General features: G+C 60.9%; 400 protein-coding genes and 25 pseudogenes (2 of these 425 only partly in view). 208 read left to right on the forward strand and 217 right to left on the reverse strand.

What is annotated here, in order from left to right:
• Together proC and OVA00_RS35430 are read left to right on the forward strand one after the other, a co-directional pair.
• Positions 1–630: the 3' portion of a pyrroline-5-carboxylate reductase gene (proC, locus tag OVA00_RS35425; RefSeq protein WP_268090737.1), read on the forward strand. Its footprint begins 192 nt before the window's first position; only the last 630 of its 822 coding nucleotides appear in the window; its start codon lies beyond the left edge, outside the window; the stop codon is at positions 628–630.
• 221 nt (positions 631–851) lie between these two features.
• Positions 852–1,025, forward strand: a complete 174-nt coding sequence (locus OVA00_RS35430) for an FCD domain-containing protein (protein WP_268090739.1) — start codon at positions 852–854, stop codon at positions 1,023–1,025.
• Positions 1,026–1,068: 43 nt separating this feature from the next.
• Here OVA00_RS35430 and OVA00_RS35435 read toward each other — a convergent pair whose 3' ends face one another.
• The 7 genes from OVA00_RS35435 to OVA00_RS35465 form a co-directional block, all read right to left on the reverse strand.
• Entirely contained in the window at positions 1,069–2,070 is a 1,002-nt protein-coding gene (locus OVA00_RS35435; protein ID WP_268090740.1) for an Ldh family oxidoreductase, read from the reverse strand.
• Position 2,071: 1 nt separating this feature from the next.
• Positions 2,072–4,057 carry an oxidoreductase gene (locus tag OVA00_RS35440; protein ID WP_268090741.1) on the reverse strand — a complete coding sequence of 662 codons (1,986 nt, stop codon included), beginning with the start codon at positions 4,055–4,057 and terminating at the stop codon, positions 2,072–2,074.
• 122 nt (positions 4,058–4,179) lie between these two features.
• Positions 4,180–5,259: a quaternary amine ABC transporter ATP-binding protein gene (locus tag OVA00_RS35445; protein ID WP_089045088.1), complete on the reverse strand. Its 1,080-nt coding sequence runs from the start codon at positions 5,257–5,259 to the stop codon at positions 4,180–4,182.
• A complete protein-coding gene (locus OVA00_RS35450) occupies positions 5,252–6,139 on the reverse strand; it encodes an ABC transporter permease (RefSeq protein WP_060519178.1) in 888 nt (295 codons plus the stop codon). Before OVA00_RS35450 ends, OVA00_RS35445 begins: the two co-directional genes overlap by 8 nt.
• Before the next feature lie 103 nt (positions 6,140–6,242).
• On the reverse strand, positions 6,243–7,244 hold the full coding sequence (locus OVA00_RS35455) for an ABC transporter substrate-binding protein (protein WP_090300701.1): 1,002 nt from the start codon (positions 7,242–7,244) through the stop codon (positions 6,243–6,245).
• 65 nt (positions 7,245–7,309) lie between these two features.
• Positions 7,310–8,110: a pyrroline-5-carboxylate reductase family protein gene (locus OVA00_RS35460; RefSeq protein ID WP_268090742.1), complete on the reverse strand. Its 801-nt coding sequence runs from the start codon at positions 8,108–8,110 to the stop codon at positions 7,310–7,312.
• 7 nt (positions 8,111–8,117) lie between these two features.
• Entirely contained in the window at positions 8,118–8,747 is a 630-nt protein-coding gene (locus OVA00_RS35465; RefSeq protein ID WP_034799984.1) for a TetR/AcrR family transcriptional regulator, read from the reverse strand.
• Between the two features lie 147 nt (positions 8,748–8,894).
• Between OVA00_RS35465 and OVA00_RS35470 the strand changes: the two genes are divergently transcribed.
• The 6 genes from OVA00_RS35470 (at position 8,895) to gfa (ending at position 15,208) form a co-directional block, all read left to right on the forward strand.
• Positions 8,895–10,931, forward strand: coding sequence for an NADH:flavin oxidoreductase (locus tag OVA00_RS35470; RefSeq protein ID WP_060582030.1), 2,037 nt, complete (start codon positions 8,895–8,897; stop codon positions 10,929–10,931).
• Positions 10,932–10,933: 2 nt separating this feature from the next.
• The gene (locus OVA00_RS35475; RefSeq protein WP_060607854.1) at positions 10,934–11,539 is read left to right on the forward strand and encodes a dimethylsulfonioproprionate lyase family protein; all 606 of its coding nucleotides are present in this window, start codon (positions 10,934–10,936) and stop codon (positions 11,537–11,539) included.
• A gap of 45 nt (positions 11,540–11,584) precedes the next feature.
• Complete coding sequence (locus OVA00_RS35480) at positions 11,585–12,334, forward strand: electron transfer flavoprotein subunit beta/FixA family protein (RefSeq protein WP_064817059.1); 750 nt, start codon at positions 11,585–11,587, stop codon at positions 12,332–12,334.
• A 22-nt stretch (positions 12,335–12,356) separates the two neighbouring features.
• Positions 12,357–13,298 (forward strand): electron transfer flavoprotein subunit alpha/FixB family protein, encoded by a 942-nt coding sequence (locus tag OVA00_RS35485; protein ID WP_268090743.1) that lies wholly within the window; start codon positions 12,357–12,359, stop codon positions 13,296–13,298.
• 91 nt (positions 13,299–13,389) lie between these two features.
• Positions 13,390–14,517, forward strand: coding sequence for an S-(hydroxymethyl)glutathione dehydrogenase/class III alcohol dehydrogenase (locus OVA00_RS35490; RefSeq protein WP_077961485.1), 1,128 nt, complete (start codon positions 13,390–13,392; stop codon positions 14,515–14,517).
• Positions 14,518–14,635: 118 nt separating this feature from the next.
• Positions 14,636–15,208: an S-(hydroxymethyl)glutathione synthase gene (gene gfa, locus OVA00_RS35495; RefSeq protein ID WP_268090744.1), complete on the forward strand. Its 573-nt coding sequence runs from the start codon at positions 14,636–14,638 to the stop codon at positions 15,206–15,208.
• A 44-nt stretch (positions 15,209–15,252) separates the two neighbouring features.
• On the opposite strand, the gene OVA00_RS35500 is transcribed toward gfa, so the two are convergent.
• Positions 15,253–16,338, reverse strand: a complete 1,086-nt coding sequence (locus OVA00_RS35500; RefSeq protein WP_268090745.1) for a hybrid-cluster NAD(P)-dependent oxidoreductase — start codon at positions 16,336–16,338, stop codon at positions 15,253–15,255.
• Positions 16,328–17,581, reverse strand: a complete 1,254-nt coding sequence (locus OVA00_RS35505) for an aromatic ring-hydroxylating oxygenase subunit alpha (RefSeq protein ID WP_060516815.1) — start codon at positions 17,579–17,581, stop codon at positions 16,328–16,330. Before OVA00_RS35505 ends, OVA00_RS35500 begins: the two co-directional genes overlap by 11 nt.
• Positions 17,582–17,703: 122 nt before the next feature.
• Here OVA00_RS35505 and OVA00_RS35510 point away from each other — a divergent pair, with 122 nt between their 5' ends.
• Both OVA00_RS35510 and OVA00_RS35515 read left to right on the forward strand, forming a co-directional pair.
• Positions 17,704–18,615: a LysR substrate-binding domain-containing protein gene (locus tag OVA00_RS35510; RefSeq protein ID WP_112773309.1), complete on the forward strand. Its 912-nt coding sequence runs from the start codon at positions 17,704–17,706 to the stop codon at positions 18,613–18,615.
• A gap of 360 nt (positions 18,616–18,975) precedes the next feature.
• Positions 18,976–19,461 carry a BA14K family protein gene (locus OVA00_RS35515; protein ID WP_060585980.1) on the forward strand — a complete coding sequence of 162 codons (486 nt, stop codon included), beginning with the start codon at positions 18,976–18,978 and terminating at the stop codon, positions 19,459–19,461.
• 72 nt (positions 19,462–19,533) lie between these two features.
• Here the strand turns inward: OVA00_RS35515 and OVA00_RS35520 are convergent, their stop codons facing one another.
• Together OVA00_RS35520 and OVA00_RS35525 are read right to left on the reverse strand one after the other, a co-directional pair.
• A complete protein-coding gene (locus OVA00_RS35520; protein WP_060516808.1) occupies positions 19,534–19,722 on the reverse strand; it encodes a hypothetical protein in 189 nt (62 codons plus the stop codon).
• A gap of 37 nt (positions 19,723–19,759) precedes the next feature.
• On the reverse strand, positions 19,760–20,545 hold the full coding sequence (locus OVA00_RS35525) for a L,D-transpeptidase (RefSeq protein WP_090302364.1): 786 nt from the start codon (positions 20,543–20,545) through the stop codon (positions 19,760–19,762).
• 138 nt (positions 20,546–20,683) lie between these two features.
• On the opposite strand from OVA00_RS35525, the gene OVA00_RS35530 reads away from it, so the two are divergent.
• The gene (locus tag OVA00_RS35530) at positions 20,684–21,031 is read left to right on the forward strand and encodes an ArsR/SmtB family transcription factor (protein WP_034801901.1); all 348 of its coding nucleotides are present in this window, start codon (positions 20,684–20,686) and stop codon (positions 21,029–21,031) included.
• Entirely contained in the window at positions 21,024–21,527 is a 504-nt protein-coding gene (locus tag OVA00_RS35535; protein WP_089046265.1) for an SRPBCC family protein, read from the forward strand. Before OVA00_RS35530 ends, OVA00_RS35535 begins: the two co-directional genes overlap by 8 nt.
• 99 nt (positions 21,528–21,626) lie before the next feature.
• On the opposite strand, the gene OVA00_RS35540 is transcribed toward OVA00_RS35535, so the two are convergent.
• Positions 21,627–21,851: a hypothetical protein gene (locus OVA00_RS35540; protein WP_034801898.1), complete on the reverse strand. Its 225-nt coding sequence runs from the start codon at positions 21,849–21,851 to the stop codon at positions 21,627–21,629.
• A gap of 653 nt (positions 21,852–22,504) precedes the next feature.
• On the opposite strand from OVA00_RS35540, the gene OVA00_RS35545 reads away from it, so the two are divergent.
• The 3 genes from OVA00_RS35545 (at position 22,505) to OVA00_RS35555 (ending at position 25,989) form a co-directional block, all read left to right on the forward strand.
• On the forward strand, positions 22,505–23,653 hold the full coding sequence (locus OVA00_RS35545; RefSeq protein WP_060516797.1) for a mandelate racemase family protein: 1,149 nt from the start codon (positions 22,505–22,507) through the stop codon (positions 23,651–23,653).
• Positions 23,654–23,670: 17 nt separating this feature from the next.
• The gene (locus OVA00_RS35550; protein WP_034801894.1) at positions 23,671–24,300 is read left to right on the forward strand and encodes an SGNH/GDSL hydrolase family protein; all 630 of its coding nucleotides are present in this window, start codon (positions 23,671–23,673) and stop codon (positions 24,298–24,300) included.
• Between the two features lie 90 nt (positions 24,301–24,390).
• Positions 24,391–25,989 (forward strand): ABC transporter substrate-binding protein, encoded by a 1,599-nt coding sequence (locus tag OVA00_RS35555; RefSeq protein WP_060610049.1) that lies wholly within the window; start codon positions 24,391–24,393, stop codon positions 25,987–25,989.
• A gap of 459 nt (positions 25,990–26,448) precedes the next feature.
• On the opposite strand, the gene OVA00_RS35560 is transcribed toward OVA00_RS35555, so the two are convergent.
• The 9 genes from OVA00_RS35560 to OVA00_RS35600 form a co-directional block, all read right to left on the reverse strand.
• On the reverse strand, positions 26,449–27,210 hold the full coding sequence (locus OVA00_RS35560; RefSeq protein ID WP_034801890.1) for an ABC transporter ATP-binding protein: 762 nt from the start codon (positions 27,208–27,210) through the stop codon (positions 26,449–26,451).
• A complete protein-coding gene (locus OVA00_RS35565) occupies positions 27,210–28,046 on the reverse strand; it encodes an ABC transporter ATP-binding protein (RefSeq protein WP_034801888.1) in 837 nt (278 codons plus the stop codon). Before OVA00_RS35565 ends, OVA00_RS35560 begins: the two co-directional genes overlap by 1 nt.
• 4 nt (positions 28,047–28,050) lie before the next feature.
• Complete coding sequence (locus OVA00_RS35570) at positions 28,051–28,938, reverse strand: ABC transporter permease (RefSeq protein WP_034801886.1); 888 nt, start codon at positions 28,936–28,938, stop codon at positions 28,051–28,053.
• The gene (locus tag OVA00_RS35575) at positions 28,938–29,960 is read right to left on the reverse strand and encodes an ABC transporter permease (protein WP_043619645.1); all 1,023 of its coding nucleotides are present in this window, start codon (positions 29,958–29,960) and stop codon (positions 28,938–28,940) included. Before OVA00_RS35575 ends, OVA00_RS35570 begins: the two co-directional genes overlap by 1 nt.
• A 95-nt stretch (positions 29,961–30,055) precedes the next feature.
• Entirely contained in the window at positions 30,056–30,385 is a 330-nt protein-coding gene (locus tag OVA00_RS35580; RefSeq protein ID WP_034801959.1) for a cupin domain-containing protein, read from the reverse strand.
• Between the two features lie 74 nt (positions 30,386–30,459).
• Entirely contained in the window at positions 30,460–31,182 is a 723-nt protein-coding gene (locus tag OVA00_RS35585) for a FadR/GntR family transcriptional regulator (RefSeq protein ID WP_442780590.1), read from the reverse strand.
• 98 nt (positions 31,183–31,280) lie between these two features.
• The gene (locus OVA00_RS35590) at positions 31,281–32,018 is read right to left on the reverse strand and encodes a FadR/GntR family transcriptional regulator (protein ID WP_060516792.1); all 738 of its coding nucleotides are present in this window, start codon (positions 32,016–32,018) and stop codon (positions 31,281–31,283) included.
• An 83-nt stretch (positions 32,019–32,101) separates the two neighbouring features.
• Entirely contained in the window at positions 32,102–33,619 is a 1,518-nt protein-coding gene (locus tag OVA00_RS35595; RefSeq protein ID WP_060610054.1) for an aldehyde dehydrogenase (NADP(+)), read from the reverse strand.
• Positions 33,620–33,621: 2 nt separating this feature from the next.
• Complete coding sequence (locus OVA00_RS35600; protein WP_090302369.1) at positions 33,622–34,416, reverse strand: NAD-dependent epimerase/dehydratase family protein; 795 nt, start codon at positions 34,414–34,416, stop codon at positions 33,622–33,624.
• A gap of 85 nt (positions 34,417–34,501) precedes the next feature.
• Between OVA00_RS35600 and kduI (OVA00_RS35605) the strand changes: the two genes are divergently transcribed.
• The 4 genes from kduI (OVA00_RS35605) (at position 34,502) to OVA00_RS35620 (ending at position 38,227) form a co-directional block, all read left to right on the forward strand.
• Positions 34,502–35,326: a 5-dehydro-4-deoxy-D-glucuronate isomerase gene (kduI, locus tag OVA00_RS35605; protein WP_090302367.1), complete on the forward strand. Its 825-nt coding sequence runs from the start codon at positions 34,502–34,504 to the stop codon at positions 35,324–35,326.
• Positions 35,323–36,066, forward strand: a complete 744-nt coding sequence (kduD, locus tag OVA00_RS35610) for a 2-dehydro-3-deoxy-D-gluconate 5-dehydrogenase KduD (RefSeq protein ID WP_060644514.1) — start codon at positions 35,323–35,325, stop codon at positions 36,064–36,066. Before kduI (OVA00_RS35605) ends, kduD (OVA00_RS35610) begins: the two co-directional genes overlap by 4 nt.
• Positions 36,067–36,158: 92 nt before the next feature.
• A complete protein-coding gene (kdgD, locus tag OVA00_RS35615; protein WP_089046333.1) occupies positions 36,159–37,070 on the forward strand; it encodes a 5-dehydro-4-deoxyglucarate dehydratase in 912 nt (303 codons plus the stop codon).
• 20 nt (positions 37,071–37,090) lie between these two features.
• A complete protein-coding gene (locus OVA00_RS35620) occupies positions 37,091–38,227 on the forward strand; it encodes a mandelate racemase/muconate lactonizing enzyme family protein (protein WP_250806200.1) in 1,137 nt (378 codons plus the stop codon).
• 123 nt (positions 38,228–38,350) lie between these two features.
• Here the strand turns inward: OVA00_RS35620 and OVA00_RS35625 are convergent, their stop codons facing one another.
• Positions 38,351–39,271: a helix-turn-helix domain-containing protein gene (locus tag OVA00_RS35625; RefSeq protein WP_090301571.1), complete on the reverse strand. Its 921-nt coding sequence runs from the start codon at positions 39,269–39,271 to the stop codon at positions 38,351–38,353.
• A gap of 213 nt (positions 39,272–39,484) precedes the next feature.
• On the opposite strand from OVA00_RS35625, the gene OVA00_RS35630 reads away from it, so the two are divergent.
• The 6 genes from OVA00_RS35630 (at position 39,485) to OVA00_RS35655 (ending at position 46,455) form a co-directional block, all read left to right on the forward strand.
• Complete coding sequence (locus OVA00_RS35630; protein ID WP_034798656.1) at positions 39,485–40,366, forward strand: carbohydrate ABC transporter permease; 882 nt, start codon at positions 39,485–39,487, stop codon at positions 40,364–40,366.
• A 4-nt stretch (positions 40,367–40,370) separates the two neighbouring features.
• The gene (locus tag OVA00_RS35635) at positions 40,371–41,255 is read left to right on the forward strand and encodes a carbohydrate ABC transporter permease (protein ID WP_034798658.1); all 885 of its coding nucleotides are present in this window, start codon (positions 40,371–40,373) and stop codon (positions 41,253–41,255) included.
• A 2-nt stretch (positions 41,256–41,257) separates the two neighbouring features.
• Positions 41,258–42,352: an ABC transporter ATP-binding protein gene (locus OVA00_RS35640; protein WP_034798661.1), complete on the forward strand. Its 1,095-nt coding sequence runs from the start codon at positions 41,258–41,260 to the stop codon at positions 42,350–42,352.
• 39 nt (positions 42,353–42,391) lie between these two features.
• Positions 42,392–43,657, forward strand: a complete 1,266-nt coding sequence (locus tag OVA00_RS35645) for an ABC transporter substrate-binding protein (protein ID WP_060584383.1) — start codon at positions 42,392–42,394, stop codon at positions 43,655–43,657.
• Positions 43,658–43,732: 75 nt separating this feature from the next.
• Positions 43,733–45,286, forward strand: a complete 1,554-nt coding sequence (gene pglA / locus OVA00_RS35650) for a polygalacturonase PglA (RefSeq protein WP_110819352.1) — start codon at positions 43,733–43,735, stop codon at positions 45,284–45,286.
• Positions 45,287–45,294: 8 nt separating this feature from the next.
• Positions 45,295–46,455, forward strand: a complete 1,161-nt coding sequence (locus OVA00_RS35655; RefSeq protein WP_060609427.1) for a glycoside hydrolase family 88/105 protein — start codon at positions 45,295–45,297, stop codon at positions 46,453–46,455.
• Here OVA00_RS35655 and OVA00_RS35660 read toward each other — a convergent pair.
• Positions 46,392–47,408 carry a LacI family DNA-binding transcriptional regulator gene (locus tag OVA00_RS35660; protein ID WP_060516773.1) on the reverse strand — a complete coding sequence of 339 codons (1,017 nt, stop codon included), beginning with the start codon at positions 47,406–47,408 and terminating at the stop codon, positions 46,392–46,394. The genes OVA00_RS35655 and OVA00_RS35660 overlap by 64 nt on opposite strands.
• Before the next feature lie 137 nt (positions 47,409–47,545).
• On the opposite strand from OVA00_RS35660, the gene OVA00_RS35665 reads away from it, so the two are divergent.
• The 6 genes from OVA00_RS35665 (at position 47,546) to OVA00_RS35690 (ending at position 53,784) form a co-directional block, all read left to right on the forward strand.
• Positions 47,546–48,580 (forward strand): Gfo/Idh/MocA family protein, encoded by a 1,035-nt coding sequence (locus OVA00_RS35665; protein ID WP_268090746.1) that lies wholly within the window; start codon positions 47,546–47,548, stop codon positions 48,578–48,580.
• Between the two features lie 10 nt (positions 48,581–48,590).
• Complete coding sequence (locus OVA00_RS35670; RefSeq protein ID WP_268090747.1) at positions 48,591–49,493, forward strand: sugar phosphate isomerase/epimerase family protein; 903 nt, start codon at positions 48,591–48,593, stop codon at positions 49,491–49,493.
• Positions 49,494–49,552: 59 nt separating this feature from the next.
• Positions 49,553–50,785: an ABC transporter substrate-binding protein gene (locus tag OVA00_RS35675; protein WP_268090748.1), complete on the forward strand. Its 1,233-nt coding sequence runs from the start codon at positions 49,553–49,555 to the stop codon at positions 50,783–50,785.
• Between the two features lie 202 nt (positions 50,786–50,987).
• Positions 50,988–51,890 (forward strand): carbohydrate ABC transporter permease, encoded by a 903-nt coding sequence (locus tag OVA00_RS35680; RefSeq protein WP_060584395.1) that lies wholly within the window; start codon positions 50,988–50,990, stop codon positions 51,888–51,890.
• Positions 51,887–52,714: a carbohydrate ABC transporter permease gene (locus OVA00_RS35685; RefSeq protein WP_034798680.1), complete on the forward strand. Its 828-nt coding sequence runs from the start codon at positions 51,887–51,889 to the stop codon at positions 52,712–52,714. The genes OVA00_RS35680 and OVA00_RS35685 overlap by 4 nt, the downstream gene beginning before the upstream one ends.
• Positions 52,711–53,784: an ABC transporter ATP-binding protein gene (locus OVA00_RS35690; RefSeq protein ID WP_034798682.1), complete on the forward strand. Its 1,074-nt coding sequence runs from the start codon at positions 52,711–52,713 to the stop codon at positions 53,782–53,784. The genes OVA00_RS35685 and OVA00_RS35690 overlap by 4 nt, the downstream gene beginning before the upstream one ends.
• Before the next feature lie 310 nt (positions 53,785–54,094).
• Here OVA00_RS35690 and OVA00_RS35695 read toward each other — a convergent pair.
• From OVA00_RS35695 to OVA00_RS35705, 3 genes and pseudogenes are all read right to left on the reverse strand, one after another.
• Positions 54,095–54,832, reverse strand: a pseudogene (locus OVA00_RS35695) (glycerate kinase type-2 family protein); the annotation flags it as partial.
• Between the two features lie 16 nt (positions 54,833–54,848).
• Positions 54,849–55,937, reverse strand: coding sequence for a tartrate dehydrogenase (locus tag OVA00_RS35700; RefSeq protein ID WP_268090749.1), 1,089 nt, complete (start codon positions 55,935–55,937; stop codon positions 54,849–54,851).
• 21 nt (positions 55,938–55,958) lie between these two features.
• A pseudogene (locus tag OVA00_RS35705) lies at positions 55,959–57,256 on the reverse strand (MFS transporter).
• Between the two features lie 128 nt (positions 57,257–57,384).
• Between OVA00_RS35705 and OVA00_RS35710 the strand changes: the two are divergent.
• On the forward strand, positions 57,385–58,299 hold the full coding sequence (locus OVA00_RS35710; RefSeq protein WP_034798776.1) for a LysR family transcriptional regulator: 915 nt from the start codon (positions 57,385–57,387) through the stop codon (positions 58,297–58,299).
• Positions 58,300–58,432: 133 nt separating this feature from the next.
• On the opposite strand, the gene OVA00_RS35715 is transcribed toward OVA00_RS35710, so the two are convergent.
• From OVA00_RS35715 to OVA00_RS35730, 4 genes are all read right to left on the reverse strand, one after another.
• Entirely contained in the window at positions 58,433–59,215 is a 783-nt protein-coding gene (locus OVA00_RS35715) for a FadR/GntR family transcriptional regulator (protein ID WP_268090750.1), read from the reverse strand.
• 42 nt (positions 59,216–59,257) lie between these two features.
• Positions 59,258–60,154 carry an NAD-dependent epimerase/dehydratase family protein gene (locus tag OVA00_RS35720; RefSeq protein WP_113135584.1) on the reverse strand — a complete coding sequence of 299 codons (897 nt, stop codon included), beginning with the start codon at positions 60,152–60,154 and terminating at the stop codon, positions 59,258–59,260.
• A 179-nt stretch (positions 60,155–60,333) separates the two neighbouring features.
• The gene (locus tag OVA00_RS35725) at positions 60,334–61,326 is read right to left on the reverse strand and encodes a sugar-binding protein (protein ID WP_060516756.1); all 993 of its coding nucleotides are present in this window, start codon (positions 61,324–61,326) and stop codon (positions 60,334–60,336) included.
• Positions 61,327–61,374: 48 nt separating this feature from the next.
• Complete coding sequence (locus tag OVA00_RS35730) at positions 61,375–62,355, reverse strand: NAD-dependent epimerase/dehydratase family protein (protein ID WP_060516755.1); 981 nt, start codon at positions 62,353–62,355, stop codon at positions 61,375–61,377.
• Positions 62,356–62,502: 147 nt separating this feature from the next.
• Here OVA00_RS35730 and OVA00_RS35735 point away from each other — a divergent pair, with 147 nt between their 5' ends.
• Positions 62,503–63,294, forward strand: a complete 792-nt coding sequence (locus OVA00_RS35735; RefSeq protein WP_226020917.1) for an ATP-binding cassette domain-containing protein — start codon at positions 62,503–62,505, stop codon at positions 63,292–63,294.
• 46 nt (positions 63,295–63,340) lie between these two features.
• Positions 63,341–64,336, forward strand: a complete 996-nt coding sequence (locus OVA00_RS35740; protein ID WP_060516753.1) for an ABC transporter permease — start codon at positions 63,341–63,343, stop codon at positions 64,334–64,336.
• Between the two features lie 375 nt (positions 64,337–64,711).
• On the opposite strand, the gene OVA00_RS35750 is transcribed toward OVA00_RS35740, so the two are convergent.
• From OVA00_RS35750 to OVA00_RS35780, 7 genes are all read right to left on the reverse strand, one after another.
• Complete coding sequence (locus OVA00_RS35750) at positions 64,712–64,909, reverse strand: hypothetical protein (RefSeq protein WP_268090751.1); 198 nt, start codon at positions 64,907–64,909, stop codon at positions 64,712–64,714.
• A 415-nt stretch (positions 64,910–65,324) separates the two neighbouring features.
• Positions 65,325–67,622 (reverse strand): PBP1A family penicillin-binding protein, encoded by a 2,298-nt coding sequence (locus OVA00_RS35755; protein WP_110819358.1) that lies wholly within the window; start codon positions 67,620–67,622, stop codon positions 65,325–65,327.
• Positions 67,623–67,800: 178 nt separating this feature from the next.
• Entirely contained in the window at positions 67,801–69,105 is a 1,305-nt protein-coding gene (locus tag OVA00_RS35760; protein WP_060644492.1) for an aspartate aminotransferase family protein, read from the reverse strand.
• Positions 69,102–69,920, reverse strand: coding sequence for an N-formylglutamate amidohydrolase (locus tag OVA00_RS35765; RefSeq protein ID WP_060609407.1), 819 nt, complete (start codon positions 69,918–69,920; stop codon positions 69,102–69,104). Before OVA00_RS35765 ends, OVA00_RS35760 begins: the two co-directional genes overlap by 4 nt.
• A gap of 18 nt (positions 69,921–69,938) precedes the next feature.
• A complete protein-coding gene (locus tag OVA00_RS35770; protein WP_268090753.1) occupies positions 69,939–71,282 on the reverse strand; it encodes a glutamine synthetase family protein in 1,344 nt (447 codons plus the stop codon).
• A gap of 38 nt (positions 71,283–71,320) precedes the next feature.
• Positions 71,321–71,983 carry an isochorismatase family cysteine hydrolase gene (locus OVA00_RS35775; protein ID WP_082566430.1) on the reverse strand — a complete coding sequence of 221 codons (663 nt, stop codon included), beginning with the start codon at positions 71,981–71,983 and terminating at the stop codon, positions 71,321–71,323.
• Between the two features lie 47 nt (positions 71,984–72,030).
• Positions 72,031–72,912 (reverse strand): MurR/RpiR family transcriptional regulator, encoded by an 882-nt coding sequence (locus tag OVA00_RS35780; protein WP_060516737.1) that lies wholly within the window; start codon positions 72,910–72,912, stop codon positions 72,031–72,033.
• Between the two features lie 174 nt (positions 72,913–73,086).
• Between OVA00_RS35780 and OVA00_RS35785 the strand changes: the two genes are divergently transcribed.
• From OVA00_RS35785 to OVA00_RS35805, 5 genes are all read left to right on the forward strand, one after another.
• Complete coding sequence (locus OVA00_RS35785; RefSeq protein WP_268090754.1) at positions 73,087–74,973, forward strand: branched-chain amino acid ABC transporter ATP-binding protein/permease; 1,887 nt, start codon at positions 73,087–73,089, stop codon at positions 74,971–74,973.
• A 22-nt stretch (positions 74,974–74,995) separates the two neighbouring features.
• A complete protein-coding gene (locus tag OVA00_RS35790; protein WP_110819363.1) occupies positions 74,996–76,159 on the forward strand; it encodes an ABC transporter substrate-binding protein in 1,164 nt (387 codons plus the stop codon).
• 91 nt (positions 76,160–76,250) lie between these two features.
• Positions 76,251–76,988, forward strand: coding sequence for an ABC transporter ATP-binding protein (locus OVA00_RS35795; protein ID WP_226020830.1), 738 nt, complete (start codon positions 76,251–76,253; stop codon positions 76,986–76,988).
• 24 nt (positions 76,989–77,012) lie between these two features.
• Entirely contained in the window at positions 77,013–77,900 is an 888-nt protein-coding gene (locus tag OVA00_RS35800) for a branched-chain amino acid ABC transporter permease (protein ID WP_176960447.1), read from the forward strand.
• A gap of 177 nt (positions 77,901–78,077) precedes the next feature.
• The gene (locus OVA00_RS35805; RefSeq protein WP_268090756.1) at positions 78,078–78,323 is read left to right on the forward strand and encodes a tautomerase family protein; all 246 of its coding nucleotides are present in this window, start codon (positions 78,078–78,080) and stop codon (positions 78,321–78,323) included.
• A gap of 240 nt (positions 78,324–78,563) precedes the next feature.
• On the opposite strand, the gene OVA00_RS35810 is transcribed toward OVA00_RS35805, so the two are convergent.
• The 8 genes from OVA00_RS35810 to OVA00_RS35845 all read right to left on the reverse strand — a co-directional run bounded on the left by OVA00_RS35810 (position 78,564) and on the right by OVA00_RS35845 (position 86,024).
• Positions 78,564–78,965, reverse strand: coding sequence for a hypothetical protein (locus tag OVA00_RS35810; RefSeq protein WP_060516733.1), 402 nt, complete (start codon positions 78,963–78,965; stop codon positions 78,564–78,566).
• A 318-nt stretch (positions 78,966–79,283) separates the two neighbouring features.
• On the reverse strand, positions 79,284–80,345 hold the full coding sequence (locus OVA00_RS35815; protein ID WP_268090757.1) for an ABC transporter ATP-binding protein: 1,062 nt from the start codon (positions 80,343–80,345) through the stop codon (positions 79,284–79,286).
• Positions 80,346–80,362: 17 nt separating this feature from the next.
• A complete protein-coding gene (locus OVA00_RS35820) occupies positions 80,363–81,184 on the reverse strand; it encodes a carbohydrate ABC transporter permease (protein ID WP_060516729.1) in 822 nt (273 codons plus the stop codon).
• Complete coding sequence (locus tag OVA00_RS35825; RefSeq protein ID WP_268090758.1) at positions 81,181–82,068, reverse strand: carbohydrate ABC transporter permease; 888 nt, start codon at positions 82,066–82,068, stop codon at positions 81,181–81,183. The genes OVA00_RS35820 and OVA00_RS35825 overlap by 4 nt, the downstream gene beginning before the upstream one ends.
• 247 nt (positions 82,069–82,315) lie before the next feature.
• Positions 82,316–83,650 (reverse strand): extracellular solute-binding protein, encoded by a 1,335-nt coding sequence (locus tag OVA00_RS35830; protein WP_034798720.1) that lies wholly within the window; start codon positions 83,648–83,650, stop codon positions 82,316–82,318.
• Positions 83,647–84,519 carry an ROK family protein gene (locus OVA00_RS40165; RefSeq protein ID WP_051659466.1) on the reverse strand — a complete coding sequence of 291 codons (873 nt, stop codon included), beginning with the start codon at positions 84,517–84,519 and terminating at the stop codon, positions 83,647–83,649. Before OVA00_RS40165 ends, OVA00_RS35830 begins: the two co-directional genes overlap by 4 nt.
• Positions 84,520–84,521: 2 nt before the next feature.
• A complete protein-coding gene (locus OVA00_RS40170; RefSeq protein ID WP_034798722.1) occupies positions 84,522–85,208 on the reverse strand; it encodes an N-acetylmannosamine-6-phosphate 2-epimerase in 687 nt (228 codons plus the stop codon).
• 69 nt (positions 85,209–85,277) lie between these two features.
• Positions 85,278–86,024: a GntR family transcriptional regulator gene (locus OVA00_RS35845; RefSeq protein WP_034798725.1), complete on the reverse strand. Its 747-nt coding sequence runs from the start codon at positions 86,022–86,024 to the stop codon at positions 85,278–85,280.
• Positions 86,025–86,484: 460 nt separating this feature from the next.
• Here OVA00_RS35845 and OVA00_RS35850 point away from each other — a divergent pair, with 460 nt between their 5' ends.
• Positions 86,485–86,631 carry a DUF1127 domain-containing protein gene (locus OVA00_RS35850; RefSeq protein ID WP_064817045.1) on the forward strand — a complete coding sequence of 49 codons (147 nt, stop codon included), beginning with the start codon at positions 86,485–86,487 and terminating at the stop codon, positions 86,629–86,631.
• 286 nt (positions 86,632–86,917) lie between these two features.
• Here OVA00_RS35850 and OVA00_RS35855 read toward each other — a convergent pair whose 3' ends face one another.
• Complete coding sequence (locus OVA00_RS35855) at positions 86,918–87,919, reverse strand: Lnb N-terminal periplasmic domain-containing protein (RefSeq protein WP_034798802.1); 1,002 nt, start codon at positions 87,917–87,919, stop codon at positions 86,918–86,920.
• Positions 87,920–88,448: 529 nt separating this feature from the next.
• Between OVA00_RS35855 and OVA00_RS35860 the strand changes: the two genes are divergently transcribed.
• The 4 genes from OVA00_RS35860 (at position 88,449) to OVA00_RS35875 (ending at position 89,702) form a co-directional block, all read left to right on the forward strand.
• Positions 88,449–88,979, forward strand: coding sequence for an ABC transporter substrate-binding protein (locus OVA00_RS35860; RefSeq protein WP_268090759.1), 531 nt, complete (start codon positions 88,449–88,451; stop codon positions 88,977–88,979).
• The gene (locus OVA00_RS35865) at positions 88,976–89,140 is read left to right on the forward strand and encodes a hypothetical protein (RefSeq protein ID WP_268090760.1); all 165 of its coding nucleotides are present in this window, start codon (positions 88,976–88,978) and stop codon (positions 89,138–89,140) included. The genes OVA00_RS35860 and OVA00_RS35865 overlap by 4 nt, the downstream gene beginning before the upstream one ends.
• 24 nt (positions 89,141–89,164) lie before the next feature.
• Positions 89,165–89,347: a hypothetical protein gene (locus OVA00_RS35870; protein WP_268090761.1), complete on the forward strand. Its 183-nt coding sequence runs from the start codon at positions 89,165–89,167 to the stop codon at positions 89,345–89,347.
• A gap of 148 nt (positions 89,348–89,495) precedes the next feature.
• Positions 89,496–89,702, forward strand: a complete 207-nt coding sequence (locus OVA00_RS35875) for a hypothetical protein (RefSeq protein ID WP_113188813.1) — start codon at positions 89,496–89,498, stop codon at positions 89,700–89,702.
• 51 nt (positions 89,703–89,753) lie between these two features.
• On the opposite strand, the gene OVA00_RS35880 is transcribed toward OVA00_RS35875, so the two are convergent.
• The gene (locus tag OVA00_RS35880) at positions 89,754–89,945 is read right to left on the reverse strand and encodes a hypothetical protein (RefSeq protein WP_113188812.1); all 192 of its coding nucleotides are present in this window, start codon (positions 89,943–89,945) and stop codon (positions 89,754–89,756) included.
• 147 nt (positions 89,946–90,092) lie between these two features.
• Between OVA00_RS35880 and OVA00_RS35885 the strand changes: the two genes are divergently transcribed.
• The 6 genes from OVA00_RS35885 (at position 90,093) to OVA00_RS35910 (ending at position 99,735) form a co-directional block, all read left to right on the forward strand.
• The gene (locus OVA00_RS35885; protein ID WP_268090763.1) at positions 90,093–90,545 is read left to right on the forward strand and encodes a DUF2721 domain-containing protein; all 453 of its coding nucleotides are present in this window, start codon (positions 90,093–90,095) and stop codon (positions 90,543–90,545) included.
• A 390-nt stretch (positions 90,546–90,935) separates the two neighbouring features.
• Positions 90,936–92,627, forward strand: coding sequence for an aspartate-alanine antiporter (aspT, locus tag OVA00_RS35890; protein WP_034798732.1), 1,692 nt, complete (start codon positions 90,936–90,938; stop codon positions 92,625–92,627).
• Positions 92,628–92,887: 260 nt separating this feature from the next.
• Positions 92,888–95,614 carry a decarboxylase gene (locus OVA00_RS35895; RefSeq protein ID WP_034798734.1) on the forward strand — a complete coding sequence of 909 codons (2,727 nt, stop codon included), beginning with the start codon at positions 92,888–92,890 and terminating at the stop codon, positions 95,612–95,614.
• 148 nt (positions 95,615–95,762) lie between these two features.
• Positions 95,763–97,454: an aspartate-alanine antiporter gene (gene aspT, locus OVA00_RS35900; RefSeq protein WP_268090765.1), complete on the forward strand. Its 1,692-nt coding sequence runs from the start codon at positions 95,763–95,765 to the stop codon at positions 97,452–97,454.
• A gap of 133 nt (positions 97,455–97,587) precedes the next feature.
• Entirely contained in the window at positions 97,588–98,757 is a 1,170-nt protein-coding gene (locus tag OVA00_RS35905) for a porin (protein WP_089045952.1), read from the forward strand.
• Between the two features lie 90 nt (positions 98,758–98,847).
• Positions 98,848–99,735 (forward strand): hypothetical protein, encoded by an 888-nt coding sequence (locus tag OVA00_RS35910; protein ID WP_034798743.1) that lies wholly within the window; start codon positions 98,848–98,850, stop codon positions 99,733–99,735.
• Between the two features lie 219 nt (positions 99,736–99,954).
• On the opposite strand, the gene OVA00_RS35915 is transcribed toward OVA00_RS35910, so the two are convergent.
• The 4 genes from OVA00_RS35915 to OVA00_RS35930 form a co-directional block, all read right to left on the reverse strand.
• Positions 99,955–100,782, reverse strand: a complete 828-nt coding sequence (locus OVA00_RS35915; protein ID WP_268090766.1) for a tetratricopeptide repeat protein — start codon at positions 100,780–100,782, stop codon at positions 99,955–99,957.
• Positions 100,754–101,713 (reverse strand): adenylate/guanylate cyclase domain-containing protein, encoded by a 960-nt coding sequence (locus OVA00_RS35920; RefSeq protein WP_268090767.1) that lies wholly within the window; start codon positions 101,711–101,713, stop codon positions 100,754–100,756. Before OVA00_RS35920 ends, OVA00_RS35915 begins: the two co-directional genes overlap by 29 nt.
• A 391-nt stretch (positions 101,714–102,104) precedes the next feature.
• Complete coding sequence (locus OVA00_RS35925) at positions 102,105–102,365, reverse strand: DUF982 domain-containing protein (protein ID WP_082936617.1); 261 nt, start codon at positions 102,363–102,365, stop codon at positions 102,105–102,107.
• A gap of 120 nt (positions 102,366–102,485) precedes the next feature.
• Positions 102,486–103,484, reverse strand: coding sequence for an ATP-binding cassette domain-containing protein (locus OVA00_RS35930; RefSeq protein WP_268090768.1), 999 nt, complete (start codon positions 103,482–103,484; stop codon positions 102,486–102,488).
• A 118-nt stretch (positions 103,485–103,602) separates the two neighbouring features.
• On the opposite strand from OVA00_RS35930, the gene OVA00_RS35935 reads away from it, so the two are divergent.
• Positions 103,603–104,874 carry an IS256 family transposase gene (locus tag OVA00_RS35935; RefSeq protein WP_268088859.1) on the forward strand — a complete coding sequence of 424 codons (1,272 nt, stop codon included), beginning with the start codon at positions 103,603–103,605 and terminating at the stop codon, positions 104,872–104,874.
• A gap of 30 nt (positions 104,875–104,904) precedes the next feature.
• Here OVA00_RS35935 and OVA00_RS35940 read toward each other — a convergent pair whose 3' ends face one another.
• On the reverse strand, positions 104,905–105,840 hold the full coding sequence (locus OVA00_RS35940; protein WP_268090769.1) for a hypothetical protein: 936 nt from the start codon (positions 105,838–105,840) through the stop codon (positions 104,905–104,907).
• A gap of 489 nt (positions 105,841–106,329) precedes the next feature.
• On the opposite strand from OVA00_RS35940, the pseudogene OVA00_RS35945 reads away from it, so the two are divergent.
• A pseudogene (locus OVA00_RS35945) lies at positions 106,330–106,520 on the forward strand (hypothetical protein).
• A 243-nt stretch (positions 106,521–106,763) separates the two neighbouring features.
• On the opposite strand, the gene OVA00_RS35950 reads toward OVA00_RS35945, so the two are convergent.
• Positions 106,764–106,937 carry a DUF1328 domain-containing protein gene (locus OVA00_RS35950; RefSeq protein ID WP_034798746.1) on the reverse strand — a complete coding sequence of 58 codons (174 nt, stop codon included), beginning with the start codon at positions 106,935–106,937 and terminating at the stop codon, positions 106,764–106,766.
• A gap of 584 nt (positions 106,938–107,521) precedes the next feature.
• On the opposite strand from OVA00_RS35950, the gene OVA00_RS35955 reads away from it, so the two are divergent.
• A complete protein-coding gene (locus OVA00_RS35955) occupies positions 107,522–108,013 on the forward strand; it encodes a YciE/YciF ferroxidase family protein (RefSeq protein WP_034798750.1) in 492 nt (163 codons plus the stop codon).
• A gap of 242 nt (positions 108,014–108,255) precedes the next feature.
• On the opposite strand, the gene OVA00_RS35960 is transcribed toward OVA00_RS35955, so the two are convergent.
• The 4 genes from OVA00_RS35960 to OVA00_RS35975 form a co-directional block, all read right to left on the reverse strand.
• Positions 108,256–108,468 (reverse strand): hypothetical protein, encoded by a 213-nt coding sequence (locus OVA00_RS35960; protein ID WP_060516716.1) that lies wholly within the window; start codon positions 108,466–108,468, stop codon positions 108,256–108,258.
• 848 nt (positions 108,469–109,316) lie between these two features.
• Positions 109,317–110,351, reverse strand: coding sequence for a DNA topoisomerase IB (locus OVA00_RS35965; protein WP_060609823.1), 1,035 nt, complete (start codon positions 110,349–110,351; stop codon positions 109,317–109,319).
• Positions 110,352–110,507, reverse strand: a complete 156-nt coding sequence (locus OVA00_RS35970; RefSeq protein ID WP_034798754.1) for a DUF3309 family protein — start codon at positions 110,505–110,507, stop codon at positions 110,352–110,354. It lies immediately after the preceding gene.
• 139 nt (positions 110,508–110,646) lie between these two features.
• Positions 110,647–110,889 (reverse strand): DUF1236 domain-containing protein, encoded by a 243-nt coding sequence (locus tag OVA00_RS35975; RefSeq protein WP_234798887.1) that lies wholly within the window; start codon positions 110,887–110,889, stop codon positions 110,647–110,649.
• A 262-nt stretch (positions 110,890–111,151) separates the two neighbouring features.
• On the opposite strand from OVA00_RS35975, the gene OVA00_RS35980 reads away from it, so the two are divergent.
• The 3 genes from OVA00_RS35980 to OVA00_RS35990 all read left to right on the forward strand — a co-directional run bounded on the left by OVA00_RS35980 (position 111,152) and on the right by OVA00_RS35990 (position 112,420).
• On the forward strand, positions 111,152–111,373 hold the full coding sequence (locus tag OVA00_RS35980) for a BON domain-containing protein (RefSeq protein WP_082566427.1): 222 nt from the start codon (positions 111,152–111,154) through the stop codon (positions 111,371–111,373).
• Positions 111,374–111,571: 198 nt separating this feature from the next.
• Entirely contained in the window at positions 111,572–111,772 is a 201-nt protein-coding gene (locus OVA00_RS35985) for a hypothetical protein (RefSeq protein WP_034798756.1), read from the forward strand.
• Between the two features lie 30 nt (positions 111,773–111,802).
• The gene (locus OVA00_RS35990) at positions 111,803–112,420 is read left to right on the forward strand and encodes a response regulator (protein WP_051659462.1); all 618 of its coding nucleotides are present in this window, start codon (positions 111,803–111,805) and stop codon (positions 112,418–112,420) included.
• Positions 112,421–113,216: 796 nt separating this feature from the next.
• Here OVA00_RS35990 and OVA00_RS36000 read toward each other — a convergent pair.
• On the reverse strand, positions 113,217–113,648 hold the full coding sequence (locus OVA00_RS36000) for a hypothetical protein (protein WP_089046201.1): 432 nt from the start codon (positions 113,646–113,648) through the stop codon (positions 113,217–113,219).
• A gap of 675 nt (positions 113,649–114,323) precedes the next feature.
• On the opposite strand from OVA00_RS36000, the gene OVA00_RS40175 reads away from it, so the two are divergent.
• Complete coding sequence (locus OVA00_RS40175) at positions 114,324–114,554, forward strand: DUF2934 domain-containing protein (protein WP_034798762.1); 231 nt, start codon at positions 114,324–114,326, stop codon at positions 114,552–114,554.
• A 459-nt stretch (positions 114,555–115,013) separates the two neighbouring features.
• Entirely contained in the window at positions 115,014–115,604 is a 591-nt protein-coding gene (locus OVA00_RS36010; protein WP_060609820.1) for a DNA-3-methyladenine glycosylase, read from the forward strand.
• 193 nt (positions 115,605–115,797) lie between these two features.
• Here OVA00_RS36010 and OVA00_RS36015 read toward each other — a convergent pair whose 3' ends face one another.
• Complete coding sequence (locus OVA00_RS36015; RefSeq protein WP_268091178.1) at positions 115,798–115,989, reverse strand: hypothetical protein; 192 nt, start codon at positions 115,987–115,989, stop codon at positions 115,798–115,800.
• Between OVA00_RS36015 and OVA00_RS36020 the strand changes: the two genes are divergently transcribed.
• The 3 genes from OVA00_RS36020 (at position 115,921) to istB (ending at position 120,468) form a co-directional block, all read left to right on the forward strand.
• Positions 115,921–117,004 (forward strand): IS3 family transposase gene (locus OVA00_RS36020; RefSeq protein ID WP_268091153.1). Its coding sequence is split into 2 segments (ribosomal slippage): positions 115,921–116,117 and positions 116,116–117,004, totalling 1,086 coding nucleotides; the frame shifts between segments, so codons are not numbered across the junction. The two genes, OVA00_RS36015 and OVA00_RS36020, sit on opposite strands and share 69 nt — an antisense overlap.
• A 1,056-nt stretch (positions 117,005–118,060) precedes the next feature.
• Positions 118,061–119,575, forward strand: a complete 1,515-nt coding sequence (gene istA / locus OVA00_RS36030) for an IS21 family transposase (protein WP_442780591.1) — start codon at positions 118,061–118,063, stop codon at positions 119,573–119,575.
• Positions 119,572–120,468, forward strand: coding sequence for an IS21-like element helper ATPase IstB (gene istB, locus OVA00_RS36035; protein WP_064816995.1), 897 nt, complete (start codon positions 119,572–119,574; stop codon positions 120,466–120,468). The genes istA (OVA00_RS36030) and istB overlap by 4 nt, the downstream gene beginning before the upstream one ends.
• 250 nt (positions 120,469–120,718) lie before the next feature.
• Here istB and OVA00_RS39865 read toward each other — a convergent pair.
• Positions 120,719–121,090: pseudogene (locus OVA00_RS39865) on the reverse strand (CBS domain-containing protein); the annotation flags it as partial.
• A 23-nt stretch (positions 121,091–121,113) separates the two neighbouring features.
• Positions 121,114–121,248 (reverse strand): annotated as a pseudogene (locus OVA00_RS40180) (DUF2934 domain-containing protein); the annotation flags it as partial.
• Between OVA00_RS40180 and OVA00_RS36045 the strand changes: the two are divergent.
• Entirely contained in the window at positions 121,241–121,873 is a 633-nt protein-coding gene (locus OVA00_RS36045; RefSeq protein ID WP_326494160.1) for an HD domain-containing protein, read from the forward strand. The pseudogene OVA00_RS40180 and the gene OVA00_RS36045 overlap by 8 nt on opposite strands.
• 31 nt (positions 121,874–121,904) lie before the next feature.
• Here OVA00_RS36045 and OVA00_RS36050 read toward each other — a convergent pair whose 3' ends face one another.
• From OVA00_RS36050 to OVA00_RS36065, 4 genes are all read right to left on the reverse strand, one after another.
• Complete coding sequence (locus OVA00_RS36050; RefSeq protein ID WP_268090773.1) at positions 121,905–122,744, reverse strand: sigma-70 family RNA polymerase sigma factor; 840 nt, start codon at positions 122,742–122,744, stop codon at positions 121,905–121,907.
• Positions 122,745–123,342: 598 nt separating this feature from the next.
• Complete coding sequence (locus OVA00_RS36055; protein ID WP_060609818.1) at positions 123,343–124,215, reverse strand: alpha/beta fold hydrolase; 873 nt, start codon at positions 124,213–124,215, stop codon at positions 123,343–123,345.
• 297 nt (positions 124,216–124,512) lie between these two features.
• Positions 124,513–125,739, reverse strand: coding sequence for a low temperature requirement protein A (locus OVA00_RS36060; protein ID WP_089046202.1), 1,227 nt, complete (start codon positions 125,737–125,739; stop codon positions 124,513–124,515).
• Between the two features lie 981 nt (positions 125,740–126,720).
• Positions 126,721–127,281, reverse strand: a complete 561-nt coding sequence (locus tag OVA00_RS36065) for an NADPH-dependent FMN reductase (protein WP_113135570.1) — start codon at positions 127,279–127,281, stop codon at positions 126,721–126,723.
• A gap of 153 nt (positions 127,282–127,434) precedes the next feature.
• Between OVA00_RS36065 and OVA00_RS36070 the strand changes: the two genes are divergently transcribed.
• From OVA00_RS36070 to OVA00_RS36095, 6 genes are all read left to right on the forward strand, one after another.
• Positions 127,435–127,743, forward strand: a complete 309-nt coding sequence (locus OVA00_RS36070; protein WP_090299791.1) for a hypothetical protein — start codon at positions 127,435–127,437, stop codon at positions 127,741–127,743.
• A 356-nt stretch (positions 127,744–128,099) separates the two neighbouring features.
• A complete protein-coding gene (locus OVA00_RS36075) occupies positions 128,100–128,654 on the forward strand; it encodes a biliverdin-producing heme oxygenase (RefSeq protein ID WP_234852905.1) in 555 nt (184 codons plus the stop codon).
• Entirely contained in the window at positions 128,641–131,241 is a 2,601-nt protein-coding gene (locus tag OVA00_RS36080; protein WP_268090774.1) for an HWE histidine kinase domain-containing protein, read from the forward strand. Before OVA00_RS36075 ends, OVA00_RS36080 begins: the two co-directional genes overlap by 14 nt.
• Positions 131,234–133,378, forward strand: a complete 2,145-nt coding sequence (locus OVA00_RS36085) for a response regulator (protein WP_268090775.1) — start codon at positions 131,234–131,236, stop codon at positions 133,376–133,378. Before OVA00_RS36080 ends, OVA00_RS36085 begins: the two co-directional genes overlap by 8 nt.
• A gap of 327 nt (positions 133,379–133,705) precedes the next feature.
• Complete coding sequence (locus OVA00_RS36090; protein ID WP_082584573.1) at positions 133,706–134,341, forward strand: BA14K family protein; 636 nt, start codon at positions 133,706–133,708, stop codon at positions 134,339–134,341.
• Positions 134,342–134,521: 180 nt separating this feature from the next.
• Positions 134,522–135,742, forward strand: coding sequence for an NAD(P)/FAD-dependent oxidoreductase (locus OVA00_RS36095; RefSeq protein WP_268090776.1), 1,221 nt, complete (start codon positions 134,522–134,524; stop codon positions 135,740–135,742).
• Between the two features lie 77 nt (positions 135,743–135,819).
• On the opposite strand, the gene OVA00_RS36100 is transcribed toward OVA00_RS36095, so the two are convergent.
• The 7 genes from OVA00_RS36100 to OVA00_RS36130 all read right to left on the reverse strand — a co-directional run bounded on the left by OVA00_RS36100 (position 135,820) and on the right by OVA00_RS36130 (position 139,688).
• Positions 135,820–136,026 (reverse strand): CsbD family protein, encoded by a 207-nt coding sequence (locus tag OVA00_RS36100; protein WP_034803410.1) that lies wholly within the window; start codon positions 136,024–136,026, stop codon positions 135,820–135,822.
• A 246-nt stretch (positions 136,027–136,272) separates the two neighbouring features.
• A complete protein-coding gene (locus tag OVA00_RS36105) occupies positions 136,273–136,872 on the reverse strand; it encodes a general stress protein (RefSeq protein WP_060530547.1) in 600 nt (199 codons plus the stop codon).
• Between the two features lie 21 nt (positions 136,873–136,893).
• Positions 136,894–137,214 carry a PepSY domain-containing protein gene (locus OVA00_RS36110; protein WP_060530546.1) on the reverse strand — a complete coding sequence of 107 codons (321 nt, stop codon included), beginning with the start codon at positions 137,212–137,214 and terminating at the stop codon, positions 136,894–136,896.
• A gap of 169 nt (positions 137,215–137,383) precedes the next feature.
• Positions 137,384–137,635, reverse strand: a complete 252-nt coding sequence (locus OVA00_RS36115; protein ID WP_034794901.1) for a hypothetical protein — start codon at positions 137,633–137,635, stop codon at positions 137,384–137,386.
• 245 nt (positions 137,636–137,880) lie between these two features.
• Positions 137,881–138,333 carry a pyridoxamine 5'-phosphate oxidase family protein gene (locus OVA00_RS36120; protein WP_034794899.1) on the reverse strand — a complete coding sequence of 151 codons (453 nt, stop codon included), beginning with the start codon at positions 138,331–138,333 and terminating at the stop codon, positions 137,881–137,883.
• Between the two features lie 81 nt (positions 138,334–138,414).
• On the reverse strand, positions 138,415–138,822 hold the full coding sequence (locus OVA00_RS36125) for a TIGR02588 family protein (protein ID WP_034794896.1): 408 nt from the start codon (positions 138,820–138,822) through the stop codon (positions 138,415–138,417).
• Between the two features lie 8 nt (positions 138,823–138,830).
• On the reverse strand, positions 138,831–139,688 hold the full coding sequence (locus OVA00_RS36130) for a TIGR02587 family membrane protein (RefSeq protein ID WP_060608044.1): 858 nt from the start codon (positions 139,686–139,688) through the stop codon (positions 138,831–138,833).
• Positions 139,689–140,003: 315 nt separating this feature from the next.
• Here OVA00_RS36130 and OVA00_RS36135 point away from each other — a divergent pair, with 315 nt between their 5' ends.
• The 7 genes from OVA00_RS36135 (at position 140,004) to OVA00_RS36165 (ending at position 149,573) form a co-directional block, all read left to right on the forward strand.
• Positions 140,004–141,029, forward strand: coding sequence for a PAS domain S-box protein (locus OVA00_RS36135; protein ID WP_268090777.1), 1,026 nt, complete (start codon positions 140,004–140,006; stop codon positions 141,027–141,029).
• A 377-nt stretch (positions 141,030–141,406) separates the two neighbouring features.
• Entirely contained in the window at positions 141,407–144,853 is a 3,447-nt protein-coding gene (locus OVA00_RS36140; protein WP_051659320.1) for a response regulator, read from the forward strand.
• Complete coding sequence (locus OVA00_RS36145; RefSeq protein ID WP_034794888.1) at positions 144,850–145,689, forward strand: CheR family methyltransferase; 840 nt, start codon at positions 144,850–144,852, stop codon at positions 145,687–145,689. Before OVA00_RS36140 ends, OVA00_RS36145 begins: the two co-directional genes overlap by 4 nt.
• The gene (locus OVA00_RS36150) at positions 145,686–146,252 is read left to right on the forward strand and encodes a chemotaxis protein CheB (protein WP_034794885.1); all 567 of its coding nucleotides are present in this window, start codon (positions 145,686–145,688) and stop codon (positions 146,250–146,252) included. The genes OVA00_RS36145 and OVA00_RS36150 overlap by 4 nt, the downstream gene beginning before the upstream one ends.
• Positions 146,253–146,260: 8 nt before the next feature.
• The gene (locus tag OVA00_RS36155; RefSeq protein ID WP_034794882.1) at positions 146,261–147,319 is read left to right on the forward strand and encodes a response regulator; all 1,059 of its coding nucleotides are present in this window, start codon (positions 146,261–146,263) and stop codon (positions 147,317–147,319) included.
• A 335-nt stretch (positions 147,320–147,654) separates the two neighbouring features.
• The gene (locus OVA00_RS36160) at positions 147,655–149,169 is read left to right on the forward strand and encodes a sensor histidine kinase (protein ID WP_268090779.1); all 1,515 of its coding nucleotides are present in this window, start codon (positions 147,655–147,657) and stop codon (positions 149,167–149,169) included.
• Positions 149,170–149,171: 2 nt separating this feature from the next.
• Positions 149,172–149,573 (forward strand): response regulator, encoded by a 402-nt coding sequence (locus OVA00_RS36165; RefSeq protein WP_200954142.1) that lies wholly within the window; start codon positions 149,172–149,174, stop codon positions 149,571–149,573.
• 313 nt (positions 149,574–149,886) lie between these two features.
• On the opposite strand, the gene OVA00_RS36170 is transcribed toward OVA00_RS36165, so the two are convergent.
• The 5 genes from OVA00_RS36170 to OVA00_RS36190 form a co-directional block, all read right to left on the reverse strand.
• Positions 149,887–150,459, reverse strand: coding sequence for a hypothetical protein (locus OVA00_RS36170; RefSeq protein ID WP_034794820.1), 573 nt, complete (start codon positions 150,457–150,459; stop codon positions 149,887–149,889).
• Positions 150,460–150,592: 133 nt separating this feature from the next.
• The gene (locus tag OVA00_RS36175) at positions 150,593–151,057 is read right to left on the reverse strand and encodes a transposase (protein WP_060516660.1); all 465 of its coding nucleotides are present in this window, start codon (positions 151,055–151,057) and stop codon (positions 150,593–150,595) included.
• Between the two features lie 274 nt (positions 151,058–151,331).
• Positions 151,332–152,720 carry an aspartate aminotransferase family protein gene (locus OVA00_RS36180; RefSeq protein WP_034794814.1) on the reverse strand — a complete coding sequence of 463 codons (1,389 nt, stop codon included), beginning with the start codon at positions 152,718–152,720 and terminating at the stop codon, positions 151,332–151,334.
• 37 nt (positions 152,721–152,757) lie between these two features.
• Positions 152,758–154,254, reverse strand: coding sequence for an NAD-dependent succinate-semialdehyde dehydrogenase (locus tag OVA00_RS36185; RefSeq protein ID WP_268090781.1), 1,497 nt, complete (start codon positions 154,252–154,254; stop codon positions 152,758–152,760).
• 118 nt (positions 154,255–154,372) lie between these two features.
• Positions 154,373–154,855: an Lrp/AsnC family transcriptional regulator gene (locus tag OVA00_RS36190; RefSeq protein WP_034794810.1), complete on the reverse strand. Its 483-nt coding sequence runs from the start codon at positions 154,853–154,855 to the stop codon at positions 154,373–154,375.
• 103 nt (positions 154,856–154,958) lie between these two features.
• Here OVA00_RS36190 and ehuR point away from each other — a divergent pair, with 103 nt between their 5' ends.
• The 10 genes from ehuR to doeB all read left to right on the forward strand — a co-directional run bounded on the left by ehuR (position 154,959) and on the right by doeB (position 164,559).
• Entirely contained in the window at positions 154,959–156,344 is a 1,386-nt protein-coding gene (gene ehuR / locus OVA00_RS36195) for a MocR-like ectoine utilization transcription factor EhuR (protein WP_060517353.1), read from the forward strand.
• Between the two features lie 122 nt (positions 156,345–156,466).
• Positions 156,467–157,252 (forward strand): ectoine/hydroxyectoine ABC transporter ATP-binding protein EhuA, encoded by a 786-nt coding sequence (gene ehuA, locus OVA00_RS36200; protein WP_268090782.1) that lies wholly within the window; start codon positions 156,467–156,469, stop codon positions 157,250–157,252.
• A 72-nt stretch (positions 157,253–157,324) separates the two neighbouring features.
• Positions 157,325–158,167: an ectoine/hydroxyectoine ABC transporter substrate-binding protein EhuB gene (gene ehuB, locus OVA00_RS36205; RefSeq protein ID WP_442780603.1), complete on the forward strand. Its 843-nt coding sequence runs from the start codon at positions 157,325–157,327 to the stop codon at positions 158,165–158,167.
• Between the two features lie 68 nt (positions 158,168–158,235).
• On the forward strand, positions 158,236–158,895 hold the full coding sequence (ehuC, locus tag OVA00_RS36210; RefSeq protein WP_034794803.1) for an ectoine/hydroxyectoine ABC transporter permease subunit EhuC: 660 nt from the start codon (positions 158,236–158,238) through the stop codon (positions 158,893–158,895).
• 2 nt (positions 158,896–158,897) lie between these two features.
• A complete protein-coding gene (gene ehuD / locus OVA00_RS36215; RefSeq protein WP_034794801.1) occupies positions 158,898–159,560 on the forward strand; it encodes an ectoine/hydroxyectoine ABC transporter permease subunit EhuD in 663 nt (220 codons plus the stop codon).
• Complete coding sequence (gene eutA, locus OVA00_RS36220) at positions 159,560–160,336, forward strand: ectoine utilization protein EutA (protein WP_375292962.1); 777 nt, start codon at positions 159,560–159,562, stop codon at positions 160,334–160,336. The genes ehuD and eutA overlap by 1 nt, the downstream gene beginning before the upstream one ends.
• 2 nt (positions 160,337–160,338) lie before the next feature.
• Positions 160,339–161,340 carry a hydroxyectoine utilization dehydratase EutB gene (gene eutB, locus OVA00_RS36225; protein WP_268090784.1) on the forward strand — a complete coding sequence of 334 codons (1,002 nt, stop codon included), beginning with the start codon at positions 160,339–160,341 and terminating at the stop codon, positions 161,338–161,340.
• Complete coding sequence (gene eutC, locus OVA00_RS36230) at positions 161,337–162,329, forward strand: ectoine utilization protein EutC (RefSeq protein ID WP_060581360.1); 993 nt, start codon at positions 161,337–161,339, stop codon at positions 162,327–162,329. Before eutB ends, eutC begins: the two co-directional genes overlap by 4 nt.
• A gap of 34 nt (positions 162,330–162,363) precedes the next feature.
• Positions 162,364–163,545, forward strand: a complete 1,182-nt coding sequence (gene doeA / locus OVA00_RS36235) for an ectoine hydrolase DoeA (RefSeq protein ID WP_060608010.1) — start codon at positions 162,364–162,366, stop codon at positions 163,543–163,545.
• Positions 163,546–163,548: 3 nt separating this feature from the next.
• Entirely contained in the window at positions 163,549–164,559 is a 1,011-nt protein-coding gene (doeB, locus tag OVA00_RS36240; RefSeq protein ID WP_060516649.1) for a N(2)-acetyl-L-2,4-diaminobutanoate deacetylase DoeB, read from the forward strand.
• A 92-nt stretch (positions 164,560–164,651) separates the two neighbouring features.
• On the opposite strand, the gene OVA00_RS40185 is transcribed toward doeB, so the two are convergent.
• From OVA00_RS40185 to OVA00_RS36250, 3 genes are all read right to left on the reverse strand, one after another.
• On the reverse strand, positions 164,652–164,951 hold the full coding sequence (locus OVA00_RS40185; protein WP_034794785.1) for a DUF6894 family protein: 300 nt from the start codon (positions 164,949–164,951) through the stop codon (positions 164,652–164,654).
• 250 nt (positions 164,952–165,201) lie between these two features.
• Positions 165,202–166,266 carry a LacI family DNA-binding transcriptional regulator gene (locus tag OVA00_RS36245; RefSeq protein WP_268090786.1) on the reverse strand — a complete coding sequence of 355 codons (1,065 nt, stop codon included), beginning with the start codon at positions 166,264–166,266 and terminating at the stop codon, positions 165,202–165,204.
• Between the two features lie 68 nt (positions 166,267–166,334).
• Positions 166,335–167,180 carry a glucoronyl hydrolase gene (locus OVA00_RS36250; RefSeq protein ID WP_326494161.1) on the reverse strand — a complete coding sequence of 282 codons (846 nt, stop codon included), beginning with the start codon at positions 167,178–167,180 and terminating at the stop codon, positions 166,335–166,337.
• Between the two features lie 21 nt (positions 167,181–167,201).
• Between OVA00_RS36250 and OVA00_RS36255 the strand changes: the two genes are divergently transcribed.
• The 8 genes from OVA00_RS36255 to kduD (OVA00_RS36290) all read left to right on the forward strand — a co-directional run bounded on the left by OVA00_RS36255 (position 167,202) and on the right by kduD (OVA00_RS36290) (position 175,502).
• Complete coding sequence (locus tag OVA00_RS36255; RefSeq protein WP_268091179.1) at positions 167,202–167,600, forward strand: hypothetical protein; 399 nt, start codon at positions 167,202–167,204, stop codon at positions 167,598–167,600.
• Positions 167,601–167,668: 68 nt separating this feature from the next.
• Entirely contained in the window at positions 167,669–168,595 is a 927-nt protein-coding gene (locus OVA00_RS36260; RefSeq protein ID WP_268090787.1) for a carbohydrate ABC transporter permease, read from the forward strand.
• On the forward strand, positions 168,588–169,481 hold the full coding sequence (locus OVA00_RS36265) for a carbohydrate ABC transporter permease (protein ID WP_034794776.1): 894 nt from the start codon (positions 168,588–168,590) through the stop codon (positions 169,479–169,481). The genes OVA00_RS36260 and OVA00_RS36265 overlap by 8 nt, the downstream gene beginning before the upstream one ends.
• Positions 169,482–169,515: 34 nt before the next feature.
• Entirely contained in the window at positions 169,516–170,598 is a 1,083-nt protein-coding gene (locus tag OVA00_RS36270; RefSeq protein WP_034794772.1) for an ABC transporter ATP-binding protein, read from the forward strand.
• A 44-nt stretch (positions 170,599–170,642) separates the two neighbouring features.
• On the forward strand, positions 170,643–171,926 hold the full coding sequence (locus tag OVA00_RS36275) for an ABC transporter substrate-binding protein (RefSeq protein WP_268090789.1): 1,284 nt from the start codon (positions 170,643–170,645) through the stop codon (positions 171,924–171,926).
• A gap of 84 nt (positions 171,927–172,010) precedes the next feature.
• Positions 172,011–173,867, forward strand: coding sequence for a DUF2264 domain-containing protein (locus tag OVA00_RS36280; RefSeq protein ID WP_442780604.1), 1,857 nt, complete (start codon positions 172,011–172,013; stop codon positions 173,865–173,867).
• 37 nt (positions 173,868–173,904) lie between these two features.
• Positions 173,905–174,741, forward strand: a complete 837-nt coding sequence (gene kduI / locus OVA00_RS36285) for a 5-dehydro-4-deoxy-D-glucuronate isomerase (protein WP_034794769.1) — start codon at positions 173,905–173,907, stop codon at positions 174,739–174,741.
• Positions 174,738–175,502 carry a 2-dehydro-3-deoxy-D-gluconate 5-dehydrogenase KduD gene (kduD, locus tag OVA00_RS36290; RefSeq protein ID WP_034794766.1) on the forward strand — a complete coding sequence of 255 codons (765 nt, stop codon included), beginning with the start codon at positions 174,738–174,740 and terminating at the stop codon, positions 175,500–175,502. Before kduI (OVA00_RS36285) ends, kduD (OVA00_RS36290) begins: the two co-directional genes overlap by 4 nt.
• 27 nt (positions 175,503–175,529) lie before the next feature.
• On the opposite strand, the gene OVA00_RS36295 is transcribed toward kduD (OVA00_RS36290), so the two are convergent.
• Positions 175,530–176,405: a LysR substrate-binding domain-containing protein gene (locus OVA00_RS36295; RefSeq protein ID WP_034794762.1), complete on the reverse strand. Its 876-nt coding sequence runs from the start codon at positions 176,403–176,405 to the stop codon at positions 175,530–175,532.
• Positions 176,406–176,522: 117 nt separating this feature from the next.
• Between OVA00_RS36295 and OVA00_RS36300 the strand changes: the two genes are divergently transcribed.
• The 7 genes from OVA00_RS36300 (at position 176,523) to OVA00_RS36330 (ending at position 186,888) form a co-directional block, all read left to right on the forward strand.
• The gene (locus OVA00_RS36300) at positions 176,523–178,175 is read left to right on the forward strand and encodes a Na/Pi cotransporter family protein (protein WP_268090793.1); all 1,653 of its coding nucleotides are present in this window, start codon (positions 176,523–176,525) and stop codon (positions 178,173–178,175) included.
• A gap of 102 nt (positions 178,176–178,277) precedes the next feature.
• On the forward strand, positions 178,278–179,480 hold the full coding sequence (locus OVA00_RS36305) for a 2-aminoethylphosphonate--pyruvate transaminase (protein ID WP_060516642.1): 1,203 nt from the start codon (positions 178,278–178,280) through the stop codon (positions 179,478–179,480).
• Positions 179,481–179,495: 15 nt separating this feature from the next.
• A complete protein-coding gene (gene phnA / locus OVA00_RS36310; RefSeq protein ID WP_034794753.1) occupies positions 179,496–180,758 on the forward strand; it encodes a phosphonoacetate hydrolase in 1,263 nt (420 codons plus the stop codon).
• A gap of 10 nt (positions 180,759–180,768) precedes the next feature.
• Positions 180,769–182,223: a phosphonoacetaldehyde dehydrogenase gene (gene phnY, locus OVA00_RS36315; RefSeq protein WP_034794751.1), complete on the forward strand. Its 1,455-nt coding sequence runs from the start codon at positions 180,769–180,771 to the stop codon at positions 182,221–182,223.
• Positions 182,224–182,585: 362 nt separating this feature from the next.
• Positions 182,586–183,608 carry a putative 2-aminoethylphosphonate ABC transporter substrate-binding protein gene (locus tag OVA00_RS36320; protein WP_442780592.1) on the forward strand — a complete coding sequence of 341 codons (1,023 nt, stop codon included), beginning with the start codon at positions 182,586–182,588 and terminating at the stop codon, positions 183,606–183,608.
• 86 nt (positions 183,609–183,694) lie between these two features.
• Complete coding sequence (locus tag OVA00_RS36325; RefSeq protein WP_268090796.1) at positions 183,695–184,876, forward strand: putative 2-aminoethylphosphonate ABC transporter ATP-binding protein; 1,182 nt, start codon at positions 183,695–183,697, stop codon at positions 184,874–184,876.
• A gap of 2 nt (positions 184,877–184,878) precedes the next feature.
• Entirely contained in the window at positions 184,879–186,888 is a 2,010-nt protein-coding gene (locus OVA00_RS36330) for a putative 2-aminoethylphosphonate ABC transporter permease subunit (RefSeq protein WP_268091156.1), read from the forward strand.
• A 73-nt stretch (positions 186,889–186,961) separates the two neighbouring features.
• Here the strand turns inward: OVA00_RS36330 and OVA00_RS36335 are convergent, their stop codons facing one another.
• Complete coding sequence (locus OVA00_RS36335; RefSeq protein WP_034794738.1) at positions 186,962–187,999, reverse strand: GlxA family transcriptional regulator; 1,038 nt, start codon at positions 187,997–187,999, stop codon at positions 186,962–186,964.
• 204 nt (positions 188,000–188,203) lie between these two features.
• Between OVA00_RS36335 and OVA00_RS36340 the strand changes: the two genes are divergently transcribed.
• Together OVA00_RS36340 and OVA00_RS36345 are read left to right on the forward strand one after the other, a co-directional pair.
• On the forward strand, positions 188,204–188,995 hold the full coding sequence (locus OVA00_RS36340) for a DeoR/GlpR family DNA-binding transcription regulator (protein WP_268090797.1): 792 nt from the start codon (positions 188,204–188,206) through the stop codon (positions 188,993–188,995).
• A gap of 78 nt (positions 188,996–189,073) precedes the next feature.
• The gene (locus tag OVA00_RS36345; RefSeq protein ID WP_268090798.1) at positions 189,074–191,524 is read left to right on the forward strand and encodes a GcvT family protein; all 2,451 of its coding nucleotides are present in this window, start codon (positions 189,074–189,076) and stop codon (positions 191,522–191,524) included.
• Positions 191,525–191,578: 54 nt separating this feature from the next.
• On the opposite strand, the gene OVA00_RS36350 is transcribed toward OVA00_RS36345, so the two are convergent.
• Entirely contained in the window at positions 191,579–192,520 is a 942-nt protein-coding gene (locus OVA00_RS36350) for a LysR family transcriptional regulator (RefSeq protein WP_268090800.1), read from the reverse strand.
• A 204-nt stretch (positions 192,521–192,724) separates the two neighbouring features.
• On the opposite strand from OVA00_RS36350, the gene OVA00_RS36355 reads away from it, so the two are divergent.
• From OVA00_RS36355 to OVA00_RS36390, 8 genes are all read left to right on the forward strand, one after another.
• Positions 192,725–194,350: an amidohydrolase gene (locus OVA00_RS36355; RefSeq protein WP_060516619.1), complete on the forward strand. Its 1,626-nt coding sequence runs from the start codon at positions 192,725–192,727 to the stop codon at positions 194,348–194,350.
• A 55-nt stretch (positions 194,351–194,405) separates the two neighbouring features.
• Positions 194,406–195,998 (forward strand): ABC transporter substrate-binding protein, encoded by a 1,593-nt coding sequence (locus OVA00_RS36360; RefSeq protein ID WP_060516616.1) that lies wholly within the window; start codon positions 194,406–194,408, stop codon positions 195,996–195,998.
• An 81-nt stretch (positions 195,999–196,079) separates the two neighbouring features.
• Positions 196,080–197,015, forward strand: a complete 936-nt coding sequence (locus OVA00_RS36365; protein ID WP_060517351.1) for an ABC transporter permease — start codon at positions 196,080–196,082, stop codon at positions 197,013–197,015.
• 5 nt (positions 197,016–197,020) lie between these two features.
• The gene (locus tag OVA00_RS36370) at positions 197,021–197,842 is read left to right on the forward strand and encodes an ABC transporter permease (RefSeq protein WP_034794912.1); all 822 of its coding nucleotides are present in this window, start codon (positions 197,021–197,023) and stop codon (positions 197,840–197,842) included.
• Positions 197,839–198,750 (forward strand): ABC transporter ATP-binding protein, encoded by a 912-nt coding sequence (locus OVA00_RS36375; protein WP_034794704.1) that lies wholly within the window; start codon positions 197,839–197,841, stop codon positions 198,748–198,750. Before OVA00_RS36370 ends, OVA00_RS36375 begins: the two co-directional genes overlap by 4 nt.
• A complete protein-coding gene (locus OVA00_RS36380) occupies positions 198,747–199,709 on the forward strand; it encodes an ATP-binding cassette domain-containing protein (RefSeq protein ID WP_034794701.1) in 963 nt (320 codons plus the stop codon). Before OVA00_RS36375 ends, OVA00_RS36380 begins: the two co-directional genes overlap by 4 nt.
• A 103-nt stretch (positions 199,710–199,812) precedes the next feature.
• Entirely contained in the window at positions 199,813–200,517 is a 705-nt protein-coding gene (locus OVA00_RS36385) for a gamma-glutamyl-gamma-aminobutyrate hydrolase family protein (RefSeq protein WP_082566434.1), read from the forward strand.
• A 130-nt stretch (positions 200,518–200,647) separates the two neighbouring features.
• Positions 200,648–200,881, forward strand: a complete 234-nt coding sequence (locus OVA00_RS36390) for a hypothetical protein (RefSeq protein WP_034794697.1) — start codon at positions 200,648–200,650, stop codon at positions 200,879–200,881.
• Positions 200,882–201,109: 228 nt separating this feature from the next.
• On the opposite strand, the gene OVA00_RS36395 is transcribed toward OVA00_RS36390, so the two are convergent.
• The 5 genes from OVA00_RS36395 to OVA00_RS36415 all read right to left on the reverse strand — a co-directional run bounded on the left by OVA00_RS36395 (position 201,110) and on the right by OVA00_RS36415 (position 207,553).
• Positions 201,110–201,718 carry a DsbA family protein gene (locus tag OVA00_RS36395; RefSeq protein ID WP_034794695.1) on the reverse strand — a complete coding sequence of 203 codons (609 nt, stop codon included), beginning with the start codon at positions 201,716–201,718 and terminating at the stop codon, positions 201,110–201,112.
• A gap of 109 nt (positions 201,719–201,827) precedes the next feature.
• The gene (locus OVA00_RS36400) at positions 201,828–202,652 is read right to left on the reverse strand and encodes a TlpA disulfide reductase family protein (RefSeq protein ID WP_034794693.1); all 825 of its coding nucleotides are present in this window, start codon (positions 202,650–202,652) and stop codon (positions 201,828–201,830) included.
• Positions 202,649–204,457, reverse strand: a complete 1,809-nt coding sequence (gene dsbD / locus OVA00_RS36405; protein WP_268090803.1) for a protein-disulfide reductase DsbD — start codon at positions 204,455–204,457, stop codon at positions 202,649–202,651. Before dsbD ends, OVA00_RS36400 begins: the two co-directional genes overlap by 4 nt.
• A 252-nt stretch (positions 204,458–204,709) precedes the next feature.
• Positions 204,710–205,942: a metallochaperone AztD gene (locus OVA00_RS36410; protein WP_034794689.1), complete on the reverse strand. Its 1,233-nt coding sequence runs from the start codon at positions 205,940–205,942 to the stop codon at positions 204,710–204,712.
• Positions 205,943–206,320: 378 nt separating this feature from the next.
• The gene (locus OVA00_RS36415) at positions 206,321–207,553 is read right to left on the reverse strand and encodes a benzoate/H(+) symporter BenE family transporter (protein WP_090299844.1); all 1,233 of its coding nucleotides are present in this window, start codon (positions 207,551–207,553) and stop codon (positions 206,321–206,323) included.
• Positions 207,554–207,662: 109 nt separating this feature from the next.
• Here OVA00_RS36415 and pdxR point away from each other — a divergent pair, with 109 nt between their 5' ends.
• From pdxR to OVA00_RS36445, 6 genes are all read left to right on the forward strand, one after another.
• Positions 207,663–209,153, forward strand: a complete 1,491-nt coding sequence (gene pdxR / locus OVA00_RS36420) for a MocR-like pyridoxine biosynthesis transcription factor PdxR (RefSeq protein ID WP_034794685.1) — start codon at positions 207,663–207,665, stop codon at positions 209,151–209,153.
• A gap of 281 nt (positions 209,154–209,434) precedes the next feature.
• Complete coding sequence (locus OVA00_RS36425; RefSeq protein WP_034794682.1) at positions 209,435–210,196, forward strand: GGDEF domain-containing protein; 762 nt, start codon at positions 209,435–209,437, stop codon at positions 210,194–210,196.
• A 448-nt stretch (positions 210,197–210,644) separates the two neighbouring features.
• On the forward strand, positions 210,645–212,006 hold the full coding sequence (locus OVA00_RS36430) for a TolC family outer membrane protein (protein WP_082566420.1): 1,362 nt from the start codon (positions 210,645–210,647) through the stop codon (positions 212,004–212,006).
• A gap of 34 nt (positions 212,007–212,040) precedes the next feature.
• On the forward strand, positions 212,041–214,218 hold the full coding sequence (locus OVA00_RS36435; protein WP_268090805.1) for a type I secretion system permease/ATPase: 2,178 nt from the start codon (positions 212,041–212,043) through the stop codon (positions 214,216–214,218).
• A gap of 61 nt (positions 214,219–214,279) precedes the next feature.
• Positions 214,280–215,560 (forward strand): HlyD family type I secretion periplasmic adaptor subunit, encoded by a 1,281-nt coding sequence (locus tag OVA00_RS36440; protein WP_034794676.1) that lies wholly within the window; start codon positions 214,280–214,282, stop codon positions 215,558–215,560.
• A 3-nt stretch (positions 215,561–215,563) separates the two neighbouring features.
• Positions 215,564–216,172, forward strand: coding sequence for a ribbon-helix-helix domain-containing protein (locus OVA00_RS36445; RefSeq protein ID WP_034794673.1), 609 nt, complete (start codon positions 215,564–215,566; stop codon positions 216,170–216,172).
• Between the two features lie 60 nt (positions 216,173–216,232).
• Here OVA00_RS36445 and OVA00_RS36450 read toward each other — a convergent pair whose 3' ends face one another.
• The gene (locus OVA00_RS36450) at positions 216,233–217,159 is read right to left on the reverse strand and encodes a transglutaminase-like cysteine peptidase (RefSeq protein ID WP_234798822.1); all 927 of its coding nucleotides are present in this window, start codon (positions 217,157–217,159) and stop codon (positions 216,233–216,235) included.
• A 483-nt stretch (positions 217,160–217,642) separates the two neighbouring features.
• Here OVA00_RS36450 and OVA00_RS36455 point away from each other — a divergent pair, with 483 nt between their 5' ends.
• The 3 genes from OVA00_RS36455 (at position 217,643) to OVA00_RS36465 (ending at position 230,428) form a co-directional block, all read left to right on the forward strand.
• On the forward strand, positions 217,643–228,763 hold the full coding sequence (locus tag OVA00_RS36455; RefSeq protein ID WP_268090806.1) for a VCBS domain-containing protein: 11,121 nt from the start codon (positions 217,643–217,645) through the stop codon (positions 228,761–228,763).
• A 71-nt stretch (positions 228,764–228,834) separates the two neighbouring features.
• Entirely contained in the window at positions 228,835–229,200 is a 366-nt protein-coding gene (locus OVA00_RS36460; protein WP_060607741.1) for a hypothetical protein, read from the forward strand.
• A 10-nt stretch (positions 229,201–229,210) separates the two neighbouring features.
• A complete protein-coding gene (locus tag OVA00_RS36465; protein ID WP_034798086.1) occupies positions 229,211–230,428 on the forward strand; it encodes an ABC transporter substrate-binding protein in 1,218 nt (405 codons plus the stop codon).
• A 400-nt stretch (positions 230,429–230,828) separates the two neighbouring features.
• Here the strand turns inward: OVA00_RS36465 and OVA00_RS36470 are convergent, their stop codons facing one another.
• Positions 230,829–231,212 (reverse strand): hypothetical protein, encoded by a 384-nt coding sequence (locus tag OVA00_RS36470; protein WP_268090807.1) that lies wholly within the window; start codon positions 231,210–231,212, stop codon positions 230,829–230,831.
• A gap of 204 nt (positions 231,213–231,416) precedes the next feature.
• Between OVA00_RS36470 and OVA00_RS36475 the strand changes: the two genes are divergently transcribed.
• The 11 genes from OVA00_RS36475 to OVA00_RS36525 all read left to right on the forward strand — a co-directional run bounded on the left by OVA00_RS36475 (position 231,417) and on the right by OVA00_RS36525 (position 245,065).
• Positions 231,417–232,466 (forward strand): LacI family DNA-binding transcriptional regulator, encoded by a 1,050-nt coding sequence (locus OVA00_RS36475; protein WP_034798087.1) that lies wholly within the window; start codon positions 231,417–231,419, stop codon positions 232,464–232,466.
• Positions 232,467–232,504: 38 nt separating this feature from the next.
• Entirely contained in the window at positions 232,505–233,434 is a 930-nt protein-coding gene (locus OVA00_RS36480) for an ABC transporter permease (protein WP_051659403.1), read from the forward strand.
• Positions 233,434–234,336, forward strand: a complete 903-nt coding sequence (locus tag OVA00_RS36485) for a carbohydrate ABC transporter permease (RefSeq protein WP_034798191.1) — start codon at positions 233,434–233,436, stop codon at positions 234,334–234,336. Before OVA00_RS36480 ends, OVA00_RS36485 begins: the two co-directional genes overlap by 1 nt.
• Before the next feature lie 49 nt (positions 234,337–234,385).
• Complete coding sequence (locus OVA00_RS36490) at positions 234,386–235,807, forward strand: extracellular solute-binding protein (RefSeq protein WP_268090808.1); 1,422 nt, start codon at positions 234,386–234,388, stop codon at positions 235,805–235,807.
• Positions 235,797–237,002: an ADP-ribosylglycohydrolase family protein gene (locus OVA00_RS36495; protein WP_034798090.1), complete on the forward strand. Its 1,206-nt coding sequence runs from the start codon at positions 235,797–235,799 to the stop codon at positions 237,000–237,002. The genes OVA00_RS36490 and OVA00_RS36495 overlap by 11 nt, the downstream gene beginning before the upstream one ends.
• 16 nt (positions 237,003–237,018) lie before the next feature.
• Complete coding sequence (locus OVA00_RS36500; RefSeq protein ID WP_060581384.1) at positions 237,019–239,118, forward strand: ADP-ribosylglycohydrolase family protein; 2,100 nt, start codon at positions 237,019–237,021, stop codon at positions 239,116–239,118.
• Positions 239,119–239,148: 30 nt separating this feature from the next.
• On the forward strand, positions 239,149–240,198 hold the full coding sequence (locus OVA00_RS36505; protein ID WP_034798094.1) for an ABC transporter ATP-binding protein: 1,050 nt from the start codon (positions 239,149–239,151) through the stop codon (positions 240,196–240,198).
• Positions 240,195–241,412 carry a CaiB/BaiF CoA transferase family protein gene (locus tag OVA00_RS36510; protein WP_268090810.1) on the forward strand — a complete coding sequence of 406 codons (1,218 nt, stop codon included), beginning with the start codon at positions 240,195–240,197 and terminating at the stop codon, positions 241,410–241,412. The genes OVA00_RS36505 and OVA00_RS36510 overlap by 4 nt, the downstream gene beginning before the upstream one ends.
• Positions 241,409–242,122, forward strand: a complete 714-nt coding sequence (locus OVA00_RS36515) for an HpcH/HpaI aldolase/citrate lyase family protein (RefSeq protein ID WP_268090811.1) — start codon at positions 241,409–241,411, stop codon at positions 242,120–242,122. Before OVA00_RS36510 ends, OVA00_RS36515 begins: the two co-directional genes overlap by 4 nt.
• 9 nt (positions 242,123–242,131) lie before the next feature.
• A complete protein-coding gene (locus OVA00_RS36520; protein WP_268090812.1) occupies positions 242,132–242,260 on the forward strand; it encodes a hypothetical protein in 129 nt (42 codons plus the stop codon).
• Positions 242,261–242,494: 234 nt separating this feature from the next.
• On the forward strand, positions 242,495–245,065 hold the full coding sequence (locus tag OVA00_RS36525) for an SH3 domain-containing protein (protein WP_268090813.1): 2,571 nt from the start codon (positions 242,495–242,497) through the stop codon (positions 245,063–245,065).
• Positions 245,066–245,263: 198 nt separating this feature from the next.
• Here OVA00_RS36525 and OVA00_RS36530 read toward each other — a convergent pair whose 3' ends face one another.
• Complete coding sequence (locus tag OVA00_RS36530; protein WP_051659394.1) at positions 245,264–246,454, reverse strand: DUF882 domain-containing protein; 1,191 nt, start codon at positions 246,452–246,454, stop codon at positions 245,264–245,266.
• A gap of 397 nt (positions 246,455–246,851) precedes the next feature.
• On the opposite strand from OVA00_RS36530, the gene OVA00_RS36535 reads away from it, so the two are divergent.
• Positions 246,852–247,184, forward strand: a complete 333-nt coding sequence (locus OVA00_RS36535) for a hypothetical protein (protein WP_034798100.1) — start codon at positions 246,852–246,854, stop codon at positions 247,182–247,184.
• 110 nt (positions 247,185–247,294) lie between these two features.
• On the opposite strand, the gene OVA00_RS36540 is transcribed toward OVA00_RS36535, so the two are convergent.
• Positions 247,295–247,417, reverse strand: coding sequence for a hypothetical protein (locus OVA00_RS36540; RefSeq protein WP_255382254.1), 123 nt, complete (start codon positions 247,415–247,417; stop codon positions 247,295–247,297).
• Between the two features lie 262 nt (positions 247,418–247,679).
• Here OVA00_RS36540 and OVA00_RS36545 point away from each other — a divergent pair.
• A pseudogene (locus OVA00_RS36545) lies at positions 247,680–248,106 on the forward strand (response regulator transcription factor); the annotation flags it as partial.
• Positions 248,107–248,631: 525 nt separating this feature from the next.
• Positions 248,632–249,132 carry a DUF1801 domain-containing protein gene (locus OVA00_RS36550; RefSeq protein ID WP_442780605.1) on the forward strand — a complete coding sequence of 167 codons (501 nt, stop codon included), beginning with the start codon at positions 248,632–248,634 and terminating at the stop codon, positions 249,130–249,132.
• Positions 249,133–249,235: 103 nt separating this feature from the next.
• On the opposite strand, the gene OVA00_RS36555 is transcribed toward OVA00_RS36550, so the two are convergent.
• The 3 genes from OVA00_RS36555 to OVA00_RS36565 all read right to left on the reverse strand — a co-directional run bounded on the left by OVA00_RS36555 (position 249,236) and on the right by OVA00_RS36565 (position 251,614).
• On the reverse strand, positions 249,236–249,931 hold the full coding sequence (locus OVA00_RS36555; protein WP_268090816.1) for a S41 family peptidase: 696 nt from the start codon (positions 249,929–249,931) through the stop codon (positions 249,236–249,238).
• 35 nt (positions 249,932–249,966) lie between these two features.
• Positions 249,967–250,713 (reverse strand): hypothetical protein, encoded by a 747-nt coding sequence (locus OVA00_RS36560; RefSeq protein ID WP_268090817.1) that lies wholly within the window; start codon positions 250,711–250,713, stop codon positions 249,967–249,969.
• 199 nt (positions 250,714–250,912) lie between these two features.
• Complete coding sequence (locus tag OVA00_RS36565) at positions 250,913–251,614, reverse strand: DUF899 domain-containing protein (protein WP_034798126.1); 702 nt, start codon at positions 251,612–251,614, stop codon at positions 250,913–250,915.
• Between the two features lie 175 nt (positions 251,615–251,789).
• Here OVA00_RS36565 and OVA00_RS36570 point away from each other — a divergent pair.
• A pseudogene (locus OVA00_RS36570) lies at positions 251,790–252,110 on the forward strand (ArsR/SmtB family transcription factor); the annotation flags it as partial.
• Between the two features lie 67 nt (positions 252,111–252,177).
• Here the strand turns inward: OVA00_RS36570 and OVA00_RS36575 are convergent.
• The 8 genes and pseudogenes from OVA00_RS36575 to OVA00_RS36610 all read right to left on the reverse strand — a co-directional run bounded on the left by OVA00_RS36575 (position 252,178) and on the right by OVA00_RS36610 (position 256,873).
• Complete coding sequence (locus OVA00_RS36575; protein ID WP_268091180.1) at positions 252,178–252,318, reverse strand: hypothetical protein; 141 nt, start codon at positions 252,316–252,318, stop codon at positions 252,178–252,180.
• Positions 252,266–252,651 (reverse strand): annotated as a pseudogene (locus OVA00_RS40190) (ParB-like protein). Before OVA00_RS40190 ends, OVA00_RS36575 begins: the two are co-directional and overlap by 53 nt.
• Positions 252,648–254,273 (reverse strand): SulP family inorganic anion transporter, encoded by a 1,626-nt coding sequence (locus OVA00_RS36590; protein ID WP_268090821.1) that lies wholly within the window; start codon positions 254,271–254,273, stop codon positions 252,648–252,650. Before OVA00_RS36590 ends, OVA00_RS40190 begins: the two are co-directional and overlap by 4 nt.
• 92 nt (positions 254,274–254,365) lie before the next feature.
• Positions 254,366–255,025, reverse strand: a complete 660-nt coding sequence (locus OVA00_RS36595; RefSeq protein ID WP_268090822.1) for an autotransporter outer membrane beta-barrel domain-containing protein — start codon at positions 255,023–255,025, stop codon at positions 254,366–254,368.
• Entirely contained in the window at positions 254,950–255,498 is a 549-nt protein-coding gene (locus OVA00_RS36600; protein WP_268090823.1) for a hypothetical protein, read from the reverse strand. Before OVA00_RS36600 ends, OVA00_RS36595 begins: the two co-directional genes overlap by 76 nt.
• Before the next feature lie 74 nt (positions 255,499–255,572).
• Positions 255,573–255,800, reverse strand: a complete 228-nt coding sequence (locus OVA00_RS36605; RefSeq protein ID WP_268090825.1) for an Ig domain-containing protein — start codon at positions 255,798–255,800, stop codon at positions 255,573–255,575.
• Positions 255,801–256,011: 211 nt separating this feature from the next.
• Positions 256,012–256,155, reverse strand: a pseudogene (locus OVA00_RS40195) (putative Ig domain-containing protein); the annotation flags it as partial.
• Positions 256,112–256,873, reverse strand: a complete 762-nt coding sequence (locus OVA00_RS36610) for a putative Ig domain-containing protein (protein ID WP_181529568.1) — start codon at positions 256,871–256,873, stop codon at positions 256,112–256,114. The gene OVA00_RS36610 and the pseudogene OVA00_RS40195, both read right to left, overlap by 44 nt.
• Between OVA00_RS36610 and OVA00_RS36615 the strand changes: the two genes are divergently transcribed.
• From OVA00_RS36615 to OVA00_RS36625, 3 genes are all read left to right on the forward strand, one after another.
• Positions 256,854–257,324 carry a hypothetical protein gene (locus tag OVA00_RS36615; protein ID WP_268090826.1) on the forward strand — a complete coding sequence of 157 codons (471 nt, stop codon included), beginning with the start codon at positions 256,854–256,856 and terminating at the stop codon, positions 257,322–257,324. The two genes, OVA00_RS36610 and OVA00_RS36615, sit on opposite strands and share 20 nt — an antisense overlap.
• 3 nt (positions 257,325–257,327) lie before the next feature.
• Complete coding sequence (locus OVA00_RS36620; protein ID WP_268091158.1) at positions 257,328–257,597, forward strand: helix-turn-helix transcriptional regulator; 270 nt, start codon at positions 257,328–257,330, stop codon at positions 257,595–257,597.
• Positions 257,598–257,726: 129 nt separating this feature from the next.
• Positions 257,727–259,844, forward strand: coding sequence for a carboxy terminal-processing peptidase (locus tag OVA00_RS36625; RefSeq protein WP_268090827.1), 2,118 nt, complete (start codon positions 257,727–257,729; stop codon positions 259,842–259,844).
• A 304-nt stretch (positions 259,845–260,148) separates the two neighbouring features.
• Here OVA00_RS36625 and OVA00_RS36635 read toward each other — a convergent pair whose 3' ends face one another.
• Complete coding sequence (locus tag OVA00_RS36635; protein ID WP_268091181.1) at positions 260,149–260,301, reverse strand: hypothetical protein; 153 nt, start codon at positions 260,299–260,301, stop codon at positions 260,149–260,151.
• Between the two features lie 19 nt (positions 260,302–260,320).
• Between OVA00_RS36635 and OVA00_RS36640 the strand changes: the two genes are divergently transcribed.
• Positions 260,321–260,626 (forward strand): ATP-binding protein, encoded by a 306-nt coding sequence (locus OVA00_RS36640; protein ID WP_326494162.1) that lies wholly within the window; start codon positions 260,321–260,323, stop codon positions 260,624–260,626.
• A 52-nt stretch (positions 260,627–260,678) separates the two neighbouring features.
• On the opposite strand, the gene OVA00_RS36645 is transcribed toward OVA00_RS36640, so the two are convergent.
• Positions 260,679–261,176, reverse strand: a complete 498-nt coding sequence (locus OVA00_RS36645; RefSeq protein ID WP_326494179.1) for an RNA polymerase sigma factor — start codon at positions 261,174–261,176, stop codon at positions 260,679–260,681.
• A gap of 18 nt (positions 261,177–261,194) precedes the next feature.
• On the reverse strand, positions 261,195–261,404 hold the full coding sequence (locus OVA00_RS36650; protein WP_060581405.1) for a YgaP family membrane protein: 210 nt from the start codon (positions 261,402–261,404) through the stop codon (positions 261,195–261,197).
• A gap of 226 nt (positions 261,405–261,630) precedes the next feature.
• Between OVA00_RS36650 and OVA00_RS36655 the strand changes: the two genes are divergently transcribed.
• Positions 261,631–262,074 carry a TolC family protein gene (locus OVA00_RS36655; protein WP_268090830.1) on the forward strand — a complete coding sequence of 148 codons (444 nt, stop codon included), beginning with the start codon at positions 261,631–261,633 and terminating at the stop codon, positions 262,072–262,074.
• Between the two features lie 181 nt (positions 262,075–262,255).
• On the opposite strand, the gene OVA00_RS36660 is transcribed toward OVA00_RS36655, so the two are convergent.
• The 3 genes from OVA00_RS36660 to OVA00_RS36670 all read right to left on the reverse strand — a co-directional run bounded on the left by OVA00_RS36660 (position 262,256) and on the right by OVA00_RS36670 (position 269,855).
• Positions 262,256–262,687 carry a L,D-transpeptidase gene (locus OVA00_RS36660; RefSeq protein ID WP_268090831.1) on the reverse strand — a complete coding sequence of 144 codons (432 nt, stop codon included), beginning with the start codon at positions 262,685–262,687 and terminating at the stop codon, positions 262,256–262,258.
• A gap of 338 nt (positions 262,688–263,025) precedes the next feature.
• The gene (locus tag OVA00_RS36665) at positions 263,026–266,703 is read right to left on the reverse strand and encodes an autotransporter outer membrane beta-barrel domain-containing protein (RefSeq protein WP_268090832.1); all 3,678 of its coding nucleotides are present in this window, start codon (positions 266,701–266,703) and stop codon (positions 263,026–263,028) included.
• Positions 266,704–266,879: 176 nt separating this feature from the next.
• Positions 266,880–269,855 (reverse strand): Tn3 family transposase, encoded by a 2,976-nt coding sequence (locus OVA00_RS36670; RefSeq protein ID WP_268090833.1) that lies wholly within the window; start codon positions 269,853–269,855, stop codon positions 266,880–266,882.
• A gap of 139 nt (positions 269,856–269,994) precedes the next feature.
• Here OVA00_RS36670 and OVA00_RS36675 point away from each other — a divergent pair, with 139 nt between their 5' ends.
• Genes OVA00_RS36675 through OVA00_RS36685 form a run of 3 tightly spaced genes read left to right on the forward strand, consistent with a single transcriptional unit; the run spans position 269,995 to position 271,438 of the window.
• Positions 269,995–270,588 (forward strand): recombinase family protein, encoded by a 594-nt coding sequence (locus OVA00_RS36675; protein ID WP_268090834.1) that lies wholly within the window; start codon positions 269,995–269,997, stop codon positions 270,586–270,588.
• Positions 270,564–271,100 carry a TolC family protein gene (locus tag OVA00_RS36680; RefSeq protein ID WP_268090836.1) on the forward strand — a complete coding sequence of 179 codons (537 nt, stop codon included), beginning with the start codon at positions 270,564–270,566 and terminating at the stop codon, positions 271,098–271,100. Before OVA00_RS36675 ends, OVA00_RS36680 begins: the two co-directional genes overlap by 25 nt.
• Complete coding sequence (locus OVA00_RS36685; protein WP_268091160.1) at positions 271,097–271,438, forward strand: TolC family protein; 342 nt, start codon at positions 271,097–271,099, stop codon at positions 271,436–271,438. The genes OVA00_RS36680 and OVA00_RS36685 overlap by 4 nt, the downstream gene beginning before the upstream one ends.
• Positions 271,439–271,519: 81 nt before the next feature.
• Here OVA00_RS36685 and OVA00_RS36690 read toward each other — a convergent pair whose 3' ends face one another.
• Positions 271,520–271,954, reverse strand: a complete 435-nt coding sequence (locus tag OVA00_RS36690; protein ID WP_051659407.1) for a GFA family protein — start codon at positions 271,952–271,954, stop codon at positions 271,520–271,522.
• A 253-nt stretch (positions 271,955–272,207) separates the two neighbouring features.
• On the opposite strand from OVA00_RS36690, the gene OVA00_RS36695 reads away from it, so the two are divergent.
• Positions 272,208–272,570, forward strand: a complete 363-nt coding sequence (locus tag OVA00_RS36695) for a winged helix-turn-helix transcriptional regulator (RefSeq protein ID WP_034798136.1) — start codon at positions 272,208–272,210, stop codon at positions 272,568–272,570.
• Between the two features lie 168 nt (positions 272,571–272,738).
• Here OVA00_RS36695 and OVA00_RS36700 read toward each other — a convergent pair whose 3' ends face one another.
• Both OVA00_RS36700 and OVA00_RS36705 read right to left on the reverse strand, forming a co-directional pair.
• Positions 272,739–273,038, reverse strand: coding sequence for a PRC-barrel domain-containing protein (locus OVA00_RS36700; RefSeq protein WP_034798138.1), 300 nt, complete (start codon positions 273,036–273,038; stop codon positions 272,739–272,741).
• Between the two features lie 116 nt (positions 273,039–273,154).
• Positions 273,155–274,177 carry a LacI family DNA-binding transcriptional regulator gene (locus tag OVA00_RS36705; RefSeq protein WP_060530505.1) on the reverse strand — a complete coding sequence of 341 codons (1,023 nt, stop codon included), beginning with the start codon at positions 274,175–274,177 and terminating at the stop codon, positions 273,155–273,157.
• Between the two features lie 162 nt (positions 274,178–274,339).
• On the opposite strand from OVA00_RS36705, the gene OVA00_RS36710 reads away from it, so the two are divergent.
• The 4 genes from OVA00_RS36710 to OVA00_RS36725 all read left to right on the forward strand — a co-directional run bounded on the left by OVA00_RS36710 (position 274,340) and on the right by OVA00_RS36725 (position 278,670).
• Positions 274,340–275,866, forward strand: a complete 1,527-nt coding sequence (locus OVA00_RS36710; protein ID WP_034798142.1) for a sugar ABC transporter ATP-binding protein — start codon at positions 274,340–274,342, stop codon at positions 275,864–275,866.
• A 70-nt stretch (positions 275,867–275,936) separates the two neighbouring features.
• A complete protein-coding gene (locus tag OVA00_RS36715) occupies positions 275,937–276,947 on the forward strand; it encodes an ABC transporter permease (protein WP_034798144.1) in 1,011 nt (336 codons plus the stop codon).
• A 63-nt stretch (positions 276,948–277,010) separates the two neighbouring features.
• Entirely contained in the window at positions 277,011–277,964 is a 954-nt protein-coding gene (locus tag OVA00_RS36720) for a substrate-binding domain-containing protein (protein ID WP_034798145.1), read from the forward strand.
• A 205-nt stretch (positions 277,965–278,169) separates the two neighbouring features.
• Entirely contained in the window at positions 278,170–278,670 is a 501-nt protein-coding gene (locus tag OVA00_RS36725) for an NUDIX hydrolase (protein WP_060530503.1), read from the forward strand.
• 8 nt (positions 278,671–278,678) lie between these two features.
• Here OVA00_RS36725 and OVA00_RS36730 read toward each other — a convergent pair whose 3' ends face one another.
• Positions 278,679–282,692: an AAA family ATPase gene (locus OVA00_RS36730; RefSeq protein ID WP_268090838.1), complete on the reverse strand. Its 4,014-nt coding sequence runs from the start codon at positions 282,690–282,692 to the stop codon at positions 278,679–278,681.
• A gap of 346 nt (positions 282,693–283,038) precedes the next feature.
• Between OVA00_RS36730 and OVA00_RS36735 the strand changes: the two genes are divergently transcribed.
• The 4 genes from OVA00_RS36735 (at position 283,039) to OVA00_RS36750 (ending at position 292,139) form a co-directional block, all read left to right on the forward strand.
• A complete protein-coding gene (locus OVA00_RS36735) occupies positions 283,039–288,741 on the forward strand; it encodes an alpha/beta fold hydrolase (protein WP_268090839.1) in 5,703 nt (1,900 codons plus the stop codon).
• A 299-nt stretch (positions 288,742–289,040) separates the two neighbouring features.
• Positions 289,041–290,096 carry a TRAP transporter substrate-binding protein gene (locus tag OVA00_RS36740; protein WP_268090841.1) on the forward strand — a complete coding sequence of 352 codons (1,056 nt, stop codon included), beginning with the start codon at positions 289,041–289,043 and terminating at the stop codon, positions 290,094–290,096.
• 91 nt (positions 290,097–290,187) lie between these two features.
• The gene (locus tag OVA00_RS36745) at positions 290,188–290,700 is read left to right on the forward strand and encodes a TRAP transporter small permease (RefSeq protein WP_162253370.1); all 513 of its coding nucleotides are present in this window, start codon (positions 290,188–290,190) and stop codon (positions 290,698–290,700) included.
• Entirely contained in the window at positions 290,697–292,139 is a 1,443-nt protein-coding gene (locus OVA00_RS36750; protein WP_060581410.1) for a TRAP transporter large permease, read from the forward strand. The genes OVA00_RS36745 and OVA00_RS36750 overlap by 4 nt, the downstream gene beginning before the upstream one ends.
• A 43-nt stretch (positions 292,140–292,182) precedes the next feature.
• Here OVA00_RS36750 and OVA00_RS36755 read toward each other — a convergent pair whose 3' ends face one another.
• Both OVA00_RS36755 and OVA00_RS36760 read right to left on the reverse strand, forming a co-directional pair.
• On the reverse strand, positions 292,183–292,629 hold the full coding sequence (locus OVA00_RS36755) for an MEKHLA domain-containing protein (RefSeq protein WP_060643654.1): 447 nt from the start codon (positions 292,627–292,629) through the stop codon (positions 292,183–292,185).
• Positions 292,630–292,662: 33 nt separating this feature from the next.
• Positions 292,663–293,115, reverse strand: a complete 453-nt coding sequence (locus tag OVA00_RS36760) for a hypothetical protein (protein ID WP_034798155.1) — start codon at positions 293,113–293,115, stop codon at positions 292,663–292,665.
• A 135-nt stretch (positions 293,116–293,250) separates the two neighbouring features.
• On the opposite strand from OVA00_RS36760, the gene OVA00_RS36765 reads away from it, so the two are divergent.
• From OVA00_RS36765 to OVA00_RS36790, 6 genes and pseudogenes are all read left to right on the forward strand, one after another.
• Positions 293,251–293,526: a ribbon-helix-helix domain-containing protein gene (locus OVA00_RS36765; RefSeq protein WP_268090844.1), complete on the forward strand. Its 276-nt coding sequence runs from the start codon at positions 293,251–293,253 to the stop codon at positions 293,524–293,526.
• A pseudogene (locus tag OVA00_RS36770) lies at positions 293,523–293,813 on the forward strand (type II toxin-antitoxin system RelE/ParE family toxin). Before OVA00_RS36765 ends, OVA00_RS36770 begins: the two are co-directional and overlap by 4 nt.
• A 165-nt stretch (positions 293,814–293,978) precedes the next feature.
• Entirely contained in the window at positions 293,979–294,965 is a 987-nt protein-coding gene (gene cysP, locus OVA00_RS36775; RefSeq protein WP_112772239.1) for a thiosulfate ABC transporter substrate-binding protein CysP, read from the forward strand.
• Positions 294,966–295,048: 83 nt separating this feature from the next.
• On the forward strand, positions 295,049–295,870 hold the full coding sequence (cysT, locus tag OVA00_RS36780) for a sulfate ABC transporter permease subunit CysT (RefSeq protein ID WP_112772240.1): 822 nt from the start codon (positions 295,049–295,051) through the stop codon (positions 295,868–295,870).
• A 2-nt stretch (positions 295,871–295,872) separates the two neighbouring features.
• Positions 295,873–296,751 carry a sulfate ABC transporter permease subunit CysW gene (gene cysW / locus OVA00_RS36785; protein ID WP_034798161.1) on the forward strand — a complete coding sequence of 293 codons (879 nt, stop codon included), beginning with the start codon at positions 295,873–295,875 and terminating at the stop codon, positions 296,749–296,751.
• A pseudogene (locus tag OVA00_RS36790) lies at positions 296,748–297,768 on the forward strand (sulfate/molybdate ABC transporter ATP-binding protein). Before cysW ends, OVA00_RS36790 begins: the two are co-directional and overlap by 4 nt.
• Before the next feature lie 30 nt (positions 297,769–297,798).
• Here OVA00_RS36790 and OVA00_RS36795 read toward each other — a convergent pair.
• The 4 genes from OVA00_RS36795 to OVA00_RS36810 all read right to left on the reverse strand — a co-directional run bounded on the left by OVA00_RS36795 (position 297,799) and on the right by OVA00_RS36810 (position 302,228).
• On the reverse strand, positions 297,799–298,065 hold the full coding sequence (locus tag OVA00_RS36795) for a DUF2277 domain-containing protein (RefSeq protein WP_034798165.1): 267 nt from the start codon (positions 298,063–298,065) through the stop codon (positions 297,799–297,801).
• Positions 298,066–298,186: 121 nt separating this feature from the next.
• Positions 298,187–299,500 carry a DUF2778 domain-containing protein gene (locus OVA00_RS36800; protein ID WP_250806798.1) on the reverse strand — a complete coding sequence of 438 codons (1,314 nt, stop codon included), beginning with the start codon at positions 299,498–299,500 and terminating at the stop codon, positions 298,187–298,189.
• Between the two features lie 299 nt (positions 299,501–299,799).
• Complete coding sequence (locus OVA00_RS36805) at positions 299,800–301,098, reverse strand: sensor histidine kinase (protein WP_268090847.1); 1,299 nt, start codon at positions 301,096–301,098, stop codon at positions 299,800–299,802.
• Positions 301,099–301,325: 227 nt separating this feature from the next.
• Entirely contained in the window at positions 301,326–302,228 is a 903-nt protein-coding gene (locus tag OVA00_RS36810; protein WP_034798177.1) for a LysR family transcriptional regulator, read from the reverse strand.
• 116 nt (positions 302,229–302,344) lie between these two features.
• On the opposite strand from OVA00_RS36810, the gene OVA00_RS36815 reads away from it, so the two are divergent.
• From OVA00_RS36815 to OVA00_RS36825, 3 genes are all read left to right on the forward strand, one after another.
• Complete coding sequence (locus tag OVA00_RS36815) at positions 302,345–303,181, forward strand: oxidoreductase (RefSeq protein WP_060530560.1); 837 nt, start codon at positions 302,345–302,347, stop codon at positions 303,179–303,181.
• A 155-nt stretch (positions 303,182–303,336) separates the two neighbouring features.
• Entirely contained in the window at positions 303,337–304,311 is a 975-nt protein-coding gene (locus OVA00_RS36820) for a FecR family protein (RefSeq protein ID WP_268090848.1), read from the forward strand.
• A gap of 324 nt (positions 304,312–304,635) precedes the next feature.
• On the forward strand, positions 304,636–307,068 hold the full coding sequence (locus tag OVA00_RS36825; protein WP_268090849.1) for a TonB-dependent receptor domain-containing protein: 2,433 nt from the start codon (positions 304,636–304,638) through the stop codon (positions 307,066–307,068).
• A gap of 50 nt (positions 307,069–307,118) precedes the next feature.
• On the opposite strand, the gene OVA00_RS36830 is transcribed toward OVA00_RS36825, so the two are convergent.
• Complete coding sequence (locus tag OVA00_RS36830) at positions 307,119–308,576, reverse strand: MDR family MFS transporter (protein WP_268090850.1); 1,458 nt, start codon at positions 308,574–308,576, stop codon at positions 307,119–307,121.
• A 270-nt stretch (positions 308,577–308,846) separates the two neighbouring features.
• Between OVA00_RS36830 and OVA00_RS36835 the strand changes: the two genes are divergently transcribed.
• Positions 308,847–309,095: a type II toxin-antitoxin system ParD family antitoxin gene (locus OVA00_RS36835; RefSeq protein WP_034798187.1), complete on the forward strand. Its 249-nt coding sequence runs from the start codon at positions 308,847–308,849 to the stop codon at positions 309,093–309,095.
• Positions 309,095–309,388 (forward strand): type II toxin-antitoxin system RelE/ParE family toxin, encoded by a 294-nt coding sequence (locus OVA00_RS36840; protein WP_034798189.1) that lies wholly within the window; start codon positions 309,095–309,097, stop codon positions 309,386–309,388. The genes OVA00_RS36835 and OVA00_RS36840 overlap by 1 nt, the downstream gene beginning before the upstream one ends.
• 70 nt (positions 309,389–309,458) lie before the next feature.
• Here OVA00_RS36840 and OVA00_RS36845 read toward each other — a convergent pair whose 3' ends face one another.
• Both OVA00_RS36845 and OVA00_RS36850 read right to left on the reverse strand, forming a co-directional pair.
• The gene (locus OVA00_RS36845; RefSeq protein ID WP_034805416.1) at positions 309,459–310,898 is read right to left on the reverse strand and encodes an NAD-dependent succinate-semialdehyde dehydrogenase; all 1,440 of its coding nucleotides are present in this window, start codon (positions 310,896–310,898) and stop codon (positions 309,459–309,461) included.
• A gap of 226 nt (positions 310,899–311,124) precedes the next feature.
• Entirely contained in the window at positions 311,125–312,051 is a 927-nt protein-coding gene (locus OVA00_RS36850) for a LysR family transcriptional regulator (protein WP_268090852.1), read from the reverse strand.
• Positions 312,052–312,158: 107 nt separating this feature from the next.
• Here OVA00_RS36850 and OVA00_RS36855 point away from each other — a divergent pair, with 107 nt between their 5' ends.
• The 5 genes from OVA00_RS36855 to OVA00_RS36875 all read left to right on the forward strand — a co-directional run bounded on the left by OVA00_RS36855 (position 312,159) and on the right by OVA00_RS36875 (position 317,928).
• A complete protein-coding gene (locus OVA00_RS36855) occupies positions 312,159–312,407 on the forward strand; it encodes a hypothetical protein (protein ID WP_060529873.1) in 249 nt (82 codons plus the stop codon).
• A complete protein-coding gene (locus OVA00_RS36860) occupies positions 312,407–312,922 on the forward strand; it encodes an SgcJ/EcaC family oxidoreductase (protein ID WP_268090854.1) in 516 nt (171 codons plus the stop codon). Before OVA00_RS36855 ends, OVA00_RS36860 begins: the two co-directional genes overlap by 1 nt.
• A complete protein-coding gene (locus OVA00_RS36865) occupies positions 312,915–313,388 on the forward strand; it encodes an SRPBCC family protein (RefSeq protein WP_268090855.1) in 474 nt (157 codons plus the stop codon). The genes OVA00_RS36860 and OVA00_RS36865 overlap by 8 nt, the downstream gene beginning before the upstream one ends.
• Positions 313,389–313,643: 255 nt before the next feature.
• A complete protein-coding gene (locus OVA00_RS36870) occupies positions 313,644–314,747 on the forward strand; it encodes an efflux RND transporter periplasmic adaptor subunit (RefSeq protein ID WP_268090857.1) in 1,104 nt (367 codons plus the stop codon).
• A gap of 28 nt (positions 314,748–314,775) precedes the next feature.
• A complete protein-coding gene (locus OVA00_RS36875) occupies positions 314,776–317,928 on the forward strand; it encodes an efflux RND transporter permease subunit (RefSeq protein WP_268090859.1) in 3,153 nt (1,050 codons plus the stop codon).
• A 26-nt stretch (positions 317,929–317,954) separates the two neighbouring features.
• Here the strand turns inward: OVA00_RS36875 and OVA00_RS36880 are convergent, their stop codons facing one another.
• The 5 genes from OVA00_RS36880 to OVA00_RS36900 all read right to left on the reverse strand — a co-directional run bounded on the left by OVA00_RS36880 (position 317,955) and on the right by OVA00_RS36900 (position 323,777).
• A complete protein-coding gene (locus tag OVA00_RS36880) occupies positions 317,955–318,605 on the reverse strand; it encodes a glutathione S-transferase family protein (protein ID WP_060529877.1) in 651 nt (216 codons plus the stop codon).
• A gap of 521 nt (positions 318,606–319,126) precedes the next feature.
• On the reverse strand, positions 319,127–320,110 hold the full coding sequence (locus OVA00_RS36885) for an ABC transporter permease (RefSeq protein WP_268090862.1): 984 nt from the start codon (positions 320,108–320,110) through the stop codon (positions 319,127–319,129).
• Between the two features lie 11 nt (positions 320,111–320,121).
• On the reverse strand, positions 320,122–321,132 hold the full coding sequence (locus tag OVA00_RS36890; protein WP_034803379.1) for an ABC transporter permease: 1,011 nt from the start codon (positions 321,130–321,132) through the stop codon (positions 320,122–320,124).
• A gap of 1 nt (position 321,133) precedes the next feature.
• Complete coding sequence (locus OVA00_RS36895) at positions 321,134–322,648, reverse strand: sugar ABC transporter ATP-binding protein (RefSeq protein ID WP_060521186.1); 1,515 nt, start codon at positions 322,646–322,648, stop codon at positions 321,134–321,136.
• A 148-nt stretch (positions 322,649–322,796) separates the two neighbouring features.
• Positions 322,797–323,777 carry an ABC transporter substrate-binding protein gene (locus tag OVA00_RS36900; RefSeq protein WP_034803383.1) on the reverse strand — a complete coding sequence of 327 codons (981 nt, stop codon included), beginning with the start codon at positions 323,775–323,777 and terminating at the stop codon, positions 322,797–322,799.
• 274 nt (positions 323,778–324,051) lie between these two features.
• On the opposite strand from OVA00_RS36900, the gene OVA00_RS36905 reads away from it, so the two are divergent.
• Positions 324,052–325,146, forward strand: a complete 1,095-nt coding sequence (locus OVA00_RS36905) for a LacI family DNA-binding transcriptional regulator (protein WP_326494163.1) — start codon at positions 324,052–324,054, stop codon at positions 325,144–325,146.
• 82 nt (positions 325,147–325,228) lie between these two features.
• A pseudogene (locus OVA00_RS36910) lies at positions 325,229–325,710 on the forward strand (transposase); the annotation flags it as partial.
• A 346-nt stretch (positions 325,711–326,056) separates the two neighbouring features.
• Here the strand turns inward: OVA00_RS36910 and OVA00_RS36915 are convergent.
• From OVA00_RS36915 to OVA00_RS36950, 8 genes are all read right to left on the reverse strand, one after another.
• Positions 326,057–326,713, reverse strand: a complete 657-nt coding sequence (locus OVA00_RS36915) for an isochorismatase family cysteine hydrolase (protein ID WP_268090864.1) — start codon at positions 326,711–326,713, stop codon at positions 326,057–326,059.
• Positions 326,714–326,727: 14 nt separating this feature from the next.
• Positions 326,728–327,270 (reverse strand): hypothetical protein, encoded by a 543-nt coding sequence (locus OVA00_RS36920; protein WP_442780593.1) that lies wholly within the window; start codon positions 327,268–327,270, stop codon positions 326,728–326,730.
• A gap of 60 nt (positions 327,271–327,330) precedes the next feature.
• Positions 327,331–328,623, reverse strand: a complete 1,293-nt coding sequence (locus tag OVA00_RS36925) for an epoxide hydrolase family protein (RefSeq protein ID WP_268090866.1) — start codon at positions 328,621–328,623, stop codon at positions 327,331–327,333.
• Between the two features lie 109 nt (positions 328,624–328,732).
• Positions 328,733–330,976 carry a PAS domain S-box protein gene (locus OVA00_RS36930; RefSeq protein WP_268090867.1) on the reverse strand — a complete coding sequence of 748 codons (2,244 nt, stop codon included), beginning with the start codon at positions 330,974–330,976 and terminating at the stop codon, positions 328,733–328,735.
• A 103-nt stretch (positions 330,977–331,079) separates the two neighbouring features.
• Positions 331,080–331,442, reverse strand: coding sequence for a response regulator transcription factor (locus tag OVA00_RS36935; protein ID WP_268090868.1), 363 nt, complete (start codon positions 331,440–331,442; stop codon positions 331,080–331,082).
• Positions 331,439–334,093 carry a PAS domain-containing protein gene (locus OVA00_RS36940; RefSeq protein ID WP_268090870.1) on the reverse strand — a complete coding sequence of 885 codons (2,655 nt, stop codon included), beginning with the start codon at positions 334,091–334,093 and terminating at the stop codon, positions 331,439–331,441. Before OVA00_RS36940 ends, OVA00_RS36935 begins: the two co-directional genes overlap by 4 nt.
• Before the next feature lie 106 nt (positions 334,094–334,199).
• Positions 334,200–334,568 carry a response regulator gene (locus tag OVA00_RS36945; RefSeq protein WP_268090871.1) on the reverse strand — a complete coding sequence of 123 codons (369 nt, stop codon included), beginning with the start codon at positions 334,566–334,568 and terminating at the stop codon, positions 334,200–334,202.
• On the reverse strand, positions 334,565–335,356 hold the full coding sequence (locus OVA00_RS36950; RefSeq protein WP_268090872.1) for a sensor histidine kinase: 792 nt from the start codon (positions 335,354–335,356) through the stop codon (positions 334,565–334,567). The genes OVA00_RS36945 and OVA00_RS36950 overlap by 4 nt, the downstream gene beginning before the upstream one ends.
• Positions 335,357–335,393: 37 nt before the next feature.
• Between OVA00_RS36950 and OVA00_RS36955 the strand changes: the two are divergent.
• Positions 335,394–336,469 (forward strand): annotated as a pseudogene (locus tag OVA00_RS36955) (IS3 family transposase); the annotation flags it as partial.
• A gap of 299 nt (positions 336,470–336,768) precedes the next feature.
• Here the strand turns inward: OVA00_RS36955 and OVA00_RS36965 are convergent.
• Positions 336,769–337,254, reverse strand: coding sequence for an MEDS domain-containing protein (locus tag OVA00_RS36965; protein WP_268090876.1), 486 nt, complete (start codon positions 337,252–337,254; stop codon positions 336,769–336,771).
• A 259-nt stretch (positions 337,255–337,513) separates the two neighbouring features.
• Between OVA00_RS36965 and OVA00_RS36970 the strand changes: the two are divergent.
• From OVA00_RS36970 to OVA00_RS36980, 3 genes and pseudogenes are all read left to right on the forward strand, one after another.
• Positions 337,514–338,466, forward strand: a pseudogene (locus OVA00_RS36970) (LysR family transcriptional regulator).
• Between the two features lie 117 nt (positions 338,467–338,583).
• Positions 338,584–339,297, forward strand: a complete 714-nt coding sequence (locus OVA00_RS36975; RefSeq protein ID WP_268090877.1) for an SDR family NAD(P)-dependent oxidoreductase — start codon at positions 338,584–338,586, stop codon at positions 339,295–339,297.
• 70 nt (positions 339,298–339,367) lie between these two features.
• Positions 339,368–339,624, forward strand: a pseudogene (locus OVA00_RS36980) (tautomerase family protein).
• 3 nt (positions 339,625–339,627) lie between these two features.
• On the opposite strand, the gene OVA00_RS36985 reads toward OVA00_RS36980, so the two are convergent.
• Entirely contained in the window at positions 339,628–340,296 is a 669-nt protein-coding gene (locus OVA00_RS36985; protein ID WP_268090878.1) for a VOC family protein, read from the reverse strand.
• Positions 340,297–340,495: 199 nt separating this feature from the next.
• Here OVA00_RS36985 and OVA00_RS36990 point away from each other — a divergent pair, with 199 nt between their 5' ends.
• From OVA00_RS36990 to OVA00_RS37020, 7 genes are all read left to right on the forward strand, one after another.
• Positions 340,496–341,791 (forward strand): epoxide hydrolase family protein, encoded by a 1,296-nt coding sequence (locus tag OVA00_RS36990; RefSeq protein ID WP_268090880.1) that lies wholly within the window; start codon positions 340,496–340,498, stop codon positions 341,789–341,791.
• A 95-nt stretch (positions 341,792–341,886) separates the two neighbouring features.
• On the forward strand, positions 341,887–342,696 hold the full coding sequence (locus OVA00_RS36995) for an SDR family NAD(P)-dependent oxidoreductase (RefSeq protein WP_268090881.1): 810 nt from the start codon (positions 341,887–341,889) through the stop codon (positions 342,694–342,696).
• 84 nt (positions 342,697–342,780) lie between these two features.
• Positions 342,781–343,809, forward strand: a complete 1,029-nt coding sequence (locus OVA00_RS37000) for a D-cysteine desulfhydrase family protein (protein WP_268090882.1) — start codon at positions 342,781–342,783, stop codon at positions 343,807–343,809.
• 35 nt (positions 343,810–343,844) lie between these two features.
• Positions 343,845–344,438: an NADPH-dependent FMN reductase gene (locus OVA00_RS37005; protein ID WP_268090884.1), complete on the forward strand. Its 594-nt coding sequence runs from the start codon at positions 343,845–343,847 to the stop codon at positions 344,436–344,438.
• Positions 344,439–344,681: 243 nt separating this feature from the next.
• Positions 344,682–345,807 (forward strand): IS3 family transposase gene (locus OVA00_RS37010; protein ID WP_268090885.1). Its coding sequence is split into 2 segments (ribosomal slippage): positions 344,682–344,920 and positions 344,919–345,807, totalling 1,128 coding nucleotides; the frame shifts between segments, so codons are not numbered across the junction.
• Between the two features lie 270 nt (positions 345,808–346,077).
• Positions 346,078–346,452: a hypothetical protein gene (locus OVA00_RS37015; RefSeq protein WP_268090886.1), complete on the forward strand. Its 375-nt coding sequence runs from the start codon at positions 346,078–346,080 to the stop codon at positions 346,450–346,452.
• Positions 346,453–346,455: 3 nt separating this feature from the next.
• On the forward strand, positions 346,456–346,899 hold the full coding sequence (locus OVA00_RS37020; RefSeq protein WP_268090887.1) for a hypothetical protein: 444 nt from the start codon (positions 346,456–346,458) through the stop codon (positions 346,897–346,899).
• Between the two features lie 306 nt (positions 346,900–347,205).
• On the opposite strand, the gene OVA00_RS37025 is transcribed toward OVA00_RS37020, so the two are convergent.
• The 3 genes from OVA00_RS37025 to OVA00_RS37035 are packed head-to-tail and all read right to left on the reverse strand — an operon-like array spanning position 347,206 to position 349,414.
• Entirely contained in the window at positions 347,206–348,192 is a 987-nt protein-coding gene (locus OVA00_RS37025; protein ID WP_268090888.1) for an enoyl-CoA hydratase/isomerase family protein, read from the reverse strand.
• A 32-nt stretch (positions 348,193–348,224) separates the two neighbouring features.
• Positions 348,225–348,695 carry a RidA family protein gene (locus tag OVA00_RS37030; protein WP_268090889.1) on the reverse strand — a complete coding sequence of 157 codons (471 nt, stop codon included), beginning with the start codon at positions 348,693–348,695 and terminating at the stop codon, positions 348,225–348,227.
• Positions 348,689–349,414, reverse strand: a complete 726-nt coding sequence (locus OVA00_RS37035) for an SDR family NAD(P)-dependent oxidoreductase (RefSeq protein WP_268090890.1) — start codon at positions 349,412–349,414, stop codon at positions 348,689–348,691. Before OVA00_RS37035 ends, OVA00_RS37030 begins: the two co-directional genes overlap by 7 nt.
• Before the next feature lie 257 nt (positions 349,415–349,671).
• Here OVA00_RS37035 and OVA00_RS37040 point away from each other — a divergent pair, with 257 nt between their 5' ends.
• Positions 349,672–350,766 carry an NAD(P)H-dependent flavin oxidoreductase gene (locus tag OVA00_RS37040; protein WP_268090891.1) on the forward strand — a complete coding sequence of 365 codons (1,095 nt, stop codon included), beginning with the start codon at positions 349,672–349,674 and terminating at the stop codon, positions 350,764–350,766.
• Positions 350,767–350,929: 163 nt separating this feature from the next.
• The gene (locus OVA00_RS37045) at positions 350,930–352,138 is read left to right on the forward strand and encodes a YbfB/YjiJ family MFS transporter (RefSeq protein ID WP_268090892.1); all 1,209 of its coding nucleotides are present in this window, start codon (positions 350,930–350,932) and stop codon (positions 352,136–352,138) included.
• On the opposite strand, the gene OVA00_RS37050 is transcribed toward OVA00_RS37045, so the two are convergent.
• The gene (locus OVA00_RS37050) at positions 352,135–352,815 is read right to left on the reverse strand and encodes a response regulator transcription factor (RefSeq protein WP_268090893.1); all 681 of its coding nucleotides are present in this window, start codon (positions 352,813–352,815) and stop codon (positions 352,135–352,137) included. The genes OVA00_RS37045 and OVA00_RS37050 overlap by 4 nt on opposite strands.
• A gap of 324 nt (positions 352,816–353,139) precedes the next feature.
• On the opposite strand from OVA00_RS37050, the gene OVA00_RS37055 reads away from it, so the two are divergent.
• The 3 genes from OVA00_RS37055 (at position 353,140) to OVA00_RS37065 (ending at position 354,772) form a co-directional block, all read left to right on the forward strand.
• Positions 353,140–353,814 carry a type 1 glutamine amidotransferase domain-containing protein gene (locus OVA00_RS37055; protein ID WP_268090894.1) on the forward strand — a complete coding sequence of 225 codons (675 nt, stop codon included), beginning with the start codon at positions 353,140–353,142 and terminating at the stop codon, positions 353,812–353,814.
• Between the two features lie 15 nt (positions 353,815–353,829).
• Positions 353,830–354,291 carry a YybH family protein gene (locus tag OVA00_RS37060; RefSeq protein WP_268090895.1) on the forward strand — a complete coding sequence of 154 codons (462 nt, stop codon included), beginning with the start codon at positions 353,830–353,832 and terminating at the stop codon, positions 354,289–354,291.
• A gap of 355 nt (positions 354,292–354,646) precedes the next feature.
• Positions 354,647–354,772 (forward strand): hypothetical protein, encoded by a 126-nt coding sequence (locus OVA00_RS37065; protein ID WP_268090897.1) that lies wholly within the window; start codon positions 354,647–354,649, stop codon positions 354,770–354,772.
• Between the two features lie 241 nt (positions 354,773–355,013).
• Here OVA00_RS37065 and OVA00_RS37070 read toward each other — a convergent pair.
• From OVA00_RS37070 to OVA00_RS37085, 4 genes and pseudogenes are all read right to left on the reverse strand, one after another.
• Positions 355,014–355,259: pseudogene (locus tag OVA00_RS37070) on the reverse strand (ATP-binding protein); the annotation flags it as partial.
• 258 nt (positions 355,260–355,517) lie between these two features.
• Positions 355,518–356,546, reverse strand: coding sequence for an IS110 family transposase (locus OVA00_RS37075; RefSeq protein WP_029742515.1), 1,029 nt, complete (start codon positions 356,544–356,546; stop codon positions 355,518–355,520).
• A gap of 74 nt (positions 356,547–356,620) precedes the next feature.
• Positions 356,621–357,124: pseudogene (locus tag OVA00_RS37080) on the reverse strand (ATP-binding protein); the annotation flags it as partial.
• Positions 357,125–357,389: 265 nt separating this feature from the next.
• Positions 357,390–357,728 carry a hypothetical protein gene (locus OVA00_RS37085; RefSeq protein ID WP_268091182.1) on the reverse strand — a complete coding sequence of 113 codons (339 nt, stop codon included), beginning with the start codon at positions 357,726–357,728 and terminating at the stop codon, positions 357,390–357,392.
• On the opposite strand from OVA00_RS37085, the gene OVA00_RS40200 reads away from it, so the two are divergent.
• Complete coding sequence (locus OVA00_RS40200; RefSeq protein ID WP_442780594.1) at positions 357,650–357,931, forward strand: Mu transposase domain-containing protein; 282 nt, start codon at positions 357,650–357,652, stop codon at positions 357,929–357,931. The genes OVA00_RS37085 and OVA00_RS40200 overlap by 79 nt on opposite strands.
• On the opposite strand, the pseudogene istA (OVA00_RS37090) reads toward OVA00_RS40200, so the two are convergent.
• The 13 genes and pseudogenes from istA (OVA00_RS37090) to OVA00_RS37150 all read right to left on the reverse strand — a co-directional run.
• Positions 357,886–358,650: pseudogene (gene istA, locus OVA00_RS37090) on the reverse strand (IS21 family transposase); the annotation flags it as partial. The gene OVA00_RS40200 and the pseudogene istA (OVA00_RS37090) overlap by 46 nt on opposite strands.
• 59 nt (positions 358,651–358,709) lie before the next feature.
• Complete coding sequence (locus OVA00_RS37095; RefSeq protein WP_268090898.1) at positions 358,710–358,928, reverse strand: hypothetical protein; 219 nt, start codon at positions 358,926–358,928, stop codon at positions 358,710–358,712.
• Between the two features lie 225 nt (positions 358,929–359,153).
• A complete protein-coding gene (locus tag OVA00_RS37100; protein WP_268090900.1) occupies positions 359,154–360,341 on the reverse strand; it encodes an IS91 family transposase in 1,188 nt (395 codons plus the stop codon).
• A gap of 4 nt (positions 360,342–360,345) precedes the next feature.
• Positions 360,346–361,209 carry a tyrosine-type recombinase/integrase gene (locus tag OVA00_RS37105; protein WP_268088550.1) on the reverse strand — a complete coding sequence of 288 codons (864 nt, stop codon included), beginning with the start codon at positions 361,207–361,209 and terminating at the stop codon, positions 360,346–360,348.
• 174 nt (positions 361,210–361,383) lie between these two features.
• Positions 361,384–362,761, reverse strand: a pseudogene (locus OVA00_RS40205) (aldehyde dehydrogenase family protein).
• The gene (locus OVA00_RS37120) at positions 362,748–363,788 is read right to left on the reverse strand and encodes an alpha/beta fold hydrolase (RefSeq protein ID WP_268090903.1); all 1,041 of its coding nucleotides are present in this window, start codon (positions 363,786–363,788) and stop codon (positions 362,748–362,750) included. Before OVA00_RS37120 ends, OVA00_RS40205 begins: the two are co-directional and overlap by 14 nt.
• Positions 363,789–364,484: 696 nt before the next feature.
• Positions 364,485–365,735 (reverse strand): annotated as a pseudogene (locus tag OVA00_RS40210) (aldehyde dehydrogenase (NADP(+))); the annotation flags it as partial.
• A 105-nt stretch (positions 365,736–365,840) separates the two neighbouring features.
• Positions 365,841–368,028 (reverse strand): annotated as a pseudogene (locus OVA00_RS40215) (molybdopterin-dependent oxidoreductase); the annotation flags it as partial.
• Positions 368,029–368,137: 109 nt separating this feature from the next.
• Positions 368,138–368,998 carry an enoyl-CoA hydratase/isomerase family protein gene (locus tag OVA00_RS37130; protein WP_268090904.1) on the reverse strand — a complete coding sequence of 287 codons (861 nt, stop codon included), beginning with the start codon at positions 368,996–368,998 and terminating at the stop codon, positions 368,138–368,140.
• Positions 368,999–369,295: 297 nt separating this feature from the next.
• The gene (locus OVA00_RS37135; protein ID WP_268090906.1) at positions 369,296–371,650 is read right to left on the reverse strand and encodes an ATP-binding protein; all 2,355 of its coding nucleotides are present in this window, start codon (positions 371,648–371,650) and stop codon (positions 369,296–369,298) included.
• A gap of 59 nt (positions 371,651–371,709) precedes the next feature.
• The gene (locus tag OVA00_RS37140; protein ID WP_268090907.1) at positions 371,710–372,993 is read right to left on the reverse strand and encodes an MFS transporter; all 1,284 of its coding nucleotides are present in this window, start codon (positions 372,991–372,993) and stop codon (positions 371,710–371,712) included.
• 232 nt (positions 372,994–373,225) lie between these two features.
• Entirely contained in the window at positions 373,226–373,858 is a 633-nt protein-coding gene (locus OVA00_RS37145) for a DsbA family protein (protein ID WP_268090908.1), read from the reverse strand.
• 429 nt (positions 373,859–374,287) lie between these two features.
• Entirely contained in the window at positions 374,288–374,596 is a 309-nt protein-coding gene (locus tag OVA00_RS37150) for a hypothetical protein (RefSeq protein ID WP_268090909.1), read from the reverse strand.
• A gap of 353 nt (positions 374,597–374,949) precedes the next feature.
• On the opposite strand from OVA00_RS37150, the gene OVA00_RS37155 reads away from it, so the two are divergent.
• Positions 374,950–375,264: a hypothetical protein gene (locus OVA00_RS37155; protein ID WP_442780606.1), complete on the forward strand. Its 315-nt coding sequence runs from the start codon at positions 374,950–374,952 to the stop codon at positions 375,262–375,264.
• Positions 375,265–375,323: 59 nt separating this feature from the next.
• Here OVA00_RS37155 and OVA00_RS37160 read toward each other — a convergent pair whose 3' ends face one another.
• The 3 genes and pseudogenes from OVA00_RS37160 to OVA00_RS37170 all read right to left on the reverse strand — a co-directional run bounded on the left by OVA00_RS37160 (position 375,324) and on the right by OVA00_RS37170 (position 378,660).
• Positions 375,324–376,610 (reverse strand): flavin-containing monooxygenase, encoded by a 1,287-nt coding sequence (locus tag OVA00_RS37160; protein WP_268090911.1) that lies wholly within the window; start codon positions 376,608–376,610, stop codon positions 375,324–375,326.
• Positions 376,611–376,689: 79 nt separating this feature from the next.
• Positions 376,690–377,931 (reverse strand): annotated as a pseudogene (locus tag OVA00_RS37165) (ISNCY family transposase); the annotation flags it as partial.
• Positions 377,932–377,961: 30 nt separating this feature from the next.
• Positions 377,962–378,660: a recombinase family protein gene (locus tag OVA00_RS37170; RefSeq protein ID WP_268088883.1), complete on the reverse strand. Its 699-nt coding sequence runs from the start codon at positions 378,658–378,660 to the stop codon at positions 377,962–377,964.
• Between the two features lie 40 nt (positions 378,661–378,700).
• Here OVA00_RS37170 and OVA00_RS37175 point away from each other — a divergent pair, with 40 nt between their 5' ends.
• Positions 378,701–381,673 carry a Tn3 family transposase gene (locus OVA00_RS37175; protein WP_268087624.1) on the forward strand — a complete coding sequence of 991 codons (2,973 nt, stop codon included), beginning with the start codon at positions 378,701–378,703 and terminating at the stop codon, positions 381,671–381,673.
• Here the strand turns inward: OVA00_RS37175 and OVA00_RS37180 are convergent.
• Positions 381,638–381,868, reverse strand: a pseudogene (locus OVA00_RS37180) (helix-turn-helix domain-containing protein); the annotation flags it as partial. The gene OVA00_RS37175 and the pseudogene OVA00_RS37180 sit on opposite strands and share 36 nt — an antisense overlap.
• Positions 381,869–382,191: 323 nt before the next feature.
• Here OVA00_RS37180 and OVA00_RS37185 point away from each other — a divergent pair.
• A complete protein-coding gene (locus OVA00_RS37185; RefSeq protein ID WP_060521184.1) occupies positions 382,192–382,929 on the forward strand; it encodes a hypothetical protein in 738 nt (245 codons plus the stop codon).
• Positions 382,930–382,935: 6 nt separating this feature from the next.
• Here OVA00_RS37185 and OVA00_RS37190 read toward each other — a convergent pair whose 3' ends face one another.
• Entirely contained in the window at positions 382,936–384,363 is a 1,428-nt protein-coding gene (locus OVA00_RS37190) for an ISNCY family transposase (RefSeq protein ID WP_060521183.1), read from the reverse strand.
• 405 nt (positions 384,364–384,768) lie between these two features.
• Positions 384,769–385,341, reverse strand: coding sequence for an NADPH-dependent FMN reductase (locus OVA00_RS37195; RefSeq protein WP_090426756.1), 573 nt, complete (start codon positions 385,339–385,341; stop codon positions 384,769–384,771).
• Positions 385,342–385,626: 285 nt separating this feature from the next.
• Between OVA00_RS37195 and OVA00_RS37200 the strand changes: the two genes are divergently transcribed.
• Positions 385,627–386,082: a GNAT family N-acetyltransferase gene (locus OVA00_RS37200; protein ID WP_268090912.1), complete on the forward strand. Its 456-nt coding sequence runs from the start codon at positions 385,627–385,629 to the stop codon at positions 386,080–386,082.
• 32 nt (positions 386,083–386,114) lie between these two features.
• On the opposite strand, the gene OVA00_RS37205 is transcribed toward OVA00_RS37200, so the two are convergent.
• The 5 genes from OVA00_RS37205 to OVA00_RS37225 all read right to left on the reverse strand — a co-directional run bounded on the left by OVA00_RS37205 (position 386,115) and on the right by OVA00_RS37225 (position 392,591).
• The gene (locus OVA00_RS37205; RefSeq protein WP_112772039.1) at positions 386,115–387,311 is read right to left on the reverse strand and encodes an MFS transporter; all 1,197 of its coding nucleotides are present in this window, start codon (positions 387,309–387,311) and stop codon (positions 386,115–386,117) included.
• A gap of 159 nt (positions 387,312–387,470) precedes the next feature.
• The gene (locus OVA00_RS37210) at positions 387,471–388,040 is read right to left on the reverse strand and encodes a helix-turn-helix domain-containing protein (protein WP_060517886.1); all 570 of its coding nucleotides are present in this window, start codon (positions 388,038–388,040) and stop codon (positions 387,471–387,473) included.
• Between the two features lie 542 nt (positions 388,041–388,582).
• Entirely contained in the window at positions 388,583–388,720 is a 138-nt protein-coding gene (locus OVA00_RS37215) for a hypothetical protein (protein ID WP_167550732.1), read from the reverse strand.
• A gap of 452 nt (positions 388,721–389,172) precedes the next feature.
• Positions 389,173–390,516: an enoyl ACP reductase FabMG family protein gene (locus OVA00_RS37220; RefSeq protein ID WP_060643821.1), complete on the reverse strand. Its 1,344-nt coding sequence runs from the start codon at positions 390,514–390,516 to the stop codon at positions 389,173–389,175.
• A 296-nt stretch (positions 390,517–390,812) separates the two neighbouring features.
• A complete protein-coding gene (locus OVA00_RS37225; protein WP_268090913.1) occupies positions 390,813–392,591 on the reverse strand; it encodes a hypothetical protein in 1,779 nt (592 codons plus the stop codon).
• Positions 392,592–393,006: 415 nt separating this feature from the next.
• On the opposite strand from OVA00_RS37225, the gene OVA00_RS37230 reads away from it, so the two are divergent.
• The 3 genes and pseudogenes from OVA00_RS37230 to OVA00_RS37240 form a co-directional block, all read left to right on the forward strand.
• Positions 393,007–394,905 (forward strand): potassium transporter Kup, encoded by a 1,899-nt coding sequence (locus OVA00_RS37230; RefSeq protein WP_112772037.1) that lies wholly within the window; start codon positions 393,007–393,009, stop codon positions 394,903–394,905.
• A 51-nt stretch (positions 394,906–394,956) separates the two neighbouring features.
• Positions 394,957–395,922: a magnesium and cobalt transport protein CorA gene (locus tag OVA00_RS37235; RefSeq protein WP_060580704.1), complete on the forward strand. Its 966-nt coding sequence runs from the start codon at positions 394,957–394,959 to the stop codon at positions 395,920–395,922.
• A gap of 247 nt (positions 395,923–396,169) precedes the next feature.
• Positions 396,170–396,250: pseudogene (locus OVA00_RS37240) on the forward strand (helix-turn-helix domain-containing protein); the annotation flags it as partial.
• A gap of 28 nt (positions 396,251–396,278) precedes the next feature.
• Here the strand turns inward: OVA00_RS37240 and OVA00_RS37245 are convergent.
• From OVA00_RS37245 to OVA00_RS37290, 10 genes are all read right to left on the reverse strand, one after another.
• Entirely contained in the window at positions 396,279–396,899 is a 621-nt protein-coding gene (locus OVA00_RS37245) for a pentapeptide repeat-containing protein (protein ID WP_268090915.1), read from the reverse strand.
• A gap of 151 nt (positions 396,900–397,050) precedes the next feature.
• The gene (locus tag OVA00_RS37250; RefSeq protein ID WP_112772036.1) at positions 397,051–397,530 is read right to left on the reverse strand and encodes a hypothetical protein; all 480 of its coding nucleotides are present in this window, start codon (positions 397,528–397,530) and stop codon (positions 397,051–397,053) included.
• A 78-nt stretch (positions 397,531–397,608) separates the two neighbouring features.
• A complete protein-coding gene (locus tag OVA00_RS37255) occupies positions 397,609–397,992 on the reverse strand; it encodes a hypothetical protein (RefSeq protein WP_112772035.1) in 384 nt (127 codons plus the stop codon).
• Positions 397,993–397,994: 2 nt separating this feature from the next.
• Positions 397,995–398,327 (reverse strand): pilus assembly protein TadG-related protein, encoded by a 333-nt coding sequence (locus OVA00_RS37260; RefSeq protein WP_112772034.1) that lies wholly within the window; start codon positions 398,325–398,327, stop codon positions 397,995–397,997.
• An 852-nt stretch (positions 398,328–399,179) separates the two neighbouring features.
• Positions 399,180–399,812 carry a dual specificity protein phosphatase family protein gene (locus OVA00_RS37265; protein ID WP_029742786.1) on the reverse strand — a complete coding sequence of 211 codons (633 nt, stop codon included), beginning with the start codon at positions 399,810–399,812 and terminating at the stop codon, positions 399,180–399,182.
• 17 nt (positions 399,813–399,829) lie between these two features.
• Positions 399,830–400,723 (reverse strand): inositol monophosphatase family protein, encoded by an 894-nt coding sequence (locus OVA00_RS37270; RefSeq protein ID WP_112772033.1) that lies wholly within the window; start codon positions 400,721–400,723, stop codon positions 399,830–399,832.
• Between the two features lie 68 nt (positions 400,724–400,791).
• Positions 400,792–401,889, reverse strand: a complete 1,098-nt coding sequence (locus tag OVA00_RS37275) for an ABC transporter substrate-binding protein (RefSeq protein WP_060530220.1) — start codon at positions 401,887–401,889, stop codon at positions 400,792–400,794.
• A 71-nt stretch (positions 401,890–401,960) separates the two neighbouring features.
• A complete protein-coding gene (locus tag OVA00_RS37280; protein ID WP_029742783.1) occupies positions 401,961–403,097 on the reverse strand; it encodes an ABC transporter substrate-binding protein in 1,137 nt (378 codons plus the stop codon).
• 54 nt (positions 403,098–403,151) lie between these two features.
• On the reverse strand, positions 403,152–404,285 hold the full coding sequence (locus OVA00_RS37285; protein WP_029742782.1) for an ABC transporter ATP-binding protein: 1,134 nt from the start codon (positions 404,283–404,285) through the stop codon (positions 403,152–403,154).
• Positions 404,285–406,135, reverse strand: coding sequence for an ABC transporter permease (locus OVA00_RS37290; protein WP_029742781.1), 1,851 nt, complete (start codon positions 406,133–406,135; stop codon positions 404,285–404,287). The genes OVA00_RS37285 and OVA00_RS37290 overlap by 1 nt, the downstream gene beginning before the upstream one ends.
• Positions 406,136–406,720: 585 nt before the next feature.
• Here OVA00_RS37290 and OVA00_RS37295 point away from each other — a divergent pair.
• Positions 406,721–407,710 (forward strand): LacI family DNA-binding transcriptional regulator, encoded by a 990-nt coding sequence (locus OVA00_RS37295; protein WP_089045101.1) that lies wholly within the window; start codon positions 406,721–406,723, stop codon positions 407,708–407,710.
• Between the two features lie 10 nt (positions 407,711–407,720).
• Here OVA00_RS37295 and OVA00_RS37300 read toward each other — a convergent pair whose 3' ends face one another.
• From OVA00_RS37300 to OVA00_RS37320, 5 genes are read right to left on the reverse strand one after another with little or no spacing between them, the layout of a single operon-like run.
• Entirely contained in the window at positions 407,721–409,361 is a 1,641-nt protein-coding gene (locus OVA00_RS37300; protein WP_268090917.1) for a Na/Pi cotransporter family protein, read from the reverse strand.
• Positions 409,362–409,377: 16 nt separating this feature from the next.
• Positions 409,378–409,668, reverse strand: a complete 291-nt coding sequence (locus OVA00_RS37305) for a MurR/RpiR family transcriptional regulator (RefSeq protein WP_049810991.1) — start codon at positions 409,666–409,668, stop codon at positions 409,378–409,380.
• A 2-nt stretch (positions 409,669–409,670) separates the two neighbouring features.
• Complete coding sequence (locus OVA00_RS37310) at positions 409,671–411,371, reverse strand: metallophosphoesterase family protein (RefSeq protein WP_112772029.1); 1,701 nt, start codon at positions 411,369–411,371, stop codon at positions 409,671–409,673.
• Positions 411,364–411,984 (reverse strand): dual specificity protein phosphatase family protein, encoded by a 621-nt coding sequence (locus tag OVA00_RS37315; RefSeq protein ID WP_112772028.1) that lies wholly within the window; start codon positions 411,982–411,984, stop codon positions 411,364–411,366. The genes OVA00_RS37310 and OVA00_RS37315 overlap by 8 nt, the downstream gene beginning before the upstream one ends.
• 56 nt (positions 411,985–412,040) lie before the next feature.
• Entirely contained in the window at positions 412,041–412,880 is an 840-nt protein-coding gene (locus OVA00_RS37320) for an inositol monophosphatase family protein (protein ID WP_034796402.1), read from the reverse strand.
• 200 nt (positions 412,881–413,080) lie between these two features.
• On the opposite strand from OVA00_RS37320, the gene OVA00_RS37325 reads away from it, so the two are divergent.
• The 3 genes from OVA00_RS37325 (at position 413,081) to OVA00_RS37335 (ending at position 417,218) form a co-directional block, all read left to right on the forward strand.
• On the forward strand, positions 413,081–414,394 hold the full coding sequence (locus tag OVA00_RS37325) for an MFS transporter (protein ID WP_268090918.1): 1,314 nt from the start codon (positions 413,081–413,083) through the stop codon (positions 414,392–414,394).
• Positions 414,395–415,034: 640 nt separating this feature from the next.
• On the forward strand, positions 415,035–416,618 hold the full coding sequence (locus tag OVA00_RS37330; RefSeq protein ID WP_268090920.1) for a Na+/H+ antiporter: 1,584 nt from the start codon (positions 415,035–415,037) through the stop codon (positions 416,616–416,618).
• A 93-nt stretch (positions 416,619–416,711) separates the two neighbouring features.
• Positions 416,712–417,218 (forward strand): NUDIX hydrolase, encoded by a 507-nt coding sequence (locus tag OVA00_RS37335; protein ID WP_034796412.1) that lies wholly within the window; start codon positions 416,712–416,714, stop codon positions 417,216–417,218.
• A gap of 19 nt (positions 417,219–417,237) precedes the next feature.
• Here OVA00_RS37335 and OVA00_RS37340 read toward each other — a convergent pair whose 3' ends face one another.
• From OVA00_RS37340 to OVA00_RS37410, 15 genes are all read right to left on the reverse strand, one after another.
• Entirely contained in the window at positions 417,238–417,558 is a 321-nt protein-coding gene (locus OVA00_RS37340) for a WGR domain-containing protein (protein WP_082566301.1), read from the reverse strand.
• Positions 417,559–417,651: 93 nt separating this feature from the next.
• Positions 417,652–418,965 (reverse strand): TRAP transporter large permease, encoded by a 1,314-nt coding sequence (locus OVA00_RS37345; RefSeq protein ID WP_060603769.1) that lies wholly within the window; start codon positions 418,963–418,965, stop codon positions 417,652–417,654.
• Positions 418,962–419,474, reverse strand: a complete 513-nt coding sequence (locus OVA00_RS37350) for a TRAP transporter small permease (protein ID WP_060518088.1) — start codon at positions 419,472–419,474, stop codon at positions 418,962–418,964. Before OVA00_RS37350 ends, OVA00_RS37345 begins: the two co-directional genes overlap by 4 nt.
• 137 nt (positions 419,475–419,611) lie before the next feature.
• Entirely contained in the window at positions 419,612–420,589 is a 978-nt protein-coding gene (locus tag OVA00_RS37355) for a C4-dicarboxylate TRAP transporter substrate-binding protein (RefSeq protein WP_060517914.1), read from the reverse strand.
• Positions 420,590–420,784: 195 nt separating this feature from the next.
• Positions 420,785–422,062: an L-fuconate dehydratase gene (locus OVA00_RS37360; protein ID WP_089045104.1), complete on the reverse strand. Its 1,278-nt coding sequence runs from the start codon at positions 422,060–422,062 to the stop codon at positions 420,785–420,787.
• Between the two features lie 19 nt (positions 422,063–422,081).
• A complete protein-coding gene (locus OVA00_RS37365; protein ID WP_034796416.1) occupies positions 422,082–422,927 on the reverse strand; it encodes a fumarylacetoacetate hydrolase family protein in 846 nt (281 codons plus the stop codon).
• 25 nt (positions 422,928–422,952) lie between these two features.
• Positions 422,953–423,687: an SDR family oxidoreductase gene (locus tag OVA00_RS37370; RefSeq protein WP_192493898.1), complete on the reverse strand. Its 735-nt coding sequence runs from the start codon at positions 423,685–423,687 to the stop codon at positions 422,953–422,955.
• A 10-nt stretch (positions 423,688–423,697) separates the two neighbouring features.
• Positions 423,698–424,144 (reverse strand): MaoC/PaaZ C-terminal domain-containing protein, encoded by a 447-nt coding sequence (locus OVA00_RS37375; RefSeq protein WP_060517920.1) that lies wholly within the window; start codon positions 424,142–424,144, stop codon positions 423,698–423,700.
• A 1-nt stretch (position 424,145) separates the two neighbouring features.
• The gene (locus OVA00_RS37380; protein WP_089045105.1) at positions 424,146–425,225 is read right to left on the reverse strand and encodes a Gfo/Idh/MocA family protein; all 1,080 of its coding nucleotides are present in this window, start codon (positions 425,223–425,225) and stop codon (positions 424,146–424,148) included.
• Positions 425,218–425,568 carry an L-rhamnose mutarotase gene (locus tag OVA00_RS37385; protein WP_089045106.1) on the reverse strand — a complete coding sequence of 117 codons (351 nt, stop codon included), beginning with the start codon at positions 425,566–425,568 and terminating at the stop codon, positions 425,218–425,220. Before OVA00_RS37385 ends, OVA00_RS37380 begins: the two co-directional genes overlap by 8 nt.
• 15 nt (positions 425,569–425,583) lie before the next feature.
• Entirely contained in the window at positions 425,584–426,696 is a 1,113-nt protein-coding gene (locus OVA00_RS37390) for a mandelate racemase/muconate lactonizing enzyme family protein (protein ID WP_060580716.1), read from the reverse strand.
• A 1-nt stretch (position 426,697) separates the two neighbouring features.
• Positions 426,698–427,795: an ABC transporter ATP-binding protein gene (locus OVA00_RS37395; protein WP_268090923.1), complete on the reverse strand. Its 1,098-nt coding sequence runs from the start codon at positions 427,793–427,795 to the stop codon at positions 426,698–426,700.
• A 6-nt stretch (positions 427,796–427,801) separates the two neighbouring features.
• Complete coding sequence (locus tag OVA00_RS37400) at positions 427,802–428,668, reverse strand: carbohydrate ABC transporter permease (protein ID WP_034796430.1); 867 nt, start codon at positions 428,666–428,668, stop codon at positions 427,802–427,804.
• Positions 428,668–429,564 carry a carbohydrate ABC transporter permease gene (locus OVA00_RS37405; RefSeq protein ID WP_034796432.1) on the reverse strand — a complete coding sequence of 299 codons (897 nt, stop codon included), beginning with the start codon at positions 429,562–429,564 and terminating at the stop codon, positions 428,668–428,670. The genes OVA00_RS37400 and OVA00_RS37405 overlap by 1 nt, the downstream gene beginning before the upstream one ends.
• Positions 429,565–429,645: 81 nt before the next feature.
• The gene (locus OVA00_RS37410; RefSeq protein ID WP_034796434.1) at positions 429,646–430,965 is read right to left on the reverse strand and encodes an extracellular solute-binding protein; all 1,320 of its coding nucleotides are present in this window, start codon (positions 430,963–430,965) and stop codon (positions 429,646–429,648) included.
• A gap of 164 nt (positions 430,966–431,129) precedes the next feature.
• Between OVA00_RS37410 and OVA00_RS37415 the strand changes: the two genes are divergently transcribed.
• Both OVA00_RS37415 and OVA00_RS37420 read left to right on the forward strand, forming a co-directional pair.
• Positions 431,130–431,918, forward strand: coding sequence for an IclR family transcriptional regulator (locus OVA00_RS37415; protein WP_034796531.1), 789 nt, complete (start codon positions 431,130–431,132; stop codon positions 431,916–431,918).
• A 76-nt stretch (positions 431,919–431,994) separates the two neighbouring features.
• On the forward strand, positions 431,995–432,831 hold the full coding sequence (locus OVA00_RS37420; protein ID WP_060643830.1) for an amidohydrolase family protein: 837 nt from the start codon (positions 431,995–431,997) through the stop codon (positions 432,829–432,831).
• 54 nt (positions 432,832–432,885) lie between these two features.
• Here OVA00_RS37420 and OVA00_RS37425 read toward each other — a convergent pair whose 3' ends face one another.
• From OVA00_RS37425 to OVA00_RS37435, 3 genes are read right to left on the reverse strand one after another with little or no spacing between them, the layout of a single operon-like run.
• On the reverse strand, positions 432,886–434,022 hold the full coding sequence (locus tag OVA00_RS37425; protein ID WP_089045108.1) for an ABC transporter substrate-binding protein: 1,137 nt from the start codon (positions 434,020–434,022) through the stop codon (positions 432,886–432,888).
• A complete protein-coding gene (locus OVA00_RS37430; RefSeq protein WP_268090926.1) occupies positions 434,019–435,179 on the reverse strand; it encodes a CaiB/BaiF CoA transferase family protein in 1,161 nt (386 codons plus the stop codon). Before OVA00_RS37430 ends, OVA00_RS37425 begins: the two co-directional genes overlap by 4 nt.
• Positions 435,180–435,186: 7 nt before the next feature.
• Positions 435,187–435,738 (reverse strand): MaoC family dehydratase, encoded by a 552-nt coding sequence (locus tag OVA00_RS37435; protein WP_034796442.1) that lies wholly within the window; start codon positions 435,736–435,738, stop codon positions 435,187–435,189.
• Between the two features lie 298 nt (positions 435,739–436,036).
• Between OVA00_RS37435 and OVA00_RS37440 the strand changes: the two genes are divergently transcribed.
• The 3 genes from OVA00_RS37440 to OVA00_RS37450 all read left to right on the forward strand — a co-directional run bounded on the left by OVA00_RS37440 (position 436,037) and on the right by OVA00_RS37450 (position 439,424).
• Positions 436,037–437,017 carry a sugar-binding transcriptional regulator gene (locus tag OVA00_RS37440; protein ID WP_034796445.1) on the forward strand — a complete coding sequence of 327 codons (981 nt, stop codon included), beginning with the start codon at positions 436,037–436,039 and terminating at the stop codon, positions 437,015–437,017.
• Between the two features lie 57 nt (positions 437,018–437,074).
• Entirely contained in the window at positions 437,075–439,129 is a 2,055-nt protein-coding gene (locus OVA00_RS37445) for a bifunctional aldolase/short-chain dehydrogenase (protein WP_268090928.1), read from the forward strand.
• A 70-nt stretch (positions 439,130–439,199) separates the two neighbouring features.
• A complete protein-coding gene (locus OVA00_RS37450) occupies positions 439,200–439,424 on the forward strand; it encodes a hypothetical protein (RefSeq protein WP_034796449.1) in 225 nt (74 codons plus the stop codon).
• A gap of 57 nt (positions 439,425–439,481) precedes the next feature.
• Here the strand turns inward: OVA00_RS37450 and OVA00_RS37455 are convergent, their stop codons facing one another.
• From OVA00_RS37455 to OVA00_RS37465, 3 genes are read right to left on the reverse strand one after another with little or no spacing between them, the layout of a single operon-like run.
• Positions 439,482–440,525, reverse strand: a complete 1,044-nt coding sequence (locus OVA00_RS37455; RefSeq protein WP_060517939.1) for a substrate-binding domain-containing protein — start codon at positions 440,523–440,525, stop codon at positions 439,482–439,484.
• A 51-nt stretch (positions 440,526–440,576) separates the two neighbouring features.
• Entirely contained in the window at positions 440,577–441,626 is a 1,050-nt protein-coding gene (locus tag OVA00_RS37460) for an ABC transporter permease (protein ID WP_162733059.1), read from the reverse strand.
• Complete coding sequence (locus OVA00_RS37465; protein ID WP_060517943.1) at positions 441,623–443,140, reverse strand: sugar ABC transporter ATP-binding protein; 1,518 nt, start codon at positions 443,138–443,140, stop codon at positions 441,623–441,625. Before OVA00_RS37465 ends, OVA00_RS37460 begins: the two co-directional genes overlap by 4 nt.
• Positions 443,141–443,287: 147 nt before the next feature.
• Here OVA00_RS37465 and mtnK point away from each other — a divergent pair, with 147 nt between their 5' ends.
• Genes mtnK through OVA00_RS37490 form a run of 5 tightly spaced genes read left to right on the forward strand, consistent with a single transcriptional unit; the run spans position 443,288 to position 448,712 of the window.
• Positions 443,288–444,559: an S-methyl-5-thioribose kinase gene (mtnK, locus tag OVA00_RS37470; protein ID WP_089045111.1), complete on the forward strand. Its 1,272-nt coding sequence runs from the start codon at positions 443,288–443,290 to the stop codon at positions 444,557–444,559.
• The gene (gene mtnA / locus OVA00_RS37475; RefSeq protein WP_034796457.1) at positions 444,556–445,650 is read left to right on the forward strand and encodes an S-methyl-5-thioribose-1-phosphate isomerase; all 1,095 of its coding nucleotides are present in this window, start codon (positions 444,556–444,558) and stop codon (positions 445,648–445,650) included. The genes mtnK and mtnA overlap by 4 nt, the downstream gene beginning before the upstream one ends.
• Positions 445,651–445,654: 4 nt before the next feature.
• A complete protein-coding gene (locus tag OVA00_RS37480; RefSeq protein ID WP_034796459.1) occupies positions 445,655–446,590 on the forward strand; it encodes a transketolase in 936 nt (311 codons plus the stop codon).
• A 2-nt stretch (positions 446,591–446,592) separates the two neighbouring features.
• The gene (locus OVA00_RS37485) at positions 446,593–447,594 is read left to right on the forward strand and encodes a transketolase family protein (RefSeq protein ID WP_034796462.1); all 1,002 of its coding nucleotides are present in this window, start codon (positions 446,593–446,595) and stop codon (positions 447,592–447,594) included.
• On the forward strand, positions 447,594–448,712 hold the full coding sequence (locus OVA00_RS37490; protein ID WP_060580725.1) for a RuBisCO large subunit C-terminal-like domain-containing protein: 1,119 nt from the start codon (positions 447,594–447,596) through the stop codon (positions 448,710–448,712). The genes OVA00_RS37485 and OVA00_RS37490 overlap by 1 nt, the downstream gene beginning before the upstream one ends.
• Positions 448,713–449,065: 353 nt before the next feature.
• Here the strand turns inward: OVA00_RS37490 and OVA00_RS37495 are convergent, their stop codons facing one another.
• From OVA00_RS37495 to OVA00_RS37530, 7 genes and pseudogenes are all read right to left on the reverse strand, one after another.
• Entirely contained in the window at positions 449,066–449,368 is a 303-nt protein-coding gene (locus OVA00_RS37495) for an alkylphosphonate utilization protein (protein ID WP_034796466.1), read from the reverse strand.
• A 398-nt stretch (positions 449,369–449,766) separates the two neighbouring features.
• Positions 449,767–450,333, reverse strand: coding sequence for a GGDEF domain-containing protein (locus OVA00_RS37500; RefSeq protein ID WP_326494180.1), 567 nt, complete (start codon positions 450,331–450,333; stop codon positions 449,767–449,769).
• Positions 450,334–450,354: 21 nt separating this feature from the next.
• A pseudogene (locus tag OVA00_RS39870) lies at positions 450,355–451,713 on the reverse strand (7TM-DISM domain-containing protein); the annotation flags it as partial.
• Between the two features lie 63 nt (positions 451,714–451,776).
• On the reverse strand, positions 451,777–451,953 hold the full coding sequence (locus tag OVA00_RS37515) for a hypothetical protein (RefSeq protein WP_268090931.1): 177 nt from the start codon (positions 451,951–451,953) through the stop codon (positions 451,777–451,779).
• A 783-nt stretch (positions 451,954–452,736) separates the two neighbouring features.
• Complete coding sequence (locus OVA00_RS37520) at positions 452,737–453,543, reverse strand: aspartate dehydrogenase (RefSeq protein ID WP_060603732.1); 807 nt, start codon at positions 453,541–453,543, stop codon at positions 452,737–452,739.
• Positions 453,544–453,572: 29 nt separating this feature from the next.
• The gene (locus tag OVA00_RS37525) at positions 453,573–454,115 is read right to left on the reverse strand and encodes a 3-hydroxyanthranilate 3,4-dioxygenase (RefSeq protein WP_060530138.1); all 543 of its coding nucleotides are present in this window, start codon (positions 454,113–454,115) and stop codon (positions 453,573–453,575) included.
• 21 nt (positions 454,116–454,136) lie between these two features.
• Positions 454,137–455,093 carry a dihydrodipicolinate synthase family protein gene (locus tag OVA00_RS37530; protein ID WP_090298614.1) on the reverse strand — a complete coding sequence of 319 codons (957 nt, stop codon included), beginning with the start codon at positions 455,091–455,093 and terminating at the stop codon, positions 454,137–454,139.
• A 140-nt stretch (positions 455,094–455,233) separates the two neighbouring features.
• On the opposite strand from OVA00_RS37530, the gene OVA00_RS37535 reads away from it, so the two are divergent.
• Complete coding sequence (locus OVA00_RS37535) at positions 455,234–456,139, forward strand: LysR family transcriptional regulator (RefSeq protein WP_060580828.1); 906 nt, start codon at positions 455,234–455,236, stop codon at positions 456,137–456,139.
• A gap of 76 nt (positions 456,140–456,215) precedes the next feature.
• On the opposite strand, the gene OVA00_RS37540 is transcribed toward OVA00_RS37535, so the two are convergent.
• The 5 genes from OVA00_RS37540 to OVA00_RS37560 all read right to left on the reverse strand — a co-directional run.
• Positions 456,216–457,646: an NAD-dependent succinate-semialdehyde dehydrogenase gene (locus OVA00_RS37540; protein WP_113553486.1), complete on the reverse strand. Its 1,431-nt coding sequence runs from the start codon at positions 457,644–457,646 to the stop codon at positions 456,216–456,218.
• Positions 457,647–457,844: 198 nt separating this feature from the next.
• Positions 457,845–459,086 carry a kynureninase gene (kynU, locus tag OVA00_RS37545; protein WP_268090934.1) on the reverse strand — a complete coding sequence of 414 codons (1,242 nt, stop codon included), beginning with the start codon at positions 459,084–459,086 and terminating at the stop codon, positions 457,845–457,847.
• A 12-nt stretch (positions 459,087–459,098) separates the two neighbouring features.
• Complete coding sequence (locus tag OVA00_RS37550; protein WP_268090935.1) at positions 459,099–460,022, reverse strand: ABC transporter permease; 924 nt, start codon at positions 460,020–460,022, stop codon at positions 459,099–459,101.
• A gap of 7 nt (positions 460,023–460,029) precedes the next feature.
• Positions 460,030–460,809: an ABC transporter ATP-binding protein gene (locus OVA00_RS37555; RefSeq protein WP_034796481.1), complete on the reverse strand. Its 780-nt coding sequence runs from the start codon at positions 460,807–460,809 to the stop codon at positions 460,030–460,032.
• Between the two features lie 139 nt (positions 460,810–460,948).
• Positions 460,949–461,373, reverse strand: the end of a protein-coding gene (locus OVA00_RS37560) for an ABC transporter substrate-binding protein (RefSeq protein WP_112772009.1). It continues 562 nt past the right edge of the window; 425 of the gene's 987 nt are visible here — the last part of the coding sequence; its start codon lies off the right edge, out of view; it ends in the stop codon at positions 460,949–460,951.

The following is a 461,373-nucleotide window of genomic DNA, read 5'->3' on the forward strand; positions in this document are numbered from 1 at the left end:
CTGCAGCCGCGCGCCGTCATTGTCGCCGTCAAGCCGCAGGTCATCGGCTCGATGCTTGCGACATACCGGCGGTTTAGCGCAACCGCCGCCTTTGTCAGCATCGCCGCCGGCGTGCCGATCGCGACCTTCGAGGCGACGCTTGGTGCGGTGCCGATCGTGCGCGCCATGCCCAACATGCCGGCGTCGATCGGCATGGGAGTTATTGCCGCTTTTGCCAACGCGCACACCGGTAACGTTCAGATGGCCTATGTGAGTGATCTTCTGGCAGCTGTCGGAAACGTCCATTGGCTGCCGGAAGAACAGCTCATCAATGCCGCGACTGCAATATCGGGGTCGGGGCCGGCCTACCTCTTCCATTTCATCGAGTGCTTGACCGAGGCAGGTGTCGCTGTCGGTCTGCCGGTAGAGACTGCGCATGCGTTGGCAAAGCAGACGGTTGACGGTGCTTCAACTCTCGCCAGCGCCAGCGTCTTTTCTCCCACGGAGCTCCGCCAGCAAGTAACCAGCCCGAACGGCACGACTGCTGCGGCACTTGAGGTCCTCATGGCCGAGCCGAGTTTGGCGGCTTTGGTGAGGGGGGCAGCCGCGGCCGCGCATCACCGGGCTCTCGAGCTTGCTGTTGTCGGTTGAGCGGTAATGCCTGTGCGAGACAATGACGGACCGGTGCGCCTCGTTCATTCGCTCAAGGATAGCGATGTCGCCCTCGCTAGAGCGTTGGCGCTTCGAGCGCCGTTGCCGAGTTGACTATCGATGTTGTGAGGCCCAAGCACCGATGAATTCTGCGGTAGCCTGCGTCATGACCGAACACGGCTGTCCATGGCTCAAACAGGTTGCCGTTCGGATATGGCATCATGTTGGTAGAGCTGCACGAGGCGTCGCGCCAGCACGACGAAATCATCGATGCAATAGCGAACCACGATCCTGACCGGGCGGAGGCGTTGATCCGCGCACACCTCGATCTATCACGCAAGAACATGGCGATGTATGCCGCCCCGGAAGGGATGGCGATTTCTCTTGGTGTGTAACGTATCCGGGCCTCCGGTGTTCTTACGTTAGCCCGCCGGACGATTAATGGTCATTCGACGCGAAACGATCGATGGCGTCGAAGACAGCGCGGGACATGCGCAATGGTTGCTCCGGCGAGCCAGGTGGCCTGCCGCTGACGCCCGGGACGTGAATGCCGAGCTTCTCCAGCCGCCGGATTTGGTCGTGTGCGCGGGCGATGTGGCCGCTCCCTTCCGGGCCCGGCATCATCGCAAACACCGTCAGCCCGACAGCGGGAGAGGTTTCACCCGTTCTGAAGCTTGGCGTGTCCAGAGACCAGGAACCGCCGGAAAGACCGGCCGACAGCATTTCGACGAGGAGCGCGACGTTCGCACCCTTGCGGCCACCGAAGGGTAGCAGCGCGCCTAAGAGTGCCTTTTCGGCGTCCCGGGTATCGGCGCCTTCGTTGTCGACCGCCCATCCTTCCGGGATTTCTCGCCCCTCGGCGGCGGCGGCGGCAATGTTGACGTAGGCAGTCGCGCTTGACGATTGGTCGACGATGAGTGGCGGCGCGTTGGCGCCGAGCGGAAATCCGAAGGCGATGGGGTTCGTGCTGTAGACAGCCGGTCCTCCTGCCTTCGCTACGACCATGGCATTCGCGTTGGTCGCCGCAAGACCGCCCAGGCCTTCCAGCGCGAGCCTGCGCACGTAGTAGCCGAGCTCGCCCGTTGTATAGCTGTTCTTTTGGGTGAAGAGCGCGATCCCGAAGTTGCGGGCAGCATCCACGAAATCGCGGAAGGCAAGGTCGAAACCAAGCTGCGCGATGCCTCGGTCGGCATCGCAGGTGATGTGAGCGGGGAAGGGGCGCGTGGCGGCCGGCGTGGGATCGCAATTGATGCGCCCCTCGCGAAAACTGTTCAGATAATCGACGAGGTGCGGAAACCCGACCGCGCTCGGGCCGAAGCGGGCTGCCGACACTGTTGCGTCCACGAGCGATCGGGCGCTCGCCGGATTGGCGCCGGCACCAAGGCAAGCTCTCATCGCCAGATCTTCTGCTTGCCTCTGGTTGAGTTCGACCTCTTCCATCTCAGATCTCCAGTCCCGCTTTCCTACCCTCATAAAACGCATAGGGTGCCTGCCGCGGTGCGGCGCAATCGCCGATCTGGCGCGTAGCGATACCGCGTTCGGCGAGCCCCGGCATCAGCCAGTCGGCCGGGGCATTCGTGGTGGCCGTCACCAAGGCATCCGCGTCGATGAAGCGACACTCTCCCGTGGTGTGGTCGACGATGGTCGCGCCGTTGCCGTGCCATTCGATGACGCTGGCTTCGACGATCCATGTTACGCCGAGTTTCCTGAGCGCCTGGCGCATCGGAACGTCGGCTGCGGTTCGCTGCAGCTCCTTGCCGACGAACGGGTCGGGCGTCAGGAGCGCCACCTCGTGGCCCTCCTCGGCGAGCTTCCAGGCGGTGCCGCAGCCGCGCCAGCCGCCGCCTTCATCCAAAAGCAGAACGCGCTTGCCCGGCCTTGCCTGCCGCGCCATGACGGCTTCGACTGTGAAGACGTTACCCTTCACCAGGCCCGGCATCGCCTCGACCGCCGGCAGCGCTTTCTGGAACACCGTCTCCGGCGAATAGGAGCCGGTGGCGACGATGACACGCCCGAACTCGGAAGGATCGATGTCCTCGGCCTCGACATAGGAGTTGAGGCGAACCTCTACACCGAGTTTTTCGAGCTGGCGCTCATACCAGGCGATGAGATCGAGGATCTGGGCCCTTCGTGGCTGCATGCCTGCGAGCAGGAAGTTACCGCCGAGCCGGTTCGACGCCTCGGCGAGCGCGACTTCGTGGCCACGCTCGGCGGCCACCCGGGCGGCCTCCAGTCCGGCTGGGCCGCCACCGATGACCAGCACGCGCTGGGGATCGCTGGTCTTCAAAAAGCGGTCGCCGTTCCATTCGGCCTCGCGGCCGACGGACGGGTTGATCAGGCAGCTGATCCAGTAGTCGCGCGACCGGCGTCCCCAGCACATCTGATTGCACGAGATGCAGCCGCGAATGTCCTCCGGGCGATCTTCGGCCGCCTTCTTTGCAAGATGCGGATCAGCGATCTGCCCGCGCACGATCGAAACGAGGTCGGCTGCTCCCTGGCCGAGCACCGTTTCGGCGTTTTCGGGGGTGCGGATGTGGCTTTCGGCGATCACAAGCGCGTTCTTGACGACACTCCTCAGGACTGAAGCGAGATCGGCGCCAAGTTTTTCCGGATAGAGGAACGTCGGCATCAGCTTGTAGAAATCGAGGTAGCCGCCAGAGCCGCAGGTGACATAATCGATAAGGCCCAGTTCGTCGTGCAGGCGGATGATTTCGGCAAGCTCGTCGCGTTGAAGCGCAACCTTCACGTCCGGTTCGTCACTGACGGCAAGGCCGACAATGAAATCCGGCCCGCAGACGTGCCTGATCCGCGTCAGGATTTCCCGAGACATCCGCGTGCGGTTTTCAAGCGAACCGCCCCACTGATCGTCGCGCCGATTGCACCATGGCGTCCAGAATTGGTCGACCAAACCGAGATAGGCAGCCCATACTTCGACGCCGTCAAAGCCGGCGTCCCGACAGCGACGTGCCGCCGCAACGAAGCCATCGATCGTTTCCAGGATTTCCGCTTCGGTCATCGGATGCGAGCCGTCGCTGTCATGATAGCTCGGCCCGCCCGAAGGCGACCAATGCGGATGGAACGAATTGTCGGAATCCCCATGCGCTCCGACGTGATAGAGCTGCTGGATCGCTATGGCTCCATGCCCTTTGATCGCCTCGACCACCTTCTTGAAATGGGGGATGACACTGTCATCGGAGTGGCGAAAATTGCCGCGAGTTAAAACGGCTGCGGCATGGACGGGCATGGGTTCGACGACGATCATCGCGGCGCCGCCGATCGCTCGTTCCCGGTAATAGGCGGTATGTCGTTCGGTCGGCAGACCCTCGACCGCCATGTTCGCCGTGTGCGCGCCGAACACGATCCTGTTCTTCAGCGTGTTGGACCGCAGTTTGAGAGGGGAAAACAGCCGAGGAAATTTCTTGGACATGGCGCAACTCCTGGCGGGGAGGGGTCGGGACTGGAATGGAATGAGGGAGGAGCCACCCTTGGCGCTTTTCCGGGCGGAGGACCGGCCGCCCGGAGGAATGGCATTCGCCGGCCGATCCGCGCTTACGCCGCGTTGGCCGCGATTGCCATTGCGCGATCGTTCGTCTCGTGCGCATTGACCATGGCGCCCGCGAGCTGGCGGAAGGTGACAGTGCCGAGAGGCATTCCGGACGGATCGACGACGGTGATATCACCTTCGGGTGCAGAGGCGAGCGTACGGACCGCTTCTTCGATTGTGAGATCGGCGGCAATCCGTTGCCCACTGTCGGCTGCAGTTGCGCCAAGCGGTGCCATGATCGCCTCCACATGGACAACGCGGCCCCGGTTCACCTCCTTGACGAAATTGGCGACATAGTCGTCGGCAGGCCTCAGCACGATATCCTGGCTCGTGCCCTGCTGGATGACCTCGCCGTCGCGCAAAATGGCAATCTGGTCACCGAGCCTCAGCGCTTCGTCGAGGTCGTGGGTGATGAAGACGATCGTCTTTTTAATCTCCTTCTGCAGGTCCAGAAGCACCGTCTGCATGTCCGTGCGGATGAGAGGATCGAGGGCTGAATAGGCCTCATCCATCAAAAGCACCGGTGCGTCGTTGGCAAGCGCGCGGGCGAGCCCGACGCGCTGCTGCATGCCGCCGGAGAGCTGATTGGGATACTTGTGCTCGAAGCCCTTAAGTCCAACCCGTTCCAGCCAGCGCATGGCAGTATCGATGCTTTGTGCGCGCGCTACGCCCTGGATTTCAAGGCCGAAGATCGTGTTGTCGAGCACGCTTCGATGCGGAAGCAGCGCGAACTTCTGGAACACCATGGCGGTCTGGTGGCGGCGGAACTCGCGCAGTTCCGCCTCTGGCATCTTCACCACATCGACGCCGTCGACGAGAACTTCGCCGGCCGTCGGATCGATCAGCCGGTTGATATGCCGGATGAGCGTCGACTTGCCCGAGCCGGAAAGCCCCATGATCACCTGGATCGAGCCCGACGGCATCTCGATGTTGATGTCGCAAAGGCCGAGCACGTGCCCGTGACGCTCGTTCAGTTCGGTCTTGGTGAGGCCGTTCCTAACCGCCTCGACATGAGCCCCGGCATTCGGTCCGAAGATCTTATAGAGATGGCGGATTGCGATGCCGCCGAAAGCGTGCTCAGCCATGGACCACCTCCCGGTGCTTCTGCAATCGTTCGCCATAGGCCTGGCTGACCCGGTCGAACATGATGGCGATGCCGACGATCGCAAGACCATTGAAGATACCGAGCGTGAAGTACTGGTTGGCGATCGCCTTCAGTACGGGTTGGCCAAGACCCTGAACACCGATCATCGAGGCGATGACGACCATGGCAAGCGCCATCATGATCGTCTGGTTGATCCCTGCCATGATGGTCGGCAGCGCAAGCGGGAGCTGCACCTTGAAGAGCTTCTGCCGGTTGTCGGCGCCGAAGGCATCGGCCGCCTCCAGTACGTCCTTGTCGACCAGGCGAATGCCGAGATTGGTGAGCCGGATCATCGGCGGGATCGCGTAGATGACGACGGCGATCAGGCCCGGCACCTTGCCAATGCCGAGCAGCATGACGACGGGGATCAGGTAGACGAAGCTTGGCATGGTCTGCATGACGTCGAGCACCGGGTTGACGACCCGCTGGACCCTGTCGGAGCGCGACATGAGAATGCCGATCGGCAGGCCGATCGCGATCGACAGGATCGTGCAGACGAAGATCATCGAGATCGTCCGCATCGTATCGTCCCACATGTCGAAGTAGCCGATGAGCAACAGCGTCACGAGACAGCCGGCGGCGATGCGAATGCTTCTGGTCGCTGACCAGGCGATGGCGAGGATGAGGAGCGTGATGATCGGCCAGGGCGTCTTGGTCATGAACCGTTCAGAAGCGATTAGAAAATGCTGGAGCGGCGCGAAGAAGCCCTCGATCAGATCACCGTAGTTTCGGGTAAAGCCGCGAAACGTTTCGTCGATGACTTTCTTGAGGTTTCGAAGCGCGTTGTCGTCCATGCTGGGAAATTGATAAAACCAGTCCATTCGGTTCCCCTTCTCGAAAGAGCCGATGCGTTCTTGTTGTTATGTCGGCGAGAACGGTGCGATATGCTGAAGGCACACCGCACCGGGTTTTCGGCCGTGCTGACTACAGCGCAGCCTCGATCTTGGCGGCGGCCTCTGGGGAGACCCACTTCTTCCAGATATCCGGGTTTTCTTCGAGGAAGTGCTTTGCACCTTCCTCGCCGCTCGCCTGGTTGTCGGTCATCCAGGCCATCAACTTGGCGATTGTCTCGTTGCTCCAGGAGCGCTTGTTGAGGTACTCCATGACCTCGGGGCCAGCTTTTTCGGAAAAGGGCTTGGCGACAAGTGTCACGATCGTATCGACCGGCCAGGCGCTCGGCTTCGGGTCAGTGCATTCGGCAACCGTAATGCAACGCTTCCACTCGGCTGCGTCATAGGGGACGCCTGCCTCAAGCTGCACCATCTCGTATTTGCCAAGCAGGGCGGTCGGTGCCCAGTAATAGCCGACCCAGCCTTCCTTGCGCTCATAAGCCTTGGCAATCGAGCCGTCGAGGCCTGCTGCCGAGCCGGTGTCGACCAGCGTCCAGCCGGCCTTCTCTGCTTCGAAGGCCTTGTAGAGCTGTGCGGTTACGACCGTTCCACCCCAACCCTGTGGACCATTGAAGATCGCGCCCTTGCTCGGGTCTTCAGGGTCCTTGATGAGGTTGGGATGCTTCAGGAGATCGGGAATACTCTTGATGTCTGGATGGGCATCGGCGAAATACTTCGGGATCCACCAGCCCTGAACGCCGCCATCGGGCAGCGGAGACCCGACCTTTACGATACGGCCTTCTTCGGTTCCCTTCTTGACCACGTCGGGAAGCAGATCGATCCAGGCCTCGGGCGCGATATCCGGCTCGCCTTTTTCCGCCATGGAGGTGATCGTCGGTACGGTATCGCCGATGGTGATTTCGGCGCTGCAGCCGTAACCTTCATTGAGGATGATCTTGTCGAGATTGGAAATGACCTCGGCACTTTGCCAGTTCATGCTGGCGATGGTGACGCTGCCGCAGTCTGCCGCGCTGGCGAGCGACGAACCGGCGACGGTCCCAAGGAACAGGCATGTCGATGCTAGCAAGCTTTTCATTATCGTTCCCTCTTTTGGCGGCTTTTCTTCTGAGGCGGGGCGCCGCGGACCCCGTCTCAACGACGCTAGGAGGCTTCTCCCATGCGAACCGATTTCCTGAACGCAGCCCTCAATCCGCGTGAGACGGCGGTATCGAATCCGGCCGCGCGCATCTCCTCGATCGCGGCCGCGGTGGTGCCGCGATAGTCGAGGAAGGTCTGGACAATGTCGGTCGGACACTCGTCACGCTGCTCAAGCAGCCGACCGGCACCCGTGATAAGGGTATTGACGGCACGCTTGGCGATCTCGGGAGCCAGTCCTTGCGAGACGGCGTCTGCCATCATCGCTTCGGCGAGCAGCGCCGGAAAGGCAGGCCCGGATCCGGTGAGGCCGGTCAGATAGTCGATTTCCGCTTCTGAATGCACTTCATCCTGAGAACCGCAAGCATCGAAGATCGCCCTTATGATGTCTCGATCGTCGTTCTGCAGCCCGGCGGCTGCGACCCACGGCGTATAGGACTTGCGGACTTCGGCCGCCGCATTTGGCAGGGTACGGACCACGCGGTCCGTCCGATGATGCTCAACAAGGGCGCTGAGGCGGATGCCCGCCATGACGGAGATGACAAGCTTGCCCTCGGCAACAACGTTCAGGCTGAGCCAGTCGGCCGGACGGACGGAGAGAACGATGACGTCCGAGCGGTCGGCAAGTGCCTGATTGTCCGATGTCCAGAAGGAGCGGTTGAAACGGTCGGGGCGCTCGCTGCGATAGGAGAGCGACAGGTTCTGAGGCTCGACGATGCCGGCGTCGAGAATGGCGTCGGCGATTGCTCCGCCCAGCCAACCCGCACCACCAATTACGCCAACCCTCAAAGGCCCGCCCGTTTCCATGCTTCTCTCACTCTGGTTTGTAGCCATGCCGGGCGAAGAAGCGATCGAGCTCCCTCTGCTGTGGTGTTTGTCCGGTGTAAATCGCGATGTATTCCGGAATGCGCTTCATGCGGAGCGCAAGATCCTCCTTGGACTGCATCGAGATGTATCCAATCTGGACCAGGTAGGTCGTTCGTGCGCGAACGTCCGCCGGTCCCGCGTCATATCCGAACCGCATGAACATGCGGCCCAGCGCCTCCATTCTCGCCTGATCGGCCTCATGGACTTCGGCCTGTATCTCGGGCGATTGCAGCGCCCAGCTGCGAACGGCGAACTCGAACTGGGAGTCGAACAGTTCCTTGTTCACCCAGCAGTCGAAAACGTTCAGCATCGCCTCGGCCAAGGACTCCGCATAGGCTTCGGACTGTTTGACCAGATTGCCGGTATTCTTCTCCCTCCAGCGCGCGACGAGGGCACTCAGCAGTTCCTCCCGGTCCTTGAAGAACCAATAGAAGCTGGTCCGGGAAAGATTGAGCCGTTTGGCCAACGGCAGGATCTTCACCGAGTCCACGCCCGACTCGAGCAGGGAGTCATAGGCGGCCTCGAGCCATCCCTCCTGAGAACCGCGCCAGCCAGTGTCAGTCATCGCCTGTTCCATGATTGCCTCCTAACAAATCCAAACGGCCGTTTCAAGCAAAATGTACATATGTGTCGAATATCTGAACCACGGTGTTTTTGATTGTTGACACCTATGTACATTTCCGCTTACAGTTGCGATAAATTCCCATAAACCGGAGCCCGTCGCATGTCGAACGATCCCCTGCTTCAGCCGTTTCAGTTGAAGCATTTGACCCTGCGCAACCGCATCATTGTTACGTCTCACGAGCCTGCCTATCCCGAAGACGGCATGCCGAAGGACCGCTACCGTGCCTATACCGTTGAGCGGGCCAAGGGCGGGGTGGCGCTGACGATGACCGCCGGCTCGGCGGCAGTGTCCAAGGACAGCCCTCCGGTCTTCAACAACCTGCTCGCATACAAGGACGAGATCGTGCCTTGGATCCGGCAAATGACCGACGCCGTGCATGAAGAGGGGGCTGCGATCATGATCCAGCTCACGCACCTCGGCAGGCGTACCCGCTGGGACAAGGGCGATTGGCTCCCGGTCGTTGCACCCTCACATCATCGCGAGGCAGCGCACCGAGCCTTTCCCAAGAAGCTCGAAGACTGGGACATCGAGCGCATTATCAAGGACTTTGCGGACGCCGCCGAACGGATGAAGGCGGGCGGTATGGATGGTGTCGAGCTGGAAGCCTACGGGCATCTTATTGACCAGTTCACCTCGCCGCTCACCAACGAACTCGACGGTCCTTATGGAGGTTCGCTCGATAACCGCCTGCGCTTTTGTTTCGACGTCTTCAGGGCCATGCGCGAAAGGGTCGGTAACGACTTTATCCTTGGCGTTCGCTATACGGCAGACGAATGTCTTCCCGGCGGGACAGGAAAGGCCGAAGGCCTGGAGATTTCCCGTCGTCTCAAGGAAAGCGGCCTCATCGATTATCTGAATGTCATCCGCGGTCATATCGATACGGATCCGGGCCTCACAGATGTCATCCCGATTCAGGGGATGGCGAGCGCACCACATCTGGATTTTGCCGGCGATGTGCGCGCGGCAACCAAATTTCCAACCTTCCATGCAGCCAAGATCCAGGACGTGGCGACGGCCCGTCATGCAATCGCTGCCGGCAAGGTCGACATGATCGGTATGACCCGCGCCCACATGACCGACCCGCATATCGTGCGGAAGATCATGGAAAAGCGCGAGGATGATATTCGCCCCTGCGTCGGCGCCAACTACTGTCTCGACCGCATCTATCAAGGTGGCATGGCTTTCTGCATTCACAATGCGGCGACCGGTCGCGAAGAAACGATGCCGCATCGGATCCCGAAGGCTGCCGTTCGCAAGAAGGTCGTCATCGTCGGTGCCGGTCCGGCCGGCCTTGAGGCTGCTCGCGTCTCGGCGGAACGGGGTCATGAGGTCGTTGTTTTGGAGGCCGCGAACAATCCGGGCGGTCAAATCCGCCTGACGGCCCAGAGCGAGCGCCGGCGGGAAATGATCGGCATTATCGACTGGCGCATGAGCCAGTGCGAAAAGCTCGGCGTCACCTTCCGGTTCAATACCTGGGCCGAGGCTGAGACGGTACTCACCGAAAAGCCCGATGTCGTCATTATCGCTACCGGTGGATTGCCGCACACAGAGGTGCTGTCGAAGGGCAACGAACTCGTCGTTTCCTCCTGGGACATCATCTCCGGTGATGTGAAGCCTGGAACCAACGTGCTCATCTTCGACGACGCCGGCGACCATGCGGGCCTCCAGGCTGCCGAGTTCCTCGCCAAGGCCGGTGCCAAGGTGGAAATCATGACACCGGACCGCTCCTTCGCGCCCGAAGTCATGGCGATGAACCTCGTTCCTTACATGCGCTCGCTGCAGAAACTCGACGTCACCTTCACAGTCACGTACCGGCTGGAGTCGGTTGAAAAGAGTGGCAACCAGATCATCGCCCATGTTGGCAGTGACTATGGCGGCGTTGCCAAGCAGCAGACCTTCGACCAGATCGTCGTCAACCACGGAACCATCCCGCTGGACGACCTCTATTTCGAATTGAAGCCTGACTCGCGGAACCTTGGCGAAGTCTCCTACGACGAGCTTATTGCCGGCACACCGCAGTCCGTCGAACGCAACCCGGAGGGCGCCTATCAACTCTTCCGGATCGGCGATGCCGTTGCGGCCCGCAATACACATGCGGCCATCTACGATGCGCTGCGTCTTGCCAAGGACATCTGAGAATGGCGCGGTTTGACGCCTTGCAAGCGTTTCTGGACGCGGCCTTTGTCGCGTTCAACCAGTTTTCACAGGATCTGAGGGCGCGCCAGTCACTCATGCAGATTTTTGCCCAGCTTGAAGCGCCGCAACCGCAACGTCTGGACATCGGCAAGCGCCTCCCGGTCTGCAGCCAACATCTCGACAGTGTGCTGGCTGCAGAAACCGGCCGATCGTCCCTGGATACGCTAATCAGACGCTTCTCGGACCTTGAACCGATGCTCGAATGGAAGTGGCGCTCGGTCTACGACCATACGGCCAGCGAAAATTTCTTGGTGAGCCACGCCAATGCGATGATCGCCGGACCGGGCGGCCTGGAGGACCGGAGGGACCTCTGGCTCGGCGCGACGCTGATGGCGCCGTATGTGCGTTATCCCGACCACGACCACGCCCCGGAAGAGACGTACCTCGTCCTGTCGGAAGGCGAGTTTCAGCATGGCGATTCCGAATGGTTCTCACCCGGGATCGGAGGTTCCTTCTACAATCCGCCTGGCGTCAGACACGCCATGCGGTCGGGTGAAAAACCGCTGTTTGCATTCTGGGCATTGTTGCCTGATCGACCGAGGCACTGACGAAAGGGCGTTCGGCCGAGACCGAGCGCGGGAGAAAGGTTTGCCATGAAAATACTTGTGACGGTGAAACGGGTCGTTGACTACAACGTCAAGATCCGCGTGAAGGCAGACGGTTCGGGCGTCGAACTTGCGAACGTGAAGATGTCGATGAACCCCTTCGACGAAATCTCGGTCGAAGAGGCGCTCAGGCTGAAGGAAGCCGGCAAGGCCGAGGAAGTCGTCGTCGTATCCGTCGGTCCGGCCAAGGCCGAGGAGACGCTGCGCACGGCGCTCGCCATGGGTGCCGACCGCGCCATCCTGGTTGAGACCGAAGACCAGGTCGAGCCGCTCGCTGTCGCCAAGATCGTCAAGGGTGTGGCCGAGGCTGAACAGCCGGGCCTGATTATCGTCGGCAAGCAGGCGATCGACGACGATTCGAACCAGACCGGCCAGATGCTGTCCGCTCTCCTCGGCTGGGCGCAAGGGACCTTTGCCTCCAAGGTCGAGATCGGCGACGGCAAGGCGACCGTGACGCGCGAAGTCGACGGCGGTCTGCAGACCATCGACATCAAGCTGCCGGCCGTCGTCACCACCGACCTGCGTTTGAACGAGCCGCGCTACGCCTCACTGCCGAACATCATGAAGGCGAAGAAGAAGCCGCTCGACAAGAAGTCGCCGGCCGACTTCGGCGTCGACACCGCTGCCCGCCTCAAGGTGCTGAAGACCGAGGAGCCGTCGGGCCGCAAGGCCGGCATCAAGGTCAAGTCGGTCGCCGAGCTCGTCGAAAAGCTTAAAGTCGAAGCCGGCGTGCTCTGATTTAAGGAAGGGAGATTTTATCATGGCCATTCTTCTTCTGGCTGACCACGACAGCAACCACCTTTCCGACCAGACCGCCAAGGCGCTGAGCGCGGCCTCGAAAATCGCCAGTGGGACTGGAGCCGATGTGCATGTTCTCGTTGCCGGCGCCGGCGCGAAGCAGGCTGCCGAACAGGCGTCCAAGCTTGCAGGCGTTTCCAAGGTGCTCGTTGCCGACGACGCCTCGCTTGCCAACAACCTTGCCGAGCCGCTCGCTGCCCTGATCGTCTCGCTCGCTGGCAGCTACGACACGATCGTGAGCGCCGCCACCTCGGTCGGCAAGAACGTGATGCCGCGCGTTGCAGCGCTGCTCGACGTTTCCCAGGTGTCCGAAATCATCGAGGTCGTCTCGGCCGATACCTTCAAGCGTCCGATCTATGCCGGCAACGCCATCCAGACGGTCCAGACGACCGAAGCCAAGCGCGTCATCACCGTGCGCACCGCCTCCTTCGCCTCTGCCGCTGAAGGCGGTTCGGCGGCGATCGAGACCGTCTCGGCTGCCGCCAACCCTGGCGTTTCCTCCTTCGTCGCCGACGCGCTGTCGTCGTCCGACCGCCCGGAGCTGACGTCTGCCAAGATCATCATCTCCGGTGGCCGCGCGCTCGGCTCGTCGGAAAAGTTCAGGCAAGTGATCCTGCCGGTTGCCGACAAGCTCGGCGCTGCCGTCGGCGCTTCGCGCGCTGCGGTCGACGCCGGTTATGCCCCGAACGACTGGCAGGTCGGCCAGACCGGCAAGGTCGTTGCGCCCGATCTCTACATCGCCTGCGGCATTTCCGGTGCCATCCAGCACCTCGCCGGTATGAAGGACTCGAAGGTCATCGTCGCCATCAACAAGGACGAAGAGGCGCCGATCTTCCAGGTCGCCGACTACGGACTGGTTGCCGATCTCTTCGACGCTCTGCCGGAGTTGCAGAAGGCTTCGTAGGTCCGTTTTTAAGCGACCGAACCCAGGTGGGCTGACCGTGGTTCGGTTGGCCCTTCCACGCGATTGAAGCATCAACGAAAAGGATACCACAGTGGATGTACGCGCCGCCGTTGCCGTTCAGGCAGGCAAGCCGCTCGAGGTCATGACGGTTCAGCTCGAAGGCCCGCGGGCCGGCGAAGTGCTGATCGAGGTCAAGGCCACAGGCATCTGCCACACCGACGATTTCACCCTGTCCGGCGCCGATCCGGAAGGCCTGTTCCCGGCGATCCTCGGCCATGAAGGCGCCGGCATCGTCGTCGACGTCGGCCCGGGCGTGACCTCGGTGAAGAAGGGCGATCATGTCATTCCGCTCTACACGCCCGAGTGCCGCTCCTGCCCGTCGTGTCTGTCGCGCAAGACCAATCTGTGCACCGCGATCCGCTCGACACAAGGCCAAGGCCTGATGCCCGACGGCACCTCGCGCTTCTCGATCGGCAAGGACAAGATCCACCACTACATGGGCTGCTCGACCTTCGCCAACTACACGGTGCTGCCGGAGATCGCGGTTGCCAAGGTCAACCCGGACGCCCCCTTCGACAAGATCTGCTACATCGGCTGCGGCGTGACGACCGGCATCGGCGCCGTCATCAACACGGCACAGGTGGAAATGGGTGCGACTGCGATCGTCTTCGGTCTCGGCGGCATCGGCCTCAACGTCATCCAGGGCCTGCGCCTTGCCGGTGCCGACATGATCATCGGCGTCGACCTCAACAACGACAAGAAGGCCTGGGGCGAACGCTTCGGCATGACCCACTTCGTCAACCCGAAGGAGGTCGGCGACGACATCGTGCCTTACCTCGTCAACATGACCAAGCGCGGAGCCGACCAGATCGGCGGCGCCGACTACACCTTCGACTGCACCGGCAACACCAAGGTCATGCGCCAGGCGCTCGAGGCCTCGCATCGCGGCTGGGGCAAGTCGGTGGTCATCGGCGTTGCCGGCGCCGGCCAGGAGATCTCCACCCGGCCGTTCCAGCTCGTCACCGGCCGCAGCTGGATGGGCACCGCCTTTGGCGGCGCGCGCGGCCGCACCGACGTGCCGAAGATCGTCGACTGGTACATGGAAGGCAAGATCGAGATCGACCCGATGATCACCCATACGATGCCGCTCGAAGACATCAACAAGGGTTTCGAACTGATGCATTCGGGCGAGAGCATCCGCAGCGTGGTGTTATACTGAGCGCGGGTTGAGGACCGTTTCCAGACTGCAAATGCACTTTTTGCGCCGCAGCGTGATCTAGCCGGCGGCGCCAACAAGCAGCCGGGCATTGTGCGCCGGCCAGAAGGAGGAGAAGCCCATGCCAAGCATTGCGATCCATCCATCCCTCGACAGCGGGTTCAAGGCGACGGACGCTGCCTTTTCCGGCGGCACGCTGGTCTGCAACTGCGCGAGCAATCCCGTGAAAGTGCGCGTCAAGGGTGATATCGCCCACAACCATGCTTGCGGCTGCACAAAGTGCTGGAAACCCGAAGGTGCGGTGTTTTCGGTCGTTGCCGTCGCACCGACGGCCAACGTCGAGGTGCTGGAAAACGGCAACAAGCTTGCGGTCGTGGACCCGGCGGCGCTGATCCAGCGCCATGCGTGCAAGGATTGCGGCGTACACATGTACGGCCCGGTCGAGCGTGACCACGCGTTCAAGGGGCTTTCCTTCGTTCATCCTGAGCGCTTCCAGGAGGCAGGCTGGGCAAAACCGGGTTTTGCCGCCTTCGTCTCGTCGATCATCGAGAGCGGCTATGACCCGGCCGGAATGGACAGCATGCGCGCGCGGCTGCGCGAACTGGGCCTCGAACCCTATGACTGTCTCAACCCAGTCCTGATGGACGTTCTCGCCACCTGGGCGGCCAAGAAGAGCGGCGCGCTTGCTGCCTAATAGTCAGACCCTGACTGTCCGCTATGTCGATCGCTAGGCCAAGCCTAGCGATCGACGACGAGATCACTGAGCGGCTTCGAACAGCAAGGAAGGAAAAGCCCAGCATCGATCTCTCGTTGCCTTATTCCGCCATTGTGGTTCATCTCGACCGAACCCGATACGAGCTTGGACTTGCACGTGCCGCAGACGCCGTTCGAACACGATGAGGCGAGTTTTACGCCCGCTTTCTTTGCGCAGGAGAGCACGGTCTGCTCGCCCCCGATTTCGATCTTGCGGCCCTGTTTGGAGAACTCGACCTGGAACGTTCGGGTCGCCGGCTGATCGACGATAGGAATATCCGGGGTGTCGATCACGGCCGCATCGAAGCTCTCCTCGATGTAGTTGGATTGCGGAACGCCGAGTTCGGCAGCGATCGTGCGCGCTGCCGCCATGAACGGCGCAGGGCCGCAGCACATGACAATGCGTTCGGCGATATCGGGAACAGCAAGCTGCAAGTAAGCAGCCGATATGCGTCCCGTCAGGCCATGCCAGTTGGTTTCGCCGGTAACGACTTCCGGCAGAAACTGCAAGCGCAGGCCCTTCATCCGGTTGGCGAGTGACGCGAGTTCGTCGCGGAAGATGAGGTCCTTCGGGGTTCGCGCCGCGTGCATGAAGACGACGTCGACAGGCTCGCATGTATCGGCCAATTCGCGAACCATCGCCATGACCGGTGTGATCCCCGACCCTCCCGACAGAAAAAGGTACTTCCGACCGTTCGGGCGAATGAACTGGCCGAGAGGACCGTTCGCCTTGACCTTGGCGTTGACCGTGAGCCGATCGTGAAGCCAGTTCGAGATCTTGCCGTCGGCGACGCGCTTGACGGTCACCGAGAACGCATTGCTGCGCTTCGGCGAGGACGAGATGCTGTAGCAGCGGCTTTCCGGCTCGCCCTCGATATCGAGGTCGAACAGGAAATACTGACCGGCTTCGAAGGCAAAACGTTTGCCTTCGGTGGACGCAAAGGTAAAGGTCTTCACGTCGTGTGTTTCCTGATGGACATCGATGCAGACCAGGTCCTCGTCCGCGTCGCGGCTCCAGATATGGCTCGGCTCGAGACGCCCGGCGGGAGAAAAGTTGCTCTTAGTATCCATGGGCGCGCATCCGGTCGATGTACCACGACGCGAATTTGTCGAGGTTTGTTTCGGAGAAGGGCGAGTAGGGACCCGGCACGTAAGCGGGATCTTCGACGCCGGCATGGGAGCGGGCGACCAGTTCGGCGTCCTGCTCGGTTGTGGCGATCCAGACGTTGGTGAGTTTTTCGAGTTCGTAGTCGACCCCCTCGACGGCATCCTTGTGCACAAGCCATTTCGTCCGAACGAGCGTCTTGTCGGCCGAGAGCGGGATGACAACCGAAACGACGGCGTGGTCGCCCATGAAGTGGTTCCAGCTGTTGTGACCCCAGAGATGCATGTCGCCGAGATCCTTGCGCGACATCGTGCCGAGCAGCTTTGCCGAGGCAGCGGTCGCGTCGGGCGTCTGGGATTCGCCCGCCCCCGAAATGATCAGCCGTTGCGTCCGAAAGTTGGTGGTGCAGTCCACCAGTTGCTCGACCGCCGCGGAGGGGTAGCCATCTGCCTCCCACCGCCTGGTGCGCTCCTCATAGAGCGAAAAATGCTCCTCCGCCTGGGCGCGATCTTCCGGGCTCAAAGCGTCCGGATCGAAGCCGAAATCGAGGTCGACGAAGGAGACGCAGAGCTCGGGATGGTTGGCGGAACAGTGGTAGCATTCACGGTTGTTCTCGATCGTGAGCTTCCAGTTGCCTTGTTCGATGACATCGGATTCATACGCGACCTTGGCGTTGGCGATATCGTAGGGAGCAAGTCGTTCTGCCATGACCCCGACGAGACGCTCAATATCTTCGGGCGGATCGTTCGAAAGGCAGACATAAACAAGGCCGCCAACCGACTTGAAGATCACGGGCTTGAGGCTGCGGCATTCCTTGTCGAAGCTCTTGCCCATATGGGGCGCATAGCTCAGTTCACCGGAAAGCTCATAGGTCCAGGTGTGGTAGGGACAGACAAGCTTCGAAACGATCGTCTTGCCTGGATCGAGCAGTCGGGCGCCTCGGTGGCGGCAGACATTGTGCATGACGCGGATCCCGCCGTCATCGTCGCGCAGGAGGATGAGGCTGGTCTTGCCAATATCGACGACGGTTGCATCGCCCGGCTCCGGTACATCGCATTCAAGCCCAATGCAGATCCAGTGCCGGCGGAAAAAGACCTCCAGATCCGCCTCGAAGACATCCTCTCGCGTGTAGAGACCGGCGGGAAGCGAATGGCCCTCCGCTCTTGCATCAAGCAGCGATGATATGGGAGAAGCAAATGTCTGCAGCATAATTCCACCTTATGTTCCGATCGGAAGCTCGACGGGCTCCACAAAGAGGATCGCTCAGGCGCGGCAGTCGCTCAACGGCACAAATATGCGCGTTTCACATTACCAAATGTAATGGATCCAAGATGGTCAACCTGAGGAAGAAACTACCGCCGCTCACCGCGCTGACGGCCTTTGAGGCAGCGGCTCGATTGTCGAGCTTCACACGGGCCGCGACGGAACTCGGCGTGACGCAGGCGGCTATAAGCAGACAGATCCATTTGCTCGAAGAGGACTTTGGGTTCCCCTTGTTTCGGCGGCTTCATCGCAAGATCGAACTGACTGATAAAGGCCGGCTGCTTTCCGCAGCGGCCGGCGACGCGTTCAATCTTATTGCCGACACCGTTGCGGATCTTCGGTCGGAGGGAGCAGATGACGAGCTGGCAATTGCAGCGACCATCTCCTTTTCACATTTCTGGCTGCTGCCAAGGATCGCTGCCTTTTCTCGAGCCTATCCCGAAATCAAGCTTCGCATCATCACACAAGATGCCCGAACGAGCATCGAGGCTAGCGATGTGGACCTGGCGATCCGCTACGGGACCGGCACCTGGCCGGACGGCCAGGCGGAGTTCTTGTTCGAGGACGAGGTTTTCCCGATTTGCAGTGCAGATTATCTGGCCACCGTGGATCCGATCCGCACGCCGGGAGACCTCATCAATCATCCGCTGATTACGAGCGATATTGATGACCCGACATGGACGGGCTGGGATGAATGGCTTGCAGCATTTTCCGTAAAGGCGCCGAAACGCGCCCGCGGCCTGCGATGCAGCTTCTATACGGAAGCCATTTATGCGGCGATGAACGGGCAAGGCATTGCGCTCGGTTGGAACCGCCTTGTCTCCGACCTTATTCGGCAAACTCGTTTGGTCCGCCTTACCGAAGCCTCCATTCGCACCAGGGCGGCATATTTTGTCGTGGTGCCGGCGAGAAGGCCGAAAAAGGAAAGCGGACGGCTGTTCATCGAGTGGCTGCGCGAGGTCTCTGCAATTGCTGAATGAGAAATCGTCCGTAACTTGCGGTCGCGGGGGGCCAATTTAGCGCCTTCCGCCACTCTTCTTTTTTAGACACTGAGCGACGGCCGTCTGCTGATCGCTAAATGCTCCTCGACGGCGGGCCGAGGCCGCTCCGGAATAAAACATGCGCCTTCTTCTTTTGGTGCGAACCGCTGCGCTTGCCGAGCACATAAGACCTTTGCCGGCTGCCATCGGACTGAGGTCCTATGGCAGAACCTCTCGCGTTGACTAAGTTCGTCGAAGGGATTCGATCTGTTGATGATCGGTGGCACCTGCATGGTGCCGAGCCCGTTTGGCCCGTTAGGGGTCGAATACCGATCACTTTGACGCTGTAGGTGGGAAATTATGAAGAAAATAGGTGCAGTACTCTTGGCCGCCGGTACGGCGCTATCGGCGGTGTCGGCGCAGGCGGCGCCGATGTTCTCTGTTTCCGCTGGGCAGACGACTTCCCAGCCGGTCGATTTGATCCATCATAAGCCAGGTCATTACGGCGGACCGCCGCACAAGCGCGGCTACGACGTCTACCGTTACGGCGGCAACCGTTACAATGCGGCTCCACGCTACGGCTACTACAATGGCTATGAGGGTTACCGGTACCGCCGCGACGGGTACCGTCGTCACAGTGATGGATGGTGGTATCCCCTGGCCGCATTCGGGACAGGAGTGATCATCGGTGGCGCGATCGCCTCACCGCCTCGGCGGGTCTATTCCAACGCGCCGTCGTCGCATGTCGAATGGTGCTATGACCGCTATCGTTCATACCGTGCCTACGACAACTCCTTCCAACCCTATTATGGGCCGCGCCAGGAATGTGTGTCGCCGTACTACTGACCAGCGAGGCGCCCGGTTGCGAGAATGCGTCGGGTCGCTTCGATACTCTCCGACACCGTGGTGGTCGCTGCTTCAGCCGCGTTTCTTGAAGTGGCGGCCCAGAATTTGGGGGATCATGCCGCCTGCTAGGAGGGGCTCTACTTCTTGCCCCGTCTCCACGGCTGCTCGGGCCGTCAATTGCTGGCTTTCACCTTGCCGCTCGATTTCGGCCGCGGTGGCGGCGGCTTTATCCGCATCCGCATCGGCCCGGGTGTTTGGCATCCCGCGTGACCGTTAGAAATGGGCACGAAGCGCCCTCTTATGCGACGACAATCGGGACTTTGGTCGGCGACGCCTTGACCCGGTTGTAGAGATCGACAACGTCCTGGTTGATCATGCGTACGCAACCGGAAGATGCCTGTGTGCCGATGGTCCACCACTCCGGTGAGCCATGCACGCGATAGCCGGTGTCTTGGCCGTCTTTGAAGATATAGTGTGCCCGAGCTCCGAGCGGGTTGTCGAGGCCACCCGGCTGGCCGCCCGTCCATTTCACCAGCTCCGGCTTGCGCGCAATCATCTCTTTGGGCGGCGTCCAGGTCGGCCACACCTTCGTATACTGGATCTCTGCCCGCCCGCTCCACTCGAAGCCGGCCTTGCCGATGCCGACACCGTAGCGGACCGCTTCGCCACCTTCCTGCACCCAATATAGATGCCGCTCGCTAAGCCTCACCACGATCGTGCCCGGCGCCTCGCCGGTAGGGTCGCGAACGATCTGACGACGGAATTCCGGTTTGACTTTCTGGAATGGGATTGCCGGGATGACGAAGCCATTGTCGGTCAGCGAGGCATACATCGTGCTGTTGTCGGTGATGTTGCTGTCGACACTGATCGGTGGGATTGCCCCGGTCGACATATAGTCAACGCCCGCAGTCGACATCCGACTGGACGGCTCGAGCGATGGGAGTTCGAGGGACTGCGAGCAGCCGGAGGCACCAAGCAGGGTCATGACGCCGAGGTTCGAAAGCAGGGCACGGCGGGTGACGAGGTAGCCGGGTTCCGAATTGGTCGCGCCGGAAGTGAGCTTCTGATCTTGCGGGTTACGCATGCACTTTTACCCTAGACGAACGTCGGCATCATGCCTCCGGATCGGCGCAGTTTCACGATTCGTGGTTAAAAAGAAGTGAAAGCGTCCCCCGCCGCGCCGCTTGCGTTTCCTTCGGAAGCAAGTTAAATACTGAACTACATGGTTCAGTATTATAATGCCCCTCTCGATCTCTCGTTCGCGGCGCTGTCCGATGCGACCCGTCGCGGGATCATCGATCTACTTGGGCAAGGGGACGCGTCGATCACCAGTCTGGCGGACAAGTTCCAGATGACACTGACCGGCATGAAGAAGCACATCCAGGTTCTCGAACGGGCGGGGCTCGTCGTCACGCAGAAGGTCGGACGGGTGAGAACCTGCAAGCTTGGGAAACGTGGCCTTGAGGCGGAGGCCGAGTGGATCGAGGCGCATCGCAAACTCTTCGAGGCCCGCTTCGCAGCACTGGACGAGATCATCAGCGAACTGAAACGGGAGGTAAGCGATGAATGAGCAAGTCAACAAAGCCGCTGGCGCGCAGAACCGCACGTCAGTCGAGCGCAAAGGGGACCGCGAACTCGTCGTAACGCGGACCTTCAATGCGCCGCCGAGCATGGTTTACAGGGCGTGGAGCCAGCCCGAGCTGTTCCAGCGCTGGTGGGTGCCAAAATCGGCACCTGGCGTTTCGCTCGTATCGTGCCAGATGGACGTGCGTACGGGCGGCAGGTATCGGCTGGAATTCGGCGCCGCCGGTTCGGACACCATGGCCTTTTATGGCAAGTATCTTGAGGTGGTGCCGAACGAGCGCATAGTCTGGACCAACGATGAGGGCGAAGAGGGCGCAATCACGACCGTGACCTTTAAGGACGAGGGCGGCAGAACGTCGCTGACTTTCCACGAAGTCTATCCGTCCAAGGAAGCGCTTGAGGAAGCACTGCAGAGCGGGGCGGCCGCATTGCCCGAGCAGTTGGATCAGCTCGACGAATTGCTTTCCAGCACCGGCGAGTAGCACAGATCGGGAAACGCTCCCCGGTAGACGTCTGGTCCTTTGACGCGGACTTCACGGCCGTTGGGGGGCTGGGCACAGGCGCATAGCTGGCGAGGGCGGCTAGAGTATCTCAGTCAACTCGAACAGCGGCAGCGCCAAGCAGACCGACAGAACGTGCCAAGGCTCGCCCTCGACCGTGGCTCCGTCACTCATTTCGCTCAGTGTTAGGTTCGGGGCGACGTCGGCGCATGCCTGCTCGAGCAGGGCGATTGCTTCTTGTGATGTCAGTCCGTCCGGATAGCGGACAGCGTATTTTCGGCGAGGATCTGCTTCGTTCAAGGTCATCTTTGCAAGGCTGTCCGCTGAGGTGATCGCGAAGGTATGCGAAGGATCAGACCTACATCGTGCGGACGGGGAGTGGTTTCGATAGCCCTTCGTTGGTAGCGGCCGCAGTCAAAAAGGATAGGGCAGTCTCGCCGCCGCATTTGAGCTTCCAAAGCGTGTCGTGAAGGAATGGGGTCCCCCACTGTGGCGCTGCCGATGACACAGCCTTCGATTTCTACCAGAAGCCCTGCTCAGCGGTGCGTAACCGTGAAGAAACCCGGATCAGGACGGGTTTGTCGAGTGTTGCTACAAGCCAGCGCGATTTCCAATCGAGGGCAATTTCACGTCTGGATCCTCGGGGGCTGACTGGAAACCTACCCAGCCCGCGAGTGGACGGTCGTTTCCGTTGCTTTTGCGCATGTTCCCCTCGTTCGGCACGCAATGTTGATCTCACACGTTGGCCGGTCGCTCGCCCTGCTGGAGCACGAAGTTGTCGCTCCGCTCGCATCATGGCTTGCGTCCCGATCTATGCGAAATCACAAGGCGTCCGGGTTCTTATCAGGTATATTCTAAAAACATGTCATACAGGTTTGACAGGTTGACTGATATCTGTCTAATCTAGCGCTAGACAAGTTGGTGTGGCCAAGCCGCGCCTTTCACATGCCGGAGGACCAATGATCATCACTGACGTCGAAGTGCGGGTTTTCCGCACGACCACGCGCCGCCATTCGGACAGCGCCGGTCACGCGCATCCAGGCCCGCCGCACCAGGTAGAGCAAGCTATGCTGACTGTTCGCACGGAGGACGGCCATGAGGGGCATTCCTTCACGGCGCCGGAAATCGTGCGGTCGCATGTCATCGACAAATTCGTCAAGAAAGTCCTGATTGGCCAGGACCACCGAGATCGCGAGCGGCTTTGGCAGGACCTTGCCCACTGGCAACGCGGATCGGCCGCGCAGTTGACGGATCGCACGCTCGCGGTGGTCGACTGCGCCCTTTGGGACCTCGCCGGGCGGAGTTTGAAGCAACCTGTATACAAGTTGGTGGGCGGCTATCGCGATAAGGTGTTGGCCTACGGTTCCATCATGTGCGGCGACGAACTGGAAGGGGGGCTCGCAACACCTGAAGACTATGGTCGCTTTGCCGAAGCTCTCGTCAAGCGCGGCTATAAGGGCATCAAGTTGCACACCTGGATGCCGCCTGTCAGCTGGGCGCCGGATGTGAAAATGGACATCAAGGCCTGTGCGGCCGTGCGCGAAGCCGTCGGACCGAATATCCGCCTGATGATCGACGCCTTTCATTGGTACTCGCGCACGGATGCGCTCGAGTTGGGGCGGGGACTGGAAAAGCTCGGCTTCGATTGGATCGAAGAGCCGATGGATGAGCAGTCGCTGTCTTCCTACAAGTGGCTGGCCGACAATCTCGATATCCCCGTCGTTGGTCCGGAAAGCGCTGGCGGCAAGCATTGGCACCGTGCCGAATGGATCAAGGCGGGCGCCTGCGACATCTTGCGGACCGGGGTGAATGACGTGGGCGGCATCACGCCGGCATTAAAAACGATGCATCTTGCCGAGGCCTTCGGGATGGAGTGCGAGGTACACGGCAATACGGCGATGAACTTGCATGTCGTCGCGGCGACGAAGAATTGCCGCTGGTACGAACGCGGGCTGCTTCACCCGTTCCTCGAATACGACGACGGGCACGACTACCTAAAGTCATTGTCCGATCCAATGGATCGCGAGGGCTATGTCCATGTCCCAGCTCGGCCGGGGCTCGGCGAGGATATCAACTTCGAGTTCATCGAGAACAACCGCGTGCGGTGAGAAGCGGGGTATCTTTCATGAAAACCATTCTCGCTTTTGGAGACAGCCTGACGTGGGGAGCGGATCCGCAGACCGGGCTACGCCATCCGCCTGAAGGCCGCTGGCCCGAGGTGCTCTCGCGTGAACTCAACGGTGCGGCAAAGGTCATTCCCGAAGGACTTGGTGGCCGCACAACCTGCTATGACGACCATGGTGGACCGGCGTGCCGCAATGGGGCCAAGGCGCTGCAAGTGGCGCTCGCAAGCCACATGCCGCTCGACCTCATCATCGTGATGCTCGGTACAAATGACATCAAGCCCGTGCATGGCGGGCGGGCGGAGGGAGCGGTCTCCGGCGTGCGCCGGTTGGCGCAAATCATCGACACTTTTCCCTACAAGCCAAGTGGTGCGAGGCCAAAAATGCTGATCGTCGCCCCTCCACCCTGTTGCGCCGGTCCGGGCGGGGTGCCAGCGGCGGGACGCAGCATTGCTGAATCAGAGCGGCTTTCTCCGCTCTACCGCAAGCTCGCAGATGAACTTGGACACGCCTTCTTTGATGCCGGCTCTGTCGCACACGCCTCGCGGGTCGATGGGGTCCATCTGGAAGCCGCTGCCACGGCGGCGATTGGCCGGGCGCTCGCAGCACCCGTTGCCGAAATTCTTGGCTGATCTGTCCTGGTGCCTGTGGAGGAACAGGTGGGGCAGAACTTGTAACCGGAAGGCCGAACTCCCGCATGGGCGGCCGCAATAGGAGGAAACATGAAACGCTTTCTAGCAACGGTCGCGTTCGGCGCGCTTCTCATCGCTTCAACGCCACACGGCGTGTTCGCCGAAACTCCGGAAGATCAACTCGTCGTCGCAACGACAATGAGCAACATCCTGACGCTCGATCCCGCTGCCATCACTGGCCGCGAGACCGTACAGGTCCTCAACAACATCTACGATACGCTGGTCATCCTTTCGCCGAAGGACCGCAGTGTCCAGCCACGCCTTGCCGAGCGCTGGGAGGTCTCCGCCGATCGCAATTCAATTCGTTTTCACCTGCGTAGCGATGCGAAATTTGCGTCGGGCAATCCCGTCACGGCTCAGGATGTTGCCTGGAGCCTGAAGCGCCTGCTTGCGCGTAATCTCGCGCAGTCTTCTTTCCTGAAAACAAGGGGCTTCACGCTCGAAGAAGCCGACAAAGCCTTCGTCGCCGAAGACGACCACACCTTCGTTATCAATCTTCCGAAACCCGACGACCCGAACCTGCTGCTGATGATCCTTGCGCAGAACGGACCTGGCTCCATCTTCGACAGCAAGACGGTTCTCGAAAACGAGAAGGACGGCGATCTTGGCGCCGCCTGGCTGACCCTGAACTCCGCCGGTTCCGGCCCATTCACGCTCACGCAGTGGAAATCGAACGAGTACATCATCCTCACGCGCAACGACGACTACTGGGGTGAAAAGGCCGCAATGAAGCGGGTGCTGATGCGCCATCTGCCGGAATCGCAGTCGCAGCGGCTGCTTCTGGAAAAAGGCGACATTGACGTTGCCTATTCCTTGCAGGCGCCGGACCTGAAGTCGCTCGAGGCCGATGAGGCGATCGCCATCGCATCGACACCAGGCTCGGGTTTTTACTACCTCAGCGTCTCGATGAAGGATGAGCGCTTCGCCAACAAGAAAGTGCGTGAAGCACTGCGCTACCTGATCGATTACGAGGGTCTCGACAAGGCTGTCATGCCCTACTACGGCAAGCTGCATCAGCGGCCCTTGTCGACAGGCGTCCTCGGCGCGCTGCCGGACGAAGGCTACAAACTGGATGTGGCCAAGGCAAAGGCGCTGCTTGCCGAGGCAGGCTACCCGGACGGCTTTAAGACGACGTTGCGTGTGCTGTCTGAAGATCCTTTCATGAAGGCTGCGACGGCCATCCAGAACACGCTTGCCCAGGCTGGCATCCAGGCGGAGCTCATCAGCGGTTCGGGCGACCAGATCTACGGCGCGATGCGTGAACGGAACTTTGAACTGCTTCTCGGCCGCGGCGGCGGTGGCCAGCAGCCGCACCCCGACAACAATTTACGCTCTATCGCCTACAATCCCGACAATTCGGACGATGCCAAGCTCACCAACTATCAGAGCTGGCGCACCAGCTTCTATGACGAGAAGCTGAACAAGATGATCGAAGAGGCCCTGGTTGAGCGCGACCAGGCCAAGCAGGCCAAGCTCTACGAGGGCGTGCAGCAGTACATGGACGAGGTCGTCATGTCGATCCAACCCTTCTCGGAAGTGGTCGACACGGCCGCGTACCGCAGCGACGTGAAAGGGATGATCGTCAGCCCCTGGCTCTCGCGCTTCGAAGGTGTCACCAAGGAGCGGTGATCGGCTCCAGGAATTTAATGAAATGAAGGAAAGAAGGCGCATGTGACCATGCGCCTTCTTTTTGCATTGAAAAGTGCCGTCGGCCGGGCGCCAACGCGTTGCCGAACGAAATCGGCAACGTCACCCCGTGGCTGCCGCTGTTCGGTTTCCTCTCGCTTGAAGCCGAAGTATTCCTCATCTGTGCCGGTTTGCGTGGTTGCCTACCCATTCCCCTCGCCTCGCGAAGACCTTCATCACCGGTACGTCTGGGGAGGGGCAGCGATTGGCAAGCGTGCCGCGGCCGGGTTCACATGCCCGGGCTGCACTCGCCGAAAAAGGTCGCAGGCGTGCACCCGGGATCATTGGCAAGCTCAGACACCCGATAGTCCTCAACCGGGGCCATCAGGCAAGGAAAAGCCCGGCACAGGACCGGGCGAGTTGGGGAGGAGGAGTCTTCTTTTGGGAGGAGATGCGGCTTGCTCAGTGCGAGCCTTCGTACTCCAGCGAGGCGCCGATTAGCTCACGCGCGTAGGCGTGGGTTGCCTGGTTGCCGGGGATCGCCTCGCGCGGCAGCACTTCGGTGATTTCTCCGCGCAACATGACCGCGAAACGGTCGCACATATGGTCCACGACGGCCAGATCGTGCGTCACCATGATGTAGGTGAAGCCGCGCTCCTCACGCAGACGCTGAAGCAGGTTCAGGATTTCCGCCTGCACCGAAACATCGAGCGCCGACGTCGGCTCGTCGAGGAGCAGCAGGGAAGGTTCGAGGATCAGCGCCCGCGCGATCGCAACACGCTGGCGCTGGCCGCCCGAGAGCTGGTGGGGGAAGCGATCGAGAAAGGAGACCGGCAGCCCCACATCCGTGATTGCCTTGCGTATACGCTCCTCCCGGTCGCCGAGCTTGTGGATGACGAGAGGCTCGTTCAGCACCGTGCGAACCGATTGGCGTGGATGCAGCGAACCGTAGGGATCCTGGAAGACCATCTGCAGCGTGCGGCAACGCTCAATCAGCGGCATGTCACGCACCGACCTGCCGCCGATCAGTACGTCGCCGGTCCAGATGTCGGTCAGCATAGAGATGCAACGCAGGACCGTGGACTTGCCTGATCCGCTTTCGCCGACGAGGCCGAAGCATTCGCCCGGCGCCACGGAGAAGGTGACGGTTGGCAACACCTTGACCGCGGTGGGACCGCTACCGAAGGTGATAGAGACATCGCGAACTTCGATAGAGACGGACATCAGGCTTTCTCCTCCAGCCATTCGGGACGGCGATCGAGCACGCGGAGCGGTGCGCGTGGGCCGCCGATCCGCGGCTGAGCTGCCAGCAGGCCACGCGTGTAGGGATGTTGGGCCTTGTCGAGATCGCGGGCGGCCAGCGTTTCAACGATACGGCCGGCATACATGATGAGTACGCGATCGCAGAAATTGCGTACAAGGTTCAAGTCGTGACTGATCATGATGAGCCCGATGCCGCGATCCCGCACCAGCCCATCGAGAATGTTCAACACCTGAAGTCGCACCGTGACGTCGAGTGCGGAGGTCGGTTCGTCGGCGATGACGAGCTCGGGATCAGCAAGCAGCATCATGGCAATCATCACGCGCTGCCCCATGCCGCCGGATATCTCGTGCGGATACTGGTCATAAACGCGCTCCGGGTCGCGGATCTTGACTGCCGACAGCATGGCGAGCGCCTTTTCACGCGCCTCCGCCTTGGTGCAATTGAAATGCCGCAGATAGGTTTCCGCCACCTGGTCACCGACCCGGCGAATAGGGTTCAAAGAAAATTTCGGATCCTGAAGGATCATGGACATGCGCCGGCCGCGAACCTTGAGCAGTTCCTTTTCCGAAAGGGCTGTCAGATCAAGCTCGGCAAAGCGCAGCGTGTCGGCGGTAATCGTGGCGCCCGGCAGAAGTCGCAGCAAGGCCCGTCCGACCGTCGATTTGCCGGAACCGGACTCGCCAACAATGCCAAGGCGTTCGCGGCCGAGGGTGAAGGACACGCCGCGCACGGCATCGGTCGCTGCGCCGCCATAGCGGATGCGGAGGTTTTCGACCTGAAGAATGTCTTGGCTCATCGGTCTACCTCCGGTTCATCTGCTTCGGATCGAGCGCATCGCGCAGCCCGTCGCCGAGAAGGTTGAAAGCGAGACTGACCGAAAGAATGGCGACACCCGGGAAGGTGACGAGCCACCAGCTGTCCAGCATGTACTTGCGGCCTGTCGCAATCATCGCGCCCCATTCCGGCAGCGGAGGTTGGGCGCCGAGCCCCAGAAAACCGAGACCGGCAGCCGTCAGGATAACGGTCGCCATGTTCAGTGTCAGGCGAATGAGCACCGAGGGCAGGCACATGGGCATGATCGACTTGACGATGATGCGTGTGGCCGATGCGCCCTGGAGCCTGGCTGCCGAGATGTAGTCCGCCTTGCGAAAGGTCATTGCCTCTGCGCGCGCGAGGCGTGCGATCGGTGGCCAAGAGGTCAGCGCAATCGCGATAATGGCGTTGTTCAGGCTTGGACCCAGCGCTGCAACGAAGGCGAGCGAAAGAATGAGGCTCGGGAAGGAGAGAAAGATGTCCGTGATCCGCATCATCACGGTATCGACCTTCCCGCCGAGATAGCCGGCAGTCGTGCCGATGACGAGCCCGATTGGGCCAACGACAATCGAGACGAGGAAGATAATCGTAAGCGTGATACGCGAGCCCCAGACCAGGCGGCTGAAGATGTCACGACCAAGCTCGTCGGTGCCGAACAGATGTCCATTTCCAGGCGCCTGCAGCGTGTTTGCGAGGTTCTGGGCATAGGGGTCATGGGTGGCAATCAGCGGCGCGAAGGTTGCGACAAGGACGAGCAGCACCAGGACCGCAAGACCGAAGGTCGAGGTTGGGCTCTTCAACAGGAAGCGCACGATGTTCTTGAGTGCGTAAAGCGGAGCCGGCAAGCGGAACGCAGTTTCAGCTTGGGTGGTCATCAGCGTGTCCTCGGGTCGAAGATGCGATAGAGAACGTCGGACAGAAGATTGAGGGCGATAAAGATGATCCCGACGATCAGGACGCAGGTCATGACGGCGTTCATGTCGCCGGTAATGAGGTTATTGGTGAGATATTGGCCAAAGCCCGGCCACGCGAAGACCGTCTCGATCAGCACGGCGCCTTCGAGCAGCGAGCCATAGGCAAGCGCAATGATGGTGACCAGTTGCACCCGAATGTTGATGAAGGCGTGCTGCCAGATCGTCTGGCTGCGAGAAAGGCCTTTGACGCGCGCCGTCGTGACATATTCCTGACCGAGCTGATCCAGCATGAAGCTGCGGGTCATGCGCGTGATATAGGCGGAAGAGGAGTAGCCAAGCAGCGACGCCGGCAGGATGATGTGGTTGACGGCCGACCAAAACACATCCATTTCGCCGGCGATCAGGCTATCGATCAGCAGGAATCCGGTCCGCTCCTCGACAAGGCCAATATAGAACTGGTCCATGCGTCCGCTGCCGCCGACGAGGCCGAGATAAGCATAAAAGACGATAAGTGCGATCATGCCGGTCCAGAAGATCGGCATGGAGTGCCCGAACAGGCTGAAGACGCGCACGACATGGTCGGGCCAGCGGTCCTTGTTGACGGCAGCAAGCACTCCGAGCGGAACGCCGAGGCCGGCTCCGATGAGGATTGCGAAGGTCGCAAGCTCGATCGTTGCCGGCATCACGTGCAGGATATCCTGAATGACCGGCTGGCCCGTGCGGATGGAGGTTCCGAAGTTGCCGGTGAAAACGTCTCCAAGATAGTAGGCGAATTGTTCCCAAAGAGGTCGATCAAGCCCGAGCGAACGATAGACCTGTTCGTAGGTCTCGCGGGTTGCGTCCTCCCCGACGATCGCGCGGACCGGATCGGCAGGCATAAGGCGGCCGATGAAGAACGTCAGGAGCAGAAGGCCGAGCAACGTGACCGCAATGGTCCCGACCTGCCCGGCCACGCCGTGGAAGCGTAGGCGACGAATTGACATGGTTCCTCCATTTGTCAGTCGCCTGCGGTGAGGCGTTACAGGCTCCAATCCTGTATGACAACTTTCACTGAACCTGTCACAGGTTATGTCGAGTGTCAAGCAGAGCTGACGGAGAGGAAGTCATCTCTACGGGGCGTGAAGCAGTCGATGAGCTCTCCTGCCTCCAGGCATTCGCAGCCATGTTCCGTGTTTCCGGGGATTACGAGGCTGTCGCCAGCCTTCAATTCATAGGTCTGGCCATTGCGAAAGAAGCGGAATTTGCCGCGCGCCACATAGGTCGATTGCACGTGCGGGTGGCGGTGGAGCTTGCCTTTTGCACCGTTTTCGAAGCGAAAGGAGACGACCATGAGCTCAGGCGAATCTGAAAGCACCTGGCGGGTGACGCCGGTATCGGTCGAAATCGTGGGGAAAGTAGGAAGAGACATGCGGACCTCATAGATGATGTATGACAACATCATCATACATGTCCTTTTGCCTGTATGACAACTCTGCGCGTCTATTAAATTGCGTCGGGGCTCATGGTGCGGGAACGCAAGAGCGCGTTGTACCGATCAAGGCTTCCCCGCAAGTGGGCGCGCATGCGCTCGCGCGCCGCTTCAGCATTGCCTTCGATGATTGCCTCAACGATCTGGCCATGCTCTTCCTGAAGATGGAGGTTGTAGTCCTTCGGGCGCGACCCCGGCGCAGATCCCTGCAACTCGCCGCGCGGAATGATGCCAGTACGGATCAGTTGGAGAAACTCCGGAAAACGCCGGTTTTGCGTGGCTTCCGCAATCGCCAGGTGAAGCTCGAAATCTGCATCGCGCGTAGGATTGCCAGTTGCCAGGCACTCGCCAACACGATGATGGGCCTCAAGGATGGTTTCGATCTGGGCGGGTGAACGGCGCGCGGCCGCCAGCCCTGCCGATTCCACCTCGAAAACCGTCCGAAGTTCAAGAAGCTCTATGACCGACGAAATCCGCTCGGTCTTCAAATCCTTGAAAGGCTGCTCCTTTTCCGGCTTTGTCTCAAGGGCAAATATGCCGGCGCCCTTGCGCGCTTCGACCAGCCCGTCGGCGCGAAGGATGGCAATCGCTTCCCTTACGACTGTACGGCTGACGGAATACTCGCGCGTCAGAGCGCTTTCGCTCGGAAGCCGGTCGCCGGGGCGAAACACGCCTTCCGCCAGATCGCGACGCAGCGCGGCGCTGATTTTTGCCGCAAGCGACGTGCCACGCTCCATAGTGTTTACGGCTTCCATTTTCGTCCCAACATGCTCAAACCTGTCTGGCATGTTAGTCGTAATCTGTTCGAATGCAAGTCCGGCTCTCTCAACCAGTGCTAGCGCAAGGTTCGCAGCATGGAGCGATATCGTGTCTGGCTGTTCTTCAGGTGATCGCGCATGGCTGCGCGAGCCTGTTCCTCATCCCCGCTTTGGACCGCGTCGAGTATCGCCTCGTGTTCATCGAGAAGCCGGCGCATCTCGACGGAGGGAAGGGCGGCTTCCTCTCCCTCGCGGGCGACCGCACGGCGCGGGATGACAGCCGGCCCGAGCACATGGAGAAACTCGGCAAACCTTGGATTGTTCGTCGCTTCGGCAATAGCGAGATGAAAAGCAAAATCGGTTTCGGCGGTCGGCTCACCACTTTCGGCGCGGATGCGAAATGCTTCGAACGCTTCGATAATTTTGCCTTCCTGTCCCGGGGAGCGGCGAAGTGCGGCCAACCCGGCCGCATCGCCTTCGACTGCCGTTCTGATTTCCAGCATCTCGATCAATGATGAGACGCGGGCGAGATCGACGTTGTGAAACGAATTTCTTGCGGCCGGGGCAGGCTCCAGCACGAAAACGCCGACGCCATGTCGTGCCTCGACCAATCCGTCGGAACGCAGTGCTGCAATCGCTTCTCTTACGACAGTGCGGCTGACGTTAAATTCCTTGGTCAGTTGCGCCTCTGATGGCAGGCGGTCGCCGGGCCGGTAGCGGCCCTCGGCGATATGGGAGCGCAGAACGTCGGTAACCTTTGCCACCAGGGTCCTGGGCTGCGGGGCGTTCGTATCGGAAGCAGTCGCTATCGTCATGTGGTTGCCCGGTTCCAGAATGTGGCGGCACCTGCCGCTTCATCTCTGGATACGCCAAAGATGGCGGACGAGGCAATCGCTCCTCAATCCGATAGCAAATCAGCAGGCAAAAGCCCGTCAGGTACATTCTGATAGGATACGGGCCTCAGAAACCTGCGGATCGCCATAGTTCCGACCGAGGTCGCGCCGAAATTCGTAGAGGCCGGATAGGGCCCGCCATGAACCATGGCGTCGCAGACTTCCACGCCCGTGGGAAATCCGTTCACGAGAAGACGGCCGGCCTTGCGCTCCAGGATCGGCATAAGTTGGCGTGCAAGATCGGTGTCTCCGTCGTTGAGATGAAGAGTTGCAGTCAGCTGGCCATCGAAACTCTGGGCGACGACGACCAGTTCTTCAATGCTTTCGGCCGTGACGATGAGGCCGAGCGGGCCGAAGACTTCTTCTGAAAGCGTATGGTTGGCGAGCCAGTCCCGTGCAGAGACGAGGAAGAGATTGGGTGTGACGTTGCGCCGATCGCAGCTGGATGTGAAGACGTCGCGAACGCCGCGGCCTGAGGCAATGCGATTGCGCCCATCGCGATACGCTTTGGCAATTCCATCCGTCAACATCACTTGTGCGCCGATCTGCGAAAGCGCCGCACGCACGCTTTCCGCAAACGCTGGCGCCTCGCCTGCTGCGATCACGGCAATGCCTGGATTGGTGCAGAATTGTCCGGCGCCCATCGTCAACGAGCTTGCCCAACCCTTGGCGATTTCCTCGCAGCGGACCTTGCCGGCTTCGGGCAGGATGAACATCGGGTTGACCGAACCCAGTTCGCCGAAGAAGGGGATTGGTTCCGGGCGCTTCGCACATAGGTCGAAAAGCGCGCGGCCACCCGCAAGCGAGCCGGTAAAGCCGACGGCCTTGATGAGGGGATGTGTAACGAGGCCAGTGCCGACGTCCCGGCGACCGCCCTGGATGAGTGAGAATACGCCGGGGTGAAGCCCTTGCTTCCTGATCGCTGCGTGGGCAGCCTCGGCAACCACTTCGCTCGTCCCAGGATGGGCTGAATGGCCCTTCACGATGACCGGGCACCCGGCGGCAAGAGCCGACGCGGTATCGCCGCCCATTGTCGAGAAAGCCAGCGGAAAATTGGAGGCACCGAACACCGCAACCGGACCGACAGGTCGCTGAAGCAGTCGGATATCGGGGCGCGGCAGGGGCTTTCTGTCCGGCAGCGCTTCATCGTGGCGTCTGTCGAGATAGTCGCCCTTTCCGAGATGGGCTGCAAAAAGTCGGAGCTGGCCGGTGGTGCGTCCACGTTCTCCTTCTAGCCGGGCGGGCGGCAGACCGGTTTCTGCACTGCCGATCTCGGTAATGGCCGCCCCGCGGCTTTCTATCTCATCGGCAATGGTTTCTAGAAAGGCCGCGCGCTCTTTCCGGCTTGAATGGCCATAGGACCAGAAGGCATCCTCGGCCGATTTCGCGGCCCTGTCGACCAGATCCGGCGTGCCGACGGAAAAGTCAAACGCGGCACCATGGGCCGGTTCGCTGCTGAATGTCTGCTCGGTCGCGATCCACAAGCCCGCAACCAGGTGTTTGCCGTGAGGGGTGAAGGTCATTGTCACTCCTTGAAGATAGGATTGTCGGTAAAGGCACCGCCTTGAAAGCGCGCCATTGATTTGTCGGGGGTTGGTTTCGCGGCGTTCGTTTGGATTTTCTCGCGCCAGGCCTCGGCGTTGTCTTTCGCCCTCCAGCCGAGCCAAGCCAGATGCGAATTGTCCCACCAGCAGCTGTCGTTTGCTGAAACGCCCCAAATGACCGGGCAACCAAGCACTGGGGAGCGGAAAGCGGCTTCGATCAGCGATGCGAAATCGCCATGAGAAAACCAGGTCGACAGCATCCGATGGTCCATCGGCTCAGTTGTACAGGAGCCGATGCGCACCAGTGCTGTCTCCTGTCCGAACTTGTCGAAGTACAGGCGGGCGAGCGATTCACCGAAGCATTTGGACACACCATAGAGCCCGTCGGGGCGAAACGGTGCATCGGGCCCAAGTCGATCAGTCTGCGGATAGTAGCCGATCGTGTGGTTTGAACTTGCAAAGATGATGCGGGGCAAGCCATGGGCGCGGGCGGCCTCGTAGAGATTGTAGAGGCCGACGATGTTGCCGGTGACAACCTCGTCGAACGGGCGTTCGACGGAGATCCCGCCCAGATGCACGATACCGTCGCAGCCCGCCACCATCGCGTCGACGGCCCATGGTTCGGCGAGATCGCAGTGCATCCATTCCTCGTTGGGGCCGGTGACATCAGCCGGTGCGATGTCGCCAAGACGGATTGTTTCGGCAAGCAACGCCAGTCGCGGTCGCAAGGCGCGGCCAAGCGCGCCAGCCGCGCCCGTGATCAGGAGGCGTTTCATTCGGGTCTTGACCTTGAACACGTTATCATACAATACGGACTTACATGTATTATCTCTTGTTCGCAATACCTCAAAGGAGGACCGAATGCTGACCGTCGAAACAAGGCAGGCCGTTAATCCGGACTATGCGCGAGCGCTCGATACAGAAGGCCTGCGTAAGCATTTCCTGGCGCAGGATATGTTCCGGCCCGGTGAGATCCGGCTGGTCTACACGCACTACGATCGCTTCGTTATGGGAGGTGCCGTTCCTAACGGTGCTGCGCTGACGCTCGATCGGGTCGATGAAACGAAGACGCCGTCCTTCCTTGACCGGCGCGAAATGGGTGTCGTGAACATCGGTGAGGCCGGTACGGTGACAGCCGGTGATGAGATATACGCGCTCAACCGCGGCGATGTGCTCTATCTCGGGGCCGGTTCTGGTGCGGTGACGTTTGCCGGACGCGGACGTTTCTACATCGTCTCCTGCCCGGCGCACCGCAGCCTGCCGGCGCGGCTTGTGACACTCGGTGAAAGCAAGGAGGTCAAGCTTGGCGCGATGGAAACCTCCAACAAGCGGACCATCAATCAGTTCATCCACCCGCTCGTGATGGAAAGCTGCCAGCTCGTGCTCGGCTACACAACGCTCGAAGACGGCTCCGTTTGGAACACGATCCCCTCCCACGTGCATGATCGCCGCATGGAGGCCTATCTCTATTTCGGTATGGACGAAAAATCTCGCGTGCTCCATCTGATGGGTGAGCCACAGCAGACGAGGCATCTGTTTATCGCCAACGAGGAAGGCGCGATCTCGCCGCCATGGTCGATCCACTCGGGCGCGGGCATCGGCTCTTATACCTTCATCTGGGCGATGGCCGGCGACAACGTCGATTACACGGATATGGATTTCATTCAACCGGCGGATCTGCGATGAAAAATCTCTTTTCTCTTGAAGGACATAAGGCTCTCGTCACAGGGGCGAATACTGGTCTTGGCCAAGCGATCGCAGTTGGCCTGGCTCAGGCGGGCGCTGAGGTTGTCTGCGCCGCGCGCAGGGCGCCCGACGAGACCCTTGCGCTCATCGACAAGGCCGGGGGAAGGGCGACTGCACTGGCGCTTGATTTCGCCAATCCGATGGCGGCAACCGGAGTATTTGCCGGTGCGGAATTCGACATTCTCGTCAACAACGCCGGAATCATCCGTCGCGCTGACGCGGTTGATTTTTCCGAAGCTGATTGGGATGCAGTCATGGATGTGAACCTCAAGGCACTGTTCTTCACGACCCAGGCTTTTGCCAAGGAGCTGCTTGCGAAGGGCATGTCCGGCAAGGTGGTCAACATCGCGTCGCTGCTTTCCTTCCAGGGCGGAATTCGCGTACCGTCCTACACCGCCGCCAAGCATGGCGTTGTGGGCGTCACGAAGCTTCTCGCCAACGAATGGGCGTCAAAAGGCATCAACGTCAATGCGGTTGCGCCCGGCTATATCGAGACCAACAACACCGAGGCTCTAAGGGCAGATCCTGAACGTAGCAAGGCAATACTCGAGCGGATTCCGGCGGGCCGCTGGGGGCGCTCCGAAGACATTGCGGGTGCGACCGTGTTTCTGTCTTCGGCGGCTGCGAACTACATCCATGGTGCGGTGTTGAATGTCGATGGCGGTTGGCTGGCGCGCTAAAATAACTTGTATGATGAGTTGTATGATGACTATTGACATTGGTGTGATATCCCGATTATCTGGGGCTATCAACCATAGAGGAAATCAACGTTATGAACCCTGAGCAGATCAAGGCCGCGCTTGGATCGGGCCTGCTTTCGTTCCCGGTGACGCATTTCGATGCGGAGGGTCGGTTTGCGCCGGACAGCTATCGGGCGCATGTCGAGTGGCTGGCCGGCTACAAGGCCCCGGTTCTGTTTGCGGCCGGTGGCACCGGCGAGTTCTTTTCGCTGAAGCCGGACGAGATCCCCGGCATCGTCAGGGCGGCCAAGGACGTTTCCGGCGACACGGCGATCGTATCGGGCTGCGGCTATGGCACGGAGATGGCGGTCGACATCGCCCGTTCGGTCGAGCGCGTCGGTGCCGACGGCATCCTGCTTCTGCCGCACTATCTGATCGATGCGCCGCAGGAAGGGCTTTATGCCCATGTGAAGACGATCTGCCAGTCGGTCGGCATCGGCGTCATGGTCTATAACCGCGACAACGCGGTGCTGCAGGCCGACACGCTCGCCCGGCTGTGCGACGAATGCCCGAACCTGATCGGCTTCAAGGATGGCACCGGCGACATCGGGCTGGTGCGCCAGGTCACCGCCAAGATGGGCGACCGGCTGATGTATCTCGGCGGCATGCCGACGGCGGAACTGTTTGCCGAGGCCTATCTCGGTGCCGGCTTCACCACCTATTCCTCGGCCGTCTTCAACTTCGTGCCGGGCCTTGCCAATGAGTTCTATGCCGCCCTTCGCGCCGGCGAGCGCGCCACCTGCGAGCGCATCCTCAACGACTTCTTCTATCCGTTCATGGCCATCCGCAACCGCGCCAAGGGCTATGCGGTGTCGGCGATCAAGGCCGGCGTGCGGCTACAGGGTTTTGATGCCGGTCCGGTGCGTGCGCCGCTGAAAGACTTGACCGAGGAGGAAGTCGCCATGCTCGACGCGCTCATCGGTGCGAACAAGCGTCAGAAATGAGTGTTTTGCGAGGATAGCCCATGAAGATCGTCGCCGTCCGCACCCACCTTCTCGAACATCGGCTGGCCGTGCCGTTCGAAAGCGCCTCCATGCGTTTTGACCGTCGGGCCCATGTGCTGGTCGAGATCGAGTGCGACGACGGCACGATCGGCTGGGGCGAGTGCCTCGGCCCGGCGCGGCCGAATGCGGCGGTGGTTGCGGCGTACACGACCTGGCTGATCGGCCAGGACCCGCGCCAGACGGAAAAGCTCTGGGCGATCCTCTACAACGCGCTGCGCGATCAGGGGCAGCGCGGGCTTGCGGTCACCGCCCTTTCCGGCATCGATATCGCGCTCTGGGATATCAAGGGCAAACACTATCGTGCCTCAGTTTCCATGCTGCTTGGCGGGCGCTGGCGCGAGAGCGTGCGCGCCTATGCGACCGGCAGCTTCAAGCGCGATGGCGTCGACCGGGTCTCCGACAATGCGCTGGAGATGGCCGAGCGCCGGGCGCAAGGCTTCCATGCCTGCAAGATCAAGATCGGCTTCGGCATCGAGGAAGACCTGCGTGTCATTCGTGCCGTGCGCGAGGCGATCGGCGACGAGATGCGGCTGATGATTGACGCCAACCATGGCTACACCGTCACCGAGGCGATCCGGCTTGGCAAGGCGGCGGCCGACTACGACATCGACTGGTTCGAGGAGCCGGTCGTGCCGGAACAGCTTTCCGCCTATCGCGCGGTCAGGGCCGGCCAACCGATCCCGGTTGCCGGCGGCGAGACCTGGCATGGCCGCTATGGCATGTGGCCGGCGATCGAAAGCCGTGCCGTCGACATCCTGCAGCCGGATCTCTGCGGCTGCGGCGGCTTTTCCGAGATGGCGAAGATCACGAGCCTTGCGACGCTGCACGGCGTTCGCATCGTGCCGCATGTCTGGGGCACGGGCGTGCATATCGCTGCCGCGCTGCAGTTCATGGCGGCGATGACGCCGGATCCGGTGCGGGTCAACCCGATCGAGCCGATCCTGGAGTTCGACCGGACGGAAAACCCGTTCCGGCAGGCGGTGCTGAAGGCGCCGATCGAGGCGGTCGACGGTGTCGTTGCCATCCCCGATGCGCCCGGCCTTGGCATCGAGATCGACCGTGACGCGCTCGCCAGGTTCAAGATGCCCGAGACATGAGAGTGTTGTTGACATGCGCGCCGACCAGGGCCATGTCCGAAATTGCCGGGTATGTTCTCCCACATCATCGCGGCGAGACACATGGGTGCTTGTCTGTCCGGCTTAGCGCCAACACACTTCGAGCTAGTCGGCCGCAAGCCCGTCGGCAAGTACCAGGGCCTGTTCGCGCTCGTCGAGGTGCATGAGGCCGCCATCTCGGCTTTGGCGAACCCTTTTCATGTGATCGCGTGGACTGATACCCAGAGTTCGCTTGAACATGCGTGAGAAGTAGTAGGGGTCGGGATAGCCGACTTCCGCGGCCGCAGAGGAAACCGAAAGCCCTGCTTCGAGAAAGTGCATCGCCCGCTCCATGCGTTTCAGTTCCTGGTACTTGCGCGGCGTGCGCGCCACGCGCTTTTGGAATTCCCGCAGGAAATAATCGCGATTGTAGGGTGATGCCTCAACCGCTTTCGTCGCAATATCCGGGTCGAGCGGATTGGCGGAGATCATCGTTGCGGCCTTCATGACAGCGAGATCGATCGCGTCTGCCCCCTCGGGCTGGTAGGTGGCATGGTCTCGCCACCCGATGAACGCATCCTCGATGAAAGCGATCAACAGAACCATGAACAGGTGGTGCTGGCCAAGCGTCACGGAAGAGGGCGGCGCGCTTTGACGATAGTGGCGCGCCAACGGCTCAAGCAACCCCCACCGCGCCAGTCTCAACTTCGGCACCAAATCCATCTGCTCGACCAGGTTGTGGCGGCCGTAAATATCAAGAGTGAAATGCTGGGCGAGGCCAAGATACGTCTCCGGTCCCTCGCTCCATCCGATGAAGCGCTGGCCGCGCGAAATCAGCATGGCATCACCCGGCTCCATCACGCGTGGCTCGCCGTCGACCAGATAGTGGCCGCGCCCTTCAAGGCAGATGACGAGGTCGTCGACCGGGTTCGACTTGTCGATGCGCCAAGTCTGCGAATGCTCCATCCGGATAGCAGCGCGGGTCAGATTAAGCGTCAGCGCCGCCGGTGGAATAGCTGAGAGAATTCCACCTTCAATTTCGTCCATCTTTTTCCTCGCCTTTGTGAATTCATTCTGTGACAAAAATACGTGAGTGTCATCGCAGAAATGCATGCACGCACCGCATCGAACTGGGAGGAGATCGGTCAGCGGACGGGAAGGAGGCTACAGCCTGCGCCTGTCTGCGCCGTTCCGGGAGCGCAATTTGTACGAAACCGTATCTAAAATGGCCGCTCTGCAGTGCCGTCCGGGAGGGCCGGCATGAAAGGGCATCGTCTTTTAGGGCTTGGCTATCTGGCGCCCTACATTATCGGCCTCTTGATCTTCACGGCCATTCCGTTCATCGGCTCATTCTATCTCAGCTTCACGAGCTACGACTTGATGAGCGAGCCGCGCTGGACAGGTGTCGCCAACTACGAGCGGCTGTTTACCCGCGACCGGACTTTCATCAAGTCGCTGAACGTAACGCTGCTTTACGTGTTCATTACCGTGCCTTTGAAGCTCGCCTTTGCGCTCTTCATCGCTGCAATTCTAAACCACAGGTTGAAATTCATCGGTCTTTTTCGAACGGCGTTCTATGTGCCTTCAATCCTTGGGGGGTCGATCGCGATTGCCGTTTTGTGGCGTTATGTCTTCGCTTCGCAGGGCCTTGCGAACATGGCGCTTTCGACCCTTGGTATCGCGCCCGTCGATTGGTTCGGCGATCCCGTGAATGCGCTTTTCACCATCACGCTGCTGCGCTGCTGGCAGTTCGGCTCGGCCATGGTGATCTTTCTTGCCGCCCTTCAATCGATCGACAAGTCACTTTATGAAGCGGCCGCCATCGACGGCGCCGGCAAAGTGCGCACCTTCTTCTGGATCACCCTACCGCTGCTAACGCCGGTTATTTTCTTCAACTTGATCATGCAGATGGTTCAGGCGTTCCAGGAGTTTAACGGCCCTTACATCATCACCCAGGGCGGTCCACTCAAGGCGACCTATCTACTGCCGCTCTACATTTATGACGAGGCTTTCAAGAAGTTCAACATGGGCTACGCCTCGTCTATCGCCTGGGTGCTCTTCGCCATCATCACTGTGCTGACCCTTGTTGCCTTCTGGTCCTCCAAGAAGTGGGTCTATTACGCCGGCGACAAGAGGAGCTGACGAGATGACCGAGTTTCAAGCTCTCAACGATCGCGTGGCTGCACGCAGGGCAAGGGTCCGCCTGATCTCCACGGCGGTTCGCTATGTGCTTCTGTTTTCCGTTGGGTTCGTCATGCTCTACCCGCTGATCTGGCTGGTAGGCGCGAGTTTCAAGACGAATTCGGAGATCTTTTCTGGTGCTGGTTTCATGCCGGCAAATCCGACGGCTGACGGCTATGTAAAGGGCTGGCAGACGTCGACGCCCTATACGTTCGGCCGGTTCTTCTGGAATTCCTTCCTGATCATTCTGCCGAAGGTCATCGGTACGGCGATCTCATGCACGATGGCGGCTTATGCCTTCGCAAGGTTCGACTTTCCGCTGAAGAAGATCCTCTTCGGTTCGGTCATTGCCATCCTGCTTCTGCCAAATGTTGTAACCCGCATTCCGCAGTATATTCTCTTTCGCGATCTCGGCTGGCTCGACACGTTCCTGCCGCTCTGGGTACCTTCCGCCTTTGCGGGCGATGCCTTCTTCGTCTTCATGCTGGTGCAGTTCCTGCGCTCGCTTCCGGCGGATATGGAAGAGGCCGCTCGTGTTGACGGCGCAAACAGTCTCCAGACGCTGGTCTACATCGTCGTGCCGATGCTCGCGCCGGCGCTGATCTCTGTCTGCCTGTTTCAGTTCATGTGGACCATGAACGACTTCCTGGGACCGCTGATTTACCTGTCATCGGTCGACAAATATCCCGTGAGCCTCGCGCTCAAACTTTCCATCGACACCACCGAAGCCTTCGAATGGAACCGCATTCTCGCAATGTCGGTGCTGACGATCACGCCTGCCTTGGTCGTCTTCTTCGCTGCGCAACGGTACTTCATTGAAGGGATCTCCTCTGGGGGAGTCAAAGGCTGAACATGGCTAAGGTCCAATTGAAGAACCTCGAAAAGGTCTATGGCAACGCATTCAAGGCCGTGCACGGGATCAATCTCGATATCGAGGATGGCGAGTTCATGGTCTTCGTCGGTCCCTCTGGCTGCGCCAAGTCCACCACATTGCGCATGGTCGCGGGGCTCGAGGAGATTTCGGGAGGCGAGGTCGTGATCGGCGACCAGCGGGTTAACGACCTGCCGCCCGGCAAACGCTCCATCGCAATGGTGTTCCAGAACTATGCACTGTACCCGCACATGAAAGTGCGCGGCAATCTGGCCTTCGGGTTGAAGATTGCCGGCAAGCCGAAGGCGGAGATCGACGCGGCTATCGCTCACGTAGCCAAGATCCTTGAAATCGAGCCGTTGCTCGATCGGTTGCCGAAGCAGCTCTCCGGCGGCCAGGCCCAGCGCGTGGCGCTCGGGCGTGCATTGATCAAGAAGCCCGGCGTCTTCCTGTTCGACGAGCCGCTGTCCAACCTCGACGCCAAGCTGCGTGCCTCGATGCGTGTCCGCATCACCGACCTGCACCGCCAGCTCAAGGCCGAAGGCTTATCCTCAACGGTCATTTACGTGACACATGACCAGACCGAGGCGATGACGATGGGCGACCGCATCTGCGTCATGCAGGCGGGCCACATCATGCAGGTCGCCGCGCCGAAGGAGCTCTACAATCGCCCGGCGAACCTTTTTGTCGCTGGCTTCATCGGCAGCCCCGAGATGAACCTTGTCGATGCCGAACTTGTCGACGGGCATCTTTCTATCGGGACCCAGCGCCTGCCGCTCGGCTCCAACCTTCAAGCAAGGCTCTCGGCGAGGCCGGCAGAGGCGGTGCTCGGCATGCGCCCGCAGCACCTCTCACTCGCCACCGACGGCCCTGCGTTCACAGCGAAACTCACGAATGCCGAGTTCATGGGCCATGAAGTCTACCTTCACGCCGATCTCGAGGGTCGAAAGCTGGTGAGTGTAGTGGGCGCCGCCGAATTCGAGGCTCTTGGCCGCTCCGATCTGATCCGGCTGCGCCCGGACCCCAGAAAGCTTCATGTTTTCGACAAGACCGATGGCCGCAACGTGTCGCTTTGAGGAGGCGATGCGTCGTTCAATTTCAAGGAGGAGAAACCAATGAGAATGACAGTAAAGATCGCTGCGCTCGCCAGCGTTGCATATGGCGCTCTCGCGCTCGCCACGGCAGCGCACGCCGCTGAGCTACGCATGGCGTGGTGGGGCGGCGAGAGCCGCCACGTTGCCACCCAGAAGGCGATCGCAGCTTGCGGTGAAAAATATGGCCATACCGTCAAAGGCGAGTTCACTGGTTTTGACGGCTACCTCGAAAAGTTGACGACCCAAATGGCCGGCAAGACCGAGGCCGATATCGTGCAGGTCAATTGGCCGTGGCTGCCGCTGTTTTCGAAAAATGGTGACGGTTTTGCGGACCTGCGGACCCTCCAGGCGATCGATCTTTCCAACTGGAGCGAAGCCGATCTCGCGGCGGGCTCAATGAACGGCGTCTTGCAGGGGCTTTCCGTCTCGACCACCGGCCGCGTCTTCTTCTTCAACGCCACGACCTTCGAGAAGGCCGGGGTGCCTATCCCGAAAACCTGGGATGAGTTCTTCGCTACGACGGCAACGATTAAGGAGAAGCTTGGCAAGGACTATTACACCTTCAACGCCGTCAAGGAGACCGCGCAACTTCTAACGACATTGGCCGTCGTCCAGAAGACCGGAAAGGATCTCGTCGATCCTGAGACCAACCGTGTTGCCTGGACACCTGAGGAGCTGGCTGAAGGCATTTCCTTCCTCGGCAAGCTGGTCGAGACCGGCGCCATTCGCTCCCAGAAAGAAGAGGCCGCCGACGGCAACGTCAATCTGTTCGAGAAACCCTCCTGGGCCGAGGGGAAGGTCGCCGGTTCCTATGAATGGGATTCGACCTATTCCAAGTATGCCGATCCGTTGAAGGACGGTCAGGTGTTGACGCCCGTGCCGATGCTCAAGCTTGCTGATGCGGTAACGGACGGCGTCTATCGCAAGCCCTCCATGGTGTTCTCGATCTCGAAGAATTCGAAGGACCCAGCGGCTGCGGCGCAAATCGTCAACTGCCTGTTGAACGAGCCGGAAGGGATCGATGCACTCGGTACCTCTCGCGGCCTGCCGGCGTCGAAGGCCGCTGCCGCTCGCCTTGGTGAAAAGGGCGAGCCCGAGGTGCGCGCCGCCAATGCCATCGTGCTGGCCGCCGGCGGGCCGACGGTTTCGCCGTTCAATGAACACCCAGAGATCCGCGCCGCCTTCATCGATACGCTCGAGGAATACGCCTACGGGCAGCTCGATGCCAAGGAGGCGGCAGAACAGATCATCGATACGGTGAACGACGTTCTCGCCAAGTTTGACTGATCGCTAAGACTGCCCGCCGTTGCTTGTCGCGGCGGGCGTCCCTGCGCCCTGCGGGAAGCCTACACGAGAGAGATCATGACCCGACCATCCATCATCGCGCTGTCGGCGCGAACGGCGGCGTTTTGCCTGCCGGCACGCGGAGCACTATACCACCTGCCGGCGACAGCGAAGTGGCGCCTTTCCTCGTCCGACGGGGACAATCAGATGCGGCAGGGAGAGACCTCCCTTGCTGTGCCTCTGCTGCACGAGCTTCAACCTCGCGCACGTTACTGCTTCGAAGCGGAAGGGTTTGAAGCGGTCGAGTTTGACACCCCGTCCTGCGCGGGGCTCGTCGACGCCGCCGAGTTTGGTCTTGTCCTTGATGTTCTTCCCGAGGATTTCGACGGTGCCCGCCGGAATGCGGCTGCTTTGAGAGAGGCCGTTGCTGCGGTTCCGGTGGGCGGTACGTTGAGGGTGCCGGCTGGGGTCTGGACGGCATTTCCGGTCAAACTCAAGAGCCACATGACTTTCCACCTTTCCCAAGGGGCGGTCTTGCGAGCGCCGTCGGTGCGGCGCGGATGGCCCATCCTGCCCGCCCGTGACGCGTCCGGCCGGATGTTGGGGAGCTGGGAAGGCCTTCCGGCCGACTGTTTCGCAGCTCCGCTCCATGCCGTTGGCGTGAAAGAGCTGACAATCGAGGGGCAGGGCACGCTCGACGGTTCCGGCGATAGGGGCGACTGGTGGACCTGGCCGAAAGAAACGCGTGACGGTGCACGCCGCCCGCGCGGCCTTCATCTCGTTTCCTGCTCAAATGTGCAGCTCCTTGGCTTTGCCATCCGCAATGCGCCCTCCTGGACGATCCACCCGCAGGGCTGCAGGCAATTGACGGCGGCAGGACTATTCATTTCCGCTCCGTTCGACAGCCCAAATACCGATGGTTTCAATCCTGAAAGTTGTCGCGACGTGACAATCACCGGCGTGCGCTTTTCCGTCGGGGATGATTGCATCGCCGTGAAGGCCGGCAAACGCGGCCCAAATGGTGAGGATGACCATCTGAGCGAAACGCGTGGCGTGCGGGTGAGCCACTGCTTGATGGAGCGTGGCCACGGGGGGCTCGTCATTGGTTCGGAAATGTCTGGCGGCGTGCACGACGTTTCGATCGAGAATTGCGCCATGGTCGGTACAGATCGCGGCCTGCGCCTTAAGACGCGGCGCGGGCGTGGTGGAGCGATCACCGATATCGCTATGCGCAGCGTTCTTATGGACGGCGTCGAGACCGCGCTTTCTGCCAACGCACACTACCATTGCGATGCCGACGGCCACGACGCCTGGGTGCAATCCCGCCAGCCGGCTCCAGTCGATGTGGGCACGCCTTTCATCGACGGCGTCACGATTGAGGATGTCGAGATCCGGAAGTTGGCCCATGTCGCCGGTACCTTCCTTGGCCTGCCGGAGGCCCCAATCCGCAACATCAAAATTCGTCGGCTCAAGATCGTCTCCTTCAACTACGAGGCCACAGCCGCTCCTCCTGTCATGGCTGACGGGATCCGACCGATGCGGCATGAAACGATCGTCTCGGAACAAGCGGACGTCGATTGCGACGAGCCGGCGCTCCTGAGCACCGCCGCGATATCAACGCACTTCGAGTGAGAGATCCCATGAACCCGACCGACTATTTCGACCAGTTCGCGCATCGCTACAGTCCCTACAAGGGCGGGAGCTGGTGTTACGAAGACGGCTGCCTCTACCGAGGCCTTCAGCTGCTGTTTCAGGCGACGGGCGAGAAACGTTGGATGAACCATCTTCACCGGCTGGCCGATCGGCAAATCGGGCCCGATGGCTCACTCCTCGGCTACGATCCCACAGAATACAATATCGACCACATTCTCGCCGGACGATCGCTCTTTGCCTTGGCCAGGGATACCGGCGACGCCCGCTATCTCGCGGCGGCAGAACATCTGGCTGGTCAACTCGAAAGCCATCCGCGCATCCCCCAAGGCAACTACTGGCACAAGAAGCGCTACCCACACCAGGTCTGGCTCGATGGGCTCTATATGGGCCTGCCGTTTCAAATCGAATATGCGCTGGCCACGGATAGGCCGGCGCTTGTTACTGACGCCCTTCGGCAATTTTCGACGGCGCTTTCGCTAACGGCGACCCCGGCCGGCCTCTATGTTCATGGTTACGACGACAGCCGAAAACAGCTGTGGTCCGATCCGGAGACAGGCAAATCGCCTGCCGTGTGGGCACGCGCTGTTGGCTGGCTGGCGATGGCGCTCGTGGATGCGCTGGCGCTTCTACCTGATGACGAAATCTCCGGTCCTCATCGGCTGAGGGCACGCCAGCTTTTGGGGGAACTCATGGCGCGGCAGACATCGTCTGGCCTCTGGATGCAGGTGCTTGACGCACCGAACCTCGAAGGCAACTACGAGGAAAGCTCGGCCTCCGCCATGTTTGCCTATGCGCTGATCCGCGCCGCACGCCTTGGGCTCGTCGAACCTGATCGAGCGTCAGAGACAATCGCGGCCGGCCGCCGCGCACTCGACGCTCTGCTCTCTATGCGGCTCATTGCCGACGCCCAGGGCATAACCAGGCTGACGACGATCGTCTGCGTTGCAGGTCTCGGAGGCTTCGAAGGCACGTACAGGGACGGTACGCCCGGCTACTACCTCGCAGAACGGCTGGTGAGCGACGATCCCAAGGGCGTCGGTCCGCTGATGATGGCCTTCGCCGAAAGTGTCAGCAAACGTGTCGATCAGTCGCTCTCACCCGGGACGAGCGTCATGGGCCAGAGGAACCGCGCAGATCTCACCGGGTAAATGTCGGCAAAAGCCGGCATCGTACCAAGCAGGGATTCGGCAAGTGCTATGCCAAGATCGCGTAGGGACAGGCTGAAAGCCGTCAATCGGGGCGACAGGAATTGCGAATGCGGACTTTGACGACCGATGATCGCCATGTCCCGTCCGGGCTTTATGCTGGCTTCCACCAGTCCGCGATAAAGGCCGACAGTGATTGCTTCGTTGATGAGCACAATCGCCGTCGGACGGGTCTCAAGCGCACTCAGTTCCCGGGCGATTTGATACCCTCCCGCTTCGTTCGGGGTTGAGCGGAACACATGACGCTCGTCGAGGTGAAGCCCATGTCGGGCCAGGGTCGCGCGGCACTGATCTTCAAACACATAGCCCAGGTTCATGTCGTCATGCGGCCGCGTGATCGCTATTTGCTTGTGGCCGTGCGCAACCAGCCGATCGATCGATGCCTCAGCCATGCCCTCGAAATCCAGATCAAGCCAGGGTTGACCGACATCTGTCAGGCTACGTCCGAGCGTGATGAACGGGATCTTGCGTTTGGACAACAGCTCGAAGCGGGCATCGTGTCGCCTTGTTGCCGAAAGGATGATGCCGTCGGCAAAACCGCGCGCGACAACGCGCTTCAAGTAGTCGTTCGGATCCTCCTCAGAGGAGCAGAGCAGGGCGACGAGGTCGAGCTTGTGACGAGCAAAGACGGTCTGGACACCGTCGAAGACGCTCATGAAGAATGTGTCCCCCTGGCCGGTGATTTCGGAGCCGGTCTGCATCATGAAGCCGATGACGCCGGTCGCGCCCTTGCGGAGCGCACGGCCCGATTGGTTGGCGACATAACCAAGGGACTCGGCTGCTTCGAGCACCCTTTTTCTGGTCTCTTCGTTGACGTCGGGCTTACCGTTCAGCGCCCGGGATACTGTCCCGATCGAGATATCGAGGTGTTCTGCAAGCTCGCGAATCCCCTTCATTTTTCCGCGTTCCTCCCCAGACCCGCGACTGGTCATTTTCACACCTCTTGACATAAAAACCCTTTGCCGCATAGTATCGTAAACGTTTACGGAAGCCAATTGAGGAGTTGCTGCTTCCGTTTCTTGGAGGAAATCACGTGCGATACAGGGCCGTTTTGTGCGGGTGCGGAGCTATGGCCAAAGGCTGGCTGAGGGCGCTGACGGAGAGCGAACTTCTTCGCGCGAAAGTCGAGATTGTTGGCCTCGTCGATCTCGACCAGGCGACTGCTGAGGCGCTCGCTACCGAATTTAACCTTGGCGGCATCGTTATCGGAACGGACCTGCCGACCGTGCTTCGCGAGAGCCGCGCAGATCTTTTGTTCGACATCGTCGTTCCGGCCGCACGTCGTGCGGTGGTGGCCGCCGGACTTGCGCATGGTTGCCACGTTTTGAGTGAGAAGCCCATGGCCGCCTCGCTCGGCGAGGCACGCGAATTGCGTCGACTTGCTGCAGCGGCCTCGCGGATCCATGCGATCGTTCAAAACCGTCGCTTCATCAGCGGTGTTCGGCGCATACGCCGCCTCATCGAGTCGCTCGTTCTCGGTGAGCTGACGGCGTTGCATTGCGACTTCTTCCTCGGCCCGCATTTCGGAGGATTTCGCGAGCAGATGGACAATGTCTTGCTGCTCGACATGGCCATCCACACCTTCGATGCAGCGCGCTTCATGTCGGGCAAGGACCCGCTCGCGGTCTATTGCCACGAATACAATCCCAAGGGCTCCTGGTATCGCCATGGCGCGGCCGCCAATGCGATCTTCGAGTTCTCCGACAATGTCGCCTTCACCTATCGCGGTTCCTGGTGCGCTGAGGGTGCCAACACCAGTTGGGAGAGCGCGTGGCGCATCACCGGTTCGAAGGGCACCTTGCTTTGGGATGGCGGCGATCGCTTTGACGCCAAAGTCGTTACGGGTCAGGAGGGCTTCATGCGCACCGTTGAACCGGTTGCGATGCCCGATACCGAAGATCTCGCCGATACGAACGGGCATGCCAGCGTGATCGAGAATTTCATCCGCGCGATCGACGCGGGAGCTGTGCCGGAAACCGACGGCAGCGACAACATCAAGAGCCTTGCCATGGTCTTCGGCGCGATCGACAGCGCGCGGGATGGCAAACGCGTCACCATTGCAGCCTAGGGAGCCTATTTTGATCAACCCAAGCAAATCCATCCGTATTGGCACGATGATCTCTGCCACGAAGGGCGGTGCCGACAGGCGTATCGCCCAGATCGCGGGCATGGGCTTCGAGAGTTTCGAGCCCTTCTTCTGGCAAACGACGAATAGCCAGGACCTCGCCGACCTCGGCAAGCGTTGCGTGGCGGCGGTCGGCGATCGTGACATCACCATCTCCACGATCGGCATGTTCGGCAATCCGTTGGAGACGACCGCGATCGACGAAGAGACCTTGCAGGGCTGGCGAGACTGCATCGACAATGCCCACCACTTCGGCGCGACCTGCGTTGCCGGGTTCACCGGCCGCCTTCGCGGCAAGCCTTTGACCGACAGCCTGCCGCGTTACAGGAAAATCTGGTCCGAGCTGTCGAAACGTGCCGCCGACAAGGGCGTAAGGATTGCATTCGAGAACTGTGCCATGGACGGCAACTGGCATACCGGCGATTGGAACATCGCGCATAATCCGGATGCCTGGGAACTGATCTTCAACGAGACGCCAGACGACCACATCGGGCTCGAATGGGAGCCATGCCATCAAATGGTCTATCTGATCGATCCGCTGCCGCAGATCCGCAAATGGGCAAGCAAGATCTTCCACGTGCACGGCAAGGACGCGACCATCCGCTGGGACGTCATCCGTGAACACGGGATCTTCGGCAAAGAGAAATTCGTCTTCATGCGTACGCCCGGCTTTGGCGACACGAACTGGACCGACGTGATCTCCGAACTTCGGTTGGCTGGTTGGTCCGGCTCGATCGATATCGAAGGCTGGCATGACCCGGTCTATCGCGACGATCTGGAGATGACCGGCCAGGTTCACGGCCTGAATTACCTCAAAACGTGCCGGGGCGGCGACTTCGTCATCGATCCGGTCTGAGACGTGCATGTTGGCCGGCATGGAGGATGCCGGCTCGGGGATAATCAAAGGAGGAGAAAATGGCTATCCGCGGATCCGCAATCCTGGGCGCGCTCGCCCTTGCAGGTGTCTCTCTATTCGGCCTCACCGCCAAGGCGGAGGATGTCACGATCAGCGTCTGGTCGCTCGATCGCGATATTCAACCCGCACCGAACTTGGTTTCGGACTTCAACAAGCTGAACACTGGCATCAAGGTCGAGTACCGCCAGATCCAGTTTGACGACGTCGTCAGCGAGGCGATGCGCGCCTATTCGACCGGGCAGGCACCCGATATCATCGCTATCGACAATCCTGAGCATGCGCTTTTTTCGTCGCGCGGCGCGTTCCTCGATCTCACCGATATGATCGCCAAGTCGACGGTGGTCAAGACGTCGACCTATTTCCCTGGCCCGCTCGCCTCCACCATGTGGGATGGCAAGAATTACGGTCTTCCCAAGGCCACCAACACGATTGCGCTCTACTACAACAAGGTCATGTTCAAGACGAAGGGCCTCGATCCTTCCAAGCCGCCGCAAACCTGGGACGAACTCGTCGATGCGGCTCGCAAGCTGACGGACCCTGCGGCCAACGTTTATGGGATCGCGTTTTCAGCTAAGGCGAACGAGGAGGGGACCTTCCAGTTTCTCCCCTGGGCCCAAATGGCCGGTGGTGGCTACGAGCACATCAATTCGGATGGCGCCGTCAAGGCGCTCGACATCTGGAAGACCATCATTACGGAGAAGCTGGCGTCGCCGGACACGCTCACCCGCGGACAGTGGGATTCGACCGGTACCTTCAACTCCGGCAACGCCGCCATGGTCATCTCCGGCCCGTGGGAGCTCGACCGGATGGTCAAGGAGGCGAAGTTCGACTGGGGTGTCGCTCTGTTGCCCGTGCCTGAGCTCGGTGCGGAGCGTTCGTCGGCCATGGGCGATTTCAACTGGGCGATATTCTCCAACACGCAACACCCTGCCGAAGCGTTCAAGGTGCTCGAGTACTTCGTCTCGCAGGACGATCGCATGTTCAAGGACTTCGGCCAGCTTCCCGCCCGTTCCGACATCGCTATTCCGGAGACTGGCGTGCCGCTCAAGGACGCGGCCCTTAAGGTCTTCAATGAGCAGTTGAAATACGCAAAGCCGCGCGGCCCGCACCCGGAATGGCCGAAGATCTCAAAGGCAATCCAGGATGCAATCCAGGCAGCGTTGACGGGACAGATGAGCTCGAAGGAAGCACTCGACCAGGCTGCTGAAAAGATAAAGGCAGTCCTGGGCTAAAGTCTTGGCCAAGGCGGCCCAGAGGCATCCCGCCTGAACCGGAGAGCCGGGCCGCCTTCCGCAAGCGCTCGATCGCATTGAGGCGCTGGGACGGAAACCCGCAAAAACCATGCCGGCTATGCCGGCGTGGTTCTGGTTGTCTAGTTTGCAGGCCAAGCTGCGTCAGCCCAAATGCGCTGAGGCCTTGGCGGCGGAGGAGCTCATGAAACGCCTTCTATCCAGCATCATCGACGGCCGCGGCTTCGATATCGGCCTCGTGAGCCTGCCGCTCGCCTTCCTGCTAACCCTGTCCGGCCTGCCACTGCTCTACAACATCGCCATGAGCTTCCAGGAGGTGGACATGTTCAGCCTCGGCAGCTTCTGGCGCCCGTTCGTCGGTCTCAAGAACTACCGCGATCTCTTCGCCCAGCCGGAAACCTGGCCGATCCTGGCCAATACCGCGACTTTCGTCGTCGCCTCGATCGCCGGTCAGTTCCTCGTCGGCTTTGGACTGGCGCTGTTCTTTTGGACAAATTTTCCAGGCGCCTCGTGGGTGCGGGGTCTGTTTCTGGTTTCCTGGGTGATGCCTGGCCTCGTGGTTGGCGCGATCTGGAATTGGATCCTGTCGGGTGATTTTGGCGTGCTCAACTTCATACTGAGGGAAACGGGCCTCATCGACAGCAATATCTTCTGGCGCTCGGATCCCGGTTACTCGCTCTGGGCCGTCATAATCGCGAATATCTGGCTCGGTACCTCCTTCAACATGATCCTAATGTCCGTCGGTCTGTCGGCCATTCCGCGGGACCTTTATGAGGCGTCCGAATTGGATGGTGCCAATGTCTGGCAACGCTTCTGGACGATCACGCTGCCGATGATGCGCTCGTCCATAGGGGCCATCATCGCGCTCGGGCTCATTTTCACGCTGCAGCAGTTCGATCTTTTCGCCTCGATCACCTCCGGAGGGCCGAACAATGCCTCCAACGTCACGCAATACTGGGCCTGGGATCTGTCTTTCCGGCAGTACGATTTCGCCAAGGGCGCGACGATCTCGGTGATCATGATCGTCTTTGTGATGATCGCTTCTGTCGTCTACGTGCGTTCGACACGGCATGAGGTGCGCGGATGAGCAATGTATCCCGGGATCGCCTGCTTCTCGCAATCGCGATCATTCTCGCCGGCCTTTATCTGTTCCCACTCTACTGGATGTACATCACCACGATCAAATCGGGGTCGGAGATGTTTGCCACTCCGCCGACCTTCTGGCCGAGCGATCCCCAGTGGCAAATCTTCGGCAACGTGTGGCAGAGCCGGAACATGGGCCGGTACATCTGGAACTCCTTGGTCATCGCCTGCGGAGCGGTCAGCGTCATCACCGTGCTTGGTGTTGGCTGCGCCTACGTGCTGGCGCGCTATCGCAACATCTGGATCGATATCGGGCTCTTCCTCATCCTCATGTTGCAGGTCCTTCCGGCGTCGCTGATGGTTACGCCGATTTTCGTGGGCTTTTCGCAAGTTGGGTTGCTCAACTATCCGCGGCTTGCCGTCATCCTGGCGATTGCGGCCAAGAGCATGCCGTTCTTCGTCGTCCTGGTGCGCGCGACCTTCATGAGCGTGCCACAGGAACTGGAGGAAGCAGCCCTTGTCGACGGCAACTCCAGGGTCGGCGCATTCTTCAATATCGTCCTGCCGCTCGCACGCAACGGCATCCTCGTCAGTGCGATCCTGATTTTCATGCAGGCCTTTGGCGAGTTCGTCTATTCGAAATCGATGATCCAGGCCGTCGAGCTGCAACCGGCAAGCGTGGGGTTGAACTCCTTCATGGGGCCAAACACCAATGAATGGAACAATATCATGGCCTACGCGGCGATCTACGTGACGCCGATCCTCGCCATTTTCGTCCTCCTGCAACGCCGCATCGTCTCTGGTCTTACCTCGGGAGCGCTCAAATGAATGCCCAGATCGAACTAAGGAACGTCAACAAGTATTATGGTGCCTACCATGCGCTGAAGGACATCGAGCTTTCGATCCGCAAAGGCAGCTTTACAGCTCTCGTCGGTCCGTCAGGTTGCGGGAAGTCGACGTTGTTGCGGTCTCTGGCGGGCCTGGAGAGCATATCGTCCGGTACGCTCAAGATCGCTGGCGAGGTGATGAATGCAGTGCCGCCGCGCAAGCGCGATGTGGCGATGGTGTTCCAGTCCTACGCGCTCTATCCGCACATGACGGTTGAGGAAAACCTGACTTATAGCCTACGCATCAGGGGCGTTGCCAAGGCCGAACGCAAGAAGGCGGCACATGAAGTTGCCGCCGTCACCGGGCTCACGCATCTCCTGGCGCGCTACCCGCGCGAGCTTTCCGGGGGTCAGCGGCAACGCGTAGCGATGAGCCGGGCGATTATCCGGCACCCAAAGGCGTTCCTGTTCGACGAGCCGCTCTCCAATCTTGATGCCGCACTTCGCGTTCATATGCGCAAAGAAATCCGCGCGCTGCACGATCGGCTGGGCGCCACGTCGGTCTATGTCACGCACGATCAGGTGGAAGCGATGACAATGGCGGACCATGTCGTCATCATGCGTGACGGCGTCATCGAACAACAGGGCAGTCCGCTTGAGCTTTATGACCGGCCGGCTAACAAGTTCGTGGCCGGCTTCATTGGATCTCCTGCCATGAATTTCCTGCCCGCGGTCGGCGGTCCGGACGGACGCTCGATCATCCTCGATGTCGGTACCAAACAAACGATCGCCCTTAACCGGACGGTGCAGCCAGGACAGGCCTTGAGCGTCGGCTTGCGTCCGGAGCATATCGAACTTGCGGCAGCCGATGAGGGCATTCTCTCAGCACCAGTGGCAATGATCGAATCGACCGGTGCGACGTGCTTTCTGACAATGGCAACCACGCCCGAGCTGTCGGTGGTCTTCAATGGCCGATCGGTCGCAAGAGCAGGCGACCGGGTCGGACTGAGCTTTGCTCCCGGCAGCATGCATCTTTTCGATGCCGATACCCAGCGCCGCCTTGCCGATTGAAGCCCAAACTATCTAGGCGCGCACCGCCAAAAAAGGAGCCTGCCGACGCCTCGGCCGTGCGTTCCCGGCCAACTCGTCGGTTCTCAGCGGTGGCTCGACCCGCTTCGAGGATCATGCTTTCCCGATCTGAGCGACACGGAGATTATTCGTGCTGCCTTCAGTCGCGAACGGGAATCCGCTGACGATGACAGTTTGAAAGTCCGTCCGACGCCGGTGAGGAACAACGATTTGAGCGTTTCGGGCGAATTTGAAGCCGGCCCGACCGTCGCAACGATCTTGGCCTTGCGGTTGCTGCGTGGGAGCATGATTTCTATCCGATCAGGATTGCGCGTATGTCATTGACGTTTGTGAGTGTTGGCCCGGTGACGACAAGGTCGCCAATCGCCTTGAATGCGGTGTAGCTGTCATGTTGTGAAAGCGCGGTGCGCGGAGCAATGCCGACTTGCTGCAGACGGGTAAGGGTGTCAGGAGTGACGAAAGCACCCGCAGCGTCCTCGACACCGTCGATACCGTCTGTGTCTCCGGCAATTGCCCAGATTGAATTTGCACCACTCAAGCCAATCGCAAGGCTCAGCAGGAATTCGGTGTTGCGGCCGCCACGTCCGGTCGAGCCTTTCGGCAAGGACACGGACGTTTCTCCGCCCGACAGGAGCACGGCTGGTCCCGCAACCGGTAAGCCCTTGTCGCGCGCGGAGAGCGCGATGCCGGCAAAGACTGTACCGACTTCTCTCGCTTCTCCCTCAAGCGCATCGCCAAGGATCAAGGGGCGGATCCCGTGAGATTGCGCAACTTGTGCCGCCGCATGCAGGGCTGTGGACGGTGAGGCTATCAGCCGCGTTTCTGCGTTAATCGGGGCGCTCGCCGCCGCGGAGCCGCCACCGTCGAGAACGGCGATCGCTTCCGGTGGAAGAGCGAGTTTGTAGCGCGCGACGATTTCGCGAGCCTCGACAACGCCCGTCTCGTTGGAGACAGTGGGTCCCGAGGCAATTTCGGAAGAGTTGTCGCCCGGCACGTCGGAGATCACGAGCGTGACTGCGCATCGCGGGCGGATGTATCGCTAAAGGTCATTCGGCAGCAACGAGGATGTTTGAGCCGGCGATCGCCTCGCAAACGGCATCGGTCACCTGCTGTGTGGTGGCGGTGCCGCCGACATCAGGGGTGAGGATGCCTGCCTCGGTGACGCGTTCGACAGCCGTCATCAGTCTTGTCGCAGCGTCTTTTTCTCCAAGATGTTCGAGCATCTGGGCGGCCGTCCAGAAGGTGGCGATGGGGTTGGCGATGCCCTTGCCGGTGATGTCGAAAGCTGAGCCGTGAATCGGCTCGAACATTGATGGGAAGCGACGCTCCGGGTCGATATTGGCAGTCGGTGCGACGCCGAGGGAACCAGCAAGGGCGCCGGCGAGATCCGACAGGATGTCGGCATGCAGGTTGGTCGCTACAATGGTGTCAAGACTTTCCGGCCTCAGCGTCATGCGCACCGTCATCGCGTCGACTAGCATCTTGTCCCAGGTCACATCCGGGAATTCCTTCGAAACTTCGGCAGCGATCTCGTCCCACATGACCATGCCATGCCGCTGCGCGTTCGACTTGGTGACGACGGTCAAGAGCTTGCGCGGCCGCGACTGGGCGAGTTTGAAGGCGTAGCGCATAATGCGGGTAACGCCGACGCGTGTGAAGATGGCGACCTCGGTGCCAACTTCCTCCGGCAGCCCCTTGTGGGCGCGACCGCCGTGGCCCGAGTATTCGCCTTCGGAATTTTCTCGAACGATGACCCAGTCCAGGTCGCCTGGCCCGCAGTTGCGCAGCGGCGGAGTAATTCCTGGGAGTATCTTGGTCGGTCGGACGTTGGCGTACTGGTCAAAGCCCTGGCAGATTGGAAGACGCAGGCCCCAGAGCGTGATGTGATCGGGGACATCCGGCGCACCAACCGCACCAAAGTAGATTGCGTCGAACTTCTTGAGTGTCTCCAAACCATCGGCCGGCATCATGACGCCATGTTTTTTGTAGTAATCCGAGCCCCAGTCAAAGGTTTCGGAGTGGATCTTGAAGTCGCCGCTACGCTTCTCCAGCGCCTCAAGGACCTGAAGACCCGCTGCGATCACTTCCGGGCCAATTCCGTCGGCCGGCATCGCTGCAATTTTGTATTCGCGCATTGTTGTTCTCCAATCTGGATTTCAATGTTGAATGGAAGCCGTCCGAGTGGCCTCGCGGGAGGCCCCGCGAGCAAGGATCAGAGTGACCACTGCCGAAATCACGAGCAGTGCCGCGACGAAGTAGAGACCACCGGCAAAACTCCCTGTCGTGTCCTTGATCCAGCCGATCATCGAGGGGCCGACGAAGCCGCCGAGGTTGCCCAATGAATTGATGGTGGCGATACCAGCGGCTGCGGCCGGGCCTGAGAGGAACATCGTCGGCATGCTCCACAGCGGCGGCTTGGAGGCGCTGATCCCGATGTTCACAAGCGTCAGGGCGATCATCACGGCAAACACAGTCGTCGCACCGGTTGCAAAGACAAGGCCCGCGGCAGCCAGCAGACAGGCACCGACAACGTGCCAAGTGCGTTCGCCGGTCCTGTCGGAATGGCGTGCCCAGACAATCATGCCGATCACAGCAAAAACAGCTGGAATGGAATTGATCAAACCAACGTGGAAAGACGAAAGGCCAAAGCTCTTGATGATCTGTGGTGCCCAGATTCCGAGCGTGTAGAGACCTGCTGACGTGCCAAAGTAGATGAGCGAAAGTGCAAGGACCCTTACATCAGCGAGCCCTGCCCAGATGCCGTGGCTTGCCTTCACCTTGCCGGCCTGTTCCTGCTCCATGGTCTTCACAAGCCAAGCACGCTCGTCGTCGGTAAGCCACTTTGCCTTTTCCGGTCGGTCCGTCAGGAAAAACAATACGACCACACCGAAGATTACCGCCGGAACAGCTTCGATGATGAACATCCACTGCCAGCCGGCCAGGCCCCAGATGCCGTGCATCTCGAGAAGGGCGCCAGAAATCGGCGACCCGATGGCTGTTGCAAGCGGAGCAGCTGCCATAAACATCGCGGTGACCGCCGCTCGGCGACGCGCAGGAAACCAATAGCTCAGATAAAGAATGATGCCTGGGAAGAACCCAGCTTCGGCCACGCCCAGCAAGAAGCGCAGGGTGTAGAAGCTCGTCGTGCCTTGGACCAGCGCCATCGCACCCGATACCAGGCCCCAAGTAATCATCACCCGGGCAATCCAGATGCGGGCGCCGACTTTGTGGAGAATGAGGTTCGACGGCACCTCGAAAAGAAAGTAGCCGAGAAAAAGATGCCCGCGCCCACGCCGAAGACGGTCGATGAAAATCCAAGGTCCTGGTTCATCGTCAAAGACGCGAAGCCGATGTTCACGCGATCGATGAACGCGATCAGGTAGAGAACCATGATGAATGGCACGATGCGCCATGTGATTTTGCGCAATACGCGCGTCTCCCGGTCGCTCGTCAAAACAAGCTCCTCCCTATGTTCGAACCCGGCGCGTCCTCTCGCGCTTGTCGAGAAGGTTAGTTTCTCCTTTCCTGCGCATGAAGGTTCATGCAATTATATAATTTATTGATATAATGGAGGGCGTGGGGGTGGAACTCGAACAGCTCAGGTGTTTTGTCGCGGTCGCCGAAGAACTGCACTTTGGAAGAGCTGCCCAGAAGACGGGCATGCTGCCTGCTTCGCTCGGCCGGCACATCCGGTTACTGGAAGAATCTTTGCGAACGCAGTTGTTGAGTAGAACAACCCGAAGCGTGAGCCTGACCGATGACGGCGTGTCGCTTTTGCAAGAAGTGCGGCCGCTCCTGGGGCGGCTTGACGAAGTCGCCGAAAAATTTCGTGCAGCCCGACACAGGCCGTCCGCCATACTGCGCATCGGCGCGATCGATAGTGCTGCCGCCGGTCTCTTACCGTTGCTCTTGCAGGATTTTCGGGAGGCGGCGCCTGATGTCATCACCCAGATCATTGAAGACAAGTCTGTCCGGCTTATTCCGAAACTGCTGGCCGGGCGCCTCGACCTTGTTTTGATCCGTCCTCGCGATGGGATCAGCCGCACCCTGAATGTGCAGTTGCTGTTTCATGAAACGGCAGTTGTTGCGGTACCAATGGGGAGTGCTCTTGCTGGACGGTCTGAAATTACCGTCCAGGATCTGGCGGAAGAGCCATTGATCGTGCCAGAACGCCGCTCGCGACCGCACAGTCATGACCTCACAATGGGATTGTTCGCGGACTTTGACATGCGTCCCCGCGTCGCACAAATAGCCGATGAAAAGCAGACGATAATCAATCTGGTTGCCGCCGGAATCGGGTCCGCCATCGTTCCACGCTGGACCTCGAAACTTGCTGTGTCAGGTGTCAGCTACATCCCGCTCGCTCATCCATCGGGATCGCCGATGCATCGACTACCCCTCTCAGCCGCCTGGATGAAAGCGGTGCGAGATCCGTTGCGCGACACGATGCTCGCCTTGTTGCAGCACAATGTCGCGCGATACGCGGAATTTGCGTGAACGCCACGAGCCGTAAAAGGCTGTCACGATCGCGATCCTCGGCCTGACGCTGCGCGGGGGGCCTTAGCCGGTCCACCGCATGGGTAGCTCTCAGCAGCAGTTTGTTCACGACGACGTGCGGCGCGCCCTGAGCTCACATGTTGCGCTCTGAATGCGCAATGAGTGCATCGGTGTTCGCTAAAAGTCGCCTTACGGCGTTACGGGCCGCGTTCGGGCGTTGAAGCCGAATGCTTTTCTCGATGTTCTCATGGAGCCTAAGGGCATGGACGAGGGTGCTGTCGTTCCGGGTTACCAGCAGGAAAAGGTGGTTGAGTGCGGATTCGATCAACGTCCCGAGCGGAATGAGGAGGTCATTTCCGGAAGCGCGCAGGATCGCGAGGTGGAACCGCGTGTCAGCTTGGGTGCGAGCCTGCAGCGTTGTCGCTTGCCCCATGTCTCTCAGTGCCTCGGTGATTTCGGCCATCTGTTCTTCGCTGCGGCGGATCGTTGCAAGGGCGGTGGCTTCCGGTTCGATGATGTGACGAAATTCCTGTACGGTCTTGAGGAACTGGATCCGATCCGGCGAGTGTGCGTACCAACTCAGGACGTCGCGGTCGAGCAGGTTCCAGCGCTCCTTCGGCTCCACCCAACTGCCGATTTTTGGACGCGATGCGAGTAGCCCCTTGGCCATCAATATCTTGATCGCCTCCCTGACAGCGGTTCGGCTTACATTGAAGATTTCCGTCCACTGGGCCTCGTTCGGCAGGATCGTTCCCGGAGGATAGTCGCCACGCACGATCCTGAGCCCGATATCTTCGGCGAGCGACATATGAACGCTCGGCCCTGACATGCGCGGCGCGTCGAGCCGTCGGGTCGCACGCGCCGCCTCCGCGGTACCCGAGCCTGCGGAGCGTTTTTCTGGTCGCTGTTCAGCCATTCATCTTTTCTCGTATCTCGAACCCTCTAGCCACGCATTGCGTCACCTGCCGCCAACATAGGTCCGCCAGCTGTGTTGCGGCTGAAAACCGAGCATCGCGCGCGCCTTCCGGTTCGACAGAAGTGTCTCGTATTCGCCAAGCTGTCCTTTGACCGGTACGCCCCGATAGAACCGGTCGATCAGCTCTTGCGTCGGAAGGTCTGAAGACGTCTCGTCGTTCGCTGCATTGAAGATCTGGAACCCGAGACCATCCGTGTCGATGGCCCTGAGGGTGATCTGGCCGAGGTCCCGCGCGTCGATGTAGCTCCAGGCGATGCGCTTTCGAAATCCAGGGTCGGCAAACCAGCCTGGGAAAAGGTGGTATTCGTTGGGCTCGATCACATTTCCAATGCGCAATGCATAGATGTCGGCTCCGCTTCTGAGCGCAAAGGCGCGCGCGGTCCTTTCGTTCACCACCTTGGAGAGCGCGTAGCTGTCCATCGGATCGACGTCATAGTCCTCATCGAGCGGAAAATAGTGCGGGTTTCGTGGCTCATTGGCGAAGACGAGACCGTAGGTCGTTTCGCTGGATGCGATGACGATCTTGCGGATGCCAAGTTTCGTCGCGGCCTCAATGACATTGTAGGTGCCCATCACATTGATGCGAAAGAGTTCATTGTCAGGCGCGATCAGGATGCGCGGGATCGCCGCGAAATGAACAACGGCATCGATCGGTTGCGGCGCAAGCGACGGGTCGAATTCGTGCAGGCCGGTGTAGCTCGACAGTGCATTGAACACTTGGCCGCTGTCGGTAATGTCGGTGATCAGCGTGCGTACTTTCGGGTTATCGAGGGGCTTCGTGTCGAGGTTGAGCACCTGATGGCCCTGCTCGAGGAGGTATTGCACGACATGGCGGCCAGCCTTGCCGCTACCTCCGGTGAAGATGATCCGCTTGGTCATTGCGCTCTCCGTGCTTTGCAAAATTGGGGAATGGTCTTGTCGATGATAGTTCGCCGAAGGGAACTTCCAAGCGGGGTCGTTGCAAGGAGTCGCGGCCGGCCGTCAAGCGTGCTGACCGCGCTCGCTGATCATGGGGCGGAGGCGCCGGAGGCCGTCAAAGGGCGCTCCGGCCACCGTTCCTATTTCTGGATGCAGGTATCGGCCGTATCCTTGGTGCATTCATCGAGACCGGTAAATACCGGATCGTCTACCGGCTTGCCGGCGATCAGGTCGAGCATGACCGATGGCGCCTTGTAGCCCATTTCGAAGGGTCGTTGGCCGACAAGTGCGGTCACGAGACCCTCCTTGGCGATCGCCACTTCCTCTCCGATCGTATCGGCCGCGCCGATGACGAATTCATTCTTCGCAATCTTGTCTGCCATCGGCTTGAACAGATCGCGATAGGGTTGCGGCGCACCGAACAGTGGCCAACCACCCATGATGCCGAAGGCGTCGAGATCGGGATTGGCCGCAAGAATGTCCGTCATCGCCTGCACGCCTTTGGCGCCGTCGTCATTGGTAAAGACCGGGCAGCCAGCAACCTCGGTCCAGCCACCTTCACCCTTTAGCTCGGCCAGCCCGTCCTTGCCGGTCAGCACGTCACGCATCCCTTGAGCACGGCGCAGGATGTTATCAGCGCCAGGGTTCCCTTCGATCGTGCAGATCTTGCCGCCGTTCGGTTTTGCCTTCTTGATGTAGTCCGCGATCCGCGCGCCCATCGTATAGTTGTCGGTACCAAGATAGGTCTTTCGCAGGCCCGCATCTTCCTTGGCAAGGTCGGCGTCAAGCGTCATGACCGGGACTGTCGGGTTTGCCGACTTCAACGTCTGGGCGATCAGCTTGGCGTTGGAAGGCGAAATGGCGATCGCAGCCGTGCTGGGCTTGCCGAGCATGTCCTGGACGATCTGCGCTTCTCCTGCTTCGTCGGAAGTCGACGCCGGGCCGGTATAGAAGCATTCATATTCCGAGCTTGTGTTTTCCTTGTTCCACTTCTGGCAACCCTGATTGATCGCCTCGAAGAAGGGATTGTCGAGACCCTTGACGACGATGACGAGCTGCTTTTTCGTCTGGGCGCCGGCGGGGCCGGCGGCCAGCGCCAGCGCAGCGACTGCGAGCACCAATGCTTTCCTCATTTTATCCTCCCGTTGAAACAAGCGGACACCCTCTGTCCGCGGCACAAATCAACCCGGATACCAGACGATACGAGGGTCACTTGGTGGACGCTCGTATTGAAAGGCCTGGTCGATAAGCTTTTCGAGATCGTATTCCGGTTGCCAGTCCAGCAGGAATTTTGCCTTGCTGTTGTCCAACCAGTTTGAGTGGAAATGGCTTGGAACATCGACCGACGGCAGGCCGCGCGTGCGTTCGAGATAGCTTGCGACCTCGCCGTAATCGACCGGACGATCCATGGCGATGTTGAAACGTTGACGCTCTGCGTGCGGATTGTCGATCGTGCTGAGGATCGCTGACACAAGGTCGCTGACGTGGACGAAGTTGCGCTTGAGCGGTCTTCCGTCGGCATCGCGCAGTAATGGTACGGTTCCGGCCTTTGCGTGGCGCCTGGCTTCATGGGGCGGAAAATACGTCTTCCAGTCCGGTCCACCGAAAACGTCGTCGCCGAAGGAAAGCGAGTGCCTGAAGTCGTCCTTTTCCATGATCCACGGCGCACGCAGGCAGCAGACGTTCATCCCATATTGGACTGAGTACTGCTCGACCATCACCTCCTCGAGGACTTTGGAGAGCGCGTAGCTGCCGGGATAGGCGCGATGCGGTGTCACCTCGGTTATCGGTCCTTCATGGCGATAGAAGAAATGGCCGACCGCGGCGTCGCCGCCGATCAGAATGAACTGCCGGGCTGTTGGGCTCATTCTGAACGCTTCGAGCAGCCAAAAGAGACCTTTGACGGTCACATCCATGACGTCGGCGGGCGTTTCCTTGCAGGTCGCCAGATGCACGATATGGGTCGCGCCGGCAATCGCAGCGTCAGCGACCGCGCGATCGGCGATGGAGCCGCGGATAATCTCGAGGCGCTCGCTTGGATTGAGCACGCGGTTGTGGCAGAGCGCGCGAATGCGCGCTTTCGAAAAACGTGGTCGGTCAAGCAGCGTGGATATGAGGTGCTGCCCGACCTTGCCCGTTGCCCCGGTGACAAGGATAAGCATGCTTATCTCCCAGTAGTAGCTAATATATGATTGCGACTTTCGTCAATGTCTAATTGTCATACAAATAAGGTTTATCAGACGAGAGATCATTGACGCGGTTGTGATGATTTGCGTAAATAAGCAATCTCTCACTCAAGGGGCGGGCATATTGTGACGCGCCTTGGTGAAGGCCGCGCGTCTTGGGAGTTTGGAAGGCTGGTCGTGCTGCTAGAACTCAGCAATATTTCCAAGCACTTCGGGGCCATACAGGCCGTCAATGACATTTCGCTGTCGTTAGAGGCAGGCCAGGTTGTCGGATTGATGGGCGACAACGGCGCCGGCAAGTCGACCCTCGTCAAAATGATTGCGGGAAACTTTCGACCGAGCGAAGGCACGATGCGCCTCAATGGCAGCGAAATCGTGCTGCATCGCCCGGTCGAGGCGCGGCACTTCGGAATTGAGATCGTGCACCAGGATCTTGCCCTTTGTGACAATCTCACCGCGGCGGCGAACGTTTTTCTCGGACGCGAACTGAGGCGGGGCATCGGCCCATTGGGCGTGCTCGACTACAAGGCAATGTACCGGAGGGCCGCGGAGATCTTTAAGGAACTCCGTTCCGAGACCAGAGCACGCGACCTCGTGAAACAGATGTCGGGCGGTCAACGCCAGGCGGTGGCGATTGCGCGTACGATGATTTCGGAGGCGAAAATCGTTCTGATGGACGAGCCGACCGCGGCCATTTCCGTGCGCCAGGTCGCTGAAGTGCTCCATCTCATCCGACAACTGCGCGATCGTGGCATTCTGGTTGTGCTTATCAGCCATCGCATGCCCGACGTATTCGATGTCGCCGATCGCGTCGTTGTCATGCGCCGAGGCCGAAAGGTGGCGGACAAGCCAATCATCGAGACCTCTCCGGAAGAGGTGACAGGGCTTATTACTGGCGCCATTGAGGGTGGATAGAGGAAAACGATCTGGGTCTTTTGCGCCGGAGGAACGCGAGGTTAACATGGCAACGACGCTGCACGAGACGATAGCCCATAGGCAGCGCACGCTCGCAGCAACAGTCCTGGGCAGCCAGACCTTCTGGGTACTGGTCGCCGTCATTCTCGCCTGCATCTTCCTGTCATTCGCCACCGACAGTTTCGCAACGGCAAAGAACCTCTACAACATCACCCGCAACGTCACTTTCATCGCAATCATCGCGCTCGGGATGACGCTTGTCATCATCACCGGTGGGATTGATTTATCGGTAGGGTCGGTGCTCTGCCTGTGCAGTATGGTACTTGCAGTCACGATGCATGCGGGATACGGCATAGGGACGGGCATTGCCGTCTCGGTCGCCACGGCATTAGTGATCGGCGCGTTCAATGGCATCTTGATTGCCTATCTCGGCTTTCCGCCCTTTGTCGTAACGCTCGGCATGCTCTCGGTTGCCCGGAGCCTGGCCATGGTCGCGTCCAACAATACTGTCGTCTTCGAGTTTGGCCCCGATCATGCCAAGCTGCTGGCGCTGGGCGGTGGGGCGGTCTTCGGTATCGCCAATCCAGTGATCTACATGATCGTGCTGGCGCTCCTGACCGGCTTCGTGCTGCGGTGGACGCGGATCGGCCGCTACATTTACGCCATTGGTGGCAACGAAAAGGCGGCCGTTGCCACGGGCCTTCCCGTACGACCCATCAAGGTCTGCGTCTATATGATCTCGGCGCTGTCGGCTGGCATCGCCGGCATCATTCAGACCGGCTGGCTGGGTGCTGTGACGACCAATATTGGAGCGGGCATGGAGTTGCAGGTCATCGCTGCGGCAGTGATTGGGGGCGCTAATCTCGCTGGCGGCGCAGGTACTGCCTTCGGCGCACTTGTCGGTGCGGCACTCATCGAGGTGATCCGCAATAGCCTCGGACTTCTCGGCATCAATGCGTTCTGGCAGGGGACATTCATCGGCGGCGCGATAATCCTTGCAGTCCTTTTCGATCGCATCCGCAATTTCCGCCAAAGCGAGTAGCGCACACGCCCTGCAGCACGCGATTTTCTCACGCGTTGGTCGCGCACGCCAGTGCGCGCGGTAGTGCGAGTTTGTGTTCTATTCCCGGTGGAGAACGCGTTCATCACCCGCCTACCATTCTTCGAAGGCCGCTTGCGGTCGTGAAGGCTGCTCGGACCTATGCGTCTCACTGGAGAGGAGAGGCATGACGGATCCAGCATGCTGTGGCTCGGGGTGCTCGCTACCCATAGGCATACGAGCCAGCGCCTATGGCCATCAGGGCCAGGAGACGGGGATACTTATGACCGAGGGCAAAGAGGTCGAGATTTGGTCGAGGGCAAGCTCGACGGTGTTGCACTTGGTGAGGCAATTTACGGCCAAACCCGCAGCGCCACACTAGCCATTCGGCAGTTCTTTGAGCATTGTCAGTCGGTTTCCAGGCAACAGAGCGATGATTTTGTCCTGTTCAAGAGCGTAGAGCACCTCCAGGATTTCATCCTGCGAGAATCCTGCCGAGGTCAAAGGATCGCCGACTTCAAACACGTTGATGGCCATGTCCGGCATAGCCTTCAATGCGCGTAGGCGCTCGATCAATGCGATTTCGGTTTCCGTGAATCTGCTCATACCAACTACATAACGCTCTTCGGGCAGAATTGTCTCATGGCCATTGCACGTCTGCCGTCATCGCTATGACCATGGTCCGCGGATCGAGCTGTTCCAGCGGATCGAGCTCTTCCAGTTGCACGACCTGCGCACGGCCTGGCGGCGGCCCTCGGCTACGCGGTGTTGTCACGAAGCGTTGACGGCGTTGTGAAAAAGCCCCACCTTCGCCGGAGCGATGATGGGGCTCCTACCTTGATCCGGAGGGATCCGAGATCATCAGCAAAGCAAAAACACGAATGTACGGAAAAGGTTCCCGCTTGCTGGGCCGCCTTGGCCGGTTCCGAGAGGGGAAGGCATCGAGGCTTACCGCCTTTGTGGGCGGTTCGCATTTGATCCGACGTATTCGTCATTTTTCGCAGAGCCTTCGCTCCCCGAAATAGGGTTGGTAGCTGCAGTCCGATGGCCGGAAGGAGCGATAGCTGCGAGAGCAAGCGGTGATGTTGCAGCTCTGAGGCGGAGCGCTGTCGTCAACCAGAACGCCCGCTGCGGGGGTCGCCAACGCTTCCCGCATGAAATCCCGCCAAATCTGCGCTGGCATATCCCCGCCCGTTACGCCTTTCATCGGCGTGTCGTCGTCGTTGCCGACCCAGACCCCTGCGACAAGCGGCTCGGTGAACCCGACAAACCAAGCGTCACGATTGTTCTGGCTGGTGCCGGTCTTGCCAGCAGCAAACGCGCCGGGGTCGGCTGCGCGCCCGGTACCGCGTTCCACAACAAGCTGTAGAAGGGAAAGGAGATCGCGCCGATAGGGGGCCAGATCCACGCTTGGCGTATCTTTTGCCCCGACTCGAAAAGCCGTTGCTTGGTTCGAAGCCTGAAATTCGATAATTCCCCTGGGTTCAACGGGGGCCTTGCCGAATTGCACGGACGCATAGGCACTTGTCAGGTCAAGCAAGCTGACCTCGGACGTGCCTAACGCCAGCGAAGGCGTATCGACAAGTGGCGCGTCGATCCCGAGTTCACGCGCGGCACTGATCACCTTGTCAAGGCCGACATGTTGGGCGAGCGCCACTGTTGGCGCGTTGAGAGACCGGGCGAAGGCCTCAGCGATCGTGACCCAGCCGCGATAGCGGCCGCCGGAATTCTCTGGTGACCAGCCGTTGATTTCGATCGGTGCGTCCAGTACCCGGTCGGATAAGGAAAGTCCGGCCTTCAGAGCGGCATAGTAAACGAACAACTTGAAGGTGGAGCCCGGCTGCCGTTTTGCCGTGACGGCACGGTTGAACTGGCTCTCTTTGTAATCGCGGCCGCCGACCATGGCGACAACCGCTCCATCCGGGGTCATTGCCACCAATGCGGCCTGAGATGCACCAACAGTTCTTCCCTCAGTATCCAAGGCCCTCTTGATGACCCTTTCGGCAATCCCCTGAAGCCGGGGAACAAGCGTCGTTCGAACTGTGGTCGAGCCCGGCGAAGTCCCGGCGATTTCGCTCGCCTGCGGTGAGACCCAGTCCGCAAACCAACTGCCGGATCGGGGCGTTGGCGTTGTCGGGTGGAGGGTAGCAAAGCTCGCCTTGATCTGCGCAGCCTTTGACGCGTCAACCTTGCCGTTCGCAACCATCGCGTCGAGGACGACCGATGTGCGCTTTCGGGAACCTTCAAGATTGTCGATCGGGTTCCATAGGCTAGGAGCCCGCAACAATCCCGCCAGAAGCGCCGATTCCGAAAGGTTTAGCGCTCCGATATCCTTGTTGAAATAAATGCGTGCGGCGGCCGGCATACCCGTTGCGCCAGCGCCAAGATAGGCGCTGTTGAGGTAACGCGTCAGGATTTCCTGCTTTCCGAGTTTCCACTCCAGCCACAGGGCAATCACGAACTCCTGTATCTTTCGTTTTACCGTACGATCGCTGTCGAGATACTGCAACTTGATGAGCTGCTGGGTGATCGTGCTACCACCCTCCACAACCGACCCTGCCTTGAGGTTTCGAAGAAGCGCTCGTCCGATGCCTCTGATATCGATGCCGAAGTGGTCCATGAACCGCCGGTCTTCAACAGACAGTACCGCATCGATCAGTTGTGGCGTGAATTGGTCGAACTGTGCGTAAGGTCCTTGATAAGGTCCTTGTCTGACCAGCGGCTGACCGTCCGCGGTTTCCAACACCACGATAGGCTTTAGTGTACCGTCCCGGATCTCGGCCCAAGGGACATCTTTTAGCGCCCACACCAACCCCGTTACACCAACCAGAATACAGAAAACGGCGGTCAGCCGCACCGCCGATTTCCACCTGGCTTTCCTTTGCAAGACAGGCTGGCTAGACCGGCGAAGCGCTCGTCCTGCCTTTTTGGGAGCGTTCGCAAGTGCCCCGCCGAGATTTTTCAGCAGAAATGAAAGAGTTTGCTTATCCGCAGCCTGGACCTTGGTCTTTACGGACGAAGCAGCCGCCCGGACCTTGACCTTGACCGCTGTTGAGATAGCCCGCAAATCGTAGTGAAGCGCACGAAGCAGAGCGTGCGCTGCCTGTCGGGTCTGCTCAAACGGCAGAGGTGGACGTTCGCTCGTTCCAGCTCGTATCAACGGGTCAGCGTCTGCGCTGTGATCCGCCTCTTTTGTTCCCGCGGGAGCTCTCTGGGCGAGCACTTCCGCCTTTTGATGGTCGTCCGACCCAGTGCCACTTCGTGTAGAGACGTGAGGATTGCGGGGCATTTTTTAAGACGCTCAAACCCTTAATGACTTAGAGCACTGTGGCGGGTTCTCAACGTACGGCAAAGACGCTGGTTCCAGCCAAAGGAAATACGCCGCCATCATCAGTGCGCGCGTCACGACAGGTGGGACCTAAAAATCCCAACTGTGGCGGGCGCGAGCTTAGGTCTTGAGACTGCCTTTACCAGCCCGCGAACTGCGAAACAACTGTATCCGGAACGTCGGAGACTTCGGCGAAAGCTCGATCCAGAACGTTTAATGCCTGAACGATGTCGGTGTCCGGGACGGTCAGCGGCGGAGTCATCTCCAGAACATTTGCGTTCATCCCGACACAGTAGACGACGAGGCCGAGTTCATAGGCCCGATAGATAAGTTTTGCTGCTTCCGCTCGCGCTGGAGCCCGTGTCTGCCGATCGAGAACGAGGTCGACGCCGCAGGCAAGACCTCGACCGCGGATATCGCCGATCAGTTGATATCGTTCGGCAAGCCTTGCCAGGCCGTCGCGCAGCAGTTTGCCTTTGCGCTCCGCTTCCTGCGCAAGCTCGTCGCGCTCAATGGTTTCAAGAACGGCAAGGCCGGCGGCAGTAGAGATCGGATTGCCGTGGAGTGTCTGCATGGCAAAGGCGCTGGCACAATCGAGGATGCGTGCCGGGCCGATCGCGGCAGAAAGCGGCAGCCCGCCGCCAAGACCCTTGCCGATGGTCAAGATGTCGGGGACGAAATCCTCATGTTCGAAGCAATGCAGGCGGCCGCTGCGGCCAAGCCCGACCTTCACTTCGTCGCAGACGACGAGCACATTGAATTCCCGGCAGATCGCGGAAAAGGCTTTAAAAAAACCGGTTGGCGGAACGATCAGGCCGCCGTCGGACTGGATCGGCTCGATGAAGGCGACCGCGAAACGCTCCGGCGCCGCCTCAAGTCGCTCCCGTAATTCTGCGAGTATCGCACCACCTGTCGGGTCGTCGTGGTAGGGCCGGTAGGGATCGGGGTACGGTAGCAGGAGCAGTCCGTCTGCCTTGGTCGCGCCCGCCTGGACGCTGTGGCCGGAAAAAGCCATCGAGCCCACGGTACAGCCGTGGTAGGCGCCGACGAAGGCGATGACGCCCGACCGTCCCGTCGCCTTGGTGACAGCGCGGAAGACCGCCTCGTTGGCATCGGATCCGGAATGACCGAACCAGACCTTGTTGTCGCCCGATCCGGGAAAGGCCGTGAGGAGTTTTTCGGCAAGGGCCGCCGCCGGTCCATTGGCGGCAGAAAGAACACTGGCGCCGGCGGGATTTGCCGCAGCACCGGAGATTGCCTCAACCAGCGCCGGGTGGCCATAGCCAAGGCTCGCCGCCCCCCATGCCCCGGAGAGGTCGATCAGTTCGCGGCCGTTTTCCTCCGTCAGCCTCGCGCCGCGGCCACCGGTCACTGCAAGCGGGAAGAAGCGCAGCTTCTGCAGGTTGGCGATCGCCGCTTGGTCTCTCTCGTAGAGTGCGGTCACGGGGCTTCCCCTACGCTAGCTTTAAGACACCGGGTGAGACGCTCGCCCCAGGCAGTGACGCCCGCATCCGTATCGATCAGATCGTGGCGCACCTCGACCAGAACGCCCGGAAGCCCACGCGCGTCGGCATGAACCGGCACGGTGTAATCCTCATCGGGATGGATGTTGTAGGGCTCGTTGTCGCCGATCGTCAGCTGGCTTTCGCTGGCCAGTTCTCGGATCAGCGAACCGGCAAAATCGACGGCGTCGCGATAGAGGATGCCGGCCTGCCAGGGGCGCGGCTTGCCGAAATAGACCGGCGTGAAGCTGTGGATGCCGACGACAAATGGCCGCTTGCCTTCGCCTTCGAGCCGGTCGAGACGGCGGCTGACCGCTTCAGCGAAGGGCGTGAACAGCGTATCGATCCGCTGCTGCCGCTCTTCGTCGCTCAGGTTTCGGTTGGCGGGGATCTCCGTCGTCTCGCTGATCTCGGGGATCATCGAGGGGGCGGGAAGCGGCCGGTTGCAGTCGATCACCAACCTTGAATAGTTGGTGAAGAACAGTGGTGCATCGAGGCTGAGGCTTAGGTGCTGAGCCAGTGCCATGGCGCCGATATCCCAGGCGATGTGGCGCTGGCGCTCGTGCAGCGGAAGCCCCATATCGCCGAGCGCGCGTGGCATCCGGTTGGAAGCGTGCTCGCATAGGAGCAGGATCGGGGAGGCGCCGTCCGGGTTGAAGACCGCATAGGGCGGCAGTTCGTCGATCGAAAGCAGCGGCGCGCTCGGGTCGTGTCGCGCGCCGGGTTCTAGGCTCTTGATGGCCGTTGTCGAGGTCATGGGCTGCCCATCCGTCAATCAGTAGACCGCCGCATAGCGGGCACAAAGTTCGTCCGGCGAGAGCCCAGCGACGATCTCGATCTCCTTGCGTTTCATCGCCATGTAGCAGTCAAGGAAATCTCGAGAGAACCAGCCCATGACGACCGGATCGGCGGCGAGCGTATCCAGAGCTTCCGGCAGGCTCGCGGGCAGGCGACGAATACCGAGCTTCTCCTGCTCTGCCGCCGAGAAATCGGAGGGGTCGGAATTGATCAAGGGCGGCTGTTCGAGCCCGGCCTTGATGCCTTCGAGGCCGGCCTTCAACAAGACGGCCAGCGACAGATGCGGGCTGGCGCATGCGTCGGCGGCGCGGTATTCCATGTTGAACTGCCTGGCCGGATTGCTGCCGGGAAGGTCCAGTGTCGGGCAGATCCTGAGCGTCGCTTCGCGGTTCTTTTCGCCAAGGCAGGTGTAAGCGGCGCTCCAATGGTGCGGCACGAGCCGCATGTAGGAAAGCACCGACGGAGCGGTAAAGGCGGTCAGCGCCGGCAGATGCTTGATGACGCCGGCGGCAAAGGCGCCGGCGATCTTGGAGAGCCTGCCGGGACGCGAGGCGTCAAAGGTCACCGGATTGCCGTCGAGATCGGTGAAGCTCACATGCAGGTGCACGCCGTTGCCGACGCCATTCGAGACCGTCTTCGGGGCAAAACTCGCGTTCCAGCCGAAGAGGGCGGCGACTTCCTTGGTGATTGCACGGATGGTAGCGCCGCGATCGGCGGCGGTCAGCGCGTCGGCGGGACGGCAGGTGATTTCGAACTGGTCCTTTCCGTATTCCGGCAGGAACATTTCCGGCTCGGCGCCGGCTTCCTGCAAAGCGGTCATCAGCAGAGACCCGAAGGGTTCGGCACGGCGCTGGGCGCGAAGGCCGAAGGACGGCGCATCCGGCCAGTCGACGCCGAGCAACTGGAACTCCTGCTCGACGGCTGAAATGACTTTGAGGCCGACTTGTTCGTATTCCTTCAGCGTCTGTTTCAGGAAGCTGCGTACGCAGCAGTCCCAGGCATTGCCTTGGAGGTCGGTGATGTCGGCGTGATAGAAATGCAGCGGCGTCTCGTCTGGCAGGCAGGTGACGCGCGCCTTGCTGTCGGGGTCGGCCATCAGCCGGAGGTCGCCGGCCGAGCCCCAGGGATTGTTCTCGGCAATCAGGTCGAAGGGCGTGAGCGCCAGGTTGGCCGGCACCCAGCCGACACCCTTGCGCAGGTAGCTGTCGATCTCGGAAGCCGCAAAACTGCGGCCGCGCGTGATGCCGGCGATGTCGGTCGTGACGAAGGTGGCAAGTTCCGTCAGTGCGGCGGCCGCCTTGCCGTTGTTGGTTTCCGTCATGGGGTTCCCCTCTATTCGTTCATTTTTTAGGCGGCGACTCAGGCTTGGCGCAAAGTGCCGAGGCGGCTGACCACCGTCTCAGTGTCGGTCGTCCAGCAATAGCCGGAGTAGGCACGAAGGGCCGCGTCATGGCGCTGCTCGCTATAGGTGGCGCAGGCGTCGTTGACGACGGTGACAAGGTAACCGCGGTCGGCGGCGTCGCGCACCGCCATGTCGACGCACTGGTCGGTGATGACGCCGGCGATGATCAGGTAGCGGGTGTTGAGGTTGCGCAGGACGTAGTCGATGTTGGTCGAGTTGAAGACGCCCGACGACGTCTTCGGCAGCACGATCTCGTTGTCGATGGGCGAAAGTTCCGGAATGACCTGCCCCTCCGGAGAACCTTTCGGCACGTGCATGTCGGAGAGCTTGTGGTCGAGCGAGCGGTCGCGGCCGTCGAGCGTCAGGCTTTCGATGATCGTGTGCAGCACATCGCAACCGGCCTTTCGCGCCGCCTCCAGAATGCGTACCTGGTTTGGGATGACGGTCTGGCGCAGGCGCCTGTGATAATAGCTCTCGGCGTCCTGCGGGTGGGTCGGGTCGAGGTTCGGCTCGCACCAGATGCGCTGCATGTCGACGAACAGCAGCGAGGTGCGGCCAGCCTCATAGGCGCTGTCGCGCCTCAAGCGATCGTCGCCAACCTTGACAGTGACTGCACTCATTCGAATTCTCCTCGGTTTATTTTGGTTCGCCGGGACGGCGGAAAGGGTCAGCGGTCGTCTTCAACGGCTGGATTGAAGGCGTCCTCCGTGATGGCGTATCCGCGGCGCAGGTCCTCCATGCGCTCGATGCGACTACGTGACTGCGTGGCAAGGCGGGCGGTAAGTGCCGCAATCACCGCCTCCGTCTGGGCAATCGCCGGCACCATCGTGTCGTAGGGCGAGACCGTGTCGACGGGTGCCGTCAGCGTCACTGTCGCGAAATCGGCGATCGGCGAGAGCCAGCGGTCAGTAAAGAGCACGATGCGCGATCCTTGCTCGGCCGCCTGACGAGCAAAGCGGATCGTGTCGTTCTGGTAGCGGCGATAGTCATAGACGAAAAGCACGTCGCGCTTGCCGAGGTCGACAAGCTGATCGACCTGGTCGGCCTGACTGCCGTTGATCCAGCGCGTGTCGCCCCTGAGCTGCTTCATGTGCGACCAGAGGAGGCCCGCGAGAAAGCCGCTGAAGCGGCCGCCGAGGCAATGGATGCGAGCGCTCATGTCGGCCGCCGCATCCACGGCTGCCTCGAAGTCTTCCGAAGGCAGCATTTGCATCGAAGACTCCAGCGCATGGATGCTGGCGCGAAGGAAGTACTGGTAGAAGTTCTCTTGTTCCAGCGACGGGCGGCGCGCGTCGAGCATGGAGAGCGGCGAGCTCATGCGCTCTTGGACTTCACTGAGCAGCGCCTTCTGGAACTCCGGATAACCCTCAAAGCCCAGTGTGTTGGCAAAGCGCACGACGGTCGGATTGCTGACGCCGGCAGCGGCCGCGAGATGCGCGACCGTGTTCAGCCCTGCTGCCGGATAATTCGACAGAAGCTGCCTGACGATCTTCAGTTCCGAGCGCGTGAAGGTAATTGCGCCGTCTGTCAGTCGGTCCCGGATTGCCACGATTTCTGCCTCCCAAAAACGATGGCGTGAATTCCGATTTCTAATTTTTGTTACATAATTGCTAGCAGATAATGTTTTTTGAAACAAGATTGACATTTGGTCGATCTGCGATAACGTTCATGTCGGGAACGGGCCCGAGCCAAAAAATACGCGGCCGGGCCAAAATCTGGGGGAATGCGGATGGTGCGCGTCAGGCGAGAAACCGTCGTTGGTATCCTTGTAGCGTCGCTGCCGCTTTTGGCCGCTGCCGCCATCGCCTCGTTGTTCTTTCCGGGCAGCGGCGAGCGCCTGGTGACGCTTTACATGATCAACGTCATCGCCGTGCTCGGCATCGGCATCTATGCCGGCAATTCCGGTATCGTTTCCTTCGGCCATGTCGGCTTCATGGCGATCGGTGCCTATGCGTCGGGTCTGTTGACGCTAAATCCGATCATCCAAAAGACAGCGTTGCCACATCTGCCGGAATGGCTGGCCGGGATGGGCATGCCCTTCCTTCCGGCACTTGCGATTGCGCTTGTCGTGGTTGCGCTCGTCGCGGTGCTGATCGGCATTCCCGTGGCGCGCCTTGGCGGCTCATCGGCTTCGATCGCGACCCTTGGTTTCCTCGTCATCGTGCATGTTGTGCTCGTCGCCTCGACCGATTTCACCCGCGGCAGCCAGACCTTTTTTGGTATTCCCCGCGCGGTCAATCTCTGGGTGGCGGTGCCCTTTGCTATCGCTGCCGTGGTGGTTGCGCGTCTCTATCGGGATTCGAGTGCTGGCTTGAAGCTTCGGGCGTCGCGCGAAGACGAGATCGCCTCGAGCGCCGTCGGCGTCAATGTCAAACTGCAGCGCTTCTTCGCCTGGGTTCTCGGTGCGGTGCTTGCAGGCGCTGCTGGCGCCTTGCTGGCCCATTTCCTCGGCGCGTTTTCGCCGAAAGACTTCTACTTCAACCTCACCTTCATGCTTTTGGCGATGCTGATCCTCGGCGGTATCACCACCGTCTCGGGTGCCGTCGGCGGCGCTGCCGTAATCATGCTGATTGTCGAACTCCTGCGCAAGCTCGAGGGTGGCGTCGATCTCGGCTTCCTCAAGCTGCCGACCGTCTTCGGCCTCACCGACATCGGGATCGGCGTGGCAATCCTCGTCGTGATGTACCGCCTGCAGGATGGCCTCTTCGGTGTGCGCGAACTTGACGAGCGCTTCGGCTGGTTCAAGCTCTCCACAGAGAAGGACGTTGTGCCGGTAAAAAGCGTGCCTGCGTCCGAGGCCGCTTCAGCCGGTCACGGCTCTCTCCGGGTCGAAAACCTCGGCAAGAAATTTGCCGGCCTCGTGGCGCTCGAGAACGCCAATTTCGAGATCAAGCCCGGTATCGTCACTGGCCTTATCGGCCCGAACGGTGCGGGCAAGTCCACGCTGATCAACAGTGTGTCCGGCGTCGTGCCGCCGTCGACGGGCCGCGTACTGATCGATGGCCAGGATGTGGCGTCGCTTGCCGTTCACGCGGTTCCCGGCGCGGGCCTTTCCCGCACCTTCCAGAACATCCGTCTCTTCAAGAACCTAACGGTCATCGAGAACGTCACGGTCGCGGCGAGCGCCTTGAAGGCGGGCGGTGAGGATCCCGCTGCCCGTGCCTTGACGGTGCTTTCGGAAGTGGGCCTCGCGGAATTTGCCGACCGGCTGGCCGGCACGCTTTCCTACGGTGCGCAGAGGCGGCTAGAAATCGCCCGCGCGCTGGCGCTGAAACCGCGTTACCTGCTGCTCGACGAGCCGGCGGCCGGCATGAACCCGGCCGAGACCGAGGAATTGATGCATGTGCTCGACCGCATCCGCACGAAATACCGCCTCGGCCTGCTCGTCGTCGAGCATGACCTGAAGCTGATCATGCGGCTCTGCGATGTTGTCGTCGTGCTCAACAAGGGCCAGCAGATCGCCATCGGCACACCGGCGGAAATCCAGGCTAACCCTGATGTCATCGAGGCCTACATCGGCCGCCGCCGCTCAACGGCGCAGGCGCGCAACGCGCCCGTCGGGACCCCCGTTCTGCCGTCCGGCGCGCCGGGCCTGCATAAACCAGCATAAATCAAAAGAGGGAGCTTTTCGGATGAAGAAGAACGTCACGGCCCTGTGCCTCACAACCATGTTTGGCGGTATCGCGTTGTCGCCGCTACCCGCATTTGCAGACGATCTGGTTATCGGTCTTGCGACCGCACAGACCGGCGGTCTTGCACCCTATGACCAGCCGTCGCTGAAGGGTCTGGAAATGGCGGTCGAGGAGATCAATGCGGCCGGTGGTGCTGCCGGCAAATTCCCGATCAAGCTCGTCGCCAAGGATACGCGCTCGGATGCGGCGCAGACGGCGCTGGTGGCGCAGGAGCTGGTTGACGAAGGCGTCAAGATCGTGATCACGCCTTGCGATGCCGATCCGTCGATTGCTGCCGGCCAGGTGACGCAGGCAGCCCAGATCCCCGCCTTCTCCTTCTGCGCCACGACGCCGACCATGCCGCTTGCGGTGGGCGACTACATGTTTGGCAATTATCCGGCCGACAACGTCCAGGCCTCTGTTCTTGCGACCTACGCGTTCGAGAAGGGTTACAAGAAGGCCTACATCCTGAAGTCGCCGGATAGCGCCTATACTCTGAAGCTGCCGGAGTATTTCGCCGTTGCGTTCAAAGCCAAGGGCGGCGAACTGCTCGGTGAGGGCACCTACAGCATGGGCCAGCAGGACTTCGGCGCCGAGGTCACCAAGATCAAGGCGATGAACCCGGCGCCCGACGTCATCATGACGGCGGCCTACGAGCCGGATTTCCCAGCCTTCATCCGTCAGCTGCGCGGTGCAGGGGTGGCCACGCCGATCCTCGGCAGCGACGGCATCGATTCGCCCACGACCTTCGGCCTTGGTGCCACCGTCGACGGGGTTGTCTTTACAACCGCAGGCTTTGCCAGCGAAGGCAGCCCGCTTGCTGACTTCAATGTGAAGTACAAGGAAAAATACGGTCAGGTGCCGGATACGGTCTACATCGCCAACGGCTACGACCTTGGCAAGGTGATCGACGCGGCGGTGACGGAGGCAAACAGTATCGATCCGGTTGCCATACGCAACGCGATCGCCTCGCTCGAAAACGTCCAGGGTGTGACCGGCCCGATCAGCTATGCCGGCACGCAAGGGATGCCGATGCGCTCGGTATCGCTGGTGCAGATCGAAAGCGGCAATCGCCAGCTGATCAGTCAGGGCGTTCCGGCGGCCGCCGACGTTCCAGCCCCCTGATCGATCACCTGTGGTGGTCCCCGGATTTCCCCGGGGATCGTGCCTGTCTGCGCCGGCGGCGCTTTGCAATCCACGGCAAGGACTTTGCCCGATGATGATGAGTGAAATTCCCGTTCTGAAGCCGCTTCTGGAAGTGAGCGGCCTTAAGGTCGCCTATGGTGCGGTCGAAGCCCTGAAGGGTGTTGATCTCGCCGTCGGCAAAGGGCAGATCGTGACGTTGCTCGGCGCCAACGGCGCTGGCAAGAGCTCGACGCTGAACGCGCTTGTCGGTCTGGCGGGAAAGAAGGCCGGACGTGTGTCTTTCAACGGCCGGGATGTTTCCGGCCTCGCGCCGGAACAGATTGTCCGGCTCGGAATGACCTTGACGCCCGAGGGACGGCGCATCTTCCCGAGCCTCACCGTCGACGAACACCTGCTGCTCGGCGGTGCCATGCACAAGGCGCGCGGCGCGATATCAGAGGTGCGCGAAGACATGCTCTCGCGATTCCCGATCCTGAAAGAACGCCTCACCCAGAAGGCCGGCTCGCTCTCAGGGGGAGAACAGCAGATGCTCGCGATCGCCCGCTCGATGATGTCGTCGCCTGACTTGTTGCTGCTCGACGAGCCCTCGCTCGGCCTGGCGCCGCAGGTGGTGGATCTGATCTTCGACCTGATCGCCGGGCTGAGACAAAAGGGCCTGACGATCCTCCTGGTCGAGCAGAACGTCTCTCTGTCGCTCGAGATTGCTGACGCGGGCTACGTCATGGCCAATGGCCGGGTCGTGCTTTCGGGCACGGCCGCCGAACTGCGCAATTCAACCGAAATCCAGGGCGCCTATCTCGGCGCCTGAGCCGAGCGCGTGGAGGGTCAATTCATGGACATGTTCCTGCAGCAACTCGTCAATGCGCTCAGCCTCGGCGGCACTTATGCGCTTCTGGCGCTTGGCCTTGCGGTCGTCTTTTCGATCATGGGGCTCATCAATTTCGCCCATGGCGAACTGATGACGGCTGCCGGCTACGGCCTCTGCTTTGCCCTGTTGCTGGGCCTGCCGTTTCCGCTCGCTGTCTGTGCGGCTCTTTTGATCGCCATCGTGCTTGCCATGCTGATGGAGCGCATCGCCTTTCGGCCGGTGCGCGGCGCCAGTGGCACGACGCTGCTTCTAACGAGCTTTGCCGTTAGCGCGATCCTGCGCGTGATCTTCCAGAACTTCATTTCCGCCCGTCCGAAGCCGGTGCCGATGCCCGAGAGCTTTTCTGGCACGATCGAGATCGGCGGCCTGCATCTGGGCCTCATTCAGGGAACCTCGATCCTCGTCACGATCATCATGCTGGTCGGCCTGAACCTCTTCCTTCGCACGACCGTGCTCGGTCGTGCCATGCGTGCTGCATCCGAAGATTTCGCTATCGTTCGGCTGATGGGTATCCGCGCCAATGCGGTGGTCGCTACCGCCTTTGCGATCTCCGGCCTGCTTGCCGGCGTCGCCGGCATCCTCTGGGTGGCCCAGCGCGGCAGTGTCGATCCGTTGATGGGCTTCCTGCCAGTGCTCAAAGCCTTCATCGCCGCAATTATCGGTGGGCTCGGCAGCCTCTCCGGCGCTGTCGCCGGCGGCTTTCTGCTCGGCTTCATCGAAGTGTTCTTGCAAGCCTATCTGCCGGAAAGCCTGCTCAGCTACCGCGACGCCTTCACCATCCTGCTCGTCATCGGGGTTCTGCTCTTTGCTCCGCAGGGGTTGCTTGCAAAGAAGACCGTCATCAAGCTTTGATGTTCGCGAAAGCACCTGGTATCGGGATGATAGGGTCAGTGCAGACGCAAGCAATGGCAATGAGTTGGCATTGATCGTCCGCAATCACCTTGTGGGCTCGTCGAGGTCGGCAGGATTTGCGGCTTGCCCTTGGGCCCTGTCGTCTTCCCGTCATGGCACTTGGTATCAACGAATGGAATGGAAATGCCGCACATAGTCGTAAAGATGTTCCCTGGTCGCACCGAGGAGCAGAAACAGGAATTCGCCGCGAAAGTGGTCGAAGCTGCGAAAACCATCCTAGGCTCAAGCGACGCATCGCTTTCCGTTTCCATCTTAGAAGTGGATCCGGCGGAGTGGGATGCGAGTGTCTACGACCCGGAAATCGTGGCGAACGAAAGCACGCTCTATAAACGGCCGGGTTACGGGGCTCTCTCACAGTCGTAGGGGGTGATCGCCGAGGGCGTTTTTGAATGAAGCGGGGGTGCCATGCAAACCCCGCTCGCCTCGGCCACACGGCCACTTTGCCCGGCATGCTGACAGGATTGGAGTGTCCAATGTTCATTCATCTGCTGGCGCTGCCAGCGGAAGAACGCGCTATTCAGGATGGGGGGGCGCACCAGGCACCTGCGCTGGCTCCGTAGGCGCCAACCCCGCGCCCCGGATCTACGTCTGCACTTGTGATCGTCAGGCTGAGCTCGGATCCCACGTCGGTTTGTCAACCGTGGTGCAAGGTACAGCCCGCCAATTGGAATGACGAGCATTGAGCAGCGTTGAATTCCCGTCCACCACGAGCCACAGCCCGTTGCCAAGGGCGTGTACAGTGAGGGGTTTTCGCTTCTCCTGCTTGCCGCGCGCCGACGCAAGCATATAGCGGTTCGCGCTGATGATGCCTCGTTCGCGCATTCGCGCGTTAACAAGCTGCTCGAGCGGAATAAGCAGATGTGCTTCTCCAAGATCGAAGTAGAGCGAAGGATCATCCGGCAACCTTTCGAGCGCGGCCGCGATCTCTTGGTTCAACTCCATCTTTCCAACGGCGCCGTCGGCCTGGAGTGCTAGATACTTTCGCGACATTTCATCGGCTTTCATTCAGCGCTACAGCGACGAGCACTTCGCTGGGCCATCCCGGCCAGGACGACCCTGTTGCTCGTCGGCATTCGGTACCATTATCGCTCATGATTGCTGGGTATCTATGTGAAATCGCACTGTCGGCTGTCCGACCGACAAATTTCAACTGTTCCTCAATGTGCATGCTTGCTGTTGGGTCAATCGAAGGCTTTTCTTTCGTCTGCCAGGGTCCGCAGCGTTTGATGTGAAATCGGCCAATGAACCGATTTTTGCCATCTGAACGCTGCCGATCGCTTGAGCGCCTGCCTAGCTCAAAGGCCTTCGAGGGATCCCCCAGTGTCAGGCACCAATTGCTGCGCCCGTACCATCGAACAGCGAGGACCGGCTCTCGTCGATCCGGATCCCGACGGCTTCGCCAACGCGAAAAGGTGTGTCGGCCGGTGCGCTGACATTGATCAGGCCGAGCCGGCCGGCGCGAACGAAGACGCTCATATTGCCGCCGAGATACTCGCTCGCCTCGATGACGCCGCGGCAATGCCCAGTTTCCGGAGCAACCAGCGCCAAGTGCTCGGGCCTTGCGCCCAGTTTCTCGGGTTCGACCGTCCCTGGCATGGGAAGCGATAGATCGCCTTCGCCGCTCAGGTCGAGGCGGCCGCCCTGGTCGCGCCGGCATGGCAGGAGGTTCATCTTTGGGCTGCCGATGAACTGCGCGACGAAAAGGTTCGCCGGCTTTTCGTAGAGGTCTCTCGGGCTACCCTGCTGCATGATCCGCCCGTCCTTCATCACGACGATCCGGTCGGCCAGCGTCATCGCCTCCACCTGGTCATGGGTCACATAGATCATGGTGGCGCCAAGCGTGCGATGCAGCTTGGCGATCTCAAGTCGCATATCGACGCGCAGCGCCGCATCGAGGTTTGAAAGCGGCTCGTCAAAGAGAAAGCCGACCGGCTCGCGCACAATTGCCCGCCCGATTGCGACTCGCTGGCGCTGGCCGCCCGAGAGCTCCTTCGGATAGCGGTCCAGAAGGGGCGTGAGCTTCAGCGTTTCCGCCGCTGCCTCGATCTTGGCCCTTGCGGTCTCCGACGGCACCTTGGCGAGCCTCAGGCCGAAGCCCATGTTCTGCCGCACCGTCATGTGCGGATAGAGCGCATAGGACTGGAAGACCATGGCGAGCTGACGATCGACCGGCGAAGCGGACGTCGCATCCCGCCCATTGATCAAAATCTGGCCGTCGGTCGTTGCCTCGAGACCCGCGATCATGCGCAACAGCGTTGACTTGCCGCAGCCGGAGGGCCCGACGATGACGACGAATTCACCGTCGGCGATCTCAAGGTCGAGCTCCCGGATGATCTCAACTGCGCCGTAGCGCTTTCCGGCTTTCCTGAGCGAAATCGTTCCCATGCGTGTCTCCTGGAATATCAACCCTTGACCGCGCCGGCGGTCATCGATCCACTGATCTGGCGGTACATCACGAGGCCGAGCAGCATTGGCGGCAAAGCGCCGACGACCATCACTGCCGATGCTACGCCCCACTGCACACCGCCGCCGCTTGCGGCAAAAAAGAAGGATGCGCCGACCGTGACCGGAACTGCCTTGGAGGTCGTCAGCATCAGGCCGAAGAGGAATTCGTTCCACGCGGTGATGAAGCCGAAGATCAGGCTGGTGACGATCGCCGGCCGGCAGAGCGGCATCACGACCTTGATGAGGATCTGCGTGCGGTTTGCACCATCCATGAGGGCAGCCTCGTCGAGTTCCGCGGGCAGGTCACGGATGGCGTTGACGAGGATGACGAGCGCAAGCGGCAGGTTGACGATCGTCAGGATCAGCCCCAGCCCCAGGCGCGTATCAAGCAGCGCAAGCCACTGGAACATCATGTAGAGCGGGATCGCGAAGATGATCAGCGGCACGGCGCGCAGGTTGACAATAAAGGGCAGGAGTGTGCGTTCGCCAATCTTGCCGCGGGCAATCGCGTAGGCTGCGGGGAGCGCCAGCGCCACGGCAAGTACCGTTCCCATCAGCGCCACAGCAAGGCTGTTGAACAGATAGAGGAAGATGTTCAGCCGATCGGAGACCTCGAACACGGCGCGGTAGTTCTCAAATGTCGGGGCCTGGACCCAGAGACCGGGGTTGCCGGAAAGCTCGCGCGCACTCTTGAACGAGGTTGAAAGCGTCACCAGCACCGGAAAGTTCAAGCCGATGGCGGCAACAGCGAAAACGAACCAACGGAGTGCTGACATCATCGCTTGGCTCCTTTCCGCCGGCTGGCGAGAGCATTGAGGCCATAAAGCACAGCGAAGGAGGCGACGAACAGGACGACTGAGGCGGCAACCGCCTTGCCGATGGCGCCCTGCTTGAAGAAGGCCTCATAGATGTAGATCGACAGCGATGCCGTCGATCCGCCGGGACCGCTCCCGGTCAACACATAGACGTTGTCAAAGACCCGGAAGCCGTCGATGAAGCGGATAAGCAACGCGGCCGCGATCGTAGGGCCCATCATCGGCAGTTCGATGAACCACAGGCGCTGCAGGCTTCGCGCCCCGTCCATTGCGGATGCTTCGGCAATCTCGGAAGGGATCGCCTGATAGGCCATGTAGAAAAGCAGCAGCGTGAATGGTGTCCACTGCAACGTCTCAACGACGACCAGGGTCCAGAAGGCGGAGCCGGGCCCAAGGAACGAGGTGCTGGCGCCGAAATAGGTCCAGAGATAATAAGGTACCGGCCCGACGAATTCGTGCAGGACAAGGCGGTACATCAGGCCGACCAGTGCCGGCGCGACCATGAGCGGCAGCATCAGGATCGCCATCAGCCAGCTCCGTTTTTCGATGAGCGGCGACAGGAAGATCGCCAGCGACAGCCCGAGCAGGCATTCGAGAATAGCGGTCAAGAGGCCGAAGCGCAGCGAGAACCAGCTCGCCTGCCAGAAAGCCGCATCGCTCCAGACCGAGACAAAGTTCTTGAGCCCGGTAAACGTCGGCTGGCGTAGCGTCTCGAAGGAGACCTCGGAGACCGAATAGATCAGGTTGACGAGGGCCGGGAAGCCCAGGAAAACGAGCAGGAAGAGGACGAGCGGCGTGGCGAGCAGCCGGAACTCAGGGGCATTGGATTGCGGTCTGGCTATCGTCATGGCACCGATCTGTGTCTGTTGTCGGTCGGGCAAGGGGACGCAAGGTGTTTCCTCGGTCCACTTCCCAGTGCCTGTTACAGGAGATCTAGCCAGCCCAAATCCTTGAGCTGGGTGGCTCTTTGGCACCGCGGACGCGGCGCACCTGGATCCCGTGTGGAGCACTGGCAAGTGGGGTGGAGAAAGATTCCCAGGTACCCGCTTGTCGTTGAGGGCTGCGGCCTCCTGGTGGACGCCGCAACCCTTTCACTTACTTCAGCAGGTCTGCCATGCCCTTTTCGGTGCTAGCGAGCGCATCCTCGATCGATTGCTGGCCGGACCAGTAGCCGGTGAACTCCTTGGCCTGCAGTTCGTAGACCGAGAGCGCCTTGGCTGACGTAGCACCGTTCATGACGTAACCGTACTTGCCGGCGAATTCGCCGAGCTTGACGAGATCAGGCCGGGAATCGGCGACCTCGACGACCACTTCCGGCGTCAGGGCTGGTGCGCCGTTGTTTTTGGCGTAGATCAGCGCGGCTTCCTTGGAAGACAGCCACTTCACGAACTTGGCCGCACCCTCCTTGTTTTCGGCATTCTTGTTGAGGCCGAAACCGAGGCCGTGGATATGGGTGAAGCGCCCTTGAGGACCTGCAGGTGGTGCGACCGTTTCGGTCACGTCTGCCACAGCAGGGGATTTCTCCTTGCTCGTCAGGTCGCCGGCTGCCGCATTCCATTGCAGCATTGCGGCCACTTGGCCAGACGCAAAGGCGGCATTCGCCTCGGCAAATTCGTAAGACAGTGAGTCCTTCGGTGATGCGCCATTGTCGTAGAGCAGCTTGTAGATCTCGAGGCCCTTTCGATAGGCATCGGAGTTCACGGTGATCTTGCCGCTGTCGTCCATCCAGTTCGCACCATAGGCGCGTGGTACCGACTGCCAGACCATGATGTTGAAGAGAAGGTTCTTGAGCTGCAGCACCGTGCCGTAGCGGGTCGGGCTGTCCGGGTTGACCGCCTGAGTGAAGTAGAGCGCGGTGGCGGCGTAATCGTCCCAGGTCCACTCGTCCGGGATCTTGGGCTCCAGCTTCTTGCCGAGATACTTCTCCGAGATCTCGGCATATTTCGCCTTGCCGGCGTCATCTTTCAGCAGGGCCTCGATCAGGTCCTTGCGGAAATACATGAAGTGAAGCGAGAGATCGGTTGGCACGCCATATTGCTTGCCCTGGTACTGCATGGTCGACAGTACGGAATCGCCATAGACCGCCTTGGCTTCGCCCGAAAGTTCGACCGGCTCCATGAACGGCGCGTAACGGCCGATCGAATAGGTAGCGAGCAGGTTGAGGTCGAAGGCCTTCGAGCCAGCGGCGAGATCGGCCTGCAGCTTGTCCCAGAAGCCGTCTCGGTTGAAGAACAGAAGTTCGACCTTGTCGTTCTCGGCAACGTCTGACTTGGCGTTGTAGGCGTCGGCGGCAGCCCGCAGTGCCGTTTCTTCCGGGCCGCCCGGCCAGCCGAGCACCGTTACTTCCGCAAGGGCCGGCGTGGCCGCCAGCAGGCTCGCAATACCCGCTGCGGCGAGCAGCGCACGTCTTTTCGTTGTCGCAAATGTCATTTTTGGTTCTCCCTCAAGTTTTGTTGACACTCTGCAAGATTAGCAACGCCGATCACCCCTGCATTCTCCCCAAGGGCGGCGGCGTGTAGCGATGGTCGAAGGCGTGGCGGCACCGGTTCCAGTGCGCGTTCGACGGCGGCGAGATAGCCTTCGGCCAGGCCGATGCTGCCGCCGATGACGATGCGTTTCGGGTCCAACGTGAGCTGGATGTTGCGGCAGAGCAGCGCGGTTCGCCCCGCGGATGTTTCGATGATGCGCCTGGCCCAGTCATCGGCATTTCGGGCCGCGGCAAAGACGTCGCGCGCGGTGGCGCCGGATTGGTGGGGGGATGCCTCCCTGGCGATCCAGTGGCCGGACACGCGATCTTCGAGCACATCATCAGCCCATTCGGCACTACGCGATTGGCCGAAGTGTCCGGCGAGGCCCTCGAGCAGACGCCCGTTCAGGACGATGCCGCCGCCGATGCCGGTGGAGATCGTCAGGAAGACCATGTCTTCGCGGTTGCCTGCGCCAAAGGCGTACTCACCCCAGGCGGCCGCATGGGCGTCGTTTGCAGCCAGTACCGGCACGTCAGCCAGTCGTTCGATCGTCGCTGTCAGCGGAAACCGATCAGGTATGGCGAGTGTGTTGCGGTTGAGCGCTGACCATTGGCCGTTATCGACAATGCCAGTGACCGCGGCGCCGACCGAGCCGTACGCACCGCGCCAGGACGCGATCGCACCGAAGAGTGCGGCGAGCCACTGGGTCGGGTCGCCTTGGCGGGGCGTCGGCATCCGGTGCGTGTCGACGATCTCTGTTCCCCGGATAAGGGCAGCCAGCATCTTCGTGCCGCCGACATCGATCGAAAGAACGGTCCGGGGCTCAGTCATGATCAAGCCTCGCTTCCGGCAAGCGTTTGATCGAGCGCCTGCCGGAACCACGCCGTCACATGTTCGGGACGCGTGATCGCGGAACCGACGACGACAGTGAAGGCCCCCGCCTGCAGCGCCTGAGCGGCCTGTTCGGGCGTGCGCACACAGCCTTCGGCAACCACGTGAGGGGTGAGGCCGCGCATGGCGGCGATGAGCGCGAAGTCCGGCTCCGTCGGCTCGACCGGTCCGGTGTAGCCAGCAAGGGTTGAGCCGACGATCTCGGCACCTTCGGCAAGCGCGCGCTCGGCGTCGGCGAAAACAGAGCAATCCGCCATGGCGATCTTGCCGCCGGCGTGAATGCGCTCGATCAGCGTCCTGGTCGCAACCGGCCGTTCGCGAGCAGTGGCATCATAGGCGATGATATCGGCGCCGGCTGCCGCCAGAGCATCGACGTCCTCGACAAAGGGGGTGATGCGGATCGGCGATGTCTCCAGGTCGCGTTTGACGAGGCCGATAATTGGCCGATCGGTCGCCTGGCGCACGGCGCGAACATAGTCTGCAGATTCGATGCGAAGGGCGGTTGCGCCGCCGTCGAGCGCGGCCAAGGCGAAACCGACAACCATGGCGGCATTGTCCATGACGCCGCCTTTCACCGGTTGGCAAGAAACGATCAGACCGTGCTTGAGGCTGTGGATGTCGAAGGTCACGCAGGCTCTCCCAATGGAGGCCTCACGGTAACAGTGTAAGACCAGATTGCAACAGGAATTATACTGGTATTACCTCATCAGCTCGATAACGAAGTCGTAGACGTCACCCCGGTACTTGGTCTGGGTGAATTCGACAATTTGCCCATCGGCCAGGAAACAGCGCCGCTCCATGACGAGCAGGCTCGTGTCTTCGGGCGTTGCGAGCAGGCGTCGCTCTTCATCGCTTGCAGGCTTTGCCTGCATGCGCTGCAGTGCCCGGACAGGCAAAGCGCCGTGGGCTGCGAGATATTCGTACAAGGACGCGCCGATGGCGTCCGGATCCGGCACAAAGCGGGCGGGAAGCGATGCCGTTTCGATCGCGATCGGCGTGTCGTTGGCCGTCCTCAATCGTCTAAGGCGTACGATTTTTTCTCCCGCCGGAATGCCAAGCGCCATCATTTCAGCGGGTGACGGGCGGCTGATTTCACGTGAGATCCAGGTGCAACCGGGTTCCAGCCCGCGCGAGCGCATATCTTCGGAGAAGCTCGTCATCGTGGCCAGGGATTTCTCGACACGTGATGAAACAACGGTCTTTGCCCCCTGGCGGCGGTCAAGCAGGCCATCAGCGACGAGCCCTTCGATCGCCTTGCGCACCGTCACGCGCGAAATCGAAAGGCCCTCGCTCAAGTCCCGCTCGCTGGGGATGACCGAACCGCGGCGGAGTGTCGAGGCGCTGATGGCCTGTTTGATCGCCTCTTCAAGGCGGCGATAGAGCGGCTCGCCGCTGTCGCCCGACATTTGGCTGGCAAGAAACTCGAGCGTTGTCTGATCGTTCATGGGGATCACCTTTCCGGATGACCCCTTATGCAAAATTTTTCATAGGTTTTAAACTGGTATTGTCGTAATCGGCCTCAGCGACACTGTGTGGCGCCGATCCGAGGCGGCAAATGGCGTCCTGCACGAGCCTAAAGCAGTGCCACTATCGCTGCGATGAACAGCATTGCGAGCACCGCGAGTGCAAGATGGAGTAGGTTCGCCCGGTGGCTTTGGCTTCTAAAAGTTCGCGCCATGTTCTTTACCTCACGATCTGACATGTAACGCACAGCTCTCATGATGGTTCATGGCCATCGCAGCTGAACCGTCGGCTGACGACCGCCTATGCATTTCCCACATGGGAGCGCTGAGTTTTGAGCGCTGCAACTTAGGGAAAGCCTGAGCTATAAGGTGTTCATCGAAGCGAAACGAGGCGCCACGGACTGGCAGCCAGGCTTCGAAAGCCCATTGAAAGGGGGATCAAATGAACATCGCACGCTCCATCAACAACTGGCGCAAGTACCGTCAGACGGTCACCGAGCTGGGCCGCATGTCGAACCGCGAACTTCGCGACCTCGGCATCGAACGCGCCGACATCGACCGCGTCGCACGTACGGCCTTCGCCCGCTAAGGCGATCTTAAAGACTGAAGAATTGCCAAGCGCCTGCATCTCCTGCGGGCGCTTTTGCTTTTGAGGTCATGGAGTTTGTTGGGGCGTAGGGAACACCATATGTTCCAGGCTGGCGCGCCCCGCAAAATCGTCCAAAAGAAAACCCCGCCGGGGAAGGCGGGGCAAGGCTCACGCCCAGTTGGCTCGGGGAAGAAACTCCATCAGAAGACTGACATGCGCACGTAGCGAAGAATGAAACAGGCTGTTGCGGATTGCTGATGAGCTCCCTGATGAACGTTCGCCGTCTTCAAGGCGAGCCCTGCGGCACTGGCGAAGGCACGCCGAGTCTTATTGCCTTTGAGAAATTTGGCGACAACCCGTCGTCCCGAGCACGTTGGCCGATATGACTGGCATTTCTGAGTTCTGCGAGCGACACTGACGTATCGACCGCCCCCCGATCATAAGCGTAGTCGGGAAGATACCCGTTGACGATGAGACGCCAGTCGAACGGGATCGAGTCTCCTACAACGCGCATCATCTTGACAACCGTCGTCGTGCAGTTGGTCGTAAGCGAGTTGTAGAAGAGCGGCGTTGTGGCAAGAGCGTTGGCGTCTGTAACATACTCGCGCAGAAGCGCACGCGCCTGGTCAGGTGACGCCTTCAGGCGATAGATTTGAACATCCTCGCTGCGGAAATTTGACCGGACGCCCACCACGTCCCGTTCGTCGGCTGCGATGATCACCAAAGGATTGCTCTTGAACAAATCTGCGAGCGGCGAGAACGCGCCGCCAACCCGCCGACGGACTTCGACCGACCACGGGAGCTGCTCGCCGCCTTCAAATCCAAAGCTGAATATTACATGGGCAATCTCTGGCCCCGCCCAATAGGACATGAACAGGTCGACTGTTCGGAGCTTCCTCATATCGTAGGTCCGCGTGGTCCACCGTTCGACGAATTCCGTGCTGCTGTGCCATTCGAAGTTGCGAACATTGGTTAGTGTCAGCAGGTCGCCGTGAAATTCGCCTGTAACCTGTCGTGCAACATCAGGTGCCCACGAACCGTCTTCGACGGGTTTGATCGTCCTCCACCAAATCAAGACAACTGCGAACGCAACTGCAAATACCAGGAGAGCTTTGAGACGCCAGCGGCCAAACAGCGCGGCGACCGTCAAAAGCCCGACAAGTGCAAAGAGTCCGGCGATAAAACCTCTTGTGAATTCGGAAACGGGAAGACGATACCATAATGCAAGCGAGGCCCATGCGGCTGCCACGGCTAGCAGAATCGCCGGCGGAACAGTCAGAACAACCAGAGCCCACCGACTCCAGCCACTCCTTTGCTTGTTCCAACCTGGATTCCTCAACACTTCAGGTCCCGCGTAGTTTGCCAGCCGCTTTGTTTGGGCTGCCGCTTGCTCATGTTTGACTCCTCTCGTCACATTCTCGATTGGCCCATTTCAAGAGCCGCTTAAACCACACAGTATTTCCCCAGGTTCGCTCTTCGTCAGCATTATGTCGAATATATCGTACTACTGAAGAACGTAACGGTTACATTCCGCACGAGCGCGTTGCAGCCGCGGTGAGGAGGGAACCGTCAATTATTGACGGGGAAGACCTCCGGAAATCGTCAACTGCCGCCAACCGTAGACTGGCTCGGCATCTTCGCGCGACCGATGCGGTTTACTAAACTGCCTTGGTGCCTGGAGGCAGACCGCGCTATTCGTCCGGTGCAGCAGCATCTTCTGGCGAATCTCCCTAAAAATTTACCGAGCGCTGGACACGGCGCGATAACTTGACTGGCAGAACTTGGTCCGAACCTACCGACCTTGCGATGGAGCGTACATGTCAAGCCGCCTCAAGACATTCACTGCACTGGTACTGTCCCTATCGGCGTTTCTGCCGGCCGCGGCGTCGACCGAAACGGCCTTCCTCGACCACCGCGGCAAGAAGGTCATGTTTGCAAAACCGCCGGAACGCGTCGTGACGACAGTTCGCTCGGCGCCGATCATCTATCGTGCCGTGGACGAAAAGGCCGATCGCATCGTCGGCATGAACAAGGATTCGCTGGTGAGATACTTTACCAGCGGCATCTATGCCGAGATGCTCCCGGAAATGGCCAAAATCAATGCCAGTGCCGCCCAGGATGGCTTCGTACCGAATGTCGAGGCGATCCTTGCGGAAAAACCCGACGTGGTGATCCAGTGGACCCATGACGAGAAGCTTATCGAACCGCTGGAGCGGGTGGGGCTCACTGTCGTCGGCTGGCAATGCTGCTCCGAGCAGGACCGGCTCGACTATGTCACGCTCAGTGGCTACATGACCGGCTGCAACGACCGCGCCCAGGCAATCCTGAAGCACAGTCCGAAACGTTGAAGGCCCTCAATGAAAAGGTTGCCAAGCACGACAAGTCGGCGCTTCCGTCGGTCCTTCACATCGACAAGGTCGCCGACCAGATCCAGGTCATCGCCAATGGCTCGCAGGATCTTTCCCTCAGCGGCGTCACCAACCCGGCGGCGGATAAAACCGGTGAATGATGGCGAACCGTCGATTTTGAACAGTTGCTCGTCTGGAACCCGGACATCATCATCATTCCCGCCTATGCGACCGACCTCAACCCCAAGGATTTCTTCAACAACCCGGTCCTTGCCAGCCTGAAGGCCGTGAAGGAGAAGCGCGTATACAAGCAGCCGATCTTTGCCCGCACCCCCGATGCGCCGGAAATCTTCCTGACATCGGAATGACTGGCGGCGGTCGCCCATGGGGCCGATTTTGCTCCCACCTTCAAGAAGCAGATCCTCGACAACTACAAGCTCATTTACGGCGCCGAACTGAAAGACGACCAGGTCGCTGCGATCCTTGAAACTGAAAGCAATGCGCCTGCGAGCAGATATGCCGAGCTCTTCCAGTAAGGGCGACCTGAAGCCTGCGGACTGGATCTGGCAGTACCCGACGACGACGGCGCGCGGCGGCTACGTCTTCATGCACAATGGCGACAACATGACCCGCTACCCAGACCGTGGCCCCAAAAAGGAGGCGCTTGTCGCCAATGTCTGCCTCGCGTTTCGCAGGCTCTCCATGGGTGAACTGCTGACTTAAAGGACCAAGACGCGGTCCCTATTGGCGCACGTACCCAAAAGTGCAGGTGGCTCACGGCCAGGCCGCGTAGTTCGTGTTGACGTCGTTCCTCTTCAGGGCGCCGCCGGCGCTGGCAACGAGCTTCTCAGCTGGTGCAAGATTTTCTGTCAAATGTTCTGGCAGGCCGTGCTTGCCTTTGGCCTTCTCCGCTTCTTTTGACGTAACAAAGGTCGTGCTTCCTGTTCTTTTCACGAGCACACGCAAGGGTGAATTTGCCCTGGAGTGGCTGCGGCTATTTTGGCCTTCAATCGTAAGTGACCGCCCCCCGAGCCCGCTTATAGTGATTTGCCTTTTGGGGAGGCCGCTACAGATTGCTAATGTTCTATTGCGCGAAAGTTGTTGAGAGCACACATGCAAACACCAGCAATCGTCACGGATCTTGCCTCTATTGTCCAAACTGCTCTGGCGCCGGTATTTCTCCTCGCTGGTACGGCAGGTTTCGTCGGTGTCTACGAGATGCGTCTTGGCAGGGTTTCCGATCGGCTCAATGCGATACAGGAAAAAGGTGAGCGAGGGCGCGGGCGACGCACGCAGTTGGACTATCTGCGCCGCCGTACGCTTGCCCTGGAAATAGCTGTCGCACTCGGGACGTTTGCCGCGATCTGCACTGGATGGGCAATCCTCAATCTACTCGCCGGTGCGCTTCAGTTCGGGTTTCGTGAAGAAAATCTCTTCTGGTTCTTCGGCGGTGCGATCCTGTCGCTTATCGGATCGCTTGTCGCATTCCTTGTCGAGATGCTTATTGCTGGGCGCAGCATGTTGCGCCAGATACGGATGGACGAAACCACCCCGGAACGCGATTGATCGGACAGTCCAAAGGTTCAAAGACAGGAAGCCTTCGCAGCCAGATCTCGGGGACGCGCAGGCGACCGTTGGACCGACCTGCGGCTTCTAACCGGAGCATTTAAGGTTTCGATCGCCTCTGGCTTCTTCCGCAGAGGCGCAGTTCACTACAAGAGACTGAAGGCCGCTCCCGGATAAAGGCCATCAAGCAGTTTCCTCCAGGAATGCATGAACGGTCACAACGAGCCTAAAATGTTCTTCGTTCTGGCGGTTATCGCGACGCTTTCATGTTAGTATTACTATATAACAAATAATGTCTTGTAACGGGTTGGCATGTGTGTATTCTCGCTTAAATAGCGATGAGCGCTTAGTCTGATTTTGTCCCGATTACCACGTTTTGGGGATGTTACTATGATCGACTGGTTCGTAAGCACGCTTCGCACATATCCTGAAATTGCAATCTTTCTCTCATTGGCGCTGGGATACTACTTCGGTTCATTCACCTACAAAGGCCTTGGCCTCGGTGCGGTGACTGCGACGCTGATCGCTGCCGTCATCATCGGTCAACTCGGGATCACCATTTCGCCGCCGCTCAAGGCCACGTTCTTTCTGATGTTCCTGTTTGCGATCGGCTACGGCGTCGGGCCGCAATTCGTTCGGGGCATCGCGAAGGATGGCCTCCCGCAAGCGTTGTTCGCGGCGGTTGTGTGTGTCTTTTGCCTGGGAGCGCCATATATCGCTGCCAAGATAGCCGGTTATGATGTGGGTTCCGCGCTGGGGCTCTATGCAGGCTCGCAGACCATCTCGGCGTCGATGGGATTGGGAACGGATGCCATCAATCGCCTTGGTTTGGCGCCGGAAGAAACCAAACGTCTTCTGGACGCCATGCCGGTCGCCTATGCCGTCACCTATATTTTCGGAACGATCGGATCCGCCATCGTGCTGGCGTTGATCGGTCCTGCGCTCATGGGTATCGACCTGGAGGCGGAATGCAAACGCTACGAGGCCGAGCAGGGTGGCAAGAAGGAAGCGGGGGGCGCTGGAACCGCTTGGCACCACTACGAGTTGCGCGCATATCGGGTCCGCGAGGGCGGGCCGGTCGTCGGCAAGACGGCACGTGAAGCCGAATCGATGATCCCTGAGCAGCGGATTTTCATTGAACGTATTCGTCGCGGGGGAAAGATCGAGGATGCTACGGCAGACACGGTGATCCAGGCAGGCGACGTCGTTGCCGTGGCCGGGCGGCGCGAAGTGCTGGTAAGCGTGATCGGTCAAACGGCAGAGGAAGTCGACGACCGCGAGTTGCTGGCCGTGCCGGTCGAAGGGGTCGATGTTCTTGTCACAACCAAGGAGGCGAACGGCAAGACGCTGGCGGAACTGGCACAATGGCCAACGTCCCGTGGCGTGTTCCTGCGCCGGATCGCCCGTGGCGCTACGGCGACGGAAATTCCGATCCTTCCGAACACGCAAGTCCACCGCGGCGATATCCTGACGATCGTCGGGCGAACGCAGGACACCGCGGCTGCCGCCAAAGCACTGGGTGTGGCCGACCGGCCGAGTGACATTGCCGATGTCGCCTTCATCGGCGCCGCAATTGCCATCGGTGGCTTGCTCGGTGCGCTCGTCTACAAGGTCGGCGATGTGCCGTTTACCCTGTCCACGTCTGGAGGCGCATTGATATCCGGGCTTTTCTTCGGCTGGCTCCGCTCCGTGCGGCCGAAATTCGGACGAATACCGACATCGACGGTCTGGTTCATGAACTCCGTCGGTCTCAACGTTTTCATCGCGGTGGTCGGTATTTCCTCGGGTCCAGGATTTGTAGCTGGCTTGCAGCAGCTTGGATTCAGCCTGTTCCTTTGGGGCATATTCGCAACGACCGTCCCGCTCGTGCTGGCAATGTATGTCGGAAAATATGTGTTCCGGTTCCACCCTGCTATTCTGTTGGGATGCTGTTCCGGCGCGCGCACCACGACTGCCTCGCTCGGGATGATCAACGATCGCGCCAAGAGCCAGATACCAGGCCTCGGCTATACTGTGACCTATGCCGTCGGCAACACCCTGTTGACGATCTGGGGCATGGTGCTCGTGATGATGATGACCTAGCGCATCTCCGGGTTAAATGGGGATGCGGAGGTGCCGCGTCCCTTCGACTACAGGCATGTATCTCGCACCTTTTCCAGTAGGCGGCTTCTTATCGGACCGGGATGGTTCGTCTTTCGAAGCCCTGGCCAGCGGGATCAGAGACCCTTTCTTGAGACTGCTTCGTCCCATTTATTGCGTCGATAATAATAGCCGCGACCACTGACGAAAACCGCAGATCGGTGGCCGCGGGTAGCCCATACGAGCCGAGTTGGGAGCGCGCTATGCCGAACAAGACCGCACAAGTAGATCAGTTTCTGCTCATCCATTCGGCACGCGCCGACAATTGGCGTGAGATCACGACGCTGGCAGACGCCTGGGCCGCCAATCGAGGCGCGCGGGCTGCCCTGGAAGCGGCGATTTCTGCTGTGGCACCGGCGGAGGAATACTACGCCTATCCGGGCAGACGGCTGCTTTCGGTTCTGGCAGAGCGTATTGCCACCGACGATGCCGGTGGAGCGGCAAGGCTTGCACGACGCATCTCCAATGGGCTGCTCAGCCATTCCTATCGCGGCCGCCAAAGTGAATGGGACGTGCATGACGAAATGTCAGGAGCCGAAGTGACCGATATCATGCCGCCGGGAACCGGAGAGGCTCGCGGGCGCCGGCCCTATTTCGAAGTTCTGTTCGTCAACAGTCAGCCGGCCACGCGTTGGGAGGCATTCGCCGCAGAGATTAGGAGGCTGCGCCGGCCAGAGGACGGTTTCATTTACGAGCCGGTGCTGGTCGGGTCCTTCGAGGATGCGTTCTGCGCGGCCGCCCTGAACCCCGATATTATCGCTATCGTGCTCGCTGAAGGTTTTCCTTACCGCTCACGGCACGACGCGCCTGTGCTTCGATCGGTGCTTGATCCGCTGGGAGAAACCGAGGGACCAGACATGTCGGCGCTTCGCCTGGCGCGCGGCTTGAAGCGCATCCGGCCCGAACTCGACGTCTATCTGCTTTCCGACCGGCAAGTCGAAAAGATCGCCGGAGATCCGACGGCGGATGCGGTGCGGCGCGTGTTTTACGCGGTGGAGGAGCCGCTGGAGATGCATCTCGCGATCCTCGAAGGGGTGCAGGCACGCTATGAAACGCCCTTCTTCGACAATCTTAAAAAATATGCGCGACGGCCCATCGGTACATTTCATGCGCTCCCCATCGCGCGCGGCAAATCCGTCTTCAAGTCTGACTGGATCCGCGACATGGGCGAATTCTATGGGCTCAATCTGTTCCTTGCGGAAAGCAGTGCGACGACGGGTGGTCTCGATAGCCTTTTGGAGCCCACAGGTACGATCAAACGCTCTCAGGAGCTGGCGGCACGTGCCTTTGGCGCTGACCACGTCTTCTTTGTGACGAACGGCACCTCCACCTCCAACAAGATGGCCGTGCAGGCCCTTCTGGCGCCCGGCGACATTGCGGTAGTCGATCGCAACTGCCACAAGTCGCATCACTACGGCATGGTGCTGACCGGCGCGCAGCCCTACTATGTCGAAGCGTTCCCGATGACCGAGTACTCGATGTACGGCGCCGTGCCGCTTGCGACGATCAAGCGAGCGCTTTTGACGTTAAGGGCGGAAGGGCGCCTGGACCGGCTGAAACTGCTCGACCTCACCAACTGCACCTTCGACGGGCACATGTATAACGTCAGGCGCGTGATGGAGGAGTGTCTCGCCATCAAGCCGGACCTCATCTTCCTCTGGGATGAAGCGTGGTCCGGATTTGCCCGATTTTCACCCTTCCTGCGGCCACGCACGGCCATGGGGGCAGCAGCGGATATCGAAAGCTGGTTGCAGGATCCGGCGTCGGTCAGTGCCTACGAAAAGCAGCGTGCGGACCTTGGCGATGAGCCGTCCGACGAAGCGCTGCTCGCCGCACGCCTACTTCCCGATCCGCGTCTTGTTCGCCTTCGGGTCTATCAGACCAATTCGACGCACAAATCGATGTCAGCGATCCGGCAAGGCTCAATGTTGCTCGTCAAGGATGTCGATTTTCATACCGTCGAAGCCCAGTTCCACGAGGCGGTGTTCACCCATGCCTCGACAAGTCCGAACCAGCAGCTGATCGCCAGTCTCGACGTTGCACGCCGGCAGATGGAGCTCGATGGGTATGGGTTGGTGATGAACGCGATCGAGATCGCTCTCAAGATCCGTCGGGCGATCAACGAACATCCGCTGATTTCGAAGTATTTCCGCGTTCTCGGTGCGGATGAGATGATCCCTGCGCAGTATCGCCAGTCAGGGTTCAAGGACTACCTGGCACCGGGTGCGACCTGGGCCACGGCGGTGAAAGCCATGAACGAAGACGAATTCTACCTCGATCCCACGCGTATGACGCTGGTATGTGGAACGGCTGGCTTTGACGGAACCCAATTCAAGGGGCTGCTGGCCAACGAGTACGATATCCAGCTGAACAAGACGTCGCGAAACAGCGTGCTTTTGCAGTCCAACATCAACAATACCCGCAGTGATATCGCGCATCTCGTTCGCGTCCTGGTCGAGATCTGCCGTGGTATCGAAAAACGGCTTGCCGATGGCGGCGAGGGCGAGCGGGCTGCCTTCGCTGCACGGGTAAAGTCGCTGATGACGGATGTGCCGGACCTTCCAAATTTCAGTCACTTCCACGCGTTGTATCGCGGTGACGCGGGACGCACGTCGCCCGAAGGCGACATGCGAGCCGCCTTCTTCCACGCCTATGATGCTTCGGTCTGCGAATACGTACCGCTGATCGGAGCCGAGTGCGACAAGCGGCTGAAGGAAGGTCCGGAAATGGTCTCGGCCAACTTCGTCATCCCCTATCCCCCGGGGTTCCCTATCATGGTGCCGGGTCAGGTCCTGACGCAGGAGACGATCGACTTCATGCGGAAGCTGGATGTGAAGGAGATCCATGGCTACGAGAAGGCAAGGGGTCTGAAGCTGGTCAAACCTGATGCAGTTGCGGCCAAGGCGAAACGATCGGCGAAAGCACGGTAGTGCCGGAGCTTCCACGGGTCCGCGGGCTGCTATCCGGACGAACTCGACCCCCAATGCTTTGCATGGATTGCCGGTTTGCATGAACGTTTGGGGTGGGCGGTAAAGGTGCCTTGGCCCTTGATTGAGGTGGGAGGGACTTCGTCTGGTCATGATTTGGATCGAGCAATTCCTGGTCAAGTATCCTGAGCTTGCCGTATTCCTTGCAATCAGCATCGGGTACCTGATCGGAGGCCTCAAGTTCGGAGGTTTCAGTCTGGGTCCGGTCACCGGCTCGTTGTTCGCCGGTATCCTCATCGGTCAGTTCGCCGATGTTCCGATTGCCGGGATGGCGAAGTCGCTGCTTTTTCTCCTGTTTCTTTTCGGTATCGGCTACTCAGTCGGGCCGCAGTTCTTGCAGGCCTTGAAACGGGACGGCATGAAGCCTGTCCTGCTTGCGGTGGTCGTCTGTGTGACCGGGCTGGTCACAGCCGTCGTGGTCGCGAAAATCCTTGGCTTGGACCCTGGTTTTGGAGCCGGGCTTTTGTCGGGCGCGCTCACTGAAAGTCCGGCAATGGGCACTGCCACCGAAGCGATCAACGCCTTGCCGCTGCCTGAGGCGGATCGCGCACGGTTTGTCGCCCACATCGCCGTGGCCGACGCTGTTTGCTACGTTTTCGGCGCTGTTGGCGTCATCCTGTTTTGCAGCGTTGTCGGTCCAAAATTGCTTGGCATCGACCTCGTCGCCGAGGCGCTAAAACTTGAGAAAGAATACGGGATAACCCGAAAGGCCACCGGGGTCGCGTCCGCCTGGCACAGGTTCGAAATTCGCGCCTACCGGATAGCGGAGGGCGCGCCGATCGCCGGTCGATCGGTCGTTGATGCCGAGGCAACATTTCCGGAGCATCGACTATTCATTCAACGCCTGCGACGCGGGGGCTTAATCCTTGAGGCCGCTCCCGAGCTTGTGATTGAACCTGGCGATATCGTTGCGGTGTCCGGAACACGAGAGGTGCTGGTCACCGTCCTTGGTCAGCGCTCCGAGGAAGTCGAGGATCGTGAGCTGTTGGACGTGCCGATATCGGTGACCGACGTGTTGCTGACGAGCCGTGAACTTAATGGCCGAAGCATTGCGGATGTGGCGACAGAAGGCTGGACAAGAAGCCTCTATCTGCGAACGATCAGTCGTGGCGGCCAGGACATTCCTCTTGCGCCAGGGATCACAGTGCAGCGCGGGGATATCCTTCGCCTCGTCGGCCCGGAACCGGTCGTGGTGAGCGCCGCCAAGCGCATTGGTGTCGTGGTCGCGCCGGCCACTGCAACGGACTTCCTGGTCCTCGGCCTTGCGATCTTCCTGGGCGGACTTGTCGGCGTTCTCGTCACGTTTCCCATCGGAGACATGAGGATTTCGCTGAGCACCAGTGTGGGCACACTCCTCGCCGGATTGGTGGTGGGGCACCTGCGCACGCGCTTTCCACTTTTTGGTCGCATACCGGATGCTGCGGTGTCACTCATGACCGCGCTTGGTCTTGCCGCCTTCGTCGCGATGACTGGCCTTCATGCAGGTCCGGTATTTGGCCCCGCTATCGCGGAAGCGGGTGTCGGGCTCCTGGTCGGCGGCATCATCGTCACAATGGTTCCATTGATCGTAGGCCTTTACTTTGGACGCTACGTGCTTGGCATGAACCCCATACTGTTGTTGGGTGGACTAGCCGGCGCGCAGACCATGACGGCCGGCATGGCCGCCGTCCAGGACAGGTCGGGGAGCTCGGTAGCAGTCCTTGGTTACACGCCTGCAGTGCCTATCGGCCATATACTGCTCACCACATGGGGGACGGTGATCGTGGGTATCATCGCCGGATAAGAAGCCAATAATCTGATCGATCAGCGGCAAAACAAGTGCACGACGAGAATTTGCAACAGACTTCTAAAGTAAAGTGGCGAATACTGACTGCGGACCGACAAGGCGAATCGCCCGTGACTGAAAGGTGCTTTTGATGCGGCATGTATTACACGTAGTCTCACCCGCACTTTTCAGCGTGGCACTGGGGGTTGCGGCACCTGCTTCGGCCCAGGAGCCAGCAAAGCCGGCGCAGGCCAGCAAGGAAGCCGAGCATTGGATACCGAAGCTGCGGCTCGGCGACGACAATGCTTATTTCGAATTCTACGGTCAGATCAACAAGGGCCTGCTGAGCTACGATGACGGCGGGCAAACGGATAACTATTTTCCGGCCGACAATGGGAACTCGTCGTCACGCGCGGGCTTTCGCATCTACAGCCTCATGGAAAACGACTGGTCTTTCGGGGCCAATCTCGAATGGGAGTGGAACCCTTACTCGACAACCAATGTGAACCAGTTGAACGAGGATCACTTCGACTGGGGGACCGATCTGCTGCGCAAGGCGGAAATCTATCTAAATTCGAAGGACTACGGCAAATTCTGGTTCGGCCAGGGCAGCATGGCGTCGGATACGACCGCCGAGGTGGATTTGTCCGGCACGGACGTTGTTGGTTACTCGCTGGTGTCGGATATGGCCGGCGGACCGTTTTTCCGAAACTCCGACGGTACGCTGTCGACGGTCCGCGTAAAGGACGCGTTCACCAACTATGACGGCCTTAGCCGCAAGCTGCGCGTCCGCTACGACACCCCGGCCTTTGGCGGCTTCAGCTTTGCGACGTCGGTGGGAACACAAGTCGTTCCGGAGGAAACCGACGTCACCGTCTGGGACGCGGCGGTTCGATACAATGAGACCTACGACGCCTTCAAGGTCGCAGCTGCACTTGCCTTTTCAAGGCCCGGCGATGGCAACTCGATATACGATGCGTCCGTTTCGGTCCTGCATCTCGATACCGGGCTCAGCCTCACCCTTGCAGCGGGCTACTCGGACAAGGAGACGGTTGATGGACGCTACGGCTACGTAAAGATCGGCTATCAGGCGGATATCTTCGATGTCGGCAAAACCGCGTTTTCGGTCGACGCCTATTTTGGCAAGGACATCGCGGGCAGGGGCAGCAAGAGCGATTCCTTCGGCGCGCAGATTGTCCAGAACCTCGACTATCTACAGACGGAACTCTACCTTGGAGCCCGGACCTATTCGCTCGACCAGGAGACCGCCGATCTTCAAGATAGCTTCGCTGTGTTGGGTGGCGCCAGAATAAAGTTTTAAGGAACAACCGGCGAAGCAAGATCGGTCCATGATCTTTCGCGCCGCTTCCTTCTTCCGCCGCTTATTTCCAGAATCTCGTTATCTGAGCAAATGGGTGATGAATTGACCACTGCAGGGACTGGTGTCTGCACAGCATTGATTGCTGCCGCGTTCCTCGTTCCAAAAACGGTTTCGGCCGCAACCGCAGAGGCAGATATCGTCGCTCAGCTTGCGTCTTGCGCGGCTCGATTGGAAGCAGGCAGGAGCTACGAGAGCTATGTCGACGGATTTGCCGACGCGCGGGACGCTGTGAGTGGCGCGCTCGCGTTCATGCGCAGCAGGGTTGAAACGTCCGAAGCCGAGGAAAATGCCGAAACCCTGAAGAAGGAGTTTTCTGCCGATCTTGTGAATAGCCCGATGCAGGCCCGGTCCCGTGTCTCCGCGCTTGTCGATGAGTGTTTGGCGCAAACGGCTGCGGTTGAAGCGATATTCAATGGCGTTGAGACAAGCCGTGTCAACGAACTCGAGGCCGCAACAAATGCGCAGCGTGAAGCAACTGAACGCGCTGAAAGCGAAGCCGAAAGGGCGGAGCAGGCGGAGCGGCGGGCGATCGCTGCGGAAGCCGCGGCAGAGCGAGCCAAGGCCGAGATCGCAATCCTCAAGGAACAGCAACGCGAACGGCAGGAGGCAAAGGCACCCACGACCGAAAGGAGCGATCCGCGCGAGGAGAATGAGAACTCCGTCTCACTAAACGTGCGGGAGAACGTCCAGCGTGCACTTCAGGCAAATGGTTACACCATTTTTGAAAGCGCCGAAGAGATGGAGTGCATGTGGACCGGTTCAGCGCACCAGTGCAGGCGGCCAACGGGTGGAACCATGATCAGCGTCATGTCCAGTCCATACAGAGTCCGCATCCTGAATGCAGGCAGCTCGATCGACTGTTTGAGGTTTCGCGAAGGTGAATTGGTCGCGCAAGGCAATGGTGACGATTGCCGGTAGAGGGCCTTCGCAGCCCGGTTTCAGGCAACGCGCCCGGCTTCGCTGGCGTGTCGAATAAGGCACAGCCCGGGAGCGAGTTTCGATCGCTCGGACTGTCCGACCCAAGTGACGAGCGGAAGCTCTCGAATGGCATTGCCGCGGCCACTGAATTGCGAAGTGCTCCTTGACAGGGCGATTAGGCTCTCCTTTGGTCGGGCCAGCCATCGCCAGACTTGATACTCAAGCCGGTAAGCCGGCGAGGCGCAGGCCCTCACGCAGTCGATCTGCATCCTCGGCCCTTTGGAGATACAAAGCGTCCACGAGCCAATCTACATGTTCGCTTGGGCCGGCAGCCGGATCGCCTTGCCACAACGCGCTGACTGCTGCGATGCAAGCCTTGCCACACTGCTGCGCCTCTTCGAGACGCCGCGGGTGTCGCCGGCCTGGTGCGTCCAGTATTAGTTGTTCCAATAGACTGGCCGCCTCTTGGTAGCGCCTGAGCCGAAACATGATGTGCGAAAGATAATAATTATACCAGGGCGGGTGGCATGGGTTGAGTCGAAAAGCAATCTCGGCTGCGTGCAGAGCCAGTTCGGGCTTTCCGATGCACGATTGGACCCAGGCCCAGAAAATCTGGATCAGCGGATCGTTAGGGTTTAGGGTCCGGGCAAGGCCCAAATGCCGCTCGGCCCGCTCGAAGTCGCGCCACATCAAGCACATGTATCCGAAGGTGGAGTGCACCCGGGCATCGTTGGGGTCTTTCGCCAGTGCTTCTTTGGCCTGGTGAAACGCCTCGATCCGGTTCTCGTCCTTCTCTCGTGGTACTCCGACGCTCATCTCGACCGAACGATTGAGATAAATCCAGGCGAGGCCCGCATGGGCGCGGGCAAAGCCTGGATCGATCTGGAGTGCCTCTTCGAATTGTGCTTGCGCACGTGCTTGGGCCTCAGGCGTGAATACGTCGGAAAATCTATTCCCCTGGAGGAAGAGGTCATAGGCCCGAATGTCTTCCGGCTGACGTCGCCGGGCTGTCACCTCGCTATCTTGGATAATTCGTTGGGCCACCATTGCGACAATGCTCTGGGAGATTTCTTCCTGAAGGGCGAAGACGTCCTCCAGTGCGCGATCGTATCGTTCCGCCCAGAAAGGGGGCACCGCTTCCAGCATCAATGAGCTGGGCCGTGATGCGAACGCGCTCGCCTGCGCGACGGACACTGCCCTCGACGAGGTATCGAACCCCGAGCGAACGCCCTATCTCGCGAGCGTCCACATTTTTCCCCCGAAACGAGAAGGAAGAGTTTCGCGCGATGACCATGAGCTCGCGAAAGCGCGACAGCTCCGTAATTATGTCTTCGCTGATACCGTCGCTGAAATAGACCTGTTCGGGATCGCCGCTCATGTTTTCGAACGGCAAGACCGCCACCGTAGGTCTATCGCTCGACGCCCAGGCGACTTTCGCACCCTCAAGGACGTTGTCGAATACCAAGCTGTAAGTCCGCACCGGCCGTGAAATATTCTTCAGACGCTGCTCGCCCGCGAACTCGAACCGACAGTCGAGTTTCCCAGAGAGCTGGTCGTAGACTGTCCCGGAGATAAGGAGACCGCCTGGCGGGCAACACTGTTCCAATCGGGCCGCCACGTTGACACCGTCTCCCAAAAGGTCCTGATCATCCACCAGTACGTCGCCAAGATTGATGCCGATACGCAAGACAATCCGGCGCTCAGCCGGTATTCGCGCCTGCCAATCAGGCAATTGCTTTTGAACCGCAGCGGCGCAGGCTACAGCCTCGACGACGGAACCGAATTCGGCGATCAGGCCATCGCCCGTCAGCTTGAAGAGACGCCCATGATGCTGCGCCAAGAGAGGCTCGAACAGTCTCCGGCGCAGGTCCGTGACTGCCACGAGAGTTGACGCCTCGTCCAATTCGACGAGACGTGAATAGCTGACAATATCGGCAACGAAGATTGCCGCCAGTCTGCGTTCTCCGAGGATGCTCATCTCCTCGCCCCTTATGATGCCAAATGCTCTTGGCTACACAAACCGAACCCAACAACAATAGCCCAGCGACGCCTCTGCGGCCATCTCTTGATTTGGAGACTGTGCTGGTCGAAAAGATCTGGAAGCGTGAAGTACTCGAATTCGGAACGGGCGCCGTGATCGATTTTGATTCACCCTGGGTCGAATGCCCCTATCTGGCCCACCTTTGGATCTGAACGCGATTAAATCGATCAGGAAATGCAAGCCCCCTTTGCCGCCAGGCAAAGCCCATGCAATTGCTCATCGGTCTGTTCGCCGATATTCAGGTGGTCAATGATCTCAGGTCAATTTCGCGCGAGCGATGGGAAGAGCTAGCGTCGACGGCGAGGGGCAAAATCGCCGTCACTCGTGATCAGGGTTCCCGAATAGCAGGAACGTCGTCATCGAGGATCGGGAATGAACCTTCAATCGCTGCGCCAATGAAGGCTTTCCGTGACAGATCCAGCGCTTCGCCGCGCTCTAATGCGCCATGGCAGCGATTCCTTGCGCGTTCATAGAACCATCCGCCCTGGGGCAACTCACTCAGATATTGCAGGGCATCCTGTGGTCCGTGGATACACCGCTCGCCATTCACGCCAATCCTGACAGGATTATCCCAAATGATGGTTTGCATTTGCGTTGACTCCGGTTCGGCACAGAACGTCTAGCGGGAAGCATTGTTCCAACCATCGCTTTGGTAGTTGAGAGACACGGGTTCGCCACGATGGTCACGTGCCGCCGACGCCTTGCCGCATCACCGAAGTGGGGCGTTCGTCTGCGCAGAACGCCACACCGAAATAGACATCTTTTCAGCAATGCCTCCTTCAATCACCAGCACGCTATCGAAGAAATCAATTCCGCCCTCCGATTGGATCGAGGAGGTATCGTGCATAATGGCAATAACCGTCGCCTCCGGGCAATTCTCTTTGATCGCTTGATAAAACGCTTGCACCGCCTGCCCATCAAGAGCGCTTGTTGCCTCGTCAAGGAAGAGCAAACCCGGCTTCAGCAACAGGACTTTCGCAAGAACAAGCTTCTGCTTTTCACCCCCGGACAACAGCTTGTCCCACTGCTGCCCCTCGCGTCCCTCATCAAAGAGCTCCCCAGAAATTTCATGGAGCCCCGCTTCTTCAAGCGCCGTGGAAACCGCAGCGTCCTTATGCTCACGGGCGTCATCCGGAAGACAGACGAGATCCTTCAGGCAAACGCCCTGTAGTTTGACCTCCTGGGCCGCAAAGAGAGTTCGCAAACCGTCCGGCAACGTGATCTTGCCCCGACCGTGCGGCCAAAGACCGTTTATCGCCTTGAGAAGTGAGGTCTTTCCACTCCCCGATTCACCCATCACCAAAGTCCACTCGCCCGGAGCGAAATTGAGTTCAATGGTGGTCAAAAAGGGCTCGTCCTCACCAGTATGGAGGAGCTCGACCGAATGGATGGTCAAGCCGCCTTCTACGGCTTCCGCTATGGTATATTCAAACGCGGCGGGTCCACTTTGAGCATAGTAGTCTTGTGGTCGCTGCACCGTTTCTATCGCTTCCGCAAGCTCTGTTATGCGCCGCGCGTCCGCCCGCAGTGTCGCGATGTCAGGCATCGCATGAATAAACCATGAGCATTCGTTGATGAGGGCCGTCGCTAGTTCGGCACCGGTGACATAGTCTTGTAGGCTGATGGTCTTGTCGACATAGGGAAGCAGGCCCGGCGCGTAGGCCACGATGCGTGAGCCGATGAAATTATGCACCAGCTCAAAGCCCATATAGCCGGCGGTAATCCGATTGGAGCTATGACGGAAACTGGGTGATGACGGTTTGATGAGGGCGGCGTATCGAGGCGGGTGACAAGCCTGCCAGAACCTCATGAAAGAGCGATACGCCATGAAGACAGATAGCACTGTTGTTTCCTTTCCGCATCCCGAGACGCTCGATGATCCCCTGACATCGGTTCTACGCGAAGGCGCGCGCCGGCTTCTGGCACAGGCCGTGGAGGCGGAAGCCGAGGCGTTTCTTGCGGCCATGGCCAGCGAACGCCTAAGCGATGGGCGGGACCGGGTGGTGCGGCACGGCCATGGGCCTGAAAGAACGATCCAGACGGGGATCGGTCCGGTTGCGGTGCGCCGCGTCAAGCTGCGCGACCGGGCTTTGGAGACTTGCGGCGAGGATCGCATCACCTTCACGTCGGCGATCCTGCCGAAGTGGGCACGACGCACGAAGAGCCTCGACGCCCTGCTGCCGGTCCTTTACCTGCGCGGCATCTCGACCGGCGATTTCCAGGAGGCGCTTGCCGCGCTGCTCGGCAAGGACGCGCCGAACCTGTCACCCTCGGTGATTGGCCGGCTGAAGGAGGAGTGGCAGGCCGACTATGATCGCTGGCAACGCCGCGACCTGTCAGCCCGCCGCTACGTCTACATCTGGGCCGATGGGGTCTATCTTCAGGCACGCATGGAGGACGATGCCGCTTGCATGCTGGTCGTCATCGGCGCGACGCCGGAAGGCAAGAAGGAACTTGTCGGTTTTCAGGTCGGCGTGCGCGAAAGCACCCAGAGCTGGCGCGAGCTGCTCGTCGGGCTGAAGGCCCGCGGGCTTTCGATTGCGCCAGAAATTGCCGTGGGCGACGGCGCGCTCGGCTTCTGGAAGGCGCTGGAGGAGATATTCCCTTCGACCCGCCATCAACGGTGCTGGCAACACAAGCTCCTCAACATCCTCAACAAGGTGCCGAAGTCGGTGCAGCCGAACATGAAGGCCGATCTCAGGGAGGTCCGCGATGCCCCGGATCGGGCAACCGCCGAGGTCGCGATCGCCGTCTTCGTCGACAAATACAAGGCCAAATATCCCAAGGCCGTCAACTGCCTGACGAAGGACCACGAGGCATTGCTGACCTTCTTCGACTTCCCGGCCGAACACTGGGACCATCTGCGCACCTCGAACCCGATCGAAAGCGTCTTCGCCACCGTCAGGCACCGCACGGTGCGAACCAAGGGAGGCCTGTCCCACAACACAGCACGGCTCATGGTCTTCAAGCTCGTCATGAGCGCCGCCAAAACCTGGCGCCGGCTGAAGGGCGAAAATCAGTTGCCAAAGGTCATCGCCGGCGTCAAATTCACCGACGGTGTCGCCGAAACGACGACCCCTGACCATCGCGCCGCCTGATCGGCCTCGTCACCCATTTCCGACCATAGCTCATCCGATTGAGCCTCGCCCATGTGTGGTCAATATCTGGTACCGGCGCACATTGAGCGCCTTTTGCGCTGGCTCCCCTCTGATAACCGCAACGTGAAAACTGCGGCGCAAGAACTGGTTGAGTTCGCTGCGATAACTGCCTTCCGCCGATTGAATGCGGATGGACAGACCCTGAAGGATACCTCCCAGCTTGGCCGCAATGAATGTGTTGAGGGGCACGTAGATCGCAATCGCCAGCAGCGTCAGGAAGGCGCTGCCGTAGCCCCCAAGAACGTCAAGCCCTCGGATCGGGCTCGACGTTTCGATCAGCTTACCGCCAACGAACGCGAGCGATAGCACCACCCCGGCGATGCCGATGCCCAGACCGATTGCACCGCCGGTCATGCCCTTTATTGCTTCCTGCACCCGCTGATCGATGTTGTCCGGCGATGACGTGTTCCCTTCACCCGCTCCACCAAAGCCATTTTGTTGCAAGTGGAAGTGGGTGTGACTGGAATCGAGAAGTGGCTGATTGAAGCGTTCATCCAACCACTGGCGCCATTTTCGGTGTAGGCTGGTCGAAAGGAAGTGACGGACCGCAGTAAACCCCGCGTCCCTTGTGATCGCGATCGCAGCAAGCGTCGCTGCGGTCTTTAGAAGCGACGCAGGCGTTGTCGGTACCGTAGGGTGGTGGAAATTCGCGATCCGATTGACCAATTCGCCTGAGGTCAGCGCGAACCATACGCTTGCCTGAGACGACAATCCGGTAAGCAGCAGGATGAGAATGGTCAGGCCCCAAGCGTCTCTCCAGCGATTAGAGAGCCAGTAAGCGAGCAACAGCCCCCAGAAGCTACGCATCGAGGATACGGGGCTGCTTGGGCGCCGCCGTTTCTCGCCGAAGATCCGTTTAAACCGTGCTGTTGCCCGATGCACCTTGCCGCGCACGACTTCACTCAAGCTCATCTTCCTGAATTGGAGTAAGGATCGGACTTGTCAAATGCTGATGATCTGATGGCCGACGAAAAGCAGGGTCCTTGCAAGCGATTTGGTCGCGACAGGTGATCAGGAGGATCTAAGGCCGGCAGCCTACTCGCCGTAGGGCCGATAGCTAAGCGGCGACGCCGGAACGTGAGTTCAACATCGGAGGCCAGACATCAAGTATCGCTACGTCGTAGTCGGCAACCGCGCGGTGCTGGACACTGGCACTCGTAGTGTCGTTCAGATTATCAACTGAGGCTGCTGGACGAGTTACAGAGGCTTCCCTGCGGGAATCGGTCCTCCACTTCGGCGCAGCGGATTTTTCGAAAGTGTCCGGCAAGCGGGCGCAGTTTCTGTTGAGGCGGGGAGACCGCGCTTCTCGTCGTGAAACCTGATTTGTCCCACGGGAGGCCGTGGCACGGAACCTGTGCGCCGCTTTCTGGTTGGGTGGGAGGAGAGGAGTTGCATATGGGCATTGACAAACCGAAAAACGGTGCACCGGGCACCACCGACCAGTCTCCTCGTTGGGAGGCCCGGAGGAGAGCAGACCTCGGGGGTATCTCCCAGCGAAAGACGGACCAGATTCCGATCGCGACGCCGTGGGCGAAAACAACCGCGAATCGGAGCGTCCATCCGATGCGTTGAAGACAAAAAAATGAAGCGAAGGGCAATGCGTTCCTTCGCAGGCGGACGGAAAAGCAGCGGCGTTGCAAGCGCAAAACCAACTGCGTGACCGGGTCTAAGGATAGGCCATCGTCAGGCGCCGGGCCATAATACTCCGAAAAATAATGGGATGTGGGCTTTGACGAAAAATAGCCGGATCGCGCCGAGTAACAGCCAAATTCACAATCTTCAGGTCTCAGGACAAGGTTCTGCGCCGTCCTCGGCGCGGAACCTTCGCGCTAGAAGGCAATGCTTCCTGCCATGAAGGCAAGGACGAGAAACAGCACGAATATCGCCAGAGCGACGTAAAAGAGGATCTTCGCTATACCAGCACTTGCTGCAGAAACACCCGAGAAGCCAAGCAAGCCTGCTACGACCGAGATTACAAAAAATATAATAGCCCACTTTAGCATATGTTTCTCCCCGACGGCCGAAACGAATCATCTGGGCATTGAACCCGCAGCCGTGAGTATTGTTCCAGGCGCCTTTAAGTTGTGACGTCACGCCGGATCGGTGCAAACTCCTGGTCCAATCCATGCCGCAAGGCCGCGGCATCCCTGCTCTCTCTTCCGCCCGCCGTTTACTGGCTCTCGCGGCGGCAGTACGGTCACTGCCGCGCGCATCGTCAGCCATTTTTCGCGGAGTGTTATGCGCTCCTCTATCGCGCGAAGAGCCATGCCAACTGCCGCGACGACTTCTCCTTCGGCTTGGTCCGTTCCGGCGGGCAGGCGTCCAAGCGGGCAAACCAAGGCGGCAGTGAATTCCGCGAGACCAAAGGATTTATGATCTTGGCACGTCCGCTGAAACCGGCTCGCCACTGCCCGAGATCGATTGGTTCTTTCCCGTGATTGCCGACGTATCCTTTGTTTGGCGGATCACCCGGCTTTGAGGTTTGCGTAAACCCCTCAAAGAGCGAGTCGTGCTTTTTGTTCCACTGCGGAACCTTTGAAGCCGGACGGTGTTAGAACCGCTCCCCACCAAGGCGAAGGAGGTTGCCATGCCGGAGAAGACTTTAGACATGCTGTTTCACGAAACGTTGAAGGACATTTACTACGCCGAACGGCAGATACTAAAGGCACTGCCTAAAATGGCGCGGGCTGCGCAATCCCCTGATAGCAAGGCCGCTTTCGAAAAGCATCGCGATGAAACGGAAGGCCACGTGGAGCGTTTGCAACAGGTCTTCGAGATTATCGGCAAGCGCGCACAGGGTAAAACCTGTGAAGCTATTCAAGGCCTGATTGCCGAAGGCGAAGAAATCATCGAGGAGTTCAAGGGAAGTCCGGCCCTTGACGCCGGGCTGATATCTGCGGCCCAGGCGGTCGAACACTATGAGATTGCGCGATATGGCACCCTGAAGACCTGGGCCAAGCAGCTTGGGTTGGACGCCGCCGTCGCCTTGCTCGATCAGACCCTCCAGGAAGAGGGTGCGACTGACAAGGCTTTGAGCAAGTTGGCTTTGTCCGCTGCAAATATTAAGGCTGCAGCTTAACTTACGATATTCTAGGCGGAGGGCCGATGCGCCCTTCGCCCCCAGACCCCGTAACAGCTAGGCTTTTGTGATCTGATGGTTTGCCGCGTCGACCTTCTTTGATTTGGGCGAGCCGCGATAGCGCAAGAATATCCACTGCAACACAAGCATCAGCGTCGAAACTACAATCGCCGGTTCGGAAAATACTCGAACCAGGACTGGGCGTCGCTAAGCGCGACGATACTCGGCTCGGCGCCACGAAATCAATCGATCTTTCCCATGAGCGCGGTGCCGAGGCTGCCGAGAGCAAACGACGCCCCGAAGGCATATATCTGAAGGAAAAGAGCAACGGGCTCGATCGCACGATCATGACCGAGCGCGTGCGGGAAGCTAACGGCGATTACCAGTGCGGTGAGGGCTCCCAGTGCAAATCCAGACGACAAATGCCAGATGAGAAAACGTAATAGCATGGGCATTTTTCAACCTCCTTTATCGAAGAGGTGCCGGCGAGCCGAGCTCCCGTCTACCTTCCGTCGGCGCGGTCCGTGCATTCGGTGAACCTTGCCAGATGAGATTGTAGACGGACAAGCTTCTTGCGTTTTCCGGTTACAAGCGCTGAGCATTCGTTGGCCGACTGTGATGCCGTCAATCTAAAGCTCGAGCTCACTCAGTCATCAGCTTTGACCGAGCCAAACGGTTTCTCCGGCCAGACGACGCCGTCTGCATCGGAATCCGGTGTGTTGTGCGGGCTGACATCTCGCGCCGACGTGTCCATGCGCATCTCCGTGCACTCCTCGGCCAGCCAAACATACAAACCACAGTTTCGTTCCAGCGATTTGCGCCGCGGCTTCCCCGAATGAGGAACCATCTACGAAAGGGCGATTGGGAGCGAAGTTTCGTCGCCTCGTCGTCGTCGACGTTAGCACGCACGCAGTCCGGATATTGTCGTTGAGCGATATTGATCGAGAGCATCCTCACTGGCCTCGAAGGTCGCGACTGGGGTAGAGGAGCCTAGCCGACAAACCACTGCCGCGGCTTGCGATATTGCTTTCCCCCGCGCGAGCCAAGAAGATGCACTCACCGGGATCGCGAACAGAGCAATCCAAAACTTGAACCACCGCGCATTGAGAGTAGGCCTGGTCATTTCAGGCTATGCGGCCCGGACTGAAACAACTCGATAAGCGGCGCCGCAGGAGTTTCGGCACGCGAGTCTTACCGCAAAATGGGCTTTCTGGTGCAGAAGCTGATCGACCAGACTCTGCGGCAAGCTTTGGAAATCTGATGAGGCTGCCATTATCCGCAGACTTAGGCACAATGGACAGCCCTAACCCTGTGCGTGCCGGGCGAGCCAATTAAGAAAGCGCAGGAACTGCATTTCGTCGGCGCGAAGTCCGGGTACGGCTTTTGCGTTTGGCCTTACCCGCGGGATTTTCTGCTCGGCTTGCGCCAGAGCGAGGACTGCCGGATGCACGTAGCTCTTACGGCAAACGGCCGGCGTGTTGTGCAGCGCCTCTGCCGCCGCGTTGCACATTTCTTTGATCGTCGGGCGTCGACCCTGAGCGAATGCTTGGCGAGCGGCAGAATATGCGGCAACGCTCCCAGCCCAAGTTCTGAACGTTTTGGCCGAAATTGGCGCCCCGCTGATCTCTGCGAGATAGCGGTTAAAGCGCCCCGACTCGATTGGCTCGGGTTTTCCGTCTTGCCCCACGGATACGAAGAGCTGGCGACCCGGGAGTTCGGCGATTCCCTCAAGTAAGCGTTGCAGTCGCGGATTTCTCAGCCGTCTTCGGATACGTTGCCCGCCCTTGCCCTTGAAGTTGAGCTCGATGCTATCGTCGGTAATCTTGAGGTGGCGCTTAAGAAGGGTTGAGGCGCCATAGCTCCCGTTCTCCTTCACGTATGTCGAGTTTCCAATGCGAAGGGGCGCGTGGTCGAGCAGCGCCGCAAGGGCAGCAAGTACGGTGAAAGGGTCGTCCACAGGCCCCTCCATATGCTTGCGGATCCGGCGTCGCAGGCGGGGGAGCGTTTTAGCAAAAGCTGGAAGCTGGCTGTATTTGGCGTTGCTTCGCATCTCCTGCCATGCTTGGTGATATCGATATTGCTTTCGACCACGCGCATCATAACCTGTCGCCTGCAGATGACCGTTTGGCTGCATGCAGATCCAGACGTTCTCGTAAGCTGGGGGCAAGCCAAGCGCTTGGATACGGGCAAGAACGCGGGAATCTTTTAGCTGTTCACCGTTCGGACGCCGATAGACAAAGCCGCTTGAGGAACGAAACCGGGTGTAACCCGGTTCAGTGTCGGAGACGTAGATGAGGTCGGCGCCATCGCCTACCTGCGGACTTTCCCGCCGGCTCAATCAGATCCGTCCCATCAGAAGGAGGATCACAAGAACGACCACCACCACACCCAGAACGCCAGACGGACCGTAACCCCAGCCGGATGAATGGGGCCAGGCCGGAAAAGCGCCGATGAGCAGCAGGATGAGAATGACTAAAAGTACGGTTCCAAGCATTTTGCGGTCTCCTTACACAGCGATAAAGTCGTTTTCGTCGGTTTGCCCCCGTACTTGCCGAGCGGGGGCTCTAGCATCGAAACTCGGGAGGAGGGTCATTTAAGGATCGCGATCACCGCGCGTCGTTGCCGATTGATCATCACCCCTTGGTCGTTTGAACGACATATCCATAGTCCGGCTGATCAGGAAACGTTTGGATTTCGACGGTATCAGGCAGACGGGTGCCTACAGCGATGTCGCCTTGATACACGTCCGAAGGGCTGCTCTGGTCAAGTAGGTAGGTTTGAGCTTCGCCCGGTACGATGACTGTTGCAGTTTGCGCAACGGCGCCGCCGCCGAAAGACAGGCTCGCCAGCAAGCTCGCCATGACGGTTCTCTTCATGATCAGCTCTCCTAGTTGTTCCCTCAAACCCGTTTTAGAGCATTTGGTTCCAATGCGCTCCCGGAGCGGCTGCATACCGCCTGACGCCAAAGGTCGGTGACGATGTCTCTTCGACGCGAGAGGTCACAGCAGCGGCTTTAAAGTCCTGGCGTCATGAGCACCTGCTTCAGCGTCTTGAAGGTGGGAGCTCTCGGAAGAGCTGCTAGACAAGGATGAACGCGAGGAAGCAATTGGATGCCGCTACCGCGACCGTCGGGACTCGATGTCTTCCGACGTAGCGGTTGCTAGCGGCGAGGTGACGCTTGCGTGGGAAGTATCGAGCAGGCAGGCCAAACACCGGGCTGAAGATTGTGCCGAATTGTTCTCCGGAGTTCCCCACGTTCAGAACAACTTACGGGTCCGCTCAACGACAAAGACGGTGACCGTGCCCCTGGGCAACCCACCTGATAAGGTCGCACAGCCGCATTCGTTCGAGCGCCCCTGACCACAGCGGCGAGCGGCGTTCGGATTCATCGGATGCCCGGTACGCTCGCTGACTTTTCGTGACCCATTTGCCAGCGCAGGATGTCCTGGGGCTTGGAAGCTTGGCTTCTCGCTGTCGACAGCGTATCCTTCTTAAGCGCCGCCATAGGCGGCGAGGACGACCGAAAGAGCGGCATTCGGATAACCAAGGTTTGAGACGATGGCACCGGGAAAAAAAGCCGAGGATGAAAACGAGGAGTTGCTGGTAGGCGGTGTGGCGTCCCGACCGGTCGAGAGCGATGCGGTGCCAGTTGATGACGTACCGGATCGATTGCTGATCCTTGCCATTAGGCTGCAACGAGCCCTGGACAAACGGCAGGCGACGAAATCGATCAGCAGGCCCTCGCGCCGGAAACACTGAGGTGGTCAGAATGCAAAAGGATGGCTTGTGATGCCGGACCTGCAGCAATTGCGGGTGCTAGTTGCTGAGGACGAATTTTTTGTCGCAAATGATATCGCACTTTGGCTCGAAAAGGCCGGTGCGACAATAATTGGCCCAACGCCCACAGTAAAAGAAACGTTGAAGAGCCTTGCTCAGGCTTTCGACGTTCAAGTTGCTGTTCTGGATATTAACCTCAATGGCGAGCTGATCTTTCCCGTGGCGGACGAACTCGCGCTCAGATCGGTACCCGTGGTCTTTTTTAGTGGTTACGACGACATGAGCGTGCCCGAACGGTTCCGGTCGGCCGCACGGTTAAGCAAGTGTGCAGGCGCGTCGGATCTCGTAAATGCTGTCTTTGAGCAACACCTCCAAAATCTGTCAAACTTGGCGCCACTATATGTCGGACTAACCGATCAATCGGTCTGTGAACTTATACCGGAGCTGCGCTACAGGGCGCGGCTCCTGATGGCCGGAGCGCCTCCCGAGGCCGCCGACCTGCTCGTTGAGCGTACGCTTGAGCGCGCTATCGCGCTAGCCGGGACAAGGCGCAGGTCTCAGGGCCTCGATGCCTGGTTGCACGATTTATTGGCGGCCATCCATGACGAGAGCCCGTATGGACTGAATTAAGACATTTGAGCGGTGCGAAAGCCGTGATGGGTGTGAATGGGCGGCCGGATTTGGCGTTCTCTTCTCATCCGGCATGTCTTCGGGGTCGAGCTCCCTGATCGGGCGCGGCCCCTCGTTCGGCGGTGGTACAGGCGGCAATCGCTCGCCCGGATCGCGGGGTTGAGGGTTCACGTCCTTGCTCCTCGTTTCATGAGGAGAACAAGGTGCACTGTGCTTGGTTCCGAGAAGTTGCGCGTTCGATCGAGCTTGACGGCGAATACCGCGTCATAGCTTCGAAGGACTTTGACCGCATCCAACGACGCGATGACCTTATCCGGCACAACGTCCGCAAGTCCTCCGCCGCAACCGCAAGATTTGCCTGGCCCCTCCCTGGCCGGGGCGCAGACCCTTCAAGGCTATGTCGGGGTCAATTCGACTATGAGCGGAACCCGCGGGGCCTCGTACCCATTTACCTGTTGGTATCGTTTGGGGTTAATTCTCCCTCGGTGCGCCCGAGCCTGACTGCCGGGTGGGGGTGCGGTCTGTCGGAACCGTGCCTTGCGGGCTCTCGGTGCTCGGAAGCTGTTCAGTGCTCCGCGGCTTTTCCATCGGAGCCTGTTGCGAGGGCTCTACCGATCCTGTTTGACTGGCGTCCGGCTGGCTCCATTCTACAAATCCCCATGCGAGCAGCGCCAGGAAAAGACTTGCGGCAAGCACCAGGAAAACACGGACACCCATTCCCGCCTGACGGGTTTCCCGCGCCGAGAACCTCGTCCGGCTAGCGCCGTGGGTCGTTCTCTCGGGTTCGCCTCGTTCATCAAGCTGCTCGGCCATCGCGTTTCTCCATTGCCATTTCCGTCAATGCCGTCCTCGGCTCGAAGGTCATCATCCCTTCGACCCGCCAGGCCGGGACAACGAATATCCAATCGCTGCCGTCGCCAAAGGTTCCCAATGGCGGCAGAAACGAGCGGCCGGTCCGCTGTATGCTGGGAGCGATATGGTGCTGCGGAGGTTTGAGCGAGCAGAGCTTCATTCGGGTAATCGTGTCCCATCGCCCGCTGCACGAGAGTGCCTGCGACGAAAAACAAGATGAGCAGAAAAATATTGCCTCCAAGAGGTGCATTTCGAGCCACCAGATTCCCTTCTTTAGCGCGGGATATGGATGCTGGTTTTCCAGTCCGCTGTCCTTAACCGCCCTCGGCATAAGCACGAGATCGTCGATGAGGCGGGCACGTTCGTGCTCCGCCATCTCCGACCGCGGATCCTCAGAAGAGACGGGTGTATCGTAACCAGGACCCGGAAATGCGCGAAAAATGCCATAGGGCGGTCAGTTTGCGCGACGGCGCCTCAGCATCGGGCCGGTAGTGACCGCCGGTTTCGCCGGTTGCGATCTTATGGATGGCGTAAGGAAAATCGTCGTTCCAACTGAATGAAAACCTGGTCGGCCTGTGCGGCAGTCGATAAGGGATCACATCACGCCTGCGCTCCTCGTCTCCAACGACGAGAGGTGTCAAGCGAAATGAAGATTTGACCCCGCCTATTGCCTCACCCGGGGATGTTACTGACGTTGGGGGCACTGCGCTGTGGTGGGAGGATACGGGCGCGCGCTTCGTCCAGTCGCCATCGAGTATGATCTCCCCGGCTACGTCCACGCCCCAAGCCTGGACGGCATCGAGCCGCAGCCATCGAAGCCGAACTCGCTCAGCCAGTATACCGCATTCTCGAAAAATTACGGCCTAGGAACTCTGGCTCTGTCAAGGTCATCGAAACCCCCTTCAGCCCCCCGATTACATATTGGATAAGGATGCCCGGGCGCCTCGTCTGAGGCGGTGCCCGATGAATTCCTAGCAACCTTGTGCCTGCGCTGGAACAAACGCGACGGTATTCGGTTCAGTGATCAACGGCTGCAGGGAGGTACTTGAACATGAACGATAAAGACGAACTCATCCGGCGACGCGCTTACGAGATTTGGGAGCGTGAGGGGCGCCCCGAGGGCCAGGAGCGCCGGCATTGGGAGCAAGCAAGTAGGGAGATTGCGGAACATGAGCGTCTGCCTCCCAACAGTCAAACCGGGGATGATCAAACTGGCACCATTGTTGCTCCATCCACCGCGCCGCGCGGGGAAGCCGGGCGGCCGTCGGAGGACGCGGAGTAGTGTTCTTCCTACGACCTGACTGGGAAAGGACCTGAGTATCGAAGCGGTGTCGGCGCATTGGGAAGAGCGATCGAAAGAGCAGGCGCTTGTTTCCTAGGACCCCTAGGCAATGCAGGTTGATCTTCGTGCAGATCATTAGCATCGAAGTTTCCTGTGCGTGAGGTACACACGGGAAAGAGGCGGTGATTCCATCACCCGACGTGGCCAAATCGAATGGGCCTGGATGACGAAGCCGCTTATCGCCCATGCCAAGGCGCTGCTGTCCAAACCGCCTCTTTCGCTACGGCGCTGAATGAATCCGATGCCCGAAGCAATGGGTGGAGTCGCTCCTGCCGCTGTGGCCGGCAATGAGGGCCCCACGGCCTACGTATTCGAGTATCGAGACGGTTCTGGCACCAGCCGAACGCCGCCTTCGACAATGCCACGCCTTGAAGCAGTCCAAAAGATTAGCGAGTAAACATGCGACACGACCCCAACCAACTGGAAAGGATCACTCCAGCATTTTTTGGGCGCGATGCCGTTTCCGTCGCGGAGGCTTTGATTGGCGTCATTCTGGAAGTAAATGGGATCGGCGGCAAGATCGTGGAAACGGAAGCTTACGGGCGGGAGGATCCCGCCTCTCATAGTTACGTTGGAAAAACTGCCCGGAACAACGCGATGTTCGGCCCCGCCGGCACCGCTTACGTCTACCGGTCCTACGGTTTGCATTGGTGCCTCAACTTCGTCTGCGAGAACGCAAGCGCGGTATTGCTCCGAGCGATCGAGCCGCAAACGGGCCTTGGAACGATGCGGATCAGGCGCGGGACAGCCAGGGAAACCGTCTTGTGCGCGGGGCCGGGACGCCTTTGCCAAGCTCTCGGAGTGACTCGCCATCTTGACGGACGATCGCTCTTTGCGGCCCCTTTTTATCTCACTGTTGGGGAGGGCGAAACGGATGTCTGCCGAGGCCCTCGTATTGGGGTCACGAGGGCTGCCGACGTGCGGTGGCGGTTCGGAGCGCAAGGCTCTGCCTTTTTGAGCCACCCGTTTCCCGATCCCGTTCCAGTTTAGAACTGGCCGGGATTTTGCGGGGGCGTAGAGCTTCTCGTCATAAATGCTGGAAGATTTGTTCGATGTCTCCTTTCCAGATTTAGCCATCCCGATGATCCTCGAGAACGACTGAAGCGATTTGATATGCGCCCCAACCTGCAAATCCTGATTCCGCTCGCTCGCATTCTCGACAAGTGCACCTATTCGCCCGGGATCACGGGGAGGTTGGAAAGAACTGAATAGCACCGAGATTTGTAGACGCCTTCTTTCCTAATTTTGAGGCAAGAAGAGCATCATGAGCAAATCGAATTTCAGCGAAGAGTTTAAGCGTGACGCGGTGCGCCAGATCACGGAGCGAGGCTATCCGGTTGCCGAGGTTTCGCAGCGTCTCGGCGTCAGCCAGCATTCGCTCTACGAATGGAAGAAGAAGTTTGCTGCGTCGAACGCCAAGGGCAACGACGAGACCGAGGAGATCAGGCGGCTAAAGAAGGAACTGGCTCGCGTTAGCGAGGAGCGAGATATCCTAAAAAAGCGGCCGCGTATTTCGCCAGGGATGCAAAGTGAAGTACGCGTTCATTGCTCTGCATCGCTTGCAGTTTTCGGTGCGGACGATGTGCCGCCTTCTGCGGGTTCATCCCAGTGGATTTTACACCTGGCTGAAGAACCCGCTGAGCAGGCGAGCCAACGAGGACAAACGACAGACCGATCTGCTCCTGAAGGCATGGGAAGAGAGCGGGAAGGTCTACGGTTATCGCAAGCTGCACGACGACCTTCTCGATCAGGGCGAGATATGCTGCCCGAACCGGGTTGCGCGTCTGACCCGTCTCGCCGGGATCAAGGCGCAGATTGGCTACAAACGCCGTCCCGGCATCTATGGCGGCAGGCCTGCCGTCGCTATCGACAACACGCTCGACCGGCAGTTTGACGTAGCGGCTCCGGACAAGGCCTGGGTCACGGACATCACCTATATCCGGACCTGCGAAGGTTTTGCTTATTTGGCCGTCGTCATCGACCTCTATTCCCGCCGGGTCATCGGCTGGGCGATGCAGAGCCGCCAAACCACGGACGTCGTATTGCAGGCTCTGCTCATGGCGGTGTGGCGACGCAAACCGAAGGACAAAGTGCTGATCCACTCCGATCAGGGCTCGCAATTCACCAGCATGGACTGGGCCTCGTTCCTCAGGCACCACAATCTGGTTCACTCGATGAGCCGACGCGGCAACTGCCATGACAATGCGGTGGCCGAGAGCTTCTTCAATCTTCTGAAGCGAGAGAGGATACGTCGCAGGGTCTACCGTTCACGCGATGAAGCTCGCCAGGACGTGTTCGACTACATCGAAATGTTCTACAACCCGAAACGCAAACACGTCAGGAACGGGATGCTGTCACCCGTCGAGTTCGAGAAGCAGCAGAAAATCTAACCCGAGGGTGTCTACGAAACTCGGGGCTATTCAAACACTCGGGCTTGGAAGTGTCGGAACGGTTGTTGTTACAGGAGGCGAGCCGGACGTTTTCGTAATGGCGACGATGCTCGGCGCAATCGATCTTGGATACTAGGTGACCGTCTCGAAGGACGGCGTTTAAAGCTCGACCAAACGGCGCCTCTCTTCAGCTGCTTGGCAACGCTTCTGGGTCCAACTTGAGCTTGCGACCCTTAGGAATGGCTCGGTCAATTAGGCGATATGAGAGCCGGCACGTGGGAAATGTCGGAACCATCAGACCCCCGGCCGGTTTGATCTTGATAAACGCCGCGCAGGTCGCCCCGGCAGATCGTTTTAGGCGGGTCGAAAGAGGATTTTACCAGTGATTATCGATCTCCAATCCGCACGTGCCACACGAGATGCTCCTGACCCGGACTGTGCCTCACATGATAGCCTTGGCCGGCCGATGTATCTCTACGGAGTGGAGTACTGGATGGACGACCGACTTTGGGCGTTGACGCTCGAGGCCTATTCGCTCGAGGACGCTGAAAGAAGAGTGGGGGCAATCCATCAGGGGCTGATCTATGGGCAGATATACCGCAGTACCTGCTGAGCATTGCGTTCTACATAGCAATGAGCGCCTCGCGGCCGTCCCGACACCTCGCGGACGTGCCGGGTGATGCGCCGATCGTTCTGAACCAAAGTTACGCCGGACACGCTGCCGATCTCAGAGGCGTCGATCTAGGTGGCATCGGTGAGGCGGTCGCTGACAGCGTCCTGGATCTGGATGCCTCGGCGAACGAAGTCTCGCGGCCCGTTTCCTCGACTCCGGCCCCCCGCTTACCTTGGCGATGGCGTTTCCGGGAGCGAATATGCGCGGCGGCAATCAAGGTGAGATTCAGCGTCAATCAGGATGAGACTCGGCGGCGGGGGTGTGACGAAGGGAGGGCGTAGCCCGACCGGAGTTACACTCCCGCCGCGGCGCAATTTTTAGGCGTCTCATGATCGCGGTCGGCCCGCTACGGTGGCGGTTTTCTGGAATGGAGAACCACCTTTGTGCCGGGTCGCCATGTAACCGATCATCAGATGAGATTATTCATGAAGTATCGACAAACGCATTCTGTTGAGGTCGCCGCCGCGAAGGCGTCGATCAGCCGGGCGACGGCATTCCGCATCGAGAAAGAGCAGCGCCTTCCGTCGCAGAACAAGCCGCCGCGCGGTCGGCGTCGCCCCGATCCGCTTGAGCATATCTTTGATGCGGAGGTTGTTCCGCTTCTCAAGGCCGCTCCCGGCATTCGTGCGGTCGCCGTTTACGACGAGATGCTGCGACGTCATCCGGAACTGCCCGAAGGCATTCGCCGCACACTTGAGCGGCGCATTCGGTCCTGGCGGGCCGTTCACGGTGAGGCACAGGAGGTGATCTTTCGCCAGACGCACGAACCTTACCGGTTGGGGCTGTCGGATTTTACCGACATGGGCAGCCTCAGCGTGACGATCGCCGGCCAGCCGCTCGACCATCTGCTTTATCACTTCCGGCTGGTTTGGTCGGGCTTCGAACACGCCCATGTCATCCTTGGCGGCGAAAGCTTCGTCGCCTTGGCGGAGGGCCTGCAGAACGCCCTGTGGTCGGTCGGCGGTTCGCCGCTCTATCACCGCAGCGACAGCCTGTCGGCCGCCTTCCGCAACCTCGATGCCGATGCCAAGGTCGATCTCACCAACCGCTATGAGGACCTGTGCGCTCATTACCGGATGACGCCAACCCGTAACAACAAGGGCATCGCCCACGAGAACGGTTCGATCGAAAGTTCCCACGGCCATCTCAAGAGCGCCGTCCGCGATGCACTCCTGATGCGCGGCACCCGAGACTTCAACGATCTCCGCTCCTACCGCGCCTTCATCGACGAGATCGTCAGCCGCCGCAATGCCGCGCATGGCAAGCGCATCGATGCCGAGCGCCCGCATCTGCAGGCACTTCCCGCTCGCCGCACCACCGACTTCGAGGAGGTGGTCGTCACCGTGTCGCGCACCGGCGGCTTCGCCTTGCGCAAAGTCTTCTACACCGTCCCCTCCCGTTTGATCGGCCATCGGCTGCGTGTGCGTTTGTTTGACGATCGTCTCGACGTCTTCATCGGCGGCACGCATCTGCTGACGTTGCCGCGAGGTCGCGCCCATGCGAGCGGCAAGCACGATCAGGTCGTCAACTATCACCACGTCATTCATTCCCTGCGCAAAAAGCCGATGGCGCTTCTCAACCTGGTCTATCGCGACAAGCTCTTCCCTCGGCCGGAATACCGAAGGGCTTTCGACACTCTCATCGAGCAACTGCCTGACCGGCAGGCTTGCAAGGTCACCGTCGAACTGCTGGCCCTGGCTCATGATCGTGGTTGCGAGCGTGAACTGGCCGAGGAGCTTGCCAGAACGCTCGACGCCCGCAAACTGCCCGACCTGATGGCCTTGAGAGCCATCTTCGGCCCGGACCCGGACCAGTTGCCGACCGTTCATGTGCAGCTCGCATCGCTCAATAGCTATGAAGCCCTGATGGGGCCTGCTTATGCGGGAGAGGCCGCATGAAAAATGTCCACAACACCATCGACGAAGCCCGCCTCGGCATCATGCTCAATGACCTGAGGCTGCCGACAATCAAAACGCTGTGGCCGCAATTTGCCGAACAGGCCGATCGTGAAGGGTGGCCCGCGGCTCGCTTCCTCTCCGCTATCGCCGAACACGAGCTGGCTGAACGGGCGCATCGCAGGATCGAACGTCACCTCGCCGAGGCGCATCTGCCGCCCGGAAAGACCCTCGAGAGCTTCGCTTTCGACGCTGTGCCCATGGTCTCCAAGGCGCAGGTCATGGCCATTGCCGCCGGCGATAGCTGGCTCGCCAAAGGTGCCAATATCCTGTTGTTCGGCCCGCCCGGAGGCGGAAAGAGCCATCTCGCCGCAGCCATTGGCCTCGCACTGATCGAGAACGGTTGGCGAGTGCTGTTCACGCGCACGACCGACCTCGTTCAGAAGCTGCAGGTCGCACGGCGTGAGCTCCAGCTCGAATCCGCCATCGCAAAGCTCGACAAGTTCGATCTGCTCATCCTCGACGATCTGGCCTACGTCACCAAGGACCAGGCCGAAACCAGCGTGCTCTTCGAACTCATCTCCGCAAGATATGAGCGGCGTTCCATCATGATCACCGCCAATCAGCCCTTCGGGGAATGGAACCGCGTCTTTCCGGACCCGGCCATGACGCTTGCGGCGGTGGACCGACTTGTTCATCACGCAACGATCTTCGAAATGAACGTCGAAAGCTATCGGCGACGTTCCGCCATGGAAGCCAAACGCCAGCGCGGCAGACCTGCCGCCTTCGCGACAATTAAAAGTGCTTCCCAGATTGTCGCGGAGCGGCAATCAGAACACGACGAGACTCTTGCCAGCGACAATCAGCATGATACTTTCATCCCGACCGCGACATAAGAGTCTCATCCAGATTGTCGCCGCCGTCTCATCCTGATCGCCGCGCTATAGAATATTTGTAATTGTCGCGTAGATCGACCTGCCGCTGGCGCAGATTGACCTCGCAGCGTCCGGATGCAATTCCAATCTTATGACTAGCAATAGCAACAGTCATCAAGACCTCCGCTCTCTTTCTTAACTGCCCAACGGGTTGCACAGCGAAACGTCGCGGCTCTGATTGTTCCGGTAACGGTCCGATAGTCCCCACCATCCCGGCAAGGGAAGGGTCTCGTCGCGCTGCGTCAGCCAGCGAAACGATGCCGACAAGCCGCTTGTTGCGGTCAACGAACGGCAGGTGCCGGTTCTGCGCGTCGCCCATGTTGGGCGCAACATCGGACACCTCCTGGTCATCGAAGCAGTATTTGACGCCGGCCGTCATGATCTCGGCCACGCGCGCACGATCGTCACGCCCGTCACCCACACAACGCTCTGCGAAAGCCCGATAGGTTATCATCCCAACCAACCGATCGTTGTCGCCAACGGGAAGAAGGCCGATACCGCTCTCGGCCCCTTCCAGTGCGATGGTGGTATCCTCGGGGCTCGCAACGCACACATCCTTGGTCATAATGTCAGCTACTCGCATGGGTCTACTCCGCTCGATGACGGTCATTGATAGGCCGTCCGGCCCTCTGGTTCCGTCTGTTCCGCCGCTCGGTCGTGCGAGCGCTCTCTCGTCGGTACATCACCCTCCGGCCGTCCCTCGTTCGCCCAGATTTCATAGGCACGCCGACGAATGAGTTCTTCAGGCTTTGACCCACGGCCAACCGGTCAACCGCGTATTTGTTCCAGGAGCGTGTGGGCGAGAGAAGTCGCCCTTCACGCGCACGCGGGCCAATTAGACAAGGCTGGAGAACCCTATATCCGCCACTGCCAACGGGTGGCCGAGGCCGTTGACGGCGACAAAGCCAAGAGTGTTGCCTTTCTTCATGACGTTGTCGAAAAGGCGCCTGGCTGGACATCGGAGCGACTGCTTGATTCTGGCTTTTCCCCGGAGGTGGTGGCCGCCGTTGAAAGCCTGACGCACCGCACCGGGGAAACTAAGGATGCCTTAACGATCCGCGCTGCGTCAAACGCGCTTGCAGCTGTCGTAAAACGCGCCGACCTTTTGGACAATCTCTCCCAAGTGGAAAGGCAAGGCAAGGATGGGACGCAGTATAGGCGAAGACTGGTTCTGCTCGACGCTGCGGCAGCGTACGACGGTCATCGGGCGGAAAGTGAGTCCGCCGACCGAAAGATCGCCGCGTCATCAGCTCGGGGTGAGGCTGGCGAGATCCGCCGCGAAGCCGCCGATCGCGTTGCAAAACGACTTGCTTTGCTTTTGGGAATGGCAGCGGCCGCTTTGATCTATCTTGTTCTCCGGTTCTGAAAGATGGTCGTCAGCGGGGCGCAAGGCTCGATCACTCGACGGGAACACCATTCATGCGATAGGCAAGTTCGTCGCGCGCACGGCTGAGCCTGCTCTTGATGGTGCCGATCGCACAATCGCACATATCAGCTGCCTCCTTGTAGCTGAGGCCGTATCCGGCAACGAGTACCAGTACTTCCCTGTGGTCGGGTGCTAGCCCCTCGAGGGCGGTACGCAACTCGCCATTCAACACGCACCAATCCTGCGGGGCCGGAATGGGAATTGGAAGGTCGGCGCAGTTGACGGCACCCGGCGCCTCGCGCTTACGCAGCTTGTACTGCGTGCGAAACGCGTTGTGCATGATTGTGAAAAGCCAGGATTTGAGATTTGTTCCAGGTTGAAAACCATCGATACCGCGCAACGCGCGAAACAGCGTTTCCTGCAGGAGATCGTCAGCCTCGAAGCTTGAACTGACAAAGGTTCGCGCAAATGCGCGCAAGGCCGGGATCAGATCGACCACCTGCGTCTCAAGCGGCCGCGTCTGATCGTCGAGAACTGGAATAGAAGGCATTGTAGCTGCCTTTCGGGGTTGCCGGATTTCAATGTTAGTCAATGCGTGGCCGACAATTAAGTTCCCTTGGGTTTTAAGGCAGCGCCGGCCGGGAACCAACGCCCCCTGCGCTTGTTTTTGTTTCGTGTCGTGGATGTGCCTGCACGAAGATCTTGAAGGCTGCTCGAACGGAAAGCGAGGTTCCCGATGGAAGCGCTTGAACTGCAACTGATGGCCCACCGCAAGATCCTGACCGCGCTTATGACGATCGCAGCAGGCGATCCGGATTACTGGCACAAATTGATGGAACACCTTCGCGATGACCTTGTCATCCAAGGCCACGAGGAAGATCCAGGTGTCTGCCGGGAATGGCGTTCGCCTCCCAAAATGCTCTTAGCGAGGAGCTGAGGACCATTGTCAGCCGTGCCGAACTACGCGCCGGCGATCGGACTAGCTCGGAATAGCCAAGCTTCATTTCTTCAACCTGTTCGCGGTCGTCGGTCCCAGAGCAGACTGATGCGCCGGCGACCACCAAGGAGGCATTCGGAATGATGGATTTGGAGGTTGACCGGCTTTGGAACGAGCCGGTGATACTGGATCGCGAGGGGCATTTGCTCCGGGTGCAAAGCACGCGGAGCTTATCTGTGTTGGAAAACCATTGTTCCCTGCACGAAGGGCCGGCATATGCGATGGCTATTGCCACCTGCTAGACGGGCTTTCTAGTGTCCAGGATGCCGGACGCAGCGCGTCGGGCATTCGTCGATGCAGCTGCATCACTAACCTTAAGATTGTAGATCGATGTGGCTCCAAGGCGTTTAACTGCCAGATGGACAGCTTTTTCCAGCCGACATCTGCGCAGTCGCGCAGCCTCGCATCCTTTGAGCGTTTGTTGGAACGCACGGCGCCGTAAAAAGCGCGATTGTCGAAGCTGGCCGGCAGGTTACCGCCGATTGTGAATCCGCGCGAGAAAATCACGGATAAGCAGCGCTACCTGATCGAGGTGGGTCTCTAGGAGCCAATGCCCGCCATCGATGAAATGAAGTTCGGCGTCCGGCAAGTCGCGGAGATATGCTCGGGCAGATTTCTCCGGCATGTAGTGGTCGTTGTGTCCCCAGACGATGAGGGCAGGGGGCTTATGGTCCGCCAAATATCCGCGGTGTTGCGGAAACCATGACCGGTTCTCCTTCAAACCTGCGATCAGGTTGACGGCGATTTCCTTCCGCTTTGGTGTCATGAGGGACCAATGCAGTTTCCATAGGTCGGGAGGAATGGCCTCTGCGAGACTAGGCTCCAGGTCGTTCAGGAACTCTTCCCGGAAAATCTCCTCGGTCACCGCCTCGGCCAATGCGCGTTTCATTTCCGGCAACGGAAGCGCCCAGGTCTTTTCAATGTCTGCATATTTGGGGCCCAAGGCATCTTCATAGGGGATGTCGCCGTTCTGAATGATGAGCCCGACGACGGATGCCGGCCGTAGAATGGCCATGCGAATTCCGATCGGCGATCCGAAATCATGCAGATACAGAACGAAGCGATCGATCTTAAGTGCGTCGATGAAGCTGCTCAGAAAGGCTGCGTATCCGTCGAAGCTGTAGTCGAAATCCTCCGGCGTCCCGCTGTAGCCCGCACCGGGGAAATCCGGAGCGATCAGGTGCCAGCGGTCGGAAAGCCGCGGCATTAGATTCCGAAACTCGTAGGATGAACACGGATATCCGTGTGGTAGCAAGACAACCGGAGCATCTTGTCGTCCAGCTTCCCGATAGAAGACCTCAATGCCGGCAACCATGATCCGCCGATGCCGTACCAGCGTGTCCATAGCTAATCCTCCACAGGATGAGCTGACTGCTTTCGAAGGGCATCGACCGATCACCAACAAGCGCAGCCGCTCGTGACCGGGAGATAACTGGTACCATCGCCGGTTGTTCCCTTTCGGGGAACCGGCGAGCGAATATGCTGGATACCCGAAGGTTGCCGCAAGGGCGACAGCGCATTCAATTTCAATATCTTGCGCATATATCTTGAAGCGACAGATGATCCGCGCCCTAATGTTGCTGACGCCGGCGCGCCTTCCCAGTCTCGATGATCGGCTATGCCGGCCGTCTTCGCGCTCCGGTTATGCCGTCGAAGCCGAAGCACGACGCAATGCCAGATACTCCCAAATGGCAACGCCAAAAAGGGTCGCTGTCGCCAGAAACTGGAGATGATAATTGGCGGCAAGCGCAGAAAGCACTCCTGCAAGGGCAAGGATCGCGAACCCGACAATGTGCGAAATCGGGAACTGGTGCGCCGCGGCCAACTTTATCCAGATGTTGCCAGCCAAAAAAAGCGCCGGGCCTCCGAGTATCGCCAGAGCGGTTTGCATCGTGCTTTCATCTTTGGCATGGGACAGGCTGAAGTCCTCTCCGACTGCCGTCAGGATGACGCCAGAAACGATTGGCAGATGGCCGTATGTGAAGAGATTGAGCGCCAATGTCTCGGGTTTCGACGTAGCCTCCGCTTTGTTGGCGGCTTTTTCCTGGCCGTGATGGAAGTAGATCCACCACATGAAACCGGTGCTTAAAAAGGCGCTGCAGAAGACAGCGAAGGTCATGTCGTCCGCCATGTGCTCTGCGGCGTTGCGGCCGGTCGTCAGGATCGTTTCACCGAGGCAGATGATTACGAACAGCGCACAACGTTCTGCCATATGCTTGCCAGAAACGTCCAACGTCTCGGGCGCTGATTTCCCCAGGCCAGGAAGATAGTACCGCAGGGCCGGAGCCAGATATTCGACGAGAAGAGCGGTACTCCAAAATGCAATTCGCGGAGTCGTCTCCATTTGAGAACCCACAAGCCAGAAGGCGCTTGCAAGGACTAGCCAGAGGGTAATCCGCAGGAACGTCAGGAAAGAGGCCGCATCGACGCGATGATAGGCGTAGAGCATGAAAAAGGAACGCCCTATCTGAATGGCGCAGTAGATCACCGCAAATGCAAATCCATGGTCTCCAAACGCGTCCGGCAAGGCGATAGCCAGCAGGATACCCCCAAACATCAGGAGAAAGAGCATCAGCCGTACTGGATCTTGCTCGGTATCGAGAAGGTTTGTAACCCAGGTCGAGTGAATCCAGATCCACCAGATCGCAAGAATGAGCAGCGCCGCCTCGACAAGGGCTGTGGGGCCGAAGTCGCTAGCAAGTGTCTTTGCGAGCTGGACCAAAGCGAACACAAAAACGAGATCGAAGAACAGTTCGGGAAAGCTTGCTCTGGTCTGGTCGGCGTCGGCCTTCCTTATCCATTGCTTTCCAGTTGCCGCCCCCTTGGCCTCTGTCGGTTCTGCCGCTCGATGTCGCGACGCTGGGTGCATTATTGTTCCTCCGCCCGAGATGGAGAAAGAGGTAGAGCGGGACGGAGTTCCAGCAATATCCCACTCGATGAGGAGAAGGCCTCTGAAGGGATTGGAGAGGAGCACGATTGCTTACAACTATTCCCCCTGTTCGAAGGGGCCGCTCGCTTGCAAAGCGGGGCGTTGATGATGCCCACTTCGACAGAAACCGCCCCTCGAGAGCCGTCCACACACTCCATTTCATGCGGGATCCGAACTAGAAGGCGCAAAGCGGTACTCTGGGTTGTCTAAGCGCTGAGCAGGGTCAACGATCTTCACGCGCCCACATTACAGTCACCGCGATACAACGCATATGCACGGAAAGCCTCGGTCTGCAGGTTAGAGCGCGTTGGATACAACCTGAGTTGCTACCGATATCAACACAGCCGCCAACGCGACCACGGTCCCAAGTCGCAAAGCCTTCATCCAACGTACCCGCGTGCCGTTCCAATCATAGCCCATTTTGCTCCCCTGTCGGGATCATGCCGCTTGGGAATGGTCGTCTCTTTTCCTGTCGAGGACGTAAAACGTTTGCGTCCTCGTGGAACTAGCCAAAGGATCCCCAGGCGAGGCCTGTCGCTATGATTGGAGCGCCAGGCCTCTGGCCGTCTCCTCCCCGTCCGAAGACGACTGGTGCTCGCTATCACACCGCTTGCCGGAACTCTATTTGCCCATCCGGGCTAAACCCTGCGGCTAATGAGGATATCGCGATGAAATCCCTTGAGTGCAGATGAGTAGCTTGACAGGCATTAACCTGTGGGCTGAGAAATCGGCTCATCTGAATTGGTGCTTGATCGGGAAGTGGCCGCTACTGGTATGGGAGGCGGGAAGGGCGCGTTTTGCCACGTTCAGCTGCGCCGGGGAAGTGTTTGGGGCAGGATATTTCGCAGGAACAATAGCCTTTATGCGACTTTCGAAATACGGAGCCACAGCGCTCTGGGTTGTGGTCGGTCTCGCCGCTGGTCAAATAGCGATCACGTCAGGGACGTCCCCGTTCTGGCTTCGGCAAAACGATGCAAAATCCTTGAGGAATTTCTCCCCCGCCGGACGATGAGCGGGGTCCATGAGCTTTTCCATGATTGCGTCTGGCGTCTCCTTCATAACGGGAAGCCGGAAGAAAATCGTCTCGGAGAAATTTGAGCTTAATGTCAAAAGGACGGTGCGCAGCGCTGCGAGCATGTCGTCGCCTCGGTGCGAAGCGTGGATGAGGGCTATCGGTTTTGCGATTACGGCCTCCCCCGAGACAAGCCAGTCGATGGCGTTCTTGAGGCCTCCGGGAATGGTGCGAACATACTCGGGGCTGGAGATGATTAGCCCATCACTTGCCGAAATTTTCTCGACGAAGCGGATGACGCTTTCTGGGGCGTTTGCGCCCTCCAGATCGGGAGAAAAGATCGGCAGCTCACCAATATTATCAAAGACTTCAATGGTGATATCGGCTGGAGCGAGGAATTGGAAAGCCCTCAACAAGGCCGAATTGGTGGAAAGCCGACGCGTACTTCCTGAAATTCCTAGGATCCTCATTCCTCAAGGATAGTGAAAATTCCGCAGCCAGCAAGCCATCGTGGACGCGGCGCCGCTTTCAAAAGCACAGTGTCAACGGTGAGGAAGGTAAAACGAGGGAACAACGGGCGGCCTTTCCTCGTTGAGAAAAACCGGGCGTAGGAGGACCAAACAATGAGTGACGAGCCGCGCGAACGCGATATTTTGTCGTTGAGTGACGACCCGCTGCCAAAGGCCGAGTTTGTTCTCAAGACACCACGCCTGGCGACGCAAAGAGAGCAGCTTGATGTGTTGCGGGCCGACGTGGCCCGGCTTGGCGAGCGCCTCATCGCCATAGCGGAGGGGACTTCCAGACTGGCGGCGCTCGAGGCGACCGTTGTTTTAGAAACGGTAGAAAGCGGTATCAGACGTCATCTCACGCCGGTTCTGATCACCGCGGGTGTTGCCGGTTATATCTGGAGCGCGTTCTTGAGGCGACGATAACTGTGCCCACCTGCTTTCTGCGACGGTGCAGCGCACTCGAAAAGACGTGGCTGAAAAAAGACGGTCCCCAAGGAGGGAGCCATCTTACACACGATCCGGAGAGATCCTGGATCGCTTGCGGGTGCATCAATAGAACCGCTCGATCATAGGAATTTTCCCATGCCTGCGCGGCCGTTTCGCTGAAAGCCGTTTTTCAGCCTTGGATGTTCGAGCGCCACTCTCATCTCCAAAAACAGAACGCGATTGCCTTGTCGCAATCGTGGCCATGCCCTAGTTCTTGAAGCGATTTTAGTCTGGGGCCTGCCTCGGCCACGTGCCACAGAACGGGTCGTATTTTATGATTAGGCGGAAAATGCATGCGCGGAAGTGAACGCGTTGAATTGAGGAATAGGACGCGGGATGCACATCAGCGGGTAGACGCCGCGGTCGGCGAGCTCAGCACTATCGAGGACTATCGCCGGTACGTAGCGCGCGTGTTGCCGTTTCGTGCGACAATGGACGAAGCGCTGAGGAACGTCTCTTGGCCTGAAGGCTGGAATTGGCGACCATCAGGGGTTGCAGAGCTGCTTGCTCAGGACGCGTGCGATCTCGGCTTGGCACCGGCGCGCCGCATTCGGACTGATTTCGATTTTTCCGACCCAAGCGCGCTGCTCGGTGCCCTCTACGTGGTGGAAGGGTCGTCTCTCGGTGCGCGGGTCTTGCGTCAGAGGGCGTTGAAGCTTGGTTTCGATGAAACCTTCGGCGCGAAGCACCTTGTTTCGATGGCGAACGACACGACCCGATGGCCGTCCTTCCTGTCGCTCCTCGAACGAACCCGCGATTTTGACGTCGTTCGGTCTGCCGTCACGGCGAACGCCGTGTTTGCTCTCGCCCAAACTTGCTTTGAAAGTACATATCTTGTCGCCAGTTGAACCCGTCACCCTCGAGACTTGCGACAGGGAGCCCATTCATATCCCCGGGAGCATCCAACCGCACGGTTGTCTTCTGGCGTGCAATGTCGGGTTCACGACGATCGAACGCATATCGGCAAACGCTGCGAAGATGCTCGCCTGGGAGGGCAGCCTCCTTGGGCGGCCTCTTGTCGACGTGCTCGGCCCAAAGTTGTTGCATGATCTGCGCAATGCGCTTGCGGCCGCGGGAGCGGCCTCACGACCGGCCCTTTTGCTCGATGTCGCTTTTGGCGACCGCGTGTTCGACATTGCCGTCCACCTTCACAAGTCGGCCGTCATCATTGAGTTCGAGCCGGCGCCGTCGATCGGTCAGCCCTTGCATATCGCGCGCGAGATGATTGGCCGTATCAAGGACATCACCGACGTCGACCGTCTCGTGCAGCGCGCGTGCCGGATCGTTGCCGGTACCATCGGCTATGACCGCGTGATGATCTACCGCTTTGAGCAGGACGGATCAGGCAAGGTCGTCAGCGAAGCGAAACGCGCCGATCTTGAGAGTTTTCTGGGCCAGTATTTTCCAGCAAGCGATATCCCCCAGCAGGCCCGCGCACTTTATCTCAAGAACACCATTCGCGTCATTTCGGACGCGAGCGGTGCGCGCGTCCCGGTCGAGCCGGTTCTGGACGGATCCGGCGAACCATTGGACCTCAGTTTCGCGCACTTGCGCAGCGTTTCGCCCATCCATTGCGAATACTTGCGCAACATGGGCGTCGCCGCGTCGATGTCGATTTCGGTTGTTCTGGACGGCCAGCTCTGGGGGTTGATCGCCTGCCACCATTATTCGCCGCGCGCCCTGCCGATGGCTCAACGCGTTGCGCTTGAAGTGTTCGGCGAATTTTTCTCGCTGCACCTGAAATCTCTGAAGGAACGTCGCCGGGTTGCGGCCGTCGCCGGCACACGCGAAGCGCTCGACCGTTTTCTCATTTTGTCCTCCCATCACGAGGATGTGGGTGAGCTGTTGCGCCAAAGCCTGCGTGAATTCTCGCAGTTGCTGGCAAACGACGGCATCGGCGTCATGGTCGATGGCAAATGGGCGGGGATCGGCACCGCTCCGCCGGACGAAGAAAGAGCCGCTCTTCTGGACTTCATCCGCACTGTCAGCGAAGGGCGCGTTTGGGCGACACATGCCCTGTCACAGAAGTTCCCGGAGGCATCGGCCTACAGCGAGCGGCTTTCGGGCGTTCTCGCCATTCCCCTTTCGCAAACCGGCTCGGATTGCCTGGTGTTTTTTCGCAAAGAACTGGTCCAGACCCTCAACTGGGCCGGCAATCCTGAAAAGACCTATGAGGCAGGTCCACTCGGCGACCGCCTGACACCACGCAAGAGCTTTGCGATCTGGAAGGAGACAGTCCAGGCGCAGGCGCAGCCCTGGTCGGAGGCCGAGCGGGAAATCGCCGAGATCGTCCGGGTCGCGATCGTCGAGGTGGTGCTGCGACACAACGAGCTGATGGCGGGCGAGCGCCGCAAGTCCGAGGTTCGGCAGCGGATGCTGAACCAGGAGCTTAGCCACCGCGTCAAGAACATCCTCGCCGTCATCAAATCTCTGGTGACAAGCCCCCAACGGCACAAGAAATCGCTCGAAGAATATGTTTCGACGCTGCAGGGTCGCATCGAGGCGCTCGCAATCGCGCATGACCAGGTCGTGCGCGGAGATGGCGGCGGGATCCTGGCGGATCTCCTGGAGGCCGAACTCCAGCCTTACCGGACAAATCTGTCGACAATTACGCTCGAAGGTCCTGCCGTCTGGCTCGACAGCCGCGCTTTTTCGGTAATGGCGCTGGTGTTTCACGAGCTCGCGACCAACGCCGCCAAATACGGAGCGCTTTCGGTGACGGCTGGCGAAGTAGAGGTGCGCTGGACGATGACCGGCTCCGATTGCGACGTCTCCTGGCGCGAGCGAAACGGTCCACTCGTCACTCTGCCGTTACGCAGGGGATTCGGTAGTGCCCTCATCGAGCGCAGCGTCCCCTACGATCTTCATGGGCGCAGCTCCGTCCGCTTCGAACCATCGGGGCTTGAGGCAGAGTTCAGCATCCCCTCCCCACACGTCAAACTCACCGCGTTAGGTCCGACAATGGAAACATATACGTTCGGTACCGCCGCTCCCGAACAAAGCGGCCTTGGCCGTGCAAACCCCAGGGTTCTGATCGTTGAGGATCAGATGCTCATAGCGCTTGATCTCGAAGCGATGCTGTCGGACGAAGGGTTCTCGGAGGTTTCGACGGCGAGCTCCGTGCAGCAGGCCATGGCACATATCGAGAGGACTGCTCCGGAACTGGCGATTCTCGATATCAATCTCGGGCAGACCAATTCGTTCGGGATCGCCGGCGAACTCATGCGCAGAGGCACTCCATTCGTTTTTGCTACAGGCTATGGCGAGGGAGCAGAACTGCCGCCGGACCTTATCGGCGTGCCGATCGTGCGCAAACCCTACAGCAGAAATGCCATCGTCGGAGCGCTTTCACTGCTGTGGGACGAGACCCTGTCCAGAGACGCGCAAAGGGCAGTGACAGGAACGACGAAGGGAAAGACCGAAATCGATGTCTGACATCAAGTCGCTGTCTCGCGAGCAACTCGAAGACGAGATCCTGAGGCTGAGGGCCCTGTCGCAGGGAGGCGCCGCGCTGAAGGTCCATAACGCCAGCGACGACGACGCGCGAGAGGCATGCTATCGAGCCCTTTTCGAGGCGATCGACGATGGTTTCTGCATTATTGGCTTCATCGACGGACCACATGGTCCGCTCAGCGATTACGTACACCTTGAAGCAAATTCCGGCTATGGCCGGCATACAGGCATCTCGGACATCGTCGGCAAACGGCTTCGGGAGATTGAACCCGGCAACGCGGATGTCTGGTTGGACGTCTATGGCAGCGTGTTGCGCACCGGCAAACCAGTGCGCTTCGAGCAGGAGTTCAAATCAGTCGCCAGGCATATCGAAGTTTCGGCCACCCGCATCGAGCCGGCAGGCCTGCGCCAGGTGGCGGTCCTATTTCGCGACGTAACCGAGAGGAAGAAGGCCGAAGCGGCGCTACGCGAGAGCGAAAGCCACGCGCGCGATAACATACAGCGTGTGCAAATGGCGATGGCCGCAGGGGCGATCATCGGCACGTGGCTGTGGGACGTGCCTACCGATCGCTTTACGGTCGACGAAGCTTTTGCGACCGCGTTTGGGTTCGATCCGCAGCAAGGGCGCTCAGGCCTGAGCCTTGCCGATATCGTCGGCGCCGTTCATCCCGACGATCAGGAACGAGTGACGGCCTCGGTCCGAGAGGCCCTGGCAAAAGGCGGAGCCTATGCCCACCAATACAGGACGCGTCGCGAGGACGGGAGGTATCGCTGGCTCGAGGCGAACGGTCGCGTGGAATGCAGCAGTGACGGTGTTGCGCTTAAATTTCCGGGTGTCCTGATCGATATCGAGGAGCGGCGCGCGGTCGAAGCCGAACGTGACCATGCCCTTGCGGCCCTCCGCACGCTCAACGAAACGCTAGAGCAACGGGTAGAGGAACGCACCGCAGCCCTTGTCCAGGCGGAAGACGCCCTGCGGCAGGCGCAGAAGATGGAGGCTGTCGGGCAACTAACCGGGGGCCTGGCGCACGACTTCAACAACATCCTCGCCGGCATCAGCGGCAGCCTTGATCTGATGAAAACTCGGCTCGCCCAGGGCCGTGTGGGTGAGATCGACCGTTATATGACGGGAGCACAAGGGGCGGTGAAGCGGGCCGCGGGCCTAACTCAGCGCCTCCTTGCCTTTTCCCGCAGGCAGACGCTCGATCCGAAGCCGTCGGACATCAATCGCATCGTCGCGGGTATGCAAGATCTGATCAGCCGAAGCGTCGGTCCTGGGGTGGCGGTCGAGACTGTCGGAGCAGGAGGGCTGTGGACGGCCTTCGTCGATGTTGGCCAGCTCGAGAACGCTCTGCTCAATCTTTGCATCAACGCTCGCGACGCGATGCCGGATGGTGGACGCTTGACGATCGAGACCGGCAATCGGTGGCTCGACGAACGCGCTGCGGCCCAACGTGGATTGCCGCCGGGGCAATATGTCTCCTTGTGCGTCAGCGACACCGGTACGGGCATGTCGCCGGATGTGGTCGCCCGCGCCTTTGATCCGTTTTTCACGACGAAGCCGATCGGACAGGGGACGGGGCTTGGCCTTTCCATGGTCTACGGTTTTGCCGGCCAATCCGGTGGTGCCGTGCGCATATACTCCGAAGTGGGCAAGGGCACGATGATCTGCATTTATTTGCCCCGCCACGCGGCCGAAGATCATAGCTCCGACATACCAGCCGACGCGGGGCCCGCGCCTGCAGCGACCGGAGTTCACACCATCCTAGTCGTGGACGACGAACCCCTGGTCAGGATGGTCGCGGTCGAAATTCTCGAAGAGCTGGGCTACGAAGTGCTGGAGGCGAGCGACGGCCCTTCCGCCCTTAAAATGCTTGATGCACGCCCCACAATCGATCTTCTGGTTACCGACGTCGGGCTGCCGAACGGCATGAACGGACGGCAGCTTGCGGATGCGGTGCGCGTCCAGCGTCCCGGTCTTAACGTACTCTTCGTCACAGGGTATGCGGAGAACGCAGTACTCAACCACGGGCACCTCGACCATCGCATGGAAGTGGTCACCAAACCCTTCACAGCTGACGTGCTGGCGCGGCGGGTCGAAAGCTTGATCCGCCAATGACAACTGGGTCTGGCGCGCCAGGCTTGCTGCATTTCGCCGATGGACAGCCAACTGCGCTCAGCTGACGGGACCACCGGGCAATCTGCAAGTCCGCGCTCTTTTCAGGAGTTTCGAAGTGCTCGATAACCCTCGTTCTGGTCAAGCTACGCCCTTGGTCTGAATTTCCGTCCGACCAAAGCCCGTAAGGGGAACAAAAAATCAACCTCCGCATTTAGCTGTCGGCGACGACGGTCGTCGCGGCAAGGCGTTTTCGTTGGAAATTCAATCGCTTTCGATTTCGCGCTGATACCAAAAGGCATTCCCAGTGACGGGCAGAGGAGCAAAACCATGAAAGCGATCGGATCGCTGGCATTTGGCATCGCATTGTCCGTTTGCGCCAGCGCCGCGGCTGCGTCCGTCGCCTCACTCGTGCTGGCCAAGCCCACCGAACCTCCTCTGCTGAAGTCGGCTTCGGCTCCAGATCTTTGGACCGCAACACCGGTCCGGATCGACCGGAGCCAGCAGAACTACCAGCGTTTGCCGCCCGTCTATTCCACTTACGTCACGAACCCGGTTTCGGCGAAGCGAACATCGGGGCGTCTGGCACTCACCGCTCCAACCTTGGTGACCTCCCATACCGGCCTCTCGACAGCCCACCGCGATTGGTGCTCAAGCCGCTACCGGTCCTATAACCCCGAAACCAACGCGTACCGCTCATACGGTGGACAAATACGAACGTGCCAGTCGCCTTACGCGGTCATGTACCCGATCCACAAAGACCGGACGGCGCAAATCGATCGGCGGTTCGTGGGCTACGCGACGGCCGAACCGCGTACCGTCTCGTGTACCGTCCGCTATCAGTCGTATCGAGCCGATGACAACACCTACCAGCCCTACAACGGCCCTCGAAGGCACTGCCTTTATCCATCCCAAGATGCGCGCCTCGAAGCGAGCAACAGCGTGCGGCCCGTGTCGGGGCGATGAGCAGCCCGCAAGTCAACTGCGGCACGAACATTCTTCGGCGGCACCGGCCTCTCCCGGGCGTGCGTTGCGACGGCTGAGGCATTCAAGGGATCGCGATCCCGATGGATAGCGAGAGTAAAGCGGAAGAATGAGCGTTCGTCCGGCAATCCAACCTCTACCGGAACATGGAGATGCAAAGAGTTGGAGAAAATCACGCGAAAGCGCAAACTGCGGTCCAATCGGCCACTGTGGTTGAACACGCGTCATATCAAGGTTGTCGCGCAAAGTCGCATCTCCGCTGACAAAGTCGATGTGCTGATCGTCGGCGGTGGCATCGGAGGGGCGCTGATGGCGTTGTCCCTTGCCAAGCGAGACATGAAAATTCTCGTCGTCGACCGACGCGGCCCGGTACAAGGCAGCACTTTGGCGAGCACTGCGATGATCCAGCACGAGATCGATGTGCCGCTCCACCAGCTCACCTCGATGATTGGAAAGGACAAGGCGCGGCGCGCATGGCAACGCTCCGCAAGAGCAGTGGAAACACTGATTACGCTCGTCGATAATCTTGGAATCGACTGTGGCTTTGAACGAAAGAAGTCTCTTTATCTGTCCGGCAATGCCCATGGTGCCCGAGCGCTTCGCCTGGAGACTGACGCACGTCAGAGCGCTGGCATTTCAGCAAGGTTTCTCAAGTCTGCTTGCTTGCGCGAAGAGTTCGGTCTCAATCGGACTGCGGCAATCGAGTCCGATATTTCTGCAGCCGCAAATCCGGCGCAATTGACAGCCGGCTTGTGGCGCAAAGCCCAGAGGGACGGTGTTTCGCTCATAGGCGACACGGAGATTACCGACGTACGCAGCGTTGAAGGATGGAACGCCGCTGCGACCTCGACAGGCGAAATCATACTGGCCAAGCACGTTGTGTTTTGCACGGGCTACGAGTTTCTCGACGTCGTGGCCCACCAAGGCCATCGGATGGTATCCACCTGGGCGCTTGCGACTAAGCCGCACCATCCACGGCCTGACTGGCTTAAGAACTATGTTCTTTGGGAGGCATCCGATCCATACCTCTATTTTCGCTCGACCAAGGATGGTCGCCTGATTGTTGGAGGGGAGGACGAAGAAAGCGCCACCGCATTTGCGGACCCTATCAAGCTTAGAGCCAAATCCCAGATCTTGCGCGCAAAGCTGTCGGCGCTCCTGGAAATACCAATCGGCGAACCGGATTATCTTTGGGCCGCGCCTTTTGGCATTACCTCTGACGGATTGCCGCTTATCGGAAACGTTCCGGGGCTGGAGAATGTCTATGCTGTGATGGGTTATGGGGGCAATGGCATTACCTACAGCCAGATCGCTGCGGAGGTCGTGTCGTCAGAGATTTTGGGCTACCGCGACCCAGATAGCGAATTGTTTGCCTTTCGCTGAGCTTTGAAGCCAGGCAGCAAGCAGAAAGGCCGCCGGAACGGCGGCCTTTGAAGATAAAGAGTGGAGGTAGCTTTGGATCAATGGAAACGCTGGTTTGAATACCAGTCGTCGATATCTTTCCTCGCCTGATCCTTGGCATATCCATAACGCTCCTGGATCTTGCCTTCGAGTTGCTCGCGTTTACCGTTGATCTGGTCGAGGTCATCGTCGGTGAGTTTGCCCCACTGCTCCTTGACCTTACCCTTAATCTGCTTCCAGTTGCCTTCAACACGGTTCCAATCCATTTTGGGGACGCTCCATTGCTATTTCAGGTACATTTCTTGAACGAGTGAGCTACGCACTTGTTCCGTTATTTGTTGAGACGAATGATGGTGCTGTTTGTCGGGCCCGGCTCAATGAACCTCGAGACAGTTTAGCCGACTGCAGGCCCTGCCTCGTTGGTTTAGGCAATGCTTATCCGTTGCCAGCGGCATTATGCCGGTATGCCGGCAACGGATGAATTTAGGACCCGAGAAGACGCCTTGGGGACATCAGCGCCTGTAGCGCCGCCGCTCCTGTTCAACCTCATCGGGAGTATAGGGAGCGAGCGTCGGATCAAAGCGCCGCCAGCCCTGCTCGGAATAAGAAGCTCGACGCTGCACCGGGTCGACCCAGCTACCGCGGCGCAGGATCGCTTCGGCATCCGCCTGGAGCGCGTCGTCGACCCGTGCCGTGACGACCGCGCCACCGCGCCGTACGCCTTCCGCATAGACATGGGCATGTTCTTCCGGAACGCCCGAATCCGTCATCGCTCCGATAATCCCGCCGGCGGCACCACCTGCTACCGCGCCGGCGGCAGCACCCGCCGCGGTCGCGGCAAGCCAACCGGCTGCGACCACCGGACCGACACCCGGGATGGCCATGACCCCAAGGCCAGTCAAAAGGCCGCCAATGCCACCGACCGCAGCGCCGACACCGGCGCCTGTCCCAGCGCCTTCAGCCGCGTTGCTTTCGTTTGCAGTGCCGTACCGATCCCCAACATTGTTGGAAACGATGCTGATGTCGTCCGACGGCACGCCGCGATCTTCAAGGGCTGACACAGCGGCGCGGGCGTCCGAATAGTCGTCAAAAAGTCCACTAACGGTTTTCATGGGGATTTCCTCGTTCTGGAGTTAGTTGGCAACAATGTTGCCCTGGTAGTCGAGCGCGACCTGCATGGATTTGCCGTCCTTCGAGGCAGTTGCGCGCCAGACGCCCTTGTCGTCGAGCTTTAGACCGGTCACATCGGTGTAGCCGGCGTCAGTAAGGCGATCCTTGGCCTGTTCTTCAGTGAAACTGTTGGCGCCGGCGACGGGCGCTGTTGGATTGGTGGTGTCTGGTGTTGCCACGGCAGGCGTATCACCATCTGCTGTAGCGGGAGGTGTGGCGGTCTGCGCGAGCGCGCCCAAACTCGATACGCCGAGGAAGACCGCGGCGAGCAGGATATTTTTCATGATTTTGTTCCTCGTTTCGATCCTCGAGATGCGGGCATCCGGAGGAAAAATTTGAGATCATAAGAGCCACATCTCCGTTCGTTTCGACCCGGTGAGCAGCATGATGGATTATATGCAGCAGACTGAGGGAACACTGCGCTTCAGCATCAATGCTCCCTTCAGACGGACTCTACATGGCGTCCATGCCCTTGATGGCATTGTCGAGATGCGACGTGCATTTCTCCATGTCGTTCGCCATCATGGCATCTCTCGCCATGGTGAGTTCCTTGGTGGACTCGATCTTTTTTGCGCCGTCGGAGATTTGCGCGACTTGCTGTTCGGCCTTAGCGATTGAAGCTTCATCGCAAACGACCTTTTGCTGTGCCAGAGCGGGGCTGGCAAATGCCGCGATGAGGGCGAAAGTAGCAATCCGTTTCAGCATTTGTATGTTCTCCATTGGGCCGATACGACACCGGCGTTCACCGCGATTGAACGGCAAAACGGGTCGTTCTGTTCCGTTGATAGCGGGCCGAAAAGCGAAGTTTTTTCAAGGAACATCCAAGCGTTTGGTGCGTTAGGAGCGCGTGCAACTGTGGGTCTAGATGTGCGCTTTTTATGGGCTTTTGGCCGCCTTGAGAGTGAACAGCGAGCGCGGGTGCCGGTGCATAGAACGGAGGGCTTTGCGCGCTAGTCTTGTGGGTGGTCGTCAGGGGCGAAGATGCTCCCCGTCTCATCGCCATCCCAGTAGGTGACTTTCGACGCGTGAACCTTGATCATTAAAAGACCGGGGGTGTCCACGCCTTGGGGAAACCATCTTTCAAGCTCGCTCATCCAATGCTCGGCAAACGTCTGCTTGTCACCCACGAGCGAAGCATTCCCTTGGATTGCAATGAAAATACCGGGTTTGCCGAGAAGGCTCGGACGAGCGGTGTAAGTCAGGGCTACCTTCGGATCTGCCTTGATCTCGGTGATTTTTTGTGACTGCTCAAAGCAAAAGAACCAGGTGTCCCCCCTATAGTCCACGTCGCCATTGTTGCTCATTGGTCGACTGGAGATGGTTCCGTCTGCCTTCTTTGTCGAAAGCATGCCGAAGTCGATATTCTTCAGTTCGTTGGAGATGTCGTTGAGCGTCAAAGTCATCGTGCACTCCCGTTGGCGTTCAGGTCCTAACCGCGAGAGCACAAACAGGTTCCTTGACACCGCCCTGGCGCACGTCGTCGGTCACGGTTCGCTGAAACCGGTCGCGGAAACACGGGAGCGACCTGCAGGATCGTTGCGAAAGATCAGTCCACCCCGCGCCTTCGATCGCGCAGGCACGTAGTCAAGCGTGATCTCCGCGGTCTCTATGACATTATCGTTGTCGGTGATTTCGCCACGTACGACGACGGCGGCCGCCGTTCGGTCGGCTGCATTGTTAACATCGAACATGACCAGATATCCGCCAGCACTCCCCGCGCTGCTGACGATCGTCACCGAGAGGTCCGGAGGCCCATCGGCCTGGGTTGCAGCCTGATAGCTGATCCAGCCAATAAGCGCCGTGATCAGGATGGTGGAAACCGCACCGGTCGTCCATTCGATCCAATGCGCTCGACGATTTTCAACGGAGCCTGGTTTCGGGGTCTTTGCCATCACGTTACCTACAGAATGAGGCGCGCTGCGGCTGCGCCGATTGCGCTCGGGAAGGCGAGGACAGCCGTGGCGACAATCGCTTGTGTTGGATCGAGGCCGTCCAGCCGATGAAACGTCCATAGGCAATAGAGGCTGATCGCGAATGCGATGACGTAACCCGGCGTTGTGAAGCGGATAAGGGCATGCCAGCCAGGTGTGTTCTCATCGAGTTCATGGCCGCCTATGAAAGACAGGGCGTAGACGAAGCCATGCATCAGCAGGATCGACGCCAAGATTGCGGCAATGGCGTGCCACAGCGACATCTTAAAGGATATCAGGATCATTTCTTCGGTTGGGGCGACGTTGAGACCGAGAAACAGAGCCCCAACGACCATCATAAAAAGTTCGCCACCGTAACCATCGCCCCGCGTCTCGCCGATCGGATCCTTCTCGTCCTCGCCGCTTTCGGTTCGTGTCCCCAGTTCGCTGCGGCCGAGCAAGGCGCCAATGCTGGCTGGGACCGCCTGAATGGCGATCATTCCAAGCACTTCCGGCAGGGCCTGGCCAATCTTTAGGACGCCAATCATGAAAAGTACAAAGACACTCGCCGCGATACCCAGGCAGTATGCAATGCTTGCGTCTCGCAGCGCTTCGCGCCACGTCGATACATTTTCAAAGCCGATCCGACGCGCAAGGAGGACAAGCAGCGGAATGTTGACCACAAGCAAAATAAGCAGCCGGTCGCGGTCGATGTAGAGGCCGAGTTCCCACATTTCCATCGTGAGGAACATAGGCAGCGCAAAAAGCAACGCGCCGGCGAAGCCGCGTGCGAGGCCCTTCGCGAAGCGGCCATGGTCAAAATCGGCCCGCGTCCCGCCCTTGGTCATCTTTCCCTCTCAAGGTTGCTGTCGGCCTCGCAAGGACGCGGCAGCATTTCTCTGACAGAGGTAACGTCGAGAGACAGCGCAAGTTCCTGATGTCCAGCCGGCCGGTCCAGCCCCTCAATGTCGGCGTTTCCTTGCTTGCATCGATCAAGTGCACATCGAACCCGTTCAGCCGTCCGCACTCCGGTGATCGCGACCGGCGCGTAGCGCTCATGCTTTCGTTGCTCAGGGCATTGGAACAATAACAACGTCCACGTCTTTCCACGGGGTTGGTAGCCCTTGGGAAAGGGAATGTTCGTGAAGTTGGAGCAGTAAGCTATGCCCTTGGGTTCTTTCGACAAGGCGGGGAGTGAAGATATCTTGCGAGCGAGGCTTGCGGCCATTGTGGAGTCGTCCTTCGACGCCATCGTCAGCAAGGATCTCGATGGTACCGTGCGAACCTGGAACGGCGCAGCCGAACGCATGTTCGGCTACTCAGCCGAGGAGATGGTCGGGCGATCAATCCTGACGATCATACCCACTCATCTTTACGACGAAGAGCGAGATCTGCTGCAGCGCCTGCGCAAAGGTGAAAGGATTGAACCGTTCGAAACCGTCAGGCAGCGCAAGGACGGCAGCTTTGTAACCGTTTCGCTGACGATCTCCCCGATCCGCAACTCCAAGGGCCGCATCATCGGAGCATCCAAGGTTGCGCGCGACATCACATCCGCAAAGGACCGTGAAAGGCGAATTCGCCTGCTGCTGCGGGAGGTCAACCACCGGGTCAAGAACCACTATGCCATCATTCTTTCGATGATCCGGCAGAGCAGGAGCGAAGAAACGGAACCTGCGGTTTTCCAGAAGGACCTTGAAAACCGCATATGGGCCCTTTCGGCATCCCACGACCTGATTGCGTCGGCAGATTGGCAAGCAACAGATCTAAGAGGCCTGGTCGAAAAGCAGATCGCAGCGTTTCATGCTGAAGCGTTCTGTCAGATTTCTGGCCCGGGCATCGCGCTTGCCCCAGCTGCAATCGAAAATCTTGGGATGGCGATCCACGAGTTAGCCCTTCATTCGTCAAAGGGCGGCGTATTGCGGTCGCGTGCCGGCACGATTTCAATTACCTGGGCGCTGGCCACTTCCCCGGCAGGCCTTGCCTTTTCGATGTCTTGGGATGAGCACCCTGGCCCTGAAGGTCGCGACTATCAGTTGCCGCGCTCGGGTTTTGGCGCGGTCGTGCTAAAGAGGACAGTGCCGCAGGCCCTAAACGCCAAGGTGGAATCCGCCCACGGAGACGGATTTGCCCGGTGGCGGTTGGTCGGGCCCGCGGACCGCTTCCTGGAGTGGCCGCGCTTCTCTCTGTGAAATCACTGCAGTGACCACCGTGCACTGTCACCAAAATGTGACAGGCGGTGCCTGGCGAGAATGAGGTGGCGGCAGGGAGATGGAAAAAGAACGAGGGAGCCATAGTTAGAGCTCGCAAATTCAGCATTCCGCGGTTTAGCGGGAAAGGTTTTGGGGGCAGACGGGTGAACAAACGGCCTGTTATTTCAAAAGTTTGTACGCTTCGGCGGGCAGGTTTGATAATGCAACATAGAATCAGCGCGAATCCGTCAGGGCTGGTCGAATTCCGACTTCGGCAGGAACCGCCGCTGAACCAGAACGTCTTCGCAATCCAGCCACGCACCGTCAGCACACGTTCGCTGTTTCCACTCAACGCTTGCTCTTTCCTCGGAGTCTGAATGTCCGCCACCGCAACCAGAAGATCGAGCTTGAGTTCGCGCTCGTTCCGCGCGCTTTTGGGCCTAGAAGCGGGCGTGGCCCTCGGCCTGGCAGGCACCCTCTTCTTTTTTGTCGCAAGCAGCGTCGTTGCCTATCTCAACCTGGAGGCCCTGCAACGGGGCAACGAGAGGATTGTACAAACCCACGTTGCCATTGTTTCTCTCGACGAACTGCTGTCGCTTGTTCAGGATGCCGAGACCGGTCAGCGTGGGTTTTTGTTGACCAATAGTGGGGGCTACCTTGCCCCCTACAACGCGGCAGTTCGCGCCATTCGGCCAAAACTCGATCAGATCGGTCAACTGACTGCGAGCAATCCGGGCCAAAGTCAGCGGCTGGTGGCTCTCAGGCAACATGTGGACGCCAAGCTCGCGGAACTCGGGGCGACCATCGATCGGAGACGGGCCGACGGTCTTGAGGCGGCGATTGCGATGGTAAACTCCGATCGCGGCAAGATCGAAATGGATGCCGTCCGCGCGCAGATTGCGGCCATGTCGGGCGCTGAGCTGGAAGTGCGCCTTGATCGATTGGCCGAAATGGAGAATGCGCAGAAGACTGCGCGGCTCAGCACTCTGCTTTCTGGTCTTCTCGGAATTGCTTTGACCGCAGCAATCGCCCTCCTCATTCGCAAGGCCACGATCGTCCGCCGAAGGGATGAATGGCTTCAGGCTGGTCAGGTCGGGTTGGCGTCGGCGATGATGGGCGATCAGTCGATCGAGCAGCTGAGCAAAAGTATTCTCGACTTCCTGGCGCCTTACGCAGGCGCCATTGCCGGTGCGATCTTCATTCGCGGTGATGGTTCGTTCCAGCGGGCTTGTAGTCGTGGCGTTCCGCCCGAGGCGAACTTGCCAATGACGGTTCGACCCCGCGAAGGCCTCTTGGGTCAAGCGGTTGCGGAAGGGGGTTCAATCGTCGTCGACGATGTCCCGGATGGTTACCTGGCCTTCGGTTCCGGGCTTGGGATGGACAAACCACGCCATCTCGCGATCCAGACCGGAAAGGTCGATGGTTCAGTGAATTCGGTGATCGAGCTCGGCTTTCTTGGGCCAATCGACGAGACCATCGTCACCTTTCTTGACCGCGCATCGGAGGCTATCGCGATTGCCGTGAAGGCAGCGACCTATCGCGGCCAGCTTCACGACCTGCTGGAGGAAACGCAACGGCAGTCCGAAGAGTTGCAAACGCAAAGCGAGGAGCTGCGCGTTTCAAACGAAGAGCTTGAAGAGCAGGGGCGGGCGCTGAAGGAATCTCAGGCGCACCTCGAGCAGCAGCAAATTGAACTTGAGCAGACCAATGCTCAGCTGGAAACACAAGCCCAGCGGCTTGAGGCTCAGCGCGACGAGCTGGAGCGCGCGAACGTATCGATATCGGCCAAGGCGAAGGAACTAGAGCAGGCAAGCCAATACAAATCCGACTTCCTTGCCAATATGTCCCACGAGTTGCGCACGCCGCTGAACTCTTCCTTGATTTTGGCCAAGCTGCTTGCGGACAATCCCGACGAAAACCTGACTGAGGAGCAGGTGAAGTTTGCCAAGACGATCCAATCCTCGGGCAATGATCTCTTGAACCTGATCAACGATATTCTCGATCTCTCCAAGATCGAGGCCGGGCATGTCGAAATCCGGCCGGAAACCGTTTCGCTCGAGCGACTGGCCGGCAACCTTCGTCAGGTGTTTCTGCCGCTGGCGACCGAGAAGAAACTCGGGTTTTCCGTTGAACTTGCTGAGGAATGTCCGCTCACTATCGAGACCGATCCGTTGCGGCTTGAACAAATTCTCAAGAACTTGCTTTCAAATGCGATCAAGTTCACCGAGACCGGCAAGGTCACCTTGGTGATTGGTTCGGTTGGCGAGGGCAAGGTTAGCTTCTCCGTCAGCGACACCGGAATCGGAATTGCACAGGAACATCAGCGGGCGATCTTCGATGCCTTCCACCAGGCCGATGGCACAATCAGCCGCAAGTATGGCGGCACCGGGCTCGGCCTTTCCATCTCTCGGCAACTGGCGCGGCTTTTGGGCGGAACGATCGTGCTTCAAAGCCAGGCGGGACGGGGTAGTACGTTTACCGTTACCATCGGGGAACGGTTCGATGTGGCCAAGCCGACAGCTCTTGCGCCAAGTCCAGGAACGCTCGCAACGACGGTCACGGCGCAAAAGGCAGGTACGGTTACGCCCAGGCCGATCCGCCGGATCGACGACGACCGAGATGTTCTGACAAATACAAAACGCGTGCTGCTGGTAATCGAAGATGATGACACTTTTGCCGGCATCGTGCGTGATCTGTCGCGGGAAATGGGCTTCCAGGCAATTGTCGCGGCAACCGCCGAAGAGGCGCTTTTGCTTGCGAAGGAATTCATGCCAAGCGCCGTCGTGCTCGATATAGGGTTGCCGGACCAATCGGGCCTCGCCGTCCTCGACCGGCTGAAGCATGATGTCTTGACCCGTCATATCCCGATCCATGTCGTGTCGGGGAGCGATCACGCCGAGAGTGCCTACTCTCTCGGGGCTGCCGGTTATGCCATCAAGCCCGTCAATCGAGAAGAACTGTTGAAGGTTCTGCAAAAGCTCGAGGCGCGGTTTACGAAACAAATGCATCGCGTCCTGGTCGTCGAGGACGATCCGGTGCAGCGCGAAGCGGTGGCAAAACTGATCGGCACGCAGGACGTCGAGACGGTGACCGCCAGCACCGCCGCCGAATGCCTTGACCTCCTGAAGCACCAGACTTTCGACTGCATGGTGCTTGACCTGTCGTTGCCTGACGCGTCGGGATATTCGTTGCTGGAGACGTTGAGCTCACAGAGCGCTTATGCCTTCCCGCCTGTCATCGTCTATACTGGACGCGAACTCTCGGCGGATGACGAGCAGAAGTTGAGGCGCTTCTCGAAGTCGATCATCATCAAGGGGGCAAAATCCCCCGAGCGACTGCTCGATGAAGTGAGCCTGTTCCTGCATCAGGTGATATCGGAACTGCCGGACGAACAGCAAAAGATGATCCGCAAGGCGCGCAACCGCGATGCGCTGTTGGAGGGGCGTCGCATTCTCGTGGTGGAAGATGATATCCGAAACGTCTACGCGCTAACCAACATTCTTGAACCGCGCGGTGCGATCGTCGAGATCGCGCGCAACGGCCGCGAGGCACTGGAGGTTCTCGAAAAAGCTTCATCTGGCCCCGGGCGCCCGATTGAGCTCGTGCTGATGGACGTCATGATGCCTGTGATGGATGGTTTGGTCGCGACCGCTGAAATCCGAAGGAACCCGACTTGGAAGAAGTTGCCGATCATTGCGCTGACCGCCAAGGCAATGCCGGACGATCAGGAGCGCTGCATTGAGGCTGGGGCGAATGATTACATGGCCAAGCCGCTGGACGTCGACAGGCTGCTGTCGCTGGTGCGTGTATGGATGCCCAAATGAGCGAAGCCACCGCCGTTGAAAAGGTAGAAGACATCGAAATCCGGTTGCTGCTGGAAGCACTGTTTCTCAAATACCACTATGACTTTCGCAACTATGCGATGGCCTCGATCAAGCGCCGCCTGAAAAAGGCGCGCGAACAACTGGGGTTCGATACTTTCTCGGCGATGCAGGAGGGACTTCTGCACGATCAGGCAATGCTGCCGCAATTGCTGCGTTTTCTGACCGTCCAAGTGAGCGAGATGTTTCGCGATCCGAGTTACTTCCAGGCGATCCGGGAAAAGGTCGTTCCCCACTTGAGGACCTACCCTTCCTTGAAGGTGTGGATTGCTGGCTGCAGCAGCGGCGAGGAGCTTTATTCGCTGGTTATCCTGTTTCGCGAAGAAGGCCTCGAAGATCGAACGATCTTCTATGCCACTGACATCAGTCATGAAGCGCTGGAGGCGGCCGAGGCCGGCGTCTATGCACTCGACAGGATACAGCTTTTCACCGAGAACCATCGCAAATCGGGTGGAAAATCATCGTTGTCGGACTACTATCAGGCGGCATACGGCAAGGCGCTGTTCGATAAGACCTTGCGCCGCCATGTCGTGTTTTCGGATCACAGCCTGGTGACCGACGCCGTTTTTGCAGAAATGCACCTCATATCGTGCCGAAACGTCATGATTTACTTCGACCGCGCGCTTCAGGACCGCGCGGTGGGTCTTTTCAAGGACTCGCTCGCTCGCAAAGGTTTCCTCGGGCTCGGCGCCAAGGAGAATTTGCGCTTTTCCCTTCATGCCGATGCGTTCACGGATTTCGTGCGTGAGGAGAAGATCTACCAAAGGCGTGTCGAATGACGCCAGCAAAAGCTCAAGCGGTGATCATTGGCGCTTCGGCGGGGGCTGTCGAAGCACTTTCGGCAATCCTGCCGGCGTTGCCGCGAAGCTTCCCGTTGCCCGTGATCGTGGTCGTTCACGTTCCATCCGACAGGCCGAGCCTTATGGTCGACCTGTTTCGTGCAAAGTGCCGGTTGCCTGTCGAGGAGGCCGAGGACAAACAGTCGCTCGAGGCCGGCACGATCTATTTTGCACCGCCGGACTATCATCTGCTCGTTGAAACGGACAGGAACCTGTCCCTTTCCTCTGATGAGCCTGTCCTCTTCTCCCGCCCGTCAATCGACATACTTTTCGAAAGTGCTGCCGATGCCTTCGGGCCGGATCTTATCGCGATTGTCCTGACCGGCGCCAACCGAGATGGGGCAGACGGCCTGGCGGCTGTCCACAATGCAGGCGGAACGGTGATCGTGCAAAACCCCGAAGGCGCTCACGCTCGCGCCATGCCGGAAGCTGCAATCCAATCATGCCCGAGCGCCCTCGTCCTGTCGCTCGATGCCATTGCCGAATACTTGAAAGAGGTCTGAGAACAACTATGGAGCCCGTCCCGTTTCTACTGGTCGATGACCTCGAGGAAAATCTCATATCGCTGGAGGCACTGCTCCGCCGAGACGATCGCCTTCTCATGAAGGCGCGGTCCGGCGATCAGGCGCTTGAGATCCTGCTTCGACAAGACGTGGCGCTCGCGCTTGTCGACGTTCAGATGCCGGGTCTGGACGGTTTCGAACTTGCCGAGTTGATGCGCGGCAACGAACGCACGCGACACATTCCCATCATCTTTGTGACGGCGGGTATTGCAGACGGCCGACGCCGTTTTCGCGGCTACGAGGCTGGCGCGGTGGACTTCATCCAAAAGCCGATTGAACCGGACGTTCTGTCAAGCAAAGTCGACGTGTTCTTCGAACTGTACCGGCAAAGGCAGCAACTCGCCGCTCAACGAGATGAACTCGCTGCCCAGGCGCAGGCGCTTAAGCAGGCAGCAGAGCACAAGGATATTCTGCTGCGGGAAATCAATCACCGCATCAAGAACCTGTTCAGCCTCACCGCCGGGTTGATCTCGGTGAGCGCCAGGCAAGCCACAACCGTTTCCGATCTAGAGGCTGATCTACGGTCGCGGCTACACGCACTGTCTCGCGCCCACGAACTTACGCTGCCCGACCTTGTCGGGGAGGACGATCGCGGAGATATTGCGACGACGGTTGTGGCTCTGTTGAAGGCGATCGTTGCGCCACACGACCACGCTCACGGCTCTCGAATCCTGATCTCCGGAACGGACGCTCCCCTCGGCGACAAGGCACTGACGTCAATGGCGCTCCTTCTGCACGAACTGACCACCAACGCTGTCAAGTATGGTGCCCTTTCCGGCCCTGCGGGGCAATTGAGCATCGACCTTTCGACTTTCGACGAAGAACTTCACGTCAAGTGGAGTGAACACGGATCACATCCGTTGTCCCAGAGCTCCGAAAGGACGGGATTTGGAACAACGTTGGAGAAAGCGGCAATCTTGGGATTGAACGGATCGCTGGCGCGAAATTGGCGGACAGATGGGCTTTGTCTGGCGCTCCGCATCCCGCTAGCTAGTTTAAAAAACTGATCGGTCCCCGCAAGGACGCTTGACGCACTTTTGTTTGTGGTGTGCTGGCATAAAGCTGCTAATCGAGCAGTTTACCGGGGTTAGTGCCCATTCCCGGTTGCTCCTAAAATCGGTACTCGCCGACGTCCCATTTAATAGGTTAATCGCTCATTCTATAAGGGCGCGCGACCAGAGATATTCATTCGCCCTGCGGACGGGACTCGACGCTGCTCGGGCTTGAATTCCGGTCTGCCTGCCACACCTAAACTTTACCCGGGCCTGCGGAAATATAAACGCTCGTTGTCGCAGTCCCTATCGAAACCGAGCCCGTACGGGCTCGTCCCAGCGGGGCGCATATGAGCCAACGTGAACCTGCCGACGACACGCCCTGGATTAAGAAGGCCGACGAGTTGGAGGCGCTGTTCCAATTGACGGACGGACTATACCGCGCAGAGTCCGAGACCGATGCTTTCGATGCGACATTCGATGCGATCGAGCGGGCGCTGGGGTGTTCGCGGGCTTCGATCCTGCTTTTTGACCGCCACGGAGTGATGCGATTCGTCGCTTCCCGCGGGCTCTCGGAGGACTATCGTCGGGCAGTTGATGGACACTCGCCGTGGAAGCCGGGAGATCGAGATCCTATTCCCATTTTCGTAAGCGACATAGAGCTTTCTGACGAGCCTCAGGCGCTCAAGAACGCCATACGAGGGGAGGGTATCCGCTCCCTCGCATTCATTCCTGTGACCGTCGATGGCATCGTCGTTGGCAAATTCATGACCTACCGCGACGTCGCTCACGTCTATACCGCTGACGAAGCCACCCTGTGCCTCACTATCGCCCGGCAACTCGGGTTCAGCATCGAGCGGAAGCAATCGGAAGAGGCGCATCAACGTGCCGAAGAGGGACTTCGCCGCACCAATGAACGGTTGCGTGTCATCCTCGACAGCGCGAGCGAATATGCCATCATAACGCTCGACGCCGACGGACGGATCGCAAGCTGGAACAGTGGCGCTGAACGCCTTTTGGGCTATCTCGACAACGAGGTCCTTGGTCTCTCCGGCAGTATTTTCTTCAATCCTGAGGATCGAGCCTTGGAAATCCCACAACAGGAAATGCGAACCGCGGCCGAAACGGGACGTGCCGCGAACGAGCGTTGGCACTATCGCAAGGATGGGTCACGGTTTTGGGGCTCAGGTGTCATGCTTCGTGTCGAGGAGAGCGGGCCTGATCGCTACCTCAAGATCTTCCGGGATCGAACAGAGGAAAGAAGGGCGGAGAAGAGGCAGAAGCTCTTGGTGGGAGAGCTCAATCATCGGGTGAAGAACACCCTGGCTACCGTGAATTCCCTCGCGGAGCAAACATTGAAAAGCTCCGAAACGCCCGAGGCGTTCGCCCAGGCTTTTAACACTCGTCTGCTCGTTCTTGCCAAGGCGCACGACTTGCTTACGCGGGAGGCTTGGCAGGCCGTAAACCTGAGCGATATCGCTCAAACGGTTCTTACCGCTTGGATTGAGGACGGGCGCGTCTCGATCCAAGGCGCTGCGATCCGCATCGATCCGAAAAAAGCTCTGGCGCTTTCCATGGCGTTCAACGAGTTGCTGACCAATGCGATCAAACACGGTTCACTTTCGAACCAGGTTGGTCGGGTCGCATTATCATGGCAATGCCAGGAGGTATGCAGCATTCTTTGGGAGGAGCGCGGCGGACCTCCGACGTCTGAACCGGACCGCCAAGGGTTCGGTCTACGGGTTCTAAACCGAGGTCTAGCCCACGAACTCGGATATCCGGTCGAACTGCGGTTCGAACCGGATGGCCTCAGATGCACAATGAGCATGGATTTCAGTAGCAAACAGCCCTCGGGAGCGCAGTAAAGTTGACAATTTCAACAACATTAGCGGGACGTCGAGTGCTCGTCGTTGAAGACGAAATGCTGGTGGCAATGTCAATCGAGGACACTCTGCTTGCGGCTGGAATGCAGATTGTGGGCCTTGCTCCGACTGTGGATCGGGCGCTGCAATTACTTAACGACGCGACGAAAATCGACGTCGTCGTGCTCGACATGAACCTCCAGGGACACAGCGGGCTTCCCGTGGCTGACGCGTGTTATCAGCAATCGATTCCGTTTCTTGTCCTAAGCGGATATGGGACGTCGGCCTTGCTTGGGACCAGCCACACAGCTCCAGTTCTCTCCAAGCCGTTTTCGAACTCTGTCCTGGTGGAAGCGCTGGACGCGGTACTTGAGCAGAAGAACGGGGAGGCATCTTCATCCGTGTGATCAGAATGAATGCCCTGCCCCGAGGTAGCCTGCCCGTCCTTTCGGCCTCCTCTGGTGCGATGCCTAACGTCATTTGGCGCGATGGTGGCTCTTGGCCTGCACCGGCTTACAGATCGGCAATGTCGCCCTGCTCGCTGACGGGGGGGCGTCTGTTTCCATGACCGTCGCAGGCCACTCCAAAAGAAGGCCAGCGCAGCTCCGAGCTCCGTCGACGTCATCGAGGAAGGATCTACAATCTGTGTGCCATCGACACGAATGATCGTCACTTGGACGCGGGCCGTCGCGGATCGGAGCGTCAACGAAGGAGCGGAAACTAAAACCGTTCCAGCATCTTCTTGAGAGTTACGTTCTGCGCACGGAGTTGTTCCCCCAGCAGTTTTCGGAGGCGGCTGTTTTCCGCATCAAGTGAAACCAACTCTTCCAAGACCATCGTTGGCGCCGATCTCGACTCCAGATCCGACTGTTGCTCTGTAGGTTCCGAAGCGGTCCTCGGGGAGGGGCGGGGAGGATGCTTCCCGCTGGCGCGTTTCGGTAAACCGCGGGTCCTGGCGACAGTGAGCGGGCCGATTGCGGTCTCGCGAGCTTCATCAGCGACATTGGAAATTAAATGCGCCGCAGCGACCTGGTCAGCCACCTCATTCGCCGGCTCGGGCGCCGTGATCACGGCCGGTTCGTCAACAAAACTCGGGACATGAGCATCAGAGGCGGGATCAATGCCGCCGTCGGCATTCAATTCTTGACGGCCGAACAGATGAGCCGCTTCGTTTTCAACCTCGCGCGCAAGGGTCTTGAGATCTGTGTTGCCCCAGATCGAACCCGCTTGCACTTTTGGCTGACGGCGGCCGGACTTGAACTCAACAACGAACCTGCGTTGTGGCGTTTTCATATAGTTTGAACCCAATGTAGATCGACGTGCTGCGGCATGATCGGCTGCACAACGTCGGGTGCAACCTCGCATCTCAGCCGCCCGCCAAAGGAGCGGTGGAGCCACAGCGCTCAGCGCGTGGCTTCTCCGGGCCTCAATCTATGCCAAGCCTCTTGCGCAGGTCGGCATTCTCAGTGCGCAGTTTTTCCGCCAGGAGTTTTCGCAGCTTCTGGTTCTCGGCGTCGAGCTTCACCAGTTCGGCGAACTCGTCGCTGGCCGACGCGGGCTTTTTGCTCGTCTTATCATCCGCCTTTAAGCTACCCTTCCAGTTATAGTAGGTCTGCTCGGATATTCCTGCGCTTTTAATCGCATCTTTGATCGTGCTCGTGCCGTCTGCGACCTGGGCCCCGATCTGCCTCAGCTTCTCGAGTTTATCTTGTTCGCTGAACTTACGGGACTTGGTGGGTTGCGTTGATGCTGTTGCCTTCGAAGTCGCCCGTGTGGTTTCCCCAGCCGCTTTCTGACGCTTCGTCGCGCTTCGCTTTGCTCGCTCGGGTGTGTGCACAGTCGTTGCGTCCTCCGCAACCAGGGTGGTTGGCGTCGTGTTTTCGTCAGGCATGAGTGATCCCTTTTTTATGGTCGCCCTTTTTTCAACCGAGTGAAGACCAGAGTCAACATTACTTGCCGGTCGATTTTTGGTGCCGATCCAATAGGGTATACGGATTGGCTAGATGTTTTCCATGCCGGAACAGCTCGACGTTAGACCCGAGGGTCGAGATCGGCGTTCGCCAATAGGGCTTCCATTGCACTGCTGGCTCAACGGTTGTCGATGGGGCGGCGTAGCACTTCCCCATCGACAACAAGGTTCAAATTGCGTGTATTGGCATCTGCACTCATCTTGCCTTTGCTTTGCCAAGGACAGATGTGACGGCCTCGACCGCCGCTTTCACCACAACATTGGCCTCATCCTTTGTGAGGCAAAGCGGTGGCGCAAAGCCGAGGATATCACCTTGCGGCATGGCCCGCCCGATGACGCCGCGCTCAAGCAGGGCAGCCGCAACTTGCGGGCCGATCTTCTTTGCCGGATCGAAAAATACCCGGTCGTCCTTATCCTCGACGAACTCAATTGCGGCCATCAGGCCATCGCCACGTATTTCGCCCACATGTCTGTGGTCAGCGAGTGCCTTCGTCAATTCGGAGCGGAAATAAGCGCCCGTGCTGTCGGCATTTTCAACCAGGCCCAACTCGTCGATCAGTTCGAGGTTGGCGACCCCCGCGGCCGCACAGATCGGATGGGCGGAATAGGTCCAGCCATGGCCGATCGCGCCCAGTTCGTCAGATCCTTGCACCAGCACCTGCCACATCTTATCCGATACGATCGTGCCGGAAAGCGGCGCGTAGGCCGAGGTCAGACCCTTGGCAATGGTGATGAGGTCGGGCTTCATGCCGTAGTGGTCCGATCCGAACATGGTGCCGAGGCGGCCGAAGCCGGTCACCACCTCGTCTGCGACGAGCAGGATGTCGTATTTTTCGAGCACAGCCTGGACCTTCTGCCAGTAGCCCTTCGGCGGCGGCACGATGCCGCCAGTACCGAGGATCGGCTCGCCGATGAGGGCGGCGATCGTCTCCGGTCCTTCCGCAAGGATCATCTCCTCGAGCTTGTCGGCGCAATATTGCGAGAACTGCTCTTCATCCATCGAGCGATCGGGGCGTCGGAAGAAGTAGGGTGCTTCGGTGTGCAGGATCGGCGCGCGCGGCAGGTCAAAGGCGTTGTGGAATAGATGCAAGCCGGTCAGGGAGCCCGTCATGACGCCGGAGCCGTGATAGCCGCGCCAGCGGGAGATGATCTTCTTCTTTTCCGGCCGGCCAAGGATGTTGTTGTAGTACCAGATCAGCTTGATGTTGGTCTCGTTGGCATCGGAGCCTGAAAGACCGAAATAGACGCGGCTCATGCCCGCCGGCGCACGATCGATGATCATCTTGGAAAGCGTGATCGACGCTTCCGTACCGTGGCCGACATAGGCGTGATAATAAGCAAGGTTCTTCGCCTGCTCGGCGATCGCGTCTGCGATCTTCTGCCGGCCGTAGCCCACATTGACGCAATAAAGGCCAGCAAAGGCATCAAGGCTCGTCCTGCCGCTGGTGTCGGTAATATACACACCTTCGCCGCCGCCGATCACCCGGGTCGGTGTTTCACCACGCGCATGCATGCCCATATGCGTGGAGGGGTGGAAGAAGTGATCACGGTCCCAGGCGCTGAGTTCGTTGCTTTTTTCGAGCATGGTCTTTCCTTTCGCGTATGAAATGTGGCGCCTGCGCTCAGGCGGCCGTATCGATGCAGAGATATTTGAGTTCGGTGAAGGCCTCGATGCCGTGGCGGGAGCCTTCGCGGCCAAGGCCCGACTGTTTCCAGCCGCCGAAGGGGATCGGTCCACCGGTGATTTTCACCCGATTGATCGCGACCATCCCGTACTCCAAAGCCCGTGCAAGACGCATCTGGCGCGCTCCGTTTTCGGTGACGATATAGGCGACGAGGCCGTACTCGGTGTCGTTTGCCCGGGCGACTACTTCGGTCTCGCTGTCGAAGGCGGTGACCGCGGCAACCGGGCCGAAGGTCTCCTCACGCATGATCAGCGCATCGTCCGGTACATCCGTCAAAAGGGTCGGCTCGAAGAACAGAGCGCCTGTCTTGTGGCGCTTGCCGCCCGCCAGCAGCTTTGCGCCGCGCTTCAGCGCATCGGCGACCTGTTCTTCCACCTTGGCGATGGCACGCTCGTGCATCAGGGGGCCGATCTCGGCGTCTGGTTCGAGGCCCGAGGCAACCTTCAGCGCTTCGATGCGAGCCTTGAACGCCCGCGTGAAGTCCGCAAGTGCAGGGCGCTCGACATAAATGCGGTTGGCGGCGAGGCAATCCTGCCCGGATGTGGCGAACTTCGCCGCCATTGCGATGTCGGCAGCCTTCTCGATGTCGGCATCGGCAAAGACGATCAATGGTGCATGGCCACCGAGCTCCATCACCATCCGCTTCATGGTGTCAGCGCACTGGCCCGCAATCAGCTTGCCGATCTGGGTCGAGCCGGTGAAGCTCATGGCGCGAATACGCGGATCGGCATTCATGCGGCCGACGATCGTGGCGGCATCGCCGGTCACCACATTGAAGACGCCTGCGGGAAGCCCAGCCCGCTCGCCAAGTTCGGCAAGGGCGAGCGCTGAAAGCGGCGTTTCGCTGGAGGGATGCGCAACGACCGTGCAGCCGGCGGCAAGGGCAGCTGCGGCCTTCCGGGTGATCATGGCTGAGGGGAAGTTCCACGGCGTCACGATCCCGACGACACCCAGCGCCTCGCGCCGCACGATCATTTCGGCTCCGGGCAGATGGCTGGTGACGCTTTCCGCATTCAGCCGCTTTCCTTCCTCCGCGTACCATTCGACGAAGGAGGCCGCGTAGTCGATTTCACCGCGCGATTCGGCGAGTGGTTTGCCCTGTTCCAGCGTCATCAAGAGCGCAAGGTCCTCGCGCGCCTCCAGTATCAGGTCGTGCCACTTGCGAAGAATAGCGGAACGCTGCTGCGGCAGCATGCTGCGCCAGGCGGGCAGTGCGTCACTCGCCGCCGAGATGGCTTCTGCGGCCTCATCGGCACCAAGCGCTGCGACCCAGGCAAGCGTCGCCGACGAGGCAGGGTCCGTCACCTTGAAGCTTGCGCCGTCGCGGCTAGCAATCCAGCGCCCACCGACATAGGAGAGCTCCCTTAAGAGGTGCGGATCGGCAAGGCGGGCAAGCGCGTCGTGAAAGGTCGTGCGGGCAAATACGGCGGTCATGGCAGCCTCCTCTTGGTGTCTGGAGGGAGTCTGCCAGAGGGCGAGGGACAGATTGTCCATTGCCGGGGTGGGCGTCAGAGACTTTGGCTAAAGATTGGCCCGGCCGTAGACAATCTCTCTATTCGGAAGGGGGAAGCAACGTCTCGAGTGGAAGCACGGTCTCCTCCTTCACCGTCTTGGTGACGATGTAGGTGAAGTAGCGGTCGATGCCGAGCTCACGGTCAAGCAGGCTGTCGACAAGGCGCTGGTACGCATCGATATCGCGCGCCACGATCTTCAGGATGTAATCGACGCCACCGCCGACCGACCAGCAGGCCACGATTTCGGGCGTTGTCGCGACAGCCCGTTCGAAGCGTTCGAAATCCACTTGCCGATGATTGGCGAGCGTCACCTCCATCATCACGCTGGCAACAGGCGCAACGCGTCGCACCGCAACACGCGCGTGATATCCCGTGACGATGCCGGCCCTTTCCAGCTTGCGCAGGCGCAGCCAGCAGGGCGTTGGTGATAGACCCGCCCGTTCCGCCAGCGCCAGCTTGGTGATGCGTCCGTTCTGCTGGATCGCCTCCAGGATACGCAGGTCGATGGCGTCGAGTTTCATTCGGGGCGCCCTCCGGGCGGGGATCGTGTCAAAGCGGAGGAAAAGACAATGGGAAACCATTTTGGCGTTGTCAATTGAACTGATTTTGAGCACTGTTGAAATCATGACAAATTGGCGACCCGACATATCCCAGTTGCGCCGGCCGGCCTATCTCTCCCTCGCCGAGCAGATCGCCCGCGCCATCCAGGAAGGGCATTTGCCGAACGGGACGCGGCTGCTGCCGCATCGCAAGCTCGCCGATGACCTGAAACTTTCCGTGCAAACCGTCAGCCGCGCCTATGACGAACTGATCCGACGAGGGCTCATTTCCGGAGAAATTGGTCGCGGTTCCTTCGTGCAGACAAGGCCGAAGGAGCCTGAGCCACCCTACCTGCCGGAGCGTCTTGGCGAACTGGTGGATCTCTCGATCCTGAAGCCTGTGTGCGAGCAACTCCATCTGGAGCGCATGCGCGCAGCCTTCGGGTGGCTGGCGGAGAACCTGCCGTCAAGTTCGGCGCTTTCCTTCCGGCCGAATATGGTTTTCCCGCGCCATCGCACCGTCGCGGCCGAGTGGCTGTCGCGGTGCGGTCTCGATGTATCGCCCCTCAATATCAGTCTGACGAATGGCGCAACCTCAGGCATGACAGTGGCGCTGATGAGCGTCGCTCCGCCGGGCTCGACCGTTGCGACCGAGGCGATCAGCCACCACACGCTCGTGCCGCTTTCCAGCTACCTTGGCCTTCATCTCGAGGGCTTGCCGATCGATCGCGAAGGCATGATCCCCGAGGCGTTGGATGAAGCTTGCCGCACCGGCGTCATCCGCGCCGTCTTTCTCCAGCCCTCGGTGATCAATCCGACCGCGGCGTTGATGGGGCCTGAGCGCCGGCAGGCGCTTGCTGAGGTCGCACGACGCCACGATATCGCGATCATCGAGAACGACATCCTGGGGCCGCTTGTGGAAGGTCGGGCGCCGCCGATTGCGGCCTATGCGCCGGAGCGCACCCTCTACGTCACCAGCTTCACAAAGATCACGGTACCGGGCCTGCGCATCGGCTATCTTGCCGCTCCGGATCGCTATGTCGCAGCGGTTGCCAACCGCCATCTCGTCTCCAACTGGATGGCGACGCCTTCAATCGCCGAGATCGCAACACTTTGGGTCAGCGACGGCACGGCGATGGAACTCGTCAATTGGCAGCGCCGGGCACTTGGCGTTCGTCACGCGATCGCCGAGGATGCGCTTGCGGGCTTGCCCTATTATAGCCATCCGCAGAGCCTGCATGTGTGGCTACCCTTACCGGAAGGGCATGCGGAGGAAGGTTTCGTATCCCAGGCGCGTCTGCGCGGTGTCGCTATTGCGCCCGGCTCTTCGTTCCGCACGGCCGACCAGGGTTGGCAGCCGGCGGTGCGCATTTCGCTCGGCTCGACCACCGAGCAGGAATTGCGCACCGGACTTGGCATTCTCGCCTCACTCGCCAGCGGAAATCCAGAAGCGCTGTTGCTCGCGATTTGAGTGAACTGCCTTGCAAATGGGCGATGTCAGAATAATTGTACTGATATTATTATTGACATTGACATGATTTTGTTTGCCGCGCATCGTTGCTCCATCACTTGTCTCAATAGGGAGAGACATGCATGGCAGCGCCGATCATCCGCATCGACAACATCACCAAACGCTACGGTCCCTTGACCGTACTCGACGGTTTGTCGATGGACGTGCTGCCGGGCGAAAAGCTGGCGCTTATCGGTCCCTCCGGATCGGGCAAGACAACGATCCTGCGCATTCTCATGACATTGGAGGCGATCAGCGGCGGCCATATCGAGGTCGACGGCGACCAGCTCTATCATATGCCGAAGAACGGCAGCCTCGCGCCGGCCGACGACCGCCATCTGCACAAGATGCGCGAGAAGATCGGCATGGTCTTCCAGCACTTCAATCTCTTCCCGCACAAATGCGTGCTCGACAATGTCACGCTCGCGCCGATGCTGACGAAAGGCATGGCGAAGGCCGCGGCGGAGAAGCGGGCGATGGAGCTTCTCGACATGGTGGGCATGGCCGACAAGGCAAACAGCATGCCCGCGCAATTGTCCGGCGGACAGAAGCAGCGCGTTGCGATCGCCCGGGCGCTGGCTCTTTCGCCAAAGATCATGCTGTTTGACGAGGTGACCTCGGCACTCGACCCGGAACTGGTCGAAGAAGTGCTGAATGTCATGCGCAAGCTTGCGGTCGAAACAGACATGACCATGCTGCTCGTCACGCATGAGATGGGTTTCGCCCATGATTTTGCCGATCGCATTCTCTTTTTCGACCGCGGCAAGATCGTCGAGGAGGGCAAGCCGGACGAGATTTTCCGCACGCCCAAGCAGGAACGCACGCAGACCTTCCTGCGCAAGATCATCGCGGCAGGGCACCGCGTCTGAGCGGCTTTGCCGCCCGGAAACAAGGCTCCAAACAAAAACCAGGGACAGCCAGAGGAGTTCGCAACTATGAGCATGAGAACCTTTTTGACCATAACCGCCAGCGCGGGCGCCCTCACGGCAATGGTTGCCGCAGCGCCAGCCTGGGCCGACGGCAAGCTTGAGGAACTGAAGGAACAGGGTTTCGCCCGTGTCGCCATCGCCAACGAACCGCCCTTCACGGCAGTTGCCGCCGACGGCAAAGTTTCTGGTGCAGCTCCGGACGTCGCGCGTGAGGTCTTCAAGCGCCTCGGTGTCGAAGACATCGTCGCCTCGATCTCGGAATATGGTGCGATGATCCCGGGTCTTCAGGCCGGCCGTCATGATGTCATCACTGCCGGCCTCTTCATGAAGCCGGAACGTTGCAACGCGGTTGCCTATTCAGAACCGATCCTTTGTGACGCCGAAGCCTTCGCGCTGAAAAAAGGCAACCCGCTGAAGCTCAAGAGCTACAAGGATATCGCCGACAACCCGGACGCCAAGATCGGCGCGCCAGGTGGCGGTACGGAAGAAAAGCTCGCGCTCGAAGCCGGCGTCCCGCGCAATCGTGTCATTGTCGTTCCGGATGGCCAGAGCGGCCTGAAGATGCTGCAGGACGGCCGTATCGACGTCTATTCGCTGCCGGTGCTTTCCATCAACGCTCTTGTCGCCAAGGCGAACGACCCCAGTGTCGAAGTCGTGGCGCCGGTTGAAGGCGCGCCGGTCTATTGCGACGGCGCGGCCTTCAAGAAGGGCGAGGAAGCCTTGCGCGATGCCTTCGACGTGGAACTCGCAAAGCTCAAGCAGTCGGGCGAGTTTGCCAAGATCATCGAACCCTATGGCTTCTCTGCCGCGGCCGCGATGTCGACGACCCGCGAAAAGCTCTGCGCCGCCAAGTAAGGCCGCAGCAATCGGGCCTCTTCCCAAACCGGGGAGAGGCAGTCCGCTCCCTCGTATATGGAAGAACGATGACCGACTGGTCCGGCTACATAGGGCTGATCCTTGAAGGCGCGCTCGTGACGCTTGAGCTTACCGTGCTCGGCTCCTTGCTCGCGCTCGTCATGGCATTCGTCGCGGGTCTTGGACGCGTCAGCCGCATTTTCGTGGTTCGCGCGCTTGCCACCACCTATATCGAGTTTTTCCGCGGCACGTCGATCTTCGTCCAGCTGTTCTGGGTCTACTTCGTGCTGCCATTCGCCGGCGTCACCTTGTCGCCGCTTCAGGCCGGCGTACTGGCGCTGGGACTGAACGTGGGAGCCTATGGGGCGGAGGTCGTGCGCGGCGCGGTCAAGGCGATCGGCCGCGAGCAACGCGAGGCCTGCATAGCGCTCAATCTCTCGCGCTATCAGTCGATGCGTTACGTTGTCCTTCCGCAGGCCCTGCCGCTGATGCTTCCGACCTTCTGCAACAACGCGATCGAGCTCTTGAAGGGTACGGCCGTCGTGTCGCTGATCTCGCTCACCGACATGACCTTTCAGGCCCAGGTGGTCCGCGCCCAGACCGGCAGCACGCTCGTTCCTTTCGCAACGATTCTCGTGCTCTACTTCCTGATGGCACTCGCCATCTCCAACGGCATGCGCTGGCTGGAACGTCGGGTAACGCGCGGCCTTGATGGCGTGAGGACCTGACGATGGAATGGGACTGGAATTTCGTTTGGGAAATCATGCCGACCCTGCTTGAGGGTCTGAAGATCACCATATTGGCAACCGTTTTCGGCGCGGCACTCGCTGCCATCATCGGCCTCGTCTTTGCCATCCTGCGCATGACCGCGCCTAAGCCGATTGCGAAGGTCACGGGCTTCATCGTGGAGTTCATTCGCGGCACGCCGCTCCTGGTCCAGCTCTACTTCATCTTCTTCGTGTTGCCGGATATTGGCGTTCGCCTGCCGGCAATGCTCGCCGGCATCATCGGCCTTGGGCTCCACTATGGCACCTATGCGGCGGAGGTCTACCGCGCCGGTATCGAGAACGTGCCGCGCGGCCAATGGGAGGCGGCCAAGGCGACGAACCTCACCGGCCGCCAGACCTGGGTCCACGTCATCCTGCCACAGGCGATCCCGCCGATGATCCCGGCGCTCGCCAACTATCTGATCGCCATGTTCAAGGAGACACCGCTCCTTTCCGCCATCACAGTGCTCGAACTGATGAACCAGGCGAAAAGCGTGGCCAACAGCAGCTATCGCTACATCGAGCCGATGACGCTGGTCGGGGTCTTCTTCCTGATCATGAGCCTGATCTCCGTCGTCTTCCTGCGCTGGCTGGAAGAACGATACGCCCAAGTGGAGGAGCGCTGATGCGAGCGGTCGATCTTACACTTTCCTCGCGCATGCCGAAGCTGGATGAGCGTCCGCTCGACAAGCGCATCGGCCTGATCATCCTTGCGACCGACCACACCACGGAAGTGGACTTCCATCGCATGGTGGCAAGCGAGCGGATTGGCGTCTATGCGACGCGCATTCCCTACGCGAACCCGGTGACGCCGGAGAACTTGCGCGCCATGCAGCCCTCGCTGACATCAGCGGCCGCACTGATCCTGCCGGACGAACCTCTAGACATCGTCATGTATTCCTGCACCTCCGCGTCCGTCGTCATCGGCGACGCGCAAGTCAAGGCGGCGGTCCATGCGGCCAAGCCAAGTGCTTCCGTCGTCACGCCGACTGCGGCGGCGGCCTCTGGCCTCAAGGCGTTCGGTGCCAAGCGGATTTCCGTACTGACGCCCTACACGATCGAGACCAGCGAGCCGATGGCTAACTATTTCGTGTCGCTCGGCTTCGACATCGCCCGTTTCACTTGCCTCGGTCTTGATGACGACCGGGAGATGGCGCGCATTTCTCCGGACGAAATCGTCGCCTTTGCGAAGCAAGCGACGGCGCCAGACAGCGACGCGCTTTTCGTATCGTGCACGGCGGTGCGCGCGGCAGGCGTCGCGGCCGAGATCGAGGCCGTCATCGGCAAGCCGGTCGTTACCAGCAATCTCGCCACCGCCTGGGCCTGCCTGCGCCTCTGCGGCAATGAGACGGCACGGCCGGATCTCGGGCAGCTCATGACACTTGCCTATTTGGACCGGTAGCGATGTCGAACCTTCCCGTAACAGTGGCGGATATCGAACAGGCGGCGCGGCGCATAAAGGGCCGGGTCTTGAATACGCCATTCGTGCTTTCCGCTTCGCTCTGCGAACGCTTCGGTGTGCCCGTCGGCCTGAAGCTTGAGCACCACCAGACGACAGGCAGCTTCAAGCTCCGCGGCGCCACGAATGCCGTGCTCTCGCTGACGTCGGAAGAGCGGGCGAGGGGTGTCGTCGCCGCCTCGACCGGCAATCACGGCCGGGCGCTCGCCCATGCCGCCAAGGCCGCAGGAGCAGTCGCGACAATCTGCGTGTCCAGGCTCGTGCCCAACAACAAGGTGTCGGACATCCGAAGGCTTGGGGCCAATGTCCTGATCGTCGGCAAATCGCAGGACGAAGCCCAGCTTGAGGTGGATCGGCTGGTGGCTGAAGAGGGTCTCGTCATGGTGCCACCCTTCGATAATCGAACGGTCGTTGCCGGGCAGGGCACACTCGGTCTGGAGATCGTCGAGGCAATGCCGGATGTGGCGACGGTTTTTGTGCCGCTTTCCGGCGGTGGCCTTGCGGCCGGTGTCGCGGCGGCCGTGAAAGGGCGGTCACCGAAGACCCGCGTCATCGGCCTTACGATGGAACGTGGCGCGGCGATGAAGGCGAGCCTTAACGCAGGGCGGCCGGTGCAAGTCGAGGAGGTGGCAAGTCTTGCCGATTCCCTCGGTGGCGGCATCGGCCTTGATAACGCCGTGACCTTCGAAATGTGCCGCGCGCTGCTCGACGACGTGATCTTGTTGTCTGAAGCCGAGATCGCGGCCGGTATGCGGCATGCGTATTCCCAGGAGCGCGAGGTGATCGAGGGGGCAGGGGCCGTTGGCATCGCGGCCTTGCTTTCCCGCCGGTTTGGCCGGCTGGAGGGGCCGGTGGCGGTCATCCTCTCCGGCCGCAATGTCGACATGGACCTGCATCGACGGGTCATCAATGGCGGGGTCGATCCGCTAGCGGAGGCCGCGGCATGACGACGATGAGAATTCTTACCGAGGCGGAGCTCAGGCGTATCGTTCCGCTCGATCTCGATGCCATTGCCTGCGTCGAAGGGGCGTTTCACGCGCTTGCCACCAAAGCGGTGGCGATGCCGCCGATCCTGAGGCTCGACATCCCTGAAGAGCGCGGTGAGGTCGATGTTAAGACGGCTTACGTGCCCGGTCTCGACGGTTTCGCCATCAAGATCAGCCCCGGCTTCTTCAATAATCCGAAGATCGGCCTGCAGAGCACCAACGGCCTGATGGTGCTGCTTTCGGCGAAGACCGGCCTGGTAGAGGCCGTCCTGCTCGACAACGGTTACCTGACGGATGTGCGCACAGCGGCGGCCGGCGCGGTCGCGGCTCGACAACTTTCGCGCGCGGATGCCGCGGTTGCCGCCATCTTCGGCGCCGGCATGCAGGCAAGGTTGCAGCTAGAGGCCTTAAGCCTGGTGCGGCCGATCCGCGAAGCGCGCATCTGGGCGAGAGATGCTGCTAAAGCCGAGGCCGTCGCTGCGGACTTGACGGTGAAGCTCGGCTTTCCGGTTCGGGCGGAGGCCGACGGCCGGGCGGCTGTCGATGGTGCGGAGATCATCGTCACCACCACGCCTTCCGAAACACCGGTGCTTCGGGCCGAATGGCTCCAGCCTGGCCAGCATGTCACGGCCATGGGGTCGGACGCCGAGCACAAAAACGAGATCGAACCCGCCATTGTCGCCACCGCCGGCCTCTATGTCGCCGATAGCCTGAAGCAGACGCGCAGGCTCGGCGAATTGCATCATGCCATCGAAGCGGGCCTCGTGACGGAGGATACGATCTTCCCCGAACTCGGCGAGATCGTCGCCGGGCGCAAACCGGGCCGCAGCGGCCCCGAGCAGATCACCGTGGCGGACCTTACCGGCACGGGCATTCAGGACACGGCCATAGCTACGCTTGCTGGCGCCCGCGCGGCAATGGCGGGCGCCGGTACGATCTTCGAGAGTTGAGACCGGCTTTTCGCCGGGTATAGAGGAAAAACCGATGAAACAAGCGAACCTGAAGTTCTCACTTCCGGAGTATGAAACGCGTCTTCAAAAAACGCGAAAAGCGATGGAAGCCAAGGGCATCGACGTGCTGATCGTCAGCGATCCGTCGAACATGAACTGGCTGACCGGCTATGACGGCTGGTCTTTCTACGTGCACCAATGCGTCGTCGTGCCGCCGACGGGCGAGCCCATATGGTACGGACGCGGCCAGGATGCCAACGGCGCCAAATTCACCGCCTACCTCAAACACGAGAACATTGTCGGCTATCCGGACCACTATGTGCAGTCCACCGAACGCCACCCGATGGATTACCTCTCGGCCAAGATCGCCGAACGGGGCCTCGACAAGCTGACGATCGGCGTGGAGATGGATAATTACTGGTTCTCCGCCGCCGCCTTCGCTTCACTAGTGAAGCATCTGCCGAATGCGCGTTTCATCGATGCGACCGCACTCGTCAACTGGCAGCGCGCGGTCAAGAGCGAGGCCGAAATCCGCTACATGCGCAACGCCGCAAGGATCGTCGAAAAGATGCATGAACGCATCTTCGACAAGATCGCGGTCGGCATGCGCAAATGCGATCTGGTCGCGGAGATTTACGATGCCGGTACCCGAGGGGTCGATGGCATCGGCGGCGATTATCCAGCAATCGTGCCGCTGTTGCCTTCGGGCGTGGAGGCTTCCGCGCCGCACCTGACCTGGGACGACCGGCCGATGAAGAGAGGCGAAGGTACGTTCTTCGAGATTGCCGGCTGCTACCACCGTTATCACGTGCCGCTGTCGCGCACCGTCTTTCTCGGCAAGCCGACACAGGCGTTCCTCGATGCCGAGAAGGCGACGCTGGAAGGCATGGAGGCAGGCCTCGAAAAGGCACGGCCCGGCAATACCTGCGAGGATATCGCAAACGCTTTCTTCGCCGTGCTGAAGAAGTACGGCATCGTGAAGGACAATCGCACAGGCTACGGCATCGGCGTTTCCTATCCGCCGGACTGGGGCGAGCGCACGATGAGCCTGCGTCCAGGTGACCGCAGCGAACTCAAACCCGGCATGACTTTCCACTTCATGACGGGCCTCTGGCTCGAGGACATGGGTTTTGAGACCACGGAAAGCATCCTGATCACCGAGAGCGGTGTCGAGTGCCTCGCCAACGTGCCGCGCAAACTGCTCGTGAAGGATTGAGCCATGCGGGAAATCAACCTTCGTCCTTCGCCGATCAGTTCTACGGTCGATTTTTCGGCCGAGGGCGTTCAGCATGGTTTCCTGCGTCTGCCTCACAGCCGCGACGATTCCGCCTGGGGCTCGGTGATGATCCCGGTGACAGTCGTGAAGAACGGGGAGGGCCCGACGGCCCTTCTCACCGGCGGCAACCACGGCGATGAGTATGAGGGCCCGATTGCGCTCTTCGATCTCGCCCGCACGCTGAAGGCCGATGACGTCACGGGCCGCGTCATCATCGTGCCGGCGATGAACTATCCGGCCTTTTTGGCCGGCACCCGCACCTCGCCGATCGACAAGGGCAACATGAACCGAAGCTTTCCAGGCGCGCCGGACGGCACGGTCACCCAGAAGATCGCGGACTATTTCCAGCGCACGCTGTTACCGCTTGCCGAAATCGTGCTCGACTTTCATTCAGGCGGAAAGACGCTCGACTTTCTGCCTTTCTGCGCCGCCCATGTGCTGCCAGACAAGGCACAGGAGGAAAAATCCTTCGAACTCGTCAGGGCCTTCGGCGCCCCATGGTCGATGAAGATGCTGGAGATCGATGCCGTCGGCATGTACGACACGGCGGCGGAGGAGATGGGCAAGGTCTTCATCACCACCGAGCTCGGCGGTGGCGGCACGGCGACGGCCAGGAGCGCGCGTATCGCCAAGGCGGGCGTTTCCAACGTGCTGAAGGCGGCAGGTATCTTGAAAGGGGCAGTCGAAAACGGCGAAACCACGTGGCTCGACATGCCCGACGGCAACTGCTTTTGCTTTGCCGAGAACGGCGGCCTTGTTGAACCATTCGTCGATCTCGGCGACCAGGTGAGGAGCGGGGAAATCGTCGCCCGCATCTATCCGATCGGCCGTACAGGCGACGAACCGCTGAACATACGGGCAAAGATGGACGGCATCCTCGTCGCTCGCCATTTCCCCGGCCTCGTCAAATCCGGTGATTGCGTCAGCGTGCTCGCAACTATTGTCGCGGCATAGGGCTTATGGACCACCGGCGACCGTCGCGTGCGAGCCATCCCCTAACCGAAAGAGGACGCCTCGCTGACGTCAATAAAACAGGGCCAGGATTTCTAACGCGCCCTGCGGAATTGGCTAACGTCAAGGTCGGACAGTTCTCTCCAAGCGTGTTCGAATTTCGAACTCGCAGATTGCCAGGGTGGCATTGCTCTCCTGGCAGTCACGCGGGCCAGAACGACGCCGCCGGCTCGTTCGACAGTCACGATGACGCTACGGTGCCTGTCGTCTTCAGCGATCTTGTCGGCGATCGACCTGCCATTGGTCACCGCCTGACTGTCATTGGCGTGAAACGCTCCATGGTCATCGCGACTGATCCTGCCGGACAGGTGAATATGAAAGAGGTATCGGGGCATGTTGCTACTCGAGCAATGATAACGTTTCTACTTCTTAGCAGTCTCGTTGATCTATTGCGCGTGACAGTTGCGTGACATGGCTTGTGGGGCGTGACGCGGCCATCCATCGATGGCAGGTGAGGTGCGGCCACGCGTGAGAGTGGCCGTGTGGTTGACCACATCATTTTACGGCTCCGCGCTCCCGACACACGGGTCTCGTCCGTCGAACGTGGTGCGCGCCAGGCAGAGGCGCTTTCGTTCCTGCTACCTGTTACGCTCTTTTCGCGTGAGGGCTGCTCCTTGGTACGGCGACTGTGGAGCGTTCAACCAAGCGGACGCCGAGATTGACCCGGCGCACATTGATTTCGGGGTCGTTGATCCGTTCCAGCAGGAGTTGGATGCCGGCACGGCCAAGCTCACCCCGGTCGATCCGCATCGTCGTCAGCGGCGGGCGGCTGTGCCGGGCGATCGCGATATCGTCGACCCCGATGATGGAGAAGTCTTCCGGAACCGAGTGACTACTCGCTTCGAGAGCTTGCATGACGTTGATCGCGATTAGATCGGTGCTGCAGAAGAACGCGGTTGTGTCGGTGAAACGCCCCTGCTTTATGGCCTGCCGTATCGCCGGCGTGGTGTCGGGCTCTTGCAGGCCCATGCGACCGAGATCAAAGATGTGTCTATTTTCGTCGAAGGCAATTCCGGCCTCCTCCAGCGCGATCCGGAAGCCTTCAAGGCGCCGGCGTAGCGACAGGCGGTGGGGAATTGTCACGTGCACGATCTCGCGGTGGCCGGCCGCAAGTAACCTTTGTGCAGCGAGCCAGCCGGCAGACCAGTTGTCGGGCAGCACGCATGAGAGCCGCATCGTCCGGTCCATGCCGTTGATGATGACGGCCGGGATGCCGCTATCGACAATCCTGTCGATCATGACGGGATGGTCCATGCCGAGCACGACAAGGGCGCCCGGCCGGATGTCGCGCAGAATGTCAGAGATTTCGCTGATCGCGATCTCCGCATCCAGCGAGACAAGCCTGACGTCGATCCTGAGCGAGCTTGTGCTGGCCTCTGCAAGCACGCCCTGGATCACGTCCTCGTAGAAAGCCGAACTGGCATAAAACTGTGCCGGCATCACCAGCACAGTGCTCTCGACGCCGGCGCGGATCAGCGAGCGGGCCGCCCGGACCCGGTAGCCCAGGCGCTCCGCATGGTCGAGGATCTTGCGCCGGCTTTCGTCGCCGACGCCACCGCGATTGTTGAGCACCTTCGATACGGACGCGACCGAAACGCCCGCGGCGTCGGCGATGTCCTTGAGTGTCGGGGCGTTCGATTCGTCATCCATTTCGACGAAGGTTCCTATCTGGCCGGAGTGGGCGAGATTGATCGCGGCTGCATGGTCATGATCGTCCACTACCAGAAGAAGCGCGTGTGCCCAAGCGAACGCATCAGCGCCTCCATGAAATAATAGTCGCCGTAGGGCAGCATCGCATCGGAATAGCCGGCGCTGGCATGGGCTGCGCCATGGGCGAGCAGCCCTTCGGCCTTGGGATCGCCCGTCAGATCGCAAGTGTCGAGCAGGCCACCGATCAGGCGATCGCCGAATGCGTACCAGCGTTGTGCCTCCTCCGGTTCACAAAGCCCGGCGAGGATGAAGATGCCGGCCGCCATGATCGCGCCGGCGGAACTGTCGCGGGGCGCTGACTTGGCATCAGGAACCGAATAGTCCCAGACGGGGACGCCGTCGTCGCCCATCAGAGCTTCGGCCTTGGCAGCCAGACGTCTGGCGGCGTCGGCGAAGTGAGGGTTGCCGGTGGTTGCCGCGCACTGCGCATAGCCATGGATCAGCCAGGCCTGGCCGCGTGACCAGCAGGAATCATCCGCATATCCTTGATGGGTCTCCCCGCGCAGGGGCTTACCGCTTGAAGGGTCGAACAGGAAGGTGTGGAAGCTTGTGTCGTCGGCGCGAACCAGGTGCTTCAGGGTCGTTTCGGCGTGGCCATCGGCGGCTTCGGCAAAATCGCCGCGGCCGGTCTCGCGGTGGGCCCAGTGTAGCAGCGCGAGGTTTTGCATCGTATCGACGATGACGCGCCCATTGACGAATTCGGAGCGAATGCCACCGTGGATCGAGCGAGCATTCCAGGCCTGGATATATCGTGCATCCGGGCGATAGCGCTCAAGCAGCCTCGCCGCAGCTTCAAGAGCGAGGTCGCGAGCCTCCCGGTCGCCTGTCAGCAGCCACTCCGCAACGCAGCTCAAAGAAAACTGGAAGCCGAGATCGTGGTCTTGCGCATCGCGATGGCGCAAGATGTCGCGAAAAATGGCGCGGCGGGCCCGGGCGGCGTTCAGGAAGCTGGGATCGCCCGTGAGTTCCAGCGCAAGCCAGAGCTGGCCGGCGTGAAAGCTCACGACCCAGTCAAAGGGCCCGCAATAGCTCCACGTCTGATCCGGCAGGCCAATCTTCGGATTGCGCAGACCGATTGTCGGCATGGTCTGGCGCAATTTGGCAATGCAGCGTTCCAAAGCCTGCTGGTGACGTTCGCGATTGGGGCGATTGCCAACCATTTCGACCGCGTTGAAGTAGCTGTTTCGTTCGATGCGCATGATAAGCCTCACGTTGGTTTCGTGAAGTTTTCGCACAAATACGATAATTTCGTCAACTACGAAACTTTCTGTTGACGGGAAAATTTCTAGCCGCTAGGAGTCGGATGCTCGGGAGGAGCCGGGCATCGCTGGAGAGAGATACAATGTCCACATTAGGGACAACTGAAAGGCCGGCTGCCGGCAGCGGGTTCAGGCTCGCAGAGAGCCTGGCCGGGTACGGCTTTATCACGCCGTGGCTTATTGGCTTTTTTCTGCTGACGCTCGGGCCTGCTGTCGCCTCGTTCTATTTGTCTCTGACCGACTACAGCGGCCTTGGCGCAGCAAACTGGGTTGGCGCGGAGAACTACGTGCGCATCGCGACCGATGATCCGCGCTTCTGGACGGCGATGAACGTGACCTTCACCTTCGTGATGCTGTCGGTTCCCTTGAAGTTGCTTTTTGCGCTTGCCGTGGCAGTGGCGCTGAACCGGGGGCTTGAAGGCCTGTCGCTCTTTCGTGCGATCTTCTATCTGCCGTCACTGGTCGGCGGCAGCGTCGCCGTGGCGGTCCTGTGGCGACAGGTGTTTGCCGGCGACGGATTACTCAATCAGGCGCTTAACGCGTTGTTCGGTTTCGAAGGGCCAAGCTGGATCTCGAACCCTTCGACGTCGCTTTATACGCTCGTTCTCCTGGCGGTTTGGCAGTTTGGATCCTCGATGATCATCTTTCTTGCCGGTCTGCGTCAGATCCCGCAGGACATGTACGAGGCGGCAAGCATAGATGGCGCCAGCAAGGCCCGGCAGTTCTTCAAGATCACCTTGCCGCTTTTGACGCCAGTGATCTTCTTTAATGCCGTGATCCTGACGATCGATGCCTTCAAGGCCTTCACCTCGGCCTTTGTCATCAGCGACGGAACCGGCGGTCCGATCGACTCCACGCTGTTTTACACGCTCTACCTCTACCAGGAGGCCTTCACCAATTTCCGCTTCGGCTATGCCTCGGCGCTGGCCTGGGTCCTGGTGCTCATCATCGCCTTCTTCACCGCCATGTCATTCCTGACAGCCAGGTACTGGGTTCACTACGATGACTGATGCCGCTCTTTCGACGACCACCATCGCTTCGCGCGCCGACGCCGGCGTATCTGGCACATCCCCGTGGAAACGTGCTCTGCTTTATGCGCTGCTCGTCGCGGTCAGCTTTCTCATGCTCTATCCGCTGCTCTGGATGGTCGCGAGCTCGTTCAAGCCGGACAGCGAGATCTTCACCTCGACGGGGCTGATCCCGACTGACCCGACAGTCGATGCCTATCGCCGCGGCTGGACCGGCTTGAGTATCGGCTTTGGCTGGATGTTCTTCAATTCGCTGGTGATTTCGCTGCTCGTCGTCATCGGCAACCTCATTTCCTGCTCGATGGCGGCCTATGCCTTCACGCGCCTGCGTTTCAAGGGGCGCGGTTTCTGGTTCACACTGATGCTCGGCACCTTGATGATGCCGCAGCATGCGGTGCTGATCCCGCAATATGTGATGTTCCTGAAGCTTGGCTGGGTGAACTCCATCCTGCCACTGGTGGTGCCGAAATTCCTGGCGATCGACGCCTTCTTCATCTTCCTGATGGTGCAGTTTTTCCGGGGCATCCCGCGCGAGCTCGACGAGGCGGCCATCATGGATGGTTGCGGCCCGCTGCGCATCTTCCTGAAGGTAATCCTGCCGCTCTCAACGCCGGTGTTGGCGACGGCAGCCGTCTTCTCGTTCATCTGGACCTGGGACGATTTCTTTGCGCCGCTCATCTACCTGAATGACATTGAAAAATACACCGCCCAGCTCGGTCTGCGCACCTTCGTCGACTCCACCGGGACGTCGGACTGGGGTTCGCTCTTTGCCATGTCGACGCTGACGGTGCTGCCAATCTTCATCCTCTTCATGCTGTTCCAGCGACTGCTGATCGAAGGCATCGCGACAACCGGCATGAAGCGCTGACACCAACTGGAATTGAGAGATAGGGACGGAAACGATGACGACGCTGGCTTTGAGCAAGATCAAGAAGAGCTTTGGCAATCTCGACATCATCCGCGGCGTCGATCTGGCGATCGGCTCCGGAGAGTTCGTGGTTTTCGTCGGCCCATCGGGGTGCGGCAAGTCGACCCTTTTGCGCATGATTGCGGGGCTCGAGCCGATCAGCGGCGGCGAACTTTCCATCGGCGGCGAGCGCATGAACGAGAAGGAGGCGAGCCAGCGCGGCATCGCCATGGTCTTCCAGTCCTATGCGCTCTACCCGCATATGAGCGTCTACAAGAACATGTCCTTCGGTCTCGAAACGGCAAAGATGCCGAAGCCGGAGATCGACAAGCGGGTCCGCAAGGCCGCCGACATCCTGCAGATTACCCATCTGCTCGACCGCAAGCCGAAGCAACTCTCTGGCGGCCAGCGGCAGCGCGTAGCGATCGGCAGGGCAATCGTGCGCGACCCGAAGATCTTCCTGTTCGACGAGCCGCTGTCCAATCTCGATGCGGAGCTTCGCGTCCAGACGCGCGTCGAGATAGCCAAGCTGCACAAGGATATCGGCGCGACGATGATCTACGTCACCCATGACCAGGTGGAGGCAATGACGCTTGCAGACCGCATCGTCGTCTTGCGCGCCGGGGTCATCGAACAGCACGGCACGCCGCTCGAGATCTATAACCGGCCCGCCAACCGCTTCGTCGCCGGCTTCATCGGCTCGCCCAAGATGAATTTCCTCGATGCCGTCGCACGCGACATCCGCGACGGCGGTATCTCGATCGATGTTGCCGGCAGAATTGCGCGGCTCCCGATCGAGGAGCGCATCGCGGTTGGCACAAAGGTCAGCCTCGGCCTGCGGCCCGAACATATCGGTATCGACGCGACCGGCGGGCTCGAACTTGGCGCGCTGACGGTCGTCCATGTCGAGCATCTCGGCGGTCAGACCATCGTTTACGGGCGGCTCACCGACGGGCAGTCGCTGACGGTTGCTCTCGATGGCCAACGCCCGATCACTGCCGGCTCAACGCTGGACGTCCGGATTGCCGCGGAAAACTGCCACCTGTTCGACGGGGCCGGCGACCGCATCGGCCATTGATCGCAAAGAGAGATCTCAAGGAACAAATCATGGAGGAGGAGAACATGATCAACAGACGCCATTTTCTGCGTAACGCCGCGCTTTTCGGGGCCGGCGCCACGCTCGCGACGATGCCCGCGATCCGCGCCTTTGCTGAGGATTCCATGCGCCTTTATTGGTGGGGTACACCCAGCCGCGCCGAGCGCACGCTTGGCGTTGCCAAGCTCTTCGGGGCGGCGCATTCCGGCGCCAAGATCGTCGGCGAAGTGGGCGGGAGCGATTACTGGGCCAAACTGACGACGATGATCGCCGGTGGGAACGCCCCGGACATTTTCCAGCTCGAGCCCAGCCGCTTTGCCGATTATAGCCGCCGGTCCACCAACCTGCCGCTCAACGACTATCTCGGCAAGGTCATCCGCACGGACAAGCTGGTGCCAGGTGTGCTCGATCTTGGAACGGTCGACGGCAAGGTGACCGGTATGCCGTTGTCGCTGAACGCCTTTGCCATGATCTACGACGCTGATGCGGTCACGAAAGCCGGGCTTATCCCGCCTTCGGCCAAAACCACCTGGGACGACTTCGCCAAGTTCTCGATCGACCTTACCAAGGCAATAGGCAAGAAGAACGTCTGGGCGGTTGGAAACGCGTCGCGCTACACATACGCCTTCGAGGCGTTTTTGCATCAGCGCGGCAAGAAGCTCTACACGGAAGCCGGAAAGCTCGGCTATGAGGCCAGCGATGCGGCCGATTGGTTCGGCTATTGGGAGAGCCTCACCAAGAACGGCGGCTGCGTCTCCGCCGAGATACAAGCGCTCGACAAGGTGCTGGTCGACAGCAACCCGCTGGCGACCGGCAACGCGGCCATCGCGATTGCCTTCTCAAACCAGCTCCCTGCCTTCCAGAAGATCTCCAAGAGCACGCTCGATATCACGTCGCTGCCGGTCAGCAGTGCGGATGGTCCCTCCGGGCTTTTCTATCGCCCCGGCTTGCACTGGTCGATCGCAAGCACCGCGAAGAACCCGGAACTCGCAGCGCAATTCATCGACTTTTTCGTCAACGACCTGGAGGCCGGCAAGATCCTTCAGGTCGAGCGCGGCGTGCCTGTAAACACCGACGTGCAGACCGCCGTTCTTCCCTCGATCGACGCCACGGCGAAAAAGACGGTCGACTATGTCAACGGCATTGCGGATCGCGTCGGCACCTACCCGCCGGCCGTGCCGCTCGGTGCTGGTGAACTTGACGAGCGCGTCTTCCGGCCGCTCGCCGACAAGGTCGCCTTCGGCCAGCTGACGCCGGCGGAAGCAGGCAACGAACTCGTCTCATCGGCCGACCGCATTCTCAAGGCCTGAGCATCCGCTCCACTTTGCCGGGCCGCGCGGGAAGTCATCCCCCCGCGCGGCAATGTTCGAACGGAAACCTTTGGCATGACCGACATGATCTTCCCCGAAACCCTGTTTAAACCGTGGGCGGGCAATCCGCTCAAAAGCCGCGCCGATGTCGAGGCCGCGCTCAAGGCGCTGGTGGAGCCGGTTGAACAATATCGGTCTGCCGGCGGCGCTCGCATCCGGCTGGATGCGCATGCGGCACATTTCGACCAGGCGTCCGCCGACTTGGAGGGCTATTCCCGTCTGCTCTGGGGCCTGGCACCGGCCGAGGTCGGCGGCGCAACGTGGATCGATTGGACGCCGATCGCGCGCGGTCTTGCCAATGGCTGTGATCCGGCCCATCCGGAATACTGGGGCGACCCGTTCGACCGCAGCCAGCGCCTCGTGGAACTCGCAGCGATCGGATTTGCACTGAGGCTCGTTCCAGACAAGCTCTGGGCGCCCCTGTCTACGGGCGAACGGCGAAACGTTGTTGCCTATCTGCTCAAAGGCCATGCCTGCGAATATAGCGACAACAATTGGAAGTTCTTCCGGTTGCTCGTCAGCATGGGTTTGAGACATGTCGGGGTCGATTGTGATCGAGAACTCGACGACCAGTACCGGCAGGAACTCGACGCGTTCCACCTCGGCGATGGCTGGTATCACGATGGGGATACGCGCCGCGCCGACCACTACATTCCCTTCGCCTTTCACTTCTATGGCCTGATCCTGGCGGCCCTCGATGGCGGCGACTGGACGAAAAGGTATCGGGAGCGGGCCCGACTGATCGCCGGAGACATGGCGAGATGGTTTGCCGATGACGGACCGGCGCTCTGCTTCGGTCGCTCGATGACCTATCGTTTTGCCATTGCCGGCCTCTTCGGCGCCATGGCGCTCGCAGGCGAAGAGGAGATCCCCTTCGGACAACAGAAGGGTTACTTCCTGCGTCATCTGCGCTGGTGGGCGAAGCGCCCCTTCGCCGCGCGCGATGGCGTGATGCCCGTCGGCTACGCCTATCCCAACCTCATCATGTCGGAACCGTACAATTCCGCGCAATCGCCCTATTGGGCGCTGAAGGCCTTCCTTCCGCTGATGCTGCCGGCGGACCATCCGTTCTGGGCGAGCGATGAGGACGCCTGCCCACAGCGATCCGCCGTCTCCACGCAGCGCCATATCGGTTTCCTGATCGCCAATCCGGCAGGGGATGCCATTGCGCTCTCCTGTGGCCAGCACACGAGCGCCGAGAACACCTTCATCCGCTTCGCGCCTGAGAAATACGCGAAGTTCGCCTATTCGGGGCGATACGGCTTCAGCATCGAGAACGATCTCTGGCGGTTCGACAATTCCGTGCTCGAATCCATGATCGGCTTCAGCGATGACGGCGTGCATTTCCGCGTGCGCGAAACCAACGAAGAGGCGCTCGTCGCCAACAACCTTCTCTATGCGCGTTGGCGGCCCTTCGCCGATGTCTTGGTCGAGACCTGGCTTTACTGGGACGGCGATTTCCAGGTTCGGCTTCACCGCATCGACACGCCGCGGACGCTCGCCACGATCGAAGGCGGCTTTGCAGTCGGGCGAGACGCCGGCGAAGTTTGCAAACAGGGTGCCGGCCGCGCTGTCGTTGCCACGGCGACGGACCTGTCAGCCATCCTCGACATCGGTTCGACGAACCCTCGGGAGGGCCGCTGCCATATCGCTGCCCCAAACACCAACCTGGTTTCCGCAAAAACCTTGGTTCCGCAATTGCGCGGTACTGTTCCAGTCGGCGTCAGCACGCTCGCCGTCGCCGTGCTTGCGCAGGCCGATGCGACAGAGGGGACAAGGAAACTATCCCGCTTGCCTGCAGCACCCGACGTCGGAGCGCTGCGACGGCGCGTGTCCGAGACGGGGACAACCGTAACGCTGATGCGCGGCGTATCGCTCTGACATCCTCGATCCTGCCACAACGACCGAAAGACTTGATATGACGATCCCCGATTTTACATCCCGCCACGCCATCGATCCGCTTGCTGCCGCAGCGATGGGAACCGACGAGCTGCGTCACAATTTCCACATTGGCGGTTTGTTTGCGAGCGATCGCGTCAACCTCACCTATACCCATTACGACCGCATGGTGATCGCTGGGGCGATGCCGGTCGAGGCGGAGCTGACGCTCGAAGCCATCAAGCCGATGGGAACGAAGACGTTTCTCGAGCGCCGCGAGCTGATTGCCGTCAACATCGGCGGGCCGGGGCGGGCCGTCGTTTCCGGAAAGAGCCATGTGCTCGGTCCCCGTGACATGATCTATGTCGGCATGGGGTCGGACGTGGTGTTCTCGTCGGACGACCGGTCGAAGCCGGCAAAGTTCTATCTGTTGTCAGCCCCCGCGCACCGTACTTACCCGACAGCGCTTTTGACGATCGCGGGCGCGAAACGTCTCGATCTCGGCAGCCTGGAAACATCGAACGAACGATCGATCTTTCAGTTCACCAATGGGATCGAGACCTGCCAGCTGGTCGTCGGAATGACGGAACTGAAGGAAGGGTCGGTGTGGAACACGATGCCGGCGCACATCCATGATCGACGCATGGAGGTCTATCTTTATTTCGACCTTCCGGAGCCGGCGCGGGTTTTCCATTTTCTCGGAGAGCCTTCCGAAACCCGCCATATCGTGATGGCGAACGAAGAGGCGGTGCTGTCGCCGGTGTGGTCTATACATTCCGGTTGCGGCACCTCCAGCTATGCCTTCATCTGGGCGATGGCGGGGGACAATGTCGACTACACCGACGCCGACCCGGTCCCGATGGAGACGTTGCGATGAGCGATCTCTCGGCCTTCAGCCTCGACGGCAAGCGCGTGCTGGTTACGGGTGCCAACACCGGGATCGGCCAAGGCATCGCGGTATCGGTCGCCCGGGCTGGCGGCGAAGTGGTCGCGGTCGGACGCTCGTCCATGGCCGAAACAGTCGAAAAGGTCGAAGCGGCGGGCGGCCGGATCCAGCCGTTTGCCTGCGATCTTAGCGATGGAGAGGCGGTCAAAACGTTGCTTGACCGCGTCTGGGGACAGTGCGGCCCATTGGATGGACTGGTCAACAATGCCGGCATCATTCGTCGGTCGGCCTCCACCGAGCTCTCGGAGGCCGACTGGGATGACGTGATCGACCTCAATCTCAAGGCGGCCTTTCTTCTTTGCCAGGCCTATGGCCGAAAACTCCTGGACGAAAAGCGAGCCGGGCGCATCGTCAATATCGCCTCGTTGTTATCCTTCCAGGGCGGCATTCGTGTCGCATCCTATACGGCCTCAAAACATGGAGTGCTGGGCATTACCCGCATCCTTGCCAACGAATGGGCAAGCAAGGGCATCAACGTCAATGCGATCGCGCCTGGCTACATCGTCTCCAACAACACCGAGGCGCTGCGCGCGGATGCGAACCGCTCAGCGGCAATCCTTGACCGCATCCCGGCCGGTCGCTGGGGCACGCCCGATGATATCGGCGAGGCTGCCGTTTTTCTCTTGGCGCCGGCATCCCGCTACATGCATGGCGCGGTCGTCCCGGTTGATGGCGGCTGGTTGGCGCGATGAATTGCGTTGCTGCCGTCCGGGTAGCGATCAGGCCGGCGCAGAGGTTAGCCTGCGGGCAATGTCGAAAAAGGCGCTGACCAGTTTCCCGTTGCTGCGCTCGCGCAAACAGATGAGTGCTTCGTCCATCAGCATCTCGGGCGCTTCGATCTCGATGGGAATGAGGCGGCTGTCTTGCCCGAACTCCGCCGACGAAACGAAGCCGACCCCGCCGCCGGCGGCGACGATCTCGCGCACCGCCTCACGACCTTCGGCTTCGATGAGCGGCGTCAGTTGCACGCCACATTGCTGCGACATCGTTTCGAGCTTTTGGCGGGTCTTGGAGCCTTGCTCGCGCATGACCAAGGGGTGCTTCACGAGTTCAGCGAAAGTCACCTTTTTCTTGCCTTGCAGCGGATAGTCACGGCTCGCAAAGGCTATGATCGGCGTGGAGTTGAGTTTCAGGATGTCGAAGTCGCTCGATTGCGGGATCTCGCCGAGAACGCCGATGTCTGCCTCATAGGCGTGCAGGCTGGTGATGACGGTTTCGGTGTTGCCGGAATCGATCGACACCTGGACGGTCGGATAGGTGCGCCGGAAAGCGGCAAGGATATGCAGCAGGTGATGGGCGGCATCGGCAACGATCCGTAGTTTTCCCGCTCTCAGCGCCCGTGATTCCGACAAAAGATCCAGGGCCTGCTGCTCGACGTCGAACATGCGGCGGGTGACTTCCAGGAGCTGTTGGCCCGCCTGGGTCAGCGTTACCTGCTTCTTGTTCCGGTTGAAGAGGAGGACATCATATTCCTCCTCGAGCTTGCGCACCTGATCCGAGACTGCCGGCTGAGTAAGGAAGAGCGCTTCGGCGGCACGCGAGAAACCGCCGTGGATGGCCACGTTATGAAAGGCGCGGAGCTGGACATAGCGCATGCGTACGACGCCTTCTTGAATAGATTTGAACGATAGTTTGATTAAAACGAACGATTTGATTTATGTAAAGCGGGCGCGGATAGTTTTCGGATTCCACCTCTATCCGGAGCGCGCCTCATGAACCTCCCGGCCGTCGTCCTCGAGCTTGCCGCCGCCACCGTCCTCTTGCTCTACGCCGTCAGCCTCGTGAAGAAAGGTGTTGAGGCGGCGGCAGGCGACATCGTCGCGCGTACCGTCGGTGGCGCCGGTGGACGACCGCGTGCGGCCATCTGCGGCTGCGCGGTTGCCATTGCGCTGCAAAGCTCGACGGCGGTCGCCATGCTTGCCGCCGGTTTTGCCGTCAGCGGCGCGCTGGCGCTTGATACCGGCCTGGCGGTGCTGCTTGGTGCCGATCTCGGCTCGGCGCTTGTCGTCAAGATCCTGTCCTTCGACTTGCATTGGCTGGCGCCGCTTCTGATCGCCGCTGGCGGTCTTGCGCATCTGAAGGCATCGACCCGCAAGTCCGTCGAGACCGGGCGTGCAGTGCTCGGCATCGGTCTGCTGCTGCTCTCGCTGCAGATGATCGGCCATGCGACGCAGCCGCTCTCTCAGAGCCCGATGCTGCCTTCCGTCGTCGCTTTCGTCGGCAAGGATGCCTTGAGCGTGATGATCCTTGCCGCCTTCTTCACTTGGGCGCTGCACTCCAGCGTGGCAGCGATCCTGCTGATCCTGACCTTTGCCGTGAAGGGCATCGTGCCCCTGGACGTCGGCATTCCCCTGGTGCTCGGCGTCAACATCGGCGGCGGGCTCATCGCGCTGTGGCTAACCCGCGGTCTGCCGGTCGAAGGCCGACGCCTGCCGCTTGGTAATCTCCTCTTCCGCGCCCTGTTCGGCGCAGCGATCTTCGGACTCTTTTCGCTGCATTCCCCGTTCGACTGGCTTCCTGGGGAGACTGTGGCCGGCAAGCTGGTCAATCTGCATGTGCTCTTCAACGCTGCCCTGGTTCTCGTCGGGGTGATTTTCTGCGGCCCGATGGCGCGCCTCGTTCGGTTGCTCATGCCGGAGGCCGCCGGTGCCAATGATCGTGCGGCTCATGTCAGCGCGCTTGACCCGGCGCTGATCGACAAACCGGCGCAGGCGCTGGCGGGCGCGGCACGCGAGGTGTTGCACATGGGCAATCTTATCGCCCGGATGCTGGAGCCCGTCATGACCGTCATTCACGCGCCGACACCGCAGGCGGTCAAGGCGCTCAGAAGCATCGATGGCGACATCCACGTGGCCCATAGCGCAATCAAGCTCTACATCGCCGCCGTCAACCGCGGCATCCTGACCGAAGAGCAATCGCGGCGCGGCATCGAACTCACCGAGGCGGCGATCCATCTCGAATATGCCGGAGACGTCGTCGCAAAGAGCCTCCTGCAAATGGCCGAGGAGCGGCTTGCGGGCGCAGGGACCTTCTCGCAGGAGGGATGGCGTGAACTCACCTTGCTGCATGCGGCCGTGTCTTCCAACGTCAGGCTGGCGGCCAATCTTCTCGTCTCCCCAGACCCGGTGATCGCGCGCGAAATGGTTCGGCAGAAGGAACATGTGCGTCGCCTGGTCGAAGAAAGCAGCAAGTGCCATCTGGAGCGGCTTCGGCAGGGCATCGCGACCAGCATCCTGTCGAGCGACATGCATCTCGAGATCGTTCGGGCGCTGAAGGAGGTCAATTCGCTGGTGACGACGATGGCCTATCCGCGCCTGCGCGAGAGCGGGGACCTCCTGGAAAGCCGGCTCGTGCCTGCTGCTTAGACATATAAATTGAAACGATAGATTGATACAAAAGAACGATTTTACAGATATATGTTTCCGCCCCATTGTCGTTCTCGAACACGCCAACCGCGAGGACGGACAATGCCAAACACCGCTTCTGAAAGAACCATCGCGCCCCTGGAAACACCGAGGCTGGGCGAGCCCTATCTCTTGACGCCCGGCCCGCTAACCACGGCCTATCGGGTTAAGGAAGCCATGCTGCGGGACTGGGGTTCCTGGGATGGCGATTTCCGGGCAATGACCGCCAAGCTTCGCCAGGAACTGCTCGAGATTGCCGGCGATGCCAAGGGCGAGTTCGATTGCGTGCCGATGCAGGGCAGCGGTTCGTTTTCAGTCGAGGCGATGCTCGGCAGCTTCGTCCCGAAGGACGGCCGTGTGCTGGTGCTGATGAACGGCGCCTATGGCAAGCGCATCGCCCAGACGCTTTCCTATCTCGGTCGTGACCATGTGACGATCGACAAGGGCGACTACATGCCGCCACGCGGTCCGGAGGTTGCAGCAGCGCTCGATGCCGACCCTGGAATCACCCATGTCGTGATCGTCCATTGCGAAACGAGCTCCGGCATCCTCAACCCGTTGAAGGAGATTTCCGACACAGTCTATTCCCGCGGTCGCAAGTTGCTCGTCGACTCCATGAGCGCCTTCGGCGCAGTGCCGGCCGGTATCGGCGATTTCCGCTACGAGGCGATCGTTTCTTCCGCCAACAAGTGCATCGAGGGTGTGCCGGGCTTCGGCTTCGTTATCGCCCGCAAGAGCGAACTGGAGGCAGCCAAGGGGCGCAGCCATTCACTCAGCCTCGATGTGCATGCCCAGTGGGACTACATGAACAAGACCGGCCAGTGGCGCTTCACGCCGCCGACCCACGTTGTCGCGGCGTTCCTGGAGGCCTTGCGTCTGCATCGGGAAGAGGGCGGTGTCGCCGGTCGCGGAGCCCGTTATGCCCGCAACCGCGACGTCATGGTCGCGGGCATGCGCGAGGCCGGTTTCGAGACGTTGCTTGCCGACCAGTGGCTGTCGCCGATCATCGTCACCTTCTTCAGCCCGGCCCACCCGGCCTTCGCCTTCGACCGCTTCTACGACCTGATGAAGGACAAAGGCTTCATCATCTACCCGGGTAAGCTGACGGTGGTCGACAGTTTCCGCGTCGGCTGCATCGGTCGCATGGACGAGCATGTCATGCGCCGCGTGGTCGAGGCCGCCCGCAACTCACTCTCCGAAATGGGCGTCGACAGCGCCGCTCCCCCGGCCGTCGCCCTTGAAGAACGTCGCCGTCTCGCTGCCTGAACTGAGGAAATTACGATGAACAAGATGTCCAAGATCACCGTTACCGCCAACCGTCGCACCTATCCCTGGCCGAATGTCCCGGCCATCGCCATCTGCCTCGACGGCTGCGAGCCGGCCTATCTCGACGAAGCCATCAAGGCCGGGCTGATGCCGACGCTCGAGCGCATCCGCAAGACCGGGACGGAGCGCACCGCGCTCAGCGTTATCCCGAGCTTCACCAATCCGAACAACCTTTCCATCGCTACCGGCCGGCCGCCAGCGATCCACGGCATCTGCGGCAACTATCTCTACGAACCGCAGACGGGTAACGAAGTGATGATGAACGATCCACGCTTCCTGCGCGCCCCGACCATCTTCAAGGCATTCTACGATGCGGGTGCGAAGGTCGCCGTGGTGACGGCGAAGGACAAGCTCAGGGCGCTGCTCGGCCACGGGCTGAAGTATGACGAGGGCAGGGCCATCTGCTTCTCGTCTGAAAAGGCGGACAAGACGACCGAGGCGGAAAACGGCCTCGACAATGCCTCGGCCTGGCTCGGTCGCGCTGTACCGGAAGTCTATTCGGCCGATCTCTCCGAATTCGTCTTTGCCGCCGGCGTCAAGCTGCTCAAGGAATTTCGGCCGGATGTCATGTACCTGACGACCACCGACTATGTGCAGCACAAATATGCGCCGGGCGTACCCCAGGCGAACGCCTTCTATGAGATGTTCGACAAGTATCTGACCGAACTCGACGCGCTCGGCGCGGCCATCATCGTCACGGCCGACCACGGTATGAAGCCGAAGCACAAGGCGGACGGTTCGCCGGATGTCATCTACGTGCAGGACCTGCTCGACCAATGGCTCGGCAAGGACGCCGCGCGCGTCATCCTGCCGATCACCGACCCCTATGTCGTGCATCACGGCGCGCTCGGCTCGTTTGCCACGGCCTATCTGCCCGAAAGTGCGGACAAGGAGGAGATCATCGAGCGGCTGCAGGCGATCGAAGGCATCGACGTCGTGCTCTCCCGCCCGGAAGCCTGCGTACGCTTCGAGCTGCCCGACGATCGGATCGGCGATCTCGTGCTGATCTCCTCGGAAAACAAGACGCTCGGCACCAGCGAACATCGCCATGATCTGGCGGCGCTGAACGAACCGCTGCGCTCGCATGGCGGCCTGACCGAACAGGCGGTGCCTTTCATCGCCAACCGCAAACTGCCCGAATTGCTGACATCCGCGTCGTTGCGCAATTTCGATGCGTTCTACTACGCGCTCGTCGCAGCCGCCCAGACAACGCACTAGGGAGGGAGCGATGACCAAGGTGGAAACAGCATTTGCAATTCGCCACGAGCCCATGCGGATCGCCGGCAAGACAGTCGATACCGAAGGGCGCATCGAGGTGCGCTACCCTTTCAACGATGCGGTGATCGGCACGGTGCCTGCGGGCAGCGCCGAGCATGCGCGCAAGGCCTTCGAGATCGCGGCCGCCTACCAGCCGAAGCTGACGCGTTACGAGCGTCAGCGCATCCTGCTCAAGGCTGCGGACCTGCTCGTTGCCCGCAAGGAGGAGATCTCTGATCTGATCACGCTGGAGCTCGGGATCTCCAAGCAGGACTCGCTCTACGAGGTCGGCCGCGCCTTCGACGTGCTGACGCTCTCGGGCCAGATGTGCATTCATGACGACGGCGAGATCTTCTCCTGCGACCTCACACCACACGGCAAGGCGCGCAAGATCTTCACCACGCGCGAACCGCTCAACGCCATTTCGGCGATCACGCCGTTCAACCATCCGCTCAACATGGTGGCACACAAGGTCGCGCCGGCGGTTGCGACGAACAATTGCGTTGTGCTCAAGCCGACAGAACTGACGCCGATGACGGCGCTTATCTTCGCCGACATTCTCTATGAGGCCGGCCTGCCGCCGGAAATGCTCTCGGTCGTGACCGGCTGGCCAGCCGATATTGGCATGGAGATGATCACCAATCCGAACTTCGACCTCATCACCTTTACCGGCAGCGTTCCTGTCGGCAAGCTGATCGCGGCCCACGCCCACTACAAGCGGCAGATCCTGGAGCTCGGCGGCAACGACCCGCTGATCATCCTCAACGATCTGTCGGACGACGATCTCGCAAGAGCCGCGGATCTGGCCGTTGCCGGCGCGACGAAGAACTCCGGCCAGCGTTGCACCGCTGTGAAACGCATCCTCTGCCAGGAGAGCGTTGCCGACCGCTTCGTGCCGCTGGTGCTCGAGCGAGCGAAAAAGCTGAGGTTCGGCGATCCGATGGACCGGGCGACGGACCTTGGCACGGTCGTCCATGCCAAGGCGGCGGAAGTCTTCGAGCGGCGGGTGCACCGGGCAGCGGAAGAAGGGGCGGAGATCCTCTACGATCCCGGCCGTAAGGGCGCCCTCTTGCCGCCAATCGTTGTCGACCGCGTTAAGCATTCGAGCGAACTGGTGATGGAAGAAACCTTCGCGCCGATCATACCGATCGTGCGCGCGCCCGATGATGACGACGCGCTGATCGCGCTCTCGAACTCAACCGCCTTCGGCCTTTCTTCCGGCGTCTGCACCAATGACTTCCGGCGAATGCAGAAATACATCGCCGGGCTGAAGGTCGGCACGGTCAACATCTGGGAAGTGCCGGGTTACCGGATCGAGATGAGCCCCTTCGGCGGCATCAAGGATTCCGGCAACGGCTACAAGGAAGGCGTCATCGAGGCGATGAAGAGCTTTACCAACGTCAAGACATTCTCCTTGCCATGGTGATCTCAAGCGTTTCCCCCGCTGATTCACCCCTCTGGGAGCCGCCATGGCGGCTCCCTTTTTATTTGCTCCCGCAGCGTCGCGGGGCTCTGCGCGACGCGCAATCTTAGATCTGCTCCTTCATCCGGCAGATTGTGCGAAATCGTATCGAAACCTGCCCCCGCCTTGGTCAAGCGCGGTTTCCATGCCCAGTTCTGCGGCAGAACATCCATAGTTTTTTTCTTCTAATCGATAAGAATAATAAATTTTACTTACAGGAAACCGCTGCGCAGAATGTTTCCCGAAGCCGATCACAACAGGGCAACGACAAGATTGTCCGCCGCGCTTCCCCGGTTTTACCAGGACCTCAGAGGAGAACTTCAATCATGAACAGACGCATGTTCTTTGTGCTTGCCGGCGCCGTTTCCGCTGTGCTTCCTGCCATCGCTGCCGCTGAAACACAGCTCACCGTCTACACCGCCGTCGAAGCCGTCGACCTCGACCGCTACAAGGCGACCTTCGAAAAGGCCCACCCGGACATCAAGATCAACTGGGTGCGCGATTCCACAGGCGTCATGACCGCCAAGCTGCTTGCAGAAAAAGACAATCCGCAGGCCGATGTCGTCTGGGGGCTCGCTGCAACCTCGCTGCTTCTCTTGAAGACCGAAGGCATGCTGGAACCTTACCAGCCCAAGGGCGTCGAGACGCTCGACCCGAAATTCGTCGATAAGGACACGCCGCCGAGCTGGGTCGGCATGGACGCCTATGTCGCGGCTCTTTGCTACAACACGGTCGAGGGCGAAAAGCTCGGCCTCAAGCCGCCGACGAGCTGGAAAGACCTGACGAACCCCGAATACAAGGGCCACGTGGTGATGCCGAACCCGGCATCCTCGGGCACCGGTTTCCTCGACGTCTCCGGCTGGATGCAGATGTGGGGCGAGGAGAAGGCCTGGGACTACATGGACAAGCTCCACGAGAACATCTCCGCCTACACCCATTCCGGCTCCAAGCCGTGCAAGATGGCAGGCGCCGGTGAAGCCGTCATCGGCGTGTCCTTCGAGTTTCCGGGCGCCAAGGCCAAGAGTGCCGGTGCACCGATCGACATCATCTTCCCCGCCGAGGGTTCGGGCTGGGAGGCCGAGGCAACCGCAATCATCGCTGGCACGGCAAACCTCGAAGCCGCAAAGACGCTCGTCGACTGGTCGGTCACCAAGGAAGCGAACGAAATGTACAATGCCGGCTATGCCGTCGTTGCCTATCCGGGCGTCGCCAAGCAGGTCGAGCACCTGCCCGACGACATCGCTTCCCGGATGATCGTCAACGACTTCGAGTGGGCTGCAAACAACCGCTCTGACATCCTCAAGGAATGGCAGAAGCGTTACGACGCCAAGTCTGAACCGAAGAGCTGAGCCTGATCGGCCGGGCGCAGCGCCTTTGCGCTGCGCCCGATCGCATTTCTCGGAAAGAAAATCCCTCAAGCCAGCGGAGCTTGCAGATGAGGCATGCCCTGTCGATCGAACCGACGCCCACCAGCCGTCAGCACTTCGCCGATGACGCGGCCGCGGAGCCGGCCCCCTACTTGCAGATCTCGGATCTCTGGAAGACCTATGGCGATTTCGTCGCGCTTCGCGACATTTCGCTGTCGATTGCCAGGGGCGAGTTCGTCTGTTTTCTCGGCCCGTCCGGCTGCGGCAAGACGACGTTGCTGCGAGCCATCGCCGGTCTCGACCTGCAGACGCAAGGCACCATCCTGCAAGACGGCCGCAATATCTCGACGCTGCCGGCTTCTAGCCGCGACTATGGCATCGTCTTCCAGTCTTATGCGCTCTTTCCCAATCTGACGATCGAGCAGAACATCGCCTTTGGCCTGGAAAACACCGGCCGATCGAAGGCGGGGGCCGCATCCCGGGTCGCCGAACTCTTGGAAACGGTCGGCCTTTCGGCGCACGGCAAGAAGTATCCGGCCCAGCTTTCCGGTGGCCAGCAACAGCGCATCGCGCTTGCCCGCGCCATCGCCATCTCGCCGGGGCTATTGTTGCTCGACGAGCCGCTGTCGGCACTCGACGCCAAGGTTCGCGTGCACCTTCGCCATGAGATCAAGGCGCTGCAGAGAAAGCTCGGTGTGACGACCATCATGGTGACGCACGACCAGGAGGAGGCCCTCGCCATGGCCGACCGGATCGTCGTCATGAACCACGGCGTCATCGAGCAGGTCGGCTCGCCGACCGAAATCTACCGTCATCCCGAAACGCTGTTCGTCGCCGACTTCATCGGCGAGACCAATCAGTTCGAAGCCCGGGTTCTTGGAGATGACGAAGTCGAGATCGGCCACTCCGCCTTTTGCTGTTCGACGGAGGATTTTTCCGCCGGCCATGCGGCAACGGCGGTCGTCCGCCCGGTCGACATCATTCCCCACGGAGCCGATGCCCATGCCGTCAACGCCAGCGACCGGCCGGCCACACCGCAGAACCTGATCGATGCCGAGGTGCGCGAGATGGAGTTCCTCGGCATGTTCTGGCGCACGCGCCTGACGGCCCCGCGTCTCGGCGAGCGCACGCTGGTTGCCGACTTCTCCGTCAACGCGGTGAGACGCCTCCGGATCGAAACCGGCGGCGCCATCCAGGTGGAGATCCCGCGCGAACGCCTGCTGCTCTATCCGAGGGGGGCTGGACGATGAACATGGTTCTGGAAGCACCCCACCTTCCCCTGATCGGCAAGCGGCTGCGCCAGGAATCCTCCAAAGACGACCGCATCAAGCTCGGCTTCATGGCAGTCATCGGGCTATATCTGGTCGTCGCGCTTGGCGCGCCGCTCTTCGTCATGCTGTCGAAGTCGCTGTCGACCTACCGGTTCGAGCTTTCGGCTTTCGAGTTCCAGGTGAGCGACGAGACGGGGGCGAACTGGGGGCCGGTCGTCACCGCCGAAGACCTGAACCGGGAACTCGGGGCGGTGACGGAAGCCGAGCTTTCCAGCAGTTCCGACGGACGGCTCGCGGCCACAAAATTATTCCCGGATTTCAAGTTCCGCAGCCCCGTTCACTACCGTATTCGCGGCACGAACGGCGATGCCGCCTTCCTGGTCGGCTCCACCCTCGAAAAGGGGACTGAGTGGCGGGACTATGATTCCGGTACCTTCCGGCGCGTCGTGCTGCGACCCGCGCGCGCTTTGGGTTTTACGAACTTCACGACCTATTTCTCGACGCCGGCGCTTGCGCAGTCGATTTACAATTCCGTGCTGATGGCGGTGATCAGCACGGTGTTCACGATCTCGGTCGCCTTTGCGCTTGCCTACGGCCTGACGCGCAGCTGCATGCCGCTCAAAGGGCTTTTCCGCGGCATCCTTACGATCCCGATCCTGGTGCCGTCACTCTTGCCGGGCATTGCACTCGTCTATCTCTTCGGCAATCAGGGCATCTTCAGGGATTGGCTTTTTGGCTATTCGATCTACGGGCCGATCGGCATCGTCATAGGCTCTGTTTTCTTCACCCTGCCGCATGCCTTCCTGATCATCCTGACGGCGCTCTCGATTGCCGATGCTCGCCACTATGAGGCGGCCGCATCGCTCAAAGCCAGCAAATGGCGGACCTTCACGACCGTCACGGTGCCCGGCGCGCGCTTCGGCATCGTCTCTGCGGCCTTCGTCGTCTTCACGCTTGTCATCACCGATTTTGGCCTGCCCAAGGTGATCGGCGGACAATACGGCATGCTCGCCGTCGACATTTACAAGCAGGTGATCGGCCAGCAGAACTTCGAGATGGGCGCGGTCGTTTCCGTCATCCTGCTGGTGCCGGCGGTGCTTGCCTTTTACGTCGACCGGCACATGCAGAAGCGGCAGGTAGCGCTTCTGTCGGCGCGCGCCGTGCCCTATCAGCCGAAGCCCAATGCCCGCATGGACGGTCTGTGCTTCACCTTTGCCTGCTTCGTCAGCCTCTTCATCCTCGGCATGATCGCCATGTGCCAGATCGCAGCGGTGGTGAAGTTCTGGCCCTATGACCTGACGCTGACAGCCAAGAATTTTGCCTTCGACCTGATGGACGGTGGCGGCTGGGCCGCCTATGGCAACTCGATCCGGCTCGCGCTTTTGACGGCACTCTTCGGTTCGATCGTCGTCTTTGCCGGCGCCTACATGGTGGAGAAGGCCGATGGCTTCCGCTTCGGCCGTGGCCTCTTTCACTTCCTGGCGATGATGCCGATGGCGGTGCCCGGCATGGTGCTCGGCCTTGCCTATATCTTCTTCTTCAACAACCCGGCCAATCCGCTGCACCCGATCTACGGCACGATGACGATCCTCGTCGTCTCGACCGTGACGCACTTTTATACCGTCGCGCACCTGACCGCGCTGACGGCGCTGAAGCAGATGGACCCGGAGTTCGAATCCGTCGCCGCGTCGCTGAAACAGCCCTTCCACCGGCTGTTCTTTCGGGTCACGGTGCCGGTCTGCCTGCCGGCGATCCTCAACATCGCTATCTATCTCTTCGTCAATGCGATGACGACCGTCTCGGCGGTCGTGTTTCTCTACTCGACCGACACCAAGCTCGCGTCAGTCGCCGTGCTAAACATGGACGACGCCGGCGATATAGCGCCGGCCGCGGCCATGGGCATGATGATCTTTTACACTAATGTTGCGGCCAAACTTGTCCACGCGCTGATCGCGCGCGGTCTGCTCGCGCGCACCCAGGCTTGGCGCTAACCCGCAACCAGCCCTTCGCAAAGCGCCGCCGTCCTTCGTTCTGAAGGACGGCGGCGCTTTTGTCCGCGTCACTCTACGCCACCCGGAGCTCCGCCATCACCACTTTGCGGTCGTTTCCTGCGCGCAGGCGCTCCATCTCGTTGAGACGCGAACGCTGCGGCGTAAGGCCGTAGCGTTCGCGGTAGGTGCGGGAAAAGTGCGAGGCGGTGGAAAAGCCGCAGGCGACCGCGATTTCGATGACCTGAAGCGACGAGGTTATGAGCAGCAGGTGAGCGCGCTCGAGCCTGAGGTCGAGATAGTAGCGCGCCGGCGTGCGCCCCATTTCTCTTCGAAACAGGCGCTCGATCTGGCGCCGGGAAAGTCCGGTCGAGGGCCACATGTCGGCGAGCTTCAATGGCTCGGCAAGATTTGCCTCCATCTTTTCGATGACACGAATCAATAGAGGGTTGTCGATGCCGAGACGTGCCTGCAACGGTAATCGCTGGCGCTCGCCGGTCTCACGCAGCCGCTCGCAGAGTGCCGCCTCGCAGATACGGGTGGCCACGTCCCGACCAAGGTCCTCTTCGATGATGTGCAGGAACATGTCGAAGGGCGCGTTGCCGCCGGCGCAGGTATAGATCCCGCCGTCGATCTCAAAGGCGGTCTGGCGCGGGTCCGCGATGAAGAACCGCTCGGAGAAGTCTGGAAAGTGTTCCCAGTGAACGGCGCAGCGACGCTCATCGAGCAGCCCCGCGCGCGCTAGGCAGTAGACGCCGCCGCCAAGCCCGGCGAGGCGCGCGTTGCTGCGAGCGCCTGATCGCAGCCAGGCCTCCAGGGCCCTGTCGGCCGATGGCTTCTTGCGGCCGCCACAGATGACGATGAAGCCCGGATCTGCATCGCGGCCAAACCGGTTGCGTTCGGCCGAGAGCGGCGCCGCTACCGGAATGCCCGTGCCGCAGGATGAAACGGCGGGTGCTCCATCCGCCGCTACAAGGTGCCACCCGTATACCGGGCGGCCGGCCACGTCATTGGCGAGGCGTAGCGCTTCGATCGCCGCGGAGAAGCCATGGAGGGTAAATCCATCGAGCAGGTAGAAGGTGAAGTGGCGAGCCTGCGTACATGGCTGTTGCATTGTCTCTTCCTGAGGGCGTCGAAGTGGTGCGCGGAAAGAATAGTTACATTATGCAACATATTGGACCGTTGCCAATCCCGTTAAAACGAGGATCCGAAGAAATCCGCTCGAAATCCGTGCAGGTGAGGGGCTACTGCGCGTGCGCTGCGGCATGGACAACCGTTGCAGCTTGTCAAATGGACAAAAATGGACACAGATAGTCACATGTCAGAACAACAAAACGCCCGCGCTCTTGCTCCACGCCGTCACGGCGAGATCCTCAGGCGGCTTGCAGCCGACGGTACCGTTGGTATCACCGAGCTTGCGGATTTCTTCGATGTTTCGCGTCAGACCATCAGGCGCGATCTGAAGCTTCTTGCCGATCGCGGCCAGCTCGATCTTGTCCATGGCGGCGCCACCCTGTTCGAGCCGACGGAAGCGGCCTTCGTCGAGCGGCGGGAGGAGAATGCCGGGCCAAAAGCGCTGATCGGTCGTGCAGCAGCAGGTCTCGTGCGCGACGGCATGGTGATCTTCCTTGATTCCGGCACGACGACGCTTGCTGTGGCCCATGCCCTGACTGGGCGAAAAAACTTAACGATTTGCACGACTTCGCTATCGATCGCCTTGCTGATGTGCCGACAGCCCCAGGTGCGCGTTCATATGCTCGGCGGCGAAATCGATCCGGATGAAGAAGCGGCCATCGGTATCGATGCGCTCGAGGCGATCAGCCATTTCCGCGTCGACGTCGCGTTCTTAGGCGGCGGGGGCCTGTCGCCCGATGGAGAGGTGACCGACTTTACCCGCAGCGGCGCCGAGCAGCGCTCGCGCATGGTGGCAACGGCGGCCAAGGCCTATTTCGTACTCGACAGTTCCAAGTTCGGACGGCTGACGCCACTTCGCATTCCCCGCTTCGAAGCCGCCGCCGGAGTGATTGTTGACCGACATCCGCCGGAGGCGATCCGCGAGGCGCTCGAGCGCAAAGGTCCAGCCCTGGTCGTTGCAGAACAACAACTGTAATCTTTTGTAACTTTTTGTCTTGTTCTTTGTCCGCGTTTTGTTACCGTGCGGCCTTCCATGGGTTCGGGAGGTCGTTTCATGGCGCAGGAATTTCCAACACAGGCACAGGTCGTCATCGTCGGCGGCGGTATTATAGGCTGCTCGGTCGCGTATCACTTAACCAAGCTCGGCTGGAACGACGTCGTTTTGCTGGAGCAGGGGCAGTTAAGCGGCGGCACCACCTGGCATGCGGCCGGTCTCGTCGGTCAGTTGCGCAGCCACGCCAACATGACGGGCCTCATCAAATATTCGACCAAGCTCTATAGCGAGCTTGAGTCCGAGACCGGCCTTGCCACGGGCTGGAAGAATTGCGGCTCGCTCTCGGTTGCCCGCACGCAAGACCGCATGACCGTGTTGAAGCGCACGGCGGCCTCTGCTCGCGCCCAAGGCGTCGCGATCGAGGTGATCTCGCCGAAGCAAGCGCAGGAGCTCTGGCCGGTCATGGCGATCGACGATCTCGTCGGCGCCGTCTGGCTGCCGGGCGACGGCAAGGCCAATCCAACAGACCTCACGCAGTCGCTCGCCAAAGGCGCCCGCAATCGCGGCGCCCGCGTGATCGAGCGCGTCCGGGTCACAGGCATTTCGACCAAAAACGGCGTCGTCACCGGCGTCGAAACCGATCGGGGGGCCATTGCCGCGGAGATCGTCGTCAACTGTGCCGGTCAATGGGCACGCAAGGTCGGCCAGATGTGCGGCGTCACCGTGCCGCTGCACTCGGCCGAGCACATGTATATCGTCACCGGCCGCATCGAGGGCGTACATCCTGACCTGCCGGTCATGCGCGATCCGGACGGCTACATCTATTTCAAGGAGGAAGTCGGCGGGCTCGTCATGGGTGGCTTCGAGCCGGAAGCCAAGCCCTGGGGCATGGCAGGCATTCCCGACGATTTCGAGTTCGCCCTCTTACCTGACGATTGGGATCAGTTCGAAATCCTGATGCACAATGCGCTGCAGCGCGTGCCGCAGCTTGAAACATCCGAGGTGAAGAAGTTTTACAACGGCCCGGAGAGTTTTACCCCGGACAACAATTTCATTCTCGGCGAGGCGCCCGAACTGAAGAACTTCTTTGTCGGCGCAGGCTTCAACTCCATGGGGATTGCCAGCGCCGGCGGGGCAGGTCGAGCCCTTGCCGAGTGGATCGTAAACCGCGCGCCGACCATGGATCTTTGGCCGGTCGATATCCGTCGCTTCGCGGGCTTCAACAACAATCCGCGCTGGCTTCACGATCGCGTCAAGGAAACGCTCAGTCTGCACTATGCGATGCCTTGGCCGAACCGGGAGCTGGATACGGCACGCCCCTTCCGCCGTTCGCCTCTCTACGATCGGCTTGCCGCCAAGGGCGCGTGCTTCGGTTCGAAAATGGGATGGGAACGGGCCAATTGGTTTGCTGCGGAAGGCGAGCGCCCCGTCACCGAGTATTCCTTCGGTCGGCAGAACTGGCATGAAGCGGTCAAGCGCGAGATGAAGGCAACGCGCGAGGCCGCCGGCATTTTCGACCAGACCTCCTTCGCCAAGCTGCTTGTGCAGGGGCGGGATGCGGCAGCAGCGCTTAACCGCATCTGCGCTGCCGACATCGACGGCGAGATCGGCCGTTCTGTCTATACCGGACTCTTGAACGCGCGGGGCGGCTACGAGAGCGACCTGACCGTCATGCGACTTGCGGCCGATCGCTTCATGCTGATCACAGGTTCGGCCCAAGCGGTGCATGATGCGGACTGGATCCGCAAGAACCTTGCCGCGGACGCCCACGTGACTTTGACCGACGTGACGTCGTCCTATGCAGTCCTGGCGCTGATGGGACCGAAATCGCGCGACATCCTCTCGAAGCTTACCTCGGCGGATATCTCGAACGAGGGCTTTCCCTTCGCGACTATCCGCGAGATCGATATCGGTTACGCCACGGCCTTTGCCAACCGCATGACCTATGTCGGCGAACTCGGCTGGGAACTGATCGTGCCGACAGAATTCGCTGTCGGTGTTTACGAGGCGCTGCACGAGGTCGGTCGCGCCTTCGGCCTGACGGATTGCGGCTACTATGCGCTTGAGGCTTTGCGGCTGGAGAAGGGCTACCGCGCCTGGAGCCGGGAACTGACGCCCGACATCAACCCCTACGAGGCTGGTCTTGGCTTTGCGGTTGCTCTGGGAAAACCCGGCGGCTTTGTCGGCCACGATGCGCTCGTGGCCGCAAAGACCAAGGGCCTGCCCTCGCGCCGCATCGTTCAGTTTACCCTGGACGATCCCTTGCCCATGCTTTGGGGCGGCGAACTGATCCTGCGTGCGGGAAAACCGGTCGGCGAGGTCCGCTCCGCCGCCTACGGTCACACGCTTGGGCGTTCGGTCGCACTCGGCCTGCTTGAAAACCCTGAAGGCGTGGACAAAACGTTCCTCGAGGGGGAGCGCTTCGAGATCGATCTTGCAGGCATTCGCTATGCCGCGACGGTGCATCTGGCACCGGCATATGATCCGCGTGCGCTGAGGGTCAAGATTTAGACCATCTTTTCGCGATGCGACGAATTGCGCGTGTTGATCTTCCCGCGAGCCCGTCTAGGCGGGCTCGCGTTCCAGCAAGAGCTTTGCCGTTTGCCAGAGGTCCTCGACCCTGCGGCTGCGCGTCGCGGCGTGACGGTAAAGCCGAATTTCGAGGTCGAGATTCCAGCCCTTATCCGTAGAGGCGGGTACGAGGCCACCGGCATCGATCGCGTCACGGGCAAGGCTTTCGGGCAACCAGCAGACGCCGGCACCCGACATCGCCATGTTCATCAGCCCGGCACTGATGGTGTTTTCATGCGTCGTGCGGCGCCGGAAGGGCGGGCGCCGCAGCATGAGACGCGAAAGGGCGACCCCGAAGAACGAATTGAACCCGTAGCTCAGATAGGGAATAGCGAGCCGCGGCTGCGCCACAGCCCGGTCGAGAATATTCAGCCCCGGTAGCGTACCATCGGGGATAGAGACGTGTGCGGCGGCGAGCGGGATCAGCCGATCATGGGCGATCGTCAGCGACGAGAATTGTGCGCGGTCGAGATGGAATGGCACCTCCGAATGCGCATAAGTCAGAAAGAAATCCGCCTCGTCACCGATGAGGGCGTCAAGATTGGCCTCGATGCCGCCGCGGTCGGGCATCAGCGAGGTGCTGAAAGCGCCACCTGCGTTTTCGAGCAGTTTGAGCCAGCCAGGGAAGATCGTTACCGTCAGCGTATGGAGCGCGGCAAAGCGGATGAGGCCTTCTTCGTGAGACGGGCGTAGCGATTCGCGCGCTGCATAGAAGGTTCGGATTGCCTCCTGCGCTATGGGCAGGAAATTGCGACCTGCCGGCGTCAGTTCCGCCGGCATGGTGGCGCGGTTGATCAGCGTCGCCCCGAGCCAACGCTCCAACTGTTTGATGCGGCGGCTGAACGCCGGCTGAGTCACGTTGCGCAACTCGGCAGCGCGCGAAAAACTCCACGTGTCGGCGAGGGTCACGAAGTCCTCCAGCCACTTGATCTCCATGCCCAGATCTCCCCTGCGTTGCAGCTGAGGGGATCATAAGTCGTTGGAAAGAAATCGCTATGCCGATATTGCATCAGCCTTTGCTAAAAGCGAATTAGCCAAACCCCGACAAACCTTCCACGTTGCGCCCAAGGCAAACAGTTCTGATTTCGAGGCAGCGAGGAGGCTCACGAAATCAGGCTGATAACAAAAGGGGGATTGTTAATGGCCTTCCAGCTTCACGCTGATCTTATTCTGCACAACGGCCGAATCTGGCGAGGCAGGGAGGAGGGGATCAGCGAGGCCGTTGCCATTTGGCAGGGCAAGGTTCTGGCCACCGGCAGCGATGCCGAGATGGCGAGCCTCAAGGGGCCCCATACCAAGGTGATCGATCTCGAAGGCCGTTTTGCCAGCCCCGGCCTTATCGACAATCACCTTCACCTGATCTCCACCGGCATCACCATGGGCTGGGTCGACGCGACCCCTGCCGCTGCGCCGACGCTTGCCGCCCTTATGGAGAAACTTGCCGAACGCGCGGCCGTCACGCCGAAGGGCGCATGGGTGCGGGCACGGGGCTATGACCAGGTCAAGCTCGATGTCGGCCGGCATCCGACCCGCGAGGAACTCGACCGCGCCGTACCGGATCATCCCGTGCTGCTGACGCGCGCCTGCGGCCATGTGGCCATCGCGAATTCGCTGGCGCTGAGCCTGGCGGATGTCACCGAGGCGACGCCGGTGCCGGACGGCGGCGTAATCGGCACCACGGACGGGCGCCTCAACGGGTTCCTGGCGGAAAACGCGCAGAACCTCATCAAGACGGCTATTCCCGAGGTGACGACGGAGGAGTTGATCGACGGCATCGAGCGGGCAGGGCGCTATCTTCTGTCGCTCGGCATTACGAGCTGCATGGATGCGGCGGTCGGCCAACTTGCCGGCTTTGCGGAAATCCAGGCTTATGAGATGGCCAAGCTTTCCGGCCGCCTGCCGGTGCGCGTCTGGCTGACACTGCTCGGCGATCCCGGCGTCTCGATCGTAGAGGATTCCTGGCGTGCCGGGCTCATTTCCGGTGCGGGCGACGACATGTTGCGCGTCGGGGCCGTGAAGATCTTCCTCGACGGCTCGGCCGGCGGGCGCACCGCATGGATGTCGAAGCCCTATCTTGGCGAGCCCGACAATATCGGCGTACAGATGCTGCCGGATGCCGACGTCGAGGCGATCGTCAAATCCTGCCACGACCGGGGCTATCAGATGGCTTGCCACGCCATCGGCGACGGTGCGATCGAGCAGCTGATCACGGCCTACGAAAAGGCGCTGGCCGGTAATCCCGATCCGGATCGGCGCCATCGCATCGAGCATTGCGGCTTCTCGAGCCCGGAGCAAGATCGGCGCATGAAGGCGGCAGGCATCCTGCCGGCGCCGCAGATGGCCTTCATCCACGATTTCGGCGACAGCTACGTTTCCGTGCTTGGTGAGGAACGGGGCAAGGCCTCCTACCAGATCGGCACCTGGATGCGCATGGGTCTCAAGCCCTCGACCGGCTCGGATTCGCCCGTCTGCTCGCCCGATCCCTTCCCGAACCTTCACGCCATGATCACGCGCAAGACCGGCAAGGGTACCGTGATGGTGGAGGCGGAAAAGCTGAGCCGCGAGGAAGCGTTGCAGGCCTACACGGAATACGGCGCCTATTCTCAGAAGGCCGAAGACGTGAAGGGCAGGCTTGTGCCGGGACAATGGGCCGACATCGCCGTCTTCGACAACGACCTCTTGGAGGCACCGGCCGATACCATTCTCTCAGGCACACGCTGCCTGATGACCCTGCTTGCAGGCCGCGTCGTGCACGACGCACGCTGACGACCTGAAAGACCAATCAACACAAAGCCGAAAACGGCACGAGAGGGAAAACAGCATGCTGAAAAGATTGACATTGGCCGCAATGCTCGGCCTCGGGGTGGCAACCGGAGCGCTGGCTGCCGGCGAACGCCACGGCGGAACGCTCGTCTTTACCGCACCCTATGGCTCGAGCTTCGCCACGCTCGACGTTCAGGCAAGCCCGAACACCCAGGAGGAATTCATCACCCAGGCGATCCACCGCGCGCTCTACAGCTGGGATTCGATCCAGAACAAGCCGGTCCTGGAACTCGCTAGCTCGGAAGAGGTGTCCGAGGATGGTACGGTGCACACCTATCGCCTGCGCGAAAATGCCGTCTTCCACAACGGCAAGCCACTGACGGCCGACGACATCATCTACAGCTACAAGCGCATCGCCAACCCGAAGAACGCCTTCCCGGGCGCAAGCTACATTGCCGTCATCAAGGGTGCGGATGCGTTCATCGCCGGCAAGGCTGAGGAGATTTCCGGTCTCAAGAAAATCGACGACCACACGCTGGAGATCACCTATACCGGACCGATCAACCCCGGCTTCCCGCTGATGCAGAACACGACGGTGATTTATCCGTCTGATGTCAAGGATGAATCGAGCTTCGCCAAGACCCCCGTTGGCCTCGGCGCCTTCGTCTTCAAGGAGCACGTGCCGGGATCGCAGGTCGTTGTCGAAAAGTTCGACAAGTACTACGAAGAGGGCAAGCCCTATCTCGACCGCATCAACATCGTGCTGATGGCCGAGGACGCCGCGCGCGACGTCGCGTTCCGAAACAAGGAAATCGATGTCTCGATCCTTGGCCCGACCCAATACCAGGCCTATCAGGGTGAAGACGCCTTGAAGGATCACCTGCTCGAAGTTGCCGAGGTCTATACGCGCAACATCGGCTTCAACCCGGCCTTCGAACCCTTCAAGGACAAGCGGGTCCGCCAGGCGATCAACCATGCGATCAATGCGCCGCTGATCATTGAACGGCTCGTCAAGAACAAGGCCTACCCCGCCTCCGGCTGGCTGCCGCTGTCTTCGCCGGCCTTCGACAAGGACAAGGTGCCCTACGCCTTCGATCCAGAGAAAGCGAAAGCACTCCTGGCGGAAGCAGGCTATGCCGATGGCTTCGAGTTCGAAGTCACGGCGAGCCCGAACGAAAGCTGGGGCGTGCCGATCGTTGAAGCCATCCTGCCGATGCTGAAGAAGGTCGGCGTCACCGTGAAGCCGAAGCCGGTCGAAAGCTCGGCGCTTGGCGATGCCGTGACGTCGAACAACTTCCAGGCCTTCATCTGGTCGAACCTGTCCGGTCCCGACCCGCTCAATGCACTGCGTTGCTTCTATTCCAAGACGGCGCAGTCCGCCTGCAACTACGCGAGCTATGCGAGCCCGGATTTCGACAAACTCTATGAGGCGGCCCAGCAGGAACGCGACCCTGCCAAGCAGAGCGATCTGCTGCGCCAGGCCAACAACATCGTGCAGGACGATGCGCCGGTCTGGTTCTTCAACTACAACAAGGCGGTCATGGCCTACCAGCCCTGGATCCACGGCCTTGTCCCGAACGCCACGGAACTGGCGGTCCAGCCCTATGACGAGATCTGGATCGACGACACGGCGCCGGACGCACGCAAGTAAGCCCTGAGAGGTTCGGGGCGGTTTCGGCCGCCCCACACATCAGTTGTCCCACCCATCCGGGTGGCCAAAATGGAACCGCTCATGCTTCGTTTTACCCTGCGCCGCATTCTGCAGGTCGTCCCGACGATCGTCGTGGTGGCGCTGCTGATCTTCGTTATCTTCTCCGTCGTCCCCGGTACCTTCGCGGCCAGCCTCTTTGCCGACGGAAAGCGTGCCGCCGATCCGCAAATGATCGCTCGCCTCAATGAGGAGTTCGGTCTGAACAAGCCGCTGATGGAGCGCTTCGTGACCTATGTTACGGATCTCGCCCAGTTCGATCTCGGCACCAGTTTCCGCACCCGCCAGCCGGTCATTGACCTCATCAACGACCGCATGGGCGCCTCGCTTCAGCTGGCCGTCGCCGCCATGGTCTTCGCCATCGTTGTCGGCGTGCCGCTCGGCTTTCTTGCAGCACTCAGGCCCGGTTCGATCCTCGATACGGTGACGATGATCGGGGCGGTTTCGGGCCTCTCCATGCCGCAATTCTGGCTCGGCCTTCTGATGATGTATCTCTTCGCCCTGCAACTGAACTGGCTGCCCAGTTTCGGTTACGGCGACGGCTCGTTTCGAAACCTCATCCTGCCGGCCGTGACCCTCGGCGTCACGCCGCTCGCGCTGCTGGCGCGCACCACCCGGGCCGGCGTGCTCGACGTTTTGAACGCCGACTTCATTCGCACCGCCCATTCCAAAGGCATGAGCGAGGCGAAGGTGGTGCGCTGGCACGTGGCGCGCAATGCGCTGGTGCTGATCGTCACCACGGTCGGCCTGCAGTTCGGCTCGCTGATCGGCCAGGCCGTCGTCATCGAAAAGCTGTTCGCCTGGCCGGGCATCGGCTCGCTGCTGGTCGATAGTGTGGCGATCCGCGACATTCCCGTGGTGCAGGGCACGATCCTCGTCATCGTGCTGTGGTTCCTGATCATCAACACCGCCGTCGATCTGGTCTATGCCGCGATCGATCCGCGCATCAAGCAGGAGTGACGACCGTGCGCCTCGGCTTCAACTTCTGGCTCGGTGCGACGCTGACTGCGCTCGTCATCTTCGCCGGTGTCCTTGCCCATTGGATCGCGCCCTTTGACCCCGTGCTCGATGCCGACTTGATGAACTCCGAACTGCCGCCGGACGCCACCTTCTGGTTCGGCACGGACGGGCAGGGACGGGACGTCTATACCCGCATTCTTTACGGCGCGCAGATCTCGCTGACTGTTGGCATCGTGTCGCAGGTGATCAACTCGATCATCGGCGTCACGCTCGGCATGACGGCCGGCTATTGGGGCGGCTGGTGGGACGATCTGGTCAACGGCCTGACCAACGTCATGCTCGCCATCCCCTCGTTGATCTTCGCGCTTGCCGTCATGGCGGTGCTTGGCCCCGGCCTGCCGTCGCTCTTGATCGCGCTTGGCCTCACCAACTGGAGCTGGACCTGCCGCATCGCTCGCTCCTCGACTCTCTCCTTGAAATCGCAAGGCTACGTGCAGGCGGCCCAGACGCTGGGCTATGGCGACCTGCGCATCATGTTCACGCAGATTCTGCCGAACATGATGGGGCCGATCCTCGTCATGGCAACGCTCGGCATGGGGTCGGCGGTGCTGTCTGAAGCGGCGCTCTCCTTCCTCGGCCTCGGCATCCAGCCGCCATTCCCGAGCTGGGGTTCGATGTTGACCGATGCACGCCAGCTGATCCAGCTCGCCCCCTGGGCGGCGCTCTTCCCTGGCCTTGCCATCTTCCTTTCGGTGCTTGGCTTCAACCTTCTCGGCGATGGTCTGCGTGACAGCCTCGATCCGCATATGAGGACGCGCAAGCCATGACCGCGCCGCTTCTCGACATCAAGAACCTGCAGCTTGGCGTTTCGCTCGGCCGTTCCAGCTACCATCCACTGCTCAAGGGCGTCTCGTTCCAGATCATGCCCGGCGAGGCCTATGGCCTCGTCGGCGAATCCGGGTCCGGAAAATCGGTCACATCGCTTGCCGTCATGGGCCTTTTGAAACGGCCGCTTGCCGTTACCAGTGGCGAGATATTGTTCAAGGGGCAGAACCTGCTGGCGTTGCCGAAACGCGAGATGCGGCGCCTGCGCGGCAATCGCATCGCCATGATCTTCCAGGAGCCGATGACGGCGCTGAACCCGCTTTCAACGGTCGGGCGACAGATCGCCGAGATGTTCGTGCTACATCAGGGAAAAAGCTGGGCGGAAGCCGAAAAGCTCGCCGTCGAAGCGCTCGGGAATGTGCGCGTGCCCAACCCTGATCGCCGTGCCAGGAACTATCCGCACCAGATGTCCGGCGGGCTGCGCCAGCGGGTGATGATCGCGATGGCGCTTGCCTGCAGCCCGGACCTGTTGATCGCCGATGAGCCGACGACGGCACTCGACGTAACCGTGCAGGCCGAGGTGCTGCGCCTCATCAAGGAACTCTGCGCGGCGCGCGGGACGGCCGTCCTCTTCATCAGCCACGACCTTGGCGTCATCGCCAGCATCTGCCAGCGCGTCGGCGTGATGTATTCGGGCTGCCTCGTCGAGGAGAACGAGACGCGGGCGCTCTTTGAAAGCCCGCGGCACGAATACACCCGCGGCCTGCTCGGCGCCCTGCCGCGCCTTGGCAGCCGCAGCGAACATGGGCGGCAGCGGCTCGTCGACATCGACAGCATCATCGCCGACCGCTCGAAGCTGACGGAAAGCCGCTTCATCGCGCCACGCGAACGGGAAGGGAGCCAGCCATGACCGCGCCGCTGCTTCAGGTGGACGATCTCCATGTCCGTTTCCCCATTTCCGGCGGTGGCCTGCTCGGCAAAGGACGGCGTACGCTTCACGCCGTCAACGGCATCAGCTTCGAGCTTGCCAAGGGCGAGTGCCTGTCGATCGTCGGCGAATCCGGTTGCGGGAAATCGACGACGGCGCTTTCCATTCTCGGCCTGCAGGAACCGACTGAGGGCATGATCCGCTATCGCGGTCAGCCGCTCGCGGGGCCCGGCGCGCCGCAACGGATGGACCGGGCGAAAGCGGTGCAGATGGTGTTCCAGGATCCTTATGCCTCGCTCAACCCCCGCCAGTCCGTGCGCACCTCGCTCGCAGCACCGCTGCGGCTGCACGGCATTACCGCCGCCTCGGAAATCGAAGGCCGCATCGAGGCGATGCTCAAGAATGTCGGCCTGACGCCCGAACAGGCCAAACGCTATCCGCATGAGTTCTCCGGCGGCCAGCGCCAGCGCATCGGCATCGCCCGCGCGCTGATCCTCGAGCCTGAGATCGTCGTGCTCGACGAGCCGGTCTCGGCCCTCGACGTGTCGATCCGCGCGCAGATCATCAATCTGCTGCTCGACCTTCAGGAAAAACTCGGCCTCTCCTATCTGATGATCAGCCACGATCTGAGCGTGGTGGAACACATGAGCGACCGGGTGCTGGTGATGTATTTCGGCGAAGTCGTGGAAGAGGGCGGCTGGCGCGAGATTTTCGAAGTCCCCACCCATCCCTACACGCGCCGCCTGATCGCCGCCATTCCCGATCCGGATGCTGCGCTGAACCCGGCGGAAAGGCAGGCGAGCGACGCCACCGTGCCGCAACTTGCCGGCCGCAGCTTCGTTTCCGATGGCAGCACCGCGCCGGATGTTTTTACCGCGCCTGTTCGATCCGAACTGATCGAGATCGGCGGGAACCATAGGGTTCGGATGGCTTTGGCCTAACCGATGGAATGCGCTGAGCGAAGCCCCGTTCCGCCCCGCGGCAAAGATAGGCTAGGTTGCTCAACGTCCGAACTTGGAATCATTGAAATCTAGGATGAACCCGATGAAACGCATGCCGAAGATCGCCGTGATCATGGATGAAAACACCAGTGCGGGCGGTGGACGCTATGACGTCTCGAGAAATTACTTTTCCGCCCTGCGCCGCGCCGGCGCCTTTGCCTTCGGCATCCCCTATGTTCCCGATCTCGTCGACCAGGTCGTCGAAGATTTTGATGGGTTCTTAAGCGTCGGCGGCCGCATCAACTTCCCGAAAAGCTGGTATGTCGAAGGAGACCAATCCCAGTATCCGCCCTCGGATCGGCTAGCCGTCGACATGGCATTGATGGAAAGTTTCCTTGCGCGCGACAAGCCTGTGCTCGGCATCTGCAACGGCATGCAGATGCTCGGCTGCCTCAACGGTTGCCGGATGGTTTCCGATGTCCATTCGTCGTGGCCCGACGCGCTCAATCACGACCAGGCCAATTTCTCGCATGACGTCAGCGTTGTCCCCGGCACCAGAATGGCCGACATCCTCGGCATCGAAACATTCACCGTGAACACGTTTCACCGCGAGGCGATCGTGGAGGTATCGGGCGCAGTGACCGTTACGGCCCGAGCCCCGGATGGTGTCGTTGAAGCGATCGAGATCGGCTCGCAGACCTTTGCCATGGGCCTTCAATGGCACCCCGAAATGCTGGATGCCGACAGCCATCCGGGCGCTCGCGTCTTCGACGCCTTCGTCGAGGCGTCAAGCCGACACCTTCGATAACCTGTTCCAAGGCCCTGCTGCGTTCTGTCGGAAGCACATTCTGCCCTCTCCCGATTGACGTTGGCGGCTCCAGCAAATAGGGCCAAGCCGACAAGCGTGCCAAACGCCAGCAAGACAGCAACAGGAGTGTATAGTGAGCGAACCGACCGTAGCAGAGGCAACAGATCGCATTTACGCATCGCTGCAGGCAGACAATGCCGACATCGATCTTCATATCGCGACCCTCAAGGCAGCATTGATGCGGGCAGGTTTGAAAGAGGCCGTATTCGACCCGACCAGGCTCGTGCAAAACAACCGTTCCGGACGGAAGCTGATGCAGGCGTACTTTCGGCAGCGCGGCGTAACGGTGAAATTCTCGGCCTAGCAAGGTCGTTCAATGATGCCAGAAAGGCCGCAGTCGGGTGGCCGAATGGGTGCCTGCCTGGTCGGACTGCGGTGGCTCACCAGGCTGAGCGATCCCGGTTTCCGCTCGTCGGCTGGCTGCCAAGGTGAACCTCTCGGCGCGCGACCCTTTCAACCGGTCAGGTCGCGCGCAAATGGGCTCTGGCCGCCTTTCGAAGCGGCAGTCCGGTAAGCTCACCAAGTTCGTGCTTCAACTCCGCGCTTTGGCGATGGCGTCCTTCAGTCCTTTTTCATCCAGAACGCCGGGAATGATCGCCGAACCGATGACGAAGGATGGCGTGCCGGCGAAATTGAAGGCGAGTGCCTGACTGTAGTTGCGGTCGAGCAGCCCGGAAATCTTGGCATTGTGCGTGTTCACGGCTGCGGTCAGCTCCTTCATCGAAAGACCCGCCCCGGTCAGCGCCTTCTCGATGTCGTCCTGCGACAGCCTCGCCTTGGTTTTCATCAGCGCCTCCATCGCCGGCTGGTATTTGCCGATCTGGGCGGCTCCAAGCACTGCCTGTGCGGCGAAGACGGAGGCTTCGCCCAAGATCGGCCAGTCCTTCAGCACGAGCCGCACGTTGCCGTCGGCCTTGACCACCTTCTCGACCGTCGGATGCACTTTCTTGCAGTAAGGGCACTGATAGTCGAAGAACTCGACGATGGTGACATCGCCCTTCGGATTGCCAAGGACGGGCGCGTCCTTGTCGAAAAACACCTCCTCCTTGGTCAATTGCTGGGCGAAGGATGATCGGCCTCCGACAAGCACGGCGGCGGCGGTCGCGACCGTGGCCGTCAGAACGGTTCTGCGGGTGAACATCAGATTTCTCCTTGTGCGAATGGATTGGGGCCGAGAGCGACGGCGCGTGCGGCGATTTCGAGGATCATGCCGCGCAGGCAAACGACGAAAGTCGGAAAGGCCGGGGCTGTCATTCTGCCTGCTTCCTGTCCTCAGATGCAAAGGCGGCGAGCCGTTCGGCGATTGCCTCGCGGGAGATTTCGCCGAGATGGGTGGCGGCGAGCGTACCGTCCGGGTTGATGAAAAGTGTGGCAGGAAGGCCGATCGCGCCGTAGTGCCGGGATAGGCCCGAGAAAGGGTCGAGAAGGATGGTTTCCAGGTCGACGCCTGTTTGGCGCAGATAGGATTCTATCGCCGCGCGGCTTTCGCCCTGGTTGGCGAAGAAAAAGTCGACCTCAGGATTCCTTTCGGTCATCTCCGCCATCATCGGCATTTCCCGCCGGCAGGGCGGACACCAGCTTGCCCAGAGATTGAGAACCGCCGGGCGGCCCTTGCGCTCGGCGATGGCGAGGCTCTCGTTACGTGCGAGAACGGCATAGGACGTTTCCGGGGCACGGGGTGCAGCGCCGCTATCGGTGAGGGTTGTGGCGACGACCCAGACGAAGAGGCCGGCCGCAAGCGGCAGGATCGCCCAAGGAGCGGCTTTCGGTGCGTTTCGCCAGAGCATCACTGCGGCGAGGAAAACACCGAGGAATCCGCCCGTCGGGGAAAAGCCGCCCTGCCAGATGGCGAGAACTCGCAACGGCTCCTGCAGGAAGCTCTCGGCATGGATGAGCACATGCCCGGCGCGCGCGCCGACAACGCCGAAAAGTGTGGCAGCCGTCGTAAAGGTGCCAAGCCGGTTGTGGATGCGGGCGGCAAGGAGCGAGCCGACAAGCATGAAGACGATCAACCCGGCGATGACCGAAAAGCGATCGGCGGAAAAAGCGAAGGGACCTATTGCGACGGCGTTCATTGCGCGCTGCCCTTGGCCATCCGTGCCGCCTCCGCAAGCGAGCCGGCCGTGATTTCTCCGACGAGGCGCGTACCGGGGGCCTCCTCTTTGCTGCGGTTGAAGAAGATCATAGTCGGCGGGCCAACGACGGCAAGTGATCGCATCAGTGCGCCATTCTCCGCATCGAGGGTGCTGACGTCGAGGCTGACCAAGCGGATCCCGTCAAGGCTCGCCGCGACATCAGGCTTTGTCAGAACGGACCGCTCGATCGTGCGGCAGGTGACGCACCAGCCAGCGGTGACATAGACGAGGGTGGGTTGCCTCCCGGAGGCTGCGGTGTCGAGAAGGCGGGAGAGTGCGCCGGCCGAGCCGACCTTGGTAAAATCCGACTTCTGGATGGCGGCTGTTTGGTCAACACTCGCCGCCCTCTTGAGCGGGCCGAGCGGAGTGAGCGGATCGCTGGCTCCAAGGCCGAAGCCCACCAGCAGCAGACTACCCCAAATGAGCGAGACGACGGCGGTCAAGCGCGTCAGTACGCCGTAGCCGCCTGTGGACCGCAGCCCGTCGGGAGCGACCGCGTAGATGCCGAAGGCAAGGGAAAACACGGCCCAGGGCAGGAGGACGAAGCGCTCCGGCACAAGCGGCGTCGCAAGCCAAATCGCCGTTCCCAGGAATGCGAAGCCGAAGACGTGCCGGACACGTTCCATCCACGCGCCGGCGCGTGGAAGCGCCTTGCCGCCGATTGTCGCCATGATGATGAGCGGGATGCCCTTGCCAAGGCCAAGGGCGAAAAGGGCGAGTGCGCCGACCGCAATGTCACCGGTCCGGGCGATGTAGAGGAGGGCGCCGGCAAGCGGCGCGGTTACGCAGGGGCCGATGAGGAAGGCGGAGGAAAGACCGAGCAGGGCGGCGGCGGCGACCGAGCCGCCCTGCTGCCGGCCGCCGCTCAGGCGGTTGCCGATCACTGCCGGCAGCTTGATGTGGAAGAGCCCGAAGCTGGAGAGCGCCAGCAGGACGAACAGTGCCGCGACCACGCCGACAGCGACGGGCGATTGCATCACGATCTGCAGGTTTTGCCCCGACCAAGCGGCCACGATGCCAAGGAGACCGAAGGCGGACGCAAGGGCCAGCACATAAGCGGAGGCGAGCATGAAACCGCGTCGTGCCGTCAGCCCCTCTCCCTCGCGCGTGAGGATGGCCGCGACGATCGGATACATCGGGAAAACGCAGGGCGTGAAGGCGAGCAGCAGTCCGAAGCCGAGGAAGCCTGCAAGAAGCAGCGCAAACCCGCCACCGGTCATGAGCCGGTCGACCGCCGTTTCTCCGCCGTCAGCTGCGATGGAAAAACCTGTGTCCGGCGCTTCCACGGGCCGTGCGTCCTTGGCAGGCGCAAAGGCAAAACCACCGACCGGTTTGCTGATGGTCATCGCGGCGGTATCGATCGTCCGCGTTGTCGGCGGATAACAAAGCCCGCCATCCTGGCAGCCCTGATAGGTGAGGCGAATGAGCGGAGGCGCATTCGCGATCCGGGCCGAAGCCTTTTGGTAATAGACCTCGGTTGTGCCGAAGCCCGGATCGTCCTTGACTGTCCCCGGTTCGGTTTGCAGGGTGATCGGCCGGTTACCCTCATCTTCTGCTGCCAGGAAGTCCCTGTAGAGATAGTAGCCGTCAGCAATCGTCCATGTGATCGCCAGCCGGCCGTCGTCTTGCCTGGCGATCCCAGGTACGAAGGCCTCGTCCATCGGCAGGGGCGCCTCGAGCGCCCGGGCTGGCAGGATGGCCGCAATCAAAACCCAAACCAGCGCCAGCAGACTTGCTTTCCGCATCGTTCTTGCGTCCTCGTCTTCAATCGAGGGCGGAGCGATCAGGCCGCTACCTTAAGGCAGCCTTAAAATGATTGTCCAAGGCGAAGGATAGAAACGGGCCGCGCAAGTTAATCCGCTAGGACCTTGGCGCTGGCTCTCGGTGTAATTCCGGAAGTAAAGGCCGAACGATGGTGGGGCAACCGGCGCTGCCGGTTCACCTGCTTATGGACACCGGCCCTTTGGCCGGCGTCCAGACTTCATTGCCTGTGTTGCCTAGTGGGTTGCGCCCGACCCACCGGCTGCGACGATTGCGAAGGGTTGTCCCTCGACCGCGATCGTGCGGGTCTCCTTCAGTGTTTCCGTGTCGATCACGCGTACCAGGCTTTGGCGCGGATCAGTGATGGCGAGGTGATTGCCGGCGACGGCGAGGCGGGGCCTTGCGTCGCGCCAGTGGCCATCTTTGCTGTAGGGCTCCGTGACGATTTCCGATTTGGTGATCACGCCATCCACGACGTCAAGGAGGTGAAGCTTGCCGTCCTCCGTCAGGATATAGGCGTTGCGTGACTTTGCTGGATCGAGGATGAAGTCCACCCGCCGCAGCGGCAGTTCGACGAGGCGGTAGGGTTCCTTCGCGTCGGCGTCGATCAGTACGACCTTGTCTTCTCCGTAGTTCCCAAGGAAGAACTGCATAGAAGTGCCGCCGAGCAGTGTGGATACCTTGCCTTCCGGCAGCTTGTCGCCATAGGCGAGCATCTCGAGCTTGGGGCCATCGAGCCCACCTGGGCGTGCGACCAGGACGCCCTCGGCGCAACCGAAGGCGGCCAGGCGGGCGGACGTCGCTTCACCGTGGAGCCCCGTGCAGGTTGCGACATCGCCGACCTGCTTGCCCTCCTTGTCGAGAACACGCAGGCCCAGGCGGGGAGGAAGCTCACCTTCCTTTACCGTCGCTTCGAGGTTCGGGACCGAAACGAGAAGATGGTTGCCGGTCGAAACCGCGACGCCATGGTGTGCGGCGGTAGTATCGTAAGCCTTGAGCTCCGCCTTGCCGTCCAGAAGCGCGCTTTCGCCAAGCAGATCGAACTTGCCACCGCGATCGTAGAAGATGGCGAGATCGTCACCATGGGCAACCACGTGGCCGGGCTTTTGTCCGCGAATGGTTTTCTCAAGCAGCCTCGGCTCCTTGACCTCGATGTCCCGGTGCTCGCCGTGATCGGAAAGCGCTATGCCGGTGTCGATGGCATGGATCAGGTTCTGTTCGCCCTGGACGGCAAAGACGGTTCGTCCGGTGTCGCTCAGGGAAAGGGCGGCGTAGCCTTCAAGGTCAAAACGGCCGATTTCCTTGTCCGTTTCCAAATCGATGGCGCGGACCACGGGCTGGGTGTGGTCGGCAATGAACAAACGCCAGGTCTCGCGCTGCTGTTCTTCCTCGGCATGAGAGGTCAACGGAAAGGCGAGGGTCGCGAGAATGGTGGTGGCGAAAAGCGCGGGCAAACCGGAGCGGGACATGAAATCTCCTATAATGTAATAACGTAACATGTGTTGTGTTATAGCGTTACATTCGCCTTGTCCAGCGGCAACAAGCTGACGTTTGCACATGCGTCAACGAAGCCGCCACAGGCGGCCCGCGACGGCGGCCTACGTGGCTCGCTGGCGTTAAGGAGTGTGAAGCTCGGTCCTGACGGACCGATTGGCATTCCGCGACTTCGCCTGGAGCGGCGGATGGCGGCATGTGTTGCCGCCACCCTTTGAAATGCTCGGTTTCTCCGTTGGTGGGCTTCGCCGATTTTCAGGGCTGGGGGGCTTTGGGCGAGATGGACCAAAACCCGCCATAGGGCCTTCATCAGCGACGAAGGCCGCCAAACGCGGCGGGACCCGGTCATCCTGCTACTTCGCTGTGCCTTCGTTCAGGGGCAGCTTGCTCCCGCGACGCTGCGGTAGGCGGCCGTTCAGAACGATGTAGGCGAGAAGGCCGATCACCAGGCCCCAGAAGGCCCCGCCGATCCCGAGCAGCTTGATGTTGGCGGCGGAGGCCAGGAACGTGATGAGCGCCGCTTCGCGGCAGGCCGGGTCGGCTGTTGCTGCAGCAAGGCTGCCACCAATGGTACCGAGAAGGGCGAGGCCCGCTAGCGTGGCGATGAAGGTCGCAGGAAACGCCATGAACACGGCCGCAAGCGTAACGCCGAACACGCCGACGAGCACGTAGAAAAAGCCCGCGGCGATACCCGCGATCCAGCGCCTGGAGGGGTCTTCGTGGGCCTCCTTGCCGGTTGCGATCGCCGCCGTGATTGCCGCGATATTGAAGGCGTGCGAGCCGAAAGGCGCCATGATCAGCGAACCGAAGCCAGTCGTCGTCACGATCGGGTTCGCGCTGGTGTTGAAGCCGTCATTCCGCAGCACCAGCATTCCCGGCATGTATTGGCCGGTCAGCGTGATGAGAAACAGCGGCAGTGCGACCGAAAGCAGCGCGTTCAGCGAGAACAACGGCATGGTGAAAATGGGCGCCGCGAACTCCAACTTCAGACCCGACAGGTCGACCCGGCCCTCCGCGAGCAGGAACAGGAGCCCGAGAACGAGGATGCCGACCACGGCATAGCGGGCGGAGAAGCGCTTCAGGACGACGTAGGCGACAATCAGCAGGCCGACGAGCAACGGATCGACGCTTGCGCCGCCGAACGCGCCGATGCCGAACTGCAGCAGGATACCGGCGAGCAGGCCCGCGGCGATGCCTGGCGGGATCAGCCGGATGACCTTCTCGAAATAGCCCGAAAGCCCGAGTGCGACGAAGGCTAGAGCCGAGATCATGTAGGCGCCGATGGCCTCGGCATAGGGCGTGGTCGCAAGCGCAGTGACGAGAAAGGCTGCGGCCGGCGTCGACCAGGCGGTGATGATAGGCTCGCGATAGCGCCAGCTCAGCCAAAGCCCCGTCATTCCCACGCCGATCGAGACCGACCAGACCCAGGAAGCCGTCAACTCGGGGCTGAGCCCAGCCACTTTCGCGGCTTGAAAGACCAGGATGAAGGTGCCGCCATAGTTGACGATGACGGAGATCAGACCCGCGACAATGGGATGGGCAAGGTCGTTGAAGCGAAGGGATGACGGGAAAACATGTGATGACATGATCTATCGGGGCTCCTGAAATTTCGGGGAGGACTGGCAAGCCGCGTTGACAAATAGCCAGTCATTGGCCCGATATGCCCATCCATTTCGCTGAAGAGGATCAGACCATTTGTTCAAGCATTCCCAACTCGAGTCCGTGAAGGCATGGATTGCCCAGCCCGCCCAGGCTGGGATGCCGCTTCATGCGCGCATCCAGCGGGCGATCCGGCAGTTGATCCTCGACGGTGCGCTTGGGCCGGGAAAGCCGCTTCCAGCTTCGCGCGTGCTCGCCAAATCCCTCGGCGTATCGCGCGATACGATCGAAGCGGCCTATGGCCAGCTTCATGCCGAAGGCTTCATCGACCGTCGCGTCGGGAGCGGCAGTTTCGTGGCCGAGGTGAAGGAGTTTGCACCCGGCAGGCGCCTGTCTCCAAGGCGCGCGCAGTCGCCCAACCAGGCAGCGGCTTTGAGCAGGCGGGGCAATGCCATGTTCGGCAGCGGCGGCGTCAGTGAACAGCTGTTGCCCCGCCCCTTCGCCCATGGCGTGCCGGAGACGCGCACTTTTCCGCTCGCGCTGTGGGAGCGCCTTGGACGGCAGGTCTTGCGCGAAACCGGCAGAAGGGCGCTGCTTCACGGCGACCCGCAAGGGATCGAGGAGCTGCGCCGTGCCATTGCCGACTATGTGAACCTAGAACGCGGCGCCCGTACCACAGCCGAACGGGTGCTGATCCTCACCAGCTCGCAGCAGGCGCTGACATTGTGCGCAAACATGCTGCTCGATCCCGGTGACCGCATCTTCATCGAGGATCCGGCCTATTACGGCGCGCGCAAGGCGTTCGATGCGGCGGGGCTCGAATGCGTCCCCATCCGCGTCGACCGCCATGGCATCGCCGTCAACCAGATCAAGGCGGAGACGCGCAAGGTCAAGGCCGTATTCCTGACGCCCTCGCATCAGTTCCCGGCCGGCGCCACGCTGACGCTCGATCGCCGCCTTGCGCTGATCGAATGGGCGAGCCGCCATCAGTCCTGGATCCTCGAGGACGACTACGACAGCGAATTCCACTATGCCGGCAAACCAACGGCCTGCCTTCAGGGCCTCGATCCGCACGACCGGACGATCTACATCGGCACCTTCACCAAATCGCTCTTTCCAGGGCTTCGGATCGGCTATGCAGTTCTGCCGCCTGAGCTGGTCAAGCCGATGACCGTCGCGCGTACTCTGCTTGACGGGCACTCCGCTCCGATGGCGCAAATGACACTCGCGCGCTTCATGGAAGGCGGGCATTTCGGCGCCCATGTGCGCACAATGCGCAGCATCTACGCCGACCGGCTCGACCTTTTGGCGATGCTTGTCATAAAACATCTGCCGCATTTCCTTGAAGCGCGGGTGCCCGATGGCGGCCTGCAGATGCCGTGCGCGCTGACAGGTGCGATCTCGGAGGCCGCGGCCGTCGATGCGGCACGACGTGTCGGGATCGAGATCATGGGATTGTCCGCGCTTCACGCCGGCGGCAAGCCCGAGCCCGGGTTCCTCATGGGGTTTGCCGCTTATACGCCAAGCGAGATCGAGGGGGCGGTGCGGAAGCTGGCTGGTGCCTTCCGGGCCGCGGCGACGTCATAGGTCGTCCAAGCGTCGCCCGCAACGGCTCGCCATTCAGTCCTGGATGACGAGCTGGAACCAGGTGTCGAGAGATCTGCTGCGCTTGACGGCGTCGAGATAGGCGAGCAGCGATAAGCAACCGAACGTCGCACCTCGCCGGGCAGACGCCGGAAAAACGATTCCCGTTTTGGTGCATTTTTTGCGGAGAACCGGCGCACTGCATAAAGTTGTAGGTACCATCGAAATGGAAAATCCATAAACTCGCGCTAGACCGATCGTCATTCGTGAATCGGGAGCGAGGCATGCAAAGAGACGTGCAGTTCAACGGGCAGAAAGATTGGCGGATCGCGCGATATGCCATCGGCGGCATTGTTGGATTTGCCGTGCTCGCCCAGCTCCTGGTCTATCTCAGCCTGGTCGCCCTGGTCGACCAGCCTTATGCGGCTGCCATGGTCGGTGCCGCGCTAATCTCCCTGCTGATGGGCGTGCCACTGATCGTCGTGGCAGCGACGCAGTTTCGCCGGGCGCAGCGCCTGCGCAACCAGATCAATCATGTTGTCGCCCATGATGCCACGACGGGCTGCGTGACCGGTCGCGGGCTCGTACAGCAGGTCAATGGCCTCGAACGCCGCCGCCAAAGCGCCGGCGAGGAGCTGCATGGCGCGCTCATTCATCTGCGTATCAACAATCTCGATGACGTCGGCGCTGCTTTCGGCCCGGCCTGGAGCGAGGAGCTGCTGCAATTCGTCGCTTCGACGATCAGCACGTCCGTGCGTCGCGACGATATCGTCGCCCGGACGGGCCCAGCCAGTTTCGACGTCCTGCTCGTCGGCGCAACGGAGACGGATGCGGAACATGTCTCAAACCGCCTGACGACGGCGCTGTCGTCCGCCCATTTCTCTGCCGATGGCAGCAAGGTCGACCTCGAACTCAGCGTCGGCGGAGCTTTGTTCGATGGCAGTGTCGATCTGGAACGCTTGCGCCGGGCAGCTGCCTCTGAGACGGTCATAGTTGCCAGCGAGGGCACCCGGCCTGTCGATTTCGTCCGCCTGCCTTCGGCGTGAATGACTGGCGATAACGTTGCTTGTGCCGGAGTCGTATGCAACGATCGCTCGCGGCGGCTGAGGGCCAGTTCGTTTGTCGCTTTAGGGTTGTGTTGCGCTGGGCCCCACTGTTGCAAAGGGTTGCCTGTCATCTGCAGTACTGTCGTGGAGCTTATTTCAATTCAATAGGTTACTGGAATCTTTTGGCGCAACACCGTTGTTCCATTTTTGCAACATAGCCGTGCGAAAGCTTGGGCCTATCAGGGACCACCCCAAAATTGGTCCCTGCTTTATATTACCTCTGTATTATCTGTCGATAAATAAGGCAGTTGCGACGTACGTTTGGATTAACCAGCATGTCGTACTGATTGCGAGGGGGATAGAGTTGAAAGTGGGGAAATTTATTGGAGGCGGGCTGCTTTCTATTCTGCTCGCGTCGACGGTGTTTGCGGGTGGTGCTGCGGAAGCGATGACGCTGAGGGAAGCGCTTCAGATTGCGATGGAATCGAATCCGGAAATCGGTCAGTCGATCGAAAACCGTGAGGCAATCGAATTCGAACTGCGGCAGGCGCGCGGTCTCTATCTGCCGAGCGTCGACGTCGAAGCATCGACTGGTGTGCGCCACCTCGAAGACAGCAGCCGTCGCCTTGCCTCGATCGAGAACGATCCGCTCTATCCTTCCGACGTCGGGCTGACCATCACGCAGAAGCTCTTTGATGGTGGTGGCCGTCGCGCCGAACTCGAGCGTCAAGCAGCGCGCGTCGATAGCGCCTCCTTCCGGGTGCTGGAGCGTTCCGAGACGATCGGCTTGCAGATCGTTCGCGAGTATTTCGAATATATTCTCCAGCAGCAGATCGTTGCGGAAGCGCGCAAGAACGTCGGCGTGCACCAGTCGATCTTGTCGGATATCAGTTCGTTGATTTCGGGCGGCGCTCTCACCGAGGCAGACCGTCAGCAGGCAAGCGAACGGCTGCTGGCGGCCAAGGCCCGCCTGCAGGAAGCGGAAGAGGCCTTCGATACGGTCAAGATCAGCTTCAACCGCCTGGTCGGACAGCCCCTCACCAATCCATCCATGCCGAAGTCGGTCGCCGGCGCGCTGCCGAAGACACTGGAGACGGCGATCGGCATTGCGCGCACCAACAATCCGCGGATCAAGGCTGCCGACTCCGACATCAATGTCGCGGACTCGCAGGTCAAGGCGGCACGCTCGAACATGCTGCCCGAAGTCTTCGCCGAGGGCCGCGTGCGCTCAGGCAACGATATCGACGGCTCGACCGGCAACACCTGGGACGCACAGGGCCGGATCGTCGCGAAGTGGAATCTCTATCGTGGCGGCATCGATGTCGCCAACGAGCAGGAGCAGATGCGCCGCGCAAGCGAACAGCGCCTGGTCTTCCATCAGGCGCACCGCGAGGTCGAGGAAGCCGTGCGCATCTCCTGGGAGCGCCGCGGCAGCCAGTACGACATCGCCCGCACGCTGAACCAGCAGGCGCAGATGAACGTGCAACTCGTCGAATCCTATCGCGAGCAGCTCAAGGTCGGCCAGCGTTCGCTGCTCGACGTGCTCGGCGCGCAGAATTCGCGTTTCAACGTCAGCGTTCTCGCAAAGACCGCGCAGTATGCCGCGCTTTTTGCCGAGTACCGGCTGCTGGCAGCAACAGGCCAGCTGCTGCCGACCATGAAGATCAAGGCGCCGGCGCAGGCGGAAGCCTATGCGCGCAATGAGTTCAATGTCCCGGACGCGCCGGCCACGGAAACCTATCGTCGTGTGCCGTCGCGCCAGACGAACGACTTGCCGCTCGACCTGTTGGCGCCGATCCGGCAGAAATGAATAGTCCTCGTCAGGGTGGACACAACCGGTGGTAATGCAAGGCATTGACAGGCATGTGCAGATTGGCCCGTCTCTGACCGGCTTTTCCGAGGCGTTCAAGGAGATTTGCATCTACTTGAACCGCCCCTCGTCAGATAGTGTGCTCTATTCGGACGTGCCCTTCGACCCTCGGTTGCCGAGCGCCGAGGACGTCTCCCGTATTGCCGAGCGGGTCGGCCTGGAAACGGAGCTCGTTTCCGCGCGCGCGATCGGCAATCGTGATTTCGTCTACCCTCTGCTGCTGGTCTTTCGCGATGGCAGTGCCATGGCGCTTCTGGAAGAGGCGCCCGACGGCACGCTAAGCCTCTCCAACAGACTGGCGGCGCCCCGCGAGATGCCGATCACCCTGTCCGACCTTGAGGTCGGCGGGCTCGCCTACGCCTTGTCTTTCTCGGCCACCTACCTCAACACCGCGACTGGCCGCGGCGTCGGCGAGGCGCGCAACATCGACCGCCGCCATTGGCTGACCGCCACGGTCAAGCCGTTCTGGCAGGCCTATGTGCAGGTCGCGGTCGCCGCGTTCTTCATCAACGTGCTGGCGCTTGCAGCCCCGCTCTTCACGATGAACGTTTATGATCGCATCCTGCCGAACAAGGCTATCGCGACCCTCTGGGTGCTGGCGCTCGGGATCAGCACCGCCATTCTCTTCGACTTCCTTTTGAAGACTGTGCGTGCGGCGCTGATCGACTATGCCGGCCGCAAGGCGGACCTGAAACTCTCCTACATGCTGTTCGAGAAGATCCTGCATGCGACCATGGCGTCGCGACCGCCTTCGACCGGCGAATACGCCAACCGGGCGATGCAGTACGAATTCGTTCGGGAATTCTTCACGTCGAACACGCTCAGCACGATCATCGACAGTCTTTTCGTCTTCGTCTTCATCGCAGCCGTCTATGCGGTGGCGGGCTGGATCGCCATTATCCCGGCGGTCGCCTTCATCTTCAGTCTCCTGATCGGTTATGTCGCGCAATACAAGATCGGCAACCGCGTCGCCGCCGCGTCGAATGAATCAGCCCAGCGTCAGGCGCTGCTGGTCGAAACGATCAGTGCGATCGAGACGGTGAAGACGCTGCACTCGGAAAAGCAGTTGCTTCGCCGCTGGAACGAGCTCGCCAAGCATTCCTCGAACACGTCCGAGCAGATCAAGGAGATTTCCTCCTGGGCCTCGCATGCGACGCAGTTCGTGCAGCAGCTGGTCACGGTCTGCATCGTCGTTGCCGGCGCCTATGAATTTACCGAGGGCAAGATTTCATCCGGCGCGATCATTGCTGCCAGCATGCTTTCCGGCCGCGCCGTCGCGCCGCTCGGGCAGATCGCCATGACGCTGGCGCGACTGCGCCAGGCCATTCTGTCGCTGCGGATCCTCAATGCCGTGATGGAGCAGCCGGAGGACCGACCGGACACGATCGGCTTCGTCAACCGCGAGATCCGCAACGGCAGCATCACCTTTACGAATCTCGACTTTGCTTACCCGCAAACGGACCACAAGGTGGTCAGCGGTATGAACGTCACGATCAAAGCGGGCGAGCGCGTCGGCATCATCGGCCGCATCGGTTCGGGCAAGACGACAATCGGCCGCCTTCTGGCGGGTCTCTACGCGCCGAGCGCCGGACGCATCCTGCTCGATGGTGTCGATATTCGGCAGCTACACCCCTCCGTCGTCCGTTCGGCCGTCTCGTTCGTGTCGCAGAATTCCGACCTCTTTTCCGGGACCATCAAGGAAAACCTGCTGATGGCGAACCCGACCGCCAGCGACGAAGAGGTGGTTGCGGCAGCGAGACTGGCCGGCGTCGATGAGTTCGTCTCGCATCATCCGCGTGGTTATGACATGCCGGTCGGCGAACGCGGTTCCCAGCTTTCGGGTGGACAGCGCCAGGCGGTCGCCATTGCCCGGCTGCTACTGCGCAAGCCGAAGGTGGTGTTTCTGGACGAGCCATCCGGTGCGATGGACCTCGCCAGCGAGCGCGAGTTGATCAACAAGCTTTCCAATGTCTTCAGCGGCGACGTCACGCTTTTGATCTCAACGCACCGCCATAGCATGCTGAGCCTTGTCGACCGGCTGCTGGTTCTCGACCGAGGGCGCATCGTCGCCGACGGACCGAAGGCTGCCGTTATCGAGCAGTTGCAGCGACGTTCCGGTCCCGCCGGGCCGGCAGAAGGGGCGGGGCTATGATCCACCCTTATCTAAATGACGATGAAGCAATGCCGTTCCCCGCGTTTCGGAGGGCGCCGAGATGACTGAGAAACCGCCGCTGGCCGCGCGCGCTGGACTGTTGGTGATCGGCCTTTTGATCAGTTCCTTCGTCGCCTGGGCGGCGATCGCCGAGGTCGACGAGATCGCCCGCGGCGAAGGCAAGGTCATTCCCGTCTCGAAAACGCAGATCATTCAATCGAGCGAGCCCGGTATCGTGCGCGAGATCGCCGTGCAGCCCGGCCAGGTCGTGCGCCGCGGCGACCTGATCCTGCGCCTCGATGATACGGCAAGCGGCTCGTCGCTCGGCGAGCTCGAAGCCAAGGCCCGCTCGCTGCGGGCGCAGATCGCACGGCTGGAACTCGAGGAGACCGGGGCCTACGACAGCAAGTACATCTGCCCCGAGGATATCGCCAAGGTTGCCCCGGCAATCTGCGCCAACGAGGAACAGTTGCTTCAGGCCAAGGCCGGAAACTTCAACAACAAGCTGTCGGTGATGCAGGCCCGTGAGGGACAGCGCCAGCAGGAATTGGCGGAAGCGGAGGCCAACATCACCCGGCTGAGCGAGAGCATGCAGGTGACCGAGCGCGAGCAGGAGCTGCTCGCGCCGATGGGCAAGCGCAAGCTCGTCGCGCAAACCGAACTGCTTCGGGTCGAGAAGGAACTGACCGACACCAGAGGACAGCTCGCACTCTGGAAAGAATCGGTCGGCAAACTCGAGGCGGCGCTCAGGGAGGCGTCGCTGCAGGTGACGGAGCTCTCGCTGCAACTGAAGCAGGAGGCGCTGGCCGAAAAAACCGAGGCGCTTTCGCAGCTTTCGGTGATCGATGAGACCATTCGCGGCGCCACAAGCCGGGTTGCCAATACCGACATTCGCTCGCCGGTCGATGGCATCATCAATACGCTCGATGTCAACACCGTCGGCGCCTATGTGACGCCCGGAGCGGTGATCGGCGGCGTCGTTCCGACGTCGGAGACGCTGCTTGTCGAGGCGCGGCTTTCTCCGCGGGATGTCGCCTTCGTTCGCACCGGACAGGCGGCGCTGATCAAGATTTCTGCCTATGATTTCTCGATCTATGGGGGGCTCGGCGGAATTGTCGAGACCGTCAGCGCTGACAGCCTCGTCGACCAGAACAACGGTGAGACCTACTATCTCGTGCGCGTCAAAACCGACATGGCCGCCCTCGTGAAGGACGGGCGCGAATACGCGATCATGCCGGGCATGATTGCCTCGGTCGACATCATGACCGGCAAGAAGACGATTCTTGCCTACCTGATGAAGCCGATCAACAAGGCCCGCGAGGAAGCGCTGCGGGAGCGCTGACCGATGAACGAGACGCCGCCTCTGGCAGATGAAGAGGACATGAGTGCGCTTCGGTTCCGCGTCGTTACCGTCGGCGGTCAACGCCGCGGCATCAAGCTCGAGGAAATCTACTGGCACTGTCTGGGCGAGCTTGCCGCACGGAATGGCTGTCGGCTTGCCGATATCGTTGCGTCCTGCGAAAGGGAACTCGAAGGCGACGGCAATCTGACCGCACGTCTGCGCTATGTCGCGACCCGCCACCTTCGTGATCAGCTTGAGACGGCCAGAAAGCGCGGCAGCCTGGCGGCCGTCGCCAGCCAGGTACGCGCCAGCCCGTCGCCAGCTTTTGCGCTCACGGGCAGCAAGCACATCGTCGCCTACAACGCGGCCTTCCTCTCCTTCGTTCAGACGCGCGTATTGCGCTCCCAGCAGCCGCAGGCGGCGCGTGGCTTGAGGCTTTCGTTCGACGTTCAGTTCGTCGATCTGGTCCAGCGCTTGAAAGCGGCTCCGGGCGAGCCGCAGCCGGCGGGCTTCACCATCGGGGTGCAGGGGCAGGTTACGCGCGGCAAGCTCAATGCTGCACTCGCCCCGCTCGTGGATCAGGACGTGATCATCGGCTTCATTCTCGGTTGACTGAGTAGTGGTCGCTGCTAACCACAAGGCCGTCAGCCAAGTCGAGCCTGGCGGGCACAGTCAGCGAACGGCGATGCCTTCTCCGGGCATGACGTCGGCAAGCGGTGCGGCGGAGGCGACCTTGTCGCCGGTGCTCTTGATGCCGTGGATCCAGGAACGCTCGGCGCTGACCGAAAACAGCGGCTGATAGCTCGGCAAGGCGGTATCGAGCTTCACCTCGTCGCTGAGGTTATCGAGGATGAAGTGGCCCTGGCTCGTCGTGATCGCGAGGACCGCGTGATATAGGTTGCGCCTGACGTCACGCAGAACCACGATCGACATCGCCTCCGACGGCAGTCCCGCCGCCTTCAACGCGGCCATCTTCAAAATGGCATAGTCTTCGCAGTCGCCCTTGCCTCGGGCAAGAATTTCGTCCGGCGTCGCCCAATAATCCTTGGCCCCGTAGTTTTCCGCGTCCGGCTGGTAGCGAACGATCCGGTTCACAGTCCGGTTGATGCCGCTGATCTTCTGGCGAAAGGCAAGACCATCAGCGTTTTCGATCGCCTGGCCGAGAATGTCGCGGGCGGCGCAACCGCTCTTTTGTGCGCAATCGTTGAAGTCCGCAGCCACCACTGCCGGGTAGACGGTCTTCCACTTGCGGGCGACCGGGATCGCTGACACCCGGAACGCAACCGAGTGGAAAACGGCGGATGGTTCCGACTGTGCGGACGACTGGGGCCGGAGATCAGGGCGGGTCGCCAGCGCCACTTGCTGCACGTTCTGGCGCCGGAGGGCTTCGGAAGCCTGCTTTGACCAGGTGTCGATGGTCTGCGTTGCGATGGCGGCGAGCGGGCTTGCCAGGCTCACCATCTGATGCAACAGGCCGGGGCCGAGCACGGCCGGTTGGCCAGCCTGCGTAGGTGTCGTTGCGAAAAGCGACGCAAGGCCGATCGCGAAGACCGAAGTCTTCAGGTATTTCCTGCCGTGCTTCCAATGCGTCTTATTCATCGCCGTGTCTCTCGGTTTCTTGAGGACACTGTACGAACGAAAAGAAAAATGCCGGTAAAGCGGTATGTATTATTTAGAGTGTTTCGAAGAGATACGTTTTATCTAAAATTTTATTCAAATTTTATACTTGTGTATTCTTTCGGCTCAAGCCACTTCGGGGACGCCGTGGACTTGCTGACCTTGCTGATGAGGACGGTGGCCGATCACATTCGCCTGTCTCGGAAAAGGCTTGCGCTGGCACCTGGCGATATAGACGTCCACGTCATTGAATGACGCACGTTTTGCCGTGGCAGCATCGCGGCGCTGATCCAAAAGCAGGGTTGGTTTCCGAACGATGACCAGAAATACTAAATTTGTACTAACGTCACCAATTTTGGGTATTAGCATAATATAGTATGCTGTTTTAGATGAGGCTCTTCAGTGCCGATTGCGCTCTCGCAGGGTTGATGTTTTCGTCGCCCGCAAAGGTCGAGGGGTATTTCCATGGCAACCGAAGGCACCGCAATTTCCAACGACGCCGCAGCTCTGTCGGCAGAGGCAATCGAATTCCGCAACGCGCCCGACGGCAAGGCTGGCCGCCTGGTTGCGCAGGCCGCTCCCGCAGGCGAGCCGGAACTCATCGACCCCGCGACGGGTACCCCTGTGGAGGGCGCCGAAACCGCGTCCCAGACAGCGCCCATTCCGACGCAAGTCAGCGCCGATGCTTCGAACATCGTGCATTTGCCTCAGGGCGCGTCGATCGAAAAGATCAAGGTCGTTGGCAACGATATCGTTTTGGAACAGCCTGACGGTTCCACGATCACCATTCACAACGCGGCATTGAAGGTCCCGACCTTCCTGATCGGTGACGCCGAAATCCCGCGCGAAACCCTCGTGGCGGTGCTCGGAGAAAACGGCATCAACGTCGCGGCCGGCCCGGACGGCAGCATCAGCGTCGTTTCGAACCAGAGCAGCGGCGGCGACTTCGCAGGGGCTAATGGCGATATCGGCGAGGCCGGACCGGTCATCAACTTGCTGGCGCCGACCGCGCTGCAGTTTCCGACGCTTGAGACGACCGAGCTTCTGCCGCCGACCCTCGATCCCAACGACGCACCGTCGATCATTCCCGACGGCAGCAGCGGCCCCGGCGGCATCTTTGTCAGCGACCGGCAGGTCGATGAAGCGGGCCTCGCCAGCGGTTCGCGCGCCGGTGACGGCAGCGCGTCGGTCAAGGGCATCTTCACCATTTCCGATCCGGATGGTGCCGGCGATATCGCCAGCCTGACGATCAACGGCCGGACCTTTCCCATCGGCGGCCTGGTCGGCCAGCCGGTTGCGGGCCAGTTCGGCGTGCTCACCATCACGGCCTACGATCCCGCGACCGGTGTCGCGCAGTATACCTATGAACTGACGAGCGCCATCACCAGTTCGGGCGTCAACCCTGGTGCCAATGTCGAGCAGGACCGGGATATCTTCACCCTTACGGTCACCGACGGTGACGGCGCGACCGGCACGGCCACGCTGCGCGTGGATGTCGTTGACGACATTCCTGTAATCGGCATCACGAATCCCGAGACGGCTCAAGTTGCCGAAGGGCAGACACTTTCCGGCAACTGGACGCTGACGGGAGGTGCCGACGGCGTCGGCACGGTGGACGTGACGGTTGGCGACACCACGCAGACGCTGACGTTGACCGCAGGCCAGAAGGTGGACTTCACGCTCGCCGAGGGTACGCTGACGGTCAATGCGGACAAGACCTGGTCGTTCACGGCAGCAAGCAATCTTAACAATGCCGGCGGTCTCGACGTGACGTTCTCGCTGTCGGCCAGGGACGGCGACAACGATACAACGAGCGACAGCCAGACGATCAAGGTGGTGGACGGCGCAGGTCCGTCGGTTGATCCGCTTGCCGCGTCCGCAGCGCTGACGCTCGATGACCAGAACCTTGCCAATGGCTCGACGCCGGTCGGTGGCGCCGAGACGAGCAGCGGCACGATTGGCTTTGTCGCGGGTTCGGATGCGATCGCGACAATTGCGTTCGGTGACACCAGCGGGCTGACCAGCGTGCTGGTTTGGGACCGTATTTCCGATACGCAGATCGTTGGCCGGGCCGGCGGTGCGACGCTTGTCACGCTCGACCTGGTTCGCGCAGGCGACAGCGCCACGGTAACGGCGACTTTGAACGGCAACTACGCCAGCCATCCCGGCATCAATTCCGACGACCTTGCGAATCTTGGCCAGGTCAAGGTGGTTGCGACCGATATCGACGGCGACAGGGCCGAAGGCACGGTGACGGTCGCGGTCTCTGACGACATGCCGGTCGCTGCCGCCGACACGGACAGCGTGTCCGAAGATGGCGCCGTCTTTGCAGATGGCAACGTGCTGACCGGTTCGGGAGGTGCGGATGAGAACGGCACGGACGGTGTCAAGGATATCGCAGGGGCAGACGGCGTATCGGTGACGTCCGTTTCATTCGGGAGCACAACAGGTCTGGTCGGCGGTTCGACGGCAGGTCAGTTCGGCACGTTGGTGCTGAAATCCGATGGCAGCTATACCTACACGCTCAACAACGCGACGGCCGGTGTGCAAAGTCTCGCCGCGGGCCAGATGGTGACGGATACGTTCACCTACGAGATCACTGACGGAGATGGTGATAGGTCGTCGACGACCGTCACAATCACAATCACCGGCACGAACGATGCCCCGGTCATCACGACGGGCCCGCAGAGCGGCAAGGTCGCGGAGATTGGCGACAATGCCGCTGGCGAGAACACGGTTACGCACACGCAGGGCGGCGCGGTCGGCTTTTCCGACGTCGATACGCTGGATCAGCACAGCGCCAGCTTCACGGCAGGTGGCGACGGCTATCTCGGCACCTTCTCGCTCGGGACGGTCGATCAGGCCGGTGACAAGGTTGGCTGGAATTTCGAGATTGCCGACAGCGTTCTCGACTCGCTTCAGGCCGGCCAGATCCTGACCCAGACCTATGACGTGACCGTCGATGATGGCAACGGGGGGACGGCGACCCAGACCGTGACGATCGTGATCACCGGCACCAACGACGCACCGGTCATCACTTCGGGCGTGCAGAGCGGTTCTGTGACGGAGATCGCCGACAAGGCGACGGGTGAGAACACGGTCACACACACGCAGGGCGGTGCGGTTGGCTTTAGCGATGTCGATACGCTCGACACGCACACCGCCAGCTTCAAGGCGAACGGCAACGGCTATCTCGGCACCTTCGCGCTCGATCCGCTGAACCAGGCAACCGATCAGGTCGGCTGGAGCTTCAAGGTTGCCGGCAGCGTGCTCGACTCGCTGCAGGCTGGCCAAAAGCTGACGCAGACCTATGACGTCACCGTCGACGACGGCAAGGGCGGTACGGCGACGCAGACCGTGACGATCACGATCACCGGCACCAACGATGCTCCGGTGATCACGTCCGGTTGGCAGCTCGGCGGCGTGGTGGAGCGCTTTGACGGCTTTCCGGGCGAGAACACGGTCACGCACACGCAGGACGGCACGATCGGCTTTCGCGACGTCGATACGCTCGACACGCACACGGCGAGCTTCACGGCGGGCGGTAACGGCTATCTCGGTACCTTCTCGCTCGATCCTTTGAACCAGGCAACCGACAAGCTTGGCTGGAACTTCCAGGTTGCCGACAGCGTGCTCGACTCGCTGCAGGCCGGCCAGATCCTGGTGCAGACCTACGACGTCACCGTCGATGACGGCCACGGCGGCACGGCGACGCAGACGGTCACGATCGTGATCGCCGGCACCAACGACGCCCCGGTGATCACCTCGGGTGTGCAGAGCGGTGCGGTGACGGAGATCGCCGACAAGGCGACGGGCGAGAATACGGTGACGCATACGCAGGACGGCGCGGTGACGTTTACCGACGTCGATACGCTCGACACCCACAGCGCCAGCTTCTTGCCGCAGGGCCGTGGTTATCTCGGTACCTTCTCGCTGGATGCGGTCGATCAGGCAGCTGACAGGATCGGCTGGAACTTCAAGGTCGCCGACGGCGTGCTGGACTCGCTGCAGGCCGGCCAGACGCTGACGCAGAAGTACACCGTGTTCGTCAATGACGGCCATGGCGGGATCGTGGCGCAGACCGTTACGATCGCGATCACCGGGACGAACGATGCACCGGTGATCACCTCGGGTGCGCAGAGCGCCACGGTCACGGAGCGCGGCGACGGTGCGGCCGGCGAGAACTCAGTGGTGCACGTCAACGCCGGCAAGGTGGCTTTTGCCGATGTCGACACGCTGGACACCCACAGCGCCAGCTTCAAGGCGAACGGCGAAGGCTATCTCGGCAAGTTCGCGCTCGACCCGGTCAGCCAGTCGGGCAACTCGGTCGGCTGGACCTTCAAGGTTGCTGACGGTGTCATCGACTCGCTGCAGGCCGGCCAGTCGCTGACGCAGACCTATGATGTGACCATCAGTGACGGTCATGGCGGCACGGCGATCCAGACCGTGACGATCGTGATCACCGGCACCAACGACGCACCGGTCATCACCTCGGGCGTGCAGAGCGGTGCGGTCACGGAGATCACCGACAAGGCGACGGGTGAGAACACGGTCACACACACGCAGGGCGGTGCGGTTGGCTTTAGCGATGTCGATACGCTCGACACGCACACCGCCAGCTTCAAGGCGAACGGCAACGGCTATCTCGGCACCTTCGCGCTCGATCCGCTGAACCAGGCAACCGATCAGGTCGGCTGGAGCTTCAAGGTTGCCGACAGCGTGCTCGACTCGCTGCAGGCTGGCCAAAAGCTGACGCAGACCTATGACGTCACCGTCGACGACGGCAAGGGCGGTACGGCGACGCAGACCGTGACGATCACGATCACCGGCACCAACGATGCTCCGGTGATCACGTCCGGTTGGCAGCTCGGCGGCGTGGTGGAGCGCTTTGACGGCTTTCCGGGCGAGAACACGGTCACGCACACGCAGGACGGCACGATCGGCTTTCGCGACGTCGATACGCTCGACACGCACACGGCGAGCTTCACGGCGGGCGGTAACGGCTATCTCGGTACCTTCTCGCTCGATCCTCTGAACCAGGCAACCGACAAGCTTGGCTGGAACTTCCAGGTTGCCGACAGCGTGCTCGACTCGCTGCAGGCCGGCCAGATCCTGGTGCAGACCTACGACGTCACCGTCGATGACGGCCACGGCGGCACGGCGACGCAGACGGTCACGATCGTGATCGCCGGCACCAACGACGCCCCGGTGATCACCTCGGGTGTGCAGAGCGGTGCGGTGACGGAGATCGCCGACAAGGCGACGGGCGAGAATACGGTGACGCACACGCAGGACGGCGCGGTGACGTTTACCGACGTCGATACGCTCGACACCCACAGCGCCAGCTTCTTGCCGCAGGGCCGTGGTTATCTCGGTACCTTCTCGCTGGATGCGGTCGATCAGGCAGCTGACAGGATCGGCTGGAACTTCAAGGTCGCCGACGGCGTGCTGGACTCGCTGCAGGCCGGCCAGACGCTGACGCAGAAGTACACCGTGTTCGTCAATGACGGCCATGGCGGGATCGTGGCGCAGACCGTTACGATCGCGATCACCGGGACGAACGATGCACCGGTGATCACCTCGGGTGCGCAGAGCGCCACGGTCACGGAGCGCGGCGACGGTGCGGCCGGCGAGAACTCAGTGGTGCACGTCAACGCCGGCAAGGTGGCTTTTGCCGATGTCGACACGCTGGACACCCACAGCGCCAGCTTCAAGGCGAACGGCGAAGGCTATCTCGGCAAGTTCGCGCTCGACCCGGTCAGCCAGTCGGGCAACTCGGTCGGCTGGACCTTCAAGGTTGCTGACGGTGTCATCGACTCGCTGCAGGCCGGCCAGTCGCTGACGCAGACCTATGATGTGACCATCAGTGACGGTCATGGCGGCACGGCGATCCAGACCGTGACGATCGTGATCACCGGCACCAACGACGCACCGGTCATCACCTCGGGCGTGCAGAGCGGTGCGGTCACGGAGATCACCGACAAGGCGACGGGTGAGAACACGGTCACACACACGCAGGGCGGTGCGGTTGGCTTTAGCGATGTCGATACGCTCGACACGCACACCGCCAGCTTCAAGGCGAACGGCAACGGCTATCTCGGCACCTTCGCGCTCGATCCGCTGAACCAGGCAACCGATCAGGTCGGCTGGAGCTTCAAGGTTGCCGACAGCGTGCTCGACTCGCTGCAGGCTGGCCAAAAGCTGACGCAGACCTATGACGTCACCGTCGACGACGGCAAGGGCGGTACGGCGACGCAGACCGTGACGATCACGATCACCGGCACCAACGATGCTCCGGTGATCACGTCCGGTTGGCAGCTCGGCGGCGTGGTGGAGCGCTTTGACGGCTTTCCGGGCGAGAACACGGTCACGCACACGCAGGACGGCACGATCGGCTTTCGCGACGTCGATACGCTCGACACGCACACGGCGAGCTTCACGGCGGGCGGTAACGGCTATCTCGGTACCTTCTCGCTCGATCCTTTGAACCAGGCAACCGACAAGCTTGGCTGGAACTTCCAGGTTGCCGACAGCGTGCTCGACTCGCTGCAGGCCGGCCAGATCCTGGTGCAGACCTACGACGTCACCGTCGATGACGGCCACGGCGGCACGGCGACGCAGACGGTCACGATCGTGATCGCCGGCACCAACGACGCCCCGGTGATCACCTCGGGTGTGCAGAGCGGTGCGGTGACGGAGATCGCCGACAAGGCGACGGGCGAGAATACGGTGACGCACACGCAGGACGGCGCGGTGACGTTTACCGACGTCGATACGCTCGACACCCACAGCGCCAGCTTCTTGCCGCAGGGCCGTGGTTATCTCGGTACCTTCTCGCTGGATGCGGTCGATCAGGCAGCTGACAGGATCGGCTGGAACTTCAAGGTCGCCGACGGCGTGCTGGACTCGCTGCAGGCCGGCCAGACGCTGACGCAGAAGTACACCGTGTTCGTCAATGACGGCCATGGCGGGATCGTGGCGCAGACCGTTACGATCGCGATCACCGGGACGAACGATGCACCGGTGATCACCTCGGGTGCGCAGAGCGCCACGGTCACGGAGCGCGGCGACGGTGCGGCCGGCGAGAACTCAGTGGTGCACGTCAACGCCGGCAAGGTGGCTTTTGCCGATGTCGACACGCTGGACACCCACAGCGCCAGCTTCAAGGCGAACGGCGAAGGCTATCTCGGCAAGTTCGCGCTCGACCCGGTCAGCCAGTCGGGCAACTCGGTCGGCTGGACCTTCAAGGTTGCTGACGGTGTCATCGACTCGCTGCAGGCCGGCCAGTCGCTGACGCAGACCTATGATGTGACCATCAGTGACGGTCATGGCGGCACGGCGATCCAGACCGTGACGATCGTGATCACCGGCACCAACGACGCACCGGTCATCACCTCGGGCGTGCAGAGCGGTGCGGTCACGGAGATCACCGACAAGGCGACGGGTGAGAACACGGTCACACACACGCAGGGCGGTGCGGTTGGCTTTAGCGATGTCGATACGCTCGACACGCACACCGCCAGCTTCAAGGCGAACGGCAACGGCTATCTCGGCACCTTCGCGCTCGACCCGCTGAACCAGGCAACCGATCAGGTCGGCTGGACCTTCAAGGTTGCCGACAGCGTGCTCGACTCGCTGCAGGCTGGCCAAAAGCTGACGCAGACCTATGACGTCACCGTCGATGACGGCCACGGCGGCACGGCGACCCAGACGGTGACGATCACGATCACCGGTACCAACGATGCCCCGGTCATCACCTCGGACGCCCAAGGCGGTGTGGTAACGGAGATCGCCGACAAGGCGACGGGCGAGAACACGGCCACGCACACGCAGGGCGGCACGATCGGCTTTTCCGACGTCGATACGCTGGATGAGCACAGCGCTAGCTTCACGGCGAACGGCAACGGCTATCTCGGTACCTTTGCGCTCGATCCGCTGAACCAGGCAACCGACAAGGTCGGCTGGAGCTTCAACGTCGCCGACAGCGTGCTCGACTCGCTGCAGGCTGGTCAGACCCTGACGCAGGCCTATGACGTCACCGTCGATGACGGCAAGGGCGGCACGGCAACCCAGACGGTCACGATCACGATCACCGGTACCAACGATGCGCCCATCATTACCTCGGGTACTCAGAGCGGCTCTGTGACGGAGATCGCCGACAAGGCGACGGGCGAGACCACGGCCACGCACACCCAGGGCGGCACGATCGGCTTTTCCGACGTCGATACGCTGGATGAGCACAACGTTAGCTTCACGGCGAACGGCAACGGCTATCTCGGTACCTTCGCGCTCGATCCCGTCGATCAGGCGGGCGACAAGGTCGGCTGGACCTTCAAGGTTGCTGACGGTGTCATCGACTCGTTGCAGGCCGGCCAGTCGCTGACGCAGACCTATGATGTGACCATCGACGACGGTCATGGCGGCACGGCGACGCAAACTGTGACGATTACGATCACCGGTACCAACGATGCGCCCATCATTACCTCGGGTACCCAGAGCGGTTCTGTGACGGAGATCGCCGACAAGGCGACGGGCGAGAACACGGCCATGCACACACAGGGCGGCACGATCGGCTTTTCCGACGTCGACACGCTGGATACCCACAGCGCCAGTTTCACGGCGAACGGCAACGGCTACCTCGGGACCTTTGCGCTCGATCCGCTGAACCAGACAACCGACAAGGTCGGCTGGAGCTTCAACGTCGCCGACAGCGTGCTCGACTCGCTGCAGGCTGGTCAGACCCTGACGCAGGCCTATGACGTCACCGTCGATGACGGCAAGGGCGGCACGGCAACCCAGACCGTGACGATCACAATCACCGGTACCAACGACGTCCCGATCATCACCTCGGGCACCCAGAGCGGTTCTGTGACGGAGATCGCCGACAAGGCGACGGGCGAGAACACGGCCACGCACACGCACGGCGGCACGATCGGCTTTTCCGACGTCGACACGCTGGATGAGCACGGCGCCAGCTTCACGGCGAACGGCAACGGCTACCTCGGTACCTTTGCACTCGGGACGCTCGATCAGGCCGGCAACGCGGTTGGCTGGAGCTTCAACGTCGTCGACAGCGTGCTCGACTCGCTGCAGTCCGGCCAGAAGCTGACCCAGACCTATGACGTCACCGTCGATGACGGCAAGGGCGGCAAGGCGACCCAGACGGTGACCATCACGATCACCGGCACGAACGATGCTCCGGTAATCACCTCGGTCTCACAAGGCGGTGCGGTGACGGAGATCGCCGACGGAGCGACCGGTGAGAATACGGCCACGCACACGCACGGCGGCACGATCGGCTTTTCCGACGTCGACACGCTGGATACCCACAGCGCCAGTTTCACGGCGCAGGGCGGTGGCTATCTCGGCACTTTCTCGCTCGGCTCGCTGAACCAGTCGACCGACTCGGTTGGCTGGAGCTTCCAGGTGGCCGACAACGTGCTGGATTCGCTGAATGCTGGTGAGACGCTGACGCAGAAGTACGATGTGACGATCGATGACGGCCATGGCGGCACGGCGGTACAGACGGTAACGATCACGATCACTGGCACTGATGATGGCGTGAGCGTCAACGGGCTGTCGTCCAGCGCCGAAGAGACGGTTTACGAGAAAAATCTCTCGGATGGTTCTTCGCCGAATGTGGCTGCACTTACGCAGACCGGCAGCTTCTCCGTGACGACGCCGGACGGACTCGCCGGCCTGAAGATTAATGGTACTTCGGTCGTGACGGGGGGCGCCTACGCCGTAGGAACCACGGTGGACACGGCACTTGGACTTCTGACGATCACCGGCTACACGCCAACGACGGTCAACGGTACGGTGACGGGCGCAACCTTCACCTACAGCTATCTGCTGCAGGACAACAGCTTGGCGCATACTGCGGCTGGAGCCGATAGCGGGGTCTTCGATAACTTCGTCGTCGCCGTGACAGATGAAGATGGTTCGACGAGCAATGCCACGCTCAACATCCGGATCGTCGACGATGTCCCGACCGTCCAATCCATCAGCAGCGCCTACATGGGCAACGGTACCGGTGCGCTGGAAGGTGTCATCAATGCGACGCCAGGCGCCGACGGCATCAAAGTTTACAAGATCGACAGCGTGGGCGGGCTGCCTACTGGCTGGACCACAACGGGAACGGGCACCGGGCAGGTGCTCGTGAAGGACAACTTCGGTACCGACATCTATCGCCTGACAACGAACGCGGACGGGACCTATCAACTGGAACAGTTGAAGGAACGTCCTGGAACGCAGGTAACCATTGATGCGGCGAACGATTTCCCCAATAGCCCAACGAAGACCTACGATTTCGGCTTCGCCAAGTTTACAGCACTTGCATCCTCCTCGGGGCAAGTGACCTTCAATGCCAACACGGCGTCAGGCGGTGGAAACGAGTTCGGGATCGGCAATCCGGCCTTCTCTACTGGGGAGAAGTTCAAGATTGAATTCGATAAGGATGTATCGTCGGTTACCTTGCGTTTCGGGACGGTTAAAGATCCAGGATCGATTGAGTTCACGGTAAGGGATGGCAATTCCACGCCATACACCTTTTCCAAGACTGTCGTCGCGGGGCAGACGAGTGTTACAATTCTTCCGAGCGATGTCGGATTCAAGTTCGATTACATCGAAGTTCTTGGCAAGAACGGCATCAATGTCTCCTTCACGACGGTAGGTTACACCGAAACCGTCGCCGCTTCGGATTTGACGCTGACTTTTGGCGTCACCGGAGAAGACAGGGATGGCGATTTGTCGAATTCCTCGACGCTCACCTTCGTGTCCGACGGATCCACAACCACGGCAAATGAAATCAGCGGCAGTGCGGGGCATGATGTCATCCATGGCGGAGCTGGCGACGACACGCTCAACGGAGGTGACGGCAACGACATCATCTATGCGAGCGCGGGCGACGACGACATTAATGGCGGAGCAGGCGTGGACCTGCTCAACTTTTCAGATGCGACCGGTCCCGTCACGTTTACGCTGGTACAGAGCAGTTGGGAGGATGATGTAGATCTTTCCAGCGTCGGCCTGGGAGAGGAAGACTACAGGAATATAGAAGGTGTCATTGGCTCCGACTTCAATGACAAGCTTTACGGTAGCAGTTATGGCGACATTCTGGCCGGGGGCGAGGGCAACGATACGCTTTCGGGCAATGGCGGAGCCGACAAGCTCTACGGCGATGCCGGCAATGATACGCTGGTTGGCGGTTCCGGCAACGACACGCTGTATGGCGGGACGGGCGTCGACAAGCTGACTGGTGGCTCAGGCGACGACACCTTCGTTCTCGATGCGAAAGACCTGCAACTCGACATCGCCGACGTCATCACCGACTACGACGGCGACGACGACTCTGTCGACTTGTCGGCTTTGCTCGGTAACCTGCCTTCGGGAACGACGCTTGATGGCGACTATCTCCAGGTGGTTCAGGATGGGCAGAACGCCAACCTGCAAGTGGACACCGAAGGTAACGCCGGTAGTGGTGGCTGGCATACGGTTGCCGTGTTGGAGAACTTCAATGTCTCGACGGAAGTGGTGAAGGTGCTGTTCAACGAAAACGGGACGAAAACATCGCAGGACGTGCACTAACGCCGGGTTGATCTCGACAGTTCAGCGGTTCTCGGCAATCATCCGGGAACCGCATATTGAGGGGAACTTTCATGAACAGAAGCATGCTGGCGGGGGTGATGCTCGCACTGATGCCCATATCCAGTTTCGCGGCCGACCTTATCGGCGACTATGCGCCGGCGGCCCGGCAATGCACCGAGATCAGCCAGTCCGCGCTGACGGTCGATCAGGACGTGGCGACGCTGACCAAGGAAGTCGTGGCGCGCATGGACGAGGCGATTGCCGTTGCCGACGATCCGCGCTGGATCGCTTCGACGCGGCCGGCCTTCGTCTGGGCGTCCGAGACCAAGGTCGCCTGCGGCAAGGCCTATGGTTACCTGCAATCGAGCTGGCGTGACGAGGACTACATTGCCAAGTGCGATTGCTTCTACGCCAAAATGCGGCACTTCATGAATTGAGACAGCCGGTATGATCGACATGCCCCACGTTGTGGTTTCCCCGGCACGGCGCGTGTCGTCGTGCCGACAATGGCTGGCACTCGGCGTGCTCGCGCTTGGCGTTCTCGCCGGTTGTCAGGGCGCTCCCACCGCCCCTGAGGTGCTCGACGTCGAATCGCCGCAGGCAAGGCATGCCCGGCGCGCATCCGAGCATGCGGTGAAGTCGCAGGAGGCCTTCGGAACCGGCGCAACGCGTGTCGGGCTTATCACTGCACTGATGGCGCCGTCGGGCGAAACGGTGCGCGAACGCGACATCCGCGACGGGGCGTCGCTCGCCGTGGACGAGGTGGGTGGTGGCCAGCTTTCGCTTTTGGTCGAAAATACCGACGGTTCGCCGCAGCAAGTCCAGGACGCCGCCAAGCGTCTCGCGGGCCAGAACGCGGCGTTGATTGCGCTGTCGGTTGCGGACGTGCCTGTCAGCACCGTCCGCCAGGGACTTGGCTCTGCCCGCGCGCCACTTCTCGCGTTGCGCGGCAACGGCGCCGAGCGGCCGGCCGGCACCTTCGCCTTCGTTTCTGACCGCATCGATAGCGCTGTCGAGGGCGCTTCCTATGCTTTTGCCTCCGGCCGCAAGCGGCTGATCGTGCTTTTGCCCAGCGATGTCTCTGCCGCCGAACGGCAAAGGCTGGATCGCGGTCTTGCGGGCTATGGCATCAAGCCGGCGCTTGTCGCCGTGACCGGCATCACGACATTTTCCGGTGACGCGGCCGCCAAGGCAAAGCTAAAGGATATTGATGCGGTTCTCCTCATCGGATCGGAAGGGGGGGAGGTCGGTTCTCTGTCGCAACTCAAGGCCAACGGCTATCTGAAACCGAATGCAATGGTCGTCGGAACTTCCGGTTGGACGAATGCCGCCTACAAGCGACCCGAATTTTCCGGAAGCCACCTCTGTCTCTTCGGCCCGGAAAACGGCTCGCGGATGACGTCGCGCTTCCTCGATCGCTACGAGCGTGCGGCAAGTGCGGACGCGGCTTATGGGTTCGACGTCATCGCCCTTGCGGCTGGTCTCGTGCGGTCCCAGGGGGAAGGCGCCATCAATCAGGAAAGCATCCGCGCGCCAAACGGTTTCGTCGGTGCGGCGGCCACCTTCCGGTTCACAAAGGACGGCTCGGTAGAGCGAACCTGCGCCATCTACCAGGTGACCGCCGGCAGCGTGAAGCTTCTGGATCCCGCGCCCCGCTCGTTCTGACCGAAGCGTTGTTGACCAAAAACCGATGCGGCGAGCGATCGCGCTGCATTCGGTGTGGAGCGGGCGAGGCCACGGCAGCTAAGCTCACGTTATCCGCAAGCTCGCGCCGTGATGCCGGAGGCCAAGGCGGGAGGCGACACGCTTCCACGACCCGTTTTCTCGATCGGTACTGTAAAACAAGGTGCGAGAGCGAAGCGTCGGCAGCCGCGACCAACCAGCAGTCGCAGCAGCGCCGAAACCGCGTCCTCGAAACGCCTTGGCGGTCACAAGCCCGAGTTCGGCGCCGGAATCGGTGAGCCGCGCCGCACATGCCAGGGAGGCGACTTCACCGTCGACAATGGCAGCGCACCAGGGCGACCAGAAGTCGGCAACGCCGTGGAAACCAAGATCGAACCAGGCCTCAGGAATCCCATCCGTCGCCTTCTTCGGAGTCGTTGCCAACGAGCCGCGCATCGCCTTGGTGAGGAGTGTCGTGCTGCAACTCAAAGACAAGGCCGCAATCGTATTCGGCAGGCCCATCATCACCAAGCAGCGACAGATAGCACTCAAGGTTCACAGGCGTGCTGGGATGAACGAAGGGCGGTTCGGTTGCGGCAAGTCCTTCCAGCTCCGCGACCAGACCGCCCGGCAGGTCCGCGCGTGCTTCGCACAGGTTTCCCTCCGCGCATCCGGCGAGCCAGAAGCGCGGGCCCGGTGCCTGATCCGGATCGGCGCGTGTTCGAAACAATGTGTGGAAGTCTATTTTCAGCCAATGGCTTGCTGGTATCATGAGGCGATCGCTCAATAATATCCCCGCATCCGTCGAGTACGTTCCTGGCGTGAGGGGGCAAGATGCCCACGGCGAGATCGGTCGCGCGCAATCGGCGACAAGGAGCCTTGCGTTAAGGCGGGATTTTCATGTCTTGCCAATGCGTGAACTCTCATGGTAACGTTCCCACGAGCTTGAGGCCTGTCACCTTTGATGATGGCTTCCGGCCCGGGAGGAAACATGAAGAACGGACCCCGGCAACGGGCCACCATTATCGACGTCGCGGAGCGGGCAGGGGTCTCGAAGAGCACGGTTGCACGTGTTCTGGCGGGTTCTGCCAGCATTTCCGACGAAGCCCGCGACCGCGTGCTGAAGGCCGTTGCAGCCACCGGCTACGAGCGCAATCATCTGGCCGTCGGCATGCGTTCGGGGCGCAGCGGCATGCTCGGCCTGGTCATTCCCGATATCACCAACCCCTTCTGGGCCGAAGTCGCCCGCGGCGCCCAGGATCGCGCCGCCAAGGACGACATTTCGCTTCTCGTCTTCTCGTCGGACTGGGATGCCGGCACGGAGGCGACGCATCTTCGCGCCCTGCGGCGCGCCCGTGTCGATGGCGCGATCATCAATCCGGTCGCCGACAATTTCGATGATCTCGATCGCTTCGGCTTACCCTTCGTTTTCATCGGATCGAGCGCCGAGCGTTTTCCGGATACCTTGAGCGTCGGATCGGATATCGCCCAGGCTGTCCGTCTCGGCATGGATATCCTCGTTGAGCGCGGACACCCGGCGCCGGCCCTGATGCTCGGCCCGCGGTCGCGTCTTGCGCGCGCCCGGTTCCTGCGCGCCGTGCACGAGCATTGCATCGCGCGCGACATCGACCCCGACATCTTGCTGGTGGAGGAATCCGACTACACGGTCGAGGGTGGCCGAAAGGCCATGGGGCGTTTGCTCGCCGGGCCGTGGAGAGGCAGTCGCGCCGTCTTCGTCGCCAACGACCTGATGGCACTCGGTGCCATGATCGCCGTGCGCGAGGCGGGGCTCCGGTGCCCGGAGGATATTTCCATTCTTGGCTTCGACGGCATTCCGGCGGGTGCTTTCTCCTGGCCCGGTCTGACGACGATCGAAAAACCTGGCCGGCAGATCGGCATTCGCGCGGTCGAATGCCTGCTCGATCAGATTGCCGGCCGCCCGGAGCACGGCCGGATATTTCTGCCGTGCCGACTGGTCGAGCGCGGTTCGCTTGCCGATGTCTCGGCCTCGGTAGCTGTGCGCACGGCGGCAGGGAGGTAACAATGAGCGTAAGCAACGATCTTGTAGCGGATGCAGCCATGCCTAGAAGTGGGAACGTTCCCAACGTCCATCGGCGAAGCGTCACGAAAAACGTGCGGCAATGGTGGCCCTACTACCTGATGATGGCGCCTGGGCTGATCTTCTTCGTGATCTTTCACTATTTTCCGATCTGGGAAGCCAAGATCGCCTTCGAGCAGTTGCGCATCATCCCGCCGAACATCTGGGTCGGGATCAAGCATTTCCAGACGCTCTTCTCCTCGCCGATCTTCTGGCAGGTGCTGATAAACACGCTGATCATCTCGACAATGAAGATCGTCTTCGTCTTCCCGGTCCCGATTATCGTTGCGCTGCTGCTCAACGAGATCCGGGGCGGCGCTTTCCGCAAGTTCATCCAGTCGGCGATCTACCTGCCGCATTTCCTTTCCTGGGTGGTCATCGCCGGCGTGTTCATCGCGGTGCTTTCGCCGAGCGACGGCGCGGTCAACGACATCATCGGTTTCTTCGGATTGCAGCCGGTCTCCTTCATGACCGACACGGGCTCGATCCGCTGGGTGCTGGTCTTCTCCGAGATCTGGCGATCGGCCGGCTGGGACAGCCTGCTTTACCTTGCCGCCATCATCGCCATCGACCAGGAACTCTATGATGCGGCCGAGATCGACGGAGCCAATCGCTGGCAGAAGATCCGCTACGTCACCATTCCCGGCATCGTGCCGACGATCGCGACGCTGTTCATCCTCAACGCCGGCATGTTCCTGAACGCCGACCTCAACCAGGTGATCAACTTCTCCAACGACGTGGTGCGCAGCAAGATCGATATCATCGACACCTATGTCTACCGCATCGGCCTGCAGACCGGCGAGTATTCGCTGGCAACGGCCGCCGGCCTCTTCAAGGCGGTTCTCGGCATGCTGATGATCGTCGCCGCCCACCTTCTTTCCAAACGTCTTACCGGCAAGGGGGTATGGTGATGGCCGCCCACAACGTTCGCAGAACGCCGCTCGAGCGGCTCGAATATGCGATCATCGTCTCGACGCTGATGTTCCTCGTCGTACTGACGGTCCAGCCGCTGCTCAACCTGCTCGCCATCTCCTTTTCGGATCCGGGCAAGGTTGCCGGCATGAGCGGCCTGACGGTGGTCCCCAACGGGTTTTCGACCGACGTCTGGAGCCTCCTGGTCAACAACCCGGCCGTCCAGCGCGGCCTCCTGAACTCGATCTTCATCACGCTGGTCAGCACCGTCCTTGGTGTCGTGCTGACGGCGCTGATGGCCTGGGCACTTTCCCGCCCGGGTTTGCCGGGGCGGCGCGCGATTTTCGTCTTCGTGCTGGTGACGATCGTCTTTGAGCCCGGCATCATTCCCGATTATTTCATCAACAAGCGCCTCGGCCTTCTCGACAGCTACTGGTCTCTGATCCTCTTCAAGGTTGTGAACGCCTGGTATCTGATCATTCTCGTCCGCTTCTTCGAGGAAGTGCCGAAGGAACTGATCGAGGCCTCGGAGCTCGACGGCGCCAACCCTTTCCAGATCTTCTGGTACGTGGCGCTACCACTCGCCAAGTCGGCGCTTGCGACCATCGCTCTCTTCTACTTCGTCTTCCACTGGAACGAGTTCTTCCGGGCGATGATCTATCTCAACGACCAGTCAAAATGGCCGCTGCAGGTCGTGCTGCGCCAGTTCGTGGTCGAGGGCGACAAGCTCGCCATGGTCGGGGTCGTCGACAGCAACAACTACACCGGTGCGAGCCAGATCAACATTCGCGCGCTGAAGGCAGGCATGATCCTGCTTACGATCGCGCCGATCCTCGCAATCTACCCACTCATTCTGAAGTTCTTCACCAAGGGCACCATGAGCGGTGCGCTGAAGGGCTGACGATGCAGAACCGAACCATAAAAGCCATAGCATATTGGGAGGAACAAACATGCTTGGAAAACTGATCCTTGGCGCAACCACCGCCATGGCATTGATGGCGAGCGTCGCCATGCCCGCCTTCGCCGATCCGGTGACGATCCGCGTCGTCTCGAAGGATCTCACGACGAGCAATCCTGACGACGTGAAGCTGATGAAGGCCTATGAGGAGGCGCTGAAGGCCAAGGGCACCGACATCCATATCCAGGTCGTCGACCTGCCGTCCTCTGGCTATGCCGACAAGCTCAGCGCCATGCTTCTGTCCGGTGATATCCCCGATCTCATCTATTTCCAGGGCGGCGACGCCAAGATGGCCGAACAGGGCGTGCTGGAGGACTGGAACACCTGGCTGCCGAAGACGACCTATCTCAAGGACGCGCTCTTCCCGCACAATGTCGAGCGGCTGAAGAACTATCCCTACCTGCTCTATGTCTACCCGCCGCGCATACCGCAGCCGGTGATCCGCGCGGATTGGCTCGAGAAAGCGGGCGTCGAAGCACCGAAGACTACGGACGACTACGTCACCCTCTTCAAGGCGATCAAGGACGGCGATTTCGACGGCAACGGCAAGGCCGACAGCTACGGCGTTACCACCGCCGACAACACTCAAGAGCTCGACGCCGTCTTCAATCAGGCATTTGGCGTCACCGGAACCTGGCTGAAGAACGATGCTGGCGAGTGGATCCATGCCCGCGTTTCGGCCGCGGAAAAGGCAAAGATCGCTTTCTACGCATCGCTCCGCGAGCAGGGTCTCTATGATCCGGAATTCATCACCACCAAGTGGGACGTGAAGGAAGACAAGTTCTATTCCGGCCGTGCCGGGGTGATCTTCGGTTCCTCCGCAGAGGTCATCGACATCTATGGCGGTAAGATGCGCCAGGCCCATCCCGGCGTGACCCTCAGCCTGCTTTCGCCGCCGAAGGGTCCGGGCGGCCAGGGCCTGATGGCGCTGGACGTCTCCAAGGAAGCGCGCGGTCTCGCGATCGCAACGACCTCGGAGCACAAGGAGGAGGTGGTCAAGTTGCTCGACTTCATCGCCAGCCCCGAGGGCCAGGCGATTGAACGGCTCGGCTTTGAGGGCGAGCAGTACACCAAGGACGGCGAAACCATCAAGCCGACCGACAAGCTCGCTACCTGGTATGCCCGCTTCCTCGTTGCCGCCAACTGGCAGCCGCCGGTTCAGTGGCTGAGCGCTGCCGCGCAGCAATCGCTGAAGACGATCTCCGCCGACTTCAAGCCGGACAACGCCTTCGTCTGGCCTGCGGAATACGCCACCGACATCGACGCCACGGAGAACGTCTACCGGGCCTGGGTTTACAAGTTCGTCTCCGGCGAAGCCAAGCTGGACCAGTGGGACCAGTTCGTTTCCGAGTGGAACGCTGCCGGCGGCGAGAAAATGACCGAATATGCAAGGACGGTTCTCAATGACAAATGATGCTCAAGGGCTCTCCCTTAAGGGACGGGTTCGGGCGCTTCTCTTTGGCGTCGCCTACGGCGACGCCATCGGGGCGCCCGTCGAAAAGCTCTCCGCTGCGGAAATCCGCCAGCGCTATGGCCGGGTGACATCGCTCGACACAGAGTGGCACCGCATGAAGCAGAGTGAGGCGGCCCGCAACGGCCGTGTCCGCGGCAGCGGCATCGTCACCGACGACACGCTGATGACGCTCTGCGTGATGTCGATCTACGACGACGTGAAGCGCCATCTCGATGCCTGGGATATGGCCTCGGGCATGGTGCGGGAAATTGCCTGGACGCCGCGCTGGGTGCCGGAGCTGCAGCGCGAGACGATGCTGATCGAGCGGCTGTTCTATCCTGAGAAGTGGATCTTCCAGCGCCATCAACTTTCCGGCTGCGACCCGCGCCAGGGCGGCGTCGGCAACATGGTGAACTGTGGCGCGGCGATGTACATCGCGCCGATCGGCGTCGCCAACGCCTGTGATCCGAAGGCAGCCTATGATGAGGCCATCGCCTTTGCCTCCGGCCACCAGCAGAGCTTCGGCCTGGAAGCTGCCGGCGTACTCGCCGCCGCGGTCGCCGCCGCTTTCGTGCCGGGCACCACCCTCGACACCGTCATCAAAGAAACGCTGGCCGTTGCCAAGGACGGAACGCGTGATGCGATCGCCGATATCGTCGAGGCTGCTGGCTCATTGAAGGGCGCGGATCATGCGACAGTCGTCGCCGAATTCCACCGCATCATCGCGCGCTATTCTCCAATGGGCGACGACGTGCAGCACACGCCGCAGAAGGCCGGCATTGCGACCGACGCCTACCAGCCATCGCGTCTGCACGCGATCGAGGAACTGCCGCTGGCGCTCGGCTTTGCGGTCGTCAATGACGGTGATTTCTACAAGTCGATCATCGACGGCATCAACTCCGGCCGCGATACGGACTCGATCGGCGTCATGGCCGGCGCAATCCTCGGCGCCATGCAGGGCGAGAGCATCATCGACCGGGCGATGCTCTCCCAGCTCGACCGTGTCAACAAGCTCGATCTCTACCGATCGGCCGATGCGTTTACCGCAACCGTGACCGCAATCCGGGCGGCCGACCACAAACGCGAAATGGCGCGGGCCACGGCGCGCGCAGGCCTCTTTGCCGCTCCCGAGCTCACCCAGGTTTCCAGTCTCTAGAATTCGAAAGTATCCGATGCTCAGCACCACAGAAATCTTCGAGCGTATCTATTCCGGTTTTATCGGCAAGGCGATCGGCGTGCGCTTGGGCGCACCCGTCGAGCCGACGATCTGGAGCTATGAACGCATCCGGGACACCTATGGCGAGGTGACGGAATATCTGCGCGATTTCAAGAATTTCGCTGCCGATGACGACACCAACGGTCCGGTCTATTTCATCCGGGCGCTGCGCGACTACGGTCTCGGCGCCACCGCCGAAGAGGTCGGCAAGACCTGGCTGAACTATGCGGCCGAGGAACACGGCATGTATTGGTGGGGCGGCTTCGGCAATTCGACCGAGCATACCGCCTACCAGAACCTGCGCGCTGGCATTCCGGCGCCGCAATCCGGCTCGATCGCCCAGAACGGCACGACGGTTGCCGAGCAGATCGGCGGGCAGATTTTCATCGACAGCTGGGGCTGGGTGCATCCGGCCGACCCGAAGAAGGCAGCCGAAGCCTCAGCCCGTGCGGCAAGTGTCGCCCATGACGGCGAGGGCCTGCATGGCGCCCGCTTCTGCGCCGCGGCCATCGCCCAGGCTTTTGTTGCCAAGAACATCGAGGACGTGATCGAGACGGGTCTCGCGACAATCCCGGCCGACTCCCTCTATGCCAAGGTTTCGCGCGCGGTACTCCGCTTCCACGACAGCAACCGGAACGACTGGCGTGCCTGCCGCGACATGTTGACGGCGGATTGGGGCTATGACCGCTATCCCGGCGTCTGCCACATCATTCCGAATGCCGGCGTCTTGATCATGAGCCTGATCTACGGTCAGGGCGATCTGCCGCGCACCGTCGAGATCGCCACCATGGCCGGCTGGGACACGGACTGCAACGCCGGCAATGCCGGTGCGATCGTCGGCACGCTGCAAAAGGTGCAGCCGGGCTGGGACAAGTACCGCAAGCCGATCAACGATTTCGTCGTCGCTTCCGGCGTAACCGGTACGGTCAACGTCGTCGACATCCCCTCCTTTGCCCGTGAACTGACGGTGCTGGCGCTCCGCCTGCAGGGACGGGAGGCTCCGGCGCTCTGGGTCGAGGATTTCGAGCGCCGCGGCGTTCGCTTCGATTTCGACGCACCCGGCGCCACCCATGGCTTCCGCACCGAGCCGTTCAACCAGATCGCCGTCAAGGCATCGGCGGAGCGTCATACGGATAACGCCAAGGGATCGCTGGAAATCCTGCTCGACCGTCTCGAGCGCGGGCATGGTGGACGCATTTTCTGGAAGCCCTTCTATCGCCGCTCCGACTTCGACGACGAGCGCTACCGCCCGATGTTCACGCCGCTTGCCGATGACGGCCAAAGGGTGTCGTTCAAGCTCTGGCTCGACCCTTGGAACGGTGACGGCAACCTGCGTGTGGCGCCCTATGTTCGCCGCGCCATGACAGGCGCCATCCAGGAAACAGGCGCCTGGCACGTGCCGTCTGCGAGCGGCTGGCAGGACTACGCGTTCACCATCCCCGACGGCAACGGCGAGGCGGTCGACGAGATCGGCATCCTGGTCGAATATTTCGGGCGCCTGAAATTCCTCGGCCGGCTGTTCCTCGCGGACTTTTCCGTATCCGGCAAGGGTCGCGCCGTCATCGACCCGTCGAAGGAAGCGCATGAATGGGGCGGCATCACCCGCTTCACCTGGAACCGCGGCCATTGGAGCCTGCAGCAAGGCCGCATCCATGCCCATACCGCAACCGACGCGGACGCCTGGACGGGCAATGCCTATCTCCGCGACGTCAGTGTCAAGGCCGAGCTTCAGCCGCACTCGGGTGCCTCGCACCTGGTGGTGGCCCGGGCTCAGGGTACGAGCCGCTTTTATGCCGCCGGTTTCGAGAACGGCGAAGCCGTGATCCTTCTTGAAGACCACGGCACGAAGATCCTCGCGCGCGGCCCGTTCCGTACCGAATACGGCCGGAGCTACGCGGTCGATCTCACTGTCGAAGGTGGCAAGCTGACGCTTTCCGTCGATGGCGAGCGGCTGCTTCAGGCAGACGATGGGACGCTGCGCTACGGCATGGCTGGCCTTCGCATGGCGTCTGCCGGGCGCATGTCGATCGGCCGGCTTGAGGTCGCCGAGCGCTAACTGCGCGAGGCGGAAAGAAAGGGAGGAAACATGTCCGAGATAGAGCTTAGAAGCGTCGGCAAGAGCTATGGCAGTGTCGCCGTGCTCAACGACATCTCGCTGGAAATGGGCGACGGCGAATTCGTCGTGCTCGTCGGCCCTTCGGGCTGCGGCAAGTCTACGCTGTTGCGCATGATCGCCGGGCTGGAGGATATTTCAGCTGGCGAGATCACCATCGGTGGCAAGGTCGTCAACGACATGCCGGCCAAGGAGCGCGACATCGCCATGGTCTTCCAGTCCTATGCGCTCTATCCGCACATGAAGGTCGCGGAAAACATGAGCTTCGCCTTGAAGCTCGCCGGTGCGCCGAAGGCGGAGATCGAAAAGCGCGTTACCCAGGCGGCCGAAATCCTCGGCCTCGAAAAGCTGCTCGACCGCCTGCCGCGGGAACTTTCCGGCGGCCAGCGCCAGCGTGTCGCCATGGGTCGCGCCATCGTGCGCGACCCGCGTGCCTTCCTCTTCGACGAACCTCTGTCGAACCTCGATGCCAAGCTGCGCGTGAAGATGCGCAGCGAAATCAAGAAGCTGCATCAACGGCTTCGCCGCACGATGGTCTATGTCACCCACGACCAGACCGAGGCCATGACCATGGCCGACAAGATTGTGGTGATGAACGGCGGAAAGATCGAGCAGGCGGGCGCACCGCTCGATCTTTACAACGATCCTGCCAATCTCTTCGTCGCCGGCTTCATTGGCTCGCCGGAGATCAACCTGATCGAGGCGGTCACAGAGGGAGCGACGGCCTTGACCCGGGGCGGCGTATCCCTGCCGCTCGGGCGACAGGTGCAGGCTGGCAAGCGGGTCGTCTGCGGCATCCGCCCGCAGCACATCACGCTCGGAACAACGGGCGTGCCGGGGCGCATCAGCCTCGTCGAGCCGACCGGCGAGGACCAGGAAATCGTCGTCGACATGGGCGGCCAGGATATCTCGGTCGTCGTCCACGGCGGCAAGCTACTTTCGGCCGGGCAGGATGTGACGCTGACGATCGATGCCGACAAGGTTCTGCTCTTCGACAAGGATACCGGGGAGCGCCTTCGATGAGTGGATTTGCGAAGCGACAGTTCGATCCCGACGCCAAGGGACCGCTGGTCGGCACGAGGGTTCTGGATCTTTCCCGGCTCGTTGCCGGCAACATGTTGTCGCTGCAGCTGGCCGATGCCGGCGCCGATGTCATCAAGATCGAGCCGCCGGCGGGCGATCCGCTCAGAGACTGGAAGGATGATGGCCACTCGCTCTATTGGAAGACCTATAGCCGCAACAAGCGCTCCGTCGTTCTGAACCTCAGGCAAGAGGCGGCGATGACGGCGCTCTGGGCACTGATCGCTACGGCCGATGTCTTCATCGAGAATTTCCGGCCGGGAACGCTGGAGCGCATGGGGCTTTCGCCGGAAACGCTGCACGCCCGCAATCCCAACCTGATCATCGTGCGCATTTCCGGTTTCGGCCAGACGGGGCCTTACGCGCAGTTCCCGGGCTTTGGCACCATCATCGAAGGCATGAGCGGTTTTGCCTACAGAACCGGCTTTCCCGATCGCGAGCCCGTGCTGCCGCCGCTGGCGCTTGCCGACATGATCGCCGGTGTCTATGGCAGCTCGGCCACCGTGACAGCGTTGCTTGCGCGCGATCGCGGCTACGCAAAAGGACAGGTCATCGACCTGTCGCTGCTGGAACCGATGTTCTCGGTGCTCGGGCCAGAAGCGGCGATCTATCAGACGACCGGCAAGATCAAGGAGCGCGTGGGCAGCGCCTCCAATACGGCCGCCCCGCGCAATGTCTACCGCTGCCGCGACGGAAAGTACGTGGCGCTGTCGGGATCGACGCCGCAGGTCGCACGGAGGATCTTCGAGATCATCGGCCGTGCCGACATGAACCAGGACCCGCGCTTTGCCACCAATTCTGAACGCGTCAAAAATCGCGATCTGGTCGACGAGGCCGTTGGCGGCTGGTTTGCCCGGCACGACCATGACGAGGCGCTGAAGATCATGCGTGACGCCGGCGCGACGGTCGGGCCGATCTACAACATCGCAGATGCCGCGTCGGACCCGCATTTCGCCGAGCGCGAAATCATCGTCGATGTGGAGGATGAAGAGTTCGGCAGCCTGCCGATGCACAACATCGTGCCGCGGCTTTCCCAGACGCCGGGCGTCTGGCGGCGGCCGGCACCAGCGCTTGGGGAACACACGGCGGAAGTTCTGGCCGAAGCGGGACTGGATCGCGGCGCGATCGAGACGATACTCCAGGGTAGCGCCGCATGAGGCTTCGCTCCCTACTCTACGTCCCGGCCTCGTCCGCAAAATTCATCGCCAAGGCGCACGAACGCGGAGCGGATGCGATCATCCTCGACCTGGAAGATTCAGTCGCCTCGGATCAGAAACAGGCCGCAAGGGATGGGTTGAAGGACGCCGTGGCGCAGGTGGCACGCGGTGGTGCGACCGTCTTTGTGCGCATCAATTCGGCGCCGGATCTGCGGATGGCGGATGCAGAGGCCGCCTGCCGCGCCGGCGCGTTCGGTCTCTATGTCGCGAAAACCCGGTCGCCGCAGGAGCTAGAGGATATTGCAGCGCATCTCGCACCAGTTGAGCGGCAGATCGGCAGGCCGCCGGTCGCCTTCGTGCCACTCCTCGAAGATGCCGGGGCAGTTCTCGATGCGCGCGCGATTGCCCGCGTCAGCCGCGTGGTCGGCCTTGCCGCTGGCGGAGAAGACATCGCGACCAGCATGGGCGCAGAACCGCTGCCAGACGTATTGCGACTTCCGAAACTGATGGTCCACCTTGCCGCCAAGGCGGAAGGCAAGCTGTCCTTCGGCATGCTTTTGACGGTTGCGGACTATAGGCGACTGGATGCCTTGAAGGCAGCCGCTCGTGAGGCGAAGGCCCACGGGTTCGATGGTGCGAGCTGTGTCCACCCGTCCGTGGTCCCGGTGCTGAATGCGTCTTACTCCCCGAGCCCAGAACGGATCGCCTAGGCAAAGTCCGTGATCGACGCAGCGAAGACGGCGCAGGCAGACGGCCGTGGCGCCTTCGTGCTGAACGGCACCATGGTGGATGCGCCGATCATCGAGCGCGCGCATGATGTTCTCGAACAGGCAGGCGACCTCGGCTGACGCTCAGCGCAGCTTGGCGGAAGAGTCCTCACGATCGCGAGGCGCGCCGGTGCGCGCCAGGATTTCGTGCTGCGCAGTTGCACCTATCACCGAATGTGCAATGATCCTGAAATTGAACGACTTTAACCGGCTGCGAACGCGGGCGACTTTGTCGTGGCGGTCCGTTTCTTTCAGTAGCACTCCAGCATGCAGGGACTTCGAACAGCTTATACACCCCAGGAAGGGAATGTGATCATGCGTAGACTTCTTGCGTACCTGACGATCGCTTCGTTCTTCTCAACTTCAGCCTTTGCAGATCCCGCCATCCTGACTGCAAATGTGAACTTCAGGGTGGGCCCGGGAACCGGATTTGACGCCATGCGCGTGATCCCCCAGGGCGAGGAAGTCGACATCAAGGAATGCGACGCAGAAGCCTCCTGGTGTGCCGTGAGTTATGCCGGGGCAAATGGCTTTGTTGCCGGCAAGTATCTCAACCAGTCCGATGCCACCGCGCCGGCCTGGCCAAGGATGTTCAACACCGAAAAAGGCGCGACGATCACGCTCTTCCAGCCGCAGATCACGTCCTGGAAGGATTTCAAGGAGCTCGAAGCCCTTGTCGCGACCCAGCTCAAACCGTCCGCCGACGCCAAGCCGATCTATGGGATCATCGGGCTTTCGGCCAAGACTGTGGCCGACGAGGCGACGGAGAATGTTACGCTGACGGATGTTCGCACCACGCAGCTCGATTTCTCCGCACTGGACCGACAGCAGCTCGCTGACCTCGCGCTCGACATCGGCAAGCTTGTCCCGACCGATCCGATCGTCGTGTCGCAGCAACGCCTGGCGGCAAGCCTTGCGGACTTCCAGCGCCTCGCCGATATCCCCGATATCAAGGCCGATCCGCCGCCGATCTTTGTCAGTGAGACGCCGGCCATCCTGGTGCAGACGGACGGCAAGCCGGTGACGGCTCCGGTCAAGGGCGTTGAGGGCCTCTCCTTCGTGGTCAATACGAATTGGGACCTCTTCAAGGTGGATCAGGCGGCAGACTACTATCTGCGGAGCGAAAGGAACTGGCTGACAACAAAGACCTTGGAGAGCGGTTGGGTTGAAGCGGCATCGGTGCCGGATGTCTTTTCCAAGCTACCGGAAATCGACAACTGGAAAGGGGTAAAGGCCTCTCTTCCGCCCACGCCCTTCAGCGATAACCAGGTTCCGAAAGTTTTCTATTCGGAGAAGCCGGCGGAGCTTCTGATCTTTGAAGGAAAACCGGCCCTCGAACCGATCGCGGGCACCGGGCTGGATTGGATTTCCAATACGAGCAGTTCGGTGTTTTTCCATCGGGCCAGCAAGACGTGGTACACGCTTCTTTCCGGACGGTGGTTTTCTTCAACGTCACTCGAAGGTCCCTGGACCTTTGCCACGCCTGACCTGCCCGATGATTTCGTAAACCTGCCCGACGACGCCTCCTACTCGGCTGTGCGCGCGTCGATCCCCGGCACGTCCGAAAGCGCAATGGCGCGTCTGCGGGCGAGCATTCCGAAGCTCGCGCGGGTTTCGACGGATGGATCGCTGAAGGTGGACGTCCACTACAATGGCGAGCCGAAGTTCGAGCCGATCGAAGGCACGTCCATGTTCTATGCCGTCAATGCCAACGAGCAGGTCATCAAGGTCGCGGACAAGTATTTCGTCTTGAAGGACGGCATCTGGTTCGTCGGCGATACGCCGACCGGGCCCTTCGCCGTTGCGCGCGCCGTTGCCGATGAGATCTACACGATCCCATCGTCGTCTCCGGTCTATAACGCGACCTATGTCCGCATCTACGATACGGAACCGGATGCCATCTGGTACGGCTATACGCTCGGCTATCTCTATACCTACCTTGCCTGGGATACAGTCGTCTGGGGCTCGGGATGGTATTATCCGCCCTATTGGGACTATTACGACGACGATTGGCCCTATTATCCGCCGCCGATCAGCTACGGGTTCGGCGCCTCGTACAACCCGGCCTATGGCACTTTCGGGCGCTATGGCTACGCCTATGGCCCGGAAAGGGGCCTGGTCTTCGGCGCAGCCTATAACCCCGTCACGGGGACACGGTTCCGCGGCGGCGCGGTGGCGGGTCCCGGTGGCGAGCGCGGTTTCATTTCTGCCTACAATCCACGCACGGGCAACGCGATGGTCGCGCGGGGCGGGCAGAATGTTTACGGCTCCTGGGGCAGTGTAGCCGTCAAGCACGGCGGAGAGTTCGCGCGCATCAGCGGCGGATCAACCGGGAGTGCCGGCGGCCTGCGCTGGCGCAACTCGGAAGGCGACAAGGGCTTTATCGCCGGCAGCAAGGGCGGTGACGTTTATGCCGGCCGCGATGGCAGCGTCTATCGCCGTCAGGACGGCCAATGGCAGAAGCATACGCCGGATGGCTGGCAACCGGTTCAGAGGCCGGACGGGGAGAACCTGCGCAATGCCGCCCAAGGCGCGGCATCCAACCGGCCCCAAGCCACGCAGCGTATCCAGAACCGTGCTGAAACGAGACCCGCACCACGCCGCAACCAGCAGGTTCGCCAACGGGCGCCGGATCATCTGTCCTTCGATCGCGCCGGACGGCAATTCGGCAACCAGAACGAACTGAGCCGCAATTATGGGCGACTTTACCAAGACTCCGGCCGGAACTTCCAGAGCTTTGACCGTGGTCGCGGCGGCTACAGCGGCGGCGGCTTCCAGGGTAGCAACCGCGGCGGCTTCCACGGAGGTGGTGGTCGCGGCGGTGGAGCTGCTTTCCGCGGCGGCGGTGGCGGACGTGGTGGTGGTGGCGGCGGCCGCGGTCGCTGAGAAAACCGGGCCGCTCGGGCGAACTTTCTCGAGCGGCCGCGTTACAAGACGTGGCAAAAGGTGTGCGGGGTCGCCGCTCCTTCGGCCGAAAAGCTTGGCGTGATCATCGGGCCGTCTGCCGCTGTGTCGCCGGCCTTGGTGGCACGCCGGACCGGCCGGTCGAACCTTAAGCCGAGATGGTGACAGGTGCTTGCCGCATCAACCGTCCGACCAGAAGCGCTCCTTGTTGAAGCTCTTGTTTTCCTTACCGGCCTGGGACGCCCGCTTTAGAACGCGCGGTGTATCGTCGGCGCTTGCCACCGAGAGCTCCAGGTTCGCCGGAAGTGCCAGACGCTCAAGCTCCTTGGCCGGCGCAAGCGCCCACTTGAAGAGTGCGGCGTCGCGAATTGTCCACTCGGCATTTGTAGGCGACGGGCCGGTGAGGCTGCTTTCGCCTGCAGCTGGATGGCGCATCATGCCCACGCCAAGCGCGACCTTGAACGACGAGGAGGGAATGAAAGCCGAGACGTCTGTGGGTAGCGCGCGCTCGGGCGTGGGGACGGGCGTCACGGTCGCGGCGGTAGCCGTGGCGCGCAGCGTCGGCAGCGGCACGGTGATCGCCGCAAGGTCGAAGAACGGCGACTTTTCGGCTGCTTCCTTCCGCATGGTCTGAAGCTCGAGGGCTTCTTCACCGCGGCTCTTGCGCGTGGGAAGCATCGCGGTCAACAGCGTGTTGCCGGCCGGTTCTCCGCCCTTCAGTTTGGCTGGGCCGGCGCTGTTTGCAGCGACGATCGAGGTGGCCTTGACCCGTCGCTTGTAGTCGGCCATCGCCTGGTCATACCCCGGCAAAGCCCCGCCGCTTGCCGGAAGGTGGAGTGTCTGCCCCTTCGGGAATATACGCGCGAGTTCCTGGCGCGACATGCGCGGCCACGCCCGTACGTTTCCGACGTCGAGATGTACGAAGGGAGATCCTGACGTCGGGTAGTATCCCACGCCGCCGACCTGCATCTGCATGGCGACTTCCCGCAGCCGGGTGAGCTTCACGCCCGGAATATAGAAGTCCATCGCCTTTCCCAGCATGTGCTGGCTGTTCTTGGCGACCCCGGTGCTGCGGGAGCGGCCGCGCAGCATGCTGTTGGTGGCGGGCGAGCGGTAAGCCGAGACGACGTTGATATAGTCCTTCCCACCGGCGCGCTGATAGACCTCCCAGACAAGATCGAGAAGACGCGGGTCCATACGGGCGGGCTCGTTCCTGCGCCAGTCGCGCAGGAAACGGTTGATCTGCGCGAGCCCCTTCTGGTCGTATTTGCCGTCCCGCTTGAAGGTGATCGTCGCGCGTTCACCGGTGTGCGTGAAGAACAGTTTCAGCGACCGGACTTCCGCCGACGACGCCGTGCTGGTGAAAGTCATGGCGGATGCTGCAAGGGCGGTGATGGCGGCCGCTCGAGCGGCCCACCGGGCAATACGCTTCACGCCTCTGACGATGGCAGGCGAGGCAGGCTCTGGATACGCAGTTACAGGATACTCAGACACAGCGGCTTCCGATTCAATCGAGGTACAATCCACCGGCGGCAACGGCCGGCGGCTCGGCTCTTCGACGGAGATTATGGTCAACAAAGGATTAAGAAGCGGTTGATGCCATCGGACGTGCTTCCCCGGTGATGAATTTCCGCGAGGTGCATGGATTTCAGGGCCTCGGCTTGCCCTTACGTGAAGGTGTTGGCTCTTGTTTTCCTCAATCTATACATTAGTTACCATGAATGGATTGGTCGGTTGCACCGCGGTACTTGCATAGCCAAGGTGTCCCATGAAAAGCACGAAAGACGTCATCGCCGAACTGACCCGCGCCGCGCGCGACGTTCACATGCTGACGGAGGGCGAAAAGCTCCGTCTTGTCTCCCGGGCCTATGTCGCGATCAAGGAAGGTTGGGAGCTGCTCGGGCAGCCCAATCGCCTCAGCGAGTCTGCCGAAACGATGGATATCATCCGCGCCGGCGGCATGCCGGTATATCTCTATGACGATGAGATGCGGGCAATCCTCCAGGAGGCCGTCAAGGTCATCAGGCAGATCGAAGCGGCGATGGAAGCGAAGAACACCCCGGCACCCACATCCGGCGAAGATGGTAACCAAGGGTCGTGAATGGGCCCGAAGCAGTTCGAACAATGTTGTCCGCCGTCAATCCGCGCGGCGACGTTTTGACTGGCTGGATCGACCAGATCGCCCCGTCGGGGATCTGATCCGTTGGCGCGCTACATCGCAATTCGATCGGACGTCAGGATCAGAATGATCGCCGGGCCAGCCAGGAAGGCGGCGAGGAAAAGTGCCGACAGGATCGAGCGTATGAGGAAGCGCAGCAGGGGGCCGCGGGTCATCGAGCGGCCCTATGCTCATGGCGCGAACTAACAGTTTTCAATCACGACCCGGAAGGGCGCTCCACTTGTGACGTCGTCATGCTTCCTGCCTTTCCGGTTCGTTGAAGTCCGCGCCTATCACTGCTGATACGAGCGAGGGCGGCTCGATGCGTGTGCTAGCTCTGAACGATTGCAGCAGTGTTACGTTCGGCTGCCCCGTGGTTTCCGTAATGCTGCTGTAATTCTTGCGGCAGATTCGAAAGGTCGAAGCCAAGGGGTGCCGATGCGGATACTGCTGATCGAAGATGAGAGGGAGCTGGCGGCAGCACTGGCTGTGGCGCTCAGCAAATATGGCATCGTCATCGACCATACGACCCATCTCGCCGATGCAGCCGAACTTGCGTGTCAGAATGACTACGGCGCTATTCTTCTCGACCGCCGCCTGCCCGACGGTGAAGGGCTGAGCTTCATCCCGCAATTGCGCCGCATTGGCCAAGACGCGCCGATCATCGTCCTGACGGCACGCAACGAGCCGATGGAACGGGTTGAAGGTCTCGACACCGGGGCGGACGACTATCTCGGCAAACCCTTTCTCGTCGAAGAACTGATGGCGCGCCTGCGCGCCGTGTTGCGCCGTGTTGCGCCGTCCGGCTGCGCTTGCTGAGCTTCAGATCAAGGTGGGACGAATGGCGCTCGATCCGCTGATCCTCAAGCAGCGGACAACCTGGAAAGGGAAACTGCAGGGCTTGGTTGCAGGCCTATCGGGCGCAAGGGCCACCTACAAGTACGCACCTTGGGGTGCCTATGTTGCGGGTGCTTTCGCTCTTTCGCTATTCGGTTCGGGCCCCGACGGCCAGTTCGGCACATGCCGGGTAGAGGCGCATGCTGGTGGCAAGGGATCGCGGCCGTGGCCTTGGGCCCACGTGGCAAATCGACCCCGAATGATGGCTCGTCACGAGAGCCGCTGCTGCACAGGTCGGGATCGCAAGGGGATCCGGACCGTTTGCATGCCATGACCCTACGGCTGTGGAGGGATGCCGTGACGATGGCCAATACTTGGCGAAGCGGCTTGCTGATCGAGTTGCGGCCCGCAATGCAGCTGACACCGGAGGTTTATTCTTGACCGATACATAGCTGGATGGCTATGTGTCGTGCTTAGCCATTTGGTATGGGGCTCCGCGCCCATCACGGTGGATCCGACCCTGAACGAACTTACGGAACAGTCGAGGTCCGGGATGTCTGAGAAGAAAGTCGGAAAGAACGCACCGAAAGCCGATTCCCCTGCGCCACGCTCAAAGATCGGACGCAAGACGCCGCCGACAAAATCGGCCGATGGCGTCGTCCTTCTAACCGGCGGCAATCCGCAGATCGCAAAGGGCTACGGAGATGCGCAGGTGCAGCAGTACATCGCTGCGATGCCGGGGTGGAAAAGCGATCTAGGCAAGCGGCTGGACCGGCTGGTCGTCAAGACCGTTCCCGGCGTCGAAAAAGCGGTCAAGTGGAACTCTCCCTTTTATGGCGTGGAAAAGGATGTCTGGTTCCTCAGTTTTCATTGCATGACGAAATACGTGAAGGTTGCTTTCTTCCGCGGGGCGCAATTCAGCCCCTTACCTCCCGGCACCTCAAAACAGCCGGATGTTCGTTATCTCGACATCTATGAGACGGACGAACTCGACGAGGCGCAGTTCATGGATTGGGTCAAGCAGGCCAGCGAACTGCCGGGCGAGAAGATGTAAAAGCGTCGCCGCAGATCCTTCGCCGCCGGGAATGGCCGGGCCAACGGATGTCAGCGGCCACGGCGGTGTACGGCCGCGGCCTTGCCTCCCCACAAGCTGCTTCTCAATCGGCATTGCCCACCATGAGTATCTTCATGACGGCGGCCATTGCCGGGTCGGTGCCAGCGGCATAGTCGGCAAAGCTCGTGGAGCGCGCGACGTCTGGCTGAAGGGGACCTGCCGGGACGTCGTAGACGTAATTCAGCAGGAAACGGGTCCTGATCTCCGACAGGCTGCAACCGTGTTCCCAGTCGTGATAGGCCGTCGAGTAACGGATGGTGATCTTCGAGTTCGGCAGAACCGTGCGGCCGCCTTCGCCCCAGAACTGCAGCCGGTCTCCTATCGGCTCGCCGACAAGTACCGTGCGCGGGCCGCCGAAGTACTTCAGTCGCGCCGCCGTGCTGATCGCGGCCGAAAACGTGTTCGCGCTGGTCAGCACAAACAGCCGTCCCTCCGGCGGCAGGATGGCGGGGAGCCTTCGCGAGAAATCGGCGGTCAGTTCGTAATTGCCGCCATTGTTGAACCGCAGGTCCACGACTGCATTGCGTATCGGTTTTTTCTCAGCCTCGTCCAGCACCTTGACGAGCCCCTGCGACAGGTCCTCCGGCGTCGCATCCCTGATGCGGTTGATCTGGATGTAGAGAAGATCGGGCAAGGGATAGTGGTGCCAGACATTGGCGTCGGGGCGCGTGAGATAGGCCGGTAGCGTGACATCGTCGAGCACGTGCCGCCACCCGGCGCCGCGACCGGTCTGTGACAAGGGACTGAAATCGCGTCGTGGTCAGACATGGGCGTTCAAGGGTTCCGGCGCACCGACGTGGCGACAAGAGCGATTTGCGCTGCGCGTCCATCCGCGCGACGGATGAAATAGGCGCTTTCCTGCGGGCTTTCGGCAAGGCCGGCGGCATGGAGCAATTCCGGCGAAATCGCGACATTCGGGACGAATTCCTTGCCGAGATTGGCGGGGCCGCCGAAATAGGGCCGAAGCGCATCGACAAAGGCCTCCGTCGCTCTTCCATTTACCTCAAGGATCTCTCCGCCCAAAAGGTGCGATTGCTCGCCTGTCGTGGCGATCACAAACAGGCCGTCGGCAAACCAGCCAAGCCGGATGGGAACCGCATTGAAGCTGTGGCCGCCGACGAGGCCGACCACGCTGGTGTGCCCATTGTCGGCGAGCGCGACCGCTTTTGCAGCCGCGATCGCCAGACCGGCGCGGTCGAGATCACCGGCCCGTTGTTCGATCACTTCGAGGGCAGCGGCAAACGCGGCCTGGGCGGTCGGCGAGAAGCTGCGGTCGACCTCGATCAGGCGCCGCAGATGGGCAAGGTCCTGCCTGTTGCGCTCAAGTTGCGAGGTCGCGACCGGAAAGTCGCTTCGGGGATAGCTCTTCAGCGTCGGATAGAGAATAGCCGCAAGCGGCGCGACCAGCAGGAAAAGCAAGGCAGCAAGCGCGATCGATGCAATCCGAACGCCGCGCCGCCGCCAAAACCTGTTGCCCCTCGGCGCCGGACCTTCCTTGCCGATTTGTGTCTCGTTTCCCATTGATTGCGGCCCCCAACAGCGCCCCTCTTCAACGCGCGATCCATCCCCACATTCAGCGCTCCAGCCAGGGCCGGCAATATTCCTTCAGCATCGCGCCCGAGCCCTGTTCCGGCCCGCAGCAATGACGGAGGTCGGACAATCGGCAAGACAAGACGTAGGAACGGCAGCACGACAATTCCATGCTCGCCGCCGGGGAAAATCAGAAGGCCGGTTCGGTCCCGTATTCGTCGTGGCGCCGGTTCCAAACGTAGGGTTCGGTCTGTGGCCATCCCGCGGGAGACACTTCCCATGTTTCCTGGCGACCGTAGGGCGTTAGGTCCAGATACGTCCACATGCTGCCGAGATACTCGACGCCACGCGCACCGTTGAAATAGGTGCGGTAGATATCGTCGCCGTCCCTGAGGAAAACGCTGACGCCATGACGCTCGCTGGTCCTGGTCGGGTCATCCGGGTCGGCGACCGTGGCCCCCATGTCGTGGTTGAAGTCGCTCGCCATGGACGAGTACCAGACCGGGTGCTGCCACTGCATCCGGGCCTGATATTTCTGCAGCTTCTCGAGCGGCGCGCGCGAGATCAGCACGATGGACGTATCGCGTGCATTGAGATGCGCCGGGTGGGTCATCGCGTCCACGACCCAGGAACAGCCGTCGCAGCCCGCCTTCCATCCGGGCGCGAACATGAAGTGATAGACGATCAGTTGCCGCCGACCATCGAAGAGGTCGGCAAGGCTTAAAGTGCCCGTGGGGCCTTCGAACGAATAGTCCTTGTCGATCCTGACCATCGGCAAGCGCCGTCGCTCGGCGCTCAAGTCATCGCGTGCGCGGGTGAGGGCTTTCTCCCTGGCAATCTGTTGTTCGATTGCGGCTTGCCACTCATCCATTGAAACGATCTTAGGCAACATTCTCAATGATCTCCCTTTTGGGGCAACTTGCGTGGGGGCATCGTTGCAACGCTGAACTCCGATCGGCGACGTCCAGCCAACCGGCTCGGTTCGATTGCTCCCGAAAAGCTCTCAATCCGATCTTACCGGCGCGGTCTCCGTCCCATCTGGCTTCAATATGTTGTACAACTATAACATGTCAAGCGAGCGGGAAGAAGTCTCGGTTTTCTGGGCATTGGCCATCCACTCCGGCGGGCCATGCTCGATCGCCTCAAGGGCGAGGCGCAGACCGCCGGCATGCTCTGCGCCGCCCTTTTCAGACATGGATCGCTGTACCCTCATGCAGCATCTGAAGGTGCTGGAAGAGGCCAACCTGATCATCGTCATCCGGGCGCGATGCGAGCGCTGGAACTATCTCAATGCGCTGCCGATCAAGCAGATTCACGAGCTTAGGATCGGCGATTATGCCGCGCATGCGGCGACCATTCTCGACCGACTGAAGGCAGACCTGGAAGGTGGGTGCCGCGCGGTTCATCTCGATAGTGCATTCATCGACCACGCCTTTGGCTGGCGAATTGCGAGGCTCAATCGGAGAGGCCGCACCAGCCCGGCGGGAAACTGGCGGACTTGCCATGAGCGAGATCGAGAGCGTCGTGCACGGTCTTGTCGATGTCATTGGCGATGCGTTTCGCATCGATGCGCGAGGGCAGGAAGTTTGCCAACATGAACTCGCTGTAACGGATACATCCAGTGGCGGTGGTCCATGACCGACCAGAATTCGTCCTTTGAAAGGTGGCTGAGATCGAACACGATGCTGGTCAACGCATGCGCGATGCCTTCGTCGCGCGGGCGCGCACGAGATGATGATGGTGCACCAGATACGGCCGCTCCTTCGGACCGAGCACGACCGGCACCATATGACGTCCCAGGAATTCCGCGCCGTGCCGTGCCATTCCCGTCGCTCCAAAGCTAACCTCGCGGAACCCGACGGTGATCTGGCTCTGCCGAAGTTCGGCGATATCGACCGGTTGCAGCTGCGGCTCATAGATTGGTGTCATCGAACGGCTCCAGGGAGGGACGCGATCGTCTCGGATTGGGAGGCGGCAGCTACGGCGTCATCGACACTGTAGCTGAGATAGGCGAGAAGCGGGGGAGCCGCCAGAGCGATCATGTCGCGCACCCGATCATGGACCCGCGCATAATAGAGGTGCTTGCCCTGGGCGCGCACAAGCGTGTCAAATTCGAGCAGCGCGTCGAGTGCAGTGCTGTCGAGGTCGAAGCTTTCCTCCAGGCTGAGGATGACGGCGCGTGCCGTCTGGTCGTGGCCGATCCTTGTGGCCGTCTCGGTCAAGATGGCATCCGCATTGGCAAAAAACAGCGGTTGCGCCGGACGCCAGATGGCGATGCCCGGCATCGTTTGTGCATCGGTGTGGCGAGCGATGTCGACGAAATCATGGCCCTGTCCCAGGCGACCAAGGGAGGCGACATAGGGGTTAGCCAGCCTGTGCAGCAAGACGGCGAGCGAAAGTGCGATTGCAATGGCAATGCCGTTGACGACGCCGAAGGCGATGACGCCGACCGCTGCTGCCAGGGCGATGACAACGTCGTGTTTCAGTTTCCACAGTCGCAAAAGCGGCCAGGGATCGAGCGCATGCGCCAGGGCGGCGACAACGACGGCCGAAAGGACCGGCTGGGGGAGGCTCTGAAGCAGATCGGCGCCAAGGACGACGAGCAGCGCAAGGCCGATTGCGGCCAAGAGCGCCGTCATTCGGGTTTGCGCGCCAGCCGCCTCGGCCGCGGAACCGGCCGAAAAGCCGGCGCCGACAGGCATGCCTTGCGCGATGGCGCAGGCGGCATTGGCAGCGCCGAGCGCCAGCAATTCTCGATTGGCGGTCACGCTTTCGCCGTGACGCAACGAAAGCGACCGGATCGTGCCCCAGGATTCGGCAAAGAGGATGAGAACAAGCGGCAAGGTGTAGGGCACAAGCTGCCGGATCTGGCTCCACTCGACGAGCGAGAGCGACGGCAGGGTCCTCGAGATGGAGATCGGCCCGACCACCGCTACGCCGTACCCTGCAAGGTCCAGCAGTCTTGAGGCCAGGATGCCGGCGCAAAGCACCAGAAAAGCGCCGGGAAGAAACGGAGTGCGTCGCAGCAGCAGGAGGGCGGCAAGGGCCGCCACGCCGACAGCGATGCTCACGATGTTCCACCGGGGCAGAGCCGCGAACAGCCCGGCGATCTGATGGATGATGTCGGTTGTCGGCACTGCGATCCCGGTAACGGTGGGCAATTGCCTGACGATGATGGTGACCGCCAACCCGAAGGCGAAGCCGCGAAGAACGGGGCGGGAGATGAAACTTGCCAGGTTTCCAAGCCGTAGCACGGACGCCGCGACGAAAAGAAGACCCGTTAGCGCCACCATCACCGTCACCAGTGCCATCTTGTCCGGCGTCGAACCGGGCAGCGCCGCGATCGTGGCCGCAAGAATGGCGGCCGACGACGATGTCGGGGACACGATGGCAAAACGGCTGCGGCCGACGATGGAATAGATCAGGCACCCGACGATGGCCGCGATGACGCCGTGTTGTGGTGGCAGGCCGACGATACCGGCATACGCAACAGCTTCGGGCAGCATAAGTCCGGCGACGGAAAGACCCGCAATCCAGTCCCTGTTGCCCACGCTCGTCGCGACCTTTCTCCGGCTGCCCGCCAGGAGAATCTAACGGATTATCAGGCGAAATCCATAGCGCGCGCCGGGGACGCCTGCCGGCATCAAAACTGCCGGGAGGCCCCGGCGCGCCCGACCACGGATTTCTCCCCGTCGTCACCGACATTGAAAAGCAGCCCGAGATCGAGCAGCCAGAAATCGGCGGTTGCCAGTGATATCCCCGCGGTCAGATTGCCGAACGGGCCGGACCCGTCGATCCCGGAATAGACGGCAGTCGCGCCGAGCTTCGGCGTCAGCGTCGACCCGTTGTCGAGCAGGAAAACCCGTTCGATCTCGGCGCCGAGGCTCACCCGGAACTGCTGTTCGTCGAAGCCGTCGATGGTGATCCTGTCACTAGCGCCGTTATGCACGGTGTAGTCGTCGACCGTTTCGGAGAAGTAGACGGCGCGCAGCTTCGGCGTCAGCACGATCGATGGATCGAGATGCCACTGGCCCTTGATCGCCGTATCGATCATCCACCGCGTCGTGTCGAACGTGCCGTCCCAATATGTCGTGTCGACGTCGCTGTCCGAGCCGCCATAGAGCAGGCTCGTATCCCAGAACACGCCTTTGCCGAATTCCAGAGACGCATAGGGGCCGGCAAGCAAGCCGTTTCCTGTCAGTTCGGCATCGGCACCAGTCGGTTCCGTCATCCGGTCGTAGTGGAAGGACAGGCCGAACAGGGCCTTCTTCGACACCTGGTAGTCGGCGCCGACGTTGAGCATCGCGAAGCTTCCCCACTTGCCGTTATTCTCGTCGCGACTGTGCGCCAGGAAGGCGAGATCGACCCAGGCATTGAAGGCCCTTGGTTGGGTGGCAGCGATGCCGTAATCGTATCCGTCGCCCGTTCCATCTGTCGTCGTTCGACAAGGCCGGCGACAAAAATGCCTGTCGCGATCAGACCTTGCCTGGTGGCGACGAAGTCTCGGACCAAAGTGTCGATGTCTTCTGCCATCTGCTTTGCACCGAAGGAAAGATTGTAGGTGATGGTGCCCGTGTTCGAGACGCCGAGCGCGCTGGTCAGTCGATAACCCACCTTGGCCTTGCCGGAAAAAGCGGGATTCGGCGAGAACTGCAAATACCATCCGACCGGTGCGCCGACCGGACCGGTCTGGGCGAGCTGGCCGCGGATGATCGCTGCCGTGCCGGCGCTCGCCGGCTCGACGGACGTCAGCTGCGCCTCGGTTGAAGTAGACATCGGTTGGCGTCGCGCCGGCCGGAACGTCGATGACCCTGTCGCCGACTGTGATCTGAGGTGGCGTCACCGTCAGGTTACGTGGCGCCGTTGCCGTCATCCGCCCGGATCGCGAAGGTGTATTCTTCGCTCTTGGCGTTTAGCGGACCGGTAAGTTCATCGGTCGAAACGTTGAGGACCATGCCTTCCGGCAAGGTACCCGACGCGATGCTGTAGAGCATCGGCGCCCGTCCGCCCGTGGCCATAATCTGCTGCCGGTGGCCTTCGCCAGCCGTGGTATCGCCGAGGCTTCCGGGAGCTGGCATGAACGTGAAGGCCGGCGCGCTCACGGTGACCGTGACCGTTGCTGCCGTCGACGTGCCGGCGGGGGCCGGAATAGTCGGCTGACGGCGTATAGGTGATCGTGGTTCCCACGGCGTTTGCGGTGCCATAGGCCGGCGGCAGCAGCTGCGGGACGACGCTCATCGCATAGACGGCCGCACCGGTCGCTCCATACCTGTCCGTGGCAGTGACTGTGAAGCCGGAGTTGCCGACGGCGGTTGGCGTGCCGTGCAGCGCGCCGGTTTCACCATCGAGGCTCAGGCCAGCCGGGAGGGACCCAGCCGTAATTGCATAGCTACAAGGCGACGTTCCGTTCGACGCAGAAAATCTGTTGGCTATAGGCGCCCGTGGCTGTCCCGACGGGCAAGGTTACCGCCGACGGCGACAACACCAGAATTGGAGTGCTCACCTCCACCGTGTAGCTACCCGCGGCTGTGGCGCGGTAGCCGTCCGTCGCGGTGATCGTGAAGGCGCAACTGGCCGCTGTTGTAGGCGTGCCGCTGAGCGTTCCGGTTCCGCCGTCGAACGTTATTCCATTCGGCAAGGATCCGCCTGAGACCACATAGCTGTAGGGCGCTGATCCCCCGGAAACGGAGATGGTCCGGTTGAAGGTTGTTCCGGTCAGGCCGGGCAAAGCACCCGGTGCCGGCGCCATCGTGATCGACGGGAAAGCGACCATCATAGAGTAGGACGCCTGGCTCATGGCCCCATGCGCGTCTGTGACCGCGATGGTGAAGGCCGCCGGTCCGGCAACCGTTAGTGTCCCGCTGAGAACGCCAGTCGTCGGATCGAGCGTCAGGCCGGGAAACGAGCCGGCAACGATCGCTCTGTAAGGTGCAGATCCCCCGGACGCAGAAATGGTCTGACTATAGGCTGTTCCGGTCGTCCCGCCCGGCAGTACACCGGCCGCCGGAGATACGGTGATTGCCGGATACACCACGCTCAATGAATAGGCTGTATCGATCGAGGCGCCGTAGGCATCGGTCGCCGTGATCGTGAAGTTCGAGGGACCGATGGCCGTCGGCGTACCGCTGAGGGTGTCAGTCGAAGCCGACATTGCGCGCGTCGCCGGAGACAGCCTCTGCATCGCCTTTCAGGTGAAGGGTGGGGGGCTCAAGACCGGAGGCGACCGCATCCAGGCGTTCAAGGACGGTGACATGGCGATCAGCTATTCCGCTCTGCCTTACTGTGCAGTGCCAGGCGGCCACGAGGATTTCCACTTCCAGGTCATCACCGTGCCCTACGACCATGAGCGAATGCTCGGAGGGCAGACGCGCGATCTGTTTGCCATCCGGTTTGCTGAGCCTGCGTACGCTCGGCCATTTCGGGCGCATTTCAACGGGATCAGGCAAAGGCATGCGCATTTGGCCAATCCCGATGAGGAGGTGGCGCACATCGCCAGACTGGCTATCATGGCGCGCGGGCGGCTGGCTCCCGGCATGCCCGAGGTGCGTGCGACCCTTCGTTCGGGCCTGCGCTATGCCGCCGAAGAGATCAAGGCGCGCTAGAAACTGACGCCGGCAAAGGTCGCGCTCGAGCTCGGTATTTCCGTGCGCCAGTTGCATGTCCTGTTCGAACACGCGGAATTGACCTTCGCTCGCACGCTGGCATCGATGCGGATTTCGCAGGCGCGGCGGCTTCTCGTCGAGCGGCCCGCCTTGCCCGTCACCGAGGTCGCCTATGCCTGCGGATTCGATAGTCTTGCAACGTTTTACCGACTTTTCACGGGCGCTTACGGGATGGCGCCGGGCGAATTCCGGGCGGCAGGCTCGCTCCATTAGTCCCGGGCGGAAGCCTGCCTTGACGTAAGGCCGGCCTCGGCGTCGGATCAATCCGGTTGCCAAAAAGCCATAATTGCTTCACCTAGATCCCTCTTCGACACTCGGCATTAAGAATTGGGTCAACGCTGAATGCGCATTTCATACGTCTTCCTTGGTGCATTTCTTGCAATCGCGCCGTCTGCCTATGCCGACGTTGCCTCGCCTCCTGTTCTGGAGCCGCTGAAGCAGCAGGCACAGGCCGCACAGTTGAGCGCAAAATTTCTGACGCGCTACAGCTACAAGCCCGTTCCGCTAGACGACGCCCTGTCGGCCAAGATCATGGACAGCTTCATCGAGTCCCTCGATCCGGATCGTGGGCTCTTCCTGCAGGCCGACATCGACAGTTTCAAACCTGCCCGCAACGAGATCGACGACGCCATCAAGAAGAAGGACCTGAAGATACCGTTTGCGATCTTCAACGTCTATGGAAAGCGTGTCGTCGACCGCATGAACTACGCGCGCGAGCTGCTGAAGCATGACTTCGATTTCACGAAGCAGGAGGATTACTCCCTGTCGCGCGAGAAGGCGCCCTGGCCGCAGTCGGAAGCCGAGAGCAACGAGCTGTGGCGCAAGCGCGTGAAAAGCGACTGGCTACGCTTGAAGCTCAGTGGCAAGACTAATGCGGCCATTCGCGAAACGCTCGACAAGCGCTATGCAAACGCGCTCGAGCGTGCCTCCAAGTACAAGAGTGACGACGTCTTCCAGTCGTTCATGAACGCCTACACGACGTCGGTCGATCCGCACACGGATTACTTTGGCGCCCGCGCTTCGGCCGATTTCGATATCGCGATGAAGCTCTCGCTGGTTGGAATCGGCGCGGTGCTGCAGGAACGCGACGACTACACGACGGTCCGCGAGCTCGTGCCTGGTGGGCCGGCGCAGCTGTCCGGCAAGCTTGCGGTCGGAGACCGCATCACCGGCGTCGGGCAGGGCCACCACGGCCCGATAAAGGAAGTTGTCGGCACGCGCATCGATGAAGTCGTGCAGTTGATCCGCGGGAAGAAGGGGTCGGTCGTGCGCCTCGACGTTCTGCCGGCCGATGCGGGAGCAGACGCCGCCCATCGCATCGTCACCCTCGTGCGCGACAAGATCAGCCTCGAAAAGCAGGCGGCGCAGAAGAGCGTTCTGTCTGTGAAGGCGGGCGATACCACCCGCAAGATCGGGGTGATCACCCTTCCGGCCTTCTATGAGGATTTCGAAGCCCGGCGCAAAAGAGAGCAGGATTATCGCAGCGCGAGCCGCGACGTCGCAAAGCTTCTCGAAGAGCTGAAGCAGGAACAGGTCGACAGCGTTCTGATCGACGTTCGCAACAATGGCGGCGGTTCGCTGGACCAGGCGATTGCCCTGACCGGCCTGTTCATCGGCTCTGGACCGGTCGTTCAGCAACGCAGTGGCGACGGCAAGGTCGTGGTGACAAGCTCGGAGTTTCCTGAGCCTCTCTGGTCAGGGCCCGTCGGTGTTTTGATCAATCGCGGGTCGGCTTCGGCCTCTGAGATTTTTGCTGCGGCCATTCAGGACTACGGCCGCGGTGTCGTCATCGGCGAGCCCAGCTTCGGCAAGGGCACGGTTCAAACCGTCGTCGACCTCGACCAGATGGTCCGCAACAGCAAGCCTGCGTTTGGCGAACTCAAGGTGACGATCGCCCAGTTCTTCCGGGTCAATGGCGGCACTACGCAGCTGCACGGCGTAACGCCCGACATCAGTCTGCCGGGGCTTTCCGACCCGACGCGCTTTGGCGAAACGAGCTATGATAACGCCCTGCCGTGGTCAGAGATCAAGCCTGCGGATTATACGCCGGCCGATACCGTCACGGCGCTGCTGCCGGCACTGCAGGACCGCCATAATGCGCGCATCGCAAGCGACCCCGATTTCCAGCGCCTCCTCGAAGACATCGCCGACATCAAGGCGCAACGCGAAAAAGGCGTTGTCTCCCTCAACGAAGCCGAACGGCGCAAGGAAATGAAGGATCGCGAAAATCGCCTTAAGGCTCGAGCTCAGGGAAGCGATAGCGAGGATACCGGTGAGGACGATGGATTGAATGCGGACGAACGCAGCCTGAGTGCCGATATCGCACTGGAAGACGCCCGCAAGAACGCAAAGGACGTTCTGCTTGCTGAGGCGACCGCCATTCTGGCCGATCAGGCGGATTTGCAGGAAGGCGGGTTGAAGGCAGCCACGCAGCCACCGGCAAGCGCCACCGGAAAATAGTCTGCTCGGCCGATGCGCGGGTACTGAGGAAAGGTCGACAAAGCACTCCTTTGTCGACCTTTTTTGTTTCCCGCGCTCGTTGGCCTCGCTGAGCTGCGAGTAAATCGAGTATGGCCGTCGAAGGGGAGGCCGTCGATCGAACCGGCAAACAAGCGGCGGCGATCGTTTGGTCGAAGGGCGCGAACTCGTTTACGAGTGAAGCGCGCTTTTCGCAACCTGGCCGCTGCTTTCGGCAAGGATTTCTGTTCGCGACATGGCGCGGCTTGCATCAATCGTCACGACATCGTTACAGTTGGCGCGTTTGTCAGGCCAGGCGCTGACTTTCACCATGGTAGATCTCGCAGCCATCGCGCGCGCTGCCATTGCCGAGCATGTGCCATCCGTGATGAAGCAGGGCATGGACATCGAGTTCAAAGCAGAGGGGCGGGTCATTGTCCCCGGTTTCCGAACCGGCCATTCGCCTGGCCCCGGACAACTTGATCATCAATGCGATGCGACACGCACGCGGAACGGAAGTGCTCGTAGTCGAGGTTCTGCAAGCCCGGATCGTGCGGGTCAGCGGCGAGGGCCCAGAAATCCCGGCCGCCGAGCGCGACAAAATGCTGAGGCCGTTCGTGCAGGGCAATACCAGCGCGAGTGAGGGAACAGGCATCGGACTGGCCATCGTTGCCCAGATTATGACGGCACACAACGGCTCCGTGGCGCTCGGAGAAGCAGCGAACGGCGGTTTGGTCGTCGATCTGACGTTTCCGAAAATTGCGAAGGAATCCGCGTTTTCGTGATAGCCGCGCCATTGTTCCTTGAAGCCGCTCGCGCACAATCTCTTCGGCTCGCTCACTCCGCCAAATATTCGCGCAACAGCAGGCGTGCACGGTGCAGCCGCGCTTTCACTGCCTGTCGCGAAAGATCGAGAGCCGCGGCGATCTCGTCGATCGTCATCTCCTGGAGGTCGCGCATCAGAGCCACGTCGCGATAGTGCGGCGGCAGAGCCTCGAAGGCCGCTGCCAGATCAAGCCGCAACACATGTTCGGGCCGCTGCACCAGTCTTGTTTCAAGTGCGTCCTCGTCTACGGCGGCGATCATGCCGCTGCGTCGGGCGAGCCTCAGGCACTCCCGCCGCACCACGCTGAACAACCACTTCGACAGGGTCGCGAGTGCTCGGATCGCGCCGACGTGGCGCGACAGAAGCCAAGGCGTTTCTTGTGTCGCATCGTCGACATCGGCGGTCCGGCAGGTTGCTCGGGCATATCGGCGAATATCCGGCTGCGTCCGCTTGAGCAGCCGGACGATCGCATTGCGATCGCCGTGGCGGGCGGCTTCGAAAGTTTTCAGTCGTCACCGCCTTTGTGTTCATGGCTTGGTCCGATCATGGATCCCGGCAACGGCGCAGGCCGGGCAATAGCCGATGAGGCCGGTGAGGACGAAGGTGAGGGCCGATACGCCCACCAAAAGGGCGATCCACCCGCTCAGGAAACTGTATGCCAGCACAGCCGCGCCAACCCCAAGGCCAATCCGCACGATCTGCTGCCCCTTACCTATATTCTTGCGAAAAAATGCCATGCAACACCTCCGGTGCAAACCGAGACCCATCGTCTCAGTCATAAGAGGCGCGGAACCCGGAAAAGGATTCGCGACGGCACGACTTTTTTCGTGACGGCGGATCCATCGGTACCAAATTGGGCCGCTGTACTTCTGCCATGGCGCCGGCCAAGTGCTGTTCGGCCGTTGGCCGTCCCTTGACGCCGTCCGCCGAGCGTCTCCGTGCCCTCGATCCGGATTATCTCGCTTGCGGGCCATCCGGGTTCCCAACGGAGATTCCTGTTCGATGAAACGAATACTGGTGACCCTGGTTGCAATGATTGCACCGATTGCCATGGCTGAGGCTCATGCCGAGCCCCTTCCAAGTGCCTTGGCGAAGGCCTACCACAACAACCCGACGCTCAATGCAGCGCGGGCCGGAGTGCGCGCGAGCGCGTCCGACATCGACATCGCACGGTCGGCGATGCATCCGAAAATCACCTGGCGCAGCGGGGTCGGCTACAATTCCAGTGCGGCGACCAACCGCGGCACGTTTGGTATCGTTCTCGATCAGACCCTCTTCGACCGCCTGCAGACGACCAACAATGTCGAGGTCAATAAGGCGCGACAGCGCGCCGCCGAGGAAAACACCCTCAACACGAGCACAACATCCTGTTCGAGGCGACCGAGGCATATATGGACGTGGTGCTGACGCGCCGCATCGTCGCGCTACGCAAACAGGATCTGGATTTCCTCAAGGAGCTCACGCGATCCGAGATCGCCCGCCACCAAGGGGTCAGAACAAGAACTGTTCCGCCAGACACGCTAAGGCCGAACGAACAATGAACATACTCACGCTGCCGGAATTTACGGACAATGCGGGTTGTTCTATATCACAGGACTTGAACGGTGGCGCCGACCTGCACCTTTTCGTATAGCTCGATGATGTCTTCGTTGAGCATGCGAATGCAGCCCGAGGAGGCCTCCGTGCCAATGGTCCACGGTTCATTCGTACCGTGAATGCGGTACAGCGTATCGCGACCGTTGACGAACAGATATAGCGCGCGTGCGCCTAGCGGATTAGCTGGTCCGGGCTCTATGCGTTTTGGTAACCCTGGTGTTTCAGCGTGCATATCGTCGGTTGGATGCCATGCCGGCCATTTGGCCTTTCGCTCGATCGTTGCCATCCCGCGCCAGCTATACCCACTTTTGCCAACAGCTATACCGTAGCGCCTGACGGAGCCTTGGGACTCGACAAAATACAGATGCTTGTTGTGAGGATCGACAATGATCGATCCGGGCGTGGCATCCACCTGTTTAGCCATCGTGACCGGCTGCAGATCTCTTGCGAATTTGCTACGATTTACGGGACGAACTGGAAACAGCTCGAACGCATATGGACCTTCTGCGGGCAACGAAGACACGGGGCCGCTTACAGTGCTGCAACCATGCACCGCCAGCAACCCGAGTATGAAACTCCGCCGTGAGACGGCAGAACCAGCAAGCGATTTCGCAAGCGGGATCGTTATCATGTGAGAGATCCAAGAATTGTCTGGCTATGTGACTCTGGCTTTCGCGGAATTGTTATCATCATCATTGACGGGCTGATAACGAGATGCTCCCGGCATCTGTTCGAAGCCGGGAGCGGTTCTTGCGAGTGCGATCAAAACCTCACGCGCAATCCGAGCGTTCCGCCGACCTCGTAACTGTCGGCAAATTTCTTTAGGCTGGTGTCGGCAGACACTTCGCCATAGACCGTGTATTTATCGTTGGCCCAGCTGTAAGTGCCACCAAAACCAATTCCACCGGTCAGCCGATCGGCGCGACTGTCAAACTTCGTGCCCGATACATCTACTCGTGTTCCGTCGAGGAACTCGTTGGTCAGATTGGCGATGCTATAGAACTGCGCTCGGCTCGTCTGACCGTCATCGTCCTTCCAGCTGCGCTCGTGCCCGAGGGCCAGACCCAGGCGACCCTTCAGGCTGTCACCCTTGTCGAGCGACACGCGGGCACCGTAAGGATCAGTGAAGCTGTCGAAATCGACTGACGACCAGGTCAGCTGTGCCTGTGGCGTGAGGGTCCAATTCTCGTTGAGAGCGATGCGCTTGCCGGTTTCGAGGCTCATAGCATAACCAAAACCATCGTTGCCGTCGGCAAGTCCTCGACGCAGCGTATCGGAGTAGAGATTGCTGTCGTACCAGGTAACCTGACCTTGCGCGTCGAGATAGAAGCCGTTATTGCCGTACCAGGTCAGCGTGCCGCCGAAGCCATAGCCTGTGTTGTCGATATTGCCGTTGCCGAAGATCGAAGAGACATCGGTGGAAACCTGGCCATAGTGAACGGTTATGCCGCCGATGAGCTTGCCAGCATCGCTTTCATAGAGCTGACCGTCCACACCTGCCTGCAGATTCCACATATCGTAGTCATAGTCTGACTGGCTCGCGGTGACATCGGGCTGTTGTCTACCATGCAACCCTTCGATGCGACCCCAGACGCCCGTGCCGCCAACGATCGTTGTGGAGCCATCCTGATAATAGGCGTTCTGGTCCTGAGTCGGCGTGCATCTGAAGTTCCGTGCTGGATCCTTACAGAACACGGTCTCGGCCGGAGCCTGTTCCCCCCAGTACCGATTGCCGGTGCGCTGAGCAAGCGTCGGCAAGCGATTAAGGACCTGTAGTGCGTTCGGATAAGTCTCATAAACCGGCACGCCTGGTTGATAGCGGGGCGTTTCGGGACCGGTAGGCACGATCGGATCGATCAACACTGAGCGTAGATACCAGTCATTTGCGGCATAGCTATCCCCATAGACATCCATACCACTGGAGGTGGGGCTACGGTGGAGTGTATAGGCATATGCGCCTGCCACCTTGGCGTTCTGGCCATCGTTCGTCACGTAATCGCCATTACCAAGGAAGAACGCATTCGTGGTCGTGGTGCCGCCATTGATGGCGTTGACAACCTTAATACCGTCAGTGGTCGCAGCCCCGCCACCATTGATGTTGTTAATGACAAGTCCGGTTTGGCCAGTTGCTGTGCCGTGATCGATCACGATCTGGTCGGACGGCGAGGCATCGCCGCCCAGGTAAGTATTCAAGACAACCGTACCGGCTGCGCCCCCGGCGCCTCCAACGAAATTAGAGGTCGTCAGTGTCTTATAGGCGCCGTTCACAGGCGGTGCAAAGACGATCAGGCCTGCATTCTCGGTGGTGCTGCCAGCGGTGTTGTTGACAGTGGAACTAGCTATCATGTTCCAAGTGCTCGTGACATCGACAGTCATGTTGTCGGCGTTCAACGCAGCCCCGGTCAATGTACTCCCGTTCAGTGTCGCGCTGGCCCTGGCGGTTCCCTCTCCCACCACATTGCCGGTCAGCGCCATGTTGGTGAAATTGCCGCTGGTGGTGCCGCCAACGGCATGTACCACGATGCCGCTGCCTGTTGTGGGAGCGACACCGGTCAGATTGGCAACGACATTGCCGGCCGTTCCGGTGATCAGATCCCCCGTCGCGCTCAGGGAGCCGCCTGCCATCATCACCGTGCCATCTCCGGTGCCAAGAATACCCGACGAGCCGGTTCCGTTCGCCGTCACGGCAGTGCCGGTCGTGTTGATCTGGCCGCCACCGTTGACGGAAAGGCCCGAAGCGGCCTGCGTTGTGACGGACGAGGCCGTCAGCTTGACATTGCTGTTCGCACCTTCCGACAGCGCACCGAAGGCGCCGGCACCGCTAGTGTTGACGGTAGCATTCGTGGCGTCGACACCCGAAGTGGTGACCGCCGTGCCGCCGTTCGCACTGCTCGTCAACGTGACCGTGCTGCCGGGGCCGGTCGCCCGGATACCATCGGCAGTGAAATTGGCGGTCGGGGCGCCACCGGTCGTGATCGTGCCGCCGGCAACCGTGGCGGTGCCCCCGGCATTGGCAGCGACACCGATGGCACCGTCACCGGTGGTTGTGAGCTTGTTGTCCGTGATCGTAAGCGTGCTGCCGACCCCAATCGCCTCTGCGCCGTTGGACTCCTTGCCGATCTCACTCGCGAGGTAATGGCCGCCGGACGTATCGAAACCTGGCTTATACCCGGTGGTGATCTCGCCGCCGATTACACTCATCGTGCCGCCGCCAGTGGCACGGACACCGGCGCTGGACGGGCCGGTCGTTCGGACGATGGCATTGCTAATGGCGACCTTGCTGGCCGTTCCGTTCCCATCCGTCCCATCCGCAATCGCGCCGGTGGAGCCGGTCTCATAGGTAAAAACGCCGTAGCCCTTGAAATTGATAAAAGCCCCGCCCTGGGCCACCGCGCCGGCGCTCGCCGCTCCATAGGTGGTCACGCTGCCGCCCTGATCAATCGTGATCTTGCTGCCGGTCCCCTGGGCGAGGAGAGCCACGGAATTGCTGATGAGCGTTCCATGATAATTGCCGGTTACAACCGCGCCGCCATGGATGGTGACCGCTCCCCCGTCGGCAACCGACATCCCGGCACTGTTATTGCCATAGGTGTTGATGTAGCTGGCGTTGGTGACGATCGTGCTGCCGGCACCGGAAACGAAGGCACCTGCCGTATCCTCGCCGCTAACGAAACCGCTCACACCGGTGAGGGTGATCTGGCCCCCTGACTCAGCGACGAAGGCAGAGCTGCCCATGCCATAAGTCAAAATCCCGGACTGCTGGGCATTGATGCCGGTAATTTCAACCGTGCCACCATTGGATGCATAAGCGCCATATGCATTGTTTCCGGTTGTGACCACAATCTGTTGCCCGGTATTCGGCGGCAGCGTCACTCCGTTAGAGTCAACATTCACATCGCTGCCAGTTCCGGTTGCGAAGATGCCGTAGCTGCCATCGGCCCCTGTGGTGACGAGCACACCATGTCCGTTAATCTTGCCGCCGCCATCGGCATAGAGCCCGTGACTGCCCGCGCCAGTCGTATTGACATTCGCGGTGTTGTACCCTCCGCTACCATCCGGCGCGCCGTTCAAATTGATCGTTCCGCCGCCGCTCGCGTGAGCGCCGGAGCCGGTACCGCTCGCGTCCAATTCAACGACGTTTCCCGTGTAGACCCCAGTGCCGGAGGCGCCGACCACATCCGTGGCATCATTGCTCGATCGAGTTGGAGTGCCTGGCGTGCCTAAATCCGTGCAACTACCCGAGGCGATGCTCACAGGCGCATCCGGTGCCGGTGCGCACTGCGCGAATGCCTGCGTGGAGGGCAGTAACACGGTCACAGCAGCCGCCAGAATGTAGCGATGGTTGTAGACCGAGCTTAGCAGCGCCTTTTTGAGGGAGTTAACGGCGGAGGTGTCAAGACTGCGAATACAAATTGGCTTTTCCGTATGGTCAGATTTCATTTGCCCCCCATAAGCGCTTGATAACGGTTTTTCCGCGAATCGATAATCGTCATCCGACAACTAATTGGATGCTACAAACGTTATAGTTGAACTTCCAGCTACAACGTGAAATTACTCTGACCCCAAGCGGCGATAGTGCTGGGGCACGGTAGAAAAGCTAGCATAAGTCGCAATCCTCAGGCGGCGCGGAGAATTTGCCCTGGAAGCCGCAAAGGCCTGAAGCCCTCTGACATCTGTTGCTCGGTGTCCCAGGAATAGATGCCGGTGAGATTGATATGCTCCCAACTGAGCGGTGAGACATGCTTCAGCAGTTCGTTGGGAATGTTACGGTCCCGTTGGCGCAGGTGGGTCGTGGCCCGGCTGAGATAGACGTTGTTCCAATGCACGATAGCACTGACGACCAGGTTGAGGCCGGAAGCTCGGAACGCTTGACTGTCAAAGGAGCGATCACGGATTTCGCCGCGCTCGTGGAAAAAGACGGCGCGCTTGAGCTTGTGAGCGGCCTCGCCCTTGTTGAGCCCGGCCTGACAACGCCGGCGCAGCGTCGGGCTGGAATACCATTCGATCATGAACAGGGTGCGCTCGATACGGCCGAGTTCGCGGAGTGCCTTGGCGAGATCGCTGGATTTCGATGAGGCCGACAACCGCTTGAGGATCGCTGATGGCGCGACGGTGTGCGTGGTGACCGAGGCGGCAAGGCGCAGGAGCTCGTCCCAGTGTTTCATGATGAGCGTGGTGTTGATCGGCGCGCCGATATGGTTCGCCAATGTCGGATAAGCATCGGCCTTCTCGAAGGTGTGGAATTTTCTGTCCTTGATATTGCGGAGGCGTGGAGCGAAGCGCTTGCCGATCAGGCAGAACAGCGCAAAGACATGATCGCTCGCCCCGCCGGTATCGGTGAACAGCTCCTCGATTTCCAGAACGGTATCGTGGTCAAACAGACCGTCGAGCACATAGACGGCCTCGCTTTCAGTCGGGCTGATCGGCAGGATGCTGTAATGGCCGTATTGATCGGAAAGGCCGCTGCAGAATTTCGCGCCAGGCTCGCTGCCATAGTGGAGATTGATGTCGCCGCGTCTGGCGGCCCGGTCGCTGGCGCGGAAGAACTGCCCATCGGATGACGCTTTCGTACCGTCACCCCAGATTTGTGAATGCGGATGGCGCGTATGGGCATCGGTCACGCAGGCTTGCGCCGCCCGGTAGGTTTCCGAGCGGGCGTGGAAGCTACGCATCCAGCCAATCTGGTGGGCGCTGATCCCCTTGGATGCTCCCGCCATTCGTTTCGGGCCGAGATTCGTGCCATCGGCAAGCACGCCGGCCAGCATGGCGGCGATGCTTTGCGGCACATCTCCCGTCCGAACATGGGTGAACTGGTCGGCAAATCCGGTCCATTCATGCACTTCCCGCAAGAGATCGGGTATCTCGACCAGAGGATACATTTCCGTGATTTCGGCATTGACGGCTTCTGCTGCAGCTGGCACATCGCTGGCAAGCGGCGTCACGATCAACGTGCCATTCTCCATCCTCACACCATCGAGCTTCCCGAAACGGGCGCGCCAGGCCAGTTGTTTGAGATTAGCATCCATCATCTGCCGAACCTCGGAAAGCCAGGCAGCGCAGTCGGCCTGGACACCGAGCCCGAGTTGATCTTGCTCCTTCAGGGCGACAAAAGCTGGCTTTGGCATAAGATGTTCGTCGAGCGGCCGGAACGAGCGGCTGCCTTCGACCCAGATATCCCCCGAACGCAGCCGGTCACGCAAATGCGTGAGCGTTGCAATCTCGTAAAGTCTCCGATCCGGCTTTCCATCCTCAAAGACCAGCTTCTTCTCGGTTGCGCCAAGATGACCGACCGGCACCCGATCCGGCAGAACACGGCGCCCTTCGACATAAAGTGCTTTCAGGGTTGCGACCGCAGCAAGCAGCGGATTGTGCCGACGGCGCGAATGGAACGTAAATGTCTGAAGGAAGGCTCCTGCAAACTTGCGGATATTCCCATGTTGCTCAGCCGCCAGAACTAGCGGCGGAGTGTCGGCGCTCTCCACCATCGCCTCAAGGCCGGGTTTGATCTGAAGCAGCCGATGCCAGCCGACTTGTCGATTGACCGTCGCAAGCGCGTCTTCATCGGCATCATTGGCGGCCTGCAGGGCGACGATCGTATCGAGGAACAACCGCAGAGCTTTGGATGTTTCAACGCGCGCGTTCATGTGCCGCTGCTTTTTCCGGTTATTCGCCTGGGAAAACAGCCGGCCCATCAACTTGATGAACATCATCACCGCATCGTCGGTGAGCTTCTGGCCAAGCTTGATGACCTGCGCCACGACCGTCGCGCGCCGACGGCTGGCGCCGAAGTCTCCGGCAAGCCAGGCAGGCGTTGCATCGCCCTCACGGATCATCTGGTCCCATCGTCCGGAGGGAATGCGGGCCTGTAAACGAGGATCGATCCCGAGCGCGCGCAGGAACGCTATACGTTCCGTCATTGCGATCAGGTTCCCCGCTCCCGGAGCATCGGGAGCGGACCGGAGCCAATGGAAGCGCGTCTGGCCTATCTCCGGTTCAACGTCCAACAGTACATCAAGGGTTTCGAGCTTTTCCGGATCGAGATCTGAGATCAGCGCACTTTCAGCACGACGGCGAGAAAGCGCCCGAGCAGCAATGCCGATCTTCTCAATAGAATGTTGGGAAGGCAGCAGCGCCTTCAGCTCTCGAAAGGCGTTTACGACCGCAGTCGCGATTGGCAGCCCTTTGTCTCCTGATGCGGCCATCTCGGTCGCGGCTAGCAGAGCCGCACGACGATCTTCACGATTCGCAACATGGAGGCCAAGATAATCCGTAAGATGCCGGCTGTGGTCAAAGCAAGTCTGAGCACGGCGAGCATAGATGGCATAGGCGCGTGGCTCGACGCCGAGTTGATCGGCAACATGTTCAACTATGGCTGACGGCAGTTGCTCGTCGTCACCCAGAAGACGACCGGTTTGTCGGATGACGCAAAGCTGAATGGCAAAGCCTAGCTTGTTGTGGGGGCGTCGGCGCAGCTCACATTCAAGGCGATCGGTAGCATCAAGCGTGTAGTGCCGGATGAGGTCGTCCTCACCGCTTGCCAGCCCGAGAAGATTTTGCGCTTCTGCTGGGCTGATCAGTTTCCTTCGACCCACACGCGTACTCCTTTTACACCTGCACACTCATGACCTAAAGTCAGGTCTCCTGTCCAAAAACGAGCGTTTCCGTACAGGGGTAAAACAGCCTGTCCACAAATTATCTTGACAGGGTTTCGAACAGGACGAAATTGACCTCATGCCACGCACCTTTGCCTATGTCCGCGTCTCCACAATCGGGCAGACCACCGAAAACCAGATTCAGGAAATCGAAGCCGCCGGCTTTCACGTCGAGCCGCGACGGATCGTCACCGAAACCGTTTCCGGCAGCACTGCCATCGCACAGCGCCGTGGCTTTTCCCGGCTCATGGACAAGCTGGAGTCCGGGGACATTCTCATCGTGACCAAGCTCGACCGCCTCGGCCGTGATGCAATCGACGTCAGCACCACCGTCAAGACGCTGGCCGAAATGGGCATAAGGGTCTATTGCCTCGCGCTCGGTGGGGCCGATCTCACCAGCTCCGCCGGTACGATGACCATGAACGTGCTCAACGCCGTCGCCCAGTTCGAAAGGGATTTGCTGATCGAACGGACGCAATCCGGCCTCAAGCGCGCCAAGTCGGAAGGCAAGGCCCTCGGCCGTCCCTCGACGCTGAGCGATAAAAAGAAGCAGGATGTGCGCGATGATCTCGCGACCGGGATGAGCGTTTCAGCGATCGCACGGAAGTTCGCGACCAGCCGACAGACCATCATGCGCGTCCGCGACGAATGTTCACGGTCCGTTCTATCTTAGCGTGTCTGCGGGAACAAATCTTGTTCCGACCCCACCAAGCAGGCGAACGGACCCGAACAAACATCGCTCAGGCCGAGGCGCGCCGCGCTGCGGCGCAGGCGGAACTGAGCCTCGCCCATGCCGAAGCCAAGCGTGCCCAAGCGACCTACAGGCAGGTCATCGGCGACGAACCGGGCAATTTAACCGGTGGAAAAGTTCCCGTGAAAATGCTGCCCGCCAACATCGATAAGGCGCTGGCGATTGCCGCCAAGCAGCATCCCGCTCTTCTGGCGAAACGGCACCTCGCCGAAGGCGCCATGTTCAATGTTGCCGTCAGCGAGGGAAAGCTCCTGCCGACCGTGAAGGGGGCGATCGGGATTGGCAGAGGTGAGCGCGTGAGCGCGATCGACGCAATGGCGTTTGACGGATCGGCGACGGAGCAAAAGGCGGGCATCGAGCTCAAGGTACCCATCTATCAGGGAGGAAAGGCGGCGGCCGAGGTACGGCGCTCGAAGGAGGCCGCCTTCGACTGAACTTCACCGTCGACGTTCAGCACGCCGAAGTTCAGTCGAAGGCGGCCTCTGCCTGGGCGCAATACCAGGGAGCGCTCGCAACCGCGTCCGCCAACCGGGCCGCCGTCAAGGCGGCAAAAATGGCCAAGGACGGCATGATGGCAGAACAAGCGATCGGCCAGCGCACGCTACTCAACGTACTGGAAGCCCAGGCCGACGTGGTGAAGGCGCAGGTGAAGCTCGCCACCGCTGAGCGGGAGACCGTCGTCGGAGGCTACCGCATCCTGTCGGCCATCGGCAGGCTCGGGGCCAAGGACCTGGGCCTCGTGGCCCGACGGGGGGATACCGAGACACGATGAGCGGACAAGCTCCCTAATGTTGCGCCGTGGCCCTCGCCGCGGTGGATTGCGACATGTTGCGTCTGAGGGGAAATCGGCCACCTATCCAAATGTCTCGATGCCTTCCGTCAGGTCGTACCAGGTATGTCGGCGCGAGGCCCAGAACACGGCGGCGGGCGGCGGGAAGTCCGGGTCGGCAAAGCAGCCCGCGGAGATCATCACCGCGTCCGTCAGCGCCTCCGCCTCCATGTAGACCAGCGTTCCGCATTTCGGGCAGAAGGTCTGGTCCACCCAGCGGCCGGCGTCGCTGCCGCGTCGCCACACCCGGCGTTCCCCTTCGATGCCGATGACGGACGCTCTGGAAAATCGGGCGCGATAGCCGAAGCCCGATCCCGTTGCGCGTTGGCATTCCAGACAGGCGCAGGCGTAGACACGGGCAGGGGGTCCGTTCACGGTAATCTTCAGGCCACCGCAGGCACAGCTTGCCGTTCGCTTTCCGGCGCACTCTAGGGTCTGCGGCCGTCCATTGTCTTTCAGGCGATCGCTTGTCGTCATGGCACGGACCTGGCCAGGGCCGCGCGTTCACGCGACAGATATCTTGCCGCAAAGGTGCCAGGCTTCAGAAATAGCCGGGCGCGCGCGGGGCCAATGCGCCCGCCGCCGGCAACACCTATATTGGTCATGAACGACAACTCCGGTTGAAAGCTGCCGTCTAATAGGAGCGGTTTTCGGAGCCTGTAAATTACGCACTTTAAAGTAAGCGGTAACTCGAAAGTAGGGAGCGGGGCGCGTGAAACGGTTGCAGCAGGACGATTGTGGCTTCGCATCGGCGCTGAACGCGATCGGCGGCAAATGGAAGACCCTGATATTGTGGGAGGTCAACATCGAACCGCGTCGCTTCGGCGAATTGCGACGTCTTCTGCCGGGGATCAGCGAAAAGGTCCTGGCACAACAACTTCGCGAAATGGAAGCCGATCGTCTGGTTCGCCGCGAGGTTTTTCCGGCCGCCGTTCAAAGGGTCGAGTATTCGGTGACGGAGTTCGGCAAGACCCTGAACGAGGCGGTCACGGTCCTGTCGACTTGGGGCAAGGAACATCAGGCAAGGCTTGCCGCGAAGGGCGAAGGATGTGGCGCCGATCCCGGCCGAAACTGAAACTGCAGTCCTTGGGTGATGGGGAATGGCTGGCATTCGCTCCAGGAGTGATGGCGCAGCGAGACGGGGTGTTCAGCCGTATGCGGCGGCCGGATATGTTTTGGCCGCCGCCGCAATCCCGATGTGAGCCTGGGTGCTAGAAGCCTCAAGGCCTTTATGTCGGACAAGCTACGAGTCGTAATGCTCGGGCATTTCCTTGAGTTGATCCTTGGTCCACGTCGTCACGGCGTGGACGTCGCCGTCTTCGTCACGCATGAAATCGAGATCGGCAAGCGGCACGGCAACGGGTTTTGCGCCGATGCCCAGAAACCCGCCGACGTCGATGACGACGGTGCTCGCTGTGCCGACGCCGTGGACGTGGTCGACCGTGCCGACCTTATCGTCGTCCGCTCCGTAAACCGTTGCCCCTTCCAAAATCGCCGGTGTCAGTTCCGTGGCTGCAAGGCGTACGTGACCAGTGTGATCCATCTTCGTTGCTCCTTTGACTTCACAGTGGGAGAACCGACTTGAGAGCAAACGGTTCCATCACCGTGTCACAGGCTGAAGCACGGGCGGTCGTCTCCAGAAGGGCTGCGAATGTCGCGTCATCGCCGTGCCGGCGGGGGGCCAACGGAGTTGCGGATGACGAGGTCAGGCCGCAGCAGGATTTCGGTTTCGGAGGGCGCGCGGTCTGAAAGCAACTCCAAAAGCAGCGCCATCGCGTGTTTGCCGATGGCGGTTCGAGGCTGGCGGATGGTCGTCAGCGAAGGCGTCATGAAACTCGCCTGCGGGACATCATCGAAGCCGGTGACGGAAAAATCGTCAGGGATGTCGTAGCCGCGGGCGCGCAGGCCAAGCGTCACGCCAAGCGCGGTCTGGTCGTTGACGCACATGAAGGCGGTCGGCAGGTCGTCACGCATGAAGAGTTGTTCGAGCGCCAGCCTGCCGCTTTCCACCGTGCCGTCGCCTTCCATGATCAGACGGCGATTGATGGCAATATCGGCCGCTGCAAGCCCCGCTTCATATCCCTGTCGCCGGCGACCATAGGCAAGGCGGGTGTTGGAATCGCCGATGAAGGCGATGCGCCGGTGCCCTTCGGAAATCAGGAGATCGACGACTTTGCGAGCGCCCTCGACGTCATCGACCCCGACATAGGGGATGCCGCCGTTAAAGACCGGCTCGAAAACGCCGACGGTCGGCGGCAGCCGCGCCGTTAGCGTCTGATGGCCGAAGGGAAGGATGCCCGTAAACAGGATCATGCCCGCCGCCTGGTTGGAATTGAAGAACTTCAAATATTCCAGGCCACGCTGGGCGTCGTTCTGCGTATGGCCGATCAGGACGCCGTAACCATGCGCGCGCGCTTCGTTTTCGAGACCCACCAGAATGCTGGAAAAGTTCGGATCACCGATATCCGGTGCGACAACGAGGATCATGTTCGACCGCCCGAGCCGCAGGCTGCGCGCCATCGCATTGGGTGTGTAGCCGGTAATCGCGATCGCCTGGTTGACCTTGAGGCGCGTCGATTTGGCTACCTTTTCCGGCATGTGAATGGCCCGCGATACGGTCGCGATCGACACTTCGGCGATCCGTGCGACGTCTTCAATGGTTGCGGGCTGGGAATTGGACACACTTGGCCTCGGGATTTGCTGCGAGGACGTTACACAGGTTCGCCCGACGGTCAAACGAAGAAGCCAAAAAAATTGTCGAGCAATCACGATGTAAACCTTTACATCGGTGAGTGTAAAGGTTTACATCATTGAAATAGCGGTGGAGGCCGCAGGGAGGGGATAATGACCACGGAGCATGTCGACGGGGCTCCCGTCGTGCTGTCGGCGCGCCGCATCAGCAAATCGTTCAGCGGCGTGCAGGTCCTGTTCAGCGTCGATTTCGAGCTTCGCCAGGGCGAAATCCATGCGCTCATGGGCGAGAACGGGGCTGGAAAATCCACGCTGGTGAAGATCCTGTCGGGCTTCGAGCAGCCGACATCGGGCGAGATCCTGCTTGACGGGAAGTCGACGAAGCTGCCGGCCAATGGCGCTGCGGAAGCGCTCGGCATCGTCATCATCCACCAGGAATTCAATCTTGCCGAACATCTGACCGTTACCGAGAGCCTGTTTCTCGGCCGCGAGGTAACCCGTTTCGGCGTGCTCGACCGCAAGTTCATGCGCGCCGAGACCCGTCGTGTGCTCGATCTCCTCGGTTCGCATGTCGATGAGAGCGCGATGATCGGATCGCTCTCGATTGCCGAAAAGCAGATGGTCGAGATCGCCAAGGCCATCAGCCGCGATGCGCGCGTCGTGTTCATGGACGAGCCGACGGCTGTGCTGTCGCGCGAGGAGACGAACTTCCTGTTCCGGCTGGTGCGCAAGCTGCGCGACAAGGGAACGAGCTTCGTCTTCGTGTCGCACAAGCTCGACGAGGTGATGGAACTGACCGACCGCGTGACGGTGCTGCGCGACGGCCAGTGGATCAAGACGTCGCCGACCTCCATTCTCGACGGCGAGGCGATCGCCCAGCTGATGGTCGGGCGCGAGCTGTCGAGCCTTTATCCCGCAAAGAACGAGCCGGATGTCGACGAAGACGTGGTTCTGCGCGTCGATGCGGTATCGACCGGCTATGTCCGCGACGCGAGCTTCGAGGTGCGCCGCGGCGAAGTCCTCGGCTTTTCCGGCATGATCGGCTCAGGCCGGACGGAGCTGATGGAGGCGATCGTCGGCTTGCGCGCGCGCACGGCCGGCGAGGTGCTGGTGCGTGGCGAGCCGGTGCCATCCGGCGACGTGCATGCGGCCAACAAGGCTGGCCTTGCCTATATGACCAAGGACCGCAAGGCCAAGGGGCTCCTGCTCAATGCCGGCATGATGGCGAACCTGACGCTGCAATCGCTCGGCCGCCACAGCCGCCTCGGCTATCTCGATCCCGGCAGCGAAGAGGCGGCCCTGGTCAAGGCGCGGCGTCGCTTCGACATTCGCGTGCGGGACGACAGGATCGTAGCCGGGCGCATGTCCGGCGGCAATCAGCAGAAGCTGCTTCTCGCCAAGGTCATGGAAACCGACCCCAGCATCATCATCATCGATGAGCCGACGCGGGGCATCGACGTCGGCACCAAGCAGCAGATCTATCACTTCATTTCGGCGCTCGCCCGGGATGGCCGCTCGATCATCGTCGTCTCCTCCGAGATGCCGGAGATCATTGGCCTTTGCAGTCGCGTCGCGGTCATGCGGGAAGGCCATATCGCCGGCATTCTCGAAGGCGACGAGATCTCCGAACAGGAGATCATGCGTTACGCCGCAGGCCTGAAGAAAAAGACGGCGGCTTGAGCCGCACCAGCGGCGCGGCCGACGGCAACAACAACAAGATTCCCGACAGATGGGGGAGGTTCGATTGGACATGAGCGTGAACCAGGAAGGCAGCCAGGAAGCCATCCGCCGCCGCAGCTGGCGTGACATTGATCTGAGGGCAGTGGCGCCATTCGTTGCGCTGGCGTTGCTTCTCTTGGTCGGCGCGCTGGTCAATCCCAATTTCATCAGCATCACCAACCTCGCCAATGTCGCCACCCGAAGCGCCTTCATTGCGATCATCGCGGTTGGCGCGACCTTCGTGATTTCGTCCGGAGATCTCGACCTCTCCGTGGGCGCCATGGTCGCGTTCATCGCCAGCCTGATGATCCTGTTCATGAACTCCGGCGTCATTGCCGATCCGGTTCTCATGCTCCTGGCGGCAATCCTCTTTGCCATCGTCGCCGGTGCGCTTTGCGGCCTCACCAACGGCCTCATCACCACCGTCGGCAAGATCGAGCCCTTCATCGCGACACTCGGCACCATGGGCATCTATCGCGGGCTGACGACCTGGCTCTCGCAGGGCGGAGCGATCACGCTCAAGGAGCCTGAGCTGCAGGAAATGTACCGGCCAGCCTATTTCGGCACGATCGCCGGCGTGCCGGTTCCGATCGTCGTCATCCTTGCGGTGACTGCTGTTGCTGCCTTTGTCCTCTACCGCACGCGCTACGGTCGCCACGTCGTTGCTGTCGGTTCCAACCGCGACGTTGCCCGCTATTCGGGCATCTCCGTCAATCGCGTGCGCACCATCGCCTTCGTCATTCAAGGGCTCTGCGTTGCGGTCGCTGTTCTCCTCTATGTGCCGCGCCTCGGCTCGACCTCGGCCACGACGGGCATTTTGTGGGAGCTGCAGGCGATCACCGCCGTCGTCGTCGGCGGCACGGCGCTGAAGGGCGGCGCAGGGCGCGTCTGGGGCACGATCTGCGGCGCGTTCATCCTCGAGTTGGTCGGCAACATCATGCTGCTCTCCAACTTCATCAGCGAATATCTGATCGGTGCCATCCAGGGCGCGATCATCATCATTGCGATGCTCGTCCAGCGTTCGCTGGTGCGGAAGTCGTGAGACGGCCGGGCCTACAGGTCTCCCGGCCTTGAACAGGCTGACCTGAAATTTGGGAGGAACTTAATGCACAAGAAGCTATTCGGCCTGACCCTTGCCGCGATGACCGCCTTTGCCGGCGTGTCTCACGCGCAAGAGGAAAAGAAAGTAACCATCGGCGTCTCGATCCCGGCGGCCGACCATGGCTGGACGGCCGGCGTGGTGTTCCATGCCGAACGGGTCGCCAAGATCCTGATGGAGCGTAATCCCGGCCTGAACGTCATCGTCAAGACCTCACCCGATCCGGCAAGCCAGGCCAACGCCGTGCAGGATCTTGAGACGCAAGGCATCGACGCGCTCGTCATCCTGCCGACCGATCCGGATCCGCTGGTCAACGCCATCAAGGAAGTGAAGGGCAAGGGCACCTTCGTCGCTCTCGTCGACCGTGCCCCGAGTGTCAACGACAACTCGGTGCGTGACCTCTACGTTGCCGGCAACAATCCGGCGCTTGGCCAGGTCGCTGGCGAGTACATCAAGGCAACGACGCCGGAAGCTGAAGTCGTCGTCATCCGCGGCCTGCCGATCCCGATCGACCAGCAGCGCCAGGACGGCTTCGACAAGGGCATCGAAGGCTCGAAGGTCAAGGTTCTCGACCGCCAGTACGGCAACTGGAACCGCGACGATGCCTTCAAGGTCATGCAGGACTACCTGACCAAGTACCCGAAGATCGATGTTGTCTGGTGCCAGGACGACGACATGGCCGTCGGCGTGCTGCAGGCGATCGAGCAGGCCAAGCGCACCGACATCCAGTATGTCGTCGCCGGCGCAGGCTCGAAGGAAATGATCAAGAAGGTCATGGACGGCGACAAGATGATCCCGGTCGACGTGCTCTATCCGCCGGCAATGGTCGGCACGGCGCTCGAAATGACCGTCGCCAACTTCTACGGCCAGGTTCCGGTGCGCGGCGTCTACACGATCGATGCAACGCTCGTGACCAAGGACAATGCGAAGGACTTCTACTTCCCGGATTCGCCGTTCTGATTAAGCTTTGATGTGATGACGGCCCGCGATTTGTGGGCCGTCATCAGGCTCGACGAGGCTGAAAATACTGCCCCGCGGCCGGCCATCTTGCCGGCCTTTCAATTGCATTAGCATGCTGTTGAATTTCACTATGAATCGTCATAAAACCGTCACATAGCCGCCTGACCTTCCCTTGGCTTCCAGTCAGTTCAACATGAGAGCGATGATGCAAACACCCGCTGTGTCACGTCTGTCATCTGACGCGATAGCCGCTTCCGACGCAGAGCCGGTCGTCGTCGACCAGGCTGGTGCGATCTGCATTCGCAAGGAAAGCGGCGGGGACCGGTTCGAGGTGCTGCTCATTTGCGGCCGCACCACCGGGCTCTGGGGCATTCCCAAGGGGCACCTGGAGTATGGTGAAGACACCCCTGGCGCTGCCGTCCGGGAAGCGTTCGAAGAGGCCGGCGTCATCGGAACGGCGTTAAACGACGAAATCGGCGGCTACACCTACAGCAAGGTCGGCAAGACCGCCGTCTATCACGTCCAGGTTCACCTGATCGCCGTTGTGTCCATGGCGCCCGACTTTCCGGAAAAGGGCGCGCGCGCGATGCGCTGGGTGCCGGCATCCCTCGCGGCGTCGCTTGTCGGGCAGCCTGGCCTTAAAACGCTTCTCACCGAACGGCTGGGCGGGCTTGGAAACGATAGTCTCGCGAGTTGCGCCGATTAGTCACGTCCCTAAAGCCGGTCCCGCCTGCGACGCAGCTCGGCGGCGATCATGGCCTCGTCGCGCCGAAGACTGAGGTGTTGCGCGGCCGCCATGCCATCCTTCCACACCGACATTGCGCCGGCCTCCTTGCCCTCCAGCCAGAGCGATACGCCCGACCACAGCGCGAGTTGAGGCACGCCGATCGGAAAGGCTCGGGCATAACGTTTGAGTTCGCGTAGCGCTTGGGCCTCCCAGCGCGGCCATTCGTCGTAAGCGTGTGCGAGGCCGGCCTCGCGGCCCCGCAGGAAAACCTCGGCGGCGCCGGAGATGCCGACCAAAGTGCTGTGGGACGAAGGCCGGCGCATCAATTTGACCAGTTGCAAGGTTTCGGCGGCCGCCTGGACACTCTCCGCATGCCGCCCCGTGCGCGCGAGCGCCAGCGCCAGCGCACCCTTCGCCGAGATCTGCGCGGCCAGATCGACCGACCCGAGCATCGCAGAGCCGATCAGCCGGAGAATGTCGACGGCCTCGCGCGGCTGATCCGTGTGAAGCACGCACAACGCCTTGCACCGCAACGCCCAGATTTCCTGCTGGATATTGCCGGCATTCTGCGCGCGCGAGAGCAGGGCGGTCGCCGTTGGTTCGAGCGCGGCCTGCTCGCCACGGTAGTAGAGCGACCAGAAGCGCATGCCCTGGGCATTGCACCACCGCAATTGGTCGCCGGCTCGAAGGCAGAACTGCTGGCCCTGTTCCAGCCTTGCGTCCACCCCCGCCCATTCTCCGCGTCCGAGCTGCCAGAGCGCGTCGAGATTGCAGACATGCGCATGGATCGCGGTGTCTGAAAGCTCGGTCGCGATCCGCTCCGCCCTTTCCATGAAATAGCGGCACCCGGAGCGCCAGCCCATCATCCCGAAGCCGCAGCCGAGCTGCGAGGCGGCGACGGCCATTTCGATCGTCCGTCCGGTCCGTTCGGCGCGCGCCACCGCGCCAACGAGATTGCACATTCCACGGGTGAAGCGCAGCTCGAAGTAGTCAACCAGCGCTGCCTGGTTCAGGCACCGCGCCATTTCCCTCTCCCAGGACAGCCGGTCCTCGCGGCGGGCAAGCTTCGCTGTTTCCGGCAGCATCTGCTGCGCCGCAAGCCGCAAGCTGCGCGCGGCAAGCCGTACCAGCGTCGCAGACGAAGAGACGGGAACCGGTTGGCCGGCCGCTTTCAGCGCATTCCTGACGGCAATGCCCTGCGCGTGAATGTCGCCGCGACTGTAGTGCGCTTCGGCAAGTTTGCGCCGCCAGCGAACCGCCTGCAGTCGCTGTTCGGGCGTCCAGTCCTGCGGCTTCGGCTCGTGCGCCATGCAAATGCCGAGAAAGAACTCGACCTCGCGGAAGGCGCCGACCTGCAAAGCCCTCGCGGCCGCCAGGTCCGCGTATTTCACGACCTTCTCCTTGTTGTCCGCCGCCTCGAAATGCTGAACGAGAACCGCCAGATCTCCACCCATTGCTTCAATGCGGCTGCGCTCCAGCCAGTGGGCGAGCGATGCGTGGAGGCGGCTGCGCAGGTCGCCCGGCATCGATCCGTAGACCACATCGCGCGTCTGGTCGTGACGGAATTCATAGCTTCCGGCTTGGCCGAGCCGGCGCACCAGATGGGCATCGACCAGCCTTTCGACGGCGGAGCCGAGCCCTTCCGCATTCAGCTCTTCTTTCAGCAATGCCTCCAGCTCGGCAAAGGTGAACGAGCGTCCGATGACGGCCGCCGCTTTGATCACGTCCTGCGATGTCGAGTCGAGGCGATCCACTCGCTCTCGGATGACGCGCTCGACTCCCTCGAAATACTGGAGGTCCTCAAGGGGGCGGATCGAGCGCCAGAGGCCATCGCGCACGGCGATCAAGCCTTCGCTCTTCAGCGTCAGCGCGATCTCCTCGGCAAAGAACGGATTGCCTCCGGCAAGGGCGGCGACCCTGCGCGCGAGTTCCTGTTGTGGCGGAACCTCGCCAAGGGTGCGCGAAACGAGTTCGCAAACAGTGCCGTCGTCGAGCTCTTCGAGTTCGAGGATGCGGTAGCGCCGGGCCGGCTCCTCTGTCTCGGTCCCGGCTTCGCCTGCCGCCTCGACCCGTCGTCGCAATTGCTTCAGATCCTCGGGCACCTCTTCGGAGCGCACGCAGAGCACGAGCAACAGCGAAGGCACAGAACCGAGCACCCATTCGACCAGCCGCCAGGAGGCGGAATCCAGCCACTGGCTGTCTTCGAGTACGAGGGCGAACGGCCGTGGCGCCAAGACGCCGAGGATATCGCCGAGGAGGCGCATGGTCGCATCGGCGCGGTGGGCGCCTTCCAGGTGGCGCGTTCCCTCGTTCTGCTCGATCTCGATCGCCAGCAGGTCGTTAAGAAGGGGCAGGCGGTCTGCGATCCACGGCGCCGTGCGGATGCGTGCGGTAATGCTTTCGAGCAGGACGAGGCCATCGCTTTCGGCGGGCAATCCCAAAAGCGTTTCAAGAACGCGTCGCCAGGCCAGAAGCGAGCTTCGCCGGTCGTCCCGTTCGGCGAGCGTCACGGCAATCGCCACTCCCGCGGCGTGAAGATTGTCGGTAAAGGTGGCAGCCAGCCTGCTCTTGCCGATGCCGGGTTCGCCCAGGATGACGACAAGACGGCTCGAACCGCCGCGCGTCTCCTCGAAAGCATGCTGCAGGAAAGCGAGTTCCCGCTCTCGGCCAATCAGCGTTGCCGCAGACAGGGCCCGCGACTTCGGCTCAAGAGGACGAAAGACGGGCGCCACGTCGCCAAGTCCCGCCAGCTGGACGGTTCCGCGTTGCTCGAAATCGAAGGACGCCCGGCTTGCCCTTTCGGTCGGCGCATCGCACAGCACATCATTGGAGACGGTCGTAACGAGGCGCGCGGCGCGATTGACCGGCGTGCCGAGAACCATCAGCTGTCGGCGGCGCGTGCTGCCGACGACTCGAAACAGGGCCTCGCCCGTCGCCACGCCGACCGAGACGGCAAGCCCCATCTCCGTGATATGGCGACCGATGGCGCGGGCGGCATCCACGGCGCGGGCCGGGTCGTCGCGGTGAAACGTCCCGCGTGTCCCGAAAGCGCAGAGATAAACGAGCCCCTTGTCGTCGAAGAGGAGTTCGCCCGGAGGGCCGCCGTAGCGGTGCGAAATCGCCTGAAGCGTTGCGCAGAGGTTCTGGTGTCGGACGAGCGCTTGGGCATCTTGGTGTTGCAGACCGATTATCCGGACGAAAATGACGGACACTGGTCTGATCTCCGCAAGCGTGTCCAGCCGTGCATCGCGATGGACATTGCCTTCGGCTAAGGCGTTGGGGGATGCGGGCTCGATGCCCATCATCGTCGGCGAGGGGCCAAGCAACTCTTGAAGCTGCATCGGCAGGAATGCGACGAGCCATTCGTGCGCGATGTGCGGATGCGCTGAAGCGGCGACGGGCGCGCGCGCATTTGCCTCGCCATCGGTCAGGGCATTTGCCGCCTCTGGTGACAGAACGACTTCCCAGCGATGAGCAAGTGTCTGCGCACTTGCGGCCTGAACGACGGCATCGCCCCCAGCCACAAGGTTCCAGACCGGCTGGCCGCCGATGGCGGCCGCCCAGAGCTGCCCGGCGCCGATGCCGATATGTAGGGTAGGTCCGATTTCGCCTGCACCCGGACTTCGCTGCTCGCGGCTCTCCTTGCAGATCGCTTCGGCGCACTCGGCCGCACTCTTGACCGCGCGCGCCAGACCCGTTTCGTCGGCGGGCCAATAGGCCAGAAGCGAGTCACCCGCAAAGAGGAGGACTTCGCCGCCCCGGTCGCAGACATGGTCGGCGCAACGCGCGTAGGAAATACTGAGCAGCTTCGGGATCTGCACCAGCCCTTCCTTGCCGCGCCGCGCCAGTTGCTCGACGAGGGCCGTATAGCGCGAGACGTCGACAAAGATCACGGCGGCCGGAAACTCTACCGCCGACGGCCGCTCTCCGTGAGAGCCGTGAAGCCGGCCAAGCAAGTTCAGCGGCAAAAACCCTTCGAGCGATTTTGCGATCGTCTCCATGTTTCCTTCGCGCGGTGATTGATCACGAAATGCGCGAAACAGGGGCCATCTTCGCGCAGAAGTGCATTTATCCCTCGCCGATTTGCTGACTCTCGCATATTATTTAGCAATCGCTAAGAGGGCTAGCCGACTTCGATCGATCGGCTTTGGCAGAAACCGCGCAGGTTTCGGATTTTTGCATTCTTCCCGGATGTCGATGCCCCCTGTTGGGGATCACCGAAAGACATGAGCCATCGCGGCTCGCACACCGAGTTCAGGCGTCAGACGCATCTTATGGAGAGCGTTATGTCCGATTGGAGCTACGGATACCCGCACCGTGCCCGAGACCGACGTCCCGGAGGCGACCATGGCCAGCATTGACTTCGACAACACCTCGCACACCGCGTGGATTTCCCAGGGTTTCGAAAGGCTGGTCGACCGGGTTCGGAAGACGCCGGCGGCGCTCCACTTTGATGTTCTGGTCGTCGGCAGTGGCTATGGCGGCGCAATCGCTGCCGCCACCATGGCCGGCCGCACGAAGGGAGGCGCTCCGATCAAGGTCGGGGTGCTCGAGCGGGGCAAGGAGTATCTGCCGGGCGCGTTTCCAACAGGTCTTGGCGAACTGCCTCGCCATATCCGCCGCGATCGCAACAAGGAAGGGCTGGTCGACGTGCGGATCGGCCCGGAGGTCGTCACGGTGGTCGCAAACGGCGTCGGCGGCGGTTCGCTGATCAATGCCGGCGTCATGGAAGTTCCCGACGAGAGCGTGTTTCACACGCGCTGGCCCGACGACCTCAAGGACCTGACGACCTGGCGGCAGTATTATGATCGTGCGGGCGAGCTTCTGGGCGGCACCGCAAATGGCGTCCCGAACAGCATCTCGAAACATCCCGACGGCATTCCCCAGAAACACAAGTCCTTCCGCAGCATCGCGTCGACGGGTTTTCGCGAGGCAGCGATTACGGTCGCGATGACCGACACGGTGAGCTCGGGAAATGTCAGGCTCAATAAATGCGTGCGCTGCGGCGACTGCGCGACGGGCTGCAATTTCGGCGCAAAGAACTCGCTCGACGTCAACCTGCTCGTGACGGCGCTGCGCAACGAGGCAGAGATCTTCAGCGGCGCGACCGTGCTCAGCGTCAAGCCGGACGGCGGCAACTGGATCGTCGATTGCGTCTACACCGACGCGGCCCTGCGCGCACGCGACGGCGACGTGCTGCAGGTGCGCGCAGGCAAGGTCGTGCTGGCGGCGGGCACGCTCGGCTCGTTCGAAATCCTGAAGCGCTCACAGGCCAAAGGCCTCAGCCTCTCCGTGCATTTCGGCAACCATTGCTCGACCAATGGCGACATGCTGGTGACCGATTATGCCACGTCAAATCCGGTCAATACCGTCTCGGACGAGGCCGTGCAGCCCTCCAAGCGTGCGATCGGACCCACCATCACCGGCGTGCTCGATCTTCGAAAAACGGCAGGTGTTCTGATCGAGGAACTCTCCGTTCCAGCTGGCCTGCGCCTCGCCTTCACCGAGATCTTTGCAACGCTCAACACGCTTCACGGGCTCGACCGGTTCGACTGGTCGACGCATACGCGGGGCTTCCCGGACGATGACGCCTATGTGGCGCCGACCGCCAGGATCGAACATTCCGCCGTCTATGCCGTCATGGCCGATGACGGCGCCGCCGGTCGTATGGAACTGGATGAAACGGCTTCCGACAGCGATGGCGGCGCGGCGCGGATGCGCTGGGACGATCTGCCGTCCCTGCCGATCTTCGACACCGAGGTTGAGGCGCTGGCGCGGCTGGCGAAGAATACGGGCGGGCGCGTCATCGCCAATCCCGTCTGGAAGCTCCTGCCGGCCAGCCTGAACTGGCTGCTGCAAAACAAGCGCGGTCCGCTCACGACCGTGCATCCGCTCGGTGGCTGCGTGATGGGCAACACCGGCGCGACGGGCGTCGTCGATCATTTGGGGCGTGTTTTCAAATCGGAGCTTCCGAACGACTTCCATAATGGCCTCGTGGTCCTCGACGGCTCGATTATCCCGACGGCGCTTGGCACCAATCCGGCGCTCACCATAGCGGCAGTGGCCCTGCGCGCCTCGGAGACACTCGCGGCCGCCTGGAATTATGTCGCCCCAGCCCCTGCTGCGCCCGGCCTAGCTTTGGCCCGCCCGGTGTTTCGTGAAACCGATGCCGCTGCATCTGCCCCTGATACCGATGCCGAGATCATCGAGCGCCTTGCCGGCCGGGTCAGGTTTTCAGCGCCCGGTACGACCTCTGAAACGCGAGTTGTCGAGCTCACACTGCGTTTCGAGCCGAAGGCGCTGGCCGATTTGGCGCCAAGCAATGGTGGCGATGGAACCCTTGAGGTCGCGACCGACGCCTCCGTGCCGTTGGCCCGTAGCATGATCCGAATTTTTCCGGCGGATCAGTGGGACAATCTCCATCAGACATGGGCGCCCGCCGGCCTGAAGGAGCAGAAGCTCCAGGCGATCGCCGTCTTTACGGCGCCCCTGACCGGCAGCCTGCGGGTCCTCGAGCGCCAGTCGACGTGGGTCGGCGGCAGGATCTGGCGTGCCGGCAAGGCATGGGTGCTCAACCGAGGCCTGCGCGACAGCTATCAGGCGATCGTCGACGGCGACGGTGGGCCCGGCTTCTTTGAGCGCGTCCGCTCAGGTCTTGCCATCGCCAGCCGGTCCGGCGAGATCCGCGCCTTCGTCTATGATCTGAAGGTCGGCGCGCCGGACCCGATCACCGGTGGCATCTCGCTTGCGGGCGATCGTATCGTCGGCACCAAGCGCTTCACCTATGATCGGCGTTCCAATCCCTGGCGTCAGCTCATGGAAGTCGCGCTGGAGCAATTTCCGGGGTTGGAGGCAGCGTCCGGCGGGCGCGTGCTGACGCTCGACCTCGACTATCTCGCCCGCATCGGCGTGCCGCTCGTGCGCATCACGGAACAGCGCGACGGCGTCGCCGCGATCGGAGCGCTCCTGACTTTCCTCGGGTATTTTCTCCGGCTGCTTTTGGGAATGCATATCTGGAGTTTCCGCGCACCCGATAAAGACAAGGACCCGGCAAACGACGCGGTGGATTTCCGCCCGCCGGCGCAGTTGAAGATCAAGGGCGGCGGCACGGTCGCGGCGCAACGACAGACGCTCGTCGTCGGAACGAGCAAGCCTCAACTCGGCGGCCCGCCGGTTGTCGGGAAAGTACTGCTAACCCGCTATCCCTATCCGGGCACGACGAAGCGGCCGCTGGTGATGATCCACGGATACAGCGCCGGCGGGACGACCTTTGCCCACCACGCCGTCAATCCCAACTTCGCCAGCCATTTCTGGAAGACGGGGCGTGATGTCTGGATCGCCGACCTCAGAACCAGCCCGGCGCACCCGACCGCAAGTGCGGCCTGGAGCTTCGACGAAATCGGCAAGGAAGACGTGCCCTTGGTGTTGCGGACGATCGCCACACAGACCGGTGTGCCGAAACTCGACGTCATCGCCCATTGCATGGGCACGATTGTTTTCAGCATCGCCACACTGGAGGGTAAGATCCAGGACCTCGTCGACCGGGTGGCCTTCACGCAGGTCGGTCCGCTGGTGGTCTTTACGCCTGCCAACATCTTCCGCGCCTATGCGGTGCGTTACCTTCTCGGCTTCCTGCCCGACAGCTACAGCTTCAATCCGGATAAGCCGACGCTCGCCGATGACCTTTGGGACCGCGTGCTTTCGACGCTTCCTTACCCGGTCGAGGAGTTCGACGTGGAAAATCCGATCTGGCCATGGAAGCGGACGCCGTGGACAAGAACCCGGCACCGGATGGACGCGCTCTACGGACGCGACTTCAACGTCGCCAACATGGAGCCTGAAATGCTGCGCTTCATCAACGAGCATTTCGGCGCGCTCAGCCTCAATACGGTCTCCACGACGGTGCATTTCGTGCGTAATGCCATGCTCACCGACTTCCGGGGGCAAAACCGACTGGTGTCACGAGAAGTCCTGCAGGATAAGTGGAAGTTCCCCACCTTCAGCGTCCATGGATCGGGCAACGGTCTCACGGATCCTGCCACCGTCGACCGCATGCGCCGCGTCTTCGACGATGCAGGTCGTGTCTACCTGGAACCCTATCTCAACCCTGGCGCCGGTCACCAGGACGCCCTTATCGGGACGACCCGGCATGCGACCTTGCAGAAGATCGAAGCTTTCCTCGACCAGAACATCCAACGCCAGCCTGTGGCCGCAGACACCGAGATGACGGCCTACCCGCCCTGGATCGGGCCGATCATTACCGAGGAGAACGGCGAGCTGACCATTCGCCTTGGCACGCTGCCGTCGATCCGCCAGACCGAGGGCGTGATCATGCTGCGCGTGCTGGTAAACGGCGACGACATCCAGCGCCCGGATGGCCAGCCCTGGGATCTGCCTTACATCGTCAACCACATGATGGTCTACTGGTCCCCGGCGTTGCGCGACAACCACTGGGATGCGTTCAAGGCGCCGCTCCCGACATCAATGCCGGGGTATGATCCGAACTTCCCGGGAAACGCGTTGCTCGTCTTGCTTGCCTACGCGGAAGACAAGCTTCTGCCGCCGTTCATTGAGGAGACATACTACGCGCTCGCCAAGAATGGCGTCGTCTATCGGGCGCTGCTTCGCGAGTCGAACGAGAACCCGGAGAGGGTGCTGGAGGTACTTCCCTATCAGCGTTTCGAGCGGATCTCGCAGGCCGCCTCGCGGATGATGGATGCGCCGCAGCCCGACATCAATCCGGGCAAGGCTGTGAAATTTTCGCCGAACCGCCTCGTCTACAAGGACACGACCCCGACGACCAACCTGACGGTCGGCGCCGCTCCGCAGACGGCGACGCCTGCAAGTTCCTCGATGAACCTCAACTTCCTTATGGGAGCGTCGGTTCTGGAAAATCTGGTCGAGCAGGACCGGGCAATGATGGACGGCGTTATCCCCTACGATTCCCCGCTCGCTCCTCCTGTTCAGCCTTCGCCCGCCGGCACCAGCTTCATCCTGGCTTCGTGCCAGTACCCGGCCGGGTTCATCGACAGGAAGGTTGCCTATCGCTCCTATGCCGAGGTCGCTGACAGAATAGGGGCGGGGGTGGGTATCCAGCCGAAGTTCGCGCTCCTCGTCGGCGATCAGGTCTATGTGGATCCGACCGCAGGGCTCTACGATCCGGCCGCGAGCGATGACAGGTATCGCCTCCCTTACGAAGCTTGGTTGCAGGAACGCAGCGTGCGCGAGGTCCTGCGCCGCATACCGTCGTTCATGCTGCTCGACGACCATGAGATCGACGACAACTGGGAGCCGCTTGCCTCTCCGAACGATATCGATACGAATGCCAAGCTGAAGAAGGAGGGTTTCGCGGCCTTCGAGAAATACCAGCGTGGAGTGGATCCCAAGCTGAAGACGTTCGACTACGAGGGCTTCCATTTCTTCCTGCTCGACACGCGCAGCGAAAGGACGCACCGCAAGATCGGCGCCGGGCTTGCCAATGCGACCCTGTTCAAGACGGGCGTCGGCGAGACGATGAGCGACCTGGAGACGTGGCTTTTAAAAAATGGCCCGAAGTTCATAGCGTCGCCATCGATGTTTCTCCCGCGTCATCGCCGGGCGATCCAGCGCGATGCCAGCCTCAGCCCGGACAACCTGAGTGCGCTGCGTTCCGATGGCTGGGATGGCTATCCGAACAGTCTGCGTGATGTTCTCGGCGCCATCGCCGCCGGAAAGATCAAGCATGTCGTGCTCCTCTCCGGTGATGAACACCGGGGCTGCATTGCAACGGCGCTTCTGACGGAAATGGACGGCACGCCGATCACGACCGTGCATTCGATCCACACCGCGGCAATGTATGCGCCTTATCCTTTTGCAAACGGGATCGACCAGGATATCGTCGAGCAGGAGACGTTCGAGTTCGACTACAAGGCCAAGCGCTATCACTGCATCGTCGACGCGACCCGGCCGGCTCCCGGCGACGGTGCGACTTTTCTCCACGTCCGGCAGGATGGCGCCGATTGGAAGCTCGACTGCGAATATGCGGGGACTGTGCAGACGCTCACGCTCTGATCCCATTTCCTGGCGCGTTACTGGTTCAAATCCTTACGGGAAGGCTCGAGCGGGCCCGTTCACGAGGACGTGTCCGGGTGATCCGCCATGCCGTTTTGTCGCCCGATGCCGTCGCTTGACAGTCGGTTCAAAATAAACTTAACATGTTAATGGATTGAAGCTTTCCGATGAGGAGCAAAGGGAAGTTTCAAGCGACCGGGGAGATCTGCCCGCCGGATAACCTTCATGGGCCGTGAAGGATCAGGTGCGTGCATGCGATGTTCGCCGCGCGTGAATGTGGGGTCGACAGGGAGGAACCTATGAAACTGAGCAGACGGAATTTGATGAAGACCGGCGGCGCTCTGCTTGCAGCGCCCTTCGTTCTGAAAATCGGTGCGGCGCGCGCCCAGGAAACAGTCACGCTAAAGCTGCACCATTTCCTGCCGCCGGCATCCAACGTTCATCAGCGGCTGTTGACGCCATGGGCGAAATTGCTGGCAGAACAAAGCGGCGGTGCGCTGAAGGTCGACATCTTCCCGGCCATGCAACTCGGCGGAAAGCCGCCGCAGCTCTACGATCAGGCGTCGAACGGCGTCGTCGATATCGTCTGGACCTTACCCGGCAACACGCCCGGACGTTTCCCGTCCACGGAAGTGTTCGAACTGCCATTCGTCGCCGCCAAGGAGGCGACCGTCAACGCGCAAGCCTGCCAGGAATATGGCCAGACGCACGTACTGGAGGAAACTGGCGATACCCAGCTCTTGTGCTTCTGGGCGCATGATCAGGGCCTGATCCACACCAATAAGGAAGTGAAGACCGGAGCGGACCTCGCCGGGCTGAAGCTTCGCAATCCGACGCGCCTTGCCGGTGAGGCGCTGGCGGCACTGGGGGCGACGCCGGTCGGCATGCCCATTCCGCAGGTGCCCGAAGCACTGGCCCAGCGGTCGATCGGCGGCTGCGTGCTCCCGTGGGAAGTGGTTCCCTCGATCAAGGTGAACGAGCTCACCAAGTTCCATACCGAAATCCCGGGCTCGCCGACGCTCTATACCGCAACCTTCTTCCTGGCGATGAACAAGGGCAAGTACGACGGGTTGCCGGCCGACCTCAAGGACGTGCTGGACGCCAACAGCGGCATGGCCTTCGCCAAGAAGGCGGGCGAGATGTGGGACAGCGTCGGTGCCGAAGTGCGCGCGGCAATCGAGACATCCGGAGAAGGAACAATCAGCACGATCAGCGAGGACGAAAAGGCGAAGTGGGTGGAGGCAACCAGACCCGTCCACGACAAGTGGATCGAGGACATGAAGGCCAAGGACCTCGACGGCAAGGCGCTGATCGCCACGGCGCAGGCGCTTGTGCAGAAATATTCGGGCGCCTGAGCGTACTGCCGGCCGTACTCGCCTGAACGTGGCGCCTGAACGTGGCGCCTGAACGCGCCGCTGCATGAACCAACAGCACGAGGCCTCAACAATGGAAGACGTAGGATACGAGGACGCGGTGAGGGTGCCGCGCCGCAGGGAAGTCGAACGCCTCGCGGCCGGTTTGGCACTGATCGGCGGCACGCTTCTTTGCCTTGCGGCGGGATTGGTCACCGTCAGCGTGCTGGGCCGATGGCTGTTCAATCGGCCGGTGCCGGCCGACTACGAGCTAGTGGAAGTGGCGGTCGGCGTCGCCGCCTTCTCCTTTCTCGCATACACACAGGCCCGCAACGGCCATATTGCCGTCGATACCTTCACGTTGGCTCTCCCCGCACGCGTCACGCGGGTCATCGACGGCCTTTGGGACCTGCTTTTGGCCGGCTGCCTGGCGTTTTTTGCCTGGGGTCTGTTTACTGGTGGCCTGGAGGCGAGGGGATACGGGACGACGCTGATCCAGCTGCCCTGGCCGATCTGGCCAGTCTATCTGACCTGTGCGGCGCTGGCGGCGCTCGCAGCCGTCATCGGAGTTTCCGTTTCCCTCTTGAAAATCGGAGGCGGCCGATGAGCGGTTTTGCCATTGCCTTCGTCGGATTCGCAGCCATGCTGCTCTTGATCGCCATCCGGATGCCGATCGCCCTTGCCATGCTTGCGGTGGGCGCTGCCGGTTATGCCTATCTCTCTGGCCCGCATGCGCTGGTCTACTATCTGCAGACCAACACCTACAGCCAGTTTGCCAGCTACACGCTTTCGGTCATACCGCTCTTCATCCTGATGGGCGCGCTTGCCGAGCAATCGGGCATCGCCGCAACGCTCTTTCGCGTCGCCGAGCGAGGCTTCGGACGGTTCAAGGGCGGAATGCCAATGGCGGTCATCGCCGCCTGCACCGGATTCGGCGCGATCTGCGGCTCGTCGGTCGCAACCACGGCGACCTTCGGGCGTGCGGCCCTGCCGGAACTGCGCCGGGCGCGCGTCGATGTCGGTCTTGGCACCGGGACGATTGCCGCTGGTGGCACGCTCGGCATCCTCATTCCCCCATCCGTCATCCTGGTGATCTATGCGATCACCGCCGAGCAGAACATCGCCAAGCTGTTTCAGGCCGCCCTGGTGCCGGGGCTGCTGGCGGCCGCCTTCTATCTGATCGCGATCGCCGTCGTCGTCCGGCGCAAACCCGATCTCGCGCCGCCGGTCACAGCGACCGAGGCGGTTCGAACCCCCCGTCCTTTCTGGGCGAGGCCCGTAGGGCTGATCATCTTTGCCGGTGGCGCGATCGGCTGGCTGCTCGGCTCGCTCGGGACGGTAGGGGGCGTATTGCTGGCGATATTCGGCCTGCTGCTGCTGGCTGCGGACTTTGCGATCGTGCCCGCGGCGGCGGTTGCCGTCACGGTGGTCGGCGGCATCTATGGCGAAGTGTTCACACCGACGGAAGGTGCCGCGGTGGGTGCCGCCGTAACGCTGCTGGTGGGGCTGCTGCAACGGACCCTGAGCCTTGGCGCCCTGAAAAACGCGCTGCTGCAGACGGCTGAAACGAGCGGGATGATCTTCCTGATCCTGCTCGGCGCCGAGGTCTTTGGCGCGTTTCTGGCGCTAACGCAGATGCCGGCGACGCTGGCTTCAATGGTCGGACAGTCGGGCCTGCCGCCCTATGTCGTCATCTGCGGCATGCTCGTCACCTATTTGGTGCTCGGCGCCGTCATGGATGAACTGGCGATGATCCTGCTGACGTTGCCGGTCTTCATTCCGATCATCCTGACGCTGGACTTGGGCATGCCGACCGAGGACGTTGCCATCTGGTTCGGCATTCTCGTGCTCATCGTCGTCGGCATCGGTCTTTCCGCCCCGCCGATCGGCCTCAACGTCTTCATCATCAACAAGCTGGCGACCGACGTTCCGATCGTTGAGACCTATCGTGGCGTCATGCCCTTCGTCATTGCCGACCTCATCCGATTGGCGATCATCACGCTGTCGCCCGGCGTCGCTTTGGCACTGGTCCGGCTGTTGAATTGAGAGGAAGCAGACAGGAGCACACCCTCCGCCTTGGGCAGCGCGCTTACAAATCCTTCCAGCTGTGGAACATGGCGGCCTGGCCGGCATGTTCGCCGTTGGCGCGCACCAATTGCCAGACGATGGCGTTCTCGATCCAGAAGCGGCGTCCGGATTTGGCGATCCGAAGGCCGCGATAGCTGTCGATGAAGCCCTTGGTGGAGACGCTGTCTAAAAGACGCTGCCGTTCCTCGCGGTTCGGCGCCTCGGCCGAGAGGCGCGACGGCATGCCGATGAACTCCTGCCAACTGTAGCCGAAGCAGGCCTGGGCGGTTTTGTTCGCGTAGAAGAAACGCGGGTCCTCCGACCGGTCGTGCGCCAAAAGCGCAAAGGGTGCGCTCTCGTAGAGCCAGCGGCCGTCGAACGGATGGTCGACCAGCTCCTTGCCGGTCACCTGGCGGTAACTTGCAACGATCAGGGCGAAGGCGTCATCGGCATCATATTCGGTTGTCATCGCCCTTCGACTCCATGGCCCAGGGTAGGGGCGTCAGGCGTTCAAGGACGGAATGAACTTCCCGTCATAACGCACGCGGAAATTCCGGCGTTGCGCATCTTCCTGGAAGCAGACGAACACCAGCTCGAGGTCATTTGCGCTGCTGCGCCTTCCAAGCAGGCTGAGCGTGATCACGACCACGCCGCCATAGGTGCGGGTCAGGGCGATCGCTGCCCTTCGAATTTCGTTGGTGCCGGCGTCGTCCCGCTCTTCGCGGCGCTCATAGACCTGCCAGAAGGGCGAAGCTTCCCAGGCCGCGCGCAGCGCCTCGGTGATCTGGTCCTTGAACTCCTCGACGGATCTGCCCTTGCTCCACGAGACGGTCTTTTCGGTGTAGTCGGCAAAAATGTCGAGATAGCCGTCATAGTCGTTCGCATCGGAGAAACAACGCTCGATCATCCCGAGCGCCATTTCATCGGAAATTCCTGCCTTGAAGTATATCGTCATCGAATCGCCAACCCTGCCTTGAACGCCTATCTAGTCAAAGCGCTAAGGATGTATCTAGTCCCCGATTGTCATATTGCTGCGGCCGAGAGGTTCCCCGCGTAAGGCGATCGGCTCTGGTGTTAAAGATCACCATTCATGCCAGTTTTTGCCGAATGCGCTATTCTGCCACCCATGAACACCATGAACATTTCCCTCCCGGACTCTCTCAAAAGCTTCGTCGACGAGCAGGTCGCCCGGCGAGGTTATGGTACGAGCAGCGAGTCTATCCGGGAGTTGATCCGCCGGGATCAGGACTGGCTCAATCTGCGTCGGCTATTGCTCGATGGTGCCTCTTCCGCACAAGCCGACCCGACCGACGCTGGCTACTTCGCCGATTTGCGTGACCGGGTTAGTGGTCGATCGGCCAAGTGAGCAACAAGCCGGTCATTTCGCGTCAACCGGCCAGCAGCGACGTCGAGGCGGCGATCGAGTGTTATGCAACGTAGGCTGGGGCTGACGTCGCTCACGCTTTTGGCGACGCGTTTCAGGCTGCCTACGCGTTGATTGTTGCGCGTCCGGAATCCGGTTCGTTGCGCTTTGCCTACGAACTGGCGCTCCCTCATTGGCGAAGTGTCGGTCTGAAGAGGTACCCATACCTCGTGTTCTATCGTCAACGGGCCGACCATATCGACGTGTGGCGCGTGCTGAATAAGCCCTGACTGTAAGCTATTGGTTGCCTTGGGAAAGCTGAGGCAAAAACTCCGCGAAACTGAGCGGAAACGAGACGAAATTTCTAAGGCTTGGCACAACCAGGGTCCGCGTTCCCTCGCGCTCCCACACGCCTGCCGATAGGTTCTGGGTCAGCATCAACACCGGAGAACCGCATGAAACGCCTCCTCATCCTCGGCGCCACCCTTGTCGCGCACTTTGTGACCCCTGCGCTGGCACAGGAGCCGACGAAGCTTCTCAACGCCTCCTACGACGTTTCGCGCGAACTCTTCGTTGCCGAGAACGAGGCCTTCATCAAGCAGCATCCGGGTGTGACCATCGACCAGTCGCATGCCGGTACGTCCAAGCAGGCCCGCTCGATCCTCGAAGGTCTGGAAGCCGATGTCGTGACCTTCAACCAGACCACCGATATCGAGTTCCTGGCCAAGAACGGCTTTGTCTCCAAGGACTGGGCAAAGGCATTCCCGAACAATGCCTCGCCTTTCTATTCCTTCCCGTCCTTCCTGGTGCGCAAGGGCAATCCGAAGAACATCAAGGACTGGTCCGATCTCGCCCGTGACGATGTTCACGCTGTCTTCCCCAATCCGAAAACGTCGGGCAATGCGCGCTACACCTATCTGGCGGCCTATGCCTGGGCCAAGGAGGCCTATGAAGGCGACGAGGCGAAGATCGAAGCCTACATTACCAAGATCTTCGACAACGTTCCGGTGTTCGACACCGGCGGCCGCGCCTCGACGACCACCTTCGTCGAGCGCGAAACCGGCGACGTCCTGATCACCTTCGAGGCAGAGACCCGCAGCATCGCCAAGCAGTATGGCGCCGACAGGGTCGAGGCCGTCATCCCGTCGGTCAGCCTGCTCGCCGAGTTCCCGGTCGCGGTCGTCGACAAGGTCGCCGAGAAGCACGGCACTCAGGCGCTCGCCAAGACCTATCTCGATTTCCTCTATACCGAGGAAGGCCAGCGCATCGCCGCCGAGTTCGGCCACCGCGTCCGCAACGAAAAGGTTGCCGGGGAATTCAAGGAACAGTTCCCCGACATTCGCCTCGTCAATGTCGATGACGTCTTTGGCGGCTGGAGCAAGATCCAGGCAGAGCACTTCGCTTCCGACGGCATTCTGGACAAGCTCTACGGCAGCCGCTGATCGCTCTTTAAACTCGCATTCAGTCAGCCCGGCAGACGAACCGTCTGCCGGGTTTCACCATGACATGACAAGGAAATGAACGCTTGAGACGCAATGTCCTGCCCGGGTTACGCCTGTCGCTGGGGGTGACGCTGCTCTATGTGAGCCTGATCGTCGTTCTGCCGCTGGCAGCCCTCGTGTTCAAGGCCGCAAGCCTCGGCCCTCTCGACTACTGGCAGATCGTCTCGTCGCCGCGGGCACTCGCAAGCTATCGCGTCACCGTGACGGCCGCCCTTGGCGCGACGCTCTTCAATCTCTTCTTCGGCCTGGCGTTCGCCTGGGTGCTGGTGCGCTACCGCTTTCCGGGGCGCCGCATCGTCGATGCCATGGTCGACCTGCCGTTTGCCTTGCCGACGGCCGTTGCCGGCATTTCGCTGACCGCACTTTTCACGACCAACGGCGTGTTTGGCTCAATCCTCGAAGACTACGGCATCAAGGTTGCCTATACGCCTATCGGCATCATGATCGCCATGTGCTTCACCTCGCTGCCCTTCATCGTGCGCACGGTGCAACCGGTACTGGAGGATCTCGATCCGGCGCTGGAGGAGGCAGCCCAGTCGCTTGGCGGCTCGGACCTCGCGATCTTCCGCAAGGTCATTCTGCCGCTGCTGACACCGGCGCTTCTCGCCGGCGTCTCTTTGTCCTTCGCCCGCTCGCTCGGCGAATTCGGCGCGATCATCTTCATCGCCGGCAACCAGCCGATGTCGACCGAGATCACCGCGCTGCTGATCTTCATCCGGCTTGAGGAATACGACTATCAGGCAGCGGCGGCGATCGCGTCCGTCCTGCTGCTCACGGCCTTCCTCATGCTCGCGGTAACCAACTGGCTGCAGGCGCGGGCGCTGCGCTACACGCGGAGGTCTTGACCATGAGTTTCAAAAAGACCGTACGCACGCTGCCGCGGGTCGGTGACGGCCCCGTGTTCCGCCGCGCCCTTATCGGTATCGTGCTGATCATCGGCGCATTCCTCATTCTCGCGCCGCTGCTGATCATCGGTGTCGAAGCCTTTGCCAAAGGCTGGCAGGTCTATCGCGACACGATCCTGCATCCCGACACGCGCCATGCGATCATGCTGACCGTGCTTGCGGCGCTGATCGCCGTACCCATCAACACCGCCTTCGGCGTGGCCGCCGCCTGGGCGATCACCAAATTCGATTTCCGCGGCAAGGGCTTCCTGTTGGTGGTGATCGAGATCCCGTTCTCGGTTTCACCGATCGTCGCGGGTGTTGCCTATCTCTTCGTCTACGGGCTGCAGGGCCTGTTTGGTCCGACACTTGATGCCTATGGCATCAAGATCCTGTTTGCCATTCCAGGCATCGTGCTCGCCTCGATGTTCGTCACCGCGCCGTTTGTCGCCCGGGAGCTCATTCCGCTGATGCAGGCCCAGGGGCGCGATCTCGAAGAGGCGGCCGTTTCCCTCGGCGCTTCCGGCTTCCGCACCTTCTTTTCGGTGACGTTGCCCAACATCAAGTGGGCGCTGCTCTACGGCGTCGTCCTTTGTAATGCGCGCGTGATGGGCGAGTTCGGCGCGGTATCGGTCGTCTCTGGTAACATCCGTGGCCAGACCAACACCCTGCCGCTCCATATCGAGCTGCTCTATCACGACTATCAGGCGGCGGGCGCTTTTGCGTCGGCGTCCATTCTGGCGCTCATCGCCGTCTTTACCATCATCGCCAAGGTCGCTCTGGAGCGCCAAGGGGCGGGCCGCGTCCGCCCAGTTGCCAATTCCGCGGAGAATGCATCATGAAGATCCGCCTTGACCACGTCGTCAAGACTTTCCAAACCTTCCGTGCCGTCAAGGACGTCTCCCTGGAGATCGAAAGCGGCGAGCTCGTCGCGCTGCTTGGGCCCTCCGGTTCTGGCAAGACGACGATATTGCGCATGGTTGCCGGCCTCGAATTCGCCGATGGCGGTCACATCTATTTCGGCGACCAGGATGCGACCGACATCCCGGTGCGCGATCGCGGCGTCGGCTTCGTGTTCCAGCACTACGCGCTTTTCCCGCATATGACCGTGGCGCAGAACATCTGCCTTCGGCATGGAGGTCTCGAAGGTCAAGCGCGACAAGGCGGCCATCCATGCGCGGGTCGCGGAACTGTTGCGCCTGGTTCGCCTCGAAGGGCTCGGCGAACGGTTTCCGGCGCAGATCTCCGGCGGTCAGCGCCAGCGCGTCGCACTTGCCCGCGCGCTTGCCGTCGATCCAAAGGTGCTGCTGCTGGACGAGCCTTTCGGCGCGCTTGATGCCAATGTCCGGCGTGAGCTGCGACGCTGGCTGCGCGAAATCCATAGTGAGCTCGGCATCACCACGCTCTTCGTCACGCACGACCAGGAAGAGGCGCTCGATCTCGCCGACCGCGTGGTGATCCTGAAGGATGGCCATATCGTTCAACAGGGGACGCCGGAGGAGGTCTGCCGCGAGCCGAAATCGGCCTTCGTCATGAAGTTCCTCGGCGATGCCAACATGCTTCCCGCCGAGGTGCGCGATGGTCGGGCCTATGCCGATGGCGCGGTCATCGATGCCGCAGGGATCGCCGACGGCAAGGCCGAGCTTTACGCCCGGCCGGTCGATCTCGACTGGGCGGCGGGAGGCCCGGGTATCGCGGCCAATATCAGCCGGGTGATGGATCGCCCTGGCGGCCGCCGGGTGGTCGCGACGACCGAGCGTGGCGTGCCGCTGGAGTTGGACCTGGAGCCGGAGCGGATCGTGAAGGCCGGCGACACCGGTTACGTGACGCTGCGGCGGGCAACGGTATTTGCGATTTAGGCTGAGCGCGCGGCCAGCCTCTTGCCGCCGTCAGGCGAAGCGGAGGGCGGACCGAGCGCGCGCCTTGGCTGCTTCTTCTTCCCGGTTGCGTGGGGGCTGTGACGTCTCGAGCGCATCGAGCAGTTCTTGCGCGCATGCCGCAATCGAATTGACCGCGTGCTCGAACGCCGCTTCGTTCCGCTTGGACGGCTTGCTCGTTCCGCTTAGCTTGCGCACGAACTGCAGCGCAGCGTCATGGATCTCGGCGTTCGTCGCCGGCGGCTCGAAATTGAACAGGGGTTTGATGTTTCGGCACATGACGGGCTCCCGGTCCTCTTCGTTCTCGCTCCTGTCGAGGGCCGGATCTTAGTGCCCGTTCCTCGTCAGCGAAAGACCTTTACCGTCCGCTGCCTGCGATCCAACCGTTGGCCGGCTCCGCTCAGGAGTTCCGGCCGTTCTGTGCCAGGCGCATGCCGGCCGCGCGTCCGCCGCTCGGCACCACGACGATCTGCTTGACCTTGCCCTGCTTGAAGGCGGTCAGGAAACGCGGATAGTCGGCGAAGGCGACGCAGCCATGGGATTCCGCGCGCTTGCCGCGCAGCAGGTAGCTATGCGTCAGGAAACCGTCGCGGCCGTGCTTGTTCCTTCCGTCGACCGGCAGCATGCGGATTGCCTCGACCCCGTGGAAACGCGTTTCGCGCATCCTGAGATTGTAGGTGTGCGGCGGGGTCGGTCCGGTCATTTTGACGTCGACGTAGCGCGGGTTGTCGGCCATCTTGCCGATACCGGAATGCGCCTCGAGCACACTGCCGTCAGGCATATAGACCTTGGCAGCGGTGATGTCGTAGACGGCGACGCCGTTGCCGGCCTTCGCTCCGCCGCCAAACATGTTACGCAACGCCTGGCCGAAACCGGTGCCGGCACTGTTCTCGGTCGGATCTTCCGGCCGTGCATAGGCAAGTTTCTGCTTCTTCGGCGCTTCGTCCGCGTCTGCCTTGGCTGTCTCTTCTTCCTTTTTCACCGCTGCGTCTTCCGCCTGCTTGGTCGCAGGCTTTTCGTCTTCGGCGGGCGGCTTTTCCGCTTGCGCGGTGCGGGGGCGGAATTGCGGCATGGGACCGACCGAGGGCGTGTCCTCATGGCTCGGCAGGGCGGCCGTGTCTTCAGCCTGGTCCTGGTCCGGTTGTTCGGCGAGATCGTCCTCGGACGGCGCCGTCAACAGAGCCGAAAAGGCGCTGCCTTCCACGTGGCTCTGTGAGGGGGTGGCGTAGGCGAGCTGGACCGGGTTCTTGGCAATGGCAACAGACGCCACCGGCGCGAAGCGTTCTGGCGCCGGGAGCTTTACCGTGGCGATCTGATGGTGAACCTGGGTAGCGGGAACGGGGATGCTCGCGACTTTCTCGGACGAGAGAACAGCCTTTTTCACCGCGGCTGCAATCCGGGCGCTCTTGCCGATCGTTTCCGCATCTATCGGGAACAGGGCATCGTGCCCGAACCTCGCCTCGCTGGGAGCGAGGCTTGCGACCATGACGGGCTGCGCCGCGGCGGCGGCCACGAGCCGCGTCGCCTGGTTGGTTCTGGCGTGCTTGTCCCAGGCGCGCTCTTTGGTCGTCTCGGCCAAATGCAGCTGCGGCTTCGGCAGCAGGCGGCCGGAACCATGCGCGTAGGAACTGCCGATCGCGGCCATGCCGACAAGCGACCACGCAGCCGCGCCGACGAGAGCGGTGCCGCAGCAAGTGATCAGCAATGGGCGCAACAGACGGTGCAAAGACTGTGGGCGAATGATCTTACTCAACAACGCAAATCAAGCCAGAAAATCTCACAAAGGCTCTCAGCCCGGCGAGCGAACGCCGCTGCGCGATTTCTGGATTGTCCCCTTCTTGACGACTGATGGACAAAAGATGGAGAAGTATGGTTAAATTTTGCTTTCCAACCGCCGAAATAGATCCTGGATCGATTTTTTTCCGCCGAAAAGGCCCATTTCGGCCGCTTTCCGGGCGACTAGTACTCGGACTACGCTCACACTTGCCTGTTGGGGGTACTACGGATTGCAGCTCAGATGCGTCCGTTCTCAAAGGCCAGCCGGAAGCAGGCACCGCCGCTCTGTGAGGTCAGGATGCTCACGCGGCCTTTGTGTCGCTGCGCGATCTGCAGAACGAGATTGAGGCCGAGACCAGCGCCACGTTCGCGCGGCTTGAGGCGGTAAAAAGCCTCGAAGACGCGCTCGCGTTCCGCCTCCGGGATGCCCGGGCCGTCGTCGCTGACTTCGATCACGCCGTCCGGCTCGACCCGTACGACGATCACGCCCTGGTTCCCGGCATGCTCGATCGCGTTCTGGACGAGATTGGTAACCGCCCGTTCGAGCGAGACTGCGTCGCCCTGTATCAGCGACTGCTCGGTGTTTTGTTCAAACGACAGGTCGTAGCCTTCGTCGATGGCGAGCGGCGCAAGGTCGGCAACGACGTTGCGGCAGAGCGCGACGAGGTCCACGGCGGTGAAGGGCCTGGCGTCGGCTTCCAGCCGTTGCAGATCGAGCAACTGCTCGGCAAGCGCTGAAATCCTCTCGCAGTCGGAGATCAACCGGTCGCGCTCCGGCCCTGAGGCGAGCAAGTCGAGCCGCGCCTGAAGAATGGCCACAGGCGTCCGCAGCTCATGGGCGGCGTCGAGAATGAAGCGCTGATGTTGGCCATAGGATTGATCGAGCCGGTGAAGGGCGCTGTTGATGCCGCGCACGAGCGGGTGGACCTCGCTCGGAACCGCCGTTTCGGCCAGCCGGTGGCTCCGGTGCGTAATGTTGATCTCATCCGTTTCGCGGGCGAGATCGGAGATGCCCCGGATCGCCCGGTTGACGATGCGGGGCACCGCGAAGATCGTGACGAGCGCGAGCAGCACCAGCATCGGCGCGACGAACAGGCGTGAGAACGAGAGGATGAGCGAAGGTTGGCTCAGAAGCGTTCCCTGTCCGAATACGGTGAAGCTGCCTTCCTCGTTTGTCATGCGCCGGATGACGGCGAGATAGTTCGATGGCGGGCCGTCGTCGCGGATGTCCGAATAGGTCATTCGGTCGAGGGCCACGGTCATGCCGCGGTAGATCTCCGGTACGTCGCCGGACTGAACGATCTCGCCCCCGTCGCTGCGCGCGATGAACCAGAAATGCGGTTGCTCGCGACGAACGCGTGCCAGTTCCGCGGTGTCAGCGAGTTCGAGCTTGCCGCTGGCACTCCGCTTGATCGCGCGGAACGCCGTCTCGACCGGGGCGGGACTGACGAGCGCGCCGCCTTCGTCAGCGACGACGAGCCGCGTGACGAACGATAGGCCGAACGCAAGAAGCACCGCCAGCTGCAGAACCAGCAAGTGTGCAATGAGACGTTGCTTGAGAGACCGTGGCCAGAGCTACACTATCCGCACCTGTTGTTGGACCGGCAACGCCGTTCGGCTGACGCTTTTATTGAGGCGGCATAGACCGATGTCAGTAAAACCTTGCCGAGACGATTGTAAACGCGAGGTTGCACGGACATTACGCGGAAAGGCGGGGGGGGGGGGCAGCGAGCAGGCCCGACGATCGCTTACGCTGTTCCGGCTCAAGGCGTTGACTTGTCCCAGACCCTGGCGAAATCGACGAATGCCCTGAGAGCCGCCGGCATCTGGCGTCGGCTCGGATAATAGAGATAGAAGCCACCATAATAGGGGCACCAGTCTTCAAGGACGCGGACCAGCTTGCCCTCGTCGATGAGCGCGCGCACCTGGTCCTCGAAGGCAAAGGCGATCCCCGCGCCGAGAAGGGCCGCGTCGACCATCATGTCCTGGTCATCGACGATCAGGGCACCGGTCACCTCGACCTGAACTTCGACACCGCCGCGCTCGAACTCCCAGGCATAGAGCCTTCCGCTGCCGAAGCGCAGTCCGATGCAGGACAGCGCCTTCAGATGCTCGGGAGCAGTCGGCCTTGCGTGGCGCTCGAAGAAGGAAGGTGTTGCCACGATCGCGGTACGCTGGCGCGGACCGATCGGGACGGCGATCATGTCCTGCGCGACGATCTCGCCAAAGCGAACACCCGCATCGAAACCCTCCGACACCATGTCGACAAGGTCGTTATCGACGACGATCTCGATGTTGACCTTCGGATGACTTTCGAGAAACCGCGCAACGATTGGCAGGAGAACCATTTTTGCCGAAGCGCGCGCCGTGTTGAACCTCAACCGTCCGATCGGCGCTCCCCGGAAATTGTTGAGATCGTCAAGGGCGTCCTCGATGTCGCGGAAGGCGGGCGCCACGCGGGCGAGCAGAAGTTCTCCCGCCTCGGTCAGCGCAACGCTGCGGGTGGTCCGGTTGAAGAGCCTAAGGTCCAGGCGCTCCTCAAGCGCCTTCAAGGCGTGGCTGAGTGCGGACGGCGTGCAGCCGATCTCGTCGGCGGCACGGCGGAAGCTCTGGTGGCGGGCGAGCGCAAGGAAAGGCGACAGGTCGGACGGCGATATGGTTCGCATTGATGAATACGACTCAACAACTCAACAAGAATCCAGTCGATTATCTCAGCAGACGTCTCGCAGTACAACCTTCCCAGCCGCCGACGATGGAGCGGCGAAACAAACCGGAGGTTCACATGCATACGTGGTTCATCACTGGCGCATCCCGTGGATTTGGTGCTCTTATCGTTGAAAAGGCCCTGGCGAAGGGTGATCAGGTGGTCGCGACGGCGCGCAATCCCAGGGCGATCGCGGACCGCTTCGGGGATCATCCCAATCTCCTGGCCGTCGCGCTCGACGTCACTGACGAGGCCCAGGCGCATCAGGCTGTGGGCCAGGCGATCGCGCGCTTCGGGCGCATCGACATCCTGGTCAACAACGCCGGCTACGGTCTCCTGGGCGCGGTCGAGGAAGCGACAGGTCCCGAGATTGAAGCGCTCTATCGGACCAACGTCTTCGGACTTCTGGCCGTGACCCGCGCGGTGCTGCCGCACATGCGTCGCCAACGCCATGGGCGGATCCTCAACTTCTCATCCGTCGGCGGCTACCGCAGCGGACCCGGTTTCGGCGTTTACTGCTCGACGAAGTTTGCCGTCGAGGGACTGACCGAGGCTTTGGCGGCGGAACTCGCGCCCCTCGGAATCTACGCGACGGCGATCGAGCCCGGTTATTTCCGCACGGATTTTCTCGACTCGACATCACTGAGCGTCAGCCCGATCGAGATCAGCGACTATGCGGAGACCGCAGGTGCCGTCCGCAGCAAGGCGAAGGAGATCAGCCACAACCAGCCGGGCAACCCCGACAGGCTTGCGGACGTACTGATCGCGTTCGTCGATGCGGAGCAGCCGCCGGTCCGGCTTCCGCTTGGCAGCGACACGGTGGCTGCGATCGAGGCCAAGCACGCTTCGGATCGCGATCTTCTTGCCCAGTGGCACACGGTTTCCGTTTCGACAGACTTCGAACAGGCCGTTTGAAACAGAGCCTGGATCGATTTTCTTCTGATCAGCAATAAATGCCGCCGGTACCGACTGCCCGGAACCATCCGGGGTTCGGTGCCGGCGATCCAATCCCCGCGTTTTCGCGCAAAGGCGCTTGTCGGGCTCTAAAACATGAGTATAAGAGACACGTATTGGCGTGCGGCATCGGATGTCCCGCAAGGGACATCTCCGACGCGGCGCTCGCCTGGGTCGTCCGGCTGCATTCCGGCGAGGCGACCAGCGAGGACCAACGCGCCTATGATGCGTGGCGCGGACAAAGTGCCGAGCACGAGGCGGCGGCGGTCGAAGCGGAAGCCTTGTGGGACGATGCGGCACACCTGCGCCGCGATCGCCGCACCGGTCTCGTCTATCCCGGCCGCTACACCGCACTCCTTTCGCGCCGCCGTCTTCTAACCGGTGCGGTCGGCATCGCTGTTCTGGGAGGCGGGCTTGCCGCTTCGCGCCCCTGGCTGCGCATCCTCGGCTCCGACTATGCGACCACCCCGGCAGAGACGCGTTCGATCGACCTGCCCGACGGGTCACGGGTGGTCCTCAACGCGCGCACTGCGATGGACGTGGATTTCGACGAACGGGCGCGCCGGGTGGTTCTGAAGGAAGGCCAGGCATTCTTCGACGTGGCGGCGGACGCACGACCCTTTCAGGTTGCCTCAGGTGAAACCATCGTCAAGGCCCTTGGAACCGCCTTCGACGTGGACGCCAATGCCGCCGATGGTTCGCTCGGCATCGCCGTCACCCGCCATTCCGTTCGCGTATCGCCAATGGCAGGCGGGGACCTCATGGGCGTTACGATCGCCGAGGGAGAGCGCGTGTCGGTCGGGGGTGACGGCGCCATCGGTAACCCTGTCGTGCAGGATCCGGCAATCGCACTTGCATGGCAGTCCGGCATGTATGTCGCCGAAAACCGCAGGCTCGGCGACGTCGTCGCTGCCCTTAGCCGCTATCACGGCGGCTGGATCGTCTTCAGCCACGACCGCTTGAAGTCGACGCTGGTCAGCGCGGTACTGGATCTCAGAACCCCTGACGCCTCGCTTTCAGCACTTGCGTCCGGCCTGCCGATCCGGGTCACGCGCATGACGCGCTTCGTGACATTGATCTCGGCGGTCTAGCCGGTTTCATTTTTTTTCGAACATCGTTGCGGGTTTTTGGGTGACGCCTCGTCTCGGCTTTTGAGGGATGTGTCCTGCCAGCAGGAAGAACGATCCCTCGCTCAAAGCATGGGAATAGGGATCAGATGTCCAGACAAACGGGGCGAAACAAACTTCTTGGCGCGGTCGTGGTCGCAACCACGGCGGTCGGTTCACTTCAAACGGCAATGCCGGCTCTGGCACAACAGGAACGGTCTGCCCGTTCCGGCGCCACCACCTTCGACATACCGGCGCAGTCCCTGACCGCGGCGCTTACGGCATTTGCGCGGCAGTCGGGGCTGAGACTTGCCTGAGGCGCTCTCGCAGCTTTTGTCCGGCAGCGGCCTCTCCTATAGCCTGAACGGCGGGACCGTCACGATCACCGAGCGCGTTTCCGGTGCGCACGCGGTCGGTGCGGCCAACGGCGAGACGATGCTTGCGCCGATCGTCGCCGGCGGCGGCATCATCAATCCGGTGGATGCGCCCTATGAAACGGCTGCGCCGACCGCCTACATCTCGCAAGAAAATATCGACCGCTTCCGAGGCTCGAGCCCGGCCGACATTTTCCGCGGCACGCCGGGCGTGCTTTCCGGCGAAGCGCGCAACGGCGCCGGCGCCGTCGACGTCAACATCCGCGGCATGCAGGGCATGGGCCGCGTTGCCGTCACCGTCGACGGAGCCAGCAATTCGGCCACGGTCTATCAGGGCTATCAGGGCATCTCCAACCGGACCTTCGTCGATCCGGATTTCCTGGGGGGCGTCGATATCACCAAGGGTTCGGACGTCGCATCGAGCGGTATCGCCGGCACGGTGGCGATGCGCACGCTGGACGCCGGCGACATCGTGAAGGAGGGGCACACATTCGGTCTTCGGGTCAAAGGCGGCTTCGGCACTAACACATCCACGCCGCCGCCTGCCGGCACCACGGCGGGTTATGCCTGGCCGGGGGGCACCTGGGCGCCTCCGGTCGCAACGGCAAAAAGCGACGGAATGGACCGCCCCTCGTTCTTCGATCCGACCAGCGGCTCGGGCAGCATCGTCGGTGCGATGCAGGAAGAAAACGTCGACCTCCTTGCCGGTTACGCCTATCGCCGACAGGGCAACTATCACGCGGGCACCAACGGACCCTCGGCAGTACCGGTCAGCATGGGACCGCGACCCTTCTGCTATGAGAGCGGCGTATGCCTGCCGCCCGCCCGGGGCTGGAAAGACTATATCGACAATATTGGCATCGCCAACTACCGCGCCGGCGAGGAGGTGCTGAACACCCAGCTCCAGACAAAGTCCTATCTCGCCAAGGGCACAGTTCGCTTCGAGAACGGTCACAGCCTGCAGTTCGGCTACAATGGTTTTCGCAGCGAGGCCGGCGACCTCCTGGCGTCGCGCCTGACCTCGGATCGGGGTCAGGCGATGCAGCAGGGCCAGACGGCGGGAACGAAGGTCGATGCCGGCACGCTTCGATACGGCTGGAAGCCTGACGACAACGACCTCATCGATCTCAAGGCCAATCTCTGGGCCACGCGGCTGGAGCTGCGCAATCCCCGGCGGAGCGGCGTGCTCTATCCGCAGCCCGGAGATTTCGGCCTGCCGGCCGATTTCCGCACCGGCTCCGACACCTTCATGTGGGGCGCCGATGTCGCAAACACGTCGGTCTTGTCGACCAACTACGGCGCGCTCGACCTGACCTACGGCCTGTCGTTCCTGAGCGAGGATACGCGACCGAGCAAGTTCACACCGGAACTGGAGACCTGGCTCGACCTTCGCGATGGCACGCGGCAGGAGGCGGCGGCCTTCACCAAGGCTGCCTGGAAAGCCACCGATTGGCTGACGATCAATGGTGGCCTGCGCTACCAGCACTACTGGACCGAGGATCGAAATGCCCCCGAACAGGCTCGACCGGGCTACACCTACGACACGGCCCTCAGCGACGGCGGCTTCAGCCCCTCGGTGGGCGTGACGTTGGAGCCCTTCGACGGCACTCAATTTTATGTGAACTACTCGAATGCACTGCGCTCGCCGAGCATCTTCGAGGGCGTTTCGGCCTTCACCATGAACATCAATTCCAACCTGCGGCCGGAACGGTCGAGCAATTGGGAGGTGGGCACCAACCTGAGGCACGAAGGCGTATTTTCGGCCGACGACCAGGCGATGATGAAGCTCGGCTTCTTCGACTGGAATGTCGACAACTACATCTCGCGCGAATGGTATACCGATCCGCGCGGGATCTCCGGCATGCGCATTCACAACATTGCCGGCGCGCACTTCCAGGGCATAGAACTGTCCGGTCGTTATGAACGCGGCGGCTTTACCGCCGAGCTCGCCGCCAACTACTACACCGACGTCGAGTTTTGCCGAACGGCGACCACTTGCGGACACAAGTCGCTCTATGCCGACTACGCCACCAACCAGGTGCCGCCGGAATACACGGTCGCGCTGACGCTATCGCAGACATTCCTCGACGACGCCTTGACGGTTGGCGGGCGGATTTCTCGCACAGGATCGCGCGCGATCGGTCATGGCGACGTGACCGCGCAGGGCGCTTCCCAGTTCATCTCGCTGATCGACTGGAAGCCCTATACGCTGGTGGACGCGTTCGCCGAGTACCGGATCAACGAGACCCTGACGGCGAGCTTCCACATCGAGAACCTGACCGACGCCTATTATGTCGATCCCTTGAGCCTGGTGCAGCAGCCCGGCCCGGGCCGTACTTTCTACGCCTCGCTGAAGGCGGAGTTCTAAGCCCGCGAACTGCATGCCGTTCATGACCGCGCCGGCGCCGGCGCGGTCAGCTATTCAACGACTGCGGCGACGGGATTTTCGTCACGGCCTCGCAGTGGTTTTTCCGGCATGAGATGAAAGAAGACGAGCGCCGCCGCCATCGCTGCGGCGCTCGCGATGAAGATATAGGTGAAGGGCACGGCCGACGTAACCGTCGTGCCGAGCGGTTCCACCCCTTCGCCAGCAAGCGGCAGTCCGTTGCCAAGAGCGATCGCGCCGAATGCCGCGACGCCGAGGGCGCCACCGAGCGATCGCAGGAACGTCAGAACACCGGTGGCGACGCCAAGATGCGCCTGGTCGACGGCGTTCTGAACCGAAATCGTCGCCACCGGAAAGGTCATGCCCGAGCCGAAACCGGCGGCGAATGTCAGCATTTCGAGGACGACGAGCGAGGTCCGACCGGCGAGAGCAGCAAGGGCCGCCAGGCAAAGGAAGGCCAGCGCGCCGCCGACCAGCGCCATCCTCTTATAGTGAACGATGCGCGGTATCGTCCGCCCGCTGGTCGTCGCTCCACAGACGGTCCCAAGCAGCAGGCCGAGCATCACCACGCCCGAACTGCTGGCCGACAGGCCATGGAACGTTTGCGCATAGACCGGGATATAGACCGAGAGCCCGACATTGGCGCCCTGCGCCAGAAACATCGCGAGCGTTCCGTAGCGCACTATGGGATTGGCAAGCACTTCCAGCGAGATCAGCGGTTCGCTCGCCCTGCGCAGCCGCATGGCAAAGGCGAACCAGAGCACGACGGAAACGCCAAGCAAGCCGAGTATGACGGCGGAAAGCCATGGGTAGCGGCTGCCGCCCCAGTTGAGCGCAAGCAGCAATAGCGAAGTCGCAGCGACGAGCAATAGGGCTCCGGCCCCGTCGATACGATGCGCGCGGGCGACGGTCGGCAGCTTCCTCAGGGGCTTGTTGATGATCGCCATCGCCACCAGCCCCAGCGGGATGTTGATCCAGAAGATCAGCGACCAGTGCAGATGCTCGGCGAAGGTGCCGCCGAGCAGCGGCCCGGCGATGCTCGCGACCGCCCAGGTTCCCGATATCCAGGCGGCGTAACGCGCCCGTTCCTTGGGCGGTACGAGATCGCCGATGACGGTCTGCGCCAGCGCAAACAGGCCGCCGCCACCAAGACCCTGCACCGCACGGCCTACGATCAGTGTCAGCATGTTGGGCGCCAGCGCGCTTATAAGCGATCCCGCAAGGAAAATGATGATGGCCGCAAAGATCGTCGGCCGCCGTCCGTAGATATCCGAGATCTTGCCGTAAAGCGGCGCCATTGCCGTCGCGGTCAGCAGGTAGCCGGTCACGACCCACGGCAGATAGTCGCTATGTCCCAGCGCCTTGCCGATGGTCGGCATCGCCGGCGCCACGATCGTCTGGTCGAGTGCTGCCAGAAGCATGGAGAGAAGAACGCCGCCGATGATGACGTTCTTTTCCGGCTCGGAAAGGGCGGACCCCGTTGCTGCCATTGCATTTCGATGAAGCGTCTCAGTCATTCTTGCGGCCTGATTGCAATCCGACGTTTAGTAGTGCCGACGGCATTCAGAAAGGCTGGCATGCCGATAGTCAACCGCCTTGGCGATCAGACCGGACCGGCGCCTCCGATGCACCGCACGATAGTCTGCACGAGCGTAGCAGGATGCGGGGCTGTGCGGGGCGAAAACCGGCAGCCTGGGCTTGCTGATTTGACAAACTTTGCCAAAGTATGCCATGCTTGCCTGCAGGAAATGGAGACCGACATGGCGACGATGAACGTATCCTTGCCCGACCCGATGAAGGATTGGGTGGAAGCGCAAACGCGCACGGGCCGTTATGCCAACGCCAGCGATTATGTGCGCGACCTCATCCGCAGGGATCAGGAGCGAAATGACAAGGTTGCGGTGATGCAACGCTTTGTCGACGACGGTCTGAAGAGCGGCGTCGGGTCCCGCTCCAAGGACGAGCTCTTTTCCGCGGCGCTTACGCGCGCTGAAGTGCCGCGCGGATAATGGCGTTTCGGCTTTCCGTCGCGGCAGAAGAAGACATCATCGCGATCGCCGCAGATGGGGTGCGCCTTTTCGGCTCCGCCCAGGCGCGGCGATATCACGATGAACTCTTCGCCGTATTCGCCTTGATTGCCGCCAACCCGCGCATGGCGCGCGAACGCACGGAGCTGTCGCCGCCGATGCGCATCCATCCGTTCAAGGCGCATCTGGTCGTCTACCGGGTCGAGGCGGACGGCGACATCCTCGTCGTTCGCGTCCGTCATGGGCATGAGGACTGGATCAGCAACGCATTTTAAGCAGGGGACGGCGCCATCGGGCGCCGTCCCCTGTTGCTTCTCGGTCGCGAGGCAGTTGCCTGCCGCGGCGTCAGACGCTCTTTCGCGTGACGAAGCGTGTTTCCAGATAGGCCTCGATGGCCTCGGATCCGCCCTCGGTGCCGTAGCCGGAATCCTTGATGCCGCCGAAGGGGACTTCGGGGAGCGCCAGGCCCAGATGGTTGATCGAAATCATTCCGCTTTCGACCTCGCTTGCCAGGCGGTGGGCGCTGCGCTCCGATCCGGTGAAGGCATAGGCCGCAAGACCGAAGGGCAGACGATTGGCCTCGTTGATCGCCTCGTCGAGATCATGGAAGCGATTGATGATCGAGACCGGACCGAACGGCTCGTCGTTCATGATCCGGGCGGAAAGCGGCACGTCCGCCAGAACCGTCGGCTCGAAGAAGTAGCCGCGGTTGCCGATGCGATGGCCGCCGGTCGCCAATCGGGCGCCATGCTCGAGCGCGTCGGCAACCAGGCTTTCGATCGCCGGGATGCGCCGCTCGTTGGCAAGCGGCCCCATGTCGACGCCGGCTTCGAGACCGTTGCCGACCTTGATCGTCTTCGAGGCGGCGACGAAGCCGTCGAGGAACTGATCGGCGACGCGCTCCTGCACGAGGAAGCGGGTCGGTGACACGCAGACCTGGCCGGCATTGCGGTACTTGCTGGCGGACATGATGGCGACGGCGCGTTCGACATCGGCATCATCAGTGACGATGACAGGCGCATGCCCGCCCAGTTCCATCGTCGCGCGCTTCATGTGCTGGCCGGCGAGGGCCGCCAGCATCTTGCCGACCGGGGTCGAGCCGGTAAACGACATCTTGCGGATCACCGGATGGGCGATCAGGTATTCCGAGATGACCGAGGGCACGCCGTAGACAAGGTTGACGACGCCGGCCGGAAGCCCGGCATCGACGAAGCAGCGGATGAGTTCGGCCGGCGACGCCGGTGTTTCCTCGGGCGCCTTAACGATGATCGAGCATCCGGTGGTCAGCGCCGCCGACAGCTTGCGCACCACCTGGTTGATCGGGAAGTTCCAGGGCGTGAAGGCGGCAACCGGACCGACCGGCAGCTTGACGGTCATCTGGGTGACATCGGGTGCGCGCGGCGGAATGATCTGGCCGTAGGCCCGCTTTCCCTCCTCGGCGAACCACTCGATGATGTCGGCGGCGCCAAGGATCTCGCCCTTCGACTGGGCAAGCGGTTTGCCTTGCTCGCGCGTCATCAGAAAGGCGATGTCGCCGGCCCGTTCGCGCAGCAGGGCGGCTGCCGACCGCATCACCTGGGCGCGGTCGAAGGCGGAGGTTGCCCGCCACGTCTTGAAGCCCTTCTCGGCGGCCGCAAGCGCCTCATTGAGGTCTTCCACTTCGGCCCAGGCCACCTGGCCGATCGTTTCCTCGTTGGCCGGGTCGATGACGGGAATGGTCTTGCCGGAACGCGCCGGCCGCCAGGCGCCGTCGATATGAAGCAGGATGTCTGGATAGTGAGCCATGGGAAACCCTTTACTGAATGAAGTTCGCCGCTTTGAGCGCGATGCCGTAGGATCAGGTCAATGGGGAACAGGTCGCCTGGCCAGGCGACCTTGAGATCTGGAGATGGGGACGTGGCCGCCCCGTTGCAAGGCGGCAACCCTATTCGGGGCGAACTGAAGACGCTCCGCTCGCAGACGTCAACCCCCTGGCTACCCTCTCGAACTCGTCTGCGTATTGCTAGCCCGATCAGGGGAGCGCCGATGTGGCCTGCGGCTGACCGCCGAAGTGGGCAATCATGAGCCTGCACAGGCTTTCCATTGCGGGTCCGCGGACCCGATCGATCCGGCGGATCGTGTAGAGGGGGAGAAGCGGGCCGGGGAGACCGTTGCGGGCCGCGAGTGGCACCTCGCAGAGCCGCCCTTCACCAAGATCTGCCGCGACCAGCCATAGCGGCAGATGACCCCACCCGGCCCCGGCAAGAATGAGGGCGTGTTTGGTCGCAAGGTCGCTGACCCTCAGCGTTTGCTGCGAGAAGACTGCGTAGCTCACCGCCTGCGCATCGGCTGCAGGATCCGCAACGACGATCTGCAGATGGTCGGCAAGGTCGACCGTCGTCAGGCCAACGGTTCCGTCGCGGGGTGCGGCCAGGGGATGACCGCCGGCGCATACCGGAACCATGCCCGGAAAGGCTGCGACCGCCTCGCTGGCGATATGTGCGTCCGTTTCCTGTGCCGCCGTCAGGCCGAGGTCGCAGTCGCCGTCGAGCACCAGGCTCAACGCCATCGTCATCGGCGCCGTCACAAGCTCCACCCGCACGCCGGGATGGGCGCGGGTAAAATCGCTGATGACCCGTGCAATATCCGGCAGAGGAAGCAGCGGGTCGAGCGCCACGCGCAGCGCCGATTCCATGCCCTGATTGAAGCCGTTCGCCTTGGCCCGCAGCGCGTCGGCCTTTATCAGCAAGGTCCTGGCTTCTGCAAGCAGGGTCGCTCCGGCCTTCGTCAATTCGGGGCGGTGCTGGGAGCGGTCGAACAGCGGCAGGCGCAGTTCCGTTTCGAGGTTCAGGATGGCGCTGCTGAGGCCGGATTGGGCACGCCCGTGCGCGCGCGCTGCCGCCCGGAACGAACCGTGGTCGACGACGGCGACGAATACGCGCAACTGGTCGAGCGTCAAGGCATCCAGCGTGATCGGCCATCCCGATCAAAGTGATCGATATTTGAGCAATTACATTGATCATTTGAATTGGGCAATGCTCCGCCCACGGGTTAAGGGAGCAGGCAATGGAACGGCCGATCATCAATCACACCTCCGACACGCGGGAGGCATGCGACTGTGATCGCATCACCGTCCGTATCTTCGCCTCTTCCGTCCCGTGCAACGTCGATGAAGCTTCTATCGCCGGCCGGCCGCCGGACGAGGCTTTCCTGCTGCTAGGGCCTGGCGTGGATCCGGTATTTCGCACCCACGTTTCCGGATCTGTCGCCCAGGCTCTAGCGGTCGGGTACCGCACCGTTGGGAGCACGCCGTGATGCCGCGCATGCGCCCCATTCCCGCAATCGGCCAAGCTCGTGGCGTATCGTCACCTGATGCCCGCGATGTCAGTGCCGTTCTCGCGCTCGTCGCCCGGGTCGAAGAGACCCAATGGCTCCGGGACGTCGACGGTTTCGTCTCGTTGCTGGCGCCACAGGCCGTATGGACAACCGCATTCGGGCGCCAAATCGTCGGTGCGCCGGCAATCCATGCCTTCACCGCCGCCGTACTCCCGAACCTGTTTCGCGATTTTCAGGCGCTCTCCGACGTCGAGCGCATCACCTTCCTGCATGCGGATGTCGTCGCGGTGAACGTGCGGCAAATTCCTGTCGATGCCGAAGGCAACCGCCGGCCGGGCGAGGACGAGGGGCGGCCGCTCTATATTCTTCGACGCCACGATGGCGCCTGGAGGATCGTTGTCGCCCAGAACACCACGCACCAGAACGAAAAGATCGCCGCCCAGCAGCGGGCGGTGGATGAAGCAACCAGCGGCGAGACCCATGCGCATGAATGAAAGATCTGCCGGCCACGCCACCTTCGTCATTCGCCGCAGCTATGCCGCAACACCGGCGACCGTTTTCCATGCCTTTGCGGATCCCGCCACCAAACGACGCTGGTTCTTCGAAGGGGAGGGGTGGACGGTCGACGAATTCACCTCGTCTTTCGAGGTCGGCGGCCGCGAGCACAGCCGCTTCCGCTTCGGAAACGGCCCGGTCATGTGCAACGACACGATCTATCTTGAGATCGTTGCGAATAAGCGCATCGTCTTCTCCTACACGATGACCGTGGCGGGAAGGCCGATTTCGGCTTCGCTCGGAACCCTCGAATTTTCCGCCGACGGCGAGGGAACGCGCCTCAACTACACCGAGCAGGCCGCCTTCTTCGATCGTCTCAACGAGCCGGGCGAACGTGAGGTTGGGTTTCGCGAATTGTTTCAGGCGCTTGCCGACGAAATCGAGCGCGCGCCGGCCGATGCCTGACGGACGGAGGAACCGTCACCACTGAAGCGATGGCCGTCAAAACCTGATGAGCGACACCCGAAGATGAACAATTTTTAATTGTTTTTCAGGGTGTTGCGCCATTGAAGCGGCCACATTTAGGCCCAGCTTCCGATAGTCGGCACCACCTATCGCCGCGTGCCGACAGCAAGGTCTGCGGAGGCGCCGATGCTCAGCCGATCAAGTGTCACGTGTCGTATCGCCGTCGTTCTTCTCGCAATCGCCGCCGTCGGGTTCGTGGTGGCGCGCAAGCCCGTGCCGAGCGAAGCGAAATTGCCAGCCAACGCGGCCGTCAGCACCAAGCGTGGCGCCGTGTCCGTGCAGACGGCGACAGTGACGCTTAAAGATGTTCCCGTTGTCGTCCATGCCCTGGGCAACGTGCAGGCCCCCGATACCGTGGAAGTGGGCGCGCGCATTGCGAGCCAGATCACGGCCATCCACGTCAAGGACGGGCAGATGGTCAAGGCGGGCGACCTGCTGTTCACGCTCGACGACCGCACGATAAAGGCCGGGCTTGCCCGTGACCAGGCGATCGTCGCCAAGGATACCGCGCAGCTTGCCGACGCCAACACGGAACTCGAGCGTGCCAAAACCTTGCGCGACGACAAGACCGGCACCCAGCAAAGCTATGACACCGCTCTCTCGCTTCAGCAGGCGGCGCAGGGGACCCTGGATGCCGATCGCGCCACCGTGGATGCCGATCAGGTCGCGCTGAGCCTGACCGAGATCACCGCGCCGATCGGTGGACGCCTGGGCGCCGTGCAGGTCGCGCTCGGAGATCTTGTCGGCCAATCGGGCGCGACATCGAACAATCTGGTGACGATCACGGCGATCGACCCGATCGACGTTACGTTCCGCCTGCCGGAAGAGCGCTTGCAGACGTTCAAGGATCTGATTGATCGCGGGACGCCTCCACTGGTTCGTGCCAGGTCGAGCGGCACGCAAACAGTGATCGGCGAAGGCGTACTCGATTTCATCGATTCTGCCGTCGATACCGCATCCGGCACCATCGCCATGCGCGCGACCTTCCCCAATACCGCTCAGAAGCTCTGGCCGGGCCAGTTCGTGGATGTCGATATCGATCAGGCGCAACTGCATCAGGCGCCTGTTATCCCGAGCGTTGCGGTCCAGCCCGGGCAGGACGGCCCGTTCGTCTTTGATGTGAAGGATGACAACACGGTCGAGACCCGCGCCGTGTCCGTGCTGGCCGACGACGGCAAGGAGGCCGCCATCGGCACGGGCCTTGCCGCCGGTGACCGGGTCATCATCGAAGGACAGGCGCGGCTGAAGTCGGGTGATGTCGTTGTCGCTGCAGGCGCGGCCGATCTGGCCGCGGATTAGGATTTGCCATCATTCGGGAGTGCGTGAAATGCCGCTGTCCGAGTTCAGTATCCGCCGCCCGATCGCGACCGTATTGTTATCGGTCGCGCTCATCCTGGCCGGCGTTTTCAGCTATCTAATCCTGCCGATTGCCGCGCTTCCGCGAACGGATTTCCCGGTCATCAACGTTTCTGCCTCGTTGCCCGGCGCCTCGCCCGAGACCATGTCGACGTCGGTCGCCATTCCACTGATCAAGCAGTTCGCCACCATCGCCGGGATCGACACGATCTCGACGACGAATGCACTCGGCTCGACCTCGATTTCAATCGAGTTCGTGCTCGGGCGCAACATCGATGCCGCCGCCGCCGACGTGCAGGCAGCTATCACCAGGACGCTCAGGCTGCTGCCACAGGACATGCCGGCGCCGCCAAGTTACCGGAAGATCAACCCGGCGGATGCACCGGTCTTGCTCCTGGCGCTGAAGAGCAGCACCGTGCCGCTCACCGCCCTCGACGCCATCGCGCAGCAGGTGATTTCGCCCACGCTTTCGGTGCTCGACGGGGTGGCGGAAGTGTCCATCTTCGGCAGCCAGCAATATGCCGTGCGCATTCAGATGCATCCTGACGCGCTTGCCGCGCGCGGCATTTCCGTCGACCAGTTGAGGACGGCGGTCGCGGCGGCGAACGACAATTCGCCTCTCGGCACCGCGCAGACCAGCGATCGTCAGGCGGCGATCGTTGCGGACACGCAGCGCATGAATGCCGCCAGTTTCGCGGATATCATCGTCAAAAGCGTCGACGGCAGGACCGTGCGGCTCGGTGACGTCGCGACGGTGATCGATTCCGTTGCCAACAACCAGACGGCAAGCTGGCACGACGGTTCGCGGGCGATCATCCTGGCCATCCAGCGGCAGCCGGATGCAAATACTGTTGAAGTCGTCGACCGGGTGCAGGCGCTTCTGCCGTCGCTTCGCCAGTCGCTTCCGGCCGCAGCCTCGATCGAAACGCTCAGCGACCGGTCCATGTCGATCCGCGGGGCGGTGCACGACGTCCAGTTCACCCTGATCCTCACCGTCGGCCTCGTGATCCTCGTCATCTTCGCCTTCGTTCGCCGCCTCTGGGCGACGCTTATTCCAGCGCTTGCCGTTCCGATCTCGATCATCGCCACCTTCGCGGCGATGTATCCGCTTGGCTTTTCGATCGACAATATCTCGCTGATGGCGCTCACGCTTTCCGTCGGGCTGGTGGTGGATGACGCCATCGTCATGCTGGAAAATATCGTGCGGCACATGGAAGAGGACGGCATCGATGCCTTCTCGGCGGCGCTCATCGGTTCGCGTGAGATCGGCTTTACGATCATCGCGATTTCGCTGTCGCTCGTCGCGGTCTTCATTCCCGTCTTGCTGATGGGCGGCGTGATCGGCCGCATTCTCAACGAATTTGCGATCGTCGTCACCGTTGCCATCCTCGCTTCCGCCTTCGTTTCCCTTACCCTGACGCCGATGCTTGCAGCGCGGCTTCCGGTGAGGGCGGATGGAGCAGAGAAAGCGCGCTGGCTGCGGCAGCTGGATCTTGTATTCGAACGAGGTTTCGACGGGCTTCTGCGCGCCTATGAGCGGCTGCTATCGCTCTGCATAAAGGCGCGCGCGCTGGTGTTTCTGCTTTTCCTGTTTACCGTCGCGATCACGGGCTACCAGATCGCCACGATCCCGAAGGGGTTCTTCCCGCAGGAGGACATCGGCCAGTTGCAGGTTACGACCCAGGCGCGCCAGGACATTTCCTTCGCCGCCATGTCGAAGCTCCAGTCCAATGTGGAGGCGGTGTTTGCCAGTTCACCCTACGTCGCCCATGTCGCAAGCACGATCGGCTCGGGCGGCGCGTCGAGCGCGCTCAACTCCGGTCGGCTTTTCGTCGAGCTAAAGCCCAACACCGAGCGTCCGCCGCTTGAAACCGTCCTTGCGGATTTGCGCCGGAAGCTGGCGGCGATCCCCGGTATCCAGGCCTTCATGTCGCCGGTCCAGAACCTCTCGGTCGGATCGCGCGCGTCGGCCAGCCAGTACCAGCTGGTGCTCCAGAGCCTCGATCAGCCGTTGATGAACGAATGGGCGCAGAAGCTCCATGATGCGATGAGCGCGGATCGGACCTTCTTTACCGACGTCAACAGCGACCTTCAGATCAACGCTCCACAAACACGCCTCGTGGTCGACCTCGACAAGGCGGCAACGCTCGGGGTCAACGCGAGCGAACTGCGCACCACGCTCTATGGCAGTTTCGGTACCGAGCAGATCTCGACGATCTACACGGCGGGCGACAGCTACGAAGTGATCCTGGAACTCGATCCCTCGATGCAATGGTCAGCCGACAAGTTCGACGAACTGCGTGTCGGCAGTGCCAATGGCGGCCTTGTTCCGCTCGGGGCCTTCGCCCGGGTCGAGACCGTATCCGGACCGCTCACCATCAACCAGCTCGGCCAGCTGCCAGCGGTCACGCTTTCCTTCAACCTGCCGGCCAAGGTCGCCCTCGGTGACGCCCTTGCGGAGATCGACCGCCTCAAGGCAGAAATCGGCATGCCGTCTGAGGTGACGACCCGCAATTACGGCACCACGCAGTTATTCGAAGACGCCGCCGCCAACCAGGGTCTGCTGGTGCTGGCGGCTATCCTCACGATCTACCTCGTGCTCGGTATTCTCTATGAAAGCCTGATCCATCCATTGACCGTGCTTTCCGGTCTGCCGTCAGCCATATCCGGGGCGTTGCTTGCCATCTATTTCGGCGGTTTCGACCTCTCGATCATCGCTATTGTCGGCGTGCTAATGCTGATCGGTATCGTCAAGAAGAACGCCATCATGATGATCGACGTTGCGCTGACGCTGCAGCGCGCCGGTTCGCCGGCCGCCGAGGCCATCCATAAGGCTTGTGTCATGCGCTTCCGCCCGATCATGATGACCTCGGTTGCTGCGATCATGAGCACGCTGCCGATTGCGATCGGCAGCGGCGCCAGCGCAGAACTGCGCCAGCCGCTTGGGGTCGCCGTCGTCGGCGGCCTGCTGGTGTCGCAGCTTGTGACCCTCTTCGTGACCCCGGTCATCTATCTGTACATGGAAGATTTCATGCGGGTCGCTTCCCGCCTGGTTCGCCAGGGGCTGCAGATCACCAGGGGCGAACGACCGACTGCGGTCGACGATCAGCCGGGACACGGATAGCCCGGCGTTCCGGGATCACGCTACCCTCAGGCGGATGAGGCGGATGTGAAGACCGCAAGCTGCGCATCGAAGGCGCGCTTGTAGGCCGGCCGCGCCTTGCCGCGCGCGACGTAGGCGGAGAGGTTGGGATACGCGTCGAGCAAGCCTGAGTTTTCCAGCCTGCGCAGCACCGTCACCATCAGCAGGTCGCCGGCACTGAAGGCGCCATCGAGCCAGTCGGCCTCCGCGAGCCGCCTGGACAATTGGGCGAGCCGAACTCGGATACGATCTTCGAGCATCAGCAGGCGCTCCTGATACCAGTCCTTGTCCCGCTCCACGTAGGTGGTCGCTTCACGCTCGAGGATCGGCGGCTCCACGGTGTTAAGCGAGGCAAACATCCAAGTGATCGCCCGTGCGCGGGCATCGGCGTCACTTGGAAGCAGGCCGGCATGGCGCTCCGCGACATGAAACACGATGGCTCCGGTTTCGAACAGGGCAAGGTCGCCGTCCTGATAGGTAGGGATCTGCCCGAACGGCTGAAGCGCGATGTGCGCAGGTTCCTTCATCGTCTTGAAGGTAACGAGGCGAACCTCGTAGGGCTGCCCCACTTCTTCGAGCGCCCAGCGAACGCGCATGTCGCGTGCGAGACCTCGGCCGCGATCGGGCGATTTTTCAAAGGCGGTAATCGTGATCGTCATCTTATCCTCCACGGCTTGCCTGTCCTGAAGACGATTGGCCAAGCGGGATGCCGACATTCATTTTCGCCGCTCGGCGCCGGAAGCGGAAACCGTGATGATGCTGGCAGATAAAGTGATCTCTTCCTCGGTCGGAGAACAGCCGGCTCGCTTCAAAAAGACGTACTGCTCGTCGAGACTAGCCCGAATGGACAGCTTGCTCCAACAGCCGTGGCGAAGTATAAAAGTGTCATAAACGTTATTGTCGAGCGCAATGGAAATTGATGCCGGCAAGTGCGTATCGCTTTCGCCTTTTGACCATGGATGTACTGGCAGAAGCCTTGAGAGCGAAAAAGAAAAGAAGGCCGGAGCCAGCGCGCTCCGGCCTTTTTTGCTGTCTGCTTATCGCTGCGATGCGCAATCATACTGGCGCGGGCTTGCACCTTTAGCCGTCACGCATTGTTCCTGCTCCACGAGGGCTAATCCAGGGGTAGGTTTCCCCGTTTCGTCCTGTGGATGTTCGCGCCCCGTTCGCGATGGAGGGTCTAGGTGCTGCGATGCCGTGCCATCAGCTTTGCCTGAAGCACGACCACGACGAGCAGGAAGGCGCCGCGGATAACGGACTGCCAGTAGGCGGAAAGCGAGATCCAGCCGAGGCCGTTTTCGAAGTTCAGGATGTTGAAGACCATGGCAAGCAGCAGCGCGCCGGCAAGCGTCGCACCAACTGAGCCGGAACCGCCGGTCAACAGCGTACCGCCGACGACGACGGAAGCGATCGCGAAGAGTTCCCAGCCCACGCCTTCCGTCGGTTGCCCCGCGCCGAACTGGGAAGCGAGGATGACGCCGGCAAGACCGGCGAGCGTGCCCGAGGCGAGATAGACGCCGGCAAGCGCGCGCTCCACCTTCAGGCCCATCAGGCCAGCCGTCGCCTCGCCGTCACCGATCGCCAGGATATGCCGTCCGATCGGGAGCTTTTGCAGCACGAGCCAGCCGAGCACATAGGCTGCAAGCGCGATCCAGGCGGGAATGGGGAACCTCAGGAAATCGTCCTGCCCGATCACCGTGAAACCGGTGTCATAGGAGACGGAGACAGACTGGTTGTCCGCTAACAAAAGGCCGGTGCCATAGGCGGCGAGCATCGTCGCGAGTGTGGCGATGAAGGGCTGGATCCGCATCTTCGTAATGATGAAGCCGTTGAGCGCGCCGACGGCAAGGCCCGCCGCCATGCCGCCACAGAGACCCGCCGCCCAATGATAGGGGGAGAACAGGGCTGCCACCACGCTTGCCATCGCCGCCGTGCCGCCGACCGACAGGTCGATGCCGCCGGTGATGATGACAAAGGCCATGCCGAGCGCGATCAGCGCGAACATCGAGTTGTAGCGCAGGAAGCTCAGGATGTTATAGGGCGACAGGAAGTTGTCATAGCGCAGCGCCCCGAAGAGGATGAGACCGGCAAGCGCCAGGATGACGCCGAGCCGGGCAAGGTCGCCGGAGTTCTTGACCAGGAAGAGGCGGAGGATCGGTTGCATCGTGGTTGCCTCTAATGTTTGCTGGCGCGCTGCTGGATGAAGACGGCGGTGACAATCAGCCCGGCCTTGACGATGAGCGCTGCCGCATCTGGCACGCCATTGGCAAGCAGCGTGTAACGCACCAGCTGGATCACGAGCGCGCCGAGTACCGTGCCGACGATGTTGGCCCGTCCGCCCGTCAGTAGCGTCCCGCCGACAGCAACCGCGGCGATCGCATCGAGCTCCATGCCGAGGCCGACAAGGTTGGCATCGCTTGCAGAGTTGCGGGCAACGACGATGAGACCGGCCACACCGGCAAGCGCGCCGCTTATCATGTAGACGAAGAGCTTGACCCGTTTCACCGGTATGCCGGTCAGGCGGGCGGCCTTCTCGTTGCCACCGACGGCGATGATCTGTCGGCCGATGACGGTGTAGCGGATCATCGCGAAAGCCGCTGCGACGATGACGATCATCAGCAGGACCTGGGCCGGAACGCCGGCGATGCGACCGAGTGCGATGAACTGGAAGCCTTCATTCTTGAAGACCTGCAGGTTGCCGTTGGTCATCACCTGGGCGATGCCACGGCCGGCGATGAACAGCACAAGCGTGGCGATGATCGGCTGGATCGAAAAGCGGGTGACGAGGAAACCGTTGAAGAGGCCGAAGAGGGCAGCGGCGGCGATCGGCAAGAGGAAGGCAAGCGCCACCGCGAGCGCCATGTTTTCCACCGGCCAGAACTGGCCCATGAAGATCATCGGCGCCAGTGCACCGGCAATTGCCATCAACGAACCGACGGAGAGGTCGATGCCGCCGGTGGCAATAACGAGCGTCATTCCGGTCGCGACGATGACGATTGTCGCAACCTGGGTGAGGTTCACGTTCAACGTCTGCAAGGACAGGAAGTTCGGCGTGACGGCGACGTTGAAGAGGATCAGCGCCAGGAAGGCGACGAAGGTGCCGTAGCGGCTGGCGAGCGTCAAAAGCCTGTTTCCGGACGAAAGGGTTCCCGACGGCTGCGGGGCAGGGGTCTCGATCGTCGTCATGTCATTCTTCCTGGTGGGCTTCCTGGTGGACTTCCTGGTGGGCCATGGCGGCAAGCAGCGCCGTCTCGCTCAAGTCCTTGCGCGACAGCGTCGCGACGGAAGTACCGTCGCTCAGGACCGTCACGCGGTCGGCGGCGGCAAGCAGTTCTTCGAGTTCAGACGAAATCATCAGCACGCTCAAACCCTCGTCGGCGAGACTGCGCAGGAGTTTGAGGATTTCCGATTTGGCGCCGATGTCGATGCCGCGCGTCGGCTCATCTACGATGAGGACCCGCGGGTCTGTGGCAAGCCAGCGGGCGAGCAGCACCTTCTGTTGGTTGCCGCCGGAAAGCTCCTTGATCGGCTGATCGGGGGAGGCACATTTGACGCCAAGCGCCCGGATGTAGCGGCTGACGATCTCATCCTGGCGCGCGCGGTCGACGATACCGGCTTTCTTCAGCTTTGGCAGCAAGGCGAGCGTCATGTTTTCGCGGATGCTCATGTCGGGCACGATGCCATCGATCTTCCGGTCCTCGGACACGAGGCCGATCCCATCAGCGATCGCATCCGCCGGTTCGCGATAGCTGCGTCCCTGTCCCTCCATGCGGATCGTGCCGCGCTCCATCCTATCGGCGCCGAAGATCAAGCGCGCCGTTTCGGTGCGGCCGGAGCCGAGCAGTCCGGCAAGGCCCGAGATCTCGCCCTCGCGCACAGCAAGGCTGACGTCGCGCACGCGCACGCCGGCGCCCGCCTTGTCGAGTTCGAGGCGGACGGGCCGCACCGGCGCGTCCTTCTCCGGTGCCATGGCCTGAAAGGCGGCAAGCTCCTTGCCGAGCATGTGGCGCACCAGCGCCATTTTCGGCATGTCCGCCATCGGGCTTTTGGCGACCGTCTGACCATCGCGCATGATCGTCACGCGGTCGCAGATCTCATAGAGTTCGTCGAGCCGGTGGCCGATGAAGATGACGGCGACGCCGGAGCGTTTCAGCGTGCGGATCGTATCGAAGAGGATGGCGACCTCGCGCTCGTCGAGCGAGGACGTCGGTTCGTCCATGATGACGAGCCGGGCGCTCTGCGTCACCGCGCGGGCGATCGCCACCATCTGCCGTGTCGCCGCATCGAAATGCGCGACGGGACGGTCGACGTCGATCGTCAGGTTGAAGGTTTTGAGCACCGCTTCGGCCCCGCGCCGCATGGCGGAATAATCGATCATGCCGAACCGCTTCGGCTCGCGGGAGAGGTAGATGTTCTCCGCCACCGAGCGCTGCGGGGCGAGATTGATTTCCTGGTAGATCGTCGCGATCCCGGCGGCCTGCGCCTCAGCCGGCATCGAGAAATCGACATCCCGACCGTCGTAGGCGATGCTGCCTTCGTCCCGGCGATAGACGCCGGTCAGGATCTTGATGAGCGTCGACTTGCCGGCGCCGTTCTGGCCGACAAGCGCCATGACCTCCGCTGGTTCGACCTCGAGCGAGGCGGATTTCAGTGCCGGCACGCCGGCGAACGCTTTGGAAATGCCCTGCATGGACAGAAGCATGGGTCTCCTCCCTATCTTCGCCATCCGCCGCCCCATTTGGGGGTGGGCGTCATCAGCCTACACTTGAACGGGCTGAAGGTCATGCTGCCGTCAAAAAGACGGCCGAGACGGTTGCGCCGTCCCGGCCGTGGAGGCTCGGGAGATTGGATCAATAGGCGTTGGCGAGTTCGGCGGCCGCGTTGGAGGCGTCGTAGAACTTGTCGTCGTTGATGATCATCGGGTCGATCTTTTCGCCCTTGGCGTAGCGCATCATCGTCTCAAACGCCTTCGGCCCGAAGCGCGGGTTGCACTCGACGACGGCTGCGATCTTGCCGTCGACAACCGCCTGCACGGCTTCCTTGCCGCCGTCGATCGACAGCACCAGGACGTCCTTGCCCGGCACCTTGCCGGCCGCTTCGAGTGCCGCGATCGCGCCGATCGCCATTTCGTCGTTGTGGGCGTAGATCACGTCCGCATCAGGATGGGCCTGGAGCAGGGCTTCTGCCACCTGGCGGCCTTTGTCACGGGCGAAATCGCCGGTCTGCGAGGCGACGATCTCGAAGCCGCCGGCCGCCTTGATCGCCTCGTCAAAGCCCTTCTTGCGGTCATTGGCGGGCGAGGACCCGGTCGTGCCTTCGAGTTCGATGATCTTCGACTTGCCGTTGGCGTTCTTTGCCAGCCATTCGGCAACGCGCTTGCCTTCTTCGACGAAGTTCGAGCCGATGAAGGTCAGATAATCCTCGCCGGCCTTGGCCAACGACGGATCGACCGAGCGATCAAGCAGGATCACTGGAATGCCTGCCTTTTTCGCGGCCATGACGGCGGGGATCAGCGGCTTTTCTTCGCGCGGCGCGAGAAAGATCACATCGACGCCTTGAGCGATCATCGAGTTGACGTCGGCGACCTGCTTGGCGGCGGAACCGGCGGCATCCGTATAGACGAGCTGGAAGCCGAGCTTTTCCGCTTCGGCCTTCATGCTGTTCGTCTGGGCGATGCGCCAGGGATTGTTGGATTCGGTCTGCGCGAAGCCGACCTTGTATTTGTCCTTCTGCTCGAGCTTCGGCACTTCGGCGATCGCGACACCCGCAAGGGCGAGCGCGCCGACGGCCGTTGCCGCCAGCATGAAGGTACGACGGGAAATCGTGGTCATAATCGGGTTCTCCTCCCAGATTGGCCGGTGCTCCTCTACCGGACGTGAGCGTTTTTGCGCTTCACATCTCCAAATCTTGCGCTAATAATATTAGCAGTCAAGGCCAAACTTTATGAGCACTTGCAAAAGCCCGCGTGCGGTGCAATGCGCGCTCAACTGCATGTTTCCTTTGATCGTCTCCGATTGAAGGGGAAAAACATGCAGAAATTCAAAGTGCTACAGCGACCTTTGCACGTCTCCTAGACGCGCGGTGCTGTAGGGTAGGGGAGCACACATGGCCAAGGGAAACGGGCGAAATCTGGAGAAAAAGGGGGAAGGACGCCCAACCATGACGGATGTCGCCAGGATAGCCGGCGTTTCCCAGTCAAGCGTTTCCCTGGTGCTGAACGAGATGTCGGGCTCGCGCATCTCGCCCGAAACGCAGCAGAAGGTGCGCGAGGCTGCTCATAAAATCGGTTATAAACTGCCAGCGACCCGAGGTCCGGTTGCAGCGGCGCCGGCGGTAGAGAAGGACACAATCGCCTTCATCGTCGATGAAATCTCCACCAGCCCGCACCCGGTCGTCAGCCTCGATGGCATTCGCGATTATGCTTTCGAGCAAGGCATGCTGGTCTCGGCGCATGTCACCCGCTCGAATCCGGAACTCGAGGAAGCGGTTGTGCGGTCGGTCCTGCGCGACCCCTCCATCGCCGGCGTCATTTACGCGACGATCTTCACCCGCAAGGTTGCCGTTCCCGAGGCGTTGGCGCCGCTGCCGACCGTGCTTCTCAATTGTTACTGCGAGCCGCGCCAGCATGTGGCGATCGTGCCGGGGGAGGTCGCCGGCGGTTTCGCTGCCACAGCGCATCTGACGGCGCTCGGCCACAAGCGCATCGGCTTCATCAACGGCGAGTGCTGGATGGACGCCGCCATGGATAGGCTAAAAGGCTACAAGCAGGCGCTTGCCTCAGCCGACATCGCTTTCGACGAGACGCTGGTGCGCGATGGCGACTGGCTGCCGCTTCGCGGCTACGAGGCCGGGTTGGACCTGCTCTCCATGCCCAACCCGCCGACAGCCATTTTCTGCGGCAATGACCTGATGGCGATCGGCGTCATGGAGGCGGCGCAGGAGAAGGGCTTGCGGGTTCCCACCGATCTCTCGGTGATGGGCTATGACGACCAGGAACTGGCGCGCTACACCCATCCGCCGCTCTCGACCCTTGTGCTGCCGAACTATGAAATGGGTCAAAAGGCGGCCGAACTTCTGATCGACATGGCGGTCCACGGAAAACACATGCGGCCGATGACAATAAAAGTCGACGGACCCCTGGTGATTCGCGATACCACCGCTCTCCTGTCCGCAGCCAGAGCTTCAAAGAGCGCTCGATAAACGCCGCCAGCAGCGCTCCCTCCCTTGCCCCGCCGCGGCGCGCTCGGGTTGTTCAAGACACAACCTGACGGAAAGATCACTGATGACCACTGACATGATGAATGTGCGCTCGCTCGGCGAGAAGAGCGCTGATGCCGATTTGTTGCGCGAGATGATCGGCTTTGCCGCTGAACGGCTGATGGAGCTGGAGGTCGGCTCAGTTACGGGTGCAGGGTTCGGGAGAAGAACCCGATGCGGCTTGCACAGCGCCACGGCTACCGTGACCGCGATTGGGAGACGCGAGCTGGCAGGGTCGAGCTTCGCATTCCGAAGCCGCGCAAGGGCAGCAACTTTCCGACCTTCCTCGAACCGCGCCGCATGGCAGAGAAGGCTCTGACGGCTGTTATCCAGGAGGCGTATATCCAAGGAATATCGACGCGGTCGGTCGATGATCTGGTCAAAGCGATGGGGATGAGCGGCATCTCCAAAAGCCAGGTCTCGCGGCTGTGCGAGGAGATCGACGTCAAGGCGAAGGCGTTCCTTGACCGCCCCATTGAAGGCGAATGGCCATATGTTTGGGTCGATGGTGCGCCGTGCGGCGCGGGAGGTGCGCATGAGTTAACGTGACCTCTCAAGCTTGCCGATTTTTGACCGGCGGCTGAGATGCCGCCCGATCTACAGGAGAAATGGATTGAAGGGGCCGAGAAGCCTGACCGGGCGTCGCCGGTTGGGTTGCATGAGCAGATCGGCCTTAAATGTACCGGATGCGGGCCATCAACCGCAGGCCGGGCTACCGCAATGCCCATGGCGAGCCAACGAAGTGAACGTCAAAAGCCTCGAAACACATATATCGCTCCCATTAGCCCATGCTCTGTTAGTTTACGTTAGGGATAAGCTTGGTGTCAGCCGAGCGAACAGCAGCCGCAGCGGATTATTCGGCAGCAACCGCAGGCGCCCCGGCCGAGGCAATCGCTTGGAGGACCTCTTCTGTAGAGATGATGGCATTTGCATAGTTCGGCATGTTGATCTCGAGCGCTGCCCGCATCATCTCGTCCGAGTAATCGGCCACCGCATCATTTATGACAGTCACATCATATCCTAACTCAGCCGCAAACCGGACAGTCGCTTCGATGCAGGTGTGCGCGATCAGGCCGATCACGATCACCCGCTGGATCCCCCGGCGCTTGAGGAGATTGTCGAGGTCGGTGTTCGCAAACCCGCTGGAGCACCAATGTTCCTGCGCGACGCTCTCGCCAGCGGAGGGCACGAATTCCGCCCTGAACTCGCCACCCCAAGTGCCGTATGAAAAGCTTTTGCGGTGCCAGGCGGCACGTTGGATAGGCGCGATGTATTTCCAATTCTCGTAGTCGCCCTCGCGGAAGCGATGATGCATGGCGAAGAAGACAGGCATCTTCACATTACGCGCCGCCTGCAGGATCTGCGCCATATGCTCGACGCAGTGGTTTGCTTCTGCGACGGCCTGAATGCGGGGCCAGATCTTGCCGCCTTCGGAGATGAAGTCGTTATAGGGATCGACTACCAGCAGACCAGTGTTGCCGATATCGTAGGGAACAGTCAGATGGGTCATGACGAGCTCCGTGTTTAGGCTGCCTTGGCGGGATTCTGGTGAAGTGCGAAGCGCTCGATGCTCGCGGCGAAGAGCGGGGTCTCGCCTTTGTTGTGGGCGATCGACATCGGCTGGCGCTGGGTCTTGAAAACTTCGAACGGAATGCCCTGACGGGCCAGCCCCGCCATCATCTCGTCGGTCGCGAAGGACTGAACCCGGTTGGTGAATTCGCAGCGGCTCTTGTCCAGAGCCTTAACGCTGAGCTCCCAGGTCACATGAATAACCACGCGGCCGGTAGGGGTGAAGACGTCGGAGTCCGAGTCAAGGATCAGGTGGGTCTTCTCGCCCAGCGTCTCGTGATAGTGCTGCACCATCAGGCTGCCGCCGATCGTCTCGACATTAATCGACATCCGGGTGCCGTCGGGCGCAGTCGTGAACCCGGCCGCGATATGAGCGGGCGAGCAACCCTGGTATTCCTTTTCCGGCAGCGAAAAGCACCATGCCGGGATGTCGATCTTCTCGATCGGGGCGTTGATGATGGCGGTGAAACTGGAGTCCACGATCTGATTTTCACGCATAGTCATTCTCCTTGTCTTGGGCAGGTGGGGGAAGCAGCGCGGTCGGACCGCGCCGCTTAGTCAAATCTGGTCGCGAAGCGACTTGAACGAGGCACGCAGTTCTGAAGTAAACAGCTCGGGCTGCTCCCAGGCTGCGAAGTGGCCGCCTTTCGGCAGGCGGTTGTAGTGGACGAGCTTCGGATATGCCTTCTCGGCCCAGCTCTGGGGCGCCTGGTAGATTTCGTCCGGAAAGGCACTGACTGCGACCGGAATCTTAATACCGCGCGGATCAAAGAAGCCGCCACTCGGGTGGTGCGCGTTGTCCCAGTAAAGACGCGCCGACGAGATCGCCGTGTTCGTCAGCCAGTAAAGAGTTACGTTGTCGAGAACGTCATCGGGGGAGAGACCTTCTTTCTCTCCGTCGATCGACCTCGCGATCATGCGATAGCTGCGGATGTCATGGTCAAGCATCCAGGCTGCCAGACCGATCGGTGAATCCACGATGCCGTAGAGTGTCTGCGGCCTGTTGTTCATCTCGATCGCGTAGCCGAGGCCATTCTTGTTGAAATCGGCGAGCTGATCCCATGCCCGCCTTTCGTCGGCAGACAAGCCTTCCGGGGGTGTTCCTGCGGCCAGGGACTTCGAAATCTCGGCGGGAACGGTGGCGGCCATGTTGGTGTGTATGCCAAGGAGGCCAGGGGGCTGCTGGACGGCCATGAGTTCAGTCACCGCGTTACCCCAGTCGCCGCCCTGAGCTACGTACTTGATGTATCCCAGACGGTCCATGAGTACGGCCCAAGCCTTTGCGATACGCGGCGGGTTCCATCCGGTTTCCCGCGGCTTTCCGGAGAAGCCATAACCGGGGAGGGACGGAACGACGACGTGAAAGGCGTCTGCTTCGGTACCCCCGTAGGCGGTCGGATCGGTCAGGGGCTTGATTATCTTCAGTTGCTCGATCACGGAGCCTGGCCACCCATGGGTGATGATAATCGGTAGCGCGTTTTCATGCTTCGACTTCACATGGATGAAGTGAATGTCGAGGCCGTCTATCTCCGTAGTGAACTGCGGAAACGCGTTTAGGCGGGCCTCGACGTTGCGCCAGTCATGGTGCTTCCAGCGCTTCGCGAGCTTCATTATGGTTTCGAGACGCACCCCTTGGGAGTCGTCTGCTACGTTTTCCTCGTCCGGCCAACGGGTGGCTGCCACCCGACGATGGAGATCAATCAGCTGTTCATCCGTAGCCCTGAACTTGAACGGCTTGATCGCCGGTGTCTCGGTGGTGGCAAGAGCTTGGGGGATCATTCCCACTGCGCCTGCGGCCGCTGCCGCAGCAAGAAGAGTTCGACGGGTGACCTTTGCCTGTATCTGCGACATGGCATCCTCCTGGATGTTGCTCGTTTTAGCCTGGAGGAGCGTCACATCTTTGGAGCGTTGCCACTATTGCACGATGGTATGAACGACACTTTGGTATCGGTAGCGGTGTCTATTTGGACGCAGATGACACTTCGCCCTTAACCGCACATGTTGGGACCGAGAAGTGGACTGTCACGCCGGGTCCAATGTTGGCCTCCATCCACAACTTGCCGCCGTGGGTCTCGACGATCGACCGACAAATTGTAAGTCCGATGCCCATTCCATCTGCTTTCGTCGTGTAGAATGGTTCGTATATCCGTGAGGCAGAATCGGTATCGATACCAACGCCATTGTCGGCAACAGCTAGGCTCACGAACCCATCTTGGTCCACTCGCGTCGAGATCTCAATCATTTTAAGCCGATCTCGAACCTCTTTGACCGCGTCGATAGCGTTGCGGATGAGGTTGCTGACGACTTGTTGCAATTGCACTCGGTCTCCGTTCACCAATGGAAGATCTGGCGCGAAAGCGGTGCGAATGACGACGCCATTTCTTCTCTGCTCGCTGGCTAGCAGCGTCGTGACCTCTCTGACTGCATCATGGAGATCGAGCTCTTTGAAGCTAATGGCTCGGTTGCCGAACAGGGCGCGAAGCCTTGTTATGACTTCTGTCGCCCTGTTGGCATCGCGGATGGTCCGTCGGACAGTTTCCAATGCCGTTGCCACGTCAGGAGGGTCCGTCGAGAGCATTCGCAGGCAGGTGCTCGCATTGGTGAGGATCCTCGATATCGGTTGGTTGACTTCGTGAGCGATCGCCGCAGACATCTGCCCAAGGCTGAGAAAACCTGTCAGCCGTGCCAGCTCCCCTCGAAGTTGATCGGTTGCCTCCTCGATCTGACGCTTTTGCGTAACGTCCTGAATGGCGCCAAGCGACTCCCTGTGTCCGTCCTGATGGTCGATCGCTTGGCTGATCACCCGGATGTGCTTAATCGTGCCATCGCGGCTCAACAAACGGAGCTCATAGTCGAGAGTGCCTCCGACTTCCCGAACCGAGCTCATCTTTTCTGCCAGAAACGCCAAGTCATCGGGATGAACCCGCTGCCTGATCCTCTCAAGTGTTACCTCTTCACCCTCCAGCTCGAAGATTTTCAACCATTCCTCGGACAGTCGAAGTTCATCTGTCTGCACGTTCCAGGAAAATGTTCCGGTGCTGCTCACTGCTTGGCCCGCAGCCAGAAAGGCTTGGCTACGCTTCAGCTCCTCTTCAACGTTCTTGCGATCATCTATATCCGTCAGCAGGCCGTACCAGCGCACGATGATGCCTTCGGCATCCCGAAGAGGCTGGGCGCGAACCTGAAACCAGCGGAAAACGCCGTCGTGGCGCCGATAGCGGCTTTCGTAGTCATAGGGCTCACCGCTCTTCAGCGAACCTATAAAGGTGTCGATATTGACCTGCACGTCGTCGGGATGGGTGATGCCATTCGTTGCCCAGTCCTGAACCTCGTTCAGTGTTATGCCGAAATAATCGAGGAGTTGCTGATTGCTTCCGTCCAGAGTGCCATCCGGTCTCGAGAGTATGATCATCCCCGGCACCATGTTGACGATGTGACGAAACTCGCGTTCGCTTTCAGCCAGGGCCTTCTCAGCGCGCACGCGGTCATCGATGTCGTTGAGAAGGAAGTACCATCGCACGATCGTACCATCGTCTTCCGCAACAGGGTTTCCGCGGACTTGGAACCAACGATAGACGCCGTCATAGCGGCGCAACCTTTCGATCACCTCGTAAGACTGGCCGATGGCAACAGCTTCGGCAAACTTCGCGACAGCTCGCGCCCGATCGTCTGGATGGATGATGTCGTTCGTCTGCCATCGCTGGTGCTCTGCAAAATCATAGCCGAAGAATCGAAGCGACTGGTCATTCACGGTCTCAACTGACCCATCGGCTCTAAGAACAATTATCAAGCCTGGGAGGGAATTAACGATTAGCTGAAGCTTCTTCTGGCTTTCGAGCAGGGCTTCGGCCGCTTTTCGTTGATCCTCGATGTCGGTGGCTATCGCGCACCATTTAGGGGGGGCGCCCAGTGGCGTGCTGAGTGGCCTGCAGTCGATCACAAACCACCTGAAGTTGCCGTCCGAGCCGCGCAAACGAACTTCACAGCGGCTCGAGCCCTCGCTGCTTGCGCGAAACTTAGCACTTAGAACTGCGAGGTCATCAGGTTCAACGACGTCCTCCCATCGCCAACCATCTCTCGCCGACCATCGCAGGCCGGTATATTCCTCCCAACGCCCGTTGACGAAATCAACGCGTCCGTCTGCGCCGACGGTGAAGACGATGCTTGGAATTGCATTCAAGACTTCGCCGAAATCCGGTTCCATGATCGATCCGCGCCCATCTCGATACCTGAGAGTACATCATTTTGAAGCAGGAGGTTATCGCTGCGCGTTTTGCGGATCACCCCACTCTGCGAACGTGACCAACCTAGTCTATCGCTGCCAGTGCCACTTGAAGTTCCTCATCGCCGAAAGGTTTGAACAGGCACTCTACAGCGCCGTCCTTCATTAGTCGGGTCCGCAGGACCTCATCCTTGAGCGCAGTGATGAATATCGTCGGAACCTGGTTTCCCCGCCTCGTAAGCTCCTTGAATAGCTCGGGTCCGGTCATGCCCGGCATCGCAATGTCGAGAATCATGCCATCGCTGAATGCGAAGGCGCCAGCACGCAGGAAGGCTTCGGCCGAGTCGAAGGTGTGGACATCAAATCCGAATGAACGGAGAAGGTCTGGCAGTGCCTCTCGAACGGACTCGTCGTCATCAACCACGGAGATTTGTTTCCGCTTCGTCATCGCTCCCCCTTTTCCGGATTCTCTCGTGGAGCATCCGGACCATCTGGCTCAGGACCTTCAACTTCGTGCCCGGGTAAGTGGATTGGCACGGAGAAACCGACTGTCGCTCCGTGCAAGGCATTGCTGTGTGCCCACAGGCGACCACTGTGACTTTCAATAATCGAGCGGCTGACAGATAGTCCGATGCCCATTCCATCGGGCTTGGTTGTGTAGAAGGCATCAAAGATCCGCTTTGTACCATCCATCCCGAAGCCGATCCCGGTGTCTTCGATGATCAATCGGACCTCTACGTCTCTGGCTTCCGTTCTGATGACGATACGGGCCGGGCGGCCCTCGACGGCTGAAGTTGCCTCGATAGCGTTGCGAAGCAGGTTCATGATCACCTGTTGCAGCTGTACTCGCGCGCCTAAGACGGAGGGAAGTGTCATGCCAAATTCTGTTATGACCGAAACGCGAGCTCGCTGGATCTCACTGAACGCGAGAGCTATCACCTCGGTGGCGACCTCGTTCATGTCTACGGGTTCGATCGACGGCGGCTTTCGACTGAAGAGCGCTCGCAACCGGACAATGACATCCGCAGCGCGGTTGGCGTCGCGGATCATGCGCCGAGCCGTGTCCGTGGCCACTTCGAGGTTGGGCGGCTCGGTGTTGAGGACACGAAGACACGTACTCGCATTAGTCACGATTCCAGCCAAGGGCTGGTTTACCTCGTGGGCAATGGAGGCGGTTAGCACTCCAAGGCTGGTTATCCGGGTCACGTACGAAAGTTCCGAACGGACCTCGTTTATTGCTTCCTCGGCCTTGCGGCTCTCTGTGACGTCCTGGACCGCTCCAGTTAACTCCTGCTCGCCGTCCCTGTTCTTTTCACTGTGTGCGAGCACACGAACATGCTTGATGGACTGATCCGCCATTACAAGCCGGATATCGTAGTCAAAGTCGCCATTTCCTGCGCGGGCAGTTTCGATCACGCTGCAAACTTTGAGCACGCTCTCAGGATCCAACCGCGACAGCACAGTTTGAAGGGTGACGGGGTTGGCCGGATCAACGCCAAATATCCTATAAGTCTCTGCCGACCAAACAATCTCGCTGGTCTCCAGGCGCAGTGAGAAGCTGCCAGTCTTGCTTAAACGCTGTGCGTCCGCCAGGAATGCTTCGCTGCGTCTAAGTTGCTCCTCCGTTCGCTTCCGATCATCGATATCAGTCAACAGCCCGTACCAGCGGATAATCTCACCGTCGGTGTTGCGGAGCGGAAGCCCCCTGAGTTGGAACCATCGCCAAACCCCATCGTGGCGCAAGAAGCGGGTTTCGTAGTCATACGGCTCCCCAGTCTCAATGGAACCCATGAAGCTGTCGATGCACAGCTGTAGGTCATCTGGATGAGTGATCCCGTTAGTGGCCCAGTTGTCGAGCTCATCAATTGGGCGCTGGAAGTAGTCGATTATCTGTTGGTTGCCGCCGATGAGCTTCGCATCAGGCGAGAAAATGGCGATCATCCCGGCAATGCCGTCGACTATGAACCTTGATTCCCGTTCGCGCTCGGCAAGTGCCTCTTCGGCTCGCTTGCGATCGTCGATGTCGACGTGCAAGGCGTACCAGCGAACGATCCGTCCACCATCATCGATCAGCGGCGAACCTGTAACCTGGAACCAGCGATGGATCCCGTCTGCCCTTCGGAGCCGAACTTCGAGATCGTAGGGCTGACCGAGTGTAACGGCACGATCGACTGCATCGATCATCCTGGGCATATCATCGGAATGAACGACGTCCGTGTTAGCCCAATCCCGAAGCTCTTCGATCGTGCGCCCGTAGTAGCGCAGAAGCGGACCGTTTATCGTCTCAACCTCGCCACTAATGCCGATAACGCCTATGCCCGCGGGAATACTCTCGAGGACCGATCGCGCCTCGCGTTCGCGCGCGGCTAGTTCCAGTTCCGCGCGCTTGCGGTCATCGACGTCCACCAAGAGATGAAACCATCTCAGTATTGTGCCGTCGACGTCTCTAAGTGGGAGACCGAGAACGTTGTGCCAGCGATAGATTCCATCGTGGCGCAGGTGTCGACTTTCGACGTTGTAAAATGTCCCAGTGAGATGCGCGTTTAGTTGGTCCTCAATGGTCGCGTGGACGTCCTCCGGATGAACGACCTCCGTCGCCTTCCAGTTCTTCAACTCCTCCAGTGTCATGCCAAAGTAGTCGAGAGCCGGATTGTTGAGAGCCTCCACATCGCCTGTCGGCGTCGTCACCGCCACCGGTACCGGAATGCTGTCCACGATACGTTGAAAGTCGGTTTTGTCACGGAGACGGCTATCCACGGTACACTCAGTAGCGATGCCGTACCATCGCCGTTCGGCCGCGCCATCATTCATGGGGTTGCAGCGCAGAAGAAGCGAGCGGCTAACACCATCTGGAAAGGTGAGGGGAACCTCCATCTGGAATGGCTGCCTCTGTTCCAACATCGATCGGAGTTTCGAGTGGAATGTCGAGCCATCGGGATGCTCGATGGCGATCGGCCAATTCCAGTCCTTTTCGCTTTGAAATTGAATGCCAACGTAATCCGCGAGGGCCCGATTTACAAAGTCGATGACGCCACCGGGGTTGATGCTGAACACCATACCCGGCAAAGTGTCGAGAACTCCAACGAGCCCCGCTTCCATGACTGTCCTTTCGAGCTCGGCTTACTTGGACAGCGTACGTTTTCGACAACCTTTCGTATATTGTCCTAAGGTGTTGGATGTGGCGGGGGCGCAGAGTAACGAGGCATCAGCGCAATGCTCGATCGAGTGCGTCTTGCAATGCAACGTCGCTGAATGGTTTAAGTAGGCAATCTACGGCGCCGCTCTGAAGCAGCGGAATTCGCTCGCTCTCATCTTTATGCGCGGTGATGAAGACGATGGGAATCTTCTCGCCTCGCCGGGCAAGTTCTTCCTGCAATTCCGGGCCGGACATACCAGGCATGGCAACGTCCAGAACGAGGCAGTCGGTCTTCTTCAAGCATTCGGACGCAAGGAACTCGCCAGCTGACGAGAACGCACGGACGTCGAAGCCAAATATGCGGATCAAGTCGGGCAAGGCTTCTCGGACCGACTCGTCATCATCCACGATTGAAACGAGCGGCTCTTGCGTCTTCATGATGTCTTCATTCCCGGTGGCGTTGGTCTGTCGACCGAGTCCTTATCAAACGGTAAAGCGAAGCCGAATATCGCGCCACCAGAAGGTATGGACTCGGCCCACATTTTCCTTTTGTGTGCCTCGATGATCGAGCGGCTCACAGACAGCCCTATTCCCATACCTTTCGGTTTGGTCGTGTGGAATACTTCGAACAGCCGCTCCACGTCAGTTCCTTCGAGACCGACCCCATGGTCCTCGACCACAACTCTGACCTCGTCCGGGCCCACGCTCGTGCGAACGAATATCTTCTTCTGTGTTTGGGCAGTATCGGTCATTGCGTCGATCGAGTTACGAAGGAGGTTCATCACTACTTGCTGTAGTTGAACCCTGTCTCCGAGGATAAAGGGCGGCGGATCGGAAAGTTCCTCGATCAGTAGAATTCTTCCCCGCTGCAGGTCACTGGACAGCAGCCCAATCAAGCGCATAATCACGTCCGATGCCCGATTGCTATCGCGAATTGTCCGTTTCGCCGTCTCGACCGCCCCGTCAATGTTCGGAGGGGTCGCGGAAAGCATGCGGAGGGATGCGCTCGCATTCATGATGATGCCCGACAAAGGCTGATTGACCTCATGGGCAATAGATGCCGCCATGGTACTAAGGCTCTTGACCCTGGTAAGCTGGGCGAGTTCGGTACGAAGTTTGTCGCGGGCCATTTCCGCTATTCGCTGAGCCGAGACGTCTTGAACTGCGCCGATGCATTCCATCGTACCGTCGAGGTGCCGTGACCTTGCCCCGTTGAAATAATCCATTTTGAAGTAAGCTCTGGCCCATTGAGAGGACCAGGGAATGAAGCGCAACCGTTTCACAGACGAACAGATCATCGTCATTTTGAAGGAGCACGAGGCTGGCACGCCCGTCTCGGAGCTTTGCCGCAAGCACGGCGTCAGCGATGCCAGCATCTATAAATGGAAGGCCAAATTCGGCGGCATGGACGTATCCGAAGCCAAGCGGCTGAAGACGCTGGAAGACGAGAACACGAAGCTGAAACGGCTCCTGGCAGATGCGATGCTCGACAATGCGGCCTTGAAAGACCTTTTGGGAAAGAAGTGGTGACGCCCGCAGCAAGGCGGAAAGCTGTCGCTCATCTGATGGATCACCACCAGATGAGCGAACGGCGGGCGTGTAAAGCCATCGGCTTTTGCCGGATGATGATCCGTTACGAAACCAGGCGCAGCGATGACCATGACCTTCGCGAGCGGATGAAGGCGCTGGCGCATGAACGCCGCCGCTTTGGATATCGACGCCTTCATGTGCTGCTCAGGCGTGAGGGTCACCTTGTGAACCACAAGCGGCTCTTCCGGCTCTATCGGGAAGAGAAGCTGACGGTGCGCAAGCGCGGCGGTCGGAAACGAGCGATAGGCACACGAGCACCGATGCTGATCCCGCTTGCCGCCAATGATCGCTGGTCACTGGACTTCGTGTCGGATCAACTCACCGATGGCCGCAGGTTCCGGATTCTGACGGTCGTCGACGATTGCACCAGGGAATGCCTGGCTCTCGTCGCCGACACGTCGCTCTCCGGCCTGCGGGTCGCCCGTGAGCTGGATCGGATCATCGAGGGACGAGGCAAGCCGAAGATGATCGTCAGCGACAATGGCAGTGAGTTCACCAGTAACGCGATCCTGCAATGGACGGATCGGAGCAAGGCGGATTGGCACTACATCGCGCCGGGCAAGCCGATCCAGAACGCCTTCATCGAAAGCTTCAATGGGCGGCTGCGCGACGAGCTCTTGAATGAGACGCTCTTCTCGTCACTGGCCCATGCTCGATCGGCGCTTTCAAACTGGCGCAGCGATTACAACGATCATCGACCACACTCTGGACTCGGCTGGATGACACCTGCCGAGTTCGCTCAGACAATCAACCCGCGACGTGATGCGGTGCTGCGCACGGCCGGAATGGCTCCGCACCGCAACCCGCCGCTACCGCCCCCAATACAGCAACCCAAAACCGCTGGAGCAAACTCAAAACTGGATAAAACTTGGGGGCAAGGTCAGCCGCACTATTCGTCCAACCACCCGGACATGTTTTACTTCGCCAGCGACGAAAAGGCGGATCTCGTAGTCCGGATTGTCAACTCCCTGCCTGACATCAGCCATCTTGGTCGCAAGCAGAGGAAGATCTTCTTCATAGACCCTCTGACCTATGCCGTCGAAGTCGATCACACGACCCCTCTCGAAGCCGAAGATTCGGTTGAGCTCGTCCGAGAAAGTGATCTCGTCAGTGTCAACTTTCCAAGAGAACGTTCCGGTTCGGCTAATTCGTGGATCCGGGATTCGAACTCGATGAGGTCAAGATGCTCTGGACTGTCGGCTGCCCAATCCATGTCGCATACGATACGGCTCAATGGAAACGCACCGCCTGCGTTACCGCTCGCCATTGCGGAGAATTCTCCCACCATTCGATCGTGGTCGAATAGTCCATCCTTGAGATAAGCGTCGACTGTAGTCCGAATTTCAAGTTGCCCGGTGAGCTGCGACGCCTCGGTGTCGATCCCTTCGCACCGCAGGCGAGTGATATGGTCTTCCCGTTTGTCCGCGCTCACTAGATGTTCGCAACGAAGGCCATCAAGGGTGAACGGGCCGAGAACCTCAAAGGCGTCCTTTGAATTGTGGAAAAATGCGCAAATGTGCCGATGGCGACCCAAGGCTCGCGTCAGCCAAGCGGATGTGGTCGTGGTGCGTCGCCGTCACGGGACACCGCGTCGTATCGAAAATGACGATGTTATCTGGCTGCAACCGTTGTCCATCCGCACGCCATTCCAAGCCTATGCGTCCAACGCATGCATCATGGGGTTTCTGCTGTCTATTGTCTAATGGTATCGGGTGATCGGTGGTTGCTGACGCTGGTTTTGCCTCGGCATCTGTTGCAAGGATGAAAGGGTAACCACCTGCTGGAGCCGGGTAATGGATCGCATTGATGCGATGAAGGTGTTTGTCACTGTTGTAGAGGAGGGGAGCCTAGCTGCGGCCGCCAGGAAATTGAAGCGTTCGCCTACCGCAATCGGCCGAGCTCTGGGCCTCCTCGAAGAGCACGTGGGCGTCGAACTTCTTCACCGCACTACGCGCAGTCTCAAGCTCAGCGAGGCCGGACAGCGTTACGTAGAGGTTTGCCGCAGGGTTCTGCTCGACCTTGAAGAGGCGGACATCATTGCAGGCGGCGAGCGGTCGTCGCCACGCGGCGTGTTGACAATCTCGGCGCCTCCCATCCTCGGGGAGGAAGTCCTTCGACCGATCTTGGACAAATTCTTGCAGCAGCATCCGAGCGTGTCCGTCCGGCTGTTGATGCTCGACCGCTTCGTCAATCTCGTCGACGAAGGGGTCGATATTGCGCTCCGCATAGGCAACCTCACGGACTCGACGCATATTACGACCCGGATCGGAGGAGACGTCCGGCGCGTCGTCGTGGCGTCACCGGGCTATCTTGCAAATCATAAGGCAATTCGAGAGCCTTCCGATCTCCTGGGGCACGACATCATTGCATTCTCGAATTTCGGGATCGATTCCTGGAGCTTCAGCCCCGTCGGCGAAGCTACGATGCCCAGAACCGTACATTTCTCGCCGCGGTATATCGTGAACAGCGTGCGTGCGGCTGCGGCGTCGGCCGTCGAAGGCCTGGGGATAACACGGCTCTATTCATAACACGTGGCGGAACTGGTCCGAGATGGAGCCCTCCAGATAATACTACCCACATTCGAGCCATCGGCGCTGCCGGTCCATCTCCGACCCCGCAGGGAAGAATTTCCGTGCCGAAGGTTCGGGCTTTCGTCGATTTTGCAGGTCCGAAACTAAAGGCAACTCTCGCGAAGATCGCGGGAGACTCCGGAGCCATGACGCAAATTATGCCGAAAATCGGTTGATTGTCGTCCTTGCGACGGCAATTCTCCCGAATACCAATTGCATCTAAATCAAATGCACCGACGCCGAGAGCGTAGGCACGGCCAGAAAAGGCCGAGCACTTGGAAAGGATGCAAATCATGAGCAGTCAACAGAAGGTTGTCATCATCACCGGTGCCTCACGGGGCATTGGCGAAGGCTTGGTAAAGGCGTATCGCGAGCGGGGCTATAACGTCGTCGCCACATCCCGCTCGATCAAACCAAGCACCGACTCTGGTATCCATGCGGTCCCGGGAGACATTGCGAAGGCTGAAACCGCGGAACGCGCGGTACGTGAGGCGATCGATCGGTTCGGCCGGATTGACACCCTGGTCAACAATGCAGGCGTGTTTACGGCGAAGCCGTTCGTTGATTTCACCCAGGAAGACTTCGACTACAACTTCGGGGTCAATATTTCCGGCTTCTTTCACATCACTCAGCGCGCAGCGCGGGTGATGCTCGAGCAGGGTTCCGGCCATATCGTCAACATCACGACCAGCCTTGTGAACCAGCCTATCGCTGGCGTGCCAGCGGCGCTCGCCTCGCTCACCAAGGGTGGTCTGAATTCGGTGACGCAAGAGCTCGCAATCGAGTTCGCCAAAACGGGCGTTCGTGTCAATGCCGTTTCACCCGGCATCATCAAGACTACGATGCACGCGCCTGAAACTCATGCCGCTATGTCATCTCTCCATCCGGTCGGTCGCATGGGTGAAATCAGGGATATCGTCGACGCGGTGATCTATCTCGAGAACGCCAGCTTCGTTACCGGAGAGATCCTCCACGTCGATGGTGGGCAGAACGCGGGCCGCTGGTAACGGGTGAAGGGCACCGATCATGTTCGATCTGCACCCTTCTATCGCCACCAATCGATGAAACTAAAGACCGATGCCCATCGTCACGGTTCAGGTTACCCGGGAACGCACGACGCCCGACCGCACGTCGGTACCGCCGAGGAAAAAGCCCGGATAATCGCAGGGGTGAGCCAGGTCATGCTTGATGTCCTGAACAAGCCCCTGGAGTCGACCTACGTCGCTATCGAGGAGGTTGATCTCGACAACTGGGGTTGGGGAGGCCTCCCGACGGCCGAATACCGAAAGCTCTTAGCGGAGTCCGCAAACGTGCAAGATCGCTCCGCGAAGTAGGTATCAGGTCGGCAGCTCCGAGCCGAATTGCTCTGCGAGCATGTACTGCGAATACCAGTCAGGCCAGTTCTCGTCGTGCTTCCCGCCAGTTCGCTTCTCATGTTCGCCATGAGCGGCGGCGGCACGGCGAAGTGCGCTCGCGAGATCAGCGGACGAGACGTAGGCAGCCCCCTTTGCGTCGATACGGCCTGGAAGACGGTTCGTGACTTCCTGGAATATCCAACCGTTCCCGTCCGGATCGCTGAATGAGGCAAAGGAGCCATAGCTGGCACGTGACGGGTGCGGGCCGGGGAGGCGGTTTTCCGTTCCGCGACGGTGAAACACACCGCCAGCATCATGGAAGACGCCGCTCATTTCGGCACCGCGGGAGGCAAGCGCCGCATGCGCCAACTCGATGTCGGATACGATCAGGTGAAGTCCCTGGGCCGAGCCAGGCTGTGCGGACGTGATCCTGGATCCGAAGATGACGGAGCAGGGCGATCCGGGTGGCGTCACCTGAACTACCCGGAAGCCGTCGCTACCGGAGACGTCCGCATCCAGCCGCCAGCCGAGACCCGTATAGAAGGACTTGGCGCGGTCGACGTCGGAGACTGGAATGACGACGACCTCAAGCTTCATGTCGAGATCACTCGCTGCGTCGATCGTTGGCATGGTGCTTTGCTGAACGGTCATGTTGCACTCCCTCGGTTGCGTTCGTGGCGCGGGAGACGATGAGCCTGCGGTTGACGCATGTCCATTATCCGATGGTGTCGGCTTCTGGGCGGGCGCGGCCGATCCAAACGTATCGCCGATACCATGGTGCAATAGCGCGGGAGCGGCGACCGACGAACCCTAGACGCAGCTTATCGCTGCCACATCAACGGAGAAGGTCATGTCACAAAATGTAGAGGCCAAGTTCATTTCTCTCTCGCCGACCCGGCGGGAGCTTCTCGCTGCCACGGCGGCGACAGCTGCGCTCAGCCTTCTGCCCGGCCACCTTCGCGCTGCGGCTCCTGAAGAAGCGATCCGCCCCTTCAAATCGGCCATTCCGCAGAAAGATGTGGATGAGCTGCGTCGTCGTGTTCGCGCAGCTCGCTGGCCTGGCATGGAAACCGTCGCGGATCGTACCCAGGGCGCCCAGCTGAAGAAGTTCAAGCCGCTCGTTGAATACTGGGGCACGGACTACGACTGGCGCAAAGGCGAGAAAAACCTCAATTCGTTTCCGCAGTTCATGACGAAGATCGACGGACTCGACATTCATTTCATCCATGTAAAGTCGAAGCACGAGAACGCGTTGCCACTGATTATGACGCACGGTTGGCCGGGCTCGGTCCTTGAACTGATCAAGACGATCGGACCGCTGACGGATCCGACCGCACACGGCGGCGCACCGGAGGACGCGTTCCACGTCGTCATGCCATCGATGCCGGGCTACGGGTTCTCGGAAATTCCCTCGGAAACCGGGTGGGGTCCCGATCGTATCGGCCAGGCATGGCATGTGCTGATGAAGCGCCTCGGCTACGATCGCTACGTGTCGCAGGGTGGTGACTGGGGAGCCGTCATCTCCGATGCGATGGCTCGGCAGGCACCGGAAGGATTGCTCGGTATCCACACCAACATGCCTGCTACTGTCCCTCCCGATATCGCCAAGGCGCTGACCAATGGCGAACCCACTCCGGTGGGGCTGTCTCCCGAGGAGAAGATCGCCTACGAACAGATGAACGCCCTTTACACCAAGGGTGCGGGATACGCCTGGATGATGGTCACCCGTCCCCAGACCCTCGGCTATGCCTTGACGGACTCCCCGGTCGGCCTGGCCGCGTGGTACTACGACAAGTTCGCCGACTGGACCTACAGCGGCGGCGATCCCGAAAAGTCGCTCACGCGTGACGAGATGTTGGACGACATCTCCCTCTACTGGTTCACCGGAACCGCCACCTCGGGGGCGCGGCTCTACTGGGAGAACAACGCCAACAACTTCAACGCAGTAGATATCAAGATCCCGGCCGCCATCACCGTCTTTCCGGGCGAGATCTACCAGGCGCCGAAGAGTTGGGCCGAGAAGGCCTACCACAACCTCATCTACTACAACAAAGTCGATAAGGGCGGGCATTTCGCCGCATGGGAAGAGCCGGACCTTTTCAGCTCGGAACTGCGGGCCGCGTTCAAGTCACTCCGCTCGGTCTAGCAGTATGGCCTGAAGAGTCACTGAGCGGGATCCGGCGAACCCGGATCCCGTCGTGGACCAGATCAACATATCCCTCTAATAGCAGGAGACCTGAAATGACCATCATTGGGAAAGGAACGGCACTCATCACTGGTGCGTCGTCTGGCCTTGGAGCAATTTACGCCGATCGCCTTGCTCGCCGCGGCTATGACCTTGTGCTCGTGGCTAGGAACCAGGATGCCCTCAGCAGGGTCGCGAAGGAGCTTTCGAGCTCGACCGGACGGAAGGTGACCACAATCCGCGCCGACCTCGGACAGCGCGATGATTTGCTCAAGGTAGAAGGGATCCTGCACAGCGATCCTACGATCACGATGCTCGTCAACAACGCAGGCGTCGGCGCCGTCGAACCGCTCCTCATGTCCGACGTCGAAGCAATGGAGCGGATGATCAAGGTCAATGTCACGGCACTGACACGCCTCGTATACGCGGCGGCGCCATCGTTTGCCGCTCGCGACAACGGCACCATTATCAACATGGCGTCGGCCCTGGGTATCGCTCCCGAAATTCTCAACGGGGTCTACGGAGCAACCAAGGCTTTCGTGATCGCCTTGACCTTCTCCCTGCAGAAGGAGTTCGCGGACAAGAACATCAGGATCCAGGCAGTACTGCCCGGCGCCGTGGAGACGCCCTTCTGGGATGCCTCGGGCGGCTCGTTGGATCGGCTTCCGACCGACATCGTCATGAAACCCGACGATACCGTCGATGCAGCACTTGCCGGGTTGGACATGGGGGAGCTTATAACGCTGCCGTCTGTGCCCGATGAAAATGACTGGAAAGCTTACGAGGCAGCCCGGCAGAAACTGATGCCGAACCTGTCGCGAAGTGTTCCCGCTTCGCGCTATCACGTCTCCGCCGCGTCGCACTAGCGGCGGTAGGGAAATCGGCTGCGGCGTGACGGGGCCACCCAAGACGCGGCAGCCGCAATAGCGAAAACATTGAGGGTGACGATGATGAACGACCGAGATCCTTTGCAGAGCTTTCCCCGTGAACGACTGATGAAAGGTCCGACACCCATCCAGCGCTTGGCGCGCCTCGAGGAAGCTCTGGGCGAACGGAGTAGCGGCGTATCGATCTGGGCGAAGAGAGACGATCTCATGGAACTGGGCGGCGGCGGCAACAAGCTCCGCAAGCTTGAATTCCTCCTGGGACAGGCGAAGGCGGAGGGATGCGACACCCTCGTCGTAACGGGAGGCGTTCAATCCAACTTCGCGCGATTGGCCGCCGCGGCGTGCGCCAGGACAGGACTCGGCTGCGAGCTCGTTCTTGCTCAGATGGTCCCTAGGACGACCGAAATCTATCAGGCCAACGGCAATGTCCTTCTCGACCGTCTGTTCGGCGCCACCGTTCATATACTGGACCCGGGTGATGATGCTAGCGCCTATGCGAAGAGCAGGGTCGACGAACTAGCCGAAACTGGCAGGAAAGCTCTTCTGGCGCCCCTCGGCGGCTCAACGACAATCGGTTGCCTCGGATACGTGGATTGCGCTTTTGAACTCGCCCGGCAATCAGACGAAATGGGCGTCGCGTTCGATCAGATCGTGATCCCGAACGGCAGCGGCGGCATGCACGCCGGGTTGGCTGCAGGCCTGGTCATTGTGGGGTCTCACCCTTCGCGGATCTCCGCGTATACGGTGCTTTCGCCTGCAGACAAGTGCCTCCCCGCAACCGCCGACAAAGTTAACGCGGTCCTTGAACGCCTGGCAAGCGACGCTCGCGTGAGCGCGGACGACCTCCGGATAAGCAGCGCTGAACTGGGCGAAGGTTACGGCATGCCGACTTCCGGGATGATCGGCGCCGTCGAACTTCTCGCGAGATCAGAAGGGCTTCTCACCGACCCGGTTTATGGCGGCAAGGCCTTGGCAGGGTTGCTGTCCGATATCGAAAGCGGGGCAATCGCACCGAAGTCTAACGTGCTCTTCATCATGTCTGGAGGTTCTCCCGGTCTTTACGCATATGCTGATGTCCTCACCGCCAAGTAATTCCCACTGATCCCAATCCAAACCAAGAGGTTACAATGTCAAACAAGCCCAAAATCGCCCTGATAATCGGCTCCACCCGTCCGACGCGGTTCGCCGACAAGCCTGCCCAGTGGATGCTGAAGCAGGCCCAGCAGCGCGGCGACATCGATGTCGAAGTCGTCGATCTGCGTGATCATCCGCTGCCGTTCTTCGATGAAGTGGCGTCGAACGCATGGGCGCCCAGCAAGAGCGCCGAGGCTATCCGCTGGCAGGAAACCGTGGGCCGCTACGACGGGTACATCTTCGTCGTTTCTGAGTACAATCGTTCGATCACGGGGGTCCTGAAGAATGCTCTTGATCAGGCTTACGTTGAGTGGGGCCGCAAGCCGTTCACTGCAATCGCATACGGAAGTATGGGCGGTTCGCGCGCGCTCGAGCATCTCCGCGGGATCGGCGTAGAACTCCAGATGGTTTCGACCCACGCAGCGGTTCACATCGGCGCCGGCGATTTCTTCGCCACTTCACCACTCGGGGGTAACAAGCCGATCGAAGAAATCGAGGCCAACCTCCTGCCGTCGGCCAAGACCGCGCTCGACGAGCTGGTGTGGTGGGCGAAGGCCACGATGGCGGCAAAGGCGTCAGCGGCATAAACAACCTGCGGCGTCGGAAGCAACAGCTCTCGACGCCGCCTATTAAAACCGTGAACTCCAATGGCCACCCAGGCGTAGGCACGAAATCCATCACAACAGGCAAGATGGATGCGTTACTCTTTCAGCAGGTCATCAATGAGGTTACGCAGTTCGTCTGCAATCTGGCCCGAAATTCCAGGGGGTATGAATAGCACCGAGATTTGTAGACGCCTTCTTTCCTAATTTTGAGGCAAGAAGAGCATCATGAGCAAATCGAATTTCAGCGAAGAGTTTAAGCGTGACGCGGTGCGCCAGATCACGGAGCGAGGCTATCCGGTTGCCGAGGTTTCGCAGCGTCTCGGCGTCAGCCAGCATTCGCTCTACGAATGGAAGAAGAAGTTTGCTGCGTCGAACGCCAAGGGCAACGACGAGACCGAGGAGATCAGGCGGCTAAAGAAGGAACTGGCTCGCGTTACCGAGGAGCGAGATATCCTAAAAAAGCGGCCGCGTATTTCGCCAGGGATGCAAAGTGAAGTACGCGTTCATTGCTCTGCATCGCTTGCAGTTTTCGGTGCGGACGATGTGCCGCCTTCTGCGGGTTCATCCCAGTGGATTTTACACCTGGCTGAAGAACCCGCTGAGCAGGCGAGCCAACGAGGACAAACGACAGACCGATCTGCTCCTGAAGGCATGGGAAGAGAGCGGGAAGGTCTACGGTTATCGCAAGCTGCACGACGACCTTCTCGATCAGGGCGAGATATGCTGCCCGAACCGGGTTGCGCGTCTGACCCGTCTCGCCGGGATCAAGGCGCAGATTGGCTACAAACGCCGTCCCGGCATCTATGGCGGCAGGCCTGCCGTCGCTATCGACAACACGCTCGACCGGCAGTTTGACGTAGCGGCTCCGGACAAGGCCTGGGTCACGGACATCACCTATATCCGGACCTGCGAAGGTTTTGCTTATTTGGCCGTCGTCATCGACCTCTATTCCCGCCGGGTCATCGGCTGGGCGATGCAGAGCCGCCAAACCACGGACGTCGTATTGCAGGCTCTGCTCATGGCGGTGTGGCGACGCAAACCGAAGGACAAAGTGCTGATCCACTCCGATCAGGGCTCGCAATTCACCAGCATGGACTGGGCCTCGTTCCTCAGGCACCACAATCTGGTTCACTCGATGAGCCGACGCGGCAACTGCCATGACAATGCGGTGGCCGAGAGCTTCTTCAATCTTCTGAAGCGAGAGAGGATACGTCGCAGGGTCTACCGTTCACGCGATGAAGCTCGCCAGGACGTGTTCGACTACATCGAAATGTTCTACAACCCGAAACGCAAACACGTCAGGAACGGGATGCTGTCACCCGTCGAGTTCGAGAAGCAGCAGAAAATCTAACCCGAGGGTGTCTACGAAACTCGGGGCTATTCACTTCGTCTTCCGACGTCGGCCGCCCGTGGTTTCGTTCTGCGGACGCTCTGGGAAGCGGGTCGGCCGATCACGACCGCCGATTTCGCCTAGTCTTCGCCTGCGACAACGGACTGGGCAAAGACGACGCGAGAGTGCGCCTAAATCCGTGGCCACCTTTCTTTATAAATTTGGCCACGCCCCCCTTTATGTCCGCGAACACGTGGAGATGATGACATGGACGCGAGGATACTCAGGCAGGTGCAGGCGCGCCGCAACGTCAGCAGACAGGACATCACTGACGGCCTCGCGGAAACCGTTGTCCAGATCGGGGGCGATCCTCTGACAGTAAGGAAGGCAAAGGAGGAGCTGAGCGCAGTGCTCGGGAAAGCCCGAAACGGCGTTCCGCAAGTCATCGGCAATATCAAGAAGGCCGATGATATGGCGGAAGTGATCTCCGTCAAGGATCTTGCGGAACTCGTTACCGCAGCGCGGCAGCAGGAGACGTTCGGGGAGGCGCTCGACGCCATCGGCTTCAAGCCGTATTCCGGCGGCCGCATCATCGTCGATCAGGGCCGCAAGCGCGACCGGCTGCAAAGCAGCAGCAACGCCACCGGCGCGAAGACGGCCCTTTGACGCATGTTCTTGCTCTCGACGCAGGCGCTGATGGATATCATCTGCGAAAACCCCGACGTGACTGCGTGGATCCGCCCGGTGCCGGCGCAGGACATCCATGCCAGCGTGGTATCGGTCGCCCACGTCCAGGCCGAGATCCTCTCGACGCCGATCGAGGAAGGCCGGGAGGTGATGGAGCTTGCCCTGAGGGCGCTCGTGTCCTTCGCCCGCAGGAACAACGCCCTCGAACTCTTCGATGAGGGGGCGGGGGCCGTCTTCTCACGAATCGCCCAGCTCAACCTCCGGATTGATGACGACGAGGATCTCGGCGACATGTCCCGTATGGTCGTCGCCACGGCAATCGACCGCAACCTCGTGCTGATCGAGGAAGCGCAGCCATATCACGGTCAGATCGACGGCCTTCGTGTCAAGGATCCATATGACGGCTTTCGGCTCGCACGGGGTTGAACTCGAAGCACCGAACGATGGCTCGCGCATCTTCATCGGCGAAGGTTACTAAGCGTGAAGGTCCGGCAATAGGGTGAGAACAGGCAGTGCTGGGGTGCTCGGTAGTTCCAAGCGGCTGATTGCCTGACATGCGATCCGAAGCCGGAATTCGGAACTGGTCGCAGTTGTTACCTAACCATCCGCGGGTCGGGGTCCCGCCTGCGGTGAAATTCTGTGGAGGTCGGCTTTCGTGGTAGATAAGACATTTTGCGAAAATAGGACGCACCCGCGCAACCTGCCGTACTGACGCGCGGGTGCCCACTTGGCCTATTTCTCGACCAAGGTTCCGGTGTAGTGCCCCAGACGGGCTTCGATGTCCGTATTCGTCTGCAGCCCCATCTCCATCAGGCGGCCAATGTTCTTCTGGGCGACCGGTCGCTGGACCGAGGAAATGAAGGCGTCCCATCCGGCCCCGATTTCAGGGTCGCTGGGAAGACTGGCGAAGTCGACCAGACGCTTGGTGTCGGCGATCGCCTGCCTGTCGAAACCGGAGATGCGGGTGGCGAGTGCGTCGACGAAAGGATCGAGCTTGTCATCATCGAACGAACGGTTGACGTAGCCGTACTTCTCGGCGAGATCGCCGTCGACATCATCGGAGCCGAGCAGAACTTCGAGCGCGCGCCCGCGTCCCATCAACCTCGGCAGACGAGCCATAGGTCCGCCGCCCGGTACGAAACCTGCGCCAACTTCCCATTGCGAAAGGATCGCTTTTTCACGGCTGGCGAAACGCATGTCGCTCGCCAGGGCAAGCTCGCTACCGACGCCAGTGGCTCTGCCGCGGATGAGCGCGATCGAGACAATGGGTGCTTTGCTAATGCGAACCAGCATGTCGGGCAGGGGGTGCAGGCCCGTCTGCCCAGCAGGGAGACTGGTGGACTCGGCGAGCGGCGGCGTGAAGTTGTAGTGGGTCAGAAAGAAGCCGGGGACGGCACTGTCGAAAACCACCACCCGCAGCTTGGGATCTGCCTCGATTTCGGCGACCACCTTTTCCATCTGCGGAATCGTTTCCGGACCGAAGATGTTGAAGGGCGGATTGTCGAAGGTCACGCGCCAGTAGGCGGGCGTGCGTTTCTCGACGCGGATCTGCGGCCGCTCGCTGCCGGGCGCGGACTTGATGTCAGGGGTCTTGCTGTTCGTCTCGGCGACCACGGTCTGGCCGGAAAGTGCCAGCGCCGGAAGCATGAGCAGGGCGGCGGCGGTCAGGAATTTCGACGACATCACGATCCCAACGGATCGATTTGAGCTCGGTTTCATTGCGGTCTCCCATGGTTGCTGAGCGGGGATGGCTATGGGTTGATGTCGAGAACGAGCTCGACCTCGAGCGGCATTCCCAGCGGAATGCTGGAAACGCCGAGCACAATGCGCGGCGGAAGGCGGCTCTGGCCGAAGACCGAAAGCAACATCTCGGAAGCTCCGTCTGCGACCTTGGGGTGTTCGCGGAAGTCGTCCGGGGCGGCTATGTACACACCCAGCTTGGCTATGGTGCGTATGCGATCAAGAGATCCGAGGTGCGCTCGCGCGGCCGCCAATCCACTTAGGCACGCGGTTCTCGCGGCATCGTAACCTTCGGCAACGGAGAGCTCGCTGCCAATTCGTCCGATGTACTGGGGTGCATGTCCGACGACGGGGAGCATGCCACTCAGGAGGAGAAGCGAGCCGACCTGAACAGCTTCGACATAAGCCCCGAACGGGGTCGGCGGCGGCGGGAGCACCAGTGAAGTCTCCAAGATTCGCGCCTCAGCGCTCACCGCTACCATTTGCCGAGATGTGCGCCGTTGTCGACGTGCAGCACCTCCCCAGTGATATTGGACGCTTCCGTGAGGTAAATCACGCCATCCACAATTTCCTGCACCGCCGTGATGGTACCCATCGGCGACAGGGATCGAAGGTTGTCCCGTGAACCCGTAGCATGGAGCGGTGTGTCGACAACGCCAGGCGAAACTGCGTTCACCCGGATGTTTTCGCTGGCGAATTCCAGCGCCAGGCTCTTGGTGATTGCGTTCAGCCCACCCTTGGTGATCATCGGTAGGGATGCCTTCACCCCGGCGATCGGGTGGTCGGTCAGCGAAGACGTAATCGTGACGACGCTTCCACCGGATCTCTGCCGAAGCATCTGTCTGACAGCGTGTTTCGTGAAGTGGACGAAGCCTTCGAGATTGGTCGCCGAGAGGCGCCGGAAGTCCTCAATCGTGTACTCGAGAAACGGCTTGGTGAAGAAAACGCCTGCGTTATTCACCAGGGCGTCGATGGCGCCGAACTGTTCGACAGCTACCTGCGCGACGCGCTCCGCCGTCTCGGGATCGCCAACGTCGCCATCGATAAGCTCCAGCCTTCCCGCACGATCAAACGATGTCGCTTCGCTGATCCGCCGAGACGTCGCTACCACGCTCCAGCCTTTGTCGAGGAACGCCTTCACGAGCCCGGCGCCGATGCCTTGCGATGCACCGGTAATCACAACCGTCTTGTGCACACTCATTTTGTGCTGCCTCCATTTGCTTTTCCGAGCGACAGCGGCCGACGAACGGGCGCCGGAGTATCGTAGCTGTCGAATTTGGGCTTCCCCGTGGGACCTGGTGGCGACTTTCGCGCCAAAGAATGTGCGGACGCTATTGTACGAAGGTGTCTCCGATACCTTTGGATCGGTTAGGGCTGATGACGCACACCAAGGTCCAATAGACCCCCGTTGCCTCTTCAAATTACTCTTGTAGCGCAGCGCATTGAACGGAGCCTGAAATGAGAACGTGGCATGATCGCCGGATCCTCAACCTTCTGGAAATCGAGATTCCCGTCATACAGGCGCCGATGGCCGGAGCGACGACGGCAGAAATGGTGATCGCCGCTTCTGAAGCTGGTGGCTTGGGTTCGCTGCCAAGCGCGCAGTACTCGGCTCAGCAACTGCATGAGGCGCTCTCGCAGATCACTGCGAGAACGTCCAAGTCAGTCAATGTGAATTTCTTCAGCCACGTGACGCCTGAGGCGGATCCTGCTGGTCAGATGCGGTGGCGGGCTCTCTTGGCGCCGTATTACGTTGAACTTGGCCTTGACCCCGCTGCCCCGATCAGCGGCCCCGGACGCGCCCCCTTCGATAACGAGTTCTGTGAGGTCGTAGAAGAGTTCCGCCCCAAGGTGGTGAGCTTCCATTTTGGTCTTCCCGACCAAAAGCTTGTTGACCGGGTGAAAGCCGCGGGCGCCAAAGTGCTGTCGTCCGCGACCACCGTTGCTGAGGCTGTCTGGCTCGAGGCGCATGGTGTCGATGCCGTGATCGCAATGGGTTACGAGGCTGGTGGGCACCGTGGGAACTTTCTTACGCAGGACATGAGCACCCAGGTAGGAACGATGGCGCTCGTTCCGCAGGTCGTGGACGCGGTTAAGGTTCCGGTCATTGCTGCCGGAGGAATCGCAGATGGCCGCGGAGTTGCGGCGGCGCTGATGCTCGGAGCGTCGGCGGTGCAGATTGGTACTGCCTACCTCCTAACTCCGGAGGCCAAAATTCCGGATCTGCATGCTGATTCACTAGGTCGTGCAGGCGACGCGAGCACGGCCATCACCAATGTCTTCACGGGTAGGCCCGCAAGAGGGGTTGTAAACCGTTTGATGCGGGAACTTGGCCCTCTTTCGGAAGTGGCGCCCGCGTTCCCAACCGCTGGAGTGGCGCTAGTTGCTATCCGCGCGAAGGCAGAGGCGGAAGGACGAAATGATTTCACCAACCTCTGGGCGGGGCAGGCCGCTGGATTGGTGCGGCGGCTTCCCTCAGCAGAGCTTACATTGAAGCTGTTCGAGGATGCGATGGCAGCCTGGGACGCGGGTTCGACTAACAGTCGACTGTAGCGGCGAGCGGCAGACTGCCCCCCGCAGCGCGTCAGTTCAAGACCGCGGTCCGAGCACATATTTTGGGTTCGGCAGAGACGCCAAACGGGCGAGCCATCCAAGGAGCTTGCTGCCAAGTAACATCAGTTCAGCAATCAGACCGTCTTACGCCGGGGGCATTCTCATGTCGCGACGAGTATCCAACCAACTTACAATCGTTCTCGCAGGATCCGCTTCTCTCGCAATCGCAATGGGTGTTGGTCGTTTTGCGTTCACTCCAATTTTGCCGATGATGCTGCACGATGGAACGGTCGATCTCGCTTTTGCGGGACGGCTCGCAACCGCAAACTACGTCGGCTATCTCGTCGGGGCGCTGGGGGCGGTGCTTATACCGAAAGCGTGGTCCCAGACGGCGATCATCAAATCCGCTCTCGTCCTGACCATCGTGCTGACCGCACTGATGGCGCTTCCGCTTCCGTCGACATGGATAGGACTACGATTTTTCGCGGGTGTCGCGTCGGCGATTGGCTTCGTATTTACGTCGGGCTGGTGCTTGGCGCAGCTCTCCGGGACACCCGGCTCGATCGGCAGTGCAATCTTCACCGGGCCAGGCGCTGGGATTGCGATATCGGGTCTGGCGGCCAGCGCAATGACAGCGTTGAGCTTCACCGGGCAGTGGGGCTGGACGGCATTTGCCGTCATGTCTGTGGTGATTAGCGCATTAATCTGGAGTGTCTTTCGAAAATCCGGCAGAGAGGTGGAGCCATTTTATGTCGGCAGCGCGGGGACGCCGGGTCGGGTCCCGCGAGCCGAAATGCCTATGTTCGCCGTGGCCTACGGGCTCGCTGGTTTCGGCTACATAGTGACTGCGACATACCTGCCTGTTATCGCGAAGAACGCAATACCGGATTCCCCTTTGCTGACGGTCTTCTGGCCGCTGCTTGGCGTTTCAGCCGTAGCGGGTTCACTTCTGGCATCGCGTGTGCGGAAGAACGCCGACGCTCGACTGTACCTCGTCGGTTCGTATCTCGTGCAGGCGGCAGGCGTAGCAGTGTCGGTTGTTTGGGAGGACGCAGTCGGTCTTGCCCTAAGCAGCATTCTGGTAGGTGTCCCGTTCACCGCGATCAGCTACTTTGCCATGAACGAGGTCAGAAGGATCCGGTCAAGTCATCACGCCCGCTACATGGGGCTGCTGACGGCGATGTTCGCGGTCGGCCAGATCCTGGGGCCGCCAGTCGTAGGTGCAATATTTGCCCGTCAGGTGAACTCCGACAGTGCGTTTGCTCTCGCCCTCGGCATTGCAAGCATAACGTTGGTGGTAGGGGCCGTGATACTGGTAGCGATGATCGTGATGTTCCCAGCCAGAGTCCATCACAGGCGTCAGGAACGCTAGTGGATCTCTCGACCGTAGTCGAGCCTGAGCTTTGCCGCCATGTTTACGAGGTCCGGCAGAGAGCGGGCGCTCATTTTTCGCATAACCTGGCCACGGTGCGCCTTGACTGTGATCTCGCTGATGTCGAGTTCGAACGCGACCTGCTTGTTCAATAGGCCCTTCACAACCCCCGACATCACCTCGCGTTCCCTCGGGGTCAGGGCATCGTAGCAGGCCCGGAGGCGCATCAGTTCCTCCTCGTCGCGAATGAGTTCCTCGCTTTGGGCAAGGGCCGACTGTATCGCGGCGAGAAGTGCCTCGGCGTCGATCGGCTTCGTCAGGAAATCCAACGCGCCGCCTTTCAAAGCCTTCACGGTCATGGGTACGTCGCCGAACCCAGATACGAAGATAATCGGCGTTCGGTTCCCACCTTTGGTGATCAAGGATTGAAGATCCAAGCCGTTGAGCCCCGGCATATTGACGTCCAGGACGAGGCAGCTCGGTCCCGCAACTGGCGTTGCCGCCAGGAATGACTGGGCGGAGTCGAAGAGAATTGGCTGCCAGCCCGCAGAACCAATCAAGAGCTCGAGAGATTCCCTGACTGAAATGTCGTCGTCAATCACGAACACCGCCGGTCCACTCGGAGTGTTCAGAGGGGCGGTATTCGCAAGATTCATCGCCGAGGTCATCCGGTACATGTGCTGCCTCCTTAGAGGGCGCAAGCTCATCGAGTGCAAACACTATATCACGAGTGGACGCGGACACTATTGCCCTGATGATCGATATCCCGCCGCCCGTCGACGCAGAGCATGCGAGTTTCCTCCCGAAAATCCATTGTACGATGGTATCGGCATCCGATTTCGACCTCTTCCGACGACACCATCGTACAATGGCGCGCACCCCGCCACTTGAGCATGCTCACAAGGTCGATCGAGCGCGCGCCGCCTCAGTTTAGCGAGCTGGCCTCTGTTCGTCAGACCGGACAAGACGCCGACCGTCTAAACGCTTTCAAGGAGATAACGATGAGCAAGATCCTAATGGTTCTCACTTCGCATGATCGGCTTGGCAACACGGGGCGGAAGACCGGGTTCTGGTTGGAGGAATTTGCGGCTCCCTACTATGTCTTCAAGGATGCAGGCGCCAGCATTACCGTCGCCTCTCCGCGGGGCGGGCAGCCGCCGATTGATCCGAAGAGCGACGAGCCAGGCAATCAAACAGCCTCCATGACCCGCTTCAAGGGCGACAAGGATGCTCAGTCCGTTCTTGCGAATACGGTGCGCCTCGCGACCGTCGACGCCAAGGATTTCGACACGATCTTCTATTCAGGCGGGCACGGGCCAATGTGGGATCTCGTCGAGGACAAGAAGTCGATCTCGCTGATCGAGGAATTCTACGGCTCCGGAAAACCCGTTGCAGCGGTCTGCCACGCGCCTGCCGTCTTCCACCATGTGACGTTCCAGGGAAGTCCGCTGGTGAAGGGCAAGCGGGTGACCGGATTTACGAACTCCGAGGAGGAGGCGGTTCAGCTCACCGAGGTGGTGCCGTTCCTGGTCGAAGATGATCTCAAGTCCCTAGGCGCGCACTATGAGAAGGCGGGCGACTGGGAGAGTTTCGCAATCGTGGATGGTCATCTGGTCACGGGCCAAAACCCGGCCTCGTCGACTGCGGCGGCGAGATCGCTGCTGGGCCTTCTCTGATCGACGAGGCCTGTCATGAAGACCCAACTTTCGGAAGTTGAAGGCGTCGAGCTTAAGTCCGGAGACGGCGGCCCGCTCGATGTCCTGATCGAATTCTACCGGGCCTTCAACGCCGGCGATCTTCCCGGCTTGGAAGCCGTCTGGCTGGCAGGCGAGGCGCCAAGCATGGACAACCCGATCGGCGGCATCCGTCGGGGCTGGACTGCGATCGAGGATGGCTATTCGAAGCTCTTCAATGGGCCTGCAAAGGTCCATGTGACCTTTCATGACTTCACCAGTCAGGAAGGATCCGATTGGCATCTGTTTGTCGGTAGGGAGCGTGGCAACTGCGTGACCACGGACAAGGAGCTGAAGATCGCGTTTCGAACGACGCGGTGGTTCGTCAGACACGATGGCTCCTGGCGGCAGCTCCATCACCATGGCTCGGTTGAGGACGCTGATATGCTTCGCGACTACCAGCGCATGATTTTTGGCTAATAGGCAGCGACAGCGGCGGTGTAGATCGCCGCTCACTTGCGCGTGTGCGGTAAGCCCACAAGATAGACGGACGATATTTTCGCCGCGGCGCGAAGCGTGCCAAATTTTGCTGAATATCATTGCTGACGGGAGATTTTGGTGACCGTCGCTGCCGACGCCTCGCCGCTTTCCCAGATGCTGAACAAGGCTTTCGCGAAATTCGATAGGGATGGGGACAGCAAGTTGACGCGGGAGACGAGCTCAATAACTTCGATCAGATTCTCAGGCCAGGCGTGGCACTCGATGACAACGGCCGCCCCACGATCGACATGACGGCGCCGTCGACCTCGACGAAATGAATTCGGCTGGAATTCTGATGCTCGCAAGCATGTGCGACACCGACTTTTCCTCCCTCCTCGGATATCTGCGCGCCAAGACGAACGATCCGGCGGCGCTACAGGCTGCGGCCATTCTGGGACTGAACGACAACAAGGAGGCGTAGGCGCTATCTGCCGCTACCTGCGGATTTCCTGCGCTTGCCCTAGGAGGGGAAAAGGACAGGCTTGGTCTCGAGAAATGCGGCGAGCCCCTCAGGCCTGCGTATTCCGGTGAAGTCGGCCGCTGATTCCGAAACGAAGCCGGCCACCTATTCCGATTTCATTCCGGCCACCATTCCGATCTGAAGCCGGCCAGTTGATGCTCCCCTGGGTCGTTGTTTTGCATGGCGCGTGATTGTCGCGCGGTCAAGCGGCGGATGGTGTTTGACGCTGCTTTCGCAAGCTCTCGCCGTGCAGTTCGATGCGGTAGGCGTTGTGGACAAGGCGGTCGAGGATTGCATCGGCGATCGTAGGATTGCCGATCATGTCATACCAGTGATCGACGGGCACCTGGCTGGTGACGATGGTGGATCGCTTCTCGTAGCGGTCCTCGACGATCTCCAGGAGATCGCGCCGCTGCTCGTCGTTGAGCTTCTCCGGACCCCAGTCGTCGTATGTGGACGGCCGTTTATGGCAAGCCTTTTAGACGTGTGAATGACGTTGGTTACGGCGATCGTATGTCCGGCCTTCTGGTGCGGAATAGATTTCCGCTGGCCATAATGATATCCGACAACCTGGGGCCACATCAAAGATGCGAGCTCTATAGCTCAGACGACTGGTCGGGGTTCCCCTGGTCTTCGGTAACAACCGTTGTCATTCATTACGTCTTATGCGCTTACCAAACTAAAGTCCCACTGCTTCGACGGCGGCTTATGCTTTCGCGAATTTCTCCGAGCGGAAACTTTCGCCCGTTTTCTTGACCGCCCAGATGATCCGAGCAAGCTTGTTTGCGAGCGCTACCGTCACGAGCCTCGCCGGCTTCTTGGCAAGGAGTCCCACAATCCAATCGCGCAAAGCACCTTTCCGTCTGCCTAAAACATTCAGGAGAGATGTCGCCGCTAGCACCAGGAGTTTCCTGATGTACCGGTTACCTTGTTTAGTAATGGCTCCGAGGGACTGCTTTCCCCCACTTGAGTTTTGGCGCGGTGTAAGTCCGAGCCAAGCGGCGAAATCACGTCCCGATCTGAACACGTCTGCATTGGGCATGCTGGCATCGATCACCGTAGCGGTCAGCTTGCCGACGCCGGGTATTTCCGCGAGCAATTGGCTCATGTCACTTGACGAATGGGCTTCGGCTATTTCCCTCTCTAGCCGATCGACAGAGATGTCGATCTCTCGGATCTGCTGCGCCAGCGTTTTTACCACCACCCTTGCGGCGCTCGGGAGGGTTACATCGTGTTCAGCTTTATCCACCAAGTCGTCGACCCTGCCAATGCCCTTTGCAGAGATGATGCCAAACTCCGCTAGGTGGCTTCGCAGGGCATTGACGCTCATCGTCCGTTGCTTGACCAAGAGATCGCGCGTTCTGTGCACGGCCAGTGTCGCTTGCTGCTGCGGGCTTTTGACTGGAACAAAACGCATCCCCGGCCGCGATAATGCCTCGCAAATTGCCTCTGCATCGACAGCATCGTTCTTGCCACGCTTCACATAGGGCTTGGTGTAAGCCGGGGGCATCAGGACCGCTTCATGGCCCATTGCCTTGAGTTCGCGCGCCCAATAGTGCGCAGAGCCGCAGGCTTCCATGCCCACGAGGCAAGGCTCGATCCGCGAAAAGAACTCTCTCATCTTCGTTCGCGTTAGCTTGCGCCTTACGATGGAAGATCCATCCTCACTCGCCAGTGCATGGATCTGGAAATAGTTCTTAGCAAGATCAACACCAATTCTGATAAACTGCTGCATGGGCGGTCTCCCTTCTGTGGCGCTCCGGCGACCACGTCATGGCACTATGATGCCGCTGAGGTGAGGCCGTCCACATCATCAAGGATGAGCAGGTCGGTTCTGGCGAGCGCCTTGAGGACCTTGGGATATCGGCCGTCGCCGCGCGCCAGCGCAAGGGTGGCGAACAGCCTGGGCAGGCGATGATAGGCGACGGAGAAGTCCTCGCGGCATGCCTTGTGTCCGAGCGCGCAGGCCAGCCAGCTCTTGCCGACGCCGGCGGGTCCGATCAGCAAGAGGCTATGGTGTTGCCTGATCCAGTCGCAGTTGGCGAGCTTCAGGACGAGATTGCGATCGAGGCCGCGGGCGGCGCGGAAGTCGATGTTCTCGATCTGGGCATCATGGCGCAGCCTCGCGGCGCGAGCCCTTGCCTCGAAGCGCTTCTGGCGGCGCGTGGTCGCCTCGCGTTCGAGCAGCAGAGCGAGCCATTCGCCATGCTCGAGGTGTCTGGCTTCCGGCTGCGCCTCGAGCTCCTGATAGGCGCTGGCCATGCCTGTCAGGCCGAGTTCGCGCAGCATGTCGATGGTGGGATTGGTCAGCATTATCAGGTGTCTCCTCAATGGAAGTAGCCGGGGCCACGCAGATTGGCGTGTTCCATGACGGCGGCGGGTTCGGTGGAATGTCTGGGGGCCTTGTGGGTTGCGATGAGCGAGGCAATCGTCTTGCAGGTCAGGCCGCCGATCTCGACGGCCCGTGCCGAAACGACCTCGGCGCGCTCGCGGCCGAGGTCGCGATAGAGGCGCAGGATGCCGAGGCATGTTCTGAAGCCTTGCTCGGGATGTGGCCGGCTGGCGAGAATGGCGACGATCAGCCCTTCGGTCTGCGGACCGATGGACGCGCCCCAGCGCCGGAAGCTCCATCAGCGCCGCTATGGCGGGCCGCGCTATGGAACAGACCCCGCGCACATGCCGAGCTCCCTACCCGCGCAAAGCGCCATTCGGCGAACTCGTACTCCTCGGCGGGCAAGCTTGCGAGCGCCGCGCGTTCGACCGTCTCGAAGAGATGGCGGCGGCTGACACCCAACCGGCGCATGACATGATTGTTGATGCGCTCCAGCACGTCGGCGATTGCGGCATTGGCCTCGGCGAGCGAGAAGAACGTCTGTTTGCGCAAGCGGCCGAGAAGGCAACTCTGGGCGAAGCGCATGCCGTTCTCGACCTTGCTCCGGCGTCCATTCGGCGTATCGGCGGTTCTCGACGGATTACCATGCCGAGTTCAGGAGCTTCTTCTATTCCGTCCCGCACGCGCTCATTCGTCAGCAGGTCGATATCCGGGCGACCGCGCGAATGATCGAGATCTTCCATCGCGGCAAACGCGTCGCGGTGGCCGGCAGAACGCCGACACCATAGTGGGACGCCATCATGCCGTAACTGCGGTTGATCTCGGGATCGTAGAAGCTGGCGCGGCTGACGCCGGACTTCAGATTGTCGGGCACGACCAGGCGGGGCACACCGCCGAAGAAGGCGAACATGCGCACATGTGAGCCGACCCAGTCCGGTAAGGTCTGGGTCCAGGTCACCTCGGCGAAGGTGTAGCTCGATGCGCCGAGCACGCCAAGGAACAGCTCCGCCTCGCGGACTTCGCCAGTCTTGCGATCGACGATCGGCACCCTCTTACCGGAATAGTCGACGAAGACCTTGTCGCCGGCCGCATGCTCCTGGCGCATCGTCGGCGAAAGGCGCTGCTCGAACCCGCGGAACAGCTCGCAGAAACGGCTATAGCCATAACCATCGGGATGGACGCTGCGATATTCCTCCCACAGGATCAGCAGTGTCACGCCGGGCTTCTTCAATTCGATAGAGAGCTGTGCCCAGTTCGGCTCGTGACGTCGCCGTTGGCCCTGCTTGACGCCGGCGCGGGCGAAAAGCCGAGACTCAAGAGCATCGTCTGTCAGCTCTCCCGGCAATGGCCAGCTCAACCCTGCCATCGCAGCCCGCTTCAGGTTATCCTGGACGGTGCTGCGGGCAACGCCGAGGATCACCGCAATCTCTCGGCTGCTTGTCCCGCTTCCGGCAAGCCGGAGCATCTGTCGTAATTGTCGCATGGTCAGCCTTCTCTTCGCTGGCATCAAACTCTCCTCGTGTACCGGGAGGCTTGAGGCCAAAGTTGCTGACCCAAGGGGTATCTTCAGAGCCGGAAACCGGCCGGTCTTTGATTGGAATCGTGGCCGGCTTCAAATCGGAACGATGGCCGGATTTTGATCGGAATGGTGGCCGGCTTCAGATCGGAATCTGGAGGGTTATGTGAGGTCGCATCCGTCGTCGCGGCGAGCTCGAGCGACCTCACATAAGCCGGATTGAAGTAAGGCGCGGGTTGTTTGGCGCCGTTATGGGAATAGTAAAGCACGCCGCTTGATGCCGATAGCGGATTCGTCGTGGACGGCAATCGCACCGCCGATTTTTGTGGTGATCTGGCGACCTTCGCGAGCAGCTTGCCGGACGATAGGAAGCGATTTTTGCGCTCTCAATGCACACTGTCGGTCTTTCGGTGTGGCCAGGGCCACGCGGTATCGCGCGCCGGCGCGGCGCTTGGTTTTGTGGGCATATGGGAGGGGGTGCGGATTGTCGGAGTTCATGATGTATCGCACCAGAAAGATGATGGCCGGGGCGGCGAAACAGGCGCAACAGTGATTCCTGTCCTACGCATGGGACGCCGGCAGTCAGGGCATTCGTAGGATTGCCCGGGCTGTGATTTGCCTGCCTGCGACCGCTCCCCTGCTGATGATGGTTGATCGAGGATCTGCCTGCAGAGGCCGATACGATCCCGTCGGTGGCTATTGGCGAGAAAGCCGAAGTGGCGCATGCGGTGGAAGCCGTCCGGGAGCACGTGTAGAAGAAAACGCCGGATGAACTCGTGCGGGTCAAGGCGCATGATCTTCTCGCGGTCGCGACCCTTGCCACGGTAATCCTTCCATCGGAAGGCAACGTGGTCATCATCGACCTCGACGATGCGGCTGTTGGCGATGGCAACACGATGGGTGTAGCGGTCGAGATAGGCGAGCACCTGGTCGGGGCCGCCGAACGGTGGCTTCGAATAGACGACCCATTCGACGCGGCGCGCACGCGCGAGATGGCGGGTGAACGCCTCGTCATCGTTGAGATGGCTGAGTTCGTTGGAGAAGCGGAGTTCACCGTGAGCGAAGGCTCTAGCAAGGGCCGTCAGAAAGAGCCGCCGAAACAGCCGCGACAGTACGCGCACGGGCAGAAAGAAGCCCGGCCGGCATGCCACCCACCTAGCTCTGTCGGGCGAGAGACCGCCGCCGGGCACGACGCAATGAACATGGGGATGATGGGTCATGGCCTGGCCCCAGGTGTGAAGCACGGCGACGATGCCGATCTCGGCGCCCAGCCGCTTGGGATCGGCGGCAACGGTCTGCAGCGTCTGGGCCACGATGCGCATCAGCAATGCATAGACGACCGCCTTGTTGTGGAAAGCGATCTCGGCGATGCCCGGTGGGAGCGTGAAGACCACATGAAAGTACGGGACCGGCAACAGATCGGCGACGCGTGCAGCGACCCACTCCTTGCGGGCCGCGCCTTCGCACTTCGGGCAATGGCGATTGCGGCAGGAATTATAGGAGATGCGGGTCCTGCCGCAATCGTCGCAGGCATCGACGTGACCGCCGAGCCTCGGCGTCCGGCAGGCTTCGATCGCGCCCATGACGCGTCGTTCGCCGCGGCCAAGATGACCGGCGTTCTCACGTCTGTAGGAGCTCCCATGTCGCCGAAAGATGTCGGCGACTTCGAAGGTGGGACGCAACCGATCACGATTCCGGCGGTGTCACCTCCAGTCGTAACCGATCGAGCGGACTGGCCGTCGACCGGATCGTGTCGGTAGAGACCTGCGTATAGCGCGCTGTCGTGGAGAGGTGGGCGTGACCGAGCAGGACCTGGATGATGCGGATATCGGTCCCGTTCTCGAGCAGGTGAGTGGCAAAGGAATGCCGCAACGTATGGACGGTGACGTGCTTGGAAAGACCCGCCGCCGCAACCGCCGAACGGCAGGCGGAATGCAGCACCGACGGCGCGATCGGCTTGTCTGGATCGCGCCCAGGAAACACAATGTCCTTGGGCCGCGCCAACCGCCAATAGCTGCGCAGGATCCCGAGCAGTTCCGGCGACAGCATGACGTAGCGGGCTTTGCCGCCTTTGCCACGCGTGATGTGGATCACCATCCTTGAGCTGTCGATATCGTTGGCGCGAAGACCACAGACCTCCGAAACCCTCAGGCCGGCGGCATAAGCCGTTGTCAGAGCCACCCGCGCCTTCAAGCTGGAGACGGCTTGCAGAAAGTCGACCACCTCGTCGCTCGAAAGAACAACCGGCAACTGGCGTGGCTCGCGCGCATACGGAATATGCTCCGGGATCGTATTCTGGCCGAGCGTCACGCCATAGAGGAACCGGAGGGCGCAGACGATCTGGTTCAATCCGGACCAGGAGATGCCCGTCGACACAAGGTGAACCTGGAAGGCGTGGACCTCGTCCAGGCCGAGCCGAGCCGGTGATCGGCCGAAATGGCGGCTAAACTTTGCGACTGCATAAAGATAGGATTGCTGCGTGGCCGGAGAAAGATTGCGGACCGTCATGTCCTCGATCATCCGGCGACGCAGAGGGCTCATCTCGGCCATCTGGATCTCCTGTCTGAAGGGTGGGTTTGCAACACCCAAATCCTCTCAGACAGGAGACATCTCTCAAAGAGGCCACCAATTGCCGCGACTAGCGGCTTAGTTCAATCCGCACAGGCCCACCTCGCGGCCAATCCCTGACTCTTTGAAACCTCCGAAAGAGGCGGACGGTGCAAGCTACATTCCATTGATGTGCACCTGGCCCGTCCGATTCTTTCGGGCGATTTCGAGAGCCGTTACCGGATTTCCGAATATGGAGCCGCTCAATCCAAAGTCCGTGTCGTTCGCAATCGCGATAGCCTCGTCGATGCCCTCAAAAGTCTGAACGGTGACCACAGGTCCGAAGATCTCCTTCCTCGCGATCGACATTTCTCTCGGCACGTTGCGGAAGACAGTCGGTTCGACGTAGTTCCCGGAAGACAGCATCTTGTCCGGAATTCCGCCTGTCACGATCTCGGCGCCGTCCTTTAGTCCTTGCGATATGTAAGCAACCGCCTCTTCAAACTGTGCGGTGTTCAGGAGCGAACCAACATCAGTGTCCGCCTCCCACGGGTTGCCGATCTTGAGCGTCGACAGTCTTGAGGCGTAGGCTTCGACGACTTCGGTCTCGCGGGATCTGGGCACCGGTATGCGCGTCTGCGCTAAGCAGAACTGTCCGGAGAAGGGCATCGTAAAGCGTTCAAGCGTCCGCATGGCCTGCTTCAAGTCTGCGTCTGCGAGTATGATGGCCGCCGACTTCCCGCCCATTTCCACGGTGAGCCGCCCCATTCTCGGCGCGACCACGTCGGCAATTCGGTTTCCTGTTCCGACGCTGCCTGTGAAGCTCACCTTGACCATGCGCGGATCCGCAACCAAGCGCGCGCTTCCTTCCGCATCGGCGAGAACGACATTCATGACGCCGGCGGAATGCCCGCTTCCATTGCGCACTGAGCGACCAGATATGCGTCCAGCGAGCTTTCAGGGGAAGGCTTGATGACACACGTGCATCCTGCGGCCAAGGCAGCACTCAGCTTGGTCATCAAGATAGGAAAGGCCGCATTCCAAGGGATTATGATTGCTGCAGGGCCAACTGGCTCGGAAAGGATCCGCGCAGTTCCTAGCGTCGAGTTGCGCTGCTTTTCGAACTCGAACGTGAGGGCGAGGCCCGCCAGGTACCGCAACCGCGCTAAAGCGAGCGGTGCCAGCCGACTTGCCAGAGCGACGGGGGCGCAGACCTGCCCAGTCCAAAGCTTCGCGAAAAGGGACATGCATCCTTCGAGTGCTTCGGCGAACCTGTGATCATCGCTGCGCGCTCGCTTGGGTGTGTCCTTGGCCATGGCCTATGCTCGAAGGCGTTTGCCGCGGATGCGATTGCCAGATCGATCTCGTCTGCAGTTGCTATCGGCGCCTCGGCCATCGTCGCGCGACCGGCCGGACTGACAATCTTCTTCCGTTCGGATCCGGAAGCTCTCACCCAGTGCCCCCCCCGACAACGAAACTGTCGAGGATGCGCGATGGGCATTCGTGGGCAAGATCGATCATCGCAGCGTCCACTTCTCCAGCTAGGACCACGCATCCACGTCGATTACCGCCTGGGCAAAGGCAGCGGGTGCCTCCTGGGGAAGATTGTGACCGATGCCTCCGGAGATCAGGCGATGTTCATATTTCCCGTTGAACTTGCCAGCGTAGACTTTCGGATCGGGATGCGGCGCGCCGTTGGCATCGCCTTCCATGGTGATCGTGGGGACGGAGATTTCCGGTCCCGTCGCGAGCTTCGCCTCGTATTTGTTGAACCGCTTTTCTCCCGAAGTCAGCCCGAGGCGCCATCGATAGTTATGGGCGACGATTTCGACATGGTCCGGATTTGCGAAGGCTGCCGCCGTCTGGTCGAAAGTGGCGTCGTCGAAGTTCCACTGAGGAGAGGCGAGCTTCCATATCAGCTTGGCGAAATCGTTCGTGTACTTCGCGTACCCTTCGCGTCCGCGTTCAGTTGCGAAATAGTACTGGTACCACCATTGCAGCTCGGCTGCCGGGGGCAGGGGAACCTTTCCGGCGACCTGGCTTCCGATAAGATACCCGCTGACCGAAACCAGTCCCTTGCAACGTTCGGGCCACAGCGCGGCCACGATGTCAGCAGTACGAGCTCCCCAATCGAACCCGGCGATGGTGGCGCGATCGATTTTGAGGGCGTCCATCAACTTGATCGTATCGACGGCGAGCGCGGACTGCTGACCGTTGCGTTTGGTCCCCTTAGAGAGGAACCTCGTGTTCCCATATCCGCGCAGGAACGGAACGATCACCCGGTGGCCTTGCGCAGCTAGGATTGGGGCGACTCCGGAGAAACTGTTGATGTCGTACGGCCAGCCATGAAGCAGGATCACAGGTGATCCGTCCTGTGGCCCGAGCGCTGAGTAGGCTACCTTGAGGTCGCCAGCATCGACCGCTTCGCTGGCGGCGAGAGGAAGTGCGGTCGGTTTCGGGGCGCTGGTCTGATCGGCGCGTGCAGTGCCTACGATGGCGCCGAGGATTCCCGTAGCGCTCAAGCCAAGAGCAGCGCCACTAAATGAGCGGCGGCTCAGGATGGCAGGCTCGGTGGTGCTCATGATTGTATTCTCCTCGATATGGCCTGGGATTCCTCCAACGTCCGGGCGTCCAAGCACGAAGTCGATAGGACTTTGGAGAGATGAACCGCTTGCCGCTACTAAACGAAGGTGTCGGTGATACCAAAGTATCGGCGATACCTATGTTCAATCCCGCTCAAGACGGCATTCGACATACTCGTTCTCCATGACGGCGTTCAAACGGCCGAAAGGAGATGATTATGTCGCAATACCGCCCTCAGGGGTCCGCCTTTCCGGGCTTCGTTATCCTGGTGGCCATCGCCGCCTTGATTGCCGCGCTGGTGTCCATGAGGCAGCCAACGCAGGTCGCACGGGTTTGGGTCCCCTCCTCGACAGGCGCCAGCAACTCGATCCGGAATGTCCGCGAGACCTGTGCACCACGGTGCAGATCGATCGACCCAGCGTAAGAGCGGTCGGGGGCGCGAATGCACGAAAGCTCTTCGATAGGGCGGCCGCTTGGCGCGGAAGAAATCGCGATGATGCGCAGTTTGCTGAGGGAATACTGCGCTCAGCAGCGATGCGATAGGCAAGGACACGTCGCCGAGGAGGCGGCCAGGTACTTGGTCACTCTGTATCAGGACGGCCTGAGCACCGAGGAGGAGCTCAGATGGCGGCTTTATGAAAGGCGGAATTGGGGTGGCCAATTGATTTTGATCAGGCCACCCACGGGATAGCGGCTTACCGCAGGGCGGCGGGAAGCAGTGCGGCAGGGAAGTCCTGATACGAGACTGGTCTCAGAAACCTGTAGATCGCAAGCGTGCCGACAGAAGTCGATCTTCCGTCGGATATCGCCGGGTAGGGGCCGCCGTGGACTATCGCAGGAGAGACCTCCACACCCGTGCCGAACCCGTTCACGAGCAGTCTTCCTGCAAGCAATTCAAGCTTCGGAATGAGGGAACTTATTACGTTCTTGTCGCCGTCATCGATGTGAAGCGCCACGGTAAGCTGTCCTTCCAACGCATCCACGACTTCATTCAGCTGAGCCAAATTCCTGCAGCGCACGATCAGCCCAGCGGCGCCGAAAACTTCGTCCTGCAGTTCGTGGTGGGCAAGGAAGGCTTCCACCGAGGTCTCGAAGAGTGCGGCCGCACCTTCGTACGCCGATCCGGGCTCCCCCGAAGCGATGGACCGGACTTCCGGGTGCCGTTCAAGCTTTGCCACTCCATCACAATAGGCCTTCGCAATCGACGGTGTCAGCATCGGCCGCGCGCTGATCTCGGGAAGCAACTCCGCAGCAGTTTGGGTGAACGTATCGAGGTCTGCCCCATCGACGGCCAGAAGCAAGCCAGGGTTCGTGCAGAACTGACCAGCTCCAAGGACAAGAGAGGCAACGAATGCCGAGGCGATTTCACGCGCGGGGTTTTTCAAGGCATCTGGAAAGAGAATGACTGGATTGATGCTACTCATCTCGGCGTAGACCGGGATCGGATGTTTCCGACGCGAGGCTATCTCCATGAGAGCAGTTCCGCCTCGGCGGGATCCGGTGAAGCCGACTGCGCGAATTCGCGGGTCTGCGACCAACTTCTGCCCAGCCTCGAATCCGGTATCGAAAAGCAGGGAGAATGTGCCGGGATGCAGGTTCGCGCGGGCCACGGCGCGTTGCACCGCCCGACCGACGAGTTCGGAAGTTCCCGGATGCGCCGAGTGAGCCTTCACGATAACTGGGCAACCAGCGGCGAGAGCGGAGGTCGTGTCGCCGCCGGCGACGGAGAAGGCGAGGGGAAAGTTGGAGGCACCGAATACGGCCACCGGGCCAAGTCGGACGTTTCGCAACCGAAGATCTGATTTCGGCATCGGTTTGCGAGACGGATCCGCGCCATCGAAACGCAGCTCCTGGAAGCGCCCGTCGCGAACTTCCTTGGCGAGCAGTCGAAGCTGGACGAGAGTACGCGCTCGCTCACCTTCCAGCCTTCCACGCGGCAGACCAGCATCGCTCTGACGATAAGGACGTCGCCAATGCTCTCGACCTCTTCCGCAATTGTCTCGAGGAAAGCTGCCGGTCGCGCGATAATGCTGGAAAGCCGCCCAGGCCTCGCTTGCAGCACGTTCGACATCCCCGGGCGTTGCTCCGCCGAATGTTATAGGGACTCCGGCGGCTCGTGTCACCGGGACAGATACCCCCTTATATGAGGGTGTGCCCGATTGCGGATCGAAATGAGATAGCGACATTTCCGGGTAATAGCCTGCGATAGAGCCACTTGGGATGTCATACGCCACGGCAGTAAGGCCGCTGGTCGAGTGCGACTCTTCATCGCCCAGAAGCCCGCAGATTTCGATTTGGTCTCCGTCCGCGAGCCCACGATTAGCTAAGTCCTCCCGGTTCATGAAGAGGACGTCGCGTCGGCCACTCCTCGGTGGCGATCATCAAGGCCATAGACGGTGGTGTTGTATTGATCGCGGCTGCGGATCGTCGTCAGGACGAGCGCTTGTTTCGCTGCCAGCGACGGATCTTCGCGGATTCCGGGCGCGACAGGAATGTAGCCTTGCCGCTGACGGTGTTCCAGCGACGGAAGGAGGCAGCTACGTCCAACCGGAAACCACCCGGTTTGCGAATCCGTTCATTGAAGTCGAAGAAATCGGGGAAGGCCGTCGATCTTGTCGCGGATGCGATCGTCGTCTCAAACAAGGCCGTCCCAGTCGATTCCTTGACGATCACCAAGCGTAGCCTTCGCGATTCCAGCTCGCTGGTTCGGATCTGACCATGTCGCCAGGCGGCTTCAGGAACTCCCGGGATGCGTGGACCATAGACCTGGAATCCTGGACAGTGACCGCTTGCGGACCCGACGCTTGAGTGTCGCGATCCGTTCGAACAAGGCAGGGCAGGATAAGGGATGTCCTCGCGACTAGGAGGTGGGAGCGATTCAGCTTTGTTGCGATGTGGACAGCAAGATCGAGTTTTCGCATTCCGGCAAAGGTAGCCCTATGATCCGACATCGCCACGTTTCATGCCTTCAACGAGTGCCTTGCGGTGATGCCGACAGTCCGGTCGCCCTGGACGTTGGAGTGACCGCGGATCGGAGCAATTCCGGCGCCTTGGCGGCAGATATTTCCACCAAGCGTGAGCAAATTGGCGATTTGCTGAACATTTGACGTACCGCGAGCGTTCTGGGTGACGCCCATGCTATAGCAAACGATGACGTTCTTCGCGCGCGCGTAAACCTCAGCGAGGCTCTCGATAGCAGCTTGTGATAAACCGCTTGCGGACGCGATTCCACCCAGGTGGTCTATTCGATATCAGCCAGCAGGGCGTCGATGCCCGTAGTGTGCTCAGATATGAAGGCGCGGTCCAACACGCCCCGCTCTCCACGATCTAGACTTGCAGCATCAAGCCCGAACACGGCCTTCATAATGCCTTTGAGTGCCGCGAGATCGCCGCCCACCCGTACCTGTTGATACGCAGACGCGATGCGGGTGGAGGAAAGCGTCACCATCTCAACCGGGTCTTGCGGCGCGGCGAAGCGTTCGAGCGCGCGCTCTTTCAGAGGATTAAACACGATGATTGGAACGCCGCGGCGTGCCGCTTCGTGGAGGGTGGACATCATGCGGGGGTGATTGGTGCCGGGGTTGTGTCCGAAGCTGAAGATCGCGTCCGCGTGGCCGAAATCTTCGAGAGTTGCGGTGGCTTTTCCCACTCCTATGGATTTGGGCAAGCCGATGCTGGTGGCCTCGTGGCATATATAGAGCAAGTCCGGAAAGTTGCTCGTCCCGTATGCAGGCACGAAGAGCTGGTACAGAAACGCGGCCTCGTTGTAGGCTCGTCCTGACGTATAGAATTCCGCTCTGTCGGGATTGTCGAGCTCGTTAAGTCCGGCCGCCGACAGCGCAAACGCATGCTCCCATGCAATCGGCTCATAGTGATCAGTCTCGGAATTGTAGCGCAGTGGCAGTGTCAGTCCGCCAGCATCTTCGAGTTGATGATCGGACCACTCCCACAGCTCCGAGACTGTATGCGCGCTGAAGAAATCGGCGTCCGTCCGCTTGGCGGTGGACTCCCAAGTGATGGCTTTGGCGCCGTTCTCGCAGAACTCGAGGATGAAGTGTGCTTCGGATCCGGCCAAGCGCATCCTGGGCAGTCAAATCCCTCGTGTTGGCTTGCCTTCAGAAGCGGTTCCCTGAGCAACAATCTGCCGATGCGCGAGAGACTTCGCGACCGCCTTCTGGGCGTCCCACCTCCGGCCGGGTGATCGTATTGCTCAATTCCATCTGGACGTCTTCTCGTCATCGTTGGCTCCCTCGTTCTGAACAGGTGCGATGGCGACCTGCTTCGCCCGGCCTTACTGACCTCAGGCGCCCCACCGCGATGCGATCCAATGTAACGGTTGGCCTCGTCGTCACCACTCTCGTGCGGCAGCCTCGCTCGGCAGGTTGCCAACTCCGGTCGATGCGACGTACTGGCCAAGTTTCAACTCGATGTCGGTGCGCTTCTGCAGTCCCGCTTCCAAAAGCTTCGCCATCCGAGCTCCAGTTGTCGGGCGTCTGGTCGAGATGAAGAACTGATCGAGAGCGGGTGGAAAGAGGTCGTCGCCGGGAAGGGAGGCTTCGTCGATGAAGCGCTTAGCGTCGGTAAGCGCTTCTTTGTCGAATCCGGCGATCCTCCGGGCGAAGCGATCGACAAATGCGTCGAGATCCGTATCAGGAATGGCTCGGTTCACGTACCCGTAACGTTCGGCCAACGCCCCCGGAAGGTCATCGGCGCCGAGCACCACTTCGATTGCGCGACCGCGTCCGATCAGCCCCGCTAGCCTCGCCATCGGGTTTCCGCCTGGCACCGCGCCGACGCCGACCTCGAATTGTCCGAGGACTGCCTTCTCAGCGCTTGCAAAGCGAATGTCGCACGACAAGGCGAACTCGCTACCCGCGCCACGAGCCCGGCCGCGGATCGATGCTATCGACACGACAGGAGCTCTGGAGAGGCGCACCAGGACGTCGAGCCAGGGATGGATGCCTGTCGGCCCCTCGGTCATTGCAGCTGTTAGGGCCTTGTCTACGAGCACATCGTAGTGGGCGAGGAAGAAGTCCGGATCAGCGCTTTCGAACACGATGACCTTGATTTCCGGATTGGTTTCGAGTTTTTCGATCAGAGCGGAAAGCTCAAGAATGGTGTCGGGATCGACGAGGTTGATCGGGGGATTTTTGAATATCGCCCGCATGAAGCCCGGAGCGGGAAAGCCAAGTTCGATTTGCTTGCTCATATGGATCACCTCTCGTCGCTGCTAGGCAACCACCTAGCCGCGCCTAAGCCTTGATCCTATTGCACAATGGTATCGCCCGCTGTCCCAGGGTAACCTGAGCCCGAAGGAAGGCCGCCTCCGGGCGGGTGGAGACGGCCTTCAGCGGACCGGGAGGATCCGCGTGCTCCGGCGGAGGGGAGGACGCGGGAGCGCTGTCGCTGCATCAGCGTATCGCCTTAGGAGGAGGCGATGATCAGAGAATAGCTATCTTCGAGCCATTGCAAACCAGACTTAGGTATCGGCCATCTGACGCGCGCTTCACGTCGCCGATCGGTCAGTCGTCTGCTTGCCAAGTCTAGGAAGAGAGAAGGCAAAGGTCGCGCCTGGTCCGTCGTTCGACATCGCCCACATTCGGCCGCCATGATTTTCGACTATCGAGCGGCTGATGGAGAGGCCTATGCCCATCCCGTTGCGCTTGGTCGTGAAGAACGGTTCGAACATCTTGTCCGTAGCGTCAGGGGCGATCCCGACGCCCGCATCCGAGATGGACAACGTGAGCATATCCTCGCTCACCAGTGCAGTTCGTACTAGCAGACGGCGAGGCCGTTCCTCGGTCTCCGCCATGGCTTCAATCCCGTTCAAGACCATATTGAGAATGACCTGTTGAAGCTGAATGCGATCGCCTGTGACAGGTGGCAACTCTGGCGCCAACCTGGCCTCCAGGACGATAAATTTCTCACGCATGTCTCGCGCCGACAATGCAATGACCTCGCGAGCTATCTCATTGAGATCGATCTGCTCCATGGCTGGAGACTGTCGATTGAACATAGCCCGAAGTCGCTTGATAACCTCGGTCGCACGCTTGGTGTCTCGGATCGTCCGCCGGGCAGTGTCTGTTGCGGACGCGATGTTCGGTGGATCAAGCGCCAACAGACGGACACACGCATTGGCGTTAGCGAGAATTCCTGAAAGTGGTTGGCTCACCTCGTGCGCTATAGACGTCGTCAGGGCACTTATTGTCATCACGCGGGATACATACGCGAGTTCTTCTCGCGCTTTTGCAAGTGCTTCCTCGCCGCGTCGGAGTGCATCTTCCGCTTGTCTTGACTCGGTTATATCCTGTACCGTTCCCATGAACACAGGGTGATCGCCGATGTAATTTGTAACCCTCGCAAGTCCTCGAATGAACCTGAGGGTCCCGTCTGTCCTGATGATCCGGAAGACGAAATCGGCATCCTCGCCAGCAAACCCTCTCCTCATCTCGAAGTCAAAGAGATTTAGGTCTTCTGGATGAACCCTTTCCCTGACCGCATCGATGCTTGGCTTGAGTTCAGGGTCGAGGTCGAATATTCGATAGAATTCCTCAGACCAGATGTTTTCATCCCGCTGGATATCAGATGTAAAGCTACCGGTTGAACTAATCCGTTGAGCGGCAACGAGTTGCGCCTGGCTCCGCTCGACCTGCGTCTCTCGCTTCAGAAGAGCCTCCTCGTGACGAGTCCGGTCTATGGAGATAGCTGCGATGTGCTTGGCTCGATCGACTACTTGCTGCTCGCGAGGTTCGAGGTTTCTTTTCTGATGACGTAGGATTGTAAATATCCCTGCCGTGTTGCCATATGGGGACAGAATGGGAATAGCCTGGCAGTAATTTAGGCCGTTGGCCAACATGATCTCGCCAATCGACGCGTCACGCTGGTCGCTTTCGGCCAGATTTGCGATCTCGACAGTCCTTTTTGTCAGAGCGGCCGTGGAGCACGGATTCTTCTCTGAAATCACGCTCCTGCCGTCGAAGACCTCCCAGAACGCGCTCGCCAGCCTGGTAGCCGCGCCCATGCGGAAGAGCGTGCGGTCAAGCGAGAGCTCGAGAAACGCACAAACGAGGTCCGGAATCAGATCTTCGACGAGATCGCAGAGCCGTTGAAGAACACTTGCCGACGATTCGCCTCGCGCGACCATTTCGAGTATCTTCATTTCCTGCCCGAGCAGGTGGGAGAAATCCCGGCTGTCCTGAACATCGGTCTGAAGGACGCAATAGCCCGCCAACTCTCCGTTCTGCGTCCGAATTTGTACCACCTGTGCCTCCAGCCAGCGTAGCGTTCCGCCCGCAGAAAGCCCTTGATACGACACGACAGCTGGTTCATTTGGGTCCTGCCCAGCCTGCAAATGAAAGGCGATCTCTTTCAGATTGCTCAGATTGAAGTGGGCTGATCTGTCTTGCACCTCGGCGCTTTGTGACAAGCCGTACCATTGGCATGCTGCCTGATTTGCGAACTCAAGCTCTAGGGAAGGCGTCAGTAGAAGCGCTTGGAGGGACAAGGAATCCAGGAAATTCAAAAAGTCGCGATCGGCGTTGCCATTTTGGTTGTCGATCCTCTCAAGGAGTTCTGTCGCAAGCCAACAGACCTCCCCTCCGAGCCCTTTCATTGGTGAAGCAGAAAGATTGAACCATTCGAATTGTCCATCCCGCCGCCGCAAACGGGCGGCGAAGAGTTGAACTCCCCCCATCTGCTCCGGAACGACGAGGAGATGATCATCCGGATGCAGAAAGCTCGCCCACTGCCGCGAGCCACCCTGATCAACCATCAGGCCAGTGAAGTCTGTGAAGCGCGAGTTCGCATAGCAAAGGACGCCTGTTTCGTCTGTTGTCCAGACCAGGCCGGGCAGGCTGTTCAAGATCGCTAGGCCGTCGTTGGACCCATACGTGATTGCGTCCTCGTCAAGTGGCATTGACATCAACGGTCGTTCCGTTCACTTCGTCGCCGCACGGTCAGGGCAGGGGCCGTCGCTAGTCCGGCGCCGCCGCTGAGGCGCGTCTCAGTCAAACGTCGCCCAGGGAAGTCTTTCCAGAGAATTGCGGCCAGCGCGCAAGCCAGCATCCATATCGAAGCGGTCAGAGCAACCGAGACAGAAGTCCAGCCGAGCGTCGCCGAGGCGAGGATAGTTCCCAATGAAGTCGAAATTTTCAGCACGGAGAAAACCTCAGCCCTCATCTCTGGCGTCACCAGTCTGTTGAGCTGCAATGAGTAGTGGATGCCGAGCGAGGGGGCGCATAACCCGACAAGCACGCAGCCGAGTATCGATAAACCAAAGGAATTCTGAAGTATCAGCGCGATGCCGCTGATGATCGAGAGGAACATCGCCGCGACCTGCTGCTTCGAATAGGCTTTATTGAACAGGCCGTTTCCTATGGAGCCGACGAGCGACGCCGCACACAGGGCTCCGTTGAATATCGCGGCGTACCCTGCTTGCAGGTCGAAGCTCATCGCAAGCGACACCGCGCCAACTTCGATGCCGCTGATCGCGGCGGAACTGGCACAGGCGCATCCTAGCCAGAGAAGGACTTCAGGCGTAAGCGATCTGGTTCGGGTTTCCAACCCTTCCGGCTCTATATTGCATTTTGCGGACGGCAAGATCATTGCGGGCACCGCTCCGAGCATCGCGATTGCAGCGATCGAGAATGATGCCGACACCGACCCAAGACTGGCTGCCAAAATCGGGGTGACGAGAAAGGTGAGGTCCGACGCAAAAGCTGCCAATGCAAGGGCCCTCGTCATCTGAGACTGTACAACAAGATAGTTTGCGCTATTACGCAGATAGCCGAAGGCGGCACCTTGCACTAGCCCAGCCGCCACTGCCGCAGCGACGAAAACCGCGTACGGCGCACCCACTCCACATGCAGCAGCGCAAGCGAACAGGGCTACCGTCCGAATATAAATTAAAGCCTTGAAGAATGCGATCGAGTTCGCACCCCGCCCCAACCGGGCAATTGGCAAAGCTCCGACAAGTTGCGCGGTCGTCATGGCAGCGAGCGCCGTTGCTCCACTCGCGGGGCTCCCCGTCATCGAGATTGCTGCCAAGGCGAAGGCAATCGACGCTCCTGAGCGAGGCGCACCAAACAAGCCGTAGGCGACCGCCCATCGGATAGTCTGATGACTTTGTAGACCGCCCCAGTTCATTTTCCCGCCAATTTTGGCCGTATTGTCCGCAGATAAACCTTGTCGAAGTATTTGCAGCACGCGTGGTGGGAAGCGCCCCCGCGTCCAATGACTTGAACGCGTGGGTGGTACTCACCATTGGCAGGTTAAGTTTACCGCAAACCTGCACCAAGCACACTATACTAAGGTATCAACTCTGATCCTTGATGCCAGAGCTTCGGACGAGCAACACCCTAGCGCAATGGACGGCGTCGAGGGCGATTGACAACAGCTACCCTCCCGAACGTACAAAAGAGATTCTGACAAATGACGGTCAGGCTGCGATGAGCGACAGCACATTTTCCATTTGTTCAACTGAAGTATATCCGTCTGAAACTTGGTACAGCCGCTCACTCTTTTTCAGGAACAGATTGGGAAAACTGGTCACGCCCATCGCCCGAGCGATTGCGAAGTCCGCCACCGTTTTATCTATCGTGCTCTGAAGCTTCCACGTCCTCAGGAACTCATCTGCTGATACAGTATCCCGAAGTGTGCTGAGCGCGCGCGAACCGATCTCAGCGAGCGCAAGCCGATCAGTGGTATCGGCTGCTTCGACATAGAAGGCATGCTGGTAGGCTCGAAAGACCTTGAAAAGATCGAAGTCAGGGCGGAGAATTCTGGCCGTAACGACGGCACGGCAGACAGGTTCCGTGTCGTATACGAAGCCAACCCTTCCAAGCAGCCCATCCCGGTTGAAGCGAGCGCCACTGGCTTGCTCGACCTTTTCCCAGTGCCGCAGCCTGAACTGCTTGCCTGCGTCGTCGAGCACGTCGGTCGCTCCGGCCCGCAGCCCGCCAAGCACCAGTTGAATGGAAGTGCTAGGATGACGTTGAAATAGTCGTTCGAGCTCGTGCGAGAACCCATAACACCATGAGCACATGGGATCAGCGACCAACACAAGTTTCATTTTCGCGCCTCAAAGTTCGATCGGTGCGCTCGCCCACTGTTGTTTCCTGGATGGCGGCGCCTAGAGGTCAATTAAGGCTAACTTCTTTCGGAGAGAATGAGGATTGCGCGGTACACACTCCGCCGCGCCGCGGCATAATGAGTTGAGCGAGGCGCCATCTCGTCGACAGGATTCTCGAATCCGGTGCGTGCGGCGCTCGTGAAGATGAGTGATGGAATAGCTCAACGAACAGAGTGCCGTCGGAGCTGCCAATTGTCGACCCCCCGGGCTTTGACTTTGACCCTCAGTGCTTCAATTGCCGCGTCGAGTTGCTTGCCCCGATCGATCAATTCTTCGGATGAGACGACTCCCGAGGCGCTTTCCGGTGTCGCTCTGCATAGGGCAGGCATCGCCTCCTCCTGGATTTTCGGCAAAAACGCAGGTTTCCGCTCAGTCCCAGTAGTCCGGCAGAAGCTTGAGCCCGTCGGCCTGATGTTTGTCCTGGTTGATGAAGAGCTGCGCATTGAATTCGCGCATGAACTCTTTGATCCGGTCCATGGAGAAGATGAATTCGGGCTTGTCGACATTCAGCGCGGGTCCAATGTCCCGCTCGAAATTGCCCTCAAGATGAGCCACATCACCGGACAGGATAACGTAGCCGGTATTGGCAAGATGGACCATCAGCGACTGGCTGCCAGGGGTATGCCCCGGCGTCGACAGCACCTGTCGCCGCCGGGCAATGACCGCAGGATCGTTCATGAAATCCTCCGACGTCCCGAAGTGGAAGAGGCGGCGTCGATCAGTCAGAGTCAGCTGCGAATAGGGTCGGAACATTCCAAAATCTCCAAGGGGAAACCATTGAAATCATTGGCATGTCGAACTTGTGAGCGTCGCCACATAATCCTGAGACGATATCCTGAAGACGATGACACCCCCGGACCAGCTCTCGCACACCTGACGAAGGGTATTTCGATGTCTTCGACGAGCGGAGCCAACACGCCGCCATAGGCTATCGCATCCTCGTGAACGACCGGAATCTCGTTGCAAAAGCGCTGAAAAAAGATGCCGATTTGGACGAGCTGGACGCGGTGGCGTATCTCGAGCGACTGTGGGTGAACCCGTCCTTGCGGGGACACGGCATCGCCCATCGGCTACTCCGCGAAGCCCAGCACGTCCTCGGTCGGCCAGGACTGCTCGTCATGGTGAAGGCCCACCAGACGATTTCAACGAAGGCGCCAATCAGAAGCTCGCCGCCTACTATCAATCAGACAAGCAACTACGCTTCCGCCAGGTTTCGAAGAAGCATGAAGGATGGCTCGTCGCCGCCTGGCAGCATCCTGTCGTCGGCGAAAAGGACGAGAGCTTTCTTGATCCGGACGTCAAGGAGACACCTGCGGTCGACGACAACGACTGACGGTGCATGGTGATTGCGAAATTCGGTAGCTCACCTGCCAAACACTCCGCCGCGACCGCTTCACAAAGGTTGTCACGAATGCCCTAAGATATGTTCGACAAGGCGAGGCGCCTCCTCGGCGATCGCCAGTATGATGCCTGACTTGCGGGTGGAGGCGAAGTCCAACCCCGCGAAGTAGAGACCCGGTAGGGCGGCCACGCCGTCGTCGTGAAGAGGCTGTCCCGCGGCGTCGAGCACACCGGGAAGATTCATCCAACTGAAATCGCCCTTGAAGCCTGTGCACCAAACCACGCTCGTTATGCCGGACCGGGAGAGATCAAGCGAACCGATCGTCGGCTTCGGCTGACGCATCGCGACCGTCTCCGCCGGGTCGGGCTCCGAAACAGGTGCATCGATTCCAGCACGGCTGATATATTCGTCGATATGGCGTCTGATGTTGTCTGAGGCCTCATCTGCAAAGCGAACATTCGCTTCAAGATCGTCGGCGAACGAGAGGCGGCCGCCATTCTCGACGCCGGTGAAATGCCCAAGAAGCACGACACCTCGGGCGCTGAGCGCTTGAAGGCTTATCGTGTGCACCGACCCCAGCACGCCACGAGGCGGGATGCGCCCCGCAAGTCGAATGACCTCCTCTCGTCGCACATCGAGAAACCCGCTTTCGAGGAGCCAGATCATGATGTCGCGGCCTCGGTAGCGCCGTGGGAGCCGTCCGACACGACTGGTGGCAAGGAAGACTGTTCGGCCTGCTTCCGCCAACTCTTCCGCGATCTGGACACCCGATTGGCCGCTTCCGACCACCAGCACCGCTCCATCGGGCAGATCCGCAGCGTTGCGATAGCCGGAAGCGTCGATCTGGCGGAGGTCGGACGGCAACGCAGCGGCCCAAACCGGGCGCACCGGACAATTCAGGCTGCCACTTGCGATGATCACGTTCCGCGCTAAAAGCGTGTCGCGTGAGGTGGTCAGCCGATACGCGCCGTTCTCGTGCGTGCGCGAGAGTTCGGTCACAGCAGTGTCCAGTTCGATCGGGAGCGCATTGCGCGTCGCGAAGTCCTCAAGCAATGCGATGAACTGATCCCGCGTCAGGGCACCGGACGGATCCGGACCGTCATAGCTGTCCCCTGGCATGACAGTCTGCACGTTGGGCGTATTCATTCGAAAGGAATCCCATCGCTGTGTGCGCCACGTCTCTCCTATGCGGCCTCGCTCCAATACGCTGTGGCGCAGGCCTCGTCGTGCCAGACAATAGCTGACACCCAGGCCGGCCCAGCCGGCCCCGATCACGACTGCATCAAGAACATCATCGTTATGTGCGATTTGCTGCGGTGATTTCACGTCGCCCCCCGGCAAACCCGCCATCCCCGCGCAGCATTAAGCCTTGTTCACTGCAATTAGTCCAGCGTGGTGGATCTGCGCCCGATCGCTCTCGTCTGGGCTATCACAGTAGGCTCGCCTGCATCGGTTCGCCGTCCTTCGACACAATGCTGGATCCGTAAGGCTCGCGTGACGTGACCATGATCGCAGGATCGTTCATAAAATCCTTCCGACGTCCCGGGCCGCGCGCGCGTCGAACGTAGCCGTTCTTCTCGCTGTTCGTCTTCACGGCGGGCTTCGTCTGCTGCTCCTGACGTTCCTTGATGTAGGTCAGGAGTTCACCGAGCCGCTTGTTATCGGTGATCGCCGCATGCGTCACCCGCTGGTCCTTGTCGAACACCCGGTAGGGTAGGGAATGCCCCTTCCAACGCACATCCAGCCTGCCGTCGGCAAGCGCGTAGGTCTCGACATAGCGACCGACCAGCCCGCGCGTCACCTCGGTCTCTTCCAGCATGATCCGCTGGCGCTCGTACGAAAACGTCAACTGGGCACCGACATAACGCTGCTCACGTTTGCATAGCACGTCGCGCAGCCGATCCGGGGCAAGGTTCAGCGGCCGATGCAGATCATCAGATCGGGCAGGGGTAATGGCAAACTGGCGGCTATAGCGCTCCATGAACCGAGGCAGGAAAGCGTTGCCGTCGTCCATGCCGCAGACGCCCTCCAGACGCAGATCCTTAATCAACCGGTCCTGTAGCGTCCGGTTCATCCGCTCGACCCGGCCCTTGGCTTGACTCGAGTTTGCGCAAAGAATCTCGATGTTTAACTCGCAAAGTGCACGCCCGAACTGGGTCATGCCTTGGCCGCCCTTGGCATCCTTCTTCGCAACCCGGAACACCGAATGCTTGTCGGAATAGAAGGCGACGGGAGCACCATGCGCCTTCAGATAGAGTTCCAGCGCCTCGAAATAGCTGAACGCACTTTCCGAGCGCACAAACCGCAACTGCATCAGCTTGCCGGTCGCATCATCGATGAACACCAGCAATGAACATGGATCGCCGCGATCTTCGAACCAGCGATGCTCGGAACCGTCGATCTGAACCAACTCGCCGTAGGCCTCGCGCCGCAGCCGCGGCTGATGGAACGTCCGTCTCTGCTTGCGCGACAGCCAGAGGCTGTCGTCCGACATCCATTGGCGCAGCGTCTCGCGCGATACCGTCAGTCCATCGCGTTCGGCTAGCTTCTCGGCCGCCAACGTCGGTCCGAAGTCCGCATAGCGTTCGCGAACGAGCGTCACCGCATAATCCCGAATACCGTCGCTGATCCGGTTGTTCGAGGGTCGGCCGATCGCCTTATGCCGGATTGAAGGGGTAGATTGAAAGTACGTGTAAAAAGTTCACAAGGTCGGTGCTCCTGGTGATCGGATGCGTTTGACGATTTCGCCGACGCGGCCGCGACTGGCTTTTTCGCCAATTTTCTTATGAATTTGCCGCACGCTGAGACTGGTAGAGGCGGCAAGCGTTTCGATCTCGACAATCAGCCGAGGCGCAAGCGGTGGTCGGCCGAGATGCTTGCCGCGCGCGGCGGCTGCCTTCATGCCGGCGGTAACGCGCTCGCTGATCAAAGAGGATTCCAGCTCAGCCATGGCTCCAATGATTGTGAACATGGCGCGCCCCATAGGACTTGCGGTGTCGATCTGATCCTGGACGCTGATGAAGCGCACGCCGAGGTGGTCGAATTCCTCGAGTGCGGTCAAAAGGTGGCGGGTGGAACGGGCGAAACGGTCGAATTTCCAGACCAGGACGCAGTCAACCTCACGGTTGCGAACACTCGCCATCAAGGCGTTGAGCCGGGGGCGTCCCTCGCGGCGGCCTGACACCGCGACGTCACAGTAGTCTCCGACGATCTCCAGCCCGGCGCGCGCGGCGTAGCCGTGCAGGCCGTCATATTGGAGATCCGGCTTCTGGTCCGGCGTGGAGACGCGCAGATAGAGCGCCGTGCGGTTTTTTGGCCGGATGTGATGGCGGTTCCGTCCTAGAATGTCTTCCTTTTCGGACAAGGAATCGCTATGTCCTAACGCCTTCAATTCACGCATGTTTCGCCACGCCTCCGGCGGACCCTTTTCCGGACACCTCATGACCGCGATTGACCGCACCGCTTACCCGCGTCCAGGCGACCCTCTGACGGCTGAGGAATTGGACGCCCGCTACCACCTGAATGAAGCCGACCTTTTCTTTATTCGTGACAAGGCGCCCGGCGATATCGGCCGCCTGACACTGGCGACACTGCTGAAGGGCCGGCAGGACCTTGGCTACTTTCCAGCGCCGTCCGACGTTCACATCGATACGGTGGCCCATCTGGGGGCGCAACTGGACCTGGCCGCCGCATCTCCGCTGCTCGACGAGACCCGTCAAAAGACGATGCTCCACCGTTATCGGACGGCGGTACGCATTCATCTCGGCGTGTCGCCTTATTCTGAAGCGGCCGAGCAGCTGGTTTCGGCCGCCGTGCTTGCGGCGGCCGAAATGATGAGCGATCCGGCGGACCTGATCAATCGAGCCATTGAAGTCCTGGGTAAGGCCTCGATCGATTTGCCGGCCTTCAGCACACTGGATCGGCTGGTCAACCATCTGCGGGCCCAGGTCCACACACGCATGTATGACCAGGTCGCGGGGCGGCTGACGCCGGATGTTACCGCGGGCCTGGATGGGCTGCTGACGGTTCCGCCGGATGCCGCGACAACGGCCTTCAACCGCCTCAAGCAGACGCCGGGACCGGCGCGCCCCGAGACGATCAAACTGTGGACAGAGCGCCTCGACTGGCTGACCCGATTGATCGATCCCGATCCGCTCCTGGACGGCATTACCCATACCAAGCTCCGCCAATTCGCCGCCGAAGCCCGGGCTTTGGAGGTGAGCGAGGTTCTCGCCATTGCCCGGCCAGGACGGCGCCACATCCTGATACTGAGCTTGCTTCGACAGGTCCGAGCACAATGTCGTGACGAGCTGATCGAAATGTTGTTGCGCCGCATTCGAAAGACCCAGGCGGCCGCCAAGGAAGCGCTTAAGACGCTTCAGGAGCAGCACCGGGAGATGGAGGAGAAACTGATCGGGGTCCTGGGACAGGTGCTGGAAACCGCAAAGGACGGCGAGAGCGACACTGACACGGGACACCGCATCCGCGCCCTCCTGGCCGAGCAGGGCGGCGTCGAGGCGCTCTCGGAACAATGCGAAACGGTCAGCGCCTGGCATCGTAACAACGATCTGCCGCTGCTGTGGCCAATCCACGCCAAAACCCGCAGCCTTTTGTTCCGGCTGCTGGAACTGATGGAGATTCGCCCGGCGACACAGGACCGCAGCCTGCTCGATGCGCTGACGGTCGTCATCGAGCACCGTACCGCGCGCCGTGACGAACTGGCCGGGCAGCTTGACCTGAGATTCGCCTCGCAGCGATGGCAAAGCTTCGTGATGAAGCGCCGCAAGGGCCGTGTCGTGCTGGACCGGCGGGCGCTCGAAGTCTGCGTCTTCGTTCATCTGGCGGACGCGCTGCAGGCCGGCGACCTCTTCGTCGTCGGCGCCGAAACCTTCGATGACTACAGGACCCAACTCCTGCCTTGGTCGGACTGCGAGGCGCGGCTGGCGAATTATTGCGGTGCCCTCGGCCTTCCCGGTAGCGGCGAACAGCTTGTCGGCCAGTTGCGGCAGGAACTGACGGCTACGGCGGGGGCGGTCGATGCGGGCTTCCCCTCCAACGTCGAATTGACGATTGACGCAGACGGCGTACCCCACCTGAAGCAGCTCAAGGCCAAATGCCAGCCCGAGGGATTGTTGGCCTTCGAAACGGAAATCCATGCCCGCATGCGCGAGCGTCACCTGCTCGACATTCTCAGGGACGGCACCTTCTGGACCAACTTCACGCGCCACTTCGGCCCGCCGTCGGGGGCTGACCCGAAGCTCGGCAGAGCGGAGCAGCGCTATGTCTTCACCACTTTCGGCTACGGCTGCAATCTTGGCCCGGTCCAAGCCGCTCGGCACGCACCCGGCATCGCCAGCGCCAATACGTTGCGCCGGCTCAATGCCCAGCATATCGATACGCCCAAGCTCGAAGCCGCGATGACCGATCTGATCAACGCCTACAATCGCTTTGCCTTGCCAAAACTCTGGGGCGCGGGACGCGCCGCGATCGCCGATGGCACCCACGTCCCGCTTCGCGAAAACAACCTGCTGGGCGCCCAACACATCCGTTACGGCGCCTATGGCGGCATCGCCTACCATCATATCGCCGACAACTATATCGCGCTGTTCACGACCTTCATCCCCTGCGGCGTCTGGGAGGCCGTCCATATCCTGGATGGGCTTATGAAGAACCGATCCACGGTCCAACCGGATACCCTCCATGCCGACACCCAAGGCCAGAGCGAGCCTGTCTTTGGTCTTTCGCGCCTTCTCGGCATCATGCTGATGCCGCGCATGCGCAACTGGGGCGACGTCGCCTTTTACCGTCCCGACCAATCGGTGCGCTACCAGCATATCGACAGGCTCTTCACCCGCGAAATTGATTGGCGCCTGATCGCAACCCATTGGCAGGACATGATGCAGGTGATCCTCTCCATCCAGGCCGGTTTGGTCCTGCCCTCCATGTTGCTGCGCAAACTCGGCTCGCACAACCGCAAAAGCCGACTGTACCAAGCATTCCGCGAACTCGGTCGGGTCGAGCGCACGCTGTTCCTGCTGCGCTACATCGCCAATCCCGAGATTCGGCGCACAATCCGCGCCGAGACCACGAAAATCGAATCCTTCAACGATTTCCTCGACTGGATTACCTTCGGCGGTCCAATCATCAAGAGCGGCGATCCGGTCGAACAGGAAAAGCAGCTCAAATATGCCAGCCTGGTCGCCAACGCGATCATGCTCTCCAATGTCTCCGATTTGACGGACGTACTCTCGTCAATGACCGCAGACGGGCATCGTGTCACGCCGGAGTTCGCCGCAGCCCTCAGCCCTTACGCCCGCAAGCATATCCGCCGGTTCGGCAAATACGAGCTCGACATGGACGAGCGGCCAGCCCCGCTCATCCCGAAGCCCTTGCCGTTCGACCTGCCCTTGTGAACTTTTTACACGTACTTTCAATCTACCCGTTGAAGCCGCGCCGCCGGTGTTGATCCGCTCCAGCAACCGGCGAACCTGGCGGGTGCTCAGTTCAAGCACGCGCGCCGCCGACGCCAACGTCATGCGTCCGGCGATCACTTTCGACAAAACCTCAATCCGTTGCAGATCGCGCTCGCTCATCGCAATCAATCCCATCCGCAATCTCCCAGGTCATCAAAACCCGGGGAGAGTGACATTCCAACTTTGCAGGATCAGGACACTTTAACTTTGCGGCTACAAGTTCTGTCAAAGCTGAATAGGGCTGCGACGTCGCCAGCCATTTAGAAATGCGACACTGCCCGCCGGCTTGCTCTGCCAGTCAGCCCCCGATCCGACCGGCTGGTCCGGGTTGAAAGGGCGGAGCGGGGGCGGGTGATGACACTCCCCTTCGGCTTTAGCTTTCTCAGTAGCAATTGTTTTGTCGCCGGTTGATACTCGCTTGCACCTGCATAGGGCGAGGTAGGGATCACAGCCGCACGATGCTTCCGGAAATCAAGCTGCATGGTGACGTCGATGTCGCCGCACTGTCCCCACTTCTTCGCGGTATGCTTCTTTCGGTTGCCTATGCTGACGGTGAGGGCGGCATAGGATTGACGGCGACCGGCGCCATGAACCGCAAGTTCGTGCATTGGGCCGCTGTGCACTTCCTTTGGCCAGGCTTCACAGCCGAAGACCTCTACAGCATGAACAAGGTGCTCAATGAAAGCGACATGCCGCCGCTTTGGGTGGTGCGCGACATGACCCGTCATCTGAAGCTTCTTCGTCGGAAAAAAGATGTGCTGCTGCCAACCAGACGCGGCCGGGAGTTCCTGGTGAACCCGCAAGCCTTCTTCGATCTGATCGCCACGGATTATCTCTATTCGTATGTCCATACCACCGAGCGGGAAGAGGAGGTCCGAGCGCGGTTACGCTGGTGGCGCATGTTCCTCAATCTTCTCAATATCAAAGCCAGGGAAGGGTGCACGCCAATAGACGTTGTGAAGATCCTCTATCCAGACTTGGCGCCTCTGTCGGACACCGAAATGACCATAGAAGCCTGGAAGTTGAAATCCGATCTCCAATATGGCGTCTTTCGGCGCTTGTGCTGGCTCGGTGTGCTCTATGAGGCACGAGAGGGGCTTACGCTCCTCCAGCATGGAGCCTTCCACAAGACGCCACTTTGGCCAGCTTGCCTGCAGTTGGAATCGGATGCGCAGAGCGACATCGGCGTGCATTGACGCTCTTTATTCCGCCGCTGGCCGCCTCATCAACGCTTTCTCTCGTCGCGCAATCACCGCCGGATCGTTCATGAAATCCGTCCGCCGGCCAGGCTTGGGACCACGCTTCTGGTAGCCGTTGGCTGTGCTACCGTCTCGAATGCCGAACATATGATCCGTTTGGCCCGTTCGGCTCGGACCACTCTTGCTGCGCTGCTGTTGGCGTCCGGCCTGCATCTCGGCGACAATTGACAGCATGTCGTCCAGCCGCTTGTTGTCGACGACCTCGGCACGATGCACCGAGCGCAACGTATCGAAGGTCCTGTAGGGCAGGGCAAAGCTCTCGTGCATGATCTCAAGCCGACCGTCCGGATAATCGCAGACAATCACCTTCTGGCCCGCCAATGGCCTGGAAATCTCGGTCGGATCGAGAATGAACAGCACCTTGTCGTAACGCAGCGTCAGGGATTGCGACAGCGTGCGCACTTCCTTGCGGCACATGGCACCATCGAGGTTCTCATGGTCGGACAGCGGCCGGTGCATGTCCTTCGGATTGCGTGGTTGCTTGCCAAAACGAGTGTTGAAATCTGCAATGAACTCAGGCGCATAGACATTGGCAGCTTCGATCGTATCGATGCCGCGAAGTCGCATCTCCTTGACCAGCCGATCCTGCAATGTCTGGTTGGCACGCTCCACTCGACCCTTGGCCTGCGGGGTGTTGGCACAGATGATGTCGATATTGAGTTCATAGAGCGCCCGTCCGAACTGCGTCAGGCCGCTTGTCCGGTCTTTCTTCGACGCATGGAGCGAGCGGAAAACGCCGTGCTTGTCGCTGTAGAAGGCCAGCGGCTTGCCCCATTGCTGCAGATAGGCCTTCGTCGCGTGCAGATAATCGAATGTATTCTCCGATCCAGCAAAGCGAAGATGTAAAAGCTTGCCGGTGGCGTCATCAATATAGACGAGCAGGGCGCATTTGGGGCCGCGGTTCTCGAACCACCAGTGATGCGACCCATCGATCTGCACCAGTTCGCCAAAGCAGTCGCGCCGGCCACGTGGCTGGAAAACCCGTTTCTTGCGTTCCCGACGCGAGATCCAGATGCCAGCCTCGGTCATCCATTGCCGCAGCGTTTCCTTGGCAACAGAAATCCGGTGCAGCTCGATGAGCTTCTCGCGCGCCAGCGTCGGACCGAAATCCAGATAGCGTTCGCGGATCAGATCCAGCGCCGCATTGCGGAAATCCTCGCTGTGGCGCCGATTGCTCGGCCGGGATCGCTTCTTCGAAACAAGACCGGCCGGACCATCTTGATCATAAGCCTGCAGCAGTCTGTGGATCTGACTTCGACTGAGGTTGAGCAGTTCGGCAGCCTGGACAACGCTCAGGCGCTCGTCACGGATCTTCTGGATGACTTCGAGGCGATGCAACTCTTTCTGCGACATGGTGATCAAACAGGACATGACGACTCCGACCGCTCATGGTCTCGACCAGGCTGAAGGTCGTCATCCTTGCTCCCAACGTTGGCTTTGACCAGTGCGTCGAGAGGCGAGACTGTCGCATCTCTAACTGGCCCAACTGTCGCATTACTAAATAGCCACTACATGCAAAAATCACATAAGATAGATTATGGAACTGGATGTGATGTATCAAATATGCCATCTAACGCATTGATCAAAATTCACTTCCTCGCGATAGCTGATTGAATCAGCGCTCCCCATTTCGTGTATACGTCTTGCGCCGCTCGATTTCGACCGCAGCCTCGATGTGGCCATGGCAGAACCCATCGTGAGGACGCCTGAGCCACTTCGACCGTTGTTCGACGCCCTTGCCTACGGCTTGAGGAGACGCGAGTGGCAGCCGCTTGTTCAAGCGTCGCGAGGCAGGACAGAGAGCACGCGCGCAATGAAGGCTGCAAACTCTTCCATGTAGCCACGGAGAAACTGCTCGGTCGTTTGCACCGTCACTTCTCCGTCGTCGGAAATCAGCCCCGGAGTGAATTGAATGTAGGCTTCTGGGGCGTTCATCTGCGGTGAATTGCAAAAGCTAAGAACACTGCGCAGTCCTTGTTGCGCTACCGCGGTTCCGATCGAGCCCGGCGATGTCCCGATGACAGCCGAAGGCTTGCGTGTGAAGGAGTTCTTTCCGTAGGGGCGACTCGCCCAGTCAATGGCGTTTTTTAGGCCACCCGGGATTGAACGGTTGTATTCCGGGGTTACAAAGAGAATGGCGTCGACCCCAGCCAACTCTTCTTTGAAAGCTCTCGCGACCGGCGGAAAATCGGCATCATAGTCATGGCTATAGAGCGGGAGTTCCCTGAACGATATTTCTGTCATTTCAAGCTGTGCAGGAGCCAACCTCACCAGTGCACGGGCGAGCTTGCGATTTATGGAGTCTTTGGCGAGACTACCAATCAAGTATCCGACCTTATGCGTTTGCATAATAATTCTCCCGATACCGTGACCTGTGGCGTGGACTGCAACGACAATGTAGCGCGTCGCGCCGTGACTGTCATGTTTCCAAGTCGCTGCAAACCCGATCTCAGAACTCTCTTAACGCGCCAGTATGCCGGCAGAACTGCAGCTTTCATCCGGAGCCGGTCGCCGCGGCGATCGGCATGGTATCCGGCGGATGCGGAAGGAAGAATGGCTACCTTTGAAAGAAGAACATCGTGCAAACTATAGCAACTGAACGACTGATATTGCGCCAATGGCGCGAGGACAATTTTGAGGCCTTCGCTCGATTCTTGGGGGGACCCCGTCACCACCGCCTTCGTCGGGGGTCCGATCAAGCGTGAGGATGCCTGGCGAAGGATGTTGTCGTTCATCGGTCATTGGCACTTGCGCGACTTTGGCTTTTTCGTTGTCGAGGATAGTAAAACAGGTGAAATGGCGGGCTACTGCGGAGCGCAGCTTCCTTTGGACAAGCTTGAACCTGAATTGGGATGGGGCATTTACCCCCAGTTCCAGGGGCAAGGCTATGCTACCGAGGCGATGCATGCCGTTCTCGACTTCGCAGCCAGCAAACTTGGCTGGAGGACGGCAATAAGCCTGATCACTGATGACAATTTGGCTTCCCAAGCGGTCGCGAGAAAACTTGGAGGCGCGCTTGAGCGACACGTGGATATCAGTGGCATGCGCTACGGCGTATACCGGCACGTCTTTGGAGATTCGTCGATTTAGCCGTTCAAGGGGTCCTCATCTGGTTCGGATACCTACAGCGTGGGTACGCCGGCAGCATCGCGCGTTGGCTCCGGCATTGCCGGAAGCAGGAGCAGGAGGGCCACCGACAGGAGGTGGATAGCACAGGCGACGAACGCGAGCGCCGCGAGCCCGGCTGCGATGATTGGCGCGGCGATGACGGTTCCAAGCGTGGTGATCATGAAGATGAAAAAGACGATCAGCGCCGATCCGCGCGCATTATTGGCACCCGAAGCAAGAATGCCGCGATAGAAGCCAATGGGGCCGCGAAGACCCAAGCCGATCGCCATGGGCGTAAACAATAGAGGCAACATCAGCATGTTGGTACCGCCCATGAGACCGTAGGCGAACAGCGCAAGGGCACTCAAGGCAGCCATGACGGTGCCGGTCAGGATGACGTTTTCAGCGCCAAAACGTTCGGCAATCCGGGCGGTCAGATTGGCGACGATGATGAACCCGGAAATGTTGATGACCTGCATGATGATGAAGTCGTCCAGAGAGCCGCCCATCGACGCGACGATGACTGTCGGCGCGCCGAAGACGAAGGTGAGCAGTCCGCCGAGCGTCAGGGCCTGGCTGAGCGCGTATCGCATGAAGACGCGATCCGTGAGCAGTTGCCCATAACTACCGAGGGTGTGGGAGGGTTCTTCCTCACGGGGCAGCCCAAGCACGAGTATGAGGACCGCAGCGAGCATCGTCAAAACACCCAGCAGCTCGAATGACGATTGCCATCCGAAATGCGAAAGCAGCAGCACGCCGAAGATCGGCGCAAGCGCCGGCACCAGCGATTCCACGCTGCCGAGAAACCCGATGGCGCGCACCGCCGCCTTGTCGCTGAACAGCTGCCGTATCAACCCTGGGCCAAAGACCGGAGCCGCCGCAGACGCCACGCCTTGAACGAACCTCAGCGCGATAAGTGCCGTGATATTTGGCGAGAAGGCACAGGCGAGCGAGGCGGCTGCAAATCCGGCGAGCGAAGAGAAAAGCAGCGCCGTGCGCGAAAAGTGGTCCGCCAGGCGCCCATAAAGAAGCAGGCCGAGACCGCCGCCGCCGACATAAGCGGCAAGCACCAGCTGCGCGGTCGCCCGGTCAGTGCCGAAGATTTCAGGCAATTGCGGAACGGCCGGCAAGACGAGGTCGGTCCCTGCCAGCGATAGCGTTGCACAGATGATGAGAAGTGAAAACGTGATGGCGCGACGCGAATTTGTCATTGTCCGGAGTGCTCTTGGCGGATCTATCGTGACCGATGGGATGTGAGCGCAGACGCCCTGCCCGCCGAATTTTTTGGTACGGCGGTTTCGGGGCAACTGGCGGTCATGGCAGGCTAGCAGGGGCAGAACAGCTCGGACAACGAATGAAATATTCGCGTCTCAGATGGGATCGATACTGGTTACCAGGCGGCCGACGCGCCCGTCGGAAATGCCTATTCGTTCCCATCGGATGATGCTCGGGGGGATCGGCATATCGGGGTCGTCGCTGCCGCCGGTCGTGAACTGGACGGCTCCCGACCAGACCTCTTCAAACCAGCCAAGTTCTTGCAGTTGAAGCTCTCTCTCGATGATTTCCGCCGTCGCATATCGCCATAGCGAGACGCCGAAAAAGGACGCGGCAGAGATCCGCCACTGGGCTTGCCTGGCCGGTGAGACGCTCAAAAGCGCATGGGTGTCGTCGCAAACAAGGTGAACCGGAAACGGCGCCGTTTCGATGAGTCGACGCAATGTCAGGTCTATCCCGACGCTCTCATGCCGCTCGAGCAGCGTCTCGACCCGGGCCCGGGCCTTTGCTGAAGGCTCATGCTGCCCGGCTTCCCATCGCGATAGCAGACCCTGCGACACGCCAAGATCCGCCGCCAACGTTTCCTGCTTGATCTGCCTGAGCCTGCGGAAGCGTCGAAGCCGGCATCCGAGCGGCAAAGCGCAAACCTTCAGATCAAGCTCCATACCTTCCTCGCGACAATAGCCCTCCCCCGTTGAATAGCAGGGACGCTTGGTCGGATGTCAACAGACACCCGCGTCTAGCTCGATGCTGGGACAGTGGCATCTTCTGACGCTCACTTTCGCCTGACGTTGAGGCCCAGCGCATCGGCGATGATGATCGCGTCCTTGAGACGGACGCTTTCCGGAGCAATGAGCGATGACGTCATCCGGCCGTCGGGAATGAAAGCGGTTGGTCGGCACGTTGCTCCAGGGGAGATCACGGCGTTACGGGCCGCGCCATTGTCAAAGCGCAAGCCCTTGCAATCCGAACAATCGGACAGAGCTTGGACCTGAAGGGCAGAGAGTTGGCTTGATGGAAGGAGAGCTTTCTCGACGAGGGTCGCTTAGCCAACATTCTCGTGGCGGCTTGGCGACGTTCGGCACCACTACGGCCGAAGATCAGGCGATGGGCCCCTCATGCTTGTCAAAATCGCCTGAGCGGGCCCACCCCCTGTCAGAGTTCGCAGAGCTGCCGGCAGTGCAGTTACAGCGCCGCCGGAGCGGCTTCAGCGCGGTGCAACCGCGCCCGCATAAAAACCGCCGTCGCCACCATAGTAATCCTGTCTGACACTGGTCGCACCGCCGCCGGTCTGGGAGCATCCGGCAAGCGCGGAGAGTACGAGCAAGAATGTGGCAATACGCATTGAGTTTGATCCTTTTTTGGCTGTCACACACATAGTCACAGGCAAACGCCCAGACAACCCGGCGACGACACGACTTTCAACCAAACCCTGTATCCGAACGATCGATACTGAAACAAAGGCGCACATCCTCTCTCTCGGCGCGCCCTACGCCGGCAAACTTCTTGAGCTACAAGATTTAAGAGAGAAACGATCGCAGCCGACACGACGATCGCCGAAGCGCTCGCGAACATGGATCGGCTGGCACGCAAGACGCTGTTTGCCGAGGACGCCGAGGGCCACCCCAAGAGGTCGGCCGAGCGGGTGCAATCGTCACGCGTCGTCTGGTTCAACTAACGACCAGTACCGCCAAGACTGCTTGACGTCACGGTCATCGACCTCGCGTGCGCGTCTGATCAGACGCGCAATCGGAGGCGACTCAAGGAGACAGGCAGTAGCCGCCTGCGGCGTCGCGCTTAGGCCGCTTCGAGAGCGTTGCGGGCTGACCCTTTCGTCTCGATCAGCGTGCGCGCGACGATGTCGTGGTTGAGCCACAGGACAGGGCCCGATGGCGCCGAGCTCTCACCAAAGATGAGCTGCCCAACCGCTTCGACCACCAGCCGGCTCAAGAGATCGGAGATCAGCGCCTTGCCGTCCCGGTGCATCGCCGTGATTTCGCTCGACGTACCGATTGTCAGGTCGGACTGTCCCGGATTATTCGGCATTGGCCAGGACGAAAAGTCGTAGAACGGCCGCATCACTTCGCTCGTCTGCATATCGGAAATCTTCCGCAAGACGTCATCGACGGTGAAGCCATCTGCCAACAAATCCTGGCAGGCCTGCCATTGCTGCGCGACCCATTCGCCACCGCCCTCTTTTTTCAGCGCGAGCAGAAGCGGAATGAGGGGCAGCTCGATGCCGGCGAACACGTCGGACGAATTGGTGCGGATCTCAGGGCAATTGTAGACCGTCGCCTTAATGCCCTTGTTCCAGGCTTCCTCAGCGATGCGCTCCAGGCGCATCTTGGCGTAGCCCTGCGTGTAATTGGTATAGGTCTGCCAGCGGTACTCGTTAGCAACGAGAATGCCCGTACCGTGGTAGCCAAACGCCGAATAACGAACCTGGCCACCGGAAGCTTCGATGCGCGCCCGGATGGCTGTGCTCAGATCGATCAGGTGTCGGAACGTGTTGGCCGAAACCTCGTCGAAATTCTGAAGAATGAGCTTGCCCAAATCGCTGTCGAGCAGCGTTTGCGACGACATGTGGCGCGCGCCACGTCCCTTGTAGACGCGATTGGCGATGACCATGAACACCTTGGCCTTCGGGATGCCACCGGCCATGGTGTGCGCGAAGAAGACATTCCTGCCATCAGCGATCATGCCATCAAGGATCCCCATGACTTCAGAAAGGGCATTCTTGAACCGTTCGACGCCGACGTCTCGGCATTTCTCGATGTGCGACCAGTCGAGTTTCTCGTCTTGCCACGTCTCGAGCGTCATCTTCGCGAGAAGGTCGGTCGGAGTGGGCTCGCCTTCAGGCGCGTCAAGATCGAAGCCTGCCATGATCGGCACGTTGATGATCTTGCCTCCGAGCCGGGCTTCAGCCGCCGCAAGTTCCTCGTCGTTCAGTGGCCGCAGAACATTGGCTTCGTCTCGTCTGCCAACCGTGATCCCGACAATTTCCATGCCGGCCTTCTTGGCCTGGTCGACCAGATGGGTGGCATAACCCCGATCGAACAGCTCACCAAACAGAACGAAAACATCGCCTGGACGGAAAATGTTCGTCCGCGGGAAGTGCGTCAGAGGGTTTGGTTTCTTCATACTGCCGGTTCTCTCAAAGCTGGTCGCGGAGCAACCAAACAAACTACGTGATGAACCACTGCACTGATTGGCGGCAAGTGGGAAGTGACAATAAGTATCGTTACAATTCAAACCGTGAGCGGAACGGAACGGCAGTGGCGTCCATTCCAGCCCCGCAGCGATCCGGAATGGTGAACTTTCCGCGTGACCGTCACCGCTTCGACTCACCGCTTCGACGTGATTTCTGCCGGCCTCGGATCCTGTCGTGGCCCGGCTGAACGTGGCCTGCGAAACAAACATATACTCCTAGGCGCACGCTACTTTTCAATCCGCAGGACGATGAGGTCAGACTGTTTGACTGATGATACGGGATGAAGGCCCGGCCCAGCACTGCCTGTCATGATGGCATCGAACAACGGCATCTTCTCGTTTCCCACGAGCCCTAACGGCGCCCGACAAACGGCCAGATAGTCGAACCCGGCTAAAAGAGCATTCCGCTCATTGTTGCTACTCGACATAAAGGCCCGAAGAACCCGTCCGATCGCTGGCGCAGCCCGGTGAAAGGGAACGCTCGACACCGTAAGGCTGTCCTGCGACCTACGGGCGATCTCAAGCCCCAGTGCCGGCGGCGTCATCACTTGTCCAGGTGGAAGGGTGGCAAGCAGCGAGAAATCCGCCCCCTTGCAATCATTCCAGAGCAGGTGGTCAAAAGCATCCGTAGTCTTACGCTCAAAAGGCACGACGAAGTACAATGAGGTGGCCATCACAACAGCCATCCCGCCAAACGCAGCCAACCGCCTAACCGCCACCTGGCTGTCTTCGCGAATTATCGACGCCGCAGCCGGCAGCAACAACGGAACGACGGCAGCAGAGAAGCGCAAATACCGGTTGGAGACCAACGCGGTCAGGAGGAGCGCTGCGGCGACAGCATAGATGATAGCGAATTGCGGATTTGCCGTTCGGGGGGCGTTCAACGCGCGCTGCAAGCTAACAGCCAGGACGCAGCTGAAAATACCCAGTAGAGCAAGTGAGCCGTAGTCCCCTGTTCGGAAAAACTCCAGGGCACTCTTTTCCTGGTCGATGCGATCAAACCAATATATCCGGGCCAGATCGTCGATGGCTGCATATGGGCCGGCCAAAAGCTGTGGATAGGCGAACAACAGCACAGCCGATAGCATCGAACCGGCGGTAGCCAAAAGTCCAAACTTGAACGCCGCGCTCGAAGCCTCCGGCACCAGCCATAAGGTCACGGTTGCGATCGCTCCAAAGCCAAGCAGTGCGAATGCAAATGGTGCGGAGAAAGCATCGTTCTCCACACGCCAGAACCCGGAAGGACCGATTACCAAAAAGGTCAGGATGGGTACCGCAACCAGGCATGTGATGGCGGTTGAGGCAAGCATCGTTCGGGTGCCGTCCAAACCCGCGGCCCACGCTAGTGCCAAGGCTCCCAACACCAGCGCGATAACAGGCAACGTCTCCAGGCCTACCAAGAGCGAGATTGTCGCTGAAATCGCGACGACCGCCCCGCCTATGCGATCGAGCCTGCCAACCCCGTATATCAACGTAAGCAACAGCACCATCTGCAAGTTATGGTGGTCAATGCGGCCAGGGCTAAATTCCCAGATCGCGAAGGCCATAAGGACGAGGACGGCGCATAGCATTCCGGGCGAAAGCTCACCTTCTCGTGGCGCTATCCGGCTCAAAACCCCAACAACCCCAATGGTGAAAAAGACTGCCATTACGGCTGGCCAAACCTGGAAGGCCACCGCGAGCGCGTCTTCCGCTCCCAAGGCGGACTGAAGAGAGAAAGCTATGAGCATGTAGGGAAGGTCAACTATTCGCGACCAAGGCGAAATATACGGCTCGGGCATCAGGATCCGCGGTATTGCCGGCCTAAGCCACCCGCCATCCTCAAGGAATGCCTTGATTTGCAGACCCCGCAAACTGTCGTCGATGTCAGCGTTGTGAATACGCTCACCGGACAAATCGAACCCGATGAGTAGGCCGACGATCAAGATGCAGATCAGCCAATACCCCGTTGCCGACCAGCGTTCATCAACTCGCGCGACACTTGTCTCGCCGACAACTAAACTCATGGCAGATGAAACTCGTGTGAAGCGCCCAAACTCACACGAGATTGCCTACACCTACTCTCTTAATAAGTGTGTAATTTTAGGTTGCGTGCGAAACTCTGCCTCAAGGGCAACCTTGCTTAACTCGGTCTGCGATGCGGGCCCAGAGACTTCACAATCGACATTCACTGCGTCGGTCATCGTTCTGTATTCTAGAGAGAAAAGCGCAACTGGTTCGCCTCAGCACTGCGGAACACTGATCTCAGCCGATGCGGGTGGGAACGCAAACCATTCCCTGATGTTTTCGCGAGTTAGGTTTGTCCAACGGCCGATCATTCACACTCGACATTCTCGAGCGGTTCCTGTGAGAATTGCCTGGACTTTCGCAATGCAGCATATATCTGCCATCGCTAATGCCGACGGTGTTTCAGGAGACCTTATGCCCAATGCTCACAGCGAAGCTGTCGGACCTCGATCGGGAACGCAGAGCTTTCTCGTTCTACTGCTTGGATGCATCGGCGTTGTCTATGGCGATATCGGAACAAGTCCGCTCTACGCTTTTCGGGAGGCCCTTCGCCCCTTCTTGAACGACGGGGCGCAGCCTGACGAAGTCATCGGTCTCATTTCCCTGATGGTTTGGACGTTGACGTGTATCGTGACGTTCAAATACGTGCTTTTCCTCCTACGCGCCGACAATGACGGTGAAGGTGGAACATTGTCGCTTCTCGCGCTCTTGCTGAAGAAGACCGGCAGTTTCATGCCCGTGTTGTTTTTCGCGGGCCTAATCGGGGCGGCCCTGTTTATCGGGGATGCCATGATCACCCCTGCCCTCTCGGTCATGTCGGCGCTCGAAGGCATGAAACTCGTCACACCAGCCTTTTCGGACTACGTGCTTCCCCTTGCTGCGGTCATTATGGTTGCATTGTTTGCCGTGCAGTCCAAGGGTACGGAAGCGGTCGCAAGGTTTTTCGGGCCAATCACGGTTGTGTGGTTCCTCGCGATGGCGTGGGGCGGTCTCATCCACATCGGCGACGACTGGACCATCCTGCAGGCTCTGAACCCGATCAACGCCCTGTGGTTCATCACGCATGCAGGCTGGGCAGGTCTGATCGTGCTTGGCGCCGTCTTCCTGACGGTCACGGGAGCCGAGGCCCTTTATGCAGATCTCGGCCACTTCGGGAGGAAACCGATCAGCACGGCATGGTTTATCCTTGTATTCCCCGCATTGGCGCTGAACTACCTCGGCCAAGGCGCGCTCGTGCTGAGCCACCCAGACGCGGTCAACAACCCATTCTATCTTCTCTATCCAGACTGGGCGCTGCTGCCGATGGTCATTCTCGCGACCATGGCGACAATCATCGCTAGCCAAGCTGTCATCACGGGAGCGTTTTCCCTCGCTCGCCAGGCGGTCCATTTGGGCTTTCTTCCTCGACTGCTGATCAAATTTACGTCCGAGACCAACACCGGCCAGATCTATGTCCCTGCCGTAAATGCGCTGCTGTTCGTCGGGGTCATCGTGCTGATTTTCTCGTTCGGGGACTCAGAGTCTCTCGCGACCGCGTATGGAATCTCGGTCACAGGCGCGATGGTTGTGACAACAGTGATGGCGTTCCAGTTTCTCCGCTCCGTCTGGGGATACTCAACCGTTCTGGCTGCACTGCTTCTAGCGCCATTGCTCGTCATCGAGAGCGTCTTCTTGCTTGCCAATCTGTTCAAGATTCATGATGGCGGCTGGGTGCCGGTGGCATTGGCACTGACAATCATGGTGGTGATGTGGACTTGGACGCGGGGATCCGCAATGCTGCGCGAAAAGACCGCGCGCAACGATATCCCGCTGGAAACCTTCATCCGCTCGATAGAGAAGTCCACGCATGCGCCCCAGACCGTTCGAGGGACGGCAATCTTTCTAACCAGCGTCGGCGATAAGACACCCGCCGTTCTCCTCCATAACATCAAACACAATCATGTCCTGCACGAACGCAATGTTATTTTGACGGTTCGCACATCCGAGCATCCGTATGTCGCGCAGGAAGACCGCGTCTCAATGACTGAACTGTCAGACCGGTTTACAAGGCTCGAGCTTTGCTTCGGCTTCATGGACGAACCGAACGTCTCGAAGGCGCTGTCACTGTGCAAGAAGGCAGGTTTCAAGTTCGAGATCATGCAGACCTCTTTCTATCTCGGGCGCAGGACCCTTATTGGTGACCCGAACTCAGGTCTGCCCGGCTGGCAAGACAAGCTCTACATTGCACTTGCAGGTCTCGGCATCGATCCATCGTCCTATTTCAAGCTGCCAGCCAATCGCGTGGTCGAGATTGGCGAGCAAGTCACGATCTAACCTTAGGTCAGATGCTTCACGCTGCGATATCAACTCCCGGAACTTCAAAAAATGCCAGTCGTCGCCTCCTACATGTATCGTTCGGGCAAGCGCGCCGAAGAAATCCCGCTTGCCGCCAAACCATTCGAAGCATCAGGTGGCGACTTCGCCTGGATCGGTTTGACTGAACCGACAAAGCAGGAAATGGCCGACCTTCAGGCCATGTTCGCTCTTCACCCACTTGCCGTCGAAGACGCCCTCAACGGCAATCAGGTGCCGAAGGTGGACATCTACGGCGACCAGTTGTTCGTGATCGTCAAGACGGCCCACCTTGAGGGTGACAAGATCACCTACGGCGAAACCTGCATTTTCGTGGGGAAGCACCACCTGATTTCTGTTCGCCACGGATCTGCCCGCTCCCACAAGGAACTGCGCCAACACCTGGAACAGTCGCCCCAGCTTCTTGAGCACGGACCGGACTATGTCCTGCACGGCATCATCGACTTCGTTGTCGACGGCTATTTGCCGGTGGTCGAAACGCTTGAGGACAAAGTTCTGGAGCTCGAGAAACACGTACTTGTGTCCTTCCTGCAGCCCGAGCAGATCAGGCGCATCTTCCGGATGCGCCGTCACGTCATTCGCTTCCAGCGGGTGCTCGGGCCGATGGGAGAGGTGGCGGGCAAGCTAACTCATCTCGAGCTGCCATGTATCGACGACAATGCCAAGCCATTCTTCAAAGACGTTCTTGACCATGTCAGACGTGTGGAAGGCCTGGTAGGCGGTCTTCGCGAGATAATGACGTCCGTGTTCGAGGCCTCCAATCTCCTGGAGCAGCAACGACAGGGCACCATCACACGGCAGCTTGCAGCCTGGGCCGCAATTCTTGCCGTCCCGACAGCCATTGCCGGAATCTACGGGATGAACTTCGAACACATGCCTGAACTAGCAACCCGTTACGGCTACTTTGCCGTCCTCGGTGTCATTGCGACGCTCTGCTCTATTCTCTACTGGCGGTTCAAAAGGTCCGGATGGCTGTAGCCCGCGGAAATATCTTTCCGTGGGTTTCGTTTGGTGTCGACACCGCGGCATTGCAGCATGCTATCGGGAAAAAGCTCTGTGTGATGGTATCTCTTGGTGCTCTCGGGCAATCCGGCCTTACCTCCGGCCCGCCTCCCCCATCTTCCAAGCAAGTGACCTCCCGGCCTTCCGGAAGTTCGCCGAACTCTATCGGCGCAGGTCGAGCTTGACGCGGAAATCGGGACCGGTGCCCTCTAGGAGATTTGCAATGGCGACCAAGCGCAAGTTCAAGAGCGATGCCTTTGAGGCGATCCATAGCGCCGTCGAAGACATGTCCGCGGCAGGCACCCGTTGGGTCCTATACGTCGCCGGCGGCGTCACTTTCGCCTGACGTCGAGACCCAGAACCTCGGCGATGATGATCGACTGGTCGATCGTGATGATCGCGTCCTTGAGGCGAAGATTCTCCGGATCGAAGGCGGTGAGGTCGCTGCCCCTGAGGTCGCAGGTGGTAAAATCTGCCCCATGCAGCCAGGCACCGGAAAGATCGACGTCCCTGAGCGAGCCGCCTTTGCAGGAGGCGCCGGTCAGATCCGCTTCCCGCATTCGCGTTTCCTTGAAGGATGCGCGGCCGAGAGCAGCGCCTGGCAATCCGGTAAAGGACCAGTCGCCGCCCGTCACCTGCATCTGGTCGAACTCGCAAGCGTCGAACATGCTTCCGACGAACTTGCACTCCTTGAAGCGGCTATCGAAGAACTTACAGGAGACGAACGTACAGTTCACGAAGGCGCTCGCCTGATGTGACGATGCATTGAACCGGGCTCGCCGGAAGGTGCATTCGTGAAAGACCACGCCGACGGTCTGCGCCTCGGTCAGGTCGAGATCGACGAACAGCGTGTTGTCGTATCGCTCGCGCTCGATTTGGCGACCGTACCAGTCGGCGCTTGCAATCGTGCTGTCGGTCTTGGGCGGCGCTTCGCCGCATCGTCGTTCAGCCATATCCATCCATCTGCGGCCCCGCACCAAGCGCAATGCCTTTTGTTGCTTCGCCGCTGAGCATTTCCATCTTCGCGATGATTGGCAATGCCGAAAAGTCGAGCGCACGAGCGAAGCCATCGGGGCACGCAATTACGGCGGGCTGGTTTCGACGCTATTCCACCAGCCGCACGCCGCCTCCCCTGCCGAAGCCGTTGGGCACGAAATCTTTGCCCTCCTCCCCCGGCTTCTTGAAGAAGGCCGTTCCGGACACGTAGAGGTTCAAAACCCTGGTAATCAGTGCGGTAAACTTCGATTCCGAATTGAGGCTTCCGCTGACGTTCCAGTCGACCACCGCATAGGGCAAGTAGATCGCCCCATTGTAGAAGCTTCCAGCAGACGTGTTGATGCGGAACTGGACGCTGCTGTCCTTCGCCTGCCGGCCCTGGAACATCAGGATGCCGGCATGCGCGCCGCTGGTTGGCGCCGATACCTGTAGGATTGCCGCACCGTTCAAAAACAGCGGCGATTGCGCGTCCTCGAAATAGAAAAGCACGTCCTTGCCTATGACCTTGGCCGATGTGTTCAAGGTCAACGCGCCGCGGCGGAACGCGTGAATTCCGGGCTTCAGCGTTAACTCGTCCGTGGCATTCACGGTCAGCCCGCCGCAATAGATCCCGGGCTCGAGCGACGACTTGCCCTGGCTGTTGATCGTCTTCAGGCTTTGGGAGGTTCAGGCGTCGTTCGGGGACACCGGTTCGGGCATGCCGGCCATGGGGTCGGGCACGACAGGAGATCCGTCGACCGGCGGCGGCGAAATCAGGCGGCCGGAAAGCTTCAACTGGCCGGTGACGGCGATCAGCGGTGCTGCGAACTTCCCCTGGTTTTCGGCGTAGAACGCACGTTGCGAATGGGACGAGTTCACCTGGAAGCCGCATTCGCTGGTGACCGAGTTCGAATTGATGATCTTCAGCGCATCGGCCCTGCCCGGATCAAGGATCAGGATGCAGGCCGAGCTGCCGGCCCCTCGGGCGGCTTTCGCGATGACTGAGATCGGAACCGTCCGGAAGCCGAACATATGCATGATGGCGGTTTCGTAGTCCTCATTGACAGCCACCGCTACCGTATCCCGCTCGACCGTGACCTGATGGTTCCAGCTGGGGGCCCTTTCAGATCTTGCGTGTCGTTGCTGCCAAGATGGGCGCCGAGAAAACCCACGGCGATCTTCTGCTCCGAACCGACACCTGCTGCAGCTCCCGCCAGTGCCGCAGCATCGGCCGCGCTTTGCATTGCGGCCTTTCGGTTGACCGCGGCTGCGAAATCGATCGCAACGCCAAGAGCGGCAATGAGGGGGATCGCGACAAGCGCTGCCAAGAGGCCGAAGTTCCCGGACCGGCATTTCAGCAGGGCCGAGGCGCAATGCCTGATCAGTGGCAGGGTCAGTATGTTCATGGCAGTTTCTTTGCAACCAGATGGAGAGTAGTCGCCTCTTCGTGCAGGGAGCCTTGCCAATCCTTTAATTTCGGGCCGAGTTAACGGTATGCACTCTCTCAGACGCTCTTCAGAGCTCTGACACAGGCGCGAAACGAGGTTATTTGAAGATATTTTGCGCTAAACGCGCGTCACTTCGGCACAACCGGCCAGCTGCCACGCTCGCCGGTTGGAAGCGATTTTGGCGTGCCCGAGAGGCGGATTCTGGGTCTTCTTCACTCAGAGGTTGCTGGACTGCTGAGGCAGTGCGGCGACTAACCCCTTTTGCTCATTGCCTAATCCTTGACTGCACCGTGCGCTGTGCGACGCTTTCGACTTCATGGTTGTACTGCGTAAGGGGCGGACGATGAAATTCACAAAGGCAAAGAGGAAACATCCCGGTAAGGCATTCAAAATAGGCGGGGCCGATAGAAGCGCATATGACGGCTTCGTCGGGACGGCGCGCGCAGCACCCGGCTTTTCCTATCGGGGACGATGGACCAGCGAGGGGTGCCCCGGCACCTTCGAAACATGGCTCGTAAACAAGGGCATATTGCCCAAACAATAGGGCCTTTCATTCTACTCAATCACGATCTGCCGGCGTCATGGCGCCGGCCGCGCGCGTCAAGGCGCTCCGCCTATTAAAGCGATTTCGATTCCGCTTGGGCGTTCGAACGCGTTGGCATGCGCGAAAGAACCGGCTTGTCGCGACCGGAGGGGCGGCCGAGAATGCGTCGACGGCTGGTTGACGTCGAGACGTCGGCATCCCTGGCGGTACTGAGAGCAGGTTTCCGTGGCCCATGCTGCAGACGGTCTCTGAACTGCGTTCTCGGGTCAGGCCTTCCCGCTCTCAATCGCACGTGCCCATCCCGCGGCTCGCTCGGCCGAGGCCGCCAGAACCGGTTTGGGCGCCTTGTACCACTCGTCCTTTGGGATCTCGCGCTTCTCGCGGACGAAGTCGATGGCGCGCTCCAATGTTTCGAATTGATCAGGCAGCGTCAAATGCAGGAACAGCGACACGACGACGACTGAGCGCGATCGGCCACCGCGGCAGTTGACGAGCACACCGCCACGTTCGCGCCTGGGATAGGACGGCTTTTCGGGCAGGACCTGCTCCAGGGCCGCTCGCAGGATGTAGTGCGCGGCCAGCATTTGCGTGTCCGGGTTCCCATCCCCGTCGATAAGCCCGATCTTGTAGTAGCGGATTTCGCCCGGTCCATGGATGCTGTTGCGGTGATCCGAGACGAGCTTCGGCTGGTCGACGAAATTGAAGTCCAGATTGACCGCGCAATTGACGACCGTCGTGATCCCGCTCTTGCGCAGGAGTTCGAGGTCGCTCGCACCTTCCTTGCCGGAAATGAAGATGTCGACGCCATAGGTCGGATGCTTCGGATAGACGAGACTGAGCCTTGGCAATTCGCTGCTGGTCTTTTCCGTGGTTGAGGCATCGCTAAGATTGTCGAGCATGGTTTCCTCATGGGCTTTCATGGCGACGGCGCCTTCGCGCTGCGCCCGGCAGAGATTGCGGCGGCGACACGGTTCAGGGTTGGATAGTCGCCACCCCGGCCATAGGCGAGATACCCCGGGCAAAGGTAGTCGGCGGATCCTTCCGGCACTTTGCCAAGCGACAACGGCGCATAACGGCCGCCTGCGTTCTTCAGGATCAGCGTCGCTGCGGCCACATCCCAGGCGTTGACGCCAAAGCCCGCGGCCGCATCGACAAAACCCGCCGCCACATGGGCGATGCTCAAAGCTGCACTTCCAGGGCGACGCACGGTCGAGAAGGTTTCGACCAGATCACCGAGGCGGGCAAGTGCCTCGTTGCGGCCATCCAGGCGAAAGTCGCGCGAGACCGGGTAGCCGGTGATCAGCGTTGCCCGGCTTTCGTCACCGATGGCTTTGGAGGCAATGACCTTTCCATTGAGATAGGCACGCTCGACGTCGCTCGAAAACAGGAGATCGGCCACCGGGTCATAGACGACCCCGGCCACAACCGATCCGCCTTCAACCGCTGCAATCGATATGCACCAGAAGGCAAGTCCTCGTGCGAAGTTCGCGGTCCCGTCGATCGGATCGACATACCATTGGATGTCGCCCTCACCGACCTGCCCGCCCTCTTCGCCAAGCATCGCCGAATTCGGCTCGTGCGCGAAGATGTAGTCGCGGATGGATGCCTCGGCTTGCCTGTCGTAGACCGTCACGACGTCGTGGAGATCGCGCTTGTAGTCGACGACCATTTCCGAGCGAAACGCAGCGAGCAAGGGGCCGGCGGCCGAGCGGGCCGCACCTTCGGCGATCGTCATCAGTCGCCGCGAGTAGTCGCGCTTGGTGTCTCTATCGGATTGGTTACGGCTCGTGGCGAGATTGGCGTCGGTCATGCTCTCTTCCTGTTCATCCTGGAACGGCCGGCGCGACCTGTCCTCGTGAGGCCGCGCCGGCCGGGATTTTACTTGCTGTAGTTCATGCGCCAGAAATCCTGCCACTCCTCGCGTCGGTCGAAATCGTCAAGCCCAGTGGCCGCGTCATAGGGAAAGAGGCGGTCCGCTACCTCCATGATCCCCGACGGTTCGTCTTGAGGCATCTTGATGTCGACATTGGTCGGCAGCTTGCCGTCCTTCATCTGGGGCGCTATGCCCTCTTCCGTCAGCACGTAGTGGATGAAGAGCTTCGCGGCATTCGGGCTCGCGGATTTCGAGGCGATCAGGCCGAGCTTGGTGTAGGTCCAGCCGACCCAGGGGGTCAGCTCCGTGCAGAGCCCGAGTTTGTAGCCTTTGCCTTCGTTATCACGGAACTTGGCGGAGCTCAGGAGCCCGAAAAAGGGCTCCTTCTGGCCGGCGGCGCCGACGGCTTCGGCAACCGGATCGTCGCCGTCAGTTACCAGCGGGCCGTTTTGTGCCAGGGCCTTGATCCAGGCGGCCGCTGCACTTTTTTCAGCGGTTTCGAGATCCTTGCCGAAGTGGACCTTGTAGGCCTCCTTCACGGCGTTGTCGGCATGCTTTTCCAACTGGTTGAACCAGTCGGTATAGGTGCTCTTGGTCAGGGGATCGACCAGCGCGATCTTGCCTTTCCATTTTGCCTCGGTCAGCTCCCAGATATTGCCGACCGGGCATTTGTCATAGGCCTCGGTGTTATAGGCCCAGACATTGGCATTGGTCGAAATCGCCAGCGGGTTCTGGAAGGCCGCCGGTATCTTCTCCTTCATGTCGCCGGGCAGATAGCTTTCGACGAAGCCCTGCGGCAGAAGCTGGGCGAGCGCTGCCGGCGCGTCGGTGATCAGGGCGACATCGCCCTGGACGTTGCCGGCCTGGGCTTCGCGGATGATCATCTCCAGCTGGCTGTTGGCCGAGACTTTGACGCCGGTCGCCTTCACCCCGTATTTGGCGGTGAAGGCCTCGGCCATCTCGACGATCTTGCCGGTGCTGTCATAGACATTGATCGGCTTTTCTTTCTTCGCCGCCTCCACCAGCGCATTGAGATCAAACGCCTCCTCGGCGTTTGCCTCGACGGCCAATGCGGCCGCAAGGGCGGCAAATACCGCCCCCATGATCATAACCCTGTTCTTACCTTTGCTCATGGTTTCCCCTCCCAAGGAGACCGTTTCACATGTTCAGGCGATTACTTCTGGTAGCTGAGCCGCCAGAGGTCCTGCCAGGTCTCGCGCGCGTCCCAGTCGTCGAGGCTCGTTGCCATCTGGTAGGGCATGACCTGATCAAGAACGGCGCCGATGCCCGACGGCTCGTCTGCGGGCAGCGAAACGTCCTTGTTGGTCGACATTTTTCCGTCTTCTGCCTGCGGCGCGATGCCTTCGGCGGTCATCACGTAGTGGATGAAGAGCTTTGAGGCGTTCGGGCTGTTGGTGCCCTTGGTGATCAGCCCCACGCCCGGATACATCCAGCCGAGCCAGGGTTTCAGGTCCTTGCAAAGGCCGAGCTTCATGCCCTTTTCGGCATTGTCGCGAAACTTCGCCGAGCTCATCAGCCCCATGAAGGGTTGCGACTGACCCGGCGCGCCGACGGCATCAGCAGCGGCCGCATCGGCGTCCGTCAGCAAGGGAGCGTTGGCAGCGAGCGCCTTGACCCAGGCGGCCGTCGCACTGCCGTCGTCGGTTTCGAGATCCTTCCCGTAAAGCTCTTTATAGGCGGCCGCCACTTTGTCGTCGCCGTGCTTGGCCATCTGGTTGAACCAGTCGACATAGGATGGCTTGCCGAGCGGATCCTGCATGGCGACCTTGCCTTTCCACTCAGGTCCCGTCAGCTGCCAGATGTTGCTGACCGGGCACTTGTCGAAGAGCTCAGTGTTGTAGGCCCAGACATTGGCGCTGGTAACGACGGTCAGCGGGTCCTGATACTCAGTGGGGATGTTGGCTGCGAGATCCGGCGGCAGCCAGCTTTCGGCAAAGCCCTGCGGGATGAGTTGCGCCATCGCGGCCGGTGCGTCGCTGATGATCGAGACATCGCCCTGGATGTTGTTGGCACGGGCCTCGCGAATGATCATCTCAAGCTGGGCAGTCGCCTTGACCTTGGAGCCCTCGGCGCCGACGCCATATTTCTGGGCAAAGGCCTTGGCCATTTCGACGATTTTGCCGGTGCTGTCATAAACCGTAATCGGCGGTTCCTTGCGCGCGGCCTCGATCAGCGCGTTCAGGTCGAACGGCTCTTGTGCCAGCGCCGGTCCGGCGAAGGCGACGATGGTCGTTGCCAGCAGCGCGCGCCTGATTGCACGGTGCGTCCTTTCAGTCCTTAGAAATTGCATCGTCTGTTCCTCCCTCAGATTATGTTTCGATTTGTCGTTCGGCACTGAAGCGCCTTAGTTCAGCGTGGACTTGCGCAGCAGCGCGTCCGCTTCGGCGATCCGCTGGCCGTCCTTGTTAAAAACGTGCAGCGCCTCAGGCGGCGCAAAGAACGAAACCCTCGTTCCGGTCTCGACGCGCGGCAGGGCATTGGTCGTCAAGAACAGCGTGTCGCTGCCGTTCCTGAGCTCCAGGATCCAGCTGCCGCCGGTCGGCAGGACGCCTGTCACCGTCATTTCGCCGGAGAAGCTGCCGGCCGGCACATCGTTGGTTTTGACCGAATAGCCGATCGCTTCCGGTCGGATGCCGATCGAGCCAATGCCGCGCAACGACGGGTGGCGCGTGCCAAGATAGGCCTCGGCTGCGCGCGACAGCTCAGAGGCGGCGGCCGATCCGAAGTTCAGGATGTTGATCGGCGGGCTACCGACGAATTCCGCGACGAAGCGATTGGCCGGGCGATCATAGATATCGTTGGGCGTGCCCATCTGCTGCAGCGTGCCCTCGTTCATGACGGCGATCGTCGTTGCCAGCGTCATTGCCTCCCACTGGTCGTGGGTGACGAAGACGATGGTCGTCTTGAACTCCTTGTGGATGCGTTTGAGCTCGGCGCGCATCTCGAGCCGGAGCCGGGCGTCGAGGTTCGACAGCGGCTCGTCGAGCAACAGAACGCCCGGATTGACCGCCAGCATGCGGGCGAGCGCCACGCGCTGCTGCTGGCCGCCCGAGAGCTGCGACGGGTAGCGGTCGCGGTACTTGGCGATGTCGAGCGCCTGCATCACTTTCTCGACGCGCATTTCACGCTCTTCCTTCGGCAGTTTGCGCAGCCTCAGACCGAAGTCGGTGTTGCGTTCGATTGTCAGGTGCGGCCAGAGCGCGTAACTCTGGAATACCAGCCCCATCTCACGCTTTTCCGGCGGGATGAACACGCCTGCCCTGACCGAGTCGACCACCCGCTCTCCGATGCGGATCTCGCCGTCCGAGAGGTTTTCGAGGCCGGCGATCATGCGCAGCGTCGTGGTCTTGCCGCAGCCAGAGGGTCCAAGAAGGCACATGAACTCGCCGTCGCGGATTTCGAGATCGAGGTTCGAGACGGCATTGGCGGAATTGACGCCGTAGTTCTTCTGGGCGCCGCTGAGATTGATGGTGGGCATCAGCTTCCGAGTCCTTCTGCGAGATTGGTCTTGGTCAGCTTCTGGGCTGCCAGGGTTCCGAGATAGGCGATCGCCGCGATGATCAGCACGACGGCATTGGCGGCTTGCGTGTAGTGGTAGTCGACGAGCCGGAGCGAATAGGTGGTCAGAACATCGGTGCTCGGCACGGCGAGGATGACGAAGAGGCTCAGGCCCTTGATGCCCGAGATGAAGGGCAGCAGCACGCCTGTTACCAGCGAGCCCTTCTGGATTGGAATGACGATCAACATCATCCGCCGGAACCAGCCGGCGCCGGAAATCTGGGCCGCCTCTTCCGGATCCTTGCCAAGCTGGGTCATGGCCGAGATACCGGCGCGCGAGGCGTAAGGCATCTGGTCGGCGATCAGCGCCAGGACAAGGATGGTGACGGTACCATAGAGGGCCGGCATCGGTCCGCGTGGCACGGCGAAGAGCGACAGATAGGCGGCGGCAAAGGCGATACCCGGCACCAGATAGGGCAAGAAGGTGACCTGCCGCAGATAGACCGACAGGACCTTCACCGGCGTGCGGATGACCACATAGCCGACAAGAAGTCCGAGAATGCCCGAGGTCAAGGACGCAAGACCGACGATGACGAGCGTGTTTTTTGCAGCCGCCCATAGATCGGGGCTTAAGAGGACCCCCGTCTGCAGTGCCACCGTGTGGAGATCACGGCCGATCCAGTAGTCGAGCGTGAAATTGTCGAGCGTGAACTGCGCCGGCAGCTTCATGATGGTGGAGAGGAACAGGGTCAGAAGCGGCAGTCCGACGCTCAAGAGAAAGATAAGTGCGGCAAAACCGGTCGCCGGCAGGCGGTACTTGCCGAGCCGGCTCTGGCGGTTCATCGAACCCTTCGAGCCAACAGTAACGAAGCGCCGGGCTTCACGAACAAGACGCGCATCGATCATCAGGGTGACGATGCCGATCAGCATGATCGAGGCCGCGACGACACCGGCAACGCCGGTCTGGCGCGACGCGATGCTGCGAAAGAGCGAGGTGGAAAGCACTTCGAACTTGACCGGCAGGCCGAGCACATAGGGCACGCCAAACTCGCCGAGGCACTTGGCGAAAATCAGCACCATCGAGGACAGAAGTGCGGGACGCATCAGCGGCAGGATGATCTGCATCGCCACCTGGTAGCGCTTGGCTCCAAGGATACGGGCGGAATCTTCGAGCTGGGAATCGAAGCGACGAAGGGCAGAGCCAAACAGCAGGATGACGAACGGCGTATAATGTAGCGCCAGGATCACGATGATCGGGAAGCGCCCATAGGCGACCCAGTCGGGCGGCGTTAGCCCCATGGCCTCGAACCAGCCCGGCTGGCCGCCGACCGTGCGGTTCTTGAAGAGCGTTGTCCAGGCAAGCGCAAAGGTCCAGGCCGGCAGCATGTAGGGCACGATCAGCGCTGTTGCGAACCAGCGCCGTCCGAACATGTCTGTCCGGCTGATCAACCAGGCGAGCACCGTACCGATCAACAAAGAAAGGCTGATCGCTCCGAGCGCAACCGATAGCGTGTTGAAGAGCGGCCGCCAGAAAAGATCGACCGAGACCGGCGACAGGAAGGCTCGATCAAGGTAGTAGAGCGTAAGCTCACCAAAGTCCTTGCCGAGCCGCCGCTCGTGGCCGAATTGGACGCGCACGGAATCGAGCACGATCGAGATGATCGGCACGACGATGAGATAGGTAAAGAGAAGTGCCGTCAGGACGCCGATCAGCGTCGTCGGCTCCCGCGACGCGACCTTCATCCGATAGCGCCAGCGCTGCCATGCCGTCGGCGCCATTGCGCTGCCGGGCAATGTAGCCGCTTTGGCTGTCTCACTCAATAAGGCCATGCTCTTCCCCTTGGAACTCAACATGCGCTGCCTGCCCCGGCGATCGATGCCGGGCGGAACTTTCAAAGTGCCAACGGGGAATAGAAATCAGCCGCCAGGGCGTGGCGCTGACCTACGCAAGAAGCCGCTCAATGACGCAAAAGGCGCGGCTGTCGGTTATTCAATCCTCCCCGTTCGCAGGGCAGGCGCAAGCGCTTGCCAGATGTCGGCGCAAGCTCCTCAACCGCGCCGCCGTCACCACGAACATAGACAGAACAAAAATTCCAATCCAGCTCTGTCTATGGAACGTATGATCCAATGGTGAGGCGCCATTGTCAACAAAAAAATGCACACGTGCGCAATGATATAAGCCGTTGTTTTTGATGACTCTTTTGTGACAATGATGTATTGTTTTTGGAACACGTGATCATTGAGGTTGGGCGAATGACTTCAGCGGGGAGAAATAGCCGATATAGACGGAGCGATGGCGACCGTTCACCGGCATCATCTGCTGGTTCACCGAGCGGGTAGGCTCGAACTTTTTCGTTGGAATGGGGCTGCTTTTGTGGCCCTGATGAAAAGCATCTGATTCTGCAGGAGAAAGGCATGGCGAGGGGCTTTGTGACGGCCGAAGAGGTTGCAAAACGCGCGGGCGTCTCACGCTCGGCGGTCTCGCGAACCTTTACGCCCGGAGCCAGCGTATCCCAGGCTGTGCGGCGCAAGGTTCTCAAAGCCGCCCGGGAGCTCGGTTACCGGGTCAACCGGCTGGCGCAAGGACTGAACAACGACCGCTCCAATCTCATCGGGGTCGTCGGTGCCAATCTCAGCGCACCCTTCCATGCAAAACAGCTCGATCTCTTGAGCATCGGCCTGTTGCGTCGCGGTCTGCAATGCCTGTTGCTCAATGCCGCGGATGCGCGAAAGGATATCGCGCCGCTGATCGAGCTACTGTTCGAATTCCGGGCGCAAGCGATCATCGTTCTTTCCGGAGAGCCGCCGGAATCGATCGTCGACCAGTGCATTGCCAACGGCGTGCGCCTGATCCTGATCAACCAGAAAATCGATCGCACCGATACCAGCATGGTGCTGAGCGACGATTCCCGCGGTGCGGACCTTGCAGCACTGCGCCTGATCGAGGCGGGCTGCAAGAAGGTTGCGGTGATCTCGAGTGGCAGCCAAACCCCTGCTCAGGTGCGCCGCACCACTGCGTTCAAAAAGAAAATGGCGACCGCCGGGGTCGAGGTGGTCGCCTGGTCGGGCGGTACCACGAGTTATGAAAGCGGTTACCAGGCTGGCTGCGAGGTGCTCGGCGACGAGGCGATCGACGGCGCGTTTTGCGTTACCGATCTCTTGGCTCTCGGCTTTCTCGACGCTGCCCGCACCGAAATGCACCGCCGCGTGCCGGCCGATCTTTCCGTCGTCGGCTTCGACGATATTCCGCAGGCAGGGTGGAAGAGCTACGAACTCACCACCGTTGCGCAGTCCTTCTCCGCTCTGACGGAGCATGTTCTCGAAGCGCTGGAAGCCGACGAGATGGAAACGCGACTTCAGGTCGTTCCCGTCACGATGGTCGAGCGCAAGACCGCCCGACGCTAGACCGGAATGCTCAAGTGGCCGCCGGCCGGATACGGCTGTCGATCAACAACCCACTCTGATCAAGGATGGGGTGCGCGACGGTTGCGATGTGTGCATTGATGCGTTTGAGATCGCGCAGCATGTCGAGATGGAGCGAGCTGGTTTCGATGCTTTCGGCGCGACCATCGCGCAGGCGCTGCAGATGCCGCTCAGCCGACTGCCGCTCCAGCCTGCGGACATCTTCCTTGGCTTCTACCAGGCGCCGCGCCATCGCGTTGTCACGCGTGGCAAACACGGCCTGGGCCATGCGCAGATTGTCGATCGTGATGGCGAAGAGACGCGACAGTTCCTCGTGGCCATCGGAGGAGAAAGCCAGGCCGCGGGCGATCTTCTTTGCAAGTTCGGCAAGGAGCCCCTTCTCGATGATGTCGCCGATATGCTCGAGGTTGATGGCATAGTCGACGATATCCATGGCGTGGCGGCGCTGTTCCTCGGCGATTTCGGACTGGCCGACGCGCGAGACGTAAACCTTGATCTCGTGTTGCACGCGATCCACGCGCCCTTCAAGCGTGCTGATCGCAGCAAGCCTTGAAGGGTCCGTCTGCTGCAGGGCGTCGTTTGCTTCGACCAGCATGCGCTCGATCAGGTCGCCGACGCCGAGCACTTCCCGACTTGCGCCGGCAAGCGCTGCGACCGGCGTGCCGAGATCGTTCTGTTCCAGGAAAAGCGGGCCGTCCGTCGCCTTTGGCTCGTCCGGCAACAGGCGCATGGTCAGGCGGGATAGAGGCCGAGCGAGGGGGGCCGCCAGAAGCGCCAGTGCGAGATTGAAGGCGAGATGCACATCAACCGGCAGATTGCCGCGTGAGACAGGCGGCCAGTCGATATGCGGGGCGATGTACCCGGCGAGCGCCAGAGCGGCGCCGACGGCACGCACGATCAGGTTGCCAAGGGCAACCCGCCTGGCGCTCGCCGCAGCCTTGAATGTGGCTAGAACCGGGGGCACAGCACCGCCGAGATTGGCTCCCAGAACGAGGGCGATGAGCGGGCCGGTCGAAAGGCTGGCGGATGTTGCAAGAGACAGGACCAGCACAACGACTGCCAGGCTCGATGACGCGAGCGCTGCGAGTCCTGCCGAGATGACGAGCGCCACCGGCCAGGCATTGTCGAGCATCCCGAAGAAAGCCGAAAGGGCGGCAGAGGTCCGCAGCGGTTCGGTCGCACCGCCAATCAGATGCAGCGACAGCAACATCAGCCCGATGCCGACGAGCGCTGCGCCTGATCCCTTGCGCGTGCTCGAGCTGCCGCGCCCGACAACGAAACCGCAAAGCAGCAAGAGCGGTGAGAGCCAGCCGAGCCCCAAAGCCACGATCCAGGCCGTCATCGCCGTGCCGACGTTGGCGCCGAGCAGCACGATCTGCGCCATGCGCGGCACGATGAGATCACGCTCGACGAAGGACGCGACCATGAGAGCGGTGGCGGTGGAGCTCTGGAGGGTGATGGTTGCGACGAGGCCACTGAAAAACGAACGAAGACCGTCACGCGTCCCGGCCGCCAGTCCGACTTTCAGACGGGCACCAAAAGCGCGTTGCATGCCGTCGCGAACCTGACCAAGGCCGAACAGGAGGAGCGCCACCGCGCCGAAGAGGTTGATGCTGACGATCGCAGTGCTCATGGCCCCTCCCCAATGCTTATTGCCGGCCGCGCAACAACTCCGCTCGGAAGAGTTGCTGAAAGGATGCATAGGTCTCAAAGCCGAGGTCGCTGACGAGCCGCATGACTGTCGTCGTCGAGACACCGCTGCGCACGGCCACTTCCCGTGCGCTCGCAAAGGCGACGTCGTACGGATGGGCAAGCACGAACTTGGCCACTTCCAGGCGCCCACCCTTCAGATGACGTCGGCCCAGACGGCAAGATTCCCGCAACTCGATGAAAGTCGCCGGCGGCGCGGAGGAAGAGGCCGTGGAGAGCAACTGGTCCATGGTCAGGCAGCCTCTTCCGTGTCGGAGGTGCTCTCGATGCGGATGTGCAGGCTTCCCGCTTCGGCACGATCGAGGAAGGCGTCGAAGGCCCCGAAGAAGATCGCTAGGAAGCCTGATGTCGATCCGTCCCAGCCGGTCCCGGGCGGACGGCCGACGTGTTTGGCGAGCAGGCGATAAAGCGCGCGCCGCCGCTCAGGTATCTTGTCAAGCGCAAGGACGCCGGCCTGGCGCAGGCAATACCAATCGGCGATCACCTCGATCATGTCGAGGCTGGCGGCGTCCTCAGAGATGGCGATCGCTCCTTGCCCGGAAGCGCTCGTCATGGCGCCGGCGTCGGGCATCAACTTGCGGACCGCAGCGATCGAAAGCCCGGATATTTCGTTGACGACATCTCCGGGCCATTCCTTCGGAAAATAGCGATGCTGGACCAGGGCACGCTTGTGTGCCTTCAGGAAGGAACCGTAATCCGCCGCGGCAAAGGCGGGGTCCGGATATTCGCCGGCTCGCGCCGCTTCGCGACGATAGGCGCGCAGCACGCGTGGATCGACGGCCATCGCTGACAGTTCGACGGTTTCGATGGACGACGCCGATTGAGACGGTTCGACGATCTTGAAGGCCGGCGGAAAGGCCACGAGCGATGGCACGGCGACATTGATCAGCGAGCGGCAGCCGCCCGCGCGGCGCGTAACGCCTTCGACATGCAGGTGCCCGCTAAAATGCAGCGTCATGCCGGCGGTCATCAGTGCATCTGCGACCGCCTGCTGTGGTGTCCTGCGGGCAATATTGGTCTCGCCGAAGAGAACGCTTTCGGCTCCCGTTGCGCCATCGAAGGGATCGAGCACCGGATAATGCGAGAATGCGAGCAGCGTTTTTCCGAGTTTCGTTGCGCGCGCGGACACGTCGGCAATCCAGTCGACGATGAACGGTTTCAGCCTGATAAGCGCGTTCCAGCCCGCGCCGGTGCTGTCGACGAAAGCGGCTTCATCACCCTCCTCAAACAGGCCGTCGCGTGGTTCGAAGACGTTGGCGTCGATCATCAGCAGCCAGAGACCCGGCTCGGGCTCGACCAGATAGGAGGCATCCATCAGCCGGTAGCAATTCCGGCCGTCCGGAGACGAGACCGGGTAGAGCCGATCCTCGACGCGGTCAGACGCCCCGAACGGGGTTTCCCAATGAAGATAGTCCGGCCGTCGGAAGTACCCATGGGTAGCCACGGGGGCAAGGCCCGTCGGATATCCCTCGCAATACATGCGCGGCGTTGCGTGGCTGCCGGGGGCTGCCTTTCCTACGTCGCTCGTGACGAGGACCCTCACGTCGTTCCGATCAAGAAATTGTTTGGTGTGGTGTCGCCCCTTGGGCCCGAAGATGTCGTGGTTGCCCGGAAGCGCATAAAAGCGCGTGCCATGGGCGCTCTCGTGCCCATCAAGAATGGTGCGCAGGCGCGCCGTTGTCTGTCTTTGCCCGTCGTCCGTGTAGTCGCCCAAAAGGACGACGTGACGGATGCCGCGGCGCGCGACCTCCGCCAAGGCCTCGTCCAGCGCTTTGGCACTTTCGTTGAAGACGCGGGTGGATTCGCGCGTGTCGGCCCAGCTTCTGACGGCCAGTTTTTCGCCGTCGATCTCTATCCGCGGGAACTCGAAATCGCCTTCAAGATCATGGAAATGGGCGTCGGCGATGATGGCGATTCGAGGCAAATCAGACATCGGCCTTCATCTCCAGACGGGAGGCCTCGACGAGGTCGATCCAGGCCGAAGCGCGGCGCGCTGCCTCATAGAGCATGGGCTTCGGCGTCTCGAACCATTCATCCGGCCGCAGTTCGCGATGCTCGCGGATGTGGGCGACGGCCGCGTCGAGTGTGGGAAACAGATGCGGCTGCTGCTTGTGCAGGAACAGCGCCACCAGCGACACCGAGCGGCTGCGTCCGCCGCGGCAATTGACGAGGATGTTGCCGCCATCGGCGAAGGGGTAGGTTGCGCGCTTCGGCATCGTCTGGCGTAGCGCACCGTCGAGAATGTAATAGGCACCGAGCATCATCGTGTCGGGGCTGCCATCACCGTCGATCATGCCGAGCTTGTAATAGCGGACGGCCGCATAGCCGCTTGCACAAAGATCATCATTGATGCTGACTTCTTCTTCGCGCACGAGGTTGATGTCCAGGTTGATCGCGCAATTGACGACAATGGAGATCCCGTGACGCTTGAGCAGGTCCAGGTCACGCGCGCCGTCACTGCCGCCGATATAGAGATCGGCGCTGTGGGGCCCGAGTTCTCTGGCGATCAGACTGATAGCGGGCCGGGTGTAGACCGGTGCGTCCATTGGATTTCCCCTTGTGTATGCGAACGGGTGGCATGCGTGTTCAGGCTACCGCGGTTTCAGGCCAGCTGGAGCCTGGCGGCTTGCTCCCTTTTCTGGACCGGGATGCCTGAAGCCACACTTACGCCGCCGGCAATCGCCGGCGTCGATGCGAGCACCGGCCCGCCGTCGAGCAGGCTGCCTATTTCCATGAAGGGACACACGGCGCCGCCCGCCTCGGCAACGAGCAACAGTCCGGCAAGGCAATCCCACGAGTTCATGTGCAGCTCGACATAGGCGTCCGAGCGCCCATCGGCGACGTAAGCGAGCGCAAGTGCCCCCGAAGCGCCGCGCCGCACATTGGCGCCCTTCTCCAGCATCTGCCGCATCGTCTCCAGATAGGTCTCGTCCGGCACCCGCCGCGACCAGCCCATTTCGACCGACGCGGCATCGAAGGTCGCCGTCGACGAGACCGTGATGACCTTGCCGTTGAGCGTTGCACCTTCTCCCCGGCGGCAGAAATAAAGTTCGTCGTGGGCCGGATTGTAGATTGCGCCGATCTCTGCGTGTCCGTGTTCGACATAGGTTATGGAGATGCAGAAGTGCGGGATTCCGCGCGCGAAGTTTGCCGTGCCGTCGACGGGATCGACGACCCAGACGCGATCGGCAACGGTCCCGCCGCCCTCCTCGCCCAGGAACGCATCGGCCGGAAAATGGGTGGCAATTGCGTCGCGAATATGGGCCTCGGAGGCCGCATCGGTTTCCGTCAGAAAATCCTGCGGGCCCTTTAGCGAAAAGCCACGCTCGGCACTTGCCTTGAAGCCGTCGAGCACCAGAGCGCCGGCAGAGCGAATGACATCCCGACACAACAGGGCCCGCCCCGAAAGGTCGTTCGAATAGCGCGGCTTGTGATCGTTCATCGGCGAAACTCCATTGCACACGCGTGCATATTTGCACGCGTGTGCATGTCGCGCAAGTCGAAATTGCCGGTCCGTGCCAGGTGCCCGGAAGATTGGTCGATCCTCGCGGCCGCACTCAGCCGCATCTGCGGCATTTCTGCAATATCCAAGCAGGCGCGGTCGACGTAGTGTCCACACGTCGAATCTCAAGGTAGGGTCGAATGACGACGATCACGATACAGGAAGCGCTCGACCGGGCGGGCACGGGCCCCTATCAGCGGCGCCTGATGGGCATATTTGGCCTGGTTTGGACGGCCGACGCCATGCAGGTGCTCGCCGTCGGGTTCACCGCCGCATCCATTGCCGCAACATTCGGGCTGACGGTTCCCCAAGCGTTGCAGACGGGCACGTTGTTTTTCCTGGGTATGCTGATCGGCGCCGTCGGCTTCGGCAGGCTTGCCGATCGGATCGGCCGGCGCCGGGTCCTGCTCGTAACCGTTGCCTGCGACGCGGTCTTCGGCATTCTGTCGATCTTCGCTCCGAATTTCGTGGTCCTGCTTGTCCTGCGCTTCCTCACCGGCGCTGCGGTCGGCGGCACACTTCCCGTCGATTATGCGATGATGTCGGAATTCCTGCCGGCGCGCAGCCGCGGGCGATGGCTGGTCATGCTCGAAGGCTTCTGGGCCGTGGGCACGCTGATCGTGGCACTGGCGGCATGGCTCATCGCTCTTGCCGGCCTTACGGACGGATGGCGCTACATCTTTGCCGTCACGGCCATTCCGGCAGTCATTGGCGTCGGACTACGCTTTCTCGTGCCGGAATCGCCGCTTTACCTGTTGCGCGCGGGCAAGGCGGAGGCGGCCAAGGCGATCGTCGATCGAATGCTGGCAGCCAACGCTCGACCGCAACTCGAGCCGACCGTATCGATCGCCCCGCCTGTACCGACCGCCGATATCAGTATCTTTTCGAAGGACTTGCGTCGCCGCAGCCTTCTGATCCTTTCGGTCTGGTTCCTCGTCTCGGTCTCCTACTATGGCGTCTTTACCTGGATGCCGCCGCGGCTTGCGGGAGAAGGCTTCGGCTTCGTGCGTGGCTATGGGTTCCTCGTTCTCATCGCTCTGGCGCAGATCCCGGGCTATGCGCTTGCCGCCTACGGCGTCGAGAAGTGGGGACGGCGCCCGACGCTGGTCGGTTTCTGCCTGCTCTCCGCCCTCAGTTGCCTGTTGTTCGTCGTGGCGGATGCGGCCTTAGTCGTTGCTGCTGCGCTCCTGATCATGAGCTTTGCACTGCTCGGCACATGGGGCGCACTCTATGCCTATACGCCGGAACTCTATCCGACCGCCTCGCGCGCGACCGGCATGGGGGCGGCCGGCGGCATGGCTCGGCTCGGTGGCCTGCTTGCGCCTTCGCTCATCGGATTGCTGGTGGCGAAGGGCTTCGGCCTAGCGATCGGCACCTTTGCAGGCTTGCTGCTTGTGGCGGCGATCGCCGCTGCGATGATCGATGCGGAAACCCGCGAGGTATCGCTGACCTGATACGGTGCATTCTTTTCAGGGGCAGTAGCTCACAGTTTGGAAAACTGAACTGCGTTTCAACGCGTTAGCGCCTCCTTTCCCTGTGAACAACCTGTGGACCGGCTGCGGACAAGGCCGGAAGTCGGGTTGCCGGCTGTTCGATCGTAAAAGCGCTCGTAAAATGGCTGTGCGGTCAAGCTCACGACCGTTAGTGTAGCAACTATCTCATCGGGGCCGGCACGTGTGCCGGTCCCGATTGTCCGCCCGGACGGGGGTCCTTGGCGGCGTCCCCTCCTCCCACAGAACGCTCATTTTGGCACCGTTTGGCAGTTCCGGCCGACGACCGCGGCGCACGTCTTGCGTTTATGCATAGCTGCATTGCACAATAAATGTTTTCCAGCTGGTCAAAAATCAGGCATAAAGCACACAGCTGATGCACATGGCGGGTCTCCTCCCAGTCCGCCGCAGCAGCTGTTCCCCTCTGGAGGTTTTTGACCTTCACACCTTTATGGGCCGCGGTCTTCCGCTGGCCCTTTTTTCTTTTCTGCGACCCTTCACCTTCGGCAAGGCTCCACGCCACTGTTGCTGCACGCGCAATTGCGTTTCGAAAAAACGTGTTCTGTAATGGGCCGCGTCATTGAGCGATGGAGGCGGGAGACCGGTGGAGCCGATACATCTGTTCGAACTGGTGATCGGCATGTTTGTCGCGATCATCGCGCTGCACTACGTCGCGCATCGGCTCGGCCTGCCGCCGTCGGTGGCGCTTCTTAGCGGTGGCGCGATGCTCGCCTTCATGCCGGGGCTGCCGGCCATCGCGGTCGACCCGGAGCTGGTGCTCGTCATCTTCTTGCCGCCGCTGCTCCTCGATGGCGCCTGGACGATCGCGGTCGGCCGCCTGCGCCGTCACCTGATCGGCATCGCGTCACTTGCGATCGGCGCAGTGTTTTTTACCGCGGCCGTCGTTGCCGTCGTGACGCACCTCATCTTCCCGTCCCTGCCTTGGGCCGCATGCGCCGCACTCGGGGCGATCGTCTCGCCGCCCGACGCCGTCTCGGCACGGGCCGTGCTGCAGCGCGTGCAGTTGCCGCGACGGCTGCAGATCCTGCTCGAAGGCGAAAGCCTGCTCAACGATGCAAGCGGACTGGTATTGTTCCGCTTCGCGATCGCCGCCGGCGTCACCGGGGCTTTCAGCGCCGGCGAGGCGGTCGGCAACTTCTTCCTGCTGGCGATCGGCGGTGCCCTTGTCGGCCTCGCCATCGGTACGGCGTGGGTGCTGCTTGCCCGCCGCCTCGGAGATGAGTACCTGATCATCGCCGCGACGGCCCTTTTGTCCTGGACGTCCTACCTGCTCGGCGAGTTCCTGCATGTTTCAGGCGTGATCGCGACAGTTACCACCGGCCTCGTCGCCAGTTGGCACCAGCACACCGTGCTCTCGGCCGCCACCCGTATGCGCGGCTCGGCCTTCTGGACCGTCATCGTCTTCCTGATGGAGGCCGCGGTTTTCATCCTGATCGGCCTGTCGCTTCGCGGCGTGGTCGAGCGCGGCGGCGGGTTCGAGACCGTTGCAGCGACCTTGGGATGGCCGATCCTCATGGTACTCTTCGCGCTCACCGTCGCCCGCTTCTTCTGGGTGTTCGGTTCCGACTTCGCAATCTGGCTTGGCAACAGGCTGGGGCTCAAGCGCTACACGCCGGTCGGCGCGCGTGGTGCGACCGTGCTTTCCTGGGCCGGCGTTCGCGGCGTGGTAACGCTCGCGCTTGCGCTGAGCGTGCCCGAAGGCTTCCCCGGCCGGGACTTCATCCTGGTAACCTCCTTTGCCGTTATCCTTGGAACGGTGCTGATCCAGGGAACGACGCTCGGGCGGGTGATCGCCTGGGCGAGGCTCGTCGAGCCTTCGTCTGAAAAGGCACCCCTCACCCTAAGCCAGGCCGAGGCGGCGATGGCCCAGGCGCAGCTCATCACCATTCAAAGCCGCGCCTATGACGCGGCGGGCAATCTCATCCATCCGCAATTGCTGGACCGCTATCAGCGCCGAGCGGTTTCGATCGTCGACTATGCCGCGCGCACGGAGCATTACACGCCGATCCTCCACGCCCATTTCGACGTCGTGCTCGAAGCGGTCGCGACCGGGCGGCGCGAACTCATCCGGCTTCATCGCGCCGGCGAAATCGACGATGAAACGCTGCATGAACTGGAGCGCGATCTCGACCTTGAGGAATTGAGCGCAATATCTGCCAAGGCGTGAGCCTCTTGCCGGAACGTTTCTTTCCATTTTCTCCTTTGACATGAGGGGCGGATGTCCTAGATGTCCGCAAATTGGCGCCAAGTATCGAGGAGCTTGAGAGCGATCAAGAAGTCAAAGGCGCCGAAACCACCAAAACCGAAGACGCTGTTGCAGAAGCTGGCTGCCTCGCCCGAGAAACTGTTTTCGGGTTCGTTTCGCCAGCAATGTGCAGCACTTTGCTATCGTTACGTGCCTGACGGCGCGATCGAGATCCTTGTGGTGACGTCGCGCGACAGCGGCCGCTGGCTCATTCCAAAAGGCTGGCCGATGAAACAGAAGGAACCGCACGAGGCCGCGGCGATCGAAGCCTTGCAGGAGGCCGGTGTTCGCGGGAAAGTTCGCAAGAAGCCGATTGGCAGCTACACCTACTTAAAGATGCTCGATGACGGCGACGTGGTGCCCTGTATCGTTGACATCTTCCAGATCGAAGTCACCAAGCTGGCGGAAAAATACAAGGAGAAAGGCGAGCGTTTGGTCGCCTGGGTCAGCCCCGATGAAGCGGCGCGGCGCGTCCGCGAAATCGAGCTCAAATCGCTTCTGGTCGACTTCAAGCCGCGGTGAAGTCGCGCACCTTTCCGGATCACATCCTCGGACGATAGCCGCGCTGACGTTTGCTACGCGTTAGCTCGAGGAAGAGTTTGACCGCCTCCTCCTCCCGCGCGAAGTGGTGCACCATCATCTGGCCGTGACTTCCGATCCGTCCCCAGCGCCGCGTCAGGCACGCCTCGCCCAATAGGGACATGGAGATCTGCATGGAGTAGTAGCGCGCCATGTTTCTGGCCGCGTCCCTTCGCTCGACATAGATCTGGTAGGGCTGAACGATCGTCATGCGCGAAGATTCGGCGATCGGCGCGCATAGGTCCAACGAGAGTTTTGAATCGATCCGGGGTGATCGATTCATTTTCGTGATCTGTCGCAACGGTGGGTCGGAGCGACGTGCCAGGGCTTAGTCCGGCGCCCAAGTCAAAGGCCGCCGGAGCCGCTCTGGATCGCGCTACTGAACCGCCGCGGTTCCGTAGACGAGGTTCGGCAGCCACAGCGAGAGCTGCGGAAACATGCTGAGCATCACCAGCAGCACCATCATCATTGCGAGATAAGGCAGGACCTCCCGCGCATAGGCCATCATCGGTACCTTCAACACCATCGACGAGATGTACATCAGGCCACCGACCGGCGGCGTGATGCCGGCGATCGTCAGGTTGGTGATGAAGACGACGCCGAAATGCACCCGGTCGATACCGACGCCGTCGATGATCGGGATCAGCATCGGGGTGAGGATGATGAGCGCCGCCGAGCCTTCGATCGCCGTGCCGATGACGATGAGGAGAACGTTGATCAGGAGCAGCATGAGGAGCGGGTTGTCTGTCGCGTCACCTAGCCAGCCGGACATGGCCTGCGGCACCTGTTCCCAGGCGAGATAAAAGCCGAAGGAGGCGGCCGCGCAGATCATGATCATCACCACGGCGGAATCGCGCACCGCTTCTGCCAGGACCTCCGGGATTTGCCGGAAGGTGAACTCGCGGTATCCGAAGATGGCGACGAAGAGCACATAGACGACGACAACCGCCCCGGCCTCCGTGGTGGTGAAGATGCCGTAGCGCGTGCCGGCGAAGATGACGACCGGGATCGACAGCGCCCAAAGGCCGTCGATCAGCGCCCGGCTCGCCTCCGCCCTGCTGGCGCGTTCCTTGCGGAGCGGCTTGTAGCCACGCTTGCGGGCGATGAAATAAGTGGTGACCATCAGACCTGCCGCAAGCACGAGGCCGGGAACGACGCCTGCAGCAAACAGTCGGCCGATCGAGGTTTCGGCGAGGAAGCCGTAGACGATGAGACCGATCGAAGGCGGGATCAGGCTGGTAATGATCGCCGCCGACGAGGTGATGACCGCGGCGAAGGCACGGCTATAGCCCCGTTCCGACATCTCGACGCCGAGCGTCTTTGCGAGCATCGCAGCGTCGGCGTTGGCAGACGCTGTCAGGCCGCCGAGAAGCGTGCCGAGCACCGTACACATCTGCGCCAGTGCGCCGGTCATGTGGCCGACCAGCACGTCGGCGAGCGTCAGCAGGCGCCGGGTGATGCCCGATGCATTCATGATGCAGCCGGCAAGCACGAAGAGCGGCAATGCCAGCAGTGACACGGACTGGCTGCCCTCGGCCATCTCCTGTGCGAAGTTGGCAAGCGGGATCATGTCCATGTTGATGAAGAAGAAGGCAAGCGCCCCGATCGCCATCGCCCAGGTGATCGGCGTCGACAGGAGGAAGAGGACGACGACCAGCAGCGAGGGGCCGGCAAGATGAAAAAGGGTCATATCAGCGATTCCACATTGCGGTGCAGGCGAACGGTCCATGGCCTTTCGACGATCAGGTGCTGGACGAACATGCCGGCCGAAGCCAGCGCCAGCGGCCCGTAGGAAAGGCTGCGAGACAGATCCATCGCGATCGTGTGCACGTGCCGCGAAGTCCAGGCCTGCCAGCCGAAGAGAACGGTCATGACGATGAAGAATAGCGCCAGCAGCAGGTAGTTGAACCAGGCGATCGCCTGCTGCCAGCCGTTGGGTAGCGCCGCGACGAGGACATCGATCGCCGCATGCGTGCCGAGACGAACACCGGCGACGGCGCCGAAGAACACGAGGTAGGCAAAAGCCATGATCGCCAGCTCGTAGGTCCAGGCAGCCGGCTGCGGGAAGATGTAGCGGCTGACGACACCCCAGAGGATCGAAAAGACGATGACGAGAAGGGCGGCAACGCCGACCGCTTCATCGGCGCGCCGCAGGCTGAAGAGAGGAGCGGTCTCTTCCGGCGAAGGTGAGGTTTCCATGATGGCCCCAATCATTTTGAAAGGCGGAACAGGGCCGGCGCTTGGGCCGGCCTGATGGTTTTCTGTCGCGGCATCCTGAACGCGCCCGACGCCAGCACGACGCGGCGTCTCTATCGCCGCGTCGTGCAATTGCCTGCTTACTGCGCCATCGCCCTTTGCACCTGGTCGTACACGCCAGGCGTGATGTTTGGCACTTTCTCGTAGGCAGCGCGCGAGGCTTCGATAAAGGCCGGGATGTCGATGTCGGTGACGATCTCGACGCCGGAAGCCGCAAGCTGCTTGGCGTAGGCGTCATCCGTTTCGAGCGTCATTTCGGTCAGCTCCTTGGCGATCGTCTGGCCTTCCTCGAGCAGGATTTTCTGCAGGTCTTCCGGCAGGCCGTTGAAGAATTGGCTCGATGCCACCCAGGCGGTGAACATGATCTGGTGGCCGGTTTTGGAGATGACCTTGCGGGTTTCGTTCAGCTTGGCGCCGGCGATCGAACCGAAGGGGCCTTCGGCCGCATCGACGACGCCGGTCTGAAGCGCGTTGTAGACGTCGCCCCAGGGCAGTTCGGTCGGCCGTGCGCCATAATTGCCGAAGGTCGCCATCATGATCGGCGACGAAGGCACGCGGATGGTGACGCCGGCGAGATCGGCCGGCGAGCGAACCGGCTTGTTGGCGATGATGTGGCGATAACCGAAGAGGCCGTTCGGCATGATGATTTTGATGCCCTGCGCCTCAAGCTTGCCCGAGAGCTCCTTGTAGAGGTCCGACGCGAAGAGACGGTCGGTCGCCGCCAGATCGGGGTAGACATAGGGGCCGGCCAGAATGGAGAGATCCGGGACGAACTGGCCGAGCTGGCCATAGTCGGTGGCGCTGAGCAGACTTGCGCCGCTCATGACCATCTCGTTGACCTTCTTCTGCGCGCCGAGCTGGTCGCCGGTCATGACCGTGATGGCGATGCGGCCACCCGAACGTTCGCCGACACGCTCGGCATAGGTTTTCATGGCTTTGACGATCGGCTCGTTCGGATTCACCTGCGAGGTCGAGAACCTCAGGCTGTATTCCTGCGCGTTGGCGACGGCGCAAAAGGACAGCGCAGCCACGGCTGCAGCCAGAACAAAGGTCTTCATCAATTTCCTCCTCTTCCCGGACTCCCCTCCGGAATTCACAATGAATGAATAGATCATTCATAAATGAACGCATCACGTCAAGGGCTGGGCGCCGAAATTGACCGATGATCGGACGAAACAACAAAGCCGGAGCGGCTCTATATCGCTCCGGCTTTTGAATCTTGAAGCCGTTATTCTTATATAAAACCTTCTGCGTTAACCGCCGAACCTGTAGTCGGCGATCGACTGCGGCTTCATCTCGATCGAGAACCCGGGCCGCTGTGGCGGCATATAGGCGGCGTTCGCGATCACGCAGGGGTCGAGGAAGTGTTCGTGCAGATGGTCGACATATTCGATGACGCGACCATCCTTCGTTCCGGATACGGCAATATAATCGATCATCGACAGGTGTTGGACATATTCGCAAAGGCCGACGCCGCCGGCATGCGGCCAGACCGGCAGTCCGTATTTGGCGGCAACGAGCAGCACCGCCAGCACCTCGTTGAGGCCGCCCATGCGGCAACTGTCGATCTGGACGATATCGATCGCGCCTTCGGCGATGAACTGCTTGAACATGATGCGGTTCTGGCACATCTCCCCGGTCGCGACCTTCACCGGACCGATCGCCTCGCGGATCTTGCGATGGCCGGCAACATCGTCGGGGCTCGTCGGCTCTTCGATGAAGAACGGCTTGGCAAAGGCAAGCTGCTTGACCCAGTCGATCGCCTCGCCAACCTCCCAGACCTGGTTGGCGTCGATCATCAAGTAGCGGTCCGGGCCGATCACCTCGCGCGCGATTGTCAGTCGCCTGATGTCGTCGGCAAGGTCGCGGCCGACCTTCATCTTGATGTGGTTGAAACCTTCGTCGATCGCCTCCTGGGCGAGACGCCGGAGCTTATCGTCGTCATAACCGAGCCAGCCGGCCGATGTCGTGTAGCAGGCATAACCTTCATTCTCGAGCGTCGCGATGCGCTGAGCCTTGCCGGGTTCGGCCCTGCTGAGGATGGCGACCGCCTCGTCACGCGTCAGCACGTCCGTCATGTAGCGGTAGTCGACGATGTCGGCGATCTCTTCCGGCGACATGTCGGCGACCAGCCGCCAGACGGGCTTGCCCGCCTCCTTGGCAAGCAGGTCCCAGACGGCGTTGACGACGGCGCCGGTCGCCAGATGCATCGCACCTTTCTCCGGACCGATCCAGCGCAGCTGGCTGTCGCTGGTCAGGTGCCGCCAGAACCGGCCGGGATGGGCGAGAATGTCTGATGTCTCCTGGCCGACGATCAGATGCCGCATGGCCTTGATCGCCATGCAGCAAATGTCGTTGCCGCGGCCGATGGTGAAGGTGAGACCATGGCCCGCAAGTCCCTCCCGATCGGTGTCGAGGATGACATAGGCCGCGGAATAGTCCGGGTCCGGGTTCATCGCGTCGGAACCGTCGAGGCTCTGCGAGGTCGGAAAGCGCAGGTCGAAGACGCGCAGATCAGTGATGCGGGTCATGGTCACTCCAGTCTTATGATCAATCGTCCGCGCGCACGGACTGCTTCTGGCTGCCGAGGCCCTCGATGCCGAGTTCGACGACGTCGCCGGCCTTAAGGTAACGCGGCGGCTTCATGCCCATGCCGACGCCGGGCGGCGTGCCGGTCGAGATGATGTCGCCCGGCTGCAGCGACATGAACTGCGACAGGTAGGAGACGAGGTAGGCAACGCCATAGACCATGGTCTTCGACGAGCCGTTCTGCATGGTTTCGCCGTTGACCTTCAGCCACATCGGCAGGTTCTGCGGGTCCGCCACTTCGTCCTTGGTCACCAGCCACGGGCCTGTCGGACCAAAGGTGTCGCAGGACTTGCCCTTGGTCCACTGTCCCTGGCGCTCGATCTGGAAGGCGCGTTCGGAGACGTCGTGCACGGTGCAGTAGCCGGCGACATAGTCGAGTGCTTCCGCCTCGGTGACGTACTTGGCCTTGCGGCCGATGACGACGCCGAGTTCCACTTCCCAGTCGGTCTTCTCCGAGCCGCGCGGAATGATCAGGTCGTCATTCGGGCCAACGATCGCCGACGTCGCCTTCATGAAGATGATCGGTTCGGAGGGAACCGTGGCGCCCGTCTCGGCGGCATGGTCGGAGTAGTTGAGGCCGATGCAGATGAACTTGCCGGTACCGGCCACGCAAGGGCCGAGCCGCTGGTTGCCGTCGACAGCCGGAAGGCCGGCGAGATCGAGTGCCTCGAGTTCGGCGAGTTTGTCCGGGTCGAGCGCCGCACCTGAGAAATCGGCGACGTGGCCGGAAAGATCACGCAAGGTGCCGTTCGCATCGAGGATGCCCGGCTTTTCCTGGCCCGGGAGGCCGTAACGAAGAAGTTTCATATCTCTGCTTCCTGCTTGTCTGTTGTCAGATGGTCCAGCCGCCATCGATGGCATAGGCCTGGCCGGTCGTATAGGTGGCGCCCGCGAGATGGACGGCAAGGTCGGCGATCTCTTCCGGGGTGCCGAGCCGTCCCATTGGCTGGCGGGCGATAAAGGCGGCACGCGCAGTTTCATAGTCTCCCTGGGCGCGCATGCGGTCCTGCAGCGACGGGCTTTCGACGGTGCCCGGGCAAATGGCGTTGCAGCGAACGCCCTCAGACACGTAATCGGCTGCGACGGCCTTTGTGAGACCGATGACGGCGGCCTTGGTGACGCCGTAGGCAAACCGGTTGGGTACGCCCTTGATGCTGGAAGCGACCGAAGCCATGTTGATGATCGCGCCGTCCTTGCGGACAAGCATGCCCGGAAGGACCGCACGAATGGTACGGATCATCGCCTTGACGTTGAGGTCGAGCGCGAACTCCAGATCGCTATCCTTCATCTCCAGGATCGAACCGGCATGCACGAAACCGGCGCAGTTGAAGAGGACGTCGACGGCGCCGATCTCTGCCACGAGCGCTTCGACCGCTTGCGTGTCGAGAACGTCGAGCCGGTGCGTTTCGACGTCGGCTTCCTTTACAAGTGCCGCAAGCGCATCGGTATTGATATCGGTCGCGTGCACCTTTGCGCCGGCCTTCACAAAGGCCAAAGCCGAAGCGCGGCCGATGCCTTGAGCCGCAGCCGTAATCAGGACGACCTTGCCTTTAAGATCCGCTGTCATTCTCGATCCCTCATGCTTTGCGTTCAACGACCAGGATATGGTCGGCGGCGAGAACGACCTCGCCACGCTGGTTGATGACTTCTAACCGTTCGACGATGCGTCCCGCCTTCGGCCGCTTCGGATCGTCCTCTTTGGCGGCGATCGTCACGCGGGTACGGATCGTATCGCCGATATGAACCGGGCGCACGAAGCGCAGACGATCATAGCCGTAGGAAAAGGCAACCGGATTGATCAGCGATGCCGTAAGGCCGACGCCGATCGAGAAGATCATGGTGCCGTGGGCGATGCGCTGCCCCCCCGGCAGGGTCTTGGCGAACTCCGCATCCATGTGGTGCGGAAAGAAATCGCCGGTGTGGCCGGCATGGACGACGAAATCGGTCTCGGTGATCGTCCGGCCCGTCGTCAGGCGCTCATGCCCCAACTGGTAGTCTTCGAAATGGATGATCTGTTCCGACATCTCAGCGTCCCGGAAGTGGCGCGATCGCCGTTGCCGGCGACGCACTCGATTGATAGGCGGCCTCGACGAGAGCCATTGTCTGCCAGGCGTCTTCCACCGAGCCGATCAGCTCCGGGTCTTCGCCGGAGGCGAAACGCTGCAGATTGGCCATTCGGTTGGCGAAGGCGTCGGGGAACCAGGCGCCTTCAAGCGGAACCGACACCCACTCGACAGCCCCGGTTGGCCGGATCCAGAGCTCGTCGGGCTCGCCCTTGGGATAGTCGAGGTTGACACCGAGTTTCACATAAGCAGCACCCGACGTGCCCGAGATGCGGAACTCGCAGGCCTGGAACTTACGGCCGAAATCATGGTCGTGATTGATCGAGAGCACGCAGCGCACTCGATCACCATAGTCGAGGATCGCAGCCGTCCGTGTCTGGGCAACCTCATGGTTCGGATGGCCGATCGTCTTCGCATGGACGCCCAAGGGGTTGCCGAGCAGGCCGCGCACGAGATCCAGATAATGGATCGAGTGCATGGCGATCTCGATGCGCGGCAAGCCTTTCAAGAACGGCCAAAAGCCCCAGGGGGTGGAGAGTGCAAGCCAGGCGTCGAAATCGACGACCTCGCCGAGGTATCCCTTCGCGATCGCGTCTTTCAGCGCCAGCATGATCGGCGCGAAGCGGAGCTGGAAATTGACCGCCGCCTTCAGTTTGCGCGTCCGGCAGAGCTCGAGAATGGCGGTCGCGGCTTCAAGGTCCGAGCCCATCGGCTTCTGGATGAGGGCAGCGGCGCCGATCGGAAGCTTCGCCAGGATGGCGGCATGGGCCGCCGGCGGGGTCGCCAGATCAAAGATTGCATCAGCGACCGCAAGCGCATCCTCTTCCCGTTCGAAGGCGGGAATGCGCCAGGCGCCGGCAAGCTTCGCGGCCTTCTCCCGGTCTGGATCATAAAGGCCCGCGACTGGGAAGCCGGCCTGGCGATAAGCCGGCAGATGTGCGTCGCCGACGATGCTGCCGGCGCCGAAGATCACGATCGGCCGGGGCTTTGCCGGTTTCGGCCACCACTGCCTGAGCGCGCCCGGATCGAAATTTTCAGCCATTGTGGGAGACCTTGCCGTCGTGATGGAAGACCTCTTCCATCATCGCCCACCACTCGCCTTCCTGGCGCGTCTCAAGCGGCTTCTGGCAGGGCATACAGACCGACCACCATTCCTGGTTCTTCGGATGTGCGGCCATCTTGGCCATGTCCGCCTCAAAATCAGAGCCGACATACTCCCAGTAGCCGAAGAGCAGGTTTTCCGGCTCCTTGAGGAAGATCGAGTAGTTGGTAACGTTGCACTGCGAAATCAGCGCGAGGATCTCCGGCCAGACGGCGGCGTGCAACGCCTTGTATTCGGCGACCTTGGACGCCTCCAGACCGATCACCATTCCCATTCGCTGCATGATGACCTCCCTATCCTAGCCCCGAAACTCGCGGGTAAACTCGTCGATCGAGCGGGCGCGCACGGCATCCCAATCCCAGGAAATCCCGATGCCTGGCTCGGACGGCGCCAATGCGCGACCGTTCCGGATCTCCATGCCCTTGGTCGTGAGATCATCGAGCTGCGGAATGTACTCAACATATTTGCCGTTCGGCACGGCGCAGACGAGGCTGACATGCAGCTCCATCAGGAAGTGCGGGCAGACCGGAATGTCGAAGGCTTCCGCCGCATGCGCGACTTTCAACCACGGCGTGATGCCGCCGATACGGGCAACGTCGACCTGGACGATCGAGCAGGCGCCCTTCTGCATGTATTCGCGGAAATGACGGATCGAGTACATGGATTCACCCACCGCAATCGGTGTGGGCGTCGAGCGCGTCAGCCGGATATGGCCGTCGAGATCGTCGGCCGGCAGCGGCTCCTCGATCCAGGCAAGGTCGAGCTCCTTCAGCCTGGACGCGCGGCGGATCGCCTCGTCGACGGTGAAACCCTGGTTGCAGTCGGTCATGATCTCGAAGCCGTCGCCGAGCGCCTTGCGCATTGCCGACAGGCGATCGTAATCCTCCGAGCCGTGCGGCTTGCCGATCTTCACCTTCGAACCTGAAAAGCCCTTGGCCTTGGCGGCAAGCGCGTCCTCGACCAGCGCTTCCTTTTCGATGTGCAGCCAGCCGCCCTCGGTGGTGTAGAGGGGGCAGCTTTCCTTGGCGCCGCCGGCAAGCTTCCAGAGCGGCAGCTTCTGCTTTTTGGCGCGCAGGTCCCAAAGTGCTGTGTCAACTGCCGCCAGCGCCAGCGCCGTTATCGGGCCGATCGTCGTCGCGTGGGTCGCAAATTCTAGTCTGTGCCAGATCGCCTCGATGCAATCGGCATCCTCGCCGATCAGGATCGGCACCAGGTGGTCGGAGAGAAGCCGCATCACCGACGAACCGCCCGTACCGATCGTATAGCTGTAGCCGGTGCCCGTCGCGCCATCGCTGTCGGTGATGGTGACGATCGGGGTTTCCTGGCTGACGAAGCTCTGGATCGCATCGGTCCGCTTCACCTTCGGCGGCAAGTCGACCATGCGCAGTTCAATTTTCTCGATTCTTGCCATGTCAGCCTTCCAGAGCCTTGCCGGTATCGATGTCGAAGAGGTGGGCGCGCGAGAGGTCGAAGCTCATGCGCACCTTCTCGCCCGGGCCAAGCGGGCGCGGATTGAGCATGCGCGAAACCCAGTCTCGACCGTTGAACTGGATGAAGACCAGCGTTTCATTACCCAGCGGTTCGGTGATCGACACCGGTAGCTCGACCTCGTGCACGGCGGCCGGGTCGCCGGCATGCAGACCATGGCCGCTCGGATAGATGTCGTCAGGCCTCAGACCGAAGGTGACCTTCTGTCCCGGACGGAGCGCGTTCACAAACCGCGGCGGGATAGGCAGCCGCATGCCGCTTACAAAGACGAGCGTACCGTTGTCGACGATCGCCTCGTCCATGTTCATCGGCGGCGAGCCGCTGAAGCCGGCCACGAACTTTGTGGCCGGGCGCTGGAACACTTCTTCCGGCGTGCCCACTTGTTCGATATAGCCATCACGCATGATGACGATGCGGTCTGACAAGGTCATCGCCTCGACCTGGTCGTGGGTGACGTAGATCATCGTCGCCTGCATGCGGGCATGCAGCTTCTTGATCTCGGTTCGCACCTGGGTGCGCAGCTTCGCATCCAGGTTCGACAGAGGTTCGTCGAACAGGAAGACATCCGGCTGGCGCACGATCGCGCGGCCCATGGCGACGCGCTGGCGCTGGCCGCCGGAAAGCTGCGACGGGCGACGCTCCAGAAGATGGCCGAGATCGAGGATGGCAGCGGCTTCATCGACCCGCGTCTTGATCTCGTCTGCCGAGCGTCCGGCGATCTTCAGCGAAAAACCCATGTTTTCGGCGACCGTCATATGCGGATAGAGCGCATAGGACTGGAAGACCATGGAGATATTGCGCGCCCGAGGTGGCAGGTCGTTGACCTTCTTTCCGCCGATTTCGATCGCGCCATCGCTGACGTCTTCGAGGCCTGCGATCATGCGCAGCGTTGTCGACTTGCCGCAGCCCGACGGGCCGACGAGCGCGATGAACTCGCGGTCCTTCACTTCGAGGTCGATGCCGTGGACGACCTCGAGCGCGCCGTAGCGCTTGACCAGTTTCCTGAGGGTGACAGGAGCCATGAACGATTATCCTTTCACCGCGCCGAAGGTGAGGCCCGAAACGAGGTGCTTCTGAATGATGAAGGTAAGGGTCAGCGCCGGGATGATCATTACGACGGCGAGCGCACACATGCCGCGCCAGTCGATGGTGAATTCGGCGGTGTAGTCGAGAAGCCCGACCGGCAAGGTCTTGGAATTGACCGAGCGGGTAATCTGCGAGGCAAGCGCATACTCGTTCCAGGACGTCAGGAACGCAAAGATGCCGGCGGATGCGATGCCGGGACCGGCAAGCGGAAACTCCACCTGCCAGAAGGCCTGCCACGGCGTGCAGCCGTCTATCTGGGCGGCCTCGGCGAGATCCTTCGGCACCTGGCGGAAGAAGCCGTCGATCAGCCAGATGGTGAAGGGCACGTTGAGCGCGACATAGGTCAGGATCAGCGAAAAATGCGTGTCGATGATACCGGTGCGGGCGTAGAGCATGAAGAGCGGCAGCGAGAGCGCGATGCCAGGCACGGCGCGCGTCAGCATGAAGCCGAGGAAGATCGCCGACTTCGCCTTGAAACGATAGCGGGCAAAGGCGTAGCCGCCGGCCATGCCGATCGCCAGTGCAATCACCGTCGAGGTCACCGAGATGATCAGCGAATTGCGAAAATAGTCCCAGACGGGAACGCCACCCTGCCCGGCGCCCGCAAACATGGCGCGATAGGCATCGAGCGAAATGCTCTCGGGGATCCAAACCGGTGGTTTCGCCATGATTTCGACGGTCGGGCGCAGCGACGACAGCACGATCCAGAGGCCGGGAAGGCAGATCACGGCCATTGCGAGAAACAGGCCGATCAGGTGCACCGTCTTCAACAGGCGGCGGCGCAGGCGGTGCGAAGCGTTGATATCCATTACCACTCGGCTCCGATCTGCTGGCGCGCCGCGGCGAGCTTGCGGAAGAAATAGACGGTGAAGACGATCGACAGGAGGATCGCGACATAGGCCATGGCGTTGGCGAGCCCCATGCGGGCATCGGCATAGGCTGTGCGGCCGACGAGCGTCCAGAGTAGCTCCGTGCGCTTGGCCGGGCCGCCATCGGTCATGATCTTGACGATGTCATAGGCGCGCGCGACGTCGAGAGAGCGGATCGTCATGGCGATGAAGGCGAACGGCATCAGATAGGGCCAGGTGACATAGCGGAAGGTCTGCCAGGGTGTGCAGCCGTCGACATGGGCAGCCTCGACCGGATCCTTCGGCATGGCGAGCAGGCCGGCCAGAATCAGGATCGCAAAGACTGCGGTCGAGGACCAGACTTCGGCGATGATGATCGAGAGCAGTGCGAGATTGCCGTCGATCAACCAGGGAATTGCCTGATCCGTCAGTCCCAGCGACTGCAGCGCATTGTTGACGAAGCCGATATTGTCGTTGAAGAGGAACTTGAACTGGAAGCCGACGAGCACGGGCGAAAACATCATCGGAAACATCATCATGGTGCGCAGCAGGCGCTGGCCGTGGGTCGCCTTGTTGACAAGCAAAGCCAGGCCGAGACCGAGGAGCATCTCGGCGTTCAGAGCCACAGTCAGCAACAGCACGGTGCGGCCAAACGCGACCCAGAATTCGGCGTTGCCAAGTACGGTCGCGTAGTTGCGCAGGCCGACAAAGACCCACAGCGTCTCCGGTTTGGTCAAGCGGAACGGCGTGAAGCTCGAATAGAAGGAAAAAAGGAGCGGCAACACGATCACCGCCGCGAGCACGACAAAGGCCGGAAGCAGAAGCAGGGCCGGTGCTGACAATTTCTTGAGCTTCATCGGGCAGTCCTGAGGATTGCATGAAATGGCTGAGGCGGCGCCGGCGCCTTCAAGGCATCGGCGCCGCCTCATGGGTAACGATCAGAGCTTGCCCGCGTCTTCGAGAATGCCGGTCGCTTTCTGAGCGGCGGCATCAAGCGCTTCCTTCGACGTCTTGTCGCCGAGGATGGCGGCCTGGAGTTCCGGATAGACGGCGTTGGAGATTTCGATCCACTCGGCCGTCTTCGGAACCGGGAAGGCATGCTTTGCGGCTTCCTGGAAAGCCTGCAGCACTTCCGTCTTGTAGGCGTCGCCCTCGGCTTGCTTGATGTTGTATTCCCAGACGGCAGTCCGGGTCGGCAACGGGCCGGCAGCCGATTCCAGCTTCTGGCTGTCCTCGTTGGTCAGCCACCAGACGAGCGAAGCGGCCGCTTCCTTGTTGGCGCAATCTTCGGTGACCGAGAAGCCATGATGGCCCGACCAGCCGGTGCGCTTGCCGGAAGAACCGGCCGGCTGCACCTTCACGCCGACATTGCCGGCGACCTTGGAGGACTTCGGGTCGTTGAAGAAGCTCGCCCAGCCAGGCCAGTCGAGGTTGAGGGCGATCGAGCCCGAGGCAAAGCCCTGGCCGAGGTCGTCCCAAAGATAGTTGGTCGTGCCCGGCGGTACGGCCTTGTCCTTGTAGAGCTTGACGAACCAGTCAAGCGCATGGACACCGGCTTCCGAGTTGAAGGCGGGGCGCCCGTCCTTGTCGAGATATTCGCCACCTTCGGCGACCAGCATTTCATAGAAGCGACCGTTGATTGCCTCTTCCTTACCGGCAAACTGCGTGCCGTAGAAATTCGGCGGGGCGGCGAAGAACTCGGCCTGATCGCTGACCTGGGCCCAGGTGTCCGGCGGCGCGAGGTCGTAACCGTATTTCGCCTTGAAGGCGGTCTTCTTGGCTTCGTCCTGGTAGAGGCTCTTCTGGTAGTAGAGCGCCGACACGTCGAACTGGGCGCGCGGCAACATCACCAGCTTGCCGTCGAGCGTCGAAGCGTCGATCAGCGCCGGCACGAATTTGGCGATCTCCTCCGGCGGCAGGAGCGCCAGGAGATCAGTGTAGATGTCGGGGTATTGCGGCGCGAAGGAGGAATGGTTCGAGCCGACGCACCAGCTGACGCCGCCAGTCGCGATGTCCGACTTGATCTCCTTGTCGAGTTCGAAGTGGTTCTTCTTCGACAGGATGTTGACCTTGGCGCCGGTCGCCTTCTCCCATTCGCCGATCCGCTCGTAGAGCTTTTCGTATTGCTGTCCACCGATCAGCTTGGCGTCGATCGTGACGCCCTCGAACTTGCCGGGCAGTTCTGCGGCATTCGCCGCTCCCCCTGCACAGGCAAGCATAACGACGCCGGCGGAGACGCCGGCAAGCAGCCTTTTCATATCCACTCCTCCCATGTTCACGCCCTCTTCCTGACGCGACGTTCTCATTTGTGAGCAACTAATTCATATACAAACAACATTTTTATGAAGCGTCAAGGGAGAACTTTCCTTTGTGGGCGCCTTCGTCTGCGTATATGGATATGAATATTCACCAAGGAGGCTTCATGGACACCGAAGAGTCAGATCGCTACCGCGCACCGGCCCTTGATAAGGGGCTCGACATTCTCGAGCTGCTCGCCAGCGTCGACGGCGGACTGACGCAGGCCGAGATTTCCAAGCGCCTGAACCGGAGTCCGAACGAGTTCTACCGCATGCTCGATCGGCTGGTGCGGCGCGGCTATGTCACGCGCATCGACGGAGATCGCTATTCGCTGACATTGAAGCTCTTCGGGTTGTCGCAACTGCATGCGCCGGTCCGCAGGCTTGCCTCCTACGCCACGCCCTTGATGCGGGATCTGGCCCAGCGCTCGAAGCAGGCAAACCACCTCGCCGTCTTCGATCGCGGCTCCGCCGTCGTCATCGCCCAGCAGGAAGCGCCTGATTATTGGGGCATTTCGATCCGGGTCGGGTCGCATATCAGCCTCTTCGACACGGGTTCCGGCCATATCCTGCTTGCCTTCCGCTCGGCCGAAGAGCGCGAAATGATGATCGCGGAACATGCCAGGAGCAAAGACGAGGTCCCGCGCGGGCCTGAGTTCTACGCGCGCCTCGATCAGATCCGCGAGCGCGGCTATGAAATGATGGCGAGCGCGCAGACAGCCGGCGTCTATAACCTCTCGGCGCCGATCCTGGGGCCTGATGGCCGCGGCATCGCGGCGCTGACCGTTCCCTATATCGCGCTCGTCAACGCGCCCTCGGCGCCAGACATCACTGAAAGCATCGCCCTTTTGCTGAAAACCGCCGAGCAACTGTCGACGTTGGCCGGTTCGGACGTGGCCTCCACAACAGATTGACGGCACTTGGGAACGGTCGTACTTCTTATCTGAATAGATCATTCTTATGTGAGAAGCCGTTCGGAGGAGGCGCGCCTTGATCATCGACACCCATCTTCACCTCATCGACAGGTCGAGGCTCGCCTATCCCTGGCTCGCCGGTGTGCCTGCCCTCAACCAGGACTTTCTCTACGCCACCTACGAGCGCGAAGCGCGGCGGCTCGGCATTACGGCCAGCCTGCACATGGAGGTCGATGTCGATCCTTTAGAGATGGAGAAGGAGACATCCGAGGTCGCGCGGCTCGCAGGCCAGGCGGATAGCCTGCTGAAGGGCGCTATTGCCGCCTGCCGACCTGAAGAGGATGGCTTTTCGGCCTATCTGGAACGCCAGGAAGCAAACGGCCTCGTCAAGGGCTTCCGCCGCGTGCTGCATGTGATGCCGGATGATCTCTCCGAAGGAGCGACTTTTCGCGACAATATCCGCCGGCTCGGCGGCCGTCGCTTCACCTTCGACCTCTGCGTCCTGCCGCACCAGATCGAAAAGGCGATTGCGCTTGCCGATCTGGCGCCCGACGTTCCGTTTATCCTCGACCATTGCGGCGTGCCCGACATTCGCGCCGGCGCCGAGCATCCCTGGCGCGAGCACATGAGCGAGATCGCCCAGCGTGCGAACGTCACGGCAAAAATCTCCGGCGTCGTCGCCTATGCGGACGAGGCCTGGCAGGTCGAGACGCTGCGCCCGTATGTCGAGCACACGATCGACGTCTTTGGTTGGGATCGGGTGGTCTGGGGAAGCGATTGGCCGGTCTGCACACTCGGCGGCAATCTTTCGACCTGGGTCGGCGCCACCCACGCGCTTCTGGAAGGCTGCAGCGCGGAGGAAAAGCGCAAGCTGCTTGCCGACAACGCGCGCCGGATCTGGAATCTCGCCTAGCAAGCCCTGCCCTAAGTCCGTTCCGGGACGCCTGGGCATCCCGGAACTCAGAAATCAGGCTGTAGCAAAACTCTCTGCAAACAGCCGATTGAGATCGTCGACGACCTTTCGCGCCGCCTCTTTGCCCGTGAGGCCGTCGTTGATGCGATCGGATGCCGCCTGCTGGAACGCCATGTAGCCGTCGTGCCGTGGGCGAACCCAGGCGCTCTCCAGCGTCTTGCGCGTCGCACGATAGAAATCGGATGTCGCGGCATTGACGGCGTCGTCATCCCAGGCGGCCGCGTGGCCGGGCTGCCCGCCTCCTGAGGCATAAGGACCGCGCTGGACGGCGCCGCTCGCAACGAAATAGGCGAAATCGATCGCCGCTTCCCGCGCCTGTGAGAAAGCCGAGACCGCAATCCCCGTTCCGCCGAGGGCCGAGCCTGCCGGACCATTGGTTCCGGCAACCGGAACATCGCCAAACGTCACGAGCGACGGCCGGAAGCCCGGCATCGCGTAGCTGACATAGCCGTAGATCAGAGGTGCACAGACAACTTTCGACGCCGGATCGCTCATTGCCTCCAGCAAGGCGATCGGGTCCATGGAAAAGCAGGAGGGATCGATCAGGTCTGTCAGTTCACGCAGGCGCTCGAAGGCGTTGATGCCCGCATCCGGATCGATCAGCGGCCCGGTAGCGTCACTGCGGCAGGGGGAACCGAGATTGCCGGCGAGCGTGTAGAAGCTCATCAGGGAATGCGGTGGGCGCATCGGCAGCGCCACCCTTGCCTGTCGCGCGAGCGCCAGCATGTCGGTCCAGCTTTCCATACGGTCCGTCAGGTCCGGGCGCCACGCCTGGACCTGGGTCGCCGCATCGATCGGAAAGGCCCATTGCCGGCCCTGCCAGGTATAGCTCGGATAGGAGCGCCCGACGCTCGCATCCTCAAGCGCCTTCCTCTCGGCTTGGCGGCCTTCCACATCAAGCGGCGCCAGGCACTTCTCCTTGGTGATTTGGCCGACATGCGGATGATCGATGACGATAAGATCATAGGCCCGCGCCAATTCCTCGACCGGATAGGTCTCAAAATCCTGCAGCGAGCGCTTGTCCCATTCTACCGTTATGCCGGTGCGTTCCTGCCAAAACCGCGAACAGGCGATCATCGGATCGTAGCCGCGCGGGTGGCTCCAGGTCATGCCCTTCAATGTGACGCTCACAGGCCGAACTCCTCTCGGATCGAGGTGCTATGCTCGCCGATCCGTGGTGCTGCGCGGTCCACCTGCGCACGCTTACCGTTGACCTTGAGCGGCGAACGCGTCGTCAGGATCGAAACGTCGTCCTCGCGCACCACCGTCTGCAGCATGTCGAGCACGCGGAAGCCTTCGCTTTCGAGCAGTTCGTTCCAGTTTAGAACCCGGGCGCACCAGATGTCCGCAGGCTCAAGCACGCCAAGCCAATGGTCGATGGTGTTTTCGGCGATCCGCTTGGCGATCAGCGCCTTGATTTCGTCCCGTTCGGAGAACCAGGAAGCCGGATCGTCGCGATAGGCGTCGAGTTGTGGCATTTGCAGGAGATCGGCAAGCTTCGGGATGGGCGTCATGGCGATGGCGAGATAGCCGTCCTTGGCCGGATAGACCCCATAGGGCGCCGACAGATAGGCATGGGCGCTGCGAAAACCCGACCGGGTCGGCAGCCGGCGGCCGTCATTCAAGTGCGTCGTCAGCACTTCGAACTGGAAGTCGACGAGGGCCTCGAGCAGACTCGTCTCGATCAGGCTGCCCTTGCCGGAAATGCCGCGACGGACGAGGGCTGCAAGGATACCTTGCGCTGCTGCGGCGCCCGCAAGCATGTCGCCGATCGCGAGACCAAAGGGCACCGGCCCTTGGCCCTCATCGCCGTTCAGCCACATGACGCCGGAGCGCGATTGCGCGAGCAGATCCTGCCCCGGCCGCTTCACCCAGGGGCCCTCCTCGCCATAGCCGCTGATCGAGGCATAAACGATCTTCGGGTTGATCGCCTTGACCGCCTCGTAGTCGAGCCCGAGCCGCTGGATGACGCCGGGACGGAAATTCTGAATCAGCACGTCGGCCTTGGCGAGCAACGTCTTCAAGGCTTTAAGATCGGCCTCGTTCTTGAGGTCGATCGCGAGGCTTTCCTTGGCGCGGTTGATGGCATGAAAGATCGTCGAATCGCCGCCGATCTCGGTGTCGCTCAGATAAAGCCGGCGCGACAGGTCGCCACCGTCGGGGCGCTCGATCTTGATGACGCGCGCCCCGAGATCCATGAGGCGCAAGGAGCAGTAGGGGCCTGAGAGAAACTGGCTCATGTCGACGACGACAAGGCCAGAGAGCGGCAGTTCGTTGGTTTCGGTCATCGGTATCTTACTTCTCGGTCTTGCCGACAAAGTCGGCGGGGTTCTTGTATTTCACGGTCTGCAGGTGCTCACAGTAGAGCACCAGCTCCCCCTCGCCCTTGAAGACCTGGTAGCTGGCCCGGATAAGCCCGAGCTCCCTGTAGCGGGGCGTTTTGTCCATGTTGGTACGGATCGTGTAGATCGTTTCGCCGATGAAGACCGGCTTGATGAAGCGCAGCTTGTCATAGCCGTAGGAAAAGGCGTTCACGCAGTTGGTGGCGACCAGCCCGAGGCCTGCGGAAAAGACGAAGGCGCCGGCAACGAGACGCCTGCCGAAGATGCCCTCGCGCTCGGCAAACATCTGATCCTGCACGTAAGGATGGATGTCGACGACGAGCGTATTGAAGAGGTGGCTGTCGCTCTCGGCGATCGTGCGACGCAAGGACCTTATACGCTGGCCGACTGGCCAGTCCTCATAGAACCAGTTTTCCGCGTTCCACACGGGAAGCGCGGCGTGCTCCTCCGGCATGTCCCCGGGACGGGTCGAGGACACCCCGACAGTGGGCATGAAGTCATCCATTGGTCAGTCCCTGATGCAATAGGTCGGCAACTGCGGGTCCGTTCGACGGTTCCCGAGGGCAATGCCGCTCGATCTCCATTCGGATCCTTATATGAATAGTATGTTCACATATGGATTCAGTTTGCAACCGGCTGTGGGCTGCAAGCGCGTTCGCGGCGAGAAGCGACGCCGTAAAGACCATCATTCAAATAGAGGTTCAGCTGCTGCAGCGCGCGCGAGGTGGCGACATTCGTCAACGACGTTGACTTTTGTCAGTATAGATGAAATATGTCAGATCCATCTTGCGAAGGTTCCGCCAATGCCCATCCGAGCCACAGACCAGATCATTCACAAGGCCGCCTGGCTCTATTATACGCACGGCCTGCGCCAGGACGAAGTGGCGCAGCGGCTGGAGATATCCCGCGCCTCGATCGCCATGTATCTGCGCAAGGCCCGCGAGATGGGCATCGTCACGATCACCACGTCGACAGAACTGTTTTCGCAGGACGTGCTTGCCCGCGAGCTCGAAGACGCCACCGGGCTTACGACTGCATGGCTCGTGCCGGAAGATCGGCAGGCGATGGACCCGGCCGCCGAAATGCCCGTCGTCGCGGCCTCCGTCTTTCTCGAACTGATCAACAAGGGCGACCGGATCGGTGTTGCCTGGGGCCGCACCGTCTATCATATCGCCGACGTCATGCCCTTTGCGGACCTGCGCGGCGTCACGGTCGTGCAACTTTGCGGCAACCTCGGCGCGCCCTATTCCTACCGCCCGGATCAATGCACGACGGAAATCGCCCGCCGCCTCAATGCCGAAGGGATTAATTTTTATGCGCCGCTCGTGCTTTCCTCCGAGCGGCTCGCCGAAGAACTGCGCGGCGAACCCGTCATCAAGGAGCAGCTCGCGACCATCTCCGACTGCGGTCTGGCGCTCTATTCGGTCGGCGGCATCGAGGATGACAGCCACCTCGTCAAATGCGGCGCGCTCTCGGCTGCAGACATGCATGCGATGGGCGAAAAGGGCGCGGCCGGCGTCATTGCCGGACAGCTCATCGATCGCGACGGCCAATGGATGGATTGCGAGCACAATCGCCGCTGCATTTCGGCCGATCTCGGCTCCATCCGCACGATCAAGAAGCGCATGCTGGTCGTGCAGGAGGACAGCAAGTTCGAACCGCTGATGGCGGCCTTGAAGGGCGGCTTCGCCTCGCATCTCGTCATCACCGAGTCGATGGCACGCAAAGTCCTCGATCGCTGGAACCGCGAAGGGCTTGGCAGAAGCGGCTCAGGCGCCCCCTGAGCCTCGAATTTGGGTCCGCCGATACCGGCCGGGCCGGTTTATCGGGAGGCTGAACTTATGGAAAATCTCTGGCGCGACGACGAGGCGGAGAAGGTCGTTGCGGGCTATCAGGCCAAGGGCACTGGCCGCGATCTGGCGCTGCGGACCTATACGACGCGACTGCTTGGCGGCGAGCCGCGGCTCGTGCTGCATGGCGGCGGCAACACCTCGGTGAAAACCGAAATCACAGACCTCGTCGGGGACACGCATGCCGTGCTCTGCGTCAAGGGCAGTGGCTGGGACATGGGCACGATCGAGCCCGCTGGCCTGCCAGCCGTCAAGATCGCCCCCCTGCTCAAGAGCCGCAAGCTCGAAAGGCTTTCGGACGAGGACATGGTGACGCTGTTGCGCGCCAACCTCATCGACCCGGCCTCGCCGAACCCGTCCGTGGAGGCGCTGCTGCACGCCTTCCTGCCACACAAGTTCGTCGACCACACCCATTCTACCGCCATTCTTGCCATCGCCGATCAGGCCAAGAGCCGGGAGATGTGCGCCGAGCTTTTCGGCAGGAAGATGGGCTTCGTGCCCTACATCATGCCGGGCTTCGCGCTGGCGAAGGCTGCGGCGGACGTGTTCGATCAGGATCCGACAGTCGAGGGGCTGATCCTCGACAAGCACGGAATCTTCACCTTCGCCGACACGGCGAAGGAAGCCTATGATCGGATGATCCGCTATGTCACGCTCGCCGAAGAGCATGTGAAAGCGAAGGGGCACAATCCGTTTACGCCCGCCGCCCTGCCCGCAGTGCTTGCAAGCCCTGCCGATATCGCGCCAATGCTGCGCGGCGCCGTTGCCGTCGACAAGGGCGAAGGCCGTTTTGACCGCATGGTCATTGTGTTCCGCACCTCGCCCGATATCCTCGACTTCGTCAATGCGCAGCAGGTTGAGGAGATGGCAGCCAGGGGCGTTTCGACGCCCGATCTTTCCATCCGCATCAAGACCGGCCCGTTGGTGCTTCCGGCGCCGGCTAAAGATGATCTCTCGGGCTACCGGGCCGTGATCGACGCGCGGGTCACCGCCTTTGCCGCCGACTACACCGGGTATTTCCACAGCAACGACGCACGAGACGACGTCAAGCGCATCATGCTCGATCCCATGCCGCGCCTGACGCTGGTGCCCGGGCTCGGCATGTTCGGCCATGGCCGCACCTACAAGGACGCGACGATCGCCGTCGATGTCGGCGAGATGTGGATCGAAGCTGCGCGCGACGCAGAATCCGTTGGCCGCTTCGAGCCGGTCAGCCGGCCGGATCTCTTCGATCTCGAATACTGGTCGCTGGAACAGGCGAAACTCGCAGGCGCCAAGCCGAAGCCGTTTACCGGCCAGGTCGCGCTCGTCACCGGCGGCGCCGGCGCCATCGGCGCTGCCATCGTCAAGGCTTTCGTCGCCGAGGGCGCCCATGCCGTCGTGCTCGATCTCGATGGCGACAAAGCAAGCGCAGTGGCGAAGGCGGCCGGCAACAACTCGATTGGCATCGCCTGCGACATCACCGATCCCGCTTCGGTGCGCGCCGCCTTCGACCGGGTGGTCGCGACCTTCGGCGGCGTCGATATCGTCGTCTCCAATGCGGGCGCCGCCTGGGAAAGCCCGATTGCGACGATGGACGACGCCCTGCTGCGCCGTAGCTTCGAGCTGAATTTCTTCGCGCATCAGACGGTTGCGCAGAATGCCGTTCGCATCATGAAGGAACAGAAGACCGGCGGAGTGCTGCTCTTCAACGCCTCCAAGCAGGCAGTCAACCCGGGCGCGAAGTTCGGCGCCTACGGATTGCCGAAAGCGGCGACGCTGTTTCTGTCGCGGCAATATGCGCTTGAGCATGGTGCCGACCATATCCGCGTCAATGCCGTCAACGCCGATCGCATCCGCTCGGGCCTGCTCAACGACGAGATGATCGCCAATCGTGCAGCCGCCCGCGGCCTTTCGGTCAAGGACTACATGGGCGGAAACCTGCTCGGTCTCGAAGTGACGGCCGAGGACGTAGCGCGCGCCTTCGTGCACCACGCGCTCGCAGAACGAACCACCGCGGATGTGACGACTGTGGATGGCGGCAACATCGCAGCGGCGATGCGCTGAGCGCTTCCGTCTAAGCGTAAAAACGTGCCACACTGCAGTCTCCCGCCAGAGTTGTTCGGATGGAGACGAAATGGTCGATCGATGGCCCGCAGATGCCGCGTTTCAAATGGGTGACTATGCCGCCAAGAAAGGCCGCGCCTCATGGCGCGGCAAGATCGTCGGCTGGTATCGCACAGACCTGACCAGCCTCGGCTACGCGATCGAAAGCCATTTCGAGCCGGGCTCCGTGCAGATCTATCCCGAGACGGCGATCGAAGCCTGGGTGCCGCCAAAGGCGGAAAGCGAATTAGAGTAACCAGGACAAAAAAAGGGGCGGTCTGATCGACCGCCCCTTTCGTTTCGCCTTGGGAGATTAAGGCTTCGGCATCCATGCGGGCATGGCAACATCTGCATGGGCGAACTGCGGCAGCTTCACGCCGAGCTCTTCCATGTTCTTGATGTCCTGATCGTTCAGGTCCTTCTGGGTGATCAGCGTCGGCGGTACGACCACCTGGCGGCCCGGGTCTTCGCCGGCAAGCAGCATGGCGAGCGAGCGGACCGAGACCTGGCCGACGACGGCAGGGTTGGTGGCGGCCGTCGCCGTCCAGGCCGAGCCCGTTTCGCGCATGGCGGCGATGTCGGACGTCGAAATGTCGGCCGAGTAGATCTTGACGCTGGAAGACAGGCCCGCTTCGTCGACGGCGATCTTCACGCCCTTGGCGAACTCGTCATAGGGCGCGAACATCACGGTAATGTCGGGCTTGGCCGAAATCACCGCGCGGGCCTGGTTGGCTACCGAGTTGGCGATCGGGTTGTCCATCGTTCCGAATTGCGCGGCTTCCTCGATGCCGGAGTACTTCGCCTTGAATTCCTTCCAGGTCTCGTCGCGGCGGTCGAGCGGCGCGATGCCGGCGACATAGACGTAGCCTGCCTTGAAGCTTTCGCCATTGTCCTTGACGGCCTGCTCGAGCGCGAGGCGGGCGAGGTCGCGGTCGGACTGCTCGATCTGCGGGATCTTCTCGTTCTCGACGTTTACGTCGAAGGCGACGACCTTGATGCCGGCGTCAACCGCGCGCTGGGCAGCTTCCTTCATCGATTCGGTCAGGCCGTGCTGGATGATGATGCCCTGCACGCCAAGCGCGATCGCCTGGTCGACCATGTCGGCCTGGAGCGCTGCATCCTGGCGGCTGTCGAAGACCTGAAGCTGCACGCCGAGCGCCTTGGACTGCGCCTCTACGCCTGCGAGATAGGACTGGAAGAAGTCGCCGGTCGAAAGGTAGCGCACAAGCGCGATCTTGACATCGCCGGCCTTGTCGAACGGCTTTGGCATGTCGGCTGCAAAGGACGGCACGCCGAAGGCGGCTGCCCCCATCAACCCAAGCGTCAAGCGGCCCAGGCTTCTGCGAGTCATGTTCATGTCAGTCTCCTCCACTGGTGAACTTTTTGTTTTCCGCTGAAGGGCACCCCTTCAGCGTTTGCCTCTTTTCGAGAGCGCAAAGGTGAAGATCAAGGCAGCGACGAGCACGGCGCCCTTGATGAAATCCTGGGTGTAATAGGGCGCGTTCATCATCGTCAGGCCCTGCAGCAGGATGCCGACGAAGAGCGCGCCGATCGCCGTGCCGAAAGCGTTCGGCTTGGCGGCGCCGAGCACGGCAAAACCGATGAGCGCTGCGGCAACCGCATCGAGCAGCAGGTTGTTGCCCGACGCGATGTCTCCGCGACCAAGACGGGCGGCAAGCAGGATGCCGCCGATCGAGGCGAAGACGCCGGAAATGATATAGGCCGAAATCTTGTAGGCATTGACCGGCGCACCGGCGAGGCCGGCTGCCCGCTCGTTGGAGCCGACGGCATACATCATGCGGCCGAAGCGGGTGTATTCGAGGAAGAACCAGATGACGATCGCCAGCACGATCAACACCACGACCGAAACCGGCACGAGGTTGGGCAGGACCAAATCGAAGCGGTGGCGGCCGAGTGCCAGGAAGGCCGGGCTGAAAGTGCCGCCGGCGACCGAGCCGTCGGGAAGCGTCATGCCTGTGGCAATCGACCGACCCTCCGTCGGGATGCGCTGGAGGCCGAGCAAGAGGAACATCATGCCGAGTGTCGCCAGCAGATCAGGCACGCGCATGTAGACGATAATGACGCCGTTGACGAAACCGACCAGGACGCCGATGGCAAGGCACACGAGCGTCGCCGTCAGTGCGTCGCCGCCCATCACCACCATCACATAGGACGAGGCCATCATCGCCGTCGTCGCGACCGAGCCGATCGAAAGATCGAAGCCGCCGACGACAAGCGTGGCCGTCACGCCCAGCGCCAGGATGCCGGTAATCGACACCGACTGCAGGATGAAGACCGCACTCTGCGGTGAGGCGAAGCCGCCGGTCACGAGCGAGAAATAGAGGACCATCCCGGCGAGAAGCACGAGGAAGCCGTATTTGATGGCCGCCTCGCGAATTCCCGATGCGCTCGAAGGGACCGCAACCGGTGCTGCGGAATTGCTCTGTTCACTGCTCATGACGCATGGACCTGTTGATAGAATTGACCGGCGATTTCCGACAGGAGCCGCTCGACATCGATGTCGGCATTGCGGTGCTCGCCGACGATGGTCTGTTCCGACATCACGAGGATGCGGTCGGCGACTTCGAAGGCTTCGTCGAGTTCGGTCACGAAGAGGATCGTGGCGCGGCCCGCGGCCGAGGCGCGCAGCTTCTCGCCGATGTCGCGGCGTGCGGCGATGTCGACGCCCTGGAACGGTTCGTCGAGGATGAGCAGGCGCGACGGCTCGGAAAGCCAGCGCCCGACCATCACCTTCTGCTGGTTCCCGCCCGAAAGCGTCTGCAACTCGTCGCGCTCGCTGCGGCAGACGACACCGAGGGCGGCGATCTGCTGGCGTGCCTTGGTCTTTTCCGCCCGCCGGCTCGATATGCCGAAGCGCGAGAGCCGGCTCAGGAACGGCAGGCTGATATTTTCGTAGATGTTGAAGTCGGGCACGATGCCGCTTTCGGCGCGGTCCTTGGCGACGAGGAAGACGCCGCGGGCGATAGCCCTTCCGGTGCTTGCCGGCGCGTAACGCGCGCCGTCGAGCGTCATCTCACCCGCAAACGGAGCGCGCGCGCCAAACAGGGTTTCGGCAAGCGCGGTCTTGCCGACGCCGACGAGCCCGGTGACGGCGACGATTTCCCCGTCACGGAGCGTGAAATCGAAGGGGCGCGCCTGTTCCGACAACTTCAGGCCGCTGACCGCAAAGACCGGAGCGCCGCCGTCGCGCAGATCAACGGCGCCAGCCAAGACCTTGCGACCGAGCATGGCGTTGACCGCACCCTCATAGTCCAGTTCCGGCCCTTCGAAGCGGCCACTGATGCGGCCATCACGCAGCGCCACGATGCTGTCGGCCAGCCGCCGGATGTCCGACATGCGGTGGGAGATATAGAGAATGGCGACGCCGCGCGCCTTCAGCCGGTCGACGAGATCGAAAAGCCGGTCGGCCTCCGCGCTCGACAGCGACGATGTCGGCTCGTCGAGGATCAGCACCTTCGGCTCATGCGCCATGGCACGGGCGATCGCCACCATCTGCCGGTCGGCAAGCGTCAGGTCGTTGATATTGGCGGCAAGATCGATCGCAAGCCCCATGCGCGAGGCGACCGCGGCGGCCTCTCGGCGCACCCGACGCGGGTTGAAGAACAGCCGCGCACCGCGCCCGTTCAAGCGGTCGAGCGTTAGATTGGTGGCGACGTCGAGATCGGCGACCACCCCGTCATTGATGTTCTGATGCACGGTGACAACGCCGGCGCGGATCGCCTCGGCCGGGGCCGTCGGCTCGAAGGGCATGCCGGCGAGCGTGATCGTGCCGGCGTCGCGCGTGTAAACGCCGCTCAGGATCCGCACGAGCGTGGATTTGCCGGCGCCATTTGCGCCCATCAGAACGGTAACCGCCCCAGCCTTGAGATCGAGATCCACCCCTCGAAGAACCGGTACCGGCCCGAAAGATTTGCGCACGCCCTCAATGCGAAACACTGCCTGTTCGCTCATTCTCTCCTCCCGATGAAGGCAGGTTAGGATAGGCTTCCGTCAAATGTCAAGGCCATTGACATTTGCTAGAATGCCGCCTTAGTTGTGACCACACACGGCATGGCTGCGAGCGGTGGAGGCCCGCGCCATGCGTTGGAGGAAAACGATATGGACAAGCAGGTCTTCGAGGCGCTGAGCGCTGCGACGTTGCCGGAAAAACTCGGCGGAAACACCGTCCTGAAAGAAAAAATCGGGCCGGACTTTTCGCGCTGGAGCGTTAAGGAAGTCGGCGACGGCAACCTCAATCTGGTCTTCATCGTCTCCGGCGACAGGGGCGCTGCCATCGTCAAGCAGGCGCTGCCCTATGTGCGCCTTGTCGGCGAAAGCTGGCCGCTGCCGCTGAAGCGCTCCTATTTCGAATATCATGCCCTGAAGCGCCAGGCAGCGCGTGACCCCGGTCTCGTGCCGGAGATCTATTTCTTCGACGAATCCCAGGCGCTCATCGTCATGGAGTTCCTGACGCCGCACGTCATTTTGAGGCGCGCGCTGATCGACGGGCGGCAACTGCCGAAAATCGGGCGTGACCTCGGCCTCTTCGTCGCCCGCACGCTCTTTCGCGGCTCCGACCTCTCCATGGCCACGCGAGAAAAGAAGACGGACCTTGCGCTTTTCGCCGACAATATCGAGCTTTGCGACATCACCGAAAACCTGGTGTTTTCCGATCCCTATTTCGAGGCCGAGCTCAATCGTCACACCACGCCCCAGCTCGATCCGATCGTGGCCGAGCTTCGCGCCGACCGCGACCTCAAGGTCGAAGCACAGCGGCTGAAACATCTGTTCTCGGCAAAAGCCGAAACGCTCTGCCATGGCGATCTGCATACCGGTTCTGTTATGGTGACCGACGACGAGACCCGCGTCATCGACCCGGAGTTCGCGTTCTACGGACCGATCAGCTTCGACGTCGGCATGCTGCTTGCCAATTTCTGGATGAGCTATTTTTCGCAGAGCGGACACGAAAACGCGCCCAGTGCCCGAGATGGCATGCGCACCTATCTGCTCGATACGGTCGAAGTCATCTGGGAAACCTTCCGCACCGAATTCGCCCATCTCTGGCGCACGGAGCGTAACGGCATTCTCTACCAGGCAAGCCTCTTTGAGGCGCGCAACGATCCGTTCGGCGCCGAACAGGCGCTCGATATCGTCATCGACGAGATCTGGCGCGAGATGTTGGGCTTTGCCGGCGTCGAGATGCACCGCCGCATCCTGGGGCTCGCCCACAACGCCGACTTCGAAACCATTGTCGACCCCGATCGCCGTGCTGCCTGCGAAACCAGGGCGCTGAAGCTCGGGCGTCACCTCGCCGTCAACCGGCATCATATCCACAGCCTCAAGGACATCCGCGCACTCGCGGAGCGCCTTCAGAAGGAGACATCAGCGTGAAAGTCGGAGAACGCCACTACCATACGATCTGGCTCAACGAGGACGGACGCTCCGTCGATATCATCGACCAACGCTGGTTGCCGCACGAGTTCCGCGTCGTGACGCTGAAAACGGTCGCCGATGTCGCCGTCGCCATCCGCGACATGTGGGTGCGCGGCGCACCGCTGATCGGCGTCACGGCCGCCTACGGTGTTGCGATTGCGATGGCCAAGGACCCGTCGAACGCCCATCTCGACGCCGTCTGGGAGGAACTCAACGAAACACGCCCGACCGCCATCAATCTCCGCTGGGCGCTGAACGCCATGCGCGACCATCTGCGCCCCTTGCCGGAAGGCGGGCGTGCCAAGGCGGCCTATGATCGTGCCGCCGAGATCGCGGCCGAAGATGTCGAACTCAATCGCGCCATTGGCGCAAACGGCCTGAAGGTCATCCGCGAGATTGCTGCGAAGAAGGCGCCGGGTGAACCCGTGCGCATCCTCACCCATTGCAACGCCGGCTGGCTTGCGACCGTCGACTATGGCACTGCGACTGCACCCATCTACATGGCTGTCGAGGAAGGCATTCCGGTGCATGTCTATGTCGACGAAACACGCCCGCGCAATCAGGGCGCCTATCTCACCGCCTGGGAAATGAACGGCCACGGTGTGCCGCACACGCTGATCGTCGACAATGCCGGCGGGCACCTGATGCAGCACGGCGATGTGGATATGGTCATTGTCGGCACGGACCGGACGACGGCCAATGGCGATGTCTGCAACAAGATCGGCACCTATCTGAAGGCGCTAGCTGCGCGCGACAATGGCGTCCCCTTCTATGTCGCCCTTCCCTCGCCGACGATCGACTGGACGGTCCGCGACGGGATCAAGGAAATCCCGATCGAGGAGCGAACCGCCGACGAGGTGAGCTTCGTCCAGGGGCGCGCCAGCGACGGCTCGATTGCCAGCGTGCGCATTTCGCCGGAGGGCAGCCCTGCCGCCAATCCGGCCTTCGACGTCACGCCCGCCCGACTCATCACCGGCCTGATCACCGAGCGCGGCATCGCAACACCATCGCCCGAAGGCCTCAAGGCGCTTTTCCCAGAACGGAGCTGAGACGATGACACTCACGAACCGGGTTTCAACGGAAGAGATCGCGCTCGGCATCCGCCGACGGGTGTTCTTCCACACGATGAAGAACAATGGCGGTTACCTCAGCCAGGCCTGCTCGGCTGCCGAAAGCCTTGCGCTGCTCTATAACGAGCTTCTGACGCTCGGCGAGCCGACGTTGCCGAAGGTGCCGCTGCCGTTTCGCGGTGTTCCTTCGGCGCACAATCCGGACGCCTTTACCGGCGCCGGCTATCACGGACCGGTTGGGCCGGCGTTCGACCGTTTCTTCATCTCGCCCGCCCACTATGCGCTCGTCATCTATTCGGCGCTGATCGAGATGGGGCGCATGGACGAGCACGCGCTCGATCACTTCAACAAGGACGGCGGTTCGGTCGAGATGATCGGCGCCGAGCACAGCCCCGGCATGGAAGTGACCACGGGCTCGCTGGCGCAGGGTCTCTCCATGGCCTCGGGCGTCGCCTGGGCGCGGCTGCAGAAGAAGGAGCCGGGCAAGGTCTGGGTCTACATGTCGGACGGCGAGTTCCAGGAAGGCCAGACCTGGGAATGCCTTGCGGCGCTGAGCTACCACGGCATCGACAACATCCGCGTCGTCGTCGACGTGAACCGCCAGCAGTGCGACGGTGCCATGTCGTCGGTGCTTGACCTTGGCGATCTCGCCGCCCGGGTGAGCGCCTTCGGCGTCACCTGCCGCTCGGTGGACGGGCACGACCTGGAAGCGCTCAGGGCTGCGGCCGGAAGCGCCGAGCCCGGCAAGCCGCTGGTCATCCTCGCCAACACCTCGCCCTACCAGGGCATGGAGTTCCTCAAAAAGCGTTTCCCGCGACTTCATTACGTTCGCTTCAAGAGCGCGGAAGAACGGCTTGAAATGCAGGCCGCACTTGCGGCCGAACTCGGCGTCGACGTCGAAGCTATGAAAGGGGCCTGAACATGGTCGAGATCGTCAATCGTCCCTACGCCAAGGCATTCGAGACCTTCGCGACCGCGCGACCCGAAGTCCTCTGCCTTTCCGCCGACCTGACCTCGTCCTGCGAGGTCGACGGCTTCCGCGACCGGCATCCGCAGCAGTTCCTCTCGCTCGGCATGGCCGAGCAGAATATGTTGTCCTTTGCCGGCGGGCTGGCGATGGAAGGCTACCGGCCGTTCATTCACACCTTCTCGGTCTTCCTCTATCGCCGCCCCTATGATCAGTTGATCAACTCCATCGCCTATTCCAATCGCAAGGTGCGACTGATGGGCTTCCTGCCCGGTATCACCACGCCCGGCGGCATCACCCACCAGGCGATCGAGGACATTGCCGTTCTGCGCGCTGTACCGAACATGACGATCCTCGAGACCGGTGACGCGACCGAGGTGGAGACCGTACTCGAAGTGGCCGACAGCATCGATGGCCCTGTCTATGTGCGCGTGCTTCGCGGCGAGGTCCCGCGTCTCTTCTCCACGCCTTTCGCGTTCAACAAGCTGCGGGTTCTGTCCGAGGGCGACGACATTCTCGTCGTTTCCTCAGGCGTCTGCACCGAGGAAGCACTGCGCGCCACCCAACCGCTTCAGGCACGCGGCATCGGCATCACCCATCTGCACGCCTCGACCCTGAAACCCTTCGATCGCGAAGGCCTTTTGAAGGCCGCGCGGGGCAAGAGGGGGATCGTCACGCTGGAAAACCACACCATCGTCGGTGGCCTCGGCTCGCTCGTTGCGGAAATTCTGGCCGAAGAAGGTCTTGGCATCCGCCTGAAGCGGCTGGGCCTCAATGACACCTTCGCCCATGGTGCGTCCAAGCCCTACCTCATGAAAAAGTATGGCCTCGACGCCGGCGCGCTCGTTGGCGCCATCAGCGAGTTGGTCGGCAAGCCGCTGGAGATCGGCGAGGACGAATTGACGGAGGTCCGCATCGACCACGTGCATTCGGCTCAGAAGGCGGAGGCGCTCTAGTGGCTCCGCGTTTCACCGTCACCTACTACGTGCGTGCCGCTGACGCCGACGAGGCTAAGGCGCGCGCACTCGATATCGCTCTGGAGCAGACCGTCGAAATTCCGCGCAGCGCCGTTCCCGAGGGCTACGTCGAGGATGAAATCCTCGGCAAGCTGGAAGACCTGAAGCCGGATCCGGCCGGCCGGCCGGGTTTTCTCGCCTCGATCTCCTATTCCGACGACGATGTCGGCGGCGACTTTCTGCAGCTCTTGAACGTCATCTTCGGCAACAGCTCCATCAAGCCCGGCCTGAAGGTCGAGGATATCGGTCTTTCGCCGGGTATCCTTGGGCTTTGCACAGGACCCCGCCACGGCATTGCCGGGCTTCGCGCCCGCGCCGGCGTGGGCGAAAGCCCTCTTTTGATGTCGGCGATCAAGCCCGTCGGGCTTTCGACATCCGAACTTGCGAGCCGCGCCCATGATTTCGCGCTTGGCGGCATGCACTTCGTCAAGGACGACCATGGTCTCGTCGATCAGGTGACGTCGCCTTTTAATGAACGCTTGAAGGCCTGCATCGAGGCCGTCGGCGAGGCCAATGCCAAAACCGGCGGCAGGACAAGCTTCGTGCCGAATGTCACCGGGCCGGCTTCGGCCGTGCTTGACCGGGCGAAGGAAGCGCAGGCCGCCGGTGCGGGCGCCGTGATGCTGGCCCCGGCATTGACCGGCTATGATGTCGTGCGCACACTTGCGGCCGATCCCGACTTCAGCTTGCCGATCGTTTCGCACCCGGCCTTCTCCGGCGCAAATGTGGTTTCTGCCGATTGCGGCTTCTCGCACCGTTCGTTCTTCGGCACGCTGCATCGCCTGATGGGCGCGGATGCGGTGATCTACCCGAACTTCGGAGGCCGCTTCGGTTTCACGCGAGAGGAATGCCTGTCGATTGCTCGGGCCTGCGCGGCCGACATGAGGGGGCCGAAGGCGATCGTCGCTGCACCCGGTGGCGGCATGACCTTCGAGCGCGTTCCCGAGATGCGTGAGGCCTACGGCAACGACGTCATGTATCTGATCGGCGGCGCCCTGCTTCAGCAACCGAACCTCGTGGAGGCCTGCCGCCGCCTGGTCGCCGCGGTCCATAGCTAGACGCACTCGCCATGGGTCGAGCCGGAAGGGTCGAGCCGGGATGGTGCAGCCCTCGTATTCCCGTAGGCGAAAGGGCGGCCCTCCCGTTGCGCGGCAAGAGAAGCAGCTAGCGGATGGCCGCAGCCTGGGACCAGGCTGCCATCCAGGGCGACTGCGAGCTCATGGGCCGCAATCCGCTTAGTCGCGCTCCGTTGTCGCTATGCGTTGGAAGTGCGAGTCGGCATTACAACGGCCGAGAACGCCGACCAAACCGCTGGGCTAAGCGGCGACAACTCCTCGGCCCTCAAGCTGAGCGCTTCCGAAGACGTCGGCGCCGCTTCAGGACTGCCGATCACCTGTTACGCTTCGAACGTCTAGCGTTTGCGAACAAACTCAGTGCGTAGAACAAGACCTTTGATCGCCTCATGGCGGCAATCGATTTCTTCAGGATTATCAGTTAGCCGGATCGACTTGATCACCGTTCCCTGCTTCAGCGTTTGCCCGGCACCCTTTACCTTGAGATCCTTGATCAAAACGACTGAGTCGCCATCTGCAAGGACGGTCCCTGACGCATCGCGAACCTCGGCGGCTCTTGCTTTCTCGGCAGCAAGTTCGGAGGCTGGCCGCCACTCACCCGTTACATCGTCGTACACGTAGTCGTCGTTCTGGTCGCTCATGGTCTGCCTTGCATGGTTTTTCGGATCTTGCAGTGGTCGCGGCCGCGATCGCTGCAATAGGGGTGCACCCCTACCTTCTCTGCGGTGCTGACGCAAATGTCACGGCTCGTCCTTCGGTTTTGCTGCGATCTAAAACGTCGGTCGTCCGCTATAAGGCCGCATTTGCGCCGCGTGGCGGCCGGCATCCGTCGCCGCGCGGAGCGGACCCGCTTGCCTTTCGCAGGGCACTGCCTCGTATGCCCGCAGATCGTCTCCGCCTGTCCGGCCGAGCCCGAACATTGAAGCGGCCGTCTTCCGCCGGTTCGGCACTGGGCCGGAACCACTTCGGCCCGAAAGAAAGAGACATGGCCAAGCCCGCAACCAACCTCCGCCCCCGTTCATTCAGCACTGTGAGTGCTCTAGTTGGCGAAGGCCTGTTCTTTCACAATGATTTCCAGATCCGTCTCTGCCTTGATGGTGCTCCGAGTTCGATTTCGGCCCGCGCTCTTTGCTTCGTAGAGGAGCTTGTCGGCCCGTTCATAGAGTTTCTCAAAACCTTCATCGCCGAAGGTATCCGCCACTCCCATGCTGGCGGTTACAGGTCGCTCGAGACCCGGATCGGTACTGGCTACAATTACCGGAATTGCCTGTCGCCGGCGTTCGGCCAGGGTGGCGGCATCATTGCCGCGCAAGAGAAGTACAAATTCTTCACCGCCAAGACGGTATGCCCGCACGTCCGGCCCTGTCTGGAAAGCATTGGCTACAGCTTTGAGCACGGCATCTCCAACGGCATGTCCGTTTACGTCATTGATTGACTTGAAATGATCAAGGTCAATGACCGCCAATGTTGCAAAGCCATCAGCTCGAAGCTGCGCGAACTGTCCCTCAATAGCTCGACGATTGAGCAAGCCCGTCAATGGGTCCGTTTCGGAAAGCCGTTCAAGCAGATCGGCTTCGATGCGTGCGCGATCTCGCTCCCGCTTCATGGTCACGAAGCGATCAGCTACGCCGAGCGTGGTGAAGAGGGCTTCGAATAGACAGCCAGCATAAAACGCGAGCGTGGCGTCGATGCTGTCGAACCAGGGTACGACGCCCGTCACCAGACGGATCAAGCCGACCGCGATCATTGGCGTGTATCCGACTGCCTGAAATTTTGCCGCGCGGCTCCCGCGGCGCAATGCGTCGACCATCGACAGTATGAAAATGATGAGGATCGGTGCAAACGCAGCCGTGTACGCGGTCGATTATATTGGCCGCGCAACGAACGGGAATGCCGCGTGAAACGCACTCAGGAACAATGCCGATGCCGCACAATAGGGTAGCAGACGCCGTAGTGCAGGATGCATCAGTCCAGGTTCGATGAAGCTGTACGTAAACATCGCTCCTGATGCGACCGTCATCCCGAAGAGCAAGGTGGTCATCCAGCTCAAAGTCATGGCCGGCGGGTCGAAAAATACGACTGACAAACTTGATGAGGTCATAATGGTCATCAGCAACGACAGCGTCAAAGCCGAGTGCCAGAGAACAAAAGGTTCGCGCAGGATCCGATAGAACGCCGCATTGAAGATCAGAAGCATGGCGAGCATGCCAGCTAGGCCTGCGACGAACGTCAGGAGTTGCATATCGTCGATGCTATCGACTGCGACATCCACTGGTGCAAGATATGCTCGCTCCAGTGTCATCCGATGGCTGGGCAAATCGATTGCGACGACGACTTGCCGCGTCGCATCTGTCACTACAGGCAGGGGAGCCTTGAAATACCCACCGGCCATTGAGCTGGGCAACGCTGCTGCAGAAACGGAGGCTTGCCGCACCGCGCCGTCCTGGTCGATTGCAAGGAGATGCACCGCCTCAAGTGCGCTCCGCCTGGAGAGAAAGTATCGAGGAGGGCTCTCGCCCGGCCTGAGATCGAAACGAAGCAGCACTCGCTCGGAATCAATCGAGAATTTCCGGTCATCACAGGACCACCGCTCGGCTGCCAAAGCTATGGTGATCACGTTCTCTGAGATGCGGCCGGATGCCCAGCAGGAATTGCGAATGTTGCTGGAATCACCAGCGTGGGTCGATCCAACGCCCAAGTGCGTCAGCATCAACAAAAGCAGAAATACTGCCAAAGCACGACTTCGAAACCCACCCCCAAGCATAGGGCTTCGATACAGCCAGAAGCTTTCGATACCATTAAGCGCCCCAAAAACGCGCCTGTTATCGGCTCGGCGAAAGGCGCCGACCTTGCTATAGCGCCTGAACGCGAACCGCGGCCCGCTCACACTTCCTGTCTTCAATTCTGGCGCAAGGCGCTGGACGACGACAAGCGGGCAATCATCCATGCGGCCGCTCCAGAAGAGCGCGCGACCGCCTCTCTTCATGAACTGCAACCGGACACGACGGATGTTTGAGATGGCTCTTTGAGGGTTTGCGCCGATCGCGCGCTAGAGCCGGTCGCCGCTTTCGATGGCGGCCGGTGCCTCTACTGGGTTCTCGGATGCCATGTGCTCTTCGGCAACGCTCAAATCCAGTTTCCCCCAGATCGATAGTTTTTCGCCGTTGGGTTTAAGCTTTCGGGACTGCTTGATCTCAACGATAAACGGCTTTGTCTGCTGACGCATCTTTCCTCCAGGCGACGAATCGCAGAGCAACTCTATCGCAACGCATTCGTCTCGCAAGCGGACCTTGCCCGAAGGTCGTGCGAGAAACGGGCGTATTTTCACTGTGGGTGTGGCAGTGTGCTGCAGCGCGCTGCGTCCCTTCGGGTAGGGGCGCGATTGCGCTGACGCCACTGTCAGATCTCTTCCCTTCGGCCGTTGCTCCATGTGCGGGCTCGATGAGGCAGGTCTGACCGTAGAACGGCCGCGCTTCGCTCTTGTTCCCGAAACGAGCTTCACAAAGACAGGCATCGAGCCACTCGCAGGCTTACGTCGCTCGCCGGCCATCGTTACTTCCTCTGCGGCATCAACCCGCGTTCTAGACGTTTTTCCGGGGTTCGAACTTCGCGGTGACCATCTCGCTCTCCTTCGAGACGAGCCTGGCGGGCAAGAAGTTGATCCAGCCTTCGTTCGGCAGCAGGCACATTGGCGCGCATCACTGTATCGCGTAGCTTTCGCGCAATGCGATTCTGTCCCGCTTATCCCCCGTTGACAGCAGGAAAAACCACCTCCTACCTCTCCTGGATCGGCCGACGGCTTGCTAGGAAGAGCGTGAAAACCCGCGTCGGAGCGACTGCCCCCGCAACGTCTGGGCGTTCAAGCACCACCGCACGCGTGATGCCTTTCACCGACGATGCCAAAGGTGGTTTCGATAGAGCCAACGGATAAAGCGGCGCATGCGGTTGCCGGCAGCACAAAGATCTGCCCGGAACGGCAATGGCCGAGCAGTCGAGCGGCAGCTACCGACTAAAGGACAAGCGCGCTTGTCCTGTTCTCGATCAGGCGAACGAGGTTCAGTGCCGTCATCTCCGAGGATTTCGGATTGGTTGCGAGCGGGCGGTTCTGAAGGCGGATTTCGAGTGTGCCGAAGGCGCCGCGGGCGATAATGCTGTGCGTGTTTTCCACTGCTTTGGGATCGGCGACGAGCTGCACACGCGTATGTTCCATACCGATGCCGGCAAGGGAGATGGTCGCCGCCACATTGGCATTTTGCGGAAAGGCCGTCGCCGCCTCAGCGGCCGATCCTGCAAAGAAAGCTTCCGCTTCCTGAAGTTCGCCTAGGCGACAGCACTCTTCGGCGGGCGTCCCAAACCAGGCCCTCGCGGGCTTGGTGATGGTGTGCTCCACGCTGTCCAGACCCAACCGTGAGGCCGCCGAGAGCGCATCGATGCCGCCGAGCGCGCCCGGCGGTATGATAAGCTTGCAACCGTTCCGCCGCGCAAGTTCCACGAGTTCGTCGAGCACGGTGGCATCCACCAGGGCCGAGGTCGAGGACACCGCGAAATCCATGCCCGCCGCCAATGCCGCCCGGGCGAAGGGCTGGACGCTTTCGCGGCTCGCCGCCTCGACGACCAACGTCGCGCCGGTCGCCGTCAGCGCTTCTGGACCGGCAACATGAACCGCCCCTTCCGGCATGGTCGCTTCGATTTCCCTGGGATCGCGCACGGCAATCCCGACAATCCGGGCGTTCGCGCCCCGCGCCTTAAGAAGTGCCGCCACCCGCTGTCCGATGGCGCCCCAGCCCACGAGGCAGATGGCTTCGACTTTCGACATGACGATCCTTTGCTGGTTTGCTGCCGGGTTCAGAGCGTCACCCAGCCCTCGGGCGGGGTCTTGCCGGGGTGCACGGTTCCGCATTTCGGGCACGTGCGCAGCTTTTCGTCCGCGTAGAACGCCTGATAGATCGGCGGCAGATCGTCGACGATGGATTCGAGGTCTACCTCCGCGCGGTGCACAAGCTCCGTGCATTCGAAGCAGTACCATTCAACAGCGTCTAGCAGGCCTTCAGGCCGCGTGGGCTCGATCACAAGGCCGATCGATCCCTCCATCGGCCGCTGCGGCGAGTGGCGCACATGCGGCGGCAGCAGGAAGATGTCGCCCTCCCGGATCGGCACGTCGTAGAATTCCTTGCCGTCATAGAGCTTCAGCACCATGTCGCCCTTGAGCTGGTAGAAGAACTCCTCGACGGGATCGTCGTGATAGTCGGTGCGCTTGTTGGGGCCACCGACTATCGTCACCATGAGGTCGGCGTCTTTCCAGATCTGTTGGTTGCCGACCGGCGGCTTCAGCAGGTGCTTGTGCTCGTCGATCCACTTTTGCAGATTGAACGCCTTGAGCTTCGTCATCGATATTCCTCCCTGTCCCGTTCAGCGCAGTTTCAGGCCGCATTCCTCGAAGGCGGCTCTGGTCAGTCTCTTTTCCGCATCCGTCAGCTCCAGCAGTGGCTGGCGGACGGCTCCCCCCACTTGGCCAAGCAGTTCCTGCCAGTACTTCTGGTGCGCATGGGGCTTTTCCGCGGGCTTGGACTTGCGGAAGGCGTCACGCACCCCTTGCAGGCTCGCGCTGACGGCGCGGCTCTCCTCGGCCTTTCCGGCAAAGGCGAGTGCTGTGTACTCGGCCATGCGCCGGTCGGCCTTGGTCTGGAGCGTGTAGGGTGGCGACGAGCAGAGATAAAGCTGCCAACCGAGTTCCAAGACGTTATCCAGCCATTCCTCTTCCGAAGCGGTCGAGACGAGGATGCGGTCGCCGGCGAGCGCCGTCAGCGCCTTGTACATGGCGCGCGGCACCGAATACTTGATCGCCACGACCGTCTCGATGTCGGCAAGCCGGTTGCACAGTTCCGGGCTCATCAGATAGCCGCTGTCGGGATGCGACCACAGCGCCATGCCGATATCCACCTTTGAGGCGATGGCCTCATAGTAGCGCAGCAGCGTTTCGTCCTGCTGCTTGAAGAAATGCAGGATCGGCGCATGCACGACGATGTAGTCTGCGCCGCAGGCCTGCGCATGACGGGCAAGATCGATCACCACATCCATGTTCTGGTCGGAGCAGGACATGATCGTCTGCGCCCGTCCTCCGGCCGCTTCCACGGAGAGATCGAACATGCGTTTGCGCTCGTCGACCGACATGGAGAAGAACTCACCCTGCTTGCCGGCAATGAAGAGGCCGTCGATACCGAGATCGGAAATCCAATGCTCGACATTGCGGCGGTAGCCCTCTTCGTCGATGGCGCCATCGACTGTGAACGGCGTGTTGGCCGCCGCCCAGATGCCGCGCATCGTGGCACGGGAATGGGCCTTTGCATCTTTACGCTGGTATTTCATGACGCTCCCTGTCGCATGTCCGTCCGGTGCGCGTGAAGCAACCGCTCCGGTCTCTCTCGGCGCATTTAGCGCAGGATTTTTTTATTCATTAAGACACATAGTCTGTATATATTCATGCCGAAATCAGTATGGATCCCGCGATGCTCAATCTCCGTCAGATCAAGTGTTTTCAGGCCGTGGTCGAACTCGGCAACTTCTCCCGCGCCGCCGAACGCTTGCGCACCAGCCAGGCCGGCATCTCGCATGCGATCCGCGACCTCGAGGCGCTGCTCGGCGCGCGGCTCTTCGACCGCACGACCCGACGCGTCGAACTGACCGAGGCCGGTCGGGTCTTTGCGGCGGCCGCGCTGCCCGGCCTTGCGGAAATCGAGCGCGCCGTCGATGCGGTGCACGATCTCGGGCAACTGAGAACGGGCCTGGTGCGCATCGCCGCCCCGCCCTTCCTTGGCGCAACCGTGCTGCCGCGCCTGCTGCAGGAAGTCGCTCAAAGCCATCCGAACCTCAAACTCAGGATCGAGGACGTCGTGACGGACATGATCGCGCCCCGGGTGCGCAGTGGCCTCTGCGACCTCGGCGTCGGCACCTTTGCCAGCGACGAGGACGGCCTTGAGATCCAACGCGTGCTGCGCGACCAGCTGATGGTTTTTGCGCCCGAGGGCCACGCCATCTGCACGAAGGCCGAAGTGGCCTGGTCCGCGCTTTCCGACCAGCCGATCATCACGCTGACGCGCGAAAGCAATATCCGTCTTCTGACCGAGGTCGGCTTCGAAAGCGCCGGCGTGCCACTGCGCCCTTCTCTCGAAGTGCACCAGATCAACACGGCCCTTTCGCTCGTCGAGCGGGAGGCGGGGGTTGCCATCCTGCCGACCTATGCCTTTACCGGCCTCAACGGTCGGAAGATCTCAGCCCGCCCGTTGGTCGAGCCGTCGATTGCCCGCGATGTCTCTGTCATCACGGCGCGCGAACGCACGCCCTCCCCCGCGACGCTCGCGGTGCGCACACTGCTGCGCAAGGTGCTGCGCGACATGGTCCCGGTTGTCGGCTGATGGAACGCAAGAAGGCCGAAACCACCCAGACAGCGGTTTCGGCCTGATCATCCATTCATTGCGGCGCGCGATGCCGTCAGGCGGTGCGCAGCGAGACGTTCTTGACGACGGTGTAGTGATGCAGGCCCTCCGCGCCACCCTCGCGGCCAAGGCCGCTTTCCTTGACGCCACCGAACGGCGTTTCGGCGACGGAGGCCTCCAGCGTGTTGATCGAAAGATTGCCGGCCTCGATGCCCTGCATCAGGCGGTCGATGTTGGCGGCCGAGTTGGTGAAGCCATAGGCGGCAAGACCAAACGGAAGCGCATTCGCTTTCGTAAGCGCTTCGTCGATCGAGGCAACCGGATTGATCAGCGCGAGCGGGCCGAAGGGCTCTTCGCTGAGCGCGCGGGCATCGTCCGGCAGATCGGAAATCGCGGTCGGCGCGAAGAAGTAGCCCTTGCCGTCCAGACGTCCTCCGCCGCACAGGATGCGGGCGCCCTTTGCGCGCGCATCGTCGACAAGCTCCTGGAGGGCAGCGATGCGGCGATCGTTGGCCACCGGGCCCATCTGCGTCCCTGCGTCGAGGCCGTCACCGACCTTGATCGAACGCGCCTTCTCCACGAAGGCGTCGGTGAAGCGCCTGTAAAGCGTTTCGTGCACGAAGAAGCGCGTCGGCGAGGTGCAGACCTGGCCGGAATTGCGATACTTGCGGGTGGCGCAGGCAATGCCGGCCGCAACCGGATCGGCATCCTCGCAGACGATGACGGGCGCGTGGCCGCCAAGTTCCATCAGCGCCGGTTTCATCACTTGCGAAGCGAGCGTCGTCAGGTGCTTTCCGACGACGGTCGAGCCGGTGAAGGCGACCATGCGGATGCGGTCCTGAGGGATGAGATAGCCTGAGATTTCGGCGGGGTGGCCGAAAACGAGGTTGAGCACACCGGCAGGAAGGCCTGCATCGTGGAACGCCCGCGCTATGTGCACGACGCCGGTTGGCGTCTCCTCGGACGCCTTCATGATGATGGAGCAGCCGGCCGCAAGTGCGCCGCCGATCTTGCGAGCGGGCTGGCTCATCGGGAAGTTCCAGGGCGAAAACGCCGCGACCGGGCCGATCGGTTCCTGCAGCACGATGTAGCGGATGCCCGGTGCGCTCGGGATAACCCGGCCGTAGAGACGCACGCATTCGCCGGCGTCCCATTCGAAGAATTCGCAACCGCGAATGACCTCGGACCGCGCCTCGGAAAGCGGCTTGCCGTTTTCGAGCGTGATCGAACGCGCGATCTCCTCTGAGCGCTCGCGCATAAGCTGGGCCGCCTTCAGGATGATCGCCGCGCGGGCAGCCGGCGATGTCCGGCTCCAGACCTGAAAGCCCTGCCAGGCAGCGTCTGTTGCATCGGCGAGATCCGTCTCGCGGGCGACCGCCACCTTGCCGATGACATCCTCATTGGCGGGGTTGATGACGGCGAGCGCCTCAGAGGTCGCCCTCCATTTGCCGCCGATATAGAGCTGAGCATGCGTATCCTGAGCCATGAGATTGCCTTTTCGCCATTCCTTCAGAGGCTGCGCCTTCCTGTTCCGGTAATGGATGCAATCAGCGGTCTAATATAACAATCCACATAGGTTGAATGAATTGATATCGAGATGTGATAAGTCTCGAGCCAGCACAAACGAAAAAAAGCGCCTTCCCGGGAGGGAAAGCGCTTTTCCATTTTTCACAAGCGATCGCGATCAGGTCACGGCGCTACGGACAGCAAAGCGGGCGTCGCGCCAAGCGCCAGTCTCCATCACGTCATGCAGCACGTCCACGGCGTTCCACACATCCTTAAAACTCGTATAGAGCGGTGTGAAACCAAAACGGATGGTGGCCGGGGCGCGGAAGTCACCGATGACGCCCCGCTCGATCAGAGCCTGCATGATTTCATAGGCCCCCTCGTGCTCGAAGGAGACCTGGCTGCCGCGCACCGTGCCGTCGCTTGGACCGACCAGCTTCAGGCCATGCGCGCCGCAACGCGCTTCGACGAGCTTTATGAAGAGGTCGGTGAGTGCGATGCTCTTCCGGCGGATGGCCGTCATGTCCACTTCATCCCAAAGATCGAGCGCGGCCGAAAGCGTGCGCAGCGACAGGATTGGCTGCGTGCCGGAGAGGAAGCGCAAGATGCCCGCGCCGCCGTCGTAATTGCGCTCGAAAGCGAATGGACGGGCGTGGCCCCACCAGCCACTGAGCGGTTGGCTGGCCTTTTCCTGATGGCGCCTGGCGACATAGATAAAGGCTGGCGCACCGGGGCCACCATTCAGATACTTGTAGGTGCAACCGACGGCGAAATCGACGTTGCAGCGATCGAGTTCCACCGGCAGCGCACCGGCCGAATGGCAGAGATCCCAGACGACGAGCGCACCCACATCGTGCGCGCGCTTGGTCAGCGCCGCCATATCGCGCAGAGCGCCGGTCTTGTAGTTGACGTGATTGACGAGCACCACGGCGACGCTCTCGTCGATCAGGCCTTCGATCCGCGGGCCATCGACGCCCTCAAGCCGCAGGACGGTACCGGGCCGCGTCGCAATCACGCCCTCAGCCATGTAAAGATCGGTCGGGAAGCTCTCGCTTTCCGCGACAATGACCTTGCGCTCCGCATTGAGGCCGAGTGCGGCGTGCAGCGCCTTGTAGACATTGGCCGAGGTGTGGTCGGTCACGGCCGTCTGGCCGGGTGCTGCGCCAATGAGGCGGCCGACGCGGTCGCCGAGCGTCAGCGGCAGGGCGAACCAGCCAGCCGTGTTCCAGCTGCGAATGAGGTCGCGGCCCCATTCGAGTTTCGCGGCCTTCTCGATTTCGGCGTAGGAGGCAAAGAGCGCCGCGCCGAGCGAATTGCCGTCGAGATAGGTGACGCCTTCGGGCAAATCAAAGCGCTTCTTGAAGGCCGCGAGCGGGTCGTCGCGATCGAGCGCCTCGACAGCATGGATATCGATGTTCATGGGGCAGTCCTTCTATTCACGGACGGTTTCGCGGGCCGGCATGGGGCCGCGGGCGCGCTTGAGGGTTGGGAGCGCCAGCATGGCGAGCACGAAGAGGCCGGTGGCAAGTTTCAGGTCGGTCGGCGGCATGCCGGCGGCAAGGCAGAGCGAGACAAGCTGGTAGTAGACGATGGCTCCGACGAAGGGTGCCGCAAGCTGGCGCCGGATCGTCTGCTTGCCGACAATGGCTTCGCCGATCATCAGCGCCGCAAGGCCGTTGATCAGCGTACCGATGCCCATGTTGACGTCCGCAAACCCCTGCGACTGCACCATGAGCGCGCCGCTGGCGGCCGAGAAGGCACCGGCTAGACCGACCCCGCCGATGGTGAAGGCCCAGATGCTGATCCCCTGCGCTTCCGCCATATCCGGGTTGGAGCCGACGGCGCGCATGGCCGTTCCGCGTTCGGTCCGGAAATAGAGGTTCAAAACGCAATAGACGGCAATGCCGAGCAGTCCTGCAACGACGATCTTCGCGACCGGGAAACCCGGCTCGGCAAAGGGTACGCCATCGAAAATGGTTGGCGTGCCGTACACCGAGAGGTTAGACTTGCCCATCAGCCGCAGATTGATCGAGTAGAGCATCGTCATCATCAGAATGCCGGCAAGCAGCGTGTGGATGCGGAAGCGCAGATGCACGAAGGCCGTGCAGCTACCCGCCAGGAAGCCTGCGGCCATCGCAACGAGGATCGCCAGCCAACCGGGTGCGCCACCGGCGAGCGACAGCGCGCAGACGCAGCCGCCGAGCGGGAATGCGCCCTCGCTCGTCAGGTCCGGAAAATTCAGTGTTCGGAATGGCAGCATGATGCCGAGAACGATAAAGGAAAGGATGAGGCTCTGCGCCAGCGTGACCGGGACGAGCGTGATGAAGTTCGAAAATATCATAGAAACCGTTTCCATGTCCGTCTCAGCTTGCGAGCAGCATCCGGTCGGTCTTCATGCCGAAGTGACCAATGAGTTTCGGGATCGTGACCTCGGCCTTTTCCGCGCCGGTGATCTCGAGCCGGATCTGGCCGGCATCGAGCATCACCACGCTATGGCCGAAATCGACGGCGTGCTGCATGTTGTGCGTCACCATCAGCGTGGTGAGATTGAAGGCTTCGACCGCGCGTACCGTCGCCTGCATGACGATATCTGCCGTGCGGGGATCGAGGGCTGCGGTATGCTCGTCGAGGAGCAGCAGATCCGGCTGGTCGCACGTCGCCATGATCAGCGAAAGCGATTGCCGCTGGCCGCCTGAGAGCAGTTCGACGCGCGTGTCCAGTCGGTTTTCGAGCCCAAGGTTCAGCGCCGCGAGGCGTTCGCGGTAGCTTGCGAGCCGCCTGGCATTGAGGCCACGGCCAAGGCCAAGTTTCTTGCCGCGCAATTCGGCAAGCAGCATGTTTTCCGCAACCGTCATCGAGGCGGCGGTGCCTTTCATCGGATCCTGGAAGACCCGGGCCACCCGTGTCGCACGTTTGTGCACGGGCAGTGCCGTCACATCGTCGCCGTTGATGAGGATCTTGCCTGAATCGAGCATGAGCGCGCCGGAAATGGCATTGAGCATGCTGCTCTTGCCGGCGCCGTTCGATCCGATGACGATGGCGAAGTTGCCGGTCGGAAGCGTCAGGCTGAGATCGTTGAGGGCGATCTTCTCGTCGGGCTGCCCCTTGTAGAAGACCTTTCGTGCAGATCGGATTTCGAGCATCCGTTCCTCCTCTGAGCAATTCCGTAGAGGCCGCCTCCGCAGCCTTGCTTCCGGAATTCATGTAAATACGAATGGACAGGGCGCGCGCGGCGCGCTCATGGACGGCGGCGTCGTGGCCGCCGCCGTAGCTGGCGTCGGATTACTCGACGATGCAGTTGCAGTCGGCGAGCGAAGCCGGGATCTCGACGCCGAAGGCGGCCATCGCCTTCTTCGAGATCAGTGCCTGGTGGTCCTCATAGGCAGGGAAAACAGGAGCAATGGACTTCGGGTCCTTGCCCTTCAAGACTTCAGCCGCAATCTTGCCGGCATTCTTGCCGACCTGCTCGTAGTTGACGGCAAAGCTTGCCGGCACGAAACCCTCCTGTACGGCCGTATCGACGGCATTGACGACCGGGATGCCCGCCTGGCGCGCGGCCGACGCGACCGCCGCGATCGCCGGCTGGATCATGTTGGAGGTCGGGCCATAGATGACGTCGACCTTACCGGAGAGCGAGGTGATGCGCTGCTGGATGTCGTTGAGGTTGTCGACGCCGACTTCGACGACTTCAAAGCCCTGCTCAGGCG

It is taken from the genome of Ensifer sp. SL37 (genome assembly GCF_026672675.1).
Classification (GTDB): Bacteria; Pseudomonadota; Alphaproteobacteria; order Rhizobiales; family Rhizobiaceae; genus Ensifer; species Ensifer adhaerens.

What these genes read in the sequence shown, in the direction of transcription:
- OVA00_RS35430 (WP_268090739.1), top strand. Translation starts at nt 852, where the DNA reads ATGTTGGTAGAGCTGCACGAGGCGTCGCGCCAGCACGACGAAATCATC.
- OVA00_RS35435 (WP_268090740.1), bottom strand. Translation starts at nt 2,070, where the DNA reads ATGGAAGAGGTCGAACTCAACCAGAGGCAAGCAGAAGATCTGGCGATG.
- OVA00_RS35440 (WP_268090741.1), bottom strand. Translation starts at nt 4,057, where the DNA reads ATGTCCAAGAAATTTCCTCGGCTGTTTTCCCCTCTCAAACTGCGGTCC.
- OVA00_RS35445 (WP_089045088.1), bottom strand. Translation starts at nt 5,259, where the DNA reads ATGGCTGAGCACGCTTTCGGCGGCATCGCAATCCGCCATCTCTATAAG.
- OVA00_RS35450 (WP_060519178.1), bottom strand. Translation starts at nt 6,139, where the DNA reads ATGGACTGGTTTTATCAATTTCCCAGCATGGACGACAACGCGCTTCGA.
- OVA00_RS35455 (WP_090300701.1), bottom strand. Translation starts at nt 7,244, where the DNA reads ATGAAAAGCTTGCTAGCATCGACATGCCTGTTCCTTGGGACCGTCGCC.
- OVA00_RS35460 (WP_268090742.1), bottom strand. Translation starts at nt 8,110, where the DNA reads ATGGAAACGGGCGGGCCTTTGAGGGTTGGCGTAATTGGTGGTGCGGGT.
- OVA00_RS35465 (WP_034799984.1), bottom strand. Translation starts at nt 8,747, where the DNA reads ATGGAACAGGCGATGACTGACACTGGCTGGCGCGGTTCTCAGGAGGGA.
- OVA00_RS35470 (WP_060582030.1), top strand. Translation starts at nt 8,895, where the DNA reads ATGTCGAACGATCCCCTGCTTCAGCCGTTTCAGTTGAAGCATTTGACC.
- OVA00_RS35475 (WP_060607854.1), top strand. Translation starts at nt 10,934, where the DNA reads ATGGCGCGGTTTGACGCCTTGCAAGCGTTTCTGGACGCGGCCTTTGTC.
- OVA00_RS35480 (WP_064817059.1), top strand. Translation starts at nt 11,585, where the DNA reads ATGAAAATACTTGTGACGGTGAAACGGGTCGTTGACTACAACGTCAAG.
- OVA00_RS35485 (WP_268090743.1), top strand. Translation starts at nt 12,357, where the DNA reads ATGGCCATTCTTCTTCTGGCTGACCACGACAGCAACCACCTTTCCGAC.
- gfa (WP_268090744.1), top strand. Translation starts at nt 14,636, where the DNA reads ATGCCAAGCATTGCGATCCATCCATCCCTCGACAGCGGGTTCAAGGCG.
- OVA00_RS35500 (WP_268090745.1), bottom strand. Translation starts at nt 16,338, where the DNA reads ATGGATACTAAGAGCAACTTTTCTCCCGCCGGGCGTCTCGAGCCGAGC.
- OVA00_RS35505 (WP_060516815.1), bottom strand. Translation starts at nt 17,581, where the DNA reads ATGCTGCAGACATTTGCTTCTCCCATATCATCGCTGCTTGATGCAAGA.
- OVA00_RS35510 (WP_112773309.1), top strand. Translation starts at nt 17,704, where the DNA reads ATGGTCAACCTGAGGAAGAAACTACCGCCGCTCACCGCGCTGACGGCC.
- OVA00_RS35515 (WP_060585980.1), top strand. Translation starts at nt 18,976, where the DNA reads ATGAAGAAAATAGGTGCAGTACTCTTGGCCGCCGGTACGGCGCTATCG.
- OVA00_RS35520 (WP_060516808.1), bottom strand. Translation starts at nt 19,722, where the DNA reads ATGCCAAACACCCGGGCCGATGCGGATGCGGATAAAGCCGCCGCCACC.
- OVA00_RS35525 (WP_090302364.1), bottom strand. Translation starts at nt 20,545, where the DNA reads ATGCGTAACCCGCAAGATCAGAAGCTCACTTCCGGCGCGACCAATTCG.
- OVA00_RS35530 (WP_034801901.1), top strand. Translation starts at nt 20,684, where the DNA reads ATGGTTCAGTATTATAATGCCCCTCTCGATCTCTCGTTCGCGGCGCTG.
- OVA00_RS35535 (WP_089046265.1), top strand. Translation starts at nt 21,024, where the DNA reads ATGAATGAGCAAGTCAACAAAGCCGCTGGCGCGCAGAACCGCACGTCA.
- OVA00_RS35540 (WP_034801898.1), bottom strand. Translation starts at nt 21,851, where the DNA reads ATGACCTTGAACGAAGCAGATCCTCGCCGAAAATACGCTGTCCGCTAT.
- OVA00_RS35545 (WP_060516797.1), top strand. Translation starts at nt 22,505, where the DNA reads ATGATCATCACTGACGTCGAAGTGCGGGTTTTCCGCACGACCACGCGC.
- OVA00_RS35550 (WP_034801894.1), top strand. Translation starts at nt 23,671, where the DNA reads ATGAAAACCATTCTCGCTTTTGGAGACAGCCTGACGTGGGGAGCGGAT.
- OVA00_RS35555 (WP_060610049.1), top strand. Translation starts at nt 24,391, where the DNA reads ATGAAACGCTTTCTAGCAACGGTCGCGTTCGGCGCGCTTCTCATCGCT.
- OVA00_RS35560 (WP_034801890.1), bottom strand. Translation starts at nt 27,210, where the DNA reads ATGTCCGTCTCTATCGAAGTTCGCGATGTCTCTATCACCTTCGGTAGC.
- OVA00_RS35565 (WP_034801888.1), bottom strand. Translation starts at nt 28,046, where the DNA reads ATGAGCCAAGACATTCTTCAGGTCGAAAACCTCCGCATCCGCTATGGC.
- OVA00_RS35570 (WP_034801886.1), bottom strand. Translation starts at nt 28,938, where the DNA reads ATGACCACCCAAGCTGAAACTGCGTTCCGCTTGCCGGCTCCGCTTTAC.
- OVA00_RS35575 (WP_043619645.1), bottom strand. Translation starts at nt 29,960, where the DNA reads ATGTCAATTCGTCGCCTACGCTTCCACGGCGTGGCCGGGCAGGTCGGG.
- OVA00_RS35580 (WP_034801959.1), bottom strand. Translation starts at nt 30,385, where the DNA reads ATGTCTCTTCCTACTTTCCCCACGATTTCGACCGATACCGGCGTCACC.
- OVA00_RS35585 (WP_442780590.1), bottom strand. Translation starts at nt 31,182, where the DNA reads ATGGAGCGTGGCACGTCGCTTGCGGCAAAAATCAGCGCCGCGCTGCGT.
- OVA00_RS35590 (WP_060516792.1), bottom strand. Translation starts at nt 32,018, where the DNA reads ATGACGATAGCGACTGCTTCCGATACGAACGCCCCGCAGCCCAGGACC.
- OVA00_RS35595 (WP_060610054.1), bottom strand. Translation starts at nt 33,619, where the DNA reads ATGACCTTCACCCCTCACGGCAAACACCTGGTTGCGGGCTTGTGGATC.
- OVA00_RS35600 (WP_090302369.1), bottom strand. Translation starts at nt 34,416, where the DNA reads ATGAAACGCCTCCTGATCACGGGCGCGGCTGGCGCGCTTGGCCGCGCC.
- kduI (WP_090302367.1), top strand. Translation starts at nt 34,502, where the DNA reads ATGCTGACCGTCGAAACAAGGCAGGCCGTTAATCCGGACTATGCGCGA.
- kduD (WP_060644514.1), top strand. Translation starts at nt 35,323, where the DNA reads ATGAAAAATCTCTTTTCTCTTGAAGGACATAAGGCTCTCGTCACAGGG.
- kdgD (WP_089046333.1), top strand. Translation starts at nt 36,159, where the DNA reads ATGAACCCTGAGCAGATCAAGGCCGCGCTTGGATCGGGCCTGCTTTCG.
- OVA00_RS35620 (WP_250806200.1), top strand. Translation starts at nt 37,091, where the DNA reads ATGAAGATCGTCGCCGTCCGCACCCACCTTCTCGAACATCGGCTGGCC.
- OVA00_RS35625 (WP_090301571.1), bottom strand. Translation starts at nt 39,271, where the DNA reads ATGGACGAAATTGAAGGTGGAATTCTCTCAGCTATTCCACCGGCGGCG.
- OVA00_RS35630 (WP_034798656.1), top strand. Translation starts at nt 39,485, where the DNA reads ATGAAAGGGCATCGTCTTTTAGGGCTTGGCTATCTGGCGCCCTACATT.
- OVA00_RS35635 (WP_034798658.1), top strand. Translation starts at nt 40,371, where the DNA reads ATGACCGAGTTTCAAGCTCTCAACGATCGCGTGGCTGCACGCAGGGCA.
- OVA00_RS35640 (WP_034798661.1), top strand. Translation starts at nt 41,258, where the DNA reads ATGGCTAAGGTCCAATTGAAGAACCTCGAAAAGGTCTATGGCAACGCA.
- OVA00_RS35645 (WP_060584383.1), top strand. Translation starts at nt 42,392, where the DNA reads ATGAGAATGACAGTAAAGATCGCTGCGCTCGCCAGCGTTGCATATGGC.
- pglA (WP_110819352.1), top strand. Translation starts at nt 43,733, where the DNA reads ATGACCCGACCATCCATCATCGCGCTGTCGGCGCGAACGGCGGCGTTT.
- OVA00_RS35655 (WP_060609427.1), top strand. Translation starts at nt 45,295, where the DNA reads ATGAACCCGACCGACTATTTCGACCAGTTCGCGCATCGCTACAGTCCC.
- OVA00_RS35660 (WP_060516773.1), bottom strand. Translation starts at nt 47,408, where the DNA reads ATGAAGGGGATTCGCGAGCTTGCAGAACACCTCGATATCTCGATCGGG.
- OVA00_RS35675 (WP_268090748.1), top strand. Translation starts at nt 49,553, where the DNA reads ATGGCTATCCGCGGATCCGCAATCCTGGGCGCGCTCGCCCTTGCAGGT.
- OVA00_RS35680 (WP_060584395.1), top strand. Translation starts at nt 50,988, where the DNA reads ATGAAACGCCTTCTATCCAGCATCATCGACGGCCGCGGCTTCGATATC.
- OVA00_RS35685 (WP_034798680.1), top strand. Translation starts at nt 51,887, where the DNA reads ATGAGCAATGTATCCCGGGATCGCCTGCTTCTCGCAATCGCGATCATT.
- OVA00_RS35690 (WP_034798682.1), top strand. Translation starts at nt 52,711, where the DNA reads ATGAATGCCCAGATCGAACTAAGGAACGTCAACAAGTATTATGGTGCC.
- OVA00_RS35700 (WP_268090749.1), bottom strand. Translation starts at nt 55,937, where the DNA reads ATGCGCGAATACAAAATTGCAGCGATGCCGGCCGACGGAATTGGCCCG.
- OVA00_RS35715 (WP_268090750.1), bottom strand. Translation starts at nt 59,215, where the DNA reads ATGGCTGAACAGCGACCAGAAAAACGCTCCGCAGGCTCGGGTACCGCG.
- OVA00_RS35720 (WP_113135584.1), bottom strand. Translation starts at nt 60,154, where the DNA reads ATGACCAAGCGGATCATCTTCACCGGAGGTAGCGGCAAGGCTGGCCGC.
- OVA00_RS35725 (WP_060516756.1), bottom strand. Translation starts at nt 61,326, where the DNA reads ATGAGGAAAGCATTGGTGCTCGCAGTCGCTGCGCTGGCGCTGGCCGCC.
- OVA00_RS35730 (WP_060516755.1), bottom strand. Translation starts at nt 62,355, where the DNA reads ATGCTTATCCTTGTCACCGGGGCAACGGGCAAGGTCGGGCAGCACCTC.
- OVA00_RS35740 (WP_060516753.1), top strand. Translation starts at nt 63,341, where the DNA reads ATGGCAACGACGCTGCACGAGACGATAGCCCATAGGCAGCGCACGCTC.
- OVA00_RS35755 (WP_110819358.1), bottom strand. Translation starts at nt 67,622, where the DNA reads ATGCCCCGCAATCCTCACGTCTCTACACGAAGTGGCACTGGGTCGGAC.
- OVA00_RS35765 (WP_060609407.1), bottom strand. Translation starts at nt 69,920, where the DNA reads ATGACCTCGACAACGGCCATCAAGAGCCTAGAACCCGGCGCGCGACAC.
- OVA00_RS35770 (WP_268090753.1), bottom strand. Translation starts at nt 71,282, where the DNA reads ATGACGGAAACCAACAACGGCAAGGCGGCCGCCGCACTGACGGAACTT.
- OVA00_RS35775 (WP_082566430.1), bottom strand. Translation starts at nt 71,983, where the DNA reads ATGAGTGCAGTCACTGTCAAGGTTGGCGACGATCGCTTGAGGCGCGAC.
- OVA00_RS35785 (WP_268090754.1), top strand. Translation starts at nt 73,087, where the DNA reads ATGCGGATGGTGCGCGTCAGGCGAGAAACCGTCGTTGGTATCCTTGTA.
- OVA00_RS35790 (WP_110819363.1), top strand. Translation starts at nt 74,996, where the DNA reads ATGAAGAAGAACGTCACGGCCCTGTGCCTCACAACCATGTTTGGCGGT.
- OVA00_RS35795 (WP_226020830.1), top strand. Translation starts at nt 76,251, where the DNA reads ATGATGATGAGTGAAATTCCCGTTCTGAAGCCGCTTCTGGAAGTGAGC.
- OVA00_RS35800 (WP_176960447.1), top strand. Translation starts at nt 77,013, where the DNA reads ATGGACATGTTCCTGCAGCAACTCGTCAATGCGCTCAGCCTCGGCGGC.
- OVA00_RS35805 (WP_268090756.1), top strand. Translation starts at nt 78,078, where the DNA reads ATGGAAATGCCGCACATAGTCGTAAAGATGTTCCCTGGTCGCACCGAG.
- OVA00_RS35810 (WP_060516733.1), bottom strand. Translation starts at nt 78,965, where the DNA reads ATGAAAGCCGATGAAATGTCGCGAAAGTATCTAGCACTCCAGGCCGAC.
- OVA00_RS35815 (WP_268090757.1), bottom strand. Translation starts at nt 80,345, where the DNA reads ATGGGAACGATTTCGCTCAGGAAAGCCGGAAAGCGCTACGGCGCAGTT.
- OVA00_RS35820 (WP_060516729.1), bottom strand. Translation starts at nt 81,184, where the DNA reads ATGATGTCAGCACTCCGTTGGTTCGTTTTCGCTGTTGCCGCCATCGGC.
- OVA00_RS35825 (WP_268090758.1), bottom strand. Translation starts at nt 82,068, where the DNA reads ATGACGATAGCCAGACCGCAATCCAATGCCCCTGAGTTCCGGCTGCTC.
- OVA00_RS35830 (WP_034798720.1), bottom strand. Translation starts at nt 83,650, where the DNA reads ATGACATTTGCGACAACGAAAAGACGTGCGCTGCTCGCCGCAGCGGGT.
- OVA00_RS40165 (WP_051659466.1), bottom strand. Translation starts at nt 84,519, where the DNA reads ATGACTGAGCCCCGGACCGTTCTTTCGATCGATGTCGGCGGCACGAAG.
- OVA00_RS35845 (WP_034798725.1), bottom strand. Translation starts at nt 86,024, where the DNA reads ATGAACGATCAGACAACGCTCGAGTTTCTTGCCAGCCAAATGTCGGGC.
- OVA00_RS35850 (WP_064817045.1), top strand. Translation starts at nt 86,485, where the DNA reads ATGAACATCGCACGCTCCATCAACAACTGGCGCAAGTACCGTCAGACG.
- OVA00_RS35860 (WP_268090759.1), top strand. Translation starts at nt 88,449, where the DNA reads ATGTCAAGCCGCCTCAAGACATTCACTGCACTGGTACTGTCCCTATCG.
- OVA00_RS35875 (WP_113188813.1), top strand. Translation starts at nt 89,496, where the DNA reads ATGCCGAGCTCTTCCAGTAAGGGCGACCTGAAGCCTGCGGACTGGATC.
- OVA00_RS35885 (WP_268090763.1), top strand. Translation starts at nt 90,093, where the DNA reads ATGCAAACACCAGCAATCGTCACGGATCTTGCCTCTATTGTCCAAACT.
- aspT (WP_034798732.1), top strand. Translation starts at nt 90,936, where the DNA reads ATGATCGACTGGTTCGTAAGCACGCTTCGCACATATCCTGAAATTGCA.
- OVA00_RS35895 (WP_034798734.1), top strand. Translation starts at nt 92,888, where the DNA reads ATGCCGAACAAGACCGCACAAGTAGATCAGTTTCTGCTCATCCATTCG.
- aspT (WP_268090765.1), top strand. Translation starts at nt 95,763, where the DNA reads ATGATTTGGATCGAGCAATTCCTGGTCAAGTATCCTGAGCTTGCCGTA.
- OVA00_RS35905 (WP_089045952.1), top strand. Translation starts at nt 97,588, where the DNA reads ATGCGGCATGTATTACACGTAGTCTCACCCGCACTTTTCAGCGTGGCA.
- OVA00_RS35910 (WP_034798743.1), top strand. Translation starts at nt 98,848, where the DNA reads ATGGGTGATGAATTGACCACTGCAGGGACTGGTGTCTGCACAGCATTG.
- OVA00_RS35915 (WP_268090766.1), bottom strand. Translation starts at nt 100,782, where the DNA reads ATGGTGGCCCAACGAATTATCCAAGATAGCGAGGTGACAGCCCGGCGA.
- OVA00_RS35920 (WP_268090767.1), bottom strand. Translation starts at nt 101,713, where the DNA reads ATGAGCATCCTCGGAGAACGCAGACTGGCGGCAATCTTCGTTGCCGAT.
- OVA00_RS35925 (WP_082936617.1), bottom strand. Translation starts at nt 102,365, where the DNA reads ATGCAAACCATCATTTGGGATAATCCTGTCAGGATTGGCGTGAATGGC.
- OVA00_RS35930 (WP_268090768.1), bottom strand. Translation starts at nt 103,484, where the DNA reads ATGGGCTTTGAGCTGGTGCATAATTTCATCGGCTCACGCATCGTGGCC.
- OVA00_RS35935 (WP_268088859.1), top strand. Translation starts at nt 103,603, where the DNA reads ATGAAGACAGATAGCACTGTTGTTTCCTTTCCGCATCCCGAGACGCTC.
- OVA00_RS35950 (WP_034798746.1), bottom strand. Translation starts at nt 106,937, where the DNA reads ATGCTAAAGTGGGCTATTATATTTTTTGTAATCTCGGTCGTAGCAGGC.
- OVA00_RS35955 (WP_034798750.1), top strand. Translation starts at nt 107,522, where the DNA reads ATGCCGGAGAAGACTTTAGACATGCTGTTTCACGAAACGTTGAAGGAC.
- OVA00_RS35960 (WP_060516716.1), bottom strand. Translation starts at nt 108,468, where the DNA reads ATGCCCATGCTATTACGTTTTCTCATCTGGCATTTGTCGTCTGGATTT.
- OVA00_RS35970 (WP_034798754.1), bottom strand. Translation starts at nt 110,507, where the DNA reads ATGCTTGGAACCGTACTTTTAGTCATTCTCATCCTGCTGCTCATCGGC.
- OVA00_RS35975 (WP_234798887.1), bottom strand. Translation starts at nt 110,889, where the DNA reads ATGAAGAGAACCGTCATGGCGAGCTTGCTGGCGAGCCTGTCTTTCGGC.
- OVA00_RS35980 (WP_082566427.1), top strand. Translation starts at nt 111,152, where the DNA reads ATGTCTTCCGACGTAGCGGTTGCTAGCGGCGAGGTGACGCTTGCGTGG.
- OVA00_RS35985 (WP_034798756.1), top strand. Translation starts at nt 111,572, where the DNA reads ATGGCACCGGGAAAAAAAGCCGAGGATGAAAACGAGGAGTTGCTGGTA.
- OVA00_RS35990 (WP_051659462.1), top strand. Translation starts at nt 111,803, where the DNA reads ATGCCGGACCTGCAGCAATTGCGGGTGCTAGTTGCTGAGGACGAATTT.
- OVA00_RS36000 (WP_089046201.1), bottom strand. Translation starts at nt 113,648, where the DNA reads ATGGCGGAGCACGAACGTGCCCGCCTCATCGACGATCTCGTGCTTATG.
- OVA00_RS40175 (WP_034798762.1), top strand. Translation starts at nt 114,324, where the DNA reads ATGAACGATAAAGACGAACTCATCCGGCGACGCGCTTACGAGATTTGG.
- OVA00_RS36010 (WP_060609820.1), top strand. Translation starts at nt 115,014, where the DNA reads ATGCGACACGACCCCAACCAACTGGAAAGGATCACTCCAGCATTTTTT.
- OVA00_RS36015 (WP_268091178.1), bottom strand. Translation starts at nt 115,989, where the DNA reads ATGCTGGCTGACGCCGAGACGCTGCGAAACCTCGGCAACCGGATAGCC.
- istB (WP_064816995.1), top strand. Translation starts at nt 119,572, where the DNA reads ATGAAAAATGTCCACAACACCATCGACGAAGCCCGCCTCGGCATCATG.
- OVA00_RS36045 (WP_326494160.1), top strand. Translation starts at nt 121,241, where the DNA reads ATGAGTTCTTCAGGCTTTGACCCACGGCCAACCGGTCAACCGCGTATT.
- OVA00_RS36055 (WP_060609818.1), bottom strand. Translation starts at nt 124,215, where the DNA reads ATGGACACGCTGGTACGGCATCGGCGGATCATGGTTGCCGGCATTGAG.
- OVA00_RS36060 (WP_089046202.1), bottom strand. Translation starts at nt 125,739, where the DNA reads ATGCACCCAGCGTCGCGACATCGAGCGGCAGAACCGACAGAGGCCAAG.
- OVA00_RS36065 (WP_113135570.1), bottom strand. Translation starts at nt 127,281, where the DNA reads ATGAGGATCCTAGGAATTTCAGGAAGTACGCGTCGGCTTTCCACCAAT.
- OVA00_RS36070 (WP_090299791.1), top strand. Translation starts at nt 127,435, where the DNA reads ATGAGTGACGAGCCGCGCGAACGCGATATTTTGTCGTTGAGTGACGAC.
- OVA00_RS36075 (WP_234852905.1), top strand. Translation starts at nt 128,100, where the DNA reads ATGCGCGGAAGTGAACGCGTTGAATTGAGGAATAGGACGCGGGATGCA.
- OVA00_RS36085 (WP_268090775.1), top strand. Translation starts at nt 131,234, where the DNA reads ATGTCTGACATCAAGTCGCTGTCTCGCGAGCAACTCGAAGACGAGATC.
- OVA00_RS36090 (WP_082584573.1), top strand. Translation starts at nt 133,706, where the DNA reads ATGAAAGCGATCGGATCGCTGGCATTTGGCATCGCATTGTCCGTTTGC.
- OVA00_RS36100 (WP_034803410.1), bottom strand. Translation starts at nt 136,026, where the DNA reads ATGGATTGGAACCGTGTTGAAGGCAACTGGAAGCAGATTAAGGGTAAG.
- OVA00_RS36105 (WP_060530547.1), bottom strand. Translation starts at nt 136,872, where the DNA reads ATGAAAACCGTTAGTGGACTTTTTGACGACTATTCGGACGCCCGCGCC.
- OVA00_RS36110 (WP_060530546.1), bottom strand. Translation starts at nt 137,214, where the DNA reads ATGAAAAATATCCTGCTCGCCGCGGTCTTCCTCGGCGTATCGAGTTTG.
- OVA00_RS36115 (WP_034794901.1), bottom strand. Translation starts at nt 137,635, where the DNA reads ATGCTGAAACGGATTGCTACTTTCGCCCTCATCGCGGCATTTGCCAGC.
- OVA00_RS36120 (WP_034794899.1), bottom strand. Translation starts at nt 138,333, where the DNA reads ATGACTTTGACGCTCAACGACATCTCCAACGAACTGAAGAATATCGAC.
- OVA00_RS36125 (WP_034794896.1), bottom strand. Translation starts at nt 138,822, where the DNA reads ATGGCAAAGACCCCGAAACCAGGCTCCGTTGAAAATCGTCGAGCGCAT.
- OVA00_RS36130 (WP_060608044.1), bottom strand. Translation starts at nt 139,688, where the DNA reads ATGACCAAGGGCGGGACGCGGGCCGATTTTGACCATGGCCGCTTCGCG.
- OVA00_RS36135 (WP_268090777.1), top strand. Translation starts at nt 140,004, where the DNA reads ATGCCCTTGGGTTCTTTCGACAAGGCGGGGAGTGAAGATATCTTGCGA.
- OVA00_RS36140 (WP_051659320.1), top strand. Translation starts at nt 141,407, where the DNA reads ATGTCCGCCACCGCAACCAGAAGATCGAGCTTGAGTTCGCGCTCGTTC.
- OVA00_RS36145 (WP_034794888.1), top strand. Translation starts at nt 144,850, where the DNA reads ATGAGCGAAGCCACCGCCGTTGAAAAGGTAGAAGACATCGAAATCCGG.
- OVA00_RS36150 (WP_034794885.1), top strand. Translation starts at nt 145,686, where the DNA reads ATGACGCCAGCAAAAGCTCAAGCGGTGATCATTGGCGCTTCGGCGGGG.
- OVA00_RS36155 (WP_034794882.1), top strand. Translation starts at nt 146,261, where the DNA reads ATGGAGCCCGTCCCGTTTCTACTGGTCGATGACCTCGAGGAAAATCTC.
- OVA00_RS36160 (WP_268090779.1), top strand. Translation starts at nt 147,655, where the DNA reads ATGAGCCAACGTGAACCTGCCGACGACACGCCCTGGATTAAGAAGGCC.
- OVA00_RS36170 (WP_034794820.1), bottom strand. Translation starts at nt 150,459, where the DNA reads ATGAAAACGCCACAACGCAGGTTCGTTGTTGAGTTCAAGTCCGGCCGC.
- OVA00_RS36175 (WP_060516660.1), bottom strand. Translation starts at nt 151,057, where the DNA reads ATGCCTGACGAAAACACGACGCCAACCACCCTGGTTGCGGAGGACGCA.
- OVA00_RS36180 (WP_034794814.1), bottom strand. Translation starts at nt 152,720, where the DNA reads ATGCTCGAAAAAAGCAACGAACTCAGCGCCTGGGACCGTGATCACTTC.
- OVA00_RS36185 (WP_268090781.1), bottom strand. Translation starts at nt 154,254, where the DNA reads ATGACCGCCGTATTTGCCCGCACGACCTTTCACGACGCGCTTGCCCGC.
- OVA00_RS36190 (WP_034794810.1), bottom strand. Translation starts at nt 154,855, where the DNA reads ATGAAACTCGACGCCATCGACCTGCGTATCCTGGAGGCGATCCAGCAG.
- ehuR (WP_060517353.1), top strand. Translation starts at nt 154,959, where the DNA reads ATGACAAATTGGCGACCCGACATATCCCAGTTGCGCCGGCCGGCCTAT.
- ehuA (WP_268090782.1), top strand. Translation starts at nt 156,467, where the DNA reads ATGGCAGCGCCGATCATCCGCATCGACAACATCACCAAACGCTACGGT.
- ehuB (WP_442780603.1), top strand. Translation starts at nt 157,325, where the DNA reads ATGAGAACCTTTTTGACCATAACCGCCAGCGCGGGCGCCCTCACGGCA.
- ehuC (WP_034794803.1), top strand. Translation starts at nt 158,236, where the DNA reads ATGACCGACTGGTCCGGCTACATAGGGCTGATCCTTGAAGGCGCGCTC.
- ehuD (WP_034794801.1), top strand. Translation starts at nt 158,898, where the DNA reads ATGGAATGGGACTGGAATTTCGTTTGGGAAATCATGCCGACCCTGCTT.
- eutA (WP_375292962.1), top strand. Translation starts at nt 159,560, where the DNA reads ATGCGAGCGGTCGATCTTACACTTTCCTCGCGCATGCCGAAGCTGGAT.
- eutB (WP_268090784.1), top strand. Translation starts at nt 160,339, where the DNA reads ATGTCGAACCTTCCCGTAACAGTGGCGGATATCGAACAGGCGGCGCGG.
- eutC (WP_060581360.1), top strand. Translation starts at nt 161,337, where the DNA reads ATGACGACGATGAGAATTCTTACCGAGGCGGAGCTCAGGCGTATCGTT.
- doeA (WP_060608010.1), top strand. Translation starts at nt 162,364, where the DNA reads ATGAAACAAGCGAACCTGAAGTTCTCACTTCCGGAGTATGAAACGCGT.
- doeB (WP_060516649.1), top strand. Translation starts at nt 163,549, where the DNA reads ATGCGGGAAATCAACCTTCGTCCTTCGCCGATCAGTTCTACGGTCGAT.
- OVA00_RS40185 (WP_034794785.1), bottom strand. Translation starts at nt 164,951, where the DNA reads ATGCCCCGATACCTCTTTCATATTCACCTGTCCGGCAGGATCAGTCGC.
- OVA00_RS36245 (WP_268090786.1), bottom strand. Translation starts at nt 166,266, where the DNA reads ATGGATGACGAATCGAACGCCCCGACACTCAAGGACATCGCCGACGCC.
- OVA00_RS36260 (WP_268090787.1), top strand. Translation starts at nt 167,669, where the DNA reads ATGTCCACATTAGGGACAACTGAAAGGCCGGCTGCCGGCAGCGGGTTC.
- OVA00_RS36265 (WP_034794776.1), top strand. Translation starts at nt 168,588, where the DNA reads ATGACTGATGCCGCTCTTTCGACGACCACCATCGCTTCGCGCGCCGAC.
- OVA00_RS36270 (WP_034794772.1), top strand. Translation starts at nt 169,516, where the DNA reads ATGACGACGCTGGCTTTGAGCAAGATCAAGAAGAGCTTTGGCAATCTC.
- OVA00_RS36275 (WP_268090789.1), top strand. Translation starts at nt 170,643, where the DNA reads ATGATCAACAGACGCCATTTTCTGCGTAACGCCGCGCTTTTCGGGGCC.
- OVA00_RS36280 (WP_442780604.1), top strand. Translation starts at nt 172,011, where the DNA reads ATGATCTTCCCCGAAACCCTGTTTAAACCGTGGGCGGGCAATCCGCTC.
- kduI (WP_034794769.1), top strand. Translation starts at nt 173,905, where the DNA reads ATGACGATCCCCGATTTTACATCCCGCCACGCCATCGATCCGCTTGCT.
- kduD (WP_034794766.1), top strand. Translation starts at nt 174,738, where the DNA reads ATGAGCGATCTCTCGGCCTTCAGCCTCGACGGCAAGCGCGTGCTGGTT.
- OVA00_RS36295 (WP_034794762.1), bottom strand. Translation starts at nt 176,405, where the DNA reads ATGCGCTATGTCCAGCTCCGCGCCTTTCATAACGTGGCCATCCACGGC.
- OVA00_RS36300 (WP_268090793.1), top strand. Translation starts at nt 176,523, where the DNA reads ATGAACCTCCCGGCCGTCGTCCTCGAGCTTGCCGCCGCCACCGTCCTC.
- OVA00_RS36305 (WP_060516642.1), top strand. Translation starts at nt 178,278, where the DNA reads ATGCCAAACACCGCTTCTGAAAGAACCATCGCGCCCCTGGAAACACCG.
- phnA (WP_034794753.1), top strand. Translation starts at nt 179,496, where the DNA reads ATGAACAAGATGTCCAAGATCACCGTTACCGCCAACCGTCGCACCTAT.
- phnY (WP_034794751.1), top strand. Translation starts at nt 180,769, where the DNA reads ATGACCAAGGTGGAAACAGCATTTGCAATTCGCCACGAGCCCATGCGG.
- OVA00_RS36320 (WP_442780592.1), top strand. Translation starts at nt 182,586, where the DNA reads ATGAACAGACGCATGTTCTTTGTGCTTGCCGGCGCCGTTTCCGCTGTG.
- OVA00_RS36325 (WP_268090796.1), top strand. Translation starts at nt 183,695, where the DNA reads ATGAGGCATGCCCTGTCGATCGAACCGACGCCCACCAGCCGTCAGCAC.
- OVA00_RS36330 (WP_268091156.1), top strand. Translation starts at nt 184,879, where the DNA reads ATGGTTCTGGAAGCACCCCACCTTCCCCTGATCGGCAAGCGGCTGCGC.
- OVA00_RS36335 (WP_034794738.1), bottom strand. Translation starts at nt 187,999, where the DNA reads ATGCAACAGCCATGTACGCAGGCTCGCCACTTCACCTTCTACCTGCTC.
- OVA00_RS36340 (WP_268090797.1), top strand. Translation starts at nt 188,204, where the DNA reads ATGTCAGAACAACAAAACGCCCGCGCTCTTGCTCCACGCCGTCACGGC.
- OVA00_RS36345 (WP_268090798.1), top strand. Translation starts at nt 189,074, where the DNA reads ATGGCGCAGGAATTTCCAACACAGGCACAGGTCGTCATCGTCGGCGGC.
- OVA00_RS36350 (WP_268090800.1), bottom strand. Translation starts at nt 192,520, where the DNA reads ATGGAGATCAAGTGGCTGGAGGACTTCGTGACCCTCGCCGACACGTGG.
- OVA00_RS36355 (WP_060516619.1), top strand. Translation starts at nt 192,725, where the DNA reads ATGGCCTTCCAGCTTCACGCTGATCTTATTCTGCACAACGGCCGAATC.
- OVA00_RS36360 (WP_060516616.1), top strand. Translation starts at nt 194,406, where the DNA reads ATGCTGAAAAGATTGACATTGGCCGCAATGCTCGGCCTCGGGGTGGCA.
- OVA00_RS36365 (WP_060517351.1), top strand. Translation starts at nt 196,080, where the DNA reads ATGCTTCGTTTTACCCTGCGCCGCATTCTGCAGGTCGTCCCGACGATC.
- OVA00_RS36375 (WP_034794704.1), top strand. Translation starts at nt 197,839, where the DNA reads ATGACCGCGCCGCTTCTCGACATCAAGAACCTGCAGCTTGGCGTTTCG.
- OVA00_RS36380 (WP_034794701.1), top strand. Translation starts at nt 198,747, where the DNA reads ATGACCGCGCCGCTGCTTCAGGTGGACGATCTCCATGTCCGTTTCCCC.
- OVA00_RS36385 (WP_082566434.1), top strand. Translation starts at nt 199,813, where the DNA reads ATGAAACGCATGCCGAAGATCGCCGTGATCATGGATGAAAACACCAGT.
- OVA00_RS36395 (WP_034794695.1), bottom strand. Translation starts at nt 201,718, where the DNA reads ATGTTCACCCGCAGAACCGTTCTGACGGCCACGGTCGCGACCGCCGCC.
- OVA00_RS36400 (WP_034794693.1), bottom strand. Translation starts at nt 202,652, where the DNA reads ATGAACGCCGTCGCAATAGGTCCCTTCGCTTTTTCCGCCGATCGCTTT.
- dsbD (WP_268090803.1), bottom strand. Translation starts at nt 204,457, where the DNA reads ATGCGGAAAGCAAGTCTGCTGGCGCTGGTTTGGGTTTTGATTGCGGCC.
- OVA00_RS36410 (WP_034794689.1), bottom strand. Translation starts at nt 205,942, where the DNA reads ATGTCCCGCTCCGGTTTGCCCGCGCTTTTCGCCACCACCATTCTCGCG.
- OVA00_RS36415 (WP_090299844.1), bottom strand. Translation starts at nt 207,553, where the DNA reads ATGTCATCACATGTTTTCCCGTCATCCCTTCGCTTCAACGACCTTGCC.
- OVA00_RS36425 (WP_034794682.1), top strand. Translation starts at nt 209,435, where the DNA reads ATGCAAAGAGACGTGCAGTTCAACGGGCAGAAAGATTGGCGGATCGCG.
- OVA00_RS36430 (WP_082566420.1), top strand. Translation starts at nt 210,645, where the DNA reads ATGACGCTGAGGGAAGCGCTTCAGATTGCGATGGAATCGAATCCGGAA.
- OVA00_RS36435 (WP_268090805.1), top strand. Translation starts at nt 212,041, where the DNA reads ATGCAAGGCATTGACAGGCATGTGCAGATTGGCCCGTCTCTGACCGGC.
- OVA00_RS36440 (WP_034794676.1), top strand. Translation starts at nt 214,280, where the DNA reads ATGACTGAGAAACCGCCGCTGGCCGCGCGCGCTGGACTGTTGGTGATC.
- OVA00_RS36445 (WP_034794673.1), top strand. Translation starts at nt 215,564, where the DNA reads ATGAACGAGACGCCGCCTCTGGCAGATGAAGAGGACATGAGTGCGCTT.
- OVA00_RS36450 (WP_234798822.1), bottom strand. Translation starts at nt 217,159, where the DNA reads ATGAATAAGACGCATTGGAAGCACGGCAGGAAATACCTGAAGACTTCG.
- OVA00_RS36455 (WP_268090806.1), top strand. Translation starts at nt 217,643, where the DNA reads ATGGCAACCGAAGGCACCGCAATTTCCAACGACGCCGCAGCTCTGTCG.
- OVA00_RS36460 (WP_060607741.1), top strand. Translation starts at nt 228,835, where the DNA reads ATGAACAGAAGCATGCTGGCGGGGGTGATGCTCGCACTGATGCCCATA.
- OVA00_RS36465 (WP_034798086.1), top strand. Translation starts at nt 229,211, where the DNA reads ATGATCGACATGCCCCACGTTGTGGTTTCCCCGGCACGGCGCGTGTCG.
- OVA00_RS36475 (WP_034798087.1), top strand. Translation starts at nt 231,417, where the DNA reads ATGAAGAACGGACCCCGGCAACGGGCCACCATTATCGACGTCGCGGAG.
- OVA00_RS36480 (WP_051659403.1), top strand. Translation starts at nt 232,505, where the DNA reads ATGCCTAGAAGTGGGAACGTTCCCAACGTCCATCGGCGAAGCGTCACG.
- OVA00_RS36485 (WP_034798191.1), top strand. Translation starts at nt 233,434, where the DNA reads ATGGCCGCCCACAACGTTCGCAGAACGCCGCTCGAGCGGCTCGAATAT.
- OVA00_RS36490 (WP_268090808.1), top strand. Translation starts at nt 234,386, where the DNA reads ATGCTTGGAAAACTGATCCTTGGCGCAACCACCGCCATGGCATTGATG.
- OVA00_RS36495 (WP_034798090.1), top strand. Translation starts at nt 235,797, where the DNA reads ATGACAAATGATGCTCAAGGGCTCTCCCTTAAGGGACGGGTTCGGGCG.
- OVA00_RS36500 (WP_060581384.1), top strand. Translation starts at nt 237,019, where the DNA reads ATGCTCAGCACCACAGAAATCTTCGAGCGTATCTATTCCGGTTTTATC.
- OVA00_RS36505 (WP_034798094.1), top strand. Translation starts at nt 239,149, where the DNA reads ATGTCCGAGATAGAGCTTAGAAGCGTCGGCAAGAGCTATGGCAGTGTC.
- OVA00_RS36510 (WP_268090810.1), top strand. Translation starts at nt 240,195, where the DNA reads ATGAGTGGATTTGCGAAGCGACAGTTCGATCCCGACGCCAAGGGACCG.
- OVA00_RS36515 (WP_268090811.1), top strand. Translation starts at nt 241,409, where the DNA reads ATGAGGCTTCGCTCCCTACTCTACGTCCCGGCCTCGTCCGCAAAATTC.
- OVA00_RS36525 (WP_268090813.1), top strand. Translation starts at nt 242,495, where the DNA reads ATGCGTAGACTTCTTGCGTACCTGACGATCGCTTCGTTCTTCTCAACT.
- OVA00_RS36530 (WP_051659394.1), bottom strand. Translation starts at nt 246,454, where the DNA reads ATGACTTTCACCAGCACGGCGTCGTCGGCGGAAGTCCGGTCGCTGAAA.
- OVA00_RS36535 (WP_034798100.1), top strand. Translation starts at nt 246,852, where the DNA reads ATGAAAAGCACGAAAGACGTCATCGCCGAACTGACCCGCGCCGCGCGC.
- OVA00_RS36540 (WP_255382254.1), bottom strand. Translation starts at nt 247,417, where the DNA reads ATGACCCGCGGCCCCCTGCTGCGCTTCCTCATACGCTCGATCCTGTCG.
- OVA00_RS36550 (WP_442780605.1), top strand. Translation starts at nt 248,632, where the DNA reads ATGTCTGAGAAGAAAGTCGGAAAGAACGCACCGAAAGCCGATTCCCCT.
- OVA00_RS36560 (WP_268090817.1), bottom strand. Translation starts at nt 250,713, where the DNA reads ATGGGAAACGAGACACAAATCGGCAAGGAAGGTCCGGCGCCGAGGGGC.
- OVA00_RS36565 (WP_034798126.1), bottom strand. Translation starts at nt 251,614, where the DNA reads ATGTTGCCTAAGATCGTTTCAATGGATGAGTGGCAAGCCGCAATCGAA.
- OVA00_RS36575 (WP_268091180.1), bottom strand. Translation starts at nt 252,318, where the DNA reads ATGTTGGCAAACTTCCTGCCCTCGCGCATCGATGCGAAACGCATCGCC.
- OVA00_RS36595 (WP_268090822.1), bottom strand. Translation starts at nt 255,025, where the DNA reads ATGCTCAACGTCGGCGCCGACTACCAGGTGTCGAAGAAGGCCCTGTTC.
- OVA00_RS36600 (WP_268090823.1), bottom strand. Translation starts at nt 255,498, where the DNA reads ATGTCTACTTCAACCGAGGCGCAGCTGACGTCCGTCGAGCCGGCGAGC.
- OVA00_RS36605 (WP_268090825.1), bottom strand. Translation starts at nt 255,800, where the DNA reads ATGCCAGCTCCCGGAAGCCTCGGCGATACCACGGCTGGCGAAGGCCAC.
- OVA00_RS36610 (WP_181529568.1), bottom strand. Translation starts at nt 256,873, where the DNA reads ATGTCGGCTTCGACTGACACCCTCAGCGGTACGCCGACGGCCATCGGT.
- OVA00_RS36625 (WP_268090827.1), top strand. Translation starts at nt 257,727, where the DNA reads ATGCGCATTTCATACGTCTTCCTTGGTGCATTTCTTGCAATCGCGCCG.
- OVA00_RS36635 (WP_268091181.1), bottom strand. Translation starts at nt 260,301, where the DNA reads ATGGCCGGTTCGGAAACCGGGGACAATGACCCGCCCCTCTGCTTTGAA.
- OVA00_RS36650 (WP_060581405.1), bottom strand. Translation starts at nt 261,404, where the DNA reads ATGGCATTTTTTCGCAAGAATATAGGTAAGGGGCAGCAGATCGTGCGG.
- OVA00_RS36660 (WP_268090831.1), bottom strand. Translation starts at nt 262,687, where the DNA reads ATGGCTAAACAGGTGGATGCCACGCCCGGATCGATCATTGTCGATCCT.
- OVA00_RS36665 (WP_268090832.1), bottom strand. Translation starts at nt 266,703, where the DNA reads ATGAAATCTGACCATACGGAAAAGCCAATTTGTATTCGCAGTCTTGAC.
- OVA00_RS36675 (WP_268090834.1), top strand. Translation starts at nt 269,995, where the DNA reads ATGCCACGCACCTTTGCCTATGTCCGCGTCTCCACAATCGGGCAGACC.
- OVA00_RS36680 (WP_268090836.1), top strand. Translation starts at nt 270,564, where the DNA reads ATGTTCACGGTCCGTTCTATCTTAGCGTGTCTGCGGGAACAAATCTTG.
- OVA00_RS36700 (WP_034798138.1), bottom strand. Translation starts at nt 273,038, where the DNA reads ATGGATCACACTGGTCACGTACGCCTTGCAGCCACGGAACTGACACCG.
- OVA00_RS36710 (WP_034798142.1), top strand. Translation starts at nt 274,340, where the DNA reads ATGACCACGGAGCATGTCGACGGGGCTCCCGTCGTGCTGTCGGCGCGC.
- OVA00_RS36715 (WP_034798144.1), top strand. Translation starts at nt 275,937, where the DNA reads ATGAGCGTGAACCAGGAAGGCAGCCAGGAAGCCATCCGCCGCCGCAGC.
- OVA00_RS36720 (WP_034798145.1), top strand. Translation starts at nt 277,011, where the DNA reads ATGCACAAGAAGCTATTCGGCCTGACCCTTGCCGCGATGACCGCCTTT.
- OVA00_RS36725 (WP_060530503.1), top strand. Translation starts at nt 278,170, where the DNA reads ATGCAAACACCCGCTGTGTCACGTCTGTCATCTGACGCGATAGCCGCT.
- OVA00_RS36730 (WP_268090838.1), bottom strand. Translation starts at nt 282,692, where the DNA reads ATGGAGACGATCGCAAAATCGCTCGAAGGGTTTTTGCCGCTGAACTTG.
- OVA00_RS36735 (WP_268090839.1), top strand. Translation starts at nt 283,039, where the DNA reads ATGGCCAGCATTGACTTCGACAACACCTCGCACACCGCGTGGATTTCC.
- OVA00_RS36740 (WP_268090841.1), top strand. Translation starts at nt 289,041, where the DNA reads ATGAAACTGAGCAGACGGAATTTGATGAAGACCGGCGGCGCTCTGCTT.
- OVA00_RS36745 (WP_162253370.1), top strand. Translation starts at nt 290,188, where the DNA reads ATGGAAGACGTAGGATACGAGGACGCGGTGAGGGTGCCGCGCCGCAGG.
- OVA00_RS36750 (WP_060581410.1), top strand. Translation starts at nt 290,697, where the DNA reads ATGAGCGGTTTTGCCATTGCCTTCGTCGGATTCGCAGCCATGCTGCTC.
- OVA00_RS36755 (WP_060643654.1), bottom strand. Translation starts at nt 292,629, where the DNA reads ATGACAACCGAATATGATGCCGATGACGCCTTCGCCCTGATCGTTGCA.
- OVA00_RS36760 (WP_034798155.1), bottom strand. Translation starts at nt 293,115, where the DNA reads ATGACGATATACTTCAAGGCAGGAATTTCCGATGAAATGGCGCTCGGG.
- OVA00_RS36765 (WP_268090844.1), top strand. Translation starts at nt 293,251, where the DNA reads ATGCCAGTTTTTGCCGAATGCGCTATTCTGCCACCCATGAACACCATG.
- cysP (WP_112772239.1), top strand. Translation starts at nt 293,979, where the DNA reads ATGAAACGCCTCCTCATCCTCGGCGCCACCCTTGTCGCGCACTTTGTG.
- cysW (WP_034798161.1), top strand. Translation starts at nt 295,873, where the DNA reads ATGAGTTTCAAAAAGACCGTACGCACGCTGCCGCGGGTCGGTGACGGC.
- OVA00_RS36795 (WP_034798165.1), bottom strand. Translation starts at nt 298,065, where the DNA reads ATGTGCCGAAACATCAAACCCCTGTTCAATTTCGAGCCGCCGGCGACG.
- OVA00_RS36810 (WP_034798177.1), bottom strand. Translation starts at nt 302,228, where the DNA reads ATGCGAACCATATCGCCGTCCGACCTGTCGCCTTTCCTTGCGCTCGCC.
- OVA00_RS36815 (WP_060530560.1), top strand. Translation starts at nt 302,345, where the DNA reads ATGCATACGTGGTTCATCACTGGCGCATCCCGTGGATTTGGTGCTCTT.
- OVA00_RS36830 (WP_268090850.1), bottom strand. Translation starts at nt 308,576, where the DNA reads ATGGCAGCAACGGGGTCCGCCCTTTCCGAGCCGGAAAAGAACGTCATC.
- OVA00_RS36835 (WP_034798187.1), top strand. Translation starts at nt 308,847, where the DNA reads ATGGCGACGATGAACGTATCCTTGCCCGACCCGATGAAGGATTGGGTG.
- OVA00_RS36840 (WP_034798189.1), top strand. Translation starts at nt 309,095, where the DNA reads ATGGCGTTTCGGCTTTCCGTCGCGGCAGAAGAAGACATCATCGCGATC.
- OVA00_RS36845 (WP_034805416.1), bottom strand. Translation starts at nt 310,898, where the DNA reads ATGGCTCACTATCCAGACATCCTGCTTCATATCGACGGCGCCTGGCGG.
- OVA00_RS36855 (WP_060529873.1), top strand. Translation starts at nt 312,159, where the DNA reads ATGGAACGGCCGATCATCAATCACACCTCCGACACGCGGGAGGCATGC.
- OVA00_RS36860 (WP_268090854.1), top strand. Translation starts at nt 312,407, where the DNA reads ATGCCGCGCATGCGCCCCATTCCCGCAATCGGCCAAGCTCGTGGCGTA.
- OVA00_RS36865 (WP_268090855.1), top strand. Translation starts at nt 312,915, where the DNA reads ATGAATGAAAGATCTGCCGGCCACGCCACCTTCGTCATTCGCCGCAGC.
- OVA00_RS36875 (WP_268090859.1), top strand. Translation starts at nt 314,776, where the DNA reads ATGCCGCTGTCCGAGTTCAGTATCCGCCGCCCGATCGCGACCGTATTG.
- OVA00_RS36880 (WP_060529877.1), bottom strand. Translation starts at nt 318,605, where the DNA reads ATGACGATCACGATTACCGCCTTTGAAAAATCGCCCGATCGCGGCCGA.
- OVA00_RS36885 (WP_268090862.1), bottom strand. Translation starts at nt 320,110, where the DNA reads ATGCAACCGATCCTCCGCCTCTTCCTGGTCAAGAACTCCGGCGACCTT.
- OVA00_RS36890 (WP_034803379.1), bottom strand. Translation starts at nt 321,132, where the DNA reads ATGACGACGATCGAGACCCCTGCCCCGCAGCCGTCGGGAACCCTTTCG.
- OVA00_RS36895 (WP_060521186.1), bottom strand. Translation starts at nt 322,648, where the DNA reads ATGCTTCTGTCCATGCAGGGCATTTCCAAAGCGTTCGCCGGCGTGCCG.
- OVA00_RS36900 (WP_034803383.1), bottom strand. Translation starts at nt 323,777, where the DNA reads ATGACCACGATTTCCCGTCGTACCTTCATGCTGGCGGCAACGGCCGTC.
- OVA00_RS36905 (WP_326494163.1), top strand. Translation starts at nt 324,052, where the DNA reads ATGGCCAAGGGAAACGGGCGAAATCTGGAGAAAAAGGGGGAAGGACGC.
- OVA00_RS36915 (WP_268090864.1), bottom strand. Translation starts at nt 326,713, where the DNA reads ATGACCCATCTGACTGTTCCCTACGATATCGGCAACACTGGTCTGCTG.
- OVA00_RS36920 (WP_442780593.1), bottom strand. Translation starts at nt 327,270, where the DNA reads ATGCGTGAAAATCAGATCGTGGACTCCAGTTTCACCGCCATCATCAAC.
- OVA00_RS36925 (WP_268090866.1), bottom strand. Translation starts at nt 328,623, where the DNA reads ATGTCGCAGATACAGGCAAAGGTCACCCGTCGAACTCTTCTTGCTGCG.
- OVA00_RS36930 (WP_268090867.1), bottom strand. Translation starts at nt 330,976, where the DNA reads ATGGAACCGGATTTCGGCGAAGTCTTGAATGCAATTCCAAGCATCGTC.
- OVA00_RS36935 (WP_268090868.1), bottom strand. Translation starts at nt 331,442, where the DNA reads ATGACGAAGCGGAAACAAATCTCCGTGGTTGATGACGACGAGTCCGTT.
- OVA00_RS36940 (WP_268090870.1), bottom strand. Translation starts at nt 334,093, where the DNA reads ATGGAAGCGGGGCTCGTTGGAGTTCTCGACACTTTGCCGGGTATGGTG.
- OVA00_RS36945 (WP_268090871.1), bottom strand. Translation starts at nt 334,568, where the DNA reads ATGAAGACGCAAGAGCCGCTCGTTTCAATCGTGGATGATGACGAGTCG.
- OVA00_RS36950 (WP_268090872.1), bottom strand. Translation starts at nt 335,356, where the DNA reads ATGGATTATTTCAACGGGGCAAGGTCACGGCACCTCGACGGTACGATG.
- OVA00_RS36975 (WP_268090877.1), top strand. Translation starts at nt 338,584, where the DNA reads ATGAGCAGTCAACAGAAGGTTGTCATCATCACCGGTGCCTCACGGGGC.
- OVA00_RS36985 (WP_268090878.1), bottom strand. Translation starts at nt 340,296, where the DNA reads ATGACCGTTCAGCAAAGCACCATGCCAACGATCGACGCAGCGAGTGAT.
- OVA00_RS36990 (WP_268090880.1), top strand. Translation starts at nt 340,496, where the DNA reads ATGTCACAAAATGTAGAGGCCAAGTTCATTTCTCTCTCGCCGACCCGG.
- OVA00_RS36995 (WP_268090881.1), top strand. Translation starts at nt 341,887, where the DNA reads ATGACCATCATTGGGAAAGGAACGGCACTCATCACTGGTGCGTCGTCT.
- OVA00_RS37000 (WP_268090882.1), top strand. Translation starts at nt 342,781, where the DNA reads ATGAACGACCGAGATCCTTTGCAGAGCTTTCCCCGTGAACGACTGATG.
- OVA00_RS37005 (WP_268090884.1), top strand. Translation starts at nt 343,845, where the DNA reads ATGTCAAACAAGCCCAAAATCGCCCTGATAATCGGCTCCACCCGTCCG.
- OVA00_RS37020 (WP_268090887.1), top strand. Translation starts at nt 346,456, where the DNA reads ATGTTCTTGCTCTCGACGCAGGCGCTGATGGATATCATCTGCGAAAAC.
- OVA00_RS37025 (WP_268090888.1), bottom strand. Translation starts at nt 348,192, where the DNA reads ATGAAACCGAGCTCAAATCGATCCGTTGGGATCGTGATGTCGTCGAAA.
- OVA00_RS37030 (WP_268090889.1), bottom strand. Translation starts at nt 348,695, where the DNA reads ATGGTAGCGGTGAGCGCTGAGGCGCGAATCTTGGAGACTTCACTGGTG.
- OVA00_RS37035 (WP_268090890.1), bottom strand. Translation starts at nt 349,414, where the DNA reads ATGAGTGTGCACAAGACGGTTGTGATTACCGGTGCATCGCAAGGCATC.
- OVA00_RS37040 (WP_268090891.1), top strand. Translation starts at nt 349,672, where the DNA reads ATGAGAACGTGGCATGATCGCCGGATCCTCAACCTTCTGGAAATCGAG.
- OVA00_RS37045 (WP_268090892.1), top strand. Translation starts at nt 350,930, where the DNA reads ATGTCGCGACGAGTATCCAACCAACTTACAATCGTTCTCGCAGGATCC.
- OVA00_RS37050 (WP_268090893.1), bottom strand. Translation starts at nt 352,815, where the DNA reads ATGTACCGGATGACCTCGGCGATGAATCTTGCGAATACCGCCCCTCTG.
- OVA00_RS37055 (WP_268090894.1), top strand. Translation starts at nt 353,140, where the DNA reads ATGAGCAAGATCCTAATGGTTCTCACTTCGCATGATCGGCTTGGCAAC.
- OVA00_RS37060 (WP_268090895.1), top strand. Translation starts at nt 353,830, where the DNA reads ATGAAGACCCAACTTTCGGAAGTTGAAGGCGTCGAGCTTAAGTCCGGA.
- OVA00_RS37065 (WP_268090897.1), top strand. Translation starts at nt 354,647, where the DNA reads ATGCTCGCAAGCATGTGCGACACCGACTTTTCCTCCCTCCTCGGATAT.
- OVA00_RS37075 (WP_029742515.1), bottom strand. Translation starts at nt 356,546, where the DNA reads ATGCAGCAGTTTATCAGAATTGGTGTTGATCTTGCTAAGAACTATTTC.
- OVA00_RS37085 (WP_268091182.1), bottom strand. Translation starts at nt 357,728, where the DNA reads ATGCGCTTCGCCCAGAGTTGCCTTCTCGGCCGCTTGCGCAAACAGACG.
- OVA00_RS37105 (WP_268088550.1), bottom strand. Translation starts at nt 361,209, where the DNA reads ATGGCCGAGATGAGCCCTCTGCGTCGCCGGATGATCGAGGACATGACG.
- OVA00_RS37120 (WP_268090903.1), bottom strand. Translation starts at nt 363,788, where the DNA reads ATGAGCACCACCGAGCCTGCCATCCTGAGCCGCCGCTCATTTAGTGGC.
- OVA00_RS37130 (WP_268090904.1), bottom strand. Translation starts at nt 368,998, where the DNA reads ATGAGCAAGCAAATCGAACTTGGCTTTCCCGCTCCGGGCTTCATGCGG.
- OVA00_RS37145 (WP_268090908.1), bottom strand. Translation starts at nt 373,858, where the DNA reads ATGAAACTTGTGTTGGTCGCTGATCCCATGTGCTCATGGTGTTATGGG.
- OVA00_RS37150 (WP_268090909.1), bottom strand. Translation starts at nt 374,596, where the DNA reads ATGAACGATCCTGCGGTCATTGCCCGGCGGCGACAGGTGCTGTCGACG.
- OVA00_RS37160 (WP_268090911.1), bottom strand. Translation starts at nt 376,610, where the DNA reads ATGGCGGGTTTGCCGGGGGGCGACGTGAAATCACCGCAGCAAATCGCA.
- OVA00_RS37170 (WP_268088883.1), bottom strand. Translation starts at nt 378,660, where the DNA reads ATGCGTGAATTGAAGGCGTTAGGACATAGCGATTCCTTGTCCGAAAAG.
- OVA00_RS37175 (WP_268087624.1), top strand. Translation starts at nt 378,701, where the DNA reads ATGACCGCGATTGACCGCACCGCTTACCCGCGTCCAGGCGACCCTCTG.
- OVA00_RS37185 (WP_060521184.1), top strand. Translation starts at nt 382,192, where the DNA reads ATGCTTCCGGAAATCAAGCTGCATGGTGACGTCGATGTCGCCGCACTG.
- OVA00_RS37190 (WP_060521183.1), bottom strand. Translation starts at nt 384,363, where the DNA reads ATGTCCTGTTTGATCACCATGTCGCAGAAAGAGTTGCATCGCCTCGAA.
- OVA00_RS37195 (WP_090426756.1), bottom strand. Translation starts at nt 385,341, where the DNA reads ATGCAAACGCATAAGGTCGGATACTTGATTGGTAGTCTCGCCAAAGAC.
- OVA00_RS37205 (WP_112772039.1), bottom strand. Translation starts at nt 387,311, where the DNA reads ATGACAAATTCGCGTCGCGCCATCACGTTTTCACTTCTCATCATCTGT.
- OVA00_RS37210 (WP_060517886.1), bottom strand. Translation starts at nt 388,040, where the DNA reads ATGGAGCTTGATCTGAAGGTTTGCGCTTTGCCGCTCGGATGCCGGCTT.
- OVA00_RS37215 (WP_167550732.1), bottom strand. Translation starts at nt 388,720, where the DNA reads ATGCGTATTGCCACATTCTTGCTCGTACTCTCCGCGCTTGCCGGATGC.
- OVA00_RS37220 (WP_060643821.1), bottom strand. Translation starts at nt 390,516, where the DNA reads ATGAAGAAACCAAACCCTCTGACGCACTTCCCGCGGACGAACATTTTC.
- OVA00_RS37225 (WP_268090913.1), bottom strand. Translation starts at nt 392,591, where the DNA reads ATGAGTTTAGTTGTCGGCGAGACAAGTGTCGCGCGAGTTGATGAACGC.
- OVA00_RS37230 (WP_112772037.1), top strand. Translation starts at nt 393,007, where the DNA reads ATGCCCAATGCTCACAGCGAAGCTGTCGGACCTCGATCGGGAACGCAG.
- OVA00_RS37235 (WP_060580704.1), top strand. Translation starts at nt 394,957, where the DNA reads ATGCCAGTCGTCGCCTCCTACATGTATCGTTCGGGCAAGCGCGCCGAA.
- OVA00_RS37245 (WP_268090915.1), bottom strand. Translation starts at nt 396,899, where the DNA reads ATGGCTGAACGACGATGCGGCGAAGCGCCGCCCAAGACCGACAGCACG.
- OVA00_RS37260 (WP_112772034.1), bottom strand. Translation starts at nt 398,327, where the DNA reads ATGAACATACTGACCCTGCCACTGATCAGGCATTGCGCCTCGGCCCTG.
- OVA00_RS37265 (WP_029742786.1), bottom strand. Translation starts at nt 399,812, where the DNA reads ATGCTCGACAATCTTAGCGATGCCTCAACCACGGAAAAGACCAGCAGC.
- OVA00_RS37270 (WP_112772033.1), bottom strand. Translation starts at nt 400,723, where the DNA reads ATGACCGACGCCAATCTCGCCACGAGCCGTAACCAATCCGATAGAGAC.
- OVA00_RS37275 (WP_060530220.1), bottom strand. Translation starts at nt 401,889, where the DNA reads ATGGGGGCGGTATTTGCCGCCCTTGCGGCCGCATTGGCCGTCGAGGCA.
- OVA00_RS37280 (WP_029742783.1), bottom strand. Translation starts at nt 403,097, where the DNA reads ATGCAATTTCTAAGGACTGAAAGGACGCACCGTGCAATCAGGCGCGCG.
- OVA00_RS37285 (WP_029742782.1), bottom strand. Translation starts at nt 404,285, where the DNA reads ATGCCCACCATCAATCTCAGCGGCGCCCAGAAGAACTACGGCGTCAAT.
- OVA00_RS37290 (WP_029742781.1), bottom strand. Translation starts at nt 406,135, where the DNA reads ATGGCCTTATTGAGTGAGACAGCCAAAGCGGCTACATTGCCCGGCAGC.
- OVA00_RS37295 (WP_089045101.1), top strand. Translation starts at nt 406,721, where the DNA reads ATGGCGAGGGGCTTTGTGACGGCCGAAGAGGTTGCAAAACGCGCGGGC.
- OVA00_RS37300 (WP_268090917.1), bottom strand. Translation starts at nt 409,361, where the DNA reads ATGAGCACTGCGATCGTCAGCATCAACCTCTTCGGCGCGGTGGCGCTC.
- OVA00_RS37305 (WP_049810991.1), bottom strand. Translation starts at nt 409,668, where the DNA reads ATGGACCAGTTGCTCTCCACGGCCTCTTCCTCCGCGCCGCCGGCGACT.
- OVA00_RS37310 (WP_112772029.1), bottom strand. Translation starts at nt 411,371, where the DNA reads ATGTCTGATTTGCCTCGAATCGCCATCATCGCCGACGCCCATTTCCAT.
- OVA00_RS37315 (WP_112772028.1), bottom strand. Translation starts at nt 411,984, where the DNA reads ATGGACGCACCGGTCTACACCCGGCCCGCTATCAGTCTGATCGCCAGA.
- OVA00_RS37320 (WP_034796402.1), bottom strand. Translation starts at nt 412,880, where the DNA reads ATGAACGATCACAAGCCGCGCTATTCGAACGACCTTTCGGGGCGGGCC.
- OVA00_RS37325 (WP_268090918.1), top strand. Translation starts at nt 413,081, where the DNA reads ATGACGACGATCACGATACAGGAAGCGCTCGACCGGGCGGGCACGGGC.
- OVA00_RS37340 (WP_082566301.1), bottom strand. Translation starts at nt 417,558, where the DNA reads ATGAATCGATCACCCCGGATCGATTCAAAACTCTCGTTGGACCTATGC.
- OVA00_RS37345 (WP_060603769.1), bottom strand. Translation starts at nt 418,965, where the DNA reads ATGACCCTTTTTCATCTTGCCGGCCCCTCGCTGCTGGTCGTCGTCCTC.
- OVA00_RS37350 (WP_060518088.1), bottom strand. Translation starts at nt 419,474, where the DNA reads ATGGAAACCTCACCTTCGCCGGAAGAGACCGCTCCTCTCTTCAGCCTG.
- OVA00_RS37355 (WP_060517914.1), bottom strand. Translation starts at nt 420,589, where the DNA reads ATGAAGACCTTTGTTCTGGCTGCAGCCGTGGCTGCGCTGTCCTTTTGC.
- OVA00_RS37360 (WP_089045104.1), bottom strand. Translation starts at nt 422,062, where the DNA reads ATGACCCGCATCACTGATCTGCGCGTCTTCGACCTGCGCTTTCCGACC.
- OVA00_RS37365 (WP_034796416.1), bottom strand. Translation starts at nt 422,927, where the DNA reads ATGAAACTTCTTCGTTACGGCCTCCCGGGCCAGGAAAAGCCGGGCATC.
- OVA00_RS37370 (WP_192493898.1), bottom strand. Translation starts at nt 423,687, where the DNA reads ATGACAGCGGATCTTAAAGGCAAGGTCGTCCTGATTACGGCTGCGGCT.
- OVA00_RS37375 (WP_060517920.1), bottom strand. Translation starts at nt 424,144, where the DNA reads ATGTCGGAACAGATCATCCATTTCGAAGACTACCAGTTGGGGCATGAG.
- OVA00_RS37380 (WP_089045105.1), bottom strand. Translation starts at nt 425,225, where the DNA reads ATGGCTGAAAATTTCGATCCGGGCGCGCTCAGGCAGTGGTGGCCGAAA.
- OVA00_RS37385 (WP_089045106.1), bottom strand. Translation starts at nt 425,568, where the DNA reads ATGCAGCGAATGGGAATGGTGATCGGTCTGGAGGCGTCCAAGGTCGCC.
- OVA00_RS37390 (WP_060580716.1), bottom strand. Translation starts at nt 426,696, where the DNA reads ATGGCAAGAATCGAGAAAATTGAACTGCGCATGGTCGACTTGCCGCCG.
- OVA00_RS37395 (WP_268090923.1), bottom strand. Translation starts at nt 427,795, where the DNA reads ATGGCTCCTGTCACCCTCAGGAAACTGGTCAAGCGCTACGGCGCGCTC.
- OVA00_RS37400 (WP_034796430.1), bottom strand. Translation starts at nt 428,668, where the DNA reads ATGGATATCAACGCTTCGCACCGCCTGCGCCGCCGCCTGTTGAAGACG.
- OVA00_RS37405 (WP_034796432.1), bottom strand. Translation starts at nt 429,564, where the DNA reads ATGAAGCTCAAGAAATTGTCAGCACCGGCCCTGCTTCTGCTTCCGGCC.
- OVA00_RS37410 (WP_034796434.1), bottom strand. Translation starts at nt 430,965, where the DNA reads ATGAAAAGGCTGCTTGCCGGCGTCTCCGCCGGCGTCGTTATGCTTGCC.
- OVA00_RS37415 (WP_034796531.1), top strand. Translation starts at nt 431,130, where the DNA reads ATGGACACCGAAGAGTCAGATCGCTACCGCGCACCGGCCCTTGATAAG.
- OVA00_RS37430 (WP_268090926.1), bottom strand. Translation starts at nt 435,179, where the DNA reads ATGACCGAAACCAACGAACTGCCGCTCTCTGGCCTTGTCGTCGTCGAC.
- OVA00_RS37435 (WP_034796442.1), bottom strand. Translation starts at nt 435,738, where the DNA reads ATGGATGACTTCATGCCCACTGTCGGGGTGTCCTCGACCCGTCCCGGG.
- OVA00_RS37440 (WP_034796445.1), top strand. Translation starts at nt 436,037, where the DNA reads ATGCCCATCCGAGCCACAGACCAGATCATTCACAAGGCCGCCTGGCTC.
- OVA00_RS37445 (WP_268090928.1), top strand. Translation starts at nt 437,075, where the DNA reads ATGGAAAATCTCTGGCGCGACGACGAGGCGGAGAAGGTCGTTGCGGGC.
- OVA00_RS37450 (WP_034796449.1), top strand. Translation starts at nt 439,200, where the DNA reads ATGGTCGATCGATGGCCCGCAGATGCCGCGTTTCAAATGGGTGACTAT.
- OVA00_RS37455 (WP_060517939.1), bottom strand. Translation starts at nt 440,525, where the DNA reads ATGAACATGACTCGCAGAAGCCTGGGCCGCTTGACGCTTGGGTTGATG.
- OVA00_RS37460 (WP_162733059.1), bottom strand. Translation starts at nt 441,626, where the DNA reads ATGAGCAGTGAACAGAGCAATTCCGCAGCACCGGTTGCGGTCCCTTCG.
- OVA00_RS37465 (WP_060517943.1), bottom strand. Translation starts at nt 443,140, where the DNA reads ATGAGCGAACAGGCAGTGTTTCGCATTGAGGGCGTGCGCAAATCTTTC.
- mtnK (WP_089045111.1), top strand. Translation starts at nt 443,288, where the DNA reads ATGGACAAGCAGGTCTTCGAGGCGCTGAGCGCTGCGACGTTGCCGGAA.
- OVA00_RS37480 (WP_034796459.1), top strand. Translation starts at nt 445,655, where the DNA reads ATGACACTCACGAACCGGGTTTCAACGGAAGAGATCGCGCTCGGCATC.
- OVA00_RS37485 (WP_034796462.1), top strand. Translation starts at nt 446,593, where the DNA reads ATGGTCGAGATCGTCAATCGTCCCTACGCCAAGGCATTCGAGACCTTC.
- OVA00_RS37495 (WP_034796466.1), bottom strand. Translation starts at nt 449,368, where the DNA reads ATGAGCGACCAGAACGACGACTACGTGTACGACGATGTAACGGGTGAG.
- OVA00_RS37500 (WP_326494180.1), bottom strand. Translation starts at nt 450,333, where the DNA reads ATGAAGCGGGAGCGAGATCGCGCACGCATCGAAGCCGATCTGCTTGAA.
- OVA00_RS37515 (WP_268090931.1), bottom strand. Translation starts at nt 451,953, where the DNA reads ATGCGTCAGCAGACAAAGCCGTTTATCGTTGAGATCAAGCAGTCCCGA.
- OVA00_RS37520 (WP_060603732.1), bottom strand. Translation starts at nt 453,543, where the DNA reads ATGTCGAAAGTCGAAGCCATCTGCCTCGTGGGCTGGGGCGCCATCGGA.
- OVA00_RS37525 (WP_060530138.1), bottom strand. Translation starts at nt 454,115, where the DNA reads ATGACGAAGCTCAAGGCGTTCAATCTGCAAAAGTGGATCGACGAGCAC.
- OVA00_RS37530 (WP_090298614.1), bottom strand. Translation starts at nt 455,093, where the DNA reads ATGAAATACCAGCGTAAAGATGCAAAGGCCCATTCCCGTGCCACGATG.
- OVA00_RS37535 (WP_060580828.1), top strand. Translation starts at nt 455,234, where the DNA reads ATGCTCAATCTCCGTCAGATCAAGTGTTTTCAGGCCGTGGTCGAACTC.
- OVA00_RS37540 (WP_113553486.1), bottom strand. Translation starts at nt 457,646, where the DNA reads ATGGCTCAGGATACGCATGCTCAGCTCTATATCGGCGGCAAATGGAGG.
- kynU (WP_268090934.1), bottom strand. Translation starts at nt 459,086, where the DNA reads ATGAACATCGATATCCATGCTGTCGAGGCGCTCGATCGCGACGACCCG.
- OVA00_RS37550 (WP_268090935.1), bottom strand. Translation starts at nt 460,022, where the DNA reads ATGGAAACGGTTTCTATGATATTTTCGAACTTCATCACGCTCGTCCCG.
- OVA00_RS37555 (WP_034796481.1), bottom strand. Translation starts at nt 460,809, where the DNA reads ATGCTCGAAATCCGATCTGCACGAAAGGTCTTCTACAAGGGGCAGCCC.